The 461373-nt window shown below is 62.8% G+C and carries 385 protein-coding genes, 12 tRNA genes, 5 pseudogenes and 1 riboswitch (2 of these 403 only partly in view); of the genes and pseudogenes, 214 read left to right on the plus strand and 188 right to left on the minus strand.

The window, feature by feature from the left end:
* The 11 genes from Q5Z11_RS08740 to Q5Z11_RS08790 all read left to right on the plus strand — a co-directional run.
* Nucleotides 1–332, plus strand: partial view of an ExbD/TolR family protein gene (locus tag Q5Z11_RS08740; protein ID WP_303749631.1) — the 3' portion only. 91 nt of this gene lie to the left of the window's left edge; 332 of the gene's 423 nt are visible here — the last part of the coding sequence; its start codon lies off the left edge, out of view; its stop codon occupies nucleotides 330–332.
* On the plus strand, nucleotides 329–2074 hold the full coding sequence (gene msbA, locus Q5Z11_RS08745) for a lipid A export permease/ATP-binding protein MsbA (RefSeq protein WP_303749632.1): 1746 nt from the start codon (nucleotides 329–331) through the stop codon (nucleotides 2072–2074). The genes Q5Z11_RS08740 and msbA overlap by 4 nt, the downstream gene beginning before the upstream one ends.
* Nucleotides 2074–3096 (plus strand): tetraacyldisaccharide 4'-kinase, encoded by a 1023-nt coding sequence (gene lpxK / locus Q5Z11_RS08750; RefSeq protein ID WP_303749633.1) that lies wholly within the window; start codon nucleotides 2074–2076, stop codon nucleotides 3094–3096. Before msbA ends, lpxK begins: the two co-directional genes overlap by 1 nt.
* Nucleotides 3097–3132: 36 nt before the next feature.
* Nucleotides 3133–3909, plus strand: coding sequence for a 3-deoxy-manno-octulosonate cytidylyltransferase (gene kdsB / locus Q5Z11_RS08755; protein ID WP_303749634.1), 777 nt, complete (start codon nucleotides 3133–3135; stop codon nucleotides 3907–3909).
* Nucleotides 3906–4397, plus strand: a complete 492-nt coding sequence (locus tag Q5Z11_RS08760; RefSeq protein ID WP_303749635.1) for a low molecular weight protein-tyrosine-phosphatase — start codon at nucleotides 3906–3908, stop codon at nucleotides 4395–4397. The genes kdsB and Q5Z11_RS08760 overlap by 4 nt, the downstream gene beginning before the upstream one ends.
* Entirely contained in the window at nucleotides 4394–5809 is a 1416-nt protein-coding gene (locus tag Q5Z11_RS08765) for a hypothetical protein (protein WP_303749636.1), read from the plus strand. The genes Q5Z11_RS08760 and Q5Z11_RS08765 overlap by 4 nt, the downstream gene beginning before the upstream one ends.
* Complete coding sequence (uvrC, locus tag Q5Z11_RS08770) at nucleotides 5806–7653, plus strand: excinuclease ABC subunit UvrC (protein WP_303749637.1); 1848 nt, start codon at nucleotides 5806–5808, stop codon at nucleotides 7651–7653. Before Q5Z11_RS08765 ends, uvrC begins: the two co-directional genes overlap by 4 nt.
* Before the next feature lie 7 nt (nucleotides 7654–7660).
* Complete coding sequence (gene pgsA, locus Q5Z11_RS08775; protein WP_303749638.1) at nucleotides 7661–8275, plus strand: CDP-diacylglycerol--glycerol-3-phosphate 3-phosphatidyltransferase; 615 nt, start codon at nucleotides 7661–7663, stop codon at nucleotides 8273–8275.
* A 48-nt stretch (nucleotides 8276–8323) separates the two neighbouring features.
* Nucleotides 8324–8399: transfer RNA gene (locus tag Q5Z11_RS08780), tRNA-Gly, on the plus strand.
* 60 nt (nucleotides 8400–8459) lie between these two features.
* A tRNA-Gly gene (locus Q5Z11_RS08785) sits at nucleotides 8460–8535 on the plus strand.
* 57 nt (nucleotides 8536–8592) lie between these two features.
* A tRNA-Gly gene (locus Q5Z11_RS08790) sits at nucleotides 8593–8668 on the plus strand.
* A gap of 134 nt (nucleotides 8669–8802) precedes the next feature.
* Here Q5Z11_RS08790 and pnuC read toward each other — a convergent pair.
* The 3 genes from pnuC to Q5Z11_RS08805 form a co-directional block, all read right to left on the minus strand.
* Nucleotides 8803–9399: a nicotinamide riboside transporter PnuC gene (gene pnuC, locus Q5Z11_RS08795; protein WP_303749639.1), complete on the minus strand. Its 597-nt coding sequence runs from the start codon at nucleotides 9397–9399 to the stop codon at nucleotides 8803–8805.
* Complete coding sequence (locus Q5Z11_RS08800; protein WP_303749640.1) at nucleotides 9396–11570, minus strand: TonB-dependent receptor; 2175 nt, start codon at nucleotides 11568–11570, stop codon at nucleotides 9396–9398. The genes pnuC and Q5Z11_RS08800 overlap by 4 nt, the downstream gene beginning before the upstream one ends.
* Before the next feature lie 69 nt (nucleotides 11571–11639).
* Nucleotides 11640–11735, minus strand: a riboswitch (TPP riboswitch).
* 43 nt (nucleotides 11736–11778) lie between these two features.
* Nucleotides 11779–12915, minus strand: coding sequence for a phosphotransferase enzyme family protein (locus tag Q5Z11_RS08805; protein ID WP_303749641.1), 1137 nt, complete (start codon nucleotides 12913–12915; stop codon nucleotides 11779–11781).
* Between the two features lie 435 nt (nucleotides 12916–13350).
* Here Q5Z11_RS08805 and Q5Z11_RS08810 point away from each other — a divergent pair.
* Nucleotides 13351–13426, plus strand: a tRNA-Gly gene (locus tag Q5Z11_RS08810).
* A 72-nt stretch (nucleotides 13427–13498) separates the two neighbouring features.
* A tRNA-Cys gene (locus Q5Z11_RS08815) sits at nucleotides 13499–13572 on the plus strand.
* A gap of 136 nt (nucleotides 13573–13708) precedes the next feature.
* Here the strand turns inward: Q5Z11_RS08815 and Q5Z11_RS08820 are convergent.
* From Q5Z11_RS08820 to Q5Z11_RS08830, 3 genes are all read right to left on the minus strand, one after another.
* On the minus strand, nucleotides 13709–15097 hold the full coding sequence (locus Q5Z11_RS08820) for a leucine-rich repeat-containing protein kinase family protein (protein ID WP_303749642.1): 1389 nt from the start codon (nucleotides 15095–15097) through the stop codon (nucleotides 13709–13711).
* 110 nt (nucleotides 15098–15207) lie between these two features.
* A complete protein-coding gene (locus Q5Z11_RS08825; RefSeq protein ID WP_303749643.1) occupies nucleotides 15208–16287 on the minus strand; it encodes a 4Fe-4S dicluster domain-containing protein in 1080 nt (359 codons plus the stop codon).
* The gene (locus Q5Z11_RS08830; RefSeq protein ID WP_303749644.1) at nucleotides 16284–16568 is read right to left on the minus strand and encodes a hypothetical protein; all 285 of its coding nucleotides are present in this window, start codon (nucleotides 16566–16568) and stop codon (nucleotides 16284–16286) included. Before Q5Z11_RS08830 ends, Q5Z11_RS08825 begins: the two co-directional genes overlap by 4 nt.
* 181 nt (nucleotides 16569–16749) lie before the next feature.
* On the opposite strand from Q5Z11_RS08830, the gene Q5Z11_RS08835 reads away from it, so the two are divergent.
* The 6 genes from Q5Z11_RS08835 (at nucleotide 16750) to Q5Z11_RS08860 (ending at nucleotide 22617) form a co-directional block, all read left to right on the plus strand.
* Nucleotides 16750–17133 (plus strand): group III truncated hemoglobin, encoded by a 384-nt coding sequence (locus Q5Z11_RS08835; RefSeq protein ID WP_405051664.1) that lies wholly within the window; start codon nucleotides 16750–16752, stop codon nucleotides 17131–17133.
* 86 nt (nucleotides 17134–17219) lie between these two features.
* Nucleotides 17220–18635, plus strand: coding sequence for an oxygen-independent coproporphyrinogen III oxidase (hemN, locus tag Q5Z11_RS08840; protein ID WP_303749646.1), 1416 nt, complete (start codon nucleotides 17220–17222; stop codon nucleotides 18633–18635).
* Between the two features lie 81 nt (nucleotides 18636–18716).
* Nucleotides 18717–18800: transfer RNA gene (locus Q5Z11_RS08845), tRNA-Leu, on the plus strand.
* Between the two features lie 149 nt (nucleotides 18801–18949).
* On the plus strand, nucleotides 18950–19474 hold the full coding sequence (locus Q5Z11_RS08850) for a hypothetical protein (RefSeq protein WP_303749647.1): 525 nt from the start codon (nucleotides 18950–18952) through the stop codon (nucleotides 19472–19474).
* Nucleotides 19475–19673: 199 nt separating this feature from the next.
* Nucleotides 19674–20963: a nucleotide sugar dehydrogenase gene (locus Q5Z11_RS08855; RefSeq protein WP_303749648.1), complete on the plus strand. Its 1290-nt coding sequence runs from the start codon at nucleotides 19674–19676 to the stop codon at nucleotides 20961–20963.
* Nucleotides 20964–20994: 31 nt separating this feature from the next.
* Entirely contained in the window at nucleotides 20995–22617 is a 1623-nt protein-coding gene (locus tag Q5Z11_RS08860) for an FMN-binding glutamate synthase family protein (RefSeq protein ID WP_303749649.1), read from the plus strand.
* Between the two features lie 226 nt (nucleotides 22618–22843).
* Here Q5Z11_RS08860 and Q5Z11_RS08865 read toward each other — a convergent pair whose 3' ends face one another.
* The gene (locus tag Q5Z11_RS08865) at nucleotides 22844–24073 is read right to left on the minus strand and encodes a TIGR03862 family flavoprotein (RefSeq protein ID WP_303749650.1); all 1230 of its coding nucleotides are present in this window, start codon (nucleotides 24071–24073) and stop codon (nucleotides 22844–22846) included.
* Nucleotides 24057–24488 carry an FKBP-type peptidyl-prolyl cis-trans isomerase gene (locus tag Q5Z11_RS08870; RefSeq protein ID WP_303749651.1) on the minus strand — a complete coding sequence of 144 codons (432 nt, stop codon included), beginning with the start codon at nucleotides 24486–24488 and terminating at the stop codon, nucleotides 24057–24059. Before Q5Z11_RS08870 ends, Q5Z11_RS08865 begins: the two co-directional genes overlap by 17 nt.
* A gap of 61 nt (nucleotides 24489–24549) precedes the next feature.
* Between Q5Z11_RS08870 and Q5Z11_RS08875 the strand changes: the two genes are divergently transcribed.
* From Q5Z11_RS08875 to Q5Z11_RS08885, 3 genes are all read left to right on the plus strand, one after another.
* Nucleotides 24550–24915, plus strand: coding sequence for a DUF6164 family protein (locus tag Q5Z11_RS08875; protein WP_303749652.1), 366 nt, complete (start codon nucleotides 24550–24552; stop codon nucleotides 24913–24915).
* 341 nt (nucleotides 24916–25256) lie between these two features.
* Nucleotides 25257–26012, plus strand: coding sequence for a sulfurtransferase (locus Q5Z11_RS08880; protein WP_303750002.1), 756 nt, complete (start codon nucleotides 25257–25259; stop codon nucleotides 26010–26012).
* A 112-nt stretch (nucleotides 26013–26124) separates the two neighbouring features.
* A complete protein-coding gene (locus Q5Z11_RS08885; RefSeq protein ID WP_303749653.1) occupies nucleotides 26125–27117 on the plus strand; it encodes an LLM class flavin-dependent oxidoreductase in 993 nt (330 codons plus the stop codon).
* 110 nt (nucleotides 27118–27227) lie between these two features.
* On the opposite strand, the gene Q5Z11_RS08890 is transcribed toward Q5Z11_RS08885, so the two are convergent.
* Both Q5Z11_RS08890 and Q5Z11_RS08895 read right to left on the minus strand, forming a co-directional pair.
* Nucleotides 27228–27902 carry an exopolysaccharide biosynthesis protein gene (locus Q5Z11_RS08890; RefSeq protein WP_405051665.1) on the minus strand — a complete coding sequence of 225 codons (675 nt, stop codon included), beginning with the start codon at nucleotides 27900–27902 and terminating at the stop codon, nucleotides 27228–27230.
* The gene (locus Q5Z11_RS08895; RefSeq protein ID WP_303749654.1) at nucleotides 27886–29229 is read right to left on the minus strand and encodes a hemolysin family protein; all 1344 of its coding nucleotides are present in this window, start codon (nucleotides 29227–29229) and stop codon (nucleotides 27886–27888) included. The genes Q5Z11_RS08890 and Q5Z11_RS08895 overlap by 17 nt, the downstream gene beginning before the upstream one ends.
* 276 nt (nucleotides 29230–29505) lie before the next feature.
* Between Q5Z11_RS08895 and Q5Z11_RS08900 the strand changes: the two genes are divergently transcribed.
* A complete protein-coding gene (locus tag Q5Z11_RS08900) occupies nucleotides 29506–30132 on the plus strand; it encodes a DUF47 domain-containing protein (RefSeq protein ID WP_057628278.1) in 627 nt (208 codons plus the stop codon).
* 12 nt (nucleotides 30133–30144) lie between these two features.
* Nucleotides 30145–31266, plus strand: a complete 1122-nt coding sequence (locus Q5Z11_RS08905; protein ID WP_303749655.1) for an inorganic phosphate transporter — start codon at nucleotides 30145–30147, stop codon at nucleotides 31264–31266.
* Between the two features lie 261 nt (nucleotides 31267–31527).
* Here Q5Z11_RS08905 and parE read toward each other — a convergent pair whose 3' ends face one another.
* The gene (parE, locus tag Q5Z11_RS08910) at nucleotides 31528–33417 is read right to left on the minus strand and encodes a DNA topoisomerase IV subunit B (protein WP_282273023.1); all 1890 of its coding nucleotides are present in this window, start codon (nucleotides 33415–33417) and stop codon (nucleotides 31528–31530) included.
* 157 nt (nucleotides 33418–33574) lie between these two features.
* On the opposite strand from parE, the gene Q5Z11_RS08915 reads away from it, so the two are divergent.
* The 7 genes from Q5Z11_RS08915 (at nucleotide 33575) to truD (ending at nucleotide 39969) form a co-directional block, all read left to right on the plus strand.
* Nucleotides 33575–33826 (plus strand): hypothetical protein, encoded by a 252-nt coding sequence (locus Q5Z11_RS08915; RefSeq protein WP_303749656.1) that lies wholly within the window; start codon nucleotides 33575–33577, stop codon nucleotides 33824–33826.
* Nucleotides 33827–33955: 129 nt separating this feature from the next.
* A complete protein-coding gene (locus Q5Z11_RS08920; RefSeq protein ID WP_303749657.1) occupies nucleotides 33956–35620 on the plus strand; it encodes a CTP synthase in 1665 nt (554 codons plus the stop codon).
* A 350-nt stretch (nucleotides 35621–35970) separates the two neighbouring features.
* The gene (gene eno / locus Q5Z11_RS08925; protein ID WP_282271948.1) at nucleotides 35971–37263 is read left to right on the plus strand and encodes a phosphopyruvate hydratase; all 1293 of its coding nucleotides are present in this window, start codon (nucleotides 35971–35973) and stop codon (nucleotides 37261–37263) included.
* Between the two features lie 5 nt (nucleotides 37264–37268).
* A complete protein-coding gene (ftsB, locus tag Q5Z11_RS08930) occupies nucleotides 37269–37640 on the plus strand; it encodes a cell division protein FtsB (RefSeq protein ID WP_303749658.1) in 372 nt (123 codons plus the stop codon).
* The gene (gene ispD / locus Q5Z11_RS08935) at nucleotides 37637–38335 is read left to right on the plus strand and encodes a 2-C-methyl-D-erythritol 4-phosphate cytidylyltransferase (protein WP_405051666.1); all 699 of its coding nucleotides are present in this window, start codon (nucleotides 37637–37639) and stop codon (nucleotides 38333–38335) included. The genes ftsB and ispD overlap by 4 nt, the downstream gene beginning before the upstream one ends.
* A 45-nt stretch (nucleotides 38336–38380) precedes the next feature.
* The gene (ispF, locus tag Q5Z11_RS08940) at nucleotides 38381–38881 is read left to right on the plus strand and encodes a 2-C-methyl-D-erythritol 2,4-cyclodiphosphate synthase (protein ID WP_303749659.1); all 501 of its coding nucleotides are present in this window, start codon (nucleotides 38381–38383) and stop codon (nucleotides 38879–38881) included.
* Nucleotides 38878–39969 (plus strand): tRNA pseudouridine(13) synthase TruD, encoded by a 1092-nt coding sequence (gene truD, locus Q5Z11_RS08945; RefSeq protein WP_303749660.1) that lies wholly within the window; start codon nucleotides 38878–38880, stop codon nucleotides 39967–39969. The genes ispF and truD overlap by 4 nt, the downstream gene beginning before the upstream one ends.
* 182 nt (nucleotides 39970–40151) lie before the next feature.
* Here the strand turns inward: truD and Q5Z11_RS08950 are convergent, their stop codons facing one another.
* On the minus strand, nucleotides 40152–40691 hold the full coding sequence (locus Q5Z11_RS08950) for a Smr/MutS family protein (protein ID WP_303749661.1): 540 nt from the start codon (nucleotides 40689–40691) through the stop codon (nucleotides 40152–40154).
* Between the two features lie 181 nt (nucleotides 40692–40872).
* On the opposite strand from Q5Z11_RS08950, the gene surE reads away from it, so the two are divergent.
* The 5 genes from surE to Q5Z11_RS08975 all read left to right on the plus strand — a co-directional run bounded on the left by surE (nucleotide 40873) and on the right by Q5Z11_RS08975 (nucleotide 44092).
* Nucleotides 40873–41652, plus strand: a complete 780-nt coding sequence (gene surE / locus Q5Z11_RS08955; protein WP_303749662.1) for a 5'/3'-nucleotidase SurE — start codon at nucleotides 40873–40875, stop codon at nucleotides 41650–41652.
* Complete coding sequence (locus Q5Z11_RS08960; protein WP_303749663.1) at nucleotides 41649–42326, plus strand: protein-L-isoaspartate(D-aspartate) O-methyltransferase; 678 nt, start codon at nucleotides 41649–41651, stop codon at nucleotides 42324–42326. Before surE ends, Q5Z11_RS08960 begins: the two co-directional genes overlap by 4 nt.
* A 19-nt stretch (nucleotides 42327–42345) precedes the next feature.
* Nucleotides 42346–42960: a YqaA family protein gene (locus Q5Z11_RS08965; RefSeq protein ID WP_303749664.1), complete on the plus strand. Its 615-nt coding sequence runs from the start codon at nucleotides 42346–42348 to the stop codon at nucleotides 42958–42960.
* Nucleotides 42957–43736, plus strand: coding sequence for a peptidoglycan DD-metalloendopeptidase family protein (locus Q5Z11_RS08970; RefSeq protein WP_303749665.1), 780 nt, complete (start codon nucleotides 42957–42959; stop codon nucleotides 43734–43736). Before Q5Z11_RS08965 ends, Q5Z11_RS08970 begins: the two co-directional genes overlap by 4 nt.
* 125 nt (nucleotides 43737–43861) lie before the next feature.
* Nucleotides 43862–44092 carry a hypothetical protein gene (locus Q5Z11_RS08975; protein WP_303749666.1) on the plus strand — a complete coding sequence of 77 codons (231 nt, stop codon included), beginning with the start codon at nucleotides 43862–43864 and terminating at the stop codon, nucleotides 44090–44092.
* Between the two features lie 295 nt (nucleotides 44093–44387).
* Here Q5Z11_RS08975 and Q5Z11_RS08980 read toward each other — a convergent pair whose 3' ends face one another.
* A complete protein-coding gene (locus Q5Z11_RS08980; RefSeq protein WP_303749667.1) occupies nucleotides 44388–44768 on the minus strand; it encodes an Mth938-like domain-containing protein in 381 nt (126 codons plus the stop codon).
* A 16-nt stretch (nucleotides 44769–44784) separates the two neighbouring features.
* Nucleotides 44785–45090 carry a ribosome assembly RNA-binding protein YhbY gene (yhbY, locus tag Q5Z11_RS08985; protein ID WP_303749668.1) on the minus strand — a complete coding sequence of 102 codons (306 nt, stop codon included), beginning with the start codon at nucleotides 45088–45090 and terminating at the stop codon, nucleotides 44785–44787.
* Between the two features lie 64 nt (nucleotides 45091–45154).
* Between yhbY and rlmE the strand changes: the two genes are divergently transcribed.
* From rlmE to Q5Z11_RS09060, 15 genes are all read left to right on the plus strand, one after another.
* Entirely contained in the window at nucleotides 45155–45787 is a 633-nt protein-coding gene (gene rlmE, locus Q5Z11_RS08990; protein WP_303749669.1) for a 23S rRNA (uridine(2552)-2'-O)-methyltransferase RlmE, read from the plus strand.
* A gap of 58 nt (nucleotides 45788–45845) precedes the next feature.
* Nucleotides 45846–47771, plus strand: a complete 1926-nt coding sequence (gene ftsH / locus Q5Z11_RS08995) for an ATP-dependent zinc metalloprotease FtsH (RefSeq protein ID WP_303749670.1) — start codon at nucleotides 45846–45848, stop codon at nucleotides 47769–47771.
* Between the two features lie 111 nt (nucleotides 47772–47882).
* The gene (locus Q5Z11_RS09000) at nucleotides 47883–48071 is read left to right on the plus strand and encodes a hypothetical protein (protein WP_303749671.1); all 189 of its coding nucleotides are present in this window, start codon (nucleotides 47883–47885) and stop codon (nucleotides 48069–48071) included.
* A gap of 108 nt (nucleotides 48072–48179) precedes the next feature.
* Nucleotides 48180–49076, plus strand: a complete 897-nt coding sequence (gene folP, locus Q5Z11_RS09005) for a dihydropteroate synthase (RefSeq protein ID WP_303749672.1) — start codon at nucleotides 48180–48182, stop codon at nucleotides 49074–49076.
* A complete protein-coding gene (gene miaA / locus Q5Z11_RS09010; protein WP_303749673.1) occupies nucleotides 49076–50023 on the plus strand; it encodes a tRNA (adenosine(37)-N6)-dimethylallyltransferase MiaA in 948 nt (315 codons plus the stop codon). The genes folP and miaA overlap by 1 nt, the downstream gene beginning before the upstream one ends.
* A gap of 97 nt (nucleotides 50024–50120) precedes the next feature.
* Entirely contained in the window at nucleotides 50121–50408 is a 288-nt protein-coding gene (gene hfq / locus Q5Z11_RS09015; protein ID WP_057628256.1) for an RNA chaperone Hfq, read from the plus strand.
* 14 nt (nucleotides 50409–50422) lie between these two features.
* Nucleotides 50423–51733 (plus strand): ribosome rescue GTPase HflX, encoded by a 1311-nt coding sequence (hflX, locus tag Q5Z11_RS09020; RefSeq protein WP_303749674.1) that lies wholly within the window; start codon nucleotides 50423–50425, stop codon nucleotides 51731–51733.
* Between the two features lie 208 nt (nucleotides 51734–51941).
* The gene (locus tag Q5Z11_RS09025) at nucleotides 51942–52436 is read left to right on the plus strand and encodes a CinA family protein (RefSeq protein WP_303749675.1); all 495 of its coding nucleotides are present in this window, start codon (nucleotides 51942–51944) and stop codon (nucleotides 52434–52436) included.
* Between the two features lie 35 nt (nucleotides 52437–52471).
* Nucleotides 52472–54151 carry a 2-polyprenylphenol 6-hydroxylase gene (ubiB, locus tag Q5Z11_RS09030; protein ID WP_303749676.1) on the plus strand — a complete coding sequence of 560 codons (1680 nt, stop codon included), beginning with the start codon at nucleotides 52472–52474 and terminating at the stop codon, nucleotides 54149–54151.
* Nucleotides 54152–54202: 51 nt separating this feature from the next.
* A complete protein-coding gene (gene lexA / locus Q5Z11_RS09035) occupies nucleotides 54203–54856 on the plus strand; it encodes a transcriptional repressor LexA (RefSeq protein WP_303749677.1) in 654 nt (217 codons plus the stop codon).
* Between the two features lie 232 nt (nucleotides 54857–55088).
* Nucleotides 55089–56126 carry a recombinase RecA gene (gene recA / locus Q5Z11_RS09040; RefSeq protein ID WP_282271203.1) on the plus strand — a complete coding sequence of 346 codons (1038 nt, stop codon included), beginning with the start codon at nucleotides 55089–55091 and terminating at the stop codon, nucleotides 56124–56126.
* A 202-nt stretch (nucleotides 56127–56328) separates the two neighbouring features.
* Nucleotides 56329–56820, plus strand: coding sequence for a recombination regulator RecX (gene recX, locus Q5Z11_RS09045; RefSeq protein ID WP_303749678.1), 492 nt, complete (start codon nucleotides 56329–56331; stop codon nucleotides 56818–56820).
* A 109-nt stretch (nucleotides 56821–56929) separates the two neighbouring features.
* Nucleotides 56930–59581, plus strand: a complete 2652-nt coding sequence (alaS, locus tag Q5Z11_RS09050; RefSeq protein WP_303749679.1) for an alanine--tRNA ligase — start codon at nucleotides 56930–56932, stop codon at nucleotides 59579–59581.
* A gap of 139 nt (nucleotides 59582–59720) precedes the next feature.
* Complete coding sequence (gene csrA / locus Q5Z11_RS09055; RefSeq protein WP_057628248.1) at nucleotides 59721–59924, plus strand: carbon storage regulator CsrA; 204 nt, start codon at nucleotides 59721–59723, stop codon at nucleotides 59922–59924.
* A gap of 76 nt (nucleotides 59925–60000) precedes the next feature.
* Nucleotides 60001–60093, plus strand: a tRNA-Ser gene (locus Q5Z11_RS09060).
* Nucleotides 60094–60622: 529 nt separating this feature from the next.
* Here Q5Z11_RS09060 and Q5Z11_RS09065 read toward each other — a convergent pair.
* The 9 genes and pseudogenes from Q5Z11_RS09065 to Q5Z11_RS09105 form a co-directional block, all read right to left on the minus strand.
* Nucleotides 60623–60699: transfer RNA gene (locus Q5Z11_RS09065), tRNA-Arg, on the minus strand.
* Nucleotides 60700–60752: 53 nt separating this feature from the next.
* Nucleotides 60753–60829: transfer RNA gene (locus Q5Z11_RS09070), tRNA-Arg, on the minus strand.
* A 458-nt stretch (nucleotides 60830–61287) separates the two neighbouring features.
* Nucleotides 61288–61755 (minus strand): annotated as a pseudogene (locus Q5Z11_RS20735) (alpha/beta fold hydrolase); the annotation flags it as partial.
* A complete protein-coding gene (gene thiD, locus Q5Z11_RS09080) occupies nucleotides 61752–62561 on the minus strand; it encodes a bifunctional hydroxymethylpyrimidine kinase/phosphomethylpyrimidine kinase (RefSeq protein WP_303749681.1) in 810 nt (269 codons plus the stop codon). The gene thiD and the pseudogene Q5Z11_RS20735, both read right to left, overlap by 4 nt.
* A 34-nt stretch (nucleotides 62562–62595) precedes the next feature.
* Nucleotides 62596–63267 (minus strand): YoaK family protein, encoded by a 672-nt coding sequence (locus Q5Z11_RS09085; RefSeq protein ID WP_303749682.1) that lies wholly within the window; start codon nucleotides 63265–63267, stop codon nucleotides 62596–62598.
* Between the two features lie 12 nt (nucleotides 63268–63279).
* Nucleotides 63280–63771 carry a hypothetical protein gene (locus Q5Z11_RS09090; RefSeq protein ID WP_303750005.1) on the minus strand — a complete coding sequence of 164 codons (492 nt, stop codon included), beginning with the start codon at nucleotides 63769–63771 and terminating at the stop codon, nucleotides 63280–63282.
* A gap of 5 nt (nucleotides 63772–63776) precedes the next feature.
* A complete protein-coding gene (locus Q5Z11_RS09095; protein ID WP_303749683.1) occupies nucleotides 63777–65177 on the minus strand; it encodes a PhoH family protein in 1401 nt (466 codons plus the stop codon).
* A gap of 82 nt (nucleotides 65178–65259) precedes the next feature.
* Nucleotides 65260–65739: a peroxiredoxin gene (locus tag Q5Z11_RS09100; protein WP_303749684.1), complete on the minus strand. Its 480-nt coding sequence runs from the start codon at nucleotides 65737–65739 to the stop codon at nucleotides 65260–65262.
* A 77-nt stretch (nucleotides 65740–65816) separates the two neighbouring features.
* Nucleotides 65817–66443, minus strand: coding sequence for a glycine cleavage system protein R (locus Q5Z11_RS09105; protein ID WP_405051667.1), 627 nt, complete (start codon nucleotides 66441–66443; stop codon nucleotides 65817–65819).
* A 95-nt stretch (nucleotides 66444–66538) separates the two neighbouring features.
* Between Q5Z11_RS09105 and dapA the strand changes: the two genes are divergently transcribed.
* Entirely contained in the window at nucleotides 66539–67432 is an 894-nt protein-coding gene (gene dapA, locus Q5Z11_RS09110; RefSeq protein WP_303749686.1) for a 4-hydroxy-tetrahydrodipicolinate synthase, read from the plus strand.
* A 32-nt stretch (nucleotides 67433–67464) separates the two neighbouring features.
* Nucleotides 67465–67980: a hypothetical protein gene (locus Q5Z11_RS09115; protein ID WP_303749687.1), complete on the plus strand. Its 516-nt coding sequence runs from the start codon at nucleotides 67465–67467 to the stop codon at nucleotides 67978–67980.
* Nucleotides 67981–68067: 87 nt separating this feature from the next.
* Here the strand turns inward: Q5Z11_RS09115 and fdxA are convergent, their stop codons facing one another.
* Nucleotides 68068–68391 carry a ferredoxin FdxA gene (fdxA, locus tag Q5Z11_RS09120; protein ID WP_303750006.1) on the minus strand — a complete coding sequence of 108 codons (324 nt, stop codon included), beginning with the start codon at nucleotides 68389–68391 and terminating at the stop codon, nucleotides 68068–68070.
* A gap of 181 nt (nucleotides 68392–68572) precedes the next feature.
* Nucleotides 68573–68647: transfer RNA gene (locus Q5Z11_RS09125), tRNA-Glu, on the minus strand.
* Between the two features lie 41 nt (nucleotides 68648–68688).
* Between Q5Z11_RS09125 and pcnB the strand changes: the two genes are divergently transcribed.
* The 6 genes from pcnB to pgi all read left to right on the plus strand — a co-directional run bounded on the left by pcnB (nucleotide 68689) and on the right by pgi (nucleotide 74321).
* On the plus strand, nucleotides 68689–70071 hold the full coding sequence (gene pcnB / locus Q5Z11_RS09130; RefSeq protein WP_303749688.1) for a polynucleotide adenylyltransferase PcnB: 1383 nt from the start codon (nucleotides 68689–68691) through the stop codon (nucleotides 70069–70071).
* 6 nt (nucleotides 70072–70077) lie between these two features.
* Complete coding sequence (gene folK / locus Q5Z11_RS09135; protein WP_303749689.1) at nucleotides 70078–70566, plus strand: 2-amino-4-hydroxy-6-hydroxymethyldihydropteridine diphosphokinase; 489 nt, start codon at nucleotides 70078–70080, stop codon at nucleotides 70564–70566.
* A 31-nt stretch (nucleotides 70567–70597) separates the two neighbouring features.
* On the plus strand, nucleotides 70598–71413 hold the full coding sequence (gene panB, locus Q5Z11_RS09140) for a 3-methyl-2-oxobutanoate hydroxymethyltransferase (RefSeq protein WP_303749690.1): 816 nt from the start codon (nucleotides 70598–70600) through the stop codon (nucleotides 71411–71413).
* The gene (gene panC, locus Q5Z11_RS09145) at nucleotides 71410–72252 is read left to right on the plus strand and encodes a pantoate--beta-alanine ligase (protein ID WP_303749691.1); all 843 of its coding nucleotides are present in this window, start codon (nucleotides 71410–71412) and stop codon (nucleotides 72250–72252) included. The genes panB and panC overlap by 4 nt, the downstream gene beginning before the upstream one ends.
* 180 nt (nucleotides 72253–72432) lie before the next feature.
* A complete protein-coding gene (panD, locus tag Q5Z11_RS09150; protein ID WP_282268181.1) occupies nucleotides 72433–72813 on the plus strand; it encodes an aspartate 1-decarboxylase in 381 nt (126 codons plus the stop codon).
* Nucleotides 72810–74321, plus strand: coding sequence for a glucose-6-phosphate isomerase (gene pgi, locus Q5Z11_RS09155; protein ID WP_303749692.1), 1512 nt, complete (start codon nucleotides 72810–72812; stop codon nucleotides 74319–74321). Before panD ends, pgi begins: the two co-directional genes overlap by 4 nt.
* Before the next feature lie 188 nt (nucleotides 74322–74509).
* Here the strand turns inward: pgi and Q5Z11_RS09160 are convergent, their stop codons facing one another.
* Both Q5Z11_RS09160 and Q5Z11_RS09165 read right to left on the minus strand, forming a co-directional pair.
* Nucleotides 74510–75076 (minus strand): response regulator transcription factor, encoded by a 567-nt coding sequence (locus Q5Z11_RS09160; protein ID WP_303749693.1) that lies wholly within the window; start codon nucleotides 75074–75076, stop codon nucleotides 74510–74512.
* On the minus strand, nucleotides 75073–76299 hold the full coding sequence (locus Q5Z11_RS09165) for an ATP-binding protein (RefSeq protein ID WP_303749694.1): 1227 nt from the start codon (nucleotides 76297–76299) through the stop codon (nucleotides 75073–75075). The genes Q5Z11_RS09160 and Q5Z11_RS09165 overlap by 4 nt, the downstream gene beginning before the upstream one ends.
* 82 nt (nucleotides 76300–76381) lie before the next feature.
* Between Q5Z11_RS09165 and ispG the strand changes: the two genes are divergently transcribed.
* From ispG to Q5Z11_RS09180, 3 genes are all read left to right on the plus strand, one after another.
* A complete protein-coding gene (gene ispG / locus Q5Z11_RS09170) occupies nucleotides 76382–77647 on the plus strand; it encodes a flavodoxin-dependent (E)-4-hydroxy-3-methylbut-2-enyl-diphosphate synthase (RefSeq protein ID WP_303749695.1) in 1266 nt (421 codons plus the stop codon).
* Nucleotides 77628–78317, plus strand: a complete 690-nt coding sequence (locus Q5Z11_RS09175) for a phosphatase PAP2 family protein (RefSeq protein WP_303749696.1) — start codon at nucleotides 77628–77630, stop codon at nucleotides 78315–78317. Before ispG ends, Q5Z11_RS09175 begins: the two co-directional genes overlap by 20 nt.
* A gap of 316 nt (nucleotides 78318–78633) precedes the next feature.
* Nucleotides 78634–79281 (plus strand): response regulator, encoded by a 648-nt coding sequence (locus Q5Z11_RS09180; RefSeq protein WP_303749697.1) that lies wholly within the window; start codon nucleotides 78634–78636, stop codon nucleotides 79279–79281.
* 355 nt (nucleotides 79282–79636) lie between these two features.
* Here Q5Z11_RS09180 and Q5Z11_RS09185 read toward each other — a convergent pair whose 3' ends face one another.
* Nucleotides 79637–82888, minus strand: coding sequence for an Rne/Rng family ribonuclease (locus Q5Z11_RS09185; protein WP_303749698.1), 3252 nt, complete (start codon nucleotides 82886–82888; stop codon nucleotides 79637–79639).
* 410 nt (nucleotides 82889–83298) lie between these two features.
* On the opposite strand from Q5Z11_RS09185, the gene Q5Z11_RS09190 reads away from it, so the two are divergent.
* The gene (locus tag Q5Z11_RS09190) at nucleotides 83299–84270 is read left to right on the plus strand and encodes an RluA family pseudouridine synthase (protein ID WP_303749699.1); all 972 of its coding nucleotides are present in this window, start codon (nucleotides 83299–83301) and stop codon (nucleotides 84268–84270) included.
* A gap of 204 nt (nucleotides 84271–84474) precedes the next feature.
* On the opposite strand, the gene zupT is transcribed toward Q5Z11_RS09190, so the two are convergent.
* Genes zupT through Q5Z11_RS09205 form a run of 3 tightly spaced genes read right to left on the minus strand, consistent with a single transcriptional unit; the run spans nucleotide 84475 to nucleotide 86059 of the window.
* Complete coding sequence (gene zupT, locus Q5Z11_RS09195) at nucleotides 84475–85284, minus strand: zinc transporter ZupT (RefSeq protein WP_282273017.1); 810 nt, start codon at nucleotides 85282–85284, stop codon at nucleotides 84475–84477.
* Between the two features lie 9 nt (nucleotides 85285–85293).
* On the minus strand, nucleotides 85294–85710 hold the full coding sequence (locus tag Q5Z11_RS09200) for an energy transducer TonB (RefSeq protein WP_296252265.1): 417 nt from the start codon (nucleotides 85708–85710) through the stop codon (nucleotides 85294–85296).
* Between the two features lies 1 nt (nucleotide 85711).
* Complete coding sequence (locus Q5Z11_RS09205) at nucleotides 85712–86059, minus strand: 4a-hydroxytetrahydrobiopterin dehydratase (protein WP_282273013.1); 348 nt, start codon at nucleotides 86057–86059, stop codon at nucleotides 85712–85714.
* Between the two features lie 88 nt (nucleotides 86060–86147).
* Between Q5Z11_RS09205 and Q5Z11_RS09210 the strand changes: the two genes are divergently transcribed.
* Both Q5Z11_RS09210 and Q5Z11_RS09215 read left to right on the plus strand, forming a co-directional pair.
* The gene (locus Q5Z11_RS09210; protein WP_303749700.1) at nucleotides 86148–86747 is read left to right on the plus strand and encodes an NfuA family Fe-S biogenesis protein; all 600 of its coding nucleotides are present in this window, start codon (nucleotides 86148–86150) and stop codon (nucleotides 86745–86747) included.
* 13 nt (nucleotides 86748–86760) lie between these two features.
* Complete coding sequence (locus tag Q5Z11_RS09215; protein WP_303749701.1) at nucleotides 86761–88545, plus strand: hypothetical protein; 1785 nt, start codon at nucleotides 86761–86763, stop codon at nucleotides 88543–88545.
* A gap of 247 nt (nucleotides 88546–88792) precedes the next feature.
* On the opposite strand, the gene Q5Z11_RS09220 is transcribed toward Q5Z11_RS09215, so the two are convergent.
* The 3 genes from Q5Z11_RS09220 to Q5Z11_RS09230 form a co-directional block, all read right to left on the minus strand.
* Nucleotides 88793–88984: a hypothetical protein gene (locus tag Q5Z11_RS09220; protein ID WP_303749702.1), complete on the minus strand. Its 192-nt coding sequence runs from the start codon at nucleotides 88982–88984 to the stop codon at nucleotides 88793–88795.
* Between the two features lie 288 nt (nucleotides 88985–89272).
* Nucleotides 89273–89734: a c-type cytochrome gene (locus Q5Z11_RS09225; RefSeq protein ID WP_303749703.1), complete on the minus strand. Its 462-nt coding sequence runs from the start codon at nucleotides 89732–89734 to the stop codon at nucleotides 89273–89275.
* Nucleotides 89735–89743: 9 nt separating this feature from the next.
* Complete coding sequence (locus Q5Z11_RS09230) at nucleotides 89744–90133, minus strand: c-type cytochrome (RefSeq protein ID WP_303749704.1); 390 nt, start codon at nucleotides 90131–90133, stop codon at nucleotides 89744–89746.
* Nucleotides 90134–90354: 221 nt separating this feature from the next.
* Between Q5Z11_RS09230 and Q5Z11_RS09235 the strand changes: the two genes are divergently transcribed.
* The 3 genes from Q5Z11_RS09235 to Q5Z11_RS09245 are packed head-to-tail and all read left to right on the plus strand — an operon-like array spanning nucleotide 90355 to nucleotide 98031.
* Nucleotides 90355–91491 carry an efflux RND transporter periplasmic adaptor subunit gene (locus tag Q5Z11_RS09235; protein ID WP_303749705.1) on the plus strand — a complete coding sequence of 379 codons (1137 nt, stop codon included), beginning with the start codon at nucleotides 90355–90357 and terminating at the stop codon, nucleotides 91489–91491.
* On the plus strand, nucleotides 91488–94955 hold the full coding sequence (locus tag Q5Z11_RS09240) for an efflux RND transporter permease subunit (RefSeq protein WP_303749706.1): 3468 nt from the start codon (nucleotides 91488–91490) through the stop codon (nucleotides 94953–94955). Before Q5Z11_RS09235 ends, Q5Z11_RS09240 begins: the two co-directional genes overlap by 4 nt.
* Nucleotides 94956–94959: 4 nt before the next feature.
* A complete protein-coding gene (locus Q5Z11_RS09245; RefSeq protein WP_303749707.1) occupies nucleotides 94960–98031 on the plus strand; it encodes an efflux RND transporter permease subunit in 3072 nt (1023 codons plus the stop codon).
* Nucleotides 98032–98371: 340 nt separating this feature from the next.
* Here Q5Z11_RS09245 and Q5Z11_RS09250 read toward each other — a convergent pair whose 3' ends face one another.
* The 6 genes from Q5Z11_RS09250 to ykgO form a co-directional block, all read right to left on the minus strand.
* Nucleotides 98372–99604 carry a TraB/GumN family protein gene (locus Q5Z11_RS09250; protein WP_405051668.1) on the minus strand — a complete coding sequence of 411 codons (1233 nt, stop codon included), beginning with the start codon at nucleotides 99602–99604 and terminating at the stop codon, nucleotides 98372–98374.
* Nucleotides 99597–100127, minus strand: a complete 531-nt coding sequence (locus Q5Z11_RS09255) for a GNAT family N-acetyltransferase (RefSeq protein ID WP_303749709.1) — start codon at nucleotides 100125–100127, stop codon at nucleotides 99597–99599. Before Q5Z11_RS09255 ends, Q5Z11_RS09250 begins: the two co-directional genes overlap by 8 nt.
* 11 nt (nucleotides 100128–100138) lie before the next feature.
* Nucleotides 100139–101026 (minus strand): carbon-nitrogen hydrolase, encoded by an 888-nt coding sequence (locus Q5Z11_RS09260; protein WP_303749710.1) that lies wholly within the window; start codon nucleotides 101024–101026, stop codon nucleotides 100139–100141.
* Between the two features lie 502 nt (nucleotides 101027–101528).
* Complete coding sequence (locus Q5Z11_RS09265) at nucleotides 101529–102566, minus strand: agmatine deiminase family protein (protein ID WP_303749711.1); 1038 nt, start codon at nucleotides 102564–102566, stop codon at nucleotides 101529–101531.
* Between the two features lie 71 nt (nucleotides 102567–102637).
* Nucleotides 102638–102967: a hypothetical protein gene (locus tag Q5Z11_RS09270; RefSeq protein ID WP_303749712.1), complete on the minus strand. Its 330-nt coding sequence runs from the start codon at nucleotides 102965–102967 to the stop codon at nucleotides 102638–102640.
* 197 nt (nucleotides 102968–103164) lie between these two features.
* On the minus strand, nucleotides 103165–103290 hold the full coding sequence (ykgO, locus tag Q5Z11_RS09275; protein WP_005409283.1) for a type B 50S ribosomal protein L36: 126 nt from the start codon (nucleotides 103288–103290) through the stop codon (nucleotides 103165–103167).
* 189 nt (nucleotides 103291–103479) lie between these two features.
* Here ykgO and cmk point away from each other — a divergent pair, with 189 nt between their 5' ends.
* The 8 genes from cmk (at nucleotide 103480) to galU (ending at nucleotide 111796) form a co-directional block, all read left to right on the plus strand.
* Entirely contained in the window at nucleotides 103480–104154 is a 675-nt protein-coding gene (gene cmk, locus Q5Z11_RS09280; protein WP_303749713.1) for a (d)CMP kinase, read from the plus strand.
* Between the two features lie 192 nt (nucleotides 104155–104346).
* On the plus strand, nucleotides 104347–106032 hold the full coding sequence (gene rpsA / locus Q5Z11_RS09285) for a 30S ribosomal protein S1 (RefSeq protein WP_062167945.1): 1686 nt from the start codon (nucleotides 104347–104349) through the stop codon (nucleotides 106030–106032).
* 87 nt (nucleotides 106033–106119) lie between these two features.
* The gene (locus tag Q5Z11_RS09290; protein ID WP_057628209.1) at nucleotides 106120–106425 is read left to right on the plus strand and encodes an integration host factor subunit beta; all 306 of its coding nucleotides are present in this window, start codon (nucleotides 106120–106122) and stop codon (nucleotides 106423–106425) included.
* Nucleotides 106426–106523: 98 nt separating this feature from the next.
* Entirely contained in the window at nucleotides 106524–106820 is a 297-nt protein-coding gene (locus Q5Z11_RS09295; protein WP_303749714.1) for a lipopolysaccharide assembly protein LapA domain-containing protein, read from the plus strand.
* A gap of 6 nt (nucleotides 106821–106826) precedes the next feature.
* A complete protein-coding gene (lapB, locus tag Q5Z11_RS09300) occupies nucleotides 106827–108005 on the plus strand; it encodes a lipopolysaccharide assembly protein LapB (protein ID WP_303749715.1) in 1179 nt (392 codons plus the stop codon).
* Complete coding sequence (locus Q5Z11_RS09305) at nucleotides 108006–108986, plus strand: MraY family glycosyltransferase (protein ID WP_405051669.1); 981 nt, start codon at nucleotides 108006–108008, stop codon at nucleotides 108984–108986.
* Between the two features lie 15 nt (nucleotides 108987–109001).
* A complete protein-coding gene (locus Q5Z11_RS09310) occupies nucleotides 109002–110918 on the plus strand; it encodes a polysaccharide biosynthesis protein (RefSeq protein WP_303749717.1) in 1917 nt (638 codons plus the stop codon).
* On the plus strand, nucleotides 110918–111796 hold the full coding sequence (gene galU / locus Q5Z11_RS09315; protein ID WP_303749718.1) for a UTP--glucose-1-phosphate uridylyltransferase GalU: 879 nt from the start codon (nucleotides 110918–110920) through the stop codon (nucleotides 111794–111796). The genes Q5Z11_RS09310 and galU overlap by 1 nt, the downstream gene beginning before the upstream one ends.
* 255 nt (nucleotides 111797–112051) lie before the next feature.
* Here the strand turns inward: galU and Q5Z11_RS09320 are convergent, their stop codons facing one another.
* The 3 genes from Q5Z11_RS09320 to Q5Z11_RS09330 all read right to left on the minus strand — a co-directional run bounded on the left by Q5Z11_RS09320 (nucleotide 112052) and on the right by Q5Z11_RS09330 (nucleotide 116400).
* A complete protein-coding gene (locus Q5Z11_RS09320) occupies nucleotides 112052–113260 on the minus strand; it encodes an acetyl-CoA C-acyltransferase (protein WP_303749719.1) in 1209 nt (402 codons plus the stop codon).
* 79 nt (nucleotides 113261–113339) lie between these two features.
* On the minus strand, nucleotides 113340–115712 hold the full coding sequence (locus Q5Z11_RS09325; RefSeq protein ID WP_303749720.1) for a 3-hydroxyacyl-CoA dehydrogenase/enoyl-CoA hydratase family protein: 2373 nt from the start codon (nucleotides 115710–115712) through the stop codon (nucleotides 113340–113342).
* A gap of 34 nt (nucleotides 115713–115746) precedes the next feature.
* On the minus strand, nucleotides 115747–116400 hold the full coding sequence (locus tag Q5Z11_RS09330; RefSeq protein ID WP_303749721.1) for a TetR/AcrR family transcriptional regulator: 654 nt from the start codon (nucleotides 116398–116400) through the stop codon (nucleotides 115747–115749).
* Between the two features lie 209 nt (nucleotides 116401–116609).
* On the opposite strand from Q5Z11_RS09330, the gene ndk reads away from it, so the two are divergent.
* The 13 genes and pseudogenes from ndk to Q5Z11_RS09395 form a co-directional block, all read left to right on the plus strand.
* A complete protein-coding gene (gene ndk, locus Q5Z11_RS09335; RefSeq protein ID WP_057628193.1) occupies nucleotides 116610–117035 on the plus strand; it encodes a nucleoside-diphosphate kinase in 426 nt (141 codons plus the stop codon).
* A gap of 15 nt (nucleotides 117036–117050) precedes the next feature.
* Nucleotides 117051–118256 carry a 23S rRNA (adenine(2503)-C(2))-methyltransferase RlmN gene (gene rlmN / locus Q5Z11_RS09340; protein WP_303749722.1) on the plus strand — a complete coding sequence of 402 codons (1206 nt, stop codon included), beginning with the start codon at nucleotides 117051–117053 and terminating at the stop codon, nucleotides 118254–118256.
* Between the two features lie 7 nt (nucleotides 118257–118263).
* Nucleotides 118264–119031, plus strand: a complete 768-nt coding sequence (gene pilW, locus Q5Z11_RS09345) for a type IV pilus biogenesis/stability protein PilW (RefSeq protein ID WP_405051686.1) — start codon at nucleotides 118264–118266, stop codon at nucleotides 119029–119031.
* 6 nt (nucleotides 119032–119037) lie between these two features.
* Nucleotides 119038–119880, plus strand: a complete 843-nt coding sequence (locus Q5Z11_RS09350; RefSeq protein ID WP_303749724.1) for a helix-turn-helix domain-containing protein — start codon at nucleotides 119038–119040, stop codon at nucleotides 119878–119880.
* A gap of 55 nt (nucleotides 119881–119935) precedes the next feature.
* A complete protein-coding gene (locus Q5Z11_RS09355) occupies nucleotides 119936–120577 on the plus strand; it encodes a YfgM family protein (RefSeq protein ID WP_303749725.1) in 642 nt (213 codons plus the stop codon).
* The gene (gene bamB, locus Q5Z11_RS09360) at nucleotides 120577–121773 is read left to right on the plus strand and encodes an outer membrane protein assembly factor BamB (RefSeq protein ID WP_303749726.1); all 1197 of its coding nucleotides are present in this window, start codon (nucleotides 120577–120579) and stop codon (nucleotides 121771–121773) included. Before Q5Z11_RS09355 ends, bamB begins: the two co-directional genes overlap by 1 nt.
* Before the next feature lie 12 nt (nucleotides 121774–121785).
* Entirely contained in the window at nucleotides 121786–123186 is a 1401-nt protein-coding gene (der, locus tag Q5Z11_RS09365) for a ribosome biogenesis GTPase Der (RefSeq protein WP_303749727.1), read from the plus strand.
* A gap of 331 nt (nucleotides 123187–123517) precedes the next feature.
* A complete protein-coding gene (gene moeB, locus Q5Z11_RS09370) occupies nucleotides 123518–124657 on the plus strand; it encodes a molybdopterin-synthase adenylyltransferase MoeB (RefSeq protein ID WP_303749728.1) in 1140 nt (379 codons plus the stop codon).
* Between the two features lie 81 nt (nucleotides 124658–124738).
* Complete coding sequence (locus Q5Z11_RS09375; RefSeq protein WP_303749729.1) at nucleotides 124739–126592, plus strand: monovalent cation:proton antiporter-2 (CPA2) family protein; 1854 nt, start codon at nucleotides 124739–124741, stop codon at nucleotides 126590–126592.
* Nucleotides 126593–126660: 68 nt separating this feature from the next.
* A complete protein-coding gene (gene folD, locus Q5Z11_RS09380; protein ID WP_303749730.1) occupies nucleotides 126661–127560 on the plus strand; it encodes a bifunctional methylenetetrahydrofolate dehydrogenase/methenyltetrahydrofolate cyclohydrolase FolD in 900 nt (299 codons plus the stop codon).
* A gap of 182 nt (nucleotides 127561–127742) precedes the next feature.
* Nucleotides 127743–129200, plus strand: a complete 1458-nt coding sequence (gene guaB, locus Q5Z11_RS09385; RefSeq protein WP_303749731.1) for an IMP dehydrogenase — start codon at nucleotides 127743–127745, stop codon at nucleotides 129198–129200.
* A 104-nt stretch (nucleotides 129201–129304) separates the two neighbouring features.
* A complete protein-coding gene (gene guaA, locus Q5Z11_RS09390; protein ID WP_303749732.1) occupies nucleotides 129305–130870 on the plus strand; it encodes a glutamine-hydrolyzing GMP synthase in 1566 nt (521 codons plus the stop codon).
* Between the two features lie 308 nt (nucleotides 130871–131178).
* Nucleotides 131179–131907 (plus strand): annotated as a pseudogene (locus tag Q5Z11_RS09395) (tyrosine-type recombinase/integrase); the annotation flags it as partial.
* On the opposite strand, the gene Q5Z11_RS09400 reads toward Q5Z11_RS09395, so the two are convergent.
* Nucleotides 131849–132966 (minus strand): IS3 family transposase gene (locus Q5Z11_RS09400; protein ID WP_405051670.1). Its coding sequence is split into 2 segments (ribosomal slippage): nucleotides 131849–132714 and nucleotides 132714–132966, totalling 1119 coding nucleotides; the frame shifts between segments, so codons are not numbered across the junction. The pseudogene Q5Z11_RS09395 and the gene Q5Z11_RS09400 sit on opposite strands and share 59 nt — an antisense overlap.
* A gap of 78 nt (nucleotides 132967–133044) precedes the next feature.
* Nucleotides 133045–133281, minus strand: a complete 237-nt coding sequence (locus Q5Z11_RS20740; RefSeq protein ID WP_405051671.1) for a TraK family protein — start codon at nucleotides 133279–133281, stop codon at nucleotides 133045–133047.
* A 1402-nt stretch (nucleotides 133282–134683) separates the two neighbouring features.
* Here Q5Z11_RS20740 and Q5Z11_RS09405 point away from each other — a divergent pair.
* Genes Q5Z11_RS09405 through Q5Z11_RS09420 form a run of 4 tightly spaced genes read left to right on the plus strand, consistent with a single transcriptional unit; the run spans nucleotide 134684 to nucleotide 140366 of the window.
* A complete protein-coding gene (locus Q5Z11_RS09405) occupies nucleotides 134684–136219 on the plus strand; it encodes a class I SAM-dependent DNA methyltransferase (RefSeq protein ID WP_303749734.1) in 1536 nt (511 codons plus the stop codon).
* Nucleotides 136212–137975: a restriction endonuclease subunit S gene (locus Q5Z11_RS09410; RefSeq protein ID WP_303749735.1), complete on the plus strand. Its 1764-nt coding sequence runs from the start codon at nucleotides 136212–136214 to the stop codon at nucleotides 137973–137975. The genes Q5Z11_RS09405 and Q5Z11_RS09410 overlap by 8 nt, the downstream gene beginning before the upstream one ends.
* The gene (locus tag Q5Z11_RS09415; RefSeq protein ID WP_303749736.1) at nucleotides 137972–139552 is read left to right on the plus strand and encodes an AAA family ATPase; all 1581 of its coding nucleotides are present in this window, start codon (nucleotides 137972–137974) and stop codon (nucleotides 139550–139552) included. The genes Q5Z11_RS09410 and Q5Z11_RS09415 overlap by 4 nt, the downstream gene beginning before the upstream one ends.
* Before the next feature lie 4 nt (nucleotides 139553–139556).
* On the plus strand, nucleotides 139557–140366 hold the full coding sequence (locus tag Q5Z11_RS09420) for an HNH endonuclease family protein (RefSeq protein ID WP_303749737.1): 810 nt from the start codon (nucleotides 139557–139559) through the stop codon (nucleotides 140364–140366).
* 40 nt (nucleotides 140367–140406) lie between these two features.
* On the opposite strand, the pseudogene Q5Z11_RS09425 reads toward Q5Z11_RS09420, so the two are convergent.
* From Q5Z11_RS09425 to Q5Z11_RS09450, 5 genes and pseudogenes are all read right to left on the minus strand, one after another.
* Nucleotides 140407–141132 (minus strand): annotated as a pseudogene (locus tag Q5Z11_RS09425) (IS5 family transposase); the annotation flags it as partial.
* Nucleotides 141133–141992: 860 nt separating this feature from the next.
* On the minus strand, nucleotides 141993–142622 hold the full coding sequence (locus Q5Z11_RS09435; RefSeq protein ID WP_303749739.1) for a hypothetical protein: 630 nt from the start codon (nucleotides 142620–142622) through the stop codon (nucleotides 141993–141995).
* Nucleotides 142623–142856: 234 nt separating this feature from the next.
* Nucleotides 142857–143576, minus strand: a complete 720-nt coding sequence (locus Q5Z11_RS09440; protein ID WP_303749740.1) for a hypothetical protein — start codon at nucleotides 143574–143576, stop codon at nucleotides 142857–142859.
* 616 nt (nucleotides 143577–144192) lie between these two features.
* Nucleotides 144193–144996, minus strand: coding sequence for a class I SAM-dependent methyltransferase (locus Q5Z11_RS09445; RefSeq protein WP_303749741.1), 804 nt, complete (start codon nucleotides 144994–144996; stop codon nucleotides 144193–144195).
* Between the two features lies 1 nt (nucleotide 144997).
* Nucleotides 144998–145480 carry a DUF2938 domain-containing protein gene (locus Q5Z11_RS09450; protein ID WP_303749742.1) on the minus strand — a complete coding sequence of 161 codons (483 nt, stop codon included), beginning with the start codon at nucleotides 145478–145480 and terminating at the stop codon, nucleotides 144998–145000.
* A gap of 89 nt (nucleotides 145481–145569) precedes the next feature.
* Between Q5Z11_RS09450 and Q5Z11_RS09455 the strand changes: the two genes are divergently transcribed.
* Nucleotides 145570–146001, plus strand: coding sequence for a helix-turn-helix domain-containing protein (locus tag Q5Z11_RS09455; protein ID WP_303749743.1), 432 nt, complete (start codon nucleotides 145570–145572; stop codon nucleotides 145999–146001).
* Nucleotides 146002–146058: 57 nt separating this feature from the next.
* Here Q5Z11_RS09455 and Q5Z11_RS09460 read toward each other — a convergent pair whose 3' ends face one another.
* From Q5Z11_RS09460 to Q5Z11_RS09480, 5 genes are all read right to left on the minus strand, one after another.
* On the minus strand, nucleotides 146059–147123 hold the full coding sequence (locus Q5Z11_RS09460; protein WP_303749744.1) for a fimbrial protein: 1065 nt from the start codon (nucleotides 147121–147123) through the stop codon (nucleotides 146059–146061).
* A 5-nt stretch (nucleotides 147124–147128) separates the two neighbouring features.
* Nucleotides 147129–149699 carry a fimbria/pilus outer membrane usher protein gene (locus Q5Z11_RS09465; RefSeq protein WP_303749745.1) on the minus strand — a complete coding sequence of 857 codons (2571 nt, stop codon included), beginning with the start codon at nucleotides 149697–149699 and terminating at the stop codon, nucleotides 147129–147131.
* 82 nt (nucleotides 149700–149781) lie between these two features.
* Nucleotides 149782–150522 (minus strand): fimbrial biogenesis chaperone, encoded by a 741-nt coding sequence (locus Q5Z11_RS09470; protein WP_303749746.1) that lies wholly within the window; start codon nucleotides 150520–150522, stop codon nucleotides 149782–149784.
* Between the two features lie 93 nt (nucleotides 150523–150615).
* Nucleotides 150616–151146 (minus strand): fimbrial protein, encoded by a 531-nt coding sequence (locus tag Q5Z11_RS09475; RefSeq protein WP_303749747.1) that lies wholly within the window; start codon nucleotides 151144–151146, stop codon nucleotides 150616–150618.
* Nucleotides 151147–151762: 616 nt separating this feature from the next.
* The gene (locus Q5Z11_RS09480; RefSeq protein WP_303749748.1) at nucleotides 151763–152668 is read right to left on the minus strand and encodes a LysR family transcriptional regulator; all 906 of its coding nucleotides are present in this window, start codon (nucleotides 152666–152668) and stop codon (nucleotides 151763–151765) included.
* A gap of 70 nt (nucleotides 152669–152738) precedes the next feature.
* On the opposite strand from Q5Z11_RS09480, the gene Q5Z11_RS09485 reads away from it, so the two are divergent.
* Together Q5Z11_RS09485 and Q5Z11_RS09490 are read left to right on the plus strand one after the other, a co-directional pair.
* Nucleotides 152739–153158: a CidA/LrgA family protein gene (locus tag Q5Z11_RS09485; protein ID WP_303749749.1), complete on the plus strand. Its 420-nt coding sequence runs from the start codon at nucleotides 152739–152741 to the stop codon at nucleotides 153156–153158.
* Nucleotides 153148–153867 carry an LrgB family protein gene (locus tag Q5Z11_RS09490; protein ID WP_303749750.1) on the plus strand — a complete coding sequence of 240 codons (720 nt, stop codon included), beginning with the start codon at nucleotides 153148–153150 and terminating at the stop codon, nucleotides 153865–153867. The genes Q5Z11_RS09485 and Q5Z11_RS09490 overlap by 11 nt, the downstream gene beginning before the upstream one ends.
* 18 nt (nucleotides 153868–153885) lie before the next feature.
* Here Q5Z11_RS09490 and Q5Z11_RS09495 read toward each other — a convergent pair whose 3' ends face one another.
* The 6 genes from Q5Z11_RS09495 to amaB all read right to left on the minus strand — a co-directional run bounded on the left by Q5Z11_RS09495 (nucleotide 153886) and on the right by amaB (nucleotide 159640).
* Nucleotides 153886–154773: a DMT family transporter gene (locus Q5Z11_RS09495; protein WP_303750007.1), complete on the minus strand. Its 888-nt coding sequence runs from the start codon at nucleotides 154771–154773 to the stop codon at nucleotides 153886–153888.
* Nucleotides 154774–154805: 32 nt separating this feature from the next.
* Nucleotides 154806–155849 (minus strand): UDP-N-acetylmuramate dehydrogenase, encoded by a 1044-nt coding sequence (gene murB, locus Q5Z11_RS09500; RefSeq protein ID WP_303749751.1) that lies wholly within the window; start codon nucleotides 155847–155849, stop codon nucleotides 154806–154808.
* On the minus strand, nucleotides 155846–156901 hold the full coding sequence (locus tag Q5Z11_RS09505) for a quinone-dependent dihydroorotate dehydrogenase (RefSeq protein ID WP_303749752.1): 1056 nt from the start codon (nucleotides 156899–156901) through the stop codon (nucleotides 155846–155848). Before Q5Z11_RS09505 ends, murB begins: the two co-directional genes overlap by 4 nt.
* 4 nt (nucleotides 156902–156905) lie before the next feature.
* Nucleotides 156906–157676 carry a class I SAM-dependent methyltransferase gene (locus tag Q5Z11_RS09510; protein ID WP_303749753.1) on the minus strand — a complete coding sequence of 257 codons (771 nt, stop codon included), beginning with the start codon at nucleotides 157674–157676 and terminating at the stop codon, nucleotides 156906–156908.
* Between the two features lie 7 nt (nucleotides 157677–157683).
* Nucleotides 157684–157980, minus strand: a complete 297-nt coding sequence (locus Q5Z11_RS09515; protein ID WP_303749754.1) for a DUF4190 domain-containing protein — start codon at nucleotides 157978–157980, stop codon at nucleotides 157684–157686.
* Between the two features lie 127 nt (nucleotides 157981–158107).
* Nucleotides 158108–159640, minus strand: a complete 1533-nt coding sequence (gene amaB, locus Q5Z11_RS09520; RefSeq protein WP_303749755.1) for an L-piperidine-6-carboxylate dehydrogenase — start codon at nucleotides 159638–159640, stop codon at nucleotides 158108–158110.
* Nucleotides 159641–159896: 256 nt separating this feature from the next.
* Here amaB and kdsA point away from each other — a divergent pair, with 256 nt between their 5' ends.
* The 7 genes from kdsA to thrC all read left to right on the plus strand — a co-directional run bounded on the left by kdsA (nucleotide 159897) and on the right by thrC (nucleotide 168406).
* Entirely contained in the window at nucleotides 159897–160742 is an 846-nt protein-coding gene (gene kdsA / locus Q5Z11_RS09525; protein ID WP_303749756.1) for a 3-deoxy-8-phosphooctulonate synthase, read from the plus strand.
* A gap of 411 nt (nucleotides 160743–161153) precedes the next feature.
* Nucleotides 161154–161230, plus strand: a tRNA-Arg gene (locus Q5Z11_RS09530).
* Between the two features lie 54 nt (nucleotides 161231–161284).
* Complete coding sequence (locus Q5Z11_RS09535) at nucleotides 161285–162037, plus strand: helix-turn-helix transcriptional regulator (RefSeq protein WP_303749757.1); 753 nt, start codon at nucleotides 161285–161287, stop codon at nucleotides 162035–162037.
* A gap of 87 nt (nucleotides 162038–162124) precedes the next feature.
* On the plus strand, nucleotides 162125–163069 hold the full coding sequence (locus Q5Z11_RS09540) for a DMT family transporter (protein ID WP_303749758.1): 945 nt from the start codon (nucleotides 162125–162127) through the stop codon (nucleotides 163067–163069).
* Nucleotides 163070–163561: 492 nt separating this feature from the next.
* Nucleotides 163562–166066: a bifunctional aspartate kinase/homoserine dehydrogenase I gene (thrA, locus tag Q5Z11_RS09545; protein ID WP_303749759.1), complete on the plus strand. Its 2505-nt coding sequence runs from the start codon at nucleotides 163562–163564 to the stop codon at nucleotides 166064–166066.
* Nucleotides 166063–167007, plus strand: a complete 945-nt coding sequence (locus Q5Z11_RS09550) for a homoserine kinase (RefSeq protein WP_303749760.1) — start codon at nucleotides 166063–166065, stop codon at nucleotides 167005–167007. Before thrA ends, Q5Z11_RS09550 begins: the two co-directional genes overlap by 4 nt.
* Nucleotides 167008–167110: 103 nt before the next feature.
* The gene (thrC, locus tag Q5Z11_RS09555) at nucleotides 167111–168406 is read left to right on the plus strand and encodes a threonine synthase (protein ID WP_303749761.1); all 1296 of its coding nucleotides are present in this window, start codon (nucleotides 167111–167113) and stop codon (nucleotides 168404–168406) included.
* Nucleotides 168407–168658: 252 nt separating this feature from the next.
* On the opposite strand, the gene Q5Z11_RS09560 is transcribed toward thrC, so the two are convergent.
* On the minus strand, nucleotides 168659–169417 hold the full coding sequence (locus Q5Z11_RS09560) for a Crp/Fnr family transcriptional regulator (protein WP_303749762.1): 759 nt from the start codon (nucleotides 169415–169417) through the stop codon (nucleotides 168659–168661).
* A gap of 108 nt (nucleotides 169418–169525) precedes the next feature.
* Between Q5Z11_RS09560 and hisS the strand changes: the two genes are divergently transcribed.
* From hisS to Q5Z11_RS09620, 12 genes are all read left to right on the plus strand, one after another.
* Nucleotides 169526–170935: a histidine--tRNA ligase gene (gene hisS, locus Q5Z11_RS09565; RefSeq protein ID WP_303749763.1), complete on the plus strand. Its 1410-nt coding sequence runs from the start codon at nucleotides 169526–169528 to the stop codon at nucleotides 170933–170935.
* 472 nt (nucleotides 170936–171407) lie between these two features.
* Entirely contained in the window at nucleotides 171408–171734 is a 327-nt protein-coding gene (locus Q5Z11_RS09570; RefSeq protein ID WP_303749764.1) for a YerC/YecD family TrpR-related protein, read from the plus strand.
* Nucleotides 171735–171743: 9 nt separating this feature from the next.
* Nucleotides 171744–172655: an ATP phosphoribosyltransferase gene (hisG, locus tag Q5Z11_RS09575; RefSeq protein WP_303749765.1), complete on the plus strand. Its 912-nt coding sequence runs from the start codon at nucleotides 171744–171746 to the stop codon at nucleotides 172653–172655.
* Nucleotides 172652–173947 (plus strand): histidinol dehydrogenase, encoded by a 1296-nt coding sequence (hisD, locus tag Q5Z11_RS09580; protein WP_303749766.1) that lies wholly within the window; start codon nucleotides 172652–172654, stop codon nucleotides 173945–173947. Before hisG ends, hisD begins: the two co-directional genes overlap by 4 nt.
* Complete coding sequence (hisC, locus tag Q5Z11_RS09585) at nucleotides 173944–175023, plus strand: histidinol-phosphate transaminase (RefSeq protein ID WP_303749767.1); 1080 nt, start codon at nucleotides 173944–173946, stop codon at nucleotides 175021–175023. Before hisD ends, hisC begins: the two co-directional genes overlap by 4 nt.
* Nucleotides 175020–176093, plus strand: a complete 1074-nt coding sequence (hisB, locus tag Q5Z11_RS09590; RefSeq protein WP_303749768.1) for a bifunctional histidinol-phosphatase/imidazoleglycerol-phosphate dehydratase HisB — start codon at nucleotides 175020–175022, stop codon at nucleotides 176091–176093. The genes hisC and hisB overlap by 4 nt, the downstream gene beginning before the upstream one ends.
* Nucleotides 176090–176689 carry an imidazole glycerol phosphate synthase subunit HisH gene (hisH, locus tag Q5Z11_RS09595; protein WP_303749769.1) on the plus strand — a complete coding sequence of 200 codons (600 nt, stop codon included), beginning with the start codon at nucleotides 176090–176092 and terminating at the stop codon, nucleotides 176687–176689. Before hisB ends, hisH begins: the two co-directional genes overlap by 4 nt.
* On the plus strand, nucleotides 176686–177420 hold the full coding sequence (gene hisA / locus Q5Z11_RS09600; protein ID WP_303749770.1) for a 1-(5-phosphoribosyl)-5-[(5-phosphoribosylamino)methylideneamino]imidazole-4-carboxamide isomerase: 735 nt from the start codon (nucleotides 176686–176688) through the stop codon (nucleotides 177418–177420). Before hisH ends, hisA begins: the two co-directional genes overlap by 4 nt.
* Entirely contained in the window at nucleotides 177414–178190 is a 777-nt protein-coding gene (gene hisF, locus Q5Z11_RS09605; RefSeq protein WP_303749771.1) for an imidazole glycerol phosphate synthase subunit HisF, read from the plus strand. The genes hisA and hisF overlap by 7 nt, the downstream gene beginning before the upstream one ends.
* A complete protein-coding gene (gene hisIE, locus Q5Z11_RS09610) occupies nucleotides 178180–178818 on the plus strand; it encodes a bifunctional phosphoribosyl-AMP cyclohydrolase/phosphoribosyl-ATP diphosphatase HisIE (RefSeq protein ID WP_303749772.1) in 639 nt (212 codons plus the stop codon). Before hisF ends, hisIE begins: the two co-directional genes overlap by 11 nt.
* A gap of 237 nt (nucleotides 178819–179055) precedes the next feature.
* Entirely contained in the window at nucleotides 179056–180579 is a 1524-nt protein-coding gene (locus Q5Z11_RS09615; RefSeq protein WP_303749773.1) for a calcineurin-like phosphoesterase C-terminal domain-containing protein, read from the plus strand.
* Between the two features lie 273 nt (nucleotides 180580–180852).
* On the plus strand, nucleotides 180853–181512 hold the full coding sequence (locus tag Q5Z11_RS09620) for a single stranded DNA-binding domain-containing protein (RefSeq protein ID WP_303749774.1): 660 nt from the start codon (nucleotides 180853–180855) through the stop codon (nucleotides 181510–181512).
* Nucleotides 181513–181645: 133 nt separating this feature from the next.
* Here the strand turns inward: Q5Z11_RS09620 and Q5Z11_RS09625 are convergent, their stop codons facing one another.
* On the minus strand, nucleotides 181646–183328 hold the full coding sequence (locus Q5Z11_RS09625; protein ID WP_303749775.1) for a long-chain fatty acid--CoA ligase: 1683 nt from the start codon (nucleotides 183326–183328) through the stop codon (nucleotides 181646–181648).
* Nucleotides 183329–183541: 213 nt separating this feature from the next.
* Here Q5Z11_RS09625 and Q5Z11_RS09630 point away from each other — a divergent pair, with 213 nt between their 5' ends.
* Nucleotides 183542–183883, plus strand: a complete 342-nt coding sequence (locus Q5Z11_RS09630) for a hypothetical protein (protein ID WP_303749776.1) — start codon at nucleotides 183542–183544, stop codon at nucleotides 183881–183883.
* Nucleotides 183884–184125: 242 nt separating this feature from the next.
* Here the strand turns inward: Q5Z11_RS09630 and acnA are convergent, their stop codons facing one another.
* Nucleotides 184126–186888: an aconitate hydratase AcnA gene (gene acnA / locus Q5Z11_RS09635; RefSeq protein WP_303749777.1), complete on the minus strand. Its 2763-nt coding sequence runs from the start codon at nucleotides 186886–186888 to the stop codon at nucleotides 184126–184128.
* A 766-nt stretch (nucleotides 186889–187654) separates the two neighbouring features.
* Here acnA and Q5Z11_RS09640 point away from each other — a divergent pair.
* The 4 genes from Q5Z11_RS09640 (at nucleotide 187655) to Q5Z11_RS09655 (ending at nucleotide 195763) form a co-directional block, all read left to right on the plus strand.
* Nucleotides 187655–187888 carry an AbrB/MazE/SpoVT family DNA-binding domain-containing protein gene (locus Q5Z11_RS09640; RefSeq protein ID WP_303749778.1) on the plus strand — a complete coding sequence of 78 codons (234 nt, stop codon included), beginning with the start codon at nucleotides 187655–187657 and terminating at the stop codon, nucleotides 187886–187888.
* A complete protein-coding gene (locus Q5Z11_RS09645) occupies nucleotides 187888–188286 on the plus strand; it encodes a type II toxin-antitoxin system VapC family toxin (protein WP_282271408.1) in 399 nt (132 codons plus the stop codon). The genes Q5Z11_RS09640 and Q5Z11_RS09645 overlap by 1 nt, the downstream gene beginning before the upstream one ends.
* A 38-nt stretch (nucleotides 188287–188324) precedes the next feature.
* Nucleotides 188325–190916 (plus strand): bifunctional aconitate hydratase 2/2-methylisocitrate dehydratase, encoded by a 2592-nt coding sequence (gene acnB / locus Q5Z11_RS09650; protein ID WP_303749779.1) that lies wholly within the window; start codon nucleotides 188325–188327, stop codon nucleotides 190914–190916.
* A 1202-nt stretch (nucleotides 190917–192118) separates the two neighbouring features.
* Nucleotides 192119–195763 (plus strand): ATP-binding protein, encoded by a 3645-nt coding sequence (locus Q5Z11_RS09655; RefSeq protein ID WP_303749780.1) that lies wholly within the window; start codon nucleotides 192119–192121, stop codon nucleotides 195761–195763.
* A gap of 14 nt (nucleotides 195764–195777) precedes the next feature.
* Here Q5Z11_RS09655 and Q5Z11_RS09660 read toward each other — a convergent pair whose 3' ends face one another.
* The 8 genes from Q5Z11_RS09660 to Q5Z11_RS09695 form a co-directional block, all read right to left on the minus strand.
* Complete coding sequence (locus Q5Z11_RS09660) at nucleotides 195778–196833, minus strand: protein-glutamate methylesterase/protein-glutamine glutaminase (protein WP_303749781.1); 1056 nt, start codon at nucleotides 196831–196833, stop codon at nucleotides 195778–195780.
* Complete coding sequence (gene cheD / locus Q5Z11_RS09665) at nucleotides 196830–197429, minus strand: chemoreceptor glutamine deamidase CheD (protein ID WP_303749782.1); 600 nt, start codon at nucleotides 197427–197429, stop codon at nucleotides 196830–196832. The genes Q5Z11_RS09660 and cheD overlap by 4 nt, the downstream gene beginning before the upstream one ends.
* Nucleotides 197426–198271, minus strand: coding sequence for a CheR family methyltransferase (locus Q5Z11_RS09670; RefSeq protein WP_303749783.1), 846 nt, complete (start codon nucleotides 198269–198271; stop codon nucleotides 197426–197428). The genes cheD and Q5Z11_RS09670 overlap by 4 nt, the downstream gene beginning before the upstream one ends.
* 13 nt (nucleotides 198272–198284) lie before the next feature.
* On the minus strand, nucleotides 198285–200444 hold the full coding sequence (locus Q5Z11_RS09675; RefSeq protein ID WP_303749784.1) for a methyl-accepting chemotaxis protein: 2160 nt from the start codon (nucleotides 200442–200444) through the stop codon (nucleotides 198285–198287).
* Between the two features lie 382 nt (nucleotides 200445–200826).
* On the minus strand, nucleotides 200827–203199 hold the full coding sequence (locus Q5Z11_RS09680; protein ID WP_303749785.1) for a methyl-accepting chemotaxis protein: 2373 nt from the start codon (nucleotides 203197–203199) through the stop codon (nucleotides 200827–200829).
* 83 nt (nucleotides 203200–203282) lie between these two features.
* On the minus strand, nucleotides 203283–203666 hold the full coding sequence (locus Q5Z11_RS09685) for a hypothetical protein (protein ID WP_405051672.1): 384 nt from the start codon (nucleotides 203664–203666) through the stop codon (nucleotides 203283–203285).
* Between the two features lie 124 nt (nucleotides 203667–203790).
* Nucleotides 203791–204282 carry a chemotaxis protein CheW gene (locus Q5Z11_RS09690; protein WP_303749786.1) on the minus strand — a complete coding sequence of 164 codons (492 nt, stop codon included), beginning with the start codon at nucleotides 204280–204282 and terminating at the stop codon, nucleotides 203791–203793.
* A gap of 228 nt (nucleotides 204283–204510) precedes the next feature.
* On the minus strand, nucleotides 204511–205278 hold the full coding sequence (locus Q5Z11_RS09695; protein ID WP_303749787.1) for a flagellar brake protein: 768 nt from the start codon (nucleotides 205276–205278) through the stop codon (nucleotides 204511–204513).
* Nucleotides 205279–205621: 343 nt separating this feature from the next.
* Here Q5Z11_RS09695 and Q5Z11_RS09700 point away from each other — a divergent pair, with 343 nt between their 5' ends.
* The 3 genes from Q5Z11_RS09700 to Q5Z11_RS09710 all read left to right on the plus strand — a co-directional run bounded on the left by Q5Z11_RS09700 (nucleotide 205622) and on the right by Q5Z11_RS09710 (nucleotide 208932).
* Nucleotides 205622–206374, plus strand: a complete 753-nt coding sequence (locus tag Q5Z11_RS09700) for a class I SAM-dependent methyltransferase (protein WP_303749788.1) — start codon at nucleotides 205622–205624, stop codon at nucleotides 206372–206374.
* Nucleotides 206375–206794: 420 nt separating this feature from the next.
* Nucleotides 206795–207514: a GNAT family N-acetyltransferase gene (locus Q5Z11_RS09705; protein ID WP_405051687.1), complete on the plus strand. Its 720-nt coding sequence runs from the start codon at nucleotides 206795–206797 to the stop codon at nucleotides 207512–207514.
* Nucleotides 207515–207546: 32 nt separating this feature from the next.
* On the plus strand, nucleotides 207547–208932 hold the full coding sequence (locus tag Q5Z11_RS09710) for an FAD-binding oxidoreductase (RefSeq protein WP_303749790.1): 1386 nt from the start codon (nucleotides 207547–207549) through the stop codon (nucleotides 208930–208932).
* Between the two features lie 179 nt (nucleotides 208933–209111).
* Here Q5Z11_RS09710 and Q5Z11_RS09715 read toward each other — a convergent pair whose 3' ends face one another.
* The 22 genes from Q5Z11_RS09715 to Q5Z11_RS09820 form a co-directional block, all read right to left on the minus strand.
* Nucleotides 209112–211343 carry a methyl-accepting chemotaxis protein gene (locus tag Q5Z11_RS09715; RefSeq protein WP_303749791.1) on the minus strand — a complete coding sequence of 744 codons (2232 nt, stop codon included), beginning with the start codon at nucleotides 211341–211343 and terminating at the stop codon, nucleotides 209112–209114.
* 407 nt (nucleotides 211344–211750) lie between these two features.
* A complete protein-coding gene (locus Q5Z11_RS09720; protein ID WP_303749792.1) occupies nucleotides 211751–214384 on the minus strand; it encodes a methyl-accepting chemotaxis protein in 2634 nt (877 codons plus the stop codon).
* A gap of 133 nt (nucleotides 214385–214517) precedes the next feature.
* The gene (locus tag Q5Z11_RS09725; protein ID WP_303749793.1) at nucleotides 214518–216770 is read right to left on the minus strand and encodes a methyl-accepting chemotaxis protein; all 2253 of its coding nucleotides are present in this window, start codon (nucleotides 216768–216770) and stop codon (nucleotides 214518–214520) included.
* Between the two features lie 285 nt (nucleotides 216771–217055).
* A complete protein-coding gene (locus tag Q5Z11_RS09730) occupies nucleotides 217056–219017 on the minus strand; it encodes a chemotaxis protein CheA (protein ID WP_303749794.1) in 1962 nt (653 codons plus the stop codon).
* Between the two features lie 36 nt (nucleotides 219018–219053).
* Complete coding sequence (locus Q5Z11_RS09735; protein WP_057628682.1) at nucleotides 219054–219419, minus strand: response regulator; 366 nt, start codon at nucleotides 219417–219419, stop codon at nucleotides 219054–219056.
* Complete coding sequence (locus Q5Z11_RS09740; protein WP_303749795.1) at nucleotides 219416–219724, minus strand: STAS domain-containing protein; 309 nt, start codon at nucleotides 219722–219724, stop codon at nucleotides 219416–219418. Before Q5Z11_RS09740 ends, Q5Z11_RS09735 begins: the two co-directional genes overlap by 4 nt.
* A 321-nt stretch (nucleotides 219725–220045) precedes the next feature.
* Nucleotides 220046–221026: a chemotaxis protein CheW gene (locus tag Q5Z11_RS09745; protein WP_303749796.1), complete on the minus strand. Its 981-nt coding sequence runs from the start codon at nucleotides 221024–221026 to the stop codon at nucleotides 220046–220048.
* The gene (locus Q5Z11_RS09750; protein ID WP_303750009.1) at nucleotides 221023–221805 is read right to left on the minus strand and encodes a ParA family protein; all 783 of its coding nucleotides are present in this window, start codon (nucleotides 221803–221805) and stop codon (nucleotides 221023–221025) included. Before Q5Z11_RS09750 ends, Q5Z11_RS09745 begins: the two co-directional genes overlap by 4 nt.
* Nucleotides 221805–222752: a flagellar motor protein MotD gene (gene motD, locus Q5Z11_RS09755; protein ID WP_303749797.1), complete on the minus strand. Its 948-nt coding sequence runs from the start codon at nucleotides 222750–222752 to the stop codon at nucleotides 221805–221807. Before motD ends, Q5Z11_RS09750 begins: the two co-directional genes overlap by 1 nt.
* Before the next feature lie 3 nt (nucleotides 222753–222755).
* On the minus strand, nucleotides 222756–223496 hold the full coding sequence (locus Q5Z11_RS09760; RefSeq protein WP_303749798.1) for a flagellar motor protein: 741 nt from the start codon (nucleotides 223494–223496) through the stop codon (nucleotides 222756–222758).
* 269 nt (nucleotides 223497–223765) lie between these two features.
* Complete coding sequence (locus Q5Z11_RS09765) at nucleotides 223766–225628, minus strand: chemotaxis protein CheA (RefSeq protein WP_303749799.1); 1863 nt, start codon at nucleotides 225626–225628, stop codon at nucleotides 223766–223768.
* 3 nt (nucleotides 225629–225631) lie between these two features.
* The gene (locus Q5Z11_RS09770) at nucleotides 225632–226252 is read right to left on the minus strand and encodes a protein phosphatase CheZ (RefSeq protein ID WP_303749800.1); all 621 of its coding nucleotides are present in this window, start codon (nucleotides 226250–226252) and stop codon (nucleotides 225632–225634) included.
* Nucleotides 226252–226644, minus strand: coding sequence for a chemotaxis response regulator CheY (cheY, locus tag Q5Z11_RS09775; protein ID WP_303749801.1), 393 nt, complete (start codon nucleotides 226642–226644; stop codon nucleotides 226252–226254). Before cheY ends, Q5Z11_RS09770 begins: the two co-directional genes overlap by 1 nt.
* A 13-nt stretch (nucleotides 226645–226657) precedes the next feature.
* Entirely contained in the window at nucleotides 226658–227407 is a 750-nt protein-coding gene (locus Q5Z11_RS09780; RefSeq protein WP_303749802.1) for an RNA polymerase sigma factor FliA, read from the minus strand.
* Complete coding sequence (locus Q5Z11_RS09785; protein WP_057628672.1) at nucleotides 227404–228288, minus strand: MinD/ParA family ATP-binding protein; 885 nt, start codon at nucleotides 228286–228288, stop codon at nucleotides 227404–227406. The genes Q5Z11_RS09780 and Q5Z11_RS09785 overlap by 4 nt, the downstream gene beginning before the upstream one ends.
* The gene (gene flhF / locus Q5Z11_RS09790) at nucleotides 228275–230107 is read right to left on the minus strand and encodes a flagellar biosynthesis protein FlhF (RefSeq protein ID WP_303749803.1); all 1833 of its coding nucleotides are present in this window, start codon (nucleotides 230105–230107) and stop codon (nucleotides 228275–228277) included. Before flhF ends, Q5Z11_RS09785 begins: the two co-directional genes overlap by 14 nt.
* A gap of 149 nt (nucleotides 230108–230256) precedes the next feature.
* Nucleotides 230257–232365, minus strand: coding sequence for a flagellar biosynthesis protein FlhA (flhA, locus tag Q5Z11_RS09795; RefSeq protein ID WP_303749804.1), 2109 nt, complete (start codon nucleotides 232363–232365; stop codon nucleotides 230257–230259).
* Nucleotides 232362–233492, minus strand: a complete 1131-nt coding sequence (flhB, locus tag Q5Z11_RS09800; RefSeq protein ID WP_303749805.1) for a flagellar biosynthesis protein FlhB — start codon at nucleotides 233490–233492, stop codon at nucleotides 232362–232364. The genes flhA and flhB overlap by 4 nt, the downstream gene beginning before the upstream one ends.
* Before the next feature lie 196 nt (nucleotides 233493–233688).
* Nucleotides 233689–235809, minus strand: coding sequence for a putative bifunctional diguanylate cyclase/phosphodiesterase (locus Q5Z11_RS09805; protein ID WP_303749806.1), 2121 nt, complete (start codon nucleotides 235807–235809; stop codon nucleotides 233689–233691).
* 171 nt (nucleotides 235810–235980) lie between these two features.
* The gene (gene fliR, locus Q5Z11_RS09810) at nucleotides 235981–236772 is read right to left on the minus strand and encodes a flagellar biosynthetic protein FliR (RefSeq protein ID WP_303749807.1); all 792 of its coding nucleotides are present in this window, start codon (nucleotides 236770–236772) and stop codon (nucleotides 235981–235983) included.
* A 4-nt stretch (nucleotides 236773–236776) separates the two neighbouring features.
* Nucleotides 236777–237046, minus strand: a complete 270-nt coding sequence (locus tag Q5Z11_RS09815) for a flagellar biosynthetic protein FliQ (protein WP_303749808.1) — start codon at nucleotides 237044–237046, stop codon at nucleotides 236777–236779.
* Between the two features lie 478 nt (nucleotides 237047–237524).
* Nucleotides 237525–238232 carry a TetR/AcrR family transcriptional regulator gene (locus Q5Z11_RS09820; protein WP_303749809.1) on the minus strand — a complete coding sequence of 236 codons (708 nt, stop codon included), beginning with the start codon at nucleotides 238230–238232 and terminating at the stop codon, nucleotides 237525–237527.
* Nucleotides 238233–238341: 109 nt separating this feature from the next.
* Between Q5Z11_RS09820 and Q5Z11_RS09825 the strand changes: the two genes are divergently transcribed.
* From Q5Z11_RS09825 to Q5Z11_RS09850, 6 genes are all read left to right on the plus strand, one after another.
* Nucleotides 238342–239343, plus strand: a complete 1002-nt coding sequence (locus Q5Z11_RS09825) for an HlyD family efflux transporter periplasmic adaptor subunit (RefSeq protein WP_303749810.1) — start codon at nucleotides 238342–238344, stop codon at nucleotides 239341–239343.
* Complete coding sequence (locus Q5Z11_RS09830; protein ID WP_303749811.1) at nucleotides 239343–241103, plus strand: ATP-binding cassette domain-containing protein; 1761 nt, start codon at nucleotides 239343–239345, stop codon at nucleotides 241101–241103. The genes Q5Z11_RS09825 and Q5Z11_RS09830 overlap by 1 nt, the downstream gene beginning before the upstream one ends.
* On the plus strand, nucleotides 241103–242224 hold the full coding sequence (locus Q5Z11_RS09835) for an ABC transporter permease (RefSeq protein WP_303749812.1): 1122 nt from the start codon (nucleotides 241103–241105) through the stop codon (nucleotides 242222–242224). The genes Q5Z11_RS09830 and Q5Z11_RS09835 overlap by 1 nt, the downstream gene beginning before the upstream one ends.
* A gap of 2 nt (nucleotides 242225–242226) precedes the next feature.
* A complete protein-coding gene (locus Q5Z11_RS09840) occupies nucleotides 242227–243342 on the plus strand; it encodes an ABC transporter permease (RefSeq protein ID WP_303749813.1) in 1116 nt (371 codons plus the stop codon).
* Between the two features lie 10 nt (nucleotides 243343–243352).
* Nucleotides 243353–244855 (plus strand): efflux transporter outer membrane subunit, encoded by a 1503-nt coding sequence (locus Q5Z11_RS09845; protein WP_303749814.1) that lies wholly within the window; start codon nucleotides 243353–243355, stop codon nucleotides 244853–244855.
* Between the two features lie 135 nt (nucleotides 244856–244990).
* Nucleotides 244991–246607, plus strand: coding sequence for a family 43 glycosylhydrolase (locus Q5Z11_RS09850; protein WP_303749815.1), 1617 nt, complete (start codon nucleotides 244991–244993; stop codon nucleotides 246605–246607).
* 164 nt (nucleotides 246608–246771) lie between these two features.
* On the opposite strand, the gene Q5Z11_RS09855 is transcribed toward Q5Z11_RS09850, so the two are convergent.
* Nucleotides 246772–248040, minus strand: coding sequence for an amino acid permease (locus Q5Z11_RS09855; protein WP_303749816.1), 1269 nt, complete (start codon nucleotides 248038–248040; stop codon nucleotides 246772–246774).
* A 217-nt stretch (nucleotides 248041–248257) separates the two neighbouring features.
* Between Q5Z11_RS09855 and Q5Z11_RS09860 the strand changes: the two genes are divergently transcribed.
* Nucleotides 248258–250075: a DUF885 domain-containing protein gene (locus Q5Z11_RS09860; protein WP_303749817.1), complete on the plus strand. Its 1818-nt coding sequence runs from the start codon at nucleotides 248258–248260 to the stop codon at nucleotides 250073–250075.
* A 380-nt stretch (nucleotides 250076–250455) separates the two neighbouring features.
* Nucleotides 250456–251613: a metallophosphoesterase gene (locus tag Q5Z11_RS09865; protein ID WP_303749818.1), complete on the plus strand. Its 1158-nt coding sequence runs from the start codon at nucleotides 250456–250458 to the stop codon at nucleotides 251611–251613.
* Between the two features lie 140 nt (nucleotides 251614–251753).
* Here the strand turns inward: Q5Z11_RS09865 and Q5Z11_RS09870 are convergent, their stop codons facing one another.
* From Q5Z11_RS09870 to Q5Z11_RS09895, 6 genes are all read right to left on the minus strand, one after another.
* A complete protein-coding gene (locus Q5Z11_RS09870) occupies nucleotides 251754–252263 on the minus strand; it encodes an MgtC/SapB family protein (RefSeq protein WP_282269961.1) in 510 nt (169 codons plus the stop codon).
* 191 nt (nucleotides 252264–252454) lie between these two features.
* A complete protein-coding gene (mtnC, locus tag Q5Z11_RS09875) occupies nucleotides 252455–253153 on the minus strand; it encodes an acireductone synthase (protein WP_303749819.1) in 699 nt (232 codons plus the stop codon).
* 149 nt (nucleotides 253154–253302) lie between these two features.
* The gene (locus Q5Z11_RS09880; protein ID WP_296253868.1) at nucleotides 253303–253857 is read right to left on the minus strand and encodes a 1,2-dihydroxy-3-keto-5-methylthiopentene dioxygenase; all 555 of its coding nucleotides are present in this window, start codon (nucleotides 253855–253857) and stop codon (nucleotides 253303–253305) included.
* 28 nt (nucleotides 253858–253885) lie between these two features.
* A complete protein-coding gene (locus Q5Z11_RS09885) occupies nucleotides 253886–254533 on the minus strand; it encodes a methylthioribulose 1-phosphate dehydratase (protein WP_282269952.1) in 648 nt (215 codons plus the stop codon).
* A 220-nt stretch (nucleotides 254534–254753) separates the two neighbouring features.
* Nucleotides 254754–256199 (minus strand): amino acid permease, encoded by a 1446-nt coding sequence (locus Q5Z11_RS09890; RefSeq protein WP_282273089.1) that lies wholly within the window; start codon nucleotides 256197–256199, stop codon nucleotides 254754–254756.
* Between the two features lie 78 nt (nucleotides 256200–256277).
* A complete protein-coding gene (locus Q5Z11_RS09895; protein WP_303749820.1) occupies nucleotides 256278–257753 on the minus strand; it encodes an amino acid permease in 1476 nt (491 codons plus the stop codon).
* Nucleotides 257754–257942: 189 nt separating this feature from the next.
* Here Q5Z11_RS09895 and Q5Z11_RS09900 point away from each other — a divergent pair, with 189 nt between their 5' ends.
* On the plus strand, nucleotides 257943–258488 hold the full coding sequence (locus Q5Z11_RS09900) for an NUDIX hydrolase (RefSeq protein ID WP_303749821.1): 546 nt from the start codon (nucleotides 257943–257945) through the stop codon (nucleotides 258486–258488).
* A gap of 265 nt (nucleotides 258489–258753) precedes the next feature.
* Here the strand turns inward: Q5Z11_RS09900 and serA are convergent, their stop codons facing one another.
* Nucleotides 258754–259995, minus strand: a complete 1242-nt coding sequence (gene serA / locus Q5Z11_RS09905) for a phosphoglycerate dehydrogenase (RefSeq protein ID WP_303749822.1) — start codon at nucleotides 259993–259995, stop codon at nucleotides 258754–258756.
* A 203-nt stretch (nucleotides 259996–260198) separates the two neighbouring features.
* On the opposite strand from serA, the gene Q5Z11_RS09910 reads away from it, so the two are divergent.
* The gene (locus Q5Z11_RS09910) at nucleotides 260199–261587 is read left to right on the plus strand and encodes an FAD-binding oxidoreductase (protein ID WP_303749823.1); all 1389 of its coding nucleotides are present in this window, start codon (nucleotides 260199–260201) and stop codon (nucleotides 261585–261587) included.
* Between the two features lie 36 nt (nucleotides 261588–261623).
* Here Q5Z11_RS09910 and Q5Z11_RS09915 read toward each other — a convergent pair whose 3' ends face one another.
* Both Q5Z11_RS09915 and Q5Z11_RS09920 read right to left on the minus strand, forming a co-directional pair.
* The gene (locus tag Q5Z11_RS09915) at nucleotides 261624–262691 is read right to left on the minus strand and encodes an ATP-binding protein (RefSeq protein ID WP_303749824.1); all 1068 of its coding nucleotides are present in this window, start codon (nucleotides 262689–262691) and stop codon (nucleotides 261624–261626) included.
* The gene (locus Q5Z11_RS09920; protein ID WP_303749825.1) at nucleotides 262691–263437 is read right to left on the minus strand and encodes a response regulator; all 747 of its coding nucleotides are present in this window, start codon (nucleotides 263435–263437) and stop codon (nucleotides 262691–262693) included. Before Q5Z11_RS09920 ends, Q5Z11_RS09915 begins: the two co-directional genes overlap by 1 nt.
* Nucleotides 263438–263613: 176 nt before the next feature.
* Between Q5Z11_RS09920 and Q5Z11_RS09925 the strand changes: the two genes are divergently transcribed.
* The 5 genes from Q5Z11_RS09925 to Q5Z11_RS09945 all read left to right on the plus strand — a co-directional run bounded on the left by Q5Z11_RS09925 (nucleotide 263614) and on the right by Q5Z11_RS09945 (nucleotide 271261).
* Complete coding sequence (locus Q5Z11_RS09925; protein ID WP_303749826.1) at nucleotides 263614–264711, plus strand: efflux RND transporter periplasmic adaptor subunit; 1098 nt, start codon at nucleotides 263614–263616, stop codon at nucleotides 264709–264711.
* A 9-nt stretch (nucleotides 264712–264720) separates the two neighbouring features.
* Nucleotides 264721–267861 carry a multidrug efflux RND transporter permease subunit gene (locus Q5Z11_RS09930; protein WP_303749827.1) on the plus strand — a complete coding sequence of 1047 codons (3141 nt, stop codon included), beginning with the start codon at nucleotides 264721–264723 and terminating at the stop codon, nucleotides 267859–267861.
* An 81-nt stretch (nucleotides 267862–267942) separates the two neighbouring features.
* Nucleotides 267943–268242: a DUF2388 domain-containing protein gene (locus tag Q5Z11_RS09935; RefSeq protein ID WP_303749828.1), complete on the plus strand. Its 300-nt coding sequence runs from the start codon at nucleotides 267943–267945 to the stop codon at nucleotides 268240–268242.
* Complete coding sequence (locus Q5Z11_RS09940; RefSeq protein ID WP_303749829.1) at nucleotides 268239–270122, plus strand: DUF7844 domain-containing protein; 1884 nt, start codon at nucleotides 268239–268241, stop codon at nucleotides 270120–270122. Before Q5Z11_RS09935 ends, Q5Z11_RS09940 begins: the two co-directional genes overlap by 4 nt.
* Nucleotides 270119–271261: a two-component system sensor histidine kinase NtrB gene (locus Q5Z11_RS09945; protein WP_303749830.1), complete on the plus strand. Its 1143-nt coding sequence runs from the start codon at nucleotides 270119–270121 to the stop codon at nucleotides 271259–271261. Before Q5Z11_RS09940 ends, Q5Z11_RS09945 begins: the two co-directional genes overlap by 4 nt.
* Before the next feature lie 139 nt (nucleotides 271262–271400).
* Here the strand turns inward: Q5Z11_RS09945 and yeiP are convergent, their stop codons facing one another.
* From yeiP to Q5Z11_RS09970, 5 genes are all read right to left on the minus strand, one after another.
* On the minus strand, nucleotides 271401–271967 hold the full coding sequence (yeiP, locus tag Q5Z11_RS09950; protein ID WP_303749831.1) for an elongation factor P-like protein YeiP: 567 nt from the start codon (nucleotides 271965–271967) through the stop codon (nucleotides 271401–271403).
* Nucleotides 271968–272085: 118 nt separating this feature from the next.
* Nucleotides 272086–272856, minus strand: coding sequence for an SDR family NAD(P)-dependent oxidoreductase (locus Q5Z11_RS09955; protein ID WP_303749832.1), 771 nt, complete (start codon nucleotides 272854–272856; stop codon nucleotides 272086–272088).
* Between the two features lie 98 nt (nucleotides 272857–272954).
* Complete coding sequence (locus Q5Z11_RS09960; RefSeq protein ID WP_303749833.1) at nucleotides 272955–275507, minus strand: sensor domain-containing protein; 2553 nt, start codon at nucleotides 275505–275507, stop codon at nucleotides 272955–272957.
* Nucleotides 275504–276397 carry a hydroxymethylglutaryl-CoA lyase gene (locus Q5Z11_RS09965; protein WP_303749834.1) on the minus strand — a complete coding sequence of 298 codons (894 nt, stop codon included), beginning with the start codon at nucleotides 276395–276397 and terminating at the stop codon, nucleotides 275504–275506. The genes Q5Z11_RS09960 and Q5Z11_RS09965 overlap by 4 nt, the downstream gene beginning before the upstream one ends.
* A 48-nt stretch (nucleotides 276398–276445) precedes the next feature.
* The gene (locus tag Q5Z11_RS09970; protein ID WP_303749835.1) at nucleotides 276446–277234 is read right to left on the minus strand and encodes an enoyl-CoA hydratase-related protein; all 789 of its coding nucleotides are present in this window, start codon (nucleotides 277232–277234) and stop codon (nucleotides 276446–276448) included.
* Nucleotides 277235–277358: 124 nt separating this feature from the next.
* On the opposite strand from Q5Z11_RS09970, the gene Q5Z11_RS09975 reads away from it, so the two are divergent.
* The 13 genes from Q5Z11_RS09975 to Q5Z11_RS10035 all read left to right on the plus strand — a co-directional run bounded on the left by Q5Z11_RS09975 (nucleotide 277359) and on the right by Q5Z11_RS10035 (nucleotide 293497).
* Nucleotides 277359–277607 (plus strand): FeoA family protein, encoded by a 249-nt coding sequence (locus Q5Z11_RS09975; protein WP_282270780.1) that lies wholly within the window; start codon nucleotides 277359–277361, stop codon nucleotides 277605–277607.
* Complete coding sequence (gene feoB, locus Q5Z11_RS09980; RefSeq protein WP_303749836.1) at nucleotides 277604–279460, plus strand: ferrous iron transport protein B; 1857 nt, start codon at nucleotides 277604–277606, stop codon at nucleotides 279458–279460. The genes Q5Z11_RS09975 and feoB overlap by 4 nt, the downstream gene beginning before the upstream one ends.
* Nucleotides 279460–279714, plus strand: a complete 255-nt coding sequence (locus tag Q5Z11_RS09985) for a DUF6587 family protein (RefSeq protein ID WP_303749837.1) — start codon at nucleotides 279460–279462, stop codon at nucleotides 279712–279714. The genes feoB and Q5Z11_RS09985 overlap by 1 nt, the downstream gene beginning before the upstream one ends.
* Before the next feature lie 242 nt (nucleotides 279715–279956).
* A complete protein-coding gene (gene dapB, locus Q5Z11_RS09990; RefSeq protein WP_303749838.1) occupies nucleotides 279957–280688 on the plus strand; it encodes a 4-hydroxy-tetrahydrodipicolinate reductase in 732 nt (243 codons plus the stop codon).
* A gap of 237 nt (nucleotides 280689–280925) precedes the next feature.
* A complete protein-coding gene (gene carA, locus Q5Z11_RS09995) occupies nucleotides 280926–282056 on the plus strand; it encodes a glutamine-hydrolyzing carbamoyl-phosphate synthase small subunit (RefSeq protein WP_303749839.1) in 1131 nt (376 codons plus the stop codon).
* Nucleotides 282053–282613, plus strand: a complete 561-nt coding sequence (locus tag Q5Z11_RS10000; RefSeq protein WP_303749840.1) for a DUF2059 domain-containing protein — start codon at nucleotides 282053–282055, stop codon at nucleotides 282611–282613. Before carA ends, Q5Z11_RS10000 begins: the two co-directional genes overlap by 4 nt.
* A 54-nt stretch (nucleotides 282614–282667) precedes the next feature.
* Entirely contained in the window at nucleotides 282668–285910 is a 3243-nt protein-coding gene (gene carB, locus Q5Z11_RS10005; RefSeq protein WP_303749841.1) for a carbamoyl-phosphate synthase large subunit, read from the plus strand.
* Entirely contained in the window at nucleotides 285907–286383 is a 477-nt protein-coding gene (greA, locus tag Q5Z11_RS10010; protein ID WP_303749842.1) for a transcription elongation factor GreA, read from the plus strand. The genes carB and greA overlap by 4 nt, the downstream gene beginning before the upstream one ends.
* Before the next feature lie 2 nt (nucleotides 286384–286385).
* The gene (locus Q5Z11_RS10015) at nucleotides 286386–287309 is read left to right on the plus strand and encodes a phosphoglycerate mutase (protein ID WP_303749843.1); all 924 of its coding nucleotides are present in this window, start codon (nucleotides 286386–286388) and stop codon (nucleotides 287307–287309) included.
* Nucleotides 287302–289029: a single-stranded-DNA-specific exonuclease RecJ gene (gene recJ, locus Q5Z11_RS10020; protein WP_303749844.1), complete on the plus strand. Its 1728-nt coding sequence runs from the start codon at nucleotides 287302–287304 to the stop codon at nucleotides 289027–289029. The genes Q5Z11_RS10015 and recJ overlap by 8 nt, the downstream gene beginning before the upstream one ends.
* 458 nt (nucleotides 289030–289487) lie before the next feature.
* On the plus strand, nucleotides 289488–291734 hold the full coding sequence (locus Q5Z11_RS10025) for a type VI secretion system Vgr family protein (protein WP_303749845.1): 2247 nt from the start codon (nucleotides 289488–289490) through the stop codon (nucleotides 291732–291734).
* 18 nt (nucleotides 291735–291752) lie between these two features.
* Nucleotides 291753–293369 (plus strand): hypothetical protein, encoded by a 1617-nt coding sequence (locus tag Q5Z11_RS10030; protein WP_303749846.1) that lies wholly within the window; start codon nucleotides 291753–291755, stop codon nucleotides 293367–293369.
* Nucleotides 293366–293497, plus strand: coding sequence for a hypothetical protein (locus tag Q5Z11_RS10035; RefSeq protein ID WP_303749847.1), 132 nt, complete (start codon nucleotides 293366–293368; stop codon nucleotides 293495–293497). The genes Q5Z11_RS10030 and Q5Z11_RS10035 overlap by 4 nt, the downstream gene beginning before the upstream one ends.
* 134 nt (nucleotides 293498–293631) lie before the next feature.
* Here the strand turns inward: Q5Z11_RS10035 and Q5Z11_RS10040 are convergent, their stop codons facing one another.
* Complete coding sequence (locus Q5Z11_RS10040; RefSeq protein WP_303749848.1) at nucleotides 293632–293946, minus strand: hypothetical protein; 315 nt, start codon at nucleotides 293944–293946, stop codon at nucleotides 293632–293634.
* Between Q5Z11_RS10040 and Q5Z11_RS10045 the strand changes: the two genes are divergently transcribed.
* Together Q5Z11_RS10045 and Q5Z11_RS10050 are read left to right on the plus strand one after the other, a co-directional pair.
* Nucleotides 293939–298144 carry an RHS repeat-associated core domain-containing protein gene (locus Q5Z11_RS10045; protein WP_303749849.1) on the plus strand — a complete coding sequence of 1402 codons (4206 nt, stop codon included), beginning with the start codon at nucleotides 293939–293941 and terminating at the stop codon, nucleotides 298142–298144. The genes Q5Z11_RS10040 and Q5Z11_RS10045 overlap by 8 nt on opposite strands.
* Before the next feature lie 12 nt (nucleotides 298145–298156).
* Nucleotides 298157–298606 carry an SMI1/KNR4 family protein gene (locus tag Q5Z11_RS10050; protein ID WP_303749850.1) on the plus strand — a complete coding sequence of 150 codons (450 nt, stop codon included), beginning with the start codon at nucleotides 298157–298159 and terminating at the stop codon, nucleotides 298604–298606.
* A 92-nt stretch (nucleotides 298607–298698) separates the two neighbouring features.
* On the opposite strand, the gene Q5Z11_RS10055 is transcribed toward Q5Z11_RS10050, so the two are convergent.
* From Q5Z11_RS10055 to tssJ, 5 genes are all read right to left on the minus strand, one after another.
* Nucleotides 298699–299304: a DUF7738 domain-containing protein gene (locus tag Q5Z11_RS10055; protein WP_303749851.1), complete on the minus strand. Its 606-nt coding sequence runs from the start codon at nucleotides 299302–299304 to the stop codon at nucleotides 298699–298701.
* Nucleotides 299305–299336: 32 nt separating this feature from the next.
* On the minus strand, nucleotides 299337–303929 hold the full coding sequence (gene tssI / locus Q5Z11_RS10060; protein ID WP_303749852.1) for a type VI secretion system tip protein TssI/VgrG: 4593 nt from the start codon (nucleotides 303927–303929) through the stop codon (nucleotides 299337–299339).
* Nucleotides 303930–303939: 10 nt separating this feature from the next.
* On the minus strand, nucleotides 303940–304731 hold the full coding sequence (gene icmH, locus Q5Z11_RS10065) for a type IVB secretion system protein IcmH/DotU (protein WP_303749853.1): 792 nt from the start codon (nucleotides 304729–304731) through the stop codon (nucleotides 303940–303942).
* Nucleotides 304731–306065 (minus strand): type VI secretion system baseplate subunit TssK, encoded by a 1335-nt coding sequence (gene tssK / locus Q5Z11_RS10070; protein ID WP_303749854.1) that lies wholly within the window; start codon nucleotides 306063–306065, stop codon nucleotides 304731–304733. The genes icmH and tssK overlap by 1 nt, the downstream gene beginning before the upstream one ends.
* A 224-nt stretch (nucleotides 306066–306289) precedes the next feature.
* Nucleotides 306290–306901, minus strand: a complete 612-nt coding sequence (gene tssJ, locus Q5Z11_RS10075) for a type VI secretion system lipoprotein TssJ (protein ID WP_303749855.1) — start codon at nucleotides 306899–306901, stop codon at nucleotides 306290–306292.
* Nucleotides 306902–307263: 362 nt separating this feature from the next.
* On the opposite strand from tssJ, the gene Q5Z11_RS10080 reads away from it, so the two are divergent.
* The 16 genes and pseudogenes from Q5Z11_RS10080 to Q5Z11_RS10155 all read left to right on the plus strand — a co-directional run bounded on the left by Q5Z11_RS10080 (nucleotide 307264) and on the right by Q5Z11_RS10155 (nucleotide 327580).
* The gene (locus tag Q5Z11_RS10080; protein ID WP_303749856.1) at nucleotides 307264–307767 is read left to right on the plus strand and encodes a tetratricopeptide repeat protein; all 504 of its coding nucleotides are present in this window, start codon (nucleotides 307264–307266) and stop codon (nucleotides 307765–307767) included.
* Between the two features lie 32 nt (nucleotides 307768–307799).
* Nucleotides 307800–308300: a type VI secretion system contractile sheath small subunit gene (gene tssB, locus Q5Z11_RS10085; RefSeq protein ID WP_303749857.1), complete on the plus strand. Its 501-nt coding sequence runs from the start codon at nucleotides 307800–307802 to the stop codon at nucleotides 308298–308300.
* A 3-nt stretch (nucleotides 308301–308303) separates the two neighbouring features.
* Nucleotides 308304–309794, plus strand: coding sequence for a type VI secretion system contractile sheath large subunit (tssC, locus tag Q5Z11_RS10090; RefSeq protein ID WP_303749858.1), 1491 nt, complete (start codon nucleotides 308304–308306; stop codon nucleotides 309792–309794).
* Nucleotides 309795–309940: 146 nt separating this feature from the next.
* The gene (locus tag Q5Z11_RS10095) at nucleotides 309941–310438 is read left to right on the plus strand and encodes an Hcp family type VI secretion system effector (RefSeq protein WP_057628616.1); all 498 of its coding nucleotides are present in this window, start codon (nucleotides 309941–309943) and stop codon (nucleotides 310436–310438) included.
* 120 nt (nucleotides 310439–310558) lie between these two features.
* Nucleotides 310559–311050 (plus strand): type VI secretion system baseplate subunit TssE, encoded by a 492-nt coding sequence (tssE, locus tag Q5Z11_RS10100; RefSeq protein ID WP_057628615.1) that lies wholly within the window; start codon nucleotides 310559–310561, stop codon nucleotides 311048–311050.
* On the plus strand, nucleotides 311050–312885 hold the full coding sequence (tssF, locus tag Q5Z11_RS10105) for a type VI secretion system baseplate subunit TssF (RefSeq protein ID WP_303749859.1): 1836 nt from the start codon (nucleotides 311050–311052) through the stop codon (nucleotides 312883–312885). Before tssE ends, tssF begins: the two co-directional genes overlap by 1 nt.
* Nucleotides 312849–313934 carry a type VI secretion system baseplate subunit TssG gene (tssG, locus tag Q5Z11_RS10110; protein ID WP_303749860.1) on the plus strand — a complete coding sequence of 362 codons (1086 nt, stop codon included), beginning with the start codon at nucleotides 312849–312851 and terminating at the stop codon, nucleotides 313932–313934. Before tssF ends, tssG begins: the two co-directional genes overlap by 37 nt.
* A gap of 66 nt (nucleotides 313935–314000) precedes the next feature.
* On the plus strand, nucleotides 314001–316751 hold the full coding sequence (tssH, locus tag Q5Z11_RS10115; RefSeq protein WP_303749861.1) for a type VI secretion system ATPase TssH: 2751 nt from the start codon (nucleotides 314001–314003) through the stop codon (nucleotides 316749–316751).
* Nucleotides 316752–316772: 21 nt separating this feature from the next.
* A complete protein-coding gene (locus Q5Z11_RS10120) occupies nucleotides 316773–317123 on the plus strand; it encodes a hypothetical protein (RefSeq protein WP_303749862.1) in 351 nt (116 codons plus the stop codon).
* Between the two features lie 126 nt (nucleotides 317124–317249).
* A complete protein-coding gene (locus Q5Z11_RS10125; RefSeq protein ID WP_303749863.1) occupies nucleotides 317250–319985 on the plus strand; it encodes a type VI secretion system Vgr family protein in 2736 nt (911 codons plus the stop codon).
* The gene (locus tag Q5Z11_RS10130; RefSeq protein ID WP_303749864.1) at nucleotides 319948–320898 is read left to right on the plus strand and encodes a DUF4123 domain-containing protein; all 951 of its coding nucleotides are present in this window, start codon (nucleotides 319948–319950) and stop codon (nucleotides 320896–320898) included. Before Q5Z11_RS10125 ends, Q5Z11_RS10130 begins: the two co-directional genes overlap by 38 nt.
* Nucleotides 320891–324154 (plus strand): toxin VasX, encoded by a 3264-nt coding sequence (locus Q5Z11_RS10135; protein ID WP_303749865.1) that lies wholly within the window; start codon nucleotides 320891–320893, stop codon nucleotides 324152–324154. The genes Q5Z11_RS10130 and Q5Z11_RS10135 overlap by 8 nt, the downstream gene beginning before the upstream one ends.
* The gene (locus Q5Z11_RS10140; protein WP_303749866.1) at nucleotides 324151–325257 is read left to right on the plus strand and encodes a hypothetical protein; all 1107 of its coding nucleotides are present in this window, start codon (nucleotides 324151–324153) and stop codon (nucleotides 325255–325257) included. Before Q5Z11_RS10135 ends, Q5Z11_RS10140 begins: the two co-directional genes overlap by 4 nt.
* A gap of 72 nt (nucleotides 325258–325329) precedes the next feature.
* A pseudogene (locus tag Q5Z11_RS20745) lies at nucleotides 325330–325554 on the plus strand (IS3 family transposase); the annotation flags it as partial.
* 136 nt (nucleotides 325555–325690) lie between these two features.
* Nucleotides 325691–326425, plus strand: a complete 735-nt coding sequence (locus tag Q5Z11_RS10150; RefSeq protein WP_303749867.1) for a putative type VI secretion system effector — start codon at nucleotides 325691–325693, stop codon at nucleotides 326423–326425.
* Between the two features lie 147 nt (nucleotides 326426–326572).
* Nucleotides 326573–327580, plus strand: a complete 1008-nt coding sequence (locus Q5Z11_RS10155) for a DUF6708 domain-containing protein (RefSeq protein ID WP_303749868.1) — start codon at nucleotides 326573–326575, stop codon at nucleotides 327578–327580.
* 139 nt (nucleotides 327581–327719) lie between these two features.
* Here Q5Z11_RS10155 and Q5Z11_RS10160 read toward each other — a convergent pair whose 3' ends face one another.
* Nucleotides 327720–328214 carry a hypothetical protein gene (locus Q5Z11_RS10160; RefSeq protein WP_303749869.1) on the minus strand — a complete coding sequence of 165 codons (495 nt, stop codon included), beginning with the start codon at nucleotides 328212–328214 and terminating at the stop codon, nucleotides 327720–327722.
* A gap of 750 nt (nucleotides 328215–328964) precedes the next feature.
* Here Q5Z11_RS10160 and Q5Z11_RS10165 point away from each other — a divergent pair.
* From Q5Z11_RS10165 to Q5Z11_RS10190, 6 genes are all read left to right on the plus strand, one after another.
* On the plus strand, nucleotides 328965–329558 hold the full coding sequence (locus tag Q5Z11_RS10165; protein ID WP_303749870.1) for a M15 family metallopeptidase: 594 nt from the start codon (nucleotides 328965–328967) through the stop codon (nucleotides 329556–329558).
* Nucleotides 329559–329659: 101 nt separating this feature from the next.
* A complete protein-coding gene (locus Q5Z11_RS10170; RefSeq protein ID WP_303749871.1) occupies nucleotides 329660–329920 on the plus strand; it encodes a PAAR domain-containing protein in 261 nt (86 codons plus the stop codon).
* Nucleotides 329921–329997: 77 nt separating this feature from the next.
* On the plus strand, nucleotides 329998–331389 hold the full coding sequence (locus tag Q5Z11_RS10175; RefSeq protein ID WP_303749872.1) for a hypothetical protein: 1392 nt from the start codon (nucleotides 329998–330000) through the stop codon (nucleotides 331387–331389).
* 16 nt (nucleotides 331390–331405) lie between these two features.
* Entirely contained in the window at nucleotides 331406–335131 is a 3726-nt protein-coding gene (gene tssM, locus Q5Z11_RS10180) for a type VI secretion system membrane subunit TssM (protein WP_303749873.1), read from the plus strand.
* Nucleotides 335128–336111, plus strand: a complete 984-nt coding sequence (gene tagF, locus Q5Z11_RS10185; protein ID WP_303749874.1) for a type VI secretion system-associated protein TagF — start codon at nucleotides 335128–335130, stop codon at nucleotides 336109–336111. The genes tssM and tagF overlap by 4 nt, the downstream gene beginning before the upstream one ends.
* A 38-nt stretch (nucleotides 336112–336149) precedes the next feature.
* On the plus strand, nucleotides 336150–336905 hold the full coding sequence (locus Q5Z11_RS10190; protein WP_405051688.1) for an OmpA family protein: 756 nt from the start codon (nucleotides 336150–336152) through the stop codon (nucleotides 336903–336905).
* Nucleotides 336906–336940: 35 nt separating this feature from the next.
* On the opposite strand, the gene tssA is transcribed toward Q5Z11_RS10190, so the two are convergent.
* The 6 genes from tssA to hutI all read right to left on the minus strand — a co-directional run bounded on the left by tssA (nucleotide 336941) and on the right by hutI (nucleotide 346448).
* Nucleotides 336941–338002 (minus strand): type VI secretion system protein TssA, encoded by a 1062-nt coding sequence (gene tssA, locus Q5Z11_RS10195; protein WP_303749876.1) that lies wholly within the window; start codon nucleotides 338000–338002, stop codon nucleotides 336941–336943.
* 221 nt (nucleotides 338003–338223) lie between these two features.
* Nucleotides 338224–340605 carry a CocE/NonD family hydrolase gene (locus Q5Z11_RS10200; RefSeq protein ID WP_303749877.1) on the minus strand — a complete coding sequence of 794 codons (2382 nt, stop codon included), beginning with the start codon at nucleotides 340603–340605 and terminating at the stop codon, nucleotides 338224–338226.
* Between the two features lie 78 nt (nucleotides 340606–340683).
* Complete coding sequence (hutU, locus tag Q5Z11_RS10205; RefSeq protein ID WP_303749878.1) at nucleotides 340684–342351, minus strand: urocanate hydratase; 1668 nt, start codon at nucleotides 342349–342351, stop codon at nucleotides 340684–340686.
* Entirely contained in the window at nucleotides 342348–343199 is an 852-nt protein-coding gene (gene hutG / locus Q5Z11_RS10210) for an N-formylglutamate deformylase (protein WP_303749879.1), read from the minus strand. Before hutG ends, hutU begins: the two co-directional genes overlap by 4 nt.
* Before the next feature lie 446 nt (nucleotides 343200–343645).
* On the minus strand, nucleotides 343646–345193 hold the full coding sequence (hutH, locus tag Q5Z11_RS10215; RefSeq protein ID WP_303749880.1) for a histidine ammonia-lyase: 1548 nt from the start codon (nucleotides 345191–345193) through the stop codon (nucleotides 343646–343648).
* 49 nt (nucleotides 345194–345242) lie between these two features.
* Entirely contained in the window at nucleotides 345243–346448 is a 1206-nt protein-coding gene (gene hutI, locus Q5Z11_RS10220; protein ID WP_303749881.1) for an imidazolonepropionase, read from the minus strand.
* Nucleotides 346449–346514: 66 nt separating this feature from the next.
* On the opposite strand from hutI, the gene Q5Z11_RS10225 reads away from it, so the two are divergent.
* Nucleotides 346515–347879, plus strand: a complete 1365-nt coding sequence (locus Q5Z11_RS10225; RefSeq protein WP_303750010.1) for a formimidoylglutamate deiminase — start codon at nucleotides 346515–346517, stop codon at nucleotides 347877–347879.
* A 42-nt stretch (nucleotides 347880–347921) separates the two neighbouring features.
* On the plus strand, nucleotides 347922–348650 hold the full coding sequence (hutC, locus tag Q5Z11_RS10230; RefSeq protein ID WP_303749882.1) for a histidine utilization repressor: 729 nt from the start codon (nucleotides 347922–347924) through the stop codon (nucleotides 348648–348650).
* A gap of 59 nt (nucleotides 348651–348709) precedes the next feature.
* On the opposite strand, the gene Q5Z11_RS10235 is transcribed toward hutC, so the two are convergent.
* The 4 genes from Q5Z11_RS10235 to Q5Z11_RS10250 form a co-directional block, all read right to left on the minus strand.
* Nucleotides 348710–349741, minus strand: a complete 1032-nt coding sequence (locus Q5Z11_RS10235; protein ID WP_303749883.1) for a restriction endonuclease — start codon at nucleotides 349739–349741, stop codon at nucleotides 348710–348712.
* Between the two features lie 96 nt (nucleotides 349742–349837).
* A complete protein-coding gene (locus Q5Z11_RS10240) occupies nucleotides 349838–350605 on the minus strand; it encodes a YggS family pyridoxal phosphate-dependent enzyme (RefSeq protein WP_303750011.1) in 768 nt (255 codons plus the stop codon).
* Nucleotides 350606–350877: 272 nt separating this feature from the next.
* Nucleotides 350878–351342, minus strand: a complete 465-nt coding sequence (locus Q5Z11_RS10245; RefSeq protein WP_303749884.1) for a phasin family protein — start codon at nucleotides 351340–351342, stop codon at nucleotides 350878–350880.
* Between the two features lie 79 nt (nucleotides 351343–351421).
* Nucleotides 351422–351697, minus strand: a complete 276-nt coding sequence (locus Q5Z11_RS10250; RefSeq protein ID WP_303749885.1) for a polyhydroxyalkanoic acid system family protein — start codon at nucleotides 351695–351697, stop codon at nucleotides 351422–351424.
* Nucleotides 351698–351816: 119 nt separating this feature from the next.
* Here Q5Z11_RS10250 and Q5Z11_RS10255 point away from each other — a divergent pair, with 119 nt between their 5' ends.
* The 4 genes from Q5Z11_RS10255 to aroA all read left to right on the plus strand — a co-directional run bounded on the left by Q5Z11_RS10255 (nucleotide 351817) and on the right by aroA (nucleotide 356588).
* A complete protein-coding gene (locus Q5Z11_RS10255) occupies nucleotides 351817–352629 on the plus strand; it encodes an FHA domain-containing protein (RefSeq protein ID WP_303749886.1) in 813 nt (270 codons plus the stop codon).
* A 140-nt stretch (nucleotides 352630–352769) separates the two neighbouring features.
* Complete coding sequence (gene serC, locus Q5Z11_RS10260; RefSeq protein WP_303749887.1) at nucleotides 352770–353855, plus strand: 3-phosphoserine/phosphohydroxythreonine transaminase; 1086 nt, start codon at nucleotides 352770–352772, stop codon at nucleotides 353853–353855.
* Nucleotides 353856–353905: 50 nt separating this feature from the next.
* Nucleotides 353906–355132, plus strand: a complete 1227-nt coding sequence (gene pheA / locus Q5Z11_RS10265) for a prephenate dehydratase (RefSeq protein ID WP_303749888.1) — start codon at nucleotides 353906–353908, stop codon at nucleotides 355130–355132.
* Between the two features lie 142 nt (nucleotides 355133–355274).
* Nucleotides 355275–356588, plus strand: coding sequence for a 3-phosphoshikimate 1-carboxyvinyltransferase (gene aroA, locus Q5Z11_RS10270; protein ID WP_303749889.1), 1314 nt, complete (start codon nucleotides 355275–355277; stop codon nucleotides 356586–356588).
* On the opposite strand, the gene Q5Z11_RS10275 is transcribed toward aroA, so the two are convergent.
* On the minus strand, nucleotides 356572–357066 hold the full coding sequence (locus Q5Z11_RS10275; protein WP_303749890.1) for an energy transducer TonB: 495 nt from the start codon (nucleotides 357064–357066) through the stop codon (nucleotides 356572–356574). The two genes, aroA and Q5Z11_RS10275, sit on opposite strands and share 17 nt — an antisense overlap.
* Before the next feature lie 108 nt (nucleotides 357067–357174).
* Complete coding sequence (locus tag Q5Z11_RS10280) at nucleotides 357175–357825, minus strand: energy transducer TonB (RefSeq protein ID WP_303749891.1); 651 nt, start codon at nucleotides 357823–357825, stop codon at nucleotides 357175–357177.
* Nucleotides 357826–357938: 113 nt separating this feature from the next.
* Here Q5Z11_RS10280 and serS point away from each other — a divergent pair, with 113 nt between their 5' ends.
* From serS to Q5Z11_RS10340, 12 genes are all read left to right on the plus strand, one after another.
* Nucleotides 357939–359216, plus strand: coding sequence for a serine--tRNA ligase (gene serS / locus Q5Z11_RS10285; RefSeq protein WP_303749892.1), 1278 nt, complete (start codon nucleotides 357939–357941; stop codon nucleotides 359214–359216).
* A gap of 573 nt (nucleotides 359217–359789) precedes the next feature.
* Nucleotides 359790–360782: a LysR family transcriptional regulator gene (locus Q5Z11_RS10290; protein ID WP_303749893.1), complete on the plus strand. Its 993-nt coding sequence runs from the start codon at nucleotides 359790–359792 to the stop codon at nucleotides 360780–360782.
* Between the two features lie 67 nt (nucleotides 360783–360849).
* Nucleotides 360850–360939, plus strand: a tRNA-Ser gene (locus Q5Z11_RS10295).
* A 236-nt stretch (nucleotides 360940–361175) separates the two neighbouring features.
* Nucleotides 361176–362711, plus strand: a complete 1536-nt coding sequence (locus tag Q5Z11_RS10300) for a sensor domain-containing diguanylate cyclase (RefSeq protein ID WP_303749894.1) — start codon at nucleotides 361176–361178, stop codon at nucleotides 362709–362711.
* Between the two features lie 150 nt (nucleotides 362712–362861).
* Nucleotides 362862–363527 carry a hypothetical protein gene (locus Q5Z11_RS10305; protein ID WP_303749895.1) on the plus strand — a complete coding sequence of 222 codons (666 nt, stop codon included), beginning with the start codon at nucleotides 362862–362864 and terminating at the stop codon, nucleotides 363525–363527.
* A gap of 204 nt (nucleotides 363528–363731) precedes the next feature.
* Nucleotides 363732–364250: a tRNA adenosine(34) deaminase TadA gene (tadA, locus tag Q5Z11_RS10310; protein WP_303749896.1), complete on the plus strand. Its 519-nt coding sequence runs from the start codon at nucleotides 363732–363734 to the stop codon at nucleotides 364248–364250.
* A 91-nt stretch (nucleotides 364251–364341) separates the two neighbouring features.
* Nucleotides 364342–364917, plus strand: a complete 576-nt coding sequence (orn, locus tag Q5Z11_RS10315; protein ID WP_303749897.1) for an oligoribonuclease — start codon at nucleotides 364342–364344, stop codon at nucleotides 364915–364917.
* Nucleotides 364918–364922: 5 nt separating this feature from the next.
* Nucleotides 364923–365777: an EcsC family protein gene (locus Q5Z11_RS10320; protein ID WP_303749898.1), complete on the plus strand. Its 855-nt coding sequence runs from the start codon at nucleotides 364923–364925 to the stop codon at nucleotides 365775–365777.
* A 100-nt stretch (nucleotides 365778–365877) separates the two neighbouring features.
* The gene (locus tag Q5Z11_RS10325; protein WP_303749899.1) at nucleotides 365878–366435 is read left to right on the plus strand and encodes an NADPH-dependent FMN reductase; all 558 of its coding nucleotides are present in this window, start codon (nucleotides 365878–365880) and stop codon (nucleotides 366433–366435) included.
* Between the two features lie 214 nt (nucleotides 366436–366649).
* Nucleotides 366650–368080, plus strand: a complete 1431-nt coding sequence (locus Q5Z11_RS10330; protein ID WP_303749900.1) for a replicative DNA helicase — start codon at nucleotides 366650–366652, stop codon at nucleotides 368078–368080.
* A gap of 14 nt (nucleotides 368081–368094) precedes the next feature.
* Entirely contained in the window at nucleotides 368095–369504 is a 1410-nt protein-coding gene (locus Q5Z11_RS10335; protein ID WP_303749901.1) for a cryptochrome/photolyase family protein, read from the plus strand.
* A 137-nt stretch (nucleotides 369505–369641) separates the two neighbouring features.
* Complete coding sequence (locus tag Q5Z11_RS10340) at nucleotides 369642–370340, plus strand: OmpA family protein (RefSeq protein WP_303749902.1); 699 nt, start codon at nucleotides 369642–369644, stop codon at nucleotides 370338–370340.
* Nucleotides 370341–370666: 326 nt separating this feature from the next.
* Here the strand turns inward: Q5Z11_RS10340 and Q5Z11_RS10345 are convergent, their stop codons facing one another.
* Nucleotides 370667–371620: a GGDEF domain-containing protein gene (locus tag Q5Z11_RS10345; protein WP_303749903.1), complete on the minus strand. Its 954-nt coding sequence runs from the start codon at nucleotides 371618–371620 to the stop codon at nucleotides 370667–370669.
* A 150-nt stretch (nucleotides 371621–371770) separates the two neighbouring features.
* On the opposite strand from Q5Z11_RS10345, the gene lexA (Q5Z11_RS10350) reads away from it, so the two are divergent.
* The 4 genes from lexA (Q5Z11_RS10350) to Q5Z11_RS10365 are packed head-to-tail and all read left to right on the plus strand — an operon-like array spanning nucleotide 371771 to nucleotide 377510.
* On the plus strand, nucleotides 371771–372379 hold the full coding sequence (lexA, locus tag Q5Z11_RS10350; RefSeq protein ID WP_303750012.1) for a transcriptional repressor LexA: 609 nt from the start codon (nucleotides 371771–371773) through the stop codon (nucleotides 372377–372379).
* On the plus strand, nucleotides 372379–372999 hold the full coding sequence (imuA, locus tag Q5Z11_RS10355) for a translesion DNA synthesis-associated protein ImuA (RefSeq protein ID WP_303749904.1): 621 nt from the start codon (nucleotides 372379–372381) through the stop codon (nucleotides 372997–372999). Before lexA (Q5Z11_RS10350) ends, imuA begins: the two co-directional genes overlap by 1 nt.
* Before the next feature lie 3 nt (nucleotides 373000–373002).
* On the plus strand, nucleotides 373003–374424 hold the full coding sequence (locus Q5Z11_RS10360) for a Y-family DNA polymerase (RefSeq protein ID WP_303749905.1): 1422 nt from the start codon (nucleotides 373003–373005) through the stop codon (nucleotides 374422–374424).
* Nucleotides 374421–377510: an error-prone DNA polymerase gene (locus tag Q5Z11_RS10365; protein ID WP_303749906.1), complete on the plus strand. Its 3090-nt coding sequence runs from the start codon at nucleotides 374421–374423 to the stop codon at nucleotides 377508–377510. Before Q5Z11_RS10360 ends, Q5Z11_RS10365 begins: the two co-directional genes overlap by 4 nt.
* Before the next feature lie 51 nt (nucleotides 377511–377561).
* Here Q5Z11_RS10365 and fliP read toward each other — a convergent pair whose 3' ends face one another.
* The 45 genes from fliP to Q5Z11_RS10585 all read right to left on the minus strand — a co-directional run bounded on the left by fliP (nucleotide 377562) and on the right by Q5Z11_RS10585 (nucleotide 426531).
* Nucleotides 377562–378284: a flagellar type III secretion system pore protein FliP gene (gene fliP, locus Q5Z11_RS10370; protein ID WP_405051689.1), complete on the minus strand. Its 723-nt coding sequence runs from the start codon at nucleotides 378282–378284 to the stop codon at nucleotides 377562–377564.
* Nucleotides 378285–378343: 59 nt separating this feature from the next.
* Entirely contained in the window at nucleotides 378344–378751 is a 408-nt protein-coding gene (gene fliO / locus Q5Z11_RS10375) for a flagellar biosynthetic protein FliO (protein ID WP_057628148.1), read from the minus strand.
* Entirely contained in the window at nucleotides 378748–379095 is a 348-nt protein-coding gene (gene fliN / locus Q5Z11_RS10380; RefSeq protein WP_303749908.1) for a flagellar motor switch protein FliN, read from the minus strand. The genes fliO and fliN overlap by 4 nt, the downstream gene beginning before the upstream one ends.
* On the minus strand, nucleotides 379088–380104 hold the full coding sequence (gene fliM, locus Q5Z11_RS10385; RefSeq protein ID WP_303749909.1) for a flagellar motor switch protein FliM: 1017 nt from the start codon (nucleotides 380102–380104) through the stop codon (nucleotides 379088–379090). The genes fliN and fliM overlap by 8 nt, the downstream gene beginning before the upstream one ends.
* A gap of 9 nt (nucleotides 380105–380113) precedes the next feature.
* The gene (locus tag Q5Z11_RS10390) at nucleotides 380114–380629 is read right to left on the minus strand and encodes a flagellar basal body-associated FliL family protein (protein WP_303749910.1); all 516 of its coding nucleotides are present in this window, start codon (nucleotides 380627–380629) and stop codon (nucleotides 380114–380116) included.
* Nucleotides 380630–380802: 173 nt separating this feature from the next.
* On the minus strand, nucleotides 380803–381315 hold the full coding sequence (locus Q5Z11_RS20750; RefSeq protein WP_405051673.1) for an REP-associated tyrosine transposase: 513 nt from the start codon (nucleotides 381313–381315) through the stop codon (nucleotides 380803–380805).
* 158 nt (nucleotides 381316–381473) lie between these two features.
* A complete protein-coding gene (locus tag Q5Z11_RS10395) occupies nucleotides 381474–382547 on the minus strand; it encodes a flagellar hook-length control protein FliK (RefSeq protein ID WP_303749911.1) in 1074 nt (357 codons plus the stop codon).
* A complete protein-coding gene (gene fliJ / locus Q5Z11_RS10400; RefSeq protein WP_303749912.1) occupies nucleotides 382544–383002 on the minus strand; it encodes a flagellar export protein FliJ in 459 nt (152 codons plus the stop codon). The genes Q5Z11_RS10395 and fliJ overlap by 4 nt, the downstream gene beginning before the upstream one ends.
* On the minus strand, nucleotides 382999–384390 hold the full coding sequence (gene fliI, locus Q5Z11_RS10405; RefSeq protein ID WP_303749913.1) for a flagellar protein export ATPase FliI: 1392 nt from the start codon (nucleotides 384388–384390) through the stop codon (nucleotides 382999–383001). Before fliI ends, fliJ begins: the two co-directional genes overlap by 4 nt.
* Nucleotides 384387–385028, minus strand: coding sequence for a FliH/SctL family protein (locus Q5Z11_RS10410; protein WP_303749914.1), 642 nt, complete (start codon nucleotides 385026–385028; stop codon nucleotides 384387–384389). Before Q5Z11_RS10410 ends, fliI begins: the two co-directional genes overlap by 4 nt.
* The gene (gene fliG, locus Q5Z11_RS10415; RefSeq protein ID WP_057628133.1) at nucleotides 385025–386011 is read right to left on the minus strand and encodes a flagellar motor switch protein FliG; all 987 of its coding nucleotides are present in this window, start codon (nucleotides 386009–386011) and stop codon (nucleotides 385025–385027) included. Before fliG ends, Q5Z11_RS10410 begins: the two co-directional genes overlap by 4 nt.
* Nucleotides 386012–386021: 10 nt before the next feature.
* A complete protein-coding gene (fliF, locus tag Q5Z11_RS10420; RefSeq protein WP_303749915.1) occupies nucleotides 386022–387665 on the minus strand; it encodes a flagellar basal-body MS-ring/collar protein FliF in 1644 nt (547 codons plus the stop codon).
* Between the two features lie 12 nt (nucleotides 387666–387677).
* Nucleotides 387678–388034 (minus strand): flagellar hook-basal body complex protein FliE, encoded by a 357-nt coding sequence (gene fliE, locus Q5Z11_RS10425; protein ID WP_296248803.1) that lies wholly within the window; start codon nucleotides 388032–388034, stop codon nucleotides 387678–387680.
* Nucleotides 388035–388265: 231 nt separating this feature from the next.
* Nucleotides 388266–393143, minus strand: a complete 4878-nt coding sequence (locus tag Q5Z11_RS10430) for a glycosyltransferase (RefSeq protein ID WP_303749916.1) — start codon at nucleotides 393141–393143, stop codon at nucleotides 388266–388268.
* Between the two features lie 42 nt (nucleotides 393144–393185).
* Nucleotides 393186–394592 carry a glycosyltransferase family A protein gene (locus Q5Z11_RS10435; protein ID WP_303749917.1) on the minus strand — a complete coding sequence of 469 codons (1407 nt, stop codon included), beginning with the start codon at nucleotides 394590–394592 and terminating at the stop codon, nucleotides 393186–393188.
* A gap of 11 nt (nucleotides 394593–394603) precedes the next feature.
* Entirely contained in the window at nucleotides 394604–395728 is a 1125-nt protein-coding gene (locus tag Q5Z11_RS10440; RefSeq protein WP_303749918.1) for an NAD-dependent epimerase/dehydratase family protein, read from the minus strand.
* Nucleotides 395729–395738: 10 nt separating this feature from the next.
* Nucleotides 395739–396833, minus strand: coding sequence for an N-acetylneuraminate synthase family protein (locus tag Q5Z11_RS10445; RefSeq protein WP_303749919.1), 1095 nt, complete (start codon nucleotides 396831–396833; stop codon nucleotides 395739–395741).
* 39 nt (nucleotides 396834–396872) lie between these two features.
* On the minus strand, nucleotides 396873–397976 hold the full coding sequence (locus tag Q5Z11_RS10450) for an FkbM family methyltransferase (RefSeq protein ID WP_303749920.1): 1104 nt from the start codon (nucleotides 397974–397976) through the stop codon (nucleotides 396873–396875).
* Nucleotides 397973–399793 (minus strand): thiamine pyrophosphate-binding protein, encoded by a 1821-nt coding sequence (locus Q5Z11_RS10455; protein ID WP_303749921.1) that lies wholly within the window; start codon nucleotides 399791–399793, stop codon nucleotides 397973–397975. The genes Q5Z11_RS10450 and Q5Z11_RS10455 overlap by 4 nt, the downstream gene beginning before the upstream one ends.
* Nucleotides 399790–400938 carry an acyltransferase gene (locus tag Q5Z11_RS10460; RefSeq protein WP_303749922.1) on the minus strand — a complete coding sequence of 383 codons (1149 nt, stop codon included), beginning with the start codon at nucleotides 400936–400938 and terminating at the stop codon, nucleotides 399790–399792. Before Q5Z11_RS10460 ends, Q5Z11_RS10455 begins: the two co-directional genes overlap by 4 nt.
* Nucleotides 400935–402281, minus strand: coding sequence for a lipopolysaccharide biosynthesis protein RfbH (rfbH, locus tag Q5Z11_RS10465; RefSeq protein WP_303749923.1), 1347 nt, complete (start codon nucleotides 402279–402281; stop codon nucleotides 400935–400937). Before rfbH ends, Q5Z11_RS10460 begins: the two co-directional genes overlap by 4 nt.
* On the minus strand, nucleotides 402278–403336 hold the full coding sequence (gene rfbG / locus Q5Z11_RS10470; RefSeq protein WP_303749924.1) for a CDP-glucose 4,6-dehydratase: 1059 nt from the start codon (nucleotides 403334–403336) through the stop codon (nucleotides 402278–402280). Before rfbG ends, rfbH begins: the two co-directional genes overlap by 4 nt.
* Nucleotides 403333–404103, minus strand: a complete 771-nt coding sequence (rfbF, locus tag Q5Z11_RS10475) for a glucose-1-phosphate cytidylyltransferase (protein ID WP_303749925.1) — start codon at nucleotides 404101–404103, stop codon at nucleotides 403333–403335. Before rfbF ends, rfbG begins: the two co-directional genes overlap by 4 nt.
* A gap of 180 nt (nucleotides 404104–404283) precedes the next feature.
* Entirely contained in the window at nucleotides 404284–405771 is a 1488-nt protein-coding gene (locus Q5Z11_RS10480; protein WP_303749926.1) for a sigma-54 dependent transcriptional regulator, read from the minus strand.
* Nucleotides 405764–406144 (minus strand): response regulator, encoded by a 381-nt coding sequence (locus Q5Z11_RS10485; RefSeq protein WP_303749927.1) that lies wholly within the window; start codon nucleotides 406142–406144, stop codon nucleotides 405764–405766. Before Q5Z11_RS10485 ends, Q5Z11_RS10480 begins: the two co-directional genes overlap by 8 nt.
* A 14-nt stretch (nucleotides 406145–406158) precedes the next feature.
* Nucleotides 406159–407568 (minus strand): RNA polymerase factor sigma-54, encoded by a 1410-nt coding sequence (gene rpoN, locus Q5Z11_RS10490; RefSeq protein WP_303749928.1) that lies wholly within the window; start codon nucleotides 407566–407568, stop codon nucleotides 406159–406161.
* Between the two features lie 260 nt (nucleotides 407569–407828).
* Nucleotides 407829–408461, minus strand: coding sequence for a response regulator (locus Q5Z11_RS10495; RefSeq protein ID WP_303750013.1), 633 nt, complete (start codon nucleotides 408459–408461; stop codon nucleotides 407829–407831).
* Nucleotides 408462–408539: 78 nt separating this feature from the next.
* Nucleotides 408540–409112, minus strand: a complete 573-nt coding sequence (locus Q5Z11_RS10500) for a PilZ domain-containing protein (protein ID WP_303749929.1) — start codon at nucleotides 409110–409112, stop codon at nucleotides 408540–408542.
* Nucleotides 409109–409420: a hypothetical protein gene (locus Q5Z11_RS10505; RefSeq protein WP_303749930.1), complete on the minus strand. Its 312-nt coding sequence runs from the start codon at nucleotides 409418–409420 to the stop codon at nucleotides 409109–409111. Before Q5Z11_RS10505 ends, Q5Z11_RS10500 begins: the two co-directional genes overlap by 4 nt.
* Complete coding sequence (gene fliS, locus Q5Z11_RS10510) at nucleotides 409420–409842, minus strand: flagellar export chaperone FliS (RefSeq protein ID WP_303749931.1); 423 nt, start codon at nucleotides 409840–409842, stop codon at nucleotides 409420–409422. The genes Q5Z11_RS10505 and fliS overlap by 1 nt, the downstream gene beginning before the upstream one ends.
* A gap of 96 nt (nucleotides 409843–409938) precedes the next feature.
* Nucleotides 409939–411297 (minus strand): flagellar filament capping protein FliD, encoded by a 1359-nt coding sequence (fliD, locus tag Q5Z11_RS10515; protein ID WP_303749932.1) that lies wholly within the window; start codon nucleotides 411295–411297, stop codon nucleotides 409939–409941.
* 229 nt (nucleotides 411298–411526) lie between these two features.
* A complete protein-coding gene (locus Q5Z11_RS10520) occupies nucleotides 411527–412714 on the minus strand; it encodes a flagellin (protein WP_303749933.1) in 1188 nt (395 codons plus the stop codon).
* A gap of 353 nt (nucleotides 412715–413067) precedes the next feature.
* Complete coding sequence (locus tag Q5Z11_RS10525; RefSeq protein WP_303749934.1) at nucleotides 413068–414294, minus strand: flagellin; 1227 nt, start codon at nucleotides 414292–414294, stop codon at nucleotides 413068–413070.
* Nucleotides 414295–414361: 67 nt separating this feature from the next.
* Nucleotides 414362–415564 carry a flagellar hook-associated protein FlgL gene (gene flgL, locus Q5Z11_RS10530; RefSeq protein ID WP_303749935.1) on the minus strand — a complete coding sequence of 401 codons (1203 nt, stop codon included), beginning with the start codon at nucleotides 415562–415564 and terminating at the stop codon, nucleotides 414362–414364.
* Nucleotides 415564–417441, minus strand: coding sequence for a flagellar hook-associated protein FlgK (gene flgK / locus Q5Z11_RS10535; protein ID WP_303749936.1), 1878 nt, complete (start codon nucleotides 417439–417441; stop codon nucleotides 415564–415566). Before flgK ends, flgL begins: the two co-directional genes overlap by 1 nt.
* A gap of 11 nt (nucleotides 417442–417452) precedes the next feature.
* The gene (gene flgJ, locus Q5Z11_RS10540; RefSeq protein ID WP_303749937.1) at nucleotides 417453–418646 is read right to left on the minus strand and encodes a flagellar assembly peptidoglycan hydrolase FlgJ; all 1194 of its coding nucleotides are present in this window, start codon (nucleotides 418644–418646) and stop codon (nucleotides 417453–417455) included.
* Nucleotide 418647: 1 nt separating this feature from the next.
* Entirely contained in the window at nucleotides 418648–419763 is a 1116-nt protein-coding gene (locus Q5Z11_RS10545) for a flagellar basal body P-ring protein FlgI (RefSeq protein ID WP_303746372.1), read from the minus strand.
* Nucleotides 419764–419771: 8 nt separating this feature from the next.
* Nucleotides 419772–420461 carry a flagellar basal body L-ring protein FlgH gene (flgH, locus tag Q5Z11_RS10550; RefSeq protein WP_303746373.1) on the minus strand — a complete coding sequence of 230 codons (690 nt, stop codon included), beginning with the start codon at nucleotides 420459–420461 and terminating at the stop codon, nucleotides 419772–419774.
* Between the two features lie 22 nt (nucleotides 420462–420483).
* Nucleotides 420484–421269, minus strand: a complete 786-nt coding sequence (gene flgG / locus Q5Z11_RS10555; RefSeq protein ID WP_303746374.1) for a flagellar basal-body rod protein FlgG — start codon at nucleotides 421267–421269, stop codon at nucleotides 420484–420486.
* A gap of 292 nt (nucleotides 421270–421561) precedes the next feature.
* Nucleotides 421562–422311, minus strand: coding sequence for a flagellar basal body rod protein FlgF (locus Q5Z11_RS10560; protein WP_303746375.1), 750 nt, complete (start codon nucleotides 422309–422311; stop codon nucleotides 421562–421564).
* Between the two features lie 187 nt (nucleotides 422312–422498).
* Nucleotides 422499–423719 carry a flagellar hook protein FlgE gene (flgE, locus tag Q5Z11_RS10565; RefSeq protein WP_303746376.1) on the minus strand — a complete coding sequence of 407 codons (1221 nt, stop codon included), beginning with the start codon at nucleotides 423717–423719 and terminating at the stop codon, nucleotides 422499–422501.
* Nucleotides 423720–423750: 31 nt separating this feature from the next.
* Nucleotides 423751–424428, minus strand: a complete 678-nt coding sequence (locus tag Q5Z11_RS10570; RefSeq protein WP_303746377.1) for a flagellar hook capping FlgD N-terminal domain-containing protein — start codon at nucleotides 424426–424428, stop codon at nucleotides 423751–423753.
* Between the two features lie 26 nt (nucleotides 424429–424454).
* Nucleotides 424455–424862: a flagellar basal body rod protein FlgC gene (gene flgC, locus Q5Z11_RS10575; RefSeq protein WP_303746378.1), complete on the minus strand. Its 408-nt coding sequence runs from the start codon at nucleotides 424860–424862 to the stop codon at nucleotides 424455–424457.
* 11 nt (nucleotides 424863–424873) lie between these two features.
* Nucleotides 424874–425278 carry a flagellar basal body rod protein FlgB gene (gene flgB / locus Q5Z11_RS10580; RefSeq protein WP_303746379.1) on the minus strand — a complete coding sequence of 135 codons (405 nt, stop codon included), beginning with the start codon at nucleotides 425276–425278 and terminating at the stop codon, nucleotides 424874–424876.
* A 296-nt stretch (nucleotides 425279–425574) separates the two neighbouring features.
* Complete coding sequence (locus tag Q5Z11_RS10585) at nucleotides 425575–426531, minus strand: chemotaxis protein (protein WP_303746380.1); 957 nt, start codon at nucleotides 426529–426531, stop codon at nucleotides 425575–425577.
* A gap of 114 nt (nucleotides 426532–426645) precedes the next feature.
* On the opposite strand from Q5Z11_RS10585, the gene flgA reads away from it, so the two are divergent.
* The 4 genes from flgA (at nucleotide 426646) to Q5Z11_RS10605 (ending at nucleotide 429296) form a co-directional block, all read left to right on the plus strand.
* A complete protein-coding gene (flgA, locus tag Q5Z11_RS10590; RefSeq protein ID WP_303746381.1) occupies nucleotides 426646–427290 on the plus strand; it encodes a flagellar basal body P-ring formation chaperone FlgA in 645 nt (214 codons plus the stop codon).
* Nucleotides 427291–427352: 62 nt separating this feature from the next.
* The gene (flgM, locus tag Q5Z11_RS10595; RefSeq protein WP_303746382.1) at nucleotides 427353–427655 is read left to right on the plus strand and encodes a flagellar biosynthesis anti-sigma factor FlgM; all 303 of its coding nucleotides are present in this window, start codon (nucleotides 427353–427355) and stop codon (nucleotides 427653–427655) included.
* On the plus strand, nucleotides 427652–427990 hold the full coding sequence (locus tag Q5Z11_RS10600) for a flagellar protein FlgN (RefSeq protein ID WP_303746383.1): 339 nt from the start codon (nucleotides 427652–427654) through the stop codon (nucleotides 427988–427990). Before flgM ends, Q5Z11_RS10600 begins: the two co-directional genes overlap by 4 nt.
* A gap of 112 nt (nucleotides 427991–428102) precedes the next feature.
* The gene (locus Q5Z11_RS10605) at nucleotides 428103–429296 is read left to right on the plus strand and encodes an ATP-binding protein (protein WP_303746384.1); all 1194 of its coding nucleotides are present in this window, start codon (nucleotides 428103–428105) and stop codon (nucleotides 429294–429296) included.
* A gap of 295 nt (nucleotides 429297–429591) precedes the next feature.
* Here the strand turns inward: Q5Z11_RS10605 and Q5Z11_RS10610 are convergent, their stop codons facing one another.
* Together Q5Z11_RS10610 and Q5Z11_RS10615 are read right to left on the minus strand one after the other, a co-directional pair.
* Complete coding sequence (locus Q5Z11_RS10610; protein WP_303746385.1) at nucleotides 429592–431322, minus strand: EAL domain-containing protein; 1731 nt, start codon at nucleotides 431320–431322, stop codon at nucleotides 429592–429594.
* A 20-nt stretch (nucleotides 431323–431342) separates the two neighbouring features.
* Nucleotides 431343–432323, minus strand: a pseudogene (locus Q5Z11_RS10615) (sensor histidine kinase); the annotation flags it as partial.
* A 404-nt stretch (nucleotides 432324–432727) separates the two neighbouring features.
* Here Q5Z11_RS10615 and Q5Z11_RS10620 point away from each other — a divergent pair.
* Nucleotides 432728–435502: a bifunctional diguanylate cyclase/phosphodiesterase gene (locus tag Q5Z11_RS10620; RefSeq protein ID WP_303750014.1), complete on the plus strand. Its 2775-nt coding sequence runs from the start codon at nucleotides 432728–432730 to the stop codon at nucleotides 435500–435502.
* A gap of 520 nt (nucleotides 435503–436022) precedes the next feature.
* On the opposite strand, the gene Q5Z11_RS10625 is transcribed toward Q5Z11_RS10620, so the two are convergent.
* The 6 genes from Q5Z11_RS10625 to Q5Z11_RS10650 form a co-directional block, all read right to left on the minus strand.
* Nucleotides 436023–436211, minus strand: a complete 189-nt coding sequence (locus Q5Z11_RS10625) for a hypothetical protein (protein WP_303746386.1) — start codon at nucleotides 436209–436211, stop codon at nucleotides 436023–436025.
* Between the two features lie 140 nt (nucleotides 436212–436351).
* Nucleotides 436352–437542 carry a methyl-accepting chemotaxis protein gene (locus Q5Z11_RS10630; RefSeq protein ID WP_303746387.1) on the minus strand — a complete coding sequence of 397 codons (1191 nt, stop codon included), beginning with the start codon at nucleotides 437540–437542 and terminating at the stop codon, nucleotides 436352–436354.
* Between the two features lie 129 nt (nucleotides 437543–437671).
* Nucleotides 437672–438286, minus strand: coding sequence for a high frequency lysogenization protein HflD (gene hflD / locus Q5Z11_RS10635; protein ID WP_303746388.1), 615 nt, complete (start codon nucleotides 438284–438286; stop codon nucleotides 437672–437674).
* 9 nt (nucleotides 438287–438295) lie between these two features.
* Entirely contained in the window at nucleotides 438296–439417 is a 1122-nt protein-coding gene (gene mnmA / locus Q5Z11_RS10640) for a tRNA 2-thiouridine(34) synthase MnmA (protein ID WP_303746389.1), read from the minus strand.
* Nucleotides 439414–439878 carry an NUDIX hydrolase gene (locus Q5Z11_RS10645; RefSeq protein ID WP_303746390.1) on the minus strand — a complete coding sequence of 155 codons (465 nt, stop codon included), beginning with the start codon at nucleotides 439876–439878 and terminating at the stop codon, nucleotides 439414–439416. The genes mnmA and Q5Z11_RS10645 overlap by 4 nt, the downstream gene beginning before the upstream one ends.
* A 2-nt stretch (nucleotides 439879–439880) precedes the next feature.
* On the minus strand, nucleotides 439881–440357 hold the full coding sequence (locus Q5Z11_RS10650; RefSeq protein WP_303746391.1) for a hypothetical protein: 477 nt from the start codon (nucleotides 440355–440357) through the stop codon (nucleotides 439881–439883).
* A 104-nt stretch (nucleotides 440358–440461) separates the two neighbouring features.
* Between Q5Z11_RS10650 and clpS the strand changes: the two genes are divergently transcribed.
* Together clpS and clpA are read left to right on the plus strand one after the other, a co-directional pair.
* A complete protein-coding gene (gene clpS, locus Q5Z11_RS10655) occupies nucleotides 440462–440782 on the plus strand; it encodes an ATP-dependent Clp protease adapter ClpS (RefSeq protein WP_282272346.1) in 321 nt (106 codons plus the stop codon).
* 309 nt (nucleotides 440783–441091) lie between these two features.
* Nucleotides 441092–443371 carry an ATP-dependent Clp protease ATP-binding subunit ClpA gene (clpA, locus tag Q5Z11_RS10660; protein ID WP_303746392.1) on the plus strand — a complete coding sequence of 760 codons (2280 nt, stop codon included), beginning with the start codon at nucleotides 441092–441094 and terminating at the stop codon, nucleotides 443369–443371.
* Between the two features lie 301 nt (nucleotides 443372–443672).
* Here the strand turns inward: clpA and infA are convergent, their stop codons facing one another.
* The 5 genes from infA to trxB form a co-directional block, all read right to left on the minus strand.
* Complete coding sequence (gene infA, locus Q5Z11_RS10665) at nucleotides 443673–443891, minus strand: translation initiation factor IF-1 (protein ID WP_005409596.1); 219 nt, start codon at nucleotides 443889–443891, stop codon at nucleotides 443673–443675.
* Nucleotides 443892–443989: 98 nt separating this feature from the next.
* Entirely contained in the window at nucleotides 443990–444724 is a 735-nt protein-coding gene (aat, locus tag Q5Z11_RS10670) for a leucyl/phenylalanyl-tRNA--protein transferase (protein ID WP_303746393.1), read from the minus strand.
* Complete coding sequence (locus Q5Z11_RS10675) at nucleotides 444721–445863, minus strand: GNAT family N-acetyltransferase (RefSeq protein ID WP_303746394.1); 1143 nt, start codon at nucleotides 445861–445863, stop codon at nucleotides 444721–444723. Before Q5Z11_RS10675 ends, aat begins: the two co-directional genes overlap by 4 nt.
* Nucleotides 445860–446753: a metallophosphoesterase gene (locus Q5Z11_RS10680; RefSeq protein ID WP_303746395.1), complete on the minus strand. Its 894-nt coding sequence runs from the start codon at nucleotides 446751–446753 to the stop codon at nucleotides 445860–445862. The genes Q5Z11_RS10675 and Q5Z11_RS10680 overlap by 4 nt, the downstream gene beginning before the upstream one ends.
* Nucleotides 446754–446776: 23 nt before the next feature.
* On the minus strand, nucleotides 446777–447745 hold the full coding sequence (gene trxB, locus Q5Z11_RS10685) for a thioredoxin-disulfide reductase (protein WP_303746396.1): 969 nt from the start codon (nucleotides 447743–447745) through the stop codon (nucleotides 446777–446779).
* A 289-nt stretch (nucleotides 447746–448034) separates the two neighbouring features.
* Here trxB and Q5Z11_RS10690 point away from each other — a divergent pair, with 289 nt between their 5' ends.
* From Q5Z11_RS10690 to Q5Z11_RS10720, 7 genes are all read left to right on the plus strand, one after another.
* The gene (locus Q5Z11_RS10690; protein WP_303746397.1) at nucleotides 448035–450404 is read left to right on the plus strand and encodes a DNA translocase FtsK; all 2370 of its coding nucleotides are present in this window, start codon (nucleotides 448035–448037) and stop codon (nucleotides 450402–450404) included.
* 93 nt (nucleotides 450405–450497) lie between these two features.
* Entirely contained in the window at nucleotides 450498–451136 is a 639-nt protein-coding gene (gene lolA, locus Q5Z11_RS10695) for an outer membrane lipoprotein chaperone LolA (protein WP_303746398.1), read from the plus strand.
* 125 nt (nucleotides 451137–451261) lie between these two features.
* Nucleotides 451262–452557, plus strand: coding sequence for a replication-associated recombination protein A (locus tag Q5Z11_RS10700; RefSeq protein ID WP_303746399.1), 1296 nt, complete (start codon nucleotides 451262–451264; stop codon nucleotides 452555–452557).
* A gap of 36 nt (nucleotides 452558–452593) precedes the next feature.
* Complete coding sequence (gene crcB / locus Q5Z11_RS10705; RefSeq protein WP_303746400.1) at nucleotides 452594–452980, plus strand: fluoride efflux transporter CrcB; 387 nt, start codon at nucleotides 452594–452596, stop codon at nucleotides 452978–452980.
* An 89-nt stretch (nucleotides 452981–453069) separates the two neighbouring features.
* Nucleotides 453070–454110, plus strand: a complete 1041-nt coding sequence (locus Q5Z11_RS10710) for a glucokinase (RefSeq protein WP_303746401.1) — start codon at nucleotides 453070–453072, stop codon at nucleotides 454108–454110.
* 22 nt (nucleotides 454111–454132) lie between these two features.
* Entirely contained in the window at nucleotides 454133–455140 is a 1008-nt protein-coding gene (locus Q5Z11_RS10715; RefSeq protein WP_303746402.1) for a N(4)-(beta-N-acetylglucosaminyl)-L-asparaginase, read from the plus strand.
* On the plus strand, nucleotides 455137–455874 hold the full coding sequence (locus Q5Z11_RS10720) for a copper homeostasis protein CutC (protein WP_303746403.1): 738 nt from the start codon (nucleotides 455137–455139) through the stop codon (nucleotides 455872–455874). Before Q5Z11_RS10715 ends, Q5Z11_RS10720 begins: the two co-directional genes overlap by 4 nt.
* Nucleotides 455875–456019: 145 nt before the next feature.
* Here the strand turns inward: Q5Z11_RS10720 and Q5Z11_RS10725 are convergent, their stop codons facing one another.
* A complete protein-coding gene (locus tag Q5Z11_RS10725; protein WP_303746404.1) occupies nucleotides 456020–458173 on the minus strand; it encodes a TonB-dependent siderophore receptor in 2154 nt (717 codons plus the stop codon).
* An 815-nt stretch (nucleotides 458174–458988) separates the two neighbouring features.
* On the opposite strand from Q5Z11_RS10725, the gene Q5Z11_RS10730 reads away from it, so the two are divergent.
* From Q5Z11_RS10730 to Q5Z11_RS10740, 3 genes are all read left to right on the plus strand, one after another.
* The gene (locus Q5Z11_RS10730) at nucleotides 458989–459537 is read left to right on the plus strand and encodes a fimbrial protein (protein ID WP_303746405.1); all 549 of its coding nucleotides are present in this window, start codon (nucleotides 458989–458991) and stop codon (nucleotides 459535–459537) included.
* 75 nt (nucleotides 459538–459612) lie between these two features.
* Complete coding sequence (locus tag Q5Z11_RS10735; RefSeq protein WP_303746406.1) at nucleotides 459613–460365, plus strand: fimbrial biogenesis chaperone; 753 nt, start codon at nucleotides 459613–459615, stop codon at nucleotides 460363–460365.
* Nucleotides 460349–461373 carry the start of a fimbria/pilus outer membrane usher protein gene (locus Q5Z11_RS10740; RefSeq protein WP_303746407.1) on the plus strand. It continues 1561 nt past the right edge of the window, so 1025 of the gene's 2586 nt are visible here — the first part of the coding sequence; its start codon is at nucleotides 460349–460351; its stop codon lies beyond the right edge, outside the window. The genes Q5Z11_RS10735 and Q5Z11_RS10740 overlap by 17 nt, the downstream gene beginning before the upstream one ends.

The following is a 461373-nucleotide window of genomic DNA, read 5'->3' on the forward strand; positions in this document are numbered from 1 at the left end:
TGGTCACCACCACCTTTGATGCGCGCTCGACGCTGCAGGTGCAGCTGCCCACGGCCAGCGACCAGAAGACCAGCGCGCCGCAGAGTTCGCTGAGTGTGCTGGTCAATGCCGACGGTCGCTACTTCGTCAACGACCAGGAAGTACTGCGCACCGACATTGAGTCGCTGAAGCAGATCATCGCCCAGCTGGCCGGTACTGACCGCGAGCAGAGCGTGCTGCTGCGCGCCGATGCGCGCACGCCCTATCAGTCGGTGGTCACCGCGCAGGACGCCCTGGGTCAGCTCGGGTTCCGCCGGATTGCGATTGCCACTGCGCCGGAAGCCAAGCAATGAGTGATAACGCCTCGGCCTGGAAGGTCTACAAACGACTACTTGGTTTCGCCAAGCCATACCGCCCGCTGTTGCTGATGGCGGGCCTTGGCATGTTGATCGAGGCAGCCGCTGGCAGTGGCTTCCTTGTCCTGATGAGCCCGATCACCAATAGCCTTGTGAACCCGAAGGACATAAACCAATGGATGCCTCTGGCTGTCATTGGTTTGTTCCTGCTGCGTGGCGTAGCCGGTTACCTGACCGATATCGGCATGGGCAAGGCTGCGCGCAGCATCGCGCGTGACTTCCGGGTGCTTGTGCTGGGTAAGTACATGCGGCTACCTGGGCAGCGCTTTGACTCGGAACCAGTCCCTTCGATGCTGGTGCGTCTTGGCTCGGACAGCGACCAGGTCGCGCAGGCCGCGATCGATGCGATGAAGGTGGTGCTGCAGCAGTCCTTGCAGGCATTGGGCTCGCTCGTGGTGATGCTGTACTACAGCTGGCAGGTGACGCTTGCGATCTTCGTGTTGGCGCCGCCGTTGGCATGGGTGATGAACAAGGTGGCCAAGCGCTACCGCCGCATCAGCCATCGGATCCAGGAGAGTGGTGCCGATCTGCTGCAGGCAGCAGATCAGGCTCTCTCCAGCCAACAGGAAGTAAAGATCTACGGTGCGCAGCCGGCCGAGTTGCATCGCTATACGGGCCTGGCCAATACAAACCTGCGTTTGGCGATGAAGGTTGAAGCCACGCGCAGCATCTCTTCGAGCATGGTGCAGCTTATCGGTGCGGTTGGCTTGGCCGCACTACTGCTTATTGCTGGCCACGAGGCGGCAGCCGGGCGGCTGACGGTAGGTGACTTTGTCGGCCTGCTCATGGCAATGCTGGCGATCATCCCCGCACTGAAGCAGCTGACCAACGTGCAGAACATGACCCAGCGGGGTATCGCCTCGGCACAGCGCCTGTTCCATGTCCTGGATGCGCAGGACGAAGTGGACAGCGGCAACCTGCCGCTGCAGCGCGCCGATGGCCTGCTGGAGTTCCGTCACGTTACTGCCCGTTATGCGGGGCAGGCCAAGCCTGCGCTGGAAGACATCAGCTTCATCGCCAAGCCGGGCACGGTAACGGCCATCGTTGGCCGCTCCGGCAGTGGCAAGTCGACCTTGATCAAGCTGATTCCGCGCTTCTATGAAATCGAGGCCGGGCAGATCCTGCTTGATGGTCATCCGTTGCAGGACTACAAGCTGGCCGATCTGCGTCGGCAGATCGCCCTCGTAGGCCAGCAGGTCACCCTGTTCAACGGCAGCATTGCCGAGAACGTGGCCTATGGTGAGTTACAGCAGCGCAGCGACGCACAGTTGCAGCAGGCCATTGATGGAGCAAACGCCAGCGAGTTCGTCGAGCAGTTGCCGCAGGGCGTGGATGCGCCGGTTGGGGCCAAGGGCAGTCGCCTGTCCGGCGGCCAGCGCCAGCGCCTGGCGATTGCCCGTGCAATGCTCAAGGACGCGCCCATCCTGATCCTGGACGAGGCGACTGCTGCCTTGGACAACGAGTCCGAGCGACTGGTGCAGGATGCATTGCAGAAGCTGATGCCCGACCGCACCACGCTGGTCATCGCCCATCGCCTGTCCACCATCGAGCACGCAGACCAGGTGCTGGTGATGGACCAGGGGCGCATCGTCGAACGTGGTACCCACGCCGAGCTGCTGGCATTGGGCGGCTTGTACGAACACCTGCATAGCATGCAGTTCCGCGATAGGCAGGAATGATGGCCAAGCAAGGACCGCAAACGCCTGCCTACTGGTATGGCGATGCACCGGTGCCGCTGCCGGCACGACTGCTGGCGCCCCTGTATGGCGCAGTAACCGGCCTGCGTCGCAGCCTGTACCGACGCGGTTGGCTGCGCGCCCGGCAGGTGCCGCTGCCGGTGATCGTGGTTGGCAACATCACCGCCGGAGGTACCGGCAAAACGCCGCTGACCATTGCGCTGGTCAATCGCTTGCGTGAGGCCGGCTGGAAGCCTGGTGTCGCCAGTCGCGGCTACGGTCGTGACGAGGCCGATACGGCGCGCTGGGTCACCGCGGACATGGACGTGGGATTGGGCGGCGACGAGCCGGTGCTGATTGCCTGGAAAACCGGCGTGCCGGTACGCGTGGACAAGGACCGTGTTGCGGCAGCCAAGGCCTTGCTGGAAGCCGGCTGCGATGTGGTGGTCTGCGACGATGGTCTTCAGCATTACCGCTTGGCCCGCGACATCGAGATCGAAGTGGTGGATGCGGTGCGGCGTTATGGCAACGGCAAACTGTTGCCGGCCGGGCCGCTGCGCGAGCCGGTGTCACGCGCAGCGCACTGCGACTTCCGCGTGGTCAATCTGGGCCAGACCAGTGACGCTGCCGAGCAGGCGGCCGACTCCGGCTTTGGTGAGTGGGCGATGCGCCTGTCGATCGATGTTGCAAGGCCGCTGAAGGGCGGCCGCGACAAACCGTTGAAATCATTCGCGGGGCTGCGTGTGCACGCGGTGGCCGGTATCGCCAATCCGCAGCGGTTTTTCCAGATGCTGCGTACCCGTGATATCGGCGTGGTACCGCATGCCTTTGCCGACCATCATCGCTACACGCCGCAAGACCTGTCCTTCGGTAGCGAGCTGCCGGTTTTGATGACCGAGAAAGACGCAGTCAAATGCCAGGGTTTCGCGACCGCGTGGCACTACGCTGTGCCGTTGCAGGCCGAATTGCCGGCAGCGTTCTGGGTGGCCTTGCTCGACCGTCTGGGCAAGCTGTCCCGCGGTTGATGCATGCCGTTGTTGCGCGTGTTGGAAGGAGTTGAGATGAGTAACGTTCCCGAATTCGTGGTGGCCATTCCGGCCCGCTATGCCTCCACCCGCTTGCCCGGCAAGCCCTTGGCGCTGATTGCTGGCGAGCCGATGGTGCTGCACGTGGCGCGCCGCGCCCTCGCTGCCGGCGCCCGCGAGGTCTGGGTGGCTACCGATGACGCACGTATCGCGGAGGCGGTGGCGGGATTACCCGGCATCCACGTCGCGATGACCGATCCCGCGCATGCCTCCGGCACCGATCGTCTGGCCGAATGCGCGCGCCAGGCGGGCTGGGCTGATGACGTGATCGTGGTGAACCTGCAGGGCGATGAGCCGTTCGCTCCGGCCGAGGGAATCCAGGCGGTGGCGACGATTCTTGCAGGCAGCGGTGCGCCGATGTCGACCCTGGCGACGGTGGTGGAAGACGCCCCGACCTTGTTTGATCCCAATGTGGTCAAGCTGGTCCGTAATGCGCAGGGCGACGCCCTGTACTTCAGCCGCGCGCCGATTCCCTGGCATCGCGATGGTTTTGCCGTCAGCCGTGATGCGCTGCCGGCCGGGCGGCAGTGGCTGCGGCATATCGGCATCTACGGCTACCGGGCAGGTTTCCTGCAGCAGTTCGCGGCCATGCCGCCCGGCAACCTGGAGCAGATCGAATCGCTGGAGCAGCTGCGGGTGCTGGAGGCTGGGTTCCGTATCGCAGTCGGCTTGTCACCCGCGCCGTTCCCGCCGGGGATCGACACCCCGGAAGACCTGCACCGCGCCGAAGCGCAGATGAGGGCTTCACGGTGAAACTGCTGGTGGTCTGCCTGGGCAATATCTGCCGCTCGCCGATGGGCGAGGGCGTCTTGCGCGCGAAGATTGCCGGGGCAGGGCTGGACAGCTGGATCGAGGTCGATTCAGCCGGCACCTCGGGCCATTGGCATGCAGGGCGCGGACCTGACCCGCGCGCGGTTGCCTGTGCACGCCAGCACGGGGTGGATATCGCAGCCCTGCGCGCGCGCCAGCTGCGGACCGAGGATTTCGACGCATACGACCTGATCCTGTGTGCTGACCGCGCCAACCTGCGCGATGCACAGGCACTTGCGCCGACCGGGCTGGGGACGCGCGCGGTGCTGTGGCTGCCATGGGCGGGCATCGACGGCACCGATGAGGTCCCGGACCCTTATTACGGTGGCGTGAGAGATTTCGAGCACAGCTGGGCACTGCTCGATACTGCGGCCCAGGCCACAGTGCGCCGCCTGTCGCGGCGCGACGACTCCGGCATAATCCCTGCATGAACGAAAACCGCGTAACGGAACTGCCCACGTCCGCTATCTGGCTGAATGCAGCGCCTGCGACCCTGCAGGACATGCGTGGCCGCCCGCTGGTACTGGCCTTCGTCAACGGCGCCTCGGTGTGGTGCATGCAGCGCGTGGCCGAGGTCATGCGCTGGCAGGCGCGCAACCCTGGCCGCGTGCAGCTGCTGGTCGTGCAGGTGCCCAGATTCGAGTTCGAGCGCGAGCCGCAGCACGCCCTCAAGCTGCTGCGTCGGCAGGGCGTCAACGCGCCCATCGTGCTGGATGCGCAGTGGGATGCGTGGCGGAAATTTGATGTGCAGTCGTGGCCGACCTTGCTGATGCTCGATGCTTACGGCCAGGAGCGCGAGCGCCTGGTAGGCGCGGCCGGCGATCTGGAGCGTGCACTGGGCAGCCTGAGCGAAGGCGTGATGCGTCCGCTCGACGATGACGGTGACAGCCTGCGCGAACTCAATGCCGAACCGCGTCTGCCGCTGCTGTTCCCGGCCGGTCTGGTCGCTACGGCGGATCGACTTTACGTTGCCGATACCGGCCATCACCGGGTGCTTGAATGTACCCAGGAGGGGCGCGTGCTACGGCAATTTGGCCTGGGCAGCGCAGACCTGATCAACGGTGGCGTCGGCGAGGCGGCCTTCAATCGGCCGCAGGGCTTGGCGCTGGTCCGCGAGATCCTGTACGTGGCCGACACCGGCAACCACGCGCTGCGCAGCATCAATCTGATCAGTGGGCAGGTGGATACCCTGTGCGGCAATGGCCGCGCCGGTGATCCGCGTGCCGGCGTGCTCGCCCAGCCCTGGGACAGCCCGCTGAATTACCCGGCAGCCGTGGCGGTGGCCGACAACCAGGTCCATATCGCCATGGCCGGCGACAACCACATCTGGAGCTACGATCTCGGCACCCGCGAGCTGCGTTGGCGGGCGGGCGCCGGTGCGGTGGAAGTGCGCGATGGCAGCGGTCACCTGGCCGCATTCGCACAACCCAGCAGTCTGGTCGCGGTCCAGCAGACCCTGTATGTCTGCGACGCATTGGGCTCGGCAATCCGTTCGGTGCAGCTCCGTGGCGATCTGGTGCAGACGCTGGTCGGGCAGGGGCCGTGGGAGTCGGGCAATGTTGATGGCCCGCGCCTGCGCGCTTGCCTGCAATACCCATTGGCGTTGGCAATGGGGCCGGACTCGCCGTTGCTGTGGATTGCCGATGCCGGCAATGGCTCGCTGCGCACCCTGCGGCTGGGCGGTGGCGATCTTTCGACCGTCAATCTGCCGCGTCGCCTGCATGGCCCGGCGGCGTTGGCCGTGGCGGCCGGCGCCATCTGGATTGCCGAGGCAGATGCGCATGCCGTGCTGCGTTTTGATCCGCTCAGCGGTGAACTGAGTGAAGTGCCGATTGAAGGATGACCGCCGTAGTTGCCAATGAATTCGATGGCAAGGCCTTCGCCGCGGCGCTGAGTACCGCGCCAGGTGTGTACCGGATGTACGCTGCCGATGACACCTTGCTGTATGTCGGCAAGGCCGGCGCGCTGCGCAAGCGTGTAGGCAGTTACTTCAATGGCTCGCCGAAGAGCCGGCGCATCATGATGATGCTGTCGCAGGTGGCGCGGATGGACGTTACCGTCACCCGCACCGAGGCCGAAGCGCTGCTGCTGGAAAACCAGCTGATCAAGTCGCTGAACCCGCGTTACAACGTGTCGCTGCGTGATGACAAGACCTATCCGCAGGTGTTGCTGACCCGCGAGCAATGGCCGCTGATTGCGTTGCATCGTGGTCCGCGTGCAGTGCCCGGGCGCTATTACGGCCCGTATCCGGGCGTCGGCGCGGTGCGCGAGACGCTCAACCTGATGCACAAATTGTTCAAGCTGCGCAGCTGCGAGGACAGCGTGTTCCGCAACCGCTCGCGGCCGTGCCTGCAGTACCAGATCGGTCGTTGCAGCGCGCCCTGCGTGGAGCTGGTGCCACAGGCCGAGTACGACGAATCGGTACGGCGTGCGGCGATGTTCCTGGAAGGCAAGAGCGATCAGCTCGCCGAAGAACTGATGCAGGCCATGCAGCAGGCCAGTGACACGCTGGAGTTCGAGCGAGCCGCGCGGTTGCGTGATCTGGTGGCGTCGCTGCGCAGCATGCAGAACCGCCAGTACGTGGATGGACGCGCAGCCGACCTGGACGTGTTGGCCTGTGCAACCCAAGGAGCCAGCGCCTGCGTGATGCTGCTCGCATTCCGCGATGGCCGCAATCTGGGCACACGCGCGTTCTTCCCGCGCACCAATGGCGAGGACAGCGCCGAAGAGGTGTTGGCCGCGTTTGTCTCGCAGTATTACGTCGAACATGAGCCGCCGGCCGAAGTGCTGCTGGATCGGCAGATTCCGGACGCGGAGATGATCGAGGCCGCGCTGAGTGCGTCGGCTGAGCGCAAGGTGGCCTTGAAGTGGAATGTGCGTGGTGAACGCGCGGGGTACGTGGATCTGGCCAGTCGCAACGCGCAGATCACCCTGGTCGCCGAGATGGACAGCGCTGGCGCACAGCAGGCACGCAGTGAAGCGGTGCGCGAGATGCTGGGCCTGGCCGAGCCGGTCAAGCGCGTGGAGTGCTTCGATATCAGTCACACCATGGGTGAGGCCACGGTGGCCTCCTGCGTGGTGTTTGACGCCGCCGGCCCGGTGCGCGCGCAGTACCGGCGCTACAACATCAGTGGCATCGAGCCGGGTGACGATTACGCCGCCATGCGCCAGGCCATCGACCGGCGTTTCCGCCGCGCGGTGGAGGAGGGCGGCGTGCTGCCGGACGTGCTGCTGATCGACGGTGGCGCCGGACAGTTGGCGCAGGCGCAGGCCGCGCTGGCCGATCTGGGCGTGGAAGGGGTGATGCTGGTAGGTGTGGCCAAGGGCGTGGAGCGCCGCGCCGGTCACGAAGCGCTGGTATTGCCCGATGGCCGCGAGCTGCGCCCGGGCGCGGCCTCACCGGCGCTGCAGTTCATTCAGCAGGTGCGTGACGAAGCCCATCGCTTTGCCATCACCGGCCACCGCGGGCGCCGCCAGAAGGCGCGCATGACCAGCAAACTGGAAGATATTGCCGGCATCGGCCCGCGCCGGCGCGCCAGCCTGCTCAAGCATTTTGGCGGCATTGCCGGCCTGAAGGCCGCGGGCGAGGCCGAAATCGCCCGCGTGGAAGGCATCAATGCCGCCCTCGCTGCGCGTATCTACGCTAACCTTCATGGTCTGTCGGTACCCGATCCGGCAGCGGAGTAATGTTGTAATGAAATTGACCATCCCCACCTGGCTGACGCTGCTGCGGATCCTGATGATCCCGGTGCTGGTGCTGGTGTTCTACCTGCCCTATGCCTGGACCAACTTCGCCTCGGCGGCGATTTTCGGTCTGGCGGCGATCACCGATTGGCTGGATGGCTGGGTGGCACGGCGGTATGCGCTGCATTCGGCGTTCGGTGCGTTCCTGGACCCGGTGGCGGACAAATTGATGGTGGCAGTGGCCTTGTTCCTGATCGTGCAGGGGCATCCGACGCCGTGGATGGCGTTCTGGGCGGCGGTGATCGTCGGTCGCGAAATCGCGGTATCGGCACTGCGCGAATGGATGGCCGAGATCGGCCAGCGCGCCAAGGTCCGGGTGGCGATGATCGGCAAGGTCAAGACCACCGCGCAGATGGTGGCGCTGCTGTGCCTGCTGTATTCGGTGTCACCCAATACCTCGTACAAAACCATCTGGATGGGCGAGCCGGTTTTCCACATTGGTGATTGGATGTTGGCCATCGCCGCTTTGCTGACTCTGGTGTCTGCGTTGCAGTACCTGCGAGCTGCCTGGCCGAGCCTGCGTGAAGACGAAAAAGCCGCAAGGAATGGCGCAGTTAAAAAGTGAACAGGCTGTTGACACTGCGCCCAATGCATGTAGAATTTCGCCTCCCAAGCGGGAATAGCTCAGTTGGTAGAGCGCAACCTTGCCAAGGTTGAGGTCGCGAGTTCGAGTCTCGTTTCCCGCTCCAGTTTCAAGCATCGATCCGTGTTCATTCGTGGCTTGATGAGTAAATAGATGTAGCAAGCCTGCGGGAATAGCTCAGTTGGTAGAGCGCAACCTTGCCAAGGTTGAGGTCGCGAGTTCGAGTCTCGTTTCCCGCTCCAGTCTTGCGATACATCTCGAATGTTGGTGCTCTGCTCGGCAGGTGCTGCATTCAATCCGCGGGAATAGCTCAGTTGGTAGAGCGCAACCTTGCCAAGGTTGAGGTCGCGAGTTCGAGTCTCGTTTCCCGCTCCAGATAATGACCAGCAGATTCCATGTGATATCTGCAGGTAAAGAAAAGCCCCTGACGGGGCTTTTTTGTTGTCCGGCATTTTTGCCCGGGGACTACTGCTGCCGGTGCCGGCAGCAGTAGCGATGCCAAGGAACGTTCAGCGCGCGCCGTGCGCAGCGGGTTCCACGGCCGGGGTGTGCGCCGCTGCAGTCCATGCACGCAGCCCGACTACGGCAAGGCCGAGGAAGAACACGTACAGCGCAGCAGTGACATGCAGTGACTTGAACAGATACGCGCCCACGTAGACCACGTCGACCACGATCCAAAGCCACCAGGTGGCGGTGTGACGGCGTGCCTGCCACCACTGTGCGACCAGGCTCAATCCGGTCAGCAGCGCGTCCAGCCACGGCAGCGATGCATCGGTGAAGCTGTGCATGCCTGCGCCGAGTGCGATGCCGCCAAGCAGGCCGATGCCCAGGTCACGCAGCATCTTGCTGCGTGACAAGGGCACGATGCGCACGCTGCCTTCGTCGGCGGCGTGGCGCCGCCAGTTGATCCAGCCATAGACCAGGAAAACGGCGAAGGCGAGCTGCAGCAGGGTGTCCGAATACAACTTGGCCTCGGCGAACACCAATGCATACAGTGCAACCGACAGCAGGCCGACCGGCCACGCAACCATTCGCCGCTGCGCCATCAACCAGACGCCGAGGATGCTGCATAGCGCGGCCGACCATTCGAGCGTTGCGCTGTTCACAGCGCGAAGCTCACCGACACGCGAGCCTGCCGCGGTGCGCCCGGGAACAGGTAGTAATCGCCCATGCTGCTGCCGGTATCACGCCAGTAGAAGCGGTTGAACACATTGTCCACTGACAGGTTCCAGCTTACGGCGTGACCTTGCAGCTGGTGCTTGAAACGCAGCCCGGCGTCGAACACGTTGTAGCTCGGTGCACGTACCGCACCATCAGCGCGCGCGGTATTGGCCGAGGCGTAACGCCAGCCACCGGTCAGGTCCAGCCCTTCAACGAAGGGCAGTGCATAGCTCAGGTGCACGCTGGTGCGCAGCTTGGGTACGTTGACCAGCTGATGGCCTTCGTAGTCCGGCGTGCCGGTGTCGCGCGCACGTGCCTGCAATACGCTGGCACTGGCGGTGACCTGCAGTGCATCGGTGAGCTGGCCGTTGGCAGTCAGTTCCAGGCCGATGTGGGCCTGCTTGCCTTCCTCGACAAAGGTGTAGCCGACATCGCTGTCGTCGGGCTTTGCGTACTGGTAGGGCTGGGTGGTGCGGAACAATGCTGCGCCCAGTGTCAGCTGCTCGCTGCTGGCGTACTTCACGCCGACTTCGAGCTGGCGCGACTGCACTGCCGGCAGGAAGGTATCGGCGTTGGCGGTCCAGAACGGTGCTTCCTGGCCGAGCGAGATGCCTTCGACATAGCTGGCGTAGGCATTGATGCTATCGCTGGCCTTCCACATCACCGCGGTCTGCGGCAGGAAGCGCGACAGGCGACTGCGACGTTGCGGGTTGCCGCGCTTGTCGTAGGCGCGTTCGTCCAGGCGCACGTAGCGGCCGCCGGCCAGCCATTGCCAGTCTTCATTGAGCTGGATGCGGTCCAGTGCGAAGACGGCGGTCTGGCGGCTGTCCAGGCGACGTACGGATGCGCCGGGCGTCAGTGGTGAGGGCTCGAATACTGGCAGCTGCTTGTCGTGGATGTTGACGGTGCCGACGTATTCGTTGACGTTGCGGCGCTTGTCCACGGTGCGACGGAACTGGTCGGCACCGATGATCAGTTGATGACCGATGCTGCCGGTGTTGAAGCTGCCGCGCAGTTCTGCGCGCAGCTCCTGGTTGCGACGGGTGTCGTCCGGGCTGCGGTAATCGTAGATGTCGTAATCGCCGTTGGGGGCGAAGTAATTGCCGGGCACGCTGCCATCTGCACACTCGGCGGCGTAGTAGCAGCCGTAGGCGAAGGCGACGTTGTCGTCGATCACCGTGCGGCTGTGGCTGACCGCCAGCCGTGACTGCCAGTTCGCATTGAAGTCGTAGGTATGCAATGCGGTGATGTTGGTGCTGGCAATGCCTACCGGCTGCTGCCACGGCTGGTAGCCGAGCAGCTGCTCGCGGTCCACGCCGGTGGGTAATTTGCTCGCGCCCAGCAGCTGATAGCCGGAGGCCGAGCGCTGCGCACTGGTCTGGTAGTTGGCATCCACTTCGAGCTTGCCGCGCTCGCCGATCAGCCAGTCGGTTGCAAGCGAGTAGAAGTTGCGGCGGCCATCGGCATGTTCGATGTAGGAACTGCTGTCGTCCCATGCTGCGTTGAAGCGCAGGCCGATGCGCGGGGTCAGCCAGTGGCCGACGTCAATGGCGGCATAGCGCGAGCCTTCGTTGTCGGTGCCGAGGGTGACGTTGCGCACTTCGGCCGGACGCTTGCCGACGTAGTTGATGATGCCGCCGGGCGCCATCACGCCGGCTGCCAGGCCAGCTTCGCCCTTCAGTACTTCCACCGATTGCAGGTTCTCCAGCGCCAGGCGCTGTTCGCCGGCAATCGACATGCCGTTGAAGCGGTAACCGGTGGCGGTATCCAGCGCGAAGCCGCGGATGGCCACGTTCTGGTAATAGCCGACCGGGGCGTAGGCGTCGCCCAGCGAGGCGTCATTGCTGGCCAGTTCGGACAGCGAGCGGACCTGCTGGTGGTCGAGGAAGTCGCGGTCCAGCACGTTCATCGATGCCGGCGTGCTTTTCCAGTCGCCACTGCCAAAGCTGTTGGCGCGGGAGTTGTCCGCATCCGGCTGGCGGGCCTGCACGCGCACGGCGGCCAGTTCGGTCGGGGAGTGTTCGGCAGCCGTATCGAGGCCGGTGTCGCTGGCGTACAGCGGCAGGGCGGTGCTCAGGGCGAGAGACAACAGCGTGGGGCGCAGGCAGCGGTTCATTCGATTCGTCTTCAGGCAACAAGGGAGACGAAGCGAAGGCGCGCAAGCGCAGCGCCAATGACGGCGCTAGGGCTGCTGCTCAAAGCTCCCTACGCCGGTGCAAACCGGATCAGGTTCCAAGGGACTCTCTCAGCCTGGCAAATCCAGGCACCCCCGCTTCAGGGCGCCATTTCACTACAAATGCGAACGATTTGCGAGTCGGGCCGCTTCAGGCGGCTGCGTGCAGGGCCTGCAGCAGGGCATGGCCGGGCGCGCTGGCGAACCATTCGGGGTGGCCAAGCATGAACGGCTGCCAAGCGACATCGGCATTGGCGGAAGAGCCGGTGACACCTTCGAAATACTCGACTTCGGACAGTGCAAAGTCGAAATGCACCATCGGCAGCAGGTCGGCCAGCAGGTGTACGCGCTCGGCCGACAAGGGCAGTACCTCGCGGTAACCGTCGAGCAAGGCCAATGCGATATCGATGCGTACCGCCTCGGCGCCGCGCTCCAGTTCCAGCCATGCGATGGCGTTGCGTTCGATGGCCGTCGCCAGATCGAACAGCGCGCTGGTAGGGGAGGCCAGGCCAAAATCGAGCACGGCGCTGACCTGCATCGCGTTCTCGCCATGCCCCCACAGCAGGTTGGAGACATGCCAATCGTTGTGCGCCCACAGCGGAGGTTCGGCCTGCAGGCGCGCGGACAGTCCGCTATGCCAGGGCAGGACTTTGCGCTGCAGTTGTTGCTCCCAGGGAATGCGGGCCAGATAGCGGGCAAGCCCGGGGCGGTTGTGCAGGTCGGCCTTGAGCGCGGCGATCGGGTCCTCGGCGCGGATCAGTTCATCGCGGGCGACCAGCAGATGGGTGCTGCGCTGGGGCGCGTGATAACCGGCCGAAGCGCGGTGCAGGGTGGCCAGCATGCGACCGGCAGCGCGCGCGCGTTCGACTTCGGTCAGCAGCGTCCACGACGGGGCGTCGCGGTACAGGTCCTGGCCTGCGGCCATCGCGTGCAGCTCGTAGGTCCAGTCGCCATGTTCGACGGCGGTTTCGCCCTGATGGTTGCGCAGGAGTTCGGCAACCGGAACCCCGGCTTTGGCGAGGTGGGTGATGAACCGGTGCTCTTCCTGCAGGCAGGCGGCTGTTCGAACCAGGCGATGATGCCGTTTGATGAAGACCTTGCCGTACGGGCCCGAGGCAATCGCGGCGGCCGACATCGGTCGCGGGCTATGCCAAAGCAGGGCGCTGCCGGCATCCAGCTGCGGGTAGTGATCACATAGCCAGGCCAGTTCAGCCGCATCGATGGCAGGCCAGTCAGCGGCCACTTCATCATTGTTGAGGCCTTGCACGCGGTGTGATTGCTGGGTCATCGGAACAGGCTGGAGCAGGTGATGCGGCGGAGGCGCGATGGTACGCCAGCCCCGCCCAAGCTGCAGGCAGCACACACATGTAGTGCCGAGCCATGCTCGGCAAGGGCTTTACCAGCGTAAAGCTCCCCTCACCCCAACCCCTCTCCCGCAAGCGGGAGAGGGGCTAAAACCGTAGTGCCGAGCCATGCTCGGCAGGGGCCTTACCAGCGTAACGCTGTCCTCTCCCCAAGCCCTCTCCCGCAAGCGGGAGAGGGGCTGAAACTGTAGTGCCGAGCCATGCTCGGCAAGGGGCCTTCCCGGTAACGCCCCAGCCGAGCATGGCTCGGCTCTACAGGGATTGCAGAGCCGACGCAGACAGCCATCCAGCCTATGTGAAAGGAATTGTTAAAAAGCGCTGGCGCGCCCCTGCCGAAGTCTGTATGATTCGCCCACACCGCGGGAATAGCTCAGTTGGTAGAGCGCAACCTTGCCAAGGTTGAGGTCGCGAGTTCGAGTCTCGTTTCCCGCTCCAAATCGGAAAGGGCCCCCGCAGCGGGGTCTTTTCATGTCGAGGCGGTGTAGTGCTTCGGCGGTGCAATGGTTTGGCCTGGTAGCAGAGTGGTTATGCAGCGGATTGCAAATCCGCGTACGCCGGTTCGATTCCGACCCAGGCCTCCAAGTAGTAAGCAGAAAGCCCTGAGAAATCAGGGCTTTTTTGTTTTGTGTGATTTCTCATAGGCCCGCGTATGTCGAGTGCGTGTGCGCGACTTCATACGCGCCGGGGAGGCGTGTAAGTGGCAGGCGTGGCCTGCTGTCAGTTTTCTGTACGTGCGCGGATCTCATCCTCGAGATGGGCGAAGGCGCGCCACTCGATTGTCTGCAGCCGCGTGCGATCTGCTTGTGGCAACGTGCCGCTTAACAGTGCTGCGCCAAAGTCGCTCAATACCGCTTCGCCGGTAGCCGGATTCCACAGGATGTTGTGGGCATACAGATCGCCATGCAGCACGCCCTGCGCATGCAGGTGGGTGAGTGCTGAGTGGATGCAGCCAAGCAGGCGTTCGGCAATGGCAGGCGTAAAGCGCGTGTCTGCTGCATAGACATCGCGTGTGCAGCTGGCAAGGCTGGGCGGGCCGGCCAGGTTGACGTAGATCGGCGGAAGCAGGGGCATTGCCACTGCCAAGCGACCTTCGGGGTGGCCTTCAACCACCGCCAGCGGTGCAAGCAGGTTCGGGTGGCCGCTGGCGGCCAGACCTGCTGCGAGCTCCGACTGCGGCGTGCCATCGCTGGTAAATGCCGCCTTGAATACTTTGACGGCGATCGCTTCGCCGCTGTGCTTGAGCGTGGCGCGATGAATGTGGCCGCTGGCGCCTTCACCCAGCAGCTCACCGATGTCGAGCTCGTCGTAGTGGATGGCATGGCGATGCGCATTCGCCAGCGCAGCATGTTCGGCTGCGGCGGTCAGCGGATTGCCGGCCAGCGCCGGCCACGCCACATTCGGCAGCGCGAGCAATGTTGTTGGAACTTTCTCCAAATGATTGCTGGCAACCCGCAGCAGTTCCAGCGTCTTGCAGTCGCTCAGGTCGGGCAGGGCAGTGAGCTGGTTGCAGGAAAGCATCAGCTTCTGCAGCCGTGGCCGCTGGCCAAGTGCTGCCGGCAGTTCGCGAAGCTGGTTGTCGGTGAGGATCAGCCAGCGCAGCCGTGCTGGCAAGCTGCGCTCGGAAACATTGGCGATCGCGCAGGCCTTGAAGCCGATCATCTCCAACTGCCCGCAGTCGCCAAGCGCGGCCGGTAACTGCGTAAATGGGTTGTTGGAGCAGAACAGGATGCGCAGCTTGTGCAGCCGAAGAAGGTCATCCGGTAGCGAGTTGAGTTGGTTGCCGGACAGATCCAGCACTTCCAATGTATCGGCCAGGGCGAACAGCGCCTGCGGGAATTCGGTCAGGCCCAGATTGACCAGGCGAACAGTCTGGGCGCCGTTGAGCGCGCCGTTTTCGAGATCTTCAAGGGTATGCATGCCGTGCGAGTGTACCGGCACCACCCGCGCACAAGGCACTTGTGGGAGCGGCGCAAGCCGCGAAGCCGGCAGTTCATCAGCACAAGGCTTTTGTAGGAGCGGCGTCAGCCGCGAAGCCGGTAGATCATCAGCACAAGGCTTTTGTAGGAGCGGCGTCAGCCGCGAAGCCGGTAGATCATCAGATGGCATGGACGCCAATGGCTCAAGCACTGTCAGCTTCGCGGCTGACACCGCTCCTACAGACAAGCCAGGCTTTCGTCTGGAGGCTCGTGCCAGCTGATCCCACAGGTTGCGTCCGGCTAGATGCTTGCAGCGGTGAATGCAGCCAGCACGACGCACAGCAGCGTGATGCCGGCGAACGCCAGCGGCTTGATCCGCAATCCAGATGGGGCGGCATCGCCATCACTGGCCGGGCGGGCGCGATGGATCAGGTCCAACGGGTAGTGGCTCGTGGCCATGGCATCGTCGCAGGCGTCCATGCAGTTGCCGCAAGCAATACAACTGATCGAGCTGCCGTTGCGGATATCCAGTCCGATCGGGCAGGCCGAGACGCAGGCGCCGCAGTCGATGCAGTCTCCCAGATGGACTGGGCTGAAGTTGGGCATGGCCCCGGCGATCGCTGGGTGGGCGGCGCGGAATACGTAGTCGGCGGCCGTGGTTGCGTCGAGCAGGCCGCGCGATCGATGCAGCACGCTGGCGTTGTCGCGATCACGGGGGCCGCGCGGCTCGCCGCGGGGCGCGTTGTATTGAATGCAGGGCGTGCGTGCATCGGCGATCAGGCCCTGTACGCGGCTATAGGGGCAGAGATAGCTGCAGACCTGTTCGTGCAGGTAGACCACGTTTGCCCAGGTAGCCAGGCCGTAGAAGCTGATCCAGAAGCATTCCCAGCCGCTGAGCGAGAACGTGAGTGCCCCGTGCACAAGTTTGTCGATAGGGCTGAAGTAGCCAACAAAGCTGATGCCGGTCCACAGCGCGATCAGCGCCCAGAGCGCATGCCGCAGCGGCGCTCCCAGCGGCTTTGCCGGGCAGCGGAAATCGGTGAGGCGGGTCAGCCTGCGGAACAGGCGGGTCAGTACCGTCTGCGGGCAGGCGTAAGTGCACCACAGGCGCCCATGCAGGCTGGTGACCAGACAGAGCAGGGCCAGCGCAGCGATCGCAAGCCATAACAGTGGTAGTGACTGCTCCGGTTGCATCGCGATGCCGGCGATCTGGAACTGGCGGGCATCGATGTCAAACAACAGCCACGGTGTGCCGCCCCAGTGCAGCCACGGCAGTCCGTAGAACGCGGCCAGCATTGCCGTGGTGGTGAGCTGGCGCAGGGTATCGCGCTTGCGGACGGTGCCAACGCTGGCTTCGCCGATGCTGCGCACGGGCCTCATTCGAAGGATTCCTCCTGTTCGCGTGCAGGGCGCATCAGCAGGGCGGTTACCGTGCAGGCGCACAAGGTACCGGCCCAGAACATGAAGAAGCCTAGCGAGTAGCCCAGCTCACGGCTGATGGCATGCTGCGGGAAGCTGATCTGCTGCAGCTCCAGCGGGTCGATGAACGCGAAGCAAGCCGCCGACATCACTGCCGCGGCAAAGAAACTGGGCCACACCACGGCGCCCAGGCGTTGGATCATCGGTAGCGAGAGGCTGCTGGAGTCGGCTGGAGCGGTCATTGAGGATTCCCGGGGACCTCGTTGCGAAGGAATAGAATCGAGCCCTGCAGCGCTGCGTTCCGGCAGTAGCTGATGACCCAGTGTGCGAGGCTAGGGGCTGAGCAGGCGGCCGTCTTTGATCCTGATCAAGCAGGCCATGGCTGGGCGTAGTAGGTTCTGGTTAGCTGACAGGAGGTGGGTTGTGCGGGCTGGGCCGGATGTATGCAGCGAGGAAGAGGTTGAGCAGCTGGTGCGGCGCTTCTATGCGCGGGTGCGCGAGGACGCGGTGCTGGGGCCGATATTCGAGGCGCGGGTGCACGATTGGGAGGTGCATCTGCAGCAGCTGGTGGATTTCTGGTCGGCCTTGCTGCGCGGGACCTCGCGCTTCAGTGGCGCACCGATGCCCAAGCACCTGGCTATTCCCGGGTTGGAATGGCCGATGTTCGAGCGCTGGCTGGCGCTGTTCGCGCAGACCACTGCCGAGCTGGGAAACCCCGCAATGCAGGCCTTGGCCGACGAGGCGGCCGGGCGGGTTGCCGGCTCCATCTGGCGTCGTTATCACGCGCCATCGTTCCCGATACTCTGAATGCTTCGCTAGCCGGCTCCATTCATGAATGGGCCGAATTGATCTAACTCAAGGCGAGCAGGCGGGCGCGCAGGCAAGCTGCGCGCATGAACACGCCGCTGCTGACGACCTCAAACGCCCTGGGCTGGACTTTCGATGCGGACCTGCTGCGCCGGCACGATCGGCCTGGCCCGCGTTATACGTCCTATCCGACCGCGCCGCATTTCCATGATGGTTACGGGCAGGCGCAGTTCTGTGCGGCGGTATCGCGCAGCAATGCGGCGGGCCGGCCGCTGTCGTTGTACGTGCATGTTCCGTATTGCAGCAGCCCGTGTTTCTACTGTGGCTGCAACCGCGTCATCAGTCGCGACCGCAGCAAGGGTGAGCATTACGTCGACCAGTTGCTGGTGGAAGCGGATTGGCTGGCGCCGCTGTTCGCACGCGAACGCGAAGTGGTGCAGTTGCACCTGGGCGGTGGTACGCCGAATTTCCTCGAGCCCGCGCAGCTGCGTCGACTGATTGCCGGGCTGCAGAAGCTGTTCAATTTCAGCCAGAGCAGCGCGCGTGATTTCTCGATCGAGCTGGACCCGCGCTCGGTCAGCGTGGACGACATCGCCGTGCTGGCGGAGCTGGGCTTCAATCGCGCGAGCCTCGGCATCCAGGACTTCGACTCGAAGGTGCAGCAGGCGATCAATCGCATGCAGGACGTGGACGAGACGATGGCCATCATCCAGGCCTGCCGCGACAACGGCATGCGTTCGGTCAACGTGGACCTGATCTATGGCCTGCCGCTGCAGACCCTTGCTGGTTTTGGCAGGACCTTGGACACGGTGATCAGTGCGCGCCCGGATCGTCTGGCGATCTATGGCTACGCGCACTTGCCGCATATGTTCAAGGCGCAGCGACAGATCCAGGACCGCGATCTGCCGGATCCCGAGCAGAAGCTGGCGCTGCTGGGGCTGGCGGTCGAACGGCTGTCGGCTGCCGGTTATCAGTACATCGGCATGGATCATTTCGCCTTGCCGGAGGAGGACCTGTCGCGCGCGCAGCGTGCCGGCAGCTTGCATCGCAATTTCATGGGCTACACCACCCATGCCGACAGCGACCTGCTGGGGCTGGGCGTCAGCGCGATCAGCCACATCGACAACAGCTACAGCCAGAACCCGCGCGATCTCAAGGACTGGGAGGCCAGGATTGCGGAGGGCGGCTTGCCGGTCTGGCGCGGACTGGAGCTGGACGGCGACGACATGCTGCGTGCGGAGCTGATCCAGCAGCTGATGTGCCATGGCAGCGTGGATGGCCGCGCGCTGGCGCGCCAGCATGACGTGGATTTCGATATCTACTTCGCCGAGGAGCTGATTGCCCTGCAACACCTGCAGGATGATGGCTTGGTCAGCTACAGCGATGGCGTGGTCGCCGCCACCGAGCAGGGGCGGCCCCTGCTGCGCCTGATCGCGATGTGCTTCGACCGCTACCTGAAGGCCGCACAGCAGCCTGCACGCTACTCGCGGGCCATCGGTTGACCGACCTTGCCGGCATAGTCCGGCACCATAGCCAATCTTCGTGATTCACAATTGGGCTTCAATCAGGCACGCTATTGCGATGCCCGGATGGCGAAACTGGTAGACGCATCGGACTTAAAATCCGCCGGCCGCGAGGCCATGCCGGTTCGATTCCGGCTCCGGGCACAATGACTTAGGCGACTTTTGTCGCTTTTTTCATTTCCGCAATTTCGCGGGGCGTTCCGCAATGCCCTGAAAACAGTGGACCGGTTGCTATTGCTTGCAAGCGCTGCGCTCCCGTTGGGTATTGGCAGATTGGGCGTGGGAGAACTGGTATGACAGTGATCGAGCGGGATGCAAGGTTGACCGAACTGAGGCGACTTGGCTTGTCCAAGGCGCTGATCCAGCTGGCAGCGGGGGAGTGCCTCCATCGGGTTTTCAAGGATGTCTGCCTTGGGCCGCCGCACTACGTTTACCACCGCGCCAAGGTACCTGCTGGGCCAGCTTTGGTTCCGCTTTGGGAGCGCGACATGATGGTTGCTGGCGTCTGGTTGAAGCCGGGCGGTGTTGAGTTCATTGAGTTCAGCGCCGAACTTCCTGAAGGCTTGCGTCGGCTGGCTGGCACCGAGCAGGGATTCTGGGCGACGCGCTTTGACCATCTCTACGAGTCTGATGTGTCCCAGGAAGACCTGCACGCTGCTGCCGATGAGGTTGGTTTCCGGTTTCTCGAACGCCTCCTTGTATCAAGGGAGGCTGCTGAGGATGGTTTGAACAGCTTTCTGGCACACCAAGCATGGCTACAGGATCTTGTCGCCGGGATCGATCAAGACGCGCTTGGGGCGGGCAAGGTTGAGGCCTGATATTCTTTCCTCGATCCGATTACATAGCGTTGCCCTGCAAGGCTTTCCAAAGATCAAACTGGTGCACTTTGCGGAACAGAAATCAGCCTGAAGCCCTTGCTGCATCTACGCTCTTTGTCGGATCGAAAATCCGCCGGCCGCAAGGCCATGCCGGTTCGATTCCGGCTCCGGGCACCAGTTCGCAACCTCAGGGGACGGCATGAGCGCCGAGATCACCGCCGCGGCAGCGCCGCAGATTGCCATCATCGGGCTGGGCTATGTCGGCCTGCCATTGGCAGTGGAGTTCGGCAAGACGCTCGATACCCTGGGTTACGACATCGACACTGCCCGTGTTGCCGAGCTGCAGGCCGGGCACGACCACACCTTGGAACTCGATGATGCCGAGCTCGCCGCTGGCGCGCTGGCGCGTTACACCGCGGACAAGGCCGAGCTGGCCTCGCGCAATGTCTTCATCGTCACCGTGCCGACGCCGATCGACGCGTACGAACAGCCGGATCTTGCGCCGCTGCGCAGTGCCAGTGCGCTGATCGCTGCGGTGCTCAAGCGTGGCGATCTGGTGATCTACGAATCCACCGTGTATCCGGGCACGACTGAAGAAGTCTGCGTGCCGTTGCTGGAGGAAGGTTCCGGGCTGCGTTTCAACCAGGATTTCTATTGCGGTTACAGTCCGGAGCGGATCAATCCGGGCGACCGTCAGCGACGCCTTCCAGATATCAAGAAGATCACCTCCGGCTCCACGCCGGAAGCGGCAGCGGTGGTGGATGCCTTGTATCGGCGCATCATCACTGCCGGCACCTGGCCGGCATCGTCGTTGCGCGTGGCCGAGGCGGCCAAGGTGGTGGAGAACATCCAGCGTGATGTGAACATTGCCTTGGTCAATGAGTTGGCGTTGATCTTCGACAAGCTTGGCATCGACACCTTGGACGTACTGGAAGCGGCAGGCACCAAGTGGAATTTCCTGCCGTTCCGGCCCGGCATGGTAGGTGGGCACTGCATTGGTGTTGATCCCTATTACCTGCTGCACAAGTCCGAGAGCGTTGGTTATCACCCGGACCTGATTCACACCGCACGACAGGTCAACAACCGCGTCGTGGCGCATGTGGTCACCCGCGTGCGTGGCCTGCTGGAAGACCGGAACAAGCCGCTGCAGAACGCGCGCGTGCTGGTGCTGGGCGTGACCTTCAAGGAGGATTGCCCGGACCTGCGCAATAGCCGTGGTCTGGATCTGGTGCAGATGCTCGCCGCTGCCGGCGCGCAGGTGGATGCCTTCGATCCCTGGGCCGATCCGCGCAATGCGCACGATATGGGCGGTGTAGAGCTTGTGAAGGCGCCGCAGCAAGGCACTTACGATGCGGTCGTACTGGCCGTGGCGCACCAGCAGTTCCGTGCCTTCGACGAAGCGCAGATCCGTGCCCTGGGTGTGCCGGACATGGTGGTCTACGACGTGAAATCGGCGTGGCCGAGGCAAGTGGTGGACGACCGGTTGTAGAATCCGCCATCCGTGTTGTTCGAGGACGGTAATGCATCGTTATCTGGTTTATGTGCTGGCACTGATCCTGCTGCCAATATCACTGGCACTGGCTAGCCACTGGCCCGCTTGGTACTGGGGCGTTGGCCTGTTCGGACTGATGGCCTTGCTCGGCACCTGGGATGTGTTGCAGCGCCGCAGCGTGTTGCGGCGCAATTACCCGGTGCTGGCGCACTTCCGTTACGGCTTTGAGTCCATCGGACCGGAAATCCGCCAGTATTTCGTGCAAAGCGACCTTGAGGACGTGCCGTTCTCGCGCCAGCAACGCCAGCTGATCTACCAGCGTTCGCGCAATGAAATGGATGTGGTGCCGTTCGGCACGTTGCGCAGTGCGTACGCGGTGGACTACGAATGGATCAACCATTCCTTGGCACCGACCAGCATTGCCCACCATGATTTCCGCGTCGTTATCGGGCCTGATCGCGCCAAGCCGTACTCGGCCAGTGTGTTCAATATCTCGGCGATGAGCTTTGGTTCCTTGTCGGCCAATGCGATCCGCGCGCTGAACAAGGGCGCGAAGCTGGGCGGTTTCTGCCATGACACCGGTGAAGGTTCGATCTCGCCGTATCACCGTGAAAACGGTGGTGATCTGGTCTGGGAAATCGGTTCGGGTTACTTCGGTTGCCGCGATGAGAACGGACGTTTCAGCGAGGAACGCTTTGTCGAGAATGCGAGTTCCGATCAGGTCAAGATGATCGAGATCAAGCTGTCGCAGGGTGCAAAGCCTGGCCACGGTGGTGTATTGCCGGCCGCGAAGGTCAGTGCTGAGATCTCCGCGACGCGTGGTGTGCCGATGGGCGTCGACTGCGTGTCGCCGTCCAAGCATTCGGCGTTCTCTACGCCGATTGAACTGCTGCAGTTCGTTGAGCGATTGCGTGAGCTGTCCGGTGGCAAGCCGGTTGGTTTCAAGCTGGCAATCGGCCATCCCTGGGAATGGTTCGGCATCGCCAAGGCGATGCAGGAAATCGGGGTGCTGCCTGACTACATCGTGGTCGACGGTGCTGAGGGCGGCACTGGCGCCGCACCTGCCGAGTTCATCGATCACGTTGGCGTGCCGATGAATGAAGCGCTGATCCTGGTGCACAACACCCTGGTTGGGCTTGGCCTGCGCGATCGTATTCGCCTGGGTGCGGCCGGCAAGGTGACCACTGCGTTCGATATTGCCCGCACCATCGCCTTGGGCGCGGATTGGTGCAATGCCGGACGCGGCTACATGTTCGCGCTGGGCTGCATCCAGTCGCTGAGCTGCCATAACGACAAATGCCCGACCGGTATCGCCACCCAGGACCCGAGCCGCTGGCGCCATCTGGAGCCGGAGGACAAGGGCCAGCGCGTGTTCAATTACCACCAGAACACTTTGCGCGCGCTGCGCGACCTGTTGGGTGCTGCGGGTTTGCACGATCCTTCCGAGCTGGGGCCGGAGCACATCCTGCGCCGCGTATCGCCGGTTGAAATTCGTTCGCTGGCCAGCTTGTACCGTTATCTGGCGCCGGGCGAGCTGCTGAAGCAGGTGCCCGAGCACACGGTCTTCCGCGAGTACTGGGCCGAGGCACGCAGTGATTCCTTTACCCCGCCTTCGCGTGTGGCGGCGTTGCGTACAAGCAAAATGTGCTGATCAATCGGCAAGCGGCATTACAGCGGCCGGTGATTGTAGGAGCGGCGTAAGCCGCGAAGCCCGCAGCGGTGAAGCTGCGGGTTTTTCTGCAATCGGATTGATCTTTGGTTTCGCGGTTTACGCAGGCCCTGCAAGGGGCGGTGCTATCGGTGAAGCTTCTGCCGACCATGGGTCGGCACTACAGGGTGGGGCTATCGGTGAGGCTTCTGCCGACCATGGGTCGGCACTACAGCCAGCGGATTACGCCTTCTGCTGCGCGTTGGCCGCTGGCGTAGCAGGCGGTCAACAGGTAGCCGCCGGTGGGGGCTTCCCAGTCCAGCATTTCGCCAGCGCAGAACACGCCTGGCTGGGCGGTGAGCATCAGTCCGTCATCCATCGCTTCCAGGCGCACGCCACCGGCTGTGCTGATGGTTTCGGCCATCGGGCGTGGCCGCAGCAACTGCAAGGGCAGGCGCTTGAGCGTGCGTGCGACGGCTTCTAGGTCATTGCCAGCATCCTTGCCCAGTACTTCAAACAGCAGCCCGGCCTTGGCTGCATCCACGCCGGTGGCGCGTCGCAGGTGCTCGCCGAAGCTGCGACCCTTGCGTGAGCGGCCCAGATCGGCGAGCAGGCGTGCTTCATCGCGGCCGGGCACCAGATCCAGCTCCAATGTCACCGCGCCAGCGCGATTGAGGGTTTCGCGCAGGTCGGCGGCAAGTGCATAGATCAGGCTGCCTTCAATGCCGTATTCGCTGATCACGCATTCGCCTTGCAGCGACTGTGCGTGTCCCTGCAAGTCCGTCCAGTGCGCGATCACGGGTTTGATCGGCGCGCCGGCATGACGGTCGCGGAAGTGCGTAGTCCAATCGATGTCGAAGCCGCAGTTGGCCGATTGCAGGGGCGCCGTATCCACGCCGCGCTCCTGCAAGACCGGCATCCAGCTGCCATCGGAACCCAGCTCCGGCCAGCTGCCGCCGCCCAGTGCGAGCACGGTGGCATCGGCCTTGATGCTGATCTCGCCGTCGGCGGTTGCCATGCGCAGGCTGCCGTCCGGGTTCCAGCCCAGCCAGCGGTGCTGCACATGGAAGCGCACGCCTTGTTCCTTCAAACGGCGCACCCAGCCGCGAAGCAGCGGTGCGGCCTTGCGGTCAACCGGGAACACACGGCCGGAACTGCCGACATAGGTTTCCACGCCAAAACCCTGCGCCCAGCGGCGCAGGGCATCGGCATCGAAGCCGTCCAGCCAGCTTGCGACTTCGGCCTGGCGTTCGCGGTAGCGGCTGTCGAACAGCGGGCGCAGATCCGAGTGGGTGAGGTTGAGCCCACCCTTGCCCGCGATCAGGAATTTGCGCCCGGGCGAGCCCTTGGCTTCGTACAGGTTGACCGCCACGCCTGCCGCGCGAAGGCGCTCGGCGGCAAACAGGCCGGCCGGGCCACCGCCAATCACGGCAACGGTTTTATCAGCGAGGTTTGACATCAAGCAGTTCTACATCGAAGACCAATGAGGAGCCGGCCGGAATCGGGCCGACGCCGCGGTTGCCATAGCCGTACTCGGCCGGAATCATCAGGGTGCGCTTGCCGCCGACCTTCATGCCTACGACGCCTTCATCCCAGCCGCGGATGACCTGCTTTTCGCCAAGGTTGAAGCTGAACGATTCGCCGCGATCCACCGAGCTGTCGAACTTCTCGCCATGCTTGTCAGGCTTGCGCTCGTCGTAGATCCAGCCGGTGTAATGCACGCTGACCTTGCTGCCTGCGACCGCTTCGGCGCCGGCGCCGGGCACGGTGTCGATCTGCTCGAATTTGGCGATGGTGCCGCCCGGCGGTGGGCCTGGCGGGGTGCAGCCGGCGGCCAACAGGGACAGCAGCAGCGGGATGAACAGACGGCGCATGGCGCGCTCCGTTGGAAAGGGGCGTGCAGGGTAGCGCATCGCCGCCGGGTATCATTGCGGCATGGCCAAACTGCTGCTCAATCTACGTAATGTCGGCGACGACGAAAGTGCCGAGGTCGGCGAACTGCTAGACCGCAATGGCATCGCCTGGTACCGCACCGAGCCCAGCCCCTGGGGCATCTCCAATGGCGGCATCTGGCTGCGCGAGAACGATGATCTGCCGCGCGCGAAAGACTTGATGGCGAACTATCAGGCTGAACGCGGGCAGCGGGTGCGTGAAGAGCGGGAGGCGGCGCTGCGTGATGGCAGCGCGGAGACATTCGGTTCGATGTTGCGGAGCCGGCCGTTGTTCGTGGTGGCGGTGCTGCTGGGCATGGTGGTTGTTTCGGCCTTGGTGTTGCTGCCGTATTTTCTGCTGCGGGGGTGAGGGCTCTCAGCTCCCTTCCTTGCTTCGTAGGAGGAGGGGAGGGCTGGGGAGGGATTGGCTTTGGGGCCTTTCAGACGCTGCCAGCTTCGCGGCTTGCGCCGCTCCTACAAACGCCGTTCATGTGTCGGCGGAAGCTTCACCTGTAGTGCCGACCCATGGTCGGCTGAGGCTTGACCGGGAACGCCCCTGCCGAGCATGGCTCGGCACTACACCCCCTCCCTCTGCCGTAGGCAAGGGGAGGGCTGGGGAGGGGTTGGCTTTTGGGTCTTCCAGGCATTGCCAGCTTCGCCGCTTACGCAGCTCCCACAACGGCCGTGGGGCCGGTCGTTTAAACTATGCGCATGATCGTCAATACCGCTGCCTATCTTTTCGTTCCGCTGGCTGATGCCGAAGCCTTGACCGCCACCTTGCATGAACGCGCAAAGGCGCTGGAGCTGCGCGGCACCATCCTGATCGCGGAGGAGGGCATCAACCTGTTCCTCGCCGGCAGCAGCGAAGGCATTGATGGCTTCTACAGCCAGCTCAAGACCGATGCGCGCTTCGCCGACATGCGCATCAAGTACAGCCACAGCCAGATGCAGCCGTTCGCGAAGCTGAAGGCCAAGTTCAAGCCGGAAATCATCAGCTTCCGCCGCGATGACGGCCAGCCGCTGGATTACCCGCGTGCACCCAGCGTGGCACCCGCGACTGTGCAGCGCTGGCTGCGGCAGGGCCACGATGACGACGGCAAGCGGGTGGTGATGCTGGATACGCGCAACTGGCAGGAATTTGCGCATGGCACCTTCCAGGGCGCGTTGACCCTGCCGATCGCCAAGTTCACCGATCTGCCGGCCGCACTGGAGCCGCACCGCGAGTCGCTGGCCGATGCCACCGTGGTCAGTTTCTGCACAGGCGGCATCCGCTGTGAGAAGGCCGCGCTGTGGATGCAGAACGATGGCATGCACAACGTGCTGCAGCTGGAAGGCGGCATCCTCGGCTACTTCGAGGAAGTTGGCGGCGAAGGCTATGACGGCCGCTGCTTCGTGTTTGATGAGCGCGTGGCGCTGGATGCACAGCTGCAGCCGCTGGTGGACCGGCAGGACGAAGTACAGGCCTGAAGCTCGCAGCCGCAGAGCGTGGGAAACAGTGTCCCGGTGGCAGCCGCGGTGACTGCATGGAGAATGCGAGGACAAACCCCATGTCCTCTGCATCGTCCATGGAGACCGCCGAATGATCCCACTTTCCATTCTTGACCTGGCCCCGGTCTGTGAGGGTTCAAGCCCGCAGCAGGCCTTCGCCAACATGCTGGAACTGGCCCAGCACGCTGACCGCTGGGGCTATCACCGCTACTGGCTGGCCGAGCACCACAACATGCCCGGCATCGCCAGCGCCGCGACCTCGGTGCTGATCGGACATGTGGCCGGTGGTACCTCGCGTATCCGCGTGGGCTCGGGTGGAGTGATGCTGCCCAACCATTCGCCGCTGCAGGTGGCCGAGCAGTTCGGCACGCTGGCCTCGTTGTATCCGGACCGCATCGATCTGGGCCTTGGCCGCGCACCCGGCACTGATCAGCCGACCGCGCGCGCCTTGCGCCGCTATTTCGACAGCGCCGACCAGTTCCCGCAGGACGTTACCGAGCTGTTGCATTACTTCGCGCCGGTACAGCCCGGACAGACGGTACAGGCCGTGCCCGGTGGCGGCATCCCGGTGCCGGTGTGGTTGCTGGGGTCGAGCCTGTTCAGTGCGCGCCTGTCGGCAGCGATGGGCCTGCCGTTCGCGTTTGCCTCGCACTTCGCTCCCGATTCCATGGATGAGGCGTTGGCGCTGTATCGCCGCGACTTCCGTCCTTCCGAGCACTTGCAGGCGCCTTACGCGATCCTGGCGTTGAACGTGGTTGCCAGTGATTCGGAGGCCGAATCGAAGCGCTTGTTCACCAGCCAGCAGCAGGCGTTCGTCAATCTGCGGCGTGGCACGCCCGGGCGGATTCCGGCGCCGGTCGATGACATCGAGGCGTTCTGGGCACCGCATGAGAAGGCCGGTGTTGAGCGTGCCCTGGCCTGCAGCATCGTTGGCGATGCGACGCAGGTGGCGGAAGGCTTGCTGGCCTTCGTCGAGCGCCATCGTCCTGATGAAATGATGCTGGCTGCCAACATCTACGACCCTGCAGCGCGCCTGCGTTCGTTCGATCTGGCGATGCAGGCCTGGCAGCGGGTGGCTGTGTAAGCCGTTTGCTCCCTCCCTTTGGCGTAGCCAAGGGGAGGGCTGGGGAGGGGGCTTTTTGCTGGTAAAGCCTCTGCCGAGCATGGCTCGGCACTACCGTGGACCGTGGGGCGTCAGCTGGTCAGGCGCTCGAACAGTGCGATGCTCTCGCTGATCAGCTGGCCGGAGCCGAAGCCGAAGAACAGGCCCGCGGCAATCGCTGCCAGCCAGTTGAACAGCATCAAGGCGCCATCGCGCTCGATCAGTGCCAGTGCGAACAACAGCAGCTGGAAGCCGAACAGGTAGTTGGTGAACGGAATCGGCAGCGACAGCAGCAGGCCGACCAGCAACAAAAGCACACCGGTGAGCATGCGCGCAGGCAGCGGCACGATCAGCACCGCCAATCGTGGCTTCAGCATCCGGTCCAGCCGCTGCAAGGGCCGGCTGATCTTGCTGAGGAACTTGTGCACGGTGCTGCGCTTGGGCCCGCGTCGGGCGATGAAGCCCGGCAGCCAGGGGCGCGACATGCCGAACAGCAGCTGGCTGCCGATCAGGAACACCAAGGGGCTGCTGACCGCGCCGCCGATGCCCGGGATCGGGATGAAGGCAGGCAGGATGGCGATGAACAGGAATACGCCAAACGCACTCTGTTCCAAGCCTCGCAGGACCTTGCCCAAGGGCAGGTGTTCATCCGGATCGCCGCGTTCAAACATCGCCAGCAAGGTGCGGATGCCTTCATTCCGGTAGCCACCGCTCGCAGTCCTGGTGGCGTCCGGCGCGCTGCCGTCCGGGTCAACCGGTGGTGTCATCAGCGTCATCTTCCGGCAGCCTGCGCAACAGCAGCTTGTCGATACGGGCGCCGTCCAGGTCGACGATCTCGATGCGCCAGCCGGCCCAGTCGAAGTACTCGCCGGCATGCGGGATGCGGCCGAAATAGTGCATGCACATGCCGGCCAGCGTGTAGTAGTCGCCTTCCTCGGCGTCCGGCAGCTCCGCGCCGTTCATCAGTTCCTGCAGGTCATCCACCGGCAGCGAACCGTCAACCAGCAAGGAGCCGTCTTCGCGGGTGACTACCAGTGCATCGTCATCGGTGTTCTCGGTGGCCTGCAGGCGGCCGACCACGGCGCCCATCAGGTCGGAGATGGTCACCAGGCCCTGGATCTCGCCGTACTCGTCGACCACCAGCGCCATCGACTGGTGCTCTTCGCGGAAGATCTCCAGCAGCTTCATCGCATGGGTGGACTCGGAGACATACAGCGTCTCGCGCAGGTTCTCGAACAGGTTGTGGCTGCCGCCGCTGAGGCGGGTGACCAGGCTCTTGACCTCGAGAATGCCGGCGATGTCCTGGTCGTTGCCGCGATACACCGGGTAGCGCGAGAACGAATGGTCACGCATGGCGTGCAGGTTCTTTTCCGGGTCGGCGTTGGTGTCCAGCCAGGCGATGCGGTTGCGCGGTGTCATCAGGCTGTCGGCGGTGCGGTCGCCCAGGCGCATGACGCGATTCATCATGTCGCGCTCGTGGCTGTCGATCACGCCTTGCTCGTGGCTTTCGGCCACCAGCATGCGGATCTCTTCTTCACTGACCGAGGCCGACTCGGTCTTGCCCAGGCCCAGCAGGCGCAGCACCAGCCGGGTGGAGTGTGAGAGCAACCAGACGCCGGGGGCGGCGATACGGGCCAGCCAGCTCATTGGCACCGCGACAATGCCGGCGATGTCTTCGGAACGGGTCAGCGCGACGCGCTTAGGCACCAGTTCGCCGAAGATCAGCGTCAGATAGGTGATCAACGCAACGGCCAGCGTCTTGCCGATGAACTCCGACCAGGGCTGGGTGGCGCCAAACAGCGAGAAGTTCGCCGACAGCGCGGGGAAGATGGCCTGCAGGTGCTGGGCAATGGCGCCACCGATGGCGTCACCGCCATAAACACCGGTCAGGATGCCGATCAGGGTGATGCCGATCTGCACCGTGGACAGGAAGTTCTCGGGCTTCTCGGACAGGGCCAGGGCGCGTGCGGCACGCTTGCTCGAGCTGGCCAACTGCTTGAGGCGGCTCTTGCGCGAGGTCATGACCGACATCTCGGACATGGCAAAGAAGCCGTTGAGCAGAATCAAGGCCAATACGATGAAAAATTCAAACACGGGTCTCTCCCCGGGTTGGTGACAGGGAGGGCGGGTGTTTGCAGTGGCGGCGGCCGCTCAGGGGCGGGATCCGGCGCTGTGGCGGGGGATAAGGGTCGTCGTCCATAGGGTGCGCCGCGAGGGCGCTGGGCGATATTAGCAAACCGCCGGGGCTCTGGTACGGCCGGCTGTTCACATTTCAGATGTAAAAAAGACGTCAGGAATACCCTGAATGCCATCTAGCCGTCATAATTCGCCCTTGGTGCCGTCCCTCCCGCGACGGCGAATAGGCTCCCCATGTTTTCGTTGCAGACCATCTTTGGCTCCGGCAAGCAGTTCTACACCTACCTCGACGAGGCCGCGCAGGCCGCCTATGACGGTGCCAAGGCACTGCACAGCATGATGCGCGAGGCCGATCGTCAGCCGGCGCTGGATGCGTTCAAACTCGCCCGTCTGCGCGAGCGCGCCGCTTCTGACAAGATCAGCCAGGCGCTGGTTGACAGCTTCATGACCCCGATCGAGCGCGAGGACATCGAAGCGCTGGGTTCGGCGCTGTACAAGATTCCCAAGCAGATCGAGAAGTTCGCCGACCGCTACTCGCTGGCCGTGCAGCACCTGGACCAGATCGACTTCGCCCCGCGCGCAGCGATGCTGGAACAGGCCGCAGGTGTCGTCGTGGAAATGGTCAACGACCTGCGCCACATGAACCTGGACCGCATGACCGCGCTCAACGAGAAGCTGCGTTCGCTGGAGAACGAAGCCGACCGTCTGATGCTGGAGCTGTACCGCGACATCTATTCCGGTCGCCTGGACAACCTGCAGATGTTCCTGCTCAAGGAATTCTTCGAGATCCTGGAAAAGGCCATCGACCGTTGCCGCGAAGCCGGCGTGGTGGCTTACCAGATCGTGCTCAAGAACAGCTGACGGGGACGCTCTATGCTCACCCTCGTCCTGGTGGTGATTCTGGCCGCGCTCGTCTTCGAGTTCATCAACGGCTTCCACGACACCGCCAACTCCATTGCCACCGTGGTGGCAACCAAGGTCCTGTCGCCCGGTTGGGCGGTGATGTTGGCCGCTTTCATGAACCTGATCGGCGCGCTGACCGGCACCGCCGTCGCGCTGACCATCGCCAATGGCCTGCTCAACACCGATGTGGTCGACGTGACCCCGCAGGTGATCCTGTGCGCGTTGCTTGGCGGCATCGTCTGGAACCTGATCACCTGGTGGAAAGGCCTGCCGTCCTCGTCTTCGCATGCGTTGATCGGCGGCCTGTGCGGCGCCGGTCTGGCAGCCGCGCATAACAACTGGGATGCGCTGATCTGGTCGCAGAACGTCGGCAACTGGGCGCAGAACAAGGGCCTGTTGTGGAAGGTGTTCGTGCCGATGATCACCTCGCCGATCGCCGGCTTCCTGCTCGGTGTTGTGGTGATGTGCCTGTTGTGGGCGATCATTGCCGGCATGGCCCGCGTTGGTGGCGTGCTTGGTCGTCTGGCCCGTCCGCGTTGGGTCAATGCCTTCTTTGGCAAGGCGCAGATCGTGTCGGCGGCGTACATGGGCTTTGCCCACGGCCACAACGATGCGCAGAAGACCATGGGCATCATCGCCATGACCCTGGTCGGCGCCGAGGCAACTGGTGCGCTGAACGACCTGCCGTCGTGGCTGGCCTTCATGCACCCGGATGCCAATGCTGGCAACGGCATTGCCATGTGGATCGTGTTGACCTGTGCGGTGGTTATGGCTGCTGGTACCGCCTCGGGTGGCTGGAAGATCATCAAGACCCTGGGCCACAAGATGGTCAAGCTGCACCCGATCCACGGCTTTGCCGCGGAGACCAGCTCGGCCACCATCCTGACCCTGGCTGCGCACTTTGGCATGCCGGTCTCGACAACCCACAGCATCTCCACCGCGATCATGGGCGTCGGCTTCGCCAAGAACCCGCGCTCGCTGCGTCTGGGCGTGATCGAGCGCATCCTGTGGGCCTGGATCCTGACGATTCCGGCGGCAGGTGGCTGTGCTTACCTGATCCTGCGCCTGTTCGAAATGGTGGGTTGGAACTGAGGTTATCGGTTCGCAGTCCGCAAACAAAAACCCGCCAGTGATGGCGGGTTTTTTTTGGGGTGGAGCGGGGTGTTGTTGTGTTGTTTGTAGGAGCGGCGTGAGCCGCGAAGCTCGCACATCATCAGGTGACAAAAGGCCCCTGTCTTGTCGGCAATGCCAGCTTCGCGGCTCACGCCGCTCCCACAAAAAAGAAAATGGCGGCGCGGCCAGCAAAAAGCCCGCCGGTGAGGGCGGGCTTTCGGTGCGGCGAGATTGCTTGGATCAGGCTTCCAGTGAGGCCAGGTCGCCCTTGCTCTCCAGCCAGCCCTTGCGGTCCGGGGCGCGCTTCTTGGCCAGCAGCATGTCCATCAAAGCCGAGGTCTGCTCGCTGTCGTCCACGGTCAGCTGCACAAGGCGGCGCGTATCCGGGTGGATGGTGGATTCGCGCAGCTGCGAGGGGTTCATCTCGCCCAGGCCCTTGAAGCGGGTGACGCTGACCTGGCCGCGGATCTTCTCGCGCTCGATCTTGTCCAGCAGCGAGCGCTTCTCTTCCTCGTCCAGCGCGTAGAACACCTGCTTGCCCACGTCGACGCGGAACAGTGGCGGCATCGCCACGAACACGTGGCCGGCATCCACCAGCGACGGGAAGTGACGCAGGAACAGGGCGGTCAGCAAGGTGGCGATGTGCAGGCCGTCGGAGTCGGCGTCGGCCAGGATCACGATCTTGCCGTAGCGCAGGCCGGACAGGTCGTCCTTGCCCGGGTCACAGCCAATTGCGATGGCCAGGTTGTGCACTTCTTCGGAGGCGAGCACGCTGCCGGAGGCGACTTCCCAGGTGTTCAGGATCTTGCCGCGCAGCGGCAGGATGGCCTGGAAGTCCTTGTCGCGGGCCTGCTTGGCGCTGCCGCCTGCGGAGTCACCTTCCACCAGGAACAGCTCGGTGCGCGACAGGTCCTGGCTGATGCAGTCGGCCAGCTTGCCGGGCAGGGCCGGGCCCTGGGTGACCTTCTTGCGGGTGACCAGTTTTTCGGTCTTCAGGCGTGCGCTGGCGCGTTCGATGGCGATCTGCGCGATCTTCTCGCCCAGTTCCACGTTCTGGTTCAGCAGCAGGCTGAAGGCGTCGTGGGCGGCGCCTTCGACAAAGCCGGCGGCCTGGCGCGAGGACAGGCGTTCCTTGGTCTGGCCGCTGAACTGCGGATCGGTCATCTTCAGCGACAGCACGAAGGAGACGCGGTCCCAGACATCTTCCGGGGCCAGCTTGACGCCGCGCGGCAGCAGGTTGCGGAAGTCGCAGAACTCGCGCAGCGCCTCGGTCAGGCCGGTGCGCAGACCGTTGGCATGGGTGCCGTGCTGGGCGGTCGGGATCAGGTTGACGTAGCTTTCCTGCACCAGCTCGCCTTCCGGCAGCCAGGCCACGGCCCAGTCAACGATCTCGGTTTCCTTCTTCAGCGAGCCGGCAAACAGGTCGGCCGGCAGCATTTCACGCTCGCCCAGCTCGGCCTTCAGGTAGTCGCGCAGGCCGTCTTCGTAATACCAGGTGTCGACTTCACCGGTGGCTTCGTCGGTCAGCTTCACGGTCAGGCCCGGGCACAGCACGGCCTTGGCGCGCAGCAGGTGACGCAGGGCGCGCACGTTGAACTTGGGCGTGTCGAAGTACTTGGGGTCGGCCCAGAAGCGCACACGGGTGCCGGTGTTTTTCTTGCCGACGCTGCCGACCACTTCCAGCGGGCTGGCGCGGTCGCCATCGCGGAAGGTGATGCGGTGCTCGCTGCCGTCGCGGCGGATGTGGATCTCCACCAGCGTGGACAGGGCGTTGACCACCGATACGCCGACGCCGTGGAGACCGCCGGAGAAGGTGTAGTTGCGGTTGTTGAACTTGCCGCCGGCATGCAGCCTGGTCAGGATCAGTTCGACGCCGGGGATCTTTTCTTCCGGGTGGATGTCCACCGGCATGCCGCGGCCGTCATCGCTGACTTCGCAGCTGCCATCCTTGAACAGGGTGACTTCCACGGTCTTGGCGTGGCCGGCCAGGGCCTCGTCGACCGAGTTGTCGATCACTTCCTGCGCCAGATGGTTCGGGCGGGCAGTGTCGGTATACATGCCAGGACGGCGTTTGACCGGGTCCAGGCCAGAGAGGACTTCGATGTCAGCGGCGTTGTAACGGGCGTTCATGGATCTCGGTAGGGCGCAAATCGACGTGGGAGTGTGCGGTCTGGCGGCGATTTTTGCACGCAGGGCATTCAGGGCCGGGGCAGCTGCAACGAGGTATCCTGTATCCGGTTCCAAAAAGGCCCGCCATTCCAGGCGGGGCAAGCCGAGGAGGTTTTGGATGAAAACATCAAAATTGCTGGCCCTGGGTGTTGTTGTCGCTGCGGTTGCCGCCGTTCCCTTCGTGATGGCGCAAAGCGCTGACAAGGGCAAGGCTGCTGAGGCCGCACAGGCTGCCCCGGTCGACAAGGCGCAGAGCGATGCCGAGCAGAAGGCCAAGCGCCGCGCTGCCGCCGCTGCCCAGGACAAGGCCAAGGCTGACCAGCCGGCGCCGCGTGAAGAAGAGGAAGAGGAAGCCCGTCGCCGTCGCTGACGCGGTTTTCCTGAGTTTCAAGGACGCCCCGGCGCAGGTCGGGGCGTCTTTTTTTTAATCCGCCGCATCCAGTGCTTGGGTGTTTTGGCGACAACCTTTAAACTAGGGCTTTCCGGGAGGCAGTGAGCCGTGACCCCCCTTATTTTTGTTACCGGTGGTGTGGTGTCCTCGCTTGGCAAGGGCATTGCAGCCGCGTCTCTGGCCTCGATTCTCGAGGCGCGTGGCCTGAAGGTCACCATGATGAAGCTGGATCCGTACATCAACGTCGATCCAGGCACGATGAGCCCCTTCCAGCATGGCGAGGTCTATGTCACCGACGACGGTGCCGAGACCGACCTCGACCTGGGCCATTACGAGCGTTTCGTACATAACCGCCTGAGCCGGAAGAATTCGGTGACTACCGGGCGCATCTACGAGAACGTGATCCGCAAGGAGCGCCGTGGTGATTACCTGGGCGCGACCGTGCAGGTCATTCCGCATATCACCGACGAAATCCGTCGTTGCATCGACGAGGCCACCGAAGGCTTCGACGTGGCGCTGGTGGAAATCGGCGGTACCGTCGGCGACATCGAGTCGCTGCCGTTCCTGGAGGCTATCCGCCAGGTGCGTACCGAGCGTGGTCCGGAGAAGGCGCTGTTCATGCACCTCACCCTGGTCCCGTACATCGGTGCCGCCGGTGAGCTGAAGACCAAGCCGACCCAGCACTCGGTCAAGGAGCTGCGCTCGATTGGCATCCAGCCGGACGTGCTGCTATGCCGTTCCGAGCAGGCGATTCCGGATTCGGAGCGCCGCAAGATTTCGCTGTTCACCAACGTTTCCGAGCGCGCTGTGATCAGCGTGCCGGACGTGGAGGTCCTGTACCGCGTGCCGATGGGCCTGCATGCGCAGGGTCTGGACGAGATCGTGGTCAACCAGCTCAAGCTGGGCGACAAGGCCGGTCCGGCCGATCTGTCCGAGTGGGAGGCAGTGCTGGATGCCGCGTTGCATCCGCTGGACGAAGTCACCATCGCCGTGGTCGGCAAGTACGTCGACCATCAGGATGCGTACAAGTCGGTAGGCGAGGCGCTCAAGCACGGCGGCCTGCGCCAGCGCACCAAGGTCAACCTGAAGTGGCTGGAAGCGCAGGAGCTGGAAGAATCCGGCCTGTCCGCACTGGAAGGCGTGGACGGCATCCTGGTGCCGGGCGGCTTCGGTGATCGCGGTTTCGAAGGCAAGGTGCTGACCTCGCAGTACGCCCGCGAGCAGAAGCTGCCGTACTTCGGCATCTGCTACGGCATGCAGGCGGCGGTGGTCGATTTCGCCCGTCACGTGGCTGGCCTGGAAGGTGCCAACAGCACCGAGAACGACCGTCAGTCGCCGAATCCGGTGATCGGTCTGATCACCGAATGGCGTACCGCCACCGGTGAGATCGAGAAGCGCGACGAGAAGTCCGACCTGGGCGGCACCATGCGCCTGGGCCTGCAGGAGCAGCGCCTGAAGCCGGGTACCCTGGCCCGTGAGCTGTACGGCAAGGACGTGGTGGCCGAGCGTCACCGCCACCGTTACGAGTTCAACAACCGCTATCGCACCCAGTTGGAAGACGCGGGTCTGGTGATCGCCGGCAAGTCGATGGATGACACGCTGGTGGAAGTGGTTGAACTGCCGCGCGACCAGCACCCGTGGTTCCTGGCCTGCCAGGCCCATCCGGAGTTCCTGTCCACCCCGCGTGGCGGCCACCCGCTGTTCATCGGCTTCATCCGCGCCGCGCGCGAGAAGAAGGCCGGCGGCAAGCTGCTGCAGGAAGCCCGCGCCTGAAGCGGGCGCCCTGTAGTGCCGAGCCATGCTCGGCAAGGGGCCTTCCCAGGGTAACGAACAGGTAGTGCCGAGCCATGCTCGGCAAGGGGCCTTCCCAGGGTAAGGAACAGGTAGTGCCGAGCCATGCTCGGCAGAGGCTTTACCGGTAATGCCCCATGCCGAGCATGGCTCGGCACCACAGGAGGCATCAAACAAGGCCCGCCCAGTGCGGGCCTTGTGCGTTTCAGCGGCCCGCGCCGCTTTCAGGCGAAAGCAACGGCCGCGCCAGCCTGCGCTTCGTTTAAACTCCGGGCTGGTTTTTGTGTTTCCCGTCGATAACAGACTCTCCTGAACGAGCCTAGCCCCCAGACATGACCAATATCGCCAAGATCCACGCCCGTGAAATCCTCGACAGCCGTGGCAACCCCACGCTGGAAGCCGAAGTCACCCTGGCCGACGGCTCATTCGGCCGCGCCGCCGTCCCGTCCGGCGCTTCGACCGGCACCAAGGAGGCCGTGGAACTGCGCGATGGCGACAAGACCCGTTACCTGGGCAAGGGCGTGCGCAATGCCGTGGGCAACATCAACGGCGCCATCGCCACTGCACTGGCCGGCTTCAATGCCGAAGACCAGGAAGGCCTGGACCGCCGCCTGATCGATCTGGACGGCACCGAGAACAAGGGCCGCCTGGGTGCCAATGCGCTGCTCGGCGTCTCGATGGCTGCCGCCCACGCGGTCGCCGCCTCGAAGAAGCAGGCGCTGTGGCAGTACCTGGCTGCCAAGACTGGTGCCACCCCGTCGCTGCCGGTGCCGATGATGAACATCATCAACGGTGGTGCGCATGCCGATAACAACGTCGACTTCCAGGAATTCATGGTGCTGCCGGTCGGCTTCAGCTCGTTCAGCGAATCGCTGCGCGCTGGTACCGAAATCTTCCACGCGCTGAAGTCGGTGCTGAAGGGCCACGGCCTGAGCACGGCGGTCGGCGACGAAGGCGGCTTCGCGCCGGACTTCCGTAGCAACGTCGAGGCGCTGGACACCATTCTGGAAGCCATCGGCAAGGCCGGTTACACGGCTGGCGAAGACATCCTGCTGGGCCTGGACGTCGCTTCCAGCGAGTTCTACGAGAACGGCAAGTACAACCTGGTCGGCGAGAACAAGCGCCTGACCTCCGAGCAGTTCGTCGACTTCCTGGCGGACTGGAGCGCGCAGTACCCGATCATCAGCATCGAAGACGGCCTGGCCGAGAACGACTGGGCCGGTTGGAAGCTGCTGACCCAGCGCGTTGGCAACAAGGTGCAGCTGGTGGGCGACGATCTGTTCGTCACCAACCCGAAGATCTTCGCCGAAGGCATCGAGTCGGGCACCGCCAACGCCATCCTGATCAAGGTCAACCAGATTGGCACCCTGACCGAGACTCTGGAAGCGATCGCCATGGCCGACAAGGCTGGTTACGCGGCCATCGTCTCGCACCGTTCGGGCGAAACCGAAGACACCACCATCGCCGACATCGCCGTGGCCACCACCGCCACCCAGATCAAGACCGGCTCGCTGTGCCGCAGCGATCGCGTGGCCAAGTACAACCAGTTGCTGCGCATCGAGGAAGCCCTCGGCAGCGGCGCACGCTATGCCGGCCGTGATGCGTTTGTCTCGCTTAAGCGCTGATCGTCATGCGTAATTGGCGCTGGCTGCTGCTGGTGCTGGCGGTACTGCTGGGATTGCTGCAGTACCGCTTCTGGTTTGGCCAGGGCAACTCGGGCGAAGTGATGATGCTTGAGGCGCAGGTTGCCAACCAGAAGCGTGACAATGACGGTCTGCAGCAGCGTAATGATTCCCTGGCGGCGGAAGTCCAGGACCTCAAGGATGGCGAGGCTGCCATCGAAGAGCGTGCGCGCAGCGAACTGGGCATGATCAAGCCGGGCGAAAAGTTCTATCGGGTTGTCGAGGACGCCCCGGTAGCTGCTCCCGTGGCGCCGGCAGCTGCCGCAGCGCCCGCGGCAGGGCAGGGCGACCCGCAATCGCCGCCGGAGAACATTCCGTGATCGTGCAGGCCTGGGCGGTTGTTCCTGCGGCCGGGCGCGGTGCGCGTTTTGGCGGACCGGTGCCAAAGCAGTATCTGTTGGCGGACGGCGAGCCCCTGCTCGCGCATGCGCTGCAGTCGCTGCTCGCGCATCCCGGCGTCGCCGGGGTGATGGTGGCCATCGCCGAGAACGATGCCGACTGGCCGGGCTGGACCTCGTTCGCCGATAAGCCGGTGCTGACCTGCGTGGGAGGAGAGACCCGCGCGGCGTCGGTATTGGCCGGCCTGCAGGCGCTGCCGGACAGCGTGCGCGCCGATGATTTCGTGCTGGTCCATGACGCAGCGCGGCCGAATCTGGACGCGGCTGACCTGAGTCGCCTGCTGGAAGTGGGGCGTGCCGACCCGGTCGGCGGCATTCTCGCCGCACCGGTGCGCGACACGCTCAAGCGTGCTGGCGACGACGGCGGCATTGATGGCACCGAGCCGCGCGAGCGCCTGTGGCGCGCGCTTACCCCGCAGATGTTCCGTCGCCATCAGCTGACCCGTGCGCTGTTTGATGCCGCCGCTGCTGGCGTTGATGTGACCGACGAGGCCATGGCGATGGAGCGGCAGGGTGTACGTCCGTTGCTGATCGAAGGCGCGGAAAGCAATTTCAAGGTCACCACCCCGGCCGATCTGGCCCGTTTCGAATTCGAGCTGTCGCGGCGCGGCAGCTGATCCCTTGCCGGCGCGTTGGCGTCGGCTCTGCCAAGAAGTATTGCCATGAACTCTTCTGTTTCCTTCCCTCCCATCCGTATCGGCCAAGGCTATGACGTGCATGCCTTCGGTGAGGGCGACCACATCATGCTCGCCGGCGTACGCGTGCCGCACAGCCGTGGCGTGCTCGCGCACAGCGATGGCGATGTCGCCCTGCATGCGCTGTGCGATGCCATGCTTGGCGCGCTGGCGCTGGGTGATATCGGCGTGCATTTCCCGCCATCGGATGAGCGCTGGAAGGGCGCGGACAGCAGTCGCTTCGTCACTCATTGCAATGAGCTGCTGCGCGAGCGCGGCTGGCAGGTCGGCAACGTCGACATCACCGTGATCTGCGAACGGCCCAAGGTCGGCCCGCATGCGCTGGCGATGCGCGAGAAAGTTGCGCAGCTGCTGCAGATCGATCTGGACCGGGTCAGCATCAAGGCCACCACCAGTGAGAAGCTGGGCTTCACCGGCCGAGAGGAAGGCATTGCCGCGCAGGCCGTGGCCTTGTTGGTGGCGGCATGACCGCGTTGCCTTTGGCCTTCGGTGAGCCGGTACTGACGGCTGCGATCCGCAGCGTGCCGGAAGACTTCCAGGTTGATGAAATTCCCGCGTTCGAGGCGACCGGCGAGGGTGAGCACCTGCTGCTCGACATCCGCAAGCGCGGCGCCAATACCGTGGCGATTGCCAAGCAGTTGGCGCAGTGGGCGGGCGTGCCGGAAATGGGCGTCAGCTATGCCGGGCAGAAAGATCGGCATGCGGTGACCACGCAGCGCTTCAGCGTGCACCTGCCCAAGCGGGTGGCGCCGGATCTGGCATTGCTGGAGTCGGACGAGCTGCATGTGCTGGCGTCGACCTGGCATAACCGCAAGCTGCAGCGCGGCGCACTGGCGGGCAACCGCTTCAAGCTGGTGCTGCGTGGTGTGCAAGGTGACAAGGCGGCCATCGAGGAGCGTCTGCAGATTGTCGCCGCGCGCGGCCTGCCGAACTGGTTTGGCGAACAGCGTTTTGGCCGCGACGGCGGCAATGTGCCGGCCGCGCTGCAGATGTTCAACGGCCGCCGGGTGCGCAAGGATCAGCGTTCGATGCTGCTGTCCGCCGCGCGTTCAGCCTTGTTCAACCGTGTGCTCGCCGCGCGCGTTGAGGCGGGCAACTGGGACGCCGCGCTGGAAGGTGAAGTGTGGATGCTGGACGGCAGTCGTTCGGTGTTCGGTCCTGAGTCGATGAGCGAGGTGCTGGCTGAGCGTCTGGCGCGTTTCGATATTCATCCCAGTGCGCCTTTGTGGGGCGTTGGTGAGCTGCGCGCGACCGATGCCGCGCGCGCCTTGGAGGATCAGGCACTGAGCGATGAGCAGGCCTTGGCGCTGCGCGCCGGACTGGAACAGGCCGGGCTCAAGCAGGAGCGTCGTTCGCTGCGTCTCAAGCCCATGCTGATGCAGCACCAATGGCTGGCCGACGACGTGCTGGAAGTGTCGTTCGCGCTGCCGCCGGGCTGCTACGCCACGGCGGTGCTGCACGAACTGGGTGAAGTGACCGACGCCAGTCGCAATGAAATTGCGGGTGCCCCGGCGGCCGAAGCCGAAGCGTCGAGCGAAGAGGGCGCTGCCGACTAAGCGGTCGGCACGTCGTAGCCCGGGTAAGCGCAGCGCACCCGGGAGGCGCGGTCCAATGGTGCTTCACGGTCTCATGCGAACAACCCCGGGTGCGCGCGCTTACCCGGGCTACTGAGGCTGGTGCTCTTCGCCGCTCGAGCGAAACGAGATTGGCTGACGGAGCGGGCGCCTGGACAGCTCGCTCAGCGGTTGGCCAGCAGCACCAGAACCGCGCCGGTGCCGCCCTGGGTCGGCGGCGCTGAATGAAATGCCAGCACGTCATTGCGTTGGCGCAGCATGCGGTCGACCAGGTTCTTCAACACCGGTGCGCCGCCATCCGACTGCAGGCCCTTGCCGTGGATGATGCGCACGCAGCCGTGTTCATGCGCGCGAGCCTCCAGCAGGAACTGGCGCAGCAGGTTCTCGGCCTGGGCAGCGGTGGCGCCGTGCAGGTCCAGTTCGTCCTGTACCGAATACTGGCCACGCTTGAGCCGCTGGAACATCTGCGGTGGCAGGTTGTCACGCCGGTAGCTTGTGTTGTCGCCGGCTTCCAGCGGCTTGCTGGAGCGTAACAGGCGGGCGAATTCGCCCAAAGCCTCGGATTCATCCTGTTCGGCCATGCGCGCACGCGGCTTGGGCCGTGGTTTGCCCGCGGCCGGTGCCTCCACAGGCCGCATCGGCGTTACTTCGCCAATGGCCGAGCGGAACAGTGCGGCGTCATCTTCTTCATCTGGGTGCGACATTCGTACAGCGTAACGTGCGCACAGTCGCAGGCAAGTCCCGTGGCGGTGGAAAGTGCCGCGGCGCATTCCGGTATCATGGCTGCTCAGGTCGGTCCGTCACGGTGATGTACTAACCGGAGGTTCCGGCGATTGCGGCGCTGAGTGGGAGCGTCGCGTGTTGATCCAGTAACCCAGGCCTTTAATGCGCGTACTTGTATCAAATGACGATGGTGTTGACGCCCCCGGCATCAAGATGTTGGCCGAGGAGCTTCGCAACGCCGGACACGAAGTCACCGTGGTGGCGCCGGACCGTGACCGGTCGGGTGCCTCCAACTCACTCACGCTGGATCAACCGGTGCGTCTGCGCCGGATTGACCACTACACCTGTGCGGTGGCGGGTACGCCTACCGACTGCGTGCACCTGGCCCTGACCGGCATGCTCGAATTCGAGCCGGACATCGTGGTGTCGGGTATCAACAATGCCGCCAACCTCGGCGATGACGTGATCTATTCGGGCACGGTGTCGGCGGCGATGGAGGGGCGCCATCTTGGTTTGCCTTCGGTGGCGGTGTCTCTGGTCACGCACAAGCACGAAGCCAAGAACTTCGTTACCGCGGCACGCGCCGCGGTGGAGATCGTGTCCCGGCTTATCGCTGATCCATTGCCGGCCGACACCATCCTCAACGTCAACGTTCCGGACCTGCCCTGGGAGCAGATCCGCGGCTTCGAGGTCACTCGGCTTGGCAACCGTCACCGCGCCGAAGCCTGTGTGCCGGCGACCGATCCACGCGGCAATACCGTGTACTGGATCGGCCCGGCTGGCAGCGAGCAGGACGCCGGACCCGGTACCGACTTCCACGCTGTGCGCACCGGGTATATCTCGATCACCCCGATCCAGGTCGACCTGACCCGCTATTCGGCCCTGGAAAAGGTCGCCAGCTGGGTGGGTGGGCTGACCGAAACCCTGGGGAAGCCTGAATGACGCCGCGTCTGCGCCTGCAGCCGGAGGCCGTGGGTATCGGCATGACCTCGCAGCGGGTGCGCGACCGTCTGGTTGATCGCCTTCGCGAAGTGGGCATCGCCGATGAGGCCACGCTCAATGCCGTACGCGTCGTGCCACGGCATCTGTTCATTGACGAGGCGTTGGCGTCTCGTGCCTACGAAGACACCGCACTGCCCATCGGCCATGGCCAGACCATCTCCCAGCCCTGGGTCGTGGCGCGGATGACCGAAGTGGTGCTGGCTGTCGCACCGAAGAAGGTGCTGGAAGTCGGCACCGGCTCGGGCTACCAGGCCGCCATCCTCGGCGCGCTGGGTCTTGAGGTGTTTACCGTCGAACGCATCGGCGACCTGCTGCGGCAGGCGCGCAAGCGCTTCCGGCATCTCGGCATGAACATCCGCACCAAACATGACGACGGCCGCATCGGCTGGCCCGAGCACGGCCCGTACGATGCGATCGTTGTGACGGCCGCCGCACCGGCGCTGGTGGATGCATTGATCGATCAATTGGCTGTCGGCGGCCGACTGGTGGCCCCGGTTGGCGGCCCCGGCGGACAGGTGCTGTTGCAACTGACCCGGCAAGCCGATGGCACCATTGCCCAGGAAGAGCTGGCACCGGTGAGTTTCGTGCCGTTGTTGCCGGGCATGCTGGACTGAGAACAGGACTACTCACTGAATGAAGATTTTCGGGCCGTTGTACGACCGCGCCATGGTCTGGGCTGCCAATGAGCGCGCACCTACCTATCTGACTGTCCTGAGCTTCATCGAGGCGATCATCTTCCCGGTGATGCCGGAAGTGATGCTGATGCCGATGTGCGTGGCGCAGCCGCGAAAGGGCTGGCGCTTTGCGACCCTGAGCCTGATTGGCTCGATGGCCGGCGCGATGGTGGGTTATGCGCTGGGCCACTACGCCTTCGAGGTGATCAAGCCGCTGTTCGAGGCGATGGGCATGCTGCCCGCGATCGAAAGCGGCATCGCGACGCTGCAGGCCAAGATGGCAGAGTCGCCATGGGCGGTGTTTACCTTCCTGGTGCTGGGCGGTTTCATGCCGATCCCGATGAAGGTCTTCACATGGGCCTCGGGTATCGTCGGCGTGCCGCTGCCGCAGTATGTGCTGAGCATGCTGGTCGGCCGTGGTAAGCGGGTTTATTTGTTGGCGGCGGTGATCCGCTTCGGCGGCGCGCAGGCGGCTGAACGGTTGAGGCGCTGGATTGAGCCACTGGGCTGGATTGCCACCGCATTGGTGGTGGGCCTGGTGGCGTGGCTGGTCTGGAGGGCTAAATTCGCATGAATGCATTGATGTTGGGCAAGGGCTTGGGCAGGGCGCTGGCCGTTCTGGCGGTGGTCTCGTTGGCGGCCTGCGGCACTGCCACGGTGGTGAAGCCCTCGGGCGGCAGCTCGGGTTCGACCACCTCGACCGTCCCGCGCACCTCCGTGGCCAAGCCGGGGCAGACGGCCATCGTGCGCCGTGGCGATACGTTGTTCGGCATCGCCCGGATCAACAACATCACGCCGCGTGATCTCGCAGCCTGGAATGGCCTATCCGAGCCGTACACCATCTATCCGGGACAGGCGCTGCGTCTGTATCCCGGCGGCGCAACGGCCAGCCGGCCGCCGGCAAGCAGTGGTTCAACGACGACGGCGACCCGCCCGGCAACCCCGCCGCCGGCGGCGACGCCTACGCCGGTCAATAGCGGCATCGCCTGGCGCTGGCCGGCCGAGGGTGCGCTGGTCGGCCGTTTCGTGGCCGGTGAGGCGACCAAGCAGGGCGTGGACATCGCTGGCAGCAGCGGTCAGGCGGTACGTGCCGCGGGCCCCGGTGTGGTGGTGTATTCCGGCGCTGGCCTGGTTGGCTATGGTGAGCTGATCATCATCAAGCACAACGACCAATGGCTGTCGGCCTACGGCCATAACCGCAAACGCCTGGTCAACGAAGGCCAGAGCGTCAAGGCAGGCGACCAGATCGCCGAGATGGGCCGCACCGGCACCTCACGCGACATGTTGCACTTCGAGATCCGTTACAACGGCAAGCCGGTAGATCCGCTGGTTTACCTGCCGAACCGCTGAGTGCTCGCGGTCCCGCCCTGATCATTGAGCGGGACCTGCAGCAGATAGGCTGCGCCAACTAATCCTGGTGGGGGCAGGATTGCCGGGGTATCGCGACAGCATCCACGTTTTGAGAGGGAGAGCGTATGCAGAAGTCGAAGTACTGGTTCCAGGCCGCAAGTAACGGGCAGGGTTGGAGCTGGCCGCTGGCCTGGCAGGGGTGGGTGGTATATGCGCTGGTGGCGGTGCTGTTGCCGGCGGCTTTTCTGTTGTTTCCGCCTACGATCAGCCCGGTCGCGTTTGCCGGTTTTCACGCTTGCGTGGCCCTGACGATGCTGCTGGTGTGCTGGCTGAAGGGTGAGCCGTTGGCTCGCTAGATCGCAACTCCTGTAGTGCCGAGCCATGCTCGGCAGCGGCTTTTCCGGTGATGCGCCAGCACGCGCCGGACTTGTGGGAGCGGTGTAAGCCGCGAAGCTGATGAACCATCTGATGCATTGCCTGTAAGGCCCTTGCCGAGCATGGCTCGGCACTACAGGGAGGCTTTCGGCCTCGCCAGCAGGTGCTGCGGATCAGGCGTTGTTGGGATTGCCGACGGCCTGCACGCTGACTGATCGTCAGCTTCGCGGCTTACGCCGCTCCTACAAAAATGCGCCGGTGCGGCGTGGCTGGGCGCTACGGGGCGCTTTCCAGAATGATGGCCATCACCACGCGGCGGTTTTCACCGGCCAGCACGTTGTAGGTGCGCGCGGCCGAGGCGTTGTTCATCACCTCGATGCCGATGCCGCGGGTCAGGCAGGCTGCCATGATCGCGGCGGGCGGGAAAATCTGCTTTTCACCCGTGCCAAGGATCACCAGCGCCGGATTCAGTTCCAGTGCTGCGTCCAGGTCTTCGGCACGCAACTCGGCCACCGAGGCAACCGGCCAGTCTTCAATCAAGCTGTTCGGCGCAAGGATGAAACTGCGGTTCAGTGCGCGGTCGTTCACCTGCGCATTGCGACCATCGGCCGAGCGCAGGGAGTAGATGTAATCAGGAAGCTCGCGACTGAACTGCATGGGTATTCCTCGGCTATCAGCCGCGCGGCAGCACGATCTGGCGCTTTTCCTTGGCCGGGCGATACAGCACGGCGACATGACCGATGCGCTGCACCAGGGCAGCACCGCTGGCCTGGATCAGTTCCTCGATCAGGGTGTCGCGGGCTTCGCGGTCTTCTGCAGCAACCTTTACCTTGACCAGCTCATGGCGCTCCAGCACCTCGTCCAGCTCGGCCAAAAAGGCCGGAGTGACCCCTTTGCCACCGATCTGCAGCAGTGCTTTCAGGTCGTGCGCAATGCCGCGCAGGAATCGGTTCTGGGCCGAGGTCAGGACGATGGACATGCAGGACTACAGGTAATCAAGGGGGTTCAGGGTATCATGACCACCCCTGTGAGCCCCATTGCCAATGCCTTCCCGTAGCAAAAGTAGCCAGCGCTGGCTGAAAGAACACTTCTCCGATCCTTTTGTGAAAAAGGCCCAGAAGGAGGGCATGCGCTCGCGCGCGGCCTATAAGCTCGAGGAGCTGCTGGAGCGTGACCGGCTGCTGAAGCCACATATGGTGGTGGTCGACCTGGGCGCTGCACCGGGTGGCTGGTCGCAGCAGGTGCGCAGGCAGATGGGTGACACCGGTCGGGTCCTGGCGCTGGATATCCTGGAGATGCCGCCGCTGGCCGGCGTGGAGTTCCTTCACGGAGACTTCAGGGAAGAAACTGTCCTATCGCAGTTTGAAGCCATGGTTGGCGATCAGCCGGTGGACCTTGTGCTGTCGGATATGGCCCCCAATAAGAGTGGTATGGATGCGGTTGACCAGCCGCGGATGATGCACCTGGCGGAGTTGGCGATGGATTTTGCCGACAACCATCTCAAGCCGGGCGGGGCGTTCCTGATCAAGTTGTTCCAGGGCGTCGGCTTTGATGACTACGTGCGTGAACTGCGTCGTCGTTATGAAAAAGTCGCCATTCGCAAGCCTGATGCTTCGCGCAAGCGTTCACCTGAGGTTTATGCCCTTGGGCAGGGCAAGCGTAGTCAGATGAAGTAAGCTCAACCGTACGACTTATCAGAAATTAGTATCTAGAGGGACACCGGAGCCGATGAGGATGAACGACCTGACCAAGAACCTCCTGTTATGGGTGGTTGTCGCCGTCGTGCTGATGGTGGTGTTCCAGAGCTTTGCGCCACGCAGTGGCGCAGCGGCCGCTGGCGATGCCCGCAATTACACGCAGTTCCTGCAGGAAGTGGATGCAGGACGGATCAAGTCGGTTGAGTACACCGACAAGACCACGCTGACCACCAACCATCTGAGCTTCAAGCGCTCGGACGGCTCCGCTGGTGCGCTGTACGCACCGGCCGACCCGAAGCTGTTGGACCAGCTGTATTCCAAGCAGATTGAAGTGTCCCGCCAGGAACCGGCCGGCCCGAGTTTTTGGGGCATCGTGCTGCAGTTCCTGCCAGTTCTGCTGCTGATCGGCTTCTGGATTTTCATGATGCGCCAGATGCAGGGCGGTGGCGGCGGTGCCAAGGGCGCTATGTCCTTCGGTAAATCGCGCGCCAAGCTGCAGGGCGAGGACCAGATCAAGGTCACTTTCGCTGACGTTGCCGGTTGCGACGAAGCCAAGGAAGAGGTCGGCGAGCTGGTCGAGTTCCTGCGTGATCCATCCAGGTTCACCAAGCTGGGCGGCAAGATTCCGCGCGGCGTGCTGATGGTCGGTCCGCCGGGTACCGGTAAGACCCTGCTGGCCCGTGCCATTGCGGGCGAGGCCAAGGTGCCGTTCTTCGCTATCTCTGGTTCGGACTTCGTCGAAATGTTCGTCGGCGTCGGCGCCAGCCGCGTGCGCGACATGTTCGAGCAGGCCAAGAAGCATGCGCCGTGCATCATCTTCATCGACGAAATCGATGCCGTGGGCCGTCACCGCGGTTCGGGCACCGGCGGTGGTCACGATGAGCGCGAGCAGACCCTGAACCAGATGCTGGTTGAGATGGACGGCTTCGAGGGCGGCGAAGGCGTGATCGTGATCGCTGCCACCAACCGTCCTGACGTGCTGGACAAGGCGCTGCTGCGCCCGGGCCGTTTTGACCGCCAGGTCATGGTCGGCCTGCCGGATATCAAGGGCCGCGAGCAGATCCTTCGCGTGCACCTGCGCAAGGTGCCGGCCGCCGATGACGTGCGTCCGGAAGTGCTGGCACGCGGTACCCCGGGTTTCTCCGGTGCCGATCTGGCCAACCTGATCAATGAAGGCGCCCTGTTTGCGGCTCGTCGCAACAAGCAGGAAGTCGACATGAAGGACTTCGAGGACGCCAAGGACAAGATCTACATGGGTCCTGAGCGCCGCAGCATGGTCATGCGTGAGGAAGAGCGTCGCAATACCGCTTATCACGAGTCTGGCCATGCCGTTGTCGCCATGTCGCTGCCCAAGGCCGACCCGGTGCACAAGGTCACCATCATGCCGCGCGGTTGGGCGCTGGGCCTGACCTGGCAGCTGCCGGAGCACGACCACATCAGCAAGTACAAGGAGCGCATGCTGGAAGAGCTGGCGATCCTGTTCGGCGGCCGCATTGCCGAGGAGATCTTCGTTGGCGAGATGTCGACCGGTGCCTCCAACGACTTCGAGCGCGCTACCAAGCTGGCCCGGGGCATGGTTACCAAGTACGGCATGTCCGATGTGCTGGGCATCATGGTCTACGCCGATGAAGAAGGCGGCTATGGCATGCACAGCAAGACCATTTCCGAGGCTACCCAGCAGAAGGTGGACGCGGAAATCCGTCGCATCCTCGACGAGCAGTACAACGTTGCGTACCGCATCCTGGACGAAAAGCGCGACATCGTCGAAGCGATGACTGCCGCGCTGCTGGACTGGGAAACCATCGACGCCGACCAGGTCAAGGCGATCATGGAAGGCCGCAAGCCTTCGCCGCCTGCAGGTTGGGTGGACAAGGGCGGTAACAACGACCGCGCCGACGATGGCAAGGGTGGCGACGCCCCGCAGCCGGTGACGCCGATCACCGACCCTGCCGGCCAGCACTGAGCAAGTAGCGTCGATGCAACAGAACGGGCCGGTTTTCCGGCCCGTTTTTTATGCGCCGGGCCGTGTGCTGGGCGAGAATGACATCACTTTGGTTTTCTCAGGTTCCGCCCCATGAATGATGCTCCGCCGCCGCCCAAGGCACCCTCCGCGAACGTGCCGGAGATGATCATCGCCACCGTGGCTGGCGTTGGCTTCGGGGTGAAGACCAACAACTTCCTCGCCGGCATCTTCATCGGTGTGGTGTTGGGCGTGATCCTGAGCCTGATCGGCAGCCGGATCCGCGCCCGCAACAAGGACTGAGCGCCGCTATTGCCCTGTCTTGAGGCGCTTGAGAGTGTGCCGCCGGCTTCGCTGGAGCGCCGCTGCAGTGGCTTAAACTAGGCGCTGTTGTAGTCCGCCGGAGCGCCCATGTTTGATGTTTTCCCAACCCTTGAATGTGGCGACCGTACGCTGCGGCTGGATCGGCCGCAGGTGATGGGCATCGTCAATGTCACCCCGGACTCGTTTTCCGATGGTGGCCAGCATGCCGATACCGCCGCTGCCGTCGCGCATGCCTTGGTGCTGGTCGAACAAGGTGCCGACCTGCTAGATATCGGCGGGGAATCCACCCGTCCCGGCGCAAGCCCGGTCTCGGTGCAGGAGGAGATCGACCGTGTCGTGCCGGTAATCGAAGCCTTGCTCCCGCAGGTAGCAGTGCCGCTAAGCGTGGATACCTTCAAGCCGGAGGTGATGCGTGCTGCGTTGGCGGCTGGCGCGCACATGATCAACGACGTGCAGGCGCTGCAGCAGCCCGGCGCGCTGGAAGTAGTTGCCGCGTCGAAGGCGGCGGTGGTGCTGATGCATGCGGTCGGCGGCCCTTACGACGCTGGCGTCGCCCAGGCCTACGTCGATATTGCCGGCGATGTGCAGCGCTTCCTGGCTGAGCGCATTTTCTCTGCGGAAATGGCCGGCATCGGCCGCAAGCGGCTGCTGCTGGATCCGGGCTACGGATTCAACAAGGACACCGCACAGAACTTTGCGTTGCTCGCCGCACAGGATCGCCTGAACGATCTGGGCGCGCCGGTACTGGCGGGCTTCTCGCGCAAGCGCTGCATCGGTGATGTCACCGGTCGCGCTGTGGCTGCCGAGCGGCTTGCCGGTTCGCTGGCCGCGCATCTGCTGGCGGTACAGAAGGGCGCGATGATGGTGCGCGTACACGATGTGGCCGCGACGGTGGACGCGCTCAAGGTGCTGGCTGCATTCGACGCAGTGCCGGCGCCGCGCGCCGCCAAGCCGGCCATGCCGCGCTGGCCGGACGAGGATTGATGGGCATCGATCAACGCCCCTTGGCCATCGCCCTGATGGGGCCGACCGCCTCGGGCAAGACCGCTGCGGCCATCGCCTTGGCCAAGGCCTATGACGGTGAGATCGTCAGCGTCGATTCGGCGCTGGTCTACCGTGGCCTGGAGATTGGTGCGGCCAAGCCGGACGCGGCCGAGCAGGACGGCATCCGCCATCACCTGCTGGATCTGCGCGACCCCTGGCAGACCTATTCGGCGGCCGAGTTTTCCGCTGACGCAACGGCGGCAGTGCGCGGCATCGTTGCGCGCGGCAAATTGCCGATACTGGCCGGCGGTACCGGTCTGTACTTCCGTGCCTTGCTGCAGGGACTGTCGCCGATGCCGGAGGCCGACCCGGCGATGCGCGCGCTTATTGCTGCCGAGGCCGAAGTTTGTGGCTGGCCGGCCCTGCATGCACAGCTGGCGGAGCTCGATCCGGTTGCCGCCGCACGCATCCATGCCACCGACCCGCAGCGTATCCAGCGGGCGCTGGAGGTTTACCGCCTGACCGGCAAACCGATCAGCTACTGGCAGGGCTTGCCCGGTATCGCGCGCTTGCCCGCGCGGGTGCTGAAACTGGTGCTGGCCCCGGCCGATCGCGCGGTGCTGCATCAGCGCATCGAGCGCCGTTTCGACCTGATGCTGGAGCGTGGCTTCCTGGATGAAGTGCGGGCGCTGCGGGCGTTGCCGCAGATGGCGGCCGTGGTCGCGCCCCTGGACCTGCCGGCGGTGCGGGCGGTGGGTTATCGACAGGCCTGGCAGTTCCTCGATGGACAGGGCACGGCCGCCGAGTTCCGTGACAAGGGCGTATTTGCCACCCGCCAGCTGGCCAAACGGCAGATCACCTGGCTGCGCGGCGAGCTGGATGCGCGCTGGTTTGACCCGGTTCGGGACATGTCTGGTGTGCAGAACGCGGTTTCCCGCTTTCTGTAAGGCTGAGCGCCCGCCGGGCGGTGTACCATCAGGTTCCGGACGGGCAGGGGACGCCGCCATCGGTCCGGTCCATAAAAACAATAACGAGGAGTAGACGATGTCCAAGGGGCAGTCTTTGCAGGATCCGTTTCTGAATGCGTTGCGCCGTGAGCGCGTGCCGGTTTCGGTCTACCTGGTAAATGGCATCAAATTGCAGGGCACGATTGAGTCGTTTGACCAGTTCGTGGTGCTCCTGCGCAATACCGTCAGCCAGATGGTCTACAAGCACGCCATTTCCACCGTGGTGCCGGCGCGCAACGTGCGCGTGGGGCCGGGTGGTGGCTATGTGCAATCGGGTGACGGAAGTCAGGCAGCTGATGACGAAATTGACAACGACAACGAATAAGCAGGTGGCGGCGCATGTTTGACCGCTCTAAAAAGGGCGAACATGCGCTGTTGATCCAGCCGCATGTTGGCCGGCTGGAAGAAGATGTAGTGGAGGAGTTCACCGATCTGGCGCGCTCGGCCGGGGCAAGCATTGCCGCGACCATCAGTGCGCGCATGGATAGGCCCAATCCTTCCACCCTGATCGGCAGCGGCAAGCTGGAAGAAGTGAAGGCCGCCGCCGACGCAACCGGCGCCGATCTGGTGCTGGTCAACCATCAACTCAGCCCGGTACAGGAGCGCAACCTTGAGCGCTACCTGGAGCGCCGAGTGATCGACCGCACCGGTCTGATCCTGGACATCTTTGCCCAGCGTGCGCACAGCCACGAGGGCAAGCTGCAGGTTGAGCTTGCCCAGTTGCGGCATATGGCCACGCGCCTGGTCCGCGGCTGGACCCACCTTGAGCGTCAGCGTGGTGGTTCCATCGGCCTGCGCGGCCCGGGTGAAACACAGCTGGAAACCGACCGCCGTCTGCTGCAGAAGCGGGTGGAGCAGCTGCAGAAGCGGCTGGAGAAGGTCGAGGTGCAACGCACCCAGATGCGTCGCGCGCGCGTGCGCAGCGAAATGCCGCGCATCGCGCTGGTCGGCTATACCAATGCCGGCAAGTCCACCTTGTTCAATGCCTTGACCGGCGCCGGTGCCTACGCCGCAGACCTGCTGTTTGCGACGCTGGACCCCACCGTTCGACGCATCAACCTGCCGGGCGGCAACGCGATGTTGGCCGACACCGTCGGCTTCGTGCGCAACCTGCCGCACGATCTGGTGGCAGCGTTCCGCTCGACCCTGTCCGAGGCGCGTGAGGCGGATTTCCTGCTGCATCTTGTCGATGCCGCCGATCCGCTGCGCGAAGAGCGCATTGCCCAGGTCGACGAAGTATTGGAAGCCGTAGGCGCGGGTGATCTGCCGCAGCTGCTGGTGTTCAACAAGATCGACCGCATCGAAGGCGCGGAAGTGCGTCACGATGCACAGGATGGCGTTCCGGATGAATCGCGCCGCGAGCGTGTCTGGGTTTCGGCACGCGATGGCCGCGGGCTGGAACTGCTGCAATCGGTGCTGGGCAAGCGTTTGGGTCTGCAGCATGTCACCGGCCAGGTTCGCCTGCCGCCAAGTGCTGGCCGCCTGCGTGCACGTCTGCACCAGTTGGAAGTCATCCGCAGCGAGCAGGCCGATGAAGAGGGCTGGTTGATCGAGGTCGACATCCCGATTGCCGAAGCCGAGAAGCTGGCGGCAAGCGAGGATGGCGCGGTGATCCGACCGCTGCTGCCGGAAAAATTGCCCGAATGGTGATTCGGGCGGAAAGAGACAGCCGGCCTCGTGCCGGCTGTCTTGTTTTGTAGGAGCGGCGTAAGCCGCGAAGCAGGGGTTCCCGAAGCTGGTAGCACTCGTGTAATCCGATGGTGTGTCGACTTCGCGGCTTGCGCCGCTCCTATAACTCCCACACGGGCGTCATCTGCGGTAAAACGTAAGGGTTCTCCGCCCAGCCCCCTTTACCGTAATGTCCAATCCAACCGATGCCGATCTCAATGCCCTGGCTGCCGCACTCGGCGAACGCCTGCAGCAGGCCTCACTGCAGTTGGTAACCGCGGAAAGCTGCAGCGGCGGCTGGATTGCCAAAAGCATGACCGACATCGCCGGTTCCTCGGCGTTCTTCGACTGCGGCATGGTGGTCTACAGCTACGAAGCCAAACAGCGACTGCTCGGCGTCCGCGCGCAGACCTTGGAGCAGTTCGGTGCGGTCAGCCGCGAGACCGTGCTGGAAATGGTGGCCGGTGCACTGATCAACTCCGGCGCTGGCATCGCCGTGGCGGTGACCGGCATTGCCGGCCCTGGCGGCGGCAGCCCGGACAAGCCGGTCGGCAGCGTCTGGATCGGCTGGAAGCGGCGTGGCGGCTATGCGCGCGCGCAGCTGTTCCAGTTCGATGGCGACCGTGATGCGGTACGCAGGCAAACCGTGGACGCCGCATTGCGCGGCATTGGCGAACATCTATGACATGCTGGCCCGACCAGCAACCGGGATAGGTCGCGATGTGGGAAACACTGGGCACGGTCCGTGATCTGGGCCGCTTGCAGGAAATAGCCGCAGTTCTGATCCGCTATGGTTTCGGCGACGTAGTGCGCCGGACCGGGCTGGCCTCGGTGCTGGAGCGGGCAGGCCGACTGGTGCGCTGGAACGACAGCCAGCAGATGTTGCGGATGACCGCGCCGGTGCGCGTACGCAGCGCGATGCAGGAACTGGGGCCGACCTTCGTCAAGCTTGGCCAGGTACTGGCCACCCGCGTGGACCTGTTGCCGCCGGAGTGGATCGCCGAGCTGTCCGAGCTGCAGAACGCGGTGCCTGCATTGCCTTATGCCGCCATCCGCGAGCAGCTGGAGGCCGACCTGGGCGCGCCGCCAGCGCAGGTTTTCGCCTTCCTTGATGAAACTCCGATGGCTGCCGCTTCGTTGGCGCAGGCGCACCGCGCGCGTCTGCACGATGGCCGCGAGGTGGTGCTGAAAATACGCAGGTCTGGCATCCGCGATGTGGTTGAAGCGGATCTTCGCCTGCTGGCACGGCTGGCCGAAATCGTCGAGGCTCGCCTGCCGGATCTGCGCCGCTACCGGCCAGCGGAAGTGGTGCAGCAATTCACCGTGTCGCTGCGCAGCGAGATGGATTTCGCCGCCGAGTGCCGCAATTCCGAGCGCATCGCGCGCAACTTCGATGGTCGCGACGACATCCTGATTCCTGCCGTGCATTGGCAGTGGACCTGCGAAAGCCTCAATGTGCAGGACTTCGTTGATGGCATCCCTGGGCGCAAGTTGGATGCAGTCGACGACGCTGGCCTGGACCGCGCGGCGCTGGCCCGGCGCGGCGCCGAGATCGTGCTGAAAATGGTGCTGGAAGATGGCTATTTCCATGCCGACCCGCATCCAGGAAACATCTTCTATATGCGCGATGGGCGCATTGGCGTGATCGATTTCGGTATGGTCGGTGCGCTGTCCGAGTCGCGCCGTTTCCAGGTCGCGCAGCTGCTGCACGGTTTGGTCGAGCAGGAGCCGCAAGCTGTCGCCGATGTGTTGCTGGACTGGGCCGGAGGCGTGGAGGTCGACGAAGCTCGCCTGCAGCAGGACATCAGCCAGTTCGTCGATCAATACCGTGGTGTGCCGCTGAAAGACCTGCGCATTGGTCTGATGCTCGGTGATATCACCCAGCTGCTGCGCAGCTACAGCCTGACCTTGCCGGCCGATCTGGCATTGATGATCAAGGCCTTCCTCACTCTGGAGGGCATGGGGCGACAGCTGGACCCCGACTTCGATATGGCCAGTGCCGCGCGTCCGTTCCTGGAACAGGTGGTGCTGCAACGCTATGCGCCCAAGGCGCTGCTCAAGCGCGGCCGCCGCAGCCTGTTGGGAATGTTGGATTTCGCCGGGGAATTGCCGCGTGATCTGCGTCGGCTGGTGCAGGCGGCGCGGCGCGGGCAGTTGAAGCTGCGGGTGGAAACCACCGCCTTGCAGGGCTTCGGTGACCAGGTCAACCGCGCTGCCAACCGTCTGGTTGTCGGTGTCATTACCGCGGCCTTGATCATTGGCTCCTCGATCGTGATGCACAGCGTGGGCGGCCTTTCCAGCCGCTGGTTCTTGGCGCTGGGGCTGTGCGGCTTCGTTGGCGCAGGCATCTGCGGGGTGTGGATCCTGTTCTCGATCCTGCGCAGCGGGCGCCATCACTGATCTTCGCCGAGGGGCTTGCAGATCTTTTTGTTAGTAGTAATACTACTAACCATGAACCTCACCGACACCCAGCAGGCCATCCTCGACTTGATCGCTGAGCGCATCGAGGCCGAGGGCATGCCGCCATCGCAGACCGAGATCGCCCGCGCCTTTGGTTTCAAGGGTGTGCGCTCGGCCCAATACCACCTGGATGCATTGGAGGCGGCCGGCGCCATCGAGCGCGTCCCCGGCCGTGCACGCGGCATCCGCCTGGTACGCCAGGAAGGCGAGGGCGATGCGGAGCCGGAGTCGCAGCTGCCTGCGCAGGCAGCCAATGACGATGTGCTGCGCCTGCCGATCCTGGGCCGGGTTGCTGCCGGTCTGCCGATTGGCGCCGACATCGGCTCGGACGACTACGTGGTGCTGGACAAGGTGTTCTTCTCGCCGGCACCGGACTACCTGCTGAAAGTGCAAGGCGATTCGATGATCGACGAAGGCATTTTCAATGGCGACCTGATTGGCGTGCACCGCACCCGCGATGCAACCTCCGGGCAGATCGTGGTCGCGCGTATCGACGACGAAATCACGGTCAAGCTGCTGAAGATCGCCAAGGACCGGATCCGCCTGCTGCCGCGCAATCCCGACTACGCGCCGATCGAAGTCCTGCCCGACCAGGATTTCTCCATCGAAGGGTTGTATTGCGGCCTGCTCAGACCAAATCGCTGAAACCGGCCGGTTTGAGGCTCGCAGAATTGAAACCAACTGAGCCCGAATCTGCGCATTTCGCAGCCGCAACTGACTGTTTTCCTTACGTAGGGCGGGTGTTTGGGCTGCTGTCGGTATCCTTGTCGGCCAAATAATTTTGTCGTCTCGGTTGCAGTCTCAGCCTGTGCGATACGACACCCCTACAGTGGACCCCATGACGAAATCAACGAAATCAACCCCGAGGACGAACACGATGGACGAGAACAAGAAGCGCGCACTTACCGCCGCACTGAGTCAGATCGAAAAGCAGTTCGGCAAAGGCTCGGTGATGCGTATGGGCGACCGCGTTGTCGAGCCCGTCGAGATCATCCCCACGGGCTCGTTGATGCTGGACATCGCGCTTGGCATCGGCGGCCTGCCCAAGGGCCGTGTGGTCGAGATCTACGGCCCGGAATCCTCGGGCAAGACCACGCTGACCCTGCAGGCCATTGCCGAATGCCAGAAGCTGGGCGGCACCGCTGCCTTCATTGACGCCGAGCACGCACTGGACCCGATCTACGCCGCCAAGCTGGGCGTCAATGTCGACGACCTGCTGCTGTCGCAGCCGGACACCGGCGAGCAGGCGCTGGAAATCGCCGACATGCTGGTGCGTTCTGGCTCGGTCGACATCGTGGTGGTCGACTCGGTCGCCGCGCTGACCCCGCGGGCTGAAATCGAAGGCGAAATGGGCGACCAGCTGCCGGGCCTGCAGGCCCGCCTGATGAGCCAGGCGCTGCGCAAGCTGACCGGCAACATCAAGCGCTCCAATACGCTGGTCATCTTCATCAACCAGCTGCGCATGAAGATCGGTGTGATGATGCCGGGCCAGAGCCCGGAAACCACCACCGGTGGCAACGCACTGAAGTTCTATGCCTCGGTGCGCCTGGACATCCGCCGTATCGGTGCGATCAAGAAGGGCGACGAGATCATCGGCAACCAGACCAAGATCAAGGTGGTCAAGAACAAGCTGGCGCCTCCGTTCAAACAGGTCATCACCGAAATCCTCTATGGCGAAGGCATCTCCCGCGAAGGCGAGCTGATCGACATGGGCGTGGATGCCAAGCTGGTTGACAAGGCCGGTGCCTGGTACAGCTACGGTGAAGAGCGCATTGGCCAGGGCAAGGACAACGCCCGCGGCTATCTGCGTGACAACCCGCAGGTTGCAGCTCGCCTCGAGGCCGAGTTGCGCGAGAAATTCCAGCCCACCGAAGCGGCGCGCGAAGAAGGCGACGACGAAGACGGCGAGGAGTGATTTTCCCGCGGGAGCGGCGGCGCATCGTCAGTGACGTCGTCCGCTCCTGCGGCATTTTGTCCATGAAGACCCCACGCCAGGGATGGGGCGGGGTTGGGTGTTGCCGGGTTCTGGCGTGGCGGAATTGAGCCGGCCGGAGTTGAGCTTGGCCGAGCCAAGCCTGGCGGAACCAAGCCTGGCGGAACCAAGCGGTGGTGTTCTGATGACCGAGATCGACGATCAGCCTGAGGGCAAAGCCAAGCGTGGCCGGCAGCAGACGCCGTTGCAGCGCGCACTCGGCCTGCTGGTCAGGCGCGAGCATTCGCGCAAGGAGCTTGGCCGCAAGCTCAAATCACGCGGCGTGGACCCTGATGCGGTCGATGCGGCGGTAGCCAAGCTGGCCGAAGATGGCTGGCAGGACGACACCCGTTTTGCCCAGTCGCTGGTCCGCAACCGCGCAGGTAGCGGCTATGGGCCGCTGCATATCCGCGCGGAACTAGGCACCCATGGGCTGGACAGCGAGCAGATCGAGGCCGCCATGGCCTCGTTTGAAGGCGATTGGACTGAAAACGCGCGCGAGCTGGTGTGCCGCCGTTTTGGTGCCAGTGGCCCGGAAGATCTGCCGCAACGGCGCAAAGCCGCGGATCTATTGGCCCGGCGTGGCTTTGACGGCAACTGTATCCGCCAAGCCAGCCGCTACGATCCAGAGGACTGAACAGGACTGCGCGGGCTGGGCCTGATACCCTTTCAGGGTTTCGGTTGTCCCGAATTCCCGCGCCCGCAAGGGCTGCCGGGACCCGCTTGCCAGCTTACCGCCAGTCCCCATGAATACACCTGCCAAATTTACGACCTCCCAGATCCGCGCTGACTTCCTCGAATTCTTCAAGGGCAAAGGCCACACCATCGTGCCGTCGGCACCCTTGGTGCCGGGCAACGACCCGACCCTGCTGTTCACCAATTCCGGCATGGTGCAGTTCAAGGACGTGTTCCTTGGCGCGGAAAAACGCAGCTATGTGCGCGCGGCCGACGTCCAGCGCTGCCTGCGTGCCGGTGGCAAGCACAACGATCTGGACCAGGTTGGTTACACCGCCCGCCACCACACCTTCTTCGAAATGCTGGGCAACTGGTCGTTCGGCGATTACTTCAAGAAGGATGCCATTGCCTGGGCATGGGAGCTGCTGACCCAGGTCTGGAAGCTGCCGGCCGACCGCCTGCTGGTCACCGTTTACCAGACCGATGACGAGGCCTACGCGCTGTGGCGCGACATGATCGGCATCCCGGAATCGCGCATCGTGCGCATCGGTGACAACAAGGGTGCGCCGTTCGCGTCGGACAATTTCTGGCAAATGGCCGATACCGGCCCCTGCGGTCCCTGCACCGAGATCTTCTATGACCACGGCGACCACATCGCCGGTGGTCCGCCGGGTTCGCCGGATGAAGATGGCGACCGCTTCATCGAAATCTGGAACCTGGTGTTCATGCAGTTCGATCGCCAGCCCGATGGTTCGCTGCAGCCGCTGCCGGCACCGTGCGTGGATACCGGCATGGGCCTGGAGCGCCTGGCGGCAATCCTGCAGCACGTGCACACCAACTACGAGATCGACCTGTTCCAGGCGCTGATCCGCAAGGCCTCCGAGCTGACCGGCATGGCTGACCTGGAGAACAAGTCGCTGCGCGTGATCGCCGATCACATCCGCGCCTGCTCGTTCCTGATTGTCGATGGCGTGCTGCCGTCCAACGAAGGCCGCGGTTACGTCCTGCGCCGCATCATCCGTCGCGCCCTGCGCCATGGCTGGATGCTGGGCGTGCGCCAGCCGTTCTTCAACAAGCTGGTGCCGACCCTGATCGAGCAGATGGGCGAGGCCTACCCGGAACTGCCGGCGCAGGCCGATACCGTCGTGCGCGCACTGCTGGCCGAAGAAGAGCGTTTCGCTGAAACCCTCGATTCGGGCATGAAGATTTTCGATGACGTCGCGGCCAAGGTCAGCGATGGCGTCATTCCGGGCGTCGACGCGTTCCGTCTGTATGACACCTACGGCTTCCCGGTCGACCTGACCGCCGACATCGCCCGCGAACGCGGCATGACGGTGGACATGGCCGGCTTTGATGCCTCGATGGAACACCAGCGCGAAACCGCGCGTGCGGCCGGCAAGTTCGGTGGCGGCGTGACGCTCTCCGCTGAGCTCGTTGCCAGCCTCAGCCCGACCGTGTTCCTCGGCTACGACCGCTTGCAGGCTGATGGTCTGAAGGTTGTCGCGTTGATCAAGGATGGTCGTTCGGTCGATGCCGTGCAGGCGGGCGATGAGGTCATCGTGTTCACCGCGCAGACCCCGTTCTACGCCGAGTCCGGTGGCCAGGTCGGTGATACCGGTGTGCTGTCGGCCAACGGTATCAAGCTGGCAGTGAGCGACACGCAGAAGTTCGCTGGCCAGTTCCACGGCCATGTCGGCAAGCTGGAGCAGGGCGCCCTGAAGGTTGGCGACGAGCTGGCCGGTGCGGTCGATGCCGCGCGCCGCAGCGCCACCATCCTCAACCACTCCGCCACCCACCTGCTGCACGCCGCCCTGCGCGAAGTGCTGGGCACCCACGTGCAGCAGAAGGGCTCGCTGGTGGCGCCGGATCGTCTGCGCTTCGACTTCTCGCACTTCCAGTCGATTAGCGCTGAAGAGCTGGCGGTCATCGAGCGCAAGGTCAACGAGCAGGTGCGTGCCAACAACGCTGCCGAAGTACACAACATGGGCATGCAGGAAGCGCTGGATTTCGGTGCGATGGCACTGTTCGGCGAGAAGTACGGCGAGAACGTGCGCGTGCTGAAGATGGGCGAGTACTCCACCGAGCTATGTGGTGGTACCCACGTGTCGCGTACCGGCGACATCGGCCTGTTCAAGATCACTTCCGAGGGCGGCGTGTCCTCGGGCGTACGTCGCATCGAGGCTGTGACCGGGCAGGGCGCGCTGGACTATGTGGCCGACGAAGAGGCTCGCCTGCACGAAGCGGCGCAGCTGCTCGGCGGCAGCGCCGGCGACGTGGTCGACAAGATCCGCCAGCTCGGTGAACGCCAGAAGAAGCTGGAGCGCGAGCTGGAAGCCCTGAAGGCCAAGGTTGCCTCCGGTGCTACTGCAGACCTCGGCAGCTCGGCGGTCGACGTGGCCGGCGTGAAGGTGCTGGCAGTGCGCCTTGAAGGCTTTGATGCCAAGGCGCTGCGCGATGCGATGGATCGCCTGAAGCAGCAGCTGGGCGACGCCATCATCGTGCTGGCAGGCGTGCAGGACGGCAAGGCGGCACTGGTTGCCGGCGTCAATGGCGCCGCGCTGGGCAAGGTGAAGGCGGGCGAGCTGTTGGCGCACGTCGCGGCCCAGATCGGCGGCAAGGGCGGCGGTCGTCCGGACATGGCCCAGGGTGGCGGTGAAGACGGTCCCAAGCTTGTGGAGGCCCTTGAGGGCGTCCTGGCCTGGGTCAAGCCACATCTGGCCTGAATGTGACAAGTCACGCATCTTGAAGGTGTTTGCGCCCTGACGGTAACATTGGGAGTCTTTTCCCCTTTGTCGTGGGGCGCATAGCTCGAAGCGCGCCAATGCCGGTGGGAAACCCACCGGTTCCATGGAGATTTACACAATGTTGATCCTGACTCGCCGAGTAGGCGAAACCTTGATGATCGGCGACTCGGTCAGCGTGACCGTGCTCGGCGTCAAGGGCAACCAGGTACGTATCGGTATCACCGCGCCGAAGGATGTTGCTGTCCATCGTGAGGAGATTTTCCAGCGTATCCAGCGTGGTGATGAGCCCGCGACCCCAGGAAGTGAAGAAACTTCCGAATAAGGGGTTTACCTTTCACCTCGTTTAACGTTATTCTTCGCGCCCCGCTTAGGAATACACGCAGCGGGGCAAGAGAAACGGAGTGATGCCCGAGTGGCTGAAGGGGCTCCCCTGCTAAGGGAGTATAGGGTTAAAAGCTCTATCGAGGGTTCGAATCCCTCTCACTCCGCCAGTTTCAAAAAAGCCCCTGAAAAGGGGCTTTTTTGTGCTCGTTGGTTTTTCATCGGCAGTGTCTTTGAGTTTCTCTTTCCAGTCGGGTGTGGGCGAATGCTGTGTCGTGCCGAGATGGTCGCGCGTGATTGTTGAGTGCAGTTGCATCGCTGGAAATTTTTCACCGTAGTGTCGAGCCGTGCTCGGCTGGAGCTTTCCCGGTGAGGTCTCTGCCGAGCATGGCTCGGCACTACGGTGTTTGCGCTCCAGCAGCGCTGAGCGGCTTGTAGTGGGTTGTAGTGCCGAGCCATGCTCGGCTGGAGCTTTCCCAGTGAGGCCTCTGCCGAGCATGGCTCGGCACTACAGTGTTTGCGCTCCTGCAGCGCTGAGCGGCTTGTAGCGGGTTGTGTAGTGCCGAGCCATGCTCGGATAGGGGCATTAGCGGGAAGGCCTCTGCCGAGCATGGATCGGCACTACGTTCCGGCAGTTTGAATTGCCGTCAAAAAACGCGCATAAAAAAAACAGCAGGCAATGCCTGCTGTTTTTAGTATTGGTGCGCTCGGAGAGATTCGAACTCCCGACCACCTGGTTCGTAGCCAGGTACTCTATCCAACTGAGCTACGAGCGCTCAACATTGCTGTTGTAGTTTGAAGCGGTGCAGATTGAATCTGCTTTCTGACATGGTGCGCTCGGAGAGATTCGAACTCCCGACCACCTGGTTCGTAGCCAGGTACTCTATCCAACTGAGCTACGAGCGCGTCGTTGCCAGGAGCGAGATTATGCGGATTTGAGATGTTTGCGTCAACGCTTTTGTGAAAATTTCTTAATCTTCGGGATGAATCAGTGTCGAAACCACGTTCTGCGGTGATTTCATCCAATGAAAGTGGTCCGCACGTACGCCCAGGTCGCGCGATGACACTACTTTCAGGCTGCGTGCCGACGCTGGAAGCTTGGCCAGCAGCTGCTGCATCGAGCTGACCGGGGCCAACCAGTCGCTGTCCATCACCACGGCGCGCGTCGCCGCGGTGATGTGTCGCATGCCAGCTTCAAGGTCGATTGGCATTCCCTGTGCGGCGTAGTGGTTGCTCAGGCCCACGCGCGCCCAGTCGCGTATCAATCCACGCGCCTCGGTGCCACCGAAACCGACGCGTCGGCCGGGCAGGGTGCCATTGCGTTGTGCAAGCCATGGCAGGAAGCGATAGGCCAAGGGCAACAGCCAGCCACGCGGTGGCGGAAAACTGCGCCACCAGGGCGTGCCGCTGGCGACCAGCCACAATGCGTCGAGCTCGGCATCGCGCAGGCCGGCGTAACAGCAGCTGAGCTGGCCGCCGAGGCTGTGGCCGCCCAGCCGGAACGGCAGGCCGGGCAGTGCGTCATGCACGGCTGTTTCGGCGGCCGGCAGATCGAGCTGCAGCAGCTCCTTGTAGCCCCAGTCGTGGCTGCGGTCCGGGCGCAGAGTGCTGCTGCCGTTGCCACGCCATTCGTGCAGGAAGACAGCAATGCCGCGGGCTGCGAGTGCTTCGGCAAACGCCTGGTAGTGGCGTGCTGCCACGCCAAGAGCGGGAAGCCATAACAGGCAGGCGCGGGGCTGGGCGGGCAGGCAGGTCAGTAGATCAAAGCCGTGGCCATCGGCGCTGCTGACGCGCAGCGTGCTTGTTTCGTAGGGTGCTGCGTTTGTGCTCATGCGGATGGTGCCGCGCCGAAGTGATCCAGCACCATCACCTCGCTGCGGCCCGGGTGATAGCCGCCCTGCAGGCCGCGCGCGACGTAATCGATGGCGGCTTCGCAGGCATTGGCCAGCGACAGTCCGCAGCACAGTTGCGCGGCAATCGCCGACGCCAGTGTGCAGCCGGTGCCGTGGGCGTCCACCGGCAAGCGGGCGTGACTGAACTCTTCGCGGCTGACGCCATCGAAATAGCGGTCGATGACACGGTTGCCTTCCAGCAGATGGCCACCTTTGAGCAGGACCGCGCCGGCACCCATTTCGATCAAAGCGGCAGCCGCATCTTCGGCCTCGTCGCCATTGCCGATGCGGCGGCCAAGCAGGAGTTCGGCTTCGGGCGTGTTGGGTGTCAGGAGGGTGGCCAGTGGCAGCAGGCGTTCGCGCATTGCGCGCAAGGCGCTGTCTTCAAGCAGTTTGGCGCCACTGGTGGCGACCATTACTGGATCAAGCACGATATGGGTAGGGCAGCGTTGTTCCAGTACATCGGCAACCAGGTTGATGACCTCGGCGTTGGCGAGCATGCCGAGCTTGACCGCATGGATGTCGAAATCGTCGAAGCAGGCATCCAGCTGCGCCTGCAGGAACGGCAGCGGTGGCACGTGCACGGCGATGACACCGCGGGTGTGCTGCGCGGTGAGGGCGGCGATTGCTGACAGGCCATGCACGCGGTGCGCGGCAAAGGCCTTGAGATCGGCTTGGATGCCGGCACCACCACCGGAATCGGAACCGGCAATGGTGAGGGCGGAAACGGGCGTGGAAGGACTCATGCGCCGATTGTGCAGGGTTTGCCCGCCGCCTGCCTCAGGCGTGGCGGCGCGTCACCCATTGCCGGTACAGCACGTAACCCAGGCCGGTGAGTCCGGTCAGGACTGCCGGGACAAGCAGTGCGTCGTACTGCCAGCGCGCGAACAGCCAGGCGCCAAGGATGCCGCCGGCCAGGAAGCCACTGATGATCAGACCGCTCAGGGTCAGCCGGTGCATCGGCACCGGCAGGCCGCGCAGCAGGTGGCCCAGGGCGATGCCCAGGTCGGTGAACATGCCGCTCAGGTGGGTGGTGCGAACGACGGCGCCGCTGAAGGTGGTGACCATGGCGTTCTGCAGTCCGCAGGCCATGGCGGCAGCCAGGGCGCCCCAGATCTGCTGCTGTTTGAAGAGTGGGATGGCAAGCAGCAACAAGGCCGATTCCAGCGCCAGGGCGATGCCGTAACGGCGGCCGAGCTGCAGGGTGCTGTCCTGGATGATCAGGCCGCTGAGCGCTGCGCCAAGGGCAAAGGCAATCAACAGCCCCCACAGGTGCCCGACCGAGCGCCAGTCGGCATGCGCAAGGGCAATGCCGAGCTGGCTGGTGCTGCCGGTGAGGTGGCTGACGGCCTGGTGTTCAAAGCCAAGGAAGCCAACCACATTGACGATGCCGGCCACGCAGGACAGCACGATGGCGCCAATCCAGACCCAAGTGGGCAGACGGACCTTCATGCCGACGCCGGATCAGGGCTTGGACAGCGCGCCGTTGCGCTCGATGCTGGAGAACGTGCTGGTCTGCGGGTCGTATACCGCGCCCCAGAACTGTCCGCCGCCATCACAGACGCGGATCGCTTCGCGGGCCGGGTTGATGTCGCTGTGGTCGGGCAGGGTGAAGGCGTTGATGTAGATCAGGCGCTTGCCGCTGGACTCGAAGCCTACGTACTGCCGGCCGGACAGGGCCGGCTCGGCAATGCTGGGTTGCAGTTGTGCCAACTGGCTTTCCAGTGCGTCGATATCGGCGCGGCTGGGTGCCCAGTAGCCGGTGACTTCACCGGCATGTTTGGCGGGGCTGTCGCGCGAGCAGGTGTCCAGCACCTGCGCGGCGACCACGGGGCGGGTGACGACCCAGGACTGTCCGGTCTTGACCGCCGTCGGCACGCTGCCGGGGCGCGTGTTCGACGGCGTGCAGGCTGCCAGGGTGAGTGTTGCCGCAGCCAGCAGGGACAGCGTGTGCAGATGTTTCACAGGACCTCCGAAGCGTAATCGGCCAGACGCGAGCGTTCGCCCCGGCGCAGTGTGATGTGTGCACTGTGCGGCCAATTCTTGAAACGGTCCACCGCATAGGTGAGGCCGGAGGTGGTTTCGGTGAGGTAGGGCGTATCGATCTGCTCGACGTTGCCCAGGCAGACGATCTTGGTGCCGGGGCCGGCGCGGGTGATCAAGGTCTTCATCTGCTTCGGGGTGAGGTTCTGCGCCTCGTCCAGGATCAGGTAGCGCGACAGGAAGGTGCGGCCGCGCATGAAATTCATCGAGCGGATCTTGATACGGCTGGCGAGCAGGTCATTGGTGGCTGCGCGGCCCCAGGCGCCGCCGTCCTGGTTGTGGGTGAGCACTTCCAGATTGTCGGTAAGTGCGCCCATCCATGGCGTCATTTTTTCTTCTTCGGTGCCGGGCAGGAAGCCGATGTCCTCGCCCACGCTGACGGTGGCGCGGGTCATGATGATCTCGCGGTAGCGCTGGGTGTCCATGGTCTGCGCCAGGCCGGCGGCCAGGGCCAGCAGGGTCTTGCCGGTGCCGGCGGTGCCGAGCAGGGTGACGAAGTCGATCTCCGGGTCCATCAGCGCATTGAGCGCGAAGTTCTGCTCGCGGTTGCGTGCGGTGATGCCCCAGACCGAATGCGAGCCGTGGCGGAAGTCGTTGACCACCGACAAGGTGACGCGGCCATCGCCCTCGACCTTGCTGACCTTGAGCTCCACTTCGTCGTCGCCGGCCAGGTAGGCGTACTGGTTGGGATGCCAGTCCTCGTCGTCGGCGGCCTGGATCTCGTAGCTGGTGCGGCCCTTGTCGCTCCAGCTGCGCAGGCTCTCGCTGTGCTTCTTCCAGAAATCATCCGGCAGCACGGTGGCGCCGGTGTAGAGCAGGCTGAAATCGTCCAGCGCGCGGTCGTTCTCGTAATCCTCCGAGTCGATGCCGGCGATCGCTGCCTTGATCCGCAGGTTGATGTCCTTGGAGATGAACACCACAGGGGTTTCCGGGTGCTCTTCCTTCAATGCCAGGATCGCGCCGAGGATGGCGTTGTCCGGGATCACCTTGCCAAAGCTCTTGCCGGCCTCGAAGTGGCTGGTCTGGAAGTAGAGGTTGCCGGCACTCTGCGCGCCGCGCAGCTGCAGGCCCTTGGGTCGTGCCAGCGGCACGCCGTTCTGCACGCTGCCGATGCCGGCTTCTTCGATCAACTCGTTGAGGAAGCGGCTCACCTGGCGGGCGTTGCGGCTCGCTTCGGTGGTGCCCTTCTTGCCGTTGTCCAGCTCCTCGATCACCTGCATGGGCAGGTAAACATCATGTTCCTCGAATTTGAACAGCGCGGTTGGATCGTGCATCAGCACGTTGGTATCCAGTACGTAGATGCGCTTGCCTCGGGTCATCGTCGATTCCTGGTGGCGGGACAGGGTCACGCCATCGCACCTGCAGGGCAGGGCGATGACATGGGTTGGAGCGGGATGTGGGTCACTTGGTTTGAGCGGCCTTCAGTGCTTCAAGCACGGCATCGGCGTGGCCGGTGACTTTGACCTTGCGCCATTCCTGCACGAGCTGGCTGTCAGGCGAGATCAGGAAGGTGCTGCGTTCGATGCCACGTACCTGCTTGCCGTACATGTTCTTCATCTTGATCACGTCGAAGGCGGTGCACAGCGCTTCGTCGCTGTCGCTGATCAATGGGAACTTGAAACCCTGCTTGGCGCAGAAGTTGTCGTGTGATTTGAGGGAGTCGCGGGAAACGCCGAACACCTGTGCACCGGCGCGCTTGAACTTTGGCAGTAAGGCGTTGAAATCCAGGCCTTCGGTGGTACAGCCCGGGGTGCTGTCCTTCGGGTAGAAGTACAACACCAACCATTGGCCGGCGAGCTCGCCGAGGCTGGTGGTGGTGCCGCCGGACAGGGCCAGGGGCAGTGCGAGGGTGTTTCGGTCCAGGGTATCGCCGATGTTCATCAGATCCTTTCCGGAGCCTGGGGGTATTCGATTGCAATTACATGAAACGCCGCGCGCCTGTGATGGGCGCGCGAATTTCAGAACTTCATCGGGTCCATGATCGCGTCCAGGTTGAGGTGGTCGCAGAACTCGAGGAAATCGTCGCGCAGGGCGGCGATGTGCATGTTGGAAGGTACGCCAATGGTGATCTGCGCGGAGAACATTTCCGCGCCGGTCTGCATGGCCTGGTAGCGGGTGCTCTGCAGGTTCTCGATGGTGATGCCCTGGCGGTCGAAGAAATCGGCCAGCTGGAACAGGATGCCCGGCTTGTCGGCGGCAACGACTTCGACGATGTACGGCAGCAGGTTGGACTGCGCCTGCTTGGCGGCAGTGCGGTACCACACCAGCTTCAGGCTTTCTTCGCGCTCAAGCCGGGTCAGCATGGCTTCGAGCTTGGCGACGGCGTCCCAGGAGCCGGTGGCCAGGGTGGTCACCGAGACATCGCGGCCTACCGTGGACAGACGGGCATCGACCAGGTTGCAGCCGCTGTCGGCGATTCGACGGGTGACGGACAGCAGGGGGGACTCCGGATGCGTCGTATAGGCGTTGATCAGGAGGTGGTTTTCGGTCGGCAGCGGCCGCGGCGTGGTGTCGGTCAAGGTGGTTCCGGGTGCTAGATGAGTCTGAACAACACCGTTTGGGGGTTGTTCGCTGGTGTCCAGCATACTTGCCCGTGCTTTCGACCGGCAAGTAACATGCTTTCGGTCACGAACCCGCCGCTCGGCGGGCTTCTTTACCCCCACGAAGAGCGACTGACCCTTTGTCCATATCTGGTCTCATCACCGCGCTGGCGACGCCTTTCAAGGCTGATGGCGCACTCGATCCCGACGCCTGGCAGCGCCTGCTGGCCCTGCAGCTCAAGGCCGGTGTGCAAGGTGTCGTGGTAGCTGGCTCCACCGGCGAAGCCTCGACCCTGTCCGACGATGAATACGATGGCCTGCTGCGCAGCGCCCTTGCCGTGTTTGGCGGCAAGGTGCCGGTGCTGGCTGGCACCGGCCTGTCCGGCACGGCCAGGACCATTGCCCTGACCAAACGCGCGGCCGCCAATGGCGCTACCCACGCGCTGGTCGTCACGCCGCCCTATGTGCGTCCCACCCAGGAAGGCCTGCGCCAGCATTATCTGGCCGTGGCCGAGCAGGGCGGTTTGCCGGTGGTGCTGTACAACGTGCCTGGGCGTACCGGTTGCGATCTCCTGCCGGAGACCGTCGCCGAGTTGGCGGGGCATCCGAACATCATCGGTATCAAGGAGGCGGTTGCTGACACCACTCGCTTGAAGGCGCTGCTGGAACTGCGCAGCGACAGCTTCAGCATCCTCAGCGGTGACGACGGCACCGCTGCGCGTTCCATTCTGTCCGGTGCCGATGGCCTGGTGTCGGTCGGCTCCAACGTGTTGCCAGGCGCTTACCGCACCATGTGCGATCTGGCCCGCGCTGGTCAGCACGAGGCTGCCGAGGCCTGGGATGCCCGCCTTGAGCCGTACCACGATTTCTGCGGTGTCGAGTCCAACCCCATTCCGGTCAAGGCGCTGCTGCAGCGCATCGGCATCGGTCATGGGTTGCGCTTGCCGCTGCTGCCGCTTTCTGCGCCTCACCACGCACATGCCGATCATCTGGCCGCTGACGTGGGTGCGTTGGAAGAACTATCCAGCCGCTGATCTGGCGGCCTTTGAACTCTGGAGATTCACCCATGCGTCAAACCTCTACCGTTCGCGTGTTCTCGCTGGTGCTGCTGGGCGTGGTCACCGCCGTGGCCACCTCTGGCTGCTTCTTCAAGCGCGGTGCGCGCGGCGACTACGCGTTGGCCCCGGAAGCACGCCCGCTGGAAGTGCCACCGGATCTGAACCTGCCCAACACCTCCGGTTCGGCGCCGATCCCGGCACTGGCCTCGGCCATCAAGCCGGCCGCTGCTTCGGCCGGTACCGCGGCGTCCTCGCAGAGCGGTTTCACCGTCAGCGGCAGTCGCGACGAGGTCTTCGGCAAGGTCGGCGATGCACTGGCCGGCGTTGAAGGCGTGACCATCGCCAGCCGTGCGCAGCTGCTGGGCTCCTACGATGTGGCCTTCGAAGGCAGCAACTTCCTGGTTCGCGTAGTGGCAGTCGATGCCGGTGCCTACGTCTCGGCAGTGGATCCGCGCGGCATGCCGGCCACCGATGCGGCGGCGACCAAGCTGATCGCAGCGCTGAAGGCCAAGCTGGCCGGCTGATAGGCCGCAGTTCTGCAATAAAAAAGGGCGCCTGCGCAAGCGGGCGCCCTTTTCATTGGCTGGCTGTTGGGCTGGCTATGCGACGGCTCAGCGTTCCAGCAGCTTCAGCTTGTCTGGTTTGCCGTCCCACTCGGCCGCGTCGGCCGGGGGATCCTTGCGTACGGTCAGCACCGGCCAGGCCTTGGCCAGCTCGGCATTGAGCGCGGCATAGCCTTCCTGTCCGGCTGGCACATCGTCCTCGGGGAAGATGGCGTTGACCGGGCATTCGGGTTCGCACAGCGTGCAATCAATGCATTCGTCAGGATCGATCACGAGGAAGTTGGGGCCTTCGTGGAAGCAGTCCACGGGGCAGACTTCGACGCAATCGGTGTGTTTGCACTTGATGCAGTTTTCGGTAACGACAAAAGGCATGGTGGGGTCCGGCTTTGAACCCTGCAATTCTAGATCAGGATGCAGGGGCTGGGCGGGGGCATTCTCATCGGCCTTGGTTGCAGGCGCAAAGAAACGTGCCGGAGCCAGGGCCTGGGGGCGCTGGCAGGTGTACAAAGCAAAAAACCCCGCAGGGCGGGGCTTTTGCATTCGCAGACGGAGTTGGCGCTCCCTAGGGGACTCGAACCCCTGTTTTAGCCTTGAGAGGGCCACGTCCTAACCACTAGACGAAGGGAGCGTTTGGTCGCGTCTGGCGAGCGCGCTAGTATATGCATCTGGTTGCCGCTCGGCAATCCCGAAAACCCAACTGGAAGCGCCAACATCAATTCCATAGTTACAACGCCGTTCACCGTCCGCGTGATCCCGCGCGACCAGCACACCATCTCACGCCGGGATATCAGTCCCAATGCGCTGCGGGTGCTCTACCGTCTGCGCGAATCCGGCTTCGGCGCCTATCTTGTCGGTGGCGCGGTGCGCGACCTGTTGGTAGGTGGACGCCCCAAGGACTTCGACGTGGCCACCGACGCCACCCCGGAACAGGTCAAGCAGCTGTTCCGCAATTGCCGCCTGATCGGCCGCCGCTTCCGCCTCGCCCACGTGGTGTTTGGCCGCGAGATCATTGAAGTAGCCACGTTCCGCGCCAACAGCGATGACGGTAGCGGCGACCGCGAGGTCGAAAACGGCATGCTGGTCCGCGACAACGTCTACGGCACCATCGAGGACGACGCGGTCCGCCGCGACTTCACCTGCAACGCCTTGTATTACGCCATCGAGGATTTCTCGGTGCGCGACTACACCGGCGGCTTCGAGGACGTGCTGGAGCGCCGGATGAAGCTGATCGGCGATCCGGAGCAGCGGTACCGCGAAGACCCGGTGCGCATGCTGCGCGCGGTGCGACTGGCGGCCAAGCTCAACTTCGAGATCGACGCGGCCACCGCCGAGCCGATCCCGCGCCTGGCGTCATTGCTGGGCGAGGCCGCGCCGGCCCGCCTGTTCGAGGAAGTGCTCAAGCTGTTCCTGTCCGGGCATGGCGTGGCCAGCTTTGAAGGCCTGGAGCGCTACGGTCTGCTGGCGGTACTGTTCCCGGAAAGTGCTGCCGCGCTGAAGAGCAACCGCACCGGAGCGCTGCGCCGCATCCTGATCGAAGGCCTGCGCAATACCGATGAGCGTGTCGCCAATGAGGAGCCGGTGTCGCCGGCCTTCCTGTTCGCGCTGCTGCTGTGGCCGGCGTTCTGCCGCGCCCTGATCGGCCTGCAGAAGCAGGGCCTGGCGCCAGAAGAGGCGCAACGCCGTGCCGCCGACCGGGTGACCCTGCATCAGCTGAGCACGATTGCGCTGCCGCGCCGCTTCTCGCTGCCAATGCAGGAGATCTGGCTGCTGCAGTCGCGCTTCAGTACCCGCCAGCGCAAGCGCGTGCTGCGCACCCTGAGCCATCCGCGTTTCCGCGCGGCCTTCGATTTCCTGGCCCTGCGCCAGGCGGCTTCCAGCGAGCATCAGGAAGACATCGCGTTCTGGCGCGCGGCCCAGGCCGAGGCCGGGCACGAACTGGGCGCTGGGCTGGACTCGGTGCATACCGATGGCGAGGCGGAGGGGGGCACGGCACCGCGCCGTCGCCGCCGTCGTCGTCGTCCTGGTGGTGGCAGCGCGACTGCAAGCGAGTAAGCAGCGATGGTTGTAGTGTGCATCGGGCTGGGCGCGAACCTTGGGGACGCGCCCGCCACCCTGCGTTCGGCAATTGGCGTGCTGGCACAGCTGCCGGGCGTGCAGCTGCTGGCCAGCTCGCGCCTGTACCGCACGCCGGCCTGGGGCAACGAGGCGCAGCCGGACTTCATCAATGCAGCCGTAGCGCTGCAGACCGATCTGCCGGCGCCGCAGCTGCTGGAGCAGTTGCTGGCCATCGAGCAGCAGTTCGGGCGGGTACGCGTGCCGGGCCAGCATTGGGGGCCGCGGCTGTTGGACCTGGACCTGCTGCTTTACGGCGAGCAGGTGATCGACCTGCCGCAGCTGCAGGTGCCGCATCCCTTCCTGCACCAGCGCGCTTTCGCCCTGTTGCCGCTGGCCGATGTGGCGCCAGAGGCCCTGATTCCGGGCCATGGAACAGTGCGGGACGTATTGGTAGGCATCAATACCTGCGGTATCGACCCGATAGGGGGATAATGGTCGGCTCATAAGCCACCGTTATGACCACATGAGCACACACGCAGATAGCAAGCCCTGGACCGTCCCCGCATTGGCCGAGGCCAAGCGCAATGGCCAGAAGCTGGTCATGTTGACCGCTTACGACGCCGGCTTTGCCCGTGCCTTCGACGCCAATGGCGTTGACCTGATCCTGGTCGGCGATTCGCTGGGCATGGTGGTGCAGGGGCATGATTCGACGCTGCCGGTCAGCGTTGACGACATGGTCTACCACACCCGCGCGGTAGCGGGCGTAATGGAGCGCGCGCTGCTGGTCTCGGACCTGCCGTTCGGCGCAGACGCCACCGCCGAGCGCGCGCTGGATGCCTCGCTGAAGCTGCTGCAGGCTGGCGCGGAGATGGTCAAGATCGAAGGTGCCGGCTTCAAGCTGGACATCATCCGTCACCTGGTCGAGCGCGAAATCCCGGTCTGCTCACACCTCGGCCTGACCCCGCAGTCGGTATTGCGCCTGGGCGGTTATCGCGTGCAGGGCCGTGGCGATGCTGCCAAACAGTTGCTCGACGATGCCAAGGCAGTGGCCGAGGCCGGTGCCAGCCTGCTGGTGCTGGAATGCGTGCCGACCCCGATTGCCGGCCGCGTCACTGCCGAAATCACGATTCCCACCATTGGTATTGGTGCTGGTCCCGATTGCGACGGACAGGTGCTGGTGCTGCATGACTTCCTTGGTCTGGACAGTGGTCACCGACGTCCCAAGTTCGTCAAGGATTTCCTTGCCGAAGGCGGTTCGGTGGCTGGTGCCGTCCGTGCCTATGCCGACGCCGTGCGCGCCGGTATCTTCCCCGACGCAGAGCACGCCTACGCATCATGATCGAAACCGTTACCGAACTTTCCCGGCTGCGCGCCATTGTCAGCGGCTGGAAGCGGGAGGGCCTGCGCGTTGCGCTGGTGCCGACCATGGGCAACCTGCATGCCGGCCACTACTCGTTGGTGAAGCTGGCGCGTGAGCACGCTGACCGGGTGGTTTCCAGTGTCTTCGTCAACCCGACCCAGTTCGGCCCGAACGAGGATTTCACCCGCTACCCGCGCACGCCCGAGGCGGATACCAGTGGCCTGGAGCAGGCTGGCTGTGACGTGCTTTGGCTGCCCACGGTCGAATCCATGTACCCGTTTGGCGTGGACCTGGCTGCCAAGGTCCATGTGCCGGGCGTGAGCTCGTTGCTGGAAGGTGCGCACCGTCCCGGCCATTTCGACGGCGTGTGCACGGTGGTGAGTCGCCTGTTCAACCAGGTGCAGCCGGATGTGGCGGCGTTCGGGCGCAAGGATTACCAGCAGCTGGCGGTGATCCAGCAGATGGTGGTGGATCTGGCATTCCCGATCCAGATCGTCGGTGGTGAGATCGTGCGCGAGGACGATGGCCTGGCGATGAGCTCGCGCAACCAGTACCTGACGCCCGATGTGCGGCCGCAGGCCACGCTGATCCGCAAGGTGCTGCTGGCCGCGCGTGACGCCTATCTGGGGGGCGCCGAGCGTGCCGTGGTAGAGCAGGAGGCTGCGTCACAGCTTCAGGCCGCCGGCTACCTGGTGGATTACGCAGTGGTGCGCATGCCCGACCTGAGCGAGCCGGGCGCCAGCCATGAGGGCGCACGGGTGGCGCTGGTGGCGGCCAAGCTGGGTACGACCCGCCTGATCGACAACATCGAGTTCTGAACAGGGCAACCGGCGGACTTCCCCTGTCCGTCAGCAAGCTCCTGAATGACAGCCAATGGCGCCCTTGTGGCGCCATTGCTGTATGTGGGCAAACGCTGCGGCAAAGGTAATGTTGCGGTGCGGGCAAGGGCCCGTGCCGGTGCTAGACTGCGCCCTTTCTCACGCAGTTTCGGCATTGTCATGCAACTCTCCCTGCTCAAGACCAAGATTCACCGCGCCACTGTCACCCATTCGGAGCTGAACTACGAAGGCTCCATCGCGATCGACGACAACCTGCTGCAGGCCACCGGCATCCGCGAGTTCGAACAGGTGCACATCTGGGACGTGACCAACGGTGCCCGTTTCACCACCTATGCACTGCGGGCTGAAGCTGGCAGCGGCGTGATCTCGCTCAACGGCGGCGCAGCGCGCCACGTGCAGGTGGGCGACATCATCATCATCGCCGCCTTCGCCGGCATGAGCGAAGAAGAAGCCAGCACCTTCAAGCCCAAGCTGGTCTACGTTGACGGCGACAACCGCATTTCCCACACCAATGACAGCATCCCCACACAGGCCGCATGATCACCAACAACGGATTCGACGTTTTGCACGCCCACGCCCAGCGTCTGCAGGGCACCGGCATTCCCTCGCTGATGGCCGCAGAGCCTGACCGGGTGCAGCGCCTGGCGCTGAAAGTCGGTCCGTTGTATGTGAACTTCGCGCGGCAGAAATACGACCGCGCAGCCCTGGATGCCTTGTTGGAACTGGCCGCCGCGCGCGATGTCGCCGGCGGTTTCCAGCGCCTGTTCGCTGGCCAGAAAATCAACCACACCGAAGATCGCGCGGTGCTGCACAGCGCGCTGCGCGGTGATGCCAGCGAGGCGCCGGTTGCGGTGGCTGCGCGCGCTGAAGCGGTGGCGGTGCAGGCGCAGATGGGGGGCCTGATCAAGGCGCTGGAAGCGAGCAACGTCACCGATATCGTCAGTGTCGGCATCGGTGGTTCGGATCTGGGCCCGCGTCTGGTTGCCGATGCTTTGCGTCCGGCATCCGGCGCGCGTTTCCGCGTGCATTTCGTCTCCAACGTCGACGGCGCGGCAATGCAGCGCACCCTGGCGACGCTGGACCCGGCGACCACTGCCGGCATCCTGATTTCCAAGACCTTCGGCACCCAGGAAACCCTGCTCAACGGCCGCATCCTGTGCGACTGGCTGGGCGGTAGCGAGCGCCTGTACGCCGTCAGTGCCAACCCGGAGCGAGCCGCCAAGGCCTTCGACATCGCCGCCGAGCGCGTGCTGCCGATGTGGGATTGGGTAGGCGGCCGCTACTCGTTGTGGTCGGCGGTGGGATTCCCGATTGCGTTGGCAATTGGTTTCGAGCGCTTCGGGCAGTTGCTCGAAGGCGCGGCGCAGATGGATGCGCACGCGGCCAGTGCGCCGTTGGCCAGCAACCTGCCGGTGCTGCATGCGCTGACCGATATCTGGAATCGCAATGTGCTGGGTTATGCCACGCATGCGGTGATGACCTATGACCAGCGCATGGCTTTGTTGCCGGCCTACCTGCAGCAGCTGGTGATGGAGAGCCTGGGCAAGCGGGTCAAACGCGACGGCAGCCCGGTCGATGGCGACACCGTGTCCGTGTGGTGGGGTGGCGCAGGTACCGACGTGCAGCACAGCTTCTTCCAGGCGCTGCACCAGGGCACCAGCATCGTGCCGGCCGATTTCATCGGCTGCGTGCACAATGACGATCCCTATGAAATCAACCATCAGGCCTTGCTGGCCAACCTGCTGGCGCAGACCGAAGCGCTGGCCAACGGTCAGGACAGCGAAGACCCGCACCGCCAGTATCCGGGCGGTCGCCCGAGCACGATGATCCTGCTGGATGCACTGACTCCGCAATCGCTGGGCGCGCTGATCGCCATGTACGAACATGCGGTGTACGTGCAATCGCTGGTCTGGGACATCAATGCCTTCGACCAGTTTGGTGTTGAACTGGGCAAGCAGCTGGCCAGCCAGTTGTTGCCGGCGTTGCAGGGCGAGGTGGTGGAAATCGCCGACCCGATGACCCGGGAGCTGTTGGCGCGCTTGCGCTGATAGCGGATCATCGTTTGCAACAAAAAAAGCCGCGCAGAGATGCGCGGCTTTTTTTGCTCCCTCCCTTTGCCGAAGGCAAGGGGAGGGTTGGGGAGGGGTAGCTTTTCGCTGCTTGAGCGAACGTCAAAAGCTGCCCTCACCCCAACCCCTCTCCCGTAAACGGGAGAGGGGCTTTGAGCATTGCTCCGTCAGCGGTTCGGGTCCCGCTCCGGGCTTGGTCGCTTGGTCAGCTTGCGCTGCAGTGAGCGACGATGCATGCCAAGTAAGCGCGCCGCTGCGGACACATTGCCGCCCGTCTCGTGCAGCGCCTGCTGGATGTGCTCCCACTGCAGGCGGCTGATCGGCGTCATCGCATCCGGCGGTTCAATATCCTCCGGCTCCTCGCCGGCCTCGTCCTCCTCGCCAAGTGCGCGCAGGATCATCTGCACCGTTGCCGGCTTGGGCAGATAGTCATCCGCGCCCAGTTTGATCGCTTCCACCGCGGTCGCGATGGATGCATAGCCGGTAACCAGCAGGATGCGCATGTCCTGTCGCAACTCGCGCAACGGCTGGATCAGGTTCAGGCCGGATTCGCTGCCCAGCTTCAGGTCGATCAGCGCGAATGCTGGCGCTGTCTGCATGGCCAGCTGCAGGGCGCTGGAGATGTCGGTGGCGGTGATTGCTTCGATGCCACGACGGGCCAGGGTGCGCTGCAGTGTGCGCAGGTAAAGCGGGTCGTCATCGACCAGCAGGCCGTGGGTGGCTGGAGCATTCATGGACTTACCTCGATGTTGTTCAACGGCAGGCGAAAGCCGACGCGTGCTCCCTGGCCTTCGGCCGGACGCATCCACAATTCGCCGTGCAGACGCTCAATGGTGGCATGCGACAGCGCCAGACCGACACCCATGCCGTTGCTTTTTCCGCTGCTGAACAAGGTCCCCGGCAGGGCGGCGTCGTTGGCATTGAAGCCGGGCCCGTAATCGCGCACCTCGCCGTAAAGCTGGCCCTCGTGGATGCGGATATCCAGGTCGATCTGCGCACGTCCTGCGTGTTCGCCGGCGTCGGCGGCATTGTTCAGCAGTACCTGCAGCAGGTGGCCGATGCCCGGGTCCAGCTTCAGCTGCAGCGGCGCGTCGGGGTTGCGCCGCAGTTGGATGGTCGGGCGAACCAATCGCCATTGTTCGAGCACGCTGGCGATGGATACCGGCGCGCGACTGCCAGCACCTTCGGCGGGGGCTGCCAATGCCAGTACTTTTTCCCGGCACTGCACCAGCAGCTCGCGCAGGGTTTCCAGGTCATCGCGCATTTCCGGAGTGGCGGCACCTTGCTCGACGATGTCATCGGTAAGCAGGGTCATGGTCGCCAGCGGCGTGTTGAGCTCGTGGGCGACGGAGGCCGCGTGCGTGGCCAGGGCAACGATGCCTTCATTGCGGACGAAGCGTTCGCGCAACATCGCCAACTGGCTCTCGCGCTCGCGCAAGGCCGCGGCCAGGCGGGTCGAGAACACCAGTACCACCACGCTGGACAACAGGAAGTTGGCTGCCGCCCCCCACAGGTGCAGGCTCATCGTGTCGAAGTAGCCGCCCTGCAGTGGCAGGCCGAATACCGCACTCAGCGCATAACCACCGACGCAGGCGGCGGCCACCGCATGCGTCCAGCGCAGCGGCAGCGCCAGCGCGGCCAGTGCGATCAGGATCAGGAACAGCGAGCCGAAGGGATTGGCGATGCCGCCGCTCCAGCCCACCATCCAGGTCAGTACCGTGACATCGACCAGGATGTGGCCGAAGGCGGTGACGGGCGCTGGATCGGTGTCATGCACGCGCAGCTGCACGTACAGGTTGAACAAAGCCAATACGGCGACGCCGGCCCATAGCGGCTCCTGCGGCAGTTCCAGCCCTAGCAGCCAGGTGGCTACCAGGATGGTGGCGGCCTGGCCGGCGGTGGCCAGCCAGCGCAGGCTGCACAGCGTGCGCAGAAAAGAGGTGTCTCGGGTTTCCATGGCGTAATCGTATGCTGTCGCGGCGGCTGCCATGCAATCCAAGGTTCATGCCGTGGGGGCGGCTGGCGCGCTAAAATGGGCCATGCATGACGCCGTGACCCGCCCAACACCGCCCACCGACGCTACCTCGTGGCCCCGCCGCATCACCCAGTCCGTTGCCATTGGCGGCGTCAAGGTGGGTGGCGGCAATCCCGTGGTGGTGCAGTCGATGACCAATACCGATACCGCCGATGTGGCTGCCAGCGTCAAGCAGGTGGCCGAGCTCTGGCGCGCAGGCTCGGAGATGGTGCGACTGACCGTCAACAACCCCGAGTCGGCCGCGGCGATTCCGCGCATCGTCGAGAAGTTGGCGATGATGGGCATCGACGTGCCGTTGATCGGTGACTTCCATTACAACGGCCACCAGCTGCTGACCGGCGAGCCAGCCTGCGCCGAGGCGCTGGCCAAGTACCGCATCAATCCGGGCAATGTCGGCTTCGGCAAGAAGAAGGACACCCAGTTCGCGCAGTTGATCGAGTTCGCCATCAAGTACAACAAGCCGGTGCGCATTGGCGCCAACTGGGGCTCGTTGGACCAGGCGCTTGCCGCCAAGCTGATGGACGAGAACAGCCAGCGTGCACAGCCTTGGGATGCCGGCCGCGTGTTGCGCGAGGCCTTGATCCGTTCGGCGCTGGATTCGGCCGAGACCGCGGTTGAACTGGGCCTGCCGCGCGACCGTATCGTGCTGTCGGCCAAGGTCAGCGGCGTGCAGGAACTGATTGCCGTGTATCGCGACCTGGCGCAGCGCTCGGACTTCGCTCTGCACCTGGGCCTGACCGAGGCCGGCATCGGCAGCAAGGGCATCGTTGCCTCCTCGGCAGCGCTTGCGGTGCTGTTGCAGGAAGGTATTGGCGACACCATCCGTATCTCGTTGACACCGGATCCCGGCCAGTCGCGCACGCAGGAAGTCATCGTCGCCCAGGAGCTGCTGCAGACCACCGGCCAGCGCGCTTTCACGCCGATGGTTACTGCCTGCCCGGGCTGCGGCCGGACCACCTCCGAGTTCTTCCAGGAGCTGGCCAAGGTGGTGCAGAACCACGTGCGCGAGAAGATGCCGGTGTGGCGCGTCAGCCATCCCGGCGCGGAGAACATGACGTTGGCTGTGATGGGTTGCATCGTCAACGGCCCGGGTGAGTCGCGTCACGCCAATATCGGCATTTCGCTGCCGGGTACCGGCGAAACCCCTGCCGCGCCGGTGTTCGTCGACGGCGAGAAGAAGGTCACCCTGCGCGGTGAAAACATCGCCCACGAGTTTGTCGCCTTGATTGATGACTACGTCGAGACCCGGTATGCCCGAAGCTCCGGTTGATTCCCGGAGCGAAGCTGCCGGTCTGCGCCGCTGGCTCGCCCACAATGCGTGGCGGCTGCTGGTGTTGTTCATCGGCGTGCTGCTGCCGTTGGCGGGTTTCGTGGCCTTGGCCGACGAGATCCATGAGGCCGAGGCCTTCCATTTCGATGCTGCGCTGCTGTTGCGCATGCATGCAATGGCGACGCCGGGCCTGAACGGCTTCTTCGTGCTGATGTCCAAGCTCGGCTACCAGTGGGGCGTCATTCCCCTGGATATCCTGATCGTGGTGGCGCTGCTGTTGCGGCGGCATTGGCGCAAGGCCGCATTTGCGGCGACGGCCTTCATCGGTTCTGCGCTGTTGAACCTGGGCAGCAAGCAGATCTTCCAACGTGAACGGCCGAGCCTGTGGGAGTCTATCGCCCCGGAAAGCACGTTCAGCTTCCCCAGCGGGCACGCGATGGGCTCGATGACCTTGGGGCTGACCCTGGTGTTCTTGACCTGGCGCACGCGCTGGCGATGGCCGGTGGTAGCGCTGGTCAGTGGTTTTGTCGTCTCGGTGGGCTTGTCCCGGGTCTACCTGGGGGTGCATTACCCCTCGGACATTCTTGGTGGCTGGTGTGCCGCAATGATCTGGGTGACAGGGGTCTATACGGTGATGTTCCGCCGCCGCTGGTCGCTCCCGACGCCGTGAGGCGCATTGCAATCGGGATTGTCGAAGAGGTAAGAGAAGTCCTAAGTCATTGGACGAATTGACCTGATGGATACAGTATTGGCTGCAACGGCATAGTGAGCTCGCCAGCCGCAGGCGCATAAACCGCATCATCCTGATGCTCAAAACTACAGATACATTTCCTGCGAGCGGGTGTCCGATAGAGCCCAGTTGGGCCACTTCTGCTTGATAATACACATGGCCTTGCCATGAGGGACGGGGGAGGGCCGTCGCCTCGCATGCTCGGATTTTGCCGCGCCCAAGGCTTCAACCGTCACCTCGCCGCGAGGAATCCTTCATGACCATCAGCGTTTTTCTTATCGATGACCACGCGCTAGTGCGCACGGGCATTCGGATGATTCTTTCGGGGCAAACCGGGATTGAAGTCATCGGTGAAGCGGACAGCGGAGATGTCGCGCTGCCGCAGATTCGCCGTCTGAAACCAGACGTCGTGCTTTGTGATCTGCACCTGCCGGGCCTGAGTGGCCTGGAGATCACCGAGCGCATCGTCAAGGGTGACCACGGCACCAAGGTAATCATCGTCTCCGTGCTGGAAGACGGGCCGATGCCCAAGCGCTTGCTGGAGGCGGGAGCGTCCGGCTACGTGGGCAAGGGCGGTGACTCGAAAGAGCTGATCCGCGCTGTGCATGACGTTGCCATCGGCAAGCGTTACCTGGCCACCAGCATTGCGCAGAACCTTGCGCTGTCCAATCTGGAAGGCGGCGCATCGCCGTTCGACCTGCTCTCGCCGCGTGAACTGGAAGTGGCCTTGCTGCTGATCCAGGGGCACCGCCAGGAAGAAATCGCGCGTCGTCTGAGCCTCAGCGCAAAGACGGTGAATACCCATAAAGCGCGCCTGTTCCAGAAGCTGGGCGTGCAGGACAACATTGCTCTGGCCCGGTTGGCCGCTCAGTACGGTGTTGGTGATCCGACCAAGGCGATTTGAGCCGAGAGCACTTCTTGCAGGCATCGTTCTGCGGAACAGCGCCCTTCGAATGCAGTCGAATCAAAAAGAGCACAGCGATAGCGCTGTGCTCTTTTTGTTTGAGCGCGCGATATTCGCATGTCAATTGTCCAGTCTGAAAATGGCTTGGCGACTATCTGTTTGTGGGAACGGTGTGAACCGCGAAGCTGGCATTACTGAAGCGGCAGACGACTGTCCCATCTGATGATCTGCTTGCTTCGCGGCTTACGCCGCTCCTACAGCGGGGGGGGGGGACCTTCGTCGCTGTGATTGCATGGCCTAGAAACGCAGAAGGCGGCCCTGAGGCCGCCTTCCGCTTTCAAGCTTGCTGGACGAATCAGACGCTACGCGGCTGGTCGTCTTCCTGCTTCTCGGCCTCGGCATCTGCCTCTGCTGCGACGCTTTCCGCGTCTACGGCAGGAGCGACAACGACGGGCGTCGGTGCGACCGCAGCAGCTGGCGCAGCGGGCTCAACGACCGGCTTTTCAGCAGTTTCTTCAACAACCGGGGCCTGGGCGAACAGCTGCCCGTTTTCCGGTGCTGCAGGCTGTGCAACCACCACCGCGGCCGGTTCCGGCTGCGGGACGCTGACCGGCGCTGGTGCTGCGTTGACCGGTTCAGCAGCGGCGACTGGCGCGATTGGCGCGGCGGCGACTTCTGCCGGTGCGCTGACAGTTACCGGGGCAGCGACAGGCGCTTCCACGGTGGCGACCACCGGTGCTGCGACGACAGCTTCAGCGACGGTTTCCACCGGAGCGCTGATCGCCTGCTCGGCCTTGACGACTACCGGCTCAGCGGCAGCTGCCACTTCGACCGGAGCGACTGGAGCCGGTGCGCTTGCTGCGACAACGGCCTCAGCGACCGGGGCCTCGGCAATCGGTGCCGAGGCAGCTGCTTCGACAGCAGCGACAGGTGCTGCAGCAACAACAGCTGCGGCGGCCTGCACGGGTGCTGCAACAACCGGCTTGGCTGCTGCTACCGGAGCGGACACCGGTGCGGCCGGGGTTGCGGGCTCGTCATCGAACTCGAACTCGGGCTGGCTGCTGGCGGGCTTGGCCTGGGCTTCATTGACTTCGCCATCGGCGTCATCAAAACCGTCCAGACCGTCCTCGTCACCGCCCTGGTTCTCACCACTGGCGGCACCTTCACCGTTACCACGACGACGGCGACGGCCACCGCGGCGACCGCGACGACGACGACCACCGGCTTCGCCGGCACCGTCTTCGGCTGCTGCAACCGGGTTGCCGTTTTCGTCCAGGATCACAGCCACTGCCGGCTGCTCCTCGGACACGACCGCCGGCTTGGCGACCTCGGCTGCAATGGTGTTTTCCTTCACCGCGGCATCGGTGTTGGCAACGGCTTCGTTGGCAACAACAGCAGCTGCGGCGACCGGTGCTGCGACGGCCGGTGCAGTTGCGCGCGTGGCTTCCGGCTGTGCCTGCTGCTGGCGTGCGGGCTTCTCACCCTGCGCGTTCTGCTGCTGCGCCTGCTTGTCGGTGTCCTGCTGTGGCTTGGGCTGCTTCGGCTGCTTGGGCTGCTTGGCCTGCTGCTGCTCGTTGTTGCGCTGCTGCTTGGGCTGCTGCTGAGCCTGCTCGCCGCGCTGCTGCTCGTTGTTGCGCTGCTTCGGTTGCTGCTGGGCGTTGTTCTGCGCCTGCTGCTGGCCCTGCTGCTGCGGCTTGTCGGCGTTCTGGCGGCGATCTTCGCGGCGCTGCTCGTCACGGCGGTTGCCGTTGGCGTTGCCGCCAGCATTGCCATTGCCACCGCGACCCTGCTGGCCGTTGCGACCGTCACGGCGCTGGTTGCCGCGATCGTTGCGGTTGTTGCGACCGTTGTCCTGGCGCTGCTGCGGCTGGGCCGGCTGTGCTGCCGGTGCCGGCTCGCCGCCGAACACGCGCTTGAGCCAACCCATCACGCCGCCAGCGGCGGGGGCGACAGGTGCGGCAACCGGTGCCGGAGCCGGCGCGGCTTCGACGACTTCACGGATCGGCGCAGGCTGGCTGTGCTTGACGTGGGTTACGGCCGGTGCCGGGATGTTCAGCTGTGCCTTGGTCAGTGCATGCACCGGCAGCTTGCGCGGGGTGCCACGCTGGTAGCTGGGCTTGCTCGACTCTTCACCCAGCTCGTTGTCGCGCAGGCGCGTGACTTCGTAATGCGGGGTGTGCAGCTGCTCATCGGCAACGATGACGATGGGCGCGTCATGGCGCTGCTCGATTTCACGCAGGGCGCTGCGCTTCTCGTTGAGCAGGTAGTTGGCGATCTCGACCGGGGCCTGGACCAGCACCTGTCCGGTGTTCTCCTTCATCGCATGCTCTTCGGCAACGCGGATGATGGAGAGCGACAGCGACTCGATGCTGCGCATGCGGCCTTGGCCGTCGCAACGCGGGCAGACGATCTGGCTGGATTCGCCCAGGCTCGGACGCAGGCGCTGGCGGCTCATTTCCATCAGGCCGAAGCGCGAGATGCGGCCCAGCTGGACGCGGGCACGGTCGTACTTCAGCGCATTCTGCAGGCGGTTCTCGACTTCGCGCTGGTGCTTGCTGGAGGACATGTCGATGAAATCGATGACCACCAGGCCGCCCAGGTCGCGCAGGCGCAGCTGGCGGGCGACTTCTTCGGCCGCTTCCAGATTGGTCTGGAAGGCGGTGTCTTCGATGTCGCTGCCCTTGGTGGAGCGGGCCGAGTTGACGTCGACGGCGGTCAGTGCTTCGGTCTGGTCAACCACGATTGAGCCGCCGGACGGCAGGCGCACGTTGCGCTCGTAGATCGCCTCGATCTGCGATTCGATCTGGAAGCGGTTGAACAGCGGGATGTCGTCTTTGTAATGCTTGAGCTTGCGCAGGGTCTGCGGCATCACCTGCTGCATGAAGTCGCGTGCGGTCTCGTACAGTTCCTCGGTGTCGACCAGGATCTCGCCGACGTCCGAGCGCAGGTAGTCACGCAGGGCACGCACGATCAGGCGCGATTCCTGGTAGATCAGGAACGGGGCCGGCTTGGTCAGTGCGGCTTCGGCGATCGAGCGCCATACCTGCAACAGGTAGTCCAGATCCCACTGCAGCTCTTCGGCATCGCGGCCGACGCCGGCGGTGCGGATGATCACGCCCATGTCTTCGGGGATGTTCAGCTTGTCCAGCGCTTCCTTCAGGGCGGCGCGGTCTTCACCCTCGATGCGACGGGATACGCCGCCGGCAGAGGGGGAGTTGGGCATCAGCACCATGTAACGGCCGGCCAACGAGATGAAGGTGGTCAGGGCGGCGCCCTTGTTGCCACGCTCTTCCTTGTCGACCTGTACGACGATTTCCTGGCCTTCGCGCAGGAGTTCCTTGATGCTGGCCTTGTGGTGGTCCACGCCGGCCTGGAAGTAATCGCGGGAGATTTCCTTCAGCGGCAGGAAGCCGTGGCGGTCACCGCCGTACTCGACAAAGGCAGCCTCGAGCGATGGCTCGAGACGGGTGATACGTCCCTTGTAGATGTTGGACTTCTTTTGTTCCTTCGACGGCTGTTCGATGTCGATGTCGTACAGGTTTTGCCCGTCGACGATGGCCACGCGCAGTTCTTCAGCCTGCGTGGCATTGATCAGCATTCGCTTCATTGTGCGTTCCTCGCGCGCTGCTACCGCGCGGAACGCCATGGGGTTTCGCCTCTGGACACGGTTCGCCGCCCATTCGCGCAGGCGCGGGCAGGGCGGCTTGGGTTTCCAGCGCTACGACACCACGGCAGGCCGCGGGAGCGCTTCTTTCTTGTTTTAGGTGTTTCAGGGCCGGCGGCCGCCCGCGGCCGTGGCCGTTGGCGTCGCGCGGGACATGGGTTTCGTCCAGCTCGGATGCTTTTTGGCATCCGGCGATGGCCGGGAACGCCGACGAGCCGCTAACATGGCCGCCCCGGGGGCGGTGGCCGCGCACTGTGCCGGATTCGTAGGGAGCGGGGCTTCTGGCCCTGACCAACTTCCAACGAAATCAAACCCTTATATCGCCCCCCGAGTGTAGCAGAATAAATAGGCCGATGACTGATTCCGACAAGCCCCAAGCACCACCTGCCGCCAAGAGCAGCGTGCGCATGATCAAAGTGCCCGAAGACAGGGCAGGACAGCGACTGGACAACTTCTTGTTGGGTCAGCTGAAGGGCGCGCCGCGCAGTTTGGTCTATAAGCTGGTCCGCAGCGGCCAGGTTCGAGTGAATGGTGGCCGTGCCAAGGCCGATCGCAAGCTGGATGGCGGTGAAGAAGTACGTATCCCGCCGGTCAATCTCAATGAGCTGGGAGACAAGGCGCCGCCGCCGAGCAGCTTCCTGCAGCGCATGGAAGAGGCCATCGTCTTCGAGGACGCCAAGCTGTTGGTGATCAACAAGCCGACCGGCGTGGCCAGTCACGGTGGCAGCGGTATCAGCCACGGTGCGATCGAGACCATGCGCGCGCTACGGCCGAACATGAACCTGGAGCTGGTGCACCGGCTCGATCGGGACACTTCCGGCTTGCTGATTCTCGCCAAGAAGCGTTCGGCCCTGGTCGAGCTGCAGGCCTTGCTGCGTGAAGACCACGGTGGCATCCAGAAGCGCTACCTGACCTTGCTGGCTGGGCGCATGCCCGATGGCGTGATGAGTGTGGACGCACCGTTGCATGTTGGCCTGCGCCAGGGCGGTGAGCGCCACGTTCAGGTGAATGCGATCGGCAAGCCGTCGCTGAGTCATTTCAAGGTGTTGGAGCGGCGCGGTGGGCAATCCTACTGCGAAGTCCGGATCGAAACCGGCCGTACCCACCAGATCCGTGTGCATGCCCAGCACATCGGCCATCCGGTGGCAGGTGACGACAAATACGGCGATCCTGCAGTCAACAAGCGCTTTCGTGAGCAGATCGGGCTGAAACGCCTGTTCCTGCACGCGGCCTCGCTGGAGTTTGCGCTGGATGGTGGCAAGACACCTTATGTATTGAATGCGCCATTGCCGCCGGATCTGGTCGAGGCAATGAACAGGCTTTGAGGCCTTGGAGTCGGGTTGGGGCCGCCAGTGCGGTGGTTCCCCATGGTCTGACAGGTGTCTGTAGGAACGGCGTCAGCCGCGAAGCCACAGATCAGTCAGGCCGCGAACATGCTGGCAATTTCAGCAATGCCGGCTTCGCGGCTGACGCCGCTCCTGCAAGAGGCTTTGTTCAGGCCCAGCTGGATTGCCGCCGGCCGGGGCCTCCTACCACTTGAACAGCACAAGACTCACCGCGATCGTGGCCATGCCGATCACCAGTCCGTAAACGGTCTCGTGGCCCTTGGCGTAACGCTTGGCTGCCGGTAGCAGTTCGTCCAGGGCCAGGAACACCATGATGCCGGAGATCAGGCCGAACACCGCACCGAAGGTGGCATGGGACAACGAGCCGGCCAGGGCGTAGTAGCCGATGGCGGCACCAACCGGCTCGGCCAGCCCCGACAGCAGGCTGGCGAAAACCGCATAGGACTTGCGCCCGGTGGCGAAGTACACCGGTACCGCGATGGCGATACCTTCGGGGATGTTGTGGATGGCAATGGCGAAGGCCAATGGCAGGCCGACCGAGGGGCTTTCGAGGGTGGCGAAGAAGGTCGCCAGGCCTTCCGGGAAGTTGTGGGCGGTGATCGCCACCGCGCTGAGCAGGCCGACCCGGCGGATGTTGCTGCGGCTCTTTTCCTTGAAGGCAGGGTCCTGCTTGTCCAGGGTTTCGTGTGGGTTGGGCACGAAATGGTCGATCAACACCACCAGCAGTACGCCGCCCAGGAACCAGAGCGTGCCGTAGGTGAAGCCGAGGCGCTCGCCGTATGCCAGCGCAAACGAGGCCACGGACTTGTTCAGGATCTCCGACAGCGACACATAGACCATCGCGCCGCCGGCAAAGGCCAGGCCAAAGGCCAGCAGGCGCGGGTTGGGGCGTTTGGAGAACACCACCATCAGGCTGCCGACGGTGGTGGCCAGGCCGGCGGCCAGGGTCAGCCCGAAGGCCATCCATAGATTTTCGGGGGTAACTGGATGCATCAGTCGTGATCAGCCGCCACGACGCGCGCGTTCTTCGATGGCAAAGCACTCATTCGGCTTCGGGTCCGGCGGGTTGAAGCTGACCGGTACCTGGATGGTGGTAGGCACCGGCTGGCCGTTGCGGGTGGCCGGGTTGAACTTCCATTCGCGCACGCGGCGCGCGGCGGAGTCGTCCAGCTGGCTGTTGCCGCTGCTGGTGACCAGCGAGACCTCGGTAGGCGTGCCCTGCGGGCCAACCACCACGCGCAGCACGCTCTTGCCGCCAACGCCGGTGCAGGCCAACTCGGCTGGGTAGTCCGGCGGCGGGGTCTGAACGGCGGCCACTTCGGTCGGGGCGACGGTTGGCGCGGCCGGTTGGTCGGAGGAGTTACAGGCGCTCAGTGCAGCAACGGTGCCCAATGCAGCGAACAGCAGACGCAGTTTCATGTCATTGCTCCGTTAGTGCGGATGCCTTGGCGGCACAGATGAAGTCGTTTTCGCTCAGCCCACCCACATCGTGGGTCGAAAAGCGCACAACGGCGCGGTCATAGTGCACGCCCAGGTCAGGGTGGTGGTCTTCGCGGTGCGCAACCCAGGCCAGCGCGTTCACGAACGCCATGGTGCCGTGGTAGTTGTCGAAGCGGAATGTACGGGTCAGGGCCTGGCCGTTCTCGGCCAGCTCCCAGCCCGGAACCTGCGGCAGCAGCTCGGCGACGCGGGCCTGGCCGAGACGATATTCGCTGCCCCGGCGCGGGCTGCAGTGCGCTTGTGCCAGCGGGATGAGATCAGGGGCCATGCAAACCTCCATAACAGGTGACTGAACTGTGCCGCCGTTGGAATCACTGTCCCATCGGTGGCAACCAAGACACGGCTAGAATACCCGCATGATCCAGATCTCAGATACCGCCCAAACGCATTTCCGCAAGTTGATCGAACGTGAGGCCGTGCCCGGAATGGGCGTGCGGCTGAGCGCGATGGACCCCGGAACCCCCACCGCCGATGCGCGCCTCGAGTTTGCCGAGCCGGCTGACCTGCTCGGTGATGAGTGGGCCGTGGACTGCGATGGCTTCACTTTGTACGTCGCCGCCACCAGCGTGGCGTGGTTGGACGGCGCCGAGATCGATTTCGTCACCCAGGCGGCCGGCACCCAGCAGCTGACCATCAAGGCGCCCAAGATCAAGGGCGAAGCACCCGGTGATGCAGCGTCCATCGTCGAGCGTGTGCGCTGGGTGATCGAAAACGAAATCAACCCGCAGCTGGCTTCGCATGGCGGCCGCGTCGCGGTGCAGGAAGTGTCGGCTGACGGCGTGGTACTGCTGCGATTCGGTGGTGGCTGCCACGGCTGCGGCATGGCCGATGTGACCTTGAAGCAGGGGATCGAGAAGACCTTGATGGGCCGGGTGCCGGGCATCACCGCCGTGCGCGACGCCACCGACCACGAAACCGGTCAGGCGCCGTATATCCCGCGCGACGGCGCGGGCTGAGCCGCTACCACGCATGCCGGTGACATCGGTTACCGAGCTGATCAATCTGCTGGCCGCGCGCCGGCAGACCAGCATCCTGCACGATCGCCGCACCGGCATGCCGTACAGCTGGAGCAACTGGCTGCGTACGCGCGTGTCCAAGGGGCTGTCGGCGTTTGTTGATGTTGATGCTGCCGGGGTCATGGCCGCGCGAACGCCACGGCCGCGCGACGCCGCGGCTGCACCGCTGCCCTTGTGGCGGATCATCGTGCTGCTGTTCTGGAATGGTGGCGATCCGCCGCCGCGCGACCAGCGTGGTCTGCGCTGGTTCGCCGGCTTCTTCAGTGCTGGCCTGCACGTGCTGTTTGCCTTGCTGCTGCTGTGGGTCGCGCTGGTGCGCAGCAACGTGCCGGAACAGAACGCCGAGGAAGGCGAGCGTGTGCAGGTGGAATTCATTGGCGACGGTACCGCCCAGGATGAAGGCGGTGGTGCACCGGATGCCGAGGCTGGTGCGGCGGGCGCTGCTGCTGCGGAGCCGGCTGCAGGCGCTGCGCCGACACCGGCTTCTTTGCCCGCCGCAAGCGCAGCCGCTGCGTCCATCGAGCAGCAGGCTGAGCAACCCCCTGCGGCGCAAGCGATGCAGGAAGTTCCGGCGCTGCCGGAGCCGGTAACGTCCGAGCCCGCGCCGCCTGTCGAACAGCCTCTGCAGGTCACCGAGACAACTCGACCAACCACCGATTTCATCGTGCCCCCGGTCGCGGTGGCGGCGCCGACACTTCGCACGCGGGAAACCCAGGTGCGGGAGCGTACTGTCGAAACTGCGGTTGATCGCCCGCAACCAACACCTTCCGTGCGCCAGCCCACCGAGATCGCCGTGCAGCTGCGGCCCTCCCAGGTGCAGGTGCGAGAGCGCCAGATCGAAGTCGCTGAGCAACAATCGGTCACGCTTCCTCAGGCACGCGTGCGCGAGGCGCAGGTGCAGGTGCGCACGCCGCAATTGGGTGTGCGTGAGCGCCAGATCGAAACTGTGCCGCAGGAATCGGTAGCGATGGCCGCGTTGCCCACGCGCGATGCCGAAGTGCAGGTGAGGACGCCGACAACGGCGGTGCGTGAGCGCTCGGTGGCAGGCGTGCCGGACAAACCGGCTACATCGGCTTCGACTGCCCCCGCTGCAGCGCAGGCATCAGCCAGTACGGCGCAGGCCAGCGCCTCGACGAACGCGGCGCCGGCCGCAGGGCAGGCTGCGGCAGCCAATCCGAGTCCACGTCCGGGTACAAGCCCGGGCGCTGGACCAAAACCTGTCGACCGCAGCGGAGGTTGGGCTGCACCGACGCGTGGCGATGATTGGGGTGCTTCCCAGCGTCAGGTTGCCGGCAGCGCTGGCGGTCAGGCTGAAAAGGGGGCAGGGCTGTTCAACGCCGATGGCAGCGTAAAACTGGGCGGCAATGAGGGTCAGTCTCAGGACGCGGCCAAACGCGGCGCGCCCGGTGGCGATACCGATACCTGGAGCCGTGAGCGCATCGCCGAATCCGGCACCTGGCTCAAGCGCCCGCCCTATGGTTTCACGCCGACTTCGTTCGACAAATACTGGGCGCCCAATGAGTCCTTGTTGGCCGAATGGGTGCGCAGGGGCATCAAGAGCGTGGAGATTCCGATCCCCGGTTCCAACAGCAAGATTTCCTGCGTGGTGTCGATGCTGCAGTTCGGAGGCGGCTGTGGCCTGACCAACCCGAACATGCAGGAGCAACCCGCGGAAGCGCGGCCGCCGCCGGATATCCCGTTCAAGAAAGAACTGCAGGAAGATAACGGCAGTCGCTGAGTGTCCAGCGGCGCGCCGCATGCCGCGTTGGTTCTTGTAGGAGCGGCGTAAGCCGCGAAGCTCGTACCGGATCAGATGCCGCATTTGCCTGCGGTTTCGGCAATGTCAGCTTCGCGGCTTACGCCGCTCCCACATACAGAGTCATAAGCACGGCTGCCGCCGATCATCCCGTTCAACAAAGAAGTGCTGGAAGACAAAAGCAACCGTTTAGGGTGGGCTATCTGAGCAGCTCAGGTCCGCAGGAATGTCAGCTGCCCATGACGAAGAATGTGAAGCCGGAGTTCGGTATGCGCTCGCTGTCGGCGCTGACCTCTACGATCTCCTCGAAGAAAACCCGGGCGTCCTCGTTGCGTAGTTCTGCAGGAATCTGCAGTACATCTTCGTTTCGAAGCAAGTCCAGAACCCGAGCTTCTGCTTCATCTGGGGTTGCTGCTTCCACGAAGCGGGTTGCATAGAAGCCAACGGGCGAGGGTTTGCCCAGCAGGGCACCCGGGAAGTTCTCGCCGCAGATCAAACATCGATAAAGTGGCATGCGTGATCAGGTATCCGTTGTGGGAGCGGTGTAAGCCGCGGTGCAGATGGCGCCTCAGGTGGCACAAAAGAGTGGTGCTCCATCAGTGTCAGCTTCGCGGCTTACGCCGCTCCCACAAACAGTGCGAAGCGTATTGAGAACAAAGCCGCCCGAGGGCGGCTTTGTTGTGTCAGTGCGGGGCCCCGATGGTGGACCTCAATCCACGCCGTGCAGGTCGCGCAGTTGGCTGGGCCTGCTGCCGAAGTAGGCGGCGAGGTCGGCGATGTCCTGATCGCTCAGGTTCTGGGCCTGCGGGGTCATCAGCATGTGGTCGCGGGTGCCGCCACGGTAAGCCTGCAGGGCATGGGCGAGGTAATCGCCATATTGACCGCCCAGCTTGGGGTAGGTCGGGTCGATCGGATTGTTGCCGTCGGCGCCGTGGCAGTCGATGCAGCTCTGCCCGGTCGCCTTGCCTTTGGCATTGGCCAGCTGCTCACCGGCAGCAATGCGCCCTTGCGGTAAACCGGCGGAGGAACGGGAACCATGTTCACCACTGGCGTGGCCCGGATCGGCGGCGGATTTGCCGGACGATTCGACCTCGGACTGCGAACAGGCAGCCAAGGAACAGGCAGCGAACAAGACGATGGCGAGACGCGTTGCGTGCGTGGCTTTCGACATGAGCGATGCTTATTTGATGGTGGACAGGTAAGCAGACAGGTCCGCGATGTCCTGCGGGCTGAAGCTCATCGACTGCGCCTGCATGGTGGGATGCTTGCGCTTGCCTTCGCGGTACTCGGTCAGGGCCTGGGTGAGGTATTGCGCTGACTGGCCGCCGATCTTCGGCACGCGATAACTCGGGTAGGCGTTCTTGTAGCCGGTGATGCCGTGGCAGCCCTGGCAGGTGTAAGCCAAGGTGCGTCCGGCGTCGGCATTGCCGCTGCTGGCCGGCGCGGGAGCGGCGGCGGGCGCAGGGGCGGGAGACACGGCGGGTGTAGCAGACTGCGTATCAGCGTGGGCGGCCCCGGAAAGCAGGGCAAAAGCCAGAGCGAAACAAGCGGCGAGCGGCTGCGAGCGCATGGTTTCCTTGTCCGGTGAGCGGGTCTGTTGTTCCGCCGTGGGGACACGGAACGGGCCGAGTATAGCCCGCGTATTTACCCGTTCGGAACAGGCGCTTGGATGCTGCACTGCGGTAGCCCACACCTATTAGTGGTACCCATGACTTTCGGGGCATGGTGTGGGTGTGGGGTGGTGCAATACTTTGCTACAACACCTGCCTACGCATCCCCAGGGACAAGACGATGTCGCGACTTTTCACTCTGCACGCCCGCACCGGAAGCTGCGCTGCTGCACTCCTGATCACCACTTCCCTGCTGCTTGGCGGTTGCAAGGCCGGCGGCGAGGAAGCCAAGGCCAAGACGCCGGATGAGCAGAAGGCCAGCGACGCCGTGCCGGTGGAAGTGGCCAAGGCCGAGCGCCGTGCCATTGCCGCCAGCTATACCGGCACCGCTGCACTGGAGCCGCGCGCCGAGTCCCAGGTGGTCGCAAAGACCTCCGGCGTGGCGCTGGCGGTGCTGGTCGAGGAAGGCCAGCTGGTTCGCGCCGGGCAGCCGTTGGTTCGACTGGATCCGGACCGTGCGCGCCTGAACGTGGCACAGAGCGAGGCGCAGATGCGCAAGCTCGAGAACAGCTATCACCGCGCCGAAAAACTGGTGCAGCAGCAGCTGGTCAGTGCCGCCGATGTGGATCAGCTGCGCTATGACCTGGAGAACGCACGGGCGATGTACCGGATGGCGACGCTGGAGTTGTCCTACACGACGGTGGTCGCGCCGATCAGCGGCGTGGTCGCCTCGCGGGACATCAAGCCGGGCAACTTCGTGCAGATCAACTCGCCGATCATCCGCATCGTTGACAGCGCGCAGCTGGAAGCCACCCTCAATGTGCCGGAGCGCGAGATCGCCAAGCTCAAGCCGGGCCAGGCCGTGTCGTTGCAGGTAGACGCACTGCCGGGCAAGCCGTTCACCGGTACGGTGGATCGCGTTGCGCCAGTAGTCGACAACGGCACCGGCACCTTCCGTGTGGTGACCACCTTTACCGGCGAAGAAGCATTGCAGGCAGGCATGTTCGGCCGCCTGAGCATCAACTACGACCAGCGCGCCGATGCCTTGGTAGTGCCGCGTACCGCGCTGCTGGAAGACGGTGGCAAGCCGGCAGTCTATGTGGTGCGTGACGGCAAGGCAGTGCGTACCGAGCTGGCCCTGGGATACGACGATGCCGGCTTCATCGAAGTACGCAACGGTCTGAAGCAGGGTGACGAAGTCGTCATCGCCGGCAAGGCCGCACTGCGCGAAGGCAGTGCGGTGCAGGTGATCGGCAAGGAGAAGGCAGTGGCAACGGCGAGCAAGGCGCCGGCAGCTGCACAGGCGACCAAACAATGAGTGACCACGGACCGTCGGCTTCCGGCGGTGGCTTCGATCTGATCGAGTTTGCCACCCGCCGCCGCGTCACCATCGCGATGATGACGCTGACCCTGGTGTTGTTTGGCCTGATCTCGCTGTCCAGCCTGAAGGTCGAACTGCTGCCGGACCTGAGCTATCCCACCCTGACCGTACGCACCGATTACGAAGGTGCGGCGCCGGCCGAGATCGAGACGCTCATCTCGCAGCCGGCCGAAGAAGCGCTGGGCATCGTCAAGGGCCTGCGCAAGCTCAAGTCGATCTCGCGCACCGGTCAAAGCGACGTGGTGCTGGAGTTCGCCTGGGGCACGGACATGCAGCAGGCCGGGCTCGACGTGCGCGACAAGATGGAGACGCTGCAGCTGCCGCTGGAGGCGAAGCCGCCGGTACTGCTGCGCTTCAATCCCTCGACCCAGCCGATCATGCGGCTGGCGCTGTCGTCCAAGCAGGAAGCCGGCAACGACGCCGATGCGGTGCGCCGCCTGATGGAGCTGCGTCGCTATGCCGATGAGGACCTCAAGCGCAAGCTCGAGCCTGTCAGTGGCGTGGCTGCGGTCAAGGTCGGCGGTGGTCTGGAAGACGAGATCCAGGTCGATATCGACCAGCGCAAGCTGGCCGCGCTTGGTCTCTCGCTGGACACGGTGATCCAGCGCCTGCAGCAGGAGAACGTGAACCTGTCCGGCGGTCGTCTGGAAGAAGGTTCGCAGCGTTACCTGGTGCGCACCGTCAACCAGTTCGCCACCGTCGAGCAGATGCGCGAGATGCTGCTGACCACGGCCAGTGGCTCCAGCACCGCGAGTTCGACTGGAGAGAACCGCCAGCTGATGTCGGCCATCCTCGGCAGCAGCGATCCCAACGTGATCGCGGCGATGCGCAGCGATGGCAGCAGCAGCGCGCCCAGCGTGCGCTTGAAGGACGTGGCCGAGGTACGCCAGGGCTACAAGGAGCGCGAAGCGGTGATCCGTGCCGCTGGCCATGAAGCGGTCGAACTCGCGGTCTACAAGGAAGGCGACGCCAATACCGTTTCCACTGCCGATGCCCTGGAAGCCAAGCTCGAAACCATCCGCAAGGAAATGCCCAAGGACATCGAGATGACGATGGTGGAGGACCAGTCGGTCTTCATCCGCCACGCCATCAAGGACGTCAAGATCGATGCAGTGATCGGCGGCCTGTTGTCGGTGCTGATCATCTTCCTGTTCCTGCGCGATGGCTGGAGCACGTTCGTGATCTCGCTGTCGCTGCCGATCTCGATCATCGCCACCTTCTTCTTCATGGGCCAGCTCGGCCTGAGCTTGAACGTGATGTCGCTGGGCGGCCTGGCGCTGGCTACCGGCCTGGTGGTGGATGACTCGATCGTGGTGCTGGAATCCATCGCCAAGGCGCGCGAGCGCGGCATGGGCATTCTGGAAGCGGCGATCAAGGGCACCCGCGAAGTATTCATGGCGGTGGTTGCCTCGACCCTGACCACCATCGCGGTGTTCCTGCCGCTGGTGTTCGTCGAAGGTATCGCCGGCCAGTTGTTCCGCGACCAGGCCTTGACTGTGTCGATCGCCATCGCGGTGTCGTTGGTGGTGTCGATGACCCTGATCCCGATGCTGAGCGCACTCAAGGGTCGTCCGCCGTTGGAGTTCCCGGCCGAGGACCCGCGTGAGCCGTGGCGTCCCGAGAGTCGCTGGAAGAAGCCGGCTGCCTATGCCGGCCGCGGTATCGGCGCGATGTTCCGCTATGGCTTCTATGCCGCAGCGTGGGCGGTGGTGCGTGTGTTCCGTGGTCTGGCTGCGGTGATTGGCCCGGTGATGCGCAAGGCCAGCGATCTGGCGATGGCGCCGTATGGTCGCGCTGAAGCCGGCTACCTGCGCGCGCTGCCGGCGGCATTGAAGCGTCCCTGGCCGATCCTGGGTTTTGCAACCCTGGCCTTCGGCCTGACCTTGGCTGCGCTGCCGTTGCTGGGCGTGGACCTGCTGCCGCAGCTGGCCCAGGACCGCTTCGAGATGACTGCCAAGCTGCCGCCGGGTACGCCGCTGGCGCAGACCGATGCACTGGTACGCGAAGTGCAGCGCAAGCATGCCGGCGAAGAGGGTGTGCGCCTGCTGTACGGCGTCTCCGGTACGGGTACCCGCCTGGATGCCAGTCCGACCGAGAGCGGCGAGAACATCGGCAAGTTGTCGGTGGTGATGAATGACACCAAGCTTGAGCCGGTGCTGACCGAAAAGCTGCGCGAGACCATGAAGGCCTGGCCGTCGGCGCAGGTGGATTTCGCCCGCCCGGAACTGTTCGCGCTGTCGCCGCCGCTGGAAATCGAAATCGAGGGCAATAATCTCGAAGACATCCGCGTCGCCGGCAATCGCCTGGCCGGCATGTTGCGTGAGAGCCCGCACTACGCCGACGTCAAGTCGACGGTGGAGCAGGGTTTCCCGGAAATCCAGGTGGTGTTCGACCAGGACCGGGCTGCGGCACTGGGCCTGACCACGCGGCAGATTGCCGATGCGGTGGTCAACAAGGTCAAGGGCAATGTCGCTACCCGTTACAGCTTCCGCGATCGCAAGATCGACGTGCTGGTGCGTGTGCAGGAGTCGGAGCGTTCCTCGGTCAATGACATCCGTCGCCTGATCGTCAATCCGAGCGGTGCCAAGCCAATCGAGCTGGGCTCGGTGGCCGATGTCATCGCCACCACCGGTCCGAGCGAAATCCACCGCGCCGACCAGCGCCGTGTGGCCATCGTCTCGGCTAACCTGCGCGATATCGATCTCGGCAAGGCCATCACCGAAGTACAGAGCATGGTCGCCAAGAACCCGCTGGGCACCGACGTCGGCATGCATATCGGTGGCCAGGGCCAGGAGCTGGGTGAGTCGATCCGCTCGCTGCTGTTCGCCTTTGCCTTGGCGGTGTTCCTGGTCTACCTGGTGATGGCATCGCAGTTCGAGTCGCTGCTGCATCCCTTCGTCATCCTGTTCACCATTCCGCTGGCACTGGTTGGCGCGGTTGCAGCCTTGCTGCTGGCACGTTCGCCGGTTTCGGTGGTGGTGTTCATCGGCTTGATCCTATTGGTCGGTCTGGTGGTGAAGAACGCCATCATCCTGATCGACAAGGTCAACCAGCTGCGCGAGGAGGGCGTGGCCAAGCGTGAGGCCCTGGTTGAGGGCGCACGTTCGCGTCTGCGCCCGATCATGATGACCACGCTGTGCGCGGTGTTCGGCTTCCTGCCGCTGGCCCTGGCCTTCGGTGAAGGTGCGGAAGTTCGTTCACCGATGGCGATCACCGTGATCGGTGGCCTGCTGGTGTCGACCATGCTGACCCTGCTGGTGATCCCGGTGGTGTACGACCTGCTGGACCGCAAGCCGGACGAGTACTACGCCGAGCGTGGTCGTCGTGCGCGCCAGGCCATGGCCCAGGCTGAGCAGGTGCTGAGCCATGAGCAGGACCCCATCGGCGGCATCAAGGACTGAGCGGATGAATATCACCGAGCTGTCCATCCGCCGCCCTGTCACCACCATCATGCTCTTCGTGTCGATGGTGGTGATCGGCCTGATCGCGGCGTTCAAGTTGCCGCTGGAAGCGGAGCCCGAGGCTTCCATTCCGTTCTTCTTCATCGCCTTGCCTTACCCGGGATCAACCCCTGAAGAGGTCGAGCGCAACCTGCTGCGGCCGGTTGAAGAGGCCATCGCGACGATGCCTGGCATCAAGACGATGAACTCGCGTGCCAACGCCGAGGGCGGCCAGATCCAGGTCGAGTTCAGCGATTGGAACCGTGACATCGCCATGGCCGCATCTGAAGCGCGTGAGCGTATCGATGCGGTGCGTGATGAGTTGCCGGACGACTTCCGTCGCTATTACGTGCAGCGCTGGAGCACCAGTGACCAAGAAGCAATCAGCCTGCGCTTGAACAGCACGGAAGACCTGACCGCGCGCGCTGACATGATCGAGCGGGCCATCAAGCAGCGCCTGGAGCGACTGCCCGGCGTGGCCCGCGTCGAAGTGGAAGGCGTGGCCAAGCAGGAAGTGCTTGTGGCGCTGGACAAGGACCGCATCAGCGCACACGGCGTTGCGCTGAATGATCTGGTGCAGAAGCTGCAGGCGGCCAACTTCGCGGTGTCGGCAGGGCAGATCACCGAGGATGGCCGTCGCCTGCGCGTACAACCCAAGGGCGAGCTGCTGGAAGTGCAGGAGCTGCGCGACCTGCCGGTCAACAATCGCGGTACCCGCTTGTCCGACATCGCCGAGGTCAGCCTGCAGCCGCAGCGCATGAGCTATGTGCGACGCATGGAAGGCAAGCCCAGCGTGGGCGTGGACATCTACAAGGAGCGCTCGGCGAACCTGGTGGACCTGTCGCGCGCTGTGACCAAGGAAGTCGCGTTGCTCGGCGAGGATCCGGCGTTGCGCGGTGTCGATATCGAGATTGCCTGGGATTCCGGCAAGGCGGTCACGAGTTCGCTGCTGGCCCTGGCCGAGGCCGGTGCGATCGGCCTGCTGCTGTCGGTGATCGTGCTGTACGCCTTCCTGCGCCATTGGCCGTCGACGCTGATGGTGTCGATGGCGATCCCGATCTGTTTCATCATGACGCTGGGCTTCATGTACTTCACCGGCATCAGCCTGAACATCATCTCGATGATGGGCTTGCTGCTGGCGGTGGGCATGCTGGTCGACAACGCCGTGGTGGTGGTGGAAAGCATCTACCAGGAGCGCGAGAAATACCCTGGAAAGCCGGAGATGGCATCCATCATCGGTACCCGTCATGTGGCGATCGCGTTGTCAGCCGGTACCTTGTGCCACTGCGTGGTGTTCCTGCCGATGATGTTCGGCGAGAAGAACATCATCACCATCTACCTGACCCAGCTGGCGCTGACCATCTCCTTCTCGCTGCTGGCTTCGTGGCTGGTGGCGGTGAGCCTGATCCCGATGCTGTCGGCGCGGATGAAGACCCCGCCGGCGTTGAAGTCGCCGTTCATCAGCCGTCTGCAGGCGCGCTATGCGCGGATACTGCGCTGGACCTTGCAGAACCGTGGCTGGAGCGTGGCCGGCATCGTGCTGGTGTCGGTGCTCAGCGTATGGCCGATGACCCATACCACCGGTGGCGGCGATGACAATGATCCGGACGAGATCAACATCTTCTACCAATGGAAGGGGTCTTATTCCAAGGAAGAGATGGGCAAGGAAGTGCAGCGGGTCGAGGACTTCGTCAACGCCCACCGCGACGAGTTCAAGATCAAGCGTGTGTACAGCCGTTTCGCCGAGCAGGGCTGGGCGCAGACGCGCCTGTACCTGAGCATCGACGATCGCGAGCAGAGCAAGAAGATCGAGGAAGAAGTGCGCAAGGGGCTGCCACAGTCGGCGCGCGCCAAGATCGGTATCGGCTGGCCGGGTGGCATGGGCAGCGAAGGGCAGGGCTTGCGTTTCAGCCTGGTCGGCGACTCAAGCCAGACCTTGCGCGAGCTGGCCGACGACATCGTGCCGATCCTGGCGCGCAATCCCAAACTGCGCGATGTGCGCGTGGACGTGGGCGATGCCAATGCCGAGCTGGCGGTGCGGGTCAACCGCGAGCGTGCAGCGTCGTATGGTTTCAGCGCCCAGCAGGTGGCGCAGTTCGTGGGCATGGCGCTGCGTGGTTCATCGCTGCGTGATTTCCATCGGGATGACGTTGAGATTCCGGTCAACGTGCGCTTCTCCGGCTCGGAGAACTACAGCATCGAGGACTTGTCTTCGTTCATGGTGCGCAGCTCCAGCGGCAAGGAGATCCCGCTGCTGGCGATGGTGGACGTCAACGTCAATCCGGCAGCCAATTCCATCCAGCGCTTGAACCGGCAGACCATGCTCAGGATCGAGGCCGGCCTTGCCAAGGACGTGCCGATGGACCAGGCGCGCAAGTCGGTCGAGGAAACCCTGGACAAGGTGCAGTTCCCGCCGGGCTATGGCTATACCTTCAATGGTGCCGGTTTCAACATCAACTTCGACGGCATGGACCAGATGGTGACGGCGATCTTCATCGCCCTGATCCTGATGGTGGTGATCATGGCGGCGGTGTTCGAATCGTTGTTGTTCCCGGCCGCGATCATGTCCTGCGTGCTGTTCTCGATCTACGGCGTGTATTGGCTGTTCTGGCTGACCGGCACCGAGATGAACATCATGGCGGTGATCGGCATCCTGGTGCTGATGGGCGTGGTGGTGAACAACGGCATCGTCATGATCGAGCACATCAACAACCTGAGGCGACGTGGTGTATCGCGTACCGAAGCGTTGATTGAAGGCAGCCGTGAGCGACTGCGTCCGATCATGATGACGATGGGTACGGCGATCCTGGCGATGGTGCCGATTGCATTGAATACGACCACGGCTGATGGCATGCCGCCGTACTACCCGATGGCACGCGCGATTGCTGGTGGTCTGGCGTTCTCCACGGTGGTCAGCCTGTTGTTTCTGCCGACCATCTATGCATTGCTGGATGACCTGCGTACCGGCACGGCGCGGTTGGTACGGCGTGCGCGCGGCTTGCCGCCGGTAGAGCATGCGGCTGTTGCAGAGGGTTGATTGCTTGGAGGGCAGGGCGGCTGCAGCTGCTGCGAAATGCGAAGGCAATAGCAACAGCTGAAGCAAGAGCTGCCCTCACCCCTACCCCTCTCCCGCATGCGGGAGAGGGGACAGCCAAGGCAAAGGCCAAAGCAACATCCAAAGCCAAAGCCGGCCATCAGACTTCCGCTGCCGAAGCCTACGATGCAGCAGCAAAAGAAAGTGCAGGAGAGCTAGTCCCCTCTCCCGCATGCGGGAGAGGGGTAGGGGTGAGGGCGCTTCTAAGCTTTTAAAGCACTTACAGCTTTTAAATCAAAGCTCAAAGCCAAAGCCTCAAAGCCAAATCCTCAAAGCCAAAGCCTCACCCAGCCAACTTTCCATAGACACTGAAGCCGGTAAGCCACAGGCCCAGCATGCTGCCCAGGTTGGTCAGCATGAAAGTCAGCACGATGCGGGTAACACGATTCCGGTACCAGCCTTTCAGGCTCTGCGCATCATCACGCAGTTGCAAGAAATCCTGATAGGTGGGCTTGCGCAGCCGCGTCTCCACCAACGCCGAAAACGCGCCGGTGGGAATGCTCAAGCGGAAGGGCTTGAACGGCGCAACCACGATCGCGGTCAGAATGCTCAACGGATGGCTGGCCGCAAGCAAGGCGCCCAAGCCAGCCAGACCGCCGGTAAACATCGCCCAGGTCAGCAGCATATCGGCACCCATGCCCATGCCGCCCTTCCAGAAGCCAAAGCCGATGCCACCGAGCACGATCGCCAGGATGCCCAGCGTGATCCACGGGATGTTGCGCTTCTTCGGCACGGACTCCAATTGCTCGCGCAGCGGGCCGGGTGCCTCGGTATCGGTTTCCAGGTAGCGGGCCAACCCAGCAAGGTGACCCGCGCCAACAACCGCCAGCACATTGCGCTGCTCGCTGTTGTGCTCTTCGCGCAGGCGCGTGGCCATGTAGCGGTCACGCTCGCCGATGATGGCCTGGTACAACGCCGGGCTTTCATTGGCGAACTCGCCGAAACTCGACTCAAGCATGTCGCCCTGTTTGAGCTTCTCGATCTCGTCTTCGCCAACGTCTTCCGAGGAGAACAGGCCAGCACCCAGTCCCATCACCAGCTTGATCTTGCCGAAGAAGCCAAGGCTCTGCGAGGCGCGGCGGAAGGTCAGGCCGACATCGCGGTCGATCAGGTGCACCGGCAGGTCGCTGGCCTTGGCCAGCTCCACCGCGCGCTTCAATTCTGCGCCGGGTTCGATGCCGAGCTGCTCGGCAAGGCGGCGCTGGTAAGCCGCCAGGGCGAGGTTGGCGGCAAACAGTGCCACGCGTCCCTTGCGGATCACCTCAACCAGATCGAGCTGCGCCAAGGCGTTCGGATTGGTCAATGCCTGCAGGCGCTGCGGATCAAGCTCGACCGCGACCGCGTCGTACTGGCCGCTGGCGATGGCTTGCTCAACCGCTTGTACGCTGGCTGCAGAGACGTGCGCGGTGCCCAGCAAGGTGTAACGCACGCCGTCGCGTTCAACCACGCGCACGGGCTGACCGGCGAGCACTTCGCCGCCGGTTTCAATAGAGGTGTCAGTCATTGCTTCATTCATTGGAGGGGGCGCTGTCGGCACCGTCGCCGAGTGCGCGTTGCATCTGTACCGTGTCCAGCCAGCGGCCATGTTTGCGACCGAGGCCGCGGAACACACCGACCAGCTCAAAGCCGAAACGTTCGTGCAGCTTGATCGATGCGGTATTGGTCGGCTCGCCGATCACCGCGATCATCTGCCGGAAGCCACGTGCGGTGCATTCATCGATCAAGGCCTGCATCAAGGCTTTGCCTACGCCTTTGCCCTGGAAGCGAGCATCGACGTAGACCGAGTTCTCCACGGTCCATTGATAGGCGATGCGGGCACGGTAGCTGTTGGCGTAGGCGTAACCGGCTACCTCGCCGTCGATCGTGGCGACGAGATAGGGGAAGCCGCGTGCGGTGATGTCCTGCATCCGCTGCGCCATTTCCGACGCGGCGGGAACTTCGTACTCGTAGGTGTTGACCAGCTCGCGCACCTCCACCGCGTAGATCGCGGTGATGGCCGGGATGTCAGCGGGTGTGGCGGTGCGCAGCTGCAGGGTCATGTCAGGTCCGGTCAGTCGATGTAGCGCTTGAGCAGGTCGCCGTAGGCATCAATGCGGCGGTCACGCAGGAACGGCCAGATGCGGCGCACGTGCTCGCTGCGCTGCAGGTCGACGTCGCAGACCAGCAGGGTTGCGTCGGTTCCGGCTTCGGCAATGAATTCGCCCTGCGGGCCCAGTACGTGGCTGTTGCCCCAGAAGTTGATGCCCGATGCGCCCAGCGGCGAGGCTTCGTGGCCGACGCGGTTGCAGCTCAGCACCGGCACGCCGTTGGCGACGGCGTGGCCGCGGTGGCTCAGCACCCAGGCATCGCGCTGGCGGTTCTTCTCGTCCTGCATGTCGTCCGGGTCCCAGCCGATCGCGGTCGGGTAGAGCAGCAGCTCGGCACCGGCCAAGGCCATCAGGCGGGCGGCTTCCGGATACCACTGGTCCCAGCAGACCAGTACACCGAGGCGGCCCACCGAGGTGTCGATCGGCTTGAAGCCGATGTCGCCGGGGGTGAAGTAGAACTTTTCGTAGAAGCCCGGGTCGTCGGGAATGTGCATCTTGCGGTACTTGCCCAGCAAGGTGCCGTCCTTCTCGAAGACCACGGCGGTGTTGTGGTACAGGCCGGCGGCGCGGCGCTCGAACAGCGAGCCGACGATGACCACGCCATGTTTTTTGGCCAGTGCGCCGAGGTGCTCGGTGCTGGGGCCGGGGATCGGCTCGGCCAGATCGAATTCGTCCACCGACTCATGCTGGCAGAAGTACGCGCCGTTATGCAGTTCCTGCAGCAGCACCAGTTTCGCGCCCTGCGCTGCAGCCTCGGCGACGCGTGCGTCGATCACGGCCAGGTTGGCGGCGGCATCACCGTGGTTTCGCTCCTGCACGAGGGCGACGGTAAGGGGGCTGCGCGAGTTCATGCTGCGATCCTGCGGGGGAAAACGCGCATGTTAACGCGGATGTGGGTTGGCAATGCGGTCCGGGCTGAACGGAGGGGCTGTGGCGCGCATTCGGTTGCTTGCGCTTCTCAGGTAGAGCCGAGCCATGCTCGGCTCCACGGCTTGAGCCCCTCTCCCGTGTACGGGAGAGGGGTTGGGGTGAGGGCGCTTTTCACTCGTAAAGCCCCTGCCGAGCATGGCTCGGCACTACGCTCTCAGCCCCTCTCCCGTTTGGGGGGTGAGAAGGGCTGCTTGCGAACCAAGGGTTCGCAGCCATTCGAACGACCTTGCGCCAGCGCAAGGGCCGGGGCGCGGAGCGGGGGGTGGGGTGAGGGCGGCCTTTCGCTCGTAAAGCCTCTGCCGAGCATGGCTCGGCACTACGCTCTGAGCCCCTCTCCCGTGCATGGGAGAGGGGTTGGGGTGAGGGCGGCTGTTCGTTGGTAACGCCCCTGCCGAGCATGGCTCGGCACTACGGTTGCTGCGCTTAGTTTTTCAGCAGGCCGGCTGGCAGCTGCATGGTGATGCAGTGCAGGCTGCCGTTCTGCCAGATCAGCGAGCGGCAGGGGACCTGCACGATCTCGCGGTCCGGGAAGGCCTGCGCAAGGACGTCGCGCGCAGCGTCATCGGCGGCGTCACCATAGGCGGGCATCAATACCGCGCCATTGATGATCAGGAAGTTGGCATACGAGGCTGCCAGGCGGCGGCCTTCGTCGAGCACCGGTTCGGCCCAGGGCAGCGGGAACAGGCGGTAGGGCTTGCCCTCGCTGGTGCGCAGGGCGGCCAGTTCGGCGCCCATCGCCTGCAGCTCGGCGTAATGCGAGTCCTGCGGGTCATCGCAGTTCTGGTAGACGATGCTGTCGACCGAGGCGAAGCGGGCCAGGGTATCGATATGTGCGTCGGTGTCGTCGCCTTCCAGATAGCCGTGATCCAGCCACAGCACGCGGTCCTGCTGCATCCAGCTGGCCATGTCGGCGCTGAGCGAGTCGCGCTCGCGCTCCGGGTGGCGTTCGTGCAGGCACTTCCAGGTGGTCAGCAAGGTGCCGGCGCCGTCGGTGTCGATGGCGCCGCCTTCCAGTGCGAACGGAATGCTGCGGACTTGCGCGTTGTTGAACACCTGCGCCTGGTCGAGCACGCCGACCAACTGGTCATCGAGGCTGGCTTCGAACTTGCCGCCCCAGCCGGTGAAACGGAAATCCAGCAGCTGGAAACTGCCGTCGCCGCGCTTTAGCGTGATCGGGCCGGAGTCGCGCAGCCAGGTGTCGTCATAGGCGGCGCTGACGAAGGTCACGCGCTCCATGTCCACGCGGTTCGAGCGCAGGCGCATCTCGGCGTAGGTCTCGATATCGTCATCGGCCACGCAGATCAACACCGGCTGGTAGCGGGTGATGGCGCTGACCAGCGCGATGTAGGTTTCCTCGACCTCGGCCAGGCGGTCTGCCCAGTCGGTGTCGGCGTTCGGCCAGGCGATCAATACGCCGGACTGGGTTTCCCATTCGGCTGGAAAGCGGAGCGTGTCGTTCATTCTTCTCGGATGCAGTCGGCCCGGAGTGGGCGTTGGGGCAGCCGGCCGGATGGCCTGCTGCCGGGAAAGATTCAGCGGATCGGCGGCTTGGGCCCGACTTCGTCCGGGCTGGCCTGACGGGCCACCACGTCAATCACGCGTTGCTTTTCGAAGTACACGGTAAACGCCGGGTAAACCCAGCGATTGATGGTCGGCCATTGGCGCTTCTGGCCACCGCGCGGATCAAGGCGTTCGCTCGGTGCGCCAAAGCGGGCTTCCACCTCGGCCATGCTCTGGCCTCGGGCCGGAATGGCCTGGGCCGGTTTTTCCTGTGCGCGCTCGATCAACAAGGTGTCGGCGTATGCAGCTGGTGCGGTGGCCAAAACAGCGATCAGGCCCAGAATTTTCAGTGTTTGCTTCATGGTCACATCTCCCCAGAGGACAGGCTGCGATTACAGCAAAAAACGGCGGAAAAAGTACGGTTTCTTGTCGCTTTTAGTGCGGGTGCCCAGCGTAGCGCGAACGCCGTGCTTACGCAGTTACGCAAAAAGCCGCCCAAGGGCGGCTTTTTGACGTTGCCCGATCCTCGCGGATCAGGCACTGGCTTGCGCCAGTTGGCTCAGCGCTGGCGAGCCTTGAAGCGCGGGTTCGACTTGCAGATCACGAAGATCTTGCCGCGACGGCGCACAACCTTGCAATCACGGTGACGGGCCTTCGCCGACTTCAGGGAGGACAGAACTTTCATGGCATACCTCGGCGGATAACTGTAGGAATATCAGGAGCGCGGCCGCGGATATGCAGGATAACGCTCGTTCAAGCCCGCCATTCTACCGGGTATTTCTATGCCAGTTCAAGTGCTTGCGTACAAACACGTGCGGGAAGGGCGGCGCGGGGCGCTAGAATAGCCTGATTCTCGCTCCAGACAGGCATCCAGATGAGTCAATTGCCCCCCATTCTCACCATTGATGGCCCGTCCGGGGCCGGCAAAGGTACCGTCAGTCGCATCGTGGCGCGCCAGTTGGGCTGGCACTACCTGGATTCGGGTGCGCTGTACCGTGCGGTGGGTGTGGCTGCCAGTTGGGCCGACATTGATACCTCTGATGCGTCGGCGCTGGTCCGCTGCACCTTCGATACCAAGGTGCAGTTCGTGGAGCAGGGTGAAAGCCTGCGGGTGCTGGTCAATGGCACCGATGCTACCGATGAGCTGCGGCTGGAAACCACGGGTGCACTGGCTTCGGCCATTGCCGCCATCCCGGAGGTTCGGGCAGCGTTGAAGGAGCGCCAGCGCGCATTCAGGGTTCTGCCCGGGCTGGTGGCCGACGGCCGCGATATGGGTACCGTCATCTTTCCGGACGCCCCATTCAAGGTCTTCCTGACTGCGAGCGCCGAGGAGCGCGCCCAGAGACGGCATAAACAGTTGAAAGAAAAAGGGGTTTCGGTTAACTTTGAAGACCTCCTGCGTGAGATCATGGCCCGCGACGCCCGTGATGCACAGCGCGCAGTGGCGCCCCTGAGGCCGGCCGACGACGCCATCCTCATCGACACCAGCGGTATTGGCATCGACGACGTCGTTGCCAAGGTGCTGGGTCTGGTTTCCAAGGAAGCCTGATCCTCGCAGCGTTGAGTGCGGTCAGTTCATCGATCGCAGTCGCACAGAGATGTTGCAACAACCCGCTGCGCAATGGTGCGTGGTGGGCTTTTTCATTCACATGCGGCCGCTGTCATGGGGTCGTCCAACAGGCTGGACAGTACGGGTTTTCGCAACAGATCCGCTGTCCATATGTTCAACTGAGTAAATCTAATGACCGAATCATTTGCAGAACTGTTTGAAGCCAGTCAGGCCAACCTGGCCAAGCTGAAGCCCGGTGCCATCGTTATCGGTACCGTCGTTGATGTCCGCGGCGACGTGGTGATCATCAATGCCGGCCTGAAGTCCGAAGGCATCGTGCCGATCGAACAGTTCCGTAACGACGCTGGTGAGATCGACGTGGGCGTGGGCGACCAGGTGAAGGTTGCCCTCGACTCGATCGAGAACGGCTTCGGCGAAACCGTCCTGTCGCGCGAGAAGGCAAAGCGCGCCATGGTGTGGGACGAGCTGGAAGAAGCGTTGGAAAAGAACGAAACCATCACCGGCCGCATCAGCGGCAAGGTCAAGGGTGGTTTCACCGTGGACATCAAGGATGTCCGCGCATTCCTGCCCGGTTCGCTGGTCGATGTGCGCCCCGTGCGCGACCCGGCCTACCTGGAAGGCAAGGAGCTGGAATTCAAGCTCATCAAGCTGGACCGCAAGCGTAACAACGTGGTCGTGTCGCGTCGTGCAGTTGTCGAGAGCGAGCACTCGGAAGAGCGCGAGCAGCTGATGGACAAGCTGCAGGAAGGCGCAATCCTGAAGGGTGTCGTCAAGAACCTGACCGATTACGGCGCATTCGTGGACCTGGGCGGTATCGACGGCCTGCTGCACATCACCGACATGGCATGGAAGCGCGTGCGCCATCCGTCCGAAGTCGTGAACGTCGGCGACGAGCTGGACGTGCGCGTGCTGAAGTTCGACCGCGAGCGCAACCGCGTTTCGCTGGGCCTGAAGCAGCTGGGCGAAGATCCGTGGGACAACATCGCACGTCGTTACCCGGCCAACAGCCGCGTGTTCGGCAAGGTCTCCAACGTGACCGATTACGGCGCGTTCGTTGAGATCGAGCCGGGCGTTGAAGGCCTGGTGCACGTCTCCGAGATGGATTGGACCAACAAGAACGTCAACCCGTCCAAGGTTGTCCAGGTTGGTGATGAAGTCGAAGTGATGGTGCTGGACGTTGATGAAGAGCGTCGTCGTATCTCGCTGGGCATGAAGCAGGTTGCTGCCAACCCGTGGGAAACCTTCGCTGCCATCTTCAAGAAGGGCGACAAGGTTTCCGGCCAGATCAAGTCGATCACCGACTTCGGTATCTTCATCGGTCTGGACGGCGGCATCGACGGTCTGGTTCACCTGTCGGACATCAGCTGGAACACCACCGGCGAAGACGTGGTTCGCAACTTCAAGAAGGGCGACACCCTGGACGCAGTGGTCTTGGCCGTCGATCCGGAGCGCGAGCGCATCTCGCTGGGCGTCAAGCAGCTTGAGCAGGACCCGTTCGGCCAGTACATGGCTGCCAACCCGAAGGGTTCGAAGGTCGAAGGCGTTGTCAAGGAAGTTGATGCCAAGGGCGCAACCATCGAGCTGGCTGACGGCATCGAAGGCTACGTTTCGGCACGTGACGTCGCCAACGAGCGCGTCGACGACGCGACCCAGTTCCTGAAGGTCGGCGACAAGGTCGAAGCCAAGTTCGTGGGCATGGACCGCAAGGGCCGTACCCTGCAGCTGTCGATCAAGGCCAAGGACGATGCCGAAATGCGCGAAGTGCTGGAGGAATACCAGTCCTCTTCGGCATCCAGCGGCACCACCCAGCTGGGCGCACTGCTGCGTGCACAGCTGAACGGCAACAAGTCCGAGTAATCGGCTTCCTGTTGTAGATTTGACCTGGCGGCCCGGACATCAGTCCGGGCCGTTTCAGGGTAAGACCCTGCCATTGACGAGTACGCAATGACCAAATCCGAATTGATCGAAATCCTCGCGCGCCACCAGGCGCACCTGAAGGCTGATGATGTCGATCTGGCGGTGAAGTCGTTGCTGGAAATGATGGGTGGGGCGCTGTCCTCCGGCGACCGCATCGAGATCCGCGGTTTCGGTAGTTTTTCCCTGCATTACCGCCCGCCGCGCCTGGGCCGCAATCCGAAGACCGGCGAGTCGGTCGCGCTGCCGGGTAAGCATGTGCCGCATTTCAAGCCGGGCAAGGAGCTGCGCGAGCGCGTCAGTTCTGTGGTCCCGCTGGAAAGTGATCCGGCCTGATTGAAGTATTGCCTGACTATTCCGCAGCAGATTGAATGCTGCGAATTCATGCGCTGAACGGTAAGCTACGGGCTCTTGTTACAGGAGTTGGCCGGCGCATGAAGATCGTTCGATTAGTAATCCTGCTGGCGGTGTTGATAGGTGGGCTGGTGATCGGCTCGCTCAACTCCCAGCCAATTGATATCAGCCTTGCATTCTGGGTGCTCAAGACCACCTCCGGCATTGCGATCATCGCATCGCTGCTGCTGGGTGCCTTGGTGGGCGGCGGCCTGGTGATGGCTGCGCTGGTCATCCCGATGTACGCCAAGCTGCGTCGCGCCAACAAAGCGGCGGCTGCAACGGCTGAGCCGGTCGCGCCGGTCGCGCCGACGCCATCCCCCTTTGACGGACGCTGAGCAACGATGGCCTTCATCAGTGAGTGGTTCTGGTTTTTCCTGTTCCTGCCAATTGCCGCGCTTGGCGGCTGGGTCGTGGGCCGTCGTGGCGGTCAGCGTCATAGCGAGAACCAGGTAAGCCGTCTTTCCAGTACGTATTTCCGTGGCCTCAATTACCTGCTCAACGAGCAGCCCGACAAGGCCATCGAGCTGTTCCTGCATATTGCCGAGCTGGACAAGGAAACCTTCGAAACCCAGGTGGCCCTGGGTCACCTGTTCCGTCGTCGAGGCGAAGTGGACCGGGCCATCCGCCTGCATCAGGGTCTGGTCAATCGCAATGACCTGAGTGATTCACAGCGCGTGCAGGCCTTGCTTGCATTGGGCGAGGACTACATGAAGTCCGGTCTCCTGGATCGCGCCGAAACCGTGTTCACCGAGCTGGCGCAGCTGGACCAGCGTGCGCCGCAGGCCTTGAAGCACCTGATCAGCATCTACCAGGCTGAGCGTGATTGGGAAAAGGCCATCGAGAACGCTACCCGCTATGAAGCGGTGACCGACGAGCCGATGGGCAAGTTGATCGGTCAGTTCGAGTGCGAGCTGGCCGAGCGCTATCGCGCCGCGGGTCGCTTGGACGATGCGCGTGCCGCCATCAACCGGGCCAACGCGGCCGACGCGATGAGCGTGCGTGCGGGCATCATCGAAGGTCGACTGGAAAGCGACTTCGGCAATGATGAAGCTGCAGTACGCGCGTTCGAGCGGGCCGCGCGCAATGACCCGGACTACCTGCCGGAGATCCTGCCGCAGCTGGTGAAGAATTACCGCAACGTTGGTGACATTGCCGGGGCACGTGCCTTCCTGGCGGAAATGACCGAGCACTACCGCGGCATCGCGCCGGTGCTGGCACTTACCCGTCTGATGGAAGAGCAGGAGGGTACTGCGCCTGCACGCGCCTATCTGGGACGCCAGTTGAAAGATCGGCCTTCGGTGCGCGGCGAGTCCGCGCTGATCGATCTGACCCTGGCCGAAGGTGCAGACCCGGTTGCGACCCTGCAGGATCTCAAGCACATCACCGACCAGCTGCTGGTGCGTAACCCTGCATATCGCTGCACGCGTTGTGGTTTTGGCGCGCGTACCCATCATTGGCAGTGTCCGAGCTGCAAGGAATGGGGTACGGTCAAGCCGCTGTTGAACTACGCGGTACTCTGAGTGCCGGCGTTGCATTACTGGTTGTTGCTGCTGGTGTTCATCGCCGCAGCGACGGCCACTTGGCTGGCAATCCGATACGCGCGTTGGCGGCAGTTGATCGACCAGCCGGGCGAACGTCGCAGTCATAACGTATCCACGCCCCGCGGCGGCGGCATCGGTATAGTCGCTTCGCAGTTGCTTGCCTGTGGCCTTGGGGTGGCGTTGATGCCCGGGCATGCGGTACCTCTGCTGGTGTTCGCACTGGGTCTGTTGCTGGTTGCCGGTATCGGCTGGTGGGACGACCATCGCTCCTTGCCGGCGCTGCCGCGGCTGTGCGTGCATCTGCTGGCCGGACTGCTGCTGGCTGGAATTGTCTGGTTTGGTACTGGCAGCGTGGTCAAGGCTGTGTTCTGCTTTGGCTTGGCCGTCTCGTTGGTGAACATCTGGAACTTCATGGATGGCATCAATGGCTTGGCAACCACTCAGGCAATCCTGGTCGGGGTTGGGGCTGCGTGTTTGCTGCCCGGCAGCTACGCGCTGGCCGGATGGGCGCTGGCAGCGGGCTGTGCGGGTTTCCTTCCTTTCAACTTTCCTCGTGCCCGGATCTTCATGGGGGACGTGGGCAGCGGTGCACTTGGTTATCTGGTCGCCGGGGTGCTGGCGCTGGGCCTGAGCGTCAATGACGTCGGCACCGCTCCAGTGCTGTGGCTGATGCTGCCGGCCGTGTTTCTGGCAGATGCGGGCTTCACGCTGCTGTCACGCATGCTGAAGGGGGAGCGCTGGATGCAGCCGCACACCCAGCATCTTTATCAACGTTTTGTGAAACGTGAATACAGTCACGAGGTTGTTACGCTGGGTTATGCGCTCTTCACCCTTGTGGGGCTTACACTTGCAGCGCAATTTTCAAGGCTTCCCCTAGGTTGGGGGTGGGCAGGGGGCGTGATCTGGCTGGCTGCTACGGCAGCGGCGTGGATATTCCTGCGTGCAACGGCATTCAAATAAGGACTAGAGTTTTCTATGGCATCTTGGCATAAGCGCTTTGCAGGTGGTGCCCCGCGTTACGCGGTGATGCTGCACGATCTGATCATGGTGTGGCTGTGTTGGCAGGTGCTGCTGATGGCGCGCTACGCGCTGTTGGATGTCGCGCCCGCGATACCCTGGCTGTCCTGGGACGCGGCGGTGGTGGTTGGCGTGCAGGCGCTGGCGTTCTGGAAAGTTGGCCTGTACCGCGGTCTTTGGCGTTTCGCCTCCGTGGCCGACCTGATCAATATCTTCAAGGCCAGTTTCATTGGGCTGCTGGCGATCGTGGTGGTTTTCTCCTATCGCCGGCTGGATGGCATCCCGATGTCGGTGCTGGTGGTGTACCCGTTCGCATTGTCTGCACTGCTGGGCACTCCGCGCCTGCTGTATCGTGCGTGGAAGGATTATCAGGCGCAGCACTCCGATGTGCGTGCAACCAGGGTTCTGGTGCTTGGCGCCGGGCGTGCGGCAGAGTCCCTCATCAAGGATCTGCGTCGTTCAGGACACTATGAGCCTGTTGGCCTGTTGGATGATTCGCCACACCTGCAGGGTGCGAATCTGCATGGCGCCCCGATTCTGGGAACGCTGGACAGTGTTGCGTCGGTAGCCCGCGAGACCGCAGCCAAGCTGCTGGTCATCGCCATACCCACCCTCGATGCTGCGGGCATGCAGCGCGTGGTCAGTCTGTGCGAGCGCACCGGGCTGCCTTTTCGAACAGTCCCGCGATTGGTGGACATCCTGGAAGGCAGTTCGCTGCCTGGGCAGCTCAAGGAGGTCGCTATTGAAGACCTGCTCGGGCGCAAGCCGATCCTGCCGGATTGGGAATTGCTGCGCAGCTGGCTGCGTGGCCGTACGGTCCTGGTTACCGGCGGTGGCGGGTCGATTGGTTCGGAACTGTGCCGGCAATGTGCGCGGCATGGCATATCGCGGATCGTGGTGCTGGAGATCAGCGAGCTGCTGATGATCAACATCCAGGCCGAGTTGCGCAGGAGCTTTCCGGACCTGGAGGTTCATGGTGTGCTCGGGGACTGCGGTGATCCGGCCGTGATCCGCCATGCGCTGCGCAGCTACAACCCAGATACCGTATTCCATGCGGCCGCTTACAAGCAGGTTCCGCTTCTTGAAGCGCAGCTGCGCGAAGCCGTGCGCAACAACACCTTGTCCACCGAGTGCGTGGCCACCGCGTGTATCGAGTCGGGCGTCGAGAATTTTGTGTTCATCTCCACCGACAAGGCGGTTGACCCGGCCAATGCGCTGGGCGCGACCAAGCGGTACGCGGAGATGATCTGCCAGAGCCTGAACAAACGCGCCCCTCAAACCCGGTTTGTTACCGTGCGTTTTGGCAATGTGCTGGGCTCGGTAGGTAGCGTGGTGCCGATGTTCCGTGAGCAGATTCGCAAGGGTGGTCCGATTACCGTGACCCATCCCGATGTAAGCCGCTACTTCATGACTATTCCCGAAGCTTGCCTGCTGATTCTGCAGGCTGCCGCTTCCTCGTCGCGCGGTGCGATCTACATGCTGGATATGGGCGAACCAGTTTTCATCCGCCACCTTGCAGAACAGATGATCCGTTTGGCGGGCAAGCAGCCGGGGATTGATATTCCCATCATCTATACCGGCTTGCGGCCGGGCGAAAAACTGCATGAAAGTCTGTTCTACGCGGACGAGAATTGCCAGCCAACAGCCCATCCGAAGGTGATGGCTGCCGGCGTTCGTGAGTTCTCGCCTGAGCTGGTCTTGAACAATGTGGCGGCGCTGAGGAAGGCGGTTGCCGCCTACGATGTCGAGACGATGCGGCACATCCTGGGGACCACCATTCCCGAGTTCATGCCCGCCGAAGACGCTGCGCTGCAAACCGGCACTGCCAATATCGTGCCGTTCCCCACTACCAAAGAAGCTGGAAGAAGCCACTGATGCACGGTCGAATCAAAAAAGCGGTATTTCCCGTCGCCGGCCTTGGAACGCGTTTCCTGCCGGCCACCAAGACTGTGCCGAAGGAGATGCTGCCGATCATTGACCGGCCGTTGATCCAGTACGCCGTGGATGAAGCGATCGAGGCCGGTTGCGACACCTTGATCTTCATCACCAACCGCTACAAGCATGCGGTGGCTGACTATTTCGACAAGGCTTACGAGCTGGAACAGAAGCTTGAACGCGCCGGCAAGCAGGAGCAGTTGGAGCTGATCCGCCACGTGTTGCCCAAGGGTGTGCGTGCCGTGTTCGTGACCCAGACCGAAGCGCTTGGACTTGGTCACGCGGTGTTATGTGCAAAGGCGATTGTCGGTGATGAGCCGTTCGCGGTGCTGTTGCCGGACGACCTGATCTGGAACCGTGGCGAGGGCGCGCTGAAGCAGATGGCGGATCTGAATCAGGCCAGTGGCGCCAGCGTCATCGCGGTTGAAGACGTGCCGCATGACAAGACTGGCAGCTACGGCATCGTTGCCACCGACAAGTTCGATGGTCGTAAGGGGCACATCACCCAGATCGTCGAGAAGCCGAAGCCGGAAGACGCGCCGAGCGACCTGGCGGTCGTTGGCCGCTATGTGCTCAGCCCGAAGATCTTCGAGTTGCTGGAAGCAACCGGCACCGGCGCCGGTGGCGAGATCCAGCTGACCGATGCGATTGCGCAGCTGCTCAAGACCGAGCAGGTGGATGCGTATCGCTTTGAAGGCACACGTTTTGACTGCGGTACGCACCTGGGCCTGGTCGAGGCCACCGTGCGTTTTGCGCTGGAGAACGAGAAGCTGGCCGGGCCGGCGCGCGAGATGATGCAGAAGATGCTGGCGGAGTGAGTGCTGGCCGGCATTGTGGACGCTGATGTTGTTTGTCAGCGTTGTTGAAAGGCGGCCAGGAGGCCGCCTTTTTGCTTTCGGGGCTGCTGTTGTTCTGTAGAGCGTAGCCGTGCTGCGCCGGGGCTTTATCGGGAAAGCGCCTGCCGAGCATGGCTCGGCACTGCATGTGTTTCCGACAGTGGCCAAGGTGCGGGGAAATCAACGAAGAAGGCGGCCCTAAGGCCGCCTTCTTCAATCAAAGCAACAACGAACCACTTACAGCGATTCGAAAATGCCCGCAGCGCCCATGCCGGTACCGATACACATGGTCACCATGCCGTACTTCTGCTGGCGACGGCGCAGGCCGTGCAGCAGGGTGGCCGTACGGATCGCACCGGTAGCGCCCAGCGGGTGGCCCAGCGCGATGGCGCCGCCCAGCGGGTTGATCTTGGACGGGTCCAGCCCGCAATCGCGGATGACCGCCAGCGACTGCGCGGCGAAGGCTTCGTTGAGCTCGATCCAGTCCAGCTGGTCCTGGCTCAGGCCAGCCTGCTTCAGTGCCTTCGGAATTGCTGCGATCGGGCCGATGCCCATCACTTCCGGGCGCACGCCGGCGACCGAGAAGCTGACGAAGCGAGCCAGCGGGGTCAGGCCGTAGTCCTTGATCGCCTGCTCGGAGGCCAGCAGCACCGCACCGGCACCATCGCTCATCTGCGAGGAGTTGCCTGCCGTCACCGAACCGCCGAACTGACCGTTGCGGAACACCGGGCGCAGCTTGGCCAGGCCTTCGATGGACGAATCCAGACGCGGACCTTCGTCGGTATCGGCCAGCTTGTTGCGGGTGATGATGCGCTTGCCGTCAGCCACGTCAGGCAGGTGCGAAACGATGTCGTAGGGGCTGATCTCGTCCTTGAACTCGCCGTTCTGGATCGCGGCGATGGCCTTCTGGTGCGAGGCCAGGGCGAAAGCGTCCTGTTCTTCACGCGAGACCTTCCATTCCTCGGCGACCTTCTCGGCGGTGATGCCCATGCCGTAGGCGATGGCGACGTGGTCGTTGTCGAACACGCTCGGTGCCATCGCGATCTTGTTGCCCATCATCGGCACCATCGACATCGACTCGGTGCCGCCGGCCAGCATGAGGTCGCTGTTGCCCAGGCGGATCTGGTCAGCGGCCATCGCCACGGCCTGCAGGCCGGACGAGCAGAAGCGGTTCACCGTCTGCGCGGCGATGGTGTTGGGCAGGCCTGCCAGCAGCACGCCGATGCGCGCCACGTTCATGCCTTGCTCGGCCTCAGGCATGGCGCAGCCGATGATGGCGTCGTCGATGCGGTTGACGTCCACGCCCGGGGCCTGTGCGACCACGGAGCGGAGTACGTGGGCGAGCATGTCGTCCGGACGGGTGTTGCGGAACATGCCCTTGGGCGCCTTGCCAACCGGGGTGCGGGTGGCGGCGACGATGTAGGCGTCCTGGATTTGCTTGGTCATTGCAGTGATCTCTTCAATAGGTGTGAGCGTGAGGGCGGGCGAGGGCGGCGCTGGCAGCGCCACCCCGAGGCACGCTCACTCAGTTCCGCAGCGGCTTGCCGGTGGTCAGCATGTGCGCGATGCGGGCCTGGGTCTTTTCCTGCTGGGCCAGTTCGACGAAGTGCTTGCGCTCCAGGGTCAGCAGCCACTCTTCGTCGACCACGCTGTTGCGGTCGACCTTGCCGCCGCACAACACGGTGGCGATGCGCTCGGCGATTTCGTAGTCGTAGGGGCTGATGAAGCGGCCTTCCAGCATGTTGACCAGCATCATCTTGAAGGTGGCAATGCCAACGTCGCCGGCCACGCGGATGCGGCGTGCCGGCATCGGCGGACGGTAGCCGCCTTCGGCCAGCGCGGTGACTTCGGCCTTGGCGATGTGCAGCAGCTCGAAGCTGTTGAACACGACCTTGTCGGTGCCGCGCATCAGGCCCAGTTCCTTGGCGTTGACTGCCGAGTTGGAGACCTTGGCCATGGCCACGGTTTCGAAGGTCTTCTTCAGTTCGGCGAACACGTCGCCGTCCGGACCGGCGGCCTGCGAGGCGCGCACGGCGATTTCCTTCAGGCCCCCGCCGGCCGGCAGCAGGCCGACGCCGGCTTCAACCAGGCCGATATAGCTTTCCAGCGCCGCAACCGACTTGGCTGCATGCATCTGGAATTCACAGCCGCCGCCCAGCGCCAGGCCGCGCACCGCGGTGACAACCGGCACAGTGGCGTACTTGATGCGCTGGCTGGTGCGCTGGAAGTTGGCAACCATCGCCTCGAACTCGGCGAACTTGCCGGCCTTCAACGCGCCCAGTGCGCCGGACAGATCGGCACCGGCGGAGAAGGGCTCCTTGTTCTGCCAGATCACCACGCCCTTGAACTGCTTCTCGGAAAGGGCGATGGCGTGCTGGATGCCGTCCAGGACCTGGTCGGAAACGGTGTTCATCTTGGTCTTGAAGCTGATGACGCCGATGCCGTCACCGTCGGTCCACAGACGGATGCCGTCGTTCTCGAACACGGTTTCGCCCTGCGCGAACTTCTCGCCCAGCAGTGCGTCCGGGAAGCGCTGGCGCTGGTACACCGGCAGCGACGAGCGCGGCACCAGTGCGTTCTGCGACGGGCTGTAGCTGCCTTCGGCGGCATGCACGCCATCACGGCCGTCCAGCACCCAGGCAGGCAACGGCGCATTGCTCATGCTCTTGCCGGCGGCGATATCGTCGGCGATCCACTGCGCCACCTGCTTCCAACCGGCAGCCTGCCAGGTCTCGAACGGGCCCAAGGACCAGCCGTAACCCCAGCGGATGGCCAGGTCGACGTCGCGCGCGGTTTCGGCGATGTCGGCCAGGTGGTAGGCGCTGTAGTGGAACAGGTCGCGGAACGTCGCCCACAGGAACTGCGCGTGCGGGTGCTGGCTTTCGCGCAGCTTGGCGAACTTCTCGGCCGGGTTCTTGATCTTCAGGATCTCGACCACTTCCGGTGCGGCGACGCGGTCGGCCGGACGGTAGTCCTGCTTCTCAAGGTCGACGACCATGATGTCCTTGCCGACCTTGCGGAAGATGCCGGCACCGGTCTTCTGGCCCAATGCACCCTTGCCGATCAGCGCGCCCAGCCAAGCCGGCGCGTTGAAGTACTTGTGCCACGGGTCGTCAGGCAGGGTGTCGCCCATGGTCTTGATGACGTGGGCCATGGTGTCCAGGCCGACCACGTCGGAGGTGCGGTAGGTGGCCGACTTCGGGCGGCCGACCAGCGGGCCGGTCAGGCCGTCCACTTCGTCGAAGCCCAGGCCGAACTGCTGGGTGTGGTGGATGGTCGACAGGATCGAGAACACGCCGATGCGGTTGCCGATGAAGTTCGGGGTGTCCTTGGCGTAGACCACGCCCTTGCCCAGGTTGGTGGTCAGGAAGGTTTCCAGGCCTTCCAGCACCGACTTGTCGGTGGTCTTGGCCGGGATCAGCTCGGCCAGGTGCATGTAACGCGGCGGGTTGAAGAAATGCACGCCGCTGAAACGGTGGCGCAGTTCTTCCGGCAGCACGTCGGCCAGCTTGTTGATGCCCAGGCCCGAGGTGTTGGAAGCCAGTACCGCGTGTTCGTTCACGAACGGTGCGATCTTCTTGTACAGGTCCTGCTTCCAGTCCATCCGTTCAGCGATGGCTTCGATGATCAGGTCGCAGTCGCGCAGCTGCTCCAGGCCGGAGTCGTAATTGGCCGGGGTGATGGCTTCGGCCAGCACCTTGCTGGCCAGCGGGGCCGGGCTCAGCTTGCCGAGGTTGGCAATGGCCTTGAGCACGATGCCGTCGGCAGGACCTTCCTTGGCGGCCAGGTCGAACAGCACGGTGTCGACGCCGGCATTGGTCAGGTGGGCGGCGATCTGCGCACCCATGACGCCTGCGCCAAGTACGGCGGCGCGGCGGACAAGCAGGGAATTGGACATATCGATAAACCTTTGGTCTGCGATGACGGTTGGATCAGGGAACGACGGGGGAGGTCGGATTACGCACGCTGGCGCGGAACCCGGCTTCGGCGAAATGGATCAATTCCTGCGCGGCCTTGCTGCGGTGCTCGGCCTCGCTGATGTTGTGCGGGCGCTTGATCAGCCCGAAGTCGGCCATGGCGTAGGTCAGCGAACCGGCCAGGAAGTCCAGGCGCCAATACAGCTCTTCCTTGCTCAGGCCCGGGATGCAGGCATCGATGGCCTTGCCGAACTCGCGCAATACATGGCCGTAGTGATCGGACAGGAACTTGCGCAGGTTGTCGTTCTTCTCCGCATAGGCGCGGGCGATGACGCGGACAAAGGCGCCGCCACTCTGGCGGTCCTGGGCCAAGGCCAGGGCTGGCTCGACGAAGGCGGCCAAAACCGCGCGCAGGTCGCCGGGTTGGGCGCTGCGCGCCCGCTCCAACTGGCCGAGGCGGGCGGCGGTCATTTCGTCCATGCGGCGGCGGAACACTTCATTGACCAGGTTGTCCTTGGACCCGAAGTGGTAGTTGACCGCAGCAATGTTTACATCGGCGTGACTGGTTACCTGGCGCAGCGAGGTGCCGGCAAAACCGTACTGGGCGAACAGTTCCTCGGCCGCGCCGAGGATGCGGTCCTTGGTGGAGAAGCTGGCGGGTTTGCCCATGGCTGGCTCAATCAATCAAACGATTGTTTGGATCCTACGCCCGGCTGGTCGTTCAGGTCATGCTGCGCCGCAGCATCATTCATCTGCCGCTGTGCAAACGCCGGGGTCACCCGGTAGAATTAGCCACCGCAATTCAGGCTAAGCCCGCGTCCGCACGCGGGTTTTTTCATGTACCCTCGGGCCGACCGGCCCACTACCGGAGAATTCCCATGGCGCTCGAGCGCACTCTTTCCATCATCAAGCCCGACGCCGTTGCCAAGAACGTGATCGGCGAAATCTACGCCCGCTTCGAAAAGGCCGGCCTGAAGGTCGTGGCCGCCAAGTACAAGCAGCTGTCGCGCCGTGAAGCCGAAGGCTTCTACGCCGTGCACCGCGAGCGTCCGTTCTTCAACGCACTGGTCGAGTTCATGATCTCCGGCCCGGTGATGATCCAGGCCCTGGAAGGCGAGAACGCCGTCCTGGCCCACCGCGACCTGCTGGGCGCCACCAATCCGAAGGACGCAGCGCCGGGCACCATCCGCGCTGACTTCGCTGATTCGATCGACGCCAACGCCGCTCACGGTTCGGATTCGGTCGAGAACGCAGCCAATGAAGTTGCTTACTTCTTTGCTGCCACCGAAGTGGTTTCGCGTTAATTAGAGGTTGAAGTCGTGAACGAGGTCGTACAGACACCCGCCATCCAGCCGTTGCCGAAAACGGCAGCCACCGCTGGCAAGCAGAACCTGCTCGACCTTGATCGCGCGGGCCTGGAAAAGTTCTTCGTCGAAACCCTCGGCGAGCAGAAGTTCCGTGCCCATCAGGTGATGAAGTGGATCCACCATCGCTACGTCACCGATTTCGACCAGATGACCGACCTCGGCAAGTCGCTGCGCGCAAAGCTGCAGCAGCATGCCGAGGTCGTCGTCCCGAACATCGTGTTCGACAAGCCCTCGACCGACGGCACCCACAAGTGGTTGCTGGCGATGGGCGTGGATGGCAAGAACGCCATCGAAACCGTCTACATCCCGGACAAAACCCGCGGCACGCTGTGCGTGTCCTCGCAGGTTGGTTGCGCGCTGAACTGCACGTTCTGCTCAACCGCTACCCAGGGCTTCAACCGCAACCTGAGCACCGCCGAGATCATCGGCCAGGTGTGGGTCGCTGCGCGTCACCTGGGCAATGTGCCGCACCAGATGCGCCGTCTCACCAACGTGGTGATGATGGGCATGGGCGAGCCATTGATGAATTTCGACAACGTCATCCGCGCCATGAGCATCATGCGCGATGACCTGGGCTACGGCTTGGCCAACAAGCGCGTGACCTTGTCCACCTCGGGCCTGGTGCCGCAGATCGATCGTCTCTCGGTCGAGAGCGATGTGTCGCTTGCAGTGTCGTTGCATGCACCTAACGACGAGCTGCGCGAGACACTGGTGCCGCTCAACAAGAAATACCCTATCGCCGAGTTGATGGCTTCCTGCGCGCGCTACCTGCGCGGCAACAAGAAGCGCGACTCGGTGACTTTTGAATACACCTTGATGAAGGGCATCAACGACCAGCCCGAGCACGCCCGCCAGCTGGCGCGGCTGATGCGCCAGTTCGACAACGCCGTGCAGGCCAAGGACTCGGGCAAGGTCAACCTGATTCCGTTCAACCCGTTCCCGGGTACGCGCTATGAGCGTTCCGGCGAGGAGCAGATCCGTGCCTTCCAGAAGATCCTGCTCGACTCGCAGGTGCTGACGATGGTGCGCCGTACCCGTGGCGACGACATCGATGCCGCCTGTGGCCAGCTCAAGGGCCAGGTGATGGATCGTACCCGTCGCCAGGCCGAGTTCAATCGCCTGCTGCAGGAACAGGACGGCGGTGATGCGGTCGCTTGATTGCTGGCTGCTGCTCATCCTTGTCGCGCTGGTTTCAGCGTGCGGGCGGGACAATTTGAAGGTAGGTCGCCCGGAGGTCGTGGCGCCGGACTACAGCATCAAGCAGGACAAGGCCGCTCACAAGCGGATGCGGTACCAGGAGTTCCTGCGTCTGTCGGGCGATCGCTTTGGCCGCGGCCAGTTGGACGAAGCGCTGGAATTCGCGCGCTCTGCGCAGAAGCTTGAGCCCAAAGTGCCCGATGCCTACACCATGCAGGCAGTGATCGAGGGGCATAGGGGCCAGGCCGAGGCGGCCGGTGAGTTCTATCGCAAGGCGGCCGAGCTGGCCCCCAAGCAAGGCGATGTGCTCAATAACTACGGTGCCTGGCTGTGTAGCAGTGGTCACCCGGCCGAGGCCCTGGTCTGGTTTGACCGTGCCCTGGCTGATCCGGACTACGGCGCGCGTGCGGATGCCCTGGCCAATGCTGGTGGCTGTGCGTTGGATGCCGGGCAGCGCGAACGCGCGGAGGAAGACCTTCGCCAGGCGCTGGCCTTGGCGCCCGCAAATGCCTATGCACTGGAGTCCATGACCCGTAGCGAAGTGCTGCAGGGGCGCTATTTCGAAGCCCGGGCCTTCTACCAGCGGCGTTTGGCGGCTGCGCCAGCCACGGTTTCCGTGTTACAACTTGCCATTCAGATTGAAGAGCGACTCGGCGACAGGATGGCGGCCGGTCGGTTCCAACAGCGGTTGCGCGAAGAGTTTCCTTCAGCTGCAACCTCGAATCCCCAAGGCTGACGCATTGTGATCAATGATCCGGGTGTAGGTGCTTTAGAAGGTGTAATGGGTTGCGGTGAGCAGCTGCGCAAGGCGCGAGAGGCCGCCGGGTTGTCGCTGGATCAGGTTGCTGGTCAGCTGCGCATGCCATTGCAGGTGGTGGCGGCGCTGGAAGGCGAGCAATGGTCGCGTCTGGGGGCGCCGGTATTCGTGCGTGGCCAGCTACGCAGTTATGCGCGCTTGTTGAAGGTTGACCTCGGTGGGCTGCTGGAACAGGCGCGGATCGCGCCGGTCGAGCCGCCGAAGCTGGTCAGCCACACCCATACCCCGCGGCTGAAGCGCGCGGCTGAGAATATCGGTCGCCGTGCGGTCTACGTGGTGATCACGGCGGTACTGGCCGTGCCGGTCTGGTACGTGATCAGCGGCAACTCCAACAGCGCTCCGCCGAGCACGGCCTCGCTCGACGTGGTGCCGGCGACAGACGCTGCCGGGGAGCTGGTGCCGCCGCCTGTTCAGGCGCCTGCCGCGGCTCCGGTGCAGCCGGCCGACACCGGCCCCTATATTGCTTCGATGGCGCCGCTGGCGCGTCCGGCGGCTGCTGCGCCGTCAACGCTGACCCTGAACTTCAAGGGTGACAGCTGGGTGGAAATTTCCGCGCCGGACGGTGCCACGGTCGAAAAGGCCTTGATACGCGCTGGCGAGAGTCGCAGCTTCGCTGCCGGCCAGGTGGGGCGGATGGTGCTGGGCAATGCCGCCGAGGTCGAGGTTCAGCAGGCGGCGGGTAACGTCGACCTGGCACCGTACAAGCGCGGCAATGTGGCCCGCTTTACGGTATCCTCTGACGGCTCCGTGGCGCCGGTTTCACACTGAAACCAGGCGTCGAACAAAACAACAAGGCTCCCCGCCAGGGTGAGCGAGAGTACGCATGGCGATTGACGACCTGCTCGACGAGCACGAACAAAGCGAACGTGTCCGCACGTGGCTGCGCAAGAATGGCGCCGGGATTATCGGCGGAGTAGTTCTCGGTATTGGAGCTATTGCCGGCTGGCAGTGGTGGCAGAAAGAGCAGGTCGGCAAGCTTGCCGACGCCAACGTCCGTTACGAAGCTGTCTCGCGCAGCCTGCAGTCCAAGAATCTGGACGAGGCGGCCAAGGAAGTTGCGGCACTGGGTGGTGGCAAGGCCAGCATCTATTCGGATCTGGCATCGCTGGAACTGGCCAAGGCCCAGGTCGAAGCGGGCAAGTACGATGACGCGATCAAGACCCTGCGTGCGCTCAAGACCGAAGGCGAGTTCAAGGCGCTGATCGACCAGCGCATTGCGCGCCTGCTGATCGAGACCGGCAAGCCGGCCGACGCTGCGACCTTGCTGGGCGCCGCTGACGACAGCTCGGGTCTGGAAATCCGCGGCGATGCACTGATGGCGCAGAACAAGCGCGATGAGGCACGTGAGCTCTACACCCAAGCGCTGGCCAAGCTGGACGTGGCTGCACCGCAGCGCCGCTTGCTGGAAACCAAATTGATGGACGCCGGCGGCACCGTGGCTGATCCTGCAGCGGAGAAGAATTGATGAAGTTCAAGCATGTTGCAGGCGTTGCCCTGATGGCAGTGGCGCTGACCGGTTGTTCCACCGTCAAGGGTTGGTTTGCGGGCAAGGATGCGGCGGCCAAGAAGGCGCTGGAACCTGCTGAGCTGACCAAGTTCGAACCGAGCGTCAAGGTCGACAAGATCTGGTCGGCAAACGTCGGCAAGGGCGAGGGCCGTATCGGCCTGCGTCAGGCGCCGGTGGTGGCTGATGGTCGCGTGTATGCGGCTGCAGTTCAGGGCGGCGTGCATGCGCTGGACCTGCAGACTGGCAAGCAGGTCTGGGAATACAGCCCGGCCAAGGAAAAGAAGAAGCCCAAGCTGCGTCTTTCCGGTGGTCCGGGTGTTGGTGAAGGCTTGGTGGTGATCGGCACGCTGGACGGTCAGGTGATTGCACTGGACGCAGCCAACGGCAGCGAAAAGTGGAAGTCCAAGGTCACCGGTGAAGTGATCGCCGCCCCGGCCGTGGCACAGGGCCTGGTGTTCGTGCGCAGCAACGATGGCCGCACCACCGCACTGGACGCCGCCACCGGCGAACAGCGTTGGTTCAATTCGCAGGAACTGCCGTCGCTGACCGTGCGTGGCAATGCACCGGTCGTCACCGGCCCGGGCGTACTGTTCATCGGCAACGATGACGGTACCCTTGCCGCGTTGGCGATGCAGGACGGTCGCCCGCTGTGGGAACAGATGGTGGGTACGCCGGAAGGCCGTACCGAGCTGGAGCGCATGGCCGACATCGATGGTGCGCCGGTGCTGGAAGGCAATACGCTGTTTGTGACCAGCTTCAAGAACGAAACCATGGCCATTGAAGGCCCGACCGGTCGTCCGATGTGGTCGCGTGACCACGGCGGTGGCGGTGGTGTTGCGGTGTCCTCGGGCAATGTCGTGGTCACCGATGGCAAGGGTTCGGTTTACGGGCTGGATAAAACCTCCGGCTCGGCAATGTGGTCACAGCAGGCGCTGGCGCGCCGCTCACTGACCGGTGCCGCCATCCAGGGTGACTATGCCGTGGTGGGGGACTACAAGGGATATCTGCATTGGCTGCGGTTGAGCGATGGCGAGTTTGCGGCGCGTGAGAAGAGCGGTGGTGATGCTCTGCTGGCGCAGCCGGTCGTCGCCGACGGCATCCTGCTGGTGCAGAACGTTGATGGAAAGCTGACCGCATTCCGGTTGGCCCAATAAGGAGTCATAGCGATGCTGCCTTTGGTCGCCCTGGTTGGACGACCGAACGTCGGTAAGTCCACCATTTTCAATCTGTTGACCCGTACGCGCGATGCGCTGGTACATGACCAGCCGGGTGTTACCCGCGATCGCAACTACGGTGTTTGCCGTCTAGATGAGGACAATCCCTTCCTGATCGTCGATACCGGTGGTATTGCCGGTGAAGAGGAAGGGCTGGCTGGCGCCACCGCGCGCCAAGCCCGAGCCGCCGCCGGTGAGGCGGATCTGATCGTATTTGTTGTTGACGCGCGTGATGGCACGTCGGCCCTGGATGACGAGATCCTGTCTTGGCTGCGCAAGCTTGCGCGGCCTACCTTGCTGTTGATCAACAAGATCGACGGTACGGACGAACATGCCGTTCGTTCGGAGTTTTCCCGTTATGGCTTCAGCGAGATGCTGACTGTCTCTGCCGCGCATCGGCAGGGCATCGATGATCTGGTTGAAGAGGTTGTCGGGCGCCTGCCGGAAGAAGGCACGGCCGAGACCCTGGACAACGATCCGAACCGCATCCGCATTGCCTTCGTTGGCCGCCCCAACGTGGGCAAGTCGACGCTGGTGAATCGCATCCTCGGCGAGGAGCGCATGATCGCCTCCGAAGTGCCGGGTACCACCCGCGACTCGATCGCGGTGGATCTGGATCGCGAGGGTGAGCTGTATCGCTTGATCGACACCGCCGGTCTGCGCCGCAAGTCGCGCGTGGACGAAGTGGTCGAGAAGTTCAGCGTGGTCAAGACGCTACGCTCGATCGAGCAATGCCAGGTGGCGGTGCTGATGCTGGACGCCCACGAAGGCGTGACCGATCAGGACGCCAGTGTGCTGGGTGCGGTGCTGGATGCTGGTCGCGCCCTGGTCATTGCGATCAACAAATGGGATGGCCTGAGCGAGTACGACAAGCAGCAGGCAGAAACCCTGTTGTCGCTGAAGCTGGGCTTCGTGCCGTGGGCCGAGAACGTACGGATTTCCGCGCTGCATGGCTCGGGCCTGCGTGAGTTGTTCAAGGCGATCCACCGGGCGCATGCCTCGGCGACGCATGAGTTCAGCACTGCCGAGGTCAACAAGGCGTTGGAAATCGCCTACGAGGCCAACCCGCCGCCGAGCATTCGTGGTCATGTTTCCAAGCTGCGTTATGTGCACCCGGGCGGCAGCAATCCGCCGACCTTCATCGTGCACGGTACGCGCCTGAAGGAACTGCCGGATTCGTATAAGCGTTACCTGGAGAACTTCTTCCGCAAGCGTTTCAAGCTGGTGGGTACACCGGTGACCTTCCTGTTCCGTGAGGGTGCCAACCCGTACGAGGGCAAGAAGAACGTATTGACGGACCGCCAGGTCAAGGCCAAGCGGCGCTTGATGAAGCACGTCAAGGGCAGGAAGTGATTCAGGCCAGGTACGTGTCTCAAGCGTGCCGAGTGATGTGAGCGAAAGCGGCCGAAAGGCCGCTTTTGTTTTTGGTGTGTTGGGAGGGTGGCGCGTTCGATTTGGCCAGCGTTCCCACTAAATGACTTCGTCATTCCCGCGAAGGCGGGAATCGCTCCTGCTCTTGCTTGGAAAGACCTAGCGCGAAGGCAGGGGCCGGAGCGAGGGCAAGAGCGATTCCCGCCTGCGCGGTAATGACGAGCTTAGAAGCCAAAGCCCAAAGCGGTAAGCCCAAAGCCCAAAGCTGTAAGTCGTTCCCTCCCTCGCTGTCCGTTTGGACGATAATCCAGCCATGAGCATTCGCGAACTGACTCCGGAACAGGCCCGTGCCCGCCACGCAGATGGCGCATTGCTGATCGACGTGCGCGAGGCGCACGAGCGGGCAGGGGGCATGGCGGAGGGCGCAATCGGCATTGCCAAGACCGACCTGCTGGCCGAGCCGTCCCGGCACCTGCCCGCGTACGAACGCGAAATCCTGCTGATCTGCCAGAGTGGCAAGCGCTCGGCCGATGCCGCAATCGGGTTGCAGGAGGCGGGCTATACAAACCTGTCCTCGGTAAGTGGCGGCACCGTTGCCTGGCGGACTTCGGGCTTGCCCTTGGTCCAGCCCATGCTGGATGCCGGTGAGCGCGACTTCTACGACCGTTACTCGCGGCACCTGCTGCTGCCGCAGGTGGGCGAAACTGGCCAGCGCAGGCTTCAGCAATCAACCGTGCTGGTGCTGGGTGCCGGTGGGCTTGGTGCCCCGGCAGCGTTCTATCTTGCTGCAGCGGGGGTGGGCAGGCTGCGGATTGTCGATGACGATGTGGTCGAACGCAGCAACCTGCAGCGGCAGATCATCCATACCGAAGCTGCCTTGGGCACAGCCAAGGTGGAATCGGCGCGACAACGGCTGTTGGCGCTGAACCCGCATATCGAGGTGGAGGCGGTCGCTGAGCGCGTCACCTCGGCCAACATCGATGCCCTGTTGCAGGATGTGGATGTGGTGCTGGATGGCTCGGATAATTTCCCGCTGCGCTACCTGTTAAACGATGCCTGCATCAAGCACGCCAAGCCCTTGGTCTACGCCGCCATCGAGCGTTTCGATGGGCAGGTGAGTGTGTTCGATGCGGGCCGCCAGCGCGGTGTGGCACCGTGTTACCGCTGCCTGTTCCCGGAGCCGCCGCCGCCTGAATTCGCGCCCAATTGTTCCGAAGCCGGCGTGTTGGGTGTGCTGCCGGGCTTGGCCGGGGTGATGCAGGCGACCGAGGTGGTGAAGCTGCTGTTGGATATGGGCGAGCCGCTGGTGGGGCGCCTGCTGCGCTTCGATGCGCTGCAGATGCACTTCCGCGAAACCCGCGTGCACGCCGATCCCGCTTGCCCTGTGTGCGCCCCCGGCGTGCCGTTCCCCGGTTACATTGATTACGCCGCGTTCTGTTCGCATTCGCCTTGAGCTGAAAAAGCGCGGGGGAATGAGCAGTTCTGCAGGCTTTTTGCTTTATCGTGCGCCTACACGATTACAAGGCGGTGCGGCATGGCGGCGGAATCCTCGCAGGAACTGGTAAAGGTGGTTGCCCTGTTGGGCGCTGCGGTGGTGGCTGTTCCGCTGTTCCGGCGGCTTGGGCTGGGCTCGGTGCTGGGCTACTTCGTTGCCGGCTTGGCGATTGGCCCGTTTGGATTTGGCTGGTTCTCCGATCCGCAGGCCATCCTGCACGTGGCCGAGCTGGGTGTGGTGATGTTCCTGTTCGTGATCGGCCTGGAAATGCGGCCTTCGCACCTGTGGAGCCTGCGCGGCGAGATCTTTGGCCTCGGTACGGCGCAGATCGTGACCTGTGCGGTGGTGCTGACCGGCGTTGCGATCCTGTTCGGTTACCGCCCGCAGATCGCCTTCATAGCCGCTGCTGGCTTTGTGCTGACATCCACTGCGGTGGTGATGCAGCTGTTGGGTGAGCGCGGCGACCTGACCCTGCCGTCCGGGCAGAAGATCGTCTCCATCCTGCTGTTTGAAGACCTGCTGATCGTGCCGTTGCTGGCCGTGGTGGCGTGGATGGCACCGGCGCAGATCGGTGCGCACGAAGGTTCGCGCTGGACGAGCATCGCCATCGGTGCGGGTGCCATCGTTGGCCTGGTGCTGGTCGGACGTTACCTGCTCAATCCCTTGTTCCGCATCCTTGCTGCCGCCAAGGCGCGTGAAGTGATGACGGCGGCGGCGTTGCTGGTGGTGCTGGGCGCGGCGTTGTTGATGCAGCTGGGTGGGCTGTCGATGGCGATGGGTGCTTTCCTGGCCGGCGTGCTGCTGTCCGAGTCGACCTTCCGTCATCAGATCGAGGCGGATATCGAGCCGTTCCGCGGCATCCTGCTTGGCCTGTTCTTCCTCAGTGTCGGCATGGCTTTGGATCTGTCGGTGGTGGCGGCGAACTGGAAGGTGATCGCGCTGCTGGTGCCGGCAATGATGCTGGCCAAGGCGATCTGCATTTACGGCGTGGCGCGGGTAATGGGCAGTGATCATCGCCAGGCTTTGGATCGCGGCGTGCTGATGGCGCAGGGTGGCGAGTTCGCCTTCGTGCTGTTTGCCGCAGCGGCAACCACCGGTGTGATCGATGCCAAGGTCAACGCCAACCTCACCGCCGTCGTGGTGCTGTCGATGGCGCTGACGCCGCTGTGCATGCTGGTGTACCGGCTGCTGGTGAAGGAGGGGCAGGTCTCCGCCGATGATGTGGATGCAGCTGACGGGCTCACCGGCAGCGTGTTGGTGATCGGTTTCGGTCGCTTCGGCCAGGTGTCCAGCCAGTCGCTGCTGGCGCGTGATGTCGATGTGACCATCATCGACAACGATATCGACATGATCCGCAGTGCTACCCGGTTCGGTTTCAAGATCTATTACGGCGATGGCACGCGCCTGGATGTGCTGCGCGCCTCCGGCGCCGAAACCGCACGCGCGATTGCCGTCTGCGTGGATGATCGTGCTGCTGCTGATCGCATCGTCGAGCTGGTGCGGCACGAGTTCCCGCTGGCAAAACTGCTGGTGCGCTCGTTCGACCGTGAGCACTCGCTGTCCTTGATACACGCTGGCGTCGATTTCCAGATCCGCGAAACCTTCGAGTCGGCGGTGGAGTTCGGTCGCGCGGCGCTGATGCAGCTGGGCGTGGATGAAGACGAGGCCGACCTGGTCGCGCGTGAGATCCGCAGCCGTGACGCCGAGCGTTTCGAGCTGGAAATGGCCGGTGGCGGGCTGCAGGCTGACACCGGCCTGATGTACCGCAATACCCCTGGCGTACCGACGCCGACGCCGTTCACTCCGCCGCGGCGTGAGGCGCGCCCGCTCAATCCCGACGCCATTGCCGGGGCAGGGGAGCCGGCCGCTGCCGATTCAGGCGGGGCGCCGTGACCATGACGAGGTGTGGCGCTGGCCGGAATCAGGGACAATAGCCGCCCCCGTGTTCACCGCCATACCCCATGACTGTCCTCGCCGACGCCTCCCCGCAGACCTCCCGCATCCTTGATGGCCGCCGTATCGCCGAGGAACTGCTCGACGATTTGAAGGTGCGCGTCGACGCCCGTCTGGCCGCTGGCGGGACCCGCCCCGGCCTGGCAGTGGTACTGGTGGGCGGCGACCCGGCGTCCTCGGTGTACGTGCGCAACAAGCGCCGCGCGGCCGAGAAGGTCGGCATCGAAGCGTTCGACTACGACCTGCCGGAAGGCACCAGTGAGGCGCAGTTGCTGGAGCTGATCGACCAGCTCAATGCCGATCCCAAGATCCACGGCATCCTGATCCAGCTGCCGCTGCCGGGCATTCCCGATGCCAATCGCCTGATCCAGCGCATCGACCCGCGCAAGGACGTGGATGGTTTCCACCCGCAGAACGTGGGTCATCTGGTGCTGCGCGAGTTCGGCCTGCGTCCGTGCACGCCGCGTGGCATCACCACGCTGCTTGGCCACACCGACCAGCCGGTACGCGGCCGCAATGCCACCATCGTCGGCGTCAGCAATCACGTCGGCCGGCCGATGGGCCTGGAATTGCTGATTGCCGGTTGCACGGTGACCAGCTGCCACAAGTTCACCCCCAAGGACGTGCTGGAACAGGCCGTGCGCAGCGCCGATATCCTGGTCGTGGCGGTGGGTATTCCGCAGCTGATCCCGGGTGAATGGGTAAAGCCGGGCGCGGTGGTGATCGATGTAGGCATCAACCGTCTGGAAGATGGCCGGCTGGTTGGCGATGTCGGCTTTGAGGCAGCAGCGCAGCGGGCAAGCTGGATCACGCCGGTGCCGGGTGGTGTTGGTCCGATGACGGTGGCCACGCTGATGCAGAACACGATCGAGGCGGCCGAGGCCAGCGCTGAAGGTTTGTCGTTCTAAGGCTCGGTAGTGCCGAGCCATGCTCGGCAGAGGCTTTCCCGGTAATGCCCTTGCCGAGCATGGCTCGGCACTACACCTGAATGCCTCCTCGCCAGCGCGACACTGCGTCGCGCTGGCCCCCTGACATCGGCGGGCAAATAAGGGTAAAATGTCGCGCTTCCCCATATCTACCGGGCACGCCGATGCTGCGCATCCAGGCTGAAGCACTAACGTACGATGACGTTTCTCTCGTCCCCGCTCACTCCATCGTTCTGCCTAAGGACGTTGACCTCGGCACGCGGCTGACGCGCGACCTGCGGTTGAAGTTGCCGATTGTCTCGGCCGCCATGGATACCGTCACTGAGGCTCGCCTGGCCATCGCCATGGCCCAGATCGGCGGCATTGGCATCCTGCACAAGAACCTGACCGTCGAGCAGCAAGCTGCCGAAGTGGCCAAGGTCAAGAAGTTCGAATCCGGCGTCATCCGCGACCCGATCACCGTTGGTCCGGAAACCACGATCCGTGATGTGCTGGCCCTGACCCAGGCGCACAACATCTCCGGCGTGCCGGTGGTGGGCAGCGACGGCCAGCTGGCCGGCATTGTCACCCACCGTGACATGCGCTTTGAAACCGAGCTGGACGATCCGGTCCGCCACATCATGACCAAGAAGGATCGCCTGGTCACGGTCAAGGAAGGCGCGGCCTCGGACGAAGTGCTGTCGCTGCTGCACAAGAACCGCATCGAAAAAGTACTGGTGGTCAACGACGCGTTCGAACTGCGCGGCCTGATCACGGTCAAGGACATCCAGAAGAAGAGCGACAACCCGAACGCTGCCAAGGACGCCGCAACGCGCCTGCTGGTTGGTGCTGCGGTCGGCGTTGGTGGCGACACCGATCGCCGCGTCGAAGCGCTGGTTGCTGCCGGCGTGGACGTGCTGGTGGTCGACACCGCGCACGGCCATTCGCAGGGCGTGCTGGACCGCGTGCGCTGGGTGAAGAAGAACTTCCCGAACGTGCAGGTCATCGGCGGCAACATCTGCACCGGTGATGCGGCGCTGGCCCTGTTCGACAGCGGCGCCGATGCGGTCAAGGTGGGTATTGGCCCGGGCTCGATCTGCACCACGCGCGTTGTCGCGGGTGTCGGTGTGCCGCAGGTCACCGCGATCGACCTGGTTGCCGAAGCGCTGCAGGATCGCATCCCGCTGATCGCCGACGGTGGCATCCGTTACTCCGGCGACATCGGCAAGGCTCTGGCCGCTGGTGCGTCGACCGTGATGATCGGTGGCTTGCTCGCAGGTACCGAGGAATCGCCGGGCGAAACCGAACTGTTCCAGGGCCGCTCCTACAAGAGCTACCGTGGCATGGGTTCGCTGGCTGCGATGGAGAAGGGTTCCAAGGACCGTTACTTCCAGGACGCTGCCACCGCCGACAAGCTGGTGCCGGAAGGCATCGAAGGCCGCGTGCCGTATCGCGGCCCGGTTGGCGGCATCATCCATCAGCTCATCGGTGGCCTGCGCGCGACCATGGGTTATGTGGGCTGCGCCACCATCGAAGAAATGCGCACCAAGCCGAACTTCGTCAAGATCAGCGGTGCCGGCCAACGTGAGAGCCACGTCCACGACGTGCAGATCACCAAAGAGCCGCCGAACTACCGCGCTTGATGCGGTAAGCAGAAGAGGAACGTGGACCTGGTCCCGTTCCTCTTTCTCTATCCGCCATTCGTTTTGCATCGACTCCCGTTTTCATTGATCACTTGCCGGGCTTTATGACCAACATCCATAACGACAAGATCCTCATCCTCGATTTCGGCGCACAGTACACGCAGCTGATCGCGCGCCGCATCCGCGAGTTCGGTGTGTACTGCGAAATCTGGGCATGGGACCACGATCCGGCCGAGATCGCCGCCTTTGGTGCCAAGGGCATCATCCTGTCCGGCGGCCCGGAAACCACCACGCTGCCCGGCGCGCCGGCTGCGCCGCAGGAAGTGTTCGACAGCGGCTTGCCGCTGCTGGGCATCTGCTACGGCCTGCAGACCATGGCCAAGCAGTTGGGCGGCGGCACCGAAGCCGCTGACCAGCGCGAGTTCGGCCATGCCGAAGTGAAGCTGCTCGGCAACGACGGACTGCTGGGCGGCCTGTCCGACCACAACGGCGAGCCGCGCCTGGACGTGTGGATGAGCCATGGCGACCACGTCACCCACGTGCCGCCGGGCTTCGCCATCACTGCCGTGACCGACCGCATCCCGGTGGCCGCCATGGCCAACGAAGACAAGCGTTGGTACGGCGTGCAGTTCCATCCGGAAGTGACCCATACCAAACAGGGCTCGGCACTCCTGAAGCGTTTCGTCACCGAGATCTGCGGCTGCGCCACGCTGTGGACCGCGGCCAATATCATCGACGACCAGATCGCCCGCGTGCGCGAGCAGGTTGGCAGCGATGAAGTGATCCTGGGCCTGTCCGGCGGTGTGGATTCCTCCGTGGTCGCAGCGTTGCTGCACAAGGCCATCGGCACCCAGCTGACCTGTGTGTTCGTCGACACCGGCCTGCTGCGCTTCCAGGAAGGCGACCAGGTCATGCAGATGATGGCCGAGAACATGGGCGTCAAGGTCGTGCGCGTGAATGCCGCCGACCGTTACTTCAAGGCACTGGAAGGCGTCAGCGATCCGGAAGCCAAGCGCAAGATCATCGGCAACCTGTTCGTCGAGATCTTCGATGAAGAATCGAACAAGTTGAGCAATGCCAAGTGGCTGGCGCAGGGCACGATCTATCCGGACGTGATCGAGTCGGCCGGCAGCAAGACCGGCAAGGCACACGTCATCAAGAGCCACCACAACGTCGGCGGCTTGCCGGAAGACATGAAGCTCAAGCTGGTGGAACCGCTGCGCGAGCTGTTCAAGGACGAAGTGCGTCGCCTCGGCGTCGAACTCGGCCTGCCGCGCGCGATGGTCTACCGCCATCCGTTCCCGGGTCCGGGCCTGGGCGTGCGCATCCTCGGCGAAGTGAAGCGCGAATACGCAGAACTGCTGGGCAAGGCCGATGCGATCTTCATCGAAGAACTGCGTGCCGCCGATCTGTACGCCAAGACCAGCCAGGCCTTCGCCGTGTTCCTGCCAGTGAAGTCGGTAGGCGTGGTTGGCGATGCACGTGCCTATGAGTGGGTGATCGCACTGCGCGCAGTGGAGACCATCGATTTCATGACCGCACATTGGGCGCACCTGCCGTACGACTTCCTCGGCCGCGTCTCCAACCGCATCATCAATGAGCTGCGTGGCGTCTCGCGCGTGGTCTACGACATCTCCGGCAAGCCGCCGGCGACGATCGAGTGGGAATGATTGGGCGTCCGGCACTGACCGGCACCATGTAGCAAGAAACACCCAGAAGCCCGTGTAATAGCGGGCTTTCGGCTTTTTGGGTCTGGCAAATTCCGGCAGCTTTGTGCATCGTCAAGCACCGTGTTTGTGTGGCATGGTACGGGGCATTGACTGAGCCCAATGCCCTGCTCAGTGTTCGATACCATGTCGCCCCTATAGGGACTAGCATGGTATCAAATATCATCAACAGTCCGTTTTTATTGGGTTTCCTTGCGGTTTTTGGTGCGTTTCTGAGCATGGTATTTTCTTGAATGGAATTCGCGAGCCCCATGCTGACCGATACCAAGCTGCGTAATCTCAAACCGAAAGAAAAACTCTACAAGGTGAACGACCGCGATGGACTTTATGTGGCCGTCACGACTGCGGGGTCGATCTCGTTTCGCTACAACTACTCCATCAACGGCCGACAGGAGACGATCACGTTTGGTCGCTATGGCGTAGGTGGTATCACGCTTGCAGAAGCGCGAGAGCGGCTTGGTGAGGCCAAAAAAGATGGTTGCGGCTGGCAGGTCACCTGCCAAGGAGAAAACCCGCGACAAGGCTTGTAGCAAGGGCGCAGAGACCTTTGATGCCTGGGCAGAGAAATGGCTACGCGGGTACCAGATGGCCCACTCGACCCGTGACATGCGCCGCTCTGTTTACGAGCGTGAGCTGAAACCGAAGCTCGGCAATCAAAAGCTGGTAGAAATCAATCACGAGGACCTGCGAGCGCTGACGGATGCAATCGTGGAACGAGGTGCCCCAGCAACGGCGGTGCACTCCCGTGAAATCGTGATGCAGGTCTTCCGATGAGCGATTGAGCGTGGCCAGAAGGTCGAGAACCCGACCGATCTCGTACGGCCTGCGAGCATTGCTAAATTCGAGCCGCGCGACCGCGCTTTTGGCCCTGACGAAATCGCGTTGATGTACCAATGACGGCCTCCCAAATCTTGAGCCGCCCTACGGTAGAGAAATCGGCGTGTTTGGGGCTGTCCGAAATGTCTCGGCGAACTGCGCTGGCGCGGCATTTCCCAGAGACGAATGCGGACGGAAATGATTGTAGTCGGTTCTCCAGTTTTCAATCTTCCGGCGAGCGTCGTCCAGGGACAGGAACCAGTGCACGTTCAGACATTCGTCGCGAAATGAACCGTTGAAAGATTCGACGAAGGCGTTATCGGTCGGCTTGCCAGGGCGCGAAAAGTCGATGGTAACGCCGTGATCGTAAGCCCATTTGTCCAGCACGATACTGATGAATTCAGGCCCATTATCCGCCTGAACCCGACGCGGTGAACCGCGTTCCTGCCGCAGGTGTTCCAGCGTTTCGACAACATCTTCGCCGCGCAGGCTCTGCCCCATGACAATGGCCAGACACTCGCGGCTGAAGTTGTTGACTACGGTTAACGAGCGGAAACGGCGTCCAACGAAGAGCGCATCGCTAACGAAATCCATGCTCCAGCTCTGGTTGGGTGCGGTGAGTAGCGGCCGATCCAAGCGGTCCGCAGCGGCCCTGCGTCGCCGCGGTCGCTTTGAGCGCAGATTCAGCCCTGCCAGCTTGTACAGCCGATGCACGCGTTTGCGATTGATCGGCCAGCCTTCACGGCGCAGCAGGATGTGGATGCGCTGGTAGCCGTAACGCACCCGCGTCTGGGCTATCTCCTCGATGCGCCGCGTCAATGGCGCATCCAGAATCTTGCGCACCGGTTTGTACGCCAGCCCGGAACGGGCTTGGCGCATCACGCCGCATGCCCGCCGCTGGCTGATTCCGTAAGCACGCTGCAGAAAGCCGATGAGCGTATGTCGCTGCACCGGCCTCAGAGCTTTTTTTGAATGACGTCCTGAAGCATCACTTTGTCCAGGCACAGATCCGCGACCAGTTGTTTGAGCTTGCGGTTTTCCTCCTCGAGCTGCCGCAGCCGGCGCAGCTCGGACACGCCCAGGCCGCCGTACTTCTTCTTCCAGTTGTAGAACGTGGCCTCGGAAATGCCCATCTTCCGGCACGTCTCGCCGACTGATGTACCGCCCTCGGCCTGGCGCAGGGCAAACGCAATCTGCTCTTCGGTGAACTTCGACTTCTTCATGGCAAAACCACCTCTTTGCTTGGGGTTAGTTTCGCCGAATTTCTCTACTTTTGAATGGCTCAAAAAGCTGGGAGGTGGTCAGTGAGTTGGCGGAGTGATTTCGCCGTTGCTTTTCCTTTGGTGTCCGTCGTTGTTCGCTCCCCAAATGTACCGAGCGACATAACGGTTGAATTGGGAGTAGCTAATGGTCAGCTTGGCTTCCAGCTCTGCGAAAACCTCCTTGTTACGGTGCCCCTTCTGCAGTAGGTCACGGATTGCGTCACGGTGAGCCAGGAACGCGACCCGGCCGACGGTTTTGCTTCGGTCATACGCCATATAAATCCCGCCTAATCAGGAAGTGCGCCGCCATGCGTCGACGTGCGCTTTGATGCAATTCTATGCGCTGATACGCGTACAACTAAAGTAAAAAATGCGCCGCTATGCGTTTTGGTGCGTCGACATGCGTCGAATGGGCATTTGTGCCAGACAGCCGTAAGAGCTGAAATTCGGCGCGTTGAAACGCGTGAAGCTAGACGGCAAGATATGTGTTGTAGGCCTACGCTACTTCGTAGCTAGGTCCTCCACCACCTTGCCTTACGCGCCTGCGGCTCGACGGAAACTTACTCTGCGAGGCTTACAGGTGCTGCCGCGATCAGGTTAAGAAGCCGCTCCAAATACGGGCGCCTTTATCGACAATTGGGAGTGACTTGGATGAAGAGCGATGCACCAAAAGAAGGGGGGGGGGCGGCCTCGGCGTGAAGCCCCACCAGTCAAGGTTTGGGTGACCGACGCCCATAAATCTGAAGTGGCCAGGCGGGCCGCACGGGCTGGTTTGTCGATGTCCGCCTAGGGTTAAATCATAAAACCCGTTCGGTGCTTGACTTCATAGCTGTTGCGGAGCTTGCCAGAGTAAATGGTGACCTTGGGCGATTTGCAGGCTTATTGAAGTTGTGGCTCGCCGAGAAGCGTGGGCAAGGAGCACTAGCGTTTGATGTTGACGCCATGATGGGGGAGTTTCGCGAACTACAAGGAGAGGTGAGTGCGATTATGAGCAAGGTTGTATATGAGAGGAAATGAAAACGACTCTGAGGTCGTTTTCGGCATTTTCTTTGGTGCACTATTCGAAGTCGCTCGTCAGTATGGCCACCACATCACTTGCGATTTCAGCCTGCAAATTTTCAACACCCTATCAGGTTTGACACGAGCGAATGAACCACGGGACGCACGACTCAAAGACGTTGGGGCGAGATATATCATCTGGCGGGGCCGAGCGGCGCCCCATGGGTGACTCTCTCGCTAAAAAGCGGCGGACTTGAATGGGCCAGCTCTATTAATGTCCAACGAAATCCGACGGACCGGTGTTCTAACCTGGACTGCCCTCTCAAAGCTAAGGACTGAGCCGATCAATGACTCAAGGGCTGAGGATAGAAATTGATAGCAATGCATGCCCAGCGGAACGTACAGAATGAGGGTGTCCAAGGTACAATGCAGCCCTCCTCGCAGGAATGAGCACACTGCAATGTGGTGACCTCCTGAGACAACCTCAAACTGTGCGTTTTTCAACCAATTTGATATGCCGCTCATGGCTGAGCAGCTCCATCAATGACCACAGGCGCCATGGGGTAGCTCGATGTGCAAATTCACTCCCGTTCGCAACCTTCCTGAGCGCATCACAGGCACGAATCGTGGCCTTACACCCTGCACTTGAGGCAAACCTTTCACATTCAAGAGCTGCTCCATGAACAACAGCGAAATCGTCCAGAAGCTCTGGAACCTCTGCGACGTCCTACGCGACGACGGAATTAATTACAGCGACTACGTCACCGAACTGGTCCTATTGCTGTTTGTCAAGATGGAATATGAGCAAGTCCAAAATACCGCTAATTTTGACCATAAGCTCCCTGAAGGTGCACGCTGGCCAGACTTGTCGAGTAAATCGGGGGCTCACCTGCTAAGTCATTACAGGCAGATGTTGGTAGATTTGGGCCAAAACTGTGATCCTCTGATCGCCGCTATCTACTCAGATGCCAACACTCGACTCGAAGAACCCCGCCACCTAGAGCAGTTAATCAAGGGCTTAGACGGTATTGACTGGTTCAGCGCTCGCAAAGATGGTTTGGGTGACCTATATGAGGGCTTACTGGAGAAAAACGCTAGCGAAACCAAATCTGGCGCTGGTCAATATTTTACTCCGCGACCTTTGATAGACAGCATTATTAGGTGCATCAAACCTGAGCCCGGTGAGACCATACAAGATCCGGCTGCAGGAACCGCTGGTTTCCTGATAGCCGCCGATGCGTACATTAAGAATAGTACCCATAATCTCGCTGATCTAAATGCGAAAGGCCAAGCATTTCAACGCTCCCGCGCTTTTATCGGAGTAGAATTAGTTGCCGGTACGCGTCGTTTGGCGCTTATGAATACTTTACTTCACGGTATGGAAGGCGATATACAGGGTTTAGTTCGACTGGGTAGCACGCTAGGCCAAGTCGGTGCAAACTTGCCTAAAGTTGACGTAATACTTTCAAACCCACCCTTTGGCACGGCAAAAGGGGGCGGTGGTCCTACTCGAGAAGATCTTACTTTCAAAACCAGCAACAAACAGCTGGCTTTTTTACAGCACATTTATCTTGGTCTAAAGCCAGGTGGGCGCGCTGCCGTCGTGTTACCAGACAACGTACTTTTTGAGAGCGGTGTCGGGACTGAGGTGCGCCGGGAGCTGATGGATAGATGTAATTTACATACGATTCTGCGCTTGCCAACAGGGATTTTTTACGCTCATGGCGTCAAAACCAATGTCTTATTTTTCCAAAAAGGCCTAGAAGGTAATGTGCGGAAGCATAAGCGATGCACGCAACGTGTATGGGTTTATGACTTGCGCACTAACATGCCTAATTTTGGGAAACGTAGCCCTTTTGGCTCTGATTATCTAAAATCGTTTGAAGATGCTTATGGTAATGATCCCAATGGCGGAAGCCCACGGGCTGAAAATATTGAGGGACTAGGTGAATTTAGCCGATTCCGTGTGTTCACTCGGGCGGATATCGCTGCCCGAGGGGACTCACTAGACATTAGCTGGCTCAAAGGCTCAGAAACACAAGACGAATCCACACCAGAGGCGCTAGCGAATAAGGCCATGATGGAATTAACTCAGGCCCTGCGAGAGCTGGAGCAGCTGACGAAATACTTAGGGAGTGATCAGGTCAGCACGCAAAGTAGTATGTCAACGAAACTTACGGATTTAGATTCATCCGAGGTTAAAAAGGATGTCTGAGCTGCCACATGGATGGGTCGAAATTTCAATCGGTGAACTCGCAGAGGTCACCGCTGGTGGTACTCCTAGAGCTAATGATGCCGCGAACTTTGCGTATCCAGGTGCTGGTATATCCTGGATCACACCCGCAGACTTAAGTGGCTACAATTCTAAGTTTATTTCGACTGGCGCTCGGGACCTCACTCTAAGGGGCTACGAGTCATGCTCTGCAAAGCTTATCCCCGAGGGAAGTATATTATTCAGCAGCCGAGCGCCCATAGGCTATGTGGCGATAGCGGAAAATGAGTTGTGCACAAGCCAAGGCTTCAAAAATTTTACTTTCCCCGATGGAATTGATCCTAACTATGCTTTCTACTATCTAAAAAGCATAAAGGCTGTCGCGGAAGAGCTTGGAACAGGGACCACATTTAAAGAGATCTCTGCAGCCAAGGCGAAGATCTTACCATTCCGGTTAGCCCCAACTGAAGAACAGATTGTTATTGCAAAAAAACTTGACGAACTGACCGAGCAAAAAGAAAGAATTGAATCTCGAATAAAATCTATTCCTAAAACGATAGAAGAACTTCGGCAGTCAATCATTGCAGATGCTGTGTCGGGTCTTCTAACTGAGGATTGGCGCGCCAACAATCCGTTTATTGGGAGCGTTGCGAAGCAAGTGGAAGCAATTGAAGAAAAAAAACATGGGAAATTGAAGGTTCGAAACCGGGATTTTTCCTGCCAGCCTGAGGATTTATATGAGGTCCCAGAGAGTTGGGAGTGGATAGCGAACCACCGACTTGCCGAAGACTCTAGCACTGCTATCTGTGCTGGTCCGTTCGGTACAATATTTAAGGCAAAAGACTTTCGCCCCGAAGGAATTCCTATAATTTTCCTCCGACACGTGGGGGAGGGGATTTATAAAACAGAAAAGCCGAACTTCATGGATGAAGCGGTATGGAAGGAATTGCACCAGGACTATAGCGTACATGGTGGAGAGCTGCTGGTAACGAAACTTGGCGACCCTCCGGGCACGGCGTGTATATACCCCAAGGGAATTGGAGTCGCGATGGTAACGCCTGACGTAATCAAGATGAATGTAGATGAGCGCCTTGCGGTGCCAGCCTATCTTTCGTACTTCTTTAACTCAGAAAGGTGCAAGGAGCTAATTGGAAAAATGGCATTCGGAGCGACACGACTTAGAATCGACATTCCAATGTTCAAAGGTTTCCCAATTCCCTTGCCGCCTCTGAACGAACAAATCGAAATAGTCCAACGCGTTGAAAGCGCCCTTCGGATTGCAGATGGCATATCTTTAAAGGTAGGTGCCGCTCGCACCTACATTGAAGGGCTTAGCCAAAGTATCTTTGAGAAGGCATTTAATGGTGAGCTCACGGCAGGCTGGCGTGCCGATAACCCTGAATTAATCAGCGGAGAAAAATCTGTTAACGCCCTGCTTCAGAGTATTAAAAATAACCATGAAAACGCAGTGCAGTCACTAATCAAACGTAAAAACAAAATCCAGAAAGGCGCTGCGAGCCCTATGACTAAAGTTATTATCTCTGTGACCGAAGCGCTGGCCGCTGCTGACATCGCCTTGAACGGTCAGCAGCTGATGGAGGCCGCAGGCTATCCAAACGATTGCACAACAGAGCAATTGGAAATCTTCTTTCTTGATGTTCGTGCTGCTCTCGATCAGGGCGCCATTATTAAAATATCGCGAGATGAAGATCATCAGGATTGGTTTGCTCTGAATAATAAAGTCGAGGGCAAGCAATGAAAGTCGATAAACTTCACGTCCGGTCGCGCTTTAAGAACCTTGAAAACGTCACCATAGACTTTGACGAACACAACCTGATGACAGTGATCGTAGGAAGAAATGGTTCAGGAAAGTCCAACGTACTCGAAGCTCTGGTAGTAATTTTCCGAAATCTTGATCTTGGTGAAGGCCCTGCCTTTTCTTATAAATTGACATATCGGCTAGGTCAAAAGGACACGAAGAGTTGGCAAGAGATCACTATTGATGCCGACCCGGATCGTGGTGGACTGGCAAAACAATATGCAATTCATGCCAGGGACCTGAACGCCAAAGACTCGTTAAGTGAAATCGAGTTTGAAAAAAGCTGGAAGCAAATCTCGTTTTCTCAAGTTAAGCGGAGCAAAGACGGTAATGCACCGTATCTACCCAAGTACGTGTTTGCATACTATTCTGGCCCAAGCGATCGATTAGAAAGGTATTTTCGCAAGCACAGAAATGATTTTTATCGAAAACTTCTTCAAGACGAGCTTGACCTTAAAGGCGAGATTCGACCTCTGTTTTATGCGAAGCCTCACCATAGTCAGTTTGTATTACTTGCTTTTTTCTTATCCCCGCAAGATAGCATCGAAAAAGAGTTTTTACGTGAACACCTAGGAATAGAGGGGCTGGACAGTATTCATTTTGTAATGCGTCAGCCCGAATGGGCTAAGCAAAAAGGCGAACTATTTTGGGGCGCCCGCGGTGTAGTTCGTCGATTTCTGGATGACCTCATAGAATATAGTGTCGCGCCAATTAAAGTCACGAGACAAGAGAATTCCTCCCTCACGGGAAGCAATATTCGAAATGAGTTTTTTCATCTGTTTCTACCGAGTCTAAAGTCACTGCGTGAATTCGCAAAGGATTTGACTGCTGATGAGCTTTTTAAAATGCTGGAAAGCACTTTATTATCCGAAATAATCTCGGAAGTCAGCATTCGAGTTAAAGTATCCCGCAGCGACACCCCTCTCACCTTTAGAGAGTTAAGTGAGGGCGAGCAGCAGTTATTGACTGTTCTAGGGCTGGTAAAGTTTACTGGAGGCAAGGACTCCCTTTTTCTGCTAGATGAGCCTGATACTCACCTTAACCCTTCGTGGGCGGCAAAATACCTAAGTTTTCTGCGAAAATTTGTCCCTAATCATGAGACTAGCCACCTGTTAATGGTTACACACCACCCACTTGCGATTGCGGAACTTGAGAAGCAGCAAGTCCAGGTGATGTGGTCCGACGGTGAAGCCCAAGTACATGCTAGTGAGCCGGACGAGAGCCCTAGGGGAATGGGCATTAATCTAATCCTCCGCAGCGACATGTTTGGTCTCAAAACCACTTTAGATGATATAACCCAAAAAAAATTGGACTCGCGAAACAAATTGGCGTGCAAGGATACTCTTTCCGAGGACAAAGTTCAGCGCGAACCGGGGCATCCTCCTGAAACCGAACTTGAATACCTTTCGCGACTCAATCTGGAGCTTGCCGACTTAGGTTTCAATCTGTCCACCGACGATCCTGACTTTATGGACTACTTGAGAACCAAATACCAAGACAAGTCTAGCGAGGAGTAACCTAATGCGTTGGATTTGCAAAGCTGACATAGAGGAATGCCTAACGCAAGCATGGCGAGAATCAGCTGCTTCGGCTAGGCAAGAGCTTCTTGATGCAGCGGATTCAGCTGCTAGAAAAGTTATTTTGCGCAAGGTCGCTTCCTCGGATATATGGCGGTCATTCTACGAGTTATTACCCGAAAATCTAAAAAAGAAATGTTGGTATTGTGAATCAACCGACATTCGCGCTGATACTCCAGTAGATCATTTTCGACCGAAAAATAAGGTTGAGTCTGTCCTCGATCACTCAGGTTATTGGTGGCTGGCTTTCGAATGGACAAACTACAGATGCGCATGCACATTTTGTAATAGCAAGAGGGTGTTTGATGAAACGGTAGGCGGAAAAGCTTGTAAGTTTCCCTTGGTCAATCCTGAGCGACGAGCTTTTTCACCAACTGATATTCAAGAGCTCGACGATGAAATTCCTGATTTTCTTGATCCATTCAACCCTGACGATGAGAAGCTTCTATGGTTTGATAGGGACGGCAAGCCGGAGTCGAAACCGGAAGCAACGGAGGAAGAAGTTAGAAAAGTTTCAAACTCAATTGAGATGTTTCACCTTCATGAAACCCGAATAGTCAGAGCACGAAACAGAATTAGGATAAATATTGAAAGCGAAGTAAAAAAAATTAGAGAGGGACGAGAAGTCATACAGGCCAAGACAGCTTTGCGCAAAATGGTTCGCGACTCGGAAACTCTGTCTCGGGCTGCGGTAGTGTATTTAAGACAGCATCGTGATCTTGCAGAGGTAACAGAGATTTTGCGATTAGATTGATAACATCCCTATTACACTACACAGGTCCGATTACTAATCGTTACCCTTTATAGGTTCTGCACGAAAATAGTTGTCTCAAACGCCGCAACGCGCAGGCTAGTGTGACCATCGCCGAAAAGATTTTTGCCAGTTTCTCGAACTGCGTGCCGACACGGCGATGCTTCTTCAGCTAGTCAAACACGTGCTCGATGATGTGCCGCTCAGTATTTGGGGCGGCCGAACAGACTCGGAAGGCCTGGTTTTGGCTTACGTTTTATGCTGCGCAACGGGATCACTGGTTGCATCCGGTAGCGGTCGCACTAGCGCCGTAGGGCTTCGGCGTCGTAGCCATTGGCGAGCAATCATTTACAGGGCTTGCGCAGGCGGCTGCGCATAGCTGATGTCGCTAGCTTGCCCGCCGGATAGCAGGAATCGTAGCGGCACCCCGTTAGCATCGCACAGCAAGTGAATCTTGGTCGTCAGCCCTCCATGGCTGCGGCCGAGCGCGTGATATGGTGGCTCTTCAGGTCTCCTTTTTTCCCACCGCCGAGGAGGCTCGGGTTGCACGTACTGCGGTGGAATTAATCATCCAGGTGTCCAGCTCGATCAAACCTTGTTCGTTGAGCTTGACGTGGAGGCGTTTGAGCAGAAGATTGTAACCGTCTCGGTTTCGCCAATCACGAAAGCGTTAATAGACCGTTGACCACGGCCCGAAACGCTCCGACATGTTACGCCAGACCGCGCCTGAGCAGAGCCCCCAAAGGATGTCGTTCAGCATCAGTCGGTCTGCATCGCCCTGTACCGCGTCATCAAGAATGAGAATGGCACCAGATGAAAGATCGATCACACGACGATTCAATGGCCGAGCAGTTCCACGCCGATCCGGCCTATGCGGCGGAACTGATGACTAAAGTTCGCCATAACGGCGATTCAGCCGAGCTGGTCATACTATTGCGACAGATGGCTAAGGCGTTCGGGCATGCTGAGGGGGGGGCTTGCCGATGCAGAGCGCAATCTATCGTCTACATAATAGTATCTGGCACATTTCATGGTGTTTATGGTGTGACGTTTAATAGGTGATCGATATTGCTTTTATTTTTTCTATGGATGATATTTTATTGGTGCTGGTACTATTCGCAATTATCTGATTTTATCTTGAAAAAATTATAATAGATAACTATGTTTGTAATGTCGTCAATGGCGTTTTTCATGATGTGCACAGGGCATGCCATTAGAGAAGTACATCGATACCATGTTCGGGTGGAAAATTCCGACATGGTGCCGAGAAACGTTTTAAACTTCGACGGGCGCTTCATTAATATGGCGTGTGGTCTAGATTGGCAGGCCTACTGATTAATTCTCGGACTTCGGGATAAACTTACCGATGTATACGTAGGGTTCAAGATCGAACGCTCGCTTCAGCTCGAGGGCATCGTACTCAGTTATGTTCGGGCTTTCGGACAGCGCGGAGGTAACCATGGCAAGACGCCATGCTGGATTGCAGACCTTTCTCATACTCATTCCGAGTGATAAAGAATTGGGGGAGGGACTGGATGTGCCCTTGACCTCGACGTGCCGCACCGATTTACCTTTGGTAAAAACAAAGTCATAACCACACGTTAAATGCGTAACGCGTTCGTAGGCATATCATTTTATTTTGTAATGCTCAATGACGGCGCATTCCGCTGCTAACTCCACCTTTTTCCGATGTTCTGGTGTACCGAATCCTTTTAGAGGGTCAGCCGCGTCGAGTTCGGGATCAGGTAACGAGCCTTCGTTAGGGTTCTGGATAACAAATCGGGTCATCGCTTTCAGGCGACTCTTGAGAAGTTCCAGCACGCGCTTTTTGTTCTCGTTGGTGTCTACGCCAGGCCCTTCTAGGAAGGAATATTTGCCCTGCCTCACGGATGGATCCGAGAAAGGCATAATCCGGTACTCGGGCGGAATGAAGTATGCGGTCTTGCTAGAGATACAGTACGACCAGTCATAGGCCGGGTGCGTAGCATCCCCTCGTTTTTTGATAAAACTATCCGGGGGGTCGAGCCATTCACCATGCAGGGTGGCATTTTCGTACCATCCGACAACATGGACGCCGGTGTGTTTTGGATTTTTCGCGAGACAGATCACCGTCCAACCATTTGGATCATCGTTCGAAGGCGCATACTCGCTTGCTTGTGGCGGAACATAACAATAGTAGGTTCCATCAGGCCCAGGGCTAAAGTTGAACGCCTCATGGCCCCGTCCTTCGTTTTTTTGCCCTTGTTTTCGTTGAGCCACCCAAAATTACCGTCGACCGCCCCGCCGCGATAGTATTCTGACCAGCCAAACTTTACCCATAGATTTTTTTTCACAGACCATTCCCTTCTTCAGATTTATTCCTGTCTATCGAGCTTGATCAGCAAACCGCAGGCGACCGACGGCCATCGGTTGCGGGCGGGACGCTGTGCTGTTCATGCAGCAACACCGCGCCGCGCGCGGGTAGGCACGAAGCGCGGTACCTGCGAAGGTCGACTACGAGATGTCGACGGCGAGTACGCGAACCGAAATTCGTTTGTTAGGGAACCCATACTTCCCGGCCGGGTAGTTGGTACTGACCAAGCCGGTCGATACCAGCTTTAGATTCGCGCCCGAGGCAAACACAACCTCGTTCTCATGCCCGAGGTTCGTGCCTTTGCGCTTGTATGCGAAAACATTAGTTCTCGGGCTGGTCGCTCTTAGCACGAACAAATCAATACGGCCTGCGTCGTATCCCTTCCCCAGGTGGTCTGCGTTCCGCAGGGCGACCTGGGGGCAAAATGACGTAGATAGAGGGCGATCCGTGGTCAATCTGTCGTCGCCCGGCCACAGCCCTGCATGAAAAAGGCATTGGCCTTCACTGAGTACCTGTCCGATTGCTTCGATCTCTGCTGAGACCTGTGCAAAGTCGCAATATGGATACGACTTCTGATAACGCGACAGCTCATCAGGAGTTTTGGATGGCATAGCTTGCCGCCAATGCTTGAAGGCGACACTGTTATCCAGCGCTCCGTTGATGACGTTCCCGAGGCCGTTGTCGGCACCGACGCGACCTATGTAGGTGGCCGCTTCGTGAGCGTTCGCGACGGTCGCCTCCAGTCTGACCCTGATACTCCGGTGAGGATTGTCGGATGCCAGCATTTCCTCAAGGGTGGGGTGCCTCGTTTCCCATTTCTCGTAAGCAGGAAAAAACGTATCTACAAGAGGAAGGCTCATAATCAAAATCCTTTTTCAGTGGTGGTTCTGAAAGGCGACTCCAAATCTTCATTGATTAATGTCGGACGGGGATCTGCTCGATGGGGTATAGAGTGCCAGTATTCGTCCTCGTTATCACATAGAAGGAATCAGGCGCGTGGCTGGCCGACTGCTGATCGAGCCTTCTAGAGGCGTGGCGGTTCTCGGAGACTCAATGAGTAATGCGGGCACTGGGAGTGTGCGTGCTCTCCGCTAAAGGCTCCTGGTGTGATGGTATTCTTCATGGCATTTGCACGAGCGGTGTTGCTAATCGCTATGTTTATTGGATGTTTCTATACTAATTTATAATAGAGTGGGAGTGATGATGTGCCTGGCACGGCGCGGTAGCAACTGGCGCTAGCAAATCAAACGCCCGTGTAGCGCGTAATGCTGTTCAATGAGCACCCCGGAATCCGATGCCAGACCTCTGGCATCGGATTTTTCTTTTGTGGGAGCGGCGTAAGCCGCGAAACGCGCAACATGAGATGACACGGGTGCCCGGAGAGCTCGAACAGCCTCAGTTTCGTGGCATACGCTGCTCCCACATGGCGGCGCTTTGCCTGAGGACAGCTGCATTGAGCGCGATACGGGAGTTGCGTCACCCTGGACAAGTCTGATCCGGCACTCGACCCTTCACTGCATTGGCGCGAGCATGGCAAGTGATATGCCCTTCGGTATCCGCTGCCAGGCGGACGCTGATTCGATCCTTCAGCAAGGCGCGCTCCCCGGCGGTCTTTGCCGCGAGGGTCGAGCCGACGTTGGGCGCACCGAGCGCCGTGGACCAGAAATCCTCGAAATCGGCGAAGGTACGGGACACGTCGATTTCCCGGGTTTCAATCGCCTCCAGGCCCGCGTCGCTCCACAACTGCCGCAACACTTCGATCCGCGAAGCTTCAGGACTGGGCGGCGACGGAACGGTATGGCCAAGCCCACGCATCTCCGCCAGCAACATCTCATAGGGGAATCCGCCGCCCGGCATGTCCCAGGCGTATGCGGCGACGGTACCACCTGGACGCACCACCCGAGCCATTTCAGCGATTCCGTGGGCAGGATCGGGGACAAAGAAGATCACCAGCGGCATCACCGCTACATCGAACGTCGCTTCCGGGTAAGGCAGGGCCATTGCATCGGCTTGTTCAAACACTGCGCGCTGCAGCCCTGCCTGGGCGCGCGCATAAGCCAGCTGTTGCGGTGACGGATCTACACCATGCGCTGCAGATGGCGCGCCACGCTCGATGATCATCGTGGTGAAAGCGCCGTTGCCACAACCCACATCCAGCCACTGCTGGGCAGGTGCTGGATCAAGCCAGTCGAGAAATACTTCGCCCGCCAGCTGGCTCCAGACGCCCATGTAGCGCTCGTAGGTGGCGCCGTCGTGGAAGCGGATTTCATTGGTTTTCATATCAAGCCTCGCAAAGCTCGATCAGGGTTGCGGAGAGATAGAGCCCCAGTCCGAACACCGTATGCGTTGCCAGGCTGCGCAGGCAGTTCTTCAGCGGCATCGGCGTCTTCGATGCCATGAAGCCCGCCCCCATTGCTGGCTGCAGAACGAACAGCGGCGCGACGACGGTTGCCATCCCAACCGCCAAGGCAGGCAGCAGGGTGGGGGTGTGAAACCAGGGCCAGCCTGCAACAACCGCCAATAGCCCTGCGAACGCAATGCCTATCGCGTAGTGGATGGCCCAGCCAAGCGGCCGCTCGGCCGCGATGGCCTTGGCCTGGCCGATGTTGGTGTGCATCAACCTGCCTTTGGCCAGGTGTCCGGTCCAGCGTCCGAGCAGCGCGTAGTCGAGCGTGGCGACGCCCATTCGCTTGAGGGCCTGCGTCCAAACATCCATTACCGCAGTCGCTCCAATTCCAACCAGGGCTACCTGCGCCCAATCCATCCACGTCATGTCCACTCCTTTGCACCGGCTTTTGCCAGGCGAGGCCGGTATGCTAGAAGTTGAAGTCAACTTCAAGTCAAGAGCCTGCGATGGATATCTCCGAAGTGGCCAAACGCACTGGGCTGGCGTCTTCCACGCTGCGCTTCTACGAAAACAAAGGTTTGATCTCGGCGCACCGTGGGGCGGGCGGGCGGCGACACTTTACGGCGGACGTGTTGGACCAATTGGGTTTGATCGCCTTGGGGCAGGCCGGTGGGCTGTCATTGGATGAAATCCGGACAATGCTCTCGCCACAGGGAGCGCCGCGCGTGGACAGGGCACTGTTGTTGGCCAAGGCGGAAGAGATCGACGCCACGATCAAGCGCTTGCGGGCCATGAGCGAAGGACTGCGCCATGCAGCCGCTTGTCCTGCAGACAATCACGTGGCGTGTCCGACCTTCCAGCGCCTGCTCAAGGCAGCCGCCGCCGGCCGCTTGAAACAGAACGGCGCCACGGTGAAAGCAATCAGCCTGGCGCCTTAGCGTGGCGGGCCAGCCACTCGACGCTCTGCAGGGGGGGGCGACACTCTCCTGTCCGCGCTAGCGAAATGTCACATCGACCGTGACGGTGGCGGAGAATGGCCCAAGTTTTGCGCCTTCGCCGATCCATATCAGCGAGGCCAGGAAGTCGTAGTGCAATAAGGTGTTGTTGGCGACACCAAGAGTCAGGCTCTTCTTGAGCGGGATCAGGTGCCCTGGTGTATCGGCCTGCGATATCCCGATGCCATAGCCGCCGTTGAGCGTTGGCACGATGATGGCGCCATCGTTGACGGTGCTGAGGGTGCTGAACGAGGCAACCAAGGTGCGAGCGCTGCACTGATTGCCTGCGGTCGGATGACTCATGTCGACCTGGATCTGGAAAGGAACCTGTGCCTGGGTCTTTCCCAGGTTGATGTCGGCAACAGGTATGCGACCGAAATCGACGGCGCTCCCGCCATTTCCAATAACGCTTATCGTGGGGTTGCAGGCGACGAACTTTATTTTTCCGAGGCCAGAAACGGAAGCGCGGAAGTTGGAGTTGGGTGTGGTGTTCAAGCCGCCTTCGCCGTCGACCTGGAAAAGGTCGTAAATGCCGCTGTTATCGATGTGGCCGCTCGGTGGTGGCGGGCTTCCGGTCGCCTTGATGTAGATCGAGAACGTCACAAACAACATCCGCGATGTTGCGCACTGCTTCGCCCTGGAGTTGTTCCAGTACATCCGGCAGTTCTGGCGGTTTGCGGGGGGCGATGTTCCCTGCCCAACAAACAGTCTCGGGTTGCCGCCGTTTATCCTGTGGTCGATGTTCTTGATGGTGACGCCTATTTCTATTGAAGGGTGGATCCGCGCGACGGTCATGTCAGGGTCCCAATAAAAATAGGCGTCTTCGCCTTGTGGCGCACCTTGTGCGTCCACACAGCGGAAGTTCACCGTGAATTCTTCAGAGCGCCACAGCAGCCTGCCGCGCACGGCATCGCCCTTTGAAATGGTGATCTCATCCTGCAGCGAAATGACCTGGTTGATGGATTCGGTCACCGCGTTCTTGCAGGACAACGCCCAGGCTGCATTTGGCAGTGCCAGCAGCAACACCAGTGCTGCCAGGAAGCGTATAAAAGTCATGGTTTTCATCAATGTCACTGGGAGTTGGTGGGTGCAAGGCAGTGCAGTTCGATATGGCGATAACCGGGAGAACCGGGTCCTTCGCTGGTCAATTTGGCCTGCTCGAGGTGGAGATCGCAGCGTTGGTCCGGCGTTGCACCCCAGCGCACGGACAACACTTCACCGGGATGCACGCCGCTGACGAAGATCTCCCCGTGTGGTCCGGCGATGCCGCGGCTCAGTCCGTCGCTGCCAAAAACACCCGCACCGAGCGGCACCAGCAAGTCGCCCACACGGATGGGATGAACCATCAAGCTGAGGCCGCGGCGGGTTTCGAACTCGACGCGTGCCAATGCGCCGCGTGTAGGTACGACAGTGCTGGATATGCGGCTGGCATCGATGTCGGCGCCGAGATCATTGGTGCGCAAGGCGATGCGGTTGCTGCGATAGGCGCTGACGCCGCTGACGAGACCGTATCCGTTGCGGTCCAGCTTTATACCGGCCTGATTCTCGATGCCGATACCTGCACCGTCGCGTGCGTGTACCAGCACGTTGGTCCGTTGCAGTGACTGCGCCAAGGTCAGTCCACCGTGATGCAACACCCAGCCGCCACGCAAACCCCAGTTGATCTGCGAGTAATTGCGCGCCTGGGTGGCGCCGAGCGTGGCGATGCCGGTACGGCCCAGATAGCGCAGATTGGCCGAGCCACTGTTGCCGGCGTCGGTTCGGCCAAGGTTGAGGTTGTAGCCCAGGCTGTCGCCATCAAGCAGCGCACCGTTGATGCCGGTCTGATAGCTGGCACCGGAGTGGCTTGAGTGATTGTAGGAGGCCGTGGCACTGCTGCGCCTTGTGCCTGCGCGATCCAGTGGCACCGAAAGACTGAAGCCAAGTGAGCGGTCGGTGCGCTCGTGGCGTCGTCGTCCTTGGCGGAAGAAGAGCCCGTAGTTGACTGCGCCGACGTGGCCGTTCAACCCCAGTTGGATATCCTGCTCACGCTCGTTGGCACCCCAGTAGTTTTGGCTGGTGTAACTGGCATTGAGTGCGTAGCCGTCGGTTATGCGCTGGTTCAAGGCCAACTCCAGCCTGTTGCGCTTGTTGTTGAAGCGCTCGCTGCGAATGAAGTGCTCCTGTGGTTCCGCCCACGGTGATTCGCTCGCTGGCGCAGTGCTGTCGCTATAGCTGGCTTCGTAGTAGCCGTGGCGCCATTGCGCGCGCTCTGCTGAGGCATCGCTGAAATCGTAATAGCCCGAGGTTGAATAGCGGTGGCCTATCAGGCGGAACTCGGTACCGGAGGTATTGAGCGATTTTGAGTAGAGGAAGCGATAGCTTTCGCCGCTGCTCACGTTGCCTTGTGCCAGGTGCGTCCGAGCATGGGTGACGTCGATGGATGCGGAGCCGAATCGGCCCAGGTTCTGTGCGGCGCCGATGGCAACTGCGCTGTAGTTTTCGGACAGCAGCAGGCCACCATAGGGAGTGGTATCTGTTGCCGTACCGCGTGCAGCAGTCGCTTGCAGGAAGCGCGGCTCATACCCTTCATGGCCGTTGCGCAGTTCGCCGGCACTCAACTCATAGTGCAGCAGACCAGGACGCAACATGGTTTCGACAGCAGAAAAGGGCTGCTTGTAGCGTTGTACAGCGCCATCGGCCTGGATGATGGACACCTCCAGCTCGCCACTCATTCGATAGGGAACGATATCCGCTATCTCGAACGGGCCCGGCGCCACGTTCAGTGCATAGATCAGGCTCCCGTCCTGGCGAACCTCCACGCGTGCACCGCTGGCGGCCACGCCACGTACAACCGGCGCATAGTTGCGCTGGCTGAAGGGCAGCATCTCGTCATCGTTGGCGAGCTGTGCACCGCGGAACTGCACGCTGTCAAAGGCACCGTAGGCGGTGTAGGTATCACCCAGGGTGATTCTGCTGCGCAGGGAACCAAAGTCGGTTTCTGCGCGAAAGGCTTGTGTCTTCCAGCGCGTCCCTTGGCCATTGCCTGCGCGGTTTGCGTTGGTGGAGTGGCGGAAGCGCCACATGCCGGCATTGAGCGTGCTGTTGATCGATGCAAACAGGTAATTGTCCCGACCCAGGGTCTGGTGTTGGTTGTGCGTGCCATTGACCGCGTAGTCGACCAGCAGTGCGTTGATACCCTGGTCTCGCAGTGCGCGCGGAATATAGCCGCGTGGCAGATTGACCAGACTGGCCTGTGGGACCCTGAGATCAAGGCGCTGCTGGTTGCCGTTGTAGCTGACGCTCGCGCCCGGCACCATCTGCGCCAATGGCACGCAGTGGGGCGCGTCGCCGCCATTCGGAGCGTTGTCTGGAATCGTGTCCCGCAGGCGGACGCCCCAATGGTGCAGGTGATCGCTCAGCAGGCATGGCTCGGCTTGCCCGGACCCGGTCATCAGAAAGTCGATGTCCTCGCGCGCCACTTCATCGCCATTGAGAAAGACCGCGAACGGGTACCTGCCGGGGAGAATGGCTCCCGGGCTGGAAAGGGCCGCTATGTCCCGTTGGTTGGCGTTGCCGCGCAGGAAATCCAGGTTGAAGCTTGGTGTCGCCACTACACTGCCGATGCCCAGTGCATTGAAGGCGAGAGCAAGCGGCGCCAAACGAGGGACGAGCTTGTCCCTCCGCATCGTTACACGGATTCTGCAGGGCATAGGAAGATCGCTGGGTGGGTTGGGGGGCGGCTTACTGCGCCAACGGCACGTTGTTCACGTCGGTGCTGCCACCGTAGTCATTGATGTAGCCAAAGCTGAGCGTGCCGTTGTCGAGCGCGAGCGCAGGCAAGGGCAGCGACAAGGTTTGGCCAGGTGCAATCATGTCCAGGTCGATCTCGCTCCCAGCTCCTGCGGTGGCCAGCCCCTGAAGATGGGAGAACGTGACGTGCAATGGACTGCTGTTGGACACTTCAAGCTGGTTACCACTAATACGCCAGCGCAGTCGACGTGCCGCTTGATCCAATGTGGTGTTCAGCCCGGCGGGTCGATAGAACAGCTTGATGCGGGTGCGGATGGCAAACTGCAGCACATTATTGGTCTCAGCGCTGGGCGGAATTTCCTGTACGTTTATCCAAAGCAGGGATTCCCGCTCTGGGGGCAAGCCGCTGCCGGCATAGATGGTGCGCACTACCGCTTGTTCGCCCGCTGCCAATTGCATCAATGGTGGGGTGATTACCATCGGCAGGCCGGTGCCGGGCGTTGCGTCGTCACCTGCGTCCAGCCAGGTCTGAACCATGTAGGGCAGCGTGCTCTTGTTGGACAGAACTACCGCAGCTGAGGCGGCTGTTGCGTCATGGATGACGCGTGTTGCCTGCACCTGGATAGCCGCGTGAGCGGTATCAAGGCAGAACACGGTGAGCAGTACGACGAGCGCGGCATGCAGCCACGGGTTCGCACAGACGCGGGATTGAACTGCGTGCATGGAAATCATTGGGCTTGCTGTCGGTGGTGTGCGTTGGTTGGCGCTGGTATTGCGGTCCGCGGGGCTATCCAAAGGCAGGGGGTGATAGCCCCGCGGAAACCATCAGCGGTACTCGATGGAGAAGGTCGAAGTAGCGTCGGCTACGCCTGCGCCAACGGCCTTTTCAAAGGACTTGTAACGCGCCTTCAGGTTGACGGTTGCCTTGCCGGTGGAGGCAATCGTTACCAGGGCCGGATCGACCAGCTCCTGGTTGATCGGGAACACGTTGTCGCTGTTGTCGAGGATCTCGATGCCAACGCCGGTTGCCTGGCTTACCGACAACAGTTCTGGATGGCCGATTGGCGTGGTGCCGTCGAAGCGCAGCGTGTAGGTGCCTGCTTCGCAGTTCTCCATGTTGATGTTGAAGCTCTTCGATGCGGAGACGTCACCGACTTCCTTGAACAGGGTGGTCGGGAAGGTGCCGATGGTGACGGTCTGGTCGATGCTCGCAGTGCTCACATTGCAGGTGGACTGCACGATTTCACCCTTGAAAGTGACCGAGCCGCTTGCGGCGTTGGCAGCAGGTGCGAAGAACGAAGAAAGTGCCAGGGTCAGCGCGCTGATCTTGAGAGCAGTGTGGGTTGAGAGGTGCATCTTGTTTCCTTTTTAATGTTTATTTCGACGCCTGTTTTCCAGGGTTTCGCGCAGGCGTCGTGGGTGGCGCGAAACAACAGAAAGACAAAGCCTTGCTGCGCTCAGTGCGAACCGAGGACAGCGTTGCGGGTATTTCGTTGTGCTGGAGTTGCGTTGTGAAAGGGCACGTTGCAGAAGCGCAGCAGCACGCTGTCCTGCATGCAGGGACCGTCAGGTGAAAGAGAAAAGGAGTTTTCAGTGCAACGCCGCGCTGTGTGCCCGAATCTTGTTTGCTTGGCTCGGCAGGAGGACTTCGTTGGAGCCGGCAAGGTTATGTTGATTCGGGGAGTTCGGCTGTAGGTGCATCCCCGATGGCGGGCGGAGATAAGCGATGGATGTTTCCCTGTTGTTACAGGCGCTGCATTGGACAGTATCGATTGCTATCAACGCAGGTTCGTAGGAATTGCATGGCGGGCCAGTACGCCGCATTGGGGCTGGTGGCAGCGGCCATGATTTGTTGCCGTGCCGTGGCCAGCTTTGTCATCTTCTGATGTGCAAGCGCCTGGGCTCCAGGCACAAACAACATCGCCGATTTCTGCGTCTACCTCGCGGCAAGCGCGGGGATGCGTCTGCGGCATCAAGCGGGATTTGCTGGTGAACGGGTCTGATCGTGTTGTTCTGCAACCAGTTGCAACCACGCCTGCGCGGCAACCGACAGGTAACCGCCGCGGCGCCAGGCAATCACCATTTTCCAGTCGAGCTCCGGTTCGTGCAGCGGTATGACAACCACGTCCGGCCTTGGTCGTGCGGCGGCGATCATGCGCGGCAGCAAGGCCACGCCGAGGCCTGCAGCGACCAAGGCAACGATGAAGTCCGGCTGCCCGCTACGGGTGACCTCACGCGGGCTGAAGCCACGTGCCTGGCAGGCGCGGATGATGTGCCGGTTCAGCAGGAAGCCTTTCTCGAACAACACAAACGGTACCTCAGCCAGATCCTGCAGTTGCAGGCTGGCAGCGTTCGCCAGTGCGTGATCGCGGGGCAGCAGGGCGACCAGTGGTTCAATGCGCACGGCTTGCCATTGCAGGTCATCGGCAACGGGTAGGAGACTGGCTGCCAATTCGATCTCGCCAGCGCGCAGACTTTCTTCCAGCGCTTCGCTGCCGCGCTCCAGCACATGCAGTTCGATCTGCGGGTGGAGCTTGCGGAAGTGCGCGAATACCGGCGCAAACAGGATGTCGCTGCCCAGCGAGGCCAAGCCAAGGCGCAGTTCACCGCGCTCCAGATCACGCAGTTCTTCGAGCTCGCGCAGCATGTCCTGGCGTTCGCCGAGCAGGGCCAGGGCGCGGCGATGAACAATCTCGCCAGCGGGCGTCAGTCGAACGCCGTGGCGGGAGCGTTCCAGCAATACCTCGCCGAGCTCATCCTCGAGCTGGCGAATGGCCTTGCTTACCGTTGGCTGGGTGGCGAATACCGCTTCGGCGGCGGCCGAAAAGCCGTCGTTGCGGACGACTTCCACAAACATTCGCAGTTGCTTGATGTCCATTCCGAAATGGAATCCATTGAATGCAATGAATTCATTTTATTTATAGATGCCCCGGGCGTACATAGGGGGAATGGAAACGAATGGGTGGACGCTGCGCCGCACTCGATTGGGGCTGCGGCGTGGCTTCAGGCGCAGCGCATGGCTGCAGATCGGAGGCTTGATCGCGGTCTGGTTGTTGGCCGGGTGGGCAGTGCAGCGGCTGGGAGTACCGGTGCCGGGCGGCATTGCGGGCTTGTTCGCGTTGCTGCTGGCCTTTGCCCTGCGTTGGTTGTCACCGCATAGCTTTGCCCGAGGCGCGCGTTGGCTGCTGGCCGAGATGCTGCTGTTCTTCGTGCCGGCGGCAATGATCCTGCTGGAAAACCGGGAGATGTTTGGATGGCTGGGCCTGAAGCTTCTGCTGGTGGTCGTAGCCGGAACCTTGCTGGTGATGGCAGGTACGGCTGTCACCGTCGAGGTGTTGTTGCGCTGGAGCCTGCGCCATGAGCATTGAGGTGCTCGCCGCCTTGCCGAAGCAGTTTGTGTGGCCGGCATTCTGGGCCGTGGTGACGGTGGCTGCCTATCTGCTGGCCAGGACGCTGTACTCGCGCACCGGCAAGGCCTGGGCATCACCCTTGATCATTGCGCCGGTGTTGTTGCTGGGCCTGGCCCTGTCGTTGCATGCCAGCTACCACGACTATCTGCGCGGTACGCATTGGTTGATGGCGATGTTGGGGCCGGCGACAGTGGCATTCGCTGTGCCCATTTACCAGCAGCGGGTGCTGATTGCCCGACATTGGAAGGTGTTGGGTGCTGGCGTACTGGTTGGCAGCAGCATTGCCGTTGCCGCCGCTTGGTTGATGGCCACGGCGTTGCATCTGTCGCCGGAACTGCGCCTGAGCCTGGCCCCGCGCTCGTTGACCACGCCATTCGCGATGGATGTGTCCGGGCGCATTGGTGGCATTCCGGAGCTGACGGCGGTGTTCGTGATCATCACCGGTATCTGCGGCTCGCTGTGTGGGCAGGTGCTGCTCAAACTGTTGCCGGTGCGCTCGGCAATGGCGCGTGGTGCGCTGTTCGGCATGGGCGCGCATGGCATGGGGGTTGCCAAGGCACGCGAGCTTGGCGAGAGCGAGGGGGCGATTGCCGGCCTGGTGATGGTGCTGGCCGGCGTGGTCAACGTGGCGGTGGCGCCGTTGCTGGTGATCCTGTTGCGCGGTTGATTGGCGAAACCGGCCCACTCAGGCGGGGGTATCGCCGGCGCGGGCCTTCTGCAGATCCTCGGTCCTGCGCGCAAGCACCGCTTCACGGTGGGCGATATACGCGTTGGAACCCAGAATGATCAACGCGCCAATCACCGTCCAGCGATCCAGTGCTTCGCCAAACAGCAGCCAGCCCATCACCACCACCAGCGGCAGCTGGGTAAAGCTGATCGGGGTAAGTGCGGAGACTTCACCCAGCTTCAAGGCGCGGGTCCACAGCAACTGCCCCAATGTGCCGAGTACGCCAGTGGCAGCCAGCCACAACCAGGCGATTCCAGTCGGCCACACCCAGACAAACAGCGCCGGGATCAGCGACATGGGAACCCAGAACACATAGGTGTAGAACACCACGGTATCCGGCCCATCAACGCGGGTGAGTTGCTTGATCTGGATGGCGACCAGCGCGCTGAGCACTGCCGCCAGTACCGCGACCAGGCTACCGGCATCAAAGCCATGCGAACCCGGCCGCACGATCACCAGGACGCCAATGAAGCCGACGATCACCGCCGCCCAGCGGCGGAAGCGGACCTTCTCACCCAGCCACAGGACCGCGGCGATGGTGACGAACAAGGGAGTGGAGTACGACAGTGAAATTGCCTGCGACAGTGGCAGGTGCCCCAGCGCCCAGAACGCACACAGCATGGAAGCCAGTCCGATCGCGCTGCGCAGGAAATAGCGTGGCAGCTGCTGGGTGTGCAGCGGGGCGTGACCGGGTCGCAGCAACATGGGTAGCAGTGCCAGCAAGCCGAAGCTGTTGCGGAAGAACGCCACTTCCTGGGTGGGTACATAGGCAGTGGCGTAGCGGATGGCGATGGCCATCAAGCCGAAGGACATGGCGCTGCCGAACATCAGCAGGGCAGCGCGCATTGCGGTGGAGCGGGGTGCGGCCAAGGCAGTGTTCACCAGCGGGCGCCGACCAACCTGGGTTCGGGTTCGATGGGCACGCCGAACTGCTCCAGCACCGCGGCCGAAACGCGCCGTGCGAATGCCAACAGCTCGGCGCCGCTTGCGTTGCCATGGTTGACCAGTACCAAGGCGTGATTGGGCGAGACCCCGGCATCACCGTCGCGCTGGCCCTTGAAGCCGGCTTTCTCGATCATCCACGCCGCCGATACCTTGCGGTTGCTGTCGTCGCTGCCCGGGAACACCGGCAACTCCGGATAGTGCTGCAGCAGCACGTTGACCTGTTCCAGCGGCAGGATGGGGTTCTTGAAGAAGCTGCCTGCATTGCCCAATACATCAGGATCGGGCAATTTGCGGCGGCGGATGGCGATGACGGCATTGGCGACATCGACCGAACCCGGCAACTCGACGCCCATGGCCTGTAGTTCTTCGCGGATGCCTGCATAGTCCAACTGCAACTCATGCAGCAGCGGCAGGCGGAATTCGACGGCGGTGATCAGGTAACGATCGGCTTCGTGCTTGAACAGGCTGTCGCGGTAGCCAAAGCGGCAGGCTTCCTGGTCCAGGCGGACCCAGCACTGGTCCTGGCGGTCCCAGGCCTCGACGGTCTGGATGAACTCGCCCACCTGGGCGCCATAGGCACCGATGTTCTGGATCGGCGCGGCACCGACGGTGCCGGGGATCAAGGCCAGGTTCTCCAGCCCGGACAAGCCTTCCTGCAATGACCACATCACCAGTTCGTGCCAGATAACGGCGGCGCCAGCGCGGACGATGGTGTGATCGGCGCGGTGTTCCAGCGCGGTGATGTCGCGGTTCTCGAACACCAGCACCACATCTTCCGGATCAGCGGCAAGCAGTACGTTGCTGCCGCTGCCAAGCACCAGCAGCTCGGCATCGCCGATGGCGGCCAGCGCTTCTGGCAATGCGTGCGGGTCAGTGATGCGCACCATTCGCGGGGCATGGGCGTCGACGTGGAAGGTGTTGAGGTGGCGCAGAGAGGCGTTCTCGGTCAGCGACCAAGCGGTAACGGTGTTCGTCATAGCGGTGCGACGGCGCCTCCCGAGGGGGATTCGCGGCGGCGGCGGATGGCATCGACGCAATCGCCGATCAGGCCTGGGCCCTGGAAGATCAAACCGCTATAGCACTGCACCAACGTCGCGCCGGCCGCCATCTTGGCGACGGCATCGGCACCGGAGCTGATGCCGCCAACGCCAATCAGCGGGACCGATTCGGGCAGGCGCGCGCGCAGGCGACGCAATACCAGCGTTGACTGCCCGAGCAGCGGGGCGCCGGACAGGCCGCCGATTTCCTTGGCGACCGGATCGGATTCCACGGTCGGTCGCCCAATGGTGGTATTGGTGGCGATGACGCCATCGACGCCCAGCTCGCCGAGGACGCGGGCGGCTGCATCGATGTCGCGGTCACTCAGGTCGGGCGCCACCTTGACCAGCATCGGCACGCGTTTGCCGTGCTTGGCTGCCAGTTGCTCCTGCGCCTCGCGCAGGCCGCCAACCAGCCGCCGCAATGCCTGTTCTTCCTGCAGTTCACGCAGGCCGGCGGTATTGGGCGAGGAGATATTGACGGTGATGTAGTCCGCCAATGGATAGACCTTTTCCATGCAGGTCAGGTAATCCGACAGCGCATCCTCGTTGGGCGTGTCCTTGTTCTTGCCGATGTTGATGCCGAGCGGGCCGGGGCGGTGCTTGACCGCTTCCACGTTCTTCACCAGCGCATCCACGCCGAGGTTGTTGAAGCCCATGCGGTTGATGATGGCGTTGTGCCGCGGCAGGCGGAACAGGCGCGGCTTGGGGCTGCCGACCTGCGCGCGCGGGGTGATGGTGCCGATCTCGACATAGCCAAAGCCCAGTGCAAACAGGGCTTCAATGTGTTCACCGTTCTTGTCCAGGCCAGCGGCCAGACCCACCGGGTTGGGGAAGCTCAGGCCAAACGCGGGGGTGGGAAGCGGCTTGATGCGGCGGGCAATCAGCGGCGTGGTGCCGGTGCGCCAGGCAAGATCCAGCGCGGACAGGCCCAGGCCGTGTGCGCGCTCGGCATCAAGGGTGAACAGGAAGGGACGGGCAATGGAATACATAAGCTCAGTTCAGCGTGCCAACAAAGGCGCGGGTTTGGTACTCGAAGGCAACCTTGCCATCGACCGCGTGCGCATCGAAAAGACGCTGCAGGGCCTCCAGCATGGGGGAATGACGTTCGTGGCCGGCTTGCGGTGCGTAAGAGGAGGACAGCAGGCGGCCACGCAGGCTGTCGTAGTCCAGGTACTGCACATTCGGCAGATGGACCAGGCCGCGCAGTCCTTCGCCGAACCAGTCGCGCATGGTCTGGTCGTCCTGGTAGCGCTCGGCGACTTCGGTGTAATCGGTGCCGTAGTCCAGCAGCAGTTGCTCGTAGCCTGCCAGGAAGGGTGAGGCATCGAGCAGGCGCGAGTTCCAGTACACCAGCGCCAGGCCGCCCGGGCGCAGGATGCGCTTCCATTCGCGGCGTACGGCGGTGGTGTCGAACCAATGGAAGGCCTGCGCGGCGGCGACCAGGTCGACGCTATGGTCGGGCAGGGTGGTGGCCTCGGCAGTACCGGCGACGGATTGCAGCTGCGGATAATCCGGCAACAGCCACTGTTCGGCGGCTGCGCGCATTGCGGCATTGGGTTCCACCGCGATCAGTGGATGGCCGGCAGCCAGGAACAACTCGCTGGAAATGCCGGTGCCGGCACCGATATCGGCGACCAGCGCGGAGCGGGGCAGGCCGATGTCGTCATGCAGCCAGCGCAGCAGTGACGGCGGATAGCCCGGGCGATAGCGGACGTAGTCCGCAACACGGCTGCTGAAACGCTCGGTGGAATCGGATTGCCCCATGCCTACCTCAGTGATTCAGTGCTGCGATGCCGGCCAAGCCACCAAAGAACACGATGATGGCGATGACGAAGATGATACCGATCAGCCACAGTGCGGTGGCCAGCCAACCCAGCACCAGTCCGGCCACGGCCAGGCCGTCACCTTCCATCTGACCGTTGCTGCGGCGGATCTCGCCACGTGCCATATGGCCGAAGATGATGGCGCAGATGCTGCCGATGGCAGGCAACAGGGTCCAGCCAAGAATGCCGGCGACCAGGCTGATCACGGCGTAGCTGCTGGTCTGGCGAGGTGCAGGGATGCTCATCGGGAACTCCGTTTCAGCGAATTTAAGCCCCTCTCCCGCGCACGGGAGAGGGGGTGGGGTGAGGGGAAGCTTTTCAGCTCAGCTCTCTCCCGTTTCAACGCCCCGGCCAAGGCCGGGGCAGACACCATCAAAGATCGAACTTGATGCCCTGGGCCAGCGGCAGCGAGTCGGAGTAGTTGATGGTGTTGGTCTGGCGGCGCATGTAGACCTTCCATGCATCCGAACCGGACTCGCGGCCACCGCCGGTGTCCTTCTCGCCACCGAAGGCGCCACCAATCTCGGCACCGGAAGTACCGATGTTGATGTTGGCGATGCCGCAGTCGCTGCCGGCGGCCGACAGGAACTTCTCGGCGGTCTTCAGGTTCTGGGTGAAGATCGACGAGGACAGGCCCTGCGGCACGCCGTTCTGCATGTCGATGGCTTCGTCCAGGGTCTTGTACTTCATCACGTACAGGATCGGCGCGAAGGTCTCGTGCTGGACGATCTCATCGCTGTTCTTCAGGCCGGTGACAATCGCCGGCAGCACGAAGTTGCCTGCGCGGTCAATGGCGGTGCCGCCGGTTTCGACGGTGCCGCCGGCAGCCTTGGCCTTGGCGATGGAGCCGAGGAACTGCTGCACGGCTTCCGGGCTGTTCAACGGGCCCATCAGGTTTGCGGCGTCGGTCGGGTCGCCGATCTTGCCTTCGACCTGCTTGTAGGCCTTGATCAGGGTGGCCAGCACGTTGTCGTAGATGGATTCATGCACGATCAGGCGGCGGGTGGTGGTGCAGCGCTGGCCGGCAGTACCGACGGCGCCGAACACGATGCCCGGCACGGCCAGCTTCTGGTCGGCGGTCTCGTCCATGATGATGGCGTTGTTGCCGCCCAGTTCCAGCAGGCAGCGGCCCAGGCGCTGGGCAACCTTCTGGTTGACCGTGCGGCCGACCTGGGTGGAACCGGTGAAGGAGATCAGCGGCACGCGGCGATCGTCGACCATCTTTTCCGACAGCGCGGTGCCTGCATCGTTGATCAGGAAGAACAGGTCCGGGAAGCCGCCGTCCTTCAATGCCTCATTGCAGATCTTCATCGTCGCAATGGCAGTCAGCGGGGTCTTGTTGGACGGCTTCCAGATGCAGATGTCGCCACAGATGGCAGCCAGGAACGCATTCCAGCTCCACACCGCAACCGGGAAGTTGAAGGCCGAGATGATGCCGACCAGGCCCAGCGGGTGGTACTGCTCGTACATGCGGTGGCCGGGGCGCTCGGAATGCATGGTGTAGCCGTAGAGCATGCGGCTCTGGCCTAGGGCGAAGTCGGCGATGTCGATCATCTCCTGCACTTCACCGTCGCCTTCCGGCTTGGACTTGCCCATTTCCAGCGCGACCAGCGAGCCCAGTGCGTCCTTGTGCTTGCGCAGTGCTTCACCGCACAGGCGCACGGCTTCGCCGCGGCGCGGTGCCGGGGTGGTGCGCCAAACCTTGTAGGCTTCCTGCGCGCGGGCGATGACGGTTTCGTAGTCAGCTTCGGTCGTCGCCTGGACCTCGGCGATCACTTCGCCGGTGGTCGGGTTCTGCGGCTTGAGGACGCCCGCGCCGGTGGCGGCGGACCATTCCCCGTTGCCCATGTAGGTGCCAGCGTTGGTGGCATCCAGAGCCAAGGCCTTGAGCAGCTCGGAAGACATTCAAACTCCTGTTTCTTAACGTTATTTTGGCGCCGTCGGAAACTGCGGGTGGGGCGACGGAGTGAGTACCACATAGTACCAGAGTGGGCCGATTGGCCCCGCCGGCGCTGGGCTGGGGTTTGCCGGTTGAGCACGAAAGAGGCAATGGTGGCCGGCAGCGCGGATTTCAGGACGACAGGACCTGTCCCTGAGAGCCGTTTTCGGCCATATTCGCCTCCCTTGGTTGGGGTTTCCCCGGTTTGAACAGGATAGACAGATGAACGTGACGATTTCGGACGGGGTAGTGGTCGGCAACAAGCTGCCCTTCGTGCTGTTTGGCGGGCTCAATGTGCTGGAGGACCTGGACTCCACGCTCTACGCCGCCGAGCGTTACGTGGAGGTCACCCGCAAGCTGGGTATCCCGTACGTGTTCAAGGCCTCGTTCGACAAGGCCAACCGCTCCTCCATCAATTCTTTCCGTGGCGTTGGCCTGGAAGAAGGCCTGCGCATCTTCGAGCAGGTCAAGCAGCGTTTCGGCGTGCCGGTGATCACCGATGTGCATGAAGTGGCGCAGGCGGCGCCGGTCGCTGAAGTGGTCGACGTGCTGCAGATTCCGGCCTTCCTGGCCCGCCAGACCGATCTGGTGACGGCGATTGCCCGTACCGGTCGTGCGGTCAACATCAAGAAGCCGCAATTCCTCAGCCCGACCCAGATCAAGCACATCGTCAGCAAGATCCGCGAAGCCGGCAACGAGCAGATCATCCTGTGCGAACGCGGCGCCCAGTTCGGTTACGACAACCTGGTCGTGGACATGCTTGGCTTCCGCGAGATGATCGAAGCCACCGGCGGCCTGCCGGCGATCTTCGACGTCACCCACAGCCTGCAGCGCCGCGACGCCGGCAGCGAAGCCTCCGGTGGTCGTCGTCGTCAGGTGGTCGAGTTGGCCCGTGCTGGCATGGCAGTCGGCATCGCCGGCCTGTTCCTCGAGGCGCATCCCGATCCGGACAACGCGCGCTGCGACGGCCCCAGCGCATTGCCGCTGGACGTGCTGGAGCCGTTCCTGGCACAGATCAAGGCGCTGGACGATATGGTCAAGTCGTTTCCTGTGCTGGATATCGCTTGATCAACGCTCATTCCAGCCGGCTCTTGAGTCTAGCAGCCGGTTGTTCAATGACGCTGGGGAGGGACATCCGTACAAAAAAACTCAGCTAACGGTCCGGTTGCGATGAGGTTTGGACTCGGATGAGCTGGTTGTCGGATATCTGTTTTGCCCGCTGCTCGCGAAGGAGTTTTGGGGGCGCCTTCATCAGTTGAACTCTTTTGGTTCGCGGTAGCTTAGGAAGCCGGGAAGGAGCTAAGGATCGTTTCTTTGAGCCAAGTGAGGTGTGTGGCGTGGCTTGGGCTGACAAAAGTCCGTTTGGGACGTAGAAAGCTAAAGTGATTTGAGGACTCTAAGCACTGGCAGTCGTTCTATGTTGCAAGGGAAAAGCTGGCTGGGCGGGGCGCTTGCCTGTAATCTTGGCCTCCTTCTTTTGGCCCCGTAGCTCAGCTGGATAGAGCGGTCCCCTCCTAAGGGACAGGTCGCACGTTCGAATCGTGTCGGGGTCACCATCATTCCGCGCGGCTTGTGGCAGCAGCTGCAAGCGCCAGCCAGCCCCGGTGCGCATGCCGATGCAATGCGGTGAAGCCCTGAATTTTCGTAGCTATGGCCCGGCCGGCCATTCGCACAGCCATGACCACCTGCAGCTGGTGTTGCCGCTACGGGGCAGCCTGGAGTTGGAGGTCGATGGGCGCGGCGGTCGCTTGGACGCCCTGCATGGTGCCCTGATTGTTCCGGGGGCGGCGCATGTACAGGCAGGGAATGGGCAGAACCGGTTCCTGATCGTGGATTGTGACAGTGCCTTGTTGGAGCGCTCACGGTTGGATCACGGGCGGAAACGCCCATTTCTGGCTATTCCAGCGGCGGCGCGCAGTTTGCTTGAGTTTGTCGACATCGGCGCGGGTGACCGTCCTGATGTGGCCGCGCCCGTTGCCAGGCATGTATTGCCGCTGCTATTGGATTGCTTGTTTGCCGATCAGCCGGAACCAGCAGGCGACAGCGCCGGCCTGCGCCGATTGTGCGGACAGGTCCGTGCTGCGCCTGGTCAGGCGTGGCCGCTTGCGCGTATGGCGCAGGTGGCCGGCATGGGGCTGACCGCGCTGCACGGTGCGTTCAACCGTCAATTCAGCCTCACGCCCGGGCAATGGCTGCAGCAACAGCGTCTGCTATGGGCGCAGGCTCAATTGTGCGATGGCCGCCTGTCTGTAGCGCAGATCGCCCAGCAGGCTGGGTTCTCCGACCAGAGTGCCTTGACCCGGGCAATGCGGCGCACGCTCGGGACTACCCCTGGCCGCTATCGGCGGGGCCTGGACGCGTAGTTTGGGTCCAGCGCCGCGCAGCTTGGGACAATACAAACCAGGTCGGCATTTGGATGCTGGCTGGGTATCTTGACGTTGGGTGGGTTGATGAAAGATCGGATGTGGTTTGGTATCGGCAACGGTGTAGCTTCCGGCGCACTGTGGGGCCTGGTGTTTCTGGCGCCGGCCGTGCTGGTGGACTTCTCGCCGCTGCAGCTGGCCGCTGCGCGCTACCTTGTTTACGGTTTGGTTGCGGCAATCCTGCTGGTGCCGCGTTGGCCGGCGCTGCGGGCACGCATCGGCAAGACCGAATGGACCGCGCTGACCTGGTTGAGCCTGCTCGGCAACCTGATCTATTTCGTCCTGCTTTCCATCTGCGTGCAGTGGAGCGGCGGCGGTGCAGCGGCGTTGATCGTCGGCATGGTGCCGGTGCTGGTGGCCGTAGCCGGTGCCCGCGAGCCCGGTGCGGTGCCACTGAGGCGGCTGGCGCCAGCATTGGCTTTGTGCGTGGCCGGGGTGGTGCTGATGGGCTATGAGGCCATCGCCTCGACGCACGTGCATTCCACCAGCGCACAGCGGCTGATAGGGCTGCTGTGTGGGGTCGGCGCATTGGTCTCATGGACGGCGTATTCGATTGGCAACACCCGCTGGTTGGCCAAGGTGCCGGATGTGTCCGGGCACGATTGGTCGTTGTTGACCGGCGTGGCAACCGGTGGCTTGGCGTTGTTGTTGGCGCCGCTGGCCTTCGCCGATGGCGGCGCAGGGCATAGCGGTCGCGAGTGGGCAGGTTTCTGGGCGATGGCTGCGGCCGTTGCGGTGTTCGCCTCCATCCTGGGCAACGCCTGCTGGAACCGCGCCAGTCGCGCCCTGCCATTGACCCTGGGCGGGCAGATGATCGTGTTCGAGACCTTGTTCGGTCTGGTCTACGGTTTCCTGTGGCAGCAGCGTTGGCCGGTGGCTATCGAAGTCGTCGCTGCCTTGTGTCTGCTGGCTGGCGTGATCTGGAGCGCGGCGGCGCACCGGCCCAAGCTTGCTGTGGCCGCTTCAGCCTGAGGATTCCGCGCAGTCAGGGAGCGAAAGCCAGTCCGGAGTCGTTCTTTCGTCTGGCGGCGACGGGTAGCGGTTCCGGTCTGTGCGCCAACAGGCTCAACCGCGTCGCCACGGGTATTGCTTGCCGCTTGCTGGTGAGATGCCCGACGTTCGCGCTTGATGACATTTGCAACTTTTAGCTGCAGCTTGGCCGACGTTGCCTTTATCCGCGTTTTTGCATCGCAGCACTTGACAGCCTGATCCCGGCTGTTGTCTCTTGAAGGCCATGAACAGCCCGCAGCCCCTCGCCATCATCTCGCAGTCGCCCTTCGGCGGCCGGGTCGGCGTGCCTGGGCCTGGCGGCACCATTACCACCACCACTATTACCGTCACCATTAGCCCGGTGCGGTCCGTCGTCTTCGCGTAATTTCCGAAAACAACGGCCCCGCACCCGGATCAGGATGCGGGGGAACCCCATCCAGATACGTGTCGGGGCCTCCAGCCGAGGTTCTTCCGATGTCGTCAGTTGCTGTATCACCCGCCGATCCTGTCGCGAACGCTGCCGTTCGCACCGTCGTCCATAAATTCGGCGGCACCTCCGTGGCTGATGCCGAGCGCTACCGCCATGTGGCGCAGTTGCTGCTGGCCCGCGACGAGACAGTGCAGGTCACCGTGGTATCGGCGATGAAGGGCGTGACCGACGCGCTGATCGGCTTGGCCAAGGCCGCGGCTGCTGCGGATCCGGAGTGGGATGATCGATGGCACGAGCTGCGGGCGCGCCATCGTGGCGCCGCCGCCGCACTGTTGGGCGAGCACTCCGGGGCAACCATTGAATGGCTGGATGCGCGCTTCGATCGTCTGCGCGAGATCCTGGCCGCGTTGGCGGTCATCGGCGAATTGCCGCAGGAAGTGTTGGATCGTGTGCAGGGATTGGGCGAGGTGTTCTCGGCCCACCTGCTGGGCCATCACCTGCAAGCACTTGGCGAAGACGCCGATGTGCTGGACGCACGTGACGTGCTGGTGGTCAACCATGGCGAGCTGGGCGTGGATGTGGATTGGAAGTCCAGTGCCGCCAAGCTTGCGTTGTGGCGAGAATCGCACCCGGCGCAGCGTCTGGTGGTGACCGGCTTTGTTGCGCGTGATCGCAAAGGCAACATCACCACGCTGGGACGCAATGGAAGTGATTTCTCCGGCGCCATCTTCGCGGCCTTGTTCGCCGCCGATGAACTGCATATCTGGACCGACGTTGACGGCGTGCTTTCGGCTGACCCGCGCGTGGTGCCGGAAGCCGTGCAGCTGGATGCCCTGAGCTATGACGAAGCCTGTGAGCTCGCGTATTTCGGCGCAAAGGTGGTGCATCCGCAAACCATGTCGCCGGCGATCGAGCGCGGTTTGCCGATCATCATCCGCAACACCTTCCGCCCGGATCACCCGGGCACCCGCATCACTGCGGAGAGCTCCAGCAACGGCCCGATCAAAGGCTTGACGCTGAGCGCGGATCTGGCCGTGCTGAACGTCGAAGGCACCGGTTTGATCGGCGTGCCGGGCACCGCCGAGCGCGTGTTCTCGGCGCTGCGCAATGCGCATGTGTCGGTGGTGATGATCTCGCAGGGATCGTCCGAGCACTCGATCTGTTGCGTGGTGAAGCAGGCCGAGGCTGAGTTCGCCCGCGACGCGTTGACCCAGGCGTTCTCGCACGAATTGGCGGCAGGCCAGGTACAGCGCGTGCAGCTCACCACTGGAGTAAGCGTGCTTGCGGCGGTCGGTGATGGCATGACCGGGCAGCCTGGCGTTGCTGCGCGCCTGTTTGAGTCGCTGGGGCGTGCGCAGGTCAATATCCTGGCCATCGCGCAGGGCTCGTCCGAGCGCAATATCTCGGTCGCCATCGAAGCCCGTGATGCAACCAAGGCATTGCGGGCGGCGCATGCCGGATTCTGGCTGTCGCCGCAGACCTTCTCGGTTGGTTTGATCGGGCCGGGTAACGTTGGGGCGGCCTTGCTTGAGCAGCTATATGCGTCGGAAGCCGCACTGTTGGCGAGGGCCAAGCTTGATCTGCGACTGCGTGCGGTCGCCTCGCGCAATCGCATGGTGCTCGACCAGCGCGGCATGCACGGCAACTGGAAGGCTGCGTTCGATTCTGCAGCGCTGCCGAACGATCTTGATCTGTTCACTGAACACCTGTTGTCGGCGCGGCTACCGCATACATTGATCATCGATTGCAGTGGCAGCGCCGAAGTCGCTGATCGCTATGCGGGCTGGTTGGCTGCCGGCATTCACGTGGTGACCCCGAACAAGCAGGCAGGCTCCGGTCCATTGGCGCGTTATCAGGCAATCCGCGAGGCAGCTGCGTCCACCGGTGCACGCTTCCGCTACGAAGCGACGGTGGGTGCTGGCCTGCCGGTGATCACCACGCTGCGTGACCTCGTGGATACCGGTGACGAAGTGACGGCGATCGCAGGCATTTTCTCCGGCACGCTGGCATGGCTGTTCAACAAGTACGACGGTAGCGTGCCGTTCTCCGAACTGGTCACGCAGGCGCGCGGCATGGGCTATACCGAGCCGGACCCGCGCGATGACCTGTCCGGCGTGGACGTGGCCCGCAAGCTGGTGATTCTGGCGCGCGAAGCCGGTTACGAACTGAGTCTGGAAGATGTCGCGGTGGAAAGCCTGGTGCCTGCTGGACTGCAGCAAGCCAGCGTTGACGACTTCATGGCGCGCCTCAACGAGGTGGATGCGAGCTTCGCTCAGCGTCTGGCCGATGCGCGCGCTCGCGGCAACGTGCTGCGCTATGTGGCGCAGTTCAAGCCGGGTCAGCAGCCCAGCGTCGGCCTGGTTGAACTGCCGGGCGATCATGCCTTCGCAAACCTGCGCTTGACCGACAACGTGGTGCAGTTCACCACTCGTCGCTATTGCGACAACCCCTTGGTGGTGCAAGGCCCGGGCGCGGGTCCGGAAGTAACCGCAGCCGGTGTGTTTGCCGACGTGTTGCGGGTTGCAGCAGGCGAGGGAGCGCGATTGTGAGTGATGCAACGAAGGATTCTGCTGCCCGTCAGGCGCGCGCGTTCTCGCCCGCGTCGGTGGCCAATGTGGCAGTCGGTTTTGACCTGCTGGGTTATGCCGTGCCGGATGTAGGCGACACGGTTACAGTACGTCGCATCGATGCGCCAGAAGTGCGGATCGCTGCCATTCGTGGTGCTGCCGTTGAGCTGCCGCTGGACGCGCCCAGCAATACTGCAGGCGCGGCGCTGATTGCCCTGCGCGAGGCGTTGGCGCTGCCGTTCGGCTTCGAGGTGGAAATCGACAAGGGCATACCGCTGAGCTCGGGCATGGGTGGTTCGGCTGCGTCCTGTGTAGCGGCCTTGGTTGCTGCCAATGCATTGCTGGATGTGCCGTTGAGTCGAGAACAGTTGTACAGGTACTCGCTGGACGGTGAAGCAGTAGCCAGTGGCAGCCGCCACGGTGACAACCTCGGCCCGATGTTCCTGGGTGGCCTGGTGCTTTCAACGCTGGAGCGTTTGGTGCCGGTGCCGGTGCCTGCGCATTGGCATAGCCTGCTGGTGCATCCGGATGCGCTTCTGGAAACGCGGCGTGCACGCGAAGCCTTGCAAGGCAGCTATGCGCTGAAAGAGTTTGTCGCGCAGAGCAGCAACCTGGCCCTGGTATTGGCGGGTTGCCATGCAGGCGATGCTGGCTTGGTGCGTGCGGGTCTGGCCGATGTCCTGATCGAACCGCGGCGTGCGCCTTTGATCGTCGGTTTTGATGCGGCCAAGGCAGCCGCACTGGCTGCAGGTGCGATGGGCGCCAGTATCTCCGGTGCCGGTCCCAGCGTATTTGCCTGGTTTGAAGAACGTGAGGCCGCGTTGGCTGCCGCGCCCAAGGTGCAGGCAGCCTTCGCTGCAGCGGGCTTCGACAGCCAGAGCTGGGTAAGCCCGATCAACAGCCCCGGCGCACGACTGCTCTAAGCCTGATAGCCCCTCTCCCTGCGGGAGAGGGGTTGGGGTGAGGGCGACGCTCGCGCAGTCCTTGAGTCAAAAGCAGCACACCAACCTTTTCACGGATTTCCGAATGAACTTCATCTCCACCCGCAATGCATCGCCCGCCGCCACGCTGAGTCAGGCCATTGCCGCTGGCCTTGCACCAGATGGTGGCTTGTACGTACCCGAGCAGATGCCAGCAGCGCGCAACCTGCAGTTGGGCGATTCGCTCGCCGCGACCGCCACTGAGCTGCTGCAGCCGTTTTTTGCCGGTGACGCATTGGCAGCTGATCTGCAGACGATCTGCAACGAAGCCTTTGACTTTCCGGCACCACTGCAGGCCTTGGCGACCAGTAACGATCATGTGCTGGAGTTGTTCCATGGGCCAACGGCAGCGTTCAAGGACTTCGGTGCGCGCTTCCTTGCCGCCAGCCTGTCGCGGCTGCGTGCAGGGCAGGAGCGTCCGCTGACGATCGTGGTCGCCACCTCAGGCGACACCGGTGCCGCAGTGGCCGCAGCCTTCCACAATCAGCCCAACCTGCAGGTCGTGGTGTTGTACCCGGATGGGCGCGTGTCGCCGCGTCAGGCGCACCAGCTTGGTTGCCTTGGCGGAAATATCCGAGCGCTGCGTGTGTCTGGCTCGTTTGATGATTGCCAAGCCATGGCCAAGCAGGCGCTGAGCGATAACGAGCTGCAGGCGCAGGTGCCGTTGAGTTCAGCCAACAGCATCAGCTTGGGTCGCCTGTTGCCGCAGATGAGCTATTACGCACATGCCGCGCTCAGCCATCAGGCTGCGCATGGCTCGCTGCTCAACTTCGTCATTCCTACCGGCAACCTGGGGAACGCGATGGCGGCGGTAATGGCGCGCGCACTCGGTGTGCCGCTGGGGCGGATCGTGTTGGCGACCAACGCAAATCGTGTTCTGCCGGACTATTTCAATGGCGGTGATTACGCTCCCAAGGCCAGCGTTGCAACGCTGGCCAATGCCATGGACGTAGGTGCGCCGAGTAATTTCGAGCGACTGCGTTGGCTGTACAAGGGTGATGACGCAGCACTGCGCGCAGCCTTCACCTCGCAGGCAGTGGACGATGCCACCATCCGCGACACCATTGCGCATCGCTATGCCGAATATGGGGAAGTGTTCTGCCCGCATACCGCCACTGCGGTGCAGGTGTTGGAGCAGTTGCGCGCCAGTGGTAGTGCAGTCGCGGACCAGCATTGGGCAGTGGCTGCGACCGCGCATCCGGCCAAGTTCGAATCGGTGGTCGAACCGCTGATTGGTCGTGAGGTGGAAGTGCCTCCGGCGCTGGCAGAGCTGCTCAAGCGTCCGGCCCACGCCGAGCCTTGCGCGCCGGACTACGCAGCCCTGCGCCAGAAACTGCTCTAAACCCAACCTGTAGTGCCGAGCCATGCTCGGCAGGGGCCTCACCGACACCCCAGTTGTAGGAGCGGCGTAAGCCGCGAAGCCGGTATCGCTACGCGGCCAATGATTCCTGCTCTCCGCAACTGTACGAGCTTCGCGGCTTACGCCGCTCCTACAAAACGGTGCCTCCTGCTCCTGTAGTGCCGAGCCATGCTCGGCAGGGGGCTTCACCGATAATGCCCCAGCCGAGCATGGCTCGGCTCTACAGATGGGGCGTCAGAACTCGTCGTTGGCCAGCTGCTGCAGCTCGGCGAAATCGAGGATCTCCACCACATTAAGATGCGGCAGGGCGATCAGCCCCTGCTGGCGCAGCTTGGTGAAGGTGCGGCTGACGGTTTCCATGGTCAGGCCCAAGTGGTCGGCGATATCGCCGCGGCCCATCGGTAGCGAGACCCGGTTGCTGCTGCGCCCATTCAAGGTTGCCTCGCGGGCTGCCAGCCGCAACAGGAAATCGGCAAGCCGTTCCGGCGGCTGCAGGCGGGCCAGTGCAAGCGCGTTGTCCTGGGCTGCATCCAGCTCCTGGCAGGCGCGCTGCAGCAGCTTGCGTTCCAGGTGCGGGTAGCGCTGGCGCAGGTCGCGCATCTGCGTGGTCGGCACCCGACAGACCCGGCTGTCGGCGATGGCTTCGATGTCGTAGCGGTGGTGATCGCTGCCGCTCAGGCCCAGGTAATCGCCCGGCAGCACGAAGCCGTTCACCTGGCGACGACCGTCGGCCAAGGTCCTGACCAGGCGCAGCGCACCCTCGGTTACTGTATAGACATAAGTGCGCGGCTCGCCGGCACGGGCCAGCGTGGTGCCCATGCTTACCGGCGTGGAGACGGTGATCTGCTCCAGTGCGTGCACCTCATCGCAGGAAAGCGCCGAGCACACGGACAGGTGGCGGACCGAGCATTGCAGGCACTCGCGCGCTCCATTGCCTTCGCTGGCAACGGACGAAACCGGGGATTGCTCGGAGCCTTGGGCTGGCCGGGACATGTCTGGGACAGGGTGGGAGTGTCCTAAATTATACTTCATGCGGTCAGACGGGCGGTGTGCGGCTAGAATTAGCGACCGTTTCCCCTTTGAGTTGCAGGAGTTTTGCCCGTGATCAAGCCCCGTACCCCGCCCGGCATCATGGAATTGCTGCCGCGCGAGCAGATCGCGTTCCAGCGCATGCTGGACGTCATCCGCCGCAATTACGAGCGCTTCGGGTTCTTGCCGGTGGAGACCCCGGTGTTCGAGCTGTCCGATGTGTTGCTGACCAAATCCGGCGGCGAGACCGAGCGCCAGGTGTATTTCGTGCAGTCAACCGGTGCGCTGGCCAATGCGGCCGAGTCGGCCGACAAGGGTGGGCTGCCGGAGATGGCGCTGCGCTTCGATCTGACTGTGCCGCTGGCCCGCTATGTGGCCGAGCACGAGCACGACCTGACGTTCCCCTTCCGTCGCTATCAGATGCAGCGCGTTTACCGTGGCGAGCGCGCACAGCGCGGCCGTTTCCGCGAGTTCTACCAGTGCGACGTCGATGTGATCGGCAAGGACACGCTGAGCATCCGCTACGACGCTGAAGTGTTGGCGGTGATCTACGCGGTGTTCTCCGAACTGCGCATCGGCAACTTCGCCGTGCAGCTGAACAACCGCAAGCTGATGCGTGGTTTCTTCGAAGCGCAGGGCGTCGTGGATGCCGGGCAGCAGGCGCTGGTGCTGCGCGAGGTCGACAAGCTCGACAAGCGCGGCCCGGATTACGTGCGCGAAACCCTGGTTGGTCCGGATTTCGGACTGCCGGCTGACGCCGTTGAGCGCATCCTGTCCTTCGTTGAGGTCCGTTCGAGCTCGCATGCTGATGCGTTGGCGCAGATTGATGCGGTGCTGGCCGCTGCGGGTGAATCGGCCAGTGAGTCGCTGCGTACCGGTGCCGCTGAGCTGCGTGAAGTGCTGGAGCTGGTCAAGGCATTGGGTGTGCCGGAAACCGCGTATTGCCTGAATTTCTCCATCGCCCGTGGCCTGGACTACTACACCGGCACGGTGTACGAGACCAGCCTGGTTGATCATCCACAGATTGGCTCGATCTGCTCGGGTGGCCGTTACGAGGATCTGGCCAGCCACTACACCAAGTCCAAGCTGCCGGGCGTCGGCATCTCGATCGGCCTGACTCGCCTGTTCTGGCAGCTGCGCGAGGCCAACCTGATCGATGGCATCGCTGAAAGCAGCGTGCATGCGATGGTGGCGCTGATGGACGAGGCGGCGATGCCGCAGTCGCTGGACATCGCCCGTCGTCTGCGCGCCGGTGGCATCAATACTGAAGTGCAGATGGAGCCGAAGAAAATCGGCAAGCAGTTCCAGTATGCCGCGAAGGCAGGCATCCGCTTCGTGGTGCTGGCAGGTGAAGATGAGCTGGCGCGTGGCGTGGTTGCGGTGAAGGATCTGCTTCGTGAACAGCAGTTCGAGGTTGCCAGGGATGAGCTGGCGTCTACCCTGCAGGTAGAGCTGGAACAGACCCGCGCAATGACGCGTTGAACGAAAGCCCCGCATCGCGGGGCTTTTTTTTGCCTGTAGAGCCGAGCCATGCTCGGCTGAGGCGTTACCGGGAAAGCCCCTTGCCGAGCATGGCTCGGCACTACTGCTTCCGCCCCCTCCCTTTCGCGCAGCGAAGGGGAGGGCTGCGGAGGGGTTGGCTTTTCGCTGGCTTCGCTTCCGTGCGCGCTCCCCCTGTAGAGCCGAGCCATGCTCGGCTGGGGCGTTACCGGGAAAGCCCCTTGCCGAGCATGGCTCGGCACTACCGCTCTTGCCCCCTCCCTTTCGCGTAGCGAAGGGGAGGGCTGGGGAGGGGTTGGCCTTTCGCTGGCTTTGCTCGCGCTCCCCCCCTGTAGAGCCGAGCCATGCTCGGCTGGGGAATTACAGGGAAAGCCCCATGCCGGATACCGGGTGGCGGTTTGACTCGGGGCCTGTTTCGCACTAATGTATTAGCACGCTAATACATTGATACATGATGAAGCCACGTCCTGACACTGAACGAGAGAAGTCCTCCGATGCGCCGCTGAAGGCGTTGGCGCGGGCTTTGGCCGCGCTGGACAGGCCGCAGGACGTACAGGCCTTCCTGCGCGATCTGTGTACCCCCGCCGAGCTGGAGGCCATGGCCGATCGCTGGCGGGTGGTGCCCTTGCTGCGCAAGGGTGTGCCTTACCGCGAGATCTACGACCTGACCGGGGTGAGCGTCACCACCATCGGCCGGGTTGCGCGTTCGCTCGAGCACGGGGCCGGTGGCTATGCCGCTGCTATCGACCGCCTCGCCACGCGCAAAACCGAATCCAACTGAGATAACCCCATGAGTGCTTCAACCTCTGCCCCGGCACGCGACCGGCTGCGTATCGCCATTCAGAAAAGCGGTCGTCTGGCCGATCCAGCGCGTAGCCTGCTTGCCGCCTGTGGCCTGAGCTGGAGGCAGAGCCGCGACAAGCTGTTCTGCTTCGGTGAATCGTTGCCGGTGGATCTGCTGCTGGTACGCGATGACGACATTCCGGGCCTGATTGCCGATGGTGTCTGCGATCTGGGTGTGGTCGGCTTGAACGAGTTGGACGAGCAGGCCAAGGCGCGTCGCCAGATCGGTTTGGCTGATGCCTACCAGCCGCTGCGTGGACTCGGTTTTGGTTCCTGCCGCTTGATGATCGCTGTGCCGGAAGACTGGGATTGGCAGGGCGTGCAGATGCTGCAGGGCAAGCGCATCGCCACCAGTTACCCGGCAATCCTTGCTGCCTGGCTGAAGGAAAAAGGCGTCGATGCACAGGTTGTTGAACTGTCTGGCTCGGTGGAAATCGCACCAAAGCTCGGCACCGCTGAACTGATCTGTGATCTGGTTTCCAGCGGAGCGACCCTGGCTGCCAATCAGCTCAAGCCGGTGGAAGTACTGCTGGAAAGTGAAGCGGTACTGGCTGGCCCGGTGCACGAACTGGACGATGCCCGTGCCGGGCTGATGGCAATGTTGCTTCGCCGTCTTGATGGCCTGAGTAAAGTGCAGGACCAGAAGCTGTTGATGTTCTCGGCCGCGGAAGATCGCGTTGAAGAGCTCGCCCGCCTGCTGCCCGACGCGGAGCCGTTGCTGCGTTTGCCGGGGCAGGGCGATGCTGTACGCCTGCAGACCATGTGCAGTGGTGCACTCAGCTGGCAACGTCTGGAAGAACTGGAGCGCGCTGGCGCGCAGGGCTTGATGGTGTTGGCAGTGGAGAAGTCGCTGGTATGAATATCCTCGATTGGAACGCGCTCGACGCCAATGCACAGGCGCGCGCTCTGACCCGTCCAGTACAGACTGTTGCTTCGCAGACCCGCGATTCCGTCGCTGGCTTGATCGAGCAGGTGCGCACGCGTGGCGACGCTGCGTTGTGCGAGATCACCCAGCGCTTCGATGGCATCGCACCGGAGCGTTTTGAAGTTGGCGAAGCAGAATTCGCCGCTGCCGAACTGGCGGTGTCGGCAGAACTGCGCATCGCCATGCAGCAGGCCGCAGATCGCATCGATACCTTTCATCGCGCCGGCATGGCCCAGCCCTACAGCGTGGAAACCGCACCGGGCGTGGTCTGCGAAAAGGTCATTCGCCCGATTACGCGAGTTGGTTTGTACGTCCCGGCAGGCAGCGCCCCGTTACCGTCCACTGCATTGATGCTTGGTGTTCCCGCCAAGTTGGCAGGTTGCCGCGAAGTGGTGCTGTGCACGCCGCCGCGCAAGGACGGCACGGCCGACCCCGCAGTACTGGTTGCCGCGCGCCTGACTGGCGTGCACCGCGTGTTCAAGATTGGCGGTGCGCAGGCAATTGCCGCCATGGCATATGGCACTGAATCGGTGCCGTCCTGCGACAAGCTGTTCGGTCCAGGCAACAGCTTCGTCACCGAAGCCAAGCAGCAGGTGGCCCAGGCAGGCGCTGCTGCCATCGATATGCCTGCCGGTCCGTCGGAAGTGCTGGTGATCGCCGATGCCGGTGCCAATCCTGCGTTTGTCGCTGCCGATTTGCTGTCGCAGGCCGAGCACGGCCCGGATTCGCAGGTACTGCTGCTCAGTGACGATGCAGCGATGATTGCCGCCGTACAGGAGCAGGTCGAAGCACAGGTCGCACAGCTCAGTCGCGAGGCGATTGCGCGTCAAGCGCTGGGTGCATCGCTGCTGATCAAGGTTGATTCGATTGCGCAGGCATTCGAGATTTCCAACCGCTATGCGCCCGAGCACCTGATTCTCGCCCTGCGCCAGCCGCGTCAGTGGCTGGACAAGGTGGAAGCGGCCGGCTCGGTGTTCCTCGGCGATTACACGCCCGAGGCGCTGGGTGACTATTGCTCTGGCACCAATCACGTGTTGCCGACCGCCGGCGCGGCCCGCGCTTACAGCGGCGTCAGCGTCGCCAGCTACCAGAACCAGATCAGCGTGCAGGCAGCCAGTCGCGAAGGAATTGCCGGTATCGGCCCGTGCGCGCTGACCCTGGCGCGTGCCGAAGGTCTGGGCGCGCATGCCAATGCGGTAGCGCTGCGGCTGGGAGTTGCACCGTGAGCGTGCTTGATCTGGTGCGCGAAGATCTGCGTGATTTTGGCGGCTACTCCTCGGCGCGCAGCGCCAAGCTGCAGGGTGATGTCTGGCTCAACGCAAATGAATCGGCCTGGGCGAATCCTGGCGACGCAGATGCCAGCTGCCGTCGTTACCCGGATCCCCAGCCGCAGGCCTTGCGCGAGCGTCTGGGCAGCTTGTATGGCTGCCAGTCCGAGCAGCTGCTGATCGGTCGCGGCAGCGATGAAGCCATCGACCTGCTGGTGCGCGCCCTGTGCGAACCCGGCCGTGATGCTGTGTTGTACACCCCACCGGTGTTCGGCATGTACGCAGTCAGTGCACGCCTGCAGAATGCGCCCGCGCTGGAAGTGCCTCTGCTGGATACCGATCAAGGCCTCGTCGCTGATATCGACGCCATTATTGCCAAGGCGAAGCAGGGCAATGCCAAGCTGGTATTCCTCTGCTCGCCGTCCAATCCTGGCGGCCTGAGCATTCCGCTGCAGCAGGTACAGGCCGTGGCCGAAGCACTGCGCGGTCAGGCGCTGGTGGTAGTCGACGAGGCTTACGGCGAGTTTGCCGATGAGCCGTCCGCGACCACGTTGATGGACCGTTTCGACAACATCGCCGTATTGCGTACCTTGTCCAAGGCACACGCACTGGCTGCGGCGCGCATTGGTAGCGTCATTGCCGATGCGGCGCTGATCGCCGTGCTGCGGTGCTGCCAGGCCCCGTATCCGGTTCCAGCGCCATGCTCGACGCTGGCGCTTGCTGGGCTCGATGATGCCGCACTTGGGCAGACACGCGCCCGTATCGCGACGGTGCGCAGCGAGCGCAGCCGGCTATGCATCGCCTTGTCGGCGCAGCATGGCGTTCGCCATGTCTACGCCTCGGATGCCAACTTCCTGCTGGTGCGCTTCAATGACGCCGACGCCGCATTCCAGGCCCTGCTGCAGGCAGGCGTGGTGGTGCGTGACCAGCGCGCCGCTCCGCAGCTGCAGGACGCCCTGCGCATCACTCTGGGCACCCCCGAACAGAACGACCGCGTCCTTGACGCACTTGCCACGCTGGAGCTCACCGCATGACCCCCATCCTGTTTGTCGATCGCGATGGCACCTTGATCGAGGAGCCGGCCGACTTCCAGATCGACGCTTACGAGAAGATCCGCTTCGTCAAGAATGTGATCCCGGCAATGCTGAAGCTGCGCGATGCTGGCTATCAGTTCGTCATCGTTTCCAACCAGGACGGACTCGGTTCCGAAGGCTATCCGCAGGCCAGCTTCGACGGCCCGAATGACTTGATGCTGCAGATCTTTGCCAGCCAGGGCATTACGTTCCGCGATGTGCTGATCGATCCCAGCTGGCCGCAGGACAATAGCCCGAATCGCAAGCCCGGCATCGGCATGATGGTGTCCTACCTGCAGGATCGCAGCATCGATTGGGCGCGTTCGGGCATGGTCGGGGACCGGCCGACCGACATCCAGTTTGCCGACAACATGAAGATCCGCGGCTTCCAGCTGCGCACCGAGCAGTTCGGCGGCGAGTGGGATTGGGATGCGATCGCACACGAGCTGGCCGACGCACCACGCCGCGCTACCGTGCAGCGCGACACAAAAGAAACCCAGATACGCGTATTCGTCGACCTGGACAAGGTTGCCAGCTCGAAGATCAACACTGGCCTGCCTTTCTTTGATCACATGCTAGATCAGATTGGCCGTCATGGCGGCTTCGCGTTGGAAGTGGAAGCCAAAGGCGATCTGCACATCGACGAACACCACACCATCGAGGACACCGGTCTCGCGCTGGGCCAGGCCTTGCGCGAAGCGCTCGGCGACAAGCGTGGTATCGGTCGCTACGGCTTCACCTTGCCAATGGACGAAACCCTTGCCAGCGCCGCGTTGGATTTCAGTGGCCGCCCGTACTTCGTGTTCGATGGCGAGTTCAAGCGTGAACGCGTTGGTGACATGCCCACCGAATTGGTGCCGCACTTCTTCCGTTCGCTATGCGATGCCAGCGGTTTGAACCTTAATCTCAAGGTGGAGGGTGATAACGACCACCACAAGGTTGAAGCCTGCTTCAAGGCCTTGGCTCGCGCCCTGCGCCAGGCCATCCGCAAGGAAGGCACCGAGCTGCCGTCAACCAAGGGGGCCTTGTGAGCAGGGTTGGCCTGGTTGATGCAGGCGGTGCCAATCTTGGCTCGGTGCGCTACGCATTGGAGCGCTTGCAGGTTGACGTGCAGATGGTGCGCGCACCAGCGGACCTCGATGGGCTCGAGCGGGTGATCCTGCCCGGCGTTGGTGCGGCAGCTGAAGGTATGAAACGCCTGCATGCGCAAGGTTTGGTACAGCCGCTGCGCGAACTGCAGGTTCCCTTGATGGGTATCTGCCTGGGCATGCAGTTGCTGTTTGAACGTTCAGAAGAAGGCGATGTGGAATGCCTCGGCCTGCTGCCAGGCATCGTCCGTCGCCTCCATCCCGGTGTCGGCGTGCGCGTGCCGCATATGGGTTGGAACAAGCTGTTGGCCTTGCGCGAGTCGCCCTTGCTTGACGGCGTGCCGCTCGGCTCCAGCGCCTACTTCGTGCACAGCTACGCCGCTCCGGTCACTTCCGATACGGTCGCTGCCTGTCATCACGGTGGCCTGTTCACCGCGGTGGTGCAGCGCGAGCGTCTATGCGGCGCGCAGTTCCATCCCGAGCGTTCGGCGGGGCCGGGCGCACGCATCCTGCAGAACTTTCTTGAGATTGCCGCATGAGTTTCACTGTTTACCCCGCGCTGGATATCCGTGACGGCCGCGTCGTGCGTCTGCTGCAGGGCGACTACGCCAAGCAGACCACCTATGGCGAGGATGCCTTGCAGCGTGCGCAGGCATTCGCCGCAACCGGCGCCAGCTGGATGCACCTGGTCGATCTGGATGCAGCCAAGGCTGGCGGCTACACCTTGGCACCGTTGCTGCAGCAGATCGCAGCCACCACCAAGCTGAAGGTGCAGACCGGCGGCGGCGTGCGTGGCCGCGACGATGTGGCGCGCATTCTTGATGCAGGCGCCAGTCGCGTGGTGATCGGCTCACTGGCCGTGCGTCAGCCCGAACAGGTGCTGGCCTGGCTGGCCGAGTTCGGAGCTGATCAGCTGACCATCGCACTGGATACGCGTCAGGGCGAAGACGGCGTTTGGCGCCTGCCAGTGCACGGTTGGACCGAAACCGCGGACGTGACCCTGGACGAATTGGCCAAGCGCTATGCGCAGGCCGGCATGAAGCACCTGCTGTGCACCGATATTTCCCGTGACGGAATGCTATCCGGCCCGAATATCGAGCTTTACGCGCATCTTGCGAAACTGCTGCCCGGCGTGGCTGTGCAGGCGTCGGGCGGCGTGCGCGATGCTGACGACATCCGTGCGGCCAAGGCGGCAGGTTGCGGTGGCGCGGTGTTGGGCAAGGCGCTGCTGGAAGGTCACCTGCAACTGGATGAGGCCTTGTCATGTTGAGCCGGCGCATCATTCCCTGCCTGGACGTGCGCGAAGGCCGCGTGGTCAAGGGCGTCAAGTTCCGCGACCACATCGACATGGGCGACATCACCGAGCTGGCATTGCGCTACCGCGACCAGGGCGCCGATGAGCTGGTGTTCTACGACATCTCCGCTAGTCCGGAAGGCCGCTCGGTGGACCGCGCCTGGATTGAGCGCGTGGCACGCCTGATCGACATCCCGTTCTGCGTGGCCGGTGGTATCCGCGATGTGGAGACCGCGCGTGCCGTGCTCAATTCCGGCGCCGACAAGATTTCCATCAACACGCCGGCACTGGAGCGCCCACAGTTGATCGCGGAGTTGGCTGAAGCCTTTGGTGAGCAGTGCGTGGTGGTCGGCATCGATTCCATTCGCGAAGCTGACGGCCAGTGGCGAGTACGCTCCTATACCGGTGATCCAAACAAGACCCGCGCCGAGGCCAGGCTGACCCTGGATTGGGTGCGTGAAGTCCAATCCCTCGGTGCAGGTGAAATAGTGCTGAACTGCATGGACAGCGACGGCGTGCGCAAGGGGTACGATATTGCACAGTTGCGCCAGGCCCGGGCGCTGTGCACGGTTCCGTTGATCGCCTCTGGCGGCGCGGGCACGCCGCAGCATTTCGCCGATGTATTCGAACAGGCTGACGTTGACGGGGCTTTGGCCGCCAGTGTGTTCCACTCCGGCGCCATTGCAATTCCGGAACTGAAGCAGTTCCTGCGCGAACAACAAATCGAGGTTAGGGATGTCTACTGAATTCAAACCGGTTGATCCGACCGCACTGGACTGGGACAAGGTCAATGGCATGATCCCGGTCATCATCCAGGACGAGGCGACGCTGCGCGTACTGATGCTCGGCTATATGGATCGGGATGCCTTGGAGACCACCCGCAGCAGCGGCAAGGTCACCTTCTTCAGCCGCAGCAAGAAGCGTTTGTGGACCAAGGGCGAGACCTCCGGCAACCATCTAGAGCTGGTCGACATCCGCAGTGATTGCGACAACGACACCTTGCTGGTCACCGTGCGCCCGCATGGCCCTACCTGCCACACTGGTGAGACCAGTTGCTTCAGTGCCGCACCGGGTAATTTTCTTGGCGCATTGAATGCCTTGATCAAGCAGCGCGAACACGATCGCCCGCTCAACAGCTACACCACCAAGCTGTTCGAGAAAGGCGCGCGTCATATCGCACAGAAAGTGGGCGAGGAGGGCGTGGAAACCGCACTCGCCGGCGTCGTACAGCGTGACGACGAACTGTTGGGCGAATCGGCCGACCTGCTGTTCCACCTGATCGTGTTGCTGCGCGCCCGCGGCCTGTCGCTGGATGATGCCATTGGGGTGCTGGAAAGCCGTCACGCCAAGGCCGCAGAAAAAGCGGCCAGCTAAGCAACCGTAGTGCCGAGCCATGCTCGGCAGGGGCTTTACCGGCAAACCTAAATCCCACCGGTAATGCCTAGCCGAGCATGGCTCGGCTCTACAGGGAGAGCCAATCGCCACCGGTAAGGCCTAGCCGAGCATGGCTCGGCTCTACAGGTATCGGTGGCGCCGATCGCCACCTCCCGCAATGCCTTTGCAGCATCCCGGGGCGATAATGGGCGCCTGCCCATTGTCGTCGAGGACTCCATGCGCCCATCCCTGCTGACCGCTCTGTTGCTGGCTTGTGTGCCATTTGCAGCCAGCGCCTCCTGCGTCGACGGCACGGTATTCCTCGACAGCAACGGTAATGGCCGCCAGGACGCGGGTGAGAAGCCGCTGGCGGGCATCCGGGTATCCGATGGCGAGCGCATCGTCAGCACCGGCCAGGATGGTCGCTACCAGCTGCCGCCCTCCAGCCAGCCCAACATCTTCATCATCAAACCGGCCGGCTATAGCGCCGCCAAGCGGGCGGATGGGCTGCCTGATATCTGGCGGCCACAGGCAGGCGAGGGCGACGGCCAATGCCGCCCGTTTGCACTGAAGCCGGAAAAGAACGCTCCCATGAGTTTCCAGGCCCTGCTGCTGGCCGACAGCCAGACCAGCACTGCGCTGGACGTCAGCTACTTCGAGCGCGACATCATCGAGCCGCTGCGTGGCAAGCATCAGGCACGCATGGGCATGACTCTGGGCGATATCACCAATGACGACCCCAGCCTCTATCCGGCGCTGACCAAGGCGGTCACTTCGCTGGGTGTGCCGTGGCTGCACGTCCCCGGCAACCACGACATGGACCTGGGCGCGAGCAGCGACGCCGATTCGCTGGCCAGCTTCCATCGCCAACTCGGCCCGGACACCTACGCCTGGGAAGAGGCGTCGATGGTGTTCATCGGTATGGACGACATCATCGCCCAACCCGGGCAGAAGCCGGCGTATGTCGGTGGTCTGCGTGAGGACCAGTTCGCCTTCCTGGAGGCCTACCTGCCGACCATCCCAAAGGACAAACTGGTGGTGCTGGGCTTCCATATCCCGCTGTTCGACCACGTCTACCGCGCCGAAGATCGGGCACGGTTGTTCAAGCTGTTGGAGCAGGTGCCGCATCCGTTGATCGTCAGTGGGCACACCCACAACCAGAGCCAGGTGTTCTGGGGCGCTGCACAGGGTTGGAATGGTGGCAAGCCGCTGCACGAGTACAACGTAGGCGCTGCCTGCGGTGCGTTCTGGTCAGGGATCAAGGATGCGCAGGGCATTCCCGATACCACCATGGCCGATGGCACGCCGAATGGCTACGGTTTGCTCAATGTGCGGCCGCAAGGCCAGTACAGCGTCGAGTACCGGGTTGCGCGTGCGCCGGCGGACCAGCAGATCGCCTTGCATGCACCGAAGGTATTGCGGCAGGGTGCGTATCCGGCCTGGGGCATCTACGCCAATGTCTTCATGGGCTATGAGGGCCTGCTGGTGGAGTTCCGTGTCGATGGCGGTGAATGGCAGCCGATGAAGCAGGTCAAGCAGGCCGACCCGCGCTTGCTGGTGGAGAACATCGCCGACGATCTGGCCAGTGAGCTGCGTGGTTACGACCGTTCGCCCGAAGCCGTGCCGTCCAGCCATTTGTGGCGTGCGGCGCTGCCGACCAAGCTCAGCGAGGGCGAGCATGCGGTGGAAGTGCGCACCACATTGAACGGCTTCGAGTACCGCAGCCAGACCAGCTACCGGCTGCAAACCGCACAGCCCTGACAGCACGGTCTGTTGTGGGAGCGGCGTCAGCCGCGAAGCAGGGGATGCTTCGCGGCCCAGGAATCCGCAACCTGACCAGTCTACGAGCTTCGCGGTTCACACCGCTCCCACAAGCGGTATCAGTTCGCCGGATAGCGGGCCGGCTGGTGTCTGTAGGAGCGGCGTCAGCCGCGGAGCAGGGGACGCGTCTGGTCCAGAAATTTCTGGGATCTGGCAATCTACGAGTTTCGCGGCTGACGCCGCTCCTACAACAAAGCAGGGTGCAGGGACGTCATGCGTTGGAAGACAGCAGTAGTCAAATCCACGATTCTCGGCATGGCGTTGGCTACGACCAGTTGCGGCTTTCCGCTGCCTGGCAGCCAGTTCCATGTAGAGCCAATGGATCCCGCGCGCAAGTTGATTGGGCAGGTGCAAGGGCAGGGGGCGAGCAGCCCGCTGCTTGGTAGCGAGGTACTGATCGAAGGCATAGTGGTGCGCAACCTGATGGGTGACAGCGACGATATCGGTCAGGAGCTGAAGGAGACTCTGGGCGAAGGCGATCGTGGCACACCCACCATCGGTTGGTTCCTGCAGGACGAAGGCGATGGCAATCCGGCCACATCCGACGGGGTGTTCGTGCTGGATCAGGGCTACGACACCTCGATAAACATGCCGGCCGAGGCTGAGTTCACCATGCGCATGGGCTCTCGACTTCGCACCGGTGACCGCGTGACCGTGCGCGGGACTGTGGTGGAGCTGCCCCAGGAGCAGACGGCCGATCAGCCGCGCACTACCGGTCATCTCGTTTCCCGTGGTGAAGCTGGCGGCACGGTCACTGCCATCGCGGCCATGTCGCTGACACTTGTTGGATCCGACGAGCGTGCCACCGCAATCGTGCCGGTGCCCTTGGCCGGCAATGCGGATGACGAATCGCGCGAGGGTATGCGGCTTTAAAGCGCGGTGGTCGGTCTGGCGCGGTCAGCCATCATGCTGTACGAGGCGATCACGCACCGCTTCCAATCAGATCACAGGCACAAAAAAAGCCTCCCCGTTTCCGGGGAGGCTTTCAGCGATCACGCTTGCAACATCAAGCTTCCGGCTTGGCGTCACGCAGCTCGCGGCGCAGGATCTTGCCGACGTTGGTCTTGGGCAGTTCCTTGCGGAACTCGACAATGCGCGGGTGCTTGTAACCGGTCAGGTTGGCGCGGGCGAACTCCTTCACCTGCTCCTCGGTGAGGTTGGGGTCCTTCTTGACGATGACCACCTTCACCACTTCACCCGACTTCTCGTTGGGCGCACCCACGGCCGCCACTTCCAGGATGCCCGGCATCATCGCCAGCACGTCTTCGATTTCGTTCGGGTAGACGTTGAAGCCGGACACCAGGATCATGTCCTTCTTGCGGTCGACGATGTAGAAGAAGCCGTTCTCGTCCATGCGCGCCATGTCGCCGGTATGTAGCCAGCCATCAGCGTCCATGACCTTGTCGGTCTCGTCCTGGCGGTGCCAGTAACCCTTCATCACCTGCGGCCCGCGGATGCACAGCTCGCCGACTTCACCCAGTGCAACCATCTGGCCGTCGTCGTTCTTGACGCAGGCTTCGGTGGAGGGGATCGGCAAGCCGATGGCACCGTTGTATTCCTTCAGGTCCAGCGGGTTGATACAGGCTGCCGGTGAGGTCTCGGTCAGGCCGTAGGCTTCCACCAGGGTGACGCCGGTAACCTTCTTCCACTTGTCAGCCACGGCGCGCTGCACGGCCATGCCGCCGCCGAGCGCAACCTTGAGGTTGGAGAAGTCGACCTGATCGAAGCCTTCGGTATTGAGCAGGCCGTTGAACAAGGTATTGACGCCGGTGATGGCGGTGAAACGGTTGTTCTTCAGTTCCTTGACGAAGCCCTTCATGTCACGCGGGTTGGTGATCAGGTAGTTCAGGCCGCCGAGCTTCATGAAGACCAGGCCGTTCGCCGTCAACGCGAAGATGTGGTACAGCGGCAGCGCGGTGATGATGACTTCCTCGCCCGGCTTCACGCCCGATGCGCTGATCCAGGCCGAGGCCTGCTGCATGTTGGCGATCAGGTTGCGGTGGGTCAGCATCGCGCCCTTGGCGACGCCGGTGGTGCCACCGGTGTACTGCAGGAAGGCGATGTCCTCGTGGTCCACCTCGACCACCGGCATGCTGTGGCGCTTGCCGAGCTTCAACGCATCCTTGAAGCGGATGGCCTTGGGCAGGTCGTAATCCGGCACCATCTTCTTCACGTACTTCAGCACGAAGTTGACGATGGCGCCCTTGGGGAAGCCGAGCATGTCACCCAGACCGGTGGTGATGACCTGCTTGACCGGCGTATCGGCGATGACCTGCTGCACGGTCTCGCCGAAGTTGTCGACCACCAGCAGCACGGAGACGCCGGCGTCGACCAACTGATGCTTGAGTTCGCGTGCGGTATACAGCGGGTTGACGTTTACCACGGTCAGGCCGGCGCGCAGGATGCCGAAAATGGCGATCGGATACTGCAGGCAGTTGGGCATCATGATCGCAACGCGGTCGCCCTTCTTCAGCTTCAGCTCGCCCAGCAGGTAGGCGGCGAACTGGGTGACCAGAGCATCCGCTTCGCCATAGGTCAGCACCTTGCCGAAGTTGGAGTAGGCCGGGCGATCACGGAACTTGGCAACCGAGGCATTGAAGACATCGGCGACGGAGTGGAATTCGTTGACGTCGATTTCAGCCGGTACACCAGCCGGATAGCTCTGCAGCCAAGGACGTTCTTGCGTCATCTTCCCCTCCAGGAAATGGAATGATCTAGTGGTCAGGCCCGATCATCGGGCACCGGCGTTATTGTTGCCAGCATACCGTTCCGAATTGAAAAGGCGAAGGGATAGATGATGCGATCAGTCTTCAACTGCATGCTTTGTGCGGTGATCATGCTTTTGCTGGCCGCTTGCGGCCGCGAACCACCGGAACAGCGGCTGCGCGAAAGTTTTGCTGCAATGCAGAAAAGTGTCGAGGCCGGCAAGCCCAGCGGCTTCATGGATGGGGTGGCTGCGGACTTCGTCGGCAACGAGGGACTGGATCGCGCTGGCATGGAGCGCCTGCTGCGCGGGCAGTTGCTGCTAAACGCCAAGGTAGGTGTGCAGACCGGGCCACTGCGGGTGGAGATGGGCGAGGGCGGTACTGCGACCGTGCGCTTCACCGTGCTGCTGACTGGTGGCAACAAGGGGTTGCTGCCCGAGCGTGGGCAGATGCAGGAAGTGGTTACTGGTTGGCGCGAGCAGGATGGGGAGTGGCAGGTGTATAGCGCGGATTGGGCGCCGGTGGGTGGGGAAGGCTGAGCTGCTGGCTTGGTAGCCGGTTGAAGGCTTTGGAGCTTTAGAGCGCAACAGCACCCCTCCCCAACCCTCCCCTTGGCTGCGCCAAAGGGAGGGGGCAAGAGCAGCCTCGCTTGTCTCCCTCCCTTTGGCGCAGCCAAGGGGAGGGTTGGGGAGGGGGGCTCTTGCTTCTCGCCGCAAAAATGCAACAAAAAAAGAACGCCCCAAAAGGGGCGTTCTTCCAACAAACCAATCAACCCAGCAGATCAGGCCGCTTTCTTAGCCGCCAGCTGCCGCAACACGTACTGCAGCAAGCCGCCATTGCGGAAGTACTCCACTTCCTTCGGCGTCAGCAGCAACACCTTGGCGGTGAAGCTCTTCTGGCTGCCGTCTGCCTTGGTCGCAGTAACCGTTGCAGTCTTGGCCTTGCCATCGTCCAACCCGGTCACATCAAACACTTCCGAGCCATCCAGACCCAAGGTCTGCGCGTTCTCACCGTCATGGAACTGCAGTGGCAGCACGCCCATGCCGACCAGGTTGGAGCGGTGGATGCGCTCGAAGCTCTCGGCGATCACCGCCTTGACCCCCAGCAGGTTGGTGCCCTTGGCGGCCCAGTCGCGCGATGAGCCAGTGCCATATTCCTTGCCAGCCAACACCACCAGCGGCACGCCATCGGCCTTGTACTTCATCGCCGCGTCGTAGATCGCCAGCTTCTCGCCGGTATTGCTGCCCGGGGCGTAGTACAGCGTGTTACCGCCTTCTTCGCCGCCGAACATCAGGTTCTTGATGCGGATGTTGGCGAAGGTGCCGCGCACCATCACGTCGTCATTGCCGCGGCGGCTGCCGTAGCTGTTGAAGTCGGCTGGCTGTACGCCACGCGACTGCAGGAAGCGGCCTGCCGGCGAATCCTTCTTGATGTTGCCGGCCGGGGAGATGTGGTCGGTGGTGATCGAGTCACCAAACAGGCCCATCACCCGCGCGCCATGTACGTCGCTGATGCTGCCGACCTGCATGGTCATGCCATCGAAGTACGGCGGGTTCTTGATATAGGTAGAGTCGCCATTCCATTCGTAGGCCTGGCCCTCCGGCGATTCGATCTGCGCCCAGCGGGTGTCACCCTTGAACACATCGGCGTAGTTCTGCTTGAACATCTCCGGGCCGACGGTGGCAGCGATGGTGTCGCCGATTTCCTTGTTGCTCGGCCAGATGTCGCGCAGGTAGACGTCCTGGCCGTCGCTGCCCTTGCCCAGCGGTTCCTTGCTCAGGTCGATGCGGACCGTACCAGCGATGGCGTAGGCGACCACCAGCGGTGGCGAGGCCAGGTAGTTGGCCTTCACTTCAGGGTGCACACGGCCTTCGAAGTTGCGGTTGCCCGAAAGCACCGAGGCCACCACCAGATCGCCAGCGGCAATGCCGGCGCTGACTTCGGTGGGCAGCGGGCCGGAGTTGCCGATGCAGGTGGTGCAGCCGTAGCCGACCACGAAGAAGCCGAGCTTCTCCAAGTCCGGCAGGACGCCGGCTTTTTCCAGATAGTCGGTGACGACGCGGGAGCCCGGTCCAAGCGAGGTCTTGACCCACGGCTTGGCCTTGAGCCCCAGCCGTGCCGCATTGCGCGCGAGCAGGCCGGCGCCGAGCATCACCGCCGGGTTGGAGGTGTTGGTGCACGACGTAATGGCGGCGATCACCACTGCGCCATCCTTCAGGCGCATCGCTTGTTCGTTGATCACGATGTCGGCGTGGCCCTTGGCCAGCTGCTCGTTGCCAACCGCTGCACCGCCGCCTTCGTTGATGAAATCGGCGACGTCGCCATTGCGCTGCTCGCGGTGGCTGGTCAGGCCTTTCAACGCTTCGGTGAAGTTGCTGTGCACGTCTTCCAGCAGCACGCGGTCCTGCGGGCGCTTGGGGCCGGCCATCGACGGCTTGACCTCGGCCATATCCAGTTCCAGGGTGGCGCTGTACTGCGCATGCGGGCTGTTGGCGTCGTGCCACAGGCCTTGTGCTTTTGCGTAGGCTTCGACCAGGTTGATCTGTGCATCGCTGCGACCGGACAGGCGCAGGTAGTTCAGTGACTCGGCATCGATCGGGAAGATGCCGCAGGTGGCGCCGTATTCCGGGGCCATGTTGGCGATGGTGGCGCGGTCGGCCAGCGGCAGGTGTTGCAGGCCCTCGCCATAGAACTCGACGAATTTGCCAACCACGCCGAGCTTGCGCAGCATCTGGGTGACGGTCAGCACCAGGTCGGTGGCGGTGGTGCCTTCGGGCAGCTTGCCGGTCAACTTGAAGCCGACTACCTGGGGAATGAGCATCGAGGAGGGCTGGCCCAGCATCGCGGCCTCGGCCTCGATGCCGCCGACGCCCCAGCCGAGCACGCCGATGCCATTGATCATGGTGGTGTGCGAGTCCGTGCCGAACACGGTGTCCGGGAAGGCCCAGTTGGCGCCGTCGATCTGCCGTTCCATCACCACACGGGCAAGGTTTTCCAGGTTCACCTGGTGGACGATGCCGGTATTCGGCGGTACGACCTTGAAGTTCTCGAAGGCCTTCTGGCCCCAGCGCAGGAAGCTATAACGTTCCTGGTTGCGTTCGAACTCGATCTTGCCGTTGAGGTCCAGCGCGTCAGGGCGGCCGAACACGTCAACCTGCACGGAATGGTCGATGACCAGTTCGGAGGGGATCAGCGGGTTGATCTGCTCGGCCTTGCCGCCGAGCTTGGTGACGGCGTCGCGCATGGCGGCCAGGTCGACCACGCAGGGCACGCCGGTGAAGTCCTGCAGCACCACGCGCGCGGGCATGAAAGCGATCTCGGTGTCGGGCTCCGCCTTGGGGTTCCAGCGGGCGACGGCTTCGATGTGGTCAGGGCCGACGGTCTGGCCGCCGTCCTCATGCCGGAGCAGGTTCTCCAGCAGGATCTTCATCGAGTAGGGGAGGTGGGAAATATCGAACTTCTGACCGAGCTTGGGAAGGCTGCAGTAGGTGTACTGCTGGCCGCCAACCTCCAGTTGGCTACGGGTGGAGAATGTATCGCTCATACCGCTGACTCCTTTTAGTGCAGATGGCTTGCGGCGGCGCCGGGGCGCTGCGCGGGCTTGTCAGGGCCATGGGCCCTGACAGGTGGATGCCAGTCCGAGTATGGACGAAGCATCCTGCATTCGGTTCATGTTCGCTGGTGCCAGTTTAGGCAACGGCGTGTTGCGGGCATGTAACGGAGCGCGCGACTGTAGTGCCGAGCCATGCTCGGCAGGGGCATTCCCTGTAAAGCTTCAGCCGACCATGGGTCGGCACTACAGGTGAAGCTTCCGCCGACCCGTGAACCGGGTTTGTAGGAGCGGCGTAAGCCGCGAAGCCAGTACTGCATCAGTCGGCCAAGAGCTACCCCTCCCCAACCCTCCCCTTGGCTACGCCAAAGGAAGGGGCTGTAGTGCCGAGCCATGCTCGGCAGGGGCGTTCCCGGTAAAGCTTCAGCCGACCATGGGTCGGCACTACAGGTGAGGCTTCCACGGTCACGTGAACGGGTTCTGTAGGAGCGGCGTAAGCCGCGAAGCCAGTACTGCATCAGCCAGCGAAGAGCTACCCCTCTCCAACCCTCCCCTTGGCTACGCCAAAGGGAGGGGGTGTAGTGCCGAGCCATGCTCGGCAGGGGCGTTCCTGGTAAAGCCTCAGCCGACCATGGGTCGGCACTACAGGGAGGGGTTTCCCGGTAAAGCCTCAGCCGAGCATGGCTCGGCTCTACAGGGGGTGGCTGGGGTATGCCGGCCAAAGTATGTATAATTCGTACATACTTCGATTGGAGATCCCATGGACGCCACCGTAGCTGAACGCGGGCAGATCACCCTGCCCAAGGCCGTACGCGACGCTTTGGGTCTGACCAAGGGCACCCTGCTCAAGGTTGAGCTGGAAGGCAGCCGCATCATCCTGCGCAAGAGCGTGGACGACGCCATCTCCCGCGCACGCGGCAAGTTCGCCCTGGACGGGTTCGAGTCGGCCGAGCAGGCCGTGCGTACCGTCCGTGACGAGGCCGGCGAGGCATGATGATCGCCGTTGATTCCCCGGTCCTTATCGAGCTGCTCAGCGACGGCCCTCGCGCCGACGCGGTGGAGGCCTGCCTGCGGCAGGCCTTGGTCGGCGGCCGGGTGGTCCTCTGCGGTACCACCCTGGCTGAGATCTGCGCCTCGCTGCGCGGTGGCGCAGAGGTGCAGGGTGCTCTGGAGGAAATGGGTGTCCATTTCAATCCGCTGGAAGCCAAATCCGCGTTGCGTGCCGGCGAGATGCACCGCCGCCACCGGCAGCGCAGCGGCGATACCCGCCGCATCGACGATTTCATGGTGGGCGCGCATGCACTGCTGCAGTGCGATGGCCTGATCACCTGGAACGACACGTTTTATCGCGATTACTTCAAGGGCTTGAAGCTGATCGTGCCGCAAGCCTGAGCCCATCCACTTTTTAACCGTTACACCCGGGAGTTGTCATGTTGGAAGCCTACCGCCACCACGTAGCCGAGCGCGCCGCGCTTGGCATCCCGCCGTTGCCGCTCACTGCACAGCAGACGGCCGACGTCATTGAACTGCTGAAGAACCCGCCGGCTGGCGAAGCCGAGTTCCTGGTCGATCTGATCACCAACCGCGTACCGGCTGGTGTCGATGACGCCGCCAAGGTCAAGGCCTCGTACCTTGCCGCCATCGCCTTCGGCAGCGAGCAGAACGCACTGATCAGCCGTGAGCGCGCTACCGAACTGCTGGGCACCATGCTCGGTGGTTACAACGTCGCGCCGCTGATCCAGCTGCTGGACGACGCCGCAGTCGGCGCTATCGCCGCTGAAGGCCTGAAGCACACCTTGCTGGTGTTCGACGCATTCCATGACGTGCAGGAAAAGGCCAAGGCCGGCAACGCCAATGCACAGGGCGTGCTGCAGAGCTGGGCCGATGCCGAGTGGTTCACCAGCAAGCCGGAAGTGCCGCAGAGCCTGACCATCACCGTGTTCAAGGTGCCGGGCGAAACCAATACCGACGACCTGTCGCCGGCTCCGGATGCCACCACCCGTCCGGACATCCCGATGCACGCCCTGGCGATGCTGAAGAACAAGCGTCCGGATGCACCGTTCGTGCCGGAAGAAGACGGCAAGCGCGGCCCGATCCAGGAAATCCTGTCGCTGAAGGACAAGGGCCACCTGGTTGCCTACGTCGGCGACGTGGTCGGCACCGGCTCCAGCCGCAAGTCCGCCACCAACTCGGTGCTGTGGTTCACCGGTGAAGACATCCCCTTCATCCCGAACAAGCGCTTCGGTGGCGTGTGCCTGGGTTCGAAGATCGCCCCGATCTTCTACAACACCATGGAAGACGCCGGCGCACTGCCGATCGAGCTGGACGTGTCGAAGATGGAGCACGGCGATGTCGTCGAGCTGCGTCCGTACGACGGCAAGGCCCTGAAGAACGGCGAAGTCATCGCTGAGTTCCAGGTCAAGAGCGACGTGCTGTTCGACGAAGTGCGCGCCGGTGGCCGTATTCCGCTGATCATCGGCCGTGGCCTGACCGCCAAGGCACGTGAAGCGCTGGGTCTGCCGGTCACCGACCTGTTCCGCCTGCCGGTGCAGCCGGCCGATACCGGCAAGGGCTACTCGCTGGCACAGAAGATGGTTGGCCGCGCCTGTGGCCTGCCGGAAGGCAAGGGCATGCGCCCGGGCACCTACTGCGAACCGAAAATGACCTCGGTGGGCTCGCAGGACACCACCGGTCCGATGACCCGTGACGAGCTGAAGGACCTGGCCTGCCTGGGCTTCTCGGCCGACCTGGTGATGCAGTCGTTCTGCCACACCGCAGCCTACCCGAAGCCGGTGGACGTCAAGACCCACCACACCCTGCCGGAGTTCATCTCCACCCGTGGCGGCGTCTCGCTGCGTCCGGGCGACGGCGTGATCCACAGCTGGCTCAACCGCATGCTGCTGCCGGACACCGTCGGCACCGGTGGTGACTCGCACACCCGTTTCCCGGTCGGCATCTCGTTCCCGGCCGGTTCGGGCCTGGTCGCCTTCGCTGCTGCCACCGGCGTCATGCCGCTGGACATGCCGGAGTCGGTGCTGGTGCGCTTCAAGGGCAAGATGCAGCCGGGCGTGACCCTGCGTGACCTGGTCAACGCGATCCCGCTGTACGCGATCAAGGCCGGTCTGCTGACCGTGGCCAAGGCTGGCAAGAAGAACATCTTCTCCGGTCGCATCCTGGAAATCGAAGGTCTGCCGGACCTGAAGGTCGAGCAGGCATTCGAACTGTCCGATGCTTCGGCTGAGCGTTCGGCCGCTGGTTGCTCGGTGCACCTGAACAAGGAGCCGATCATCGAGTACCTCACCAGCAACATCACGCTGTTGAAGTGGATGATTGCCGAGGGTTACCAGGACGCCCGTTCGCTGGCCCGCCGCATCGAGAAGATGGAAGCATGGCTGGCCAACCCGGAGCTGCTGCAGGGTGATGCCGACGCCGAATACGCCGCCGTCATCGAGATCGACCTGGCCGACATCCATGAGCCGATCGTGGCCTGCCCGAACGACCCGGACGACGTGAAGACCTTGTCCGAAGTTGCCGGCGCCAAGATCGACGAAGTGTTCATCGGTTCGTGCATGACCAACATCGGTCACTTCCGTGCTGCTGCCAAGCTGCTGGAAGGCAAGCGCGACATCCCGACCCGTCTGTGGGTTGCACCGCCGACCAAGATGGATGCGTCCGAGCTGACCAAGGAAGGCGTGTACGGCACCTTCGGTTCCGCTGGCGCGCGCATGGAAATGCCGGGCTGCTCGCTGTGCATGGGCAACCAGGCGCAGATCCGCGAAGGCTCCACCGCGATGTCGACCTCGACCCGCAACTTCCCGAACCGCCTGGGTCGCAACACCAATGTGTATCTGGGTTCAGCCGAGCTGGCCGCGATCTGCTCGCGTCTGGGTCGCATCCCGACCAAGGAAGAGTACATGGCCGACGTTGGCGTGCTGGATTCGGCGGGTGCCGAGATCTACCGCTACATGAACTTCGACCAGATCAGCGATTACAAGGACGTGGCCGATTCGGTCAACGCCTGAGTTGTAGCTGAGCAGTAAAGGTTGAACGGAAAACCCCGGCGCAAGCCGGGGTTTTTTGTTGCCGAGGAACACCAGCAATCGTTGTTGCTTTTGTGGGAGCGGCGTAAGCCGCGAAACCAATGCACCAGTAGATTGCAAAGTGTGCGGTTCTTTGTTGCCCCCAGCATCGCGGCTGACGCCGCTCCCACAAACAAAACCTGCAGCCTTGTAGGAGCGGCGTAAGCCGCGAAGCTCGTGCATTGTCAGATTGCACAATATTCGATGATTCGTTGCCCCCAGCTTCGCGGCTGACGCCGCTCCTACAAACGCAGAAAACCCTGCGTGGCCCGGGGAAGCACAGCGCAGTTGGGAGGTACCGTTCTTGGCGGAAAGTACCTAGAGGCCACAGCTGCGAAAAGTGATGCCATTAGCCAACAGCCAACGCTCCTGGAGCATCTTCCCGGCTCGCAGCACCCTCCTAAGCGTGTATCCCAATAATGATGTCTTTCGGGGCGGTCATGCAAAGGAGATTGGAGCCCTTTTGCGAGAAGCTCTCACTTAGTTTTTTGGGGCTGCTGACACCAAGTGGGGATAAACGCCGGCCGCAGGCTTGGGAGTGATTACTGGCGATCGATTAGGTCCCAGGACGTAAGTTTTGCATCTTTAAGACTATCCCTATTCTGGAAGCTACGCGTCGCGTGTAAGTTATCAGAAGTAGTCATGGCGCTGACATCTTGGCTTCGGCGTTTCTCTCGGAGAACTGCAAGTTCTACTATTTGTTTTGTAGAGAAATGTAGTGGGGGGGTATTTCGATTTTATTTTCGATTTCTGGAAATTCCTCTCCGGGTTGAGGCTTAAGGGGTAAGGTGTTCCTGAGTCGGATTATGTGCGCGCATGATGATTTTTGTGCGATATAAAGTTTCTATTTGTAATTGGGGTTTTTAATATAGCGTGGCGAATTTTGGTCGTTCGGATGATGGCTGTGCATAATTTCCAATATTTTTGGATTTTCTTGTTGTTCGGCTGGATTGTTCGATTGGATGAGTGTGCACCAAGCGGTGAATTAAATAAGGCCTCTCCTGCGTCTCTCTTGTTTGTCTGCCTGAAGTCGGGATTGATTTTTTGATATGCACTATGGTGTTGGGTGGGCTATAGCTTGCGCTGCTATCGAGGGGTGTAGCTGTAAATCTTTGGCAGTATGTAGAATCGTTGTGGGGCATCGCATGGCTCGTGTATTCGCTATTTTGGTGACTCTTCTTATTATGGCGTCTGGAGTGTGCGCTGCTCAGCCTTCAAATTCGACGATTTTGACGCTCGTTGCGCGCAGAGTCGTCCCTGACGCCCGGCTCTTGCTCGATGAGTCAGATCGAGAGTGGGTAAGAAGCAAGAAGGTTCTGATTTTGGGGGTTGCTCCACCAAACTACACACCGTTAGAAATTTTTTCCCGCAACGATCACTATGAAGGAATTACTGCTGATGTGCTCGGAGCTGTCGGCGGAATGTTGGATGTAAGCTTGCGGGTCATTAGCTTCCCGGACCGTACAACTGCACTGCGTGCGCTCGAGCATGGAGTGGTGGATATGGTGGGCAGCGCCAATAACTACGAGCTCGCTGGCCATGCGGTTCGCTTGACGCAGCGCTACGTGGAAGACACCCCCGTGTTGTACGTGCGCAAGACCGAGCACCGGCGCATGGCGCCGGAACTGACCGGCATGCGCATTGCCGTTGCCGAGGACTATCTGCCGCAAGTGCAGATACGCGAGCTGTATCCGGATGCGATCATTGCCAACTTTCGCTCGCGCGAGCAGGCGCTCGCTGCATTGGCATTTGGCAATGCGGATCTATATCTGGGCGATACGGTTTCCAGTAACTACCTGGTGAATCTGAGCTACTTCAACTACGTGCGCACGATTGCCGTGCCGCGGGTCGATACCGGCGGCTTTGCCTTTGCTGTCCGCGAAGATGCCTTGACCCTGGAGCGAGTGGTGAACATGGCGCTGCAGCAGTTGCAGCAGACGCATGGCACGGAGTTGCTGAAGCGTTGGTCGGGCGGCGGTGGCATGGTGCCTTTGGCGCGTATAGAGCTGACCAGTGCAGAGCAGCGCTGGATCGCGGAGAACCCGGTGGTGCGCTTCGTGGCCAGCAATGACACTGCGCCGCTTTCCTACTTTGATACCGATGGTCGCTTCAGCGGCTTGAGCGCTGACATCATGAGGGCCATTGCGCAACGCACCGGTCTGGAGTTCGAAGCGGTGCGGGTATCGCGGCTCGACCAGCAGATGCAGGCCTTGGAGAATGGAACCGCTGATCTGACCATGCTGGTGCCGACCTCTTCGCGTGCGCGCAGGTTCAGCTTCTCACGGCCGTTCGTACAGACCTCGTTCGGCATCATTACCCGCGACGAGGCCAACGGCCCCGCCGCGCTGAGCGACCTGCGTGGAAAGCGTATCGCGTTGCCGCTGCACCATGCGCTGAAGGAATTGTTGGTCCCTGCGACCGACTACCAGTTCATCGAGACGGACACCTTGGCTGCCGCGATGGAGCTGGTGAACGACGGCAAGGCGGATGCGACGATCGCATTCCTGCCGATGGCGCTGTATTACACCTCGGTACTGCACAACGAGAAACTGCGTGTGTCGGATGTGGTTGAAGACACGCCGGCGTGGTTGGCGATTGCCTCGCGCAAGGACAAGCCCGAGCTCGCAAGTATCATCGACAAGGCGATGATGCAGATCCCGCCCGATGAGGTGGACATCTTCCAGAACCGCTGGCGGCCGCGCCCCGATGCATCCCCGGCAGCGTGGACCGACTTCCGCTCATTGATCTACAAGATCACCGCCGGCGCTCTGTTGCTTATCCTGGTGTCGCTGATCTGGAATGTACACATACGCACACAGTACCGTCGTCGCCAGGTAGCTGAGGATGCATTGGGCGAGCAGCTCAACTTCATGCGCTCGCTGATCAACGGCACGCCGCACCCTATCTACGTCCGTGATGAGAAGGGAAGGTTGGTTACTTGCAATACCAACTACCTGGACATGCTTTCCGTCACCGAGAAGAAGGTGCTTGGAAAGACCTCGATGGAAGGCGCAAAGATGGACCCGCGTGAAGCCCAGAGCTTCCACGACGACTATCTGTGGGTAATGGCCAATGGCAAACCCTTGGAGGTGGATCGCACCCTGCACCTGCCCGGGCGTGTGCTCAGCATCTATCACTGGATCTACCCGTACTTCGATTCCCAGGGCCAGGCCAAGGGCGTGGTTTGCGGCTGGATAGATGTGAGCGACCGCCTGCATCTGATGGAGGAGCTGCGCCGCGCGCTCAATGCCGCCGATCAGTCAAGTCGCGCCAAGACCACTTTCCTGGCCACCATGAGCCACGAGATCCGGACGCCGATGAGCGCGATCATCGGCATGCTGGAGCTTGCGCAGAAACATGCCGAACAAGGCCGTCTTGATAAGTCAGCTATCGCAGTTGCCTATGATTCCGCACACGGCTTGCTCGAGCTGATTGGCGATATTCTGGACGTGGTACGCATCGAGTCGGGCCACGTCAGCTTGAGTCCGAAGCGCGCCAATCTGCGTGAAATGACCGAGTCTGTGGCGCGGGTATTCAATGGTCTGGCGCGGCAGAAGACGTTGCACCTGCGCTTGGAGCTGGATCCCAGCGTGGACTGCGACGTGTCGATAGATCCGATGCGCTTCAAGCAGGTGCTGTCCAATTTGGTCGGCAACGCCATCAAGTTCACCGACCGCGGGCAGGTCACCATCAAGGTGCGCGGCGTTGTCGTGGCGGAATCCCGTCTACAGCTGCGGCTGGAAGTGGCGGATACCGGCATTGGCATCGCCGAGAGCGATATCGCGCGCTTGTTTGATCCTTTTGCGCAGGCCGACCACGGGCATAGCTCGCGCGGTGGAACGGGCTTGGGCCTGCCCATCTGCAAATTCCTGTGCGAGTTGATGGGCGGCGATATTTCCATCCGCAGTACGCTGGGCGAGGGTACCTCGGTGATACTCAATATCCCACTCGAAGTGTTGCCGGCAATTCCCGGCGCCGTTGAGGTGCTGCAGACGGTGGATGCAAAGCACCCGAGCATGAAGGTGCTGGTGGTGGATGACCATTCGGCCAATCGCACTTTGCTGACCCAGCAGCTGGCATTCCTCGGCCAGAGTGTGCGTAGTGCTGCCGATGGTCGCGAAGGCCTTGATTGCTGGCTGGACGAACCGGTTGATATTGTCGTTACCGATTGCAATATGCCGGTGATGAACGGCCATGACATGGCGCTGGCGATCCGTCGGCATGAGAAGGATCATGGACTGCCGCCGTGCATCATCATTGGCTTTACCGCCAATGCCCAGCCAGAAGAACGGGCCAAGTGCATCGCCTCTGGAATGAATGATTGCCTGTTCAAGCCGGTCAGTCTGAGTACGCTGTCCGCCATGCTGGTGACGTTGGGGGAGAAGGCCGGTGTTGGCATGTCGGCGCCGCGTCTCGCTCAGACGAAGGACATCAACACGGCGCTGTACGAGCTGACAGGTGGTGACGCGGAGATGACGCGGAACCTGGTCATCGAGGCGCACCGGAGTTTTGTGCGCGACCTGAGTGAGCTGCAGGTCTTGCTGCCGGGTTTCGAGCCACGCGCCATGTCCAATCTGGTGCACAGGATTAACGGCGGAGTACGCCTGCTGCAGGTGGCGCACCTGATGGATATCTGTGATCGCGTCGAATTCCTGTGCGATCAGCAGGAGGTTGAGCTGGACGAGGTTGTGGCCAACGTCCAGTTCATCGCGAGTGAGTTGCCGGCGATCATTGACGTACTCGCGGCGATGCGTGAGCCAGAAGCCCTGGATCTATCGCTGATGCGCTAGCGCGATTGAATGCTTTACCCGCGGGCAATGGCAAGAATGCGTTCGGCTATTCGCTCCAACGGCAGTACCTCATCGGCAGCGCCGAGACGCACTGCGCTGCCGGGCATTCCCCAGACCACGGAGCTGGCCTCGTCCTGGGCCAAGGTTGGTGCACCGGCTTGCTTCATCTCCAACAGGCCGCGGGCACCGTCTTCGCCCATTCCAGTGAGGATCACCCCGACCGCATTGGCGCCGGCATTGGCGGCAACCGAGCGGAACAGTACATCCACCGCTGGCTTGTGCAGATTGACCGGCACACCGTCGTCGACCCTGCAGCGCCAGCGGGCGCCGTCACGGATGACCCGCAGGTGCTGGCCGCCAGCGGGCAGATAGGCGTGGCCGGGCAGGATGGCTTCGCCATCGCTGGCCTCGCGTACCGACATCGCCGAGTGCCGGTCCAGGCGCTCGGCAAAGGCGGTACTGAAGCTGGCGGGCAGATGCTGGGTCATGACGATGGCCGGCGCATCTGCGGGCATGGACTCCAGTACCACTCGCAGGGCTTCGGTACCGCCAGCGGAGGCGCCGATGGCGATCAGACGATCGGTAGTACGGAAGCCGAGATTGCTGGCGTTTGCCGGGCGCTGCACCGGCCGGCGCGGGCCGCCGGCGATTGCCCGAACCCGCGAGCGGGCGGCCATTTTCACCTTGCTGCGGATTTCTTCTGCATACGCATCCAGACCGCGGGCGACGTCGAGCTTGGGTTTGGCGACAAAATCCACCGCGCCCAATGACAGCGCCTGCAGGGTGGTATCGGCGCCGCGCTCGGTCAGCGAGGATACCATCACCACCGGCAGGGGATGCAGGCGCATCAGGTTTTCGAGGAAGGCCAGGCCGTCCATGCGCGGCATCTCGACGTCCAATGTCAGCACGTCAGGGTTGAGCCGTTTGATCTTCTCGCGTGCCAGCAATGGATCCGCTGCGGTGCCGACGACTTCGATGGCCGGGTCGGCGGCGAGGATCTCGGTCAGCACCTGGCGGACCAAGGCCGAGTCGTCGACGATCAAAACCCGGCAGGGGGCCTGCAGATTCATTCAAACAACTCCACGCCACCACTGACCGGGGTGTGCGACAGACGGGCGCGGACGGCGGTTTCGGTGGCGACCACTTCGGCGTCGTGCGCATGCGGCAGACGCTGCACGACCACCCGGCCGGTGATGGGGAAGAACCAGATCTTGCGCGGATGAATGCCGCACAGGTCCTCGGCAACGATGGGAATGTGCTCGGCGCGCAGGTATTGGCGGACGAATTCCGCATTGCGGGTACCCACCGGGTTGCTGGTGAAGCCCTTGAGCACGTTGGCGCCGCCGAAAACCTTGGCCTCAAGGCGCTTGCGATGCGCTCCACGCTTGAGCAGGTCGTTGATCAGCAGTTCCATTGCATAGCTGCCGTAGCGCGCGGGCGCACCGTCACCGATATTGCCTTCGGGCAACAGGAAGTGATTCATGCCGCCGATCCCCAGGATGGGGTCGCGGATACAGGCGGCGACGCAGGAGCCGAGGATGGTGGTCAAGGCGGTATCGTCGTCCACCACCAGGTACTGGGTTGGTAGCAGCTTGGCGGCAATCGTCTGGAAACGTGTGTCGCGGTAGCGCATCACCTCATCTGGGTGTTGCTGGAGGTTCTTCATGCGCCATTCCTGCGGCTGCGACGGTAAAGCGTGCGACCGCAGGGCTGGATCACATCGGCCGCATGCAGGTAGTTCTCCGAGTGGCCGGTATAGAGCAGGCTGTCATCGTCCATATGCTGCACCAGGCGCGAGAGGATGCCGCGCTGGGTGGGCTTGTCGAAGTAGATCATCACGTTGCGGCAGAACAGTGCATCGAACGGACCACCCACGTCGTAGCGGTTGGCCAGCAGGTTGAGCGGACGGAACTCGATGAGCGAGCGCAGCGCCGGCACAACCCGGCACTTGCCTTCATTGGGGCCGCTGCCGCGCTGGAAATAGCGCCGCTTCATCGCCGGGTCCAGCCCTGCGATGCGGTCCATTGCGTACACGCCTTGGCTGGCGGTGGCCAGCACCTGGGTGTCGACGTCGGTGGCGATGATGCGTACCGGCGGGGTCATCGACGAGAACGCCTCGCAAGCGGTGATCGCCATGGAGTAGGGCTCCTCACCGGTGGAAGCGGCACACGACCACAGCTTCAGCGGCGCTCGTGGGGCGCGCAACTGCAGCTCTTCGCGCAGCTTGTCAAAGTGGTGCGGCTCGCGGAAGAACGAGGTCAGGTTGGTGGTCAATGCATTGGTGAATGCCTGCCACTCCTCGCCGCCATGCTGCTCAAGTTGGTCCAGGTAGTCCTTGAACGAGCGCAGGCCAAGGTTGCGCAGCCGTCGCGACAAGCGGCCGTAGACCATGTCGCGCTTGGCAGGAGCCAGCGCGATGCCTGCACGTGCGTGGATCAGCTCGCAGACGCGGCGGAAGTCACGGTCATTGAACTCGAAGTCCCGCTCGGTGCTGTCGATGTCGATCATGGAATATGCGCGCTCAGCTGGCCATGGCCAGCGTTTGTGGCTGCTTGGCCGCAGCGGGTTGGGCGCTCAGCTGGAATACCGCCACCGCTTCATCCAACAACGTGGCCTGTTCTTCCATTGCGCGTGCTGCGGCGGTGGCTTCTTCGACCAGTGCGGCATTCTGCTGGGTGGTTTCGTCCATCTGCATGACGGTCTGGTTGACCTGCTCGATACCTGCAGACTGCTCCTGCGAGGCAGCGGAGATCTCGGCCATGATGTCGGTGACGCGTTGAACCGCGGTGACGATCTCGCCCATGGTGGTGCCGGCCTGCTGCACCAGCTGCGAACCTTCGTCCACGCGCTCGACCGAGTCTTCGATCAGGGTTTTGATCTCCTTGGCGGCGCCGGCCGAACGTTGGGCGAGGGTACGGACTTCGGCGGCAACCACGGCGAAGCCGCGGCCCTGCTCACCGGCGCGGGCAGCTTCAACCGCGGCGTTCAGCGCCAGGATATTGGTCTGGAAGGCGATGCCGTCGATCACGCTGATGATGTCGGCGATGCGACGTGAGGACTGCTGGATCTGACCCATGGTGGTGACCACTTCTTCCACCACCAGCCCGCCGCGTGAGGCTACCCCGGCTGCACCGATCGCCAGCTGGTTGGCCTGGCGTGCGGATTCCGCATTCTGGCGGACGGTGGAGGTCAGTTCCTCCATCGACGCTGCGGTTTCCTCGAGGTTGGCGGCCTGCATCTCGGTGCGGCGCGAGAGATCAGCATTGCCGGTGGCAATCTCGCCGGCGGCCAGATTGATGCTGTCGGCAGACTGCTGGATCCCGGAAACGATGCCGGCCAGCTGGGAGACGGTGCTGTTTGCGTCTTCACGCATGCTGGCGAAGACGCCCTGAGCGTCGCCGCTGAGTTTGACGGTGAGGTCGCCGTCGGCAAGCGCCTGCAGCAGGCGCGATACTTCGCCCAGATTGTCGTCGCTGACCTGCATCATGGTGTTCAGGGCACGCACCATGGCCTGGAAGTCGTGCTCGAAGCGGTCTTCATCGCCGCGCTGGCTGAAGTCGCCGGCAGCGGCGGCGCTGCCCAGGCGCTTGATCTCGCTGTTGATGGCAGCCAGGTTGGTCTTGATGGCGGCCATGGTTTCGGTGATGACGCGCTTGTCGCCGGGCAGCAGCGGCATGTCCTGGCTGAGGTCACCGACCGCATAACGCTGCGCCAGCGCGATCACCTGCATCTTGACGTCGATGTGGTTGCTGACCAGCACATTGGTCTCTTCAACCATGACGCCGTAATCGCCGGGGAAGCGGCTGGCGTCGATGCGGTAGCCGATCATGCCGGCGTCATGTTGGCGAGCCATCTCGGCCTGTGCGCCAATCACCGCCCGCAGCTGGTCCTGCATATGCGACATGCTGCTGAGCAATTGGCCGGTTTCGTCCTTGCTGGGGGCAGCGATGTGGTTGTCCATGCGCCCCTTGGCGATGGCGGTCGCCACGGCCGTGGCATTGCGCAGTGGCAGCACGATGCGGTTGCCGATGATCCAGCTCAAGGTCAGTACCAGCAGCACCAACACACCACCAGCCACCGTCATGATTGCGGTGAACTTCAGGGCCTGGCCCTGCAGATCGTCCATGTAGACGCCGCTGGATACCACCCAGTTCCACGGCTTGTACATGCCTGCATAAGCAAGCTTGCCAACCACGCCATCCTTGCCGGGCTTGGCCCAGGTGTAGGCGACATAGCCGCCACCCTTGCGTGCGGCTTCGACCTGGTCGTAGTAGACGCGGACGCCGTCCTCGCCGCGGAAGTCCTTCATGTCCTTGCCGACCAGGTCAGCACGGAACGGATGCATCAGCAACACGTACTTGGTGTCGTAGATGTTGAAGTAGTTGACGTCGGCGTCGGAACGCATCTTCTGCAGCGCGGCCATGGCGTACTTCTGTGCGTCAGCGAGCGGCATCGCGCCGGTTTCCGCTTCCTTGGCGTAGTGGTCGAGAACGCCGTAGCTCATTTCCACCTGGGCGCGCAGCGCGTCCTTGCGGGTTTCGTACAGATCCAGGTACTGCATGCGGGCAGCGATGACCGCCAGCGTGATCACACCGATCACGATCAGGGCCGTCAGCAGGTTCAGCTTGCGCCTGACGGAGATGTTGGAAATGTAGTTGTTCCAGAGCGAGAAGATAGTCATCGAATCCGCTGGTTACCTTGCGGTATCAGCGCTGCGTGAGGGGATACCGGTTTATCGGCCGCGAAGGGCGCGAGTTGAGCGGCCTGAAGAGGGAGGCAAGCCAAAGCAGTCGATCTGTTCACGTATGCGAAGAAGGGATGTGTATTCGGTTGTGGGAGCGGCGTAAGCCGCGAAGCTGGTGGTGCTTACAGTCGCCGGCGGTGCCTCAACCGACGGTAAGTCAGCTTCGCGGCTTACGCCGCTCCCACAAGGAATGATTCGAGCATTGAGCATTGCGGCCGCCCCTCCAAAAAAAATCCGATGCCAGGGACTGGCATCGGATTTCAGGTGGTTCAATTGCTTGGCTTGGCTGGGTTGTCAGCACAGCCAACGATGGTGTTGCTTAGAACTCCTGCCAATCCGAGTCAGCCAGTTCGGCTACTGCGGTGCGGGCAGCGGCTGCGCGACGGCGAGGTGCCGGTGCTGCTGCCTGGACGGCGGGGCGGGGTGCCGGTTCACGTGCGGAAGCCGCGCTGCTGGTGACAGCGGCGCCTTCTTCCAGCTGGAACACGGATACCACGTTGGCCAGATGTGCGGCCTGTTCTTCCATCGAGCGGGCCGACGCGGTGGCTTCTTCGACCAATGCGGCGTTCTGCTGGGTGGTTTCGTCCATCTGCACGATGGTCTGGTTGACCTGCTCGATGCCGGCCGACTGCTCCTGCGAGGCAGCGGAGATCTCAGCCATGATGTCGGTCACACGCTGCACCGAGGCGACGATTTCGCCCATGGTGGTACCAGCCTTGCGAACCAGCGCCGAGCCATCGGCGACCTTGCCGACGGAGTCGTCGATCAGGCCCTTGATTTCCTTGGCGGCGCCGGCCGAACGCTGGGCCAGCGTGCGAACTTCCGAAGCCACCACGGCGAAGCCGCGACCCTGCTCGCCAGCACGTGCGGCTTCCACCGCAGCGTTCAAGGCGAGGATGTTGGTCTGGAAGGCGATGCCGTCGATCACCGAGATGATCTCGGCAATCTTGCGCGAGGACTGTTCGATCTGGGTCATGGTGGTGACCACCTGGCTGACCACTTCACCGCCCTGCGAGGCCACCGAGGCAGCGCCGATGGCGAGCTGGTTGGCCTGGCGAGCCGATTCTGCGTTCTGGCGCACTGTGGAGGTCAATTCCTCCATCGATGCTGCAGTTTCTTCCAGGTTGGCGGCCTGCTGCTCGGTACGACGCGACAGGTCGTTGTTGCCGGCGGCAATTTCGCTGGCGGACGAGTTGATCGACACCGAGGACTGCTTGATGCGGCCAACGATGCCGGTCAGCTGTTCGGCGGTGGCATTGGCGTCGTCACGCATGGTGGCGAACACGCCTTGGTACTCGCCATGCATGCGCACGGTCAGGTCGCCGCGCGAGAGCGCAGACAACAGTGCGGAGATCTGCTCCAGGCTGCTGGCATTGGCGTCCAGCAGGCTGTTGATCTGCTCGGCCAGCTGCAGGAAGAAGCCGTCCTTGTCGGCAGTGCCGATGCGGCCGCTGAGGTCGCCAGCAGCGGCGGCTTCCATGATGCGCGCCACTTCCTTCTCGACCTGGGCCTCGGTGCTGCGATCGCGCCATTCGACAACGTGGCCAACCGGTACATTGTTGTCGTCACGGATCACCGAAATGGTCTGTGCGAACTCGGCTTCACCAAAGCGCATTTCACGCTTGAATACGCCGTTCTTCTCGAGACCTTCCATCACCTTGCCGTCAACCTCGCCACGGTGCTCGAGCACGGTGACCGGCTGGCCGACCAGTGGCTTGCTGGCGTCGAAGTCGGTCAGTGCGCTGCTGATTTCCTCGTGGTGCTCGCTGAGCTTGTCGAGCAGGGCGCGGTTGGCGTAGACGATCTCGAGGTCGTTGTTGGTCAGGAACACGCCGGTGGACGAGTAGTCCAGTGCGGTACGGATGCGCAGGTTCTCGCTGGCGATGACCTGGTCACGGTCGATGCGTTCGCGCAGGTCGCGCTGCATGCGCTGCATGGCGCGCAGCAGATCACCCACTTCATCGGCACGGGAGACGTCGATGGAACCATCCAGCTTGCCGCTGGCCACTTCATTGGCCACGTCCACGGCGCCACGGATGGTGGCAACCAGCGAGCGCGCAAACAGCCAGATCAGTGCCAGACCGGCAGCACCACCGACCAGCACGGCGATGATGCCGACCAGGGCGGAGGTGCGATAGGTATCTTCGGCCTGCTTTGCGGCGGCCTGGGCGCGGGTGTTGTCGTTCGCGGCAAGTGCTTGCAGGGCGTTATAGGCATTGCGGTGCAGGTTGCGGGTTTCGCCTACGAAGGTGTCGATGGCGTCATCCGGCAGGTCCAATGCCAGCATCTCGGTTACCGCGTCGTAGGACGACGCAGCCTTGCCCCAATCAGCGACAAAGGCCTCGAACAACTTCTTCTGCTCCGGGCTGTCGATCAGCTTCGGATAGGCAGCGATGGTGGTGTCGATCTGCATGCGCAGTTCGGTGGCACGTGCCTTGGCATCGGCTTTGACGTCATCGCTGGCGCGCACCAGGCTCTGGTAGGACGCGTTGCGGTACTCGCTGACCATGCCGCTCAACTCACCGGTGGTGCGAAGACTGGGCATGCGGTTTTCAGCGAGGTCGGTGGTGACGTTGTTCAACGAGTGCAGGCCGCGATAGGCGACGACACCCTGCAACAACATGACGAACAGCACGACGCCGAAAGTAAGCATCAGCTTCGGCTTCAGTTTCAGCGAGTTGATCCACTGCATCTTGCGCGATCTCCGGGAACAGGCCCCGCCATGTCACAGGCGCGGGGTGGCACGCCGGCATTGCCGGCGTGACGAAAGGCGGATTACTTGATGTTTGCCAGCTTCAGGTTGGCCGGCGATGCCACTTCGATTTCGGCGCGCGATGCGTCGCGCTGGATCTTGCCGATCACGCAGACGGTCTTGCCTTCCAGGGTCTCCAACGGGAAACCGAACTTGCTGCGGTTGCTGCCGGCGATACGTGCCGAGAAGGTGTGGCGCGGGAACATGCCGCCCATGTGCAGGAAGGTCGGCTGGCCTTCGGAGCCTTCGGCGTAACGGGCCTTCTCAACCTTGCCGCAGACCATGCCGTCCTTGCCGGCGAAGCGCGCAGCGGTTTCCGGCGGGATCATCTCGGCATCGGCAACGGCGTCGAACGCGACGGTGGCCAGAACGGTGGCGGCAAACAGCGGAAGTACATGCTTGTACATCGAAAACTCCGGGAAGGGAAAGTAGGGCCGGTCGGGGAGGACGGGCATGCAATGGCTATCGGCCCGTAGTTGCCGGGCTTGAGTTGCATGCATGGAACTGTGATCGACTTTGCGAAATTGCCGCTCAAGCCGCCTCTTCGGCAACGCTCGGCTGGCCGAGGTCGGCGGTATCTAGCAGGGTTTCGATGTCCAGCAGGATCAGCATGCGATCGTCCTGGGTGCCGATGCCGGAGATGAAGCGGGTATCGACGGCGGCGCCGAATTCCGGGGTCGGGCGGATCTGCTCGGCGTTGAGCGGGATCACGTCGGAGACGCTGTCCACCACGATGCCGACAACGCGGTCTTCGACATTGAGCACGATCATCACGGTGAAGGCGTCATAGCGGGCTTCGTCCAGGCGCAGCTTCAGGCGCAGGTCGATGACCGGCACGATGGTGCCGCGCAGGTTGATGACGCCCTTGATGTAGTCCGGCGCATCCGGCACCCGGGTAACAGCGTCATAACCGCGGATTTCCTGCACCTTGAGGATATCCACGCCGTAGTGCTCATTGCCGAGGGTGAAGCTGAGGTATTCGCCGCCGGTGGTATCGGTGGCGGTGGTGCGGGAGTCATTCATGGCGGATCCTGGTCCTGGCGGGCTGCCGATGCGATGCGGCTGATGCACCGGTATCGGCGCTACCGGGTGGGACTTTAGGCGCCGAGGCAGGAATCGCGGGATGGGGTGCCAGGAGTGTGATTTCGGGCCGGATTGGCTGTGGCTCCAGCCCCGACTTCAGGGGAATGAAGGCTGGAAAGCCAAGGCCAAAGCCAAAGCCAAAGCCAAAGCCCAACAGACGCGCTTGGCTTATTCCCCGTTGCTGCGTGCCTTACGCAGGCGGTCGATCCTGAAGATGTAGCGCTGGATGATGTTGTCGGCGCCGCGCGGCAGGTCGTCGAAGCGCAGGCCGATGCGGGTCATCTCCGAACCGTTGGGCTGCTTCTGCTGGCGCAGGTTGCAGACCACAAACGAGGCCTTGATCGGTGCCCCTTCGGGAACCTCCAGCAAGCAGCTGTAGCGGCTCTGCAGCTTGAGCAGGTTCTGGTCGGGCGGCAGCAGCAGCGCCATGCCGCCTGCGCTGATGTCGAGCACGCGCCAACGGCTGGATTCGCCGCCGTCGGGGTCTGGCAGCACGCAATACGGCGAATCGCCAACCGGCGTTTCCAGGCGATAGAACTCGCGCCGCTGCAGGTGGTAAACCTCCTCCGGCAACGGCATCTCAAAGGCAGTGTGGTCGCCACGCTCAACGCGGTGATGGCCCTGCAACTGGAAGCGCACCATGACCTTGTCGACCTGGCCGAAGCAGAGCAGGGTGCTTGCAGTTTCCACGGAGCGATTGATCGATGGGACCGGGCTGGCATCCAGCATCAGGCCCTGCATGTCCACTTCGAGCACCGCCGAAGGAAAGGACTGGTCGCGCCCATCCGGGTGCACATTGATCATCGAACGCTGATCGATCATGGCCTGCAGCAGATGCCTCACCTGATGCGGGTTACGCACCATGTAGCGGTCATCGGCATACAGGTTGCCGGCGTGTGGCGAGGGCGTCGGTGCAGTCGATTCGTGGTCGGGCATGGACACTTTACGGTTGGGCGGTGATCAGTGTGGCCGCCCTGGAGGCGGTACAAACTGTGATAACGGCCGCCTTTTTAACATCTTTAGTCTGTCTGTTACGAGCCCAGTAATCACACCCGGTGATTTACCTACCTGTCTGTGTGGACGCAAAATTTGGTCGGCACCGTAATGTCCGGACTGCCGGGCTTTTGACGGTTTCACAGAGGAACCTGAGCGGCGGCTTAATGTTCGAGATGACAGTGTGAAATAGTCTCAAATAGCGATTTGCATCACGATTTAACATTCAGCGATCCGTGAGCATCTGCAACTTCCGGGCAGTACCCTCAACGCAAGGGAACAGCAGATGAGCAAGGAAGCCGCAGATCAGTTCGATCAGTTGGGTGCGCTCTACGAGGACATGGCAACCTGGCCATTCCGGAAGTACATCGAAACGCCAAGCGTGTTTGCGGCGCTGGGCCCACTCGATGGACTTGATGTCCTGGAGTATGGCTGCGGCAGCGGTTACTACTCGCGTCTGTTGAAACGCGCAGGCGCACGCAAGGTGGTTGGATATGACCTTGCCGAGGGCATGCTCGAGTACGCCCGCCGCTGCGCGCAGCGTGATGGTCTGGACATCAGCTTCCGCTCAACGTTGGATGAAACCACCAACGGCAATTTCGATCTTGTGCTGGCGGTCTATGTGCTGCCTTATGCCACCACCTTGGCCGAGTTGGATCAGATGGCAGCGGAGATGATGTCGCCGCTGCAACCCGGTGGTCGTTTGGTCGCGCTGCCGATCCATGCACGTTATGCACCAGCGCCGACTTACTACGAGGGCTGCGGCTTCACGCTGACGCCTGATGACGAAGCCAATCCCTGGCAGGAAGGCGGGCGCCTGCGCCTGGATCTGCGCTATCGCGAGTACGAAGCCAGTGTGCACGCCTGGTACTGGTCGCAGCAGGCAATCGAGGCGGCGTTGCTGAGAGCGGGCGCGGAAGATATCAAATGGTCGAATCCACGGCTGATGACGGGTCATGACCTGGGCGAGGTGCCACCGGCACTGCAGGCCTATGTCGATGAGCCGCATGCGGCAATCATCGAGTGCCGCAAGCGCTAGCAGCACACGCTACCAGCAAGCGGTGCCCGGCAAGACGCACTTGCTGTAGTGAACCATGCCTTCGCTCCTGCCCTCGGTCTGGCCACCGGGGCGGTGAGCGTCCCCGAGGGTAGAGCGATGCCCATTGAAGTGGAAATACTGAACTCCATCGAACAGATGGATGAAGCCGAGTACCGCGTGTTTCACCACACCAGTGGTGCCTCGTTCTTCTACGACTGGCGTTTCCTGTGCGCAGCCGAGCGCTCGCCCTTGTTGGCGATCAAGGGCGCGTTCTACCTGCTGGCCCGCGAAGACGGCAGGCTGGTCGGCTTCGTGCCGGCCTACCTGCAGTTGGTGCAGACCGTGGATCCTTTTGGTCTGCTTGCGCGCACTGCGGATATTCAAAGTGATCGTGAGCAATGCGCGCTTTTCAGCCATGCGATGCACTGCTTTGACAGCGGCGTGATCGTGTTGCTGGGCGCGGCGGCCGAGGATGCATTGGTCGCTGCGCTGAAGGCGCTGGCGGTCAGGTTGGATGCGCAGTATGTGGGATTGTTGAATGTCGCCAGTGATCATGCCCGGCAGCAATTGGCGGAGCAGGGGCTGGCGGTGCGCTACCTGGTCGATCGCTACTTCATGGACATGACCCGGTTTGAAGATTTCGACGCCGTGATCAAGGCCTTGCCCAAGGATGGGCGCTATGAGATGACCCGTCAGTTGCGCAAGTTCGCTGCCGGAAGCGGCGGCATCAGTCTGCTCAGCCCGCCCTTCGATCAACGCCTGGAGCAGCTCACCGAGTTGTGCCAGCAGACCACGGCGCGCAATGGAACGCCGCAATACTTCCCGGCGCAGACGCTGGCCCGCTTCGTGCGCACTTGTGAGGGATTGATCCGGCTGGTGGTGGTGGAAGACCAGGGTGTGGTGGTTGGCGGCCTGATCTGCTTCCTCGATGGGACGTTGATGTGCATCTGGTCGGCTGGCATGCGCTACGACCTCACCGACTACAGCCCCTATACCGTCAGTTTCGCCTACGCCTACGAATGGGCCTTGGGCGCAGGTGTACGCACCATCGAAGCCGGTCGCTTGAACGCACGCATCAAGACCCGGCTTGGCCTGCAGCCGTTGCCACTCTACTCAGCGACAAGCGCAGTCGCCGTCTGACTCAATCTTCTGGATGATCCGAGGGAACCACCATGGACCCGCAGCACGCAAAGATGCTCCCCGACGACTACCGGGCCTTCTCGCAGACATTGGAGGGCAAGGTCAGGTCCCGCCATCATGCCGAGTACGCCAGTTGGTACTACAGCACGGCCTGGAATCGACGCCATTTCGAACGCTTCCCCGAGTACATCGTGCGTGCCGCGTCAGTGGAGGACGTGATCAAAAGCGTGAATTTCGCGCGCTTGCATGGGCTCAGGATTGCGGTGAAGGGCTCGGGCCACAGCTACGCGGGCAGCTTCCTGCACCGCGGTGGCCTGCTGCTGGACCTGGCCCAGCTCAACGCGATCGAGGTGGATGCGGAGCAGGAAACAGTGACCGCAGGTCCAGGTGTGACCAGCGCTCAGCTGACGCAGGCCTTGGCACCGCACGGCTTGGCATTCCCTACCGGTCACGGCGCGAAGGTAGGTCTTTCCGGCTTCCTGCTGGGAGGTGGATTGGGCATCAACTGCGATGCCTGGGGCGGCATGAGCACCTTCAACATACTTGCATTGGATGTAGTGACCGCCGATGGTCGCTTGTTGCATGTCAGCGAAACCGAGAACGCGGAACTGTTCTGGGCGGCACGAGGAGGCGGCCCCTGCCTGTTCTTTGTCGTGGTTCGGTTTCACCTGCGCACCTGGCTTGCGCCAAAAACGATACTGGCACGCAGCTACGTGCTGGATACGGCCAGACTCAAGCCCTTGCTGATGGCCTTGTGCGCACGCAGGCACGATGATCGCGCGCAGGTCATGCTGGTGCTTGGCGGTGCGCCCGGTGTGCCGGCGGCCTTGAGCGTCAGCGTGTTTTGCGACGATGCTGCCGAAGCTGGATCACTGCACGCTGCGCTGGAAATGGATCTGCAGCCCTGGTTGGGCGAATTCGTCGAGCAGGAACTCGGCAGCTTCGATCCCATTTATCAACAGACCGAGCAGGCCATGGTCAGCAAGCGCTACCGCGCCGACAACATACTCACCGATGCAGCGGGGAAGGTTGCCGATGTGCTGGTTGCAGGCATGCAGGCACGGCCTTCGCCCGCTACGTTCTGCCTGCTGATCCTGCGACCCAATCACGAGCATGCCGACGCGGCGTACTCGATCCATGGGCGGCTTTCGGTCTCGACCTACGCGCAGTGGAACGACGAGGACGAAGACGATCTGAACCGGGATTGGCTACGCGGTGTATTTGATCAGCTGGCGCCTATTGCTACCGGCAGCTATATCAATGAATTCGATCTGGAGGCACGCTCTGCCGAGGTGGCGACCTGCTACTCCGCGGATGCCTGGCGGCGATTGCAGAAGCTGCGGCAACGCTATGACGAGCATGGCGTGTTCCCGGGTGTGTCGCTGTTGGCGGCCGATGTCAGTGAACGGGTGTTCTGATTGGATCTGCGCCGAAGTTGGATGGACGCATCGATGGCGTGAACTGCAGGCGCAGCCGGATAGCGGGTCGATCCGGTATTGCTTGCCGTGATGTCGAAAGGACCATCGCGGAAGTGGTTGAGCAAACTGCAGGCAGCGGACGGGCTGGAGAGTGCCCGCCCGCCGCCAACAGCAATGCCTTAGAACTCCTGCCAATCGTCGGTGCTGGCGACAGGTGCACGCGTCGCTGGTTTCGGGATAGCGCGCAATGCAGGGCGGCCACGCGGCGGTGCAGCCCCCGCGCTGGCAGCTACCTTGGCCAGGGTTGCGCTTACCGAGCCAGCCAGGCGGAACTGTGCCACCGCAGCGGACAGTTGTTGTGCCTGGTCCTCCATCGAACGTGCTGCGGCTGTGGCTTCCTCGACCAGCGCGGCGTTCTGCTGGGTGGATTCATCCATCTGCATCACGGTCTGGTTGACCTGGTCGATACCGGTGGACTGTTCCTGCGAAGCCGCCGAAATGTCCGCCATGATGGTGGTCACGCGCTGCACCGAGGCAACGATGTCGTCCATGGTGGTGCCGGCATTGCGGACCAGTTGCGAACCTTCGGCGACCTTGTCGACCGAACTGTCGATCAATCCCTTGATCTCCTTGGCCGCTGCCGCCGAGCGCTGCGCCAGCGTGCGCACTTCCGATGCCACCACCGCGAAGCCGCGGCCCTGATCACCGGCGCGTGCCGCTTCCACCGCAGCGTTGAGCGCCAGGATATTGGTCTGGAAGGCGATGCCATCGATGACGCTGATGATGTCAGCGATCTTCTTCGATGAGGCCTCGATCGCACTCATTGTGGTGACCACTTGCCCGACTACGCTGCCGCCCTGCGCGGCGACTTCGGCGGCACCGCGTGCCAGCTGGTCGGCCTGGCGCGCATGTTCGGCGTTCTGGCGCACGGTGGAGGTCAGTTCCTCCATCGAAGCAGCGGTTTCTTCCAGATTGGCGGCCTGCTGCTCGGTGCGGCGGGACAGGTCGTCATTGCCGGTAGCAATCTCGCTGGCCGACAGGCTGATGCTGCCGCTGGCCGCCTGGATGCCCGAGACGATGCTGCCCAGTTGGTCGACGGTGGCATTGCCATCGTCACGCATGCGGGCGAACACGCCGTGGAACTCGCCTTCCATGCGCTGGGTGAGGTCGCCTTGTGCAACCGCCTGCAACAGCTTGGAGAGGTGGCCAAGATTGACTTCGGTGGTTTCCATCAGCGAGTTGACGCCACCGACCATGTCGCGGAAATCGTGCTCGAACTGATCGGCGTCGCCACGCTGGCTGAAGTCGCCAGCCGCCGCGGCATTGGCCAACCGCTTGATCTCGTTGTTGATCGCGGACAGGCTGGCCTTGGTGCTGTCCATCGCCTGGGTGATGACGAATTTCTCGCCGGGCAGGCGGTCCATGTCCACCGAAAGATCGCCGCGTGCGTAGTGGCGCATTACCTCGACAGCGCGCATCTTGACGCCGATGTGCTGGGCAACCAGGGTGTTGACCTCGCGCACCATCCGCCCGTACTCGCCGGGGAAACGGGATTCGTCGATACGGAAGCTGATCGCGCCCTGGTCGTGCTCGCGCACCATCTCGTTCTGCGCGCCGATGACGGCCTTGAGCTGGTTCTGCACGCGTTGCATCGAAGCCAGCAAGGCGCCGACTTCATCTTTGCGGCTGCTGTCGATGCTGCTGTCCAGGCGACCGTTGGCAACGTCGTCGGCGGCGCGCAGGGCATCATTCACCGGGCGCACGATGGCGCGCACGATCACCACGCCCAGGACGGCAGACAACAGGCCCAACAGCAACATGCAGACGATGATCGCGGTAGTGCTGCGGGCCTGCGCGGCATTGGCGTTGGCCACTTCCTTGTCCAGTACCGAGGCGACGTGGCTGCTGAGCTTCTCGACCGCATCAAACAGATCGCGACGGCTGATCCGTGACTGGTCATTGGAGACGCTCTGGGCCAGCTCGAACTGACCTTCGTTGATCGCCTTCTCCATCATCGCGTGTGCGCTGAAGTAAGCATCCAGGGTCTTGCCCATCTCCGCGTACAAACCCTGCTGGGTGGTGTCTGCAGGCAGGGCTTCGTATTGCTTGCGGTGCTCGGCCAGCTTCTGTCGCTGGTCGGCAATGCGCTGGTTGTACTCGGCGACATAGGCAGGTTCGTGCAGATGCGAGAGCTGTGATAGCTCGGCGATGCGGATCTCAGCCAGATCGGCGCGCATCCGTTCCAGGTACTGCACGGCTGGCATGTCACGCGCGCTTACCTGTTGCAGCTGGGCAGTGGCCTGGTTCAGCCGCACTACGGCGAAACCGCCCATGGCCAGGGTGGTGAGGGTGGTAAGAGTGAAAGCAACTGCAAGTTTTCTGGCGATGCTGAGGTTGCGAAAGAACTCCATCTCTAACTCTCCGGATCGACTGCAGATTTGGACGCTGCGGAGGGGTCTCATCCAACCCTGGATTACGCAGCGTAGTGTCCACGCCGCAAGCCTATGCGGGTGTTGTCATAGCCGATAACGGCGCTTTCTCACGCTGCTGTAGGAGTTTTCACGTCCGAAATTCTGAAGGATTCAGCACAATTGATTGAATGCGCATCACAAGTCTTAGCGGTTTAAAGACGTCAGGACGATTTAGTGATGCGGCGCTTGGACTGAATGTGCGCGCATTCACTGTTTCAGCCTGTTTCACTGACTCTCTTACGATCAGCCGCAATTCGTGGTTTACATCGATTTTTGTTCCCTCGAGTTGACGGAAACAAAAAGCCCCCGGCACAGAGTGCCGGGGGCTCGATGTGACAACGGTACGGTCAGAACTCCTGCCAGTTGCCATCGTCCAGTTTGCGCACTGCCTGTCCGCTGCGGGCGCTGCTGGCCACCGGACGCAGGCGTTGCTGTGGATGTTGCGCAATGCTGGCGACCGCTACCTTGTTGGCAGGCTTGCCGGCGGTATCCGCAGCGGTGCGGAACACCGCAACCGCCTCACTCAGGTGGTTGGCCTGGTCTTCCATCGAACGTGCGGCGGCGGTGGCTTCTTCCACCAGCGCGGCATTCTGCTGGGTGGTTTCATCCATCTGCATGACGGTCTGGTTGACCTGGTCGATGCCGGCGCTCTGCTCCTGCGACGCAGCTGAAATCTCAGCCATGATGTCCGTGACGCGCTGCACCGAGGTGACGATTTCGTCCATCGTGGCACCGGCCTGCTGCACCAGTACCGAGCCTTCGCCGACCTTGCCGACGGAGTCGTCGATCAGGCCCTTGATCTCCTTGGCAGCAGCCGCCGAGCGCTGGGCGAGGGTGCGGACTTCCGAGGCGACCACGGCGAAGCCGCGGCCCTGCTCACCGGCACGGGCGGCTTCCACCGCAGCGTTCAGCGCCAGGATATTGGTCTGGAAGGCGATGCCATCGATGACGCTGATGATGTCGGCGATCTTCTTCGACGAGGCTTCAATCGCGCTCATCGTGGTGACGACCTGGCCGACCACGGTGCCGCCCTGGCTGGCGACGCCATGTGCGCCGATGGCGAGCTGGTTGGCCTGGCGGGCATGCTCGGCGTTCTGGCGCACGGTGGAGGTCAGTTCCTCCATCGAGGCGGCGGTTTCTTCCAGGTTGGCGGCCTGCTGCTCGGTACGGCGTGACAGGTCGCTGTTGCCGGTGGCGATTTCGGTGGCGGCCAGGTTGATGCTGGAGGCCGCGTGCTGGATGCGGCCGATGATGTCGGTCAGCTGGCTGACGGTGGCGTTGGCGTCGTCGCGCATGTTGGCGAAGACGCCGTGGAAGTCGCCCTGCATCTTCGCGGTCAGGTCGCCACGGGCGATGGCCTGCAGCAGCTGCGAGAGCTCGGACAGGTTGCCGTCGGTGGTTTCCATCAGCTGGTTGAGGCTGCTGACCATGTCGCGGAAATCATGCTGGTAGGCATTGGCGTCGCCGCGCACCGAGAAGTCGCCCTGTGCGGCAGCTCCGGCCAGACGCTTGATCTCGCTGTTGATCGCCGACAGGCTGGCCTTGACCGCATCCACGGTCTCGGTGATGACGGCCTTCTCGCCGGGCAGGCGTTGGATGTCAACGGACAGGTCGCCGTTGGCGTAGCGCTTGATGACTTCCAGAGCCGACAGCAGCATCTGGATGTGTGAAGCGACCAGTGCGTTGCTCTCCTTGACCATCACGCCATAGTCGCCCGGGAACGCAGTCTCATCCATGCGGTGGCTGATGACACCGGCATCATGCTGCCTGGCCATTTCGCGTTGAGCACCGATCACCGACTGCAGCTGGGACTGCATGCGCTGCATCGAGCTGAGCAGGGCTCCCAGCTCATCGTCGCGCTGCACGCTGACGGCATTGTCGAGCTTGCCGGCGGCGATGTTGTCAGACAGTTTTACGGCCTCGTTCAATGGCTTGAAGACGAACTTGCGCAGCAGCAGGAACAGCGCGCCGCACAGCAGCAGGGCGGCAATCACGCCGACCACGACGATGGTCCACAGCAGGGCCTGTGCCTGTTCCATCAACAGGGCGCGCGGCACCACGACGCCGAAGGCGAAGGTCTGCTCGGCGTTGCCGATCTTCAGCGGGACATAGGTTTCCACCACATCTTCGTCGAGGGCCGCATCATGGCGCTGCTCGAAGGTGATCTTGTTGCTGGCGGTATTGGCCAGCATCGTGCGCGTGTCAGCATCATCAGCCTTCGTGCCGACCTTGGCCGGATCACGGTCTGCAATGATGGTGCCCACCGGCGACAGCAGGCGCACGTAGCCTTCCTGCATAGGGCGCATCTTGGACAGGCGATCCTGCAGTGACTGCAGGGCGAAATCCACCGTCACCACGCCGAGGAACTGACCGTCCTGGACGATAGGCGTGGCCAGCGTGGTCATCAGGATCTTCTTGCCGCCGATCTCGTAGACGTACGGTTCCAGCACGGAGGGCTTCTTGGTCGCTGCCGGCTGCAGGTACCAGTCACCGTCGCCGGGCACGTCGTAACCGCGCAGCGGTTCCTGTACCGGTGCGCCGTCCTGCCATGCCCAATAGCTCATGAAGCGGCCGCTGGCGTCATGGCCTTCGGCATCGATATGGTTGGCATCGTCGCCGTCGAAGGCCTGCGGCTCCCACAAGGTGCCGACACCGACCCACTGCGGATTGTTCAATGCTTGCGAGTGCAGCACCTGTGCGGCGCTCAAGCGGCTGAAGCCGCCTTGCTGGCGCAATGCAATGAAGCTGCGCGACAAGGTGTCGTTGGCCTCAAAACCGTGGCCAAGCTCGGTGGAGATGCGCTGGGCCTCGAGCTGGGCGATGTTCTCGAGACTGACCCGCGAGGCTGACAGCAGGGCATCGCTGCTGCGCAGGTAGATGAACAACGCGGTGAGGCCGAATGCGAAGGTCGCGACCAATGCCGTTCCCAGCATCAAGCGCATTGCAATACTGCGGGTGAGGAAATTAGTGGGCAAAGACATGGGTTACTGCTGGCCTGGTAGGTAGGGGGTTTGTCAGTACATCGGCATCTGTAGGCAGAGCTGGAGCGTTTTCTTGCACTGAAATGACGACGCCCCTATTCAGGGGCGTCGTTCATACATGTGTAGCTGGCAATCAGAATTCCTGCCAGTCGCCGTCGTTGTCGACGCGCACTGCCGCATTGCCACGTTGTGCCGGAGCCACCGCGCGCAGGCGACGTGCCGGTGCCGGGGCAGCGGGAGCAAACGCAGTCTTGGCCTGCTGCGGCTGTGCGACAACTGCCTGCACGGCGTCGGTGCGGAACACCGCCACCGCCTCACTCAGGTGGTTGGCCTGGTCTTCCATGGAGCGTGCGGCGGCAGTGGCTTCTTCCACCAGCGCTGCATTCTGCTGGGTGGTTTCGTCCATCTGCATGACGGTCTGGTTGACCTGGTCGATGCCGGCGCTCTGCTCCTGCGACGCAGCTGAAATCTCAGCCATGATGTCGGTCACGCGCTGCACCGAAGTAACGATCTCATCCATCGTGGCACCGGCCTGCTGCACCAGTACCGAGCCTTCGCCGACCTTGCCGACGGAGTCGTCGATCAGGCCCTTGATCTCCTTGGCGGCAGCCGCCGAGCGCTGGGCGAGGGTGCGTACTTCCGAGGCGACCACGGCAAAGCCGCGGCCCTGCTCACCGGCACGGGCGGCTTCCACCGCAGCGTTCAGCGCCAGGATATTGGTCTGGAAGGCGATGCCATCGATGACGCTGATGATGTCGGCGATCTTCTTCGACGAGGCTTCAATCGCGCTCATCGTGGTGACGACCTGGCCAACCACGTTGCCGCCCTGGCTGGCGACGCCATGTGCGCCGATGGCGAGCTGGTTGGCCTGGCGGGCATGCTCGGCGTTCTGGCGCACGGTGGAGGTCAGTTCCTCCATCGAGGCGGCGGTTTCTTCCAGGTTGGCAGCCTGCTGCTCGGTACGGCGTGACAGGTCGCTGTTGCCGGTGGCGATTTCGGTGGCAGCCAGGTTGATGCTGGAGGCCGCGTGCTGGATGCGGCCGATGATGTCGGTCAGCTGGCTGACGGTGGCGTTGGCGTCGTCACGCATATTGGCGAACACGCCGTGGAAGTCGCCCTGCATTTTCGCGGTCAGATCGCCACGGGCGATGGCCTGCAGCAGCTGCGAGAGCTCGGACAGGTTGCCGTCGGTGGTTTCCATCAGCTGGTTGAGGCTGCTGACCATGTCGCGGAAATCATGCTGGTAGGCATTTGCATCGCCGCGCACGGAGAAATCACCCTGTGCGGCGGCACCGGCCAGACGCTTGATCTCGCTGTTGATCGCCGACAGGCTGGCCTTGACCGCATCCACGGTCTCGGTGATGACGGCCTTCTCGCCGGGCAGGCGTTCGATGTCAACGGACAGGTCGCCGTTTGCGTAGCGCTTGATGACTTCCAGAGCCGACAGCAGCATCTGGATGTGTGAAGCGACCAGTGCGTTGCTTTCCTTGACCATCACGCCATAGTCGCCCGGGAACGCAGTCTCATCCATGCGGTAGCTGATCATGCCGGTATCGTGCTGGCGTGCCATCTCACGCTGTGCGCCGATCACCGATTGCAGCTGTGCCTGCATGCGCTGCATGGACTGCAGCAGCATGCCGACTTCGTCGCGGCGCGAGGCATCGATACGACGGTCCAGCTTGCCGGCAGCGACATCGTCGGCTACGCGCACGGCCTCGGCCAGCGGCAGCATGATCGCGCGGATGATCGCCCAGCCCAATGCGGCGGCCAGCAGCAAGGCCAGGCCGAGGCCGATCGCGATGGCGATCAGCGAGCGCTGGTGCGCCTGCCGTGATTCGGCAGTCTGCTTGGTCAGCTGCTCCTGGTTGTACTGCGACATCTGCTTGAGCTGGTCGAACAGGGCGCGGCGCAGCTTGCGCGAGTCATCGCTGGAGATTGCGTTGGCGGTGACGAAGTCGTCGGCGGCGATCGCTGCGGCAATACGGTCGTGTGCTTCGAAGTAGCCTGCACGCAGCTCCTTCATCTTTTCGTACATGGCCAGCTCGCTGGCGCTGTAGTCGGCTTCGATGTCGTCGTAGGCCTTCTCAGCAGCTTCAATCAGCTTGCGGCTGTCAGCCATGCGCTTGTCGTAGTCGGCCAGCTGTTCCGGGTTGCCCTGGTAGTTGAGCTGGGCCTGCTCGAAGGTGCGGTACTCACCGAGCTGGGCGCGCATTTCGCCAAGCTGCTGGACGGCCGGCATCCAGTTGTTGTTGACCTGCTGTATCTGGGTGTCGGCCACGTTCATCCGCCACAGCGCGAACAGCGCAAGCAGCAGGGTGAGCAGGCTGGTGCTGCAGAACGCAAGCACCAGCTTTCGCGTGATCGACAGATTCTGGAACCACTTCATTGCAGACATCTCCGTAGGCGGGCATAGGGGGCGATCCACAGGTCCGGCGCTCCTGTGGAATGTCGTGCGTTGTGCAGGCCGCGACGGAGGCCCAGGTTGGTTGACAAACCTGATTGCATTGCGATGCGGTATCGGCAACTTTCGGAGCTTCTTGAAGACACTCCGTGGCTGTGATTCAGCCAGTCAAAAGGCGTGCGCCGCCGTATCCAGGCGCGGCGGACGCACGACACAACGCCGCCCGCCCAGATGTCGGGCGAGCGGCGTCAGTTACGTGCTACGACGTGATCAGGCGGCTTGCTGGGTACGCAGCGAGCGCACAAGGCCGCCGATATCGACGATCAGCGCAACCCGGCCATCGCCGAGGATGGTGGCGCCGGAGACGCCGCTGATACGCCGGTAGTTGTTCTCGATGTTCTTGACGACGACCTGTTGCTGGCCGATCAGCTCATCCACTTCCAGCGCGATCTTCTGGCCGTCACCTTCCACCACGACGACCAGCGGTTCGGCCTGTGGATTGTCGGGATAGCCGTAGTACTGGCCCAGCGACAGGATCGGCAGGTATTCGCCGCGGACGCGCAGAACGCGCCCCTCGCCAGCCATGGTGCGGATATCGTCTGGCTGCGGCTGCAGTGCTTCCAGCACGTAGGCCAGCGGCAGGATCAGGGTTTCGCCGGCAACCGATACGGTCATGCCATCGAGGATGGCCAGCGTCAGCGGCAGCCTGATCAGTACGCGGGTGCCGGCACCGGTGCGGCTTTCCAGCTGCACTTCGCCGCCCAATGCCTGGATGTTGCGGCGGACCACGTCCATGCCAACACCACGACCGGACAGGTCGGTGACCGCATCGGCGGTGGAGAAGCCGGGCTGGAAGATCAGATCCCAGACCTGTGCATCGGTGGGGTTGTCGGGCACGCTCAAGCCGCGTTCCAGCGCCTTGGCGAGGATCTTGTCGCGGTTCAGGCCGCGGCCGTCGTCGCTGACTTCAATGACGATGTGGCCGCCCTGATGCGATGCCGCCAGGGTAATCGTGCCGGTCTCGTCCTTGCCCGAGTCGCGGCGCACGTCCGGCATTTCCAGGCCGTGGTCGATGGAGTTGCGGACCAGATGCACCAAGGGATCGGCGATCTTTTCGATCAGGCCCTTGTCCAGCTCGGTGCCTTCACCGATGGTGCGCAGGCGGACCTGCTTGCCGAGACGGCTGGAAAGGTCGCGGACCAGCCGCGGGAAGCGACGGAATACTGCATCCACTGGCAGCATGCGCACGCCGATGACGGCTTCCTGCAGGTCGCGGGTATTGCGTTCGAGCAGATCCAGGCCAGCCAGCAGCTGCTCGGCGTGGGCCGGGTCCAGTCCGCCGGAAACCTGCTTGAGCATGGCCTGGGTGATGACCAGTTCACCGACCAGGTTGATCAGCGCATCGACCTTGTCGACGCTGACCCGGATCGAGCTTTCGGCTTCGTGCTGCTGGCCGCTGGCAGGTGCCTTGACGGCAGCCTCGGCGATGTTGGCGACCGCAGCGACCGGGGCTTCAACTGCAAGGCTGGGCGGTGCAGCCGGACGGATATCCAGCTCGCAGTCATCGACCACCCAGGCGAAGGTGTCTTCGATGCGGCTGCGCGGCACCTTGCCGACCAGGCCCAGGTCCCAGGCCAGGTAGGCTTCCAGCGGATCGAGCTGGTCGAAGCTGGGCAGGCGCGCCATGCGCGGTTCCACGTGCAGGGAACCCAGGGTTTCCAGCTCGCGGATGATGCGCAGCGGATCATTGCCGCTCATGAACAGCGACGGCGCCGGGGCGAAGCCAATCTGCCAGGCGTCCGGGGTTTCTTCCTGTTTCACTGCAGCCACGGCAACCGGTGCCGTGCCGGACAGTACGGCTTGCAGACGATCGGTAACCGCCTTGACGGCGGCGGGATCGGCGGCCTGGCCATGTTCGACTTCGCGCAGCAGGGCGCGCAGCACGTCCACCGAACCCAGCATCGCGTCGACCGCGTTGCCTTCCAGTGCGCGCTTGCCGGAGCGCAGCTCATCGAGCAGCGTTTCCAGCACATGCGTCAGTGCGGCGATGGCATCGAAGCCAAAGGTGCCGGCACCGCCCTTGATGGAGTGGGCGGCGCGGAACACGGAGTTGATGACTTCAGGGTCGTGCTGGCCGTCTTCCAGTGCCAGCAGGCCGGCCTCCATTGCATCCAGCCCTTCACGGCTTTCTTCGAAGAAGGTGGCGTGGAAACGTTGCAGGTCCATGCTCATTGGCGCGGTATCCGATCGGTGGGGCAGGTGGGCTGATCAGCCCAGGACTTTCTGTACGGTGGCAATCAGCTGTTCGGGATTGAACGGCTTGACCAGCCAACCGGTGGCGCCGGCGGCCTTGCCTTCGGATTTCTTGTCGGCGGCCGACTCGGTGGTCAGCATCAGCATCGGCGTGAACTTGTAGTCCGGCAGCTGGCGCAGTTCGCGGATCAGCGAGATGCCGTCCATGTTCGGCATGTTGACGTCGGTGACCACGGCGTTGAAACGCTGGCCCTTGGCCCGGCCCAGGGCGACCGCGCCGTCTTCGGCTTCTTCTACCGAAAAGCCGGCCGAGGTGAGGGCGAAAGAGACCATCTGGCGCATTGACGCCGAGTCGTCCACCACCAAGATTCGTGCGCTCATGCAGCGTTCTCCACAGATTTCGTTGTGTCAGGGGTTGCTTCCAGACCCAGGGTCCGGAGGACACCGAGCAGGCGCGCGGCATCACGGAAGGTATCGGTAGCGTTGTCGAAGACGGTGCCGTTGCCTGCCTGCTGGCGTGCCAGCACAAAGGCGCACAGCACCTGCATCGCGGCGGTGTGCACACGGCCCACCTGGCTGGCATCCACGCGCAACTCGCCCGCTTGCGGCAGGTGGGTTGCCAGGTGTTGTTTCAACTCGCTGGTGGACTCGATGCCGAGATCCTGCGCCAGGGCCACAGTGCTCATCGTTGCTCCGAACAAACGTTACTGGGAGAGATAGCGGCGATACGCCAGTGATCTTTAGGGTTGCGATGCGCTGCAACAGATAGTGTTAACGGGCGCACGGTTTTGTAGCTTTGCCCCTCCCTTTCGCGCAGCGAAGGGGAGGGTTGGGGATCTGCTCCCTCCCTTGCGCCGAAGGCGTAGGGGAGGGCTGGGGAGGGGTAGCCCTTGGCTGGGTAGAGCCGAGCCATGCTCGGCTGCGGCCTTACCGGTAAAGCCTCTGCCGAGCATGGCTCGGCACTACCGTTGCTTCGTTCCCCTTTGCCGCGCAAACAGAGGAGGTACTCAGCGCAGCAGACGGCCGGCGTCGAGCAGGATCATCGGTTGCTGGCCGATGCGGGCGATGCCGCGGAACAGTTCATTGGAGATCTGGCAGATGCGCGCTGTGTCCGGTGGCTCGATCTGCGAGTCGTTGAGGTTGGCGACGTCTTCCACCGCCGACACGCGCAGGCCCAGGGTCTCGCCGTTCTCTTCCAGCACTACGATGCGCGTCTGTGAATCCTCAGGCGCGCTTTGCACGTCAAGATGGCGGCACAGGTCCATCACCGGCACCACTTGGCCGCGAAGATTCATGATGCCCAGCATCGCCGGGCCGGTACCTCGCAATGCAAGCAGCGGCACCGGCAACACCACTTCCTGCACCTTCAACAGCTCCAGCGCATAGGTCTGTTGCCCACAGCGCAGTCGCAACCAACGTGAACTGCGCTCGGCGGCGCGCCGTTGCTGCGGGCTGCTCGCCGGGCGCTGTGCCTGCGCCTGCAGTTCCTGCCAGGTGCTGGGACGCGCATCTGGCGAGGGGTGCTCCAGAGCGCGGACATTGGGGGTGCTGCGCGGAGGGGGAGCAGGGCTCACCGGCAACCCAGCCGCGGTTTCAAATGCAGCCTGCAGGTTGGCACTGTCGCTATGGGCGAGCTTGCGACTTTCAGCAGGGCCGGTCTCGTAGATCACTTCGTCCGGCAGGTCGTCCCAGGTTGGGGGGCGACCTGCATTGGCGGCGGCAGTGGCCGCCATCGCGTCGTCGAAGGCAGCCTGCAGGGCGGCGCTGTCGCCGGCCGGAGTGGCTGCCGCGGCGGGGATTGGTGCGCCAGCAGGCTTGGCCTGTGCTTCGGCCAACGCAGCCTCGAACACGGCCTCCAGCTCGGGGCTGTCGCCCGGCACTTCGGCAGCTGCAGGCTTGGCCGGCGTTGCAGGTGCCGCGACCGCAGCGGCGGGCACGGCCTCCAGCAGCAGTTCGCCCAGATAATCGTCGAGTACGTCGTTGCTCATGCGGCGCGCTCCAGCTGCGCGGCCTCGCTGAGCAGCAGCCAGTCGAGCGCGTGGCGGTAAGCGGCCATGCCGCGGCCGGGATAATCGTCGCCAAGCAGGGGCACGGTGAGTGCTGCCGGGTTGCAGATGCGGGTGTCGATCGGAATCGCGTCTTCCCAGACGCGCTCGCCGTGACGGTCCTGCATCAGCTTCAAGGTTTCATTGCCGGCACGGGTACGACGGTCGAACAAGGTGGGCAGCACCGAGATCGGCAGGTCGCGTTTGCGCGAGCGCTCGACCATTTCGCCGGTTCGGACCATGCCGTCCAGTCCATGCAGGGCCAGCGGTTCGGCCTGGGTCGGGATGATCAGGCGGTCAGCGGCGGCCAGGGCGTTGATCATCAACAAGCCCAGCGTCGGCGCGCAGTCGAGCAGGATGTAGTCGTGCTGCTCGCCGTGGCGGGCCAGCGCCTGCTGCAGGGCCAGGCCCAGACCAGGCTGGTTGGCGCTGCGACGTTCCAGCGTGGCCAGCGAGGCTTGCGCGCACAGATAGTCCAGGCCAGGAATGTCGCTGTGGCGGGCAAGCGAAGCGATCTCATGTGGCGGCGTGGCGAACAGTTCCTGCACGCCCTGCGGCACCGGCTCAACCGGTACGCCGAAGGCGCGGGTCAGCGAGGAATGGGGGTCCAGGTCGATCAACAACACCTTGTGTCCACGCGCGGCAAGGCCGCGCCCGAGTGACAAAGTGGTGGTGGTTTTGCCGACGCCGCCTTTTTGGTTGGCAATGGCCCAGATACGCATCATTGGACTCCTTCGATGACCGCCGGTACCGCGCTGCGAACGGCGGATGCGGCAGTTGTGCCGCCGTTCCCGCCTTCGTCGCTGGTACTGGCTGTGGTGTTGCCGGAAGCAGGCAGATCGGCTGCCGCTGCCGAATCGGCGAGGATGATCACCATCACCCGCCGGTTGCGGTTGCGCCCTTCGGGCGCATCGTTGCTTTCGCGGGGGCGGAACTGGCCGTAACCCACCATCGCCAATCGCTGTGGCTGCACGCCATGATCGGCGAAAAGGTGCACGACGCTGGCTGCGCGTGCCGCTGACAGCTCCCAGTTCGACGGGAACTGCGCGGTGGCGATCGGCAGGTTGTCGGTATGGCCTTCGACGCGAACGCCGTTTGGGGCATCCAGCAATACATCGGCCAGGGTGCCGAGCGTGTTGCGAGCGCTGGCGTCCAGCGCCGCCGAACCCGTAGTGAACAGAATGTCGCTGTTGATCTCGACCTCGATCCACAGTTCGGTGCGGCGCACGGTGATGACGCCCTGTTTGACCAGTGGCGCCAGCGTCTGGCTGAGGCGATCGGCGATCTGGTTGAGCTGGCGCTCGGCGCGCTGCAGCTGTTCCTGGTTGTGGGCCGAGACCGGCATGCGCATATGCGAAGCCATCGACGGCAGCTGGGTCGGGTCGGCCAGTGCGCCACCGGTCATGCTCGGTGCGCTGATCACCGATGGCGAATCAAAGCCGCCGCCCTGCAATTGCTTGTTGCCCACCTGCACCTGGCTGATGGTGCGCGGGGCGCCGCCAAAGGCCGTGGTCAAGGCATCTGCCATCACGCGGTATTTGCCTTCGTTCAAGGACGAGATGGCGTACATCACCACGAAGAACGCGAGCAGCAGCGTCATCAGATCGGCATAGGGGATTGCCCATGCTTCATGGTTGGCGTGCTCTTCGTGGTGCTTGCGGCGGGCCATGGCTCAGTTCACGTAGCCGGCCAGGCTGTTTTCGATATTGCGCGGGTTCTCACCCTGGGCAATGGCGATCAGGCCTTCAATGATCATTTCGCGCTCGCGGCAGCTGCTGGCGATCACGCCCTTGAGCTTGGCCGATACCGGCAGGAACAGCAGATTGGCCGAGGCGATGCCGTAGATGGTGGCAGTGAATGCCGCGGCGATGCCGTGGCCGAGCTTGCTCGGGTCGGCCAGGTTCTTCATCACCGCGATCAGGCCGAGCACGGCGCCGATGATGCCGAGGGTAGGGGCGTAGATGCCCATGCCTTCAAAGACCTTGGTAGCGGCCAGATCCTGCTGCTCCTGGCTGCCGAGTTCGATCTCCAGCATATGGCGGATAGTGTCCGGCTCGACGCCGTCGACCACCAGCTGCAGGCCCTTGCGGATGAACGGATCGTCCTGCAGCTCCACCTGCGGCTCCAGGCCGAGCAGGCCCTGGCGGCGGGCGATGTTGCTCCAGTCGACGATCTGCTGGACCAGCGCGCGGCGATCGCTTGCCGGCGGACGGATCACCCAGCGCACGATCTTGAAAGCGTGCTTGAACACCGCCGGTGAGGTGTGCAGCAGGATGGCTGCCAGGGTGCCGATGATGACGATCACGAAGGCAGCAGGGGACCACAGCGAGGACAGGCCAGCGCCTTTGAGGATGCTGCCACCCACCAGGGAGGCGAGGGCGAGGAAGAGTCCAATGATGCTGAGTCGGTCCATGGTGCGTATATCGGCCTCGTTGTAGCGGTCTTGAATCAATGAGCGGTGCAGCTGTTGTTGCAGGCGCTGTTGCTTTTGTTAGCCCCTCTCCCGCCTGCGGGAGAGGGGTTGGGGTGAGGGCAGCTCTGGCTTTGAAAGCTGAAAGCGCCCCTCACCCGCCCCGTCTTCGCGGGGCTGCCCTCTCCCGCAGGCGGGAGAGGGGACAGTTGGCATCGCGGGGGCCGTTGGGATGCTTGATCGCAGGCTTTGCTGGAGGGCCGGGTCATTGCTTACCCCTGCACCCCACGCAGCCCATCCACATCCAGAATCAAGGCCATCCGCCCATCACCAATCAAAGTGGCGCCGGCGTAGCCGTTGAGGCCGCGCAAGGCGCGTGGCAGCGGCTTGATCACCACTTCCTCGCGGCCACGAACCTGGTCCACCACCAGACCGAAGCGGGCTTCGCCCATCTGCAGTACGACGATGGTCAGCAGCGTGGAAGGTGCCGGGGTGACACCCAACCACTGGCGCAGATCAAGCAAGGCCAGGGTGTGCGACTTGCGGTCCAATACCGCGCGGCCGTCGAACCAGCCCAACGAGGTGGCCGGTGCGTGCAGCACCTCCATCACGCGGGCCAAGGGCAGGGCGTAGACGTCCTCGCCAGCCTGCACCAGCAGGGTCGGAAGGATGGCCAGGGTCAGCGGGACGCGGATCAGGAAGCGGCTGCCACGGCCCAGTTCGGATTGGATCTGGATCTGGCCGCTGAGTTCGCGGATGCGTGACTGCACCACGTCCATGCCAACGCCACGACCGGAAATGTCGGTGACTTCCTGCTTGGTCGAAAAGCCGGGCAGGAAGACCAGGTGCAGACACTCCTCGCTGGTCAGGCGGGCAGCCGCTTCCGGGTCGATCAAACCCTTGTCGCGGGCCTTGGCACGCAGGCGCTCCGGGTCGATGCCGGCACCGTCGTCCTGCACTTCGATGCTGACGTAGTCACCTTCCTGCTGCGCGGACAGGCGAACCCGGCCCATCCGCGGCTTGCCCTGCGCTTCGCGCAGTTCGGGTGATTCGACGCCATGGTCGATGGCGTTGCGGACCAGATGCACCAAGGGGTCTGCCAGCGCTTCGACCAGGTTGCGGTCCAGTTCGGTGTCGGCGCCGATCAACTCCAGATCGACTTCCTTCTGCAGAGAGCGGGCAACGTCGCGGGCAACTTTGGGGAAACGCGAGAACACCTTGCCGACCGGCTGCATGCGGGTCCGCATGACCGCCGATTGCAGGCGCGCGGTCGCAATATCCAGCGTGGAGACAGCGCGGTCGAGCTCTTCGTCCTTCAAGCGCATGCGCAGGGTCTTGAGCCGGTTGCGGGCCAGTACCAGTTCGCCGATCAGGTTGACGATGGCATCCAGCCGCTTGGTGTCCACGCGCACGGTGTGCTCGGGTTCGGCAGCCTTTGCACCAGCTGGTTTGGCTGCGCCTGCTGCAGGACGCGCGGGTGCGGCAGGAGTCGCGGCCGGCTTGGGCTTGGGTGCAGCAGGAATCGCCTGCACAGCGACAGCGCCAGGTGCGGCGCCGCCATGCAGCTGGTCAAGCAGGGCTTCGAACTCGTCTTCGTCGATCAGGTCACCGCCGGCCTTTGCCGCAGCGATCGGCTGGGCACCGGGGGTGCCGCTGCCATGCAGTTCGTTGAGCAGGGCTTCGAACTCGTCTTCGCTGATCAGATCACTGTCGCCCGCAGGCGCTGCAACCGGTTGCGCGACTGTGACGACCGGTGCAGCGCCAACATCGAACTGCGCGATCAGCGCAGCAGGGGCATGCTCCGGTTCGGTGCCAGAAGACACGGCGTCGAGCATGGCCTGCAGCCAGTCCAGCGATTGCTGGGCGGCATCAAAATGGTGCGCCAGCAGTTCGGCTTTGCCGGCGCGGGCCATGCCGAGGGTTTCCTCGGCGGCGTGGCAGAGCTCCACCATCGGGTGGATCGCCAGAAAACCGGCGCCGCCTTTGAGTGTGTGGAAACCACGGAATACGGCGTTGAGCTGCTCGCTGTCGTGCGGTGCCTGTTCCAGCGTCACCAGCTGCTCGCCGAGGCGATCCAGGATCTCCTGCGCTTCGAGGATGAAGTCGGCGGCGATGTCGTCGGCAAAAGCACTCATGACTTACAGCCCCAGGTCCGAGAGCAGATCGTCGGCGTCGACCTGCGACACGGCGTGGCGGTCCAGGCCATTGACGGCCGGACCAGCCAGTCCCTGGTTGCGTGCATCGTCTTCCGGCGGCGGCAGGCCCAGCGCGCCAAAGCCTTCGTGCACGCGACGGACGATGCCAACCACGCGGCGGATGATCTGCCCGGTCAGGTCCTGGTAGCTCTGGGTCAGGGCCACTTCGGTGAGGTTGTGGCGGATGCGTTCGAGGATTTCGCCCTGTTCGGCATTGAGGCCGTCGCTGCGCAGACGCTCGGTCAGCGCGCGGCATTCTTCAGCCAGATCCAGCGTGCGGTGGGTGGCCTGCTCGGTCATCTGCACCACGTGGTCCAGGCGCGCGCAGGCGTCGTCCAGCTCGCCGGCTTCACTGGGCACGCTGGGCAATTCGCCCAGGGCCTGGCCGAGTTCGCGTGCGAGCCGGCCCAGGCCGGACATCATCGGCTGGGCGCGCAGGGCGGCCAGCGCGTCGATTTCCCGGCGCCAGCCGGCTTCGTCGCCGCTTTCCAATGCTGCCAGTGCGTCCTGCAGGCGCTGCACCAGGGCCGATTTGTCGTTCAGTGCTTCCCCGAGTTGGTTCATCAGGCGCTCGCTGCCAGGCGTTCGAAGATCTTGCCGAGCTTCTCTTCCAGAGTCTGCGCGGTGAACGGCTTGATGATGTAGCCGTTCACGCCGCTCTGCGCGGCCTCGATGATCTGCTCGCGCTTGGCCTCGGCGGTGACCATCAGGACCGGCAAGGTCTTGAGCTTGGCATCGTTGCGGATGGCCTTGAGCAGCTCGATGCCGGTCATCACCGGCATGTTCCAGTCGGTGACCACGAAATCGAACGGCTGGCTCTGCAGCAGTGACAGCGCGGCATGCCCGTCCTCGGCTTCGGCGGTATTGGTGAAGCCCAGATCGCCGAGCAGGTTCTTGACGATGCGACGCATCGTCGAGAAGTCGTCAACGATCAGGATGCGCATGTTCTTGTTCAAAAGGCTTTCCTCTTCATGGTTCCTCGAGGCCGGCGTCTGCCGCCTCGAAAATCTTCAGCCGCCCTCGCAGGCGCAGCATGGCTTGGCCGTGGATCTGACAGACGCGGGATTCGCTAACGCCCAATACCGCGCCGATTTCTTTCAGGTTCAATTCCTGCTCGTAGTACAGCGACAGCACCAGCTGTTCGCGTTCCGGCAGGTGGCCGATGGCCTTGCCCAGCTCGGCACCGAACTGGCTGCGCTCCAGCACCTGCTGCGGGTTGGGGCCGCCGGTGGTCGGGGTGTCCAGTTCGCCCTGGTCTTCGATGCGCGATTCCAGGCTCAATACCTGTCCGCGCGAGGCGTCTTCGACCAGTCGCATGTATTCGGGCAGCGGCAGTTCCATCGCTTCGGCCACTTCGCTGGCACTGGCCGCGCGGCCGCTGCTCTGTTCGAGGCGACGGATGGTGGCGGCAGCGTCGCGGGCGCGGCGGTGCACCGAGCGCGGCACCCAGTCGCCACGACGGATCTCGTCGATCATCGAGCCGCGGATGCGGATGGATGCATAGGTCTCGAACGATGCGCCCTGTTCGGCGTCATAGCTGCGCGAGGCCTCGATCAAACCCATCATGCCGGCCTGGATCAGGTCGTCGACCTCGACGCTCGCAGGCAGGCGTGCGGCCAGGTGGTGGGCGATGCGGCGGACCAGGTCGGCGTGGCGGGTGATGCAGTCATTGGCCGCACTGCGCTGGACTTCACGGTATTGAGCGGCTGCATTGTTCATGCCTTCACCTTCTGCTGGATGATGCGTTCCAGGAAGAACTCAACGCCGCCGCGCGGGGCGGTTGGGGCTTGCCAGCGCGCGGTGCGACGGGCGATTTCGTTGATGGCCAGCGAGGCTGGCGCGGAAGGGTAGAGCTTGACCACCGGCTGCTGGCGCTGCACCGAAAGGCGCAGCCAGTCGTCCTGCGGCACGCAGCCCAGGTAGTTCAGCGAAACATCGATCAGGAACTTCTCGCAGACCCGCACCAGCTTTTCGTACAGGGCGCGGCCTTCGTTCGGGTCGCGGACCATGTTGGCCACCACCTGGATACGGTCCACGCCGCGTTCGCGCGACAGGACCTTGATCAGCGCGTAGGCATCGGTGATCGAGGCCGGCTCGTCACAGACCACCACCACGGTGTCCTGGGCTGCCTGGCAGAAGGTCAGCACGCTGTCGGTGATACCGGCGGCGGTGTCGATGATCATCACATCGAGGTCGCGTTCCAGCTCGGAGAACACGTTGACCAGGCCGACGTGCTCGGCAGGCTGCAGCTCGGCCATGTGGCGGCGGCCGGAAGCGGCGGGGACCACGAGCACGCCATTGGGGCCCTCGATGATCACTTCTTCCAGCGTGGCGCGCCCGGCGACCAGGTCGGCCAGGGTGTGCTTGGGCTGCAGGCCCAGCACCACGTCGATGTTGGCCAGGCCCAGGTCGGCATCCAGCAGCAGGGTGCGTTTGCCCATGCCTGCCAGTGCCACGGCCAGGTTGGCCGAGACATTGGTTTTACCCACACCGCCCTTGCCGCCAGTCACCGCGATGGTGCGTACCGGGCCGGCAGGTTCGTGCCGGGTAGCCGACAGCGGGAAGGTGTTGGTCAGCTTGGCGTACTCACGCGACTGCATTGTTCAACTCCGTGTTGCAGGGCATATCGGCCGCGCGGCGCAAATCTTCAAGGCGGAGTACAAGATTTGCGGCAGAGGCCCGGTAAAGGTCTTCCGGAACGTCCTGGCCGTCGGTCACCCAGGTGATCGGCAGGCGGTGATCGACCGCCACCGACAGGGCCGAACCGAAGCGGCCGGTCTCGTCCAGCTTGGTCAGCACCACGCCCTGCGGGTTGGCGGCGCTGAAGCGGCGGACCACTTCGTCCATGTCCTGGAAGGCGGTGTTGGCGGGCAGCACCAGCAGGGTGCGGATCTGACCGGCGGCGCGCAGCCACTGCAGCTGGGCAGTGAGGGCGCGGTCGCGCTGGCCCAGGCCGGCGGTGTCGATCAGCACCAGCTTGTAGTCGGCCAGCTTCTGCAGCAGCTGGTTCAGGTCGGTGCCGCTGTTGGCCTCGTGCACGGCGATGCCGAGCTGGCGGCCGAAGCCGTACAGCTGCTCGCGGGCGCCGATGCGCTGGGTATCGGTGGTGACCAAGGCCACGTCGCGGGCGGCGTGGGCTTCGGCAAAGCGCGAGGCCAGCTTGGCAATGGTGGTGGTCTTGCCGGCGCCGGTGGGGCCGACCAGGGCGATGACGCCGCCGGTTTCCATCGGGTCGACCGGGGCGATCGGCAGCTTCTTGGAGATCAGGCCCAGCATCAGACCGCGAGCGCGGCTCGGCTCGATGTCGGCCGGGATCTGGGTGGCCACATCGCGGGCCAGGCCGGCGTCGAAGCCGTACTCGTCCATCAGGTCCAGCGCATTGGCGCGCACCGCGCTGCCGCGCAGGCGTTCATCGGTGAAGCGGTTCATCTCGCGCTCGATCAGATGGCGCATGCCGGCCACTTCCTGACGCAGCTGGCTGAGCTGTTCGTCGTCGCGGGCGATGATCACCGGTGCGCTGGTCACTGCGCTCACCGGGGAGGTGGCGGCGACGGCGGCAGTTTCGGTGGCTTCAACAGCGCTGGTGACCGGCGCTTCCGCCGGCTGCGGGCTAGCGACGGCGGCGATGGCTGCTGCCGCAGCGGCCGGGGCTGCGATTGCCTCGATTGCGGGCGCGACAGCGACTGGGGCCACGGCGACCGGGGCAGGGTTGAACACCGGTGCGACAGGGATTGCTGGAACGGCGACGGCAGCGATCGGCTGCTGCAACTCCGGTTCCGGCATCGGCGGATCGATGACGAAGCGCGCGCGTTCCATCGGTGCAGGCGGCTCGATGGTGACGGCGGCGATGGCGTCGGCAAAGCTGGCCTGCTGGGTGACGGCAGGTGCGGCGGCCAGCGGAGCGACCGCAGCGGCGCTGCCGGCGGGACGGAAAGCCGGCACCACCGGCAGTTCGTCGGCGCTGGCCGGCTGGGTGGCGAAGAAGGTCTGCGGGACAGGTGCGCGCGGAGCAACCGGTTCGACTTCGGCGGACTTGAGCAGGCCGGCAAAGCGGCTACCCGGTGCCAACTCGATGCTGTTGTCGATGGAGCGGCCGGTCGCGCCAACTGCCGAGCGTGCCAGGGCGGCGACGGCCGAGGTGGTGGCGGTGACCGGTTCCGGCTCCGGGGTCTTGCGGCGGGTCATCGCGGCCATGATGGCTTCGGCGGCGCTGCGCGGCTTGGCCGGTGCCGGCGGGGCCGGGCGGGTCGCTTCCAGGGCCTGCTTCACCGCGGTTTCGTCGTAATGCGCAGCCGCCACGATCTCCACACCTTCCTCGATCCGGCGGTTGGACAGGATCACGGCATCGGGGCCATGTTCCTTGCGCACGAGGTTCATGGCGGTGCGCATGTCAGCGGCGACGAAACGTTTGATCTTCATGCTTTGGTACCGGGAGTGAGGCGGCGAAGGAGTGGCGTTGGCGATGTCGAACATGACGAAGCGGGCTCCTTCTTGCGGAATGGGGGCGATGCAGCAGGTGTCTGGTTTCCGTCACCGGCAGGGTTGCCGGTGTCGGCTTTCGGGCTGCCTCAGCTGATCGTGCCGACCAGCTTCAGGCGTTTGTCTTCCGGCACTTCGCTGTAGGCCAGGACCGACAGCGAGGGAACGCTGTGGCGGACCAGGCGCGCCAGCGCGGCGCGGACCGGGGCCGGTACCAGCACTACAGCCGGCTCGTTTCGGGCCTCCTGCTTGCCGACGCAATCGGCAAGGCTTTGGTGGAGGCGTTCGGCGAGACCAGGTTCCAGTGCGGCGCCATTGCCTTGTGTTGACTCCTGCAAGACGCGTTCCAATTGCGGGTTGAGGGTGAACACCGGCAGCTCCGGCGAGGAACCGGCGATTTCCTGTACGATGAAGCGGCCCAATGCATTGCGTACCGAGGCGGTGAGTGCGGCGGCGTCCTGGGTGACTGCGGCGGCTTCGACCATGGCTTCGGCGATCTTGCGCAGCTGGCGGATCGGGATGCGCTCGACCAGCAGGTTCTGCAGCACACGGGCCACAGTGGATAGCGGCAGCGCCTTGGGCGACAGGTCCTCGGCCAGCTTGGGCGCGCTCTTGGCCAGGGTCGCCAGCAACTGCTGCACTTCCTCGTGGCCGAGCAGTTCCGGCGCGTGCTCGCGGATCAGGTGCGACAGGTGGGTGGCAACCACGGTGGCCGGATCGACCACGGTGTAGCCCAGCGACTCGGCATGGGCGCGCTGATGCGGCTGGATCCAGGTGGCGTCCAGGCCGAACGCCGGGTCTTTGCCGGCAATGCCTTCCAGCTTGCCCATCGCGCTGCCCGGGTCCAGTGCCAGTTCGCGGTCCGGATGGATGTCGGCGGTGCTGACCGGCACGCCGTGGATCAGCAGGCGGTAATGGGTGGCCGGCAGTTCCAGGTTGTCGCGGATGTGGACCGGCGGGATCAGGAAGCCCAGGTCCTGGGTGAGCTTTCGGCGCACGCCCTTGATGCGCGTCATCAATTCGCCGCCCTGGGCCTTGTCGACCAGCGGAATCAGCCGGTACCCCACTTCCAGGCCGAGCGGATCAACCGGGCGCAGCTCGTCCCAGGTCAGTTCAGCGGTGGGGGCGGGCTGCGGCTGGCCCAGCGCGTTCAGGCCGCCTTCGTTGGCAGCGGCTTCGTTGCTTGCGGGCTTGGCGGCAGCAGCGGTTTCACGTTTCCACAGTTTCCAGGCGATGAAGCCGAGGATTGCCGCCAAAGTGAGGAAGGCCAGGTTCGGCATGCCCGGCACCAGGCCGACCAAGCCGATGATGCCGGCGGTGATGGCCAGTGCGCGGTACTGACCAAACACCTGGCCCATCATCGCCTCGCTCATGTCCTGCGAGCGCGACGCGCGGGTCACCAGCATGGCCACGGCACTGGAAACCAGCAGGGCCGGCAGCTGCGCCACCAGGCCGTCACCGATCGACAGCAGCGTATACGTCGCCGCGGCGTCGCCGAACGGCATGCCGTGCTGCAGTACACCTACGGCCAGGCCGCCGAGCATGTTGATGAAGAGGATCAGGATGCCGGCGATGGCGTCGCCACGAATGAACTTGCTGGCACCGTCCATCGCACCGTAGAAGTCGGCTTCCTCGCGGACTTCCTCGCGGCGGACCTTGGCCTCTTCGCGGGTCAGCAAACCGGCGTTGAGGTCGGCGTCGATCGCCATCTGCTTGCCGGGCATGGCGTCCAGGATGAAGCGGGCGGTCACTTCCGACACGCGCCCGGCACCCTTGGTGATAACCACGAAGTTGATGATGGTCAGGATCGCGAAGACCACGATGCCGACCGCGTAATTGCCGCCGATGACGAACTCACCGAAGGCGGCAATCACCTTGCCGGCGGCTTCGTGGCCGTCCTGGCCGTTGAGCAGGATCACGCGGGTGGAGGCCACGTTCAGCGCCAGCCGCAGCATCGTGGTGACCAGCAGCACGATCGGGAAGATGGTGAAGTCCAGCGGTCGCTTCACATACACGACGGCCAGCAGCACCAGCATCGAGATCGCGATGTTCAGGGTGAACAGGGCGTCCAGCACCGGCGGTGCCAAGGGCACCACCACCATTGCCAGCAAGGCCAGCACGATCAGTGGTGCACCCAGCCCCTGGCGCAGCATGTCCAGCACGCGGCGCGCGGAGAAGCCCGAGGTCTGGCTGCTCATCGGCTGCCTCCCTTGCCGAATTCATCGATATCGATGGACGCCATCTGCGGCATCGGGCCCGTGCGCCATTGGCGCAACTGGTAGACGTAGGACAGGACCTGGGCAACAGCCGAATACAGTCTCACGGGGATTTCCTTGCCGAGTTGGCTTTCCCGATACAAGGCCCGTGCCAAAGGCGGCGCCGAGACGATGGTGACCTTGTTGCCGTCGGCCACCTGGCGAATGCGCAGGGCCAGTTCGTCGACGCCGCGGGCGACCACGGTGGGGGCGTTCATGCGTCCACTTTCGTACTTGAGGGCGACCGCGTAGTGGGTCGGGTTGACCAGCACGACGTCGGCGGTTGGCACCGCTTCCATCATCCGCCGCTGCGACAGCTGCATCTGCATCTGCCGAATGCGGCCCTTGACCTCGGGGCTGCCCTCGCTTTCCTTCATCTCGCGCCGCAGCTCTTCGCGGGTCATCTTCAGCTTCCGCAGCCAGTTCCACTTCTGGTACGGCGCATCGATGGCGGCAAGCAGGGCCATCGCGCCGGCCGTGGCCAGCAGCAGCTTGAGGGTGAAGGCCAGGCCGCGGCCGATGGCGCTCTCCAGCGGCAGGTGCAGCAGGCCGCGTAGCGCATCCACGCCGTGCCAGATGCACAGGCCCGCGGCGGTGCCGACAAAGGCCACGCGCAGCAGGGACTTGACGAATTCCGCGAGGGCCTCGGCGCCAACCAGGCGCTTGATCCCGGACATCGGGTTCATGCGGTTGAGGTCCGGCATCATCGCCTTGCTGGAAACGCGCAGACCGCCCATCAGGGTTGGGGCGATGAAGCCAGCGAGCAGGCAGACCAGTAACAATGGGCTGAAGGCCAGCATCAGCTTGAGCAGCATCCAGCCAGCGTGGCCAAACAGGGCATTCGGGGTGTCCAGCAGGCCGACTTCAGGCGTCAGCGCGGCCTTCATCCACTGCCGGGCCGAGCCACCCATCGAGCCGCCCAAGGCGTATAGCGCCAGCACCGCAGCGACGAAGACGGTAGCGGTGGCAAGCTCGCGGGAACGCGGGATATTGCCTTGCTCGCGGGCCTCGCGCAGGCGTTTTTCGGTGGGGAGTTCGGTTTTTTCCCCGGCCTGTTCGTTCTCGGACATTGCCTGGCATGGAAGAAGGGTTCTTCCAAGGTCGTGCAAAAATCATTCCAAACCCCAGCTGTAGTGCCGAGCCATGCTCGGCAGGGGCATTACAAGCAATCCAAAAGCCGCAAAGGTAGTGCCGAGCCATGCTCGGCAAGAGGCATTCCCGGTAAAGCCCCATGCCGAGCATGGCTCGGCACTACAGGTGGGGCACCTATTCCTGGTTGGCGTGGAACGAGGCCAGGCGGGCTTCCATTGCTGCGTGCTGGCTGTCGCCGCCGTGCAGGCGCATGAAATTCTCGGCACTGACCGGGCGGCCCAGCAGGTAGCCCTGCAGGTGGTCGCAGCCCAGCCGCTCCACATAGGAACGCTGGCCTTGGGTTTCGATGCCCTCGGCAACGACCTGCAGGTTCAGTGCGTGGCCGAGCGCGACGATGGCCGAGACAATCACCACGTCCTCGTCGCTCTCTTCCAGTGCCAGCACGAAGGCGCGATCGATCTTGATCTCGGTGGCCGGCAGGCGCTTGAGGTGCAACAGGCTGGAGACGCCGGTACCGAAGTCATCGATCGAGATGCCAACGCCCAGCCCGGCAACGCTGCGCAGGACCGAGATGGCATTGTCGGCATCACGCATCACCGCGGTTTCGCTGACCTCCAGGATCAGCCGTGATGGCTCCAGCTCGCTGTGGTCCAGTGCCGCGCGAACATCCTCCAGCAGCTTGGGCGAGCCCAGCTGACGGCCGGACAGGTTGACCGACACCCGCCAATCGCCGTTGCCGGCATCCTGCCAGCTGCGCATCTGCCGGCAGGCTTCGTCCAGAACCCAGTTGCCCATGGTGTCCATCAGCCCGCTCTGTTCGGTCAGGCGGATGATGCGATCGGCCGGGATGTAGCCGTGCTCGGGGTGGCGCCAACGGATCAGCGCCTCTGCGCCACTGACACGGCCGCTATTGGCATGCACGCGGGGTTGGTAGTGCAGGGACAACTGCGCCGTGCCCAGCGCCTTGCGCAGGTCTTCCAGCAAGCGCCGGTCCTGCTCGACGTTGTCGTTCATCCAGTCGGCGAACACCGCATGGCTGTTGCGTGCGGACTGGCGGGAATAGGCCATGGCGGTTTCGGCCATGGCGATCAGCTGTGCCGCGCTGTCGCCGTGCTGCGGGTGCTGGGCGATGCCGAGGCTGGCGGTGATGCGCAGGTCGCGGCCGGCAACGCGCACCGAGTTGACCGCCAGAATGATGCGCTCGGCCAGAAGGTCTACATCCTCTGGTCGCTTCAGCGGGCTGGCGATGACGAACTGGTCGCCGCCCAGGCGCCCGACCAGATCCTCGGCCGGCAGCAGTTGCCGCAGGCGCTCACCGATGTCGACCAGCGCTGCATCACCGGTCTGTGGGCCGAAGGTGCCATTGATGTGGCGGAAGCCGTCCAGGTCGATGGAGATCACCGCCAGCGCTTGCCCGCCCTGCAGCATCTGCTCGATGCGCTCGTGCGAGAGCTGGCGGTTGGGCAGGCGGGTCAGGGAGTCGTGCAGGCTGGCATGGAACAGCTCCTTGCGCGCATCGTCCAGCGAGGCCGACAGCATCGAGTTGCGCAGGTGTAGCAGACGCGCCTGCATGCGTTGTTCGAACAGCGAGATGGTCAGCACCACTGCCATCACACCGACGGTCAGCAATACCACGCAGGCGGCCAACCACTCGGTCGGCACGCCGCCACTGGATGCAGCGGCACACACCGAATTGGCCGGGAAGCGCGCGGCAGCCATGCCGGTGTAATGCATGCCGACGATGGCCAGGCCCATGACGGCGGCGGCAATCAGGCGCAGTGGCATGGACTGTTCGACCGCGCGCAGGCGGAAGGCGATATACAGCGCGCTCCAAGACGCGCCGACGGCAATGATGATCGACAGCGCGAACCAGATGCGGTCGTAGTCGATGCCGGGTGTCATCTTCAGCGCCGACATGCCGACGTAATGCATCCAGGCGATGCCCAGACCCATCAGCAGCGCGCCGAGCGCCAGGCGCAGGTGCGGCAGGGTTGGCCGCGAGACCAGCCACAGGGCAAAGATCGAGGCGGCCACCGCCACCAGCAGTGACTCCAGGGTCAGCCACAGGTCGTAGCCGAGGGGGATTGGCAGGCGGAAGGCCAGCATGCCGACGAAGTGCATCGACCAGATGCCTGCACCCATCGCCACGCCACCGGCCAACAACCAGCGGGCAGCAACGCGTCGTGGCTGCGATGCGGATACCCGCGAGGCCATGTCCAGTGCCGTGAACGAGGCAAGGATCGCCACCAGGATGGACAACACGACAAACAACGGGTTGTAGCTGCCGACGAGCATCAAACCCTCTCCCTAATTGTCGTACCGCGGTTGCGGCAGCGAGCGCTGCCGTGTTCGGTGCCGCATTCCCCTGCAGCGCCCGACTGTACCCGGACTATCCACGGGTATAGGGAAAGCAGCAAGAGGGGCCTCAGGCAATAACAAAACCAGAACGTTGAGCTGAGTAAGGCGTCACATTGTCACTTGTCGCGCCGTGTCAAAGGCGATGTTGAACAGGCGTTGGACCGGCGCCCCCATTTCCCCGGCGAGCAGGGTCAGCAGGGACAGACCCAGCAGCAGGGCGACCGGCAGGCCGAGCTGCATCGGGTTCAGTGCCGGTGCTGCTCGGGCCAGCACGCCGAAGGCCAGGTTGATCGCCAGCATTGCCACTACCAGCGGCAAGGCCAGCGAGAGGGCGCCGCGGAAGATCTGCAGGGCCAGGGTCGGGACCAGGGCGGCGACTGCATGCGGATCGGGCAGGGCGGTGCCGATCGGCAAGGCCTTGTAGCTGTCCACCAGCAACGAGATCAGTGCCAGATGGCCGTTGCTGGTGAAGAACAGCAGGCCGAACATCAGGTAGAACCATTGTCCGATCACGCCGGAGCTGCCACCGCGCATCGGGTCGGCCATCTGCGCGAAGGCCAGGCCAGTGCTTTGCGCGATCATTTCACCGGCCATGGCACCGGCTTCGAAGATCAGCCGCAGCAGGAAGCCAATGCTGACCCCGACCGCGACTTCGCGCAGGATGCTGAGCACGGTGGCCGAGTCGAAACCATTGAAGATCGGCACTGGCGGCAGTACCGGCGACAAGGCCACGGACAGTGCAACGGCCAGCAAGGCGCGCACCCGTGCCGGCACCGCGCGGGTACCGACCATGGGCATGGCCATCAACATCGCGCCGATGCGCAACATGATCCACAGGGTATTGCCGATGATGGCAAACGCCTGTTGGCCGTCGATGACCGTCTGCGTGACCGAATCCATGCCGCTAGCCGATCAGGTGCGGAATGCGTTGGAAGAGCAGGATGGTGAACTCGACCAGATGGCCAAGCAGCAGGCTGCCCAGCGCAAACAATGCCGCCGTCAGCGCGGCGGCCTTGGCGACGAAGGCGATGGTGGGTTCGTTGAGCTGGGTCGCAGCCTGGACGACGCCGACCACCACGCCGACAACCAGCACGACAAGCAGCAGCGGACCGGCGATCCACAGCGTGGCGACAAGGCCGCCGCGCAGTTCGGTGAGGGCAAGTTCGGGACTCATGGCCAGGGCAGATGCAAGAGCAGTGCCAGAGCCCTGGTGCCGGTTTTTTGGCCCTCCCGGTGCAGAGCCGAGCCACGCTCGGCTGCGGTATTACCGGGAGAGCTTCTGCCGAGCATGGCTCGGCACTACATTTCGCCCCCTCCCTTTCGCGCAGCGAAGAGGAGGGCTGGGGAGGGGTTGGCTTTGGCAGTGGTAGAGCCGAGCCATGCTCGGCTGGGGCATTACCGGGAGAGCTTCTGCCGAGCATGGCTCGGCACTACATTTCGCCCCCCTTTCGCGCAGCGAAGGGGGCTTGGGGAGGGGTTGGCTTTGGCAGTGGTAGAGCCGAGCCATGCTCGGCTGGGGCATTACCGGGAGAGCTTCTGCCGAGCATGGCTCGGCACTACATTTCGCCCCCTCCCTTTCGCGCAGCGAAGGGGAGGGCTGGGGAGGGGGTGGCTTTGGCAGTGGTAGAGTCGAGCCATGCTCGGCTGGGGCGTTACCGGGAGAGCTTCCGCCGAGCGCGGCTCGGCACTTGCGCCGCCGCGGCAGCGGCACGGTACTCCTTCCCCACGGCCTCCAATCCGGCGATTGCGAAGCTGTGCAGATGCGCGACCAGCGGTTGCGAGGGGCTCCGCATCACCGGTTGCAAAGGTCCAGGCAGATCATGACCGATCACGATCAGCATCATGCAAGGCGCTGCAACGCTCAGCAGGCAGCGCAGCAGGGCGGGATCATCGGTCGGAATGCCGGAGATCTCACTGAGGATCTGCGCAATGGCCACGATCTTCGGCGGTACTGCTTCATCCAGCAGCACCTGCAGGTGCGAAGAAGGCGCCATCAGCTCGCGTGCAAGTACACGCGGAGCCCAGGCCTCGGGTTGCTGTGCGCGTTCGACCAGACCCGTCAGCAACGCGTGCAGGCGTTGCTGGGCACTGAGGCCGCTGGCGGCGATTCGCTGTAGATCCTCAAGATCGAGGATCTGCCGGTGCGCTTCCAGCAGCACGGCCTGGTACAGGCCGTTGCGGCTGCCGAAGTGATAGTTGATGGAAGCCAGGTCGGCGCCAGCGCGTTGGGCTATGGCCTTGCCAGTGGTCTCAGCGAAGCCCTGCTGCGAGAAAAGCTGGCCCGCGGCCTCCAGCAGGCGGCCACGGGTCGCTTCGCCGTCGGTACGGGGACTGCGTGACGATGTTTTCTGTGTGCTCATTGCGTGGCAAGTTTAGCGTGGTCAACGGATTCGCCATGCTCACTTTAAATTAAATTTAATTTGAACTAGGCTGCGCACTGTACTCCTATCCATCTGCGGATGCGTCCCGATGAAAAAGCCCGTCCTCGTTGTTGTGGCCGCCGCGGTGGTGCTCGCAGCCTTGTTTGCATGGTGGTGGAGCGGGCGCGACAAGCAGGCGGAGGGTGCTCTGCTGCTGCAGGGCAATGTGGACATCCGGCAGGTGTCACTGGCCTTCGATGGCAGCGGTCGTGTGCAGGAAGTGCGGGTGGAGGAGGGCGACCAGGTCAAGGCCGGGGAGGTATTGGCTACCCTCGATACCCGCACCCTGCAGTTGCAGGCCGATCAGGCCAAGGCGCAGATCGAGACGCACCGGCAGACGGTGGCACGCCTGCGCAATGGCGCGCGCCCCCAGGAAGTGATCCAGGCCAGGAGCCAGCTGGCTGCAGCGCAGGCCGATGCCGCCCGCACGGCGCAGGACCTGCAGCGTCTGCAAGGCGTGGCCGCCGCGACCGATGGACGCGGTGTCAGTGCCTTGGAAATGGACCGCGCCCGCAGTGCGGCAAAAGTGGCCGCAGCCACCGCCGAGCTGCAGCAGCAGGGTTTGGCGCTGGTCGAGCAGGGGCCGCGGAAGGAAGACATAGCAGCAGCGGAGGCCCAATTGCAGGCGGCCGACGCGCAACTGGCGCTGCTGCAGCACCAGATCGATCTCGGTCAGCTGAAGGCGCCAGTGGCTGCGGTGGTGCGTTCGCGGCTGGTCGAGGTGGGGGACATGGCAAGTCCACAACGTGCAGCCTTTGCGCTGGCGCTCACCCAGCCGAAGTGGGTACGCGTATATGCCAGTGAGACCGAACTGGGTCGCATCCGAGCCGGGCAGTCCGCGCAGGTAACCAGCGATAGCCGCCCAGGCAGATCCGTAGCCGGCAAGGTCGGCTTCATTTCCTCGGTGGCCGAGTTCACCCCGAAATCGGTGCAGACCGAGGAACTGCGCACCAGTCTGGTCTATGAGGTGCGTGTGCTGGTGGACGATCCGGACGACCAGCTGCGACTGGGCCAGCCGGTAAGCGTTCGCCTGCAACAAGACGCTCGCTGATGCAGTCGCCCGTCACTACGGTCGTCGCCCGCGACCTGCGCAAGGTGTTCCCCGCACCCGGCGGTGGCGAGGTCGAGGCCTTGGGCGGTATCACCCTGGAGGTGCGTGCCGGCCAGCTGACCGCCCTGGTCGGCCCCGATGGCGCTGGCAAGACGACTTTCCTGCGCATGGTTGCCGGTCTGCTGCCGGCCGATGGCGGACAATTGCAGGTGCTGGACGTCGACGTGGCGCAGCAGCCACAGCGGGTGCAGGACCAGATCAGTTACATGCCACAGCGATTTGGCCTGTACGAAGACCTGAGCGTGCAGGAGAACCTGGACCTCTATGCCGATCTGCACGGCGTGCCGACGGAGCAACGCACTGCCCGCTTCGAGCGCCTGCTGCTGATGACCGATCTGGCCGCGTTCAAGGCGCGCCCCGCCGGCAAACTTTCTGGCGGCATGAAACAGAAGCTTGGCTTGGCTTGCACGCTGGTGAGGTCGCCGAAGTTGCTGCTGCTGGATGAGCCTAGCGTAGGCGTGGACCCACTGTCACGGCGCGAACTGTGGAAGATCATCCAGCAGCTGGTGCAGGAGGAACAGCTCAGCGTTCTGGTCAGTACGGCGTACATGGACGAGGCCGAACGTTGCGAGCACATTTTCGTGCTGCATGAAGGCAGGCTGTTGGCCGAAGGCGATCCAGCCAGCCTCACGCGCAAGGCAGACGGGCTGACATGGGCGGTGGAGCCCGTCGCCGGACAGGAACCACGCGACCTGCAGGCGCAGCTGATCGATGACACCGCGCATGTGCTCGATGCGGTGCCGCGCGCTGGTGTGGTGCGCTTCATCCTGCAGCCGGGTGCGCGCCCTGCCGATATCGCCGCGGCGCTGCAGGGACAGACGCCGAGTGCGCGTCCAGCAGAATTGGAAGATGCGTTCATGATGCTGTTGCGTGCACAGCAGGTGCAGGCGACGACTGCGGTGGCTGCTGTCGTTGCAGCTGCACGCCCGGCCGATGATGCGCCGGTGATCGTGGTGCGCGATCTGGTGCGCCGCTTTGGTGATTTCACCGCGGTCGCCAGCACCAGCTTCGACGTCCATCGCGGCGAGATCTTTGGTCTGCTCGGGCCCAACGGTGCTGGCAAGACCACGACCTTCCGCATGCTGTGCGGCCTGCTGCCAGCCAGCAGCGGGCATCTGGAAGTCGCTGGCTTGAACCTGCGAACGGCGCGTGCACAGGCGCGGGCACGCATTGGTTATGTCTCGCAGAAGTTTGCCCTTTACGCCAACCTGAGCGTGCGCGAGAACCTGGAGTTCTTCGGTGGCGCGTATGGACTGGGCGGGGCGCAGCTGCGTCAGCGCGTTGCAGATGTGATCAGCCGCTTCGACCTGCAGGCGCAGGCCCGCAGCGGCGATCTGCCGGCAGGTTACAAGCAGCGGCTGGCAATGGCGGTTGGCCTGCTGCACGCACCGGATATCCTGTTCCTGGACGAGCCTACCAGCGGCATCGACCCGCTTGCACGGCGCGCGTTCTGGCGCACCATCACCGGTTTGGCGCAGCAGGGCGTGACCATCATCGTCACCACCCATTTCATGGAAGAGGCCGAGTACTGCGATCGCATCGCGATCCAGGACGCTGGCGAACTGCTGGCGCTGGGCACGCCGCAGCAGGTACGGGCGCAGGCGGGCAGCGAAGGTATCGACATGAACGCGGCCTTCATCGGCATTGTCGAACAGGGCCGTACGAAGCGCGGCAGCGCTGCTGCTGGCAGGGCGGCCTGATGTCCGGTTTCCGCGCCCGGCTATGGGCTCTGGTGCGCAAGGAGACCCGGCAGATGTTGCGCGAGCGCAGCAGCTTGGCCGTGGGCTTGTTGTTGCCGGCGGCCCTGATCCTGTTGTTTGGTTACGGCTTGTCGTTCGATGTCAGCCACGCGCCGGTCGCGGTGGTGTTGGATGAGCGCTCGCCAAGCACGCAGTCCCTGGTCGCGGGGCTGCAGGGTTCACCGTATCTGGCGCCGGTGCAGGTGCGCGACATGGATGCGGCGGTGGCGTTGATGCGGCAAGGCAAGGTGGGCGGGATCGTGCATGTGCCGGTGGACTTCAGTCGACGCAGGGCCGATGGCACTGCCAGGGTGCAGTTGATACTCAACGGCGTGGACGCCAATACCGCGCGTACCCTGGAGGCCTATGTGGGCGGGGCCTTGGCAAGCCAGCTGCAAACCACGCTTGATCGGCAGGGAAGAATCAATGCGGACGGCGGCGTCACTGTCATCCAGCGGATGTGGTTCAACGAGGCAAATACCAGCACCTGGTACCTGGTGCCCGGGCTGATCGTATTGGTAATGACCTTGATCGGCGCTTTCCTGACCTCGCTGTTGGTGGCGCGGGAGTGGGAGCGAGGCACGCTGGAAGCATTGTTTGTTACGCCGGTTCGCCCCACCGAACTCGTGCTGGCCAAGCTGCTGCCCTATCTGGGCATCGGCTTGATCAACCTTGCGATCTGTCTGCTGACCGCGCGTTTCCTGTTCGAGGTGCCGATGCGCGGTTCGCTGTTCGCAATCGTGGTCAGCTCGCTGCTCTACCTGACAGTCTCGCTGCTGCTTGGTCTGTTCATATCGGCAGTGACACGCAACCAGTTCCAGGCCAGCCAGGTGGCGCTGCTGACCAGCTTCATGCCGGCGATGATGTTGTCCGGCTTCGTGTTCGACCTGCGCAACATGCCGGTTGCGGTGCAGATCATCAGCCAGCTGTTGCCGGCAACCCACTTCATGGGCTTGATCAAGTCGTTGTTCCTGACCGGTGACAACTGGCCGTTGTTCCTGCAGAAATCATCGATCCTGCTGCTGTATGCGTTGCTGCTGTTTGCGTTCACCCGCCGCAAGCTGCGCAAGAGGCTGGTGTAGGCATGGACGCGGTTGTCATCTACTTCCGGCGGATCGCCTTCCTGTGCAGGAAGGAACTGATCACCCTGCTGAAAGAGCCCTCAAGCCGCGCGATGCTGTTCATGCCGGCGCTGCTGCAGGCAATGTTGTTCGGTTATGGGGCGACGTTCGATCTGCGTCACGTGCCGTATGCCGTACTCGATCTCGGTGACGGGCAGGCATCGAGCGAGTTGTTGCGGCGTGTCGATGGCGCGGGCATGTTCGAGCGTGTAGGCACGCTGGCGTCGCCGCAACAGATTGCCCCGCTGATCGATGCCAACAAGGTACTGCTGGTGATCAGCATTCCCGCCGATTTCGAGCAGCGCTTGAGTGCGGGCGAGGCTGCGCCGCTGCAGCTGATCATGGACGGCCGCAACTCGACCACGGCCGGTGCTGCCGCAGGTTACATCGGCTCCATCGTGGCTGACTTCAATCGGGCACGAGCAGGAGGGGAGCCGTCGGTGCAGCTGGTCACGCGCAGCTGGTACAACCCGAACCTGGAGTCGCGTTGGCAGCTGATGCCGGCGTTGATTGCCGCACTGAGCATGCTGCAGACCCTGCTGATAGCAGCCTTGTCGGTCGCGCGCGAACGCGAGCAGGGCACCTTCGATCAACTGCTGGTCACGCCGCTGACGCCGATGCAGATACTGATTGGCAAGGCCTTGCCGTCGATCCTGGTTGGGCTGGTGCAGTCCACCATCATCCTGCTGATCATCCGCTTCTGGTTCCAGATTCCAATGGCTGGTTCGGTGGGGTTGCTGTACCTGGCACTGGCGGTGTTCACCGTGGCCTCGGTCGGCATTGGCCTGTCGATCTCGGCGGTGGCTGCCAACATGCAGCAGGCCATGCTCTACACCTTCCTGTTGATCATGCCGTTGATGCTGCTGTCCGGGCTGATGACGCCGGTGGCGAACATGCCCAGGGTGTTGCAGGTGGCTACCTACGCCAACCCGCTGCGTTTTGGCATCGACCTGGTACGCCGGGTCTACCTGGAAGGCGCGGGCCTGCAGGAAGTGGGCTTCAACTTCATTCCCATGCTTGTGGTGGCGGCGATCACCTTGCCGTTGGCAGCGTGGTTGTTCCGTAACCGGCTTACCTAGGACGCGCATCATGATGGCCTCGCAACCTCGTCACCGCCTGATCTTTGCTTTGTTGCCGCTGACGTCGCTTGCCGTCTGCCTGGCGCTGGCCGGTTGTACGGCGGGGCCGGACTTTGTCCGTCCGGATACGCCGGAACCGGCGGATTGGACACAATGGCGGGGCGGTGACGCGTCACTAAATGGCAGGGTGGACACGCAGGCGCCGTCGCCGGAATGGTGGACCCTGCTGTCCGATCCGGTACTGGATGAACTGCAACGCCGCGCGCTGCTCGCCAGCCCCGACCTGCGCAGCGCTGCCCTGCATTTCGCGCAGGCGCGGGCACAGCGCAATACGGTTGCCGCGCAACGGGGCGTGGACGTAGGCGTGTCGGCGGCGGTGAACAGGCAGCGCCAGAGCGAGAACGGTGCCGGCACGCGCATGCTCGATATCCTCAGCAACGACAGCGATGCGCTGAAGCAACTGCTGGCCGAACCATTCAATCTGTACCAGGCCGGCTTCGACGCATCCTGGGAGCTGGACCTGTGGGGGCGGGTGCGACGCTCCATCGAAGCGGCCGATGCCGGTGTCGCGCAACAGGCCGCGCTGCTGGATCTGGCGAGGTTGAGCATCACCAGCGAAGTTGCACGCAATTACGTGCAACTGCGCGCCGCGCAGCGGCAGATCGAACTGGCGCGCGAGGATATCGCCGCGCTGGAAGAGCGCTTGGCACTATTGCAGGCACGGGTGGACGGTGGCTTGCAGGATCATCTGGATCTGGACCGGCAGCAGGCCGATCTGGCCGCAGTGCGCGCACGCCTGCCCGGCTTGTTGGCGGAGGAAGCCAGCACCGGCAACCAGCTTTCGCTGTTGCTGGGCGAGCGTCCGGGTGCGCTGCGTACCGAGCTGGCAGCTCCCTCCAGCATCGCCGACGACACATTGCCGGATCTGTCACTGGGCCTGCCATCGGAGGTGGCGCAGCGGCGGCCGGATATCCGCGCGGCGCAAGCGCGCCTGCAGCAGGCAACGGCCAGGATCGGGATCGCCCGGGCCGACCTGTACCCAAGCATCCGCCTGGGGGCGAGGTTTGGTTACGAATCGTATTTGTCCGGCGAGTTCTCCGACTGGGGCAGTCGTACCTGGTCGATTGGCCCGGTGCTGAATCTGCCGTTGTTCGATCACGGCCGCCGCAAGAGCGTCGTGCAGCTGCGCGAACTCGAGCAGCAGGAAGCTGCCGTCGCTTACCAGAAGACCGTGTTGCAGGCCTGGCAGGAGATCGACAATGCCTTGAATGGCTATGCCGCCACGCAGCAGCAACGCGCGCAGTTGCGCGTTCGTGAGCAGACCACCCTGGACGCCTACAGGATTGCCCAGGCGCGGCGCGATGCAGGCCTGGTCGACTTCCTGGTCGTCCTTGATGCGCGCAGGAGCTATCTGCAGGTTCGCCGCGATCTGGTTGACTGCGAAGCGCTGCTGCGCGGTCAGTTCATCGCGGTCAACAAGGCGCTGGGCAACGCCCCTTACGCCGACGGATGACTGGCGTGCGCCAGCGGGATCTTCATCAACGGTAGAGAAGGGTGGGCAAGGCCTTCGGTTGCGGCTGCGGCTACACTCCAGTGATTCTGGTCGCAGCGTGTCACCGCGGCCCTTCGTCGCTCAAGAGGATGCTGCATGGCGGATACATCCCGCAGGGACTTGTTCAAGGCCATCGCTGCCGGCGCCTTGGTCACCCCGGTTGCGCTGTTGGCCAAACCGGTTGCCGATGCTGCCTGTACCCCCCAGTCGCCGCGCTGGGGAAAGGGGCCGGAAGGGCAGCGCATCGCCGACCTCGGCGACGGCACCTACCTCAATCCCATCGTCGCCGGCGACCATCCGGACCCCAGCATCCTCAAGGATGGCGACGATTACTACATGACGTTCTCGTCGTTCTATTCCTACCCGGGACTGGTGATCTGGCATTCCACCGATCTGGTCAACTGGGCGCCAATCGGGCCTGCGTTGCACAAGACGCTGGGTGATATCTGGGCTGTGGACCTGTGCAGGCACGACGGCCGCTACTTCATCTATCTGCCGGCCAATCCAAGCGGTGATGGCTGGTCGATCTTCGTGATCTGGGCCGACGACATCGCCGGCCCTTGGAGTGAGCCAATTGACCTGAAGATCGATGGCTGCATCGATCCTGGCCATATCGTCGGCGAGGACGGCAAGCGCTACCTGTTCGTCAACGGCATCCGTCGGGTACGTCTGCGCGATGACGGCTTGGCGACCGATGGCGCACTGGAGCCTGCCTACAGCCCGTGGCACTACCCGGCCGACTGGATCACCGAGAATTTCGCCCCCGAGGGCCCCAAGCTGCTGCGTCATGGTGACTGGTTCTACCTGGTCACCGCTGTCGGTGGCACCGCCGGCCCGGTGACCGGGCACATGGTGATCGCCGCGCGTTCGCGTTCCATCCATGGGCCGTGGGAGCACTGCCCGCACAATCCGCTGGTGCGCACGCTGTCCGAAGCAGAGCCGTGGTGGTCGCGCGGCCACGCCACTCTGGTGGAGGGGCCCGCCGGTGATTGGTGGATGGTTTACCACGCCTACGAGAACGGCTTCCGCACGTTGGGTCGGCAGACCCTGCTGGAACCTGTCGAATGGACCGAAGATGGCTGGTTCCGTGCACTCGGCGGGGATCTGTCGCGGCCTCTGCGCAAGCCGGCCGGTGGTAAAACCAGCAAGGTAGGGTTTGCGCTGTCCGATGATTTCAGCGCTGATCGCTTTGGCACGCAGTGGGCATTCCATAACCCAGGGCCGGATGAGCGCAAACGCGCGCGCTATCAGCCAGGCACGCTGCGCTTGAAAGCCAGCGGCACGTCGCCGCTCGACAGTTCACCGCTGACCTGCGTGGTGCCGGATCGTTCGTATGAGGTGGAGGTGACGCTGGCGCCTGACACAGAAGCGGAAGCCGGCCTGCTGCTGTTCTACAACAACAAGGCCTTCATTGGTGTCGGCTTCGATGGCAGCACCATCAAGAACTTCCAGTACGCGGAAGAACTGGTATGGGCACGCGCGCCGCGTTCGCCGGGCCCGGTGCGGGTGCGCTTGAACAACACCAACAACGTGGTGACCTTCCATTACTCGCACGACGGCGGACGCAGCTGGCAGCTGCACCCGACCCGAATGGAGGTGTCCGGCCTGCACCACAACGTGTTCGGCGGCTTCCTAAGCCTGAAGATTGGCATCTATGCCGCCGGGAGCGGCGAACTGGCGATCAGTGATTTCCGCTATCGGGCGCTTGGTTAGGGCGCTGCGGGCTGAGACCGACACAGGCATCGGCATCGGAGAACGCTTGTGGGAGCAGCGTAAGCCGCGAAGCTGGCGTTGCTCAACGATTGCCCGCTTTGGCTCCTGATGACCTGCGAGCTTCGCGGCTTACACCGCTCCCACAATCAACAGCAGGTTGGTACTCAGCGCCGACGCAGCCAGAAGTAGATCGGCAGGCCGGAGGCGATCAGCGCCACACCCCATAGCAGTGCTTCGCTGCCGATGCCGCCAATGGCGTACAGGCTGAAAGCAAGTGCGCCAGCTGCAGCGATGCGCGAGGGGATGCCGCTGCCACGCCACAACCAGGCCGCGGCGCCGGCCAGATAGGGCAGCAAGGTGGCGGCGGTGGACAGCAGTACCGAGAACTTGAACAGGTCCACCAGCGAGCGGTTGTAGTTGCAGATCACCAGAACGGTTGCCAGCAGGCAGCTGACGATCACGCCGAACACCGGCGTGCCGCGCTTGTTCTCACGGGCAAAGGCGCGCGGCAGCACGCCGTCGCGGGCGGCCGCCATCGGCAGCTGTGCCGACAGCAGCGTCCAGCCATTGAGTGCACCGACGCAGGAGATCGCCATCACCACCGCCAGCAGCATGCCGGCGGTCGGCCCCCACAGCGCGGCCGCTGCATCTGCCATCGGCGCGCCGGACTTGGCCAGTACATCGGCTGGCAGCAGGCCGAGCACGGTGGTGCAGGCCAGTACCGTGGCAATGCCGGCGATCAAGGTGCCGGTGACGGTGGCACGGGCGATGGTGCGCGGGGCATCGTCAACCGAGTCGGCCGGCACGGTGGCTGCTTCCAGCCCGATCATCGCCCACAAGGTCAGCGCGACGGTGGCACCAGCCACGCTGCCCAGCGATTCGCCGGACGGATTGAAGGGTACGTAATGACTGGTGTCGACCAGCCACAGCGCGACCAGGCCGAACATCAGCAACGGCACCACCTTGAGTACGGTGGTCAGCAGCTGCAGGCGGCCGGCTTCGCGCATACCGATCAGGTTGACGCCGGCACAGGCCCACAAGGCAGTCAGGCCGCAGGCCGCCGCGCGCACCGGAGTGGCGGTGAGCTCAGGGAAAATGGCACCGATGCTGCCCGCGAAAGCCACCGCGATTGCGGCGATCGCACACCACATTGAGATCCAGTAGCTCCAGGCCACCAGAAAGCCGGGGAGTTCGCCAAACGCATTGCGCGCGAACACATACGGGCCACCGGTCTGCGGCCAGCGCTTGGCCAGTTGGGCAAAGGTGATTGCCAGCAGCAGGGCACCGCACAGGGTGATACCCCAGCCGATCAGGGTCGCTGCGCCATAGGGGGCGAGGGTGGCAGGCAACAGGAAGGTGCCTGAGCCGATCATGCTGCCAACAACCAGGGCAGTAGCAGACCAGAAGCCCAACGGGCGGCGCGAAGTAGTCATGAATACAGCAACGGCAAAGGCTCGCACCGGAGTTCGGATGCCCCGGGAGAGCGTGGGAGAGGGGGGCAGGCGCCGTGGGCGACCGCAGCAGGGGGTGGATTATGACGGTTTGCAGCGCTCACCGCGATGCAGGGGGCTGGCAATGACCTTTGGCCCTTCCCCGGAGACGGGGGTTCCGCTGACGCTGGCGGCCTTGTTCCCCGTGCTGGAAACCCCGATGACTGTCCGACCGTTGGCGCTTGCCGTCTCGTTCTCCCTGGCCACCGTGCTGGCCGCCTGCTCACCGTCGTCGCAGCCTGCGGCTGGTGACAGCACCGCGCAGGCACCGCAGGCCGACAAGGCCGCGCAGCTGAACAAGCTGTACGCCGACTACTGGGAAGGCGTGCTGAAGCTGAATCCGCTGCAGGCTACCTTCCAGGGCGACAACCGTTACAACGACCAGCTGCCGGACTTCGGCTCGGCCGAGTTCCGCAAGCAGAGCCATGACTTCACCCAGGAATGGTTGGGCAAGGCCGAGAAGATCGGCGATGCAGGCTTGGCGGGGCAGGATCTGCTCAGCTACCGCATCTTCGTCGAAGAGCAGAAGCAGTCGCTGGAAGGGGAGAAGTTCCCGACCTGGATGATGCCGGTCAACCAGATGGGCTCCACCGTCAGCTATGCGGTGATGCTGGGCTCGGGCCAGGTCGCGCAGCCGTTCAAGACGGTCAAGGATTACGACAACTGGCTGGCGCGTGCAGCGCGCATCCCGGTATTGCTGGAAACCGAAAACGCCAATATGCGCGAAGGCATGAAGGCCGGTGTGGTGCAGCCGCGCGTGCTGATGGAAAAAGTGGTGCCGCAGTTCGACGAGATCATCACTGCCAAGGCCGAGGACAGCCAGTTCTGGGGGCCGATCAAGCAGCTGCCGGCTGACTTCCCGCAGGCTGACAAGGATCGCCTGACCGCTGCCTTCCGTGCGGTGATCAACGACAAGCTGATGCCGGCGATCAAGCAGCAGCGTGATTTCATTGCCAACGAATACCTGCCGGCGACCCGCGATACGGTCGGTCTGGATTCGCTGCCGGACGGCAAGGCGTGGTACGCCTTCAACGCAAAGCAGAGCACCACCACCGCGCAGACCCCGGAGCAGATCCACGAGATCGGCCTGCGGGAAGTGGCGCGCATCCACGCTGAGATCCAGACGGTGATGACCGAGGTGGGCTTCAAGGGCTCGCTGCAGGAGTTCTTCACCTTCATGCAGAAGGACAAGCAGTTCGAGTTCAAGTCCGAGCCGGAACTGCTGGAGCATTACCGCGGGCTTGAGGCCAAGATCAACGCCAACGTGCCGAAGCTGTTCTCGCTGACCCCGAAGGCTGGTTTCGAGATCCGCCCGATCGAGGCCTTCCGCGCCAAGTCGGCCGCTGGCGGCGAGTACATGCAGCCGAGCGAAGACGGCAGCCGTCCGGGCATCTTCTACGTCAACACCTACGACTTGCCGACGCGCAAGACCTGGGACGCCGAAGACCTGTTCCTGCATGAGGCCATCCCGGGCCACCACTTCCAGTTGGCGCTGCAGCAGGAACTGACCGGCGTGCCGGCGTTCCGCCGCTTTGGTGGCGAGACCGCCTTCATCGAAGGTTGGGGCCTGTATGCCGAAAGCCTGGGCAAGGACCTGGGCGTCTACACCGACCCGTACAGCTACTTCGGTCGCCTGCAGGGTGAGCTGTGGCGTGCGGTACGCCTGGTGGTGGACACCGGCCTGCACTCCAAGGGCTGGACCCGCCAGCAGGTGCTGGATTACATGTTCGCCAATTCCTCGGTGAGCGAGCCGGATGCCGTTGCCGAAGCCGAGCGTTACATCGCATGGCCGGGCCAGGCGCTGGCTTACAAGACTGGCGAACTGAAGATCCAGGAACTGCGCAAGCGTGCGCAGGACAAGCTGGGTGCCAAGTTCGACATCCGCGAGTTCCACGCCGAAGTGCTGAAGGACGGCTCGGTGCCGCTGGACGTCCTCGACGAGAAGCTCAACGCCTGGATCGCTGAAAAATCCAAGTAAGCGATGCATTCGGTAGTGCCGAGCCATGCTCGGCAAGCGGCATTACCGCAAAGAGCCAACCCCTCCCCAACCCTCCCCTTGGCCTGCGGCCAAAGGGAGGGAGCAGGTAGTGCCGAGCCATGCTCGGCAAGGGCATTACCGGCAATGTGGCAGGCCACATTGCCGGTTTTGTTTTGGTTGGTCTGTAAAGCCCCAGCCGAGCATGGCTCGGCTCTACGTCAATCAACGGCCAACCGTAATTTTTCACCGTTCGGCCGCACGTAGTGTTCCAGCCATAACCGCGCGATCTGCCATGTAGCCATGGCACAGTGCGTGGTCCCCCCTCAAACCTGTTGGTGGCGTGATCGCGGGTGTTCTCCGTGTCGCCGCTGTTGTTGCCGATGACTCTATTCGTATCGCTGATCCTGCCCTTGCTGGCCATCTGGTTGTGGTGGCCGGTTGCCCCCTTGTCCAAGCGCCAGCGTCGCTGGCGTATCGGCATTACCGTCGGTTTGGCCTTGGTCGGGCTCGGCTTCGCCACGCTGTGGCGGCTGGATGTATTCAGCTACTCGGTCGAAGCCTGGATCCAACTGGTGTTCGGTTGGGTGCTGGTGATGTTCGTATTGCTGCTGGCCTTCCTGCTGTTGCGTGAAGTTGGTTGGCTGCTGTCACGCCTGCTGCCGCGCAGCTCTCGGATCGCGACGCTGTGGCACGGCACCGGCTTCAACCAGGGCGCGGCGACGGTGATCGTGTTGCTCGCCACGCTGGGCATCTACAACGGGCTCAAGCCGCCGCAGGTGCATGAGCGCGATCTGGTCGTGCCGTACCTGCCCAGTGAAATGGACGGCCTGCGCATGGCGGTGCTCGCCGACCTGCATATCAGCCCGGTCAAGCGCACGTGGCGCACGCAGCGCATCGTTGATGCGACCTTGGCGGCAAAGCCCGATCTGATCGTTCTGCCCGGCGACATGGCCGACGGCGGTCTGGAAGACAGCGGCCGGTTCGCCGAGCCTTTGGCCCAGTTGAAGGCGCCTTACGGGGTTTGGCTGGCCCCGGGCAATCATGAGTACTACTACGACTACGCTGCCTGGATGGCGCATTTCCGGCAGATGGGGCTGGGCGTGCTGGAGAACCAGACTGCGACCCTGTCGATCAACGGGCGCACGCTGGCGATGTCGGGCATTGGTGACCTGGCCGCATTGAAACAGGCCCCGTACATGCACGGCGGTTTGCCGCCGGACATGCCAGCGGTGGTGAACGGCGGCAAGGGCAGTGATGTACATATCCTGCTTGCCCACCAGCCGAAGCAGGCGCGCGCCGCTGCGGCGACTGGTGCGATCGACCTGCAGGTATCCGGCCATACCCACGGTGGCCATATGCTGGGCTTTGATCGCTGGGTGGTCGCGCCGTTCAACCACGGCTATGTGCGTGGCGAATACCGGGTGCAGGACATGACCTTGTTCGTCAGCAGCGGTGTCGGCCAATGGGATGGCTTCACCGCACGCCTGGGCGTGCGCTCCAGCATTGATGTGCTGGTGTTGCGCAGCCCAGTCAAGTAGCCACCAGGCTTGTAGGAGCGGCGTCAGCCGCGAAGCTGGCGTTGCCCAATCTATCGTCAGCTTTGCGATCTGATGATTTGCTTGCTTCGCGGCTGACGCCGCTCCCACAAAAAAAGAAGCAGGGTTCGATGCCAGTTTGGTCAGGTGTCGAGGTCTGCTTCGCTGCCATCGACGTTCTTCCGTTTATCCGGCATCAGCTTCGGTAGCGTGCTCACTACTGCCAAGGCAGCGATGGTAGTGATGAAGGCCACCATCTCCATGCCCATGCCGGCTGCCATGCCGATTGCCGCTGTCATCCAGATGCCGGCGGCGGTAGTCAGGCCCTGGATGCGCTCTTCGTTGTCGAGCTTGAGGATGGCGCCAGCGCCGAGGAAGCCGATGCCGGAGACGATGCCCTGCATCACGCGGGTCACATCGGCGCCCGAAATGCCCATCTGCAATGGCGCCAACACGAACAGCGCCGAACCCACCGAGACCAGGATGTGCGTCTTCAGGCCGGCCGCGCGCCCTTTGCGCTCGCGTTCCAGACCAAGTAGTCCGCCTAGCACGATGGCCGTGGCCAGCCGCGAGACGATCACGGTCAATGTGCCTACATCGGGAATGGCGAACTCGGCGGCCAGCGCCTGACCGATCTCTTCGGTGATGCTCATGCTGAGGCGTCCTTGGTTGCGGTCGAAGGGCGGGCGATGGTGGTGATCCTGCGCAGGGTTTGCTTTACCGGTGGTGATGCCGATGTGCTGCTGGTGTGAAATCGGCGCTGCCAGGATCGACGCGTCCCTGGTGGTTCCGAATACAAAAACGGCCCCGTGAGGGGCCGTTGTTCTGTCTATCGCTCAGGCGATCAAAGCACGATCTGGTCGAAGCGCTCGACCCGGGTGTGGCCGTGGGTGGCCTCGCCGGTACGCGGCTGCGGGTAATCGCTAAGGCGGTCGACCAGCACCGTCTGCAGGCCGGCCTCGCGGGCGGCGTCCAGCTCTTCGACGACGTCGGACAGGAACAGGATCTCAGCCGGATCGATGTTGATGGCCTTGGCGATATGCGCATAGCTCGGTGCTTCGCGCTTGCCGCCGACTTCGGTGTCGAAGTTGCCCGAGAACAGGCTGTTCAAGTCACCGGCATCGCTGAAGCCGAAGAACAGCTTCTGGGCCGGCACCGAGCCGGAGGAATACACGTACAGCGGCAGGCCGCTGGCCTGCCAGCCGCGCAGCACGTCGGCAACTTCCGGGTACAGGTGGGCGGTGTAGTCGCCATTGCGGTAACCCACGTCCCAAAGCATGCCTTGCAGTGCCTTCAGCGCAGTGTGCTTGCGGTCCTGGTCGATCCAGCCCTGCAGGGTTTCGACGATGACTTCGTCCTGGCAGGCGCTTGCAGCGATTTCAGTGGCCACCGCGTCCAGCCACTGGCGGACCTGCGGTTCATTGCCGTGTGCCTGCACGAAGCCGGGCAGGGCATTGCGGGCGTACGGGAACAGCACTTCCTTGACGAAGGAGATGCTGGAGGTGGTGCCCTCGATGTCGGTGAGGATGGCATTGATGGTCATGCTGGTATTCCTGCAGGGTGCTTCTTTCTGCACCTGTGCGTGGTTGGTAGAGATAGGGGGCAAGAGCCAAGAGCTGCCCTCACCCCAACCCCTCTCGCGCTGGCGGGAGAGGGGCTTAAGCAGAGCAGGGGCTCAAGCAAAGCGGCCGCTTAAGCCGCGCTGGGCTCGTAGCGGGGGAAGCGCTGGGCGATGTCGGTGCCGGTAAAGTGGCCGACCCAGCCGTCCGGCTCGGTGAAGAAGCGGATGGCGGCGAAGCTGGGTTCTTCGCCCATGTCGAACCAATGGTTGACGCTGTCGGGCACCGCGATCAGGTCGTCCTTTACGCACTCCACCTCGTAGACCTTGTCGCCCACGTGCAGGGTGAACAGGCCCGAGCCGGCGACGAAGAAACGGACTTCGTCTTCCTTGTGGTAATGCTCGTCGAGGAACTTCTTGCGGATCTCGGCGCGGGCCGGGTTGTCCGGGGCGATCGAGGCCACGTCCACGCTCTTGAAGCCGTGCTCGGCGACCAGACGGTCGATGTCCTCGCGGTAGGCGGCGAACACTTCTTCCTGGCTTGCCCCCGGAGTGACCGGGTGCTTGGCTTGCCAGCGTTCGAAGGTGACGCCGATCTTGTTCAGTTCGGCGGCAATGACCTCGCCGTCGCGGCTGTCAAACAGCGGTGCGTCCGGGGCGGTGTCGTTGAAAATGCGCAGTCGGCTCATGGGGGACTCGACGTAGTAGGAAGAGGGATCAGGCGTGGCCGCGCAGGCGGCGCAGTTCCAGTTCGCAATGCAGCAGGAACTCGAAGGCCTCCAGGTGGCGACGGGCTTCGGCCATGTCGCGGCCCCAGGCATACAGGCCGTGACCGTCGATCAGATAGCCCCACATCGGCCCCTTGTCGAGTTCTGCCTCGACCTGGGCGGCCAGCACGTCCATGTCCTGGGTGTTGGGGAACACCTTCAGGTCGACCGCAGTCTCGTGGGTGGAGTTGCCGTGCAGGGCCTTGAGCAGCTCGTAGCCTTCCAGGCGGATATGACCGTCGCTGCCGTACAGGCGCGAGGCGATGGTCTGCACCGGCGAATGGGTGTGCAGCACGCAACCGACTTCCGGGAAGCGGGCGTAGAGCTGGGTGTGCAGCAGGGTTTCCGCCGACGGACGCAGCGGCCGGCCTACGGCCTTGCCGTCGAAATCCACCACCATGATGTCGCTTTCGATCAGCCGCCCCTTGTCCTTGCCGGACACGGTGATGGCCGCATGCTGGTCATCCAGCCGGTGCGAGAAGTTGCTGCTGGTGGCAGGTGTCCAGCCGGCGTGGGCCAGCTCGCGGATGTTGTCGATCAGCAGCTGGGCCAGTTCGCTCAGTCGCTGGGCGTCGTAGGGGACGGTAGGCGCGTTCATGGGGCCCATTCTACTAAGAACGCCCGCAGGTTCATGCATGCATCCGGATGGAACTGATGCCAGCAGGGAATATGGGATGAATCGGGTCGCGCGGCCCCGTATCCCGGTTGCGCTTACCCGGGCTGCAGGTAGTTGGCTCCAGTTTGGCCATGGGGCCGATGCCAACAACGAAAAAGCCCGGGATTGCTCCCGGGCTTCAGGTTTGTCATCGGCCGACAATTCAGCCGTTCCTGGCCTTGTTGGCTGCATTGAGCTTGCTGTGCCGCACGCCGTACAGGAAATAGATGATGAAGCCGGTGACGGTCCACACGCCCATCAGCATCCAGTTGTGCAGCGTCATCGCAGTCAGCAAGGCGACGCAGCTGAGCACGCCGAGGCTGCAGATCAACCAGGCCATCGGGATGCGGAACGGGCGCGGCAGGTCCGGCTGGGTGCGGCGCAGGACCAGCACGCCGGCGCAGACTGCGGCGAAGGCGATCAGCGTGCCCATCGAGGTCAGTTCACCAAGAATGTCCAGCGGGAACAGCGCTGCCAGCAGGGCAATGCCGATACCGGTGATGACAGTGTTGATGTGCGGGGTGCGGTACTTGGGGTGGATCTTGGTGAACACCGGTGGCAGCAAGCCGTCGCGACCCATGATCATGAAGATGCGCGGCTGGCCGATCACCATCACCAGCACCACCGAGGCCAGGCCGATCAGTGCGCCGATCTCGACGATGATGCGCAGCCAATCCAGCTGCGGATGCGCGGCAACGGCGGTGACCACCGGCTCGGCGGTGCCCAGCAGCTGGTACGGCACCAGGCCGGTCATCACCGCGGCCATGGCGATGTACAGCACGGTACAGATCACCAGTGAGAGCAGCATGCCGATCGGGAGATCGCGCTGCGGGCGGTGCGATTCCTGCGCCGCCACCGATACCGCTTCAAAACCGATATAGGCAAAGAACACCATCGCTGCGCCACGCAGCACGCCGTCGAAGCCGTACTTGCCCGGGCCTTCATTGGCGGGGATGAACGGGGTCCAGTTGCTGGTGTCCACGTACTTCCAGCCAGCAACGATCACCAGGATGATCAGGCCGGTCTTGAGCACCACCATGGCCATGTTCATCGCCGAGGACTTGCTGATGCCGACGTAGCACAGCCAGGTCAGCAGCAACACAAGAATCGCCGCCGGGATGTTGGCGATGGCGCCGGTCGGCTTGAGCTGGGCGTCCAACGGTGCACTGACCAGCGCCGCCGGCAGGTGGATGTCGAAATGGGCGAGGAAGCTGAGGAAGTAACCGGTCCAACTGACCGCTACCGCCGAGGCCGAGACGCCGTACTCCAGCACCAGCATCCAGCCGATGAACCAGGCCGACAGCTCGCCGAAGGTGGCGTAGGTATAGGTATAGGCGCTGCCGGAAACCGGCACCATCGAGGCGAACTCGGCATAGGCCAGGGCGCAGAAAGCACAGCAGATGGCCGCCAGTACGAACGACAGCATGATGGCCGGGCCAGCGTGGTTGGCCGCGGCCTGGCCGGTGATGACGAAGATGCCGCCGCCGATCACCGCGCCGATGCCCAGCGCGGTCAGACCCCAGGGGCCGAGGGTGCGGCGCAGGCTCAGGCCATTGGCTTCCTCATGTGCGGCGTGCGGATGTTTGGTGGCCCAGAGTTGCTTGAACATGTTTCGGGTCTTCGCTCATCGGTGCGCGGCGGGCGCGCAAAAGTAAACCGGCGCGCGGGGCGCCGGTCGGGGTGTGGATCAGGCTTGCTTGTTCAGCTTGCTGTTGCGGATGCCGTAGCCGAAGTAGATGCACAGGCCCAGCAAGGTCCAGCCAACGAACAGGTGCCAATGCACCACGAAGGCCTGCATGAACAGCGCCAGGCAGGCCAGCGCGCCCAGCGGGCAGATCAGCCACGCCGCCGGTACCTTGAACGGGCGCACGATGTCCGGCTTGGTACGGCGCAGTACCAGCACGCCGATGCAGACCGTGGCGAAGGCAAGCAGGGTGCCCATCGAGACCAGTTCACCCAGCACGTTCAACGGCACCAGACCGGCCAGCAGGGCCGCCAGTACGCCGACAACCACGGTGCTGACGTACGGGGTGCGGAAGCGCGAATGGACCTTGCCGAACATCTTCGGCAGCAGGCCGTCACGGGAGATGGTGTAGGCGATGCGCGACTGACCCATCATCATCACCAGCACCACCGAGGACAGGCCGGCGATGGCGCCGATCTCAACCGCGGTCTTCAGCCAGGACAGGCTCGGATAGGCTTCCAGCGCAGTAGCCACCGGCTTGTCGGTGCCCAGCAGGTTGTACGGCAGCATGCCGGTCAGCACGGCGCAGACGACGATATAGACCAGGGTGCAGATCGCCAGCGAGCCGAGCAGGCCGATTGGCATGTTCTTCTGCGGGTCCTTGGTTTCACCGGCGGCGGTGGAGACCGCATCGAAGCCGATATAGGCGAAAAACACGATGGTGGCGGCACGGAACACGCCGCTCCAGCCGAACTCGCCGAAGGTGCCGGTATTTTCCGGGATGAACGGCTGCCAGTTTGCCGGGTCGATGTACTGGATGCCGAAACCGATGAACAGGCAGATCACGATGACCTTGATTGCCACGATCACGGCATTGACGAAGGTTGACTGGGTGACGCCGACGTAGAGCAGGCCGGTGATGGCCGCCACGATCAGTACCGCAGGCAGGTTGAACAGCTTGCCGGAGCTGGTGAACTCACTGCCGGTCCAAGCCAATGGTGCCGCTGTCAATGCATCCGGGAAGGGGACATGCAAGGTGGTGGTGATGAAGCTGATCAGGTAGGCCGACCAACCCACTGCGACCGAGGCCGAGGCGAACAGGTATTCCAGTACCAGACACCAGCCAATGAACCATGCCATGCCTTCGCCCAGGGTGGCGTAGGAGTAGGAATAGGCGCTGCCGGAGACCGGCATCATCGCTGCGAACTCGGCGTAACACAGGCCGGCCAACGCGCAGGCGATGCCGGCGAAGACAAAGGACAGCATCACTGCCGGCCCGGCGTGGTTGGCCGCGGCCTGGCCGGTGAGAACGAAGATGCCCGCACCAATCACCGCGCCTATGCCCAACAGGATCAGGTGCTTGGCGGTGAGGGTGCGCTTCAGTGTGGCTTCGCCCTGCAGGCTGCCCTCGATGGGCTCACCGGCATCAACGTGTGCGGCCGGTTCGACCGGCTTGACCCTCAACAGTGCTTTAAGCATTCCGCAAATTCCCAGAGCTGTGTATTGGCCCGAACGCACAGGGGCGACGGGGCCGGGTGTATGGCGACGCAAGCTGAACGGTCGGCAACCACGCTACCTTGCCAAACGTAGCGAAACTCGACAAGCGCAACTGCAACATCGACAGCGATAATGACCGCCAGATTGAAATGATGGGATGTGCTTACAGTCATGCTTGGAGAGGATCTGCAGTTGCGGCGGGCATTTGGGGACTATTCCCAGCGGTACCCGGAGCATAAGGCGCTGGCGCGGGAATTCCTGACCCTGCTTGAAGGGGGTGGTGTGGACCCTTTCACCCGCGAGCGGCTGGCAGGCCACTTCACCGGTAGTGCCTGGCTGGTCAGTGCTGATGGCCAGCGCGCGCTGCTTACCCATCACCGCAAGTTGCAGCGCTGGTTGCAGCTGGGCGGGCATGCCGATGGTGACCACGATCTGGCGGCGGTGGCCTTGCGCGAGGCCGAGGAGGAATCGGGCCTGCCGGGCCTGAGCCTGGCCTCGAGCGCTATCTTCGATCTGGACCGGCATTGGATTCCCGAGCGGAAGGAGGTGCCGGGGCATTGGCACTACGATGTGCGCTATGTGGTTGTCGCCGGGGAAGATGAGCAGTTCGTCGTCAGCGAGGAGTCGCTGGAACTGGCCTGGCGGCCGGTAGCTGAGATCGCCAGCGAGGAAGATGAATCCATGCAGCGGATGGCACGCCGGTGGTTGCAGAGATAGATGGGGCATTTGGGAGCGGCATCAGCCGCGAAACAGGCAATGCCTGATCGCTGGCAATGCCCGCAATCCGAATGTCCATCAGCTTCGCGGCTGACGCCGCTCCTACAAAATCACCAGACGTGACCGGGAAAGCCCCTGCCGAGCATGGCTCGGAACTACAGCTCCCTCCCTTTCGCGTAGCGAAGGGGAGGGTTGGGGAGGGGTTGGTTTTGACGTTGCTAGCAACGCCCCTGCCGAGCATGGCTCGGCACTACGGAGGTGCGCGTCAGTACAGGATGCGGGTACGCAGCGTGCCCTGGATCGCGGCCAGCTCTTCGCGGATCGCAGCTGCCTGTTCTTCGCTGGCGGTGATGTCGATCACCACGTAGCCGACCTTGGGGTCGGTGCGCAGGAACTGGCCGTCGATGTTGAGGTTGTGGCGCGAGAAGATCTCGTTGATCTTGGACAGCACACCCGGCACGTTGCGGTGGATGTGCAGCAGGCGCAGGCTCTGCTCGTGCTCCGGCAGGGTCACTTCCGGGAAATTGACGGCCGACAGGGTCGAGCCGTTGTCGCTGTAACGCACCAGCTTGGCCGCCACTTCCACGCCGATGTTCTCCTGCGCTTCCAGTGTGGAGCCACCAACGTGCGGGGTCAGGATCACATTGTCATGCGCGGTCAGCGGCGACTCGAACAGGTCGCCATTGCCCTTGGGCTCGACCGGGAACACGTCCACGGCAGCGCCGCCGAGGTGGCCCGAGGCCAATGCCGCGTCCAGCGCGTCGATATCGACCACGGTGCCGCGCGCTGCATTGATCAGGTGCGCACCCTTCTTCATCTTGCCCAGCTGCTCGGCGCCCATCATCCACTGCGTGGAGGCGTTCTCCGGCACGTGCAGGGTGACCACGTCCGAACGCTTCAACAGGTCATCCAAACTGATCGCCGGATGCGCGTTGCCCAGTGACAACTTGGTTTCGATGTCGTGGAAGATCACGTGCATGCCCAGCGCTTCAGCCAGCACGCCAACCTGGGTGCCGATATGGCCGTAGCCGATGATGCCCAGGGTCTTGCCGCGCACTTCGTGGCTGCCGGCGGCCGACTTGGACCAGCCGCCGCGGTGGCATTCGGCGTTCTTCTGCGGGATGCCGCGGGTCAACATGATCGCCTCGGCGATCACCAGTTCGGCAACCGAGCGGGTATTGGAATACGGCGCGTTGAATACCGGAATACCGGCCAGCTCGGCCGCTTCCAGGTCAACCTGGTTGGTGCCGATGCAGAAGCAGCCGACCGCGATCAGGCGCTTGGCGTGGGCCAGTACCTCCTCGCTGAGGTGAGTGCGCGAGCGGATGCCCACGATATGGGCTTCGGCAATGCGTTCCTTCAGTTCGTCCTCGGGCAGCGACTTGCTGTGCAGCTCGATCTGCGAGTAACCGGCCGCCTTGAAGACGTCCACGGCGGTCTGGCTGACCCCCTCTAGCAACAAAACGCGGATGTCCTGCTTCGGGAACGAGGTCTTCTTGGGCGACATGTCGTGTACGGCGGAGGCGGCGGGTAGGTCGCCAACTATGCCAGAACCTGGCCCGGTTTTGTGCGCTGCGCAATGCAGCAAGGCCTTGATGGCAAAAGGTTTCAGATGAAATCCAGGGGTGGCACGAGCACTTGTCGTGGTGACTGGACGGCGCACGGCATGGCTGTCACGCTTACCGGCTTTCACGCCGCCGAAACACCGCCATGACCGACCCGCGCCTGGAATCCCTGCTGACCGCCTGTCCCGATCTGCGCCTGAAGACCGAGGCGGCCGATCTGGAGCATTACGGCCGTGACTGGACCCGCCGCTGGACACCGACGCCGCTGGCGATTGCCTTGCCGGGCAGTGTCGAGGAAGTGCAGGCGGTGGTGCGCTGGGCCAATGCGCACAAGGTCGCCGTGGTGCCGTCGGGTGGCCGCACCGGGCTGTCCGGTGGTGCCGTGGCCGCCAACGGCGAGCTGGTACTGAGCCTGGAGCGGATGAACAAGCCGCTGGGCTTCGATGCAGTGGATCGCACCCTGGTTGTTCAGGCCGGCATGCCTCTGGAAGCGGTGCATAACACCGCCAAGGAACATGGCCTGATCTACCCGGTGGATTTCGCCGCACGCGGTTCCTGTTCGATTGGCGGCAATATCGCCACCAATGCAGGCGGTATCCGCGTGATCCGCTATGGCAATACCCGCGAGTGGATTGCCGGGCTCAAGGTGGTGGCCGGCAACGGCGAGCTGCTGGAGCTCAACAAGGGCTTGATCAAGAATTCCAGCGGCTACGACTTCCGCCAGCTGATGATCGGCTCGGAAGGCACGCTCGGCATCGTGGTCGAGGCCACGCTGAAGCTGACCGATCCGCCGCCGACCACAAATGTGATGGTGCTGGCGTTGCCGTCGTTCGAAGTATTGATGCAGGTGTTCTCCGCGTTCCGTGAGCGTCTGCAGCTGGAGGCCTTCGAGTTCTTCACCGACCTGGCTGTCAAGCATGTCACCGCGCATGGTGCGCAGTATCCGTTCGAGGAGATCCATCCCTACTACGTGGTGACCGAATACGCCTCGGCCGATGAAGCTGGTGAAGCCGCCGCGCTGGCAGCCTTTGAACACTGCATGGAGCAGGGTTGGGTACTGGATGGCGTGATCAGCACCAGCGAGACCCAGGCGCAGCAGTTGTGGCGCCTGCGCGAAGGCATCACTGAATCAGTGGCGCGCTACAAGCCGTACAAGAACGACGTCTCGGTGCGGATCTCGGCGATGCCGGCGTTCCTGGCGGAGACCCAGGCACTCATCAATGGCGCCTACCCGCACTTTGAAGTGGTCTGGTTCGGCCATATTGGCGACGGCAACCTGCACATCAATGTGCTCAAACCCGATGACACCAGCGACGCCGAGTTCCTCAGCCAGTGTGAGCACGTGACCAAGCTGCTGGCGCAGGTGTTGCACCGCTTCGACGGCAGCATCTCCGCCGAGCACGGCATCGGCCTGGTCAAGAAGGCCTATCTGGCCAGCACCCGCAGCGACGCCGAAGTCGCGCTGATGCGCGGGGTCAAGCAGGCATTCGATCCGAACTGGTTGTTGAACCCGGGCAAGCTGTTCGACCAGTAATTGCCCGGCTGGCCGCGCGAACTCCCGGAAGGAAAGCTACTCGCGCGGCAGTTCCAGCACGAAGCGGCTGCCACCGTCGGCGCCGCTGCTGCAGGAAACATGGCCGCCGTGGGCGTCGGCAATGGCCTTGACCACGGCCAGGCCGAGTCCGCTGCCGCCACCTTGGCGCGAGCGCGAGCCATCGCCGCGCATGAACGGATCGAAGACATGTGGCTGCAGGTGGGTCTCAATACCCGGGCCATTGTCCTCAATGGCCAGCTGCACGTGGTCCTTGCCGTCCTGGATTGAGATTCGCACCCGCCCCGGGCTGGCATAACGGCGCGCGTTTTCCAACAGCGCAAGCAGGGCCTGACGCAGCCGGGTAGGGTCGCAATACGCCAGGTGTTCGTTGCGGTGGGTTTCCAGCTCCAGCACGGAACCGGCGCTGCGGAATGCGGGATCGACCATGGTCATCACCGAGTGCACTTCCTGCACCACGTCGGTACGCGCACGGCGTACGTCGAGTCGGCCGTTGCCGGCCAGTCCCAGAACGCGCAGGTCCTCGATCAACCGCGACAGGCCTTCCACCTGCGACAGCAAGCTGCGGAACTGCGCTTCGTCTGGCTGGAACACGCCATCCGCCAAGCCCTGCAAGCGGCCGCGCAGGATGGTGAGCGGGGTGCGCAGCTCATGCGCGATCGCCGCGTGCCACAGGGTGCGCTCGCCGTCCATGTGCTGCAGCCGTGCGGCCATGGTGTTGAAGTCATCGACCAGCAAGGCGACCTCGCCAAGCGCGTCATCACTGGTGCTTGCGCGCACGCCAAGATTGCCATCGGCGAGTGCGCGGATGGAATCCATCAGGTTGTTGAGTGGCGACACGATGCGATGGGTAAGGCGGATGGAGGCGGTCAATGCGAGCGCAAGCCCGATTATGGTGACGCCCACCATCCATGCCAGTTCCGGCCCGGTCGGCATCCAGCCTTCCGGCTCCAGCGTGCTGGCGGGATAGAACTCGACCAGGATTGCGTACAGCAGATAGGACGACAGGATCATCATCACGATGACGCTGATCACCATCAGCGACATCGACATGATGATGTGCCGGCTGAGCCCGGGCCGGCGCATCAGCGATCCGCCGCCAGCCGGTAGCCGACGCCGCGCACGCTGGCCGGCATGTTGGCCACGCCCACGTCATCGAGTTTGCGCCGCAGTTTGCTGACATGGCTGTCGACGGTGCGCTCCAGTGCCTCGCTCTCGGGCAGGCATTGGTGCATCAGTTCGCTGCGGCTGAAGATGCGGGTGGGCGCCAGCGCCATGCAATGCAGCAACTTGAATTCGGTAAGGGTAAGCAACAGCTCGTGGCTGTAGCCGTCACCCTCGACGTGCACCGAATGGGTTTGCGGATCGATCAGCAGTGGCCCTGCGCGCAGCGCGGTGGCGGCCTGCCGGGGTGTTGAACGCAGCGTACGCCGCAGTACCGCTCGCACCCGCGCGGCGACTTCAGCCGGATTGAACGGTTTGACCACGTAGTCGTCTGCACCCATCCGCAATGCAGTGAGTTTGTCCAGGTCCTGATCCAGCGCGGTAAGCATGATGATCGGGGTATCGCTGCTCTGGCGCAGCTGCGACAGCACGCCCCAGCCGTCGATACCGGGGAGCTGCACATCCAGCAATACCAGGTCGGGGCGGGCGCTACGGTGCAGCTCGAGTGCGGTCAGGCCGTCGGCAGCGCGCACGACGCGCAGCTTCTCCCGCTCCAGGTAGGCAGCGATGATGTCTGCGATCTCGGCTTCGTCCTCGACGATCAGGACAAGTGCATCAGGGGAACGGTCCCATTGCGCCATCATGGCGGCGTGTGGATATGCGGTCATTGCCGGGTGGGGCCGAAAGGTTCTTGCCTCCATGCTATCTCCACATTCCCTCCATCGAAACCCCATCATCGCCCCGCACACTGGCGTTCTGCGTTCCCGCAGGCTTTCCAGCACCACGTGTAGTGATGATCATTCGACGGATTACGGCCGCCCTGTGTGCGGCTCTGGTTGTGGCCATGACGGCCTGTTCTTCGCCCGAACCCGCCGTGGAAGCGGCGCCCAAGGTCAGTGTGCTGACCGTCGCTGCACAGCGCGTGCAGCGCGATGACGAGTTGCAGGGGCGGGTGTCTGCACTGCGCACCGCGCAGATCCGCGCGCAGGTGGGCGGCATCGTGCGCAAGCGCCTGTTCGAGCAGGGTGCCGAAGTTGCTGCTGGGCAGGCGTTGTTCCAGATCGATCCGGCGGCATTCCGTGCAGATGTCGATTCCGCGCTGGCGGCATTGCAGCGCAGCGAGGCGGCGCTGTCGCGCAGCCGCGTGCAGGCACAGCGCCTGCAGGCGCTGGCCGATGCGCAGGCGGTCAGCAAACAGCATCGCGATGATGCGACCTTCGAGTACGAGCAGGCTCGTGCAGCGGTGGCTGAAGCGAAGGCGATCCTGGCAAGGCGCCAGCTGGACCTGCGCTATGCCACGGTCAGCGCACCCATTGCCGGCCGCATCGACCAGGCAATGGTGACCGAAGGCGCATTGGTGAATGCCACCGACGCCGAGCCCATGGCGCTGGTGCAGCAGATCGACCAGGTCTACGTCGATGTACGCCAGCCAGCCTCGCAGTTGCCGGCGATGCGCCAGGACGTGGTCGAAGGCAATGCAGTGTCCGTGGCCATCATTGGCGCCAACGGCCAGGTCCATCAGGAAGCCGGCCAACTGCTGTTCTCGGGCATCAATGTCGATGCGCGTACCGGTGATGTGGTGTTGCGCGTGCTGGTGGACAATCCGCGGCGCGAACTCCTGCCAGGCATGTTCGTACGTGCACGGGTGCCGCGTGGCGGCGCCAGCCAGTTGCCACTGCTACCGCAACAGGCGGTGCTGCGAAGTGCCGGTGGCCAGGCCTATGCCTGGGTGATTGGCGCTGACCACAAGGCCGTGATCCGCACCATCGAAGTGGATGGCAGCGTCGACCGGCAATGGATCGTACGCAGTGGCCTGAAGGTCGGCGAGCAGGTGGTGGTGGAAGGACAGGAGCGCCTGCAGGAAGGGCGCAAGGTCGAAACCATGCCCTGGCAGCCGGTACCGGTGAAGGGCAAGGCCACTGTCGCATCCAGCAGCAACTGAAGGTAGACCATGGCCCGTTTCTTCATCGATCGCCCGGTGTTTGCCTGGGTGCTGGCGATCTTCATCGTGCTGGCTGGTGTGCTGGCGATTCCGCAACTGGCGGTGGAACGCTACCCCGCAGTGGCGCCGACCAGCGTCAGCATCTATGCCAGTTACCCCGGCGCCAGCCCGCAGACCCTGGATGACTCGGTGGTCGGCTTGATCGAGCGCGAGCTGTCCAGCGTCAAGCACCTGCTGTACTTCGAATCATCGGTGGATACCTCGGGCGAGGCTTCGATCACTGCCACCTTTGCGCCGGGCACCAACCCGGAGATGGCGCAGGTGGATGTGCAGAACCGGATCAAGGCCATCGAGCCGCGGCTGCCGGCCAGCGTGCGCCAGAGCGGTTTGTTCGTGGAAGCCGCTGATTCCGGCTTCCTGATGCTGGTCGGGCTGAAGTCGCCCGATGGCAGTGTGGACGAAGCACAGCTGGGTGATTTCATGGCCCGCAACATCATCGAGGAGCTGCGCCGTATCGACGGTGTTGGTCGGGTGCAACTGTTCGGTGCCGAACAGGCCATGCGGGTCTGGCTGGACCCAGCTGCCCTGGCCGGCTATGAGCTGACCGTAGGCGACGTGGTCGCCGCCATCGAACAGCAGAACCAGAACATCGCGCCGGGTCGCATCGGTGACTCGCCGAGCGTGGCCGGGCAGCGCATTGCCGTGCCCTTGGTCGCCGATGGCCAGCTGACCACCGCTGAACAGTTCGCGGCCATCGTGCTGCGTGCGCATGCCGACGGTTCGCGGGTATTGCTGGGTGACGTGGCCCGGGTGGAGCTGGGGGCGCAGAGCTACGCCTGGGGCACCCGCGAGGACGGCCAGGTCGCCACTGCTGCCGGCATCCAGCTGCGTCCGGGGGCGAACGCGGTCAGCACGTCATCGGCCGTGCGTGCGCGCATGGCGGAGCTGCAGTCGCTGCTGCCGGCAGGTGTGGAAACCAGCATTCCGTTCGATACCGCGCCGTTCGTGAAGATCTCGATCCAGAAGGTGTTGCAGACCCTGCTGGAGGCGATGGCCTTGGTATTCGCGGTGATGTTCCTGTTCCTGCAGGACTGGCGTTACACGCTGGTGCCGGCGCTGGTGGCGCCGATTGCACTGCTGGGCACGTTCGCGGTGATGCTGGCGCTGGGCTTCTCGATCAATGTATTGACGATGTTCGGCATGGTGCTGGCGATCGGCATCATCGTCGACGATGCCATCGTGGTGGTCGAAGGCGTTGAGCGCATCATGGCCGAGGAAGGTTTGGCGCCGCGTGAGGCCACCATCAAGGCCATGCGCGAACTGACCAGCGCCGTGGTTGGCATCACCCTCGTATTGACGGCTGTGTTCATTCCAATGGCATTTGCCAGTGGCTCGGTTGGCGCGATCTACCGGCAGTTCACCGTGTCGATGGCAGTGGCGATCCTGATCTCGGCGGTGCTTGCGCTGAGCCTGACGCCCGCACTGTGCGCAACCCTGCTACGGCCGGTCGCGCACGAGCGACCCCGTGGGCGCTTCTTCAATGCTTTCAATCGGGGTTTCGCGCGCCTGAGTGGCCGCTACCACCGGGGCGTGGCAACCGTGTTGCGCCGCTGTGGCCAGGTCATGGGCGTATTCGCTGGTTTGGTGCTGGTGCTCTTGCTGGGGCTGCAGTGGTTGCCGGGGGCCTTCCTGCCGGAAGAGGACCAGGGCTATTTCATGACTTCGATCCAGTTGCCGGCCGAGGCAACTGCCGAGCGAACCCTTGCCGTGGTCCAGGCCTACGAAGCGCATATCGCCTCACGGCCGGGCATTGCCGCCAACCAGGTCATCACCGGCTATAGCTTCGCTGGTTCCGGGCCCAGTGCCGCCATGGCTTACACCATGCTCAAGGACTGGGACGAGCGCGACGGAGCGACCGCCGCCGATGAGGTGGCAGCTACCCTGAAGGCGATGGCAGCTACCCGCGAGGGCGAGGTGATCAGCGTGATGCCGCCGGCCATCGACAGCCTGGGCAATTCCTCGGGCTTCAGTTTGGCGTTGCAGGCGCGCAGTGGACAGACGCAACTGCAGCTGCGCGCCGCGCAGAAGCAGTTGCTGGCGCTGGCGCAGGCCAGCCCCTTATTGGGCGAGGTACACGCTGATGGCCTGCCGTCGGGCAACAGCGTGCGGCTGCAGATAGACCGGGCCAAGGCCGAGGCGATGGGTGTTGGCTTCAGCGATATCAGCAACACCTTGTCGGTGGCGATGGGCTCGCAGTACGTGAACGACTTTCCAAACGCAGGGCGCCTGCAGCAGGTGATCCTGCAGGCGGATGCACCGTTCAGGATGGAGGTCGAGGATGTGCTCCGGCTGCACGTGCGCAATGTGCAGGGAGGTATGGTCGCGCTGGCCGAGCTGGTGACACCGCAGTGGGAAGAGTCACCGCTGCAGCTTCAACGCTATCTCGGCTTCCCTGCGCTGAATGTCTCCGGCGCGCCGGCTGAAGGTGTTTCAACGGGTCAGGCCATGGCCGAGATGGAACGCCTTGCCGATCAGCTGCCGCCCGGGTTTGCGCTGCAATGGACCAGTCAGTCGCTGCAGGAGAAGACCTCGGGCGCACAGGCCCCTTGGTTGCTGCTGTTGTCGATGCTGGTGGTGTTCCTGGTGTTGGCTGCCCTGTATGAAAGCTGGCCGATTCCGATGGCGGTGATGCTGGTTGTCCCGCTTGGCTTGCTTGGCGCAGTGGCGGCTGTATTGCTGCGTGGCATGCCCAATGACGTCTTCTTCAAGGTCGGCATGATCACGGTGATTGGGCTGTCGGCGAAGAACGCGATCCTGATCGTCGAGTTCGCGCGGCAGCTGCAGCAGCAGGGGATGACGGCTGCGCAGGCAGCATTGCGTGCGGCGCGGATGCGTCTGCGGCCCATCCTGATGACGTCCATGGCCTTCGCCCTGGGTGTGCTGCCGCTGATGCTGGCGCAGGGAGCGTCGCGGGAAACCCAGCAGGCCATCGGTACCGGCGTATTCGGTGGAATGGTGACGGCGACCGTGTTGGCGGTGTTCTTCGTGCCGGTGTTCTATGTGGTGGTGGATTCGGTTTGGCGCTGGCTGCAACAACGGCTGGCTGGCAGGCATGGAAATGCCGCTGTTGCGGATCATGAACGAATCTGACAGGCAGTGCCGTCGCTGGTTCCCAGCGGCGGCGACGCTCGGTACTCTTGGCGTCCTTGCTCATCCGACGTTGACACGCCAATGATCCGCTCGATCCTGCTCTGCGCTTTGATTGCCCTGCCGATGTCGGCATTCGCCTCCAGCTTTGCAGGTACGTCGGCAGGTTCCGCCTCGGGCGCGTCGTCCAATTCATCGGGCAGCTCCTCCGGCGATGACAAAGTGCTGCTGGATGCGCGCGAAGACGCAGCGGGTTTTGTTGCCAGCAATGGTGAAATCCGCGGTGCGTGGCTGGAGGCGGCCTTGATCCAGCTGCGTGAGCGCGACGCTGCAGCGCGCGACGCCAGCGACATGGCGTTGGCCCGGAAGATTCTGGCCCTGTGACGAATCGCCGCCGGCTGCCGCCCGCGCGGTGGTTGGCGGTGCTGCTGCTATGCGTCGCGGCGCCGTTGCAGGCAGCGCTGCGCATCGAGCTGCAGCCAGCCGCGCCGGCATTGGATACGGCGCAGGTGCTGGCCAGCCAGCAACTGATTGATGACGTGCTTGCGCGCATCCCCGCAAGCATCGACGCTGAAACCTCGTTGACACTGCAGCTGCGCTGGCGTGACGACCTGCCCGAGCATGTGCAGGGCAGGGCACGCGGACACCAGCTTGGGCTGGACCAACGCCTGTTGCCGGCCTTGTTGCAGGGCAGTCCTGAGTCCTCTGCAGCCTCCACGGGCGCTTGGCGGCAGGCGCGTGCGGCCTTGATCCATGAGCTGGCGCACGCCCTGGATCGTTCCGCCCAAGGTGGCTGGTCGGCGCAGCCGCGGTTTCTGGATCTGGCTGGCTGGCAGCAGCGGCCGTTATGGCCGGGACGGGGCCGCAACCATTTCAGTCTGCGCAGCCCGGATCGCTACGAGCTGGACAGCCCGGCTGAGTTCTTCGCGGTAAACCTCGAGCATTACCTGCTGGACCCGGACTACGCTTGCCGGCGCCCGTTGCTGCATGCCTGGTTTGCCGAGAACCTGGGCCCCCCGCGGCTGTTGAGTCCGGTGCAGTGTCCGCAGACCTTGCCGTTCATGCAGGCCGGTGAGCAGGAAGGCTTGGCCGAGCTGCTTGATCTGGACCCGGCGCGGGTCTATGAAATCGACTATCTGCTGGCCGAAGGCAACGAGAAGCTGATGAGCCGCTGGGGCCACAGCATGCTGCGGCTGGTGGTCTGTGCGCCCGGAAGAGCGCCAGGTCCCGGCTGCCGGATGGACCTGCAATACCATCTGGTGCTGTCGTTCCGCGCCTTCGTCGGCGATGTACAGATATCCAGCTGGCGCGGCCTGACCGGAGCCTATCCATCACGGCTGTTCGTGTTGCCACTGAGCCGGGTGATCGAGGAGTACACCAAGGTCGAGCTGCGCGGCGTCTCGTCCACGCCACTGCGCCTGCAGCGCGAGGAAATTGGCGCAGTGCTGCAGCAGGCTGCGCGGCTGCATTGGGACTACGACGGCCGCTACTACTTCATCAGCAACAACTGCGCGGTGGAAACCGGCAAGTTGCTGGGCGACGGCGCGCCACGACTGGGTTCGGCCAATCTGCTGTCGATCACGCCGACCGGTCTGTTGCAGGGGCTGCGCGCCGAATCCTTGGCCGACCCGCCACGCGACCGCGCGCAGGCGTTGCGCGGTGGATACTACTTCGAGTCTGCGGCCGCCCATTACGCGTTGGTGTTCGAGGTGGCGCGCAAGGCCTTGCCGCTGCCGGCCAGGGATGTCGAAGGCTGGCTGGCGCTGCCGCCAGCACAGAGAAAGCGCTGGATGCAGGAAGCTGACGAGCAGGTGTTGGCGGCGATGCTGCTGCTGGAGCAGGCGGCATGGCGGCGCGGCGAACTTGCCGCTGCCGATGTGCTCAAGCGCAGTCTGCTGGCCCGCGGCAGACCGTTGCCCGAGAAGGCTGACTTCCAGGCGTTGATGGAGCGCAGCGCGCTGTTGCTCGCACCGGGTAGCCTGCTGGAAGCCGGAAACGGCTATGGCATTCCCAACGAGGATGAACGAGAGCGACTGAGGTCGGCGACCATGGCAGGCGCTGGAATGGCCCGTCAGCAATGGCAGGCCTTGCGCGAGGCTGCGCTGGCGGCCTTGCCGGGCGCGCAGCGGGAGCGGATGGCGCAGATCGAGGCGAACCTGTCGTATCTGCGACAGCGGCTGCGTTTAGGGTACGGTACGCAGGCAGGGGAGGCGGCAGCGCTGGAGGATCAGCGGCCGGGTCAGTTTTCAGGAGAGCGCGGTTGAGTAGTACCGAACAGCAAGAGGTCCGCAAGGCCATGGGGATGGCCGACGATGTAGCGCAGCTGCGCTCCTGTGCCATTCTCCAGTTGGGCGCCGATGGTCGCGTGCTCAGCTGCAATGCCGGCGTGGCAACCGTGCTCGGCTATGCGGAGGATGAGATCTGCGGGCAGCCGTTCTCGGTGTTGTTCAGTGCTGCCGATATGCAGCGCAAGGTGGCCGAACAGACGGTCGCACGCACCTTGGCGCAGGGCACCGACCAGCTTGGGCTGGCGATGGTCCACCGCGATGGAAGTCGGTTCCGTGCCTCGATGATCCTGGAGCGGATAGTCGATGCGCAGGGCGCGCGGGTGCTGGTGTTGATCCGTGACATCACCGAGGTCTTCCAGACCCAGAAGCGGGTGCGCGAGGCGCAGGAAGTGGCTCTGCGCGCGCAGCGCCTGGATGCGGTTGGCAAGCTGACGCTAGGCTTGTCGCATGACTTCAACAACCTGCTGTCGGTGATCGGCAACAGTCTGGATATGTTGTCGCTGCGGCGCTCGGGCGATGACAGCGTGCGCCGGATTCTGGATGTCGCGCACCGGGCGGTGGAGCGGGGCACCCAGTTGACCCGGCAGATGCTGGCGTTCGGGCGCGGGCAGACCCTGGTGCCGCAGCTGAGCAAGGCCGATGAGCTGGTCAATGCATCACTGGAGCTATACCGCCGCGTCTGTGGCGAAACCATCCAGCTGGATGTGGAAGTGGATGCCCAACTGCCGCCGATCTCGGTCGACGCAGGCCAGTTGGAGGCCGCACTGCTGAATCTATTGAGCAACAGCCGCGACGCGATGCACGGGGTAGGACGGGTGCAGTTGTCGGCACGGCTCGAGGACATGCTGCTGCCATCTGGTGGCGAGAGCGGTCAGTTCGTCTGCATCTGCGTGGGTGACAGTGGGCCGGGTATCCAGGCCGAAATCCAGGAGAGCGTGTTCGAGCCGTTCTTCACTACCAAGAGCGTGGGCGATGGCAGTGGCCTGGGTTTGAGCCAGGTCTATGGGTTTGCAGCGCAGTCGGGAGGCACGGCCACCATTGGCACGTCCACGCTGGGCGGGGCGGCGGTGTCGTTGTACTTCCCGGTCGCAACAGAAGTTGTGGGAGCGGCGTAAGCCGCGAAGCTGGCCATTCACCACGGTACTGGCTGCCTGTGGATTTCAAGACCTGAAACATTGTCAGCTTCGCGGCTTACGCCGCTCCTACAAACCAAGCACTACAGCCTCCCGCCCTTGGGCAGGAGGCTGCGGTCAATCAATCGGCGCGGCCGCCGAACTCGCCGGTGGTGGTGTTCACCAGGATGCGTTCGCCGTTGACGATGTACTCCGGCACCATGATTTCCAGGCCGGTGTTGAGCTTGGCCGGCTTCGGGCGCTTGGTCGCGGTGCCGCCCTTCAGTTCCGGCGGGGTCTCAACCACTTCCAGGGTCACGTGCTGCGGCAGCTGGATCGCGACCGGCTGGTCGTCGATGACCTGCACGAAGATGCCGTTCAGGCCTTCGGTGATGTAACCGGCGTCGTCGCCGATCACGTCCGCGTCCAGCGTGTACGGGGTGTAGTCCTCGTCATCCATGAACACGAAGGCATCGCCGTCCATGTAGGAGAAGGTGGACTGGCGACGCAGCAGCTCGACTTCCGGCAGGTTGTCATCGGCATCGAAGCTGGCATCGAGCTTGTTGCCGCCCGGCACGCTGTACATGATGAAACGGAAGCGGACGTTGCCGCCGCGGCCCTGCGGCGAGCTGCGCTCGATGTCGCGGATCTGGTAGACGCCGTTGTTGTACTCGACGACGTTGCCTTTCTTGATGTCGTTGGCTTTCATGGATTGAGCGCTGGTATCAGGGAATCGGGATGGGAGATTCGCAAAACCAGAAGCGGGTCCCGGGGCTGATCGGGTAGCGCTTTCGCGCCGTTCCGAGTCCCCAGGCCCCGCTCCGGAGTCACTTCGGTGCCAAACGTACGGCGCCGTCGAGGCGAATAGTCTCACCGTTGAGGTAGGTATTGCCAATGATGTGGCCGACCAGGCTGGCGAAATCGGCCGGCTGGCCCAGACGCGACGGGAACGGGATGGAGGCGGCCAGCGATTCCTGCACGTTCGGCGGCATGCCGTCGACCATCGGGGTCCAGAACACGCCCGGGGCAATGGTCAGTACGCGGATGCCGAAGCGCGACAGCTCGCGGGCCATCGGCAGGGTCATGCCGACCACGCCGCCCTTGGAGGCGGAATAGGCGGCCTGGCCGATCTGGCCCTCGTAAGCAGCCACCGAGGCGGTGTTGATGATCACGCCACGCTCGCCGTCGGCATTGGCCTCGTTGTGCTGCATCAGCTCGGCCGCGGCCTTGGCGACGTTGAAGCTGCCGACCAGGTTGACCATCACCGTGGTCTGGAAGTTGGCCAGCGGCATTGCTGCCTCGCGGCCGAGCACGCGGCCGGCGCCAAGAATGCCGGCGCAGTTCATCACCACGTTCAGTCCGCCCAGGAACTCGCGGGCGGCGGCCAGATTGGCGGCGACTCCGGCTTCGTCGGTGACATTGGTGGTGAAGTAGCGGGCATTGTCGGCGCCCAGTTCGGCGACCGCTGCGGCGCCCTTTTCATCATTGAGGTCGAACAGGGCGACCTTGCCGCCATTGGCGACCAGGAACTGGGCGACACCGAGGCCAAGCCCGGAAACACCGCCGGTGATGACGGCACGAACGAAAGACAGCTGCATTGGAACAATCCTGCTGAGTGATCCGCCGATTCTAGCCGATGCCGGTCCGCGTCCAGTTGGCACGATCAGACCTGCAGCGGCTGTCCCGCTACACCGGCTCAGGCCATCTGCCGGCTGAAGTCGGGAGGCGACAGGCCGGGCGCGAACAGGAAGCCCTGGCCGACAGGAACGCCGAGCCCAAGCAGGAACTGGCGCTGCGCCTCCGACTCGATGCCCTCGGCAACCAGGCCCAGCCCCAGGCTGCGGGCGATGCCGCAGACTGCTTCGCAGACGGCGACATCGGAGGGGTTGTCGGGCACGCCGCTGATGAACAGCTGGCTGAGCTTGAGGCCGTGGATGGGCAGGGTGCGCAGGTAGTTCAGTGCGCTATAGCCTTCGCCGAAGTCGTCGATGGTCAGTATCACGCCCATGGCGCGCAGCTCGGCAAAGGTGCGCAGGGTGGCGGGGGCGTCCTCGATCAGCACCCGCTCGGTGAACTCCAGCTCCAGCGCGCTGCCGGGCAGGTTGTAGTGGTCCAACACCTCGCGCACCTGCCGCGCAAGGCGGTCGCCGCTGAACTGGCGGTAGGAGACATTGATCGCCACCCGCATCATGCCCAGGCCTTCGTTATGCCATTCGCGGATCTGCCGGCAGGCCTGGTGCAGCACCCATTCGCCGATGCGGACGATGTCGCCGGTGTTCTCGGCGTGGCTGATGAAGATATCCGGGCGCAGCTCGCCGAGCTGGCGGTTGCGCCAGCGGATCAAGGCCTCGCAAGCAATGGTCTGGCCGCTGCGCAGGTCCACCTGCGGTTGGTAGACCAGGCGGAATTCGTCACGGTCCAGTGCCTTGCGCAGGCGTCGCTCGATCTGCAGGCGGTCCTTCTGGCGTCGCGCCAGTTCCGGCGAGAACAGCTGCCAGCCATTGCGGTCGCGGCGCTTGCACTCGTACATGGCCAGGTCGGCATTCTGGATCAGCTGCTGCGGGCGCAGGCCGTCCTGCGGCGCGCGCGCAATGCCAATGCTGGTGGTGACCGGGAACTCGTCCTTGCCGAACTGGAACGGCGGGATGAAGGCACGGGTGATGGCTTCGGCCAGCTTCTCGGGCCGTCCGGGCAGGTCGCGGGCATCGCAGGTGACCACGAACTCATCGCCGCCAAAGCGGGCCAGCAGGCCCTCGGTGCCGATGGCATCGGCAATGCGGCGGGTGGCTTCGATCAACAGCAGATCGCCGGCGTTGTGGCCGAGCACGTCGTTGACGGTCTTGAACCGGTCCAGGTCGATGTAGAGCACTGCAACCCCGGCATGCGAGGGGTTGCTCAGCCGTGCTTCCAGATCGGTGAGCGCGGCATCGCGGTTCATGATGCCGGTCAGCGGATCGGTGCGGGCCTGGTTCTTGAGGGTCTGCTCGGCGTGCTTGGGCTCGGTGATGTCCTGCAAGGTGCCGGCGATACGGGTGGAGGCCAGGTCGCCGAGCTCCACTTCGCCGATCATCCGGATCCAGAAGCTGTGGCCGCTGGCGCGTTGGCCCTGCAGTTCCAGTTCGAAGCCGGTGCGCTGCTCGATGACGCCCTCCATGGCCTCGCGCAGCTGTTGGCGCGACAGGCTGTTGAGGCAGGCCAGCAGTTGTTCGAGGTCGGTGGGCGGCGATTGCTGGCCGAGAATGCGCTGTGCCTCGCCGGTGAGGTAAAGGTGCTGCTGGCCCCGATCCCACTCCCAGCCGCCGATATGCGCCAGCGACTGGGCGCGGTCGAACAGGGCGTGGTCGCGCTTGAGTTCGGTGATGTCGCTGAACAGTGAGAACACGTGGTCCGGAAGATCACAGCCGGCCGAGAACACCGGTACGGTGGTGATCGAGATCCAGATCATCCGCCCATTGGGGCGGTAGTACAGGCCGATGATGGTGCTGCGGATGATCTTGCCTTCGGCAAACGCGCGGGTCACCGGCCATTGTTCGGGGCGCAGCCGGCGACCGTGCTCATCAACGCTGATCCACTCGTCGCTGGCCAGCGGCACCTTGGCCGGGACGGCGCTGCTCAGGTTGAAGATGCGGTGGGCGGCCGGGTTGGCGGAGATGATGCCGAGGTGGCGGTCGAACAGCATCACCCCCTTGTCGATGGACTCCAGCAGCAGGCGGTAGCGGGTTTCGGCCTGCCAGCGGCGGCTCAGGTCACGGGCGACGGCCACGATGCAGTGTTCGCCATCATGCTCGATGGTGGCCGAGTGCACCTCCACCGGGAAGCGGCTGCCGTCGCCGCGCATGTTGGTGACTTCCACCACATAGGTTTCGCCACGGTTGAGGGTTTCCCAGACCGGCTCCAGATGGTCGGCGGGCAGGTCGGGATTGAGCAGCTCGATGGGCTGGCCGACGATTTCTTCGCGGGTGCGGCCATAGGCACGGACGCCGGCGCTGTTGACGTCCAGCACCACGCCGGTGGCGCTGAGGATGCTGACCGGGTCGGGTACTGCGTCGAACAGGGCGGCATAGCGGCGTTGCGCTACCCGTCGCTCGGCCATGGCTTCGCTCAAGGCCGAGCGTGCAGCCAGCAAGGCCTGTTGCAGGCCAAGTGGAAGCGGTTGCTGTAATGCCCGTTCCAGTCCAGCCAGCGCGTCGACATGCGCGGCGCGATGATCGCCGTCGTCAGGTACACCAAGCTGGCCGGTTCCGGTCATGACACTGTCAATGCCCTTCCTGTCTTGCTGCCTGTCTGCCGGCCCAGTCGTTCTGCGAGCCAGTTCCCCGTTGCGGCAAGCGCCGGCAGATCCACGCCGGTACGCATCCCCATGCCGTGCAGCATGTAAATAACATCTTCGCTGGCGACATTACCACTAGCACCGCGTGCATAGGGGCAGCCGCCGGTGCCGGCGACGGCCGAATCCACCACCCGTACGCCTTCTTCCAGGCAGCTGGCGATATTGGCCAGTGCCTGCCCGTAGGTGTCATGGAAGTGCACGGCAAGGGCTGCAACCGGCACTTCCGCGGCCACGGCCTGCAACATTGCGCGGGCCTTGTGGGGAGTTCCGACGCCGATGGTGTCGCCCAGCGATATCTCGTAGCAGCCCATGGCATGCAGGCGGCGCGCGACGCGCACCACATCGGCCAGCGGCACCTCGCCCTGATACGGGCAGCCAAGTACGGTGGAGACATAGCCGCGCACCTGCACTCCATCGGCCTTGGCCCGGGCCAGGATCGGCTCGAAACGCTGCAGCGATTCATCAATTCCGGCATTGGTATTGGTGCGGTTGAACTGCTCGGACGCCGCGGTGAACACGGCAACTTCGCTGACGCCTACCGCCAGTGCGCGTTCGTAACCCTGTTCGTTGGGTACCAACACCGGGTAGCTCACACCTGGCCTGCGCTGTATGCCGGTAAACACCTCGGCGGCATCGGCCAACTGTGGCACCCACTTCGGGCTGACGAAGCTGGTGGCTTCGATGCTGCGCAGGCCGGTCGCCGAGAGCCGGTCGATCAGCTCGATCTTGTCGGTGGTTGCAACCTGTTGTTTCTCATTCTGCAGGCCGTCACGCGGGCCTACTTCGACGATACGGACGAAATCATTCATTGAGCGGTCTTTGACTGGAGGCGGGCGCGGGCGGTTCGAGGGCAAGGCTTACTGTGCGGCCCAGCGGGGGGGGCGCTTCTCAAGGAAGGCGGTCAAGCCTTCGCGGCCTTCGTCGGAAGCGCGCAGGGCGGCGATCAGGCCGGCATTGGCGCGGTCCAGTCCATCGCGGTCACCGATGGCGGCGTGCACCTCGCGGACCAGGATCTTGGCCGAGGCAGCCGCAACTGGACCTGCCTTGCTGAGCAGGCTGAGTTGGGCTTGCACCGCGGCATCCAGTGCATCGGCGGCGACCACCTGATGAACCAGGCCGATCTGCTGTGCGGTGGTGGCATCGAAGTGCTCGCCGGTAGCGAACCAGCGCCGTGCCTGGCGTGGGCCGATCGCGGCAATGACATAGGGGGAGATCACCGCTGGCAGCAGGCCAAGGCGGCTTTCGGTCAGGCCGAAGCGGGCGCCTTCGGCAGCAATGGCGATATCGCAGCAGGCGATCAGGCCGACACCGCCGCCGAAGGCAGCGCCCTGAATGCGGGCGATGGTCGGCTTGGGCAATTCATCCAGGGTACGCATCAGCCCTGCCAGTGCCAGCGAGTCGATGCGGTTCTCCTCCTGGCTGGCGGTAGCCATGGACCGCATCCACTGTAGGTCGGCACCGGCCGAGAAGGACGGCCCGGTGCTGGCCAACACCACGGTCCGTACGGCCGGGTCGGCACCAAGGTTGGACAGGGTTTCGGTCAGGGAACGGATCAGCGCCGCGTCGAAGGCGTTGTGCAGGTCCGGCCGGTTCATGGAAAGGGTCGCCACCGCGCCCTGGTGCTGCACGAGCAATGCATCGCTCATCGGTAATGCCTGTTTGAACGGAAATCCCGCGAATCATAGCGGTGCAGGGGTGGGACGCCATGACGCAGCGCGGCGATGCTAGAATTGATAACCATTCTTATCACCACTCCATAGGCGCTATTCAGTGACGTTGTCAGATTTGCCGCTGCATGCTTCAGCGCGCGTAGAAAGCGTTCAGGACCTGCATGCAAACGATGCGATCGCGCGCCGTCTGCGCGAGCTGGGTTTTGTGAACGGAGAGGAAGTCCGCTTGGTTGCACGTGGTCCGGTCGGCGGTGAGCCGCTGCTGTTCCAGGTGGGTTTTACCCGTTTTGCGCTGCGCCGTAGCGAGGCCGCGCGCGTCCAGATCAGCGCCGAAGGAGCACAGGCATGAGTACCGCTATTGCCCGGTTGGCGTTGGTTGGCAACCCGAACAGCGGCAAGACCGCACTATTCAACCAGCTGACCGGCAGCCGCCAGAAGGTGGCCAACTACACCGGCGTCACCGTCGAGCGCAAGGAAGGCCGCATGCGTGGGCCGTCCGGGCAGGAGTACGCGGTGCTGGACCTGCCGGGCGCCTACAGCCTGCACCCGGCCAGCCTGGATGAAGCCATCACCCGCGACCTCTGCCGGGGTTTCTACCCGGGTGAGGCTGCCCCGGATGCCCTGATCTGCGTGATCGACGCCACCAACCTGCGTCTGCACCTGCGCTTTGCGCTGGAAGTGCGCGAGCTCGGCAAGCCGATGGTGGTGGCCCTGAACATGGTCGATGCGGCCCGCAAGCGTGGCATCGAGATCGACGTGCCGGCGCTGGAGAAGGCGCTGGGCGTACCGGTGGTGGAAACCGTCGCGGTGCGTCACAACGGCGCGCGCGCGCTGGTCGAGCGCATCGATACGCTGATGCCAAAGCTCGACGCCATGCCGGTGCATGCGGCCGAGCCTGGCGCCGATTACCACGCGCAGGTACGCGACATCCTGGCTTCGGCCGTGCGCATGCCTGCGCCCACCGCAAAAGTGGATGACGCGCTGGACCGTTGGTTGCTGCACCCGGTTTTCGGTCTGCTGACCCTGGCCGTGGTCATGTTCCTGATCTTCCAGGCGGTGTATGCCTGGGCCACGCCGTTGATGGATGGCATCGAGGCGGCCTTCGGCTGGCTCGGGCCGGTGGTGGCCGAGAAGCTGCCGGAAGGGCCGCTGAGCAGCCTGCTGGTGGACGGCATCATTGCCGGCGTAGGTGGCGTGCTGGTGTTCCTGCCACAGATCCTGATCCTGTTCGCCTTCATCCTGGCGCTGGAGGAATCCGGTTACCTGCCGCGCGCTGCCTTCCTGCTGGATCGGATGATGGCTTCGGCCGGCTTGTCCGGGCGTTCGTTCATTCCGCTGCTGTCCAGCTTCGCCTGTGCGGTGCCGGGCATCATGTCGACCCGTTCCATCCAGGACCCGCGTGATCGCCTGGCGACCATACTGGTGGCGCCGCTGATGACCTGCTCGGCACGCCTGCCGGTGTATGCCTTGCTGATTGGCGCCTTCATCCCGGCCAAGACCGTGTGGGGCGTGTTCAACCAGCAGGGCCTGGTGCTGTTCTCGCTGTATGTGGCGGGTATCCTCAGCGCCCTGGTGATGTCGTGGACGATGAAGAAGTTCCGTCGCGACAAGAGCGAGCACCCCTTGATGCTGGAGTTGCCGTCGTACCGCCTGCCGAATCCGCGCGACCTGCTGGTCGGCTTGTACGAGCGCGCGATGATCTTCCTCAAGCGCGTGGGCGGCATCATCCTGTCGCTGACCATCCTGCTGTGGTTCCTGCTGTCGTATCCGGGCGCACCCGAGAACGCGACCATGCCGGCCATCGATTACAGCTTCGCCGGCCAGATCGGCCACGCGATGGCGGTGATCTTCGCCCCGCTGGGCTTCAACTGGCAGATCTGCATCGCCTTGATTCCGGGCATGGGTGCGCGTGAAGTGGCGGTGTCTTCGCTGGCCACGATCTACGCCTTGTCGGCTGCCGATGACGATGCCGCGATCCAGGCGCTGACGCCGGTGATCAGCGATGGCTGGACCCTGGCGACCGGTTTGTCGCTGATGGTGTGGTTCATCTACGCGCCGATGTGCATCTCAACCCTGGCTACCATCAAGCGCGAGACCAACTCGTGGAAGCAGATGGCGTTCGCCACGGTCTACCTGTTCGGCGCGGCCTATCTGGCCGCCTTCGTCACCTACCAGGTGGCGGTGGCGCTGGGAGCCGGCTGATGGACAAGGGCCTGCTGCTGCAATACCTGATCATCGCCCTGGCGGTGCTGGTCAGTGCCTGGGTTGTGCTGAAGAAGCAGTTCCCGGGCGTGTTGCGCAAGCTGCGAGGCCTGTTGGCGCTATGGCTGGTGAAGCCGCAGCGTTCGCCCCGGCTGCAGGCCTGGGGGCGGCGCCTGGCACCGCCGGCGGCCAGTGCTGCGGGTGCGTGTGGTGGCTGCAACAGCTGCGGGCCGAGCGAGCCCAAGCAGCACTGAGGGACTCGCGGCATTTAAGTGAGACAGGAACCGATGTCAGATAGCTGGCATCGGTTTTTTTTTGTGGGAGCGGCGTAAGCCGCGAAGCTTGAACGCCATCAGATTGCAGGGATGTGTTGGGTCCCCGGCAATGTCTGCTTCGCGGCTTACGCCGCTCCCACAAGAGCTGGATTCGGCGCTGCGTTGCGTAAACGCGCGCTGTGCGCTTGTGTGTTGGGCTGCTGAAGCGTTAGCGTGCCGGCATGAATACGACTCCGACCCGTTTGCTGATCCATGGTGCCTCCGGGCGCATGGGCCAAGCCCTGCTGCGCATCGCGGCAGAAGATTCCTCGCTGCAGGTGGTTGCCGCCGTGGTGCGTAAACCGCCGATACAGCGTGTGATCGACGGTATTCCGCATTTTGCTGCCAGCGAGCTGTCCGCTGCGCCGGCATTCGATGTGGCGATTGATTTCAGCCTGCCGGAGGGTTTTGACCCGGTGCTGGCGCTGTGCGTGGAGCGTGGCGTGGGCCTGGTGTCGGGTACAACCGGCATCAGCGCGGCGCAGCAGGCCGCGTTGGCCGCCGCCGCGAGCAAGATTCCTCTGGTTTGGGCGACAAACTTCAGCCTTGGTGTCGCGGTGCTGGCCGAGCTGGTCGAGCGTGCAGCGGCGGCATTGCCGGGCTGGGACTGCGACATCGTCGAATCCCATCATGTGCACAAGAAGGATGCGCCATCCGGCACCGCACTGACGCTGGGCGAATCGGCCCAGCACGGTGGCGCGGAGCCGCGCTATGCCAGCCTGCGTGCCGGCGACATCATCGGCGAGCATTTCGTGCAGTTCACCGGGCTGGGCGAGCGGGTGGAGCTGGTACACCGCGCCACCAACCGCGACATTTTCGCGCGCGGGGCGCTGCATGCGGCCAAGCAGCTGCGCCAGCGCAGTCCGGGGCAATACCGGGTGCGGGATCTGGTCGGGACGTCCGAGCAGGCCTGAAACAGCTGAATGCGTGGCACATTCCTTCCGGAACATGGCTTTTGTCACCACTGAACAGCTGAAGGGAAGCGCACGGGGCGCTGGCGTTGGTGCCCCCTTGCCTTTACAATTCCGGCTCGCCGAAACACGTTAGCCGGACCGGTTCCCAGACCGCCGTCCGCGCTTTTTTGCAACCGGTTTTTGACCGTGAACGCAGGCGTGGCTTCGGAGTCCCCCGGTAGCCAAAGTGAGATTCCCGTGACCCAAGCCGCAATTCTCGTGCTCGAAGACGGCACCGTATTCGAGGGCGAATCCGTAGGCGCGCCCGGCCTATCCGTGGGTGAGGTGGTGTTCAACACCGCCATGACCGGTTACCAGGAAATGCTGACCGATCCGTCCTACGCCCGGCAGATGATCACCCTGACGTACCCGCATATCGGCAACACCGGTATGAACGACCAGGACGACGAAGCTTCCAAGGTATGGGCATCGGGCCTGATCGTCCGCGACGTTCCGCGCCGCCCGAGCAACTGGCGCAACCAGGTGTCGCTGCAGGATTGGTTGATCCAGCGCGGCGTGGTTGCCATCTCCGGCATCGATACCCGCAAGCTGACCCGCATCCTGCGTGAGCGCGGCGCCCAGAACGGCGCGCTGATGGCTGGTCCCGACATCGATGTCGAGAAGGCACTGGAAGCCGCGCGCAAGTTCCCTGGCCTGAAGGGCATGGATCTGGCCAAGGTGGTCAGCACCGACAAGTCCTACGGTTGGACCGAAGGCCAGCTGGACCTGGACCGCAACGAATTCGTGCGCGCCGAACCGAAGTTCAAGGTTGTGGCTTACGACTTCGGCGTGAAGACCAACATCCTGCGCATGCTGGCCGAGCGCGGCTGCGAGTTGACCGTGGTGCCTGCACAGACCCCGGCTGCTGAAGTACTGGCACTGAAGCCGGACGGCGTGTTCCTGTCCAACGGCCCGGGCGATCCGGAACCCTGCGACTACGCCATCAGCGCGATCAAGACCTTCGTCGAGCAGAAGGTCCCGACCTTCGGTATCTGCCTGGGCCACCAGCTGCTCGGTCTGGCCGCAGGCGCCAAGACCATGAAGATGGGCCACGGCCACCACGGTGCCAACCACCCGGTGCAGGACATCGACGACGGCCGGGTGATGATCACCTCGCAGAACCACGGCTTCGCCATCGACGAAAGCGTGCTGCCTGCCAATGTGCGGGTCACCCATCGCTCGCTGTTCGACCAGACCATCCAGGGCATCGCGCTGACCGATGCGCCGGCGTTCTCCTTCCAGGGGCATCCGGAAGCCTCGCCGGGTCCGCGTGACGTGGCACCGTTGTTTGATCGCTTCATCACCCTGATGGAAGGGGCCAAGGCGTGAGCAAGGCGCGCTGGCTGATGTTGCCGGCGCTGCTGGCCACCTCGGTGGCCAGTGCGGCGCCAGTGACCGCGCAGGAGATCCGCGATCTGCTGCCGCTGACCGGCTTCGAGCGCATGGGCAATGACGCGGCCACGTCCATGTTGGCCAATGTCACGCTCTTCCCGCAGATTCCGGCAGCACAACGCGAGTGCCTGGCCACGCCGATCGGCGAGGTGCTGAATGAAGCACTGGTGGATCGCCTGGTCGCCAATCTTGGCAACGACGGGCAGCAGCACCTCAAGCGCTGGCAAGCGTTCTATTCGAGCCAGGGCGGCAAGCGCATGGTCGCGACCCAGCGCCAGATGATGTACGGCACCGCCTTGCCGGCCGAGTTCGAGGGCGAGCCCAGTGAACTGGAGCGCAAGCAGGTAGGTGAGTTCATGGCCAGCGGCTCCTATGAAGCGTTGGGCGCCGTGCTTGCGGAACTGGGCGAGATGCCTGATGGCCTGCCGCTGCGCCTGAGCGAGCGCATCCAGAGCCAATGCGGTGTCACGATTGATCCAGAAGAGTTTTCCTGATCGACAGCGTGCGATCACTTCCCCCAGACACGCTGTACTGACTTAGAGAAGAAAATGCCAAAGCGCACCGACCTAAAAACCATCCTGATCATCGGCGCCGGCCCGATCGTCATCGGCCAAGCCTGTGAGTTCGACTACTCCGGCGCGCAGGCGTGCAAGGCGCTGCGTGACGAGGGTTACCGCGTGGTGTTGGTGAACTCCAACCCGGCCACGATCATGACCGACCCGGAGATGGCTGATGCCGTCTACATCGAGCCGATCAACTGGCAGACGGTCGAGAAGATCATCGACAAGGAGCGCCCCGACGCGCTGCTGCCGACCATGGGTGGCCAGACCGCGCTGAACTGCGCGCTGGACCTGGCGGACAACGGCGTGCTGGAGAAGTACAACGTCGAACTGATCGGCGCCAAGCGCGAAGCCATCCGCATGGCCGAAGACCGCGAGCTGTTCCGCGTGGCGATGGGCGAGATCGGCCTGGAATGCCCGACCGCCGCCGTCGCCCACACGCTGGAAGAGGCGCTGGAAATCCAGACCCGCGTTGGTTACCCGACCATCATCCGTCCGTCCTTCACTCTTGGCGGCAGCGGCGGCGGCATCGCCTACAACCGCGAAGAGCTGATCGAGATCGTTGGTCGCGGCCTGGAACTGTCGCCGACCACCGAAGTGCTGGTCGAAGAATCGGTGCTGGGCTGGAAGGAATTCGAAATGGAAGTGGTCCGCGACACCGCGGACAACTGCATCATCGTCTGCTCGATCGAGAACCTGGACCCGATGGGCGTGCACACCGGTGACTCGATCACCGTGGCACCGGCGCAGACCTTGACCGACAAGGAATACCAGCGCCTGCGCGATGCCTCCATCGCCGTGCTGCGCAAGATCGGCGTGGATACCGGCGGTTCGAACGTGCAGTTCGGCATCAGCCCGACCACCGGCCGCGTGGTGGTGATCGAGATGAACCCGCGCGTGTCGCGTTCCTCGGCACTGGCCTCCAAGGCCACTGGCTTCCCGATCGCCAAGGTCGCCGCCAAGCTGGCTGTCGGTTACACCCTGGACGAATTGAAGAACGAAATCACCGGCGGCCTGACCCCTGCCTCGTTCGAGCCGTCCATCGACTACGTCGTCACCAAGATTCCGCGCTTTGCCTTCGAGAAGTTCCCGGCCGCCGACGCGCGCCTGACCACCCAGATGAAGTCGGTGGGCGAGGTGATGGCGATGGGCCGCACCTTCAAGGAATCGCTGCAGAAGGCGCTGCGTGGCCTGGAAACCGGCAAGGTCGGCCTCGACCCGACCGAGCTGGACCTGGGCAATGCCGACGACGTCGCCACCATGAAGCGTGAGCTCAAGGCCCCGGGCCCGGAGCGTCTGTTCTACGTGGGCGATGCCTTCCGCACCGGCATGAGCGTGGAAGAAATCTACGGCCTGTCGCACATCGACCCGTGGTTCCTCGACCAGATCGAAGAGATCATCGCTGACGAAAAGCAGGTCCATGCCGAAGGCATCGATTCGCTGAACGCAGCGCGCCTGCGCAAGCTCAAGCGCGCCGGTTTCTCCGACGCTCGCCTGGCACAGCTGACCGGCACCAACGAAGCGGCCATCCGTGCACTGCGTCGCGCCCACAAGGTGCGTCCGGTCTACAAGCGTGTTGACTCCTGCGCCGGCGAGTTCGCCACCGGCACCGCCTACCTGTACTCGACCTACGAGGACGAGTGCGAGGCCGCACCCAGCAACCGCGACAAGATCATGATCCTGGGCGGTGGCCCGAACCGCATCGGCCAGGGCATCGAGTTCGACTACTGCTGCGTGCACGCTGCGCTCGCCCTGCGCGAGGATGGTTTTGAAACCATCATGGTCAACTGCAACCCGGAAACCGTTTCGACCGATTACGACACCTCCGACCGCCTGTACTTCGAGCCGCTGACGCTGGAAGACGTGCTGGAGATCGTCGAGCTGGAGCAGCCCAAGGGCGTGATCGTGCAGTACGGTGGCCAGACCCCGCTGAAGCTGGCGCGAGCGCTGGAAGCCAATGGCGTGCCGGTGATCGGCACCTCGCCGGACTCCATCGACCTGGCCGAAGACCGTGAGCGCTTCCAGCAGCTGGTCGAGAAGCTCGGCCTGAAGCAGCCGCCGAACCGCATTGCCCGCAACGACCAGGAAGCCCTGCTGCTGGCCCGCGAAATCGGCTACCCGCTGGTGGTGCGCCCGAGCTACGTGCTTGGCGGCCGTGCAATGGAAATCGTCTACAGCGAAGCCGACCTGGCCCGCTACGTGCGCGACGCGGTCAAGGTGTCCAACGATTCGCCGGTGCTGCTGGACCACTTCCTCGACGCCGCGGTCGAAGCCGACGTCGACATCATCTGCGACAAGGACGGCAAGGTCCTGATCGGCGGCGTGATGGAGCACATCGAAGAAGCCGGCGTGCACTCCGGTGACTCGTCCTGCTCGCTGCCGCCGTACTCGCTGTCGGCTGAAACCCAGGCCGAACTGCGTCGCCAGGTCACCGAGCTGGCCAAGGCACTGCAGGTCGTCGGCCTGATGAACACCCAGTTCGCGATCCAGGCCGATGCCGATGGCAAGGACGTGATCTACCTGCTGGAAGTCAACCCGCGTGCCTCGCGCACCGTGCCGTTCGTGTCCAAGGCCACCGGCATGGCGCTGGCCAAGATCGCCGCCCGCTGCATGGCCGGCAAGACGCTGGCCGAGCAGGGCGCGACCAAGGAAATCGTGCCGGACTACTACTCGGTGAAGGAAGCGATCTTCCCGTTCGCCAAGTTCCAGGGCGTCGATCCGATCCTCGGGCCGGAGATGCGCTCCACCGGTGAGGTGATGGGTGTAGGCCGTACCTTCAGCGCAGCGTTCGCACGTGCGCAGGAAGCCGGCAGCATCAAGACCCCGCCGGTCGGCAAGGTCTTCATCTCGGTGCGCGACGCTGACAAGCAGCGCGTGATGCCGGCGGTGCAGGGCCTGGTCGAGCGTGGTTATTCGCTGGTGGCTACCCGCGGCACGGCCGCGTGGTTGCAGCAGCACGGTTATACCTGTGACGTCGTCAACAAGGTAGTTGAAGGCCGTCCGCACATCGTGGACAGCATCAAGAATGGCGAGATCGTCTACATCGTCAACACGACCGAAGGCCGTGCTGCGATCAACGACTCGTTCTCGATCCGCCGCGAGGCACTGCAGAACCGCATCACGTATTCCACCACCGTTGCTGGCGCCAAGGCGCTGGTGCAGTCGCTGGAGTTCCGTGGCACCGGTCCGGTGTTGTCGCTGCAGGAACTGCACAAGGAGTTGAATGCATGAGAGCCCCCATCACCATGAAAGGCGCCAAGCGCCTGCGTGACGAGCTGGATCACCTGAAGTCCGAGAAGCGCCCCAAGGTCATCGCCGCCATCGCCGAAGCACGCGAGCACGGTGACCTGAAGGAAAACGCCGAGTACCACGCCGCACGCGAAGAGCAGGGCTTCATCGAAGGCCGCATCAAGCAGCTGGAAGGTGAGTTGTCGCATTCGGAAGTCATCGACATCAGCAAGCTCAACGCCGGCAGCAAGGTGGTGTTCGGCGCAACGGTGACCCTGGCTGACGTCGAGAGCGACGAAGAAAAGCGTTACCAGATCGTCGGTGACCTGGAAGCGGACATCAAGCTGGGCTTGATTGCCATTTCCTCGCCGGTGGCGCGCGCCCTGATCGGCAAGAACGAAGGCGACGCCATCGCCATCGATGCGCCGGCTGGCCAGCGCGAGTACGAAATCGTCAGCGTCGAATACCTCGACTGACGATGGCCAAGGCCACACTGCTGCTGCCAGCGCGCAGCCGTTTTCCGGCAGGCGAACTGCCGGCGCAGGTGGCCGCGGCACTGGGTCGTGCCGAGCGTTCGCTCGGTACGGCCGGTGAATCTGCGCAGCTGCGCCGTCACTTCAGCGTGCAGCCGGCCGACTGGTCGGCCGCCGCCTTGACCCGCCAGACCGATGCCGGCGATGCCGCTGGCGGCTTCTGGCTGCGCGCCGATCCAGCCAATATCGTGCCGGACATGCAGGGCGCGCGTTTGATGGCAGCCGCCGAAACGCTACGCTTGGAACAGGCTGACGTGGACACCTTGTTGCCAGCGTTGCAGCCTTTGTTCGCAGGCTTCGGCTATCAATTGGATGCGCCCACGCCCTCGCGTTGGTACCTGCGTCTACCGGCCGATACGCCGCTGCCCGAGTTTGCAGAACCGGATGTAGTGCTCGGCGACGACTTGTTTTCGCATCTTCCCAACGGTGAGAACGGACGCCGTTGGCGCGCTTTGATGACCGAAGCGCAGGTGGTCCTGCACCAGCATCCCTGGAATGAACAACGCGTGGCCCAAGGCCAGCGTGCAGTAAATTCGCTGTGGTTCTGGGGTGCTGGCAGCTTGCCGGCATCGGTACACACCGCGCACGCGCAGGTACGTAGCCGCGATGCCTTGGTGCAGGGCCTGGCCGCGATGGCCGGCGTGCGCCTGGGCGGTGAGCAGAGCGTGGATGCACTGGTCGATCTGCGCCAACTGCGTTCGCTGCAGCAACTCGCGCGGGATGCGATCACCCCCTTGCTCGATGCACTCAAGCGTGGCGAACTCAGCGAGCTGCAGCTGGACTTCGAGGACGGCACCGGCTATCGCATCACCCGCGGGCAGCGTTGGCGCATGTGGAAGAAACCGATCATGACGCTTGCTGATGAGTGACAGTTTGAAGATCGTTCGCCGCGACATGGTCGCGGTCGACGGCTGGAACGATGAAACCCTGCCGTTGCTGCGCCGCATCTATGCAGCACGCGGTGCTACCACGCCAGAGCAGGCGCAGCCACGACTGGCCCAGTTGCATGCACCTGATCTGCTGGGGGGCATGCAGGCTGCGGTGCAGTTGCTGGCCGCTGCAATCGCCAACGACAAGCGCATTCTCATCGTCGGTGATTTCGACTGCGACGGCGCCACCGCCTGTGCGGTAGGCGTGCGTGGTCTGCGTATGCTGGGCGCACGCGATGTGGTGCATGCCGTGCCGAACCGGATGGTGCATGGCTATGGTCTGTCGCCGTCGCTGGTCGAAGAACTTGCCGCGTTGAAGCCGGACCTGCTGGTCACGGTCGATCACGGCATCGCCTGTCATGCTGGTGTGCGCGCAGCAAAAGCCTTGGGTTGGCAGGTGCTGGTCACCGATCACCATCTTCCTGGTGAGCAGCTGCCGCCAGCCGATGCGATCGTCGATCCGAACGTGGACGGTGACGCATTCCCCAGCAAAGCGCTGGCCGGTGTCGGCGTCATCTTCTACGTGTTGATGGCGTTGCGTCGGCACCTGCGCGAGCAGGCAGCATTCGGGACCCAGCCGGAACCCGATCTGCTTACGCTGCTGGACCTGGTCGCCGTCGGCACTGTCGCCGATCTGGTGGCACTGGATGAGAATAATCGCGCCCTGGTTTCAGCGGGTTTACGCCGTCTGCGCGCTGGCAAGGCCAGCGTCGGTCTGCAGGCCTTGATCGAGGTGAGCGGACGTGACCCGCGCCGGCTCAGCGCCAGCGACATCGGTTACGCCGTTGCGCCGCGTTTGAATGCGGCAGGGCGTCTGGAAGACATGGCGCTGGGCATCGAGCTGTTGTTGACCGAAGATCCAGCACAGGCGCGGGAAATCGCCACGCTGCTCGAAGAGATCAATGCCGAGCGCCGCGCCGTGCAGCAGATCATGACCGACGATGCCGAACGTGCGGTTGCCCGCGCCGTGCTGGATGACGACATGCAGCGGCCGGTTGCGGCGTGTCTGTTCGATGCGGAGTGGCATCCGGGCGTCGTAGGCCTGGTTGCATCGAAGATGAAGGATCGCCTGCATCGGCCGGTGATTGCCTTTGCACCGGCTGAACCCGGTGGCGATGCGCTGCGTGGTTCGGCACGTTCGATCAGCGGCTTCCACATCCGTGATGCCTTGGCTGCGATCAACGCCAATCATCCAGGATTGATGGAGAAGTTCGGTGGCCATGCGATGGCTGCGGGGCTGAGTTTGCCATTGGCAAATCTGGATGCGTTCAAGGCAGCCTTCGAGCAACAGGTACAACGCAGTCTGGACCCGGCATTGCTGCAACAGCAGTTGCTCAGCGATGGCGAGTTGTCGCCTGCCGAACTGGATTTCCAGCACGCCGAAGCACTGCGTCTTGCCGGTCCGTGGGGGCAGGGCTTCGCCGAACCTTTGTTTGACGGTGCTTTCGAAGTGCTTGAGTGGCGCGTACTCAAGGAGCGCCATCTGAAGTTCGTATTGCGTCAGACCGGCAGCACGGCGCGGATCAATGCGATCCATTTCAGCGGCTGGACCGGCACCGCACCCGCGCAGCACGTACAGCTAGCCTACCGACTGGTGAGCGACGACTATCGCGGCGGCAAAGCCATCCAATTGATCGTCGAGCACTGCGCATCCGTTTGACCTGACGCGTGCGCCCCCTTGTAGTGCCGAGCCATGCTCGGCAGGGGCTTAACCCCTGATCCATCAGCACTCGTAGCACGCACCCGGTGCGGGCAGCGCATCTGGGAACGCAGTCAGAAAGCCTGAAAAAATTCTGGTTCCTTTCCCGGGTTGCGCTGCGCTCGCCCGGGCGACAACACTTGTCTGCACGGCTTTGTGTGACCTGCATCGCTAAAGACGTGTCTCGAATGTCCAGACAACAAACACCTCTGTAAGCCGCCGATAGCAGAATCCGCGCAGTTCACCGCCAAGCCGCGATTTGGTTGCGTGAGGACTGCGTGATGAAGCCCGCCATCGACTAATACATTCCTACGAATTCAGCATTCAAAGACCCGATATGGGTGTCAGAAAACTGGCGCGTTACATAAAGCAATGGCACAGTCGGGTTCTCGACAACGCATGGGACGACGGAACGCCCGATGTTTGCAGAATCACTTTCAGCAGCAGGCGGCTTGCAACGCCTGCATCAAGACCGCCGCCTGGTTCGAGTGGAAACAGCGCTTTCACCAGAGACATTTCTGGTCAAGCGCTTTGACGGCAATGAATCGGTCTCCGCGCCATTCCTCTATCACGTCGAGTTGCTGTCTACCCAGCCAAGGCTGGAACTGAAGCAGCTGGTTGGGCAGCCGCTACGTCTGCTTCTGGGCGACGAATTCGGTAGCCGCAGTGTGCACGGCTATGTGCGCGAATTCGCCAGCACCGGGCAACAGGCACAGTTCAACAGTTACCGCGCCGAAGTGGCACCTTGGTTCGCTTTCCTCGATTACACCAGCAATTGCCGCATCTTCCAGGACAAGAACGTCCTGCAGATCATCGAAGAAGTGTTTGCCGGCTACGAACAGTTGGCGCGCTACCGCTACGATCTCAATGCAGGCAAGCTGCAACCCTTGTCGTATTGCGTGCAGTACAATGAATCCGACTTTGCCTTCGTCAGTCGCCTGCTGGAAGACGCGGGTCTGTACTACAGCTTCGTACATGATGATGAAGGGCATACGCTGGTCATCAGTGATGACTCCACGCTCAGTGTCGTACACGGTGACCCAGCTGCGATCGCGTATGTGTCCGATCAAGGCACCTTGGCGCGTACCGGCCTGCATCGCTGGGGCGCGCGGCGCAGGGTAGGGCCGAGCGCGCAGACATTGCGCAGTTTTGATTTCAAGCAACCCAAGCAGCAACTTGATGGAAACCAGGGCAACCAGGTACCGATGGGCTTGTTGCCGCCGCTGGAGCAATACCGTTATGACGGCGCAGCACGCTTTGCAAACAGCCGAGTTGGTGAAGCCTTGGCGGCAGTACGTAACGAGGAAGTGAGCTGGCCGACCAAGTTGTTCGAATGCGCTGGCAATGCCGGTGAGCTAGCAGCCGGTGCTTGCTTCAGTCTCGAGCGGCATCCTGATTTCATTGGTCGCGATGAGGCAGACCGTGAGTTCTTCGTGGTGTCGATGCAGCGCGAGGGTCACAATAATTTCGCCAGTGATTTCTCCAGTGCGGAGCTGCCCAGCGTTGAGATGCAGGCGCAGGTATTGCGCAGGCGCATTCCGTTCCGTCCCTTGCGACAGACACCGTGGCCACGCATGCCAGGGCCGCAGACCGCAACGGTGGTCGGCCCGCCGGGCGAAGAGCTGCATGCCGATGCCTATGGCCGGGTGAAGGTACAGTTCCACTGGGACAGGAAGCTGGATCGACGTGAGAACGCCTCATGCTGGATCCGTAGCTCCAGCCCTTGGGCGGGCGCCGACATGGGCGGCGTGTCGCCGCCACGTATCGGCCAGGAAGTCATCGTCGATTTTCTTGATGGCGATCCGGATCGCCCGATCATCACCGGCCGTGTCTACAACGAGCAGAACATGCCGCCGTTCGGCATGGAAGTCAGCGGCCTGAAGTCGAAAACGGTCAAAGGCGGTGGTTGGAACGAAGTCTCCATGCACGATGGTGCGGGGGGCGAGCTGTTGAACATGCGTGCGCAGCGCGACATGGTTACCACCGTGCTCAATGACCAGACCGCGAGCATCCTCAACAACAAGACCACGAGTGTAGCGGTTGACCACGGCATGACGGTGGGCGGCAACCAGACCATCGGTATCACCGGCAATCGCGGCATCACCGTTACCGGTACCGATACCTCGACCGTGACCGGCACACGCACTACCGATGTCACCGGCGCCGTCGCCGAGACCTATCACACCGGTCAGACCAAGACGATTCTCGCTGCCGGCTATACCGAAACCATCACCGGTTCTTTCACCACGACATTGACCGGCAACTACATCAGCCAGCGCACTGGCACGTGGAAGCAGACCATCACCTCGACCTCGTGGGAACAGGTGCAGGGAAAGGTTACCGAGCAATACCTGGCAGGGCGGGAAACCACGATTACGGGCCTGGACAAGCGCGGAGTCACCGGTGCGGTGGAGGATGCCAACAAGGGCTCGCGCACCATCGGTGTGGAGGGAACCTTCGAGCAGGGTGTCACTGAAACCCACTCGCAGTTCTCGACCGGCGACATGACCTTGTCGTCCGCAGCCAAGCTGATCGCTGCAGTGGGCGAATCGTCCGCCATCGAGATTACCGCCGGTGAGATCAGGATAAGCGCCGGTGGTTCAGAGGTGGTGATCAACGCCAGTGGCGTTTCGGTCAATGGTAGCGAGATCAAGCTCAACTGCTAAGCAGAACGGAGATTCAGCGTGCAGGATACCCCCATGTTGCGCGGCCTCGACACCTTGCGCGAAGCCTGGTTACAGGCCAGTTCCGATCCATCCAGGCGATTGCTGATATGGCGCTTGCCAGCCAACGCCAGCCGCCTGCTTGCTGCATTCTTCGAGATGCAGCGGCACGACGAAGGACGCAATACGCCGGACTATTTCCTGCGTATCGATGCGCGCTACGAGCTCGGTTTCCGCTACAGCCGGCAGATCAAGCAGGACTTGTTGGAGCGCTATCTCGGCAGTCAGGATGAACTGCGCGAGCAGGGCGTTTCACTTGGATGGCGCGGCCCCAATGAAACCCACCCGGACTCGGCTGCCGGCGTGATTGAGGTGCTTGAGAGTTTTGTTGCGCATCATGGCGACCATATGCGCATGATGGCGGCAGTGTTTGAGCCAGAACGCCATGCCCCGGGTGACGGCTTTGAGCGCTGGATATCGGCGGCACTCAGCGCCGGCCCGGGCAAGCGTCTGCGATTGGTGTTGGTCGACACCCAGGAAGATCCGCGTTGGCAATCGCTGTTGGACAAGCACAGTGACACGGCTGCCTTGATCGGCGGCGAGGTCGATATGTTCGCCATTGCCCGTGACACCGCCGCGCAGGCGAGTGGACGCGGCCCAGAGGTGCTGTACCGTCAGTTGCTTGCTGACCTGATGCTGCTGATCGAACGCGGTAGCCCCGCACAGGTGCTAGCCCGCGCCGATCGCGCGCAGGCGCTGGCATCGCGCAGCGGCTGGCACGACCAGCAATCGGTAGTGCAGATGATGGTGGCAGGCAGCTGGCTCAAGCACGGCGACCACGCCAATGCCATCAATGCTTACCGCACTGCGCGCAGCGCTGCGGAGAGTGCCCGCTCAGGCGGTAATGCCGCAGGCGCGGATCTGGTGATGCAGAGCTGGTTTGGCGAAGCCGGTTGCTGGTTGACCGCAAAGCAGCCAGAACGCGCCGCACAAACCTATCTGCAGGCATCGGCGTCGGCCGCCAGTATCCCCAATCCCATGTTCCAGCTGGAAGGGCAGCGCATGGCCGGTTGGTGCCAGTTGCAGGCGGGTAACAAAGAGGTCGCGCGCAGCGAGCTGCTGGAAGCGATTCGCATCGCAAAGCCGCTGTCGCCGGCAGACCGCAAGACGACGACCTTACCGCAGGCATTGTGGGATCTGCTGTTGCTGCAGGACGCACGACGCTGCGAGAAGCTGCAGGAGGTTTCGGCAGACTATGTACAGGCCAGCACCAAGGTGTTTGTTGATGCCGAGAGCAACGCCATGGCGCTGGGCCCGCGGCCCGCACGCGCTGCGCTCGACGCCATCGAGGTGCAGTTGGACGCAGCGTTGGAGCAGGGATTCCATCGCGCCCAGCAGGAACGCGAGCGCTTGATCCAGGCCGGCGATGAGTTCTTCCGCAAGATCGTCGCCGTGGGCCGCGACTTCCTCGATCCCCATTGGAACGGTATTCCGACGCTCGAGCATCCGCTGGACCACGAGATACCCGTATGGAGCGAGCCGCCGGCGATGCAGCCACTGCCCGATCCCTCAGCTCTACTGCAGCCATCGGCTGTGACACGTGACGCATCAACAACGGCAGGAGCAGCACTGGCATGACGCCAAGCAGGAAAACAGCAGTGATGGCGGTGGCCATCGTGGTCGGGATCATCGTCGTGGCCTGGATCAGTGCCGACTATCGCGACGAGGTCAAAGCCTTCCTGCGTGCATTGCTGCGCGCGATCTGAGCGACAAGGAGTGTTGCCATGAGCATCGCCGCCAAACACCTCGATCCGCAGTTGGGCATCGACATCCACATGTATGCGGTGCCGCCAAGCCCGCTGCCAACGCCGCATATCGGCTTGGTGCTGGATCCCTTCGACTACATTCCGTTTATCGGCTCGACGATCAAGGTCAATGGTGTGCATCGCGCGACCGCCGGAACTGGCGGGCTGGACGTGCATATTCCGCTCGGCGTTTGGGCGCCACCATTGGCGGCGCCGATGGGTCCGCAGTTCGACGGTGAAGAAATCTTCATGGGCAGCCGCACCGTATCCGCGGATGGCGAGCCGTTCTCCAGGCTGGCGATGCCGGTGCTGGACTGCAACCTGGCCGGGATGATCAACCCCTTCCGGGTGAAGAAGCCGAAGAAGCCGCTGCGCGCGATGTCCTTGCCGACCGGTTTGAACGTGGCCATTCCCAGCAGCGTGACCGTGGGCGGGCCGCCAACAATTTCGTGGACAGCGATGGCGTTCCGCGCCGCGTTTGCCGGGTTGGGCAAGCTGCGCAAGAGCAAATTCTTCCAGGGCAAGATGGATGCCTTCAAGAAGTGGCGTCAAGGAAAGTGGGGGCATCTGCCGTCTGGCACGCTTAAATGCAAGATCCTGCGCGCCGAGCCGGTTGATATCCGCGACGGCAGCGTTGTGGTCAGTCACCGGGATTTTGAAATCCCAGGCCGTCTGCCGTTCGCGTGGCAGCGCAGCTATAGCTCCGCCCAGATCGGGCGCGGCGGCGCCTGTGGTATCGGCTGGCAGACAGCTGCCGATATCACGTTGGAAGTGCTGGCCGACGGCTCGGTGTGGATGTCGGGGCCGGGGCAGGTTGCGTTCTTCCCCGAGCTGCCACCGGTTGATGGTGAAGCGGCAGCGATACTCGACTTTGTGGATGGTGCGCGCCTGCTGCGCCGGCACGGTCAGCTGCGGGTGCGCTTCAAGGGCGGGCTGCAGTATGTGTTCGGCGGGGACCTGCCGAGCGGAGTTGCTGCGCTACCAGCGCATGGCCTGCTGGCGTTGGAACGCATCGAAGACGCCAGTGGCAACTACTGGCGCTTCGAACGCAACGATGGCCATCTGGTACGTATCGTCGAGAGTGGTGTCGATGGCCTGCAAGGCCGCTTCATCGACGTGGATGTGCGCCATGGCCGCATCGAGCGGATGGCACTGCACGACCCGGCAACCGGGCTGGTGCATCCGCTGGTGAGTTACCGCTACAGCAGTGAAGGTGATCTGGCTGCGGCGCTGGATGCTTTGGGTGCGGCGCGCACATTTGTCTATCAACAGCATCGATTGGTGCAGCACACGGACCGGGTCGGGCTGTCGTTCTACTACGCGTTCGATGCGCAGGGTCGGGTAGTGCACTCCTGGGGCGATGGCGGCCTGTACGACTACCATTTCGAGTACGACGCACTGCTGCGCGAGACGCGCGTGACCGATTCGCTTGGCCACCTGAGTGTGATCAAGTTCGATGAGAACCAGTTGCCGCTGTGCGAAATAGATCCTCTGGACGGCGTCACCTTCTTCGAGTACGACGACTTCGGCCGCACGGTGGCGGTCACGGATCCGGAAGGCCTGCGCACGGGCTTTGCTTACGATGCACGCGGCAACCTGTGCTGCCTGACACGGGCGGACGGCAGCACGCTGCAGATGGAGTACGACGACAACGATCACATGATCGCACTGCGTTCGCCGGATGGTGCTACCTGGCAGCAGAGCTATGACGGGCGCGGGCTGATGGTTGCGCAGAGCGATCCATTGGCGGCCATCACACGTTATGAATACGATGCGAGTGGCCAGCTGATAGCACAGACCAATGCTCGGCAGGCGGTTACGCAGTTGCGCTATGACCGCCATGGTCTGGTCGCCGCTGTTGTCGATGCACTCGGGTATGAGAGCCGTTACGAGCAGGATGCGCTGGGCAATCTGCTGCGCCAGCTTGATCCGTTGGGCCAGATCAGTCGCTACGAGTACGACGCCAAGGGCCGCTTGTTGGCGACGGCGACGTCCGACGGGGCAGGCGTGCGCTGCGAGTACGACGCGGAAGACCAGCTTGTTCGTTACACCGATGAAGCTGGTACGCAGACCCGGCTGGAGTATGTTGGTATCGGCCAGATTGGCCGACGCCTGCAGGCCGATGGTCATGCGGTGGAATACCGCTACGACAGCGAAGAGCAACTGATCGCGGTTATCAACCAGCGCGGCGAGACCTATCAGCTGCTGCGTGATCCACTTGGACGGATCGTCGAGGAGGTCGACTATTGGGGGCAAGCGCGGCGCTACAGCTATGACGCAGCCGGTCGGCTGACTGCCACGGTGGATCCACTCGGCCAGAAGATCGCGTTCAACACAGACAAGATGGGGCGGATTACCCGTAAGACCCTGCCGGATATACGTCATCCAGGCCAGCAGCTACAGGAGCATTTCGTTTACGACAAGCTTGGTCAACTGGTTGAAATGCGCAATCCATCCCGCGCTGTGAAGCGCCGCTACGATCCAGTTGGTCAGTTGCTTGAGGAGCTGCAGGACGGCTTCCGCGTGGGCTACGGTTACGACGAGGTTGGCAATCGCGTGTCGCGCGAAACCTCGGCGGGGAATCGTTTGGTAATTGGATACGACCTGCGCGATCAAACAATCTCGATGGCGATCAACGACGAATCGCCAATCCTCATGCAGCGCGATGCATTGGGGCGAACGACACAGGAAACCCTGAGCCCACATCTGCAGCGGAATTTCAGCTACGACAGTCGCAACCTGATGACGTCGCAGTCCATCCTGAAGGATGCAGCCCCGCTGTTCGAGACCCGCTACGACTATGACCGCAGCGGCAACCTGACCCGGCGTAGCGACAGTGGGCAGGGCGTTGATGAGTACCGTTACGACGCCATTGGCCGTTTGCTGCAGCACACCGATCCGAAGGGCAAGATAGAGCGCTTCTTCAATGACCCGGCGGGTGACCGCTTGCGCACCGAGATCAAGCAGACGCAGGCACGCAAAGTGGTTGGCGGTGATGATCAAGACCTGACGACCTGGGCCCGGGAGGGCACCTACCAAGGCGTGCACTACGTCTTTGACAGGGCAGGTGACCTGGTCAGCAAGGGTGCGCCACATGGCGCCGCCCCGGATGATCTGATTTTGATCTGGGATGCAAATCATCGCTTGGCCGAAAGCCGTCGCAATGGACAGGTCACCCATTACGGCTACGACCCGCTGGGCCGGCGCGTGTTCAAGCGCAATCCGACGCAGACGACGTGGTTCATCTGGGATGGAGATGCGTTGCTGGGCGAAGTGCAGCAGGCCAATGACGCGGGGGACGCAGCACCGATCTGGGTTGGCAACGTTGCAAGCTTGATCGAGGTCAAGACAAGGCAGCAGAGGTTGGCGGCATTGCGTGAGCGGGTTCGGGAGTATGTGTACTACCCGGGTTCATTTGTGCCGATTGCGGTCGTTTTTTTCAACGAGGGCGAACATGGCTCCTTTGTCGAAGAACCCGGTGTACGGAGTGAATCTGGAAAGCCGAGTGTCACTGATACGCGCCCCGGTAAGGACAGCGTTTCGGTACTTCCGTCCAGGCCGCAGGGCTACCAAAGTAAAGATGACCCGGTAACGCAGGGGCGTTCGAGCCAAAGTCTGCCATCCGTCATAGGGAGGCTGGGGGTATCGACGCTGGGCAGCTCACCTGTGCGCGAGCAGTTTGTGGGGCCAGCTGATGATGCTGTCACGCCGAAGTTGATACAGCTTGGTGCAGTTCCAGAAGAAGACGTTGAACACAGGGCTGCCCCGACTCTGGGTCCATTGATCTTCGCGGAACCAGCTCCACGCGATGCGGTAATAGCACCGAGTGGGTGTAAATCCGTGCTTGTGTGCTGTACGGATCCGAACGGTGCGGTGACAGGGTTTGTCAGTTCTTCGGGCAGGCAGGTATGGGGCATTCGTTACAGCGCGTGGGGTGCGGAAGAAGCAAGCTCGCAAGGCTCAATCAACTTCCCACTCCGTTTCCAAGGGCAGTACCGAGATACAGAAACTGGCCTGTGCTACAACAGAAACCGTTACTTTGATCCAAATGTTGGCGGTTTCGTGTCCCAGGATCCATTGGGGCTGGATGCCGGACCAGGGCTGTATGAGTATTCATTCAATTCCCTGATGTACTGCGACCCGCTTGGGCTGGCTTACGAGAAAACAACGGCAAGTGATGGACGCACGGTTTACCAGAACGATGATCTCTTCAACCCTGACAGGAAGGTGCGTTGGAAGGATCCCTCCAGTGGCGAGTACAAGTACGGCACAAATGTCGAGCGCATGTCAGAAGGCTTGGCGCCAATCGGAAAGGATGGGCGTCCTGTGCAGCTGCATCATTTGACGATGACTGAAGCTCCAGGCATGAATGGGCGTAGAGGATCATTGGCCGAAATAATGGAAACAACGCATCAGAAGTACACCTCTGTTCTACATATTCCATTTCCCCGAAATCCCAATAACAAAAAACAGACATTGCCCCGTTTCCCTAGCTTCCGGAAGAACGCCGACGGTACTGAGTCGCTATTGGCCGGGCAGTTCGATACGTTCCGTGCGTCGTACTGGAAAGCAAGGGCGGCAGCTATACTTGGCGCCTGCAGACAATGAGCGGATATCTAAATGTTTGAATTTCTCGAAGAAATTATCGCGAAATCTCCTCGCTTGAAGGCATTTCCTGGGCAGGACGTGTCCAATGAGTTGATTGCTGATGCCGAGAAGCAGCTGGGGCTTCCACTTCCTCTTAGCTACAAACATTGGCTGCGTGAGTACGGCAATCTCAGTATCGGTGCTGATCAGGTTTTCACTCTGGCTTCTATCGAAGATCGGGAAATAGCTGATGATGACCTGATATACAACGCCCGTCTGGTTGAAGGGAATGACTTCCCTCCGGCTGGACTTCTTCCTGTCTATGTCCCTGATTCCGACGAAGCATTTTATTTCGACACTAGACACGGGCTTCTCGAAGGGGAATATCCGATTGTCAGGTTTGACTACAATGACGGCACATTTTCCACCTTCTCAGACTCGTTCCTGGAGTTCTTGATGGAAATCGCTCGCCAATCGGCTTGAAGCTTTGGCTATTAGCTGGGCGCCAGCTTTCGACGACATTACGACCTATAAAAAGGCCGATTTCTGGGGTTGATAGTCGACCAGTCGGTTCGCTATGGAGCAGCCTTCTGCAGCTCAATCGTGTAGATCACGCTGTCTTCGATCCGTCCATCAACCGCAAAGGCGATGGACAGCTGATCCGCTGCAAGATCGGTGCGGTGGGTGAAGCAGGTGGCTACACCTCTGGTGCAGCTGACGTCCCATGTATTGCCGCCGGCAGCGCGCAGCTCGCGTACAGTGGTCCGGTTGGTGATCGGCAGCCCTTGCAAAGACAGTGTCTGGTTGAAGACGCTCCGCGGTTCCAGCTCGGTGCCGGGCGCGGGAACGTCAAAGCCGGCTGCTTCGTTGTCCATGTGATTCAGGACAATGGTGACGATGCTGGCGTTGGGCGCTTTGGCGTTGTCCGGATAGACGCGGATGCCGAGCTTGTCCCAGACCAGAACCGTCAGGCTGGGGTTTGGTTGCGTGCTTCGATGGTCTGGGCCCAGTGCCTGGATCCACGCGCTCATCGGTGCGCCAAGCTGCAGTGCCTTGCCTTGGTAGGTCAGGCCCGTGGGGGTGGTTTCAAGTACAGGCTTCGCGTTGCTGGCCGTCGCGGCGCTTGTGGCCTTCGACGACTCCGCGTGCGATGAGCTGACATCGCAGCCGATGAGTGCCAAGCCGAGCAGTGCGATGACCAGTGCGCGTTTTTTCACTTCTTGCCGCTCCCTTTGACCTGGTTCTTCTCGCCGAAAAGATCTTCATAGAACTTGGTGATGTAATCCCAGCTGTCGGTGCCGTAGCGGCCAACGCGGCGGATACCCTCGAGTGCGTCCTTTCCGTGCTCTTCGTGCAGGTGCTCGATCTCGGTCGCCGATGCAGCCCTGCGGATATTGGCGGCATGATCTTTGGCCCAGGCCGAGACATGAGGGCATTGCCAGCTGCTGTCGTAGGGGTGGACCAGGTAGTCCTGTGCAATTTTCACCGGATCGCAGAGCCCGTTCCCGTTCCAGCGAGCAAGCATGGCCTTGCCCACTTCGGTTACTGCCTGCTGGGCCAGCTTCGCTGCGAGGGTATGCAGTGGATGCACGTCGTGATCCTTGGCCAGCTGCGAATGGCTTGGATCGGTCGAGCCATTCTTGTTCGGGTCCGAGTCGAACATGGTCTGGGCATCGTCGACGCTGTTGCCGATCAGCAGCAGCAACTGCTGGTAGACAAGGTTGTAGCTGTTCAGTATCAACCGCATCGGTGCCGAGGCGATCCAGCCGGCGCGCTCCAGGTATTCGTGGCCTGGAATGCTGAGCATGCGATCGCGTAGTTTCAGGAAATTCTGGAAAGCGTTGTAGTAGCGTTGATCACTCTGCTCGGAAAGCAGGACAAGCATGATTTTCTCGCTGTCCGAGCGGTCACCTGGTTTGCTGGCCTTGAATTCCCAGCTCTCCACGCTGAACAGCTTGTGCGCGATGGGTTCGGCCAGGCTGGCAATCACGTCGGTGGAGCCGAACATGCCGGTAACCACCGGGTACGTATGTTTGCAGTCCGCCTTGCCCGTCCAGACCAGCACGTTGCTGTGCCCAATCTTGCGCAGGCTCAATTCGCAGAAATTGGAGTGGGCGAAATAGTCCTCCAGCACATGCAGCGCGGAGCCAAAGTGACGCATACCGTCGGCAGTGCGGCCCAGGGAAATGGCCTGCCTCAGTTCCGAAGCCATGAAGGCGCTGGAGCTGCTGATGTAGCGCTTCAGCGATGTGTTCTTGTCGACACCAAGCAGCGGGCTGTTGGCGGTGACCCAAGGCTCGAAGTCCTTGTCGATGGTTTTCGGGTCGGCTGGATCGGGCTTTATGTTCTTTGGGTTGTCGATGTGCTCGCTGGGACGGTAGACGCCAAGCCGCGCAGGCGTGACCTCGTAATGCGCCTTGTCGCGGTAGCGCAGCTCGTGGAATTCGCCGCCGGCGAGGATGTCGACGATCTTGGTCAGCGCCTCGCGGGAAATATACTTGCCGAGATCTTTCGGCATGTTCGGCGGGCGTACGATCTTCGGATCCAGCAGCTGCGAATAGTCGCGCAGCCAGTTGCCGAAGTAGATCGCCGCCAGGTCCCTGCGGCTGAAGCCGACCCTGCCCAGCACGGCTTCGATCGAACGGTGGCCAAATGACTGTCCCGGGTTCTTGGCGTGGTTCTCGCCATCGCCTGCGCTGAAGCCTTCGTAGCGGCCGTCGTGTGACTGGTTGTCCTGCGCGGCAACCGGACCCTGCTGCCGCAGTGCAGCCTGCACCTCGGCATAGTTGACCTTCAGCGGGCCGCTGAACTCGGGCGAAGTGTAGTCGGCATAGGTCGTTTCATGGCTGCCTTCAAGATCGAAGAAGGCGAACCGGTACGCCATGCTCGTACCTTCTTCATGCGCGCTGTCGCCGGCGATGCTTGGCTTGCCACTGGCATCTTTCTCTGCCAGATCGTTGCGAAGCACGTTGTCTACGTGGTGACCAAACTCGTGCAGAAGCACGGCCAGCAATTCGCGTGAGGCCTCGATCGACGTCGATGCCTGATCAGCCGCCGAGGCATGTACGCGGATGACACGCTTCTTGTTGTCGTAGTCGGCTGGGTAGGGGCCGCCGCTGAGCACTTCGTGCTTTGGTTGTGGGAAACTTCCGCCCTTCAATGCCTCCTGCAGCTTCATATAGGTTCTGGCAGGTATGTCGAAGCCGAATGTCGGTGCCATCATCATCACAAATTCGATGGTGGTGGACTTCTCGGCAGCGCTGCGCAGCTGGTCGTAGGCGAAAGTGCTTTCGATCTTTCGTGCCGGATCGGGTTTGATCTTGAATGCAGGCAGCGGCGGCAGTCGCGGCGACGCACTGCTGCCGCTCTTGAACGGGTGCTCGCCGGCCTTGACCTTGAACTCACCCGGGCAGCTGAAGGTGATGTCGCCGCCTTCAAGCGTGATCGCGCTGCTGCCGGCCTGCAGCACGACCTTGCTCTTGGCCAGCACATCGATGCGCTGGTCCGTAGCGGTAACGGTGATGGCTTGATCGGCCAGCAGTTCCAGCTCGCCATCGTTGGCCTGAAGGCTGACCGGGCCGTTGGCGGCAATCAAGCGCACCGGCCCAGCTTGCGCGAACAGCGACACCTGGCCGCCTGAAACCGCAGCAATGGTTTCGCCGCTGCTTGCATGCAGGTCCTGCTGCACGGTGAGCTGCAGGTTCTGCCCGGCGAAGGCAATCGCGCTTGCTGGTGTGGTCCATGCGATATGGTTCGGCGCCTCGGCAAGCAGCACGGGTTTGGCGAAACGCTCGACCGGTTGATCACCAGCTGCGCGGCCGTCGCTGGGCTTGAACTGCGATTGGCCGTTGACCACGGACTTGAAGCTGCCTTCCGCAGTTGGATCCACCTGTTCGCGCAGCTGACCGGTTTGTTGCCAGGCTTTGAGCCCGGGCACCTGCTGTTGCTGCAGCGTCTGCTGCATCTGCTCAAGACTACGCTCTGCGCCTTTGAGCTGCGCAACAACCTCGGCGTTGTCCATCACCGTGGAAGTAGCGCGCTCTTGTGTGCTGGCGGAAAGCAACAAGCCCTGCGCGGCGTGTACGTTGCCCCAGCCTTGTGTTGCCAACTCAAAGCCTTCGCCACGCAGTGCACCGCGCGCGGTGTCCTCATGCTGGACCAGGTAGCCGAGCTCCAGGCGACTGTCGGCAAGCGAACTGTGCAAGCGCGTGCGCAATTGTCCGGGTGTGTCGTCCATCATCCATTGCTGGCTGCCACCGCCATCATGCGCGCGCGTGTGCAGGCCGCTGAGCACGCCGGGATGCTTTGCGCTCTCATCGATGCCGCCGCCAAACGGCGGTGCTACGTTACCGTTGTAAAGCTGGCCGGTGATGCGTGGTTGGTCGATATCGCCGTGCAGGAATTCGACCAGTACTTCGCTGCCGATACGCGGCAGGAATGCAGTGCCCCAGTTGGGGCCGGCAACCCACTCGGCAACCGAGACCCAGTTGCCGCTGGTGTGATCGCCGGGTGCGTGGCCTGCCTGCGCACTGCCTGTTTCACTCAGGCCACCCGCATTGGGCGTGCTGCCACGCTGCCACGAGAACTGGACACGTACCTGGTGCTCACGGTTCGGGCTGAGAGCGGCATCGGCGACGCCAACGACGCGTGCGGTCTGCAGGCCGTGCAGGGCAGGGCGATCGTGCGGCAGCGCACGCACCGGGACGCTGGCATCAGTTGCAAGAAAATGGTTCCGGTAGCTGCCGCGCTCGAGTGCGCTGTTGCCAAGCAGTTCGGCGATACCGCTGTCGAGATTGTTGACCGCGGTATGGGCAACGACCAACAGCTGGAACTCGCTGCCTTCGTGTTGCGGATGCTGGGATAGCGCGAAGCGGGAACCGGCAGCCATGCGCCGTTCACTGCTGCTGCCGCTGTAAAGAACCTGTGCAAGCTGCAGCGCATCCAGCCTTGCCTGCGCCTCGCTTTGCGCCCAGCTCGATTCGTTGAAGCGGCCGGCGCGTGGTTGCACATAGACTTCGAGCGATGGAACGTCGCCAGTTTCAGCGTTTGCCTGTGCAGCAATGGCCGTAAGTTTTTCGCTATGCCAACTCGCAACCGTGCTGCTGTTTGGCACCAACTGCCGCTGCTCGCCGAAATGGGTGATGCCATCGCTGGACTCGCTGGCCGCGATGCGATGGAAGCGGACCGTTCCGATATCGGGAAGTTCGGCCTGTGGATCGAACACGACCAGAGTATGGGCACCGTCGCCATCCTGTGTCTGCTCGATACGCCAGGCAAGCCCGCTTTCCGCCAACAGCCGACTGACAAATTCCCAGTCGGTCTCGCGATACTGGGTGGTGATGGCGCGCTGTGGCAGGCTTGATTCGATGTCGAAGCGATATGCCGCCTGCGGATAGTCATCAAATATCTGCCCGCAGATCGCACGTACATCCAGCTCCTGGAAGATCACCGCGTTGCGGCGCAAGCGCAGCAGTGCAGTCCAGGGCTCGAGGGTGAGCTGGTAACGTGCCAGGCCGCCGTCGCTGCCGAGCTGCGCTACGTCGGTGCACAGCCCGTGCCACTGGCGCTGTGAACCATCGGGTAGCTGCAGTTGCAGGGTCAGTGCTTGTTCCAACCAACTATCCGTCTGCAGATACGCATCGGTGCTGAGGCAGTCGATCTGCAGGCGCATATCGCCGCACAGGGCTTCTTCGCCCTCGAAACGTTCAACCACCAAGCCTTCGTTCGGTGCTTGTAGCTTGATCAGCCGATTGCTGTGTGAGATCGCGGCGAGCGCGGTAGACAACGAGGAGCTCGGGACGTCCATATCGACAGGCTCATGGCAAAGTGATCGTGATGTGTGCAGTGCGTTCTGGCATCTGCACGACGTTGTTGTAAGCAGCCAGCTGTTGGCGGGTGTCGTGGCCCATGTAGGTACGCAGGCCAATGAAGGCAAGCACGCCGAAACAGCCGACAACTGCAGCAGGCAGCCATAGCGGAATCACCCGCCGCAGCTGGTTGCGGATGTTGTCTGGCGGTAGCGCATGCGGCGCGAAACCGTGGCGCTTGCCTTTCAGGTAGACGATTTCATCGCCGAGCCGCGCAGTGAGATAGCCGAGCTTCTCGGTGCCTTCCAAACGGTACTTGCCCTCAAACCCCATCAGCAGGCAGTAGTGGTACACCTCCAGCGATGGCAGGCGCGGGCCACCTTGGCGCCGCAGTTCTTCGAGCTTGTCGAAGAAATGCTCGCCGGCAAGATGCTCACCGAACATGCGCAACTGCAGCGGGCTGCGCTCCCATACTTCGTGCAATGCCGAAGGCTGCGAGAGGATGGCTTCATCAACGGCCGCACAGAACGCGTACTTGGACGCGTACACGTCCTCGGCCGCGATGCCAAGACGCATCGCATTACGCTCGACGCTGTCGAGGAACTTCTGCACGGTCTGCACGAAGCCTTCAGCGTCATTTGGCAGCTGGCCGCGCTTAAGCAGCAACAGCAGGTAGAAGCCATCCGACATCAGATCCTGCAGGCTTTGCGGCGCTGTCGAGATCGGTGTGTTGCTGGCCATGGCAGCGTTGCCGGTCAGTGACGGCATCGGGCCTGGGGTTGGTGGCAGATGTGAGTTCATCAGGTGGTCACCGCAACGAGTTCCAGCTTCAGGTCGGCAATGCCGGCCGGGACGTAGATCATCAGCGACTGTGATTTGAGCATTCGTTCGTACAGCGCGCCACGCGGATCAATCTCGAAATAGTGGCTGCCCGGTCGCACCGGAATTGCCGCAGGAACCTGTGCCGCGTGTGTGAGCTTCACGCCAGGCAGGGCGGAGAGCACGCACTTCTCGACGTCATCCGGCGCGCCGATCTTGAAGCGGATCGGGACGGTCTGGATGAGGTCCTGTGCCGGCATCGATGCCGACACCGAAAGGTAGAACGAAGCCTCGCCATCGATACGCTGTGAGTCGAGCCGGCCCAGGTGATAGGACGGCTTGATTTCGTTCAGCGCGATCTTGAAGTAGCGCGTGGAGATCACTGTTTCCAGCAAGGCACGCACGATCTCCAGCAACTTGCGGAACGATGCCTCCGGTTGATCGTGGCGATATACCGGCAGGTCGTTGAGTTGGTAGGTGTTGGAGAAGGTGAGCAGCGCACCGGCCATGCGCAGCAACTCCTGATGCAGACGTTCCGGGTGCAGCTGCGGATGATGCAGCAGGTGCGCCAGTGCGCTGAATGAAGAGTTGATCGTATGCAGCAGCCAGAACGAAGCGATATCGCCCGAGCGGAATTCAATGATGTTCTGCGAGGTCTGCCGATGCAGGCCGTAAAGCGCATCGACCTTTGCCTGCAGCGCATCCAGCACGGAACGCAGTTCGCGATGCAGGAACGGCGATGCCTGCAACTGTGCGCACGGCGGAATGAACTCATCGTCCAACTCGAAGCCGCCACTCGAGGTCCTGCGCACGCGCGCAACAGGAACCGTTGCGTAGGCATCCTTGGGCTGATCGTCGGTAAGCAGCTTCACTGCTTTGCTGAGATATGCCAATTCAGCTTCGGCAGCATCGGTGAACAAGTCATCCGAAACGCGGTTCGCTTGACGATAACGCGCGAGCGCGGTGCCTTCAGCGTCGGCGCAATTGCGACCATCATCACGCAATAGCGGTAATGCGAGATACACAATCGTTGACTGTATCCCCGGTGGAAGATCCTGCAGCGATACAGCATCCGGCAGGCCGTCGTGTACAGGAGCATCGTAGCTTTCGCCGTCAGGAAACACCGCGGATAGATCTAGGGGACGCAGCGTGCCGCCTGTCAGAGCATGCGTATCAAAACGCACGCGGCGCGCGCCCCAAGCATAGGGATGCAATGTCTGCGACAGGTCTTGTAGGCGCGCCTCGTGATAGGCGTCTTGACGCTGGAAGTGCTGCGGGCGAAGGAACAAACCTTCACCCCATAAGACCTTCGACATCCTGCTTACGTAAGCCACATTTCAGTCCTTGGAAATTTCGTTGGCGCGTTGCTTCAGGCTTTCTTTGCCCTCTGGTGCATTACTACTGCACCGGCAGCTTCGCAGCTTGATGTGAAAACTCCATTCACATCCTGATTCTCGTCACATCTTGTGGTTCGAGCGCGGCAGATACTAGCGCATGCCTGCGCTGCAATGTTGTGGTTACAGCAAAAACGCACAGTCGTTCAGCGAGCACCGGCACAGCGTATGGAAGCCAGGCTGCCTGGATCACCTGAGATGCGCGAGCTTAAAGCTGCGCTATCAGTTGTTAGTGCACATGCGTGTACGCCGATTGTCAGGCCATCATTGGGAAGAGTCTTGTTGCGTGCATCAAACGCCATGCGCCATCGTGCTTCTGCAGGTGAACGAAACAACGCGACGACGCCAATGACAGCGGTGCCATCACTGAGTTGTTCGGACAATTCCTGTCGTACACCCGGTGTCAGTACTACTTCGTTCACAGAAAGAAGGTCCGCGCCAAGCGCGGTCTGTTCACCGGCCTGGTCAAGGAAAGAATTGAAGGTGGCTTGTTCAAACCGTTGTGCACTGCGCAGGTGATAGATCTTCAGCACGGCAGCGCTGGCGCGCTTGTCATTGCCGGCATTGAGATTTGTCCCAGCGTAAATTTTCAGCGGTATTACAGGGGGCTTCTCTGGTTTGCTTTCACGCAGCCCAACGGCTTGCAGTGTACTGTCCATCGCCTTGCTCAATTTGCCACCGGACGCACAACCACCTAATCCAATGGTGCTAACAAGGACGAAAGTTGTGACGGAAACCACACGCAGAAGTTTGCTCATGTACGCATTCATTTAGTGATGGGCGCCAAGAAAACAGCGGGGGAGTGACGACATGTCGGTGCAAGTGCAGCACGACGATGTGAAGGAAATGTCTAGAGAAAACAAATCGCGGATTTGAAAATAACTATACCCACGCGCATTTGCGAATGTACACTGCCGCCGCTGGGACTGGATTCCCGCAAGTTGTATCGGCGGAAATGCGGCTCCCTTTAGGAACTTATTTCGACGAAGGAATCACTATGGATGTGAAGGTGTTTGGGGCGGCAACACGTCGTTCGGTTTTGGTGTTGGCACTGCTGTCGGGGTTGGGCGCATGTGCATCGACACCAAAGAAGGCAGCAGAAATTCCTTTCGATGTAACGTTGGCGAATGCCGAGGCGCAGGTCGCTACCGCAGGTGCGGATGCAGCCATCAGTGCGTTTGAGGTTGCAGCGAAAGCTGATCCAACGCGCAAGGAGCCGTGGGTACGCATTGCGCAATTGCAGTTCGACCAGAACCGCTATGCACGCGCAATCGTCGCGGCCGAAGAAGTATTGCAGCGTGATCCTGATGACCTTGTTGCTGACGGCGTTCTGACTGTCGCTGGCTTCCGCATTGCCAATGAATCGCTGCAGCGCCTGGATGGGCGCGGTGCGTTGGCGTCAGAAACCGCACAGCGTGAAGCGCAGACGTTGGTGACCACGCTGCGTAGCACCATGGGCGACGCCATTCTTGAAACCGGCAAGCCAAAGCCGCGTGCGACGCGCCCGGCGGCACGTTCGACGGCAGCGAGCCGTCGTGCCGCTCAGCCTGCAGCCGCCCAACCCGCACCGGCGCGTCCGGCGCGTGACAGCGGCGCGGACCCCTTCCAGAACATTGGCAACTAAGCCGGATCAACAGGACCAGTCAGGAGACACTCATGGCCAAGAAGGACAGCGTTCAAAAGCGGTTGCAGAAGATCCGGCCGCCACGCGTGCAGCTTACGTATGACGTGGAAAAGGGCGACGCGATCGAGCAGAAAGAGCTGCCGTTTGTGGTCGGTGTGATGGGTGACTTCAGTGGCACGCCGGAAAACCCGTTGCCCAAGGTCAAGGACCGCAAGTTCGTTAACGTCGACCTCGACAACTTCGACGAGGTGATGGAAGCGGCCGGCCCACGCGCGGTCTATCGCGTGGCCAACAAGATCAGCGAGAGCGGTGGCGAGTTCGGCGTCGAGTTGAAGTTCAACTCGATCGAGGACTTCCGTCCGGAATCGGTGGTGCAGCAGATCGACCCGCTGCGTCGCCTGCTCGAGTCGCGCACCAAGCTTGCTGATCTGCGCAACAAGTTGGCGGGCAATGAAAAGCTCGAGGACTTGTTGACCGACGTGCTCAACAACACCGAGCAGCTCAAGAAGCTCGGCGTGGCGAAGGAGGAGTAAGCGATGGCATCTGAAGCCAGTCAACTGTCCGCGCCGGTCGCGGCTACCGAAGAAATCGATCTGCTCGACCAGATCGTAGAGAAGAGCAAGGTCGCAAAGTCGCGCACCGAGCATGAGCGTGCCAAGGACATCATCTCTGCGCTGGCGCAGGAAGTGATGGAAGGTACGGTCGTGGTGTCCGACAACCTCAACCTGACCCTGGACGCGCGTATCGCCGAGATTGACCGGATCATCTCCGAGCAGCTCAGTGCGGTCATGCATGCCCAGGAGTTCCAGGCGCTGGAAGGCAGCTGGCGCGGCTTGCACTACCTGTGCTCGCAGACCTCCACCGGCCCGAACATGAAGATCAAGGTCTTCAATTCGCCGAAGAAGGATCTCGTCAAGGACTTCAAGTCGGCCATCGATTTCGACCAGAGCGCGCTGTTCAAGAAGGTCTACGAGGAAGAGTTCGGTACCTTCGGTGGTGCGCCGTTCGGTGCCCTGATCGGTGACTACTTCCTTGGTCGTCAGCCGGAAGACATGTACTTCATCGAGCAGATGTCGCATGTGGCAGCCGCTGCACACGCACCGTTCCTGTCTGCCGCCAGTGAAGGCATGTTCGGCCTGGAGTCGTTCACCGACCTGGGCAAGCCCCGCGATCTGGCCAAGGTATTCGACACGGTTGAGTACGCCAAGTGGAAGTCGTTCCGCGAGAGCGAGGACAGCCGCTACGTTGGCCTCACGCTGCCGCGCTTCCTTGGCCGTTTGCCGTACAACCCCAAGGACGGCACCACGGTTGAAGGCTTCAACTTCGTTGAAGAGATCGAGGCCGCCGATCACAGCAAGTTCCTGTGGTGCAACACCGCCTATGCGGCCGGTGCGCGCCTGACCCAGGCATTCGAGAGCTACGGCTGGTGTGCGGCGATTCGCGGTGTTGAAGGTGGCGGCCTGGTCGAAGACCTGCCGACGCATACCTTCCGCACTGACGACGGCGAAGTGGCACTGAAGTGCCCGACCGAGGTCGCCATCACCGACCGTCGTGAAAAAGAACTCAGTGACCTCGGCTTCATGCCGCTGGTGCACTGCAAGAACACCGACTACGCCGCCTTCTTTGGTGCGCAGTCGGCACAGAAGCCGAAGAAGTACAACACCGATTCGGCCAATGCCAACGCGATCCTGTCTGCGCAGCTGCAGTACATTTTCGCGGTTTCGCGTATCGCTCACTACTTGAAGGCGATGATGCGCGAGAAGATCGGCAGCTTCGCATCCGCGGGCAACGTCGAGGAATTCCTGAACCGTTGGATCGCCCAATACGTATTGTTGGACGACAACGCCAGCCAGGAAGCCAAGGCGCAGTTCCCGTTGCGTGAAGCATCTGTGCAGGTTTCGGAAGTGCCGGGCAAGCCTGGTGTCTACCGTGCTGTGGCCTTCATCAGGCCGCATTTCCAGCTCGATGAGCTGTCTGTTTCGTTGCGTCTTGTTGCTGAACTGCCGGCGTCGGCAAAGAAGTCGTAACGTTTTGATGTTGCTTTAGCGTCGGGTAGGGACTTCGGTCCCTGCCTAGCGGTGGCGCGCATTTCTAGAGGGCGAAGCCCCCCTCAACCGCCGGGCCCCCGCCCGGCAAACAATCTCACGGAAGAACGGAATTTAGGAGACCAGATATGCAACATGCTTTTCTTTCCATTGACACCATCAAAGGTGAGTCGCACGACGACAAGCACAAGGATTGGATTGAAATCCAGTCCTTCTCGCAGGATCTGCTGCAGCCTCGCTCGGCCACTGCCTCCACCTCCGGTGGTACCACGGCAGCCCGCGTGAATCTGTCGCCGATCGAAATCATCAAGTCGATCGATCTCGCTTCCACGGCCCTTAACCAGGCCGCCGCAAACGGCACCACCTTCCCCAAGGCACGCGTTGAGTTCATGCGTGCGGACAAGGACGGCAACGCGATCAATTACTACCTGGTCGAGCTGCTGAACGTGCTGGTACACCGCGTCACCACCACGGTTGACAAGGAAGGTATGCCGCAGGAAGTGGTTCAGTTGAGCTTCGGTGCAATCAAGTGGACTTACCAGCAGCAGAAGCCGGAAGGCGGAGTTGGTGGCAAGACCGTGGCACAGTGGAGCGCAACCAAGAACATCCCGAACTACACCGTTTGATGATGTGTTCTGCGATGGCGCGTCAAGCGCCATCGCAGTCTCAATCCCGGCAAGGCCAGGAACGGCCCTGCAGTTGCATCGATGCCTTGACGCACGGATGCCCAGCTACCGGAAACAACGATGAAGGGACTCGAACCCAGCCTGTTGGAAAAGCTGTTTGACGATAACCCGCGCAGTGCGGGTGCCGGGCCGATCTTCAAGTCCGTATCGCTGGAGCAGTACAAAGAGTCCATCGCGCGTGACCTGGAGGGGCTGCTGAATTCGCGCGCCGCTTTCCAGGAAAGCGATATGGCCGAGTTCCCGAATTGCCGTCAGTCCTTGCTGACTTATGGGCTTGCCGATTTCTCGGCAATGAGCCTTGCCAATGCCTATGACCGTTCCGCCATCTGCCGCTCGTTGGAGCAGGCGGTCGGCCGCCATGAGCGCCGTTTGAAGAACGTCAGCGTGCAGCTTGATGCCGGCAACCAGTTCGCCGGTGGCCTGCATTTCACCATTCATGCGCTGCTGGATCTCGAGCCTGCGCGTGAGCCGGTAAGTTTCGACGCGATGCTGCAGCCGTCCACGCTGCAGTATCAGGTTACCCGCGCCCGTCGCACCCAGCAGGCGCTCTGATGCAGGATCTGCTGCCCTTCTATGAGCGCGAACTGGCTTACCTGCGCCGTTATGGCCGTGAGTTCGCCGAGCGCTACCCGAAGATCGCCGGCCGTCTGCAGTTGTCCGCCGATGGCAGCCAGGACCCGCACGTCGAGCGCCTGATCGAGGCCTTCGCGCTGTTGAGTGCGCGTGTGTCCAAGCGCATTGACGACGACTACCCCGAGTTCACCGACGCGCTGCTGGATGTGCTGTACCCGCACTACCTGCGGCCATTCCCGGCCTGTTCGATTGCCTATTTCGATATGGACGGCGTCGCCTCCAAGTTGAGTGCGCCAGTGCGGATTCCGCGCGGGACCTCCTTGCAGAGCCGCGCAGTGCGCGGCGTTCCCTGCGATTTCCGTACCAGCTACGACGTGGTGCTGGCACCTATTGGCATCTCCGCTGTGACGTACCGGGCGGTGGCTGATGCGCCCATGGCAACCGCATTGCCGAGCGGTAGTGGGGGGCAGATATCACTGAGCTTCAACCTGCTCTCCGATCAGCTTGGATTCGCCCAGTTGGGCACCGACAAACTGCGCCTCTTCCTCGATGGCGAGCCTTCAGTACGTGCTGCCTTGCGTGACGCGCTGCTGCTCGGTGTAAAGGCCGCGTATGTTGAGTCCGACGGCGATGGTCGCTGGCGCCGGCTTGAGTCAGTGCCGATCACCCCTGTTGGCTTTACTGACAGCGAAGCTTTGATCGATTTCCCGGCACGCTCGCACCCGGCGTATCGCCTGCTGACCGAGCTGTTCGGCTACCCGGAAAAGTTCGGTTTCGTCGACCTGGACCTGACCGCCACCACCGCAGGCGCAAGCCGCCGTTTCACCTTGCACCTGATCCTGCCCGCCGGGCAGCAGGAGCGGACCAATGCAATGGTGCTGGAAGACATCGGCCTGCAGAACGTGCGGCTTGGTTGCACGCCCATCGTCAATCTGTTCAAGATCAACGGTGAGCCGATCCGGGTTACTCATCGCACGGTGAACTACCCGGTGTTGGCGGACGCACGCCGCGCCTATGCCTTCGAAGTGCATTCCATCGATTCGGTCTACCGCATCCGGCAGACGCCGCAGGGCGAGGCCATCCACGAGTTCCGTCCGTTCTATTCGCTGCATCACGGTGAAGACCCGGATCGTACCGGGCAATACTGGGTCGCCCGCCACGACGAAGACATCGCAAGGCAAAGCCCCGGTTTTGAGATGGAGATCAGCTTCGTCGATCTCTCTTTCAATCCGGTGCTTCCGCAGACCGATACGGTGAGCCTGGAGCTGACCTGCAGCAACCGCGATCTACCGCATCAGCTCGCCTATGGCGTGGCCGGTGGTGATTTGAGCATCGAAGGTGGCAGCCCTGCCAAGGCGATCACACTGCTGCGCAAGCCAACCCGGCCACTGCGATTCCGCCACGGGCGCAGCGCGCAGTGGCGTCTGATTTCGCATTTGTCGCTGAACCAGCTGTCCCTGAGTGGCAGCGGTTTGGCGGCGCTGAAGGAAATGCTGCGCCTTTACGACCTGTCTGGCAGCAATGTTTCCGCGCGGCAGGTCGATGGCATTCTTGCGCTGGAGCAGGTGCCGGCGACGACCTGGATGTCGGGTCGCCAGTTCGCATCTGTCGTGCGCGGTCTTGAAATCCGCTTGACCATCAATGAGGCCCATTTTGTCGGCACCGGCGTGGCTGCATTCGCGCAGGTGATGGATCACTTCTTCGCACTGTATGTGCATGCCAATAGCTTTACCCGACTGGTGCTGATTTCCGGCGACAGCGGGGAGGAGATCGTCCGATGCGAAGCGCGCAGCGGCGAATCGATCCTGGCGTAGCCCAGCAGCTGCTGGCCGAGCCGCACCGCTTCGAGTTCTTCCAGGCGGTGCGTCTGCTTGAGCAGGTGTTCGAGCGACAAGGAGTGAAATCAGGACAGGCGATTCCGATGCGGGTGCGTTTCCGCAACAGCCTGTCCCTGGGCTTCCCGGCGACCGAGTTGTCCGCCGAAGGTGAGGTGTACTCGCTGGCTGGCGATCGCCTGCAGGAGCGTGAAGACATCGAGCAGGCGCTGGCTGCTGAAACGCTGGGTGAAATACACCTGACACCCCATTTCATGGGCCTGCTCGGCACTTCAGGTGCATTGCCGCTGCACTACACCGAAACGTTGCAGATCCGCGAGCTATACGAGCGCGATCGCACCGCACGAGCCTTCCTCGATATTTTCTCAACCCGCGCCGTAGCGCTGCATTACGCGGCGTGGAAGAAACACCGGTTGGCATTGCAGTACGAGCTGGACCGGCGTGAGCGCTTCCTGCCGTTGGTGCTGTCGCTGCTTGGCATGGGCATGCACGAGCTGCGCGACCGCCTGCATGACGGCGAAGGCGACATCTTCGATCAGGCAGTGGCGTACTACGCGGGCGCGATCCGGCAGCGGCCAGTATCGGCAGCGCTGATGCAGCGCGTGCTCTCGGACTACTTCCAGGTGCCGCTCGAAGTTCAGCAGTTCGTTGGTGCCTGGTACCGCGTACCGGCAGGGCAGGCGACCCGCCTGGGGAAAGCCAATGCCGTGCTGGGTGCCAGCGCGTTGGCAGGTGATCGCGTCTGGCAGCGCGATCTGCGCCTGCGCCTGCGCATCGGCCCGCTGTCGAAGAAGGCGTTTGATGATTTCCTGCCCGGCGGAACTGCAGCCCTGGCCTTGGCCAAATGGCTGTCGCTGCTCACCGGCGGCACGCTTGAATACGAGGTGCGGCTGGTACTGCGCGCCGAGGACGTCCAAGGCAGCACACTGGGAAATGGAGCGCGCTTGGGTTGGGACAGCTATATGTGTACACGCGGGCAAACCGTCGCGCGCGACGACACCACCTATGGCATCCATACGTTGCAATAACGAGGCGCCGGCAGCGATGACGCTGCCGGTAATTGAACGGTTTCAGCAGGGAGTGCGTGGTTCCGAATGAGCATCAACCTCAAAACACTTATCAGCAAGTTGGACGACACCTGCCGTCAGGCGACCCAGCGCGCAGCCAATCTGTGCATGGCGCGTGGCAACTACGAGGTGGATCTGGAGCATCTGTTCCTGGCGCTGCTGGAGCAGCCCAAGAGCGACTTCGTGCTGATCGCCCAGCGCAGTGGCATATCGCCTGAATCGCTTGAGCGCGATCTCAGCGACGAGATCGGCCAGTTCAAGACCGGCAATACACGCACGCCGGTGTTCTCCCAGCATCTGCCGGCCTTGTTCGAGCACGCCTGGTTGATCGCCTCGCTGGATTCGGAAACCACCCGCATCCGCAGCGGTCACCTGTTGCTGGCGCTGCTGACCGAGCCGGATCTGGCGCAGCTGGCGTACCGCGGCTCCAAATTGTTCGTGCGCTTCAAGCGAGAAGAGCTGAAGCACGATTTTGCCAAGCTGACCGAAGGTTCGCAGGAAGCGCAGACCGTTCGCTTCGCCGATGCCTCGGCAACGGGCGAAGGTGCTGGAGAAGATGCGGATGCAGTGCCGGGCGAGGCCAAGGGCGGCCTGTCCAAGACTCCCGCGTTGGACCAGTTCACCACCAACCTTACCCAGCGTGCGCGTGACGGCAAGATCGACCCGGTGATTGGCCGTGATGCCGAGATCCGTCAGGTCATCGACATCCTGATGCGCCGCCGCCAGAACAACCCCATCCTCACCGGTGAGGCCGGCGTCGGTAAAACCGCCGTCGTCGAAGGCTTGGCCCGCCGCATTGCCGAGAAGGATGTGCCCGACGTGCTGCAAGGCGTTGAGCTGCACACCTTGGACATGGGCCTGTTGCAGGCCGGTGCCAGCGTCAAGGGCGAGTTCGAGAACCGCTTGAAGAACGTGATCGACGAGGTCAAGAAGAGCCCGCACCCGATCATCCTGTTCATCGACGAAGCCCACACCATGATTGGTGCCGGCGGCTCCGCTGGCCAGAACGACGCCGCCAACCTGCTAAAGCCAGCCCTGGCACGAGGCGAGTTGCGCACCATTGCCGCCACCACCTGGAGCGAGTACAAGAAATACTTTGAAAAGGACGCTGCCTTGGCGCGTCGTTTCCAGGTGGTGAAGGTGGAGGAGCCCAGCGAAGTGCTGGCCGCCGCCATGCTGCGCGGCATGGTCAGCCTGATGGAGGCGCACTTCGGCATCCGCGTGCTGGATGAAGCCGTGACCGAAGCCGTGCGCCTGTCGCACCGCTATATCAGCGGCCGCCAGCTGCCGGACAAGGCAGTCAGCGTGCTCGATACCGCCTGCGCCAAGGTCGCACTTGGGCAGAGCGCGACGCCCGCGATCATCGAAGACACCCGCAAGCACCTGGATCGGCTCGAGGCCGAGCTGGCCGCATTGCAGCGCGAGACTGCCGGCGGCAGCACCTTGCATGAGGAGCGCCTTGCCGAACTGAAGGCGCAGCAGATTGAAGCGCAGGCTGTGCTTGCCAGCAATGAGCAGCGTTTGAGTGTCGAGCGTGAACTGGCCGGGCGGGTTGCAGCGCTGCGCCAGCAGCTTGAACAAGGCCTGGCGGGCGAGGGTGATGCGGATTCCTCCGCGGACGAGCAGGCCGACGTCGCTGTCGCAAAAACAACTGGCAAACGCAGCAAGTCAACGCGTGAGCTCTCGCCACAACATGCAGAGCTGGCGAAGTTGCAGGCGGAGCTGCGTGACCTGCAGGGCGAGACCCCGATGGTGCCACTGCAGGTGGATGGCACCGTCGTCGCTGAGATCGTGTCGGCATGGACCGGCGTGCCGCTTGGTCGCATGGTCAAGGATGAGATCCGCACCATCCGCTCGCTGGGCAGCCTGCTGGAAGAGCGGGTTATCGGCCAGGACCACGCGCTCGACGCCATCGCCCAGCGCGTGCGTACCGCGACCGCCAAGTTGGAAGACCCGAACAAGCCGCGCGGCGTGTTCATGTTTGTGGGGCCCTCCGGCGTGGGCAAGACCGAGACCGCGCTGGCCTTGGCTGACATTCTCTATGGCGGTGAGCGCAAGCTGATCACCATCAATATGAGTGAGTACCAGGAGGCGCATAGCGTGTCCGGCTTGAAGGGCTCGCCGCCGGGTTACGTGGGTTACGGCGAAGGCGGCGTGCTGACCGAAGCTGTGCGCCGCAACCCGTACAGCGTGGTGCTGCTTGACGAAGTGGAGAAGGCGCATCCGGACGTGCTGGAAATGTTCTTCCAGGTGTTCGACAAGGGCGTGATGGATGATGCTGAAGGCCGCGAAATAGACTTCCGCAATACCTTGATCATCCTCACCTCCAACATTGGCTCCTCACAGATCATGCAGTCCTGCCTGAACAAACCGGCAGAAGAAATTCCAACCGCAGACGCACTTGCCGAAGCCCTGCGGCCGATCCTGATGCGCAGCTTCAAGCCGGCCTTCCTTGGTCGCTTGAAGGTGGTGCCGTATTACCCGATCAGCGATGACGTGCTGGTGCGCATCATCAGCCTCAAGCTCGGCCGCATTCGTGACCGCGTCAGCGCAAATCACAAGGCCAGCTTTAGCTGGGACGAAGGTCTGGTTGAAGCTGTACTAGCGCGCTGCACCGAGGTGGACTCGGGCGCACGCAATGTCGATCACATTCTCAACGGCACCTTGCTGCCGGAGATTGCGGAGAACGTATTGACCGCCATGGTCGAAGGCACCCGCATCAACAGCATCAAAGTCAGCGCTGGCAAGAAGGGCGATTTCAAGTACAAAGTTTCTTGATTACGGAAGAAGGAGAACAGCATGGAATTTTTCGGATTTGACCGCCAGGCAGCACTGAACCACTGCGACAGCCTTGAGCTGGGCCTGGGGCGCGACCTCGACCGCGTGCGCGCATGGAACCGTCTGCGCCCGGAGCACATCGTCGAACTGCTCGAAACTGCCGTACCGGCAGCGCGCCAGGATGCACGCATTGTGGCTGGCCAGATCAGCCGTGGCTCCTGGCGCATCCACATGGATAGCGCGCCGGTCGGCAAGCCGCAGCTGGTGAGCAATATGCGTGAGGTGCTTATTTCCGCAGGTGGGCGTGACTATCGCCTGCAGGTCAGCGAAGGCGTGCGTCTGCGCCTTGAGGAAATCGCGCAGGTCGCTTGATGCAAAGGTAACAACGCCATTCCGGTGCCGGCGGGTTCCGGAATGGATGGCAACAAACAGATGCATCCAGCAGTTTTCAGTCCGGGCCGTAGCGCGCACTACCGCCCATGAAGGCAGATCAACACCATGGATTTGGTAAACAACATATTGGCAGCCCTGGCCGGGCCCGCACAGACACAGCGTTTCCTGCGGCTGCATACCGCGTTGGGCGGCGACGTGCTTGTTGCGGAAACCCTGGATGGCGTCGAGCAGATCGACGGTATCGGCTTTCAATGGACGATCACCGCCCTATCCGTTGATGCTGGCCTGCAATTGCAGCCGCTGATCGGCAAGCCTGCCTTGCTCCAGCTGCAGCAGGCCGATGGCAATCACCGGCCATTGCACGGACGCATCACCGCCGCCGAACGGATTGGCAGCAATGGCGGGCTCGCCCGTTATCGCCTGCGCCTGCAGCCATGGTTGGCATTTCTGTCGCAGCGCGTGGACAGCTATGTATTCCACGACAAGACCGTGGTCGAGATCATCGAAGACATCTTCGCCGACTACGGTAGCCTGGCGCCCGAGTGGCGCTGGGTGCTTAACGATGCTGGTCAGTACGCCAAGCGCAGCCTGACCACTCAGTACCAGGAGAGCGATCTGGCGTTCGTACAGCGGCTGCTGGCCGAAGAAGGCATCTTCTATTGGTTCGAGCATGAAGGCGACCCGGATGCGGCGGCTTTCGGCAAGCACACCCTGGTATTGGCCGATCACGCGCATGACGTTACCGATCTCGGCAGCGTTCGCTTCCATCGCAGCAATGAAAGCGAACGCAGCGATGCCATCCAGCAGTGGCAGGAAGCCCGCAGCTGGTGCACGCCGAAGGTGGAGCGGGCAACTTGGGATTACCGCAGCCTTGAGCGTCGCCAGGCAAGCGCCGAAGCAGAGCAGGGTGCCGACCTCGGTGTGGTTGACCAGGACACCAGCGGGCCTTATGGCTGGCATGACAATGCGCGCGGGCAACGTCGCGCGCAACAGCATCTGGATGCACTGCGCGTGCGCTCGCACCTGATTGAAGGCGGCGGCCAGTGGCGTGCACTTGCGCCGGGCGCCAAGCTCGCCCTGTCACAGCACCCGCAGGTGGCCGAGGACGCTGCATTCCTCTGTATCTCGGTGCGACACCAGGCCCGCAATAACCTGGATGCTGATGTATTCGATGCACTCGAGCAGACGCTTGGCCCGATCAACCAGCGCGCACTGGAGCTGCCAACGGCATTGGCGGGCATCTGTAATGGTGCAGGCCGTAATGACATCAACACAGGTTTCTACGACAACCAGTTCGCGGTGATTCCGGCCGAGGTCATCTACCGCCCGCAGACTGAGAACGGGCATGGCGTACACCTGCACCCCCGCCCCAGCGTGACCGGCACCTTGAGTGCGGTTGTGGTCAGTGATGGCGATCCCTTGCTGTCTGACCGCGACCACCGAATCAAAGTGCAGTTCCCGTGGCAGCGAGGCGGCAATGCCAGCAACGGTTTGGCGCACCCGGCCGGCGACGACAACGCGCCCGCCAGCGGTAACGCCTGGACATGGGTGCGCGTCATGACCCCGTGGGCCGGCGACAACTGGGGTGGCGTAGTGCTGCCGCGGCGCGGCCAGGAAGTATTGGTCGCGTTCCTGGAAGGCGATATCGACCGCCCCGTGATTGTTGGCGCGCTCTATAACGGCCGCGGCCAACAGGACGCACAGCGCAACAAGTTGAACAGCGGTGGCGCGAACGCGACCGGCAACGCCGCCGCATGGTTCGAAGGCAACGATCACGCCGCCGTGTTTACCGGCTTCAAGAGCCAGGCGCTGGCAGAAAGTCAAAGCGGCACCGGCGGCTACCAGCAGCTACGCTTCGACGACACGCCGGGGCAGGGCCGCGCCCAGCTGTCGACAACGCAGCACGACACCACCTTGACCCTCGGCCACCTGAAAGGCGGCGACGACAACGTGCGCGAAGGCGAGCGCGGTTTCGGCGTCGAGCTATCAACCCAAGCACACGGCAGCCTGCGCGCCGGTCGCGGCCTGCTGCTGACAACAGAGGAAGGCACGCCGCAGATGGCGGCACCACAAGCCATCGCACAGTTGCAGCAAGGCCACGACCTGCTCAAAAGTCTTGCCGACTCCGCAACTGATCAAACCGCGCAGCTGCCCAAAGATTCCGCAGAACTGCCGATCGATAAAACCCTGGCCGAACTGCAGGAACAGCTGAAAGCAACGCATAGCGGCGGCAGCGCAGGCAGCATCAATGGCGGCGACGGCGAAGCGCCCGGCTGGAGCGCGCCTGTATTGCTAGGAAGCGGTGTAGCCGGCGTGATGAGCCTGACCCCGGCCGACCAAGCATGGGTAAGCGGTACCCACACCTTGCTGAGCAGCGGTGTCGCATTGAACTGGATGACGCAGGGCTCGCTGAGCCTGGCAGTCGCGCAAGGTCTGGTGCTCTACACAGTGGGCAGCGAGGGCAGGAAAGACAGCCCCAACCAGGAGCGCGGCATCGCCCTGCACGCAGCACAAGGCAAAGTCAGCGCAAGGGCGCACAAGAACCAGGCCACGATCGCTGCGAAGACCAATATCCGCATTGCCAGCACCGAAGCCAATATCGAAATGGCGGCGCCGAGCAAGCACCTGCTGGCTACTGCGGCTGGTGCATACATTCGGATTGAAGGTGACAACATCGAGCTGGGCGCGCCCGGGAAGATTGAGTTCAAGGCTAGCCAGAGGGATTGGGTGGGGCCCCAGGCGGTGGATGCTGCGGCCGAGTCAAAGCAGGCACCTTTCAGTGGGTGCCTCGAAAAGTTCAAGGATGCAACCAGAGGAGGGGCTGGACGTGTCGCTCTCTAGGCCCCTCTCTGACGATGAAGGTTTGAAGTGGGACGCGTTAACATCCCTTCGTGAGCGATTGTTCAAGGCTAAGCATAGCTATTTATTTGTTGATCCAACGTCGGGTGTGCCTTGGGATAGGTCGTACACGAAGGTTGGCGATAGTTATAGCGAGGTTCTTGTGGCACCTCGGAAACTGAATTTGCCGAAGGATGCTTGTCCGTTCTTGGTCCCATTGAGCAACGAAGTTGGTGGAATCTTTGATTGGACTTTCGAAATAGCTTGGTCACAGCTATCGGACCCTCAGGCTCCTTACCCGGTGTGTGCCTGGATTGGTAGTGATCTTGAGGTGAGAAATTTGCAGTCCCGAATGTCAAAGCAAATGTTGCAGTCGGTTGGAGTCAGGACTTGGCTTTTCAGGTTCTATGACCCAAGAGTCTCCCAGCACTTGGTATCCTTTGTCAGTAAAGAGTTCTGCATCTCAGGTCCTACCTCTTGGTCTTTTCTGGATGCATCAGGGAGGCTTCAGAAGCTGCCCGTCAGCGAGACGGAGAGCATTCGCGATCCTGAAGAGTCCTCTTTGGAACGTCTTGATTGGCTAAAGACAATAAACGCTGTGATCAATACGTGGCCATCGCTTACCGATGATATCGTCGAGATCGAGAGGATCTACGATGCCGCCCGTGTTGCTGCAGCAGTTGGATTGCAGCCGTGTCAGCAAGCGGATTGTGTGGCCTTCATTCTGCATCGATGCTTGGTTCATGAGCGTATCGAGTTACATCCGATTGTTTCAGTCTGGCTGAATGATGCACGCGAGATGAAGCGGCCTTACGCAGATGCAGCCGCGCACGCTGGTGCAGACGTATGGAAGGGAATATCGGCTGGCGACTGGCAGCTTGGGTTGAACGAACGACAAGGACTTCGTTATGGCTGATGGTGCACAGATTGCCAATGCGGCGCGCAATACAAACTCGAATGCTGGTGCTTTCGGTGACTGCCAACGTTGTGATAAGCGCGGTTTGCCTATTTTGCCGCTGAGGTTCTCCTACGCATATTGGGATGGTCGTTCGGATTACGGCACAAGAGCGGATTTGTCAAAAACAAGCTTTGACAAAATGGCCGGTGAACTTCTGCTTAGGCCTCTCAGTGGTGGCTATCTACATGTGCTTGACGAGCGTGATGGAGGTACATGGAGAGTTTTTTTTGTCGGTCGTGACGGCTCGCTTTGGGAATTTCCAGCTAAGACAAGCCCAAGGATCGAGGAGTACCAATGTGGTCGTGGCGATCATCTAACGCGATCTTCGATGTTCAGTTTGGACCGGCCGGAGAATGCAAAGAAAATATGGCTTTCTTACGCGAGTACTCTATATACACCGAGTAAGCTTGACGAATTTCGATCGCTTATACTGAAAGGGCAGGCGCCTGGAGATGAGTGCGAAAGAACGGTTGCACTTATGGGCGTGCGCTTTCAGATGCATGACGTCCCAGCGCTACTGGCCATGGCGAAAGATGAGAGTGCGACAGATAAGGCGCTGGGAATTAAGCTTGATGGCTCCAATCTAAAGTCGAAAGTTCCTGAGTTTTCGGGAAAAATCGAACCATTCGAGTACAGCGTTACACCCCCAGTGAACTTGAAGGACAGCCCCGTTGCGCTCGGAAAGCGAGTCAAGGGCGCCTGTTCTGGTGGGCTGGGCGGGGTGGCGGTTTATTTGGATGATCCTATTGGGATTGCTCAAGAGATTCGCCATCTCGAGAAAATAACTAAGCTGAGAATTGATGCGATTGACGCCAAGTATGCAAGGGAACGCAAGGTCAAAGCGCTCGTCGATGAGCTTGGGAAGAGCTGGGTTAAAAGCAAAGATGCTCGCGGTAAGCTGGAAGAAGGTAGCGACTGGGAGCTTAATTACAAGGACAAGTTGGACGCATCCCGCATCGCGGATTTCGAAATAAATTATAAGAGTGAAATGGGCACGCTGCGCGGAAAACACTTGATACTGGTTGATGATGTCCAGAGGTGGTGCAAATCCACCAATTTTGAGACGGCTACAGAATGTGACTTTGACAGCAAAGATGTTCGCAGCACTGTAGATATGGTGAGTCAGCTGAGTACTATTCTTTGTGGCCTTGACGCTACAGAGCAGGGGGCGAATCTCGCACAGGAGTTGATGGCAAAGGATGTATCCAGAAATCTATGGTATCGCGCGCTCTTGGCTGGGCAGAAGGATCTTTTGTCTTTTTTGTCCGAGAATCAGGGTTCCGACGTCTTGGGCAGTTTTAAGTCTGCGTACGGCGTTGTTGATGAATGGATAAATGCTCACGAAAAGATGGCTGCTGCCTTGAATCTCTCAAACCGCGATTCGCTGGCTTTCGCGCCAGGGGCTGCTGGGTATCTCAAGGGCGTGGATCCGCTGTTCAGGGCAACACTTCCCCTTAGCGAAGCAATAATGCAGTTGACGCTCTCTCTGCAAGCTCTGGTTGGTAAAGCTGCCGGAAAAGCGTTTGGCGAGCTTAGAGTATTCGTTTTATTGGGAGCGGTTTGGCACCGTACTACCGCATTGCCATTCTACGAAGAAAAGACGTTGGCATCGCTCGTTCGAGAGAACAACGAGGTGGCCTGGGGTACATCAATTGAAAATCGAAATCAGATATTCATTGATACAGAGGGGCGGCGCGTTGCCAAGGTGAAATTGGGGGATTACGCCAGCGAGCTTGGGGAGGCCGGGCGAAAGAAGATCCCACTGCTGCGTATTCGATTTGGAAATCCCCCGGACGTCGCAATGATGTCTGCTGAAGGGGCGCGAGAAGTAAGCAGGCAGCAACGCCGCCAAGAAGCGCGGCGTGATCGGAAGGCAGAAGCCAAGCGACTGAAGAACGGTCCTGGGCCACAGAGAAGTACGCTGGCAGTTGCTATGGAGCAAGGCCTTGAAGAGATGAGTGCTGAATTCGAAGCGTTCAGGCAGGCGGAAGCGGAGAACGCAAGGATTGCCGCGGCATCTGCGAGGAATCGTGCTCGCCTGGGTTCGCTGGGCGCTGCAGACGCTGTAGTTGTTCCGGCAGCTCTCCGGTCGTTGCAGCGCGCGCCATCCGGAAACTGGTTAAGCGGTGCAATGAAGGTTGCGAGGAATGGTGGCGCAAATGGTGCTTTCTCTGCTTGGATAGGTGCTATCCAGATGACGGCACTCGTCGCGTCTTATAAGGATCTGGAAAAGAAGCCCGATGCTGAGACTTGGGCGAAAGTGATGAGCTCGACTCTCGGAGTTGCAGGGGCCTTCATTGAGGTGATCGCGGCGGGCTATTTGCTGTCCGGTGCGTCTGCAGACAAGAGGTTGATTTTGGCGCTAACTCCGGCGCGAATTGCGGGAATTGGCGGGCTAGTTGGTGGGGTGTCCGGTGTGGTTGGTGGAATCGTCACGATGGTAGAAGGCTACAACCGTTCCGAGGCTGGAGATGTTGACTCCGGGCGTGCCACTTTCATTGGAGGCGCATTCCTGACTGTGAGCGGAGTGGCTGCCGTGGGAGGGGGCGCGGCAGCATTATCCAGCGCTGGACTTGTTCTGGGATTGGGGCCTTTTGCTTGGGGTGCGCTGGCGTTGGGCCTTGCGGTTTTAGGTGTCGCTTCCATTTTCATCGGTGAGAGCTGGCGAGATAATCCGCTGCAAACTTGGCTGCGTTCGAGTTGTCTCGGAACTAATCCGGCATTCGGTAGTTCGAGCGATGAGTTATTGGCATTTGAACGGTTGTTTGAGATACCGATGGAGCTGCGCATGCAATGGCGGAAAGGCAAATTCGGCTTCGGTACAATTGTTGTCGAGGTGGACATTCCGGATTTGTCTGATGGGCTGGGGGGGCTTGTTTACGGGCTGTCTTTCCGTATGAAGGACGGAGCTGTTTACACCGTTTCGGAGAATAGAAAAATATCAGACAGGTCTGGAGCTGGAATGAATGATCCAAGTCAGATGTCTGCTGGGAAGTTTGTAAATACTACCGGCTTAAGTGCGCCGACTACATCTCCGACATATACCATTACGCAAAAAGGTGGGGTGAGATGGATGGTTGGGTATTCTCGTGATATGTTGTCTGTAGTTGCCATTAATATTAAGTATATGCCAGAGATTGACGACCGGCCTGATTTTATTGTTCCAGCTCCAGATGGACTGAGGAAGATGATTACTGTGGCGGATTCTGTATGATTTCGGAGGAACGCAAACTGGCTCGGCCAGCGGAGCGGGTTGAAATCGGCGGAAAAGGATGGATGTCTGTTAAGGGGCGGAGCGCGATGTATCCGCTGCCATTAAAGGGGCGGTACGGTAGGTCTTTTGATCTCGTCCTAGAGATTAATGAAGATTTTGCGATATTGAATCCTGCAGGGACAGCAAGTGGTGCGGCTAATGGATTTCATATTCTCCTGGTGGTCTTGCTGTCGATAACGATGTTGTTCTTTGGTAATTGGATCTTCTTGGCGATTATTGGAGAGGGGAGCGGAGACTGGTTTATAACGACGGTTTGCGTGCTGGGGTTTCTCCTCTTTGGTGCTGGAAATTTTGCAGTCATCAAATCGTTGAGGCGGCAGGTGGTTGGCTTTCCGCTATTAGCGCTTCGTAAAGAACGTAAGGTTGTTCAGTTGCAGGGCAGTGCTCGTGTTGAGGCCGATTGGGAACGTCTTAGGCCCTACATTGAACCTGTGACGAGCGTAAGTTCTGTGGGCGCATCAACGTCCTGTAATGTTCATTTAATTGAGCCTACTGAAGACGGACGCAATGCCCGCCGGCAAATTTTGTTGCAGAACGCACTGGGTTTATACGATTGCTTGGCCACATATGAGTTCTTTGCGAGCTATATGGAGGGCGACTGGGAGAACTTGCCCGATATACACCTGATTCCAGGTGTCCGCCCTAAGTTCTGGGACGCATACCGTTACGGTTTCTTTAACGGCTGGATTGGTGTCCCGCGTTGGGATGAACGCTCTGAAGCGTCCCGTCGTTGGATGTGGGTGCTTACTCCCCTCTGGACGGCAATTTTCTGGCCTTTGGTAATGTTAACAATTGCAGGTACGCGCACCGGTCGTGTTCTGCGATTTGATAAAAGCGAGATTGGGAAAGCGCGCGATGGCACTGCGGAGCCAATGCCGGCATCGCTTCAGGACAAGATCAAAGCACCATCGCGATTGCAACCTGCGGAGAAGTTTCTCTATTGGGTTTCAATGATGTCTGGCGGAGTGTTGTGGGGTGCAATAGCGCTGAAGTCGGTTATGTTGATATTTGGGGCCGATAGTGCAGTTGTGGCGATCAACTAGAACTGTTTTGATAATGTTGGTGCATAGCAGTTTCGCAACTTTGGAGCCGATGTCGCCTGCCCGTAAACTTGATCCAGGCTTTCCTGGAGATGTCCGGGCAAATTCGGCAAGCTGTTTCAATGGGTTCATCGCCGCGGTTTGGTCTGGAATCACAAGCGTGTCTGCCGTGTGTATTGCCTGATGAAGCTCAATCAGCGTCGGCGAGGGAAGAAGCATCTTACAAATCGACACCCGTTGGTGGCCGGTGAGCATTTCGACGGTAGCTGGTCGATCGACGTCATGTTCGACGCGCTTTGGGGGACGTCGCCCCGCTGTCGGCTGACCGTAGGCCGTGGATAACGAATCACTTGGAAACTAGTAATCCTTCCGGCGCAAGTTCTGGTTGCGCGCTGCATTTCGATCAGCGGGGCGGGGATTTCGGTGGAGGATAAAGATGAACACTGAAGCGGCGTCATCGGTGCGAGTTCTGGTGGGCACCATGCGCAACCTTGAAGTTGAAATAACAACGGTTGACGCGTTCCAGGGGGAGGAGTTGCAAAAGCGCAGTGCGCTTGCCGGAACGCTGGCAGCTGCTGCCGGATTGAGCGGGCTAGCTGCTGGGACGGTGGCTATGTCTATGGAAGAGATGCGCGAGGAGGCTTTTGCGCTGACTTTTCAGTTGGGCGATGAGGCAGTGCGTGCGATTTTATGGGCGAACCCGTTTCAGGATGGGGATGAGGTTGAAGTGGTGGCGGAAGAGGCCGATGGTTACATGCGGGCATTCGCCGTGCTTCGTCCACGTGACCGGATCATCGCTCTTTTCCCTCACGTTGTGTCCGGTCGATCGGCGCATGTTAAGACAACAATCAGGGGGTTGCTGTGGATGTCATTGGTTGTAGCGATTGTCACCGTTGTAATGTTGACTTTTTTTTGGGCTATAGGTGGCGGAGGTGAGGTCGCCATGTTGGTGGTTACTATTGGTTTTGTGATGCTGGGAGGTGCAGCTATTTTTTCACTAATCGGCTGGAGTGTTTCCAGGAAGTATCTTCCGTTTGTGAAGATGGCGGAGATTGTGTTCACTTCGGTTGGTTGGAAGAACCCTGAGGAAATAAATTTGCGCAAGAAGACTATGACTTCTATTCGGCCGGATGATCCGCCAGCGCTCGGTCCTTTCTATTTTCGCTATTAATCGGTAGCAGAAGCAGTATTGTTAACTGGAGATTCCGTAATCGATTGCGGTCTTCCTGTAGCTGGTCGAGGTTCGTAAATTTCAATGCTGTAATGGTAGTTATGCAAGCGACGGATGGGTATCTGCGTGCATATGGAGTGAGTTGATATGTTGACAGGTTGGTATCCAAAATTTGAGACTGGGAGAGGGATACTCAATGTCGAAAAGAAAGAGCATCTTGCTCAGGGGGTAAGCGGTGATTTCCATCCAGATGACTCCGCATCACTGATATCCCTTAACCCGACATATGCGGACTTCGTGGATAGAACATTTTCAATGAAAGGTTTCATCCCGACATTCGCCGCAGGTGCTCTTAGCCTTTTCATTGCCGTTGTTGCTATTTGTGCTGTGGTTTTGGTCTTTCCGGTGAATCCAACATTGACCGAGTTCACGGTTGTGGTTCTATTTCTATCACTGGCGGGCGGGTTGGTATATTTTTTTTGGAACCTGGTGCTTCGACACGACTTATTTGCATGCCGTTATTATCCGATTAGATTCAACAGGCTGACGAGGAAGGTTCATATTTTTAGGAATAACGGCGCGAATGGCGAGGTTGTTGTTTCCTGGGGAAGTGAGCATCTCTTCTTCTTTGTGGGCTGGGGCAATCAGAACAAAGAGTTGTGCGACCTTCGTTGCCATATTTTAGATAAAAATCGGATCATCGTAGATACGTTTACTGTGGGGACTTTCACTGACGATCCTTCGCGAGTTCGTGGTCGCTGGGAATTTATTAACAGGTATATGGACGGTGGGCCCGATTATGCTGTTGCTCACGAGTCGGATAAGATCGTTGCGCTGTCCATGAAGAACAGCTTTAGGAACTCATATCGCTGGACCTGCTTCTTGCTTGGCAGGTCGTTGTTTCCCTTAAGACACTTCCTGTTTCCTTGGTATGGGGTATTGGCGCTAACTCGTTGGCTGGTTATGGCAACATGTGCGACGCCCCATTTTTCGCCCGCGACCGTTGCGGAGAGTAGATTTGATCCAAATGACGAGGGGCGTTGGGAAGAGCCTGAATACATCGACCAGTTTGGTGAGCGCCCGGACGTAGTGGCGAGAATGAGGCAGCTTCATCGTGAGCGGAAGCGCGGAAGGGGCGGTACAGACCCCTTGTAGTTCGATGCCTGCTTCGCTTAAGAAAAAGCCCGCCTAGGCGGGCTCGTTGAGAAGCAGTGCAGAGCCTCCCGATGGCTGAGTCAGCGTCGTTCGGGAATTGCTGACTTCCCGTCGATGCCCAAGCGCAGCACACACGCCATCACATAGCAGGACAAGCCGGATCCCTTCCACGTACCCCTGCACAGATCTTCGCGCGACACTCCAAACCCTTGGTGGTGTTCGCACCAGGGCAGGCGCGCAGCTGGGTCTGGATGGTCGATTCGGTTGAAGCAGTCTTTCGCGTTGCCACCTGCTCGAACGCGACGCGTTCGTCATCGGCGCGCTTCTTGTCGTCTGCTTCGATCTTCGCGATCAGATCGTCCATGGTCTGAGGCTGTGGCGCTGCAGCAGCTCTCTTCTTCTTGCTTTCTTCTTCCTTGATGATGCCCAGCAGCGTGCCGAGCAGGTTCTCATCCTGCGTCCTGCTGCCTGCAGCGGTGCGTGCGGCTGCTGGTGCGCGCTGCGCACGCGCTTCTCTTGCAGGAGTTGCAGCCGTTGCACTTGAACTTGTACTTGCTGTCGCAGGCAGCGCCTGCGTGGGCGTAGCTGCATTGCGGCTGTTGGCATCCGTGGTGTCGGGTGCATCAACAATCATCGCGGCGCCATTGCTGCCTGCAGCTGCGGGTGCGTCGGGGTGTCCGGTGACAGAAGTTGCAGACGAATCTGGAACTGCGTCAGGGTTCAACGAGTACTCGGCATCGTCCTGTGTGGTGCTGCTTGAGAGCCACCACAGTGTTGCGCTTGTGAATGCAAGCAGCAGTGCGCAACCCGCACCAACCCACAACCAGACGCGCCGGCTTTGGGGGGAGTGGTCTTTGGTGGCGCGCGATGATGCGGCAACCTGTCGACCTTCCATGTCTGCGAGAATGCGGCCCGTGTTCGGTGCCGGGCCGTTGTTCTGCGCTCCCCCTGAGAGCAGACTCGGCCGATTTATTCCGCCATTATTCAAGTGCTTCCAGCCCTTGGTTTGAGTCGGCTAGTGCCGAAACGAATACGCGCATTTGTAGAGTAAGCCTCTCGATGCGTCAACCTGCATTGTCGTCATGGAGGACCGGTGACTGTAATTGTCGTTGTAGCCATTGTGCTGTTGCTCCTTGTTGCATTGCTTTGCTGGAGCCTGTTGTTCCCTGAGTCGCTGGGTCCGGTGTTTGCGCGTCTGCGGGCGCGCTGGGTTGCAGTGCGACAAGGGGCGGGACGTGCAGGCAGTCGCGCTGGCGCAGGTGCTGCGCGTGTGCGCAGTGGGGTTCGTGAAGAAGTTGTGAGTGTGCGCGGCATGCTGCGTCGTCACTGGCCCGTGCTGGCCATCGCGATAGGCTTGCTGTGTATTCCTCCGGTGATAATTCTGATGTCACGACAGACAGTGGTGCTGTCTGATTTCCGCGGTGATGATCTTGCCGAGTCCGGTTCCATGGTTGCGCAGTTGTTGCGCGGTGAGCGCTTGACGCCGCCGCCTGCGCCGCCGCCGGAAGTGTTCACGACAACTGAAATTCGCCGCCTGCGACCAGAGATAGTCACTGCTGATCGCAAATGGAACCAGATTGATCCGGATCTGCAGCAACGCGTTCTGGCTATCTACGAAGTCATGCGCCGTCAGTATGGTTACGAGATGGTGTTGATCGAAGGCTATCGCAGCCCCGAGCGACAGGCCGAGTTGATGGCCGGTGGCAAGGCGACACGTGCCGGCGCCTGGCAAAGCTGTCACCAGTACGGTTTGGGTGTGGACAGTGCGCCAATTCGTGACGGACGTCTGCAATGGGACATGGAAGATCCGTGGACCCGCCGCGGTTATTTTCTGTACGGTGAGCTTGCTGAACAGGCAGGTCTGGATTGGGGCGGCAACTGGCGCAGCATCAAGGACTATGTGCACGTAGAGGCCACGGCGCGATGCAAGGTGGCACGCAACGCGAAGCGTGATGAACTGCGACGCCAAGGCTTATAAGCGCGAACAAGTGCTGGTATCGTACGCCGGTGATGACTCGGGTCGCCGTTGGACAGGGGCGATGGAAAGACCGGGTCACGGCGAATCAAGGAGTGTGATGCATGGCACGACCGTTTATCGTTGTCGGCGACAAGTTAAGTCATGGCGGTAGCGTGGTGTCTGGCACTGCCCAGACAGACGTGAATGGAAAGCCAGTTTCCCGCATCGGGGACCGCGCCATCTGCGCGGTGCACGGGGCAACTTCAATTATCAGTGGTGACGCTACCGTCGTAATCGACGGGCAGCCTGTAGCACGTGACGGAGATCGCACTGCATGTGGGGCCACGTTGATGGCCACACAGAGCAGCACTGGGTTGGGCTGAGCGCAACACGCGGTACAGGAGCAGCGCATGGAGCACAGCGACTGATGGCAGGATGGTTGAAGAACGCGGGGAGCGTAATGATGGTTTTTGTCGCCACCTGGGCGGCGGCCATCATGTACTGGCGTAGCAGTGGCACCACCCCCAATGGCATGCAGATGCTGGCCTACCTCGGCGTATTGCCGGTGGGGTTGAGCGGTGTGGGCTACATGCTGCGCGGCATGCTTTCACGTGGCGTTGACAAGGCGGTTGCAGCAAGCGCGAATGCCGAAGAGGCCGTACCTGCTGCTGCAGTCGAGTCCAACAGCACGCATGTTTCCTCGGTGGCAATCACCGCAGGAAGCGTTCACCTGCCTGTGGGAAACGATGCGAGCGCGGTGTTGGCCGTCGCCTCGGCGTTGCCACGGCCGCAGTTGGACACGCGTTTCCGCGACGCCAACAATCTTCCGATTCGTGTGAGTGCCGTCGCTGGTCTTGACGAGTGGGCGGTGTTGTCTGAACGCGAAGGAACGATTGATACCGCTGCCCATGAGCGGCGCGCGATAGCGTTGTTGCAGCCTGTTCTCGAACAATTACTCGACGCGGCTTATGGCGCGATTCCGGCAATTGTTGGTGGTGAAGAAGTTGTGATTGCTGGTCTGCGTCGGCGCGAAGAAGATCGGGTCGAGAATGTCCTTACCGTAGAGCTCGTCGTTTCGCCTTCCTGGTCGGACGGTTTGCGTCACTGGGCGCAGACATGGCTGCAAGAGCAGGCGCTGCAGGCCGGGTTGGATGCGCGGCGGTTTGATGTGCGTATCAGTGTGTTCGAGCGTTCCGGTGATGTGTGGCCACATCTGCAGCGGGTTGTGGATGCCTTGAGCTCGGGCACACCGCGCTGGCACTTGCTCGCTTCCTGCTATTCGGCGATAGACGCTGCAGTCATCAACAATTGGTTGGCGCGCGGCCTGCTTGCAACCGCGCAACACGCCGACGGTCACGTGCCGGGCGAGGGTGCCGCTGGTGTGTTGCTGGCCAGCAGCCAGCTTGCAGGCGAGGGCGCAGCGCGTTTCTGGCGGCCGCAGTTTGAGCGTCTGGAGCCGGTTCACGGCACGCGCCCTGCAGAGCTCCGCCGTCAGCTCGCCAGCGCGGCAACGCAGTGGTTGCAGCCTTTGCTAGCCGACGCGGCGCGGGTGCAGTTCGTGCTGCACGATTCCGATCAACGCCCTGAATCGCTGGTTGATACAGCGGCAGTCACGGCTGCGATCAACCCTGATCTTGATTTCAGTTCACAGAGTCTTGCCCTGGCATTGTGCTCTGGTGAGCTTGGCCCGGTGTTGCCGGTCGCCTTGTTGGCCTTGGCCCAAGCGCAGCTGCAGCACCAGTCCGAGGCAGTTGTGTTGCTGGGCGTTGCCGACGCGCAGCAACGTTTGTTTGGCCTCGTAGAGCCGCTTCCTTCCCCGACGCTGGCGGTTGTAATGCCGGCAGTCTCCTGAACCCTGGATTCCTTGCATGAGTTTGAGCAATTTCAGCTACTACCTGCGCGACTATCGCTTGTGGATGGTGATTGGTCTTATCGGCGCCGCTGGGCTGGCCAAATACGGTGAGGCCGAGGCCAGGCAGATCGGGATATGGGCGGCGATCGTGCTTGCAGCGCTGCTGGTCATTGCGCTGATCGTCTGGATCATCAAGCGGATCATGGCGCGGCGCGCGGCGCGGCGTGTGGAGGCGATGGTGCAGGGCGAGGCCGACAAGGCCGTGGCCAACGCGCAACCGTCGCAGCGTGCCGATACCGAAGCCTTGCGCAAGCGCATGCTGGATGCGGTGAAGCAGATCAAGTCCTCGCGGATGGGTATGCTCAAAGGCAAAGCTGCGCTGTATGAGTTGCCTTGGTACGTGATCATCGGCAATCCGGCGGCGGGCAAGAGTACGGCGATCCTCAACTCCGGGCTGCAGTTCCCGTTCGAGGACAACCGCAGCAACGTCATCCAGGGCATCGGTGGTACCCGCAACTGCGATTGGTACTTCACCACCAACGGAATCGTGCTGGATACGGCCGGCCGTTATTCGGTGAGTACCGAAGACCGCATGGAATGGCTGACCTTCCTCGGGCTGCTGAAGAAGAACCGTCCGCGCGCGCCCATCAATGGCGTGATCATCGCGGTGAGCATTGCCGAGCTGTCTGGCAGCAAGCCCGAGTTTGCGATGGAGCTGGCCAAGAACCTGCGCCAGCGTGTGCAGGAAGTCACCGAGCAGCTGGAAGTGTTCGCGCCGGTGTATGTGCTGTTCACCAAGGCCGACTTGATTGCCGGTTTCAGCGAGTTCTTCGGCAATCTGGATCCGGGCGAACGCGAGAACGTTTGGGGCGCGACGTTGCCAGCCGATGTGCAGCAGCAGGGTGATGCGCTGACGGCCTTCGACAAGCATTTTGACGAGCTGGCCGACGGCATCAAGGAAATGAGCCTGACCCACATGGCGATGCAGCGCGGGCGCGAAGTATCGCCGGGCCTGCTGTCTTTGCCGCTGGAGTTTGTTGGCATCAAGCCCGCGCTGCGGACCTTCATCGCCACGCTGTTCGAAGACAACCCCTATCAGTTCAAACCGGTGTTCCGCGGCTTCTACTTCAGCAGTGCGCTGCAGGAAGGTCGCTCGGTCCACCATGCGTCCGAACGCGTGGGCAGGCAGTTTGGCCTGCAACGCGGTTCGAACGTGGACGAGGCACCAAGCGGGCAGACCGCCTTCTTCCTGAAGGACCTGTTCCGCAAGGTGATCTTTGCCGACCGCGATCTGGTGCGGCAGTACGCAAGCCCGCACCAGAACCGCCTGCGTTACGGCGTGTTCCTGGGCGCTGTAGGTGTGCTCGCGCTTGGGCTTGGCCTGTGGACCTGGTCCTACACCACCAATGCGCAGCTGGTGGCCAATGCCACCAAGGATCTGGACCAGGCCGTGCGCGTGCAGAAGGACCGCATGGATCTGAAGTCCCGCGTTGATGCGCTGCTGCTGTTGCAGGACCGCATGGAACAGCTGGACCGCTACAAGAAGGAAGGCGGCATCACCACCAGCCTGGGCCTGTACCAGGGCGACGCGATCCGCGAGAAGCTGCTGCGTGAGTACAACCACGGCATGCAGCAGGTAATGCTGGCGCCCACGGTTTCCAACCTCGAGAACTATCTTGGGCAGGTGGTTGCCGAACGCGACAAGCTCGGCCAGTCCAACGCTGGGGCTGCGGAGAGCGAGACGCTGTACCAGAACGCATCGCCGACCAGCACCAACGACGCCTACAACGCACTCAAGACCTATTTGATGCTGGGCAACCCCAAGTATGTGGAAGGCGCCCATCTGTCGCAGCAGCTGACCTTGTTCTGGCGCAACTGGCTGGAAGCCAACCGTGGCCAGATGAGCCGCGAGGAAATGGTGCGGGCCGCTGAGAAGCTGATGACCTTCTATGTGGCGCAGGCAGGCAAGCCGGGCTGGCCGCAGGTGCAGAACAAGGTGACGCTGGTTACCGATTCACGCCAGGCCTTGTCGCAGGTGATGAAGGGCCAGCCGGCGATGGAGCGCGTGTTCGCGCAGATCAAGGCGCGCGCGGGTGCGCGCTTTGGCACGGTGACGGTGGATGGTCTGGTGGGCGAGGAGCGCAATGCGCGCCTGATCAACGGCAGCTATGCCATCTCCGGCGCCTTCAGCCGCAAGGCCTGGGAAGACTATGTGCAGGACGCGATCAAGGAAGCGGCCAATACCCAGCTGAGCACCACCGACTGGGTGCTGGGCACGACCGAGCAAAGCGACCTGTCGCTGGCCGGCAGCCCGGAACACGTGTCGCGTGAACTGGTAACGATGTACAAGCAGGAATACGCACGCGAGTGGGGCAAGTTCGTTGCCGGCTTGAGTGTTGCCGAGTTCAATACCTTCGACGAGGCCACGGCGCGCATCAACCGCCTTGGTGATGCCAGCAACTCGCCGCTGCGTACCTTGCTTGAGAAGATCAACGAGGAGACCATCTGGGACAACCCGCCTGCACAGGCGCGTTCCAGCAAATCCGGCAAGGGCTTCGTGGTCTGGTTCCAGCGCACCATCCTGCGCAAGGACCCGGCGGCCGCCGCCGCCGCCGCGCCAGTGGGCCCGATTGGCAAGGCGTTTGAAGGCATCGCACGGCTGACCATGCCGCGCGGTGATCAGCCAGCGGTGATCGCGGCGTACTTTGATACCTTGGGTAAGCTGCGGGCACGCTTGAACGCCATCAAGTCGCAAGGCGACGTCGGCGTTGGGGCACGCAAGCTGATGCAGGACACCTTCAGCAATGAGGGCTCCGAGCTGAGCGTGGCCTTGGCGCTGGTCGACGAGCAGGTCTTGAACGGGCTGGACGAGAAGCAGCGCGAGGCATTGCGTCCGTTGTTGTTGCGTCCGCTGACGCAGACCTTTGCAGCCCTGGTTTCTCCGACCGAGGATGAGGTCAACAAGACCTGGAAGGCCCAGGTCTACGATCCCTTCAAGGCGCGCATCGGCCAGCAGTATCCGTTCAACCTGAACTCGGATGTGGATGCTGCGGCCAGCGATATCGCTGCCATCTTCGGTGCCAGCGGCAGCATCGCCACCTTCAACAAGGACGCAATGGGGGCTTTGGTCCTCCAGCGCGGTCCCTTGCTTGAAGCGCGTCGTTGGGCAGGCATCGGTATCAACCTGTCTTCCGAACTGGTCGCCAACTATGGCAATTGGGTAAGTGGCGCGGGTGCAGGCGCTGCCCAGGACACGACTATCTTTGAGTTGTTGCCGTCGCCTGCAACCGGTGCGGTGGAATACACCATCGAGATCGATGGCCAGCAGCTGCGCTATCGCAACACGCCGCCGCAGTGGACCACCATGCAATACCCGAACGCAGGCCAGATTCCTGGGGTGAAGATTTCGGCGGTTACGGGTGATGGGCGCACCGTGGAGGTGTTCAACGCGCCGGGCTCGAACGGCTTCAAGCGTCTGATGTCAGAAGGCCAGTACGAACGCCTTGATGATTCCAGCCGTATCACCTGGGAAGGCAGCGGCGTTGCCGTGACCGTGGAGATGCGCGTGGTGCGCCGTGCTGGCACGGGTTCTGATGGCAGCGATTGGCAGCGTGGCCTGCAGTTGCCGGAGCGGGTGGCCGGTGGCGTGCCGGTTGCCGCCGCGGCACCGGTTGCGCCTGCCGGGCAAGCACCTGCAAGTGCGCCAGCGGCGCCGCAGCAGGCTGCGGGAGGTGGACGATGAGTCGCGTTGTCAGTGCCGGGGTTTCCTACTTCGGAAAGGTACCGTCGCGCGGTGACTTCGTGCGCGCCGCCGACAACCACCAGTTGCTTGGCTGGCTTGATCGCTGGGCTGGCGAATCATTGGAGCTGCTGAGCCAAAGCCCGGACTGGAAGCAACGGTATGACGAGGCGCCGGAGATCAATTACGCCTTCCTCGGCTCGCGCAGCAAGATGCTTGTGTGCGGCCACTTCCTGGCCAGTCGCGATGCCTCTGAACGGCGCTTCCCGCTGCTGTCAGCATTGCGGCTGGAGGCACCTGAGCCACTGCCGTTCATCGGCCGCAGCCCCTTGGCGCTGTCCAACGCATGGTCTGGACTTGCCCGTTTGGCGCGGCAGGCGAACGAAGATGCCGATGCAACACAGGCGCTGAGCCAACTGGCTGATGCTCGCTTCAGCATCAGCACCGATCCGGCCGACTACAACGCCAGCTTCCAGGACTTCCTCGAAGGCACCACCATCGCCAGCTTCGAGCAGCGCCTGCGTGAGGCAGGACATGGTGAGGTTTCGTTGCGGCAGATGTTGCCGGCATTGGGTCTGCTGTTGCAGCCGGTGTTGAGCGGTGGCGAGGTGAACATCGACAAGGCCTTGGTGCTGCCGTTGGTGCGCGACCCGGCCTACCGGCCGCTTGTGGCCGCGTTCTGGCTGGATCTGGTGTCCAGCTTCGTCAGCCGGGGTGACTTCGAGCTGGCGGTGCTGATCCGCAATGATGCCAAGCCGACCATGGTTATCGGCTTCAATGGCGCGGATCGCATGGTACTGCGCGCGGCCTTGGATCCGTCCGAAGCTGGCGACTATCTGATTCACCTGCAGCATTCGGAGTGGGTGGACGACTACCTGCACGGCGACTACAACTTGAACCGCTTCGGCAGCTTCCTCGAGCGCGATGACCTTGCATTGGTCACAGCGCGTCGGCTGTTCGGCGAGACCTTCCTGGGAACCTGACGATGCATTTGTTCAAAGTTAGCTATATCGCCGCGTTGATGTTGGTGGTCACTCCTGTGTTCGCGCAGACCGCACCGTCGGCAACCGTGACGGCGCCGTCGGCTGCAGAGCGGCCAGTGATAATCGAAGGTGTGGTGCCTGATCAGGCCACCAAGGCCAAACTGCTCAACAATCTGCGGGCGGTTTATGGCGCAGAGCGCGTTGTGGATCGTATCCAGGTCGAAAGCATCGCCACGCCACCCAATTGGGGTGACTACGTTGCCGGGATGATCAATCCGGGGCTCAAGCGCGTGTCGCCGGGCAAGCTTGAGGTCAACGGCCAATCTGTACGCGTCACCGGCGAGGTGGCCAATGAAGCCCTGCGCCAGCAGGTGGCCAGCGATCTCAGCCTGGCCAGCAACACCAGCTACACGGTCAGCAATGCCTTGAAGGTAGGCTCACAGCAGGGTGTTCTCGATCAGACGCTGGCCAACCGCATCATCGAGTTCCAGAGCGGCAGCGCCAGGTTGACGCCATTCGGTATGAGCATCCTCGACGAGATGGTTGCCAAGATGGCGCAGATGCCGGACAGCCGCTTCCTGATCATCGGTCATACCGACAACGTCGGCCAACGCGAATCCAATCTGTCCTTGAGCCATGCGCGTGCAGCTGCAGTGAAGAGCTACATGATGTCCAAGGGTATTCCGAGCACGCATATGGATGTGTTGGGCAAGGGGCCGGATGAGCCGGTGGCGGACAACACCAGCAATGACGGCCGCGCGCGCAACCGTCGTATCGAGTTCAAGATCCAGTAACTGCGCTTTGTCAGTTCTGAAAGGAAACGACGGGCTTAAAACCCGTCGTTTTCGTTTTTGACATCGAGCATTTCTTCCATCTGCTCGAGCGTTGTGTGGTCCTTGATGACGCGCTTCAACCAGACATGCAGCGGCATCTCGCCCCAGCTAGCGGCCTTCTCGGCCAGATAGGCGACAGGGCTGTGCGGCTCGGTGCGGCGGAAGAACTCGGCCACCTGACGCAACTGGGCCAAGGCTTCCTTGCGGCTGGTCGGGGCACCTGCTGGGCCACGTGGCGCGGCGCTGTTCACTGTTGGCTCGGTAGCAGCGATGGACGCGTTGAACGTGTCGCCAGCATCATCAGCGGGATCATCCACTTCGCCATCGAGCAACATGCCGGCTTCGCGGGCAAAGCGCCGGACCGTGCGCTGCAGGTGGTCCAGTTGCTCGCGTACCGCGCTGAAGCTCGGGCCATCCATGCCCAGGCGGCTGTCCACGGCGGCCTGCAGTTCATCCAGAGCCTGGCTGCAGTCGGGCAGGGCGGAAACCAGCTGCCGATAGACATCGTGCGACGTGCTGCGCCGCGCCGCTTCGAGAACGTCCAGGCTTGGGCGGCCATCGGAATGGTCGCCATTACTGGCGTGTGCGTGCTCGAAATCAGCCAGACTGAAGCGCCCCTGCGGTGCGACGGCGATGGGGATTGCACGCAGCCACTGCGAGGTATTGGTCAGCAGCCAGCTCAGGTTGCCGATGCGTTCTTCGTAGTCGCCGTCGTGCGCCACGGGATGCACCTCATCCCAATAGCGATCGCACAGGCCTGCGGTGACCCGGAAGCCCGCAGCAAGGCCGCTGAAGCCGTCTTGTTGGGTTGCTGCTTCGCATAGCCAACCGGCCAGTCGCAGGTCCTTGGTACGGGTCTGCAGCAACTGGTTGCAGTCGCGCAGCACGCTGCCCCAGTCGGCGTATTTGATGTCGGTCTGCCACGCCCCTTGGTCCAGGGTGGGGTCGTCGGCACGACGGTTTTCGATGATCCGATCGAACTCGGCCGAAAACGACAGGTCTTCACCGGTCGCAGCGTGTCCGTCAATCGGGGCCAGCAGGGCATCCTGATCCAGCATGGCAAATCTCATTGTGGGCTACTGGCCGATTCTAGCCCGGCGATGGGCAAGAGAATGTAGAGGCCGGTTGCAGGTCTGGAATGGCCCAGCCCTGGCTGAGTTCATTCAGCAATCGTCCGGACCCACTCCTGCGCTTTGGCTACAGGAATCATCTGAACATCCCTGGCAATTGCCGAGAATGTCCGCACTTTTCGCGCGGCGCTTGCTGGCAGCGCTGGTTTTCAATCGCGAACGGGCAGGTCGATGTGGCTGCTGCCATACCAGCGTATCTCCAGCGGCGTGCCGGCATCGGCCAGCGTTTCGTCACTGGGGTCCTTGCCACTGCCGAGGTTGAGCTGGCGGTCGGGCTGTTTGATTACTCCCAAGGTGACTACCACACGACTGCCCGCAGAGAGTTTTCGGCCGATCAGGCGGGTATCGCTGATGCGTACGCGGTGACGTTGTGAGGGCTCGAGAAGCTGGCGTTGGCTCGGGTCCTGCGCATGGCTGAGCCGCTGCAGCCAGTAAGCCAGATCGAGATAGTTGCCATCGGCGGTGAGCTCGTAGATGGCAAGCGCCACATCGGCATCCTGCTTGCTGAGGCTGAAATCGAGCATGCCGCTGAACGCGCCTGCCAGTTCGGTCTCCTGCGTCAGCGGTTCGCTGAGGAACACCAGCCCCGCATGCGGGTCAAGCGTCCGGTTGATGACATCGCGTGGCGCTTGCCAGCCCGCATCGCTGCGGTCGCGGAAATCGACTCGCTGCAGGCTGCTGCGCGCCGGAGCAGCTTCAGCGGCCAGCTGTTGAGTGCCCTCGCTTCCCGGTACCAGATAGAGGCGCTGCTGACGCGTAGGCATGGCTTCCAGCGTTGCCGCGTGCCGCCAGCGGTTGCTGCCCATCACCTGCCAGTTGATCCGGTCACTGAGCAATGCTGGTTTGGCGGCGCCTTTCAGCACGTGGTCGAACCATGCCAACCGTAGCGCCTGCAGGTCGATGCGCGCCACTGGATCCGGGCTGTAACCCTGCACCTGTTCCGGTACGCCGGTCTGCATGGTGAAGTGCTCGTAGGGGCCTATCAGCAGCGTGTGATCGGCATCCGGGCGCTGTTTCAGGTGCTCACGGAAATAGTGCAGGGCGCCGATCTGGGCGCCGTCGAAGTAACCGGTTGTCGCCAGCACCGGGATGCCGATCTCAGCGAATTCGCGCCCTTGCGGAATCATTGCCTGCCAGTAAGCATCGTAGGTTGGGTGCTGCAACCATTGTTCGAACAAGGGGTTCGCGGTGCCGTCCAGCTTCGGTAGCTCGCGATAGGGCTGGCCGCTTTGATACCAACGGCTGTTCAGCGCATTCCATCGACCGCTATCGCCATAAGTGGCATCGTCCAGCGAGGTGTTGTTGGTTGTGTAGAGGGGCCACGGATAGATGAAGTTCAGGAAGATCCCACCTTCCATCGGCACGTCGATGCCCGGCGCAGTGGTTGCGGAGGTAGCGATGGCCTTGAGCGCTGGTGCGCCACGCTTGAGTGCTGCCCATTGGGTAAAACCGCTGTAGCTGCCGCCATACATGCCGACCTTGCCGTTGCTCCATGGCAGGGCGGCGGCCCAGGCAATCACGGCTGCGGCATCACTGCCATCGTGATCATACGGGCGGATCGGATCAGGGCTGCGGCCCTTGCCGCGACTGTAAGCAACCACGCTGCCGTAGCCGTGAGCAGCCATGGTTTTCGCATCCATCCAGGCCCAGTCGTCATTGGCGTAGATGGTGAAGGTGAGCAGCACCGGTAGCTTCGTGGCCTTGGCCGGATGCATGGAGATGGCGGAGATGCGTGCGCCATCGCGCGTGGTGATGCTGATGTTGCGATCAATGCTGTAACGCCGCGCATCGTCTTCGTTGATCGCCTGCGGAGCCAGCGGTAGAAATTCCGCGTAAGCACGGTGTACCTGCCATGCACGCAGCAAGGCGACGGCTTGTTCGTCGTTCAATGCAGCGACGCTTTCGGTAGCATCGACCAGCCGGTCCCTTTGTTCGCGCAACCGCTGCAGGTTGGTTCCAAAGGCGAACTCGGCCTTCAGCGCCGTTGGGTCATCGAGACGCTGGAAGTTGTCTGCAAAACTGCGTTTCCATGCATCGGCGAAATTGATCCGCTGCGCTAACTGCAGCTGCTTGGCGCGCGCGTAGATCTCGTACTGGAGGTAAAGCGGTGGTTGCTGGGTCGAATCCCCGCGTAATGCGCGCAGCTTGCGGATGCTCTCGAGTGCCTGTGGATACTGGCCCGCGACAATCTGCAGGCGGAAGCGGGTGTCCAGCAGCTGTTGTTCGTCGCCTTGGGACAGGCGGGCCAAGGTGAGTCTTGCAAGCCCTGGCATGGCTGCATCGACATCGGCGGCCTGCAGCCGCGCTGGTGGGGGGACCGACAGGTCCAGGGCTGAGGCACTCCCCGCGCCGAATAACAGTAGTAGGACAAGCAAGCCACGCATGGCGGGACCATCGGTTTGTTCGTTGGCCTTCAATAGCACATCGCATGGATGCGCGTAACGGGAGGCCTGCATTGGTTGCAGCCTTGAAGCAGGCGATGTTAGCCGGGAGTGCAGGCGTTGCGGTGACCTGGGCTCTGGCCGGCGCAAGCAGTTTGACTGCAGTGCCAAAAGCACAACGGGCAGGCGATCGGCCTGCCCGTTGCGTTCACAGCCAAGGATGCTGGATCAGCCGAGGATGCCGGGCAGATCCAGTCCCTTGTCCTTGGCGCAGTCGATGGCGATGTCGTAGCCGGCATCGGCATGGCGCATCACGCCGGTGCCCGGATCATTCCAAAGCACCCGGGCGATGCGCTGGTCGGCGGCTTCGCTGCCGTCACAGACGATGACCACGCCGGAGTGCTGCGAGTAACCCATGCCAACGCCGCCGCCGTGGTGCAGGCTTACCCAGGTGGCGCCGCCGGCGACATTGAGCATGGCATTGAGCAGCGGCCAATCGGAAACCGCATCGGAGCCATCCTTCATCGATTCCGTTTCACGGTTCGGAGACGCAACGCTGCCACTGTCCAGGTGATCGCGGCCGATCACCACCGGTGCGCTCAGTTCGCCATTGCGTACCATCTCGTTGAAGGCCAGGCCGAGCTTGTGGCGCAGTCCAAGGCCGACCCAGCAGATACGCGCGGGCAGACCCTGGAAACTGATGCGCTCACGCGCCATGTCCAGCCAACGGTGCAGGTTGGGATCATCGGCGATGATTTCCTTGACCTTGGCGTCGGTCTTGTAGATGTCCTCCGGGTCGCCGCTCAGCGCCACCCAACGGAACGGGCCGATGCCGCGGCAGAACAGCGGACGCACGTAGGCAGGTACGAAGCCGGGGAAATCGAAGGCGTTCTTCAGGCCTTCGTCGAAGGCCATCTGACGGATGTTGTTGCCGTAATCGACAGTGGGAATGCCGGCGGCATGGAAGGCAAGCATCGCCTCAACGTGCACGCGCATCGCGGCCTTGGCGGCATCACGCACCTTCTCCGGATTGGCCTGCTGTTCGGCGAGCCATTGCTCCACGCTCCAGCCAATCGGCAGGTAGCCGTGCACCGGATCGTGGGCGCTGGTCTGGTCGGTAACGCAATCCGGACGCACGCCTCGACGGACGAGTTCCGGCAGGATCTCGGCGGCATTGCCGAGCAGGGCGATCGACTTGGCCTCATCGCTGGCGGTGTACTTGGCGATGCGCGCCAATGCATCGTCGATGTCAGTCGCCTGCTCGTCGACATAGCGGGTACGCAGGCGGAAATCGATGCTGCTCTGGCGGCATTCGATGGTCAGGCTGCTGGCGCCGGCCAGCGATGCGGCCAGCGGTTGCGCACCGCCCATGCCGCCCAAACCCGCGGTGAGTATCCATTTGCCCTTCAGGCTGCCGCCGTAATGCTGGTGGCCCATTTCAACGAAGGTTTCGTAAGTGCCCTGGACGATGCCCTGGCTGCCGATGTAGATCCAGCTGCCAGCGGTCATCTGCCCGTACATCATCAAGCCCTTCTTATCGAGCTCGTTGAAGTGCTCCCAATTGGCCCAGTGCGGTACCAGGTTGGAGTTGGCGATCAGCACGCGCGGTGCATCCGGATGGGTAGGGAACACGCCGACCGGTTTGCCGGATTGCACCAGCAGGGTCTGGTTGTCGTCCAGGCGCTTCAAGGTTTCCAGAATCTTGTCGTAGCTCTCCCAATCACGTGCGGCGCGGCCGATGCCGCCGTACACCACCAGCGAAGTCGGGTCCTCGGCAACTTCGGCATCGAGGTTGTTCTGCAGCATGCGGAACGGCGCTTCGGTCTGCCAGGACTTGCAGTTGAGCGTATTGCCGCGCGGCGCGCGCGGGTTGCGGGTAGGGTCGTGACGGGTCATGCATTTCTCCTGGTAGAAAATTCCAGACAAGCGCCGAGCACTTGCTGCAAGGTGTTGCGGACGGGGGTTGCGTGTTCGGGGTCGTACGGCGTGGGCCAGCTGTGCTCGTCCACGTCTTCAGGTGCGGGTTCGTGCATATAGCCACGGCAGCCCAGCTCCATCTGCAGGGTATGCACGCCGTTGGCGGTATTGCTGTAATGACGGGTGATCCAGCCACCCTTGAAGCGGCCATTGCGCACGTGCGACATACCGCTCATGGCGCAGAGGTTTTCGACCACGTCGGTCAACGCGTTGTCGCAGGAGGTATCCGGCGCACCACTGGGGCCGGCACTGCCGATGTTGAACTGCGGCAGTTCGCCATCGAACAGATGCGGAATCAGGGAGCGGATCGAATGCGCGTCGTAAACCACGACAGTTTCGTGTTGCGTACGCAGTCGTTCAATTTCGGCAGCCAGCGCCGCGTGGTAGGGATCGAACCAGGTTTCGCGCCGGTACTGGATTTCTGCTTCGTCGGGCTCGTGGCCGGCGCGGTATAGCGGCTGGTTGTCGAAGGTGGTGAGCGGGCACAGACCGGTGGTGTTTTGACCTGGATACAGGGAGGCGCCGGAGGGGTCGCGGTTGACGTCGATAAGCGAGCGCGAGATCGCTGTGCGAACGGTGGTGGCGCCCAGCGCCTTGGCGAAGGCATAGAGCTCGTGCACCCACCAGTCGGCGTCGCGCCGTGCCAGCCACGGTGATACGAAGTGGCCAACCCGTGAGGCAGGAAGCTCGGTGCCGGTATGCGGGAAGCTGACGATCAGCGGAGCGTGACCGTGGTGGATCTGCAGCCAGTCAGGGGTGTTCGTCATGGGGATTCCTGATGTAAGGCGGAGCGGCGATTTTTGCTTTGCGCGTTGCATGGCAGATTGCGGTGCCCCCAGCCTTCACCTCTCCCGCTTGCGGGAGAGGATGCCCGGAGGGCAGGTGAGGGCGCTCTTTGCGGTGAGTGCAAAAAGCTCCCCTCATCCGGCGCTTCGCGCCACCTTCTCCCGCAGGCGGGAGAAGGGACTGCATCGGCTGCTTGCGGCGCGTTGTACCTGGCCTGACGGATTGCAGCGCTGCTAGCTGTCTCCTCTCCCGCATGCGGGAGAAGGGATTGCATCGTGGCTTGCGGCGAACTGTGCTCGGTCTGGCAGATTGCAGCGCTGCTAGCTGTCGCCTCTCCCGCAAGCGGGAGAGGATGCCCGGAGGGCAGGTGAGGGCGCTCTTCGCGATATGGCCCCAACGCTAGCCGACAGCTCTGCATACGCTTCGATCAAGCCTTGTCAGTCACATCAACCCCCGGCAACTGCAGACCCAAGCCGGCCGTCAGCGCACCCGCGCGCACCAATGCAGTCGCAGCAACCATATCCGGGTGGAAGTAACGATCGTCCACCAGGGTCGGCACCTGCGCGCGCAAGGTCGAACGCACCTGCTCCAACGCTGGACTCGAACGCAGCGGCGCATGGAAGTCGCAGCCCTGGCCGGCAGCAAGCAGTTCGATGCCAATGACGTTGGCAGCGTTCTCAGCCATGGCGATAAGTCGACGTGCGCCATGCGCAGCCATCGACACATGGTCTTCCTGGTTGGCCGAGGTCGGGATCGAATCGACGCTGGCCGGGTAGGCGCGCTGCTTGTTCTCGGAAACCAATGCTGCCGCGGTGACCTGCGGAATCATGAAGCCGGAGTTCAGGCCCGGCTTCGGGGTCAGGAAGGCGGGCAGGCCGGACAACGCAGGATCCACCAGCATCGCGGTACGACGCTCGCTGATCGAGCCGATCTCGCAGACCGCCATCGCCAGCATGTCTGCCGCAAACGCCACCGGTTCGGCGTGGAAGTTGCCGCCGCTCAATGCTTCGCCGGTATCGGTGAATACCAGCGGATTGTCGGAGACGCCATTGGCCTCGATTTCCAGGGTGGTCGCTGCCTGACGCATCACATCCAGCGCCGCACCCATTACCTGCGGCTGGCAGCGCAGGCAGTATGGATCCTGCACACGCACGTCGTTGTCGCGGTGCGATTCGCGGATCGCCGAGCCCTGCATCAGCTCGCGCAACACCGCTGCGGTGGCGATCTGCCCGCGCTGCCCGCGGATGCTGTGGATACGCGGATCAAACGGCGTATCCGAGCCCTTGGCTGCTTCCACCGACAAGGCGCCGGTAACCAGCGCTGCATGGAATACCACTTCGATTTCAAACAAACCGGCCAGCGCATAGGCAGTCGAATACTGCGTGCCATTGAGCAGCGCCAAACCCTCCTTGGCGCCCAGTACCAGTGGCTGCAGACCGGCCTGCGCGAAGGCAGCTTCGGCGGACATCCGCACGCCGCCGATAAAGGCTTCACCGACACCAATCATCACGCTGGCCAGATGCGACAGCGGTGCGAGGTCGCCGGAAGCGCCAACCGAACCCTGGCAGGGCACAACCGGCACCACGTCCTTCTGCAACATTGCTTCCAGCAGCGCCAATGTCTGCGGGCGAATGCCCGATGCGCCTTGCGCGAGACTGGTCAACTTCAGCGCCATCATCAGTCGCACGACGTCGACCGGCATCGGCTCGCCTACACCGGCGGCGTGCGACAGCACGATATTGCGCTGCAGGGTTTCCAGGTCTTCGCGTTCGATGCGAACGCTGGCCAGCTTGCCGAAGCCGGTATTGATGCCGTACACGGGCTCACCCTTGGCGACGATGGCGTCCACCACCTGCGCGCTGCGCAGCACCGCAGCTTGGGCGGATTCGTCCAAGCGCACACTGGCGCCGCGATAGATCTGCCGCCATTGCGCCAACGGAACGTGGCCGGGGAGGAGGGTCAAGGTAATGCTCATGCGTGCTCCAGCAGTGCGAGATTCAAGGTGCGAGGTTCAACGTGCTTGGTTAAACGGTTTGCCCGCGCCAGACGCGGGCATGCAACGGGTTGAAGCCGATCCGGTAGACCAGGTCGGCGGGGGCGTCGATGTCCCAGATGGCAAGATCGCAATCCATGCCGGCTACCAGCTTGCCGACACGGTTGGCGCGGCCCAATGCGCGTGCGGCTTCGCGGGTGAAGCCGGCGATGCACTCGTCCACGGTCATGCGGAACAAGGTGGCGCCCATATTCATGGTCAGTAGCGGGCTGGTCAGTGGCGAGGTGCCGGGATTGCAGTCGGTTGCCAGCGCCATCGATACGCCTGCATCGCGCAGGCCCTGGATCGGCGGCAGCACGGTCTCGCGGGTGAAGTAATAGGCGCCAGGCAGCAGCACGGCAACGGTGCCGGCCGCACGCATCGCGGCGATGCCGGCTTCGTCCAGGTGTTCGATATGGTCAGCGGACAATGCGCCATTGTGTGCAGCCAATTCCGCACCGTGCTGGTTGGACAGCTGCTCGGCGTGGATCTTGATTGCCAGGCCGTGTTGCTTGGCTGCTTCGAACACCTGCTGTGCCTGCGCCGGTGAAAAGGCGATGTTCTCGCAGAAAATATCGACCGCTTCGGCCAGGCTTTCTGCAGCGATGGCCGGGATCATCACAGCGCAGACTTCGTTGATGTAGGCCTGTGCCTCGTGGCCGGGCGGCACAGCATGCGCACCAAGGAAGGTTGGCACGATCTCGACCTTGCGCAGTACACCCAGCTCGCGCGCAACGCGCAGCTGCTTGCGCTCATCGGCCAGGGTCAGGCCATAGCCGGATTTGATCTCGAGGGTGGTGATGCCTTCGGCCAGCATCGCATCCAGCCGGGGCAGGCTGGCGCTGATCAACGCTGCGTCATCCGCCTGGCGGGTCGCACCGACCGTGGAAACGATGCCGCCACCGGCCTTGGCGATCTGCGCATAGGTCACGCCCTGAAGGCGCTGCTCGAACTCGCCGGCGCGGTTGCCGGCATAGACCAGATGGGTATGGCAGTCGATCAGGCCGGGGCTGATCCAGCGGCCATTGCAGTCGACGCGTTTATCGGCTTCAAATGCAGGGGCATCTGCCGCTGGCCCGACATGCAGGATGCGGCCATCGCGGGCGGCGACAACACCGTCGCGGATGCTGCCCAGTCCGCCCGAGGCGTCGTCCAGGGTCATCAGGTTGGCGTTGTGCCATAGCGTGTCGCAGCGCATTGTCCCTCTCCGTGCCTATTTGTATATACAATAACGGCGACCATCGGAGAGTGTCCAGTGACAACGATCAAGCCAGCCCCAACGGTTCGTTTCCACGCTGCCCAGGCCTTGTTGCCGCAGGGCTGGGCGCAGGATGTGCGCATCGACAGCGTTGCCGGGCGCATCACCGCGGTGGTTGCCGGTGAAGCCTGGGATGGCCAGTCGCAGCGTCTGGACGTGGTGGTGCCGGGCCTGGGCAATCTGCACAGCCACGCTTTCCAGCGCGCGATGGCCGGGCTTACCGAGGTTGGCGGACGCTCAGGTGACAGCTTCTGGAGCTGGCGCGAACTGATGTACCGGTTCCTTGACCGGCTGGACCCGGATACCTTCCAGGCCATCGCCGCGCAGGCCTATATGGAAATGCTGGAGAGCGGTTTCACCCGCGTCGGTGAGTTCCATTACCTGCACCACACCGAGAATGGCGGCCGTTACGCCGACCACGCTGAAATGTCGGTACGCGTTGCCGCAGCAGCGGATGAAACCGGGTTGGGCCTGACCCTGCTGCCGGTGTTCTACGCGCACAGTGATTTTGGCGGTGCCGCGCCCACCCCGGCGCAGCGCCGTTTTCTGCACGATATCGATGGTTTCGCCGAGCTGCTGCAGGGGTGCAAGCGAGCGCTCGCGGATAGCCCTGATGCGGTGCTTGGGCTGGCACCGCACAGCCTGCGCGCGAGCACGCCGGAGGAATTGCAGGCGCTGGTCGCGTTGGCGCCGGGCCCGATCCACATCCATATCGCCGAGCAGACCCGCGAAGTCGATGCCTGCCTGGCCTGGAGCGGCCAGCGGCCGGTGGAATGGCTCTACGCCAATGCAGCGGTGGATGCGCGTTGGTGTCTGGTGCACGCCACCCACGTCAACGACAAGGAAGTGCGGTTGATGGCAGACAGTGGTGCGGTGGTCGGCCTGTGCCCGATTACCGAGGCCAATCTGGGCGATGGCCTGTTCCCGATGCGCGGGTTCGTACAGGCTGGTGGCCGTTTCGGTGTCGGTTCCGATTCCAATGTATTGATTGATGCGGCCGAGGAGCTGCGCCTGCTCGAATACGGACAGCGTCTGCAGTTGCGCGGACGCAATGTGCTCTCGCCGGGCGATTTGTCCAGCGGCCGCTGGCTCTACCAGCAGGCCGGCGAGGGTGGCGCACAGGCATTGGGCGTGCAGGCCGGATTGAGTGTGGGCGCTGCCGCTGATCTGCTTGAATTGGATGCCCAGCATCCGGCCCTGCTCAACCGCAGTGGTGACGCTTTGCTTGACAGCTGGCTGTTCGCCGCACGTAATGGCGCCCTTCGCAGTGTCTGGCGCAACGGTCGGGCCCTGGTCCGCGATGGTCGTCACGTGAACCGTGATGCGATCAGCGCGCGTTACCGTACCGCGCTTGCGCGGATACTGGGCTAAGGTCGGTTTTCGGCCAGACACCGCCTCTTTCAGGAAACCCGAGTGAAGGGCAAGAAAGCTCCCACCCTCAACCACCGCATCCGCAGTGACATCGAAGGCCGCATCCTCAGCGGCGAATGGGAGCCCGGCTTCCGGATTCCGTTTGAACACGAGTTGATGGAGCAGTACGGCTGCTCGCGGATGACGGTGAACAAGGTGCTTACCGCGCTGGCCGAGAGCGGCATGATCGAGCGTCGCCGCCGCGCCGGTTCCTTTGTTGCCCGGCAGCCACCTCACCTTGAGCAGGTGGCGCTGGAAATTCCCGACATCGAGGTGGCGGTCACCGACCGCGGCCACGAATACGGCTTCCAGCTGCTGGAGCGCGCACATCGCAAGGCCAAGGATGCCGTGGCCGAAGAGTTGCTGTTGGTGGGCGAGGGCAAGTTGCTGGCGATGCGTTGCCTGCATCTGGCCGATGGCAAGCCACTGGCGTTGGAGCGCCGCCTGATCAATCCCGAGGCGGTGCCGGAAACCCTGAAAGTGGATTTCTCCGTCCACGCGCCGGGCAGTTGGCTGCTGCAGAACGTGTCATGGACGCGCGGCCAGCACCGTATCAGTGCGGTGGCCGCGACGGCCGATGAGGCTGCGTTGTTGCAGGTGCCGGTGGGCACGGCCTGTCTGGTCATCGACCGCCAGACCTGGCGCGGCGAGCTGCCCATCACCTGGGTGCGGCAGATGTTCCTCGGCGATGCCTACGACCTGATTGCCCGCTTCGCGCCGGGCGCACGCTGATTCAACCCGTCTGATTCACCGTCCAGCCAGGCCGGTGCCTGGCTGGACGGTGCTGTTGCTCAGATCGTGCTGCACTGCCGCCAGCGCACCGGCTCATCCACGCCCGGGCGCGGGTTGAGCTGCACCCGGGTGGTGCGCAGCGCCGGGTAGCGTTGCAGCTGCTGGCAGATCAACGGCCACACCTGGGCGTCTTCGCCGCTGCGTTCCACCGACAAGGTGGAGCGGGTCAGCCAGATGCCGCTGACCACGCCGGAAGTGCCGGCCAAGGCCTTTGAAACGGATTGCTGGTAGCGCAGCAGGGTGGCCGCGTCCGGGTCCTGCACGAGGTCGCCAGGGTGAGGGGCGGTGGTCGGCGCGGCTGCCGCAGGTTTGGCCTTGGTCGGTTCAGTGGCGGGCTCGGCGGCAGGCTGTGCGGCCCCTTCCGCAGCTGCTTCGGCAGCTGGTTCAACGGTCAGCTGTGGCGCCGCCGCGACGGGTGCGGCGGCCGGAGCGTCTCCTTGCATGGTCATGTAGCCCATGCCGGCCAGCAGGCCGAGGGTGACTGCAGCCAGGCCGGCGATGCCGGTATGGCGCACCGCCTCGCGGCGGGCGATACCGGTCACGGTCTCATGTGCTTCGGTCGGCATGTAGGGCTTGAGCAGCTGCCACAGCTGGCGTGCATCGATGACTTCGATCGAGCTCTTTTCCGCTTCGGCCAGACCATCGCGCTCGACGTGGCCCTCGGTGATCAGCAGCCCGCCAACGGCGCCGGTCAGGCTGATGGCCGATGCGAGTTCGTGGATCGCGCTCGCGTCGAAGCGATAGGCGCGGCCGTGTTTGCACGACACCAGCCAGCGCTGGCCATCACGCTGCAGCAGGAAATCGCTGCTGGTGCCGCGGTCGTTTTCATCGTCGTCGGTGAGCGGGTGCAGGTCGCGCTGCTCGGCCATGGCCTGGTGCACGATGCGGGAAAACTCGCGCCAGCGCATGCCGGCCAATGCCGCCAGGCCGTGCTGGCGCTCGGTTTGACGGCGGGCAACCAACCATAAGTAAGCCGAAGCCAGGCCCCACAAAAACAATGCAAGCAACAGGGCCAGAATCCACGAAAACATCGACATACCTGGGAAGCCTAGAGTAGGGGCCCAGTCTATCTTTCCTGACGACCGTAAGAGCTGGCTGACTTCGCCTTTTTGAGCTGAGCCGGTGAATTAATCGGTGGGTTTGGTCGTCGGCCAGTAATGGCTGTCGGGTACCGCGCGTGCGCCAAAAATGGCCTGGCCGACCCGGACCACGGTTGCGCCTTCCTCGATGGCGATCTCGAAATCCCCCGACATGCCCATCGACAGCTCGTCCAGGCCGATGCCGGCTGGGACCTGCTGTCGCAGCGTGTCGCGCAGTTCCCGCAGGCGCACGAAGCAGGCACGTACCTGCTCAGGCTGGGCCGAGAACAGGGCAAGGGTCATGAGCCCGCGCACGCGCAATGCGCCGGAACGCGGCAAGGCCTGCAGGAAATCGGCGACGGCCTCCGGGGCCAGCCCGTACTTGCTGTCCTCATTGGAGGTGTTGACCTGCACGAAGACGTCCAGTGAGCGGCCTTCGGCCTGCAGTCGCCGTTCCAGGGTTTCGGCCAGGCGCAGGCTGTCCAGCGCCTGGAACTCGTGGGCGAAGCGCGCCACCAGCTTGGCCTTGTTGGTCTGCAGATGGCCGATGACCGACCAGTGAAGGTCGTCCAGGTCCTGCATGGCCTCCCATTTGTGGTGGGCTTCCTGCACCTTGTTCTCGCCCAGCAGGCGACAGCCAGCCTCATAGGCCAGGCGGATGTGGGCTTCGTCGATGGTCTTGCTGACCGGCAGCAGGCGCACGCTGGCGGGGGCGCGGCCGGCGCGCTGGCAGGCCGCGGCGATGCGTTCGTTGACCAGTGCCAGGTTGTGGCGGAAATCGTCCACGGTTTCGGCACGCGGGTACTGGCCGTGCATGGCGTGTCGGGTCTGGGTGCCGGAATCCAGGTCCGGGCGAGGGGTTTGCATGCATGTCTCCAGCGATTGCAGCAGCCGCCAAGTGTCACGAGGGCGGCGCGGTGAACGCTGGATTATCGCCGGTTGGCGTGTGAAGCCGGTGGCTTTCAGCCCTGCGGGCAAATCGCAGGCATGAAAAACCCGCCATCCGATGCCGTGAGGGGAGGGAGACTTACGGCGCGGTACTGCTGGCGGGTAATTGATTCTTGCTCAACTAATGCTGCTTTGCAACATCACTGGTCTTCAGCTTGTTGCTCGCCATGCGCGGCCCGGCTTTCGGCCCGGGTTAGGCGGCGGTTGAGGGCGTCCAGACGGTCATTCAGCGCCTCGATGTCGGTGCGCGATGGGATGTCCATGCGCCGCAGCACGCTGTGCACCCGGTCTTCAAACGACTTCTCGACCTTGTCCCAGGTGTCGGCGGCGCGGTCACGTGCCTGGCCCAGGGTGTTCTCGACGGTGTCGCGCAGGCTCTCGCCATTGCGCGACTGCTCGCGGGAGCGGGCTTCGGTGTTCTGGCCTTCCTTGACCAGCGTGTCAAACAGCTTGCTGCCCTCGGCCTGTGCCCGCGACAAAGCGCCCAAGCCGGCCAACCACACCTGTTGCGCCGACTCGGTCACCTTCCTGCTCAAGCGTTCGGCCTGACCCTGCGGGCCGGTGCTGTCATCTTCATCTTCGGGGCGTTGCTCGTACGTGGTCATGACGATGCTCCTGTGCGGGGTTGAAGAGTCCAGCCACACCGTAACGGCTGGGCGGCTTGATGTGTGTGACGGTGCCGGCTCAGCCCAGCTTGTCAGTCAGCACGCGTTGGATTTCAGATTCCACCATGCCTTTCATTGCCGACAGCAGGAAGCCCAGCTCGGCCTTGACCCGCACCGCGCCCGGCAGCAGTTCGATGGCGCCGTCCACGCCGGAGCGGTTGAAGTGCAGTACCGGGCCGTCCCAGCGGGTGACCACGTCGAAGCGTTCCTGCAGCTTCTCGGCGACCTCGGCGATGGCGGTGCGGGCCTTGTCATCGGACAGGGAATGGGCGTGCTGGATATCAATGGTGGACATGGCGTGTGGCCTGTACTGCTGTATGTAAGAAAGATGCGCCATTGTGCGGACCTGCGCGGCGTAGTCCAAGTCTCACGTACACCTTCTGCATGACCGGATGACCTGCTAGTCTGCTGCCGGTGCGCACTCTGCAAGTCCATTTCAGTAATCGTCAGCAGCCGGATCAGTCATTGATGCCGGGTGTCCAGCGCATTGTGCGCCATGCCTCCGGCCAGGTCCGTCTGGGCGATGGCAGCGTTGGTCCGCTGCTGCTGGCGCAGTTCTGCACGGATCAGCGCGGCGTCTGGCTGCAGGTCGCCAGTGGCAGCCGCGGCATCCATGTCAATGGCCGTCCCGTTCGGCGCATGGCGTTGCTGCGGGCAGGTGACTCGGTATATGCCGATGGCGCGGAGATGCTCCTGCGTGGCGAATGCGAGCAGGTGTCGCATCCGCCCGAAGCGCCGATCGAAGGCAGCGAGGACCTGCGGGTGCTGCTGCGCGGGGTGGGCGGACGCCATCATGGGCGCAGCTTCACCCTGGACAAGCCGCGTGTCATCGGCAGCGACCCGGCCAGCGACATCCATATCGATGACCCGGCGTTCGCCGAGCGGCATGCGCGTTTCGAGCGGCATGGTGAGAAAGTCCTGCTGCGTGACCTGGGGTCGGCCGAAGGTAGCCAGGTCAACGGTGTGAGTACCCGCCACTGCTGGCTGCAGGCCGGCGACCAGGTGGTGTTCGAGGGCAACCACCGCTTTGTGCTGGAAATTCCTCTGAATCCGGTGTCCGTGAGCGCAGCGTTTCCGGTTGAGGACGAAGACGAGCCGGCGGCGATCAAGCCGTCTGCGGTTGCCCCGGCCAAGCCCAAGCTGCCACGGCGTTGGCCCTGGTTGCTGCTTAGCGCCTTGTTGCTTGGGGCGGCAATCAGTGCCTTGCTGCTGTTTGGGGCGCGCTGAACATCAGCGCCCGCTGTAGTCGTCATCGCTCCTGAAAGGCCTGAAACCGCTGCCCAGAATGGGTGCAGATGCAACTTTTCCCGGGTGGCCCAAGGCTGTTGCGCTGCGGCATACTAGGGGTTCTGCTCAACAGGTGTGACATGACACGCGCATTCAATTTCAGTGCCGGCCCAGCGACATTGCCGGAATCGGTCCTGCGTCAGGCGCAGGCGGAGATGTTGGAATGGAATGGCGTAGGCGCGTCCATTGTCGAGATCAGCCACCGCAGCGCCGATTTCATGGCCGTGGCGGCCGAGGCCGAGGCTGACCTGCGTCGCCTGATCGGCATCCCCGACGACTACGCGGTGTTGTTCCTCGGTGGCGGCGCCACCACCCAGCAGGCCTTGCTGCCGCTGAATTTCGCCAAGCCCGGCCAGCGCGTGGATTACGTGGTCAGTGGCCATTGGGGCAAGACCGCGGTCAAGCAAGCCAAGCCCTATGTCGATGTCAACATCGCCGCAAGCGGTGAGGCCAGCGGCTACCGCGATATCCCGGCGCGCTCACAATGGCAGCTGTCGGACGATGCGGCATACGTGCATATCACTGCCAACGAAACCATCCACGGCATCGAGTTCCGCGATGTGCCGGAGGTGGGCAAGGTACCGCTGATTGCTGACTTCAGCTCGTCGATCGCCTCCGAGCCGATCGATGTGTCGCGCTATGGCGTGATCTATGCAGGCGCGCAGAAGAACCTGGGCCCGGTGGGCATTGCCGTGGTCATCATCCGTCGCGATCTGCTGGAGCGTGCTGGCCAGCCGCGTGCCGATATCTTTGACTACCGCTCGCACGTTGAGCGCGACTCGATGTTGAACACGCCACCGACCTGGAACTGGTATCTGGCCGGGTTGATGTTCAAGTGGATGCTGGCCCAGGGAGGCGTTGAAGCCTTTGCCAAGCTCAGCCTTGCCAAGTCGTCGGCGGTGTATGACGCCATCGACGGCTCCGGCGGTTTTTACCGCAATGAAGTGGCTGCGGCGGTGCGTTCGCGCATGAACATCCCGTTCTTCCTGCCCAGCGAAGAACTCAACGCACGCTTTGTCAGTGAATCCAAGGCAGCCGGCCTGCTGGCGCTGAAGGGCCACAAGGCCGTCGGTGGTATCCGCGCCTCGCTGTACAACGCCATGCCGCTGGAAGGCGCGCAGGCGCTGGCCGCATTCATGCGTGATTTCCAGCAGCGCAACGGTTGAACCAATCCCGCCGTGCGCAGTGCGCCGGCCTGTAACAGGTAGACGATTCCATGGCGACCAAGCCAAGCAAGACCGCCAGCAAGGCCAAGCCGGCCACCGCAGCCAAACCTGCCACCAAGAAGGCGCCGGCCAAGTCGGCTGCAGTGAAGAAAGTTGCCGCCAGCAAGAAAGCAGCGGCCGAAACCCTCACCGTCGCCAAGCCGGTGCTGTCGGATGTGCGCGCCAAGATCGACCAGATCGACCGCAGCATCCAGGCCCTGATTGCCGAGCGGGCGAACTTTGCCCACCAGGTTGGCAAGGCCAAGGGCAAGCTGGCTGCCGCCGTTGATTACTACCGGCCCGAGCGCGAAGCGCAGGTGCTGCGCATGGTGGTGGATCGCAACGAAGGCCCGCTCAGCGATGAAGTGCTGGTGCACGTCTACCGCGAAATCATGTCGGCCTGCCTGGCCCAGCAGGAGCCGTTGAAGATCGGTTACCTCGGCCCGGAAGGCTCGTTCACCCAGCAGGCGGCGCACAAGCACTTCGGTCGCTCGGCGCTGGGTCTGCCGCTGGCCAATATCGAAGAGATCTTCCAGGAAGTGGAAAACGGCAACGCCGACTTCGGTGTGGTGCCGGTGGAGAACTCCGGGCAGGGCACGATCCAGATCACCCTGGACATGTTCCTGACCTCCAACCTCAAGATATGTGGTGAAGTCGAGCTGCGCGTGCAGCAGTATCTGCTTTCGCGCACCGGACGCATTGAGGACATCGAGCGCATCTATGCGCATCCGCAGGCCTTCATGCAGACCTCGGCATGGCTGCGCGCCAATCTGCCCAAAACCGAGAAGGTGCCGGTCTCCAGCAACTCCGAAGGTGCGCGCCGCGCCCGCAACGCCGAAGACGCAGCGGCTATCGGAGGCGAGAGTGCAGGGCACGTATACGGTTTGAAGAAGGTGGTAACCAAGCCGATCCAGAACGACGCGGACAACACCACGCGTTTCCTGGTGATCGGCCGCCAGCTGTTCCCGTCGTCTGGCCATGACCGCACCTCGGTGCTGGTCTTCATCCACGACAAGCCCGGTGCGCTGTTCGACGTGCTCAGCCCGTTCGCGCGCCACGGCATCAGCATGAACCGCATCGAATCGCGGCCATCGCATCAGGCCAAGTGGGAATACGGCTTCTTCATCGACCTGGCCGGCCACATCGAAGACGAATCGATGCAGGCCGCGTTGGCCGAGCTGAAGTCGCATTCTGCGCAGATCAAGGTGCTCGGCTCCTACCCGGTCGCCGTGCCCTGACAGGCATGCAGTTCCTTCCCCCGCGTGCGGGGGAAGGTGCCCGAAGGGCGGAAGGGGGCGCTTTTACTCAGTTGCCCGGCACATTGTAAATTTTTCTTTCCGCAGTCTTCGCGGAAGGAACACAGCAGATCAGAGAGACCGCATGAGTTCCCAGCCCTACTGGATTGCACGCAAAGGTTCCGCCCTGCAGGGCACGCTCGCCATTCCCGGCGACAAATCGGTGTCGCACCGTTCGGTGATGTTTGCCGCCTTGGCCGATGGCGTATCGCATATCGATGGTTTTCTGGAAGGCGAGGACACCCGTGCCACCGCCCATATCTTCGAGCAGATGGGTGTGCGTTTTGAGACCCCGTCAGCGTCGCAGCGGATCGTCCATGGCGTAGGCGTGGACGGATTGAAGGCACCGCAAGGCGAGCTGGACTGCGGCAATGCCGGCACCGGCATGCGCCTGTTGGCGGGCCTGCTCGCCGCACAGCCGTTCGATAGCACCCTGATCGGTGACGCCTCGCTGTCCAAGCGGCCGATGCGTCGCGTGACCGGGCCGCTGGCACAGATGGGCGCGCGCATCGACACCCAGGACGATGGCACACCGCCGCTGCATATCCATGGTGGCCAAGCACTGCACGGAATCGATTACGAATTGCCGGTGGCCAGTGCGCAGGTCAAGTCGGCGGTGCTGCTGGCTGGTCTGTACGCACAGGGCGAAACCTCGGTGGTGGAGCCGCATCCGACCCGCGATTACACCGAACGCATGCTGCGCGCATTCGGCGTGGAGATCGAGTTCGAGCCGGGCAAGGCGCGTCTGCGCGGCGGTCAGCGCCTGCGTGCGACCGATATCTCGGTGCCGGCGGACTTCTCGTCATCGGCGTTCTTCATTGTTGCAGCCAGCATCATTCCCGGCTCGGAAGTACGCCTGCGCTCGGTTGGCTTGAACCCGCGTCGTACCGGTCTGCTGGCTGCGCTGCGTTTGATGGGCGCGGACATCAGCGAGGAGAATCACGCTGAGCATGGTGGCGAGCAGGTCGCTGATCTGGTCGTGCGCTACGCGCAGCTGAAGGGCGTGGAGATTCCGGAAGCGCTGGTGCCGGACATGATCGATGAGTTCCCGGCGCTGTTCGTTGCCGCTGCCGCTGCCGAAGGCCAGACCGTCGTGCGCGGTGCGGCCGAGCTGCGGGTGAAGGAGTCGGATCGTTTGGCGGCGATGGCGACCGGCCTGCGTGATCTGGGCCTGCGCGTGGACGAAACCGAAGATGGCGCGACCATTTTTGGCGGCCCGCTGGGCAGCGGCACCATTGAAAGCCATGGCGATCACCGCATCTCGATGGCTTTCGCCATCGCCGGCCAGCTCAGCACTGGTGAAGTGCGTATCAATGATGTCGCCAACGTGGCGACCTCGTTCCCGGGCTTCGACAGCCTGGCCAGTGGTGCCGGCTTCGGACTCAGCGTCCGGTCCTGAATTCCACCGGCACCTGCACGATGCTGTTGATGGCGCGACCATCCCGCATTGCGGGCTGGAAGCGCCATTGACGCAGTGCTTCGATGGCGGCCTTGTCCAACGCTGGATCAACGCCGCCTTCATGCCCGACCACGCTGGCTTGGCTGACTTTGCCATTGGCATCAATCTGCAGGCGCACGATCACATCGCCTTCAAGGCCGGCATTGAGCGCGGCGGCGGGGTAGTCCGGCGTCGGGTTGCTGGATAGAGGCTCTGCATCGCGGTTGCCGGCAACACTGACCACCGACGTGGTGTCGGCGGTGGTGATGGAAACCGGGCCGGTAGCGACCGGCGCCTGCAGGGTGCGGTAGCCCAATACACTGAAGATCGTCACAACCGCGACCGCGAGCAGGCCCCACAGCCAAGCCGCAGCAACGCCGTGCGGGCGTGCTGGAACTGGATGGTGGGTGCTGCTGTGCTGGTGGGGGATGCTGGACATCGACTTGGCTGCTCTGCGTAACATCTACGCAACAAGTCTGGTCCGCCACTCCCAAACGGCGAATGACTTTCAGCATGAACCGGCTCCCTTGGGGAGCCGGGGTTCAGCTTACAGGGCCGGTTTGAAGTCGAACGGGATTTCCAGGCTGCCCTGCATCGGTTGGCCATTGCTCTGTGCAGGCTGGAAACGCCAGTTACGCACTGCTTCCTGCGCGGCCCGATCCAGGTCACGCGAGCCACTGCGCTGGATCAGGCGAACGTCCAATGGCACGCCATTGGCGTCGACATCCACATGAACGATCACCGTGCCGCTTTCACCACGGCGCAGCGCCGCCGGCGGGTAATCCGGGGCTGGGCTCTGGCCCGGCAGCGGCACCGGCTGGTCGCTGGGAGCGACGGCAGCAGCTGGCGCTGCGGGGGGGGGATCGGCCGGTGCAGCCTCGGCAATGGGTTGCGGCGGCGGGGCGGGCGCGGTTTCCACCAGCTCCGGGGCTTCTTCCACCGCTTCCGGACGCGCATCGGGCATGTCGCTGGCGCCTGCGCCGGCGGGCAGCGGTGCCGGCAAAGGTGCCAATACGGCGCTGTTGGCCTGCGGCTGGGCCGGATCGGCACGGTAGAACTCGTTCTGGCGGCGGGCATTGAGCCAGACCACCAGGAACAGCAATATGCCTACGCCAAAGGCGATACCGGCGATCTTCAAACTGCTGCGGGGCAGGTGAAAAGTGAAGTTCTGGTCGGAGCGGGAGCTTGGGGCGGACATGGTCTTGACCGTGTGGATCAGGCCGATTCTTGCACAGGAAAGGTGAATCACGAGGCAGAAAGCCGCGGTTCGCGCGATAATCTATAGCTCACACCCGTACACAGTGCCCAGCCATGCTTGATCCAGCCCTTCTTCGCCAGCAGCCCGCCGAACTTGCCGAACGCCTGCGCAGTACGCGCGGCTACGTGCTGGATGTGGCCGCCTTCGAATCGCTGGAGGCTGATCGCAAGCGCATCCAGGTGCGCACCCAGGAGCTGCAGAGCCTGCGCAACAGCCGTTCCAAGTCGATTGGCCATGCCAAGGCCAAGGGCGAGGACGTGTCGGCGATCATGGCCGAAGTGGCCGCGTTCGCCGATGAGCTGAAGAGCTCCGAGGCCCAGCTCGACGTGCTGCGCGAGCAGATCGAAACCCTGTCGATGGGCATCCCGAACCTGCCTGCCGCCGATGTGCCGGCTGGCAAGGACGAGAGCGAGAACGTCGAGCAGCTGCGCTGGGGCACCCCGCGCGAATTCGATTTCCCGGTGCTCGACCACGTTGAACTGGGCGCCCGCAACAACGGCCTGGATGCGGAAACCGCCGCCAAGCTGTCCGGTGCGCGCTTCACCGTGCTGCGTGGTTCGATCGCGCGCCTGCATCGTGCGCTGGGCCAGTTCATGCTCAACCTGCACAGCAACGAGCATGGCTACGAGGAAACCAACGTGCCGGTGCTGGTCAATGCCGACTCGCTGCGCGGCACCGGCCAGCTGCCCAAGTTCGAGGAAGACCTGTTCAAGACCGCGTTGGGCGAATCCACGCGCTACCTGATCCCGACCTCGGAAGTGCCGCTGACCAATATCGTCCGCGACGAGATCATCGACGCCGAGCGTCTGCCGGTGCGCATGACCGCGCATTCGATGTGCTTCCGTTCCGAAGCCGGCAGCGGTGGCCGTGACGTGCGCGGCATGATCCGTCAGCATCAGTTCGAGAAGGTGGAACTGGTCAGCGTCTGCGCCGCCGAAGACAGCGATGCCGAACACGAGCGCATGACCGCTTGCGCCGAAGCCGTGCTGCAGAAGCTGGGCCTGCCGTACCGCAAGGTGTTGCTGTGCACCGGCGACATGGGCTTCTCGGCGATCAAGACCTACGATCTGGAAGTCTGGCTGCCCTCGCAGCAGACCTACCGCGAGATCTCCTCGTGCTCGAACTGCGGTGATTTCCAGGCGCGCCGCATGCAGGCCCGCTGGCGCAATCCCAATGGCAAGCCGGAGCTGGTGCACACCCTCAATGGCTCGGGCGTCGCGGTAGGCCGCGCAATGATCGCGGTGATGGAAAACTACCAGAACGCCGACGGCTCGATCACCATCCCGGAAGCGCTGCGCCCGTACATGGGCGGCGCAGAACGCATCGCCTGACCATCAGGCGATCACACTGCTGATCCGGCATGTAGTGCCGAGCCAAGCTCGGCAGCGGTCTGCCCGATAACGCTTCGGCACCCGTGCCCACAAGGCCTTTGACCCATGTGGGAGCGGTGTAAGCCGCGAAGTTCGATCAGCTGGAATTGCAGCAAAGCCCGCAATCGCAAGGATTCCGGGTTTCTCGGCTCACGCCGCTCCCACAAAGCGGGCAGCCAAGCACTGGTAGTGCCGAGCCATGCTCGGCAGGGGCCTGCCCGTTCGTGCTTCAAGCGCCACGCTCCAACGCTGCAAAGCTGCAGCGCTTTGTAGGAGCGGCGTAAGCCGCGAAGCCAGCAGCGCTGAAATTGCACGAAAACCGTCGACCACACGGATCGCCAGCTTCGCGGCTTACGCCGCTCCTACAACAGCATGCCGCCCCCGGACGCTTCGGCCTTCAAAAATGAATGGGCGCCGCCATAGTCCGGCAACCAACCCCCTGAACCTCCAATCAGGACTGTTTGAGGTATGATTTGTAAATACAGGACAAAGCTGATTAAATTAGCTGGTTCGTTCCAATGATGGACTCAATCCATGCAGGACCTCAACGACCTCTACTACTTCGCCATGGTGGTCGACCACGGCGGCTTTGCCGCTGCCGAGCGTGCGCTGGGCATCCCGAAATCACGCCTCAGCCGGCGCATCAGCCAGCTTGAAACCGATCTCGGTGTGCGCCTGCTGCAGCGTTCCACGCGGCGCTTTGCGGTCACCGATGTCGGCATGAGCGTGCATCGGCATGCGCAGACCATGCTGGCCGAAGCGCAGGCAGCGCGCGAAGTGGTGGACCGGCTCAGCGCTGAGCCACGCGGATTGGTGCGCGCCAGCGTGCCGGTGTCGCTGGCGCAGATGCAGCTGCCCAAGCTGTTGCCGAAATTCCTCGAGCAATACCCGAAAGTGCGGCTGCAGCTGAATATCAGCAACCGCCGCGTCGACATCATCAACGAAGGCTATGACGTGGCCCTGCGCGTGCGTTCGCGTCTGGATGATGACGGCAGCCTGGTGATGCGCAGCTTCGGCCAGGTGCAGGAACTGTTGGTAGCCAGCCCGGCCTATCTGGATCGGGCAGGGCGCCCGGCCTCGCCGGAAGACCTCAGCAACCACGTGACCCTGAGCATCAGCGAAGACGAGGCGCGGCAGCGCTGGGAACTGCATGGTCCGGGCGGTGAAGTGCGCCGGGTCGAATTGCAGCCACGCGTGGCGGGCTTTGATTTCCCGCTGCTGCAGGCAATGGTCAAGGATGGTTTCGGCATCACCATGCTGCCGGAAACCGTCTGCGCCGAGGCCGTGCGTAATGGTGAACTGGAAGTGGTGCTGCCGGACTGGTCGCTGCCACAGGGCATCTGCCACGCGGTGTTTGCTTCGCGGCGCGGGTTGTTGCCGGCAGTGCGGGTATTCATCGACTTCCTGGCCGAACACCTGCCGACCGAGCTGGAAGCCTCGCGCCTGCATTGTGGCGGAGCCTGCGAACGGGCCAAGGAGAAGATCCGCGCTTCGATGGCCGGATCGTTGGCAATCGAAGCGGGTTGAACAAAAAAGTCCGCAGGCATGCGAGAATGCCCGCCCCGGAACGCTATCCGGGGTGGTTGCACGTTACGGGCAGATGGCCGAGCGGTTTAAGGCACCGGTCTTGAAAACCGGCGAAGGGTCAAACCTTCCGTGGGTTCGAATCCCACTTTGCCCGCCAGATTTCAGAGAAGCCGCTGTCACCAGCGGCTTTTTTGTTGAGCAGGGATGGATGGCGGCAGTATCTGGCGACGCCGGAATGACACCGGTATCGTCCGGTCAGGACAGTTCCGCTGGTAAAATGGACACGGCTTGGGGGAGCTGCGCGCCCGGGCATGCATGGGTTCGTCGCGGCTATACCTTGAAGCGTCCGCGTTGGGATCCATGGATTTACGAAAACTGATTTTGGTGCTCACGTTGATCGGAGCACTGGTGCCGTTCGCCAATACGTTCTATGCCAGCTATACGGTGCAGCGTCAGCAGCTGATGGACACCACGCTGGATGGCAACTACGCCTACGCCAACAAGCTGGCCAAGAGCACCGAAGACTTCCTGGGAGCGTCGCAGCTGCAGCTCGGCTACACCGCGCAGCTGTTGGGCGGGAAGATGGGCGATGTGTCCAAGCTGGAGGAGGAAGCTGCTCGTCTGCGCATGATGAGCAAGAGCTTCAACTCCATCACCATCTTCGACGCCGGCGGCAAGGTGCTTGCGACCTCGCCGGAAGCGCTGGGTCTGCAGGGACGGGTGCTGGGCAGCGAAGCGGTGAAGAATGCCTTGCGCGAGAAGCGGCCCTTGATCAGCGCGCCGTACCAGTCGGCGACCGGCAATTTCATTGTCTTCATCACTCACCCGATTGTTTCCGAGTCGGGGCGTTACCTGGGTGCGGTCGGCGGTGCGATCTACCTGCAGAAGGAAAACATCCTCGATCGGCTGCTCGGCCAGCACTTCTATGTCGATGGTTCCTATCTGTTCGTGGTCGACAGGCAGAAGCGCATCATCTACCACCCGGATCCGGACCGCGTCGGAGACTTCGTCGAAAACAATATCGTGGTAGACCGCGTGGCAGCCGGTCAGGCGGGCAAGGGGCCCACGGTCAATTCGCACGGCGTCGCGATGCTGGCCGGCTATGCGCCGGTGGCGTCGACCGGTTGGGGCATCATCGCGCAACGGCCGCGGGCAGCCACGCTGGCGCCGCTGACCCAGCTGATGCAGAGCACCTTGTACCGGGCGCTGCCGGCCACGATCCTGACCTTGATCCTGATCCTCTGGAGCGCGCGCTTGATCTCGCGTCCGCTGCGCCTGCTGGCCGATGGTGCACGCAAGATGGAGGATCCATCCTCGGCCAAGGACATCCGCGAGGTGAAGTCCTGGTACTTCGAGTCACGTGAGCTCAAGAAGGCCTTGTTGATTGGTGTTGATGCCATCCACAAGAGCTTCAGCAAGCTGCGTGAGGACACCACCACCGATCCGCTGACCAAGCTCGGCAACCGTCGTCTTCTTGACGAGGCGTTGGCGAACTTCGAGAGCCAGGGCTGCGCGTTCTCGGTAATCTCGATCGATATCGACCATTTCAAGAAGATCAACGACAGCTACGGCCACGACGTCGGCGATACCGCCTTGCGCCAGCTTGCCCAGCGCATGCGCGAGGCCTGCCGCGCCTATGACGTGCCGCTGCGTACCGGTGGCGAGGAGTTCCTGATCCTGCTGCCGTCGACCACGCTGGCAACGGCGGCGCAGGTAGCCGAGCGGCTGCGCGCGGCGGTGGAGGCAATGAAGATAGCCAAGGTTGGCGCAATTACGATCTCGCTTGGCGTAGCCAATTGGCCGCAGAGCAGTTTCGAGGTCGAAGCGGTGCTGAAGGCAGCGGATGAAATGCTGTACGCATCCAAACGCGATGGCAGGAATCGGGTTTCGGTGGACCAGCGCGAGGCTGGTAGCCGTTCCCACGTTTAACCAGACGGGTGGGGCGGCCTGCATCCTTTGCGCCTCGGCACAGAGGACGGAAAGGCTGCCAGTAGGCGTTTACCTACATACAAGCACGAGAACTGCCTGCATGATTGCAGGTCCGCTGCGAGAGCCGCAGCTTCGTACAGGACGTACTGCATGCACAGGTCTTTCCTTGGCTTGATGGTAGCTGGCACCTTATCGCTGTTGTTGCTTTCTGGCTGTGACCAGGAGGGCAACCTCTCACTCACTGGCAAGGCGGCAGAGCTTGAGGCCAGCAGCAAGTTCCAAGTGAGTACGCGCCCGATGCTGAGCCGTGCCCAGGCGGTGTCGACGCTGCTGCAGGGCACGGGCTTTGCTGCCCAAGGTCAGGCATCGCTGCCGGGCTACAGCGACATCGAGTTCTTTCCTATTGCAAGCGCGGATGCAGTCGAGGCGTTGCGCGCGTATCCAAGGGGACGCGGGAATGACGCGCCGATTGATCTGTCCGGCATCGACTTCGACAAGAGCTTCGCCTTCCTTGTAGCGCATCCGAGCTCCAGTTCATATGGGGCGATAACCTCTGGGCAGCACGCGACGTTTTTCAGTTCGGTATTGCCGTCTTATGAAAAGGACAAGGTGGTGTTGCGCATCGATGCCAGCAGGCTGGGCGAGATCGATCCCATGACCGCCTTGGGCGGCAATTGGGAGGGGAGTATCTATGCGGTCGAGCGGCGCGGACGTGACAAGCTGGAAGTGCGGCTCTATGACGAAAGCTATGTTTATTCGCTTGCCGCCGACGCGGCCATCGGTGTGCCCGAAGGGGCTGCGGCAACCGCGCGATAGGACGGGGCGGCCCCGTTCCGATCAGGGCGCTGAGCGGCTGCAGGACGTGCTGTGCGCGGCTTGACGTAAAATGACAGGGTCGGGCTTGGCCCTGCTTGTCGGAGTTGTATCCATGTTTTGTGAGGCGTGCAGCGTGTCTGCTGCGGAACAGGTTCTGGCGCAGGCCTGTCCTGGAGGCGTGTGGGTTGCGTCCGGTAGCCTGCAATGACGGAAGGTCCAGCCAACGCCGGTACGGAAGCGGCGACTGATGAACATTGGATGCGCCAGGCCTTGGCCCTGGCCGACCGCGCGCAGCGCGAGTTCGATGAGATTCCGGTGGGTGCGGTTCTGGTTGGTGCAGATGGTGCGCTGCTGGGCGAGGGCTGGAACCTCAATATCGCCAGCCATGACCCCAGCGCGCATGCCGAGATCGTGGCGATGCGCCAGGCCGGCAAGGCGCTTGGCAATCATCGCTTGGTCGGCAGCACCTTGTACGTGACGCTGGAGCCCTGCGCGATGTGTGCGATGGCGCTGGTGCATGCGCGCGTCGCGCGGGTGGTGTTTGCCGCCACCGATCCCAAGACCGGTGCCTGCGGCAGCGTGTTCGATCTGCTCACCGATCCGCGCCATAACCACCGCGTGCAGGTGCAGGGCGGGGTGCTGGCACAGGAGGCCAGCCTGCGCCTGACCAATTACTTCAGGGCCAAGCGCGGTCGCCCGTTGTTGACCCCCGACGACCTTTGACGCGGCCCCTACCTTGGGCGGGGGTATCATGTGCACTTCGATATTCCGGCTGTGCGGTGTGTGATCGCCAGCCCCAAGCACGAGGTAGCACATGGCGGACAACAGCGCGGGCAATGATCGGCTGATCTGGATTGACCTGGAAATGACCGGTCTTGATACGGACAACGATTCCATCATCGAGATCGCAACCGTCGTTACCGACGGCCAACTCAATGTATTGGCCGAGGGCCCCGAGTTCGCCATCAATCACTCGCTGGCTACGCTGGAAGCAATGGACGAGTGGAACCGCAACCAGCACCAGCGTTCGGGCTTGTGGCAGCGGGTGCTGGACAGCGCGACCACCGCGGGTCAGGCCGAAGCCAAAACCATCGCCTTCCTGCAGGACTGGATCAAGGCTGGTGCCTCGCCGATGTGTGGTAACTCGATCTGCCAGGATCGGCGTTTCCTGCACCGGCAGATGCCGCGGTTGGAGAAGTACTTCCATTACCGCAACCTCGATGTATCGACGATCAAGGAATTGTCCAAGCGTTGGTCGCCAGCGGTTGCTGCCGGGGTTACCAAGACCTCCAGCCACACTGCACTGAGTGACGTGCACGATTCCATTGCCGAGCTGCGCCACTACCGGCAGTTCATGGGCGTGCTGGCGGGTTTGCCGGAAACCGGCTGAACAGCATGAGTGATCTGGTTCCTCGTCTGCAGGACAACGCGCAGGATCTGGCCGATCTTGAGCGGGCGGTGGGCTTGCTGGAGTCGCCCACGCTCACCGCCAAGATGGCTAACCTGATCGGCGGGCCACTGGAATTTGCGGTCCGCAAGCTGCCGACAGCGGTGTCTTCGCGCATCCAGGGCGTGACCGAGGCGGCCCTGTACAAGGCTGCACAGACGGCGCTGTGGACGATGGACAACAAGCAGGCGGGCAAGCCGGCATCGCCGCGCCTGCACAAGCTGGCGGCGGCCGCTTCCGGCGCCTTGGGCGGGGCGGGTGGCTTGCCGGCATTGGCGATCGAGCTGCCCTTGTCGACCACCATCATCATGCGCGCAGTGGCTGACGTTGCCCGCAGCGAAGGGTTTGATCTGAATGAGATGGCGACCCGCCAGGCCTGCCTGGAGGTGTTCGCACTTGGTGGCAACTCCGGCCAGGACGATGCCAGCGAGACCGGCTATTACTTGGCAAGGGGCTTCACCACCGAGGTGATGCGGCATCTGTCGGCGGAGTTGGCCGGTACAGCGATCAGCGGCAGCCATGGCGTGCTGCTCGGGCTGGGCCCGAAGGAAGCAGGCAAGTGGTTGGCGAGGATCGTCGAGAAGATCGCCGCGCGCTTCGGTGTGGTGGTATCGGAGAAGTTCGTCGCGCAGGCGGTACCGGTCATCGGTGCGGTGGCTGGTGCCACCTTGAACACCATGTTCACCGCTTACTATCAGGACATGGCGCGGGGCCATTTCATCATCAAGCGGCTGGAGCTGAAGTACGGCTTCGATACGGTGCGGCTGGCCTATGGCGGGCTGACTGGCCGTCTGCGCCTGTGATGTTGCGTATCCGATGCAGCTGATTGCGCTGGACGCGTCCTTCACCTGTTGCGAAGCCCTTTCTGGCTAGCCTGAGTCCTTCTCTCGGAGCGAGGTCGCCATGAGCCAGTACAAGATCGCGGTTTTCGTCGGCAGTCTGCGCAAGGAATCGATCAACCGGCGCTTGGCGCTGGCGCTGGAGAAGCTGGCCGGCGACCGCGCCAGTTTCGAGTACATCCAGATCGGTGATATCCCGCTGTACAACCAGGACCACGATACCCAGTTCCCGGCGCAGGGTACGCGCATGAAGAACCAGGTGCGGGCCGCCGATGCGGTGTTGTTCGTCACCCCTGAGTACAACCGCTCCATTCCCGGTGTGCTGAAAAATGCCATCGACACCGCCTCGCGTCCATACGGCGACAATGCCTTTGCAGGCAAGCCGGCGGCCGTGATCGGGACCTCCATCGGCGCCATCGGTACTGCGCTGGCCCAGCAGCACCTGCGCAATGTGCTGGTGTTCGTCGACCTGGCGGTGATGCCGCAGCCAGAGGCCTTCCTGCACTTCAAGGATGGTCTGATCGAGGCTGATGGCAGCATCACCAATGAAGGCACCAGCAAGTTCCTGCAGGGCTTCGTTGACAGGTTCCTGGCCTGGATCGAGCGCCAGCAGCAGGCCTGAGTTTCCAGGCGACGGGGCGGCGCCGATGCTGCTCATGCGATAATCCGCACCCGGTGCTGCAACGGTACCGGGTGCTAGTTTCTGTATGCCAGCCCAATCCCCAGTCCTTGCAGGCTTGGGTTGTAGACAGGTTATCCACAGACTTGTACGTATCCCGGTGGGCAATGCCCACCTACCATGGCCGCACGGCCTTATTGCAGGAATAACGCTTTTCATGTCCGCCCGTACTGGTTTCCGTTCCGACCGCGACCGCGGTGATCGCAATGACCGCTCCGATCGCAGCGAGCAGCGCATCGATGCCTTGCGCGTGCCTCCTCATTCAGTAGAAGCCGAGCAGGCCGTGCTGGGTGGCCTGATGCTGGCGCCCGAGGCGTATGACCGGGTCAACGAGGCGTTGACTGACAAGGACTTCTACCGGCGCGACCACCAGCTGATCTACCGCGCGATCCGCGAGCTCTCCGAGCGCGATCGCCCGTTCGATGCGGTGACCCTGGGTGAATGGTTCGAGTCGCAGGGCAAGCTGGACATGGTCGGCGATGGCGCCTACCTGATCGAATTGGCCAGTACCACGCCGTCCGCCGCCAATATCGGTGCCTATGCCGAGATCGTGCGCGACAAGGCGGTGCTGCGGCAGCTGATCCAGGTCGGCACCGACATCGTCAACGATGGCTTCCAGCCCGAAGGGCGCGACAGTTCGGAGTTGTTGCAGACTGCGGAAAAATCGGTGTTCGCGATTGCCGAACAGGGTGCACGCGGTCGCACCGATTTCGTGGCGATGCCGGGCGCATTGAAGGACGCCTTCGAGGAGCTGCGCAACCGCTTCGAGAACGGCGGCAACATCACCGGTCTGCCGACCGGTTACAACGATTTCGATGCGATGACCGCTGGCCTGCAGCCGACCGATCTGATCATCCTGGCCGCGCGTCCGGCCATGGGCAAGACCACCTTCGCCTTGAACATCGCCGAATACGCGGCGATCAAGTCGAAGAAGGGCGTGGCGGTGTTCTCGATGGAAATGTCCGCATCGCAGTTGGCGATGCGTCTGATCTCGTCCAACGGCCGCATCAATGCGCAGCGCCTGCGTACCGGCCAGCTTGAGGACGAGGACTGGAGCCGTGTCACTGGCGCCATCCGCATGCTGAAGGAAACCAAGATCTTCATCGACGATACGCCGGGCGTGTCGCCGGAAGTGCTGCGTTCCAAGTGCCGCCGGCTCAAGCGCGAGCACGATCTGGGCTTGATCGTGATCGACTACCTGCAGCTGATGAGCGTGCCGGGCAACAGCGAAAATCGCGCGACCGAAATCTCGGAAATCTCGCGTTCGCTCAAGGGCCTGGCCAAGGAGCTGCACGTGCCGGTGATCGCGCTGTCACAGCTCAACCGCTCCTTGGAAACCCGTACCGACAAGCGCCCGGTGATGGCCGATCTTCGCGAATCCGGCGCTATCGAGCAGGATGCGGACATGATCGTCTTCATCTACCGCGACGATTACTACAACAAGGAAAATTCGCCGGACAAGGGCCTGGCCGAGATCATCATCGGCAAGCACCGTGGTGGTCCCACCGGTTCGTGCAAGCTGAAGTTCTTCGGCGAGTACACCCGCTTTGACAACCTGAGCCACGATTCGGTGGGTTCGTTCGAATAAGCGGGAGCTGCTGCATGTCCACTGCCATTGTCTGGTTCCGCCGCGATCTGCGACTGCGCGACAACCCGGCGCTGCAGGCCGCGATTGAAGCTGGCCACGATGTCATCCCGGTTTACATCCATGCGCCGCACGAGGAGGGCGCATGGGCACCGGGTGCGGCTTCCGACGCCTGGTTGCACCATTCACTGCAGCAGCTAGATGCACAGCTGCGTGCCATCGGCTCGGCGCTGCTGCTACACAGCGGCGACAGCATGGCCGAGCTACAGGCCCTGATTGCCGAAAGCGGCGCCGAGGCAGTCTATTGGAACCGCAAGTACGAGCCGGCCACCCAGCCTCGTGATGCGGCGATCAAGCGTGGTCTGCGCGAGCAGGGTGTGCAGGTGGAAAGCCATAACGGCTACCTGCTGTTCGAGCCCTGGGAGCTGGCCACGCTGCAGGGCGGCCCGTACAAGGTGTTCACCCCGTTCTGGCGCAATGCGCTGACCCGCTGGCGGCTGGCTGAGCTGTCCGAAGCACCCCGCAAGCTGAGCCCGGTGAAACTGTCGGGGCTGCCCCTGCAGGCACTTGCCCTGGAACCGCGTCTTGGTTGGGATGCCGGCTTCTGGGAGCACTGGCAGCCGGGCGAAGCGGGCGCACAGGAAGCGCTGGAAGTGTTTGCCGAGGGTGCGCTCAATGGTTACCGCGAGCAGCGTGACCTGCCGGACCGCACCGGCACCTCGTTGCTGTCGCCGCACCTGCATTTCGGCGAGATCGCGCCGTGGCGAATCGCGTACACGCTGGAAGGCTTGCGCAGTGCCGGCCGCGATGCCGACATCGATGGCTATATCCGCCAGCTGGGGTGGCGTGAGTTTTCCTGGCATCTGCTGCATCACTTCCCGCAGACCAGCGACGTCAATCTCAATCCACGCTTCGAACGTTTTGCCTGGGAGCCGGCGCAGCCGGAGATGCTGGCGGCGTGGCAGCAGGGCCGTACCGGGATTCCCATCGTCGACGCCGGCATGCGCGAACTGTGGGCGACCGGCTACATGCACAACCGCGTGCGGATGCTGGTCGGAAGCTTCCTGTGCAAGCACATGCGCATGCACTGGAAGGAGGGCGCACGCTGGTTCTGGGACACGTTGGTGGATGCGGACCTGGCCAACAACAGCATGGGCTGGCAATGGATCGCCGGCACTGGCGCGGATGCCGCGCCGTATTTCCGCGTGTTCAATCCGGTGACACAGGCGCAGAAGTTTGATCCGAACGCGCGCTACATCAGCCGCTGGGTTCCCGAGCTGGCGGCCCTGCCGGTGAAGGCGCGGTTTGCACCCTGGCAGTTCCCGCAGCTGCTGGCCGAGCTTGCGCCAAGCTACCCGACCCAGCCCTTGGTTGACCTCGCCAAGGGCCGCGATGAGGCCTTGGCTGCGTACCAGCGTTGTCGCTGACACTGGCTTAACATGCAAGACAGTTAGATGAATGGATACCTGTGACGAAGGTATCGAATCACGCAGGTTGTGCATCGCGATGTTTATGCTTGCCCGGCAAATCCACGCTGGCCAGTCCGGCCTATCAGGAGACTCAGATGACCACCCTTACTGTTGTTCGTAATCTTTCCATTGGCTTGGTGGCGGCAGCCGTCCTCTCGGCCTGTGCTACCGGTGGCTCGTATGTGCAGCAGGACCAGTACGGCAATCAGACCCAGCAGCAGAACAAGACTGGCAAGGGCGCGCTGATTGGTACGGCCATCGGCGTGGCGGCAGGTCTGCTCAGCGGCGGTGATGCTACCGAGCGTCGCCAGCGTGCAATGGTCGGCGCCGGCATCGGCGCACTCGGCGGTGCGGCGATCGGCAACTACCAGGACCGCCAGGAGCGCGCACTGCGTGAGCGTACTGCCAACACCGGTATCGACGTGCAGCGTGACGGTGACAACATCACCTTGAATCTGCCAGACGGCATCACCTTCGACTTCAACAAGACCACGTTGAAGCCGCAGTTCTACGGTGCACTCAATGGTGTTGCCAGCACCTTGAGTGAGTACAACCAGACCATGATCGAAGTGGTTGGCCACACCGACAGCATTGGTACCGATGCGGTGAACAATCGCATCTCCAAGGAGCGCGCCGATGCAGTGGCGGCATATCTGTCGGCACAGGGCGTACAGCGCGAGCGTATCGAAACCCTGGGTGCAGGCAAGGCCTATCCGATTGCCGACAACAGCACCGACGCCGGCCGCGCGCAGAACCGCCGCGTCGAGATCCGCGTGATCCCGCTGCGTTCGTGATCGAAACCGTTGCTTGATGTTGTACAGAAAGGGCCGCACAAGCGGCCCTTTCGTTTGCTGTTGCAGTCGCCTCTCCCGCTGGCGGGAGAGGATGCCCAGAGGGCAGGTGAGGGCGCTCTTCGCGATCAAGCGGAAAAGCTCCCCTCATCCGGTGCTGTGCACCACCTTCTCCCGCGGGCGGGAGAAGGGAGCAAGGGCTACAGCCAAAGCTGAGGCTAGAGCAGAGCAACAGCCGAAGCAAAGCAAAAGCTACCCCTCCCCAACCCTCCCCTACGCCTGCGGCGTAAGGGAGGGAGTTGAAGCCAAAGCCAAAGCCAAAGCCGAGGCTATTCCGCCACTACGACGCTGTTGCGTCCCTTGCCCTTGGCCTCATACAGCGCGATATCGGCGCGGGCGAACCAGTCCTGCCAGCGTTGCTCGCCGGCATACAGCGCTGCCCCGACCGAGATGGTGATGCGACCGCCGGGTCCGCGCAGGGATTCATACACCGCCTTGCGCAGGCGTTCGGTAAAACTGGCCAAGGCTTCATGGCTGCCGGTATCGGCAAGGATCACGAACTCCTCGCCGCCAAAACGAAATACCTGGTCGTTCTCGCGCAGTTCAAAACGCAGGATCGCGGCGATATCGGAAAGGGCGGTATCGCCAGCAGCATGACCGTAGTGATCATTGACCGCCTTGAAGTTGTCGATGTCGATCACGATCAGGCCTTGGCGGAAGCGTTCGTGGCGTACGCCATTGATATGCGCCTGCAAGGATTTTTCCAGCGCACGCCGGTTGGGCACGCCGGTCAGTGCGTCCAGTGATGCCAACATCTCCAGCCGGGTGCGGTCGCCTTGCAGGCGATGGGAGAAGTGGTAGCCAAAACCGAACACCAGCACGATGACGATCAGTGCCTGCAACTGCGGGGCATGTCCCAGCAGCAGGTCTGGCATCAGCAACAGGCCGGCAACCAGCATCAGGTTGAGCGGGGTGGCGATCTGGTTGCGGACGATGAAGAAGTTGGACATCAAGGCCAGGTAGGACCACGGCAAAGCGTCGTTGCCCAACTGCCGGGCGGAGAGCAGGCAGCCGCCCACCGTCACCAGGCACAACAGCGCGCCGCCCAACTCCAATCGCGGCTTGCGTTGGTGGATCCATACGCTGGCCAGCAGGGCCAGTGCCGACAACAGGAGGCTGGCGATGGCTGCGAATCTTTGCCCGTCAAACCACAGCCAGATCGCAAAAAACAGCAAGGCCAAGGTGGTCACCGGGGCGATGGTGCGCAGCGGTACGCTGCGCAATGCCTGCGGTAGCGATGGGTACGGCCTTATGGATGCTTTCGGGTCCATATGCCGCGAAAGATAGCAGCGGCAATGTGTTTTCCGTATTCACCTGAATAGCGACGCTTAGCCTCTGGCGGGCTTTGTGCAGAAGGAGTACAAATGTACTCCATGACCGAGCTCAGCCCCCGCCGTACTGCCATCCTTCGCTACATCCGTGACCAGGTGACCGGACATGGGCAGGCGCCCTCGTTGGCTGAAATCGCCGCTGCCTGCGGGCTTGCCTCGCGCGGTGCCGCGCGCAAGCACGTGCTGGCCTTGAGCGAGGCGGGTCTGATCGAGGTGGCTGCGGGTCAGGCCCGCGGGATTCGCCCGGCGGGGCAGATCCCACGGACGGAGCTGCTGCAGGTGCCCGTGCTTGGGCGGGTCGCCGCAGGCGCACCGATCGGAGCCGACGCGGAGCTGGCCGACACCTTGGCCCTGGATGAGCGGCTGTTTGCCGCGCGCCCGGATTACCTGCTGCGCGTGCAAGGCGATTCGATGATCGATGACGGCATCCTCGATGGTGATCTGGTCGCGGTCCGGCGCAGCAGTGATGCGCGCAATGGTCAGACGGTGGTGGCGCGGCTGGACGGTGAGTTGACCATCAAGCGGCTCTCGCGCAGTGGTACAACGCTGCGGCTGCTGCCGCGCAACCCGGCCTATGCGCCGATTGAAGTGCAGCACGATCAGGACTTCGCCATCGAGGGCGTGTTCTGTGGTTTGGTCCGGCGTGGCTGATGGGCGCGGTTGTTGCCCTCGACAGCCTGCTGCACGAACGCCGGGTCTGGCGTGGTCGGCCTGCGCCACTGCCGGCCAGCCGCCAACCGACGGGTTATGCGCAACTGGATGATGTGCTGCCTACCGGCGGTTGGCCGGAGTCGGCGTTGAGCGAAATCCTGTTGCCCGCAGAAGGCGTGGGTGAGCTGCGCCTGCTATGGCCATCGTTGGCGCGTTTGACCCAGGCTGGCGAGCGTGTGGTGCTGGTGGCACCGCCACATATTCCTTATGCGCCGGCCTGGCAGGCGGCGGGCATCGACCTGCGCCAGCTGCAGGTGGTGCAGGCGGCGGATCAACGCGATGCGCTCTGGGCCACTGAACAATGCCTGCGTTCGGGCAGCTGCGGTGCAGTGCTGTGCTGGCCGCAGATGGCCGAGGACAAGGCCTTGCGGCGGCTGCAGGTGGCGGCCGAATCAGGGCAGACGCTGGGTTTTGCCAGCCGGCCGTTGCAGGCGGCAAAGAACCCTTCGCCGGCCGCCCTGCGCATCGCCATCGATGCACAGCCGGCGCAGCTGCGGGTGCTGAAGTGTCGTGGTGGCATGGTGCCGTCGCGCCCGTTGCCGTTTGCCCGGGAGCAGTAAGCCGTGCGCTGGGCCTGCATCCTGTTGCCACACCTGGCCATGGACGGCGTCCTGCGTGGCTGTGCCGAGCCGGACGCGGCGCGGGTATTGATCAGTGGGCCCAGCCAGCGGCGGGTGCTGCATGCAGTCAATCCCGCGGCGGCGGCGCTGGGGCTGAAGGCAGGGCAGTCGCTGGTGACGGCACAGGCATTGGCAACCGGGTTTGAAATACACCCATACGAGCCGGACGCGCAGTCGGAGTGGCATCGTTTTCTTGCGGCTTGGGCGTATCAATTCAGTTCGCAGGTCAGCCTGCAGTATGCGCAGGCGCTGATCATCGAAATCGAGCACAGCCTGGCGCTGTTCGGGCCGTGGCCGAAGTTCGAGGCGCGCCTGCGGCAGGAGTTGGGTGCCCTGGGGTTCCGTCATCGCATCGCATTGGCGCCCAATCCGGTGGCTGCTCGCGCCTTGGCCAATGCACGCGATGGTTTGAGCGTGGATGAGGCAGGGCTGGCGGCATTGCTGGGACAACTGCCGGTTGCACGTGCCGGGTTTGGTGCCAGTGCTTCGGCGGCGTTCGCGCGCATGGGCATCCGTAGCGTCAAACAATTGCAGGGCCTGCCACGGGCCAGCATCAACCGGCGCTTTGCACCCGATGTACTGCGGCAGCTGGATGCCTTGCTCGGCGAGCGTGCCTTCGTATTGCAGCCGTATCAGCCACCGGATGTGTTCGAGCTGCGCATCGAACTTGGCTATGAAGTGGAGTCTTCGCAGGCGCTGCTGTTCCCACTGCGCCGCCTGACCTCCGACCTTGCCGCGTTCCTGGCCGGCCGCGATGGCAGCGTGCAGCGTTTTGCGCTGTTGCTGGAACACGAGGACCGCCCGCCCACCACCTTGGAGATCGGCCTGCTTGCGGCCGAGCGTGATGCCAGCCTGTTGTTCGAGATTGCCCGCAGCCGCCTGGAGCAGGCCAAGATCCCGGCGCCGGTGCGTCAGTTCGGCCTGCGCGCCGATCAGTTGCCGGCCTTTGTGCCGGAGCACCGTGAGCTGTTCGATACCCGTCCGCAGCAGAGCATGCCGTGGGAACAGCTGCGCGAACGCCTGCGTGCCCGTCTGGGTGATCAATCCGTGCACGGCCTGCGCGTGCATGCCGACCATCGACCCGAATATGCCTGGCGTGGCGTGGTGGCTCCAGCTGCTGCTTCAACAGCCGATAGCCTGCCGTCGCCAATGCGGCCTGGTTGGTTGCTGCGCACGCCGCAGCCCTGGCCGGGAGCAAGCCCGGAACTGCTGTCGGCGCCGGAACGGATCGAGAGTGGCTGGTGGGATGGCGATGACGTGCGTCGTGATTACTACCGGGTCAGTACCCGCTTTGGCCAGCAGGCATGGGCGTGGCGCGAGGTGGGCGGCGAGGGCGGCTTCATGCTGCAGGGCTGGTTCGCATGACGGCCGGTTATGCCGAGCTGCATTGCCTGTCCGCTTTCAGCTTCCAGCGCGGCGCATCGACTGCGGATGAGTTGTTCGCACGAGCAAAAGCACATGGCTACCAGGCACTGGCCATCACCGACGAATGCACGCTGGCCGGCATCGTGCGTGCCTGGCGCGCGTCCAAGGAAACAGGCTTGCAGCTGATTGTCGGCAGCGAGATCCAACTGGAAAACGGCGCCAAGCTGGTCCTGCTGGTGGAAGACGCCGCAGGCTACCAAACGCTGTGCTGGTTGATAACACAGGCAAGGCGGCGGGCGGAAAAGGGCGAGTACCGGCTGTTGGCCGAGGACCTGGCGGCGATTGATCGCAGTGGCCTGCTGGCCTTGTGGCTGCCTGCGGTACAACCAGAACCTGCCGAGGGCATGCAGTTGCGGGGATGGTTCCCGCAGCGCTGCTGGATTGCGGTGGAACTGCACCATGGTGCCGATGACGATGCGCGTCTGCAGCAGCTGCAGGTACTGGGCGCAGAGCTGCAGCTGCCATTGGTGGCTGCTGGTGACGTGCATATGCATGCACGTGGACGCCGGGCATTGCAGGATGTGATGACGGCCATCCGCCACCGTGTCACCGTTGCCGAGGCCGGGCAGCGGCTGTTCGCCAACGGTGAGCGGCATCTGCGTCCGCTGCAGGCGTTGCAGGCGATCTATCCAGCAGCATTGTTGCAGCAGACGCTGTGCATCGCCGAACGCTGCGCCGGGTTTGACCTGAAAGAAGCCGTCAACTATCTATATCCCAGCGAGGTGGTACCCGCCGGTTACACCGCGCAGTGCTGGCTGGCGGAGCTGGTGACGCGTGGTGCGGGCAAACGTTGGCCGGACGGTACTCCGCCGCAGGCACAGGCCCTGATCGAAAAGGAACTGGGCCTGATCGCCAAGAAAAAGTACGCCTCGTACTTCCTTACCGTGCATGATCTGGTGGCATACGCCCGCAGCATTGGCATCGTTTGCCAAGGGCGGGGTTCGGCCGCCAACTCGGTGGTCTGCTTCGTGCTGGGTATTACCGAACTGGATCCTTCGCACAGCCATCTATTGTTTGAGCGCTTCATTTCGGACGACCGCGATGAGCCGCCGGATATCGACGTCGACTTCGAGCACGAACGACGCGAGGAAGTCATCCAGTACGTGTTTTCGCGCTATGGCCGTGAGCGTGCTGCCCTGGCTGCGGTCGCCACGCAGTACGGCGGGCGTGGTGCCCTGCGTGACGTGGCGCGGGTACTGGGCATGCCCGGTGACGTGATCACCCAGCTGACTTCCTGTGTCGGCCATTGGTCGGACAGCATTCCGGAGGAAGAGCGCCTGCGCGAGCATGGTTTCGACCCGGATAGCCCGCTGCTGCGCCGCATCCTGATACTGGCCAACGAACTGATTGATTTCCCGCATTACCTGTCCCAGCATCCGGGTGGCTTCGTCATTTCGGAGCGCGCCCTGCACAGCATGGTGCCGGTGGAGAATGCGGCGATGGAAGCACGCACCGTGATCCAGTGGGACAAGGATGATCTTGAAACGCTGGGCCTGATGAAAGTCGACGTTTTGGCGCTGGGCATGCTCACCGCGGTGCGCCGTTGTTTCGATCTGATCGAGCGTTATCGCGGCCTGCATTTCACCTTGGCGACGATCCCTCAGGAAGACAAGAAAACCTACGCGATGATCAGTCGCGCCGATACCATCGGCGTGTTCCAGATCGAATCGCGTGCACAGATGGCGATGCTGCCGCGGCTGAAGCCGCAGACGTTCTACGATCTGGTGGTTGAAGTGGCCATTGTCCGTCCCGGTCCGATCCAGGGTGACATGGTGCATCCCTACCTGCGCCGCCGTACCGGCGAAGAGTTGGTCAGTTATCCCTCCAAAGCATTGGAAGCGGTGCTTGAACGCACCTTGGGTGTGCCGCTGTTCCAGGAACAGGTGATGCAGATCGCGATGGTGGCAGCGGGCTATAACGCCAGTGAAGCCGATAGCCTGCGCCGTTCGATGGCAGCGTGGAAGCGCCACGGCGGGCTGGAGCCGCATCGGCTGAAACTCACCGAGGGCATGCTGGAACGCGGCTATCCACTGGAGTTCGCCGAACGCATCTTCGAGCAGATCAAGGGTTTCGGCAGCTATGGCTTTCCGGAAAGCCATGCGGCCAGTTTCGCGCTGATCGCCTACGCCAGCAGCTGGTTGAAATGCCATTACGCGGCTGAGTTCGCCTGTGCGCTGCTCAACAGCCAGCCGATGGGTTTCTACAGCCCGGACCAGTTGCTGCAGGATGTGCGCCGGCATGGCGTGGCAACGCGGCCGCTGGATGTGCGTTACAGCGGCTGGGAATGCTCCCTGGAATGGGAGCGCGACAATGAGCGGCTGGCAATCCGCCTGGGCTTTTGCCTGGTGCGTGGTTTCAACGCGGAAGACGCATTGCGCATCGAGCAGGCGAGGGCGCAGACCGCGTTCACCGATATCGCCGACCTGTGCCGACGTGCCGATCTCGATGCACGCGCCCGTGCCTTGCTCGCCGATGCGGGCGCCTTGCGCGGCATGGTCGGTAACCGGCATCGGGCGCGCTGGGCAATTGCCGGTGTCGAAGACCAGCGGCCCTTGTTTGACGATCAACCGGCAACCGCTGAAGCCGATGTCGCCTTGCCGATGCCCAGTGCCGGCGAGGATCTGAACGCCGATTACGCCTTGCTCGGTACCACCTTGGAGCTGCATCCGTTGGCGCGCCTGCGACGCCAGCTGAGCGCGCGCCGCTGCCGCAGTTCCAAGGATCTGGAAAGCATGCGCAGCACCGGCAATGTGCTGGTCGCCGGCCTGGTGCGCGGCCGTCAACGTCCTGCGACGGCGAGCGGCGTCACCTTCATCACCCTGGAAGACGAGTTCGGCCAGATCAATGTCGTGGTCTGGCGACAGTTAGCCGAGCGCCAGCGGCAGGTGTTCCTGGAATCACGGCTGATGCAGGTCAGCGGCCGGTTGGAAGCCGAAAACGGCGTGCGTCACCTGATCGCACGCCGCCTGGATGATCTGTCGCCGCTATTGGGCAGCCTGGACGTGCGCAGCCGCGACTTCCATTGATGGCCAGCGGAACGGCGCGCCGCGCAGACGTGCCGGAATACTGGCGCGCTACTACACCGCGTTGAAGCTGGCTGCCAAGGTGCCAACCACCAGCACCCAACCGTCCACCAGCACGAACAGCAATATCTTGAACGGTGCCGACACCAGCATGGGCGACAGCATCATCATGCCCATCGACATCAGCACGCTGGAGACAACCAGATCGATGATGACGAACGGGATGAAGATCAGGAAGCCGATTTCAAACGCGGTCTTCAGCTCGCTGGTGACGAAGGAGGCAACCAGTACCGGGAACGGAATCGCATCCGGGCTGGCGTAAGGACCTTGCCCGGCCAGGCCGGCGAAGGTCATCAGGTCGGTCTCGCGGACCTGCGCCAGCATGAAGGCGCGCAGTGGTGCGGTGGTCAGCTGCCAGGCGGTCTGGAAGTCGATCTGGCCATCCAGATACGGCGCCATGCCGGTGGACCACGACTTGTCCCAGACCGGCATCATGATCATCGCGGTCAGGAACAAGGCCAGGCCAAGCAGGATCTGGTTGGACGGCGTCTGCCCGGTGCCCAGTGCCTGACGCAGCAGGCCGAGCACGATGATGATGCGGGTGAATGCGGTGAGCACCAGCAACATCGACGGCAGCAGGGTGATTGCCGTCATCAACAACAAGGTCTGCAGCGGCAGGCTGACCGGCGCACCGCCGATCTTGCCGACGTTCACGTCCGGCAGCGCCGGCACCTGCGGGCCGGGCGTGGCCCAGGCGAACAGCGGCAGCGCCAGCATCGCCAACAGGATCAGCAATTGCCAACAGCAGCGGGAATTAGAGCGTTGACCCGACATGTTCAGGAGTCCTTGCGCAGCTTCTGTGCCAGCAGCTGGGCGAAATTCGGTAGTTGTTTGAGATTGGGCAGGGCCGGTGCAGGCGTCTGCGGCAGCGGCTCGGGCAGCTGGTGCAAGGTGCTGATGCCGCCGGCGGTGATGCCCAGCAGCAACTGCTGGCCATTGACGTCGACCACCACCACACGCTCTTTGGCACCGACATTGATGCTGGCGACCACCTTCAGGCCTTCGGCCGGGCGGAACGCGCCGCCGGGCATGCGCTTGAGCAACCAGCCCAGGCCGATGATCAGGCCCAGCACCAGCAGCAAGGTGAAGAACGCGCCGAACAGGCCGGGCGCGCTGGCCGCGTGCTGGCCGACCGGCGTTGCCGCCTTGGCGGCCGGCGCGGCATAGGCGAGCAGTGCGATCAACGCAGTCTCCGGATGCGCTCGCTGGGGCTGACCACGTCGGTCAGGCGCACGCCGAAGCGATCATTGATGACCACGACTTCACCGTGCGCGATCAAGGTGCCGTTGACGAACACGTCCAGCGATTCGCCAGCACCACGCTCCAGTTCCACCACCGAGCCCTGGTTGAGCTGCAGCAGGTTGCGGATCGGCAGGCGCGCGCGGCCGACTTCCAGCGACAAGGTCACCGGTACGTCGAGGATGACGTCCAGGTCCAGGTCGGTGTTGGTGGCGTTGTCGGCTTGCAGGTTGGCGAACTGTGCCGGCGTTGCGCCGTTTTCAGTTTCGGGAGAGTGGTTGTCATTCATCGGTGTTTTCCTGAATCGCGGGAACGTTGGGGCGCTTTCCCGGAGGATGGGTAGCAGTGATCTTGATGGCGTTGCGTTCGTTGGACACACCAAACTCGCCGGTGAATACCGGGATGCCTTCCACGCACAGTGGCACCTGCTTGGGCATTTCGATCGGCAGTACATCGCCGATCTTCAACCTGGTCAGCTCGCGCAGGCTCATGCGGCGCTTGGCCAGTACGCTGGACAGCTCGACTTCGGCGGTATCCAGCTGCTCGCGCAGCATGATGGCCCAGCTCTCGTCGCGGTCATTGCGATCGCTCTGGATGCCGGCATCGAGCAGCTCGCGGATCGGTTCCAGCATCGAGTACGGCAAGGTGATGTGGATGTCGCCGCCGCCACTGTCCAGTTCGACGTGGAAACGGCTGACCACCACGTATTCGCGCGGGCTGACGATGTTGGCGAAGTGCGGGTTGATCTCGGAGTTGATGTAGTCGAAGTCGACATTCATCACCGGGCCCCAGGCTTCGCGCAGATCGGTGAAGGTCTGCTTGAGCATCAGCTGGATCACGCGCATTTCGGTAGCGGTGAACTCGCGGCCTTCGATGCGGGTCGGGTAGCGTCCATCACCGCCGAAGAAATTGTCGACGATGGCGAACACCAGGGTCGGCTCGAACACGATCAGGCCGGTGCCGCGCAGCGGCTTGAAGCGGATCAGGTTGAGGTTGGTCGGTACATATAGCGAATGCAGGTAGTCGCCGAACTTGATCAGCTCGATGCCACGCACCGACAACTCGGCCGAACGCCGGATCAGGTTGAACAGGCCGATGCGCCACAGGCGCGCAAACCGCTCATTGACCATTTCCAGGGTCGGCATGCGCCCGCGGATGATGCGGTCCTGGCTGGCGAAATCGTAGGAACGCGCTTCGCCAGGTGCCGCCTCCGGCTCGGCGGTATTGACCGAGCCGGAATCGACGCCGTGCAGCAGGGCGTCGATCTCGTCTTGGGACAGCAGGTCGTTGATGCTCATCGTGGCGCCTTACTGGGTCACAAAGCTGGTGAACAACAGCTCATCGGCGCTGTTCTGGCCGGTTTCGGCCTTCATCAGCTTCTGCACTTCCGCCAGCGCGGCGGCCTGCAGCTTTTCCTTGCCCGCGCGGTCGGCGATCTGGGTCGGCTCGACCTGCGAGAACAGCATCAACAATTTGGCGCGGATGGCCGGGGCGTGGGTCTGCAGCGCAGCCAGGGCCAACGGATCACGGGTCATCAGCTGCACCTCGACCTGCAGGTAGCGCGGGCCATCGACCGGGCCGCTGAGGTTGACCACGAAGGCCGGGTCCAGCGCGAAGTACTGGGCCGGGGCCGGCGTCTTGGGCTTGGCCTCCTTGCTGGCTTCGGCGTGGTCCTTGCCCTGGATGAAATACCAGACGCCGCCACCGGCTGCGGCAGCAGCGAACACGGCGATCAGGGCGGGAACCAACAACGAGCGCTTCGGTTTGCTTGCCGCTTCCTTGGTGGGTTCAGCTTTGCGGTTTTTATCAGCGGCAACGGCCACGTGGAGCTCCTCAGGATTGCTGCCCAGTCAGATGCAAGGGCTGTGCCGGAGGAGGGGGTGACGGACTATTGACGCAACGTCGGGGTTTTGTGGGAGCGGTGTAAACCGCGAAGCTGGTGATCTGTCAGATGGTCAGCTTCGCGGTTTACACCGCTCCCACAAAAGCTGGGGAGTCATATCCACATCGCATTCCAATATGGGTAGAAGCGCGGCGAGCTAACCAGCCCGGCTCTGACCGGGTTCATGATGATGTAGCGGGCTGTGGCCTTCAGATCCTGATCTTTGCGGACGGTCCGGTCGTGAAATCCAGGTGCCCAAACGGGGCGGCTGATCGATTCTGGCAATGAACGTGCCGTATTGGATTTGATTGCCCGTGTCAGGGAGCTGAGGCTGGTAGAGCTCCCCAGTTGAACCAGTCCGTGCCAATGGTCTGGCATCAGTACCCAGGCCAATAGCCATGCATCACGCCAAAGTAGGGGGTGATACAAGGCTTGAGCTATGCACGAGGCTGGTTGGAGCTCCCGGAACAGTGGCTGGCGAGCTAGCGTTGTGAAGGTGACCAGATATGCGTGGCCGGGTAGGGATATCCGGCCTGTGCGGAGGGTTTTGGATCCTGGCTTTGGGTTGATTGCTGGAAGCGCTATCAACGCAGGATGGCGCTGCGGCTTCCCAAGCGCTGTCAGCACAGTGATCGTTTGTAGATGGGCGGATGGATCATCAGCTTCGCGGTTTACACCGCTCCCACAAAAGTAGTCAGCCTTGTGGGAGCGGCGTCAGCCGCGAAGCAGCGAGCGTTTCAGATCATCAGCTCCGTTGTTTACACCACTCCCACAACGGAGTGACCTCACGCATACGCATCCAGCAGGCCGCGCATGCGCAGGTTGTGGCTGGAGGTTACCGGGAGGTCGGTGCCTTCCAGTTGGTTGCCGGTTGCCAAGCCGCTGCCAGCTTCGCCCTTGTCGCTTTGCTGCTGCGGCGTGGATTGCTGGCCCACGTCGGCGTGACTCAGCTGCAGGCCTTGCTCGCCAAGCATCTCGCGCAGGCGCGGCAGGCTGCTTTCCAGGGCGTGGCGGACGTCGGCGTGGGCGCTGCTGAAACTGGCGTGGACGCGGTCGCCGTCCAGCTGCAGTTTGACGTCGATCTCGCCCATGTTCTCCGGGTTGATGCGGATGTGGGCGTGGCCGATTTTCTGTTCCGCCAACCAACCGACGCGGGCGCCGATGGCTTCGTCGAAGTCACCGGCATTCAGGTCCGGGGTTGGCGTGGGTGCGGTGATGCTGCTGGCCGGGGCGCTTGCGCGGACTTCCTGCAGGGCCTGGTTATGTAGCATGGACGCAAACGTGGTCGGCGCCGGGGTATCGGCATCGAGGTTGAGGCTGCTCGCATCGTCGTTCGCCGCCGCTGCGGTCAAGGGCAGGCTCAACTCGGCGCTGGCCTCGTCAGCGCTGATGGCGGCCGGCTTGGCTGTGGCAGCAGCCGGAACAGCTGGCAGGGCTGGCAGCGCCACCGCCGGATTGGCTGGCGCGGCCTGATCCTGGTTGGCGGCTGCAAGGGCCGCTGGCGCCTGCGCTGCAGGTTCCGTTGGCAGGGCAACGATTGCAGACAGCCCAAACGGCGGCCACGGCGCATCTTCCGCGGCGGTCTGCGTGTCGGGCTTGTCGTCGTTGCTGGTACTGCTGTCGGTAGCGGCGCTCTGTTCCGTTGTGGTTTCGCTGGAACTGTCTTCGCCGCGCGCTTCATTGGCGGGCTTGGCATCCGTGCTGCCTGGCTTGCTGGCCGCAGGCTTCTGCGTGGCTGGCTTGCTGTTGAGCATCGCGTCGAAGCCGTTGTCGCTGGACTTGTCGGTGCTGTTGCTGCGCGCGCCGCTGCTGCTGTCGATGCTGCTGGCACCGCCGAGCGCGGAGGAAAGAACATTCACTGGTTTTCTCCCTCGGCTTCGCCTTCGGTCTTCTTCAGGCGCGCACGGCGGGCACCGATATCGTCCATCTCGCGCTGGTCGCGGCGGTCGGCGACCTGTTTTTCCTGCGCGCGATAGCTGGCGGCAAGCTGTTCCAGCACGGCCTTGTCGCGGCTGGCCAGCAGCAGGCGGGCGCGTTCGGCATCCACGCGTTCCTGGTTGCTGTCCACGGTCTTGCTCTGTGCCTCCACCGCGTTGTCGAGGCGATCGAGGAAGGCGCGGCGGTTGAGCAACTGCGCGGCACTGGTGGTGGCTAATTGCGCGTTGGCGTATTCCTCGGCGTACTGACGTAATTCGGAAAGTCGCGATTGATGCATGTCCAAGGCTTGCTGGCGCTCGGCCAGGGCTTTGGCGACTTCATCTTCGCGGTCCTGCGCGTGGCGCAGCAGCGGGTCCAGGCGTCGGCTAGGGCTCATGCGGGCGTCTCACTATCTACCAGTTGGTGCAATGCACTGAGGCTGTGGCTCAGGTCGGCGGCGTTATGCACGTCCTGGCCAAGGAATTCCATGATCTCCGGCCACCGGTCCAATGCTTCGTCGGTGAGCGGGTCGTTGCCGCGCTGATAAGCGCCAATGGCAATCAGGTCGCGGTTGGCGGTATAGGCCGATACCAGCTGCTTGAGCTTGCGGATGCGCGCGCGCCAGACATCGTCGGCGATGTCCTGGACGACGCGGCTGACCGAGGATTCGACATCGATGGCCGGGTACAGGCCGCTGTCGGCAACGCGGCGTGACAGCAGGATGTGACCGTCGAGGATGGCGCGGGCAGCGTCGGCGATCGGGTCCTGCGGATCGTCGCCTTCGGTCAGCACGGTGTAGAAGGCGGTGATCGAGCCGCGGCCCTTGGCACCGTTACCTGCGCGCTCGACCAGCGCTGGCAGTTTTGCGAACACCGACGGTGGGTAGCCGCGGGTGGTTGGCGGCTCGCCGACCGACAGGCCGATCTCGCGCTGGGCCTGCGCGAACCGGGTCAGCGAGTCCATCAGCAGCAGCACGTTCAGACCCTGGTCGCGGAACCACTCGGCGATGGCGGTGGCGCGGTAGGCGCCGTGCAGACGGGCGAGCGGCGGCCGGTCGGCCGGGCTGGCGACGACCACCGCGCGGCGCAGGCCTTCTTCGCCCAAGGTGGATTCGACGAAATCGCGCACTTCGCGGCCACGTTCACCGATCAGGCCGACCACGATCACGTCGGCGGCGGTGAAGCGGGTCATCATGCCGAGCAGCGTCGACTTGCCGACACCAGAGCCGGCGAACAGGCCGACACGCTGGCCGCGGCCAATCGGCAGCAGCGAATTGATCGCGCGGACACCGACATCAAGTGGCTGGGTGATGGGTTCGCGTGCCAGCGGGTTGATCGAGACGCCGGCCATGCCGACCACGCCCTCGGCGCGGATCGGGCCCTTGCCGTCGAGCGGAATACCATCGGAATCGATGACGCGGCCGAGCAGGCCTTCGCCGACCTCGACGCCGCCACGGCGGTAGGACGGCACGACGCGGGCATTGGGCAGCAGGCCATGCAGTTCGGCGCTGGGCATCAGATAGGTGCGGTCGCCGGAGAAGCCGACGACTTCGGCGTCGACCCAGCCGCCATCGATGATCTCGACCTTGCAGCTGGCGCCCATCGGCGCTTCGCAGCCGACGGCTTCCAGGGTGAGGCCAACCGCGCGGCGCAGGATGCCTTCACGGACCAGACCGTGGCCGCCGGCTGCGTCCAGCGATATGCCGTCGAGCCGAGCTGCCAGGCGCAGGTTGCGCGCAGCGGCCCAGTCGGCGGGAGCAGGCGAGGGCGAAGTCGCTGGGTTCATTCGGTGGCTCCAGCGCGGCGTAGAACGGTGGCCAGTGCTGCGCGCAGGCGGGCGTCGAGGGTGCCATCAACGCGTACGGCTTCGGCATGCACGCGCAGATCGCCACGGCTGAGGCTGTGGTCAGGTACCAGACGCTGCCCGGCAGGCAGGGTCAGCAGATTGCTGATCGCGGCGATGTCGTCCGGGTGCAGGCGCACTTCAACGTCGCGGTTGGTGCCGCTGACGGTATCCAGCGCTTCATCGATCAGGTCCTTCAGCAGCGACGGATCGGCCTCGTAGGCGCGGCTGATCAAGGCGCCGGCGATACGTACCGACAGCTCGCCGAGTGCGCCAACCACTTCATTTTCCAGTCGCACCAGCGGACGGCTGAAGTTGTCGAGGATGCCCTCGATCTGCGCGGTCAGGCGGCGGACTTCGGCCTGGCCCTGCGCATAACCTTCGGCATGGCCTTGCTGGAAACCTTCTTCCTGTGCGGCATCGCGGATCGCCTGGATCTCTTCCAGGGTCGGCGGCTGCAGGGCGGGAGCTACCGGCTCGGCAACGATGGTTTCCAGCGACGCAAGGTCGAAATCCTCCGTCGCCGGTTGGCCGGCCGGTGCGTTCAGATCCGGGGCATGCCAGCGCACGGCGTTGATCACAGCATCGCCTCCGCAGCGCCGCCGAGGGTGATGGTGCCTTCATCGCCCATGCGCTTGACGATGGCGAGGATCTCGCGCTGCGCGCCTTCCACGTCGGACAGACGCACCGGACCGCGGGCTTCCATGTCTTCGAGCAGGATCTCGGCAGCGCGCTGCGACATGTTGCGGGTGATCTTGTCGCGCACCTTGATGTCGGCGCCGCGCAGGGCAAGGCCCAGACGCTCGCCGCTGACTTCGCGCAGCACCAACTGCATTTCGCGATCGTCCAGGTCCACCAGGTCGTCGAACACAAACATCAGGTCCTGGATGCGGCTGCCCAGCGGCGAATCGATGCGGGCGATTTCGGTGAGGATGGCCTGGTCCTGGCCGCCGTCCATGAAGTTGAGGATGTTGGCGGCACACTGCACGCCACCGATGTTTGACGACTTCAGGTTCTGGTTGCCGGCGAACTGGCGCTCCATGATTTCGTTCAGTTCGTTCAGTGCATTTGGCGGAATACCGTCGAGCGTGGCGATGCGCAGTAGCACGTCGACGCGGGTGCGCTCGGGCAGCAGTTTCAGCGCCTCGGCGGCCTGGTCGGTTTCCAGGTGGGCCATGACGATGGCGATGATCTGCGGGTGCTCGTTGCGGACCAGATCGGCGACCGCGCGCGGGTCCATCCACTTCAGCGCATCCAGACCAGTCGTATTGCGGCCGAGCAGGATGCGGTCGATCAGGTTGCTGGCCTTTTCATTGCCCAGCGCCTGCACCAGCATGTTGCGGATGTAGTCGTCGGAGCCGACGCTCAGCGAGGTCTTGTTGCCCAGCTCGGCACCAAAGTCGTCCATCACCTTCTGCACCTGCTCGCGGGTGACGTCGGTGAGGGTGGCCATGGCGATGCCGATCTTCTGCACTTCCTTTGGTTCCATGTGACGCAGCACTTCGGCCGCGTCGGTCTCGCCGAGCGACAGCAGCAGTACGGCGGCACGTTGCACGCCGGTCATCGGCATTGCATCAGTCATTTGACACCCATCCCTTCACTACCTGGGCAACCCGCTTGGAGTCGGTCTTCACTGCTTCACGGGCCATGCGCAGGCGTTCTTCGTATGCGTCCACCGGCAAGGCCAGGGTGGGAGTTCCGTCCAGATGCAGACGGTCTGCAGCCAGGGCCGGCATTTCGGTTCCATCGTCCAGCACCTGCACGTCGGCGCGCAGCGGATCTTCCGCGCCCGGCAAGGCCTTGGGTGTGCCGGTGATCTGACGCAGGGCCGGACGCAATACGCCGAACAGCAGTGCCAGCACAACGACGGCGCCAAGGACCAGGCGCAGCGCATCGCGTACCTGCGGGTTTTCCCACCACTTCGGTGCTTCCACCGGTATCGATTCGCGTACGAACGGTGCGTTCATCACAGACACGGTGTCGCCACGCTCGGCATTGAAGCCGACGGCCTGCTTGACCAGTGCTTCGACGCGGGTCAATTCAGCGGCAGTGAGCGGCTGGTCGGTCTGTTTGCCGTTTGCGCCGGCGCGCGGTACGTGGTCGACCAGAACCGCAACAGAGACGCGGTTGACCCGGCCCGGCGGCTGGCGGGTGTGCTGCAGGGTGCGATCCAGCTCGTAGTTGCGGGTGGCGTTCTTGGAGGTTTCGGTGGGCGTGGCAGCGGTCGGCGGCGGTGCAGCCGCAACGCCCGGCGGGGTGTTGCTGGTTGCGCCGGGAATACCCTGCGGACCTGCGGTGGCGCTGCTGTTCTCGCTGATCTGCTCGCTGCGCACCTTCTGCGGCTCACCGTTGAACAGCTCGCGGGCTTCCTCGGTGACCGAGAAATCCATGTCGACGCTGACTTCCGGGTTCACCCGCCCGGCACCGGTCATCGGTTCCAGCAGTTCGCGGATGCGCTGGTTGTAGGAGCCTTCCAGGCGCCGGACCTGATCGAACTGGGCGGCGTTGAGCGCGGCTTCGCTGTTGGGGTCGGCAATGGTGAGCATGCGACCGCTCTGGTCGACCACGGTGACGCGTTCCGGCGCCAGATCGGGGATGCTGGAGGCCACCATGTGCACGATGGCATCCACCTGGTTGCGTTCCAGCTGCTGGCCACCGCGCAGTTCTAGTACCACCGAAGCGCTGGCGACATCGCGCTGGCGGGTGAAGGCGCTGGGCTTGGGAATGGCCAGGTGTACGCGTGCATCACGGACCGGACGCAGGCTGCTGATGGTGCGGACCAGCTCGGTTTCCAGCGCGTGCTGGTAGCGCGCGGTTTCGACGAACTGGCTGACGCCGAAGCCCGGATCGCGCTCCATCATTTCAAAGCCGAGGCGACCGCTTTCGGTCAGGCCGGAGCCGGCCAGCTTGAGGCGGGCGTCATGCACGTTCTTTTCCGGCACGCTGATCGCGCCGGTGCTGGCATCAAGTTCAAACGGAATCTGCGCCGAGCGCAGCAGATCGGTGGCCTCGGCTGTCGCCTTCTGGTCCAGCCCGGTGTACAGCGGCATCATCTGTGGCTTCTGCGCCCAGAAGAACACGAACAAGCCGGCCGCTACCGCGACCGCGATCATTGCCATCAAGCCCAGGCGACGGGTGATCTGCATGCTCTGCAGACGGTCGAACCAGGCGCCAGCCCGTTCCGGATTCAGTGATTCTCTGGACAGCGCGAGTGCCATGCGTGCGGATCCTTACAGCGGCATGTTCATCACGTCCTGGTAAGCCTGGACGAGACGGTTACGGACTTCCACGGTGGCGCGGAACGCCAGCGAGGACTGTTGGGAGGCGACCATGACCTTGGCCAGATCGGCATTGGCATCGCCACGCTCGAATGCGGCAGCCAGCTGCCCGGACTTCTGCTGGGCTTCGTTGACGCCCTGGATGGCGCCCTGCAAGGCCTGGCTGAACGAAGGCGCGGCAACGGCATTGCCTTCGGCCAGCCCCTGGATCGCATTGCTGCGGGGTACATCACCGAGGGGCGCGGCTTGCCCGACCTGGTTCTGCAGCGTGCGGATCTGGGAGAGAACAGAGGTGATGGAGTGGGACATCGTGCGGGGTTCCGGGCAACGTGTGGGGGAGCTGCTGGGACAGCTGCAAGTTGCGTGCCGGAACCGTGAAGGCCTTGATGTTCGTGAATGCGTCGCGCGGTGGTGCGGTGGGTGTCGGAAACCCGACGCTGCCGGTCTGGTTTTCAAGGCAGGCGCCGGTTTTGAAACCCAAATGGAAACGGCCGCCGGAGAACCGGCGGCCGTCGAGCGGGCTGGACATTGACCTGTGGGTCAGCGCAGCCAAGCTGCGCGCCACTCATCCAGGCCAGCACCCTCCAGCATCCAGTCTCGGTGGACGACGCGCTTCAATGCGTCGCCGGCCTGGCGGCGGGCAGCTGTGTCAGCCAGGTGCTCGCGGATGGCGCCCACCCATTCGCGGTGCCGGTTACGCACGCGGCTGACGGGTAGGGCAGGGTCCTGGTAGGGGCCGACATCGCTGCACACCACCGGTACCGCACAGGCACCGTACTCGAGCAGGCGCAGGTTGCTCTTGCAGGCATTGAAGCGGTTGTCTTCCAGTGGTGCGATTGCCAGATCAAGTTGCAGACCAGCCAAGGCGCGTGGATAGAGCGCAATGTCCACGCCCGGATGGAACTCGGCGACATGGGGGCGCAGACGATCCGGGCACATACCGAAGAACACCCAATCCACTTCCTGCGCCAATTCGCTGACGACGTCGGCAATCATTTCCAGGTCGCCGGTATGGCTAAGCCCACCGGCCCAGCCAACCCGCGGCCGCTGGCTGTCCTCGCGACGGACCAGCGGCAGCTGTTTCCACCAGTTCACCGGCAACCGGTTGGCGGCGATGCGGATGTCCGGATGCAGGCCGGCAAATGCCTCGGCCATTGCTGGCGTGGACACAACAAAGCGGTCGACCAGCCCGAGTGCCTTGCGCAGGCTGCGCAGCACATCGCGCGGCATGTGTTCGCGGTGTGCGCTTTTCGCCGGAAGGTTGGGCAGGTAATCGTCCAGCTCGTAGATCTTCAATGCGGACGAATAACGACCCATGCGCTGGATGTTGTGCAGATCTTCCTCGCTGACGCGGCGCTGCAGGATCACCACATCCGGATCGATGCGTGCCTGCTCGACCGGATCGAGCAGCGTTGCATAGAGCACACCTTCGACATGGCCCCCCGACTTCAAGGCCTCGAACGGCTGGATCACCCGATACTGGCCGCTACCCCAGGGATCAGCAGGTTGTGCCAATACGCGCGGGACAGGCCGCCACGGCAATGGCTTCCAGGAGAACTCGGATTCACCAAGACGGAAGCCGCCGGCAACGTCCAGGCGCAGGTTCGGGTTGTAGGCTGGATCGTGGGCGAGGGCGGGCAGCCACCGCTCAAGCAATGCATCGGTTACGGCCTCTGCCAATGCTAGCGGTTCGCTTGAATGCAGCAGCAAGGCATGCGGGGTCCATACCGTCAGGTAGCCCAGTGCACGCGCGCGCAGGCAAAGATCGACATCTGCGCCTTCGTCGCTGAACGTCGCATGGTCGAAGCCGTCCAGTTCGGCAAACAGTGCCTTACCGATCAACAAGCAACTATCAGCAACTGCGGAATACTGCTGCGCCACCTGCAGCCGATTCATGTACCCGGGCGCATCCATGGCCACGCCTGCAAACGCGTGGCCACCGCTGGCAAGCAGGCCGGGCACCAGACCTGCATGGGTGAGCTTGCCTTCGCCGGACACGGTTTTGGCACCAACCACGCCAACTTCTGGACGCAGGCCGTGGTTGAGCAGTTCGTCAAGCCATTGTGGCTGCAGTGCGGCCACTTCGGGGCGCAGGAACAGCAGGTAGTCGGCGCTGCTCTGAGCCGCGGCCAGATTGCACGCAGCGGCATGCGGTAGTGGTGGATCGAAGGCAAACGCCTGCACCCGGTCCGCTGCCAGTGCTTCAACCTGCTGCATCCATTGCCGTAGCTCGAGCGCGGCGCCATTGTCGACCAGCACGAGCTGGTAGTTGGAGTAGCTGGTTTTCTCAAGCACCGAGACCACGCAGCGCTCCAGTGCACCCAGCGTGGTGTCGTGGGAAACGATCACGATCATCGCAACCGTTGGTTGCTGCTCATGGCCATGATCGATCTTGTAGAGCCCGTTACCTAACGGCTCGACCGCCGCGGATGGATAGCCACGTGCGCGCAGGTGTCCCAGGAGGGCGAGCTGAGGGTAGTGGCTGTTTGACTGCGGCGGCGCGCAGGTAAGCAATGGCTCTGGCAGATGTTGGATGCCTTCGAAGCCACCGGCATGAATGAGCCGCAGGATCAGGTCCAGTTCCGCCGCATCGCCGGCGGCCGGATCGAAGCCGCCTGCATCACGCAGGGTCTTCGCCTGGAAGATCCAGTGCGATGCCAACATTGAAGGATTGGCGAGCAGCAGGTCGAGGTTGAGATCCGGGCGCAGCATGGGAGCCAAGGTCCCATCCGGGTTGCGATACCAGCCGTCGGCGAAGACGGCGCGCAAGTGTGGCTGCTCAGCGAGCAGCAGGCGCAGCTGCAGCAGTCCGCCTGCTGCGAATTCGTCGCCGGCATTGGCCTGCAGCAGCCAGTCGATGGTTGGATCCGAGGCGAGGGTCTGGAGGGTAACTGCCAGTGCTTGGGCGTCCCCTGCAATCACTTGTACCTGGGTGGCGGTCACGGCCGCAGACATGACGTCCGCGGCAGCGCAGGCGACCACGATGACGTGCAGGCCCTCTGGCATCACGCCATCGATAGCGAGACTGGCGATACTGCGTTCGGTGGCGACGGTGTTTCCGTCAACACTCCACAGGACTGCGCACAGTCGAGGTGGGGCGCTTACCGTGCGCATGCGCTGCTCGCACCGCTGTCGCTGTGCAGGTGTCGGGTGGCGAACAGCCCGCCAATTCTCGATTACGGATTCAGCCGTCTGCGGCAGATGGATGCCGAACTGCTTCAAGCGTTCGGCACGGCCGATACGGACGCTCTCGGTGTCCAGGTCAGAATGACGGGAATAGATCTTCCGGTACAGCGCCGGGTAATGCGCGAAGGCGTGCACGGAGCGACGCTCGTCGGCGTCGGCGTCGGCGCGCATGCGTACCTGCACGGTTTCCTGATGGATGTGGTGGAAAGGCGCATTGGCGGCCAGGCGCAGCAGGAAGTCCCAGTCCTCCAGTCCTTCCAGTCGCTCATCGAAGCCGCCGACCTGGGCGGCGAGCGCACGTGGCCAGGCAAAGGTGTTGACCGGGATGTAGTTGTCTACCGATAGACGTTCGTGCGAATAGCTGCCGTGTGGGTAACGGCGTTCTTCGGCCAGTACCTCGCGTTTGCCGTCAATGATCTGCTCGGTAACAAAGAGTGCATCGCTGTAGACCACTTCGCCGGGGTGTTTGCGTATCGCATCGGCCAGCGTCTGCAGATGTCCAGGTAGATACAGATCGTCATCGTCCAGATACACGAGGTACTGGCCGCGTGCCAGCCGATGTGCTGCATTGCGGGCTGCGGCGGGGCCGCCATTGCGGGCAAGTCGTAGATAGGTGAGCGGAAAGTCCGTGTTTGCAAGCAGCTGCTCGACCGGGCTACCGCAGTCGTTCACCAGGATCACTTCGAAGTCGCGCAAGGTCTGCGCGCGGATGCTGGCCAAGGCATCGTCGAGCAGGGCGGGGCGGTTCCAGGTTGTCAGGATGACGCTGAACGCTGGTGCCGCATTGGCTTCAGCCAGCTTTCCCAGCTCGCTTACAAGCCGGCGTGCTCGGGCACCGAGCGCCGTAGCTCGCTCGTCCGGATACAGCGCCAGCCGCCGCTCGATATGCTCGGCGACCGCATGTTCCTGTCCACGCAGATGCTGCTGCGCTTCACGCTTGAATACACCTTCGATGATGGTCAGGTGATCCTCAAGCGGATTCGACGAAGCGTAAAATCGGCTGGAATGCTGTGAGCTGTGCAACCGATAGCTGACGCCCGGTTCATCGACATAGGCGAAGTCGGGGAATTTCTCGGCGATCTGGATCGACATCTCCCAATCACCAGCGCCGTGGGTGGTGGAGGGTTGCCAGGTGGCGCGCAGCGGCAGCGTGCGATAGATCACTGCCGAAGGCGCCATGTAGCAGTCGTGGACGAGCAGGTCAGCGACTTCATTGCGGCCGCCCACATAGTCGGTCGGCCGATAGCCGGGGTGGCGGGGTTGGCTTACTGCAGCGCCGCTGTCGTCCACCCAGCGAATGCCTGTATAGCCAGCAACTACTTGGGGATTCGCGCAAAGCATGGGCATCAGCCGCTGCAGGTGGCCGGGGTTGAAGAAATCATCGGCGGACAGAAACGTACAGTAGGTTCCGCGCGCAAGATTGAGGCCGTTGAGCCAGTTGAAACCAGCGCCGTAGTTGTGCGGGTTGCGCATGTAGCGAACACGCCGGTCCCCCGCAAATCCTTGCATGACCTCGCGGGTGTCATCGCTTGATGCATTGTCCAGTACGAGGATCTCGAGGTCATCGACACCTTGATCCAGTACCGACTGTACGCATTGGCGGAGGAAACGACCGTAGTTGTAGGCGGGAACGATGACACTCAGCGCCGGTCCATTGCAGCGTTGTTCGACAGCGTCCCTGGCGATCGCAGTGGTTATCCAATTGATCCACGACGGTGCGGAGTGATAATAGGCATGTACCCCGACGTGACCTGGCGGTACGTCGGCCAGGGCCAGAGATTGGGCCGGGGCCTCAGCGTGTAGCCTGAAATCGATATGGTGTGTGGTGGTGACGATGTTTCCAACGCGGCCGGGATGGTCGCCAGGAACGAAAATGGCAGCGAAGCTGCTTTCGTCGGCAAGCAGATGACGTTCATGCGCCGCAGTGAGGACAAGATAGTTCCTGCTCCAGGCCTGCAATGGCAGCGGTTTCTGATCTGGTCGTGACTGGGCGAACAACAGGACGCCGTCGGCATCCCTTGCCTGCGTTGCAGGATCCATGGTGCTGAAGCACATGCCGTTGGCCAGGCCGTAGTCGCGCAGGCCATCCAGTGGGAACGACTGACTCAATGCCTTGAGATCATCGTCCGAGAGCGTATGGCAGGTCCCGGTCTGGATGCAGAATCCAAGCATGGCCACCTGCCAAGGGGCGCCATTGACGCGTCCGCCGGGAATGGTTGTCCAGTCAATCAAGATTCATCTCCGGCTCTTCAGCGTAGCTGCTATTTGCATGTTCTAGAGTTGTTCCACCAGCTGCTTCCACGAAACGATCGGTGTTTCCGCATCGTGGCGACGGAGCATGTGGATGAGTTCGTCTTCGTGATCGCGCTCGGAACTCAACACGACCGCATCAAGCGGTTTGTCGTTCGCGGCCAGCCAGACCGGTGCGAATATTTTGGTTCCCAGCCATTCCCGCCCTTGGCGGGTAACACTGGAATCAAGGCAGCAGACAATGTTGACACCGGCCAGACGGGCCTCCTGCAGCAGCAATGCGGACAACAGCACGCTACCCAGGATCACCACGCGCGAGCCTGGTGGGAAATGCTGGAACAGGTTCTTTCCCGAACAGCGGTGGCCAGCCCACCGGTGCAGTCGGTGTATGGATGTCTGCAGCGTTTCATCAGGTTCAGGCACGCTCTGGAGCAGGCGATCAAGTTGGCTGCTCGCTTCCCTCTTGGCGTGCTGATCCAGCAGGATCGCCAGCGGCAATAGCTGGAATCCCGCACGCGGATTGGCCGCCAGGTCCCTGCTGCCTTGTTCGAACATCTGATGGAAGCGGCGAAGCGAGGCAGCTGGAACCACCGCGCTGGCAATTCCGGTTACGTGCTTCTGCGCCTTGTAGCGTGCGATCAAAGCATCGTAAACCGGCGCGTACTGCTGCCTGTAGTCGGTGCGGACGACAAAGCGCCGCAGTGACATATAGCCATGCAGCACCGCGCCGGTCAGGTCCGCGTGATTGGTTTCCTGGCCGCCGTGCTGGCGGTAGCGCAGCAGCGGCGCATTGAGGAAGGCCACCGGCGCCTTCAGGTTCATCTGCGCCGGAATGATGTAGTCGCCACTGCCTTCGATGAGCGGCCGCCTTCCGTTGCCAAGCGGCAGGCCGCGGTAGACCTTGTGCAGGGTGGCAAGCGGTAGCAGCTCCGGCGTGAAGATCAGGCTGCTTGGCGGATGCCAGTGGCGCTCTTCGGCGGCTTTGGCGATGTACTCGCCACGCGCATAGATCCGGTCTGGACCGGGCGGGGCCAGATGATCCAGCAGGCGCTGGCCGTTCTCATCCATCGTGCTCTGGTTGGTCCAGATCGCGGCGAGCTCCGGATGGCGGTCGAACATGTCCATCTGCCGCTGCAGCATGTCCGGTTCCATGATGTCGTCGTCATGGGTGACCAGCAGCCGCTTGCCGCGGGCCATGAGGATGGCGCTGGTGCCGTTGAAGCTGGCCGGATGCCCCGGCGCATTGCGGACATAACGCAGGCGGTCGTCCTTGAAACCCAGTACCACCTCGGGCGTATGGTCGGTACTCCCGTTGTCCATGACCAGCAGCTCGAAGTCCGCGTAGGTTTGCTCGATGATCGCGCGCAACGCCAGCTGCAGGTAGTGCGGGCGGTTGTAGGTAAGCAGGGCAACGGTAAGGGGAATTGTCATCGAGGTGCAGTTCAGGACGCCAGCGATTCGGGGTTGTGCTGGCTGTGGTGCGCGTTGGCCCAGGCCGCCATTGCGTCGATGGAGTCATCCAGGCTCGTCCACGGTGCCAGCCCAAGTGCGCGTGCCTCATCGATGGCAGGGACATAGTAGGAGCGCGGGCCATCAGCCCGGCCGAGGATGCGCAGCGGCGTTCCTGGCGCGAGGCGGCGGCGCACCAGGTCAGCAAGTTCGGCGACACTCAATGCCTGGTCCGAGCCCACGTTGTAGGCGCGTCCAGCAACCCCTTCGCTTAACAGTACCAGCAGCCATACGGCAAGGTCGGCGCCATGCAGATAGCTGCGCACGGCCTGCCCGGACGAGTTGAGGGTGATGCCATCACCGCGCAACGCATCGCGGACGAAGTTTCCGATGGCGAAGTGGCCATCAAGCGGGAGGCCCGGCCCGGAGAATGCGAAACAGCGGGTCATGACTACTTCAATCCCGGTTTGTTGCATGTACACCGCGGCGAGCGTCTCCTGCATACGCTTGGACTCACCATAGATGCTCAGCGCAAGCCGGCTGTCGCAGGCCAGCGGCGCGCTTTCCGGGACCGGCTGTCCATCCGGAATCGCACCATACTGCGCGCCTGAGCCGGTGAGCAGAACCCGGCGTGCACCGTTGCGGCATGCGAAGTCGAGGACGCGACGTGTGCCCTCGACGATGCTGGAGAATATCTCGAGCGGGCGCTCATGCGCCTGGCTTGAGGTGTCCGTCGCGGCATGCACGACCAGATCCACGGGGCGGTCGTGGCTGGCGTCGAGGCTGCGGATGTCGGTTGCAATCCACTGCAACCACGAGTGGTCGGTGTGCTCGGGGTGGTCTGCCAGAAAGCGGGCTGGATCGCGCGAAACAACGCTGACCCGCACCTGCGTGCCTGCGGCATTGATCCGTTGCAGCAGTGCGAGCAACCACCTTCCGAAGAATCCGGTTCCGCCGGTCAGTAGCAGATGCTTCCCGTCCAATGCGGCACTCAGGCGCGGCCACAGTGCGACCGGCAGGCGGTCGAAACTGCTCGTTGCACAACTGGCCATTGGCGAAGTTGGGGTCATCTGGGTCTGGCGAAGGTTGTTCGTTGCTGGTGCCGCGAAGCGCGGCATGTCGCTGCGCTTACAGTCCGCGATCAAGAATCAGACTGTGTTGTTCAGTGCTGAAACCATTTGCAGCAACGGTCGCCAGCGTCAATGCGGCATCGCCGTCCAGCGGCTGGGAGAGCGTCAGGCCAGACAGGATTTCCCTGCACGAAAGCTGGCCCTTCAGCAGCGGCACTGCCATGTAGAAATCGTTGTCGAAGGTCGCCGGTTGCACGACATAGCCAGCTGGCAGCTCGCGCTTGGCATAAACACCGCGAACCAGATTGTCGAGGTAGTTGATCTCGCGGCTTGGCAGCTTGCGCCGTTGCGCCGTCGAGCCACCACACATCTCGCGTGCCTTGTGGTAAGCCGCAAACCACTCGGCGGCCTGATGGGGCAGCGTGCAGTACGAGGACACCGGAATGCCATCAGCTTCGATATCGATATGGCGCTCCCAGGTACGCGCGCCTTTGGCATAGGACATCAGCATTGAGCTGGTCCAGTCATGGTATTCGTGGGTCGACAGACCAACTACGTGCGTCGGGTAGCGATTGCGAAGATAGTCGATCTGGTTCAGCTCCAGCTCGTTGTCTTCGGACGGATACAGCGACACGCAATGATTGATGGCCAGCGGAATGTTGTGCTCGCCGAACTGGCGCACGACGCGGTCGATGGTCTGTTCGCTGGCGCCACCGGTGGAGATGATGGTGGGGCGACCGGTCTTGAGAATGCGTTCGATCAGGGAGTGGTCCCCCAGATCGGAGCTGGCGACCTTGATGATCGGGAAGTCCAGGGATTCGCACAGTTCAACCGAGCGCTCATCAAAGGGCGTCGCCATGGCAATGCAGCCGCTTGCCTTGATCGCGTCCACCAGGATCTCGAATTCCCGGATGGACAGCTTGGTGTCCATGGTCTTCTTGACGTAGCGGATGTCGCTGCGGGACTTGTAGTCCTTGTGCACGAACGCATCGACATCGCGGAACTGCAGCTTGATCGCTGCGCGTACGTTCCCCGTCCTTACAACCTCGGAGAACTGCCTGACAATCTCCAGCCCACGCGAAAGATTGCCCCAATGGTTGTTTGCCAGTTCCAGGACAAACAGATCTTCGAAGAATTTATTGGTGGTTTGCATGATGCAGGTTCTGATAAGGGGAGGAGGTGGCAGCCAGTGTCAGGCGTTGTAAGCGTAGAAGACCGCATCGAAGCTGTTGGCGCAGTGCAGCCGCAGCTTGATTGTGTAGCCCGGATTGAGTGTGTGGATGAGTGCCGGGATCTTCCACAGGTCGTCCCAGCGGTGGTAACCAGCGATTGCCAGGAAGGGCTTGCGCGTGGAGATCAGGTGGCGCGCTCCGTGCAGTGCCTCAATCTCGCATCCTTCGATGTCCAGCTTGACGAAATCAATCGGCAGCTTGGAAACAACACTGTCCAGGTCCACGACCTGAATCTGGCTGTCGCCAGTGCCATCTACTGCGCAGCCAGCACCATTGTCGGAGCGGAAGCGCAGGAAGCGCACCGCATCGGAGATTCCGAGTGGGAACAGCGTTGCTGGTACGTTGATGCTGGCGACATGTTTGGCCAGTTGCTGGAAATTGCCGGGGTCCGGCTCGAACGCGAGGATATGTTCAGGCGACAGCTGCTCGACCGCCAAACTGACGGTATCACCATCAAATGCGCCGCCGTCGAGGTATACACCCGTACTGCTGGGTAACATCGGCAGCAGATCAGCAGGGAAATACTGCGGACCGGTCGAGCGCGGTAGCACCTCATCGAGTTCGCTCGCCGTACGGAAAGCCAGGATGGCATCGAACACAGCGATGCTTTCGGCATCACCGAGCAACTCCCGGCCTTGTGCGATCGCGGCGTGCTGTTGTTGGTAGGCGTGCAGCGGTGCCAGCCAATAGCGCCAGCCCATCTGCGCTTCTACCAGCGCATAGAACTGTTGTGGAACCAGTACATCGCTGAAACCGCTGGCCAGGCACTGACGCCGCAGCTGGACAAGGTCCGAACTGTCGCCGTGGTTGAAGATGCCGATCCAGATCGGCTTGGCCAGCAGCGCCGCAGGAACCTGCGCCAGCGCATGCACCGGTAGGCCACGATGCTCGGCCTGCATTGCGCTGCTGGTGATGAACGCATGCACGACGATGCCGAGCTGAGCGCAAGCCTCATGCAGTTGGCTCGCCATGCCACCAGTGCCCATGATGACAATGCCGTCGTGTTGTGCGCGTGTGAGCCTTTCCGAGTCCGCTGCCCGATGCGCTGAAACTTGCTGGTTCATGGCTGCACTGCCTGGCGGATGGCCGCAGCTTGCGCACGGATCTCCTGCAACTGCTCGACCTCCAGGAAGGGAAACATGTCGTCGAGCTCCGGTGTATGGAACGCGCCACTGGTATCACGTCGCGACTTGATCCGTGGTTCGAATTCCTGCGAGGGATCCACGTGCACGTGCAGCAATGCGGGGCCATCCTCAGCCAACGCCGAGTCCAGCTGCATCAACTCACTGGGTTCGCGTATAGCGATAGCGGGGATGCCATAGGCCGTTGCGAGGCGCGTGTAATCCGGGAAATCAACGCCGCTCTGCGGGGTGGCGCCCACCACTGTGCCAAAGAAGTTCTCATGCGTCTGGCGGATGGACAGATAGCCCTGGTTGTCCAATACGACGATGATCACGTTGAGACCGAGCGTGCGCAGGGTCTGCAACTCCTGCACGTTCATCTGCAGGCTGCCGTCGCCAGCGAAGCAGATCACCCGCCGCTCGGGGGCTGCAAGCGCGGCGCCGATGGCGGCCGGGAGGTCGTAGCCCATCGAAGCCGAGCCGGAATTGCTGAACATGCGCTGTTGCGCCTGCAACGCACCGACCTGGAAGGGCAGGATGCATGCGGAGGCGTTGCCGCACACGATGATGTCATCGGCGCGCAGCTGCTGGAATACGCGTTCAACCAAGGCGTAAGGGTTGATCGCAGGTGCCTGCTGTTGCGCCAGGGACACAGTCGGAAAGCGGGTACGCAGGGTGCGCAGCCAGCTTGCCCACGGCGCGTAGTCAGGCAGCTTTACACCTTCAAGCGCGGCCTGCAGTGTGTTGAGAAAGTCACCTGCATCGGCGTTGACGCGCAGATCGGTATGCAGGCTGGGTTTGTCCAGCTCGGCCTGATCGATGTCGACGTGGATGGTGTACGCACGAGCCGCAAATGCATCCCAGTTGTAGCTGGTCTGGCGGATGTTCAGGCGAGAGCCAAGCGTGATAAGCAGATCCGCATTCTGCACGGCGAAGTTGCCGGGGCGGGTGCCGATGGTGCCTGGACGGCCGGCGAACAAGGGATGATCACTGGCGATCAGGTCATGAGTCCACGCGGTGGCCACGGGAATGCCATGACGTTCAGCGAAAGCAAGCAGGGCTGCTTCGGCACCACTGAGCCTGACGCCGGTACCGGCGAGGATGATCGGCCGGTGTGCTGCGAGCAGTCGTTCGGCGATCTGGCTGCAGTCATCGGCGAGCTGCGAGGGCACGCCAGCTGCAGCGCTGGCAGTCGGTGCCGGGAAGCTCACCTCAGCGACTGCACCCTGCAGGTCCAGCGGAATGTCCAACCACACCGGGCCAGGTCGGCCTTGGCTGGCCAGTGCGAAGCTGAGCGGCAATTCAGTCTCAAGCTCGGCAAGCTCACCGATTGCGACAGCGCGCTTGCAGACGGGCGCGGCCATCGCAACGATCGGCGCTTCCTGGTCGCCAAGCTGGCGCAAGCCGGCTATTGGCCGGTGATCCAGTGCGGTTTCGCGCTTGACCTGACCTGACAGCACCAGCATGGGGATGGAATCGGTGAACGCGCCAAACACGCCATTCAGTGCGTTGATGCCGCCGGGGCCCGTGGTTACATTGACCACGGCCGGCTTGCCTGCAATACGCGCATAGCCCTCGGCGGCCATTGCACAGGCCTGCTCATGGTGCATGTAGGCGCAGCGCAGGCGCTGGTTGGTTCCCAACGCTTGGTTGAGGAACATGGCACCACCGCCGGTGACGGCGAAAACCTGCTCCACGCCTTGGTCTGCCAGCCAATCTGCAACCTGCGCGGATACCGTGACTTTCTGGGGATCGCTCATCGCTGCACACCCACATCGCACGACGGGATGCTGGTGTCGCGATGGTGGAAGGCGGGTATGGCCTCGGCGATGTCCATGGGGGTTCCTGCGATTGACTGGATTGCGGGTGTTGGGCTTGGCCTGCAGTCCGACAGATGAAGCAGGGTCGGCGAGCAGGTCAATTCATCTTTGCGCCAGGTGACGTTGTCGCGGATCACCCTTGCAGGACTGCCTGCAATAACCGTGCCTGCGGCAAAACTGCCAGCTGTTACGGCGCGTGCTCCGACGATGCAGTCATCGCCGATCCGGCAGCCTCCGAGCAGGAATGCCTGGTAGCCGATCCAGACATGGTTGCCGATGCGGATATGTTTGCCGCGGTTGATGCGCTCACCGCTGCTGGCATCGAAGATTGGATGTGAATCGGTCTGCTGCAGGTGTACCTGCACCGAGACCATGCAGTCATCGCCCAGGGTGATCTCGCCTTCGTGTACATCTGCGGTAAGCGCTTCGAATGTGCAGCGGGCACCGGTCTGGAAGCGGGCATGGTTGCTTGCGGTAACGCTGAAGTCACCGGCCATCCAGGTTCCAGGCCCCAGTTCCACGCTGGACCCATCACCCAGGAAGGTGACTTTGTTGCTGCCGTTGAAATGGCAACCAGCGCCGATCCGCAGGCGGTTGCCACGTGCACTCAGCGGTTGCCTGCCGTCCTTGCCGTCGCGCCCAAAGCGCACGCTCAGCTTGGGCGCGACCTCGCCGTCCCACTCGATGCTGTTGCCATACGGGTCCGCGTAGGGTGCGGACAAGGCCGCCACATCTACGACCGGGTAGATGTCCGCGTGCAAGCCGATGATGTCGTCCAGCAGGCAATGCGCGATACCCAGTGCGGTCAGCTGCGCGCTTATTTCCGCATAGTAGGCACGTGAGGTGGTGACGATGACGAACGGTCGATCGAGCGTGTGCAGTTGCTGTGGTGCTACGTACCTGTATTGCGGGAAGCGCTGCGCTGCATCCGTGCGGTTGTCGGTGATATGGGCGAGCGTGAAATTGGCGTGCAGCCAGGGCTCGACCATCTGCAGCATATTGCCTGCACCCATCACCACAACCGTACCGGCCTGCTGGATATGCTCGCGGGAAGTTCCGCTGTCCTGGGCGATGGCAGGGATCACGCGGATGCTCTTGCACGTGTGGATGCATTGGCGCCGACCAGTGCGCTCTCGATGCAGCTGGCGGCGTAGTCGAGCTGGTCTTCGCTCAGGCCCGGCCACAGGCCGATCCAGAACGTGTCTTTCATCACCTTGTCGGTTACCGGCAACTCGCCGCTTACGCGGTAGTTCTGGCCCCGCATATAGGGCTGGCGGGTAAGGTTGCCGGCGAACAGCAGGCGGGTGCCGATCTTGTGGCTGTCCAGATGGCGCAGCAGGTCTTCGCGCAGCACACCGCTGCCGTCACGCAGGGTGATCGGGAAGCCGAACCAGGACGGATCGCTGTTGGGCGTGGCATGCGGAAGGATCAGCTGCTCGGTGCTGCCGGACAGGCGCTCGTGCAGCCAGGCGAAATTGCGTTTGCGTGCGGCGATGAAGCCTTCCAGCCGGTCCATCTGCGCCAATGCACAGGCGGCCTGCATGTCGGTGATCTTGAGGTTGTAGCCAAGATGCGAGTAGGTGTACTTGTGATCGTAGCCTTCCGGCAGTCCGCCCAGCTGCCAGTCAAAACGCTGGCCGCAGGTATTGTCCGTGCCCGGCCCGCAATAGCAGTCGCGGCCCCAGTCGCGGAACGATTCGATGATGCGCTTCAGGCGCGGCGAGCCGGTGAACACCGCGCCGCCTTCACCCATGGTGATGTGGTGGGCCGGGTAGAAGCTCAGCGTGCCGATGTCACCGAAGCTGCCTACCAGCTTGCCGTTGTAGGTTGAGCCGAGCGCGTCGCAGCAGTCCTCGATCAGCCACAGGCCGTAGCGGTCACACAGTTCGCGGACCACGGCCAGATTGAACGGATTGCCCAAGGTGTGGGCAAGCATGATGGCGCGGGTACGCGGCGTGATCGCCGCTTCGATCAGCTCGGCGTTGACGTTGTACGTGCCAAGTTCGACGTCGACGAATACTGGTACCGCGCCGCACTGCAGGATCGGATTGACCGTGGTCGGGAAGCCGGCGGCTACGCCGATGACTTCATCGCCCTTGCCGATGGCACGCTCGCCCAGGCGAGGCGATGTCAGCGCCGAGAACGCCAGCAGGTTCGCAGATGAGCCGGAGTTCGTGGTCAGAACGTTGCGGATGCCGAGGTAGCGTGCCAGCTTCTTCTCGAAAGCATCATTGAAGCGGCCGGTGGTGAGCCAGCCGTCCAGCACCGCCTCCATCATCGACTTCAGCTCGGTGGCACCAATCACCTTGCCGGAAGGTGCGACCGTGCTGCTGCCGGGGACAAAGGCAGGCGGCGCCAGATGGCGGTCGGCGTACTGACCGACAAGTTCGGCAATCTGTTGGCGCAGCTGGAGTTCGTCGTGGTTCATCGGGTGCTGTTCTGGAAATCTTCAATCTGGGAGAGGGTGTACTGCTGCATGTCGGTGCCTGCCTGCCATGCCTGGTGCCAGCGCACGGTCTGGGCCAGCGCCTGTGGTAGCGGCCAGCATGGTTTCCATGCAAGCAAGTGCCGTGCCTTGGCCGAATCCAGCGCCAGCAGCGCGGCTTCGTGCGGCTGTGCCGTGGTATCAACCTGCCAGCGGGCTTCACCGGGCCAGAGTTCGGCCAGTTGCCCGACGACTGAGCCAACGCTGGCGACACCGGCCGCATCGGGGCCGAAGTTCCAGGCCGAATCTGCACCTTGCTGGCGTTGCAGCAAGGCCTGGGCCAGCAATAGATAGCCGTGCAGCGGTTCCAGCACGTGCTGCCACGGACGGGTGGCGCCGGGATAGCGCAGGGTTACCGGCTGTTGCCGCTGCCATTGGCGCAGGATGTCGGGCAGCAGGCGCTCGGGCGACCAGTCGCCGCCGCCGATGACGTTGCCGGCGCGGGCGGTGGCAACCGCCACGCCGCGTTCCTGCAGGTAGGACGCACGCCAGGATGCGCATAGCAGCTCAACCGCGGCCTTGCTGCTGCTGTAGGGGTCGTGGCCGCCCAGTGCGTCCTGCTCACGGTAGGGCCACACCCATTCGCGGTTGTCGTAGCACTTGTCGGTGGTGACCACCAGCACGGCGCGGACACTGTCGCAGTGGCGCACGGCTTCCAGCAGGTTGAGCGTGCCGGTGACATTGGTCGACCAGGTATCGGCCGGGCTGCGGTATGACTCGCGTACCAGTGGCTGCGCGGCAAGGTGCAGCACCAGTTCCGGTTGCTGCCGGGCCAGCGCGGCGCCCAGACGTTCGGCATCACGGATGTCGGCCAGGTCGCTGTCGATCAGGTCATTGATCCGAGCGGCCTGCCATAACGAGTCACCCGATGCGGCGGGCAGGGCATAGCCCTGCACCTGTGCGCCCATCTGCTGAAGCCACAGCGCCAGCCAGCCGCCCTTGAAACCGGTGTGGCCGGTGAGGAAGACCCGGCGGCCGCGCCAGAAGTCGGGGTTCACTGCCACAGCTTCCACTCCGCCTTGCCTTGCGACCAGCGCTCTTCGAGCAGGCTCTTGTCGCGCAGCGTATCCATCGGCTGCCAGAAGCCGTGATGCAGGAAGGACATCAGCTGGCTTTCTTCGGCCAGGCGGCGCATGGGTTCCTGTTCCCAGGTGGTGGCGTCGCCTTCGATGTAGTCGAACACGCCCGGCTCCAGCACGAAGAAGCCACCGTTGATCCAGGCGCCATCACCGAGCGGCTTTTCCTTGAAACCGCTGACCTGGGTGCCAGCGACGTCCAGCGCACCAAACCTTCCCGGCGGCTGTACCGCGGTCACCGTGGCGAGCCGGCCGTGATTGCGATGGAAGTCGACCAGCCCGGCAATGTCGATGTCGGCGACGCCATCACCGTAGGTCAGGCAGAAGGTCTCGTTGCCCAGGTACTCACGCGCGCGCTTCAAGCGGCCACCGGTGGAGGTGCTGTCGCCCGTATCCACCAACGTCACCCGCCAGGGTTCGGCGTTGCGGTTGTGGATCTGCATGCGGTTCTCGGCCATGTCGAAGGTGACATCGGACATGTGCAGGAAGTAGTTGGCGAAGTACTCCTTGATCACATAGCCCTTGTAGCCAAGGCACACCACGAAATCGGTGATACCGAAGTGGGTGTAGAGCTTCATGATGTGCCAGATGATCGGCTTGCCGCCGATTTCGATCATGGGCTTGGGCCGCAGATGCGATTCCTCGCTGATGCGGGTACCCAGGCCTCCGGCAAGGATGACGGCTTTCATTCCAGTAACGGCAGGCTTCATGTTCGGGGCAGGGCGGCAAGTGATGGGATGGACGCTGCAAGATTCGTTCCCTGCTGCGGGCAGAGGGCAGCAGGCAGCACCGAGGCACGCGGGCGTGCATCGTGGTGCAGTGAAGTCGAGGGGGGGGCCGGCGAGTGCTTTGCCGGCCGCAAGGGCTTACTAGCCGGTGGCTTCGACCGAATCGCGCTCAATGCCGTACTTGCGCAGCTTTTCCACCAGGGTGGTGCGGCGCAGGCCGAGCAGCTGTGCAGCGTGGGCAACCACGCCCTGGGTACGTTCCAGTGCTTCGTTGATCAGGGTCAGTTCGATGCCGGCCATGTGGTCACGCAGGTCCATGCCTTCGCTCGGCAGCTGGGCGCCGTTGTCCGGCGCGCTGATCTTGTTGATCAGGCCGGCGGGCGGGATGCCGGGCTGTGCCGGTGCTGCGGCCAGTTTGCCAACCAGCATCGGGCGTTCGTCGTTGCTGTTCGCGGCGGCGGCAACGCTTGCCTGGTCACCGCGGTAGCGGCTGGGCAGGTCCTGCACGCGCACGGTGCCGCCTGGATGCAGCACGGCCAGGCGTTCGACCAGGTTGGTCAACTCGCGCACATTGCCCGGCCAGGCATAGCTGCCCAGTGCCTGCAGGGCCTCCGGTGCGAAGCGCACTTCGCCACGGCCGGTACGTGCAAGCTGGGTGGCGATGGTTTCCACCAGCACCGGAAGATCGCTGGCACGCTCACGCAGTGCGGGCACTTCGATCGGGAACACGTTGAGGCGATAGAACAGGTCCTCGCGGAACTTGCCTTCGGCGATGCGTGATTCCAGGTCACGGTGGGTGGCGGCGATCACCCGCACATTGCAGCGGATGGTCTGGTTGCCGCCGACGCGCTCAAAGCTGCGTTCCTGCAGCACGCGCAGCAGTTTTACCTGCATCGGCAGACTCATGTCGCCGATTTCGTCCAGCAGCAGGGTGCCGCCCTCGGCCATCTCAAAGCGACCCTTGCGTGCGCTCAGCGCACCGGTGAAGGCGCCTTTCTCGTGGCCGAACAACTCGCTTTCCAGCAGATCCGGCGGAATCGCACCGCAGTTGATGGCGATGAACGGTCCATCGCGGCGCGGTGAGCGCTGGTGGATGGCACGCGAGACCACTTCCTTGCCGGTACCGGACTCACCCAGCACCAACACGGTGGTATCGAAGTTGGAGACCTGCTCGATCAGCTGGCGCAGCTCGGTGACAGCCGGGCTGTGCCCGGTCGGACCGCTGTCACCGGCGCTGTCGGCCTGGTGCTCGGCATCCAGCCGCTTCAGGCTGGCGCGGCGCAGCAGCGTTTCCATCTGCGCATGGCGCATCGGCTGCTCCAGCGGCCAGACATTGGCTTCGTGCAAGCCGTAATGGCGCGAGAACGCCAACGGGTCGCCTTCAGCCAGCAGGATCGGCGGCGGCAACGAGTTGCCGGCCAGCCAGGTGAAAAAGCCGGCGGCACGGTCGGCATCTTCAAGCGCGCCAACCACCACGGCCATCCAGTCGTTGCTGCGGTGACGGTTGACGTCGATGTCCTGCGCGTCGCTGACCCAGCGCGGATTGAAGTCCATGAACTCCAACAGGGCAAGCGTGCGCTCCGCGCGCATGCCGTCGGCGTCGATCACCAGAATGCGTGACTCACTCATCTTCTTGTACCTTGAGCCCTTCCAGGATCGGCATCACTTCCTGGATATAGGACAGCTTGCTGACGAAATTATCGGCACCGGCGCGCAGTGCATGTTCGCGGTGTTCGGCGTCATCGAAATGACTGGCGATCACGATGTAAGGCGGTTGGTCCTGGGTCTTGATCAGGCGCGTGGCCTGCAGACCGCCCATTTCCGGCATGGCCAAGTCCATCAGTACGACCTGCGGGCGCAGCGCTTCGGAGCGCTCGATCGCCTCCAGCCCGTTGGCGGCACTGCCGACCACTTCCAGCCACTCGATCTTGCGGAAGTGACGCATGGCGGCGTTGATGAAGCCTTCGTGGTCGTCGACCAGTACTACGGTGAGCTTGTTCATGGGAATCCTTGGTCTCAGCCCACACGGGCCAGCTGGGGCTTGCTGCTCTGGCGGCGACGCTCGCGGGCCGGGGCGATATCAAGCTGTTCGCGGTATTTTGCGACGGTCCGGCGCGCAATGTTCACTCCTTGCCGCGACAACAGGCCGGCGATGGCCTCGTCGGCGAGGGGGCGGGCGGCCGGTTCGGCATCGATCAGGCGTTTGACCATGGCCTTTACCGCCTGCCCGGAGACGCTTGCGCCTTCCAGGCGGACGGCGAAGAAGTGCTTCAGTTCAAAGGTGCCGCGCGGCGTCTGCAGGTACTTGCCGGAGGTGATGCGCGAAACGGTGGACTCGTGCATGCCGATCAGGTCGGCCACTTCCTTCAGGGTCAGCGGGGCCATCGATTCGTCGCCATTGACCAGGAAGGCGGCCTGGCGTTCGATGATGACGCGTGCGGTGCGCAGCAGGGTGTCGTAGCGCATTGACAGGCCACGGGTCAGCCAGCGCGCTTCCTGCAGCATCTCGCGCAGGGGCTGGGCGGATTCACCGCTGCTGTCGGCGACGACGCGTTCGTAGCTGCTGTTGATGGCCAGGCGCGGCGTGGTGGCCGGATTCAGCGCAACCCGCCATTGGCCGTCGGCATGCCAGGCCACCACGTCCGGGATCACGCTCAGTTCCTGCTGCGGCAGCAGGGTCTCGCCCGGGCGAGGCTGCAAGGACAGGACCAGACGGAAGGCTTCCTGCACATCCTCTATTTCGGCATCCAGAGCGCGCGCCAGGGCGGGGTAATCGTGATTGGCCAGCAACTGCATGTCGGCGTCGAGCAGGCGGCGGGCGAGGTTGCGGGCCGGCACCAGACCGGGCAGGGCAGTAAGCTGGGCCAGCAGGCATTCGCGCAGGTCGACGGCGGCCATGCCGGCCGGCTCGCCATGCAGCAGGCGCTGGCGCAGGGCTTCGATATCGGTGCTGGTACGGTCCAGGCGGGCGCTGGCCAGCTGGGTCAGCTGTGCAAGCGGTGCCTGCAGGTAGCCAGCCTCGTCGCAATGGTCCAGCCAGAAGCTGATCACTTCCAGGTCGGCATCGTTCAACTCGTAGGCGAGCGCATTGAGGATGCGCAGCTGCGGATCAGTGGACTCGCCGGCCGCGACGCGCGCCATGCGGTCTTCGTCATCGGCGTTCCAGCTGGCGCCCGGTACATCCCACAGGTTGCTCTCGGGGAGTTCGTCAAAGGCGGCGGTGTCGGTCTGGGCGCTGTCGGCAGCTGTCGAAACCGGGGCGTCCTCGGCCTGCTCCTGCAGCTCCAGCAGCGGGTTGCTCTCCAGTGCCTGGCGGACTTCCAGCTCCAACTGCATGCCATTGAGCTGCAGCAAGCGGATCGATTGCAGCAAGGCAGGCGTGAGGTGAAGTTGCTGGCCCAGTTGGGCGGACAGTGCGGCTTTCATGCGTTTCCCCGTGCGGCCAGTCGATGGCTGCGTTGTGGAACGCATCTTGCGTGGTTCATGTCGGGGCGGTAATAGGTGTTGACCTGATGCCTGTCAAAAACAACCTTACGGCGTGTAGGTGAAACCCCTACATTGCGTCGATTTATTGGCGCGCAAAATGTAGGAATTCATCGCAAGTTGTTGATTTAAATGCACAGCCCCGTTTTGGCGTCGGATTTCCGATTTCGTGACGCAGAACGTCTTTTACCGGGGCGTCGGTGTCAGGTGAGGTCATTTTCATGACGCAGGGCCAGCAGAAGCAGGTCATTGGCGCGCCGGCAACCGAGCGACTCCATCATCCTCGCCCGATGGGTTTCCACGGTTTTGATACTGATGCCCAGGTCGGCGGCTATCTCCTTGGTGGTCTGGCCGCTGCCAAGACGCCGCAGGATCTGCTTCTGCCTGGGGGATAGGGCGCCAATGCCAGTCGTCCGCTCTTTGCCCATCAGCGGCGCAAGCATCTTTGCCGAGATATGCGGACTCAGGAAAACCTGGCCTGCGTGGGCTGCACGCAGTGCCAGTTCCAGCTCGGCGGGCGCTGCGTCCTTGACCAGGAAGCCCACTGCACCTCGATCAAGTGCATCACGGACGTGTGCGACGTCATCGTGCATGGACATCATTACCGCACGCGCATGCGGTAGCCGCTGGCGGATATCGGTCAGCGCCTCCAGCCCGGAACGGCCTGGCAGGGACAGATCCAGCAGGATCAGGTCCGGCACATGGAAAAGGGCCATCTCCAATGCCTGGTCGGCATTGCTGGCTTCGGCCACCACCTGGATCCCGTCAAATGTCTGTAGCAGCCGGGTGAGCCCGGCGCGCACCAGAGTATGGTCGTCGACAATAAGAACGCGCACAGTGGACCGGGTCATATCAGAATGCTGCACCTTAGCGGAGCAGGGGCGCAGGCGCCAGCGCAGCAGTTGGGAATAGGCTCACCGGTTGCGGCGACTGTCGGCGATCTGCTTGCGGTGCAGGCGGAACAAATGCCGCTCCACCGCTGCCAGCAGCGCTTCATTCTGGGTCTCCAGCCGTAGCCACAGCTGCGGCCCCTGGCCGGTGTCGGCCTCGGCGATCACGACCACCGGAAGTTCGATGGCGTCCGGCAGCCACTCGGCCGGCTGCAGGCTGACGATGCCGGGGGTTCCAGGAGCAATGCCGGCAAGCTGGTCGCGCTGCAGGCGCAGGCCGTGCCGCGACCAGCGCAGGGCTACCGGGCCCGCAGCGGGCGACTCGCGCTGCAGCAGGCGCCCAAGCAGCACCAGGGTCAGGTCGAGCCGAGCTTCCAATCGCTGCAATTGCAGGCTGTTGTCGTTGCGATCATCGCTGCCGTCATCTGCATTGCGGGCATCTTCGACCAGCGCGATGCTGCGCAGAAGCATTTCGGCGCTGCCGGGACGGCGCACCTTGGCGTTTGCTTCAAACACCGCCGGCAACGACAACTCGCAACTGAGCGTGTCGTTGAACAGCTCGGTTTCAGCGGGATGGTCGATGCCGGTGTGGTTCATGCCAGGGTTCCGGCCTGTTGGTAGGCGTTGACGGCACGGCTGGTCTGGCGTTCCGCACGCAGATGTGTTGCTGCCTCGTCACGCAGTTCGCGCATCCGGCTGGCCAAGGCGTGCTGCTGTTCCAGCAAAGCCTGCAATGCGTCGGCGCTGCCTGCCGTGCCATTGGCCTCGATGTAGCTGCGCAGGCGCGCGTCATGCGCGGCGACGATCTGTTCGGCGCCGTCGTGGTCTTCCGCATCGATGGCGTTTTTCAGGGCGTCCAGATCTGCATGCAGGGCATCAAGCACCTGGCTGGCGGTATCGGCCATCAGCGTACCCCGCTGGCAACGGGCATGGCGCGCTGCTCGGAGGGAATGGCATTCCAGGCGGATTCGATCTCGGTCATCAGCGACAAGGACTCCTGCAAGGCGTTGACGTCGTTATTGAGGTTGCCCTCGGTCAGGCGGTGCAATACGTACTCGTAAAGCGACGACAGATTGGCTGCGACGTCGCCACCGGCCTCATGGTCCAACGAACCGTTGAGATGGCCAATGATGGCACAGGCTTCACCGATGGCCTTGCCCTTCAGGGCTTGGTCGCCACTGGCCAGGCAGGCTTCGGCGCGGCGGATGCGCTCGCCGGCACCTTCAAGAAGCAAGGCAACCAGGCGATGGGGGTCCGCATCGACGACACGGCTGGAAACGCCGACCTTGCGGTACTGCTCGGCATAGTGGCGGTTGGCACCGTACATGTGGATGGGACTCCTTGTTATCAGCCGCTTGGCGAGGTGTTCGTCGTTGCGGTCGTTGGTGGGTTTAGGTCGCTGGACGCTGCGGTATGGCGTTTATCAGGACTTGGAAGCCAGCTGCTGGCTGAGGTAGTTGCTGGTGCTCTGCATGCCCGCAACCAATGTGTCCATCGCGGTGAACTGCTTGGTATAGCGCTCGGACACTTTTTCCATGCGCGCATCCAGTGCGTCCAGGTCTTTTTCCAGCTTCTTGATCTGCTTGTTCAGCGAATCGGTGCGCTGTGTCAACGTGCCGGTGCTGTCGAGGTTGCTCTTCAGCATGCTGGTCATGCCGCTGGAAAGGGCCCCCTTGCTGCCAAACAATGCCTCCGCCGCGCCGGGGTTTTCCGCAACGGTCTTGTCGAAGGTGGTAGCACTGAAGCTGAGGGTGCCATCCTTGTTGACGGCAACGCCGAGCGCCTTCAGGTCGACGACGTTCGCGCTCAACTGACTGCGCATCTGCTGCTGCAGGCCGCGGATCATCGAGTCGCCGGTCAAGGTGGATGCCTTGTCATTGGCGGCGTCGTAGCTGGTCGCGCTCTTCAGCATGCTGGTCGTCGCGTTGTAGGCGCTGATGAAGGCCTGCAAGTTGATCTTCAGCGGCGAATTGTCCTGCGCCACGGTCAATGTACGGGTGGTGCCAACCTCAGCCTTGGATAGATTAAGGGTGACGCCGGGAATGATGTCGGTGATCGAATTGCTGCTGGATTCACGCACGAAGCCATCAACGCTGACCTTGGCGTTGGTGGCTGCGGTGGTCTGGGCCATGCCGCCGGCGGCGCCGTCCCAGGTCAGCGCGGACAAGCCGCCATTGCCACCGCTGGCGGTGACCTTCAAAGCGCCCTCGGTACCGGCATCGACGGCGTTCATCACCAGATGCTGGCCATCGCTGGCGGTGATGATGGTGGCGTTGACGCCCTTGCCGTTGGCGGCCTTGTTGATGGCGGCGGCAATTTCGGTCAGCGTCGAACCTTCGGCGATATCAACGTCAAGTGTTTTGTTGTCGCCCCAAGCGAAAGACAGTTTTCCGTCGCCCACTTTGGCGTCAGCGGCGAACGCGCCGGAACTCAGTTTCTGGGTGGTCGCCAGGCTCAGTACTTCAACGTTGTACGTACCTGCGGTCGCCAGTGTCTTGCCGGTGCCGGCGTCGGTGATGATGCTGGCGCTGAAGCCTGAGTTTTCTGGAACAGTTGCCTTGTAGGAGCGCGTGTCGGCGCTCTTGGCCATGGCCTCGAGCGCCCCTTGCAGGCCAGTCAGCGAGCTCTTGATGTTGCCCAGTGCCGACAGCTTGGCGGTGGCCGCCGTTCCCTGCGAATTGATGCGGTTGTCCGCAGGCTTGCGCTCGGCAGCGACCAGTTTGGCAACGATGGTCGGGATGTCGAGGCCGGAGCCGACAGCAGCGAGGGAGGAGGTGGCCATGCTATTTCCTTGGTCTAGGCTGAAGGACGCCCTTGCAGGTATCCCTTGTATCGGCACGCATGCCCAACAACTTTAGGCAGGTGGCGGCGTTTGCGTGCACTCCATGCAAGCCGCGTGCCGTTACGACGGTGTGGCGGACCAGGGCATTCCCATGCACAAAACCCCTGCCGGCTGGCAGGGGTTTTGGCTACATCACGTTCAGTGCCGGTGTAAGCGCACCGCTTGGTGCTTAGCCCAGCAGGCTCAGCACGCTCTGGGTGGAGCTGTTGGCCTGCGAGAGCATGGCGGTACCGGCCTGCTGCAGGATCTGGTTGCGAGTCAGCTCTGCGGTTTCCTTGGCGTAGTCAGCGTCACGGATGCGGCTACGCGAGGCGGACAGGTTTTCCGAGGTGGTCGACAGGTTGGAGATGGTGGAGCTGAAGCGGTTCTGGATCGCACCCATGTCGGCACGCGAGCTGTTGACGGCGGTCAGTGCCTTGTCAACGATTTCCAGTGCCTGCTGCGAACCGGCGACGCTGGAGATGTCCAGGTCCTTCAGGAACTTGGTGCCGGTGGTGGCATTGGCGGCCACGGTGCCGGCGACGATGCCAGCGCCCGAGTAGGCCAGGCCGGCGGCGTCGGTCTTGGTGGCGTCGGTGAAGGTGAAGTCCTTGCCAGCCTTGACCGAGGTCATGCTCAGCTTGCCATCCTTGTCGACCTCGGCGTACACGCCGGTCTGGTCCATCTTCTCGTTGATGGCTGCTGCCATCTTCTTGCTGACGTCGGTACCGGTGTCGCCGACGGCAACCTTGACGGTTTCGATGGTGACGCCGTTGACGCTCATGCCGCCGATGGAGCCGGCCGAGGTAGCTGCACCCGATGCCAGTGCGGCGGTCGAGGTCTGGGTTGCGGCAAAGCCGGCGCGGCCCAGTGCATCGATGTTGGAATCGACGATGCTGTTGATGCCGATGGTCTGGCCGGCGTCAGCACCAACCTGGAACAGGGCGCCGGAGAAGGTGCCGTCCAGCAACTTGGTGCCGTTGAAGTTGGTCTGGTTGGAGACGCGGTCGATTTCCTTCAGCAGCTGGTTGACTTCCGAGTTCAGCGCTTCGCGGTCGGTCGAGGAGTTGGTGGCGTTGGACGACTGCACAGCCAGCTCGCGGATACGCTGCAGGTTGTTGCCGATTTCGACCATCGCGCCTTCAGCGGTCTGGGCCAGCGAGATGCCGTCGTTGGCGTTGCGGGTAGCAACGTCCAGGCCGCGGATCTGGGTGGTGAAGCGCTCGGAGATGGCCAGGCCGGCAGCATCGTCCTTGGCGCTGTTGATGCGCAGGCCCGACGACAGACGCTGGATCGAGGTGGCCAGGCTGCTGCCGCTCGTGTTCAGGTTGCGCTGAGCATTGAGCGACATGATGTTGGTGTTGATGACTTGTGCCATGATTTCGGATTCCTTTTTGTCGTTTGATCCGGCAGCTCAACCTGACCGGTACTGGGTGCAGTGGGAGGTGCCGTAGGGGCCGCAGTACCGCTGCTGATATCAATAACGGCAGCACCCTCCCGCGCTTTAGGGCTTCCGTAAGATCTGATTGACAAAAATCGCTGTCCAGCGCTGGAAGGCCTCGCGCGCCCTTTGTAGGGGCGGCGTAAGCCGTGAAACCGGTAGTGCGCGCGGCCCTTTGGATTCCGCGATCTGATGATGCGCCAGCTTCGCGGCTCACGCCGCTCCCACAAGAATCAAGAATAAAAAAACCCCGGCAAGCCGGGGTTTTTGTTTGATCACGTGGTGCGTGCTTACTTGAGCAGGCTGAGCACGTTCTGCGGCACCTGGTTGGCCTGGGCCAGCATGGCCGTACCGGCCTGCTGCAGGATCTGGGTGCGGGTCATCTCGGCGGTTTCCTTGGCGTAGTCCGCATCGCGGATGCGGCTACGGGAAGCGGAGAGGTTCTCCGAGGTGGTGGCCAGGTTGGCGATGGTCGAGGTGAAGCGGTTCTGGATCGCACCCATTTCCGCACGCGAGCTGCTCACCGCGGTCAGTGCCTTGTCGACGATTTCAATTGCGCGCTGCGAACCAGCGAAATCGGAGATGTCCAGATCTTCCATGTGGCGGGTACCGCCGCCATTGGCAGCGACGCCGGCTGCAGCGGTGGTTGCGCCCAGATCGGCCGCCAGCGAGACGGTGATGCCGGTGCCGCCGGTCAGGGTGCCGTTGGTGATGCCGCCAAAGTCCTGGCCGGCCTTGACCGAGGTCAGCTTCAGCTGGCCGCCTTCGATGGTTGCGTACATGCCGGTCTGGTCCAGCTTGTTGTTGAAGGCCTGTGCGACCTTCTTCTGCACGGCTGCTGCGTCGTCGCCGACTTCGATCTTGACGTCGTCAAGCTTGATCTGCGAAGCAGACGCCGCGCCGGCCGGGGTGACGCTGACGGTGATGCCGCTGATTGAACCGGAGGCAGTCGCTGCGGTGCCGCCGATGCCGGCGCCAGTCACGTTGTCGGCGAAGCCCGACTTGCCCAGCGTGTCAATGTTGGCGTCGACGATGGCATTGATGCCGATGGTCTGGCCCGAGTTGGCACCGACCTGGAACAGGGCACCGGTGAAGCTGCCGTCCAGCAGCTTGGTACCGTTGAAGCCGGTCTGGTTGGCAACGCGGTCGATTTCCGACAGCAGCTGGTCGACTTCGGCGTTCAGTGCTTCGCGGTCGCTGGGCGAATTGGTGGCATTGGACGATTGAACCGCCAGTTCACGGATGCGCTGCAGGTTGTTGCCGATCTCGACCATCGCGCCTTCGGCGGTCTGGGCCAGCGAGATGCCGTCGTTGGCATTGCGCACGGCGACATCGAGGCCCCGGATCTGGGTGCTGAAACGCTCGGAGATGGCCAGTCCGGCGGCATCGTCCTTGGCGCTGTTGATACGCAGGCCCGAAGACAGACGCTGGATGGACGTCGCCAGGCTGCTGCCGCTGGTGTTCAAGTTGCGCTGAGCGTTCAGCGACATGATGTTGGTGTTGATGACTTGTGCCATGGGACTTCTCCGTTGTGTTCGGTGACGTACTGCGTGTGAGGAGGCGGAAGCGTTGCGGATTGCGGAATCAGCGGATCATGTTGAACAACGACATCGACTGCATCTGGGTGAAGATGGTCTGTGCCGCCTGCAAAGCCGCACCTTCGAGCTGGTATTGCCCGATGGCTTCGGCGTAGTTGAGGTCGCGTAGCTGCGACAGGGAACTTTCAAGCGTGATGCTGCTGGCCTCGCGCAGCGATGCCGCATCATCGATTGACTTGAGCTGTGCACCGCCGGCGGCGCGCGCATCGATCAGGCTGCCCGATGCACGGGCGACATCGCGCATGCTCGCCTGCAGTGCGTTCTGCTGCGCGGTGCGGCCGGCTTCGGTGGAGGTGTCCATCTGCAGCGACTGCACCAGCTGGTCGATGGTGCTGAACACATCCCGGGTACCGGCCTGACCGGCGGTGAATGCATCGCCAGCGGCGGGTGTGCCTTCAATGCGCACGCGCAGGCCTTGGAAGACGATGTCCTCGCCGGTCTTGTAAGTGCCGGTGCCAACCACGGTGTTGCTGGCGTCCACCACTTCATAGGTGTCGGCGGCAGTAAAGCGCAACGTGTAGCTGTCGCCATTCCAACTACCGGAACCATCGCGGCTGATATCGGTCAGTACCGCCTTGCCGGTATTGCCGGCGACTGCCGCTCCATCCACCGTGCCGTCGCCGGTACGGATGCGCAGGAAGACTTCGCTGCCCGGCTGGGCGTCCTTGACGAACGTACCTGGTGCAATCTCGACCTGACGCTGGATCTGATCACCGTTGTAGGTGACGGTGCCATTGGCGAGGGTGAACGGTGCGGCACCATCGGCGGCACCGCCGAACAGGTAGCGGCCATTGCCATCGGTGGTATTGGCCAAGGCCAGCATCTGGTCCTTGATCGCCTGCAACTCGGCCGACACCGTCTTGCGGTCCTCGGCGGACAGCGTGGCGTTGTTGGCCTGCACCGTCAGATCGGAAACCCTTGCCAACAGCTCATTGGCCTGCGCCAGGGCGTTTTCCTGCAGACCCAGCCGGTTCTGCGCGGTATTGGCGTTCTTGCCCAGCTGTTCCATCTCGGCCAGCACGCGATCCAGATTGACCGCGGTGCCGGAGGCGACGGGATCATCCTTGGCAGTGACGATCTTCTTGCCGGTTGCCAGCTGCTGCTCAAGATGATTCATCTTGCTCTGCTTGGACAGCATCAGCGAGACCGACTGGTCGTACATCATGTTGCTGGAGATACGGTTACTCATCAGCCCACCGCCTTCAAGATCGTCTGGAACATGGTGTCGGCGGTGGAGATCAGCTGCGATGCCGCCTGATAGGCCTGCTGCAGCCGGAGCATGTCCGCCGCTTCTTCATCAAGGTTCACGCCCGAGATTGAGTCGCGCGATGCCTTGGCGTTGTCGTTGATCACCTGCTGCGCCTGCAGCGAGTAATCGGCGGCACGCGCGGCAGAACCAATCTGCGTGGTCAGCCCGCCCAACGCGCCGTTCAAGGTGACGGTGCCGCCATTGAATGCCTTGGCATCTTCAACATTGGCAAGCCGCGAGGCGTTGCCGTTGTCACTGGAGCCTGCAGCGGTTCTGCCGATGTCGAAACGATCGCCAGCGGCCGGCTTGCCATCAAGGACGACGCTCCAACCATTGGCGCTGATGGTCTGGCCAGGCGTGTACGGGTAGGGGCCTGCGCCATCGATGGTGTAGTTGTTGGCGTCGACGAAGGTGATTGCAGCCGGGTTGAGCAGGGCAGGGTCACCGGCGTTCAGTACGTCCAGTTTGCCGAGCACACCGGTGCCGGTATTGCTCAGCACGGCGGTGCCCTTGACCGGATTGGCGGCGGCGATGCGCGAGGGATCGGTAATCGCCACCGACAGATCATTGGTGGCGTTGGCGGTGGGCTGCAGCAGGAAGCGGTCACCCGTCGCCGGCGTTCCGCCGACGACGAACTGCACGCCATTGACCACGAACGGATCGGCAGCGGTACCGGTGCCGGTCATCGGTACAGCAACGCCGGTATCGGCACGCGTCGCCTGCCAGTTCGTGCCGTCGAATTTCAGCAGCAGGTTCTGCCCATCCAGCGCGGCCAGGTCGCCGTAGCTGGCGGTGAACGTTGCGCTGCCGGTGTTGCCGCTATGGCCGGCGATCTTCGGCGCGCCGAGATTGAAGAAGTTGCCACCCATGTCGCCGTACAGGTCCATGCCTTCGGCATGTGCCTGGTTGAACGACTGCGCCATGCCGACTGCGATCCGGCCGAGTTCGGCCTGCGCAGGTGTCAGCACGGTTTCGCGGAATTCGAGCAGGCCGCCGATCTGGCCGCCAAGCGCCTTGCTGTCCAGGGTCACCGTCATGCCTTGGGTCTTGATCGCAAGACGCAGGCGTTCGGGCTGGTAGGGATCGGTGGCGGTGGTGATCTGCGAGGCGGTGGTGCCAACCACCAGCGCATGTCCACCGGCCGAGTAGACGTTCATCACGCCGCCGTCCTGGATCACCGCGGTGCCGCCGGTATAGCCGACGAGTTTGGAGATCAGCTGGTCACGGCGGTCCAGCAGGTCCGGCGCGGCGGCAGCTGCATTGCTGCCAATGGCACCATTGATCTGCGCGATCTCGGAGGCCAGCCGGTTCACCTCGGTGGCGGCCGAGATCAGGCCGTTGTTGACCTCGCTGTTCAAACTGTCGAGGTTGCTGTTGAGCTGCTTGAAGCGGTTGACCAGGGTGCTGGCGTTGTCCAGAACATCACGCCGGTCAGCGGTGCCGGAGGCATTGGATGCCAGTCCATTGACGGCGTCAAAGAAGTTGGACCACACGCCATTTACATTGGTGGCTGCATCGGAGAACAGCGCATCCACGCGGTCGGCCATGCCGGACAGCTGCTGCAGCCGTGCCAGCTCGCCATTGCTGTCGAGCAGGCGCGAGATCGCCAGCTGGTCGGCGACACGCCGGATGTCGGTGATCTTGGTGCCGTTGCCAACGTCGCCATAACCCACGTCGCTGGGCTCGCGCGTGGCGAAATCCACCTTCTGCCGGCTGTAGCCGTCAGTCTTGATGTTGGCGACGTTGTGGCTGACAGTGGCCAGCGCCCGTTGGAAGGCGATCAGGGCACTGGTGCCAGTGGAAAGAACATTAGACATGGACGGCTATCTCAACGTCGGGTGATGCCGGTAGCACCGGCGTTACTGGCAAAGGTCTGGCCCAGGCGCGCACCGGCATCACCGATGGCGGCGACAGCGCGCTGGATGGTCGGGCCAGCGGCAATGGCGGCGATCTTGGCGGCGTACGAGGGATCGGTGGCATAGCCGGCACGCTGCAGGCCCTGGGCGAAGCTGCGTACATCGCTGCCGGCGCTGAGCGCAGCCTGGTAGCGGGGGCTGTTCTTCAGCATGCGGACGTAGTCGCCAAAGCTCTCCGCCATCGAACCATAGGCACGGAAGCTGGCGGTCTCGTTGCGGCGTTGGCCATTGACGTATTCATGGGTACCTGTGGTTGCGCGCTCACCACTCCAGCCGGTGGCCTTGATGCCGAACAGGTTGTGGCTGCTGTCACCGTTGTCGCGCTTGATATGGCGCTTGCCCCAGCCGGTCTCCAGCGCCGCTTGCGCAACCAGTGCGCGTGGATCGACGCCCAGCTCGCGCGCGGCACGCTCGGCATGCGGCCAGATACTGGCCACGAAGCCTTCCGGGGTGTGCTTGCCGAGCTTGTCGGCGGCGACATTGGCAGTAGCTGTATCGACCGCGTCACCGCGCTCAGCTGCCGATACCTTGCTCCAGCGGTCGTTGCTCATCGCCCAGTCGGCTGCTAACTCGGTCGGGGCGTTGTCCTGATAGGGATTGGCTGAATTCAGTGATGCATGGAAGCTGCTGCTGTCACGGCCTGCAATCAGGTCCAGCACCTGCGCCTGTGGCGCCATATAAGTGGACTGGTCATTGATGTTCAGCGATGACAGCGGATCCTCGCCAATTGCCGGCGCGGTGTTGAGCGGCAGGCCGGTGGCCGCGGGAGCTGCCAATTGATAGGCGCGTGCCGCAGCGGCGGGCTTGATGCTGGGATCAACCGTCGGGGTCGTCGTAGCTTCAGCGCCACCCAATTGACGGGCGATCATCGCCGACAGGCCCAGCCCGCGACCACGCGTCATTGCCTCGGCAATGCGCTGGTCGTACATCTCGCGGAACATCTGGTTTTCACCGGGGAACAGCGAATCGCCAAAGCTGGCATCGCGCATGCTTTTGACCAGCATCTGCGCGAACTGGCCTTCCAGCTGACGCGCGACCTTGTCGATCTTGGCTGGATCATTGGCGATGGCCGGATTGATTTCCAGCGCGGGCGCGGCGATACGCATGTCAGATCACCTCAAGGTCGGCAGTCAAGGCACCGGCCTGCTTGAGGGCTTCCAGGATTGCGATCAGGTCGCCCGGCGCTGCGCCAACTTCGTTGACCGCACGTACGATCTCGTCCAGGGTGGCGCCACCATCGAAACGGAACATGCGGCTGCCTTCATTGCTGGCAGTGATGGTGGACTGTGGCGTTGCGACGGTCTGGCCACCACCAAAGGCATTGGGCTGGCTGACCTGGGTCGATTCGCTGACGGTCACCGTCAAGGATCCGTGCGAGATTGCTGCCGGGCTGACCCGCACCTGCGAGCCGATCACCACGGTGCCGGTACGCGAGTTGACCACGATGCGCGCCGGCGCGGTGCCGGGCGAAAGCTCGACATTCTCAATGCGCGCCAGCATGCCGATGCGTGCACCCGGATCAGTCGGTGTCTGTACCGAAACCGTGCCGCCATCGACTGCGCGCGCCGCACCTTCACCGAAAGCGGCATTCAGTGCGCTGACCATGCGCGAGACGGTGGTGAAGTCGTTCTGGTGCAGGTTCAGGGTGATGTCACCGCCACCGGAGAAGACATCGGGCAGGGCGCGTTCAACGGTAGCACCGTTGGGAATGCGGCCAGCGCTGGGAATATTCACCGACACGCGCGAACCGTCCTTGCCCTGCGCACCAAAGCCGCCAACGATCAGGTTGCCTTGGGCAATCGCATATACCTGCCCATCGATACCTTTCAGCGGCGCCATCAACAAGGAACCACCACGCAGCGATACGGCATTGCCGATCGAGGAGACGGTGATGTCGATGGTCTGGCCGGGTTTGGCAAACGGCGGAAGTTCGGCATGGATCGCCACCGCAGCGACATTCTTCAGCTGCGGATTGACGTTTGCCGGAACATTGACGCCGAGTTCGCCAAGCAGGTTCTTCAAGCTCTGCACGGTGAACGGTGCCTGGCTGGTGCGGTCACCGCTGCCATCAAGGCCGACGACCAGGCCATAGCCGACCAGCGCATTGCCGCGCACGCCGCCTACCTGGGCCAGGTCCTTGATCCGCTCGGCATGGGCGGGCAGGGCGACTGCCAGTGCCATTGCCCCCAGAGCCACGTATCGTTTGAAAGAGAGAGTCTTCATCACAGTGCTCAGAACAGCGCGAACGCTGAGTTGAAGAAGCGACCCAGCCAGCCCATCGCGTTGGATTGGGCGACCGCGCCGCGACCGCCATAAGCGATGCGCGCATCGGCGACCTTGCTCGAGGCAATCGTGTTGTCCGGGGCAATATCCGCAGCACGCACGACACCCTGGATCTGCACCAGTTCATCGCCTTGGTTCAGGCGCAGGTTCTTCTGCCCCTGCACGACCAGGTTGCCGTTGGGCAAGCGCTGGATCACGGTAACGGTCACGCTGCCCTGCAGGCGGTTGCTCTGCGCGCTGTTGCCCTTGCCCGCGAAGTCACGCTCGGACGATGCCGAGGCGCCGAGGATGTCCTTGCCGCCGAGTGTCACCGGGGCACCGAACAAGGTTGGCGTGCCGACGTCGATGTCCGACTTCTTGCTGATCGCAGTGCTGGCGGTGGTGGTGGCCATGGTGTTTTCGACCAAGGTGATCGTCAGCAGGTCACCGACATCGCGCGCGCGTCGATCTCCGTACAGGTTCAAGCCCGGGCCGGCGGCGTAGATCGCGCCAGCGGTCGGCGCTGCGGCCTGCACGACGATGGGCTGGATAGGCGCCATCGGTGCATAGGGGCGTACATCGCCGGCCAAGGTGCAGCCGCCGATCAAGGCAGCGCACATGGCGATGGAAAGTTGGCGCAGGAGTGGGGTGCTGCTCATGACGGTATCCCTTGGCGACCAATCAGACGTTGTTGTTGAGGTAGCCGAGCATGGAGTCGGTGGTGGAGATGGCCTTGGCGTTCATTTCGTAGGCGCGCTGGGTCTCGATCATCGACACCAGCTCTTCAACCACGTTGACGTTGCTGCCTTCCAGCGCACCCTGTACGACCGTGCCCAGGCCATTGAGGCCGGGCGTGCCGTTCTGTGCCGGGCCCGATGCGGTGGTTTCCAGGTACAGGTTCTCGCCCTTGGCCTGCAGGCCGGCGGGGTTGATGAAGTCGGTGAGCGTCAAGGAGCCGATTTCGACTGATGCGGCTTCGCCAGCCATCTTCACGCTGATGGTGCCGTCGGTACCGATGGTCAGCGATTGCGCGCCCTCGGGAATCTGGATGCCGGGCTGCACCGGGTAACCACTGTTGGTCACCAGTTCGCCCTGTGCGTTGATCTGGAAGCTGCCGTCGCGCGTATACGCCGACGTACCGTCGGGCATCATCACTTCAAAGAAGCCGCGGCCATTGGCCATCACATCCAGTGCGCGACCGGTCTGCTGTTGGCTGCCCTGTTCGAAATGCTTGGACGTGGCGACGACGCGGACACCGGTACCCAGCTGCAGGCCGGTTGGCAACTGCGTCTGTGCCGAGGACGAACCGCCGGGCTGACGCACCTGTTGGTACAACAGGTCTTCAAAGCTGGCGCGGTCGCGCTTGAATCCGGTGGTATTGGTGTTGGCCAGGTTGTTGGAGACAACCGACATGCGTGTCTGTTGTGCATCCAAGCCGGTCTTGGCGACCCACAATGCCTGATTCATGGTGCGATTCCTTGGTGACGGATACCGGCCGATTGGCCCTTGCCTGTGTCAATGCATGGGCTGTGCCAAAAATGCCGCCGGAATGTCGACGCTGCATGCGATGTGGTTGCCGAACGTTCGTCAGCGTCGCCACTGCTTTGCCAACGCCGCTGCGGGCGAAGGCATGCGCGCATTCGCAGGCTGATGCGGATGAATGGGGAGGACGCATGGGCGGGTGACACACCGCCGCTGTTCCGTTCCGCTCCCCGTAGCAGGGGAGGGCGCGCACTGTGCGTGCGCGTGGGTTCAACTATCAGCCGTTCAGGCGAAGCAGGGTGTTCGCGCTGCGCGCGTTCTCGTCACCGTGCTTGATGACCTTGACCTGCATTTCAAACTGGCGCTGCAGCTGGATCATCTGCACCAGCGCGCCCGCTGCATCCACGTTGCTGGATTCCAGCATTCCGCTCTCCAAGGCCTTGCCCTGGCGCTGGGCAAAAGGCTGCTGTGGATCGGTGTTGCGCATCAGCCCGTCGAGGCGTCGTTCCAGCCGCTCATTGGGTGCATCAACCACGCGCAGCCGGCCAATCATCGCCATCGTTTGTGGGCCTTCACCCAACGGAATGATCGACAAGGTGCCATCGTGGCCGATCTCCATTGCCTGGTGCGGTGGCACCGCGATCGGATTGCCGTTGTCATCGAGAACCGCATGGCCTTCGGCGGTCACCAACTGTCCGTTCGGCGTCAACGACAAGGCACCACTGCGGGTATAGGCCTCACTTCCATCGCTGGATTGCACCGCCAGCCAACTGCCCGGCTGCAGCGAAAGATCCAGCGAATTGCCGGTGATCTGCTGCGCGCCAACGCGACGGTTGAAACCGGCATCCACGTGTACGGCATCCACGCGCGACGGAAACCCCGGCCCCTGGATACGGAACGCTTCGGTGTTGGCCAGCGCTTCCTTGAAGCCCGGCGTATCCGAGTTGGCCAGGTTGTGCGACACCGTGGCCTGCGCCTGCAGCGAGGCGCGGGCACCGGTCATGGCAACGTAGAGGGCTTTGTCCATAGGGCGGGGATTCGGAAGTTTGGAATTGGGTTTTGACGTTTGCAGCCAAGCCGACGTGCCGCTGAGCGCAGCACCCGAACCAGAAGCGTTTCATCAATGAACAGAGCCGTGAAAGGCAGCGGTGCAATCGGTTCAGGAATCGACCAAATGCTGGTCAATTCCCGATTCCGAGTCTGCCATTCACGCCTTAGCGGATATTGATGATGCTCTGGGTGATCTGGTCCTGGGTGGACACCATCTGCGCGTTGGCCTGGAAGTTGCGCTGGGCGACGATCATGTTGACCAGCTGTTCGGTGAGATCCACCGTTGAGGCTTCCAGCGAGCCAGCCTGGATCTGGCCCAGATCCGAGGTGTCCGGTGCACCGGTACGCGGGGTGCCCGAAGAGAAGGTTTCAACCCACAGATTATTGCCCTGGTTCTGCAGGCCCTGCGGGTTCTTGAAGGTAGTCAGTGCGACCTGGCCCAAGGCCTTGTCATCGCCGTTGGTGTAGCGCGCATACACCACGCCTTCCTCGGAGATGCTGATCTCGTTGAGCTTGCCGGCGGCATAACCGTCCTGGCGGGTATCGCGCATTGCGAACTTCTCGCCGTACTGGGTAGCGCCGGACACGTTCAAGGTCAGGTTGACCACGCCGGCGCCAGTGGCCGGGGTGAATGGTGCCAAGGTGATGTCGCCATTGGCCGGGCTGGTCAGGGCGCCGGCGTTGGAGAACTGCAGCAGCGACGGTGCGCCGGCGGACTGGCCATCGACATAGTTGTATACCTGCCACTCGTTGGGGTTGGCAGTCTTCACGAAGTACGAGGTCTGGGTGTGGCTGACGCCCAGCGAGTCGTAAACGGTGACGCCACCAGTGGAATGGTTGTAGCTGTTGGAATCGGTCGGGTCGAACGTGCCGATCGTCGGCTGCGGTGCGTTGCCGGGCAGGGTGAAGGCCATGTTGACCAGGGTGCTCTGCTTGGGCGGGCTGTCGGTGGTGAGCAGCTGCAGGTCGGTCAGCTCGCCGTCGAAACGCGTGCCATCGGCGCTGGGAGCGAACACCTGCAGGCGCGCGCCTTGCGGGTTGATCACATAGCCGTTGTTGTCGGTCTGGAAGTTGCCAGCACGCGAGTACACGCGGGTACCGTTCATGCTCATGGTGAAGAAGCCTTCGCCAGCCACCGCCAGATCCAGGCTGCGGCCGGTCTGGTCGATATTGCCCTGCGAGAACTGCTGCGCGACATTGGTCAGGCGCGAACCAGAACCCATCGCGTTGCGCGACAAGCCATAGCTGGTGGCATTGAACAGATCGGCGAACTCGGCGCGCGATTCCTTGAAGCCGGTGGTGTTGACGTTGGCGATATTGTTGGCGGTGACATTCAGGTCCGCGTTGGCCGCGTTGATGCCCGACAGTGAGACGTTGAAGCCCATGGCGATACTCCTGGGAAAACGAAGAGGGGGCTCAGCTGACGCGGAGCACGTAGTCGAGCGGGGCAGTGCCCAGCCCCTTGAGGTTCAGGTACAAGCCATCGGAGCCCACGGTCACGCTCTCCACTTCCGCCTGCACGTAGGTGCTGAGCTTGCTCTGCGCACCAGCGGTGTCGGTATGGGTGGCGGTAACGGTGTAGCTGCCCGCTGGCATCCGCTTGCCATCGGCGTCGGTGCCATCCCATTGGAATGCCACCTCGCCGGCGGCATTCGCCGGTACGGTCAATTGGGTCACCTTCAAGCCATTGGCATCGGTGATGTCGACAGTGACCGAGCCGGCTGATGGCGCGGCAACGGTGCCGCTGGTACCACCTTCGGCCTCCAGCGCGACCTTGGTCGAGGGCACCATCACTTCGTGGCCGACCAGGGCGGCGCCACGCAGCACCTGGTCGCTGGCCATGGATTGCTGGAAGCCCTTCACCGAGGTGTTCAGATCGGTGATGCCCTGCACCGTGGACAGCTGCGCCATCTGCGCCACCATCTGGCTGTTGTCCATGGGCTTGGTCGGATCCTGATGCTGCAGCTGGGTGGTCATCAGCTTCAGGAAATCGGCCTGGTCCAACGAGCTCTTGTTCTTGCTGGTCGTGGTCGTCGTGTTGGGCGCGGTAAGCCCAAGCGAGCTGTACAAATCGGTGTTTACGCTGGTGCTCATGTCGGCAGATTCCTGGGGGAGTGGGCTCAGCGGCCCATGGTCAGCGTGGCCAGGGCAAGTTCCTTGGCAGTGCTGAGCATTTCCACGCCGGCCTGGTAATTGCGCGAGGTGGAGATGAGGTTGACCATCTGCGCGACCGGATCGACGTCGGGCGAATACACATAGCCCTCGCCATCGGCCAGCGGATGATTCGGTTCGTAGCGCTTGATCGGCGCAGCGTCGCTCTGTGCGATCTCCTTTACCTGCACGCCGGTGAGGTTCGGATCGCTGCGACTGGTGACGGCCTGGAAGATAGGTTCCAGCGGCTTGTAGACCGTCTCCGGCGAGCCGGCGATGGAGTCGGCATTGGACAGGTTGGAGGCGATGGTGCTCATGCGCACCGACTGCGCCTTCAAGGCGGCGCCGGCGATATCGAAGATGGGCAGATTGCTCATGGCGTGCTTCCTTACTGGCCAGTGATGGCGGTGAGCATGGTCTTCACCTTCGACTCGACGAAGCTCAGTGAGGCGCGGTACTCCAAAGCAGCACGGCCGTAGGCGGCGCGCTCGGCATCCGGATCAACGGTGTTGCCGTCCAGGCTGGGCTGCGTGCCTTCGCGCAGGATCTGGAACGGATTGAGGCCGGCATTGCCGCCAATGGCGTAGTGCTGCTCGGCGGTGGTGTTCAGCAGACCGTTGCCACTGGTGGCGCCCTGGGCATTGCGCAGGGCGGCATCGAAGTCGAGGTCGCGGGCCTTGTAGCCGGGCGTGTCGGCATTGCTGAGGTTGCTGGCGATCAGCTTCATGCGCTGCTCGCGCAGCGGCATTGCCTGGGCATGGATGCCGAGATAGTTGGAAAACAGGTTGGCCATGTGGAACCTCCCACGGAACGTTGCCGGGGAAGCTGCAAAACCTGTGCCAAAGAAGCATGTAGTGCCGAGCCATGCTCGGCAGGGGCACTACCAAGGTGCCCGGGACCAACATTGTAGGAGCGGCGTAAGCCGCGAAGCTGGTGCTGCGTCAGCCCGCAAAGAGCGAACCCCTCCTCAACCCTCCGCTTGGCTGCGCCAAAGGGAGGGAGCGAATCTGTAGTGCCGAGCCATGCTCGGCAGGAGCTTTACCGGTAGCGCCCCTGCCGAGCATGGCTCGGCACTACCGGAGACTGGCCTCAGCTATATGCGTACTGGGTCTCAGCCACATGCCGCAGGCGCTGCAGGACGAAATCCGCCAGCTCATGTGGGCTGTACTTGGCAACGAAGGCATTGGCGCCTACGCGTTCGACCATGGCGTTGTTGAATACGCCCGACAGGGACGTGTGCAGCAGCACGAAAAGACCGGCCAGGCCCGGGTGGCGGCGGATTTCCGTCGTCAGGGTGTAGCCGTCCATCGCCGGCATTTCGATGTCGGAGATCACCATCGCATAGCGATCAGCGGGGTTCTCGCCTGACGCATGGATCTGCAGCAGGTGCTCCAGCGCCTGCTTGCCGTCGGAGAGCAGGGTGGCGCTCACTCCCAGCTGGTCAAGCACACTGCGGATCTGTTGGCGTGCCACGCGGGAGTCATCGACGACCAGGACCTGCATCTGTGGCGCATCGGCGGGCAGGGCCATCGATGGGTCGAGCACGGCCTCGCTGCGTACCTGGGCAATATCGGCGAGCACGCTTTCGACGTCGATGACCTGGATCAGCTCGCCCTGGAAGCGGGTAACTGCGGTCAAATACGTCGATTCAGCGCCCAACTCCGGCGGCGGGTGGATATCCTCCACCGCGATGTTGACGATGCGCTCAACCCCGCTGACCAGGAAACCCTGTACCGAACGGTTGAACTCGGTAACCACCAGATAGCCTGGCGAGGTGTCCGCCTCGGGCTCGCGCTCGGGGTGGCCGATGGCCAGGCCAAGATCCAGCACCGGCACCGAGCGGCCACGCACATCGGCCACGCCGGCAAACTGGGTCGGCAGGCCGGGCACCTGGAACAGGGCTGGGCGGCGCAGCACTTCCTGCACCTTGAATACATTCACGCCAAAAAGCTGACGGCCGCCGAGGCGGAACAGCAGCAGGGCAAGGCGGTTATGGCCGGCCAGCCGGGTGCGCTGGTCAATTCGGTTGAGCAGGTCTTGTGACATGAATGCTGTATCGGCGGCAGGTGCCGACAACTTGAGTGCTTGCCAGCCCGGCAATTGGCACGGCGCTTGCAGCGTCATCCATCGAACTATTCCTGAGCCGGGTGGCCGCCGCTGATGCGCTTACTCCTATCTATTTGCCTGCTGTTGCCTTCACTGGCCGGCGCTACCGCTTTCCAGCCGGTGGAGTCGATCCGTGCTGCGGCCCTGGCCACGTTGGGGGCAGGGGAGAGCGGCGAAGCCAATCTCGATGCCAATCTGCGGCTGCCGGCGTGCACCCAGCCTTTGCAGGCCAAGGTAACCGCCAACACGACCGTGGAGGTCGCCTGTCCGCAGGCGGGCGGTTGGCGCTTGTTCGTGCCGGTCAAAGTGCGCCGTGAGCAGCAGGTACTGGTGTTGGCCCGGGGCGTGGCGGCTGGAGAAACGCTGGCAGCGGCCGATATAAGCAGCGTCAAGCGCGACACGGCACGCTTGGCCGGCGCCGTGCTGTTGAAGCCGGAGGCGGCCGTGGGCCGGGTGGCACGGCGTGCATTGAGTGCCGGTAGCCTGCTGTCGGCGACCGATCTGGTTGCGCCCCGCACCGTCCGCCGCGGCGATAATGTCGCCCTGGTGTCCCGCCGCGGCGGGGTCGAAGTGCGTATGGCAGGCAAGGCCCTGGGCGACGCTGGAGAAGGGGAGCGGGTGTCGGTCGAGAACCTGTCTTCACGCCGGGTGATGCAGGGTATCGCCACACCCGGTGGCGACGTGCTGGTCAGCCGATAAATTACTAAAGAACTGTCCGGCGCTGCCGTTATCGTTTTTGAACCGAATCAGGACTCCATCACATGAGCCAGAAAATCGACGGTGGTATTGCAGTCGCAGCGCAGTTGCGCAGTGTGGCCATCAACACCAAGGTGGCCGCCGCAGGCGACGCCAAGCCCAAGCCGGTGGAGGCAGCCGACAGCGTGCGCCTGACCGGCGAAGCGACCCAGCTGCAGGCCGTACAGCGTGAGCTGAGCGCCGCTCCGGCCATCGACCAGGCACGCGTGCAGGCAGTGCGCGAGTCGTTGGAGAACGGCAGCTACAAGATCAACCCGGACGCGATCGCATCGCGCATGCTGGGCCTGGACCAGCAGCTGCAGGGATGAACCTCTCCATGGGCGACCCGTTGCAGCGTCTGAGCGAAGCGCTTGACCGCGAACAGCGCGCCTTGGCTGAGCACGACGTGCCGGCCCTGGTGGCAGCAACCGGCAACAAGCTGGAGGCCCTGCGTGAGCTGGAGCGGCAGCCGCCGCTGCACGAGGCCGAACGCCTGAAGGAACTTGCCGAACGCAACCACGCCAATGGCGTACTGCTGGCGCGCCGCCGACGCGAGGTCAATTGGGCCTTGCGCCAACTCGGTCGCAGCGAAGCTGCACCTTCTTACGATGCCAAGGGGCAGGCGCAGACCGTCCATTCGCGGCGGCCTTTGGCCGTCGCCTGATCTGTGAAAACGCGGCGCTACTGCCGCGAACGGATGCACACATCCGGCTATAGTGGCGGTCCGTTCCCTCGTTGTACCGGCCGCCGTGACCCAGATCGACAGCTCCATTCTCATGCCCACGCCCTCCGCCGCCACCTTGCGGGCGCTGGGTGAACGGGTCCAGCACGGCATGCTGCTATTCAACGGTAAATTCGAAGTAAGCGTCGCCAATGCCCTGGTGCGGGAGTTGTTTGGCGCGGATGCCGCCAGCAGTGCCGATCTTGGGCGTCGGCTTGAGGCCTTGCTGCCGCCGTTTGCCTTGCCGCAAGCTCGTGAATCGGGCACCTGGGTGGGTAGCCTGCCGATCGGCGAGCGGGTGATCACCCTGCACCTGCACCATCACAACGATGCTGGCGGCGACGCATTCCTGGCCTTGTTCCAGCACGTGGATGGCCCGGAGGACTACGAGCGGGAGCTGCAGCAGCGCCACGCCGAGCTGCGCCAGGCCTACCTGCGCTTGAATGGCACCCAGGAGAAGCTGCTGCAATCGGAAAAGATGGCCTCCATCGGCCAGCTTGCCGCAGGCGTCGCGCACGAGATCAACAACCCCATCGGCTATGTGCACTCCAACCTGGGCAGCCTGCAGGAATACCTGCGCAGCCTGTTTACGGTGATCGAAGCCTATGAGCGGGCCTTGCGCGCGCCAGATCCCAAGGCGCTGATTCCCGAAATCGACGATATCCGCGACCGTCTGGACATCGACTTCATCAGCCGCGACCTGCCGCAGTTGATGGCCGAGTCGCGCGAGGGCATCGAGCGGGTGACCCGCATCGTGCGCGACCTGAAGGACTTCTCGTATTCCGGCCGCGACGAGTCGTGGAAGCTGGTCGACCTGCACGCCGGCCTGGAATCGACCATCAACATCATCTGGAACGAGCTCAAGTACAAGGTCACGCTGGAACGCCGGTATGGCGAGCTGCCGATGATCGAGTGCCTGCCTTCGGAGCTCAACCAGGTCTATATGAACCTGCTGCTCAATGCCGGCCACGCCATCGCCGATCGCGGCAACATCGCGGTCAGTACCGGTGTCAGCGGTGATGAAGTGTGGGTCGAGTTCAAGGATGACGGCGCAGGTATTTCCCCGGAGCTGCGGCAGCGCATCTTCGACCCGTTCTTCACCACCAAGCCGGTGGGTAGCGGCACCGGACTTGGGCTGTCGATCTCCTACGGCATCATCAACAAGCACCACGGCCGCATCGACCTGGACAGCACCGTAGGCGAGGGCTCCTGCTTCCGGATCGTGCTGCCAATCCGCCAGCCAAAATAATCGGCCGCAGGATCCCTGGATTGTGGGAGCGGCGTCAGCCGCGAAGCTGGTGCCGCGTCAGTTCTCACGGCACCGGCGAGGTGGCTGCAGCGATACGGCGATTGCCTGAAGCTGTAGGAGCGGCGTCAGCCGCGAAGCTGACGTCGCGTCAATCCCCGCGGAATCTGCAATCACGCAATCGCTTTGGCTTTTGCTGGGAGGCATGGCTGTTTGCACTGGATCCACGCCTATCTGTACATCAGTGGCTTCGCGGCTTACGCCGCTCCCACAACAGCTGCAATGATCTGCCCGAGGCTTAAGAAGCCCCGACACCCTGCTTCTCATCATGGGTGCGGAAGGCCTGGCGGATGTGCTCGCGCAGGTCGTCGTCATTCCATGGCTTGGTCAGGAAACGATAGATCGCGCCACGGTTGATTGCGTCGGTGACGGTGTTGAGATCGGTATAGCCGGACAGCACCAGGCGGATCGTATCCGGGTACAGCATCTTCACCCGGCCAAGGAACTCGGTGCCGCTCATATCACTCATGCGCTGATCGGACAGGATCACCTGCACGTCGTTGATCGCCAGCAGGTCGAAGGCATCACGCACATTGCCCGCGGCCAAGATCCGGTAGCCATCGCGACGGAACAGGCGCACCAATGAACGCAGTACGTTTTCTTCGTCGTCCAGCAGCAGCAAGGTGCGGTCGGGGCGAGTCTCGGCAAACGCTTCCGGACGCAGATAGCGACGACGCAAGGTCATGCCGGCCGCATCGGCCGACATCGGCTCGCCGAACAGATAGCCCTGGAACACGTCGCAGTCGTTGCGACGCAGGAAACCGAGCTGGGCCTGCGACTCCACGCCATTGGCGATCACCGTCATGCCCAGCTGGTGGCCCATGGCGATGATGGCGCGGCTGATCGCCGCCTCACGGTTGGCCGCGGGTGCGCTCTTGATGAAGCTGCGATCGATCTTGAGCTTGTCCACCGGGTAGCGGACCAGGGCGCTGAGGCTGGAGTCGCCGGTGCCGAAATTGTCCAGGCACAGGCTGATGCCTTCATTGCGCAGGTTGGCCAGGGTCTCGTGGACGAAGTTGACGTTGTTGGTCAGCGCACTTTCGTTGATTTCCAGGGTCAGCATGCGCGCCGGCACGCCGATGGACTGCAGCATCGCCATGACTTCGGTGAAGAAGTTGGGGCGCAGCAGCTGCAGGGTCGAGACGTTGACGGCAACATTGAAATCCTCGAAGCCCTGGTCGCGCCATGTCTTGGCCTGGCGCAGGGTCATTTCCAGCACCCAGGCGCCGATCTGCACGATGATGCCGAGCCGTTCGGCGGTACGCATGAAGCGCTCCGGCACCAGCATGCCCAGCGTTGGCGATTGCCAGCGCAGCAGCGCTTCCATGCCCATGACATGGCCGTCGCGGGCGCTTACCAGCGGCTGGTAGCGCAGGCGCAGTTCGCCATTGTCGATGGCATCCACCAACTGACGCGAGATGATGCTCTCGCTGTGGGCACTACTGGGCTTGTGCAGGACATGCACATGCACCGCGTTGCCGCCTTCGCGGCCGGCCTGGTGCAGGGCGTCCTCGGCCAGATCCAGCACGCCGGTGGCGGTGTTGGAATGCTCCGGGCACAGGCCGACGCCGATCTTGGCAGTCAGGAACAGCGTATACGGCAGCACCGACAGCGGCAGTTCAATCTGCTGGCGGATCTGCTCGGCGAAGTCCTCCGGAGTGGGCGTCTGGCTGGTGCGTGGCACCGCGATCAGGAACTCGTCGCTGCCGTGGCGCCATAGCCGTCCGCGGTCACCGATGAAGGCGCGCAGGCGGTCGGCGATCAGCACCAAGGCCTGGTCACCGACTTCGGCGCTCATGTTTTCATTGACCGAGGCAAAGTGATCGATGTCCAGATGCAGCAGCATCAAGGAGGTGCCGCTGCGGTTGGCTGCATCCACCAGGACTGCCAGTTCCGGATTGCCGGCCCCAAGCCGAGCCGGCCGCGCGTCGGCGCGGTCACTGGAAGAAGAGGGGCTGGCATTCCACATCGGGCGGTTTCCTTGAGGTGTCACTGTGCGGCCGCCGCGTAGGGGAGCCGCAGGTCGATCCGGGTGCCTGCACCCGGCGCGGTTTCAATATGCAGGCTGCCGCCGGCACTCTGCGCACGTTCACGCATCACGATCATGCCCAGACCACGCGGACCAGCGGGGTCAAAGCCTTCGCCGTCATCCACCACCAGCAGGTGCAGCCTGCCTTCGCTGCTGTCGCGCAGCGACAGCGAGACCTGGCTGGCGCAGGCGTGACGCAGCGCATTGGTCAGGCTTTCCTGGGCAATGCGGAAGCAGGCCTGCTCCACCTCGTTGCTGGGCCGGCGCGGCAGCGCATCGACGTCCAGCAGCAGCTCCACGTCGGTGGAGCGGAACAGCAGCCCGGCCTGCCAGCGCAGGGCTGCCTCCAGTCCCAGTGCATCCAGTTGCGGTGGGCGCAACAGCATCGAAAGATTACGCAGTTTGATCACCGTGGTATCAGCCAATTCGATGATCTGGTCGATATCGTCCTGCCGCCGCGGTGTGTTTTCTTCATCGCGGGCGGCACAGGCTGCCAGCTTCATCGCGGTAATCGCCTGGCCGATATCGTCGTGCAGGTCGCGCGAGATTGACCGACGCTCGTCTTCCTGCAGGGAGAACAAACGACCGGCCATGGCCTGCAGCTCGCTATTGCTGGCAGCCAGGGCGGCGCGGCCGTGTTCCAGTTCGCTCAGGTCACGGATGACGAACAATTGGCAGTCGCGGCCGGCATGGCGCAGTTGCTGGGTGATCATCACCGCATGGAACGGTTCGCCGCCGATGCGGCACAACTGCACCGGCAGTTCACCGTTATGCGAGCGCGGCATATGCGCGTCCAGGCTGGCCAACAACTGCGTAGCGCTGTCGGTGTGGCCTACAGCGATGCCCAGGATGCTGCTGGCGGCAGGATTGGCATAGATGACGGCATCGCCGTCGGCGATCAACACGCCATCCGGCAACAGGGCTGCCAGTTGCACGAATTCGGTCGGCAAACGGTGGCTTGCTCGCGTCGCCCGTAGTAGTGAATTGAGTCGCCAGCCAAGCACCAGCAACGACAAGCAAAGTATCAGTGCGATGGCCATCACACTTTTTAACTGCCAGCTGGCGGGGCTAGCGCCGGCCAGCAGCAGAATGACGATGGAAACAGCCAGAAAAACAGCGAAACCAAGCAGCCAGAAAGTGCAGGTACGCGCCGACGAGAGCGGCGCAGGCACAGGCAAAGAGACAGCGGGGGCCGGATCGGCTTCCATCATTGGCGGGGTTTCGGACTAGCGTCGGCGCCATCTTAGCGGCTTGTGCACATGCCGGGCGACGAAGTGCTCAATTCTGCCGACTTGGTGCCGTTATCGATTGAGTCCCCGGTTTGTCGGGCATGGAGATAGAGCGCGTGGATCGCGGCGTCATAGCTAGCCTGCTTCGTCACCCGTTGAATGCAGCCGTCGTGCTGCTGGATACGGATGGGCAGCCTTTGGCTGCCAATGGCATGGCCAGGGAGCTGGGCCTGCCCGAACGTCTGTCACGTTATTGCCAGCAACTGGCCGGTGCTCGCCAGCAACTCGCCCAGCAGGGCATGGTTGCCTGTCCCTTGCCTGGCGACGGGCAGCGGCTTGAGGGTTGGTTGAGTGCGGTGCAATCGCCTGCGGCAGCGCCACTGGGTTATCTCTATTCGGTGGCCAACGATACCGAGTCGCGCAATGCCCGCTGGGTGAGCGCGATGGAATCAGCCGGCCACAGTCTTTGGGACTGGGACATCATTGCCGACACGATCACCCGCACGGCACAGGCCCATGAGGCCTCTTCCATACCATCTGGTACGGGTTTGTTGGATGAAGTCCACCCCGAAGACCAACTGGTGCTGCGGCAGGCGATCGCCGCCCATCTGCACGATCCACAGGTGCCGTTCGCCTGCCAGTTTCGTCTGCGACAGGCCGACGGCAGCTGGCATTGGGTGCTGGATCGTGGCCAGGTGATCACCCGCGCGGGCGATGGTCAGCCGCTGCGGATGGTGGGTACCTATACCGACATCCAGCAACAGAAATCGCTGGAGGATGAGCTGCGCTCGCAGCAGGCGCTGTTGCGCCGCGCCCAGCGCGTGGCCGGCATGGGCAGCTGGGTGTGGGAGCCGCAGCGCGGCCGCGTGCAGTGGTCCGACGAATTTTCCGCGGCCATCGGCTGGGGCACTGCGGCATTGCCCAGCGGTCGGCAATGGCTACGCAACCTCAGCAAGGATGCGCGCAGGCATCTTTTCGCCAGCTGGCGACGTTTGCTGGACGATGCTGCCGGTGGCAGCTTCGACCTGACCTGGGGCCGCGACCCGGTTACCCAGCAGCAGCTGCGGATATGGGTGGAGCTTGATTACGACGGTGCTGGCGCTTTGCACCGGGTGCTGGGGCAGGTGCAGAACATCAGCAACCAACGCCGCACCGATGCGTTGATCCGATGGCGCACCGAGCTGCTGAACCGCGTGTCGGCGCTGGGCCGCATCGGTGGTTGCGAGATTGAAGTGGACACCCGCGCCATGCAGTGGACCGAGGAGTGCTACCGCATCCACGGCCTGCGCAAGGCGCCGGTCACGCTTGACCAGGCGCTGGACCTCTACACCCCTGATTCGCGTGACGGCTTCGAAGCCGCGCTACTGCGCATCGCCGAGGGCGGGCTGCCCGAGCAGCTCGACCTGTGTTTCTACCGCCCCTCGGGGCAGCGGGTATGGGTGCAGGTGCTGATCGAACTGGATCAGCGCGAAGGCCTGCCGGAACGCTACGTGGTGCTGTTCCGCGACATTACCCGCGAACGTGACGCCGACGAACGGCTTGAACTGCTGGCGCACTACGATTTGCTGACCGGTCTGCCCAATCGTATGTTGCTGCGCGAGCAGGGCTCGGAGGCAATCATCGAGGCCCGTGAACGCGGCGCCATCCTGGCGATGCTGTTCATCGACCTTGACGGGTTCAAGACCATCAATGACACCTTTGGCCATGCCACCGGTGACATGTTGTTGAAAGCCGCAGCCGCGCGCCTGCACCAGAACCTGCGCAATGCCGACCTGTTCGCTCGTTTCAACGGCGACGAATTCATCGTCATCCTGCGCAACCTGGTCGAGGCGGAGGATGCGGGGCATGTGGCACGCAAGCTGATTGCCTCGTTGGCTGAGCCTTTGTACCGCGAGGATGCAACCCTGAAGGTCGGTGCCAGCGTTGGCATCGCACTGCTGGACGACAGTCGCAACGACTTTGACAGTCTGCTGCGCGCCGCGGATGCGGCGATGCACGCGGCCAAGGAGGCCGGGCGCAACACCTATCAGTACTACAGCCAGGATGCGCTGGCGCGCACCCAGCGCCGGATCGAGATCGAACATGCCCTGCATGGTGCGGTCGAACGCGACGAATTCAGCCTGGTCTACCAGCCGCTGGTGCATGCCAACGGCGATCCAACTCCCTCGATCGAGGCCTTGCTGCGCTGGAACAGTGGTCGCCTGGGGGCCTGCAATCCGGCCGAGTTCATCCCTATTGCCGAGAAGTGCGGCGAGATCATCCACATCGGTGATTGGGTATTGCAGGAGGTTTGCCGCCAGGCGGTTGTCTGGCAACAGGCGGGCCTGCAGTTTGATCGGGTGGCAGTGAACGTGTCTGCGCTGCAGTTGCGCGACCGTGGCTTTGCCGAGCGGGTGGTTGCCATCTGCCAGCAGTCTGGCTGGCCAGCGCAACGGCTGGAGCTGGAGCTGACCGAGTCAGCCCTGATCCGTGATACCGACGCGTTGCGGCAGTGCTTCGATGTCTTCGAGGAGCACGGTATTCCGCTGGCAGTGGATGACTTCGGCACAGGCTTCTCCAACCTGCATTACCTCAACCGGTTCCCGGTGCAGCGACTGAAGATCGACCGCAGCTTCGTGCAGGGCATGCTGCACGATGCAGGTACCGCCGAAGTCACCCAGGCCATCGTGCACCTCGGCCACGCGTTGGGTATGCGGGTGGTGGCTGAAGGCGTCGAGACGCCGGCCGAAGCAGCGATGTTGAAACAGCAGGGCTGCGACGAGCTGCAGGGTTATCTGTACTCGCGTCCCTTGCGGCCACGCGAGATGGTGCAGTGGTTGCGCGGCGCCCCTGCTGAACTGCTGGAACCGCCGCAGGTTGCATCGAACAACAGCATCAGCGCGACGCACTGAGTTCCGAAGACAACATGGAGCCCGGCTACGGAACAGGTAGCCGGGCTTTTTTGTGCGCGCAAATACCGGCTGCTGTGCTGCCAAACGCCGTTGTTGCGAAGAAATCCATGTCGCTTGCGGCGTTGCTGAGTCGCCCGCAACACAAAGTAGTGAGGGTAAGCGCAGCGCATCCTGGAGCCTTGACTCTGCGTATCGTGTGGAGGCCCTCCAAAGGCCCCGGGTGCGCTGCGCTTAACCGGGCTACGGAATGGGCTACGGAATAGCACAACTGGCCAGGTCGGCCTTGCTCAGGCAGCGGAGCAGCGCGTAATCGCAGGTTCGTGGTTCTTGTGACAGCTGGGATTGCCCCGGCATCCATACGCGTGCGCGGCTGCAACGAAGCACAGACCTGAAAAGTCAGCTGGGGTCGGCGCAACGGAAGCAATTGGCAGGTGTTTGGGGAGAGCAATGACGTGTCAGCTGCCGGGTGCGTTCTGCTTACCCCGGTTACGAAGCTATCAATCGGCGTGTGGCGGACACATCAAGGAACCGAAAGATCCCAATCAATGCTGGTCTTCAGCCAGTCGTTGCTTTCCTCGGGGGCCGGGGCAAGCGCTTGATCGCGCTTCGCCCGCAGTTCCAGGAGCTCGTGCGCGGCGCCTTGCTCAAGCTGTGCGAGTTGCTCGCGTCTGCGCAATGAGATGTTGCTGGTGGCAGCGGAATCTGACATTGCGTCACCTGCCTGCGTTGCTGGCTCGGCGTTGTTGTTGGCGGTAGCGCGGGGTAGAAGCATGTATCAGTACGGTTGAAGCAACAGCAAAGCCCCGACCAAAGGCCGGGGCTCGGTTGCAAAGCGGGTGCAGTACGAACTCAGAACAACTCCACCGTGCCGGCGCCCATGCTCTGCTGCGATACAGGCTTGTGCGGCGGGCGCTCCCACTCGACACGCAGTTCACGCAGGCGGCTGCCGGTGCGCTGCAGTGCGCTGACCATCTCGCCATCGAACACGCCACCATTGCGGTGCAGCAGTTCCTGCAGGGCAACGGCCTCCCGGTTGATCGCGCCAAGGCGGTCGAGGTGGGTGTGCACGCCACCCAGCGCCTGGGTAGCGATGTCCTCGAACTGCAGGGCACGCACGGCTTCGGCAACACTGCCGTCAATGGCGCGGCCGCATTCGGAGATCTCGCGCATGCCGTCGCCGAGCGAGGCATTGATGGCAGCCACGCTGTCCAGCATCGAGGCGGCTTCGTGGCGCGCTTCACGCGAGCGGTCCATGTCGCGCGATGCCATGTGGGTGACGGTTTCACGCACCTTGGCAATGGCGTCCTTGGAGCTGTGCGCCAGCTTGCGGATCTGCTCGTTGAAGGTGGTGGAGCGCTCGGAGAGGTTGCGCACCTCGTCGGCGACCACAGCAAAACCGCGACCAGCTTCGCCAGCACGGGCTGCTTCGATGGCTGCATTCAGGGCCAGCAGATTGGTCTGGTCGGCAATCGACTTGACGTCTTCAAGCAGGGCAAAGATGCCATCCAGGTGCTGTGCCATCTGGTCGATGTGCTGCACGGTGTTGCTGCTCTGGCCGCTGACCTGCTCCAGTGCTTCCACCAGCTGTTCCATCTGGTGGCTGGCGTTCTGGGCGAAGCGGGCGACATCGACACCGCCGCCGCCTTCGTCACCGGCGCGGTCGACGATGCGGGCCAGTGCCTGGCTCTGCTGGCGCGACTTGCGGCTCATCGCGTCGAAGCTGCCACCCAGGCCACCGACGGCCTGCCGGATCAGCTCACGGGCGCGTTCGATCTCGCTGCGCGAGCCATCGATTTCGTTGCTGACAAAGCTGCGCAGCTCATTCAGCAGTTGGTCCTGTTCCTTCAGCACCTTGGTGTGTTCGGGCGAGCGCTGGGCTTGCGTATGCACGCTCCACCAGGCAAATACCAGCCAGCTCAGCACCATGGTGGTCAGGATTGCCCACAGCGCTGCCGAAGGCCAGGACAGGGCAGCAGCGACCACGACCAGAAGGGTGAGGACCAACGGGGCTGCCAAACGGATTGCAATACGTGAATACATGGACGTTCTCGGGAGAGTCACGAATGCAGTATCGGCAGTGGGCGGGGTGTCTTTAGCCCACTGACGTGAATCCCGGAGAAGGTTTCGCAATGCAGGCCCGCAAGCGCGTTGGCTGCGGGCCGGCATGATTCAGCGCAGACGGCGCTCGATGGCCTCGAGCATAGCCTTGCGCGAGAACAGGAAATCCCAGTAGCTGCCGCCCAGCTGGCGCCACAGCACCGCCGAGCGCACGGCGGCCAGCAGCAGCGCCCGGATCTCGGACACCACCATCGCCTGGCCCAGGTAATGCGGGTTGCCCTGCACCATGATCTTGGGCTTGAGCTGGCTGATGGTGTCCGCGTACAGCGCACCCATCGCACTCAGCACATCGGGGTGGGAGCTGTCGCCGCGTTCCTTGGCGATACCAGCGGCACGCTGGATGCCAGCCTCCACCTTGTCGATCGTGGCGCCTTCACGCACGAAACGGCGCTCCAGCTGCATCACCGACAGCGCCAGCCGCGGCAGCAGGTCGTCCTTGCCCTGGTTGCGGAAGTAGTCGCGCAGCAGGCGCAGGCCGGCTTCAACCTGGGTGGCGCTGCCATAGACGGCAGCCGGCGAGGTGGCGTCAATCCGCAATACGCTGTCCATCGCGGTACGCACGATGGCGTTCTCCGAGTGGCCGGTTTCTGCGATGCGGCGAACCTGCTGCAGGGCCTGGGCAATGCCGGCCAAGGCAAGTACGCGGTCATCGATGGAAAAAGTCATGGTCATCTCTCAAAGGGAAACAGGGGCGGCCAGGCGGCGCTCCAAAGGTGCATCGGTGGCGGCGATCACCGCGCCGCCCAAGCATTCCATGCCGTCGTACAGCACCAGTGATTGGCCGGGGGTGACGGCGCGTTGCGGGCGCGCGAAATGCACGTCCAGCGTACCGTCATCACGCACCTTCACGGTGCAGGCTTCGTCAGGTTGGCGGTAGCGGGTCTGCGCGGTGCACTCGAACTCGCGTGCGGGCGGGGCACCTGCAATCCAGTGCATGGCCTCGCTGCGCAGCCAGTTGGACTGCAGCCAGGGGCTGTCATGGCCCTGGTCGACGTAGAGGATGTTGCGTGCCACGTCCTTGCCGACCACGAACCAGGGCGCGGCCGGGCGGCCACGGACACCGCCGATGTTCAGGCCTTCGCGCTGGCCCAGGGTGAAATAGAACACGCCGGGGTGACGGGCGATTACCTGGCCGTCGGGGTCGTGGATCTCGCCTTCGCGCGCGGGCAGGTACTGCCCAAGGAATTCACGGAAATCGCGCTCGCCGATGAAGCAGATGCCGGTGGAATCCTTCTTGGCATGGGTAGGCAGGCCAGCCTCGCGGGCGATGCGGCGCAGCTCGCTCTTCTCCATGTGGCCGATCGGGAACAGGGTTGCCGCCAGCTGGGTCTGGCCCAGCTGATGCAGGAAGTAGCTCTGGTCCTTGCCGCGGTCGGCGCCACGCAGCAGGCGCCAACGGCCGCCGGAGTGCTCCACTTGGGCGTAGTGGCCGGTGGCGATGCGCTCGGCGCCCAGCTCGCGGGCAGCGTCGAGGAAGTGCTTGAACTTGACCTCGCGGTTGCACAGCACGTCCGGGTTGGGGGTGCGGCCAGCCGCGTACTCGGCCAGGAAGTGCTCGAACACGCCCTGCCAGTATTCGTTGGAGAAGTCGCGGAAATGGAAGGGGATGTCCAGCCGGCCGCAGACTGCCACCGCGTCGCGGCGGTCATCTTCGGCGCGGCAATGGCCGCTGCCGTCGTCAGCCCAGTTCTGCATGAACAGGCCGGCGACATCCAACCCCTGTTGGACCAGGGCAAGCGCTGCCACCGACGAATCAACGCCGCCGGAAACGCCGACCACGATCTTGGGAGTGCTCATGGTGCCACCTGCCGCAGGATCGACAGCGGATAGCGCTGCCCGGCCAGCCAGTCGGACACCGTATGCCAGACCAGCGGGCTGCGCAGCCGTGCCATGTCGGCCTGCAAGGCCACCGGGCTGAGCCACAGGGCCTGCACGATGCCAGCATCGAGCGCCTGCTCGGGATGGTGGCGCACGGGCTCGGCGGCGAAGGCGAAGCGCAGGAACGGCGTGCCATCGCCTGCCGTCCACTGGTAGCTGCCGATGAAACCGGTCAGGCGCACGTCCCAGCCGGTTTCCTCGCGGGTTTCACGCACTGCCGCCTCGAGCAGGCTCTCGCCAGGCTCGAGGTGCCCGGCCGGCTGGTTCAACACCCGCCGGCCAGCCTTTTCTTCTTCCACCAGCAGCAGCTGCCCTGCGCGGGAGACCACGGTGGCCACGGTCACATGTGGCGCCCATCGCTGGGACTGCAAAGCATTCACGCTCAGTACTCGTCCTTGGACGTCATTTCCAGCTCGATCGCATCGGCGCTCTTGGCGGCGGCATCGATGGCATCGGAGATCACTTCAGCGCTGGCATCGGCGTCCACCTTGACCACGAACATGGCCACATCACCCTGTTTCACCCAGCCGCCGAGCTTGGAGTCGTTGGAATCTTCCAGCAGGCGGTTGGCGATCAGCGCCGAGAACTGCGGGCCCTCGGACTTGTAGCCCGGCGACCAGATTTCACGTACATGGTGGCTGCCGTAGGTCTCAACAGTGGAGCGCACGAACACCAGCTGGGTACGGTCGTCGTCCATCTCAAAGACCAGCTGGTAGTCGCCGTCGCTGTCCACCTCGTACTTGTACTTGAGGGTGTCCAGCACGCGACCGACGGCGCGGTCCGGCTCGCCGGCGAACGCGCTGCCGGAAGCGGTGGCGGCCAAGGCCAGCAGAGCAATGCTGAGTACAGACTTCTTCATGTTTTCCCCAATGGAATGGATGGTTAGCCTGCAAATTGTGCGGGGGCAGGGGGGGCTGCGTCCAATGTCGGGGGCTGGTCATGCAGACCGGCTATAATTGCAGGATGTCCCAGAAGACCCAACACGATAGCGAGCATGGCCTGCTGGTTGCCCCTGGCAAGCCGGAGGTGGCGCCGCCGCCCCAGTACCAGGTGATGCTGCTCAACGACGACTACACCCCGATGGACTTCGTGGTGACGGTCCTGCAGAGCTTTTTCTCCATGGACATGGACAAGGCCACCCAGGTGATGCTTCACGTCCACACCCGCGGCCGTGGTATCTGCGGTGTCTATACCCGCGAGGTTGCCGAGACCAAGGTGGCGCAGGTCAATGAGTTCTCGCGCATGAACCAGCATCCCTTGATGTGCACGATGGAGCGGGCCTGAGCCTTGCCCCCGGCGTTTGTACGCCAGTCCGTCCATCCGGACTTCCCTGACTTGGCCGGCCGCGCCTGATCTGCGGTAAAACAGGCGTGGCGCCTTGCATCCAATGTGCGAGCAGTAGAACGATTCGTCCCGCCGATTGTGTTCTGCGCGGGGTGTCGCATGGTTTTCTGCGGTAAAACTGAATGCCGGATTCACAGGTACAGCAGTTTTGCGGGTATTGCTGACACGGCGTCTACATCAGCGTAGTTAGGGTGCTGGAAAAATCGGTGCCAGGCCGCATATTGTCTCCAACCGGAACCGGAGTGCCCTATGTTCAGTAAAGACCTCGAGCAGACCATTGGTCAGTGCTACAAGCGCGCCCGAGAGGCCCGTCATGAGTACATGACGGTTGAACATTTATTGCTGGCCTTGTTGGAGAACGCATCTGCGCAGGCCGTGCTCAAAGCGTGCGGCGCCGATCTGGAGCGTCTGGGGCGTGAGCTGGAGAAGGCGATCAACGCCTCGGTGTCGCTGCTGGCCGAAGACGACGGCCGCGACACGCAGCCCACGCTGGGCTTCCAGCGGGTCTTGCAGCGCGCCGTGTACCACGTGCAGTCCTCGGGCAAGAAGGAAGTTACTGGTGCCAATGTGCTGGTGGCGATCTTCGGCGAAAAGGAGTCGCACGCGGTCTACTACCTCAATCAGCAGGATGTGACCCGGCTGGACGTGGTCAATTACCTGTCCCACGGCGTGGGCAAGGCGGGCGATGACCCGGAGATGTCCTCGCCGCTGGAAGGTGAGGGCAGGGCAGAAGGTGCCGACGGCGAAGGCAAGGGCGATTCGCTGGCCGAGTTCGCCAGCAATCTCAATGAGATGGCCAAGTCAGGGCGGATCGATCCGCTGGTTGGGCGCCGTGACGAGATCGAGCGCACCATCCAGGTCTTGTGCCGCCGCCGTAAGAACAACCCGCTGTACGTGGGTGAGGCCGGTGTCGGCAAGACCGCCATCGCCGAAGGCCTGGCCAAACGCATCGTCGATGGCGAAGTGCCGGATGTGCTCGCCGATGCCGTGATCTACTCGTTGGATCTGGGCGCACTGGTGGCTGGCACCAAATACCGTGGCGACTTCGAGAAGCGCCTGAAGGGCGTGATCACCGCGCTGAAGAAGATTCCCAACTCGGTGCTGTTCATCGACGAGATCCACACCATCATCGGTGCCGGATCGGCGTCGGGCGGCACCATGGATGCCTCCAACCTGATCAAGCCGGCGCTGGCGTCGGGTGAGCTGCGCTGCATCGGCTCGACCACGTTCCAGGAATACCGCGGCATCTTCGAGAAGGATCGTGCGCTGGCGCGGCGCTTCCAGAAGATAGACATCGTCGAGCCGACCATTGGCGAGACCTTCGAGATCCTTAAGGGCCTGCGGCCGAAGTACGAGGCGCACCACAGCGTGACCTACGCCGACGATGCCTTGCAGGCAGCGGTGGATCTGTCGGTCAAGCACATTGCCGATCGCCTGCTGCCGGACAAGGCCATCGACGTGATCGACGAGGCCGGTGCCCGCCAGCGCCTGCTGCCCGAAGGCCAGCGCAAGGAGCGCATCGATATCGAGGAGATCGAAGCCATCGTTGCCAAGATGGCGCGGATCCCGGCCAAGCAGGTCACCGCCAGCGACAAGGATGTGCTGCAGCACCTGGAGCGCAACCTGAAGATGGTGATCTTCGGCCAGGACCAGGGCATCGAGTCGCTGACCTCGGCGATCAAGTTGTCGCGCTCGGGTCTGGCCAGTCCCGACAAGCCGATCGGCAACTTCCTGTTTGCCGGCCCCACCGGTGTTGGCAAAACCGAAGTGACGCGTCAGTTGGCATTGCAGTTGGGTATCGAGCTGGTGCGCTTCGACATGTCCGAGTACATGGAGCCGCATTCCATCAGTCGCCTGATCGGTGCGCCTCCGGGCTATGTCGGCTTCGACCAGGGTGGTCTGTTGACCGAGAAGATCGTCAAGACGCCGCACTGCGTGCTGTTGCTGGACGAGGTGGAGAAGGCGCATCCGGATATCTTCAACATCCTGTTGCAGGTCATGGATCGCGGTGTGCTCACCGACACCAACGGCCGCGAAGCCAATTTCAAGAACGTGATCCTGGTGATGACCACCAATGCCGGTGCCACCCAGGCGGCGCGTCGCTCGATCGGCTTCTTGAAGCAGGATCATGCAACCGATGCGATGGAAGTCATCCGCAAGAGCTTCACCCCGGAGTTCCGCAACCGCCTGGATGCAGTGGTGCAGTTCCAGCCGCTGGGCTTCAGTCATATCCTGCGGGTGGTGGACAAGTTCCTGATCGAGCTGGAAATGCTGCTGCAGGACAAGCACGTGTCGCTTTCGGCCACGCCGACGGCACGCGAATGGCTGGCCCAGCATGGCTTCGACGCGGACATGGGTGCGCGCCCGATGCACCGACTGATCCAGGACAAGGTGAAGCGCCCGCTGGCCGACGAGCTGTTGTTCGGCAAGCTCGTCAACGGCGGCAAGGTCAGCATCGACGTCCGCGAGGGCGAGCTGGTGGTCGACACCGAGTCCGAGCCGGAGCATCTGTTGCCGGCAACGGTGTAAGCCGGCATTTGCAGGAGCGGCGTAAGCCGCGAAGCCACAATTGCTTCAGCACAAACAAACCCCCGCATCCAACGATGCGGGGGTTTTTCTTTTGCTTGAGGCCCCCTCCCTTGCGCCGAAGGCGTAGGGGAGGGCTGGGGAGGGGTGCCGTTGCCGGTAACGCTCCTGCCGAGCATGGCTCGGCACTACAGGGTATTGCTGGTACGGCCTCTGCCGAGCATGGCTCGGCACTACGGGAATTCTGGCCACGCGAAAAAGCCAGCGCGAAGGCTGGCTTTCGGCTAACGCTCGACTTACCGCATTACTTCATGCGGTAGGTGATACGGCCCTTGGTCAGGTCGTACGGCGTCATCTCAACCTTGACGCGGTCACCGGTCAGGATGCGGATGTAGTTCTTGCGCATGCGGCCGGAGATGTGGGCGATGATTTCATGCCCATTTTCCAAGCGAACACGGAAAGTGGTGTTCGGCAACGTCTCGCTGACGGTGCCTTCGAACTCGATGGAGTCGTCTTTCGACATGTAGTCCTGTGCGGTTCTGCGGACGGCCATTGGGCCTAAGGGCGGGCATTTTACGCTGTCGCGCGCCGGGATGCAAAGTTTGCGTTAAGTGGCTGTATTCAGGCCAGTGCGGAGGCCGCCAACTCGCCGAACCTGCGCGTCCAGCTGCCGGCTTCCGCCGGCCGTTGCACCAGTTCGCGCACGGTTTCCAGGAACGCCGCGCGCGGGAGGTGCTCGGCGCCCATCCGCAACAGGTGCGGATTTTCCACCTGCGCATCCATCAGCGGCCATCCCCATTCGGCCAGGCTGGCAGCCAGGGCAGCGAGCGCGACTTTCGAGCCGCCGCTGCGGGCGCTGAACATGCTTTCGCCGAAAAACATCTCGCCGATCGCCACGCCGTAGATCCCGCCAACCAGCGCTTCGCCTTCAAACACTTCCACCGAGTGTGCGTAGCCGAGCTTGTGCAGCTCCACGTAGGCAGCGTGCATTTCGTCAGTGATCCAGGTGCCATCCTGGCCAGGCCGTGGTGCCGACGCGCAGGCCTGCATGACCTCGGCGAACGCGGTATCGGCGTGGACCTTCCAGGCACTGTTGCGCAGCCCGCGGCGGAAGCGTGAGGACAGATGCACCTGGTCGGTGCGGAACACCATGCGCGGGTCCGGCGACCACCACAGCAGCGGCTGGCCTTCCGAGAACCACGGGAAGATGCCGCCGGCATAGGCGTTCAGCAGGCGTACCGGGCTCAGGTCGCCGCCGACGGCAAGCAGGCCGTCGGGGTCCCGCAAGGCCAACTCGGCGGGCGGGAACGGGGCATCGCTGGCGGTGTCCAGCAGGAACGGGCCTTTGTTGCTCATTGCGGTGAATCTTCCTGCTTGAAAGGCGAATGGCGCAGCAGATCGGCGGTATAAGCAGCGACATCCTCGCGCTCCCGGTCGCACCAGTCGCGTGCGGCTTCACGGAATTGCGGGTGTGCCAGCCAATGGTGGCTGCGAACCTGGGTGGGCAGGAAGCCGCGCGCCAGCTTGTGCTCGCCTTGCGCGCCGGGTTCGAAGCGCTGCAGGCCCTCGCGCAGGCAGTACTCGATGCCTTGGTAATAGCAGGTTTCAAAATGCAGGCCGGGCAGGGGGGCGCCACCCCAGTAGCGCCCGTACAGCGTGTCGCTGCCGCGCAGGCACAGCGCGCCGGCAATCGGCTCGTCATCCTGCATCGCCAGGAACAACACCAGCTGGCGCGGCATCTGCGCAGCCATGTGGCGCAGGAAGGCCAGGGTCAGCGCCGGCGCATTGCCGTACTCGGCGAAGGTCTGCAGGTAGAAGCCATGCATTGCGCGCAGTTCATCCGCGCTGGCTTCGTCACCATGCCGCACGACGAAACGGATACCTGCACGGGCTACCTTGGCGCGTTCCTGGCGGATGTTCTTGCGGCGCTTGTGATCCATTGCACCGAGAAAATCCTCGAAGCTTGCCCAGCCCGGCTGGCGTTGCCATTGGAACTGCACGTCATCACGGCGCAGCCACTGTGCGCCGAACAGCGGGCTCTCTTTGTCCGGGTGGAAGTTGATGTGTGCCGACGACAGGTCGTTGTCCTGCACATGGCCGACGATGGCCTCGATCAGCGCCTGCCGATCAGCTTCGCTGCGGGCCAGCAGGCGCGGCCCGGTAACCGGCGAATAGGGCACGCCGCACAGCCACTTCGGGAAGTACTCCAGGCCATGGCGTGCATAGGCGTTTGCCCAGGCATGGTCGAACACGAATTCGCCGTGCGAGTTCTGCTTCAGGTAGCCGGGTGCGGCGGCGACAAGTTCATCGTCGCGCCACAAGCCCAGGTGTTGGGGTTGCCAACCCCACTCGGGGCGCAGGCAGCCGTGCTGCTCCAGCCCGCTGAGGAAGGCGTGGCTGATGAAGGGATTACTGCCGTCGTGCAGGGCATCCCATTGTTCGGCAGGCAGCACTGCCAATGCGGGGAGTGCTTTGACTGTGATCTCGGCGGTCATGGTTGCAGCTGCAGAACGTCGATCGTGGGCGGGTTGAACAAGCGTAGCGGCAAACCGATCTCACCAACGCCCCGTGTAGTGAACACCCGGACGCTACCGTGTGGCGTTTGCACCACCTGCTCGCCCCTGTCGAATCCATGAGCGCTGGGAATGACTTTGCGATATAGCCACGGGATACGGATCTGACCGCCGTGGGTATGTCCGGCCAGCACGATTGCAGCGTCACCTGTGCGCAGCTGCAGCGCACTATCGGGGTTGTGTGCAATCACGATCAGCGGTGCTTGCGGAACCGCTGCCGCTAGTAGAAAAGCAGGATCATCCTTACCTGCCCAGCGGTCACCAAGGCCCGCCCAGCGATGTCCTTGTGCGTCGGTGACGACCTTGCCTTCAATTACCTGCACGCCAAGTTTGGTCAAGGCCTCGCGCAGCGGCTTGTCGATATCCGGTCCAGGTCGTTGCTGGTCGTGATTGCCGAGCACGGCATAGGTTGGTGCGCGCAGTTGGTTCAGCGGCGCAAATAGCGTCTGTAGATCATGCCCCTGCGGCTCATAGGTCAGGTCGCCGGCAATGACCACCGCATCGACGGGCAGGGTATTGATTCGCTCCACCAGGCGCTGCAGAAACGCGGTGTCCTTGTAGATACCAAGATGGATGTCGCTGATCAACGCGACGCGCGCACTGATGCCGGTGCCCGGCAGTACGGTTTGGTCAACGCGGATGATTTGAGGCTCGATGAAGCGTGCCCAGGCGAACACGCCGCATCCAAGCAGCAGAATCGCAAGCAGCGGGCGGTGGCGCGGATTGCGCCACCGCCATAGCAGCCAGGCCATGGCAGGAAAAACCAACCAGCTGCCATGGAACAGCAGCTGTTTGATCAATACCTTGTCCATGCAGGGCTAGTGGGGCAGGGCGCTCAGGCGCCCTTTTCGTCCAGGAAGCGCTCGGCGTCCAGTGCGGCCATGCAGCCGAAGCCGGCCGAGGTGATGGCCTGGCGGTAGTGCTGGTCGGCAACGTCGCCGGCGGCGAAGACGCCTTCGACCGAGGTCATGGTGGCGTTGCCGCCCAGGCCGGAACGGATTTCCAGGTAGCCGTTGTTCATTGCCAGCTGGCCGGTGAACAGCTCAGTGTTGGGCTGGTGGCCGATGGCGACGAAGAAGCCGTGGGCTTCGATATCGCGGGTGCTGCCGTCCAGGGTGGACTTCACGCGCACGCCGGTGACGCCGGCGTCATTGCCTAGCACTTCGTCGACCTGGTGGTGCCACACGGTTTCGATCTTGCCGGCGGCGACCTTGGCGAACAGCTTGTCCTGCATGATCTTTTCCGCCTTCAAGGTGTCGCGGCGGTGGACCAGATAGACCTTGCGGGCGATGTTGGACAGGTACAGCGCTTCCTCAACGGCAGTGTTGCCGCCGCCGACCACGACCACGTCCTGGTCGCGGTAGAAGAAGCCGTCACAGGTGGCGCAGGCAGACACGCCGCGGCCCTTGAAGGCTTCCTCGGACGGAATGCCCAGGTATTTGGCAGTGGCGCCGGTGGCGATGATCAGCGCATCGGCGGTGTACTGGGCGTTGTCACCGGTCAGGGTGAACGGGCGCTTGGACAGATCGGCGGTATGGATGTGGTCGAACACCACTTCGGTCTCGAAGCGCTCGGCATGCGCCTGCATGCGCGCCATCAGGTCCGGGCCCATCAGACCGTGTGCATCGCCCGGCCAGTTGTCGACCTCGGTGGTGGTCATCAGCTGGCCACCCTGCTGCAGGCCGGTAACGACCAGCGGCTTCAGGTTTGCGCGCGCGCCATAGACCGCAGAGGTCCAGCCGGCGGGGCCGGAGCCGAGGATCAACAGGCGGGAGTGCTTGGTCGGGAGGCTGGAAGTGCTCATGTATACTCGCGAAAGTCAGGATTGGTGGCCCGAACGCGGCATTCCGCAACTGTCCGGGCAAGCCAATAGAGTGGCGGTCTGACCCCGGTGAATCAAGGCACGTGAATGGAACTGCGCGGCCCGTTGGATACAACTCCGCTGTTTCCCGCATTGCCGCCGCCTCCGTCTGGCGGCTTTTTGACGTTTTCTGTCTGTCAGCAGTACCGCAGTGCGCTGTAATTGGGTGAAACCCGACGATCTGTCGTTTAATATCAATCACTAACCGTGCATTTTTAAGGTCTGGTCAAAGGTGGCGAAACAGGTCCCGGAACGCGACAAGAGCCCCAAGGCTGCCGCTGAAGCGCGCAAGTCGGCGGCTGCAGCAGCAGACAATCCGCGTCGTCAAAAACTGTGGCGTGACCTTGCGTTGATCGCGATCGCGCCGGCGTTGCTGTATCTGCTCGCCAGTCTGTTTACGTATTCGCCTACCGATCCGGGCTGGTCGCAGTCGGGCTCCGTGGTTGCGCCCGTGCACAACATGGGCGGCAAGGTCGGCGCATGGATTGCCGATGTGCTGCGCCAGCTATTCGGCTATGTGGCCTACCTGATCCCGCTGATGCTGGCGGCGGTCGCATGGATCGCCATGTTCGGCCTGAAGAAGACCGATGAGCGCGGCCAGGATGACCTGGGCCCGGCGCTGCGTCTGGTCGGCATCGTCGGTTTCCTGATTGGTGCCACTGGTTTCCTGTACCTGCGCCTGCCGCCCGGCGATGTTGCCCGCGCAGGCGGTGGTCTGGGCGTGTTGGTCGGCAAATCGCTGCAGACCGGTTTTGGCCCGGTCGGTAGCAATCTGTTCCTGCTGGTGCTGCTGCTGACCTCGATCACCTTGGCCACCGGGCTGTCGTGGTTCGCGGTGATGGAGAAGATCGGCAAGTGGGTGCTGGCGCTCGGCCCGATGCTCAACAAGAAGAAAGAGCAGGCCAGCGAGTGGCAGCAGACCCGCGTGCTGCGCGAGGAGCGCGAGGAAGTGCGCAAGGTCGACGCCGAGGTACGCGCCAAGCGCGAGCCGGTGAAGATCGAACCACGTCCGGCACCGGTGATCGAGAAGAGCGACCGCGCCAAGCGCGAGACGCAGATCCCGATGTTCCAGGGTGTCAATGGCGACGGCTCGGACATCCCGCCGCTGGCCCTGCTCGACGATCCCAAGCCGCAGGCCAAGGGATATGACGAACAGACGCTGGAAACCCTGTCGCGCCAGATCGAATTCAAGCTCAAGGATTTCCGTATCGATGCGCAGGTCGTTGGCGCCTATCCGGGCCCGGTGATCACCCGTTTCGAGATCGAACCGGCGCCGGGCATCAAGGTCAGCCAGATCAGTTCGCTGGACAAGGACATCGCCCGCGGCCTGTCGGTCAAGTCGGTGCGCGTGGTTGACGTGATTCCGGGCAAGTCGGTGATCGGCCTGGAAATCCCCAACGTCACCCGCGAGATGATCTTCCTGTCCGAGCTGCTGCGCTCCAAGGAATACGACAAGTCGGCCAGCGTGCTGACCCTGGCTTTGGGCAAGGACATCGCCGGCCGCCCCAGCGTGGCCGATCTGGCGCGCATGCCGCACCTGCTGGTGGCCGGTACCACCGGCTCGGGTAAGTCCGTTGCGGTCAACGCGATGGTGCTGAGCCTGCTGTACAAGGCCAGCCCGAAAGACCTGCGCATGCTGATGATCGACCCGAAGATGCTGGAGCTCAGCGTCTACCAGGGCATTCCGCATCTGCTGGCGCCAGTGGTCACCGACATGAAGGAGGCCGGTAACGGCCTGCGTTGGTGCGTGGCCGAAATGGAGCGCCGCTACAAGCTGATGAGTGCTGTCGGCGTGCGTAACCTGGCCGGCTTCAACAAGAAGGTGAAGGACGCCATCGACGCTGGCCAGCCGATGATGGACCCGCTGTTCAAGCCCAACCCGGAGATGGGCGAGGCCCCGCGTCCGCTGGAGCCGCTGCCCTTCATCGTCATCTTCATCGACGAATTCGCCGACATGATGATGATCGTCGGCAAGAAGGTCGAAGAGCTGATCGCGCGCCTGGCGCAGAAAGCCCGTGCGGCCGGCATCCATCTGATCCTGGCCACGCAGCGCCCGTCGGTGGACGTGATCACCGGCCTGATCAAGGCCAATATCCCGACCCGTATCGCCTTCCAGGTCAGCTCCAAGATCGATTCGCGCACCATCCTCGACCAGTCCGGCGCGGAAGCGCTGCTGGGCAACGGCGACATGCTGTACCTGCCGCCGGGCACGGCGATGCCCGACCGCGTACACGGCGCCTTCGTCTCCGACGAAGAAGTGCACCGTGTGGTCGAGCACCTGAAGGCCAGCGGGCCCACTGACTACATCGAGGGCGTGCTGGACGAAGTGCAGACCATGGGCGATGGCGTGGTGGTTGGTGCCAACGGCCTGCCGGAGAGCAGTAGCAGCGGTGGTGACGAGTCCGATCCGCTTTACGACGAAGCCCTGCGCATCGTCACCGAAACCCGCCGCGCCTCCATTTCCGGCGTGCAGCGTCGCCTGAAGATCGGCTACAACCGCGCCGCACGCCTGATCGAGGCAATGGAAGCGGCCGGCGTGGTCACCGCGCCCGAACACAATGGCGACCGCACCGTGCTGGCTCCGCCGCCGCCCAAGCACTGAACGGAAGGGCGGCATTCAGCGATTGATTGCCGCCCATTCAGTTTGAAAGAGGCAGACTCTGCCTCACCAACGACACAACTATCCCAAGCCGCCATGACTGCATTCCTGCGCCACTCCGTTCTTGCTGTTGCCCTGGCTTGTGCCGGCCTTGCTGCGGATGCGCATGCTGGCGCCCGCGACGACCTGAAGTCCTTCACCAACGGCTTGCGCGGCCTCGATGGCCAGTTCGCGCAGCAGGTGGTGGATCAACGTGGCCGGGTCAAGGAATCTTCCAGCGGCCGTGTGGCGCTGTCGGCACCGCGCCAGTTCCGCTGGGAATACACCCGCCCGCATCCGCAGCTGATCATCGCCGACGGCAGCAAGCTGTGGGTTTACGAGCCGGACCTGGAGCAGGCCCGGGTCAGCCCGCAGGGCACCGAGGAGCAGAACAATCCGCTCACCGCCCTGATCAACCCGGCGCTGTTGGAGCAGCAGTACGACATCAGCGAAGAAGCCGCGCCGCGCGACGGCATGCAGTGGCTGTCGCTCACGCCCAAGCGTGATACCCAGGCCAGCTTCGATGTCGCCGCACTGGGCTTCTCCGGTGGCGCGCTGTCGCGGATGGAGCTGACCGACGCGGTGGGCCAGCGCACGATCATCAACTTCAGCGGCTGGAAGAAGAACCCGAGCTTCGCTGCTGGTACCTTCCGTTTCGTGCCGGGCAAGGACGTCGACGTCGTCGGCGATCGCTGAACCCAAGCCCAGCTATTGAGACCGGGGCAGGGCGGCCACGCTGCTAGAATGTGGGGGTGGCCAGATCCCGAAATATCTTTCTTGATGAAGCTCCCGCCGACCTGCTGACAGCGGACCGGGACAATATGCGTCCGCTCGCCGAGCGCATGCGTCCGCGTGCACTGGACGAGATGGTTGGCCAGAAGCGATTGCTGGCACCCAACACGGCGTTGCGCCGCGCGGTTGAGTCCGGCCGCGTGCATTCGATGATCCTGTGGGGCCCGCCGGGCTGCGGCAAGACCACCCTGGCCTTGTTGCTGGCGCAATACGCCGACGCCGAGTTCAAGGCGATATCGGCAGTGCTGTCTGGTCTGCCGGATGTCCGCCAGGTGCTGGCCGAAGCCGCACATCGTTTCGCCGACGGTCGCCGCACCGTGTTGTTTGTCGACGAAGTACACCGTTTCAACAAGGCACAGCAGGATGCCTTCCTGCCGCACATCGAGCGCGGCACGATCATTTTTGTTGGTGCGACCACCGAGAATCCCTCGTTCGAGTTGAACTCGGCATTGCTGTCGCGCTGCCGCGTGCACGTGCTGGAATCGGTGTCGCCCGAGGATGTGGTGGAAGCGCTGCAGCGCGCCTTGGACGACAAGGAACGTGGGCTGGGCGAGCAGGACATCACGGTCTCGGCCGAGTCGCTGCTGGAAATCGCCCGCGCCGCCGATGGCGACGTGCGCCGTGCCCTGACCCTGCTGGAAATCGCCGCCGAACTTGCGGCGGGCGAGGGCGGTGAAATCACCCCGGAAACGCTGCTGCAGGTGCTGGCCGATCGTACCCGCCGCTTCGACAAGAACGGCGAGCAGTTCTACGACCAGATCTCGGCGCTGCACAAGTCGGTGCGCAGCTCCAACCCGGACGGCGCCATCTACTGGTTGGCGCGCATGCTCGATGGCGGCTGCGATCCGTCCTATCTGCTTCGGCGGTTGACCATCATGGCGGTGGAGGACGTGGGCCTGGCCGATCCGCGGGCGCTGGAAATGGCGATCAATGTCTGGAACGCCTACGACCGCATCGGCGCACCGGAAGGCGATATCGCCCTGTCCAACCTGGTCGTGTACCTGGCCAGTACCGCCAAATCCAACGCGGCCTACATGTCCTTGCATGCGGCCCGCGCCGACATCGCCAAGTACGGCACCCAGCCGGTGCCGATGCACCTGCGCAACGCACCCACGCGCCTGATGAAGACCCTGGGCTATGGCCAAGGCTACCAATACGACCATGACGTCGAAGGCGGCATCGCGCTGGATCAGACCGCGTTCCCGGACGACATGGGCGAGCAGGTCTACTACAAGCCCGTCGAGCGCGGCCTGGAGATCAAGTTGAAGGACAAACTTGATCGCCTGCGCACCGCCCGCGAGCAGGCGCGTGCGCAACGCAAATGATCGCCATCAACCAACCCGCGGCCGGAGTTTGAACCCATGTGGCTTTCCTTCCTGGCCATCGGCGTTGGCGCCGCACTCGGTGCCTGGTTGCGCTACGGACTGAGCATCTGGTTGAACCCGTTGCACAACAGCGTGCCGATCGGGACGCTGACCGCCAACCTGCTCGGCGGCTACGTGATTGGTCTGGCGCTGGCCTTTTTCGCCTCCCGGCCAGAACTGTCACCGCAATGGCGCTTGTTCGTGGTCACCGGTCTGCTCGGCGGGCTGACTACCTTTTCAACCTTCTCGGCTGAAGTGGTGGACCTGCTGCAGCGGCAACAGCTGGGCTGGGGGCTGGCCACCATCGGCTTGCACCTTGGGGGCTCGCTGTCGATGACAGCCTTGGGGTGGTGGACCTGGCGTGCCTTGCGGCACCTGACTTGAGGCGGCTTTCAATGCCGCAGTCGATACCGCATCATGCGCCCACCACAAATTGAGCGTTTTCTGGATATGCAGCAAAAGCGGGCACACGAATGAGCAGGCCAACGTCGCAGGACGCGGCCCGCAGCGATGCAATCCAGGACTCTGAATCGGCCAGCGCCATCATTGGCGCTGATGTGGGTGGCACTTACGCACGCCTGGGCTGGACCCGACTGGATGCCAACGGAACACTGAGCGTCCGGGGCTTCCGCAAGTACACCTGCGCCGAACATCCCAGCCTTGCCGCTATCCTGCGCGACTACGCCGACTGGCTGGCGCGCGAAACCGACGCACCACCGATCGCACATGCCGTTGTCGCCATTGCTGGGGTACTCGATGGCGACACCCTGCTCAACACCAACCTGGCCTGGCCGGTGTCGTTGGCGGCAACCCGCCGCGATTCCGGCTTGCAAACGCTGGAGTTGATCAACGATTTCGTCGCTGTCGCACAGGCGATGGCACATGCCGAAGCCGACGCGCTGCATCTGATCTGCGGTGATCCCACACAGGTAGCGCCGGGTCCGGCCGTAGTGCTCGGCCCCGGCACTGGCCTGGGCGTCGCCGTCTATCTGCCAGGCGGAAATCCCTCGGTGCTCGCCAGTGAAGCAGGGCACGCGGCGCTGGCAGGTTCCACGGAGCTGGAGCAGGACGTATTGCGCCTGCTGTCGCGGCAGTACACGCATATCGACAACGAACGGATCCTGTCCGGTCCGGGCTTGATCACGCTTTACACCAACCTGTGCGAACTGCGCGGCAGCACGCCGCAATGGCTCAGCCCCGCCGATCTGGTGGCGGCAGCCCACAGCGGCACTGACGCACTGGCGACGGAAAGCGTCGAGGTGTTCTGCGCGTGGCTGGGCAGTCTGGCTGGCGACCTCGCACTGACCTTTGGCGCGCGTGCGGTTTACCTCACCGGCGGCATCACCGGCCATTTGAGCGGCCCGCTGCATGCCGGTGGCTTCCAGCAACGCTTCCTTGCAAAAGACCGCTTGTCGCAGGCGCTGCGGCACGTACCGGTCTGGCGTGTGGAACATGGTGAGCTCGGTGTACTCGGTGCCTTGGCTTGGCACGTGGATAAACTCGCAGCACGCTGACACAACCCAGGAGAACCCAGGCATGACTACCCGCAGACAGTTCCTGCAGTCGACCGCCCTGATCGGCGCATTGGGCAGTGCGGCGCCGGGCCTGCTGGCTTCGCCGGTGGCTGCAAACGGCGCGCGCGTGGTTTCAACCTGGGACTTCGGCGTAGGTGCGAACCAGGCGGCGTGGAAGGTATTGGCAGCGGGCGGCAGCGCACTGGACGCGGTTGAAGCCGGCGCTCGCTGGGCGGAAAGCGAACTCTGCAATCCAACGGTTGGCCGCTGCGGCAATCCGGATCGCGATGGCGTGTTGAGTCTGGATGCCAGCATCATGGCCGGCGATGGACGTTGCGGCTCGGTGGCGGCACTGGTCGACATCCTGCATCCGATCTCCGTGGCCCGCGCAGTAATGGAGAAAACCCCGCACGTCATGCTGGTGGGCGAGGGGGCCCAGCAGTTCGCGGTGCAGCAGGGGTTTGAACGCCAGAACCTGCTCACCCCAGGAGCAGAAAAAGCCTGGCGTGAATGGTTGAAGACCGAACACTACGCGCCGCAGATCAACGCCGAGCGCCGTGGTATTCCCGGTGACAAGGACAACCACGACACACTGGGCATGATCGCCGTCGATGCCAGCGGACAGATGGCCGGCGCCTGCACCACAAGTGGCATGGCCTTCAAGATGCACGGCCGCGTTGGCGACAGCCCGATCATTGGCGCCGGCCTGTACGTGGACAACGAAGTCGGTGCCGCCACGGCGTCCGGCATGGGCGAGGAAATGATCCGCAATGCGGCTTCGTTCCTGGTGGTTGAATTGATGCGACAAGGTCGCTCACCGGCAGAAGCCTGCCGCGAGGCCATCCAGCGCGTGGTCCGCAAACGCCCGGAAGCCAGCCGCACCTTGCAGGTCTGCTTCCTGGCGATGAACCGCAATGGCGAAGTAGGCGCATATGCGCTGCACAAGGGCTTCGTCTATGCGGTCTGCGACAGCAGCAAGCAGGACGCGCTGCTTGAGTCCGCTTCGGTGTACACGAGCACGCAGGCATGAGTTCGCGGTATCTGTTGGAGATCGCCTGCAATTCGGCGATGTCGGCGGTGGCCGCGCAACAGGGCGGGGCCAATCGCGTCGAACTGTTCGAGAACCTGGAGCAAGGCGGCACCACGCCTTCGTCCGGCAGTATTGCGGTGGCGCGGGATTACCTGCAGATCCCGTTGTTCGTGTTGATACGTCCGCGCCCCGGCGACTTTCACTACGGCGCACTGGAAACGGAACTCATGCTGCGCGACATCGCGCATTGCCGGCAGCTGGGCTGCGATGGCGTGGTGATTGGCGCTTTGAGTGCAGACGCTGAAATCGACATGCCGCTATGTCGTGAACTGGTCAGCGCAGCCGGGCCCATGGATATCACGTTCCACCGTGCATTCGACGCAGCCCGCGATTTGCCAACAGCGCTGGAGGAGATCGCAGATCTGGGTATCAAACGCATCCTCAGCTCCGGTGGCCGCGCCAGTGCCGCCGAAGGCAGCGCCGTGCTGTCCAGCTTGGCAGAGCAGGCTGGCTCACGCCTGGCCTTGATGGCTGGCGCGGGACTCAGCGCCCAAAACGTCGCTGAGGTCGCCTTGAAGACTGGTTGCGTGCAGCTGCATGCCTCGGCCAAGGGGCGACAGCGGTCTGCCATGCGTTACCAGAACCCCTGGTTGCAGGGCTTGGACAACGATTGGATTCAAACGCAAAGCACCGCGGTCGCCGCTTTGCGCGAGGCGCTGGATCAGCTGGGCTGATCCAGCGCACCTTGATGTTTGCCGATTAAAGTGCCGAGTCACTTTAATAGGCGGGTAGCCCCCTCTAGAACCTTTGTGGCTGGCACTTCAAATCAGGTACGGCCAAGCGCGATGCCCACGGAGACGTGGGCATCGGCGTTTTTGCTTACCAATCGATGCGCAGATCCAGGGATGCGTTGCGAGCCTCGCCGAGCATGTCCAGGTTCCAGTATTTGCGATTGAACACATTGTTGAGGTTGCCGGTCAGCGTCGCGTCGCGACCTGCCAGCGTGGTGCGGTACTGGAAGCCGAGGTCGGTGATCGTGCGTCCCGGGATCAGGATGCGATTGGCGTCTTCGTAATACTGCTCGCCGGAGTAGCGGACCGTGCCGTGCAGGCGGAAGCCGCTGAGCAGGGCAGGGCGGTATTCGAAGTTTCCGACGTAATGCCGCGGCGCCGAACCCGCTGGACGGTTCCCGCGCAATCCGACGTTCTCCGGCGAGAGATCTTCCAGACTGGCGTCCAGCCACAAAGCTCCCAGGCCGACATCCAGGCTGTCGGTTACACCGTAGCTGGCGATCGCTTCAAAGCCGCGATACAGGGTGAGGCCGTCCTGCACCAGATAGCGTTGGCCATCACGCCATTGGTCGATCTGAGCGCCACGTTCTACCCGGAAAGCGGCCGTGGTGAAGCCCAGCCTGCCGCTCTGGTATTTGGCGCCTATCTCGTACTGCTTGCTGATGGTGGCGTCCAATACCTGGCCGGCGTTGGCGTAAGGCGGCTCGCTGTCAAAGCCGACGCGGCCCGCAGGTTCCAGCGACTCCACGTAGCTGCCGTAGATCGACACCGCGTCCACCGGCTTGTAGATCAAGGCAAGCGTGGGCGTCAGCGCCGAGGTGGCGTAGCGCGAATCCACGGTCGGGTCGCCATCTTTGTCGCGCTGTTCGTAATCGACATAGCGTGCGCCGAGTATCGCCTGCAATTTTTCGCCGAAGTGCAGGGTGTCGCTGGCGAACACCGACTTCTGCCGCTCATCCGAGCTCACCGGCGCAAAACTGAAATCCGGAACGTGGTGGGAGATGAAGTCCTGGCGTTGGTAGAGGTTGCCTGAGAAGTCGTTGCTCCAGTAAAACTCATTGCTCCAACGGTCCCAACTGCGCTGCACCGCACCGCCAAACACCACTTCATGACGGATCGCACCGGTTTCGACGCTGCCGGTGACCAGCGCCTGGGCAACGCTGCTACGCAGATCGGCGCCGAAGTTGTATACGCTGCCCTCGTAATCGCCAGCTTCATTGAGCAGGTTGCCGAACATCTTGTTGGAGTAGTGCTCCCGCCGGCTGCCGCCAACGGTGAAGTCCACGTTCCAGTCCTCATTCACGCGCCACTGCAGGCCGGTGGTGGCATTGCTGGTCTTCGCACGGTAGTAGGAATTGCGAACGCGGACGTTCTCGTAGTCGTAGGTGGGGCGGGGCAGGCGGTCGCCTTCGTAGCTGTCCCAGTAGAAGTACATCGGCTCGTGCTTGAGCTTGTTGTCCTCACGCAGCAGTTCGGCGTGCCAGACCAGCGAATCGCCGATCGGCTGCTCCACTGCGATCGCAATCAACTCGCGATCAAGGCCCGCGCCGTTATAGGCGTCGCCACCGTCCTTGGCCAGATTGACGCGGACACCGAACGAATCAGGCCCGTTCAGGCGGGTGCTGGCGTCCACACGGGCGGACCAGGCGCTGTCGTTGCGCCAACCGACTGTGGTGGAGAGCATCGGCGTGCTGGTCGGCCGCTTGGTCCGGTAGCTGATGATGCCGCCGGGCGAACCAAAGCCATACATGAAGCCACCGAGTCCCTTCAGTGCCTGCACCGACTCGACAGCTTCCAGCGGGTACTCGCCGCCCCATTTCATCAGCATCGGCACGCCATCGACGTAATGGTTGCTGACGCCGATGCCACGGATCTGGGTGCCCCACCAGGCAGTCGTTGCCGAAGGCTCGGCTGCGTAGACCGATGGATCGTTGATGAATACATCGCCCAGCGTGGTTGCGCCGCGCTTCTCGATATCTTCCTGCTCCACTACGGTCACCGAGAACGGCGTGTCCAGCAGTCGCTTGGTGCCCAGTGCGCCGGCGCTGGCATCCAGATTGAGGTTCAAGCCCAAGCGCTCGCCCTTGACTCGAACGGTGTCGAGCTCGGTTGCATCCTTGGCAGTTTGTGCGGTGGGAACGGGTTCTGCCGTTTGTGCCTGCACGTTCAGGCAGGCGGCGGTAAGGCAGACGAACAGGGCGGAATGACGCGGGAAACGCACGCGCGAAAGACTAGGCAGCAAGGAGGTGGCCTTGGCGAGGGACGTAGATTGGAGCAGGGCGGTAGCGGCCTGCCAGCAGAAGTACGGCAGCGATCCTATTGCGAACGAGTCTCAATAGCAATATTTCACAAAGGTGACGGAGCAGCGTCGTTTACGCGGTGAAACAGCGGCATCGCGGGGATCTGCGCTATTGAAGAGTGGATTTGTGCTGCTCCATGTCAGGTACCCGTCTCAAATAAAGTGATCCATCACTAAATTAAAGAGTCTCAGTTGTGGTTTGCTCGGGCTGAACCGGAACAGGGGGGGGCAGGGCGCTCTCAGGCTTGATATCGCACCGAACAGGACTGGTGCTGAGCTCCTCGCGGTTCCTCCTGCGCGAAGGGCAGGGGAGCAATGCATACCTGCACTCCATTGCTGTTGTGCGATGAGGGGCGCGATGCGCCAGCGCGTGATGCGAGGCGTCGCCAGTGTCTGTGAATCCCAACGAGCGCGTAGCGAAGCAGACGCCGCGACGCACGAATCGCTGCGCCGGGTTCGTAGCTTGTCCCTGTGAAAAAGCTTTCGCCGCACTTCAACGCAGGCACTCGCATCACAGAGTTCTGCCTTGCCATCGGATCTGCGGCCGTCGCTGTACGCGACTTCCAGCTGCTGTTTCAACGTGCGCCGTCTTCTGCGATCAGTCCTAGCGCTACCACATCAAGTTCTTCAACGAAGTCAGGAATCAAGCCGTTGTAGCGGCAGAAAACGCCTGCGTTTTAGGCCCTGTCCTATGTTTCCAGTCAGCTCGGGAATCAACAATGCGGCCTCCCCAAGCTGAGTTCCAGGAGTAAAACGAAATGAAGCATCAGGTAAGTGGCATTCTGATTTTGCTGGCCGCTGTCATGGCCGCAAGCGCATCGACAAACGCCTCCAATGTCATCACCTTCAATGGTGAAGTCACTGACCAGACCTGTTCTGCGGTGATCAATGGCGGTACCGATCCGACCATCATCCTCAACAGCGTTCCGGTCTCCGACCTCAACGGCGCCGTGGGCAAGTCCGCAGGCGAAGGCGTGTTCACCATCACCTTGACCGGCTGTGCCGCGTCGGGTGCCGATGAAACCTTCACCACCTTGTTCCAGGCCACCAATCCGACCACCACCGGCAACCTGACCAACACCGCTGCCGCTGGTGCCGAGGGCGTCGCACTGCAGTTGCTCGATGCCCCGGGTGGTACTCCGGTGAACCTGGCTGGCGGCGCAGCCGTGCGTGCTGGCGAGATCCTGCTGGGTGCAGGCGAGACCACCGCTACCCACGACTACGGCGTCCGCTACATCTCCGAAGAGACCGCCGTGACCCCGGGTCCGGTCCTGGGTTCGGTCACCTACACCGTTCGCTACGAGTAACAGGCTTGGGAAGGCGACCGCAATGGTCGCCCTCCCGGGCAACGCATTGCCAGCAATTCCACTTGAGGAAAGCACATGCACCAGAACCCTTCCCGCCGCTACATGTCCTGCACTGCAATTGCCGGCATCTTCGCGCTGTTCAACGTAGGGGTGGCCGATGCGAGTGTTGTCGTTTCAGGAACCCGCGTAATCTATCCGGCCGATGCAAAGCAGGTCACGGTGCAGCTGACCAACCAGGATGCGTTCCCCAATGCCGTGCAGGCCTGGGTGGACGTCGATAACCCGCAGTCCACGCCGGCCGACGCCGATGCTCCATTCGTGGTGACGCCTGCGGTTTCGCGCATGGCGCCAGGTGCTGGCCAGCGGATCCGCGTGATGTTTGCAGGTGCGGACATGCCGACTGATCGCGAATCGGTGTTTCATCTGAACCTGCTGCAGGTGCCGCCGATGAACACCGCCCACGCCGACCAGAACAAGGTGATGGTGCTGATGCGCAATCGCCTGAAGATGTTCTATCGGCCGTCGGGCATTGCCGGCACCCCTGCGCAGATTCCGGAGCAGTTGCGCTTCCGCATCCAGCAGTCGGGCAACAACTGGCACGTGCAGGTCGAGAACCCGACCGGCTATCACGCCTCGTTTGGCGGTGCCACGCTGAGCGTGGCCGGTGCAAGCTGGAAGCTCTCTCCTGCGATGGTGCCACCGATGGGCACCGCCCAATGGTTGCCGCTGGCAGCCACCCCGCTGCCAGCAGGGGAGGCGATGGTGAATGCACATCTGATCAATGACTATGGCGCCCGCATTGCGGTCAGCCATGCGGCGTCGCGCTAAGACCGTGCGCATCTCTCCGCTCGCACTCGCGCTCGGTGGCGTGCTTCTGGCCGAAGGCAATATGGCCCGCGCAAATGATGCCATGTACGAGTTCGACGATCGTCTGTTGATGGGCTCCAGTCTCTCAACCGGCAATCTGCAGCGATTCAATCGCGGCGATCAGGTGGATGCTGGCCGCTATGTGGTCGATGTCTATCTCAATGACGCCTATGTCGATCGGCGTGAGCTTGAGTTCAAGGAAATGGGTGGCGGCATCCAACCCTGCCTTGATGAGACCTTCCTCCAGGACACCCTGGGTGCACGTTTGCATGCAGTCGGTCCGGCCGAAGGTGCAGAATCCGCCTGCTCGGAACTGAAGAGCCGTCTGCCGGGCGCAAGCAGCGCTTTGGACGTAGCTCGCCTTCGCCTGGATATCTCCGTGCCGCAGGCCTTGCTGATCAGCAAGCCGCGTGACCATGTCAGCCGTGACATGTGGGATGCGGGAAAGGCCATGGCATTCGCCAACTACGACTTGAATGCCAGCCGTTCTTCTGCTCATGGCATGGAATCGCATTACGCCTCGGCGGCGGTAAACGCCGGGGCAAACCTCGGCATGTGGCGTCTTCGCCACCAGTCCAACCTCACTTATTCGAGCCGCGCGGGTCAGCAGCGCAGTGACTGGAACAGCATCCGCACCTATGCGCAGCGCTCGCTGCCCGGAATCTCCAGTGAGATGACCATCGGCAGCAGCTATATCGAGGGCAATCTATTCGGGAACCTGAGCTATCGCGGGATCAAGATCGCATCCGACGAGCGGATGATTCCGGACTCGCAGCGCCGCTATGCGCCGGTGATTCGTGGCACGGCAACCAGCAAGTCGCGTGTGGTCATCAGCCAGAACGGCCGCAAGTTGCGTGAAGACACCATGCCGCCGGGGCCGTTCGTCATTGATGACATCAGTGGCGCTGCCTATGGCGGTGACCTGGATGTGGAAGTGCACGGTGCCGATGGCAGCGTCGGCCGCTTCAG

Origin of the sequence: Stenotrophomonas sp. 610A2 (assembly GCF_030549615.1) — a bacterium.
Lineage (GTDB): Bacteria > Pseudomonadota > Gammaproteobacteria > Xanthomonadales > Xanthomonadaceae > Stenotrophomonas > Stenotrophomonas pigmentata.

What these genes read in the sequence shown, in the direction of transcription:
- msbA (WP_303749632.1), top strand. Translation starts at nt 329, where the DNA reads ATGAGTGATAACGCCTCGGCCTGGAAGGTCTACAAACGACTACTTGGT.
- lpxK (WP_303749633.1), top strand. Translation starts at nt 2,074, where the DNA reads ATGGCCAAGCAAGGACCGCAAACGCCTGCCTACTGGTATGGCGATGCA.
- kdsB (WP_303749634.1), top strand. Translation starts at nt 3,133, where the DNA reads ATGAGTAACGTTCCCGAATTCGTGGTGGCCATTCCGGCCCGCTATGCC.
- Q5Z11_RS08765 (WP_303749636.1), top strand. Translation starts at nt 4,394, where the DNA reads ATGAACGAAAACCGCGTAACGGAACTGCCCACGTCCGCTATCTGGCTG.
- uvrC (WP_303749637.1), top strand. Translation starts at nt 5,806, where the DNA reads ATGACCGCCGTAGTTGCCAATGAATTCGATGGCAAGGCCTTCGCCGCG.
- pgsA (WP_303749638.1), top strand. Translation starts at nt 7,661, where the DNA reads ATGAAATTGACCATCCCCACCTGGCTGACGCTGCTGCGGATCCTGATG.
- Q5Z11_RS08800 (WP_303749640.1), bottom strand. Translation starts at nt 11,570, where the DNA reads ATGAACCGCTGCCTGCGCCCCACGCTGTTGTCTCTCGCCCTGAGCACC.
- Q5Z11_RS08805 (WP_303749641.1), bottom strand. Translation starts at nt 12,915, where the DNA reads ATGACCCAGCAATCACACCGCGTGCAAGGCCTCAACAATGATGAAGTG.
- Q5Z11_RS08820 (WP_303749642.1), bottom strand. Translation starts at nt 15,097, where the DNA reads ATGCCATCTGATGATCTACCGGCTTCGCGGCTGACGCCGCTCCTACAA.
- Q5Z11_RS08825 (WP_303749643.1), bottom strand. Translation starts at nt 16,287, where the DNA reads ATGAGGCCCGTGCGCAGCATCGGCGAAGCCAGCGTTGGCACCGTCCGC.
- Q5Z11_RS08830 (WP_303749644.1), bottom strand. Translation starts at nt 16,568, where the DNA reads ATGACCGCTCCAGCCGACTCCAGCAGCCTCTCGCTACCGATGATCCAA.
- hemN (WP_303749646.1), top strand. Translation starts at nt 17,220, where the DNA reads ATGAACACGCCGCTGCTGACGACCTCAAACGCCCTGGGCTGGACTTTC.
- Q5Z11_RS08850 (WP_303749647.1), top strand. Translation starts at nt 18,950, where the DNA reads ATGACAGTGATCGAGCGGGATGCAAGGTTGACCGAACTGAGGCGACTT.
- Q5Z11_RS08855 (WP_303749648.1), top strand. Translation starts at nt 19,674, where the DNA reads ATGAGCGCCGAGATCACCGCCGCGGCAGCGCCGCAGATTGCCATCATC.
- Q5Z11_RS08860 (WP_303749649.1), top strand. Translation starts at nt 20,995, where the DNA reads ATGCATCGTTATCTGGTTTATGTGCTGGCACTGATCCTGCTGCCAATA.
- Q5Z11_RS08865 (WP_303749650.1), bottom strand. Translation starts at nt 24,073, where the DNA reads ATGTCAAACCTCGCTGATAAAACCGTTGCCGTGATTGGCGGTGGCCCG.
- Q5Z11_RS08870 (WP_303749651.1), bottom strand. Translation starts at nt 24,488, where the DNA reads ATGCGCCGTCTGTTCATCCCGCTGCTGCTGTCCCTGTTGGCCGCCGGC.
- Q5Z11_RS08875 (WP_303749652.1), top strand. Translation starts at nt 24,550, where the DNA reads ATGGCCAAACTGCTGCTCAATCTACGTAATGTCGGCGACGACGAAAGT.
- Q5Z11_RS08880 (WP_303750002.1), top strand. Translation starts at nt 25,257, where the DNA reads ATGATCGTCAATACCGCTGCCTATCTTTTCGTTCCGCTGGCTGATGCC.
- Q5Z11_RS08885 (WP_303749653.1), top strand. Translation starts at nt 26,125, where the DNA reads ATGATCCCACTTTCCATTCTTGACCTGGCCCCGGTCTGTGAGGGTTCA.
- Q5Z11_RS08890 (WP_405051665.1), bottom strand. Translation starts at nt 27,902, where the DNA reads ATGACACCACCGGTTGACCCGGACGGCAGCGCGCCGGACGCCACCAGG.
- Q5Z11_RS08900 (WP_057628278.1), top strand. Translation starts at nt 29,506, where the DNA reads ATGTTTTCGTTGCAGACCATCTTTGGCTCCGGCAAGCAGTTCTACACC.
- Q5Z11_RS08905 (WP_303749655.1), top strand. Translation starts at nt 30,145, where the DNA reads ATGCTCACCCTCGTCCTGGTGGTGATTCTGGCCGCGCTCGTCTTCGAG.
- parE (WP_282273023.1), bottom strand. Translation starts at nt 33,417, where the DNA reads ATGAACGCCCGTTACAACGCCGCTGACATCGAAGTCCTCTCTGGCCTG.
- Q5Z11_RS08915 (WP_303749656.1), top strand. Translation starts at nt 33,575, where the DNA reads ATGAAAACATCAAAATTGCTGGCCCTGGGTGTTGTTGTCGCTGCGGTT.
- eno (WP_282271948.1), top strand. Translation starts at nt 35,971, where the DNA reads ATGACCAATATCGCCAAGATCCACGCCCGTGAAATCCTCGACAGCCGT.
- ftsB (WP_303749658.1), top strand. Translation starts at nt 37,269, where the DNA reads ATGCGTAATTGGCGCTGGCTGCTGCTGGTGCTGGCGGTACTGCTGGGA.
- ispF (WP_303749659.1), top strand. Translation starts at nt 38,381, where the DNA reads ATGAACTCTTCTGTTTCCTTCCCTCCCATCCGTATCGGCCAAGGCTAT.
- truD (WP_303749660.1), top strand. Translation starts at nt 38,878, where the DNA reads ATGACCGCGTTGCCTTTGGCCTTCGGTGAGCCGGTACTGACGGCTGCG.
- Q5Z11_RS08950 (WP_303749661.1), bottom strand. Translation starts at nt 40,691, where the DNA reads ATGTCGCACCCAGATGAAGAAGATGACGCCGCACTGTTCCGCTCGGCC.
- surE (WP_303749662.1), top strand. Translation starts at nt 40,873, where the DNA reads ATGCGCGTACTTGTATCAAATGACGATGGTGTTGACGCCCCCGGCATC.
- Q5Z11_RS08960 (WP_303749663.1), top strand. Translation starts at nt 41,649, where the DNA reads ATGACGCCGCGTCTGCGCCTGCAGCCGGAGGCCGTGGGTATCGGCATG.
- Q5Z11_RS08965 (WP_303749664.1), top strand. Translation starts at nt 42,346, where the DNA reads ATGAAGATTTTCGGGCCGTTGTACGACCGCGCCATGGTCTGGGCTGCC.
- Q5Z11_RS08970 (WP_303749665.1), top strand. Translation starts at nt 42,957, where the DNA reads ATGAATGCATTGATGTTGGGCAAGGGCTTGGGCAGGGCGCTGGCCGTT.
- Q5Z11_RS08975 (WP_303749666.1), top strand. Translation starts at nt 43,862, where the DNA reads ATGCAGAAGTCGAAGTACTGGTTCCAGGCCGCAAGTAACGGGCAGGGT.
- Q5Z11_RS08980 (WP_303749667.1), bottom strand. Translation starts at nt 44,768, where the DNA reads ATGCAGTTCAGTCGCGAGCTTCCTGATTACATCTACTCCCTGCGCTCG.
- yhbY (WP_303749668.1), bottom strand. Translation starts at nt 45,090, where the DNA reads ATGTCCATCGTCCTGACCTCGGCCCAGAACCGATTCCTGCGCGGCATT.
- rlmE (WP_303749669.1), top strand. Translation starts at nt 45,155, where the DNA reads ATGCCTTCCCGTAGCAAAAGTAGCCAGCGCTGGCTGAAAGAACACTTC.
- ftsH (WP_303749670.1), top strand. Translation starts at nt 45,846, where the DNA reads ATGAACGACCTGACCAAGAACCTCCTGTTATGGGTGGTTGTCGCCGTC.
- Q5Z11_RS09000 (WP_303749671.1), top strand. Translation starts at nt 47,883, where the DNA reads ATGAATGATGCTCCGCCGCCGCCCAAGGCACCCTCCGCGAACGTGCCG.
- folP (WP_303749672.1), top strand. Translation starts at nt 48,180, where the DNA reads ATGTTTGATGTTTTCCCAACCCTTGAATGTGGCGACCGTACGCTGCGG.
- miaA (WP_303749673.1), top strand. Translation starts at nt 49,076, where the DNA reads ATGGGCATCGATCAACGCCCCTTGGCCATCGCCCTGATGGGGCCGACC.
- hfq (WP_057628256.1), top strand. Translation starts at nt 50,121, where the DNA reads ATGTCCAAGGGGCAGTCTTTGCAGGATCCGTTTCTGAATGCGTTGCGC.
- hflX (WP_303749674.1), top strand. Translation starts at nt 50,423, where the DNA reads ATGTTTGACCGCTCTAAAAAGGGCGAACATGCGCTGTTGATCCAGCCG.
- Q5Z11_RS09025 (WP_303749675.1), top strand. Translation starts at nt 51,942, where the DNA reads ATGTCCAATCCAACCGATGCCGATCTCAATGCCCTGGCTGCCGCACTC.
- ubiB (WP_303749676.1), top strand. Translation starts at nt 52,472, where the DNA reads ATGTGGGAAACACTGGGCACGGTCCGTGATCTGGGCCGCTTGCAGGAA.
- lexA (WP_303749677.1), top strand. Translation starts at nt 54,203, where the DNA reads ATGAACCTCACCGACACCCAGCAGGCCATCCTCGACTTGATCGCTGAG.
- recA (WP_282271203.1), top strand. Translation starts at nt 55,089, where the DNA reads ATGGACGAGAACAAGAAGCGCGCACTTACCGCCGCACTGAGTCAGATC.
- recX (WP_303749678.1), top strand. Translation starts at nt 56,329, where the DNA reads ATGACCGAGATCGACGATCAGCCTGAGGGCAAAGCCAAGCGTGGCCGG.
- alaS (WP_303749679.1), top strand. Translation starts at nt 56,930, where the DNA reads ATGAATACACCTGCCAAATTTACGACCTCCCAGATCCGCGCTGACTTC.
- csrA (WP_057628248.1), top strand. Translation starts at nt 59,721, where the DNA reads ATGTTGATCCTGACTCGCCGAGTAGGCGAAACCTTGATGATCGGCGAC.
- thiD (WP_303749681.1), bottom strand. Translation starts at nt 62,561, where the DNA reads ATGAGTCCTTCCACGCCCGTTTCCGCCCTCACCATTGCCGGTTCCGAT.
- Q5Z11_RS09085 (WP_303749682.1), bottom strand. Translation starts at nt 63,267, where the DNA reads ATGAAGGTCCGTCTGCCCACTTGGGTCTGGATTGGCGCCATCGTGCTG.
- Q5Z11_RS09095 (WP_303749683.1), bottom strand. Translation starts at nt 65,177, where the DNA reads ATGACCCGAGGCAAGCGCATCTACGTACTGGATACCAACGTGCTGATG.
- Q5Z11_RS09100 (WP_303749684.1), bottom strand. Translation starts at nt 65,739, where the DNA reads ATGAACATCGGCGATACCCTGGACCGAAACACCCTCGCACTGCCCCTG.
- Q5Z11_RS09105 (WP_405051667.1), bottom strand. Translation starts at nt 66,443, where the DNA reads ATGCTGGACACCAGCGAACAACCCCCAAACGGTGTTGTTCAGACTCAT.
- Q5Z11_RS09115 (WP_303749687.1), top strand. Translation starts at nt 67,465, where the DNA reads ATGCGTCAAACCTCTACCGTTCGCGTGTTCTCGCTGGTGCTGCTGGGC.
- fdxA (WP_303750006.1), bottom strand. Translation starts at nt 68,391, where the DNA reads ATGCCTTTTGTCGTTACCGAAAACTGCATCAAGTGCAAACACACCGAT.
- folK (WP_303749689.1), top strand. Translation starts at nt 70,078, where the DNA reads ATGGTTGTAGTGTGCATCGGGCTGGGCGCGAACCTTGGGGACGCGCCC.
- panB (WP_303749690.1), top strand. Translation starts at nt 70,598, where the DNA reads ATGAGCACACACGCAGATAGCAAGCCCTGGACCGTCCCCGCATTGGCC.
- panC (WP_303749691.1), top strand. Translation starts at nt 71,410, where the DNA reads ATGATCGAAACCGTTACCGAACTTTCCCGGCTGCGCGCCATTGTCAGC.
- panD (WP_282268181.1), top strand. Translation starts at nt 72,433, where the DNA reads ATGCAACTCTCCCTGCTCAAGACCAAGATTCACCGCGCCACTGTCACC.
- pgi (WP_303749692.1), top strand. Translation starts at nt 72,810, where the DNA reads ATGATCACCAACAACGGATTCGACGTTTTGCACGCCCACGCCCAGCGT.
- Q5Z11_RS09160 (WP_303749693.1), bottom strand. Translation starts at nt 75,076, where the DNA reads ATGAATGCTCCAGCCACCCACGGCCTGCTGGTCGATGACGACCCGCTT.
- Q5Z11_RS09165 (WP_303749694.1), bottom strand. Translation starts at nt 76,299, where the DNA reads ATGGAAACCCGAGACACCTCTTTTCTGCGCACGCTGTGCAGCCTGCGC.
- ispG (WP_303749695.1), top strand. Translation starts at nt 76,382, where the DNA reads ATGCATGACGCCGTGACCCGCCCAACACCGCCCACCGACGCTACCTCG.
- Q5Z11_RS09175 (WP_303749696.1), top strand. Translation starts at nt 77,628, where the DNA reads ATGCCCGAAGCTCCGGTTGATTCCCGGAGCGAAGCTGCCGGTCTGCGC.
- Q5Z11_RS09180 (WP_303749697.1), top strand. Translation starts at nt 78,634, where the DNA reads ATGACCATCAGCGTTTTTCTTATCGATGACCACGCGCTAGTGCGCACG.
- Q5Z11_RS09185 (WP_303749698.1), bottom strand. Translation starts at nt 82,888, where the DNA reads ATGAAGCGAATGCTGATCAATGCCACGCAGGCTGAAGAACTGCGCGTG.
- Q5Z11_RS09190 (WP_303749699.1), top strand. Translation starts at nt 83,299, where the DNA reads ATGACTGATTCCGACAAGCCCCAAGCACCACCTGCCGCCAAGAGCAGC.
- zupT (WP_282273017.1), bottom strand. Translation starts at nt 85,284, where the DNA reads ATGCATCCAGTTACCCCCGAAAATCTATGGATGGCCTTCGGGCTGACC.
- Q5Z11_RS09200 (WP_296252265.1), bottom strand. Translation starts at nt 85,710, where the DNA reads ATGAAACTGCGTCTGCTGTTCGCTGCATTGGGCACCGTTGCTGCACTG.
- Q5Z11_RS09205 (WP_282273013.1), bottom strand. Translation starts at nt 86,059, where the DNA reads ATGGCCCCTGATCTCATCCCGCTGGCACAAGCGCACTGCAGCCCGCGC.
- Q5Z11_RS09210 (WP_303749700.1), top strand. Translation starts at nt 86,148, where the DNA reads ATGATCCAGATCTCAGATACCGCCCAAACGCATTTCCGCAAGTTGATC.
- Q5Z11_RS09215 (WP_303749701.1), top strand. Translation starts at nt 86,761, where the DNA reads ATGCCGGTGACATCGGTTACCGAGCTGATCAATCTGCTGGCCGCGCGC.
- Q5Z11_RS09225 (WP_303749703.1), bottom strand. Translation starts at nt 89,734, where the DNA reads ATGTCGAAAGCCACGCACGCAACGCGTCTCGCCATCGTCTTGTTCGCT.
- Q5Z11_RS09230 (WP_303749704.1), bottom strand. Translation starts at nt 90,133, where the DNA reads ATGCGCTCGCAGCCGCTCGCCGCTTGTTTCGCTCTGGCTTTTGCCCTG.
- Q5Z11_RS09235 (WP_303749705.1), top strand. Translation starts at nt 90,355, where the DNA reads ATGTCGCGACTTTTCACTCTGCACGCCCGCACCGGAAGCTGCGCTGCT.
- Q5Z11_RS09240 (WP_303749706.1), top strand. Translation starts at nt 91,488, where the DNA reads ATGAGTGACCACGGACCGTCGGCTTCCGGCGGTGGCTTCGATCTGATC.
- Q5Z11_RS09245 (WP_303749707.1), top strand. Translation starts at nt 94,960, where the DNA reads ATGAATATCACCGAGCTGTCCATCCGCCGCCCTGTCACCACCATCATG.
- Q5Z11_RS09250 (WP_405051668.1), bottom strand. Translation starts at nt 99,604, where the DNA reads ATGAATGAAGCAATGACTGACACCTCTATTGAAACCGGCGGCGAAGTG.
- Q5Z11_RS09255 (WP_303749709.1), bottom strand. Translation starts at nt 100,127, where the DNA reads ATGACCCTGCAGCTGCGCACCGCCACACCCGCTGACATCCCGGCCATC.
- Q5Z11_RS09260 (WP_303749710.1), bottom strand. Translation starts at nt 101,026, where the DNA reads ATGAACTCGCGCAGCCCCCTTACCGTCGCCCTCGTGCAGGAGCGAAAC.
- Q5Z11_RS09265 (WP_303749711.1), bottom strand. Translation starts at nt 102,566, where the DNA reads ATGAACGACACGCTCCGCTTTCCAGCCGAATGGGAAACCCAGTCCGGC.
- Q5Z11_RS09270 (WP_303749712.1), bottom strand. Translation starts at nt 102,967, where the DNA reads ATGAAGCAAACACTGAAAATTCTGGGCCTGATCGCTGTTTTGGCCACC.
- ykgO (WP_005409283.1), bottom strand. Translation starts at nt 103,290, where the DNA reads ATGAAAGTTCTGTCCTCCCTGAAGTCGGCGAAGGCCCGTCACCGTGAT.
- cmk (WP_303749713.1), top strand. Translation starts at nt 103,480, where the DNA reads ATGAGTCAATTGCCCCCCATTCTCACCATTGATGGCCCGTCCGGGGCC.
- rpsA (WP_062167945.1), top strand. Translation starts at nt 104,347, where the DNA reads ATGACCGAATCATTTGCAGAACTGTTTGAAGCCAGTCAGGCCAACCTG.
- Q5Z11_RS09290 (WP_057628209.1), top strand. Translation starts at nt 106,120, where the DNA reads ATGACCAAATCCGAATTGATCGAAATCCTCGCGCGCCACCAGGCGCAC.
- Q5Z11_RS09295 (WP_303749714.1), top strand. Translation starts at nt 106,524, where the DNA reads ATGAAGATCGTTCGATTAGTAATCCTGCTGGCGGTGTTGATAGGTGGG.
- lapB (WP_303749715.1), top strand. Translation starts at nt 106,827, where the DNA reads ATGGCCTTCATCAGTGAGTGGTTCTGGTTTTTCCTGTTCCTGCCAATT.
- Q5Z11_RS09310 (WP_303749717.1), top strand. Translation starts at nt 109,002, where the DNA reads ATGGCATCTTGGCATAAGCGCTTTGCAGGTGGTGCCCCGCGTTACGCG.
- galU (WP_303749718.1), top strand. Translation starts at nt 110,918, where the DNA reads ATGCACGGTCGAATCAAAAAAGCGGTATTTCCCGTCGCCGGCCTTGGA.
- Q5Z11_RS09320 (WP_303749719.1), bottom strand. Translation starts at nt 113,260, where the DNA reads ATGACCAAGCAAATCCAGGACGCCTACATCGTCGCCGCCACCCGCACC.
- Q5Z11_RS09325 (WP_303749720.1), bottom strand. Translation starts at nt 115,712, where the DNA reads ATGTCCAATTCCCTGCTTGTCCGCCGCGCCGCCGTACTTGGCGCAGGC.
- Q5Z11_RS09330 (WP_303749721.1), bottom strand. Translation starts at nt 116,400, where the DNA reads ATGGGCAAACCCGCCAGCTTCTCCACCAAGGACCGCATCCTCGGCGCG.
- ndk (WP_057628193.1), top strand. Translation starts at nt 116,610, where the DNA reads ATGGCGCTCGAGCGCACTCTTTCCATCATCAAGCCCGACGCCGTTGCC.
- Q5Z11_RS09355 (WP_303749725.1), top strand. Translation starts at nt 119,936, where the DNA reads ATGGCGATTGACGACCTGCTCGACGAGCACGAACAAAGCGAACGTGTC.
- bamB (WP_303749726.1), top strand. Translation starts at nt 120,577, where the DNA reads ATGAAGTTCAAGCATGTTGCAGGCGTTGCCCTGATGGCAGTGGCGCTG.
- der (WP_303749727.1), top strand. Translation starts at nt 121,786, where the DNA reads ATGCTGCCTTTGGTCGCCCTGGTTGGACGACCGAACGTCGGTAAGTCC.
- moeB (WP_303749728.1), top strand. Translation starts at nt 123,518, where the DNA reads ATGAGCATTCGCGAACTGACTCCGGAACAGGCCCGTGCCCGCCACGCA.
- Q5Z11_RS09375 (WP_303749729.1), top strand. Translation starts at nt 124,739, where the DNA reads ATGGCGGCGGAATCCTCGCAGGAACTGGTAAAGGTGGTTGCCCTGTTG.
- folD (WP_303749730.1), top strand. Translation starts at nt 126,661, where the DNA reads ATGACTGTCCTCGCCGACGCCTCCCCGCAGACCTCCCGCATCCTTGAT.
- guaB (WP_303749731.1), top strand. Translation starts at nt 127,743, where the DNA reads ATGCTGCGCATCCAGGCTGAAGCACTAACGTACGATGACGTTTCTCTC.
- guaA (WP_303749732.1), top strand. Translation starts at nt 129,305, where the DNA reads ATGACCAACATCCATAACGACAAGATCCTCATCCTCGATTTCGGCGCA.
- Q5Z11_RS20740 (WP_405051671.1), bottom strand. Translation starts at nt 133,281, where the DNA reads ATGGCGTATGACCGAAGCAAAACCGTCGGCCGGGTCGCGTTCCTGGCT.
- Q5Z11_RS09405 (WP_303749734.1), top strand. Translation starts at nt 134,684, where the DNA reads ATGAACAACAGCGAAATCGTCCAGAAGCTCTGGAACCTCTGCGACGTC.
- Q5Z11_RS09410 (WP_303749735.1), top strand. Translation starts at nt 136,212, where the DNA reads ATGTCTGAGCTGCCACATGGATGGGTCGAAATTTCAATCGGTGAACTC.
- Q5Z11_RS09415 (WP_303749736.1), top strand. Translation starts at nt 137,972, where the DNA reads ATGAAAGTCGATAAACTTCACGTCCGGTCGCGCTTTAAGAACCTTGAA.
- Q5Z11_RS09420 (WP_303749737.1), top strand. Translation starts at nt 139,557, where the DNA reads ATGCGTTGGATTTGCAAAGCTGACATAGAGGAATGCCTAACGCAAGCA.
- Q5Z11_RS09440 (WP_303749740.1), bottom strand. Translation starts at nt 143,576, where the DNA reads ATGAGCCTTCCTCTTGTAGATACGTTTTTTCCTGCTTACGAGAAATGG.
- Q5Z11_RS09445 (WP_303749741.1), bottom strand. Translation starts at nt 144,996, where the DNA reads ATGAAAACCAATGAAATCCGCTTCCACGACGGCGCCACCTACGAGCGC.
- Q5Z11_RS09450 (WP_303749742.1), bottom strand. Translation starts at nt 145,480, where the DNA reads ATGGATTGGGCGCAGGTAGCCCTGGTTGGAATTGGAGCGACTGCGGTA.
- Q5Z11_RS09455 (WP_303749743.1), top strand. Translation starts at nt 145,570, where the DNA reads ATGGATATCTCCGAAGTGGCCAAACGCACTGGGCTGGCGTCTTCCACG.
- Q5Z11_RS09460 (WP_303749744.1), bottom strand. Translation starts at nt 147,123, where the DNA reads ATGAAAACCATGACTTTTATACGCTTCCTGGCAGCACTGGTGTTGCTG.
- Q5Z11_RS09470 (WP_303749746.1), bottom strand. Translation starts at nt 150,522, where the DNA reads ATGATTTCCATGCACGCAGTTCAATCCCGCGTCTGTGCGAACCCGTGG.
- Q5Z11_RS09475 (WP_303749747.1), bottom strand. Translation starts at nt 151,146, where the DNA reads ATGCACCTCTCAACCCACACTGCTCTCAAGATCAGCGCGCTGACCCTG.
- Q5Z11_RS09480 (WP_303749748.1), bottom strand. Translation starts at nt 152,668, where the DNA reads ATGGACATCAAGCAACTGCGAATGTTTGTGGAAGTCGTCCGCAACGAC.
- Q5Z11_RS09485 (WP_303749749.1), top strand. Translation starts at nt 152,739, where the DNA reads ATGGAAACGAATGGGTGGACGCTGCGCCGCACTCGATTGGGGCTGCGG.
- Q5Z11_RS09490 (WP_303749750.1), top strand. Translation starts at nt 153,148, where the DNA reads ATGAGCATTGAGGTGCTCGCCGCCTTGCCGAAGCAGTTTGTGTGGCCG.
- Q5Z11_RS09495 (WP_303750007.1), bottom strand. Translation starts at nt 154,773, where the DNA reads ATGCGCGCTGCCCTGCTGATGTTCGGCAGCGCCATGTCCTTCGGCTTG.
- murB (WP_303749751.1), bottom strand. Translation starts at nt 155,849, where the DNA reads ATGACGAACACCGTTACCGCTTGGTCGCTGACCGAGAACGCCTCTCTG.
- Q5Z11_RS09505 (WP_303749752.1), bottom strand. Translation starts at nt 156,901, where the DNA reads ATGTATTCCATTGCCCGTCCCTTCCTGTTCACCCTTGATGCCGAGCGC.
- Q5Z11_RS09510 (WP_303749753.1), bottom strand. Translation starts at nt 157,676, where the DNA reads ATGGGGCAATCCGATTCCACCGAGCGTTTCAGCAGCCGTGTTGCGGAC.
- Q5Z11_RS09515 (WP_303749754.1), bottom strand. Translation starts at nt 157,980, where the DNA reads ATGAGCATCCCTGCACCTCGCCAGACCAGCAGCTACGCCGTGATCAGC.
- amaB (WP_303749755.1), bottom strand. Translation starts at nt 159,640, where the DNA reads ATGTCTTCCGAGCTGCTCAAGGCCTTGGCTCTGGATGCCACCAACGCT.
- kdsA (WP_303749756.1), top strand. Translation starts at nt 159,897, where the DNA reads ATGAACGTGACGATTTCGGACGGGGTAGTGGTCGGCAACAAGCTGCCC.
- Q5Z11_RS09535 (WP_303749757.1), top strand. Translation starts at nt 161,285, where the DNA reads ATGCCGATGCAATGCGGTGAAGCCCTGAATTTTCGTAGCTATGGCCCG.
- Q5Z11_RS09540 (WP_303749758.1), top strand. Translation starts at nt 162,125, where the DNA reads ATGAAAGATCGGATGTGGTTTGGTATCGGCAACGGTGTAGCTTCCGGC.
- thrA (WP_303749759.1), top strand. Translation starts at nt 163,562, where the DNA reads ATGTCGTCAGTTGCTGTATCACCCGCCGATCCTGTCGCGAACGCTGCC.
- thrC (WP_303749761.1), top strand. Translation starts at nt 167,111, where the DNA reads ATGAACTTCATCTCCACCCGCAATGCATCGCCCGCCGCCACGCTGAGT.
- Q5Z11_RS09560 (WP_303749762.1), bottom strand. Translation starts at nt 169,417, where the DNA reads ATGTCCCGGCCAGCCCAAGGCTCCGAGCAATCCCCGGTTTCGTCCGTT.
- Q5Z11_RS09570 (WP_303749764.1), top strand. Translation starts at nt 171,408, where the DNA reads ATGAAGCCACGTCCTGACACTGAACGAGAGAAGTCCTCCGATGCGCCG.
- hisG (WP_303749765.1), top strand. Translation starts at nt 171,744, where the DNA reads ATGAGTGCTTCAACCTCTGCCCCGGCACGCGACCGGCTGCGTATCGCC.
- hisD (WP_303749766.1), top strand. Translation starts at nt 172,652, where the DNA reads ATGAATATCCTCGATTGGAACGCGCTCGACGCCAATGCACAGGCGCGC.
- hisB (WP_303749768.1), top strand. Translation starts at nt 175,020, where the DNA reads ATGACCCCCATCCTGTTTGTCGATCGCGATGGCACCTTGATCGAGGAG.
- hisA (WP_303749770.1), top strand. Translation starts at nt 176,686, where the DNA reads ATGAGTTTCACTGTTTACCCCGCGCTGGATATCCGTGACGGCCGCGTC.
- hisF (WP_303749771.1), top strand. Translation starts at nt 177,414, where the DNA reads ATGTTGAGCCGGCGCATCATTCCCTGCCTGGACGTGCGCGAAGGCCGC.
- hisIE (WP_303749772.1), top strand. Translation starts at nt 178,180, where the DNA reads ATGTCTACTGAATTCAAACCGGTTGATCCGACCGCACTGGACTGGGAC.
- Q5Z11_RS09615 (WP_303749773.1), top strand. Translation starts at nt 179,056, where the DNA reads ATGCGCCCATCCCTGCTGACCGCTCTGTTGCTGGCTTGTGTGCCATTT.
- Q5Z11_RS09620 (WP_303749774.1), top strand. Translation starts at nt 180,853, where the DNA reads ATGCGTTGGAAGACAGCAGTAGTCAAATCCACGATTCTCGGCATGGCG.
- Q5Z11_RS09625 (WP_303749775.1), bottom strand. Translation starts at nt 183,328, where the DNA reads ATGACGCAAGAACGTCCTTGGCTGCAGAGCTATCCGGCTGGTGTACCG.
- Q5Z11_RS09630 (WP_303749776.1), top strand. Translation starts at nt 183,542, where the DNA reads ATGCAGAAAAGTGTCGAGGCCGGCAAGCCCAGCGGCTTCATGGATGGG.
- acnA (WP_303749777.1), bottom strand. Translation starts at nt 186,888, where the DNA reads ATGAGCGATACATTCTCCACCCGTAGCCAACTGGAGGTTGGCGGCCAG.
- Q5Z11_RS09640 (WP_303749778.1), top strand. Translation starts at nt 187,655, where the DNA reads ATGGACGCCACCGTAGCTGAACGCGGGCAGATCACCCTGCCCAAGGCC.
- Q5Z11_RS09645 (WP_282271408.1), top strand. Translation starts at nt 187,888, where the DNA reads ATGATCGCCGTTGATTCCCCGGTCCTTATCGAGCTGCTCAGCGACGGC.
- acnB (WP_303749779.1), top strand. Translation starts at nt 188,325, where the DNA reads ATGTTGGAAGCCTACCGCCACCACGTAGCCGAGCGCGCCGCGCTTGGC.
- Q5Z11_RS09655 (WP_303749780.1), top strand. Translation starts at nt 192,119, where the DNA reads ATGGCTCGTGTATTCGCTATTTTGGTGACTCTTCTTATTATGGCGTCT.
- Q5Z11_RS09660 (WP_303749781.1), bottom strand. Translation starts at nt 196,833, where the DNA reads ATGAATCTGCAGGCCCCCTGCCGGGTTTTGATCGTCGACGACTCGGCC.
- cheD (WP_303749782.1), bottom strand. Translation starts at nt 197,429, where the DNA reads ATGAAGAACCTCCAGCAACACCCAGATGAGGTGATGCGCTACCGCGAC.
- Q5Z11_RS09670 (WP_303749783.1), bottom strand. Translation starts at nt 198,271, where the DNA reads ATGATCGACATCGACAGCACCGAGCGGGACTTCGAGTTCAATGACCGT.
- Q5Z11_RS09675 (WP_303749784.1), bottom strand. Translation starts at nt 200,444, where the DNA reads ATGACTATCTTCTCGCTCTGGAACAACTACATTTCCAACATCTCCGTC.
- Q5Z11_RS09680 (WP_303749785.1), bottom strand. Translation starts at nt 203,199, where the DNA reads ATGCAGTGGATCAACTCGCTGAAACTGAAGCCGAAGCTGATGCTTACT.
- Q5Z11_RS09685 (WP_405051672.1), bottom strand. Translation starts at nt 203,666, where the DNA reads ATGTACAAGCATGTACTTCCGCTGTTTGCCGCCACCGTTCTGGCCACC.
- Q5Z11_RS09690 (WP_303749786.1), bottom strand. Translation starts at nt 204,282, where the DNA reads ATGAATGACTCCCGCACCACCGCCACCGATACCACCGGCGGCGAATAC.
- Q5Z11_RS09695 (WP_303749787.1), bottom strand. Translation starts at nt 205,278, where the DNA reads ATGCCCGACCACGAATCGACTGCACCGACGCCCTCGCCACACGCCGGC.
- Q5Z11_RS09700 (WP_303749788.1), top strand. Translation starts at nt 205,622, where the DNA reads ATGAGCAAGGAAGCCGCAGATCAGTTCGATCAGTTGGGTGCGCTCTAC.
- Q5Z11_RS09705 (WP_405051687.1), top strand. Translation starts at nt 206,795, where the DNA reads ATGCACTGCTTTGACAGCGGCGTGATCGTGTTGCTGGGCGCGGCGGCC.
- Q5Z11_RS09710 (WP_303749790.1), top strand. Translation starts at nt 207,547, where the DNA reads ATGGACCCGCAGCACGCAAAGATGCTCCCCGACGACTACCGGGCCTTC.
- Q5Z11_RS09715 (WP_303749791.1), bottom strand. Translation starts at nt 211,343, where the DNA reads ATGGAGTTCTTTCGCAACCTCAGCATCGCCAGAAAACTTGCAGTTGCT.
- Q5Z11_RS09720 (WP_303749792.1), bottom strand. Translation starts at nt 214,384, where the DNA reads ATGTCTTTGCCCACTAATTTCCTCACCCGCAGTATTGCAATGCGCTTG.
- Q5Z11_RS09725 (WP_303749793.1), bottom strand. Translation starts at nt 216,770, where the DNA reads ATGAAGTGGTTCCAGAATCTGTCGATCACGCGAAAGCTGGTGCTTGCG.
- Q5Z11_RS09730 (WP_303749794.1), bottom strand. Translation starts at nt 219,017, where the DNA reads ATGAGCATGGACCTGCAACGTTTCCACGCCACCTTCTTCGAAGAAAGC.
- Q5Z11_RS09735 (WP_057628682.1), bottom strand. Translation starts at nt 219,419, where the DNA reads ATGAGCGCACGAATCTTGGTGGTGGACGACTCGGCGTCAATGCGCCAG.
- Q5Z11_RS09740 (WP_303749795.1), bottom strand. Translation starts at nt 219,724, where the DNA reads ATGAGCACTGTGGCCCTGGCGCAGGATCTCGGCATCGAGTCCACCAGC.
- Q5Z11_RS09745 (WP_303749796.1), bottom strand. Translation starts at nt 221,026, where the DNA reads ATGAGCAACGACGTACTCGACGATTATCTGGGCGAACTGCTGCTGGAG.
- Q5Z11_RS09750 (WP_303750009.1), bottom strand. Translation starts at nt 221,805, where the DNA reads ATGCGTATCTGGGCCATTGCCAACCAAAAAGGCGGCGTCGGCAAAACC.
- motD (WP_303749797.1), bottom strand. Translation starts at nt 222,752, where the DNA reads ATGGCCCGCCGCAAGCACCACGAAGAGCACGCCAACCATGAAGCATGG.
- Q5Z11_RS09760 (WP_303749798.1), bottom strand. Translation starts at nt 223,496, where the DNA reads ATGGACCGACTCAGCATCATTGGACTCTTCCTCGCCCTCGCCTCCCTG.
- Q5Z11_RS09765 (WP_303749799.1), bottom strand. Translation starts at nt 225,628, where the DNA reads ATGAGTGCTTTTGCCGACGACATCGCCGCCGACTTCATCCTCGAAGCG.
- Q5Z11_RS09770 (WP_303749800.1), bottom strand. Translation starts at nt 226,252, where the DNA reads ATGAACCAACTCGGGGAAGCACTGAACGACAAATCGGCCCTGGTGCAG.
- Q5Z11_RS09780 (WP_303749802.1), bottom strand. Translation starts at nt 227,407, where the DNA reads ATGAACAATGCAGCCGCTCAATACCGTGAAGTCCAGCGCAGTGCGGCC.
- Q5Z11_RS09785 (WP_057628672.1), bottom strand. Translation starts at nt 228,288, where the DNA reads ATGCAGTCGCGTGAGTACGCCAAGCTGACCAACACCTTCCCGCTGTCG.
- flhF (WP_303749803.1), bottom strand. Translation starts at nt 230,107, where the DNA reads ATGAAGATCAAACGTTTCGTCGCCGCTGACATGCGCACCGCCATGAAC.
- flhA (WP_303749804.1), bottom strand. Translation starts at nt 232,365, where the DNA reads ATGAGCAGCCAGACCTCGGGCTTCTCCGCGCGCCGCGTGCTGGACATG.
- flhB (WP_303749805.1), bottom strand. Translation starts at nt 233,492, where the DNA reads ATGTCCGAGAACGAACAGGCCGGGGAAAAAACCGAACTCCCCACCGAA.
- Q5Z11_RS09805 (WP_303749806.1), bottom strand. Translation starts at nt 235,809, where the DNA reads ATGCTCGTCGGCAGCTACAACCCGTTGTTTGTCGTGTTGTCCATCCTG.
- fliR (WP_303749807.1), bottom strand. Translation starts at nt 236,772, where the DNA reads ATGGATTCGGTCACGCAGACGGTCATCGACGGCCAACAGGCGTTTGCC.
- Q5Z11_RS09815 (WP_303749808.1), bottom strand. Translation starts at nt 237,046, where the DNA reads ATGAGTCCCGAACTTGCCCTCACCGAACTGCGCGGCGGCCTTGTCGCC.
- Q5Z11_RS09820 (WP_303749809.1), bottom strand. Translation starts at nt 238,232, where the DNA reads ATGAGCACACAGAAAACATCGTCACGCAGTCCCCGTACCGACGGCGAA.
- Q5Z11_RS09825 (WP_303749810.1), top strand. Translation starts at nt 238,342, where the DNA reads ATGAAAAAGCCCGTCCTCGTTGTTGTGGCCGCCGCGGTGGTGCTCGCA.
- Q5Z11_RS09830 (WP_303749811.1), top strand. Translation starts at nt 239,343, where the DNA reads ATGCAGTCGCCCGTCACTACGGTCGTCGCCCGCGACCTGCGCAAGGTG.
- Q5Z11_RS09835 (WP_303749812.1), top strand. Translation starts at nt 241,103, where the DNA reads ATGTCCGGTTTCCGCGCCCGGCTATGGGCTCTGGTGCGCAAGGAGACC.
- Q5Z11_RS09840 (WP_303749813.1), top strand. Translation starts at nt 242,227, where the DNA reads ATGGACGCGGTTGTCATCTACTTCCGGCGGATCGCCTTCCTGTGCAGG.
- Q5Z11_RS09845 (WP_303749814.1), top strand. Translation starts at nt 243,353, where the DNA reads ATGATGGCCTCGCAACCTCGTCACCGCCTGATCTTTGCTTTGTTGCCG.
- Q5Z11_RS09850 (WP_303749815.1), top strand. Translation starts at nt 244,991, where the DNA reads ATGGCGGATACATCCCGCAGGGACTTGTTCAAGGCCATCGCTGCCGGC.
- Q5Z11_RS09855 (WP_303749816.1), bottom strand. Translation starts at nt 248,040, where the DNA reads ATGACTACTTCGCGCCGCCCGTTGGGCTTCTGGTCTGCTACTGCCCTG.
- Q5Z11_RS09860 (WP_303749817.1), top strand. Translation starts at nt 248,258, where the DNA reads ATGACTGTCCGACCGTTGGCGCTTGCCGTCTCGTTCTCCCTGGCCACC.
- Q5Z11_RS09865 (WP_303749818.1), top strand. Translation starts at nt 250,456, where the DNA reads ATGACTCTATTCGTATCGCTGATCCTGCCCTTGCTGGCCATCTGGTTG.
- Q5Z11_RS09870 (WP_282269961.1), bottom strand. Translation starts at nt 252,263, where the DNA reads ATGAGCATCACCGAAGAGATCGGTCAGGCGCTGGCCGCCGAGTTCGCC.
- mtnC (WP_303749819.1), bottom strand. Translation starts at nt 253,153, where the DNA reads ATGACCATCAATGCCATCCTCACCGACATCGAGGGCACCACCTCCAGC.
- Q5Z11_RS09880 (WP_296253868.1), bottom strand. Translation starts at nt 253,857, where the DNA reads ATGAGCCGACTGCGCATTTTCAACGACACCGCCCCGGACGCACCGCTG.
- Q5Z11_RS09885 (WP_282269952.1), bottom strand. Translation starts at nt 254,533, where the DNA reads ATGAACGCGCCTACCGTCCCCTACGACGCCCAGCGACTGAGCGAACTG.
- Q5Z11_RS09890 (WP_282273089.1), bottom strand. Translation starts at nt 256,199, where the DNA reads ATGTTCAAGCAACTCTGGGCCACCAAACATCCGCACGCCGCACATGAG.
- Q5Z11_RS09895 (WP_303749820.1), bottom strand. Translation starts at nt 257,753, where the DNA reads ATGCTTAAAGCACTGTTGAGGGTCAAGCCGGTCGAACCGGCCGCACAC.
- Q5Z11_RS09900 (WP_303749821.1), top strand. Translation starts at nt 257,943, where the DNA reads ATGCTTGGAGAGGATCTGCAGTTGCGGCGGGCATTTGGGGACTATTCC.
- serA (WP_303749822.1), bottom strand. Translation starts at nt 259,995, where the DNA reads ATGTCGCCCAAGAAGACCTCGTTCCCGAAGCAGGACATCCGCGTTTTG.
- Q5Z11_RS09910 (WP_303749823.1), top strand. Translation starts at nt 260,199, where the DNA reads ATGACCGACCCGCGCCTGGAATCCCTGCTGACCGCCTGTCCCGATCTG.
- Q5Z11_RS09915 (WP_303749824.1), bottom strand. Translation starts at nt 262,691, where the DNA reads ATGCGCCGGCCCGGGCTCAGCCGGCACATCATCATGTCGATGTCGCTG.
- Q5Z11_RS09920 (WP_303749825.1), bottom strand. Translation starts at nt 263,437, where the DNA reads ATGACCGCATATCCACACGCCGCCATGATGGCGCAATGGGACCGTTCC.
- Q5Z11_RS09925 (WP_303749826.1), top strand. Translation starts at nt 263,614, where the DNA reads ATGACGGCCTGTTCTTCGCCCGAACCCGCCGTGGAAGCGGCGCCCAAG.
- Q5Z11_RS09930 (WP_303749827.1), top strand. Translation starts at nt 264,721, where the DNA reads ATGGCCCGTTTCTTCATCGATCGCCCGGTGTTTGCCTGGGTGCTGGCG.
- Q5Z11_RS09935 (WP_303749828.1), top strand. Translation starts at nt 267,943, where the DNA reads ATGATCCGCTCGATCCTGCTCTGCGCTTTGATTGCCCTGCCGATGTCG.
- yeiP (WP_303749831.1), bottom strand. Translation starts at nt 271,967, where the DNA reads ATGAAAGCCAACGACATCAAGAAAGGCAACGTCGTCGAGTACAACAAC.
- Q5Z11_RS09955 (WP_303749832.1), bottom strand. Translation starts at nt 272,856, where the DNA reads ATGCAGCTGTCTTTCGTTCGTGCCGTCATCACCGGCGGTGTTTCCGGG.
- Q5Z11_RS09960 (WP_303749833.1), bottom strand. Translation starts at nt 275,507, where the DNA reads ATGACCGGAACCGGCCAGCTTGGTGTACCTGACGACGGCGATCATCGC.
- Q5Z11_RS09965 (WP_303749834.1), bottom strand. Translation starts at nt 276,397, where the DNA reads ATGAATGATTTCGTCCGTATCGTCGAAGTAGGCCCGCGTGACGGCCTG.
- Q5Z11_RS09970 (WP_303749835.1), bottom strand. Translation starts at nt 277,234, where the DNA reads ATGAGCGATGCATTGCTCGTGCAGCACCAGGGCGCGGTGGCGACCCTT.
- feoB (WP_303749836.1), top strand. Translation starts at nt 277,604, where the DNA reads ATGAGTACCGCTATTGCCCGGTTGGCGTTGGTTGGCAACCCGAACAGC.
- Q5Z11_RS09985 (WP_303749837.1), top strand. Translation starts at nt 279,460, where the DNA reads ATGGACAAGGGCCTGCTGCTGCAATACCTGATCATCGCCCTGGCGGTG.
- dapB (WP_303749838.1), top strand. Translation starts at nt 279,957, where the DNA reads ATGAATACGACTCCGACCCGTTTGCTGATCCATGGTGCCTCCGGGCGC.
- carB (WP_303749841.1), top strand. Translation starts at nt 282,668, where the DNA reads ATGCCAAAGCGCACCGACCTAAAAACCATCCTGATCATCGGCGCCGGC.
- greA (WP_303749842.1), top strand. Translation starts at nt 285,907, where the DNA reads ATGAGAGCCCCCATCACCATGAAAGGCGCCAAGCGCCTGCGTGACGAG.
- Q5Z11_RS10015 (WP_303749843.1), top strand. Translation starts at nt 286,386, where the DNA reads ATGGCCAAGGCCACACTGCTGCTGCCAGCGCGCAGCCGTTTTCCGGCA.
- recJ (WP_303749844.1), top strand. Translation starts at nt 287,302, where the DNA reads ATGAGTGACAGTTTGAAGATCGTTCGCCGCGACATGGTCGCGGTCGAC.
- Q5Z11_RS10025 (WP_303749845.1), top strand. Translation starts at nt 289,488, where the DNA reads ATGTTTGCAGAATCACTTTCAGCAGCAGGCGGCTTGCAACGCCTGCAT.
- Q5Z11_RS10035 (WP_303749847.1), top strand. Translation starts at nt 293,366, where the DNA reads ATGACGCCAAGCAGGAAAACAGCAGTGATGGCGGTGGCCATCGTGGTC.
- Q5Z11_RS10040 (WP_303749848.1), bottom strand. Translation starts at nt 293,946, where the DNA reads ATGGCCACGTTCAAACCGGTCGGCAAGGACATCGCGCGCAGCGGCTTC.
- Q5Z11_RS10050 (WP_303749850.1), top strand. Translation starts at nt 298,157, where the DNA reads ATGTTTGAATTTCTCGAAGAAATTATCGCGAAATCTCCTCGCTTGAAG.
- tssI (WP_303749852.1), bottom strand. Translation starts at nt 303,929, where the DNA reads ATGGACGTCCCGAGCTCCTCGTTGTCTACCGCGCTCGCCGCGATCTCA.
- icmH (WP_303749853.1), bottom strand. Translation starts at nt 304,731, where the DNA reads ATGAACTCACATCTGCCACCAACCCCAGGCCCGATGCCGTCACTGACC.
- tssK (WP_303749854.1), bottom strand. Translation starts at nt 306,065, where the DNA reads ATGTCGAAGGTCTTATGGGGTGAAGGTTTGTTCCTTCGCCCGCAGCAC.
- tssJ (WP_303749855.1), bottom strand. Translation starts at nt 306,901, where the DNA reads ATGAGCAAACTTCTGCGTGTGGTTTCCGTCACAACTTTCGTCCTTGTT.
- tssB (WP_303749857.1), top strand. Translation starts at nt 307,800, where the DNA reads ATGGCCAAGAAGGACAGCGTTCAAAAGCGGTTGCAGAAGATCCGGCCG.
- tssC (WP_303749858.1), top strand. Translation starts at nt 308,304, where the DNA reads ATGGCATCTGAAGCCAGTCAACTGTCCGCGCCGGTCGCGGCTACCGAA.
- Q5Z11_RS10095 (WP_057628616.1), top strand. Translation starts at nt 309,941, where the DNA reads ATGCAACATGCTTTTCTTTCCATTGACACCATCAAAGGTGAGTCGCAC.
- tssE (WP_057628615.1), top strand. Translation starts at nt 310,559, where the DNA reads ATGAAGGGACTCGAACCCAGCCTGTTGGAAAAGCTGTTTGACGATAAC.
- tssF (WP_303749859.1), top strand. Translation starts at nt 311,050, where the DNA reads ATGCAGGATCTGCTGCCCTTCTATGAGCGCGAACTGGCTTACCTGCGC.
- tssG (WP_303749860.1), top strand. Translation starts at nt 312,849, where the DNA reads ATGCGAAGCGCGCAGCGGCGAATCGATCCTGGCGTAGCCCAGCAGCTG.
- tssH (WP_303749861.1), top strand. Translation starts at nt 314,001, where the DNA reads ATGAGCATCAACCTCAAAACACTTATCAGCAAGTTGGACGACACCTGC.
- Q5Z11_RS10120 (WP_303749862.1), top strand. Translation starts at nt 316,773, where the DNA reads ATGGAATTTTTCGGATTTGACCGCCAGGCAGCACTGAACCACTGCGAC.
- Q5Z11_RS10125 (WP_303749863.1), top strand. Translation starts at nt 317,250, where the DNA reads ATGGATTTGGTAAACAACATATTGGCAGCCCTGGCCGGGCCCGCACAG.
- Q5Z11_RS10130 (WP_303749864.1), top strand. Translation starts at nt 319,948, where the DNA reads ATGCAACCAGAGGAGGGGCTGGACGTGTCGCTCTCTAGGCCCCTCTCT.
- Q5Z11_RS10135 (WP_303749865.1), top strand. Translation starts at nt 320,891, where the DNA reads ATGGCTGATGGTGCACAGATTGCCAATGCGGCGCGCAATACAAACTCG.
- Q5Z11_RS10140 (WP_303749866.1), top strand. Translation starts at nt 324,151, where the DNA reads ATGATTTCGGAGGAACGCAAACTGGCTCGGCCAGCGGAGCGGGTTGAA.
- Q5Z11_RS10150 (WP_303749867.1), top strand. Translation starts at nt 325,691, where the DNA reads ATGAACACTGAAGCGGCGTCATCGGTGCGAGTTCTGGTGGGCACCATG.
- Q5Z11_RS10155 (WP_303749868.1), top strand. Translation starts at nt 326,573, where the DNA reads ATGTTGACAGGTTGGTATCCAAAATTTGAGACTGGGAGAGGGATACTC.
- Q5Z11_RS10160 (WP_303749869.1), bottom strand. Translation starts at nt 328,214, where the DNA reads ATGATTGTTGATGCACCCGACACCACGGATGCCAACAGCCGCAATGCA.
- Q5Z11_RS10165 (WP_303749870.1), top strand. Translation starts at nt 328,965, where the DNA reads ATGTCACGACAGACAGTGGTGCTGTCTGATTTCCGCGGTGATGATCTT.
- Q5Z11_RS10170 (WP_303749871.1), top strand. Translation starts at nt 329,660, where the DNA reads ATGGCACGACCGTTTATCGTTGTCGGCGACAAGTTAAGTCATGGCGGT.
- Q5Z11_RS10175 (WP_303749872.1), top strand. Translation starts at nt 329,998, where the DNA reads ATGATGGTTTTTGTCGCCACCTGGGCGGCGGCCATCATGTACTGGCGT.
- tssM (WP_303749873.1), top strand. Translation starts at nt 331,406, where the DNA reads ATGAGTTTGAGCAATTTCAGCTACTACCTGCGCGACTATCGCTTGTGG.
- tagF (WP_303749874.1), top strand. Translation starts at nt 335,128, where the DNA reads ATGAGTCGCGTTGTCAGTGCCGGGGTTTCCTACTTCGGAAAGGTACCG.
- Q5Z11_RS10190 (WP_405051688.1), top strand. Translation starts at nt 336,150, where the DNA reads ATGTTGGTGGTCACTCCTGTGTTCGCGCAGACCGCACCGTCGGCAACC.
- tssA (WP_303749876.1), bottom strand. Translation starts at nt 338,002, where the DNA reads ATGCTGGATCAGGATGCCCTGCTGGCCCCGATTGACGGACACGCTGCG.
- hutU (WP_303749878.1), bottom strand. Translation starts at nt 342,351, where the DNA reads ATGACCCGTCACGACCCTACCCGCAACCCGCGCGCGCCGCGCGGCAAT.
- hutG (WP_303749879.1), bottom strand. Translation starts at nt 343,199, where the DNA reads ATGACGAACACCCCTGACTGGCTGCAGATCCACCACGGTCACGCTCCG.
- hutH (WP_303749880.1), bottom strand. Translation starts at nt 345,193, where the DNA reads ATGAGCATTACCTTGACCCTCCTCCCCGGCCACGTTCCGTTGGCGCAA.
- hutI (WP_303749881.1), bottom strand. Translation starts at nt 346,448, where the DNA reads ATGCGCTGCGACACGCTATGGCACAACGCCAACCTGATGACCCTGGAC.
- Q5Z11_RS10235 (WP_303749883.1), bottom strand. Translation starts at nt 349,741, where the DNA reads ATGTTTTCGTGGATTCTGGCCCTGTTGCTTGCATTGTTTTTGTGGGGC.
- Q5Z11_RS10240 (WP_303750011.1), bottom strand. Translation starts at nt 350,605, where the DNA reads ATGCACGGCCAGTACCCGCGTGCCGAAACCGTGGACGATTTCCGCCAC.
- Q5Z11_RS10245 (WP_303749884.1), bottom strand. Translation starts at nt 351,342, where the DNA reads ATGACCACGTACGAGCAACGCCCCGAAGATGAAGATGACAGCACCGGC.
- Q5Z11_RS10250 (WP_303749885.1), bottom strand. Translation starts at nt 351,697, where the DNA reads ATGTCCACCATTGATATCCAGCACGCCCATTCCCTGTCCGATGACAAG.
- serC (WP_303749887.1), top strand. Translation starts at nt 352,770, where the DNA reads ATGACACGCGCATTCAATTTCAGTGCCGGCCCAGCGACATTGCCGGAA.
- pheA (WP_303749888.1), top strand. Translation starts at nt 353,906, where the DNA reads ATGGCGACCAAGCCAAGCAAGACCGCCAGCAAGGCCAAGCCGGCCACC.
- aroA (WP_303749889.1), top strand. Translation starts at nt 355,275, where the DNA reads ATGAGTTCCCAGCCCTACTGGATTGCACGCAAAGGTTCCGCCCTGCAG.
- Q5Z11_RS10275 (WP_303749890.1), bottom strand. Translation starts at nt 357,066, where the DNA reads ATGTCCAGCATCCCCCACCAGCACAGCAGCACCCACCATCCAGTTCCA.
- Q5Z11_RS10280 (WP_303749891.1), bottom strand. Translation starts at nt 357,825, where the DNA reads ATGTCCGCCCCAAGCTCCCGCTCCGACCAGAACTTCACTTTTCACCTG.
- serS (WP_303749892.1), top strand. Translation starts at nt 357,939, where the DNA reads ATGCTTGATCCAGCCCTTCTTCGCCAGCAGCCCGCCGAACTTGCCGAA.
- Q5Z11_RS10290 (WP_303749893.1), top strand. Translation starts at nt 359,790, where the DNA reads ATGCAGGACCTCAACGACCTCTACTACTTCGCCATGGTGGTCGACCAC.
- Q5Z11_RS10305 (WP_303749895.1), top strand. Translation starts at nt 362,862, where the DNA reads ATGCACAGGTCTTTCCTTGGCTTGATGGTAGCTGGCACCTTATCGCTG.
- tadA (WP_303749896.1), top strand. Translation starts at nt 363,732, where the DNA reads ATGACGGAAGGTCCAGCCAACGCCGGTACGGAAGCGGCGACTGATGAA.
- orn (WP_303749897.1), top strand. Translation starts at nt 364,342, where the DNA reads ATGGCGGACAACAGCGCGGGCAATGATCGGCTGATCTGGATTGACCTG.
- Q5Z11_RS10320 (WP_303749898.1), top strand. Translation starts at nt 364,923, where the DNA reads ATGAGTGATCTGGTTCCTCGTCTGCAGGACAACGCGCAGGATCTGGCC.
- Q5Z11_RS10325 (WP_303749899.1), top strand. Translation starts at nt 365,878, where the DNA reads ATGAGCCAGTACAAGATCGCGGTTTTCGTCGGCAGTCTGCGCAAGGAA.
- Q5Z11_RS10330 (WP_303749900.1), top strand. Translation starts at nt 366,650, where the DNA reads ATGTCCGCCCGTACTGGTTTCCGTTCCGACCGCGACCGCGGTGATCGC.
- Q5Z11_RS10335 (WP_303749901.1), top strand. Translation starts at nt 368,095, where the DNA reads ATGTCCACTGCCATTGTCTGGTTCCGCCGCGATCTGCGACTGCGCGAC.
- Q5Z11_RS10340 (WP_303749902.1), top strand. Translation starts at nt 369,642, where the DNA reads ATGACCACCCTTACTGTTGTTCGTAATCTTTCCATTGGCTTGGTGGCG.
- lexA (WP_303750012.1), top strand. Translation starts at nt 371,771, where the DNA reads ATGACCGAGCTCAGCCCCCGCCGTACTGCCATCCTTCGCTACATCCGT.
- imuA (WP_303749904.1), top strand. Translation starts at nt 372,379, where the DNA reads ATGGGCGCGGTTGTTGCCCTCGACAGCCTGCTGCACGAACGCCGGGTC.
- Q5Z11_RS10365 (WP_303749906.1), top strand. Translation starts at nt 374,421, where the DNA reads ATGACGGCCGGTTATGCCGAGCTGCATTGCCTGTCCGCTTTCAGCTTC.
- fliP (WP_405051689.1), bottom strand. Translation starts at nt 378,284, where the DNA reads ATGCTGGCGCTGCCGCTGTTCGCCTGGGCCACGCCCGGCCCGCAGGTG.
- fliN (WP_303749908.1), bottom strand. Translation starts at nt 379,095, where the DNA reads ATGAATGACAACCACTCTCCCGAAACTGAAAACGGCGCAACGCCGGCA.
- fliM (WP_303749909.1), bottom strand. Translation starts at nt 380,104, where the DNA reads ATGAGCATCAACGACCTGCTGTCCCAAGACGAGATCGACGCCCTGCTG.
- fliJ (WP_303749912.1), bottom strand. Translation starts at nt 383,002, where the DNA reads ATGAGCCCTAGCCGACGCCTGGACCCGCTGCTGCGCCACGCGCAGGAC.
- fliI (WP_303749913.1), bottom strand. Translation starts at nt 384,390, where the DNA reads ATGAACCCAGCGACTTCGCCCTCGCCTGCTCCCGCCGACTGGGCCGCT.
- fliG (WP_057628133.1), bottom strand. Translation starts at nt 386,011, where the DNA reads ATGACCGGCGTGCAACGTGCCGCCGTACTGCTGCTGTCGCTCGGCGAG.
- fliF (WP_303749915.1), bottom strand. Translation starts at nt 387,665, where the DNA reads ATGGCACTCGCGCTGTCCAGAGAATCACTGAATCCGGAACGGGCTGGC.
- fliE (WP_296248803.1), bottom strand. Translation starts at nt 388,034, where the DNA reads ATGTCCCACTCCATCACCTCTGTTCTCTCCCAGATCCGCACGCTGCAG.
- Q5Z11_RS10435 (WP_303749917.1), bottom strand. Translation starts at nt 394,592, where the DNA reads ATGACAATTCCCCTTACCGTTGCCCTGCTTACCTACAACCGCCCGCAC.
- Q5Z11_RS10440 (WP_303749918.1), bottom strand. Translation starts at nt 395,728, where the DNA reads ATGCCGCGCTTCGCGGCACCAGCAACGAACAACCTTCGCCAGACCCAG.
- Q5Z11_RS10445 (WP_303749919.1), bottom strand. Translation starts at nt 396,833, where the DNA reads ATGCAAACCACCAATAAATTCTTCGAAGATCTGTTTGTCCTGGAACTG.
- Q5Z11_RS10450 (WP_303749920.1), bottom strand. Translation starts at nt 397,976, where the DNA reads ATGAACCAGCAAGTTTCAGCGCATCGGGCAGCGGACTCGGAAAGGCTC.
- Q5Z11_RS10455 (WP_303749921.1), bottom strand. Translation starts at nt 399,793, where the DNA reads ATGAGCGATCCCCAGAAAGTCACGGTATCCGCGCAGGTTGCAGATTGG.
- rfbH (WP_303749923.1), bottom strand. Translation starts at nt 402,281, where the DNA reads ATGAACCACGACGAACTCCAGCTGCGCCAACAGATTGCCGAACTTGTC.
- rfbF (WP_303749925.1), bottom strand. Translation starts at nt 404,103, where the DNA reads ATGAAAGCCGTCATCCTTGCCGGAGGCCTGGGTACCCGCATCAGCGAG.
- Q5Z11_RS10480 (WP_303749926.1), bottom strand. Translation starts at nt 405,771, where the DNA reads ATGAGTGAGTCACGCATTCTGGTGATCGACGCCGACGGCATGCGCGCG.
- Q5Z11_RS10485 (WP_303749927.1), bottom strand. Translation starts at nt 406,144, where the DNA reads ATGAACAAGCTCACCGTAGTACTGGTCGACGACCACGAAGGCTTCATC.
- rpoN (WP_303749928.1), bottom strand. Translation starts at nt 407,568, where the DNA reads ATGAAAGCCGCACTGTCCGCCCAACTGGGCCAGCAACTTCACCTCACG.
- Q5Z11_RS10500 (WP_303749929.1), bottom strand. Translation starts at nt 409,112, where the DNA reads ATGAACCACACCGGCATCGACCATCCCGCTGAAACCGAGCTGTTCAAC.
- Q5Z11_RS10505 (WP_303749930.1), bottom strand. Translation starts at nt 409,420, where the DNA reads ATGGCCGATACCGCCAGCCAGGTGCTTGATGCCCTGCATGCAGATCTG.
- fliS (WP_303749931.1), bottom strand. Translation starts at nt 409,842, where the DNA reads ATGTACGGTGCCAACCGCCACTATGCCGAGCAGTACCGCAAGGTCGGC.
- fliD (WP_303749932.1), bottom strand. Translation starts at nt 411,297, where the DNA reads ATGGCCACCTCCTCCCTCGCTGCTGTCGGCTCCGGCCTCGACATCCCG.
- Q5Z11_RS10520 (WP_303749933.1), bottom strand. Translation starts at nt 412,714, where the DNA reads ATGGCACAAGTCATCAACACCAACATCATGTCGCTCAATGCTCAGCGC.
- Q5Z11_RS10525 (WP_303749934.1), bottom strand. Translation starts at nt 414,294, where the DNA reads ATGGCACAAGTCATCAACACCAACATCATGTCGCTGAACGCTCAGCGC.
- flgL (WP_303749935.1), bottom strand. Translation starts at nt 415,564, where the DNA reads ATGAGTAACCGTATCTCCAGCAACATGATGTACGACCAGTCGGTCTCG.
- flgK (WP_303749936.1), bottom strand. Translation starts at nt 417,441, where the DNA reads ATGTCTAATGTTCTTTCCACTGGCACCAGTGCCCTGATCGCCTTCCAA.
- flgJ (WP_303749937.1), bottom strand. Translation starts at nt 418,646, where the DNA reads ATGCGTATCGCCGCGCCCGCGCTGGAAATCAATCCGGCCATCGCCAAT.
- Q5Z11_RS10545 (WP_303746372.1), bottom strand. Translation starts at nt 419,763, where the DNA reads ATGAAGACTCTCTCTTTCAAACGATACGTGGCTCTGGGGGCAATGGCA.
- flgH (WP_303746373.1), bottom strand. Translation starts at nt 420,461, where the DNA reads ATGAGCAGCACCCCACTCCTGCGCCAACTTTCCATCGCCATGTGCGCT.
- flgG (WP_303746374.1), bottom strand. Translation starts at nt 421,269, where the DNA reads ATGAATCAGGCATTGTGGGTCGCCAAGACCGGCTTGGATGCACAACAG.
- Q5Z11_RS10560 (WP_303746375.1), bottom strand. Translation starts at nt 422,311, where the DNA reads ATGGACAAAGCCCTCTACGTTGCCATGACCGGTGCCCGCGCCTCGCTG.
- flgE (WP_303746376.1), bottom strand. Translation starts at nt 423,719, where the DNA reads ATGGGCTTCAACGTCTCACTGTCGGGCATCAACGCGGCCAACGCGGAC.
- Q5Z11_RS10570 (WP_303746377.1), bottom strand. Translation starts at nt 424,428, where the DNA reads ATGAGCACCAGCGTAAACACCGATTTGTACAGCTCGCTTGGGCTTACC.
- flgC (WP_303746378.1), bottom strand. Translation starts at nt 424,862, where the DNA reads ATGAGCAATCTGCCCATCTTCGATATCGCCGGCGCCGCCTTGAAGGCG.
- flgB (WP_303746379.1), bottom strand. Translation starts at nt 425,278, where the DNA reads ATGGCCAACCTGTTTTCCAACTATCTCGGCATCCATGCCCAGGCAATG.
- Q5Z11_RS10585 (WP_303746380.1), bottom strand. Translation starts at nt 426,531, where the DNA reads ATGTCACAAGACCTGCTCAACCGAATTGACCAGCGCACCCGGCTGGCC.
- flgA (WP_303746381.1), top strand. Translation starts at nt 426,646, where the DNA reads ATGCGCTTACTCCTATCTATTTGCCTGCTGTTGCCTTCACTGGCCGGC.
- flgM (WP_303746382.1), top strand. Translation starts at nt 427,353, where the DNA reads ATGAGCCAGAAAATCGACGGTGGTATTGCAGTCGCAGCGCAGTTGCGC.
- Q5Z11_RS10600 (WP_303746383.1), top strand. Translation starts at nt 427,652, where the DNA reads ATGAACCTCTCCATGGGCGACCCGTTGCAGCGTCTGAGCGAAGCGCTT.
- Q5Z11_RS10605 (WP_303746384.1), top strand. Translation starts at nt 428,103, where the DNA reads ATGCCCACGCCCTCCGCCGCCACCTTGCGGGCGCTGGGTGAACGGGTC.
- Q5Z11_RS10610 (WP_303746385.1), bottom strand. Translation starts at nt 431,322, where the DNA reads ATGTGGAATGCCAGCCCCTCTTCTTCCAGTGACCGCGCCGACGCGCGG.
- Q5Z11_RS10625 (WP_303746386.1), bottom strand. Translation starts at nt 436,211, where the DNA reads ATGTCAGATTCCGCTGCCACCAGCAACATCTCATTGCGCAGACGCGAG.
- Q5Z11_RS10630 (WP_303746387.1), bottom strand. Translation starts at nt 437,542, where the DNA reads ATGTATTCACGTATTGCAATCCGTTTGGCAGCCCCGTTGGTCCTCACC.
- hflD (WP_303746388.1), bottom strand. Translation starts at nt 438,286, where the DNA reads ATGACTTTTTCCATCGATGACCGCGTACTTGCCTTGGCCGGCATTGCC.
- mnmA (WP_303746389.1), bottom strand. Translation starts at nt 439,417, where the DNA reads ATGAGCACTCCCAAGATCGTGGTCGGCGTTTCCGGCGGCGTTGATTCG.
- Q5Z11_RS10650 (WP_303746391.1), bottom strand. Translation starts at nt 440,357, where the DNA reads ATGAAGAAGTCTGTACTCAGCATTGCTCTGCTGGCCTTGGCCGCCACC.
- clpS (WP_282272346.1), top strand. Translation starts at nt 440,462, where the DNA reads ATGTCCCAGAAGACCCAACACGATAGCGAGCATGGCCTGCTGGTTGCC.
- clpA (WP_303746392.1), top strand. Translation starts at nt 441,092, where the DNA reads ATGTTCAGTAAAGACCTCGAGCAGACCATTGGTCAGTGCTACAAGCGC.
- infA (WP_005409596.1), bottom strand. Translation starts at nt 443,891, where the DNA reads ATGTCGAAAGACGACTCCATCGAGTTCGAAGGCACCGTCAGCGAGACG.
- aat (WP_303746393.1), bottom strand. Translation starts at nt 444,724, where the DNA reads ATGAGCAACAAAGGCCCGTTCCTGCTGGACACCGCCAGCGATGCCCCG.
- Q5Z11_RS10675 (WP_303746394.1), bottom strand. Translation starts at nt 445,863, where the DNA reads ATGACCGCCGAGATCACAGTCAAAGCACTCCCCGCATTGGCAGTGCTG.
- Q5Z11_RS10680 (WP_303746395.1), bottom strand. Translation starts at nt 446,753, where the DNA reads ATGGACAAGGTATTGATCAAACAGCTGCTGTTCCATGGCAGCTGGTTG.
- trxB (WP_303746396.1), bottom strand. Translation starts at nt 447,745, where the DNA reads ATGAGCACTTCCAGCCTCCCGACCAAGCACTCCCGCCTGTTGATCCTC.
- lolA (WP_303746398.1), top strand. Translation starts at nt 450,498, where the DNA reads ATGACTGCATTCCTGCGCCACTCCGTTCTTGCTGTTGCCCTGGCTTGT.
- Q5Z11_RS10700 (WP_303746399.1), top strand. Translation starts at nt 451,262, where the DNA reads ATGCGTCCGCTCGCCGAGCGCATGCGTCCGCGTGCACTGGACGAGATG.
- crcB (WP_303746400.1), top strand. Translation starts at nt 452,594, where the DNA reads ATGTGGCTTTCCTTCCTGGCCATCGGCGTTGGCGCCGCACTCGGTGCC.
- Q5Z11_RS10710 (WP_303746401.1), top strand. Translation starts at nt 453,070, where the DNA reads ATGAGCAGGCCAACGTCGCAGGACGCGGCCCGCAGCGATGCAATCCAG.
- Q5Z11_RS10715 (WP_303746402.1), top strand. Translation starts at nt 454,133, where the DNA reads ATGACTACCCGCAGACAGTTCCTGCAGTCGACCGCCCTGATCGGCGCA.
- Q5Z11_RS10720 (WP_303746403.1), top strand. Translation starts at nt 455,137, where the DNA reads ATGAGTTCGCGGTATCTGTTGGAGATCGCCTGCAATTCGGCGATGTCG.
- Q5Z11_RS10730 (WP_303746405.1), top strand. Translation starts at nt 458,989, where the DNA reads ATGAAGCATCAGGTAAGTGGCATTCTGATTTTGCTGGCCGCTGTCATG.
- Q5Z11_RS10735 (WP_303746406.1), top strand. Translation starts at nt 459,613, where the DNA reads ATGCACCAGAACCCTTCCCGCCGCTACATGTCCTGCACTGCAATTGCC.